This is a genomic window from Pseudomonas sp. FBCC-B1667 (assembly GCF_059133255.1).
Genome location: NZ_CP101437.1, coordinates 518,353 through 979,725, shown reverse-complemented (window position 1 = coordinate 979,725; position 461,373 = coordinate 518,353). Strand labels below are relative to the sequence as shown.

Here is a 461,373-nt window from a genome sequence, read left to right as displayed (position 1 = left end):
TTCGTACTCCTCCGTTACTCTTTAGGAGGAGACCGCCCCAGTCAAACTACCCACCATACACTGTCCTCGATCCGGATAACGGACCTGAGTTAGAACCTCAAAGTTGCCAGGGTGGTATTTCAAGGTTGGCTCCACGCGAACTGGCGTCCACGCTTCAAAGCCTCCCACCTATCCTACACAAGCAAATTCAAAGTCCAGTGCAAAGCTATAGTAAAGGTTCACGGGGTCTTTCCGTCTAGCCGCGGATACACTGCATCTTCACAGCGATTTCAATTTCACTGAGTCTCGGGTGGAGACAGCGCCGCCATCGTTACGCCATTCGTGCAGGTCGGAACTTACCCGACAAGGAATTTCGCTACCTTAGGACCGTTATAGTTACGGCCGCCGTTTACCGGGGCTTCGATCAAGAGCTTCGCGTTAGCTAACCCCATCAATTAACCTTCCGGCACCGGGCAGGCGTCACACCCTATACGTCCACTTTCGTGTTTGCAGAGTGCTGTGTTTTTAATAAACAGTCGCAGCGGCCTGGTATCTTCGACCGGCATGGGCTTACGCAGTAAATGCTTCACCCTCACCGGCGCACCTTCTCCCGAAGTTACGGTGCCATTTTGCCTAGTTCCTTCACCCGAGTTCTCTCAAGCGCCTTGGTATTCTCTACCCAACCACCTGTGTCGGTTTGGGGTACGGTTCCTGGTTACCTGAAGCTTAGAAGCTTTTCTTGGAAGCATGGCATCAACCACTTCGTGTACTAAAAGTACACTCGTCATCAGCTCTCGGCCTTAGAATCCCGGATTTACCTAAGATTCCAGCCTACCACCTTAAACTTGGACAACCAACGCCAAGCTGGCCTAGCCTTCTCCGTCCCTCCATCGCAATAACCAGAAGTACAGGAATATTAACCTGTTTTCCATCGACTACGCTTTTCAGCCTCGCCTTAGGGACCGACTAACCCTGCGTCGATTAACGTTGCGCAGGAAACCTTGGTCTTTCGGCGTGGGTGTTTTTCACACCCATTGTCGTTACTCATGTCAGCATTCGCACTTCTGATACCTCCAGCAAGCTTCTCAACTCACCTTCACAGGCTTACAGAACGCTCCTCTACCGCATCACCTAAGTGATACCCGTAGCTTCGGTGTATGGTTTGAGCCCCGTTACATCTTCCGCGCAGGCCGACTCGACTAGTGAGCTATTACGCTTTCTTTAAAGGGTGGCTGCTTCTAAGCCAACCTCCTAGCTGTCTAAGCCTTCCCACATCGTTTCCCACTTAACCATAACTTTGGGACCTTAGCTGACGGTCTGGGTTGTTTCCCTTTTCACGACGGACGTTAGCACCCGCCGTGTGTCTCCCATGCTCGGCACTTGTAGGTATTCGGAGTTTGCATCGGTTTGGTAAGTCGGGATGACCCCCTAGCCGAAACAGTGCTCTACCCCCTACAGTGATACATGAGGCGCTACCTAAATAGCTTTCGAGGAGAACCAGCTATCTCCGAGCTTGATTAGCCTTTCACTCCGATCCACAGGTCATCCGCTAACTTTTCAACGGTAGTCGGTTCGGTCCTCCAGTTAGTGTTACCCAACCTTCAACCTGCCCATGGATAGATCGCCCGGTTTCGGGTCTATTCCCAGCGACTAGACGCCCTATTAAGACTCGCTTTCGCTACGCCTCCCCTATTCGGTTAAGCTCGCCACTGAAAATAAGTCGCTGACCCATTATACAAAAGGTACGCAGTCACCCAACAAAGTGGGCTCCCACTGCTTGTACGCATACGGTTTCAGGATCTATTTCACTCCCCTCTCCGGGGTTCTTTTCGCCTTTCCCTCACGGTACTAGTTCACTATCGGTCAGTCAGTAGTATTTAGCCTTGGAGGATGGTCCCCCCATATTCAGACAAAGTTTCTCGTGCTCCGTCCTACTCGATTTCATGACCAAGAGATTTTCGCGTACAGGGCTATCACCCACTATGGCCGCACTTTCCAGAGCGTTCCGCTAATCTCAAAGCCACTTAAGGGCTAGTCCCCGTTCGCTCGCCACTACTAAGGGAATCTCGGTTGATTTCTTTTCCTCAGGGTACTTAGATGTTTCAGTTCCCCTGGTTCGCCTCTTAAGCCTATGTATTCAGCTTAAGATAACCATCTTATGATGGCTGGGTTCCCCCATTCAGACATCTCCGGATCAAAGTCTGTTTGCCGACTCCCCGAAGCTTTTCGCAGGCTACCACGTCTTTCATCGCCTCTGACTGCCAAGGCATCCACCGTATGCGCTTCTTCACTTGACCATATAACCCCAAGCAATCTGGTTATACTGTGAAGACGACATTCGCCGAAAATTCGATAATACTCAATTAAGAGCAACTCACAAATTTTACCTTAGCCTGATCCGTTACCAGTGAAAGTAACGTTCAGTCTATCTTTCTATCACATACCCAAATTTTTAAAGAACGAACTAGTCAAAGACTAGAAATCAACATTCACCATCTCAACGATGGAATGCTCATTTCTAAGCTTTATACAAACAGAAGCAGTAGTGGTGGAGCCAAACGGGATCGAACCGTTGACCTCCTGCGTGCAAGGCAGGCGCTCTCCCAGCTGAGCTATGGCCCCGTATTTCTACAGGCGTTTCCCACACAAAATTGGTGGGTCTGGGCAGATTCGAACTGCCGACCTCACCCTTATCAGGGGTGCGCTCTAACCAACTGAGCTACAGACCCAATTTCGAGCTACTAAGGCCGACCTCACCCTGCTCTTAACCACAAAGCATGGGGTACGCTCTAACCAACTCAGCTACAAACCGATACAGGCTGCTTCTTTCGTCTTCTTCAATGAATCAAGCAATTCGTGTGGGAACTTATGGAGCAGCTGATGTCGTCGATTAAGGAGGTGATCCAGCCGCAGGTTCCCCTACGGCTACCTTGTTACGACTTCACCCCAGTCATGAATCACACCGTGGTAACCGTCCTCCCGAAGGTTAGACTAGCTACTTCTGGTGCAACCCACTCCCATGGTGTGACGGGCGGTGTGTACAAGGCCCGGGAACGTATTCACCGCGACATTCTGATTCGCGATTACTAGCGATTCCGACTTCACGCAGTCGAGTTGCAGACTGCGATCCGGACTACGATCGGTTTTCTGGGATTAGCTCCACCTCGCGGCTTGGCAACCCTCTGTACCGACCATTGTAGCACGTGTGTAGCCCAGGCCGTAAGGGCCATGATGACTTGACGTCATCCCCACCTTCCTCCGGTTTGTCACCGGCAGTCTCCTTAGAGTGCCCACCATAACGTGCTGGTAACTAAGGACAAGGGTTGCGCTCGTTACGGGACTTAACCCAACATCTCACGACACGAGCTGACGACAGCCATGCAGCACCTGTCTCAATGTTCCCGAAGGCACCCATCCATCTCTGGAAAGTTCATTGGATGTCAAGGCCTGGTAAGGTTCTTCGCGTTGCTTCGAATTAAACCACATGCTCCACCGCTTGTGCGGGCCCCCGTCAATTCATTTGAGTTTTAACCTTGCGGCCGTACTCCCCAGGCGGTCAACTTAATGCGTTAGCTGCGCCACTAAGAGCTCAAGGCTCCCAACGGCTAGTTGACATCGTTTACGGCGTGGACTACCAGGGTATCTAATCCTGTTTGCTCCCCACGCTTTCGCACCTCAGTGTCAGTATCAGTCCAGGTGGTCGCCTTCGCCACTGGTGTTCCTTCCTATATCTACGCATTTCACCGCTACACAGGAAATTCCACCACCCTCTACCATACTCTAGCTCGTCAGTTTTGAATGCAGTTCCCAGGTTGAGCCCGGGGATTTCACATCCAACTTAACGAACCACCTACGCGCGCTTTACGCCCAGTAATTCCGATTAACGCTTGCACCCTCTGTATTACCGCGGCTGCTGGCACAGAGTTAGCCGGTGCTTATTCTGTCGGTAACGTCAAGACACCAACGTATTAGGTTAATGCCCTTCCTCCCAACTTAAAGTGCTTTACAATCCGAAGACCTTCTTCACACACGCGGCATGGCTGGATCAGGCTTTCGCCCATTGTCCAATATTCCCCACTGCTGCCTCCCGTAGGAGTCTGGACCGTGTCTCAGTTCCAGTGTGACTGATCATCCTCTCAGACCAGTTACGGATCGTCGCCTTGGTGAGCCATTACCTCACCAACTAGCTAATCCGACCTAGGCTCATCTGATAGCGCAAGGCCCGAAGGTCCCCTGCTTTCTCCCGTAGGACGTATGCGGTATTAGCGTCCGTTTCCGAGCGTTATCCCCCACTACCAGGCAGATTCCTAGGCATTACTCACCCGTCCGCCGCTCTCAAGAGAAGCAAGCTTCTCTCTACCGCTCGACTTGCATGTGTTAGGCCTGCCGCCAGCGTTCAATCTGAGCCATGATCAAACTCTTCAGTTCAAACATCTTTGGGTTTTTAAGAAACCCTAAACTTGGCTCAGCAATCGTTGGTTACATCTTTGATTTCTCGCGGAGTAACTTGTGATGCTGATAATCTTGCTGACTATCAGTCTGACTCCACAAGCACCCACACGAATTGCTTGATTCAGTTGTTAAAGAGCGGTTGGTTAAGATCTTTCGTCTCAACCGAGGCGCGCATTCTACAGCAGCCTCTGTTGCTGTCAAGCGGTTATTTTCAGAAGTTTTCAAAGTTTCGCTTGGAAATCTCTAACAACTTCAACCACTTGCGCTTCCGATCACTCGGTAGCGGGAGGCGAATTCTACAGCGTTACACGCTGCTGTCAACACCTCTTTTTCAACTCCTTTCGGACTTCGATGAACTGAAGCCACTCACTGCCGAAAACTTCGTAACTCATTGTTTACCAAGGAGTTTTCCGTTTCGACTGCGCCGGAAGTGGGGCGAATTATAGACATCCAGAATTCGCCGTCAAGCACTGTTTGCAGCTTTACTCGGATTTCAGCGTAATACGTGCAAATGCCTTCTTGCCCGCCTGGCAAACGTGCGTGGCACCCAGCACGTATATAAAGGCGCGATCAACCACCTCACCATCTATACGTACACCACCAGCATTCAACAGATCACGCGCCACCGCCGAATTCTTCACCAGCCCTGCCTTATTGAGAACAGCCGCAATCGGCATATCTTCAGCAGCAGTCAATTCGATCTCAGGCAGATCATCAGGCAGCTCGCCTTCCTTCATACGATTGCCCGCCCCACGATGAGCATTGGCCGCAGCCTCCTCACCATGGAAACGCGCCACGATCTCTTCAGCCAGTTTTATCTTGATATCACGCGGGTTCGCACCAGCCTCTACATCCGCACGGAATGCATCGATCTCATCCATGGAGCGGAAACTGAGCAACTCGAAGTAACGCCACATCAGCGCATCCGGAATGGAAACCAGCTTGCTGTACATGACACCCGGCGCTTCCTGGATACCGACGTAATTGCCCAAGGACTTGGACATCTTCTTCACGCCATCCAGGCCTTCGAGCAACGGCATAGTCAGAATGCACTGCGGCTCTTGACCGTATCCACGCTGAAGCTCGCGTCCCATCAACAGGTTGAACTTCTGGTCGGTACCACCCAACTCAACATCCGCGCGCAACGCAACCGAGTCATAGCCCTGAACCAGCGGATAGAGGAATTCGTGGATAGCGATTGGCTGATTGGTTGTATAGCGCTTGTCGAAATCATCGCGTTCGAGCATGCGAGCAACCGTGTATTGCGAAGTCAGACGAATGAAATCAGCCGGCCCCATCTGATCCATCCAGGTGGAGTTGAACGCAACCTCGGTTTTAGCCGGATCAAGAATCTTGAAGACCTGAGTCTTGTAGGTCTCGGCATTCTCGAGAACCTGCTCACGGGTAAGCGGCGGACGTGTCGCGCTCTTCCCGCTCGGATCACCAATCATCCCGGTGAAGTCGCCGATAAGGAAGATCACCTGATGCCCCAGCTCCTGGAACTGGCGCAGCTTATTAATAAGTACGGTGTGACCCAGGTGCAGATCCGGCGCAGTCGGATCGAAGCCAGCCTTAATACGCAGCGGCTGGCCACGTTTGAGCTTCTCGATCAGCTCGGACTCGACCAACAGTTCTTCTGCACCACGTTTAATCAGCGCTAGCTGCTCTTCAACCGACTTCATAACAGACCCGCAAGGCTCGAATTCAAAGGGGACCAACCATACAAGATCACGCGTCAAATACAAAGTTTGGCCGGCGCAATGACGCCAATCCGCCGGCAGAGTGTCCGCGGACTTGCTTCAGAGATGATTTGGTTATATTTTATACAGTTATTTCATCTTCATCATGTCATTCATCTTTTCCAATTCATCTTTTTTCAAAGTCAAATATCACTTATGACCAAAGAATCGTCTAAAGCGCCACCGCTTTACCCGAAGACCCACCTGCTCGCAGCAAGTGGCATCGCCGCCCTGCTGAGCCTGGCGCTTCTGGTATTCCCATCCAGCGATGTTGAAGCCAAAAAGACCACACTGAGTCTCGAACTGGAAAGCCCTGCGGAACAACTGTCACAAGAACAAGACGCTGCTGACGCCGCACAAGCCACAAATGAACCCGTGGCCTCCCCTTTTGCGCAGATCGAAAACGCCGCCGAAGAACCACAGGAAACCGCTCAGGCCGCGCCTGTGGTCGAAGAAAAGAAGGCTCCAAACCACAGGGAAGTGATCGTATCCAAAGGCGATACGCTCTCCACCCTGTTTGAAAAAGTCGGCCTGCCAGCCGCTTCGGTGCATGAAGTCCTCGCCAGCGACAAGCAAGCCAAGCAGTTCAGCCAGCTTAAACATGGGCAGAAGCTCGAATTCGAACTGAACCCTGAAGGCCAACTGACCAACCTGCACAGCAAGATCAGCGACGTCGAAAGCATTACCCTCACCAAGAATGACAAGGGTTATGCGTTCAACCGCGTCACCGCCAAGCCCACTGTACGTTCCGCTTACGTTCATGGAGTGATCAACAGCTCATTGTCGCAATCCGCCGCTCGCGCCGGCCTGTCCCACAGTTTGACCATGGACATGGCAAGCGTGTTTGGCTACGACGTCGACTTCGCCCAGGATATTCGCCAGGGTGACGAGTTCGATGTGATCTACGAACAGAAAGTTGTCAACGGCAAGGCCGTCGGCAACGGCCCGATCCTTTCCGCCCGCTTCACCAACCGCGGCAAGACCTACACCGCCGTGCGCTACATCAACAAACAAGGCAACAGCAGCTACTACACGGCTGACGGCAACAGCATGCGCAAAGCGTTCATCCGCACCCCGGTTGATTTCGCCCGCATCAGTTCGAAATTCTCCATGGGCCGCAAGCACCCGATCCTGAACAAAATTCGCGCCCACAAAGGCGTTGATTATGCAGCACCACGTGGCACGCCAATCAAGGCTGCCGGCGACGGTAAAGTATTGCTGGCCGGTCGCCGCGGCGGCTATGGCAACACCGTCATCATTCAGCACGGCTCCACCTACACCACGCTGTATGGCCACATGCAAGGCTTCGCCAAAGGCGTTAAGACCGGCGGCACGGTTAAACAGGGCCAGGTGATCGGCTTCATTGGCACCACCGGGCTCTCCACCGGCCCGCACTTGCACTACGAATTCCAGGTCAATGGCGTTCACGTCGACCCGCTAGGCCAGAAGTTGCCAATGGCCGATCCGATCGCCAAGGCTGAACGCTCACGCTTCCTCGCGCAGAGCCAACCACTGATGGCGCGCATGGATCAAGAGAAGGCCACCCTGCTGGCTTCGAGCAAGCGCTAAGCCATGACGCTCTATATTGGTGTGATGTCCGGAACCAGTCTCGATGGCCTGGACATCGCACTGGTTGAGCTCTCCCCGGCGATCAAGCTGATCGCCACGCACTACATCCCTATGCCAGAATCCCTGCGCACCGAGCTGCTTGGCTTGTGCGCCAGCGGCCCGGACGAGATTGCCCGCTCTGCCATCGCCCAGCAAAACTGGGTAAAACTGGCAGCTCAGGGCATTCACTCCCTGCTTGATCAACAAAACCTCACGCCCGAAGACATTCGTGCGATTGGCAGCCACGGCCAGACCATTCGCCACGAACCCGCACGCGGCTTCACCGTGCAGATCGGCAACCCTGCCCTGCTGACCGAGTTGACCGGTATCACCGTGGTCAGTGACTTTCGTAGTCGCGATGTGGCCGCAGGCGGGCAAGGTGCTCCGCTGGTTCCAGCCTTCCACGAAGCCTTGTTTGATGAACGCGCAGGTCATCGCGCGGTGTTGAATGTGGGCGGATTCAGCAACCTCAGTCTGATTGAACCCGGCCAGCCGGTTGCGGGTTTCGACTGCGGTCCGGGCAATGTGCTGCTGGATGCCTGGATTCACCAGCAGCGCGGTGACAACTTCGATCGCGACGGCCAATGGGCTGCCAGCGGCAACGTCGAACCGGATCTGCTCAATGAATTGCTCAGCGATCCCTTCTTCGTGACCCAAGGCCCAAAAAGTACCGGCCGCGAAGTGTTCAACCTGCCTTGGCTGACACAGCACCTGTCGAAACTGCCTGCCTTTGCCGCCGAAGACGTGCAAGCCACGCTGCTTGAACTCACCGCACTGACCATCGTTCAGTCACTGCAACACGCCCAGTTGAACACTCAAGAACTGCTGGTCTGCGGCGGCGGCGCGCACAACGCCACCCTGATGAGGCGCTTGGCCGGCTTACTGCCGAATGCGAAAGTCAGCAGCACCGCCTCTCATGGTGTAGACCCCGACTGGGTTGAAGCCATGGCCTTCGCCTGGCTGGCCCATTGCTGCCTCGAAGGCATCGCCGCCAATCGTCCAAGCGTCACCGGCGCACGTGGCCTGCGCGTGCTCGGCGCGATCTACCCCGCTTGAACCCCAGACAGTAAAACGCCGCACAACCCATAAGGTTCTGCGGCGTTTTGCATTGCGCTGAAGTGCGATCAGATCGAGAACGAAGAACCGCAGCCACAGGTAGTGCTGGCGTTCGGGTTCTTGATCACAAAGCGCGAACCTTCCAGACCTTCCTGATAATCCACCTCGGCGCCTGCCAGGTACTGGAAGCTCATCGGGTCCACGACCAGGCTCACGCCTTCGCGCTCGACGATGGTGTCGTCATCGGCCACTTCTTCATCGAAGGTGAAGCCGTACTGAAAACCTGAACAACCGCCGCCCGTAACGAATACGCGCAGCTTCAAGCGATCATTACCCTCTTCATCGACCAGACTCTTCACCTTGTGCGCGGCACCGTGGGTGAATTGCAAAGCCGTGGGGGTGAAGGATTCGACGCTCATGCTGACTATCTCCCGGCGTTACGCCGCCATAATGCGTGATGACGCGCATTATCCGCTTCTCCTAGAAAATTGGTCAACTATTGTTACGGTATATCAAACAAGCAAACCGTCAGGCCAGAATGCAGAAAGGCCCACTGAATGGGCCTTTTGCTGTCCGGGACAGAGTCTTATGGCAGCATGCCGGCGTGGGACAAACCGAAGCGCTCATCCAGGCCGAACAGGATGTTCATGTTCTGCACAGCCTGACCCGACGCGCCTTTGACCAGGTTGTCGATCACCGACAGCACCACCACCAGATCACCCTCCTGCGGACGATGCACGGCAATACGGCACACATTGGCCCCGCGCACGCTGCGGGTTTCCGGGTGGCTGCCGGCTGGCATTACATCGACGAACGGTTCGTTGGCGTAGCGCTTTTCAAACAACGCTTGCAGATCGACCGAACGATCCACGACGGTCGCGTAAAGCGTCGAGTGAATGCCGCGAATCATTGGCGTCAGGTGCGGAACGAAGGTCAGGCCGACGTCCTTGCCTGCTGCGCGACGCAGCCCCTGGCGGATTTCCGGCAAGTGACGATGACCTTTGACCGAATAAGCCTTCATGCTTTCCGACGTCTCGGAGTACAGCGAGCCTACAGAGGCGCCACGCCCGGCTCCGCTGACACCGGATTTGCAATCGGCGATCAAGCGAGTGGTATCCGCCAGGCCCGCTTCAAGCAGCGGCAGGAAACCCAATTGCGTCGCAGTCGGGTAGCAACCCGGCACAGCGATCAGACGAGCCTCCTTGATCTGCTCACGATTGACTTCCGGCAAGCCGTAAACCGCCTCTTCCAGCAGTTCCGGTGCGCCGTGCGGCTGGCCGTACCACTTGGCCCACTCAACAGAATCCTGCAGACGGAAGTCCGCCGACAGGTCGATGACCTTGGTCCCGGCTGCCAGCAGTTCACCCGCCAAGGCATGGGCAACGCCGTGCGGTGTGGCGAAGAACACCACATCACAGGCACCCAGTGTCTTGATGTCCGGAACGCTGAACGCCAGGCCGTCGTAATGGCCTCGCAGGTTCGGGTACATGTCGGCCACGGCCAGGCCAGCCTCGGATCGGGAAGTGATCACTACCACTTCAGCTTGCGGATGCTGCGCCAACAGACGCAGCAGTTCGACACCGGTGTAACCCGTGCCGCCGACGATACCGACCTTGACCATAAACCTGCCCTCAACGAACCCACTGGAAAGCCGTCGATAATAGGGCGCGTATCGTCCTGCGACAACCGGCAAGGTGACGTGCGGCCGCTCAAGCCTCTACTATCCGGGCTACCGTGAACCTGGGAATAACTAAAAATGCTCTATTTGTGGCTCAAAGCGTTTCACATCGTCAGCATGGTCTGCTGGTTTGCCGGCCTGTTCTACCTGCCGCGCCTGTTCGTCTATCACGCGCAGAGTGAAGACACAGTCAGCAAGGAACGCTTCAGCGTCATGGAGCGCAAGCTCTACCGAGGCATCATGGGCCCGGCGATGATCGCCACCCTGATCTTCGGCATCGCGCTGATCGCTCTCAACCCGAGTATCTTCAGTCAAGGCGCATGGATTCACGCCAAACTGACCCTGGTGGTGATCCTGATCGGCTACCACCACATGTGCGGCGCGCAGGTGAAGCGTTTTGCCCGTGGCGAAAATACCCGCAGCCATGTCTTTTATCGCTGGTTCAATGAAGTTCCGGTTCTGATATTGCTGGCTATCGTCATTCTGGTCGTCGTTCGGCCGTTCTAACTTCAATACGCACAACTCACCGGGGTACTTCCAATGTCGCTGCCCGCTCTGCTCGAACAACGTCTGCGTCTGCCGGTCGTGGCTGCGCCGATGTTCTTGATTTCAAATCCGCAATTGGTGCTCGCCTGCTGCCGTAATGGCGTGGTGGGCAGTTTCCCCGCGCTCAACCAGCGCGAGAGCAGCGGGTTCAAAGCCTGGCTGGAAGAAATCGAGGCAGGCTTGGCGACACTGGAAAACCCGGCCCCTTATGCGGTCAACTTGATCGTCCACAACAGCAACCCACGCCTGCAAGCGGACCTGGCGATCTGCATCGAGCACAAAGTGCCGATTGTGATCACAAGCCTGGGCGCAGTGAAAGAAGTGGTCGACGCCGTGCACAGCTATGGTGGCCTGGTGTTCCACGACGTGACGACTCGCCGCCACGCGGAAAAAGCCGCCGAGGCAGGTGTGGACGGGTTGATCGCCGTGGCTGCGGGCGCCGGTGGCCATGCTGGCACCTGGAGTCCGTTTTCGCTGATTGCCGAAATTCGTCAGTTCTTCGACAAGACGCTGTTGCTGGCCGGCTGCCTGAACCACGGTCACGAGATTCTCGCCGCACAATTACTCGGTGCGGATTTGGCCTACTTCGGTACGCGATTTATCGGCACCACCGAAAGTCATGCGCCTGACGCTTACAAAGAGATGCTGCTGACTTCGAGAGCGGCGGACATCATCCATACTCCTGCAGTGTCCGGCATACCGGCGAGTTTCATGCGCCAAAGCCTGGAAGCCGCCGGTTTCGACATGGCGGCCTTGCAAAACAAGGGTGAGGTCAACTTCGGTTCCAAACTGAAACCGGTCAGCGACGAAGCCAAAGCCTGGAAAACCGTGTGGTCTGCGGGTCAGGGCGTTGGGGAAATCGATGATTTGCCGAGTGTCGATCAATTGGTCGCACGGCTGGACGCGGAATACCGCAAGGCACTGGATCTGGCGGCACAGCTGCCAAAACGCTGGCCGCGCTGAGAGGAAAGTTTTGGGCAGCCCGACCCGGCTGGCCTTACACTCTGTCTCTGTAACACTGTCTAACTCAAACACCCGCGACAAGGATGCCTCGCAATGAGCGAAAACCGTTTCAAGATCGTATTCGACGGCGCTCTGCTGCCAGGCGTCGACCTCACGACCGCCAAGCAGAATCTCGCCGCGCTGTACAAAAGTGAAGTCGCTGCGGTTGAACGGCTGTTCACTGGCAAGACCGTCACGCTCAAGCAGGATCTGTCGCACGTCGACGCACAAATCTACCTGCAGGCACTGACGAAAACCGGCATCAATGCACGGATCGAAAGCGAATCGTCTATCGAGCTGAACCTGGCCGACGCGCACGAACACGCTCCCGCCAGGCCCCAGCCTGTCTTCGCCGAACCAGCCTCCCCCTACGCTCCGCCTCAGGCCAGCGTCGGCGAAAGCCTGCCAGCGTTCGCCACACTCAAGCCGTTCAGTGTCGAAGGTCGAATCGGCCGCTTGCGTTACCTGGCCTGGACGATGGCCCTGACCCTGGTCTTGCTCGGCGTCGGTTCGGTCCTGGCCATCCTGGCATTCGCCATCATCAGTGCCGATTCAACGGCAGGCTTGATCATCGGCGGTCTGGTTGCATTCATTCTTTTCATCGCGATCGCGGTCGTCAGCATCCAGTTCAGTGTTCAGCGCTTGCACGATATCGGCTGGTCCGGCTGGCTCTGGCTGTTGAACCTCGTCCCGTTCGTGGGCAGTTTCTTCCCGTTGGTGATCATGGTCGCTCCCGGCACCAACATCGCCAATCGCTACGGCCCGCCACCTCCGCCCAATACCACTGCGGTCAAAGTTCTTTCTTCGTTGTGGGTTGTGTTTATCGCCATCGTCATCGTGGGAGCTCTGGCCGGCGGTTTCAGTGCGATTCAGGAAGAGTACGAAAGCACTGCTGCAAGCAGCTACGACAGCGGCTCGGTGACCACCGAAGACGTTGAAGTCGAACCGGCCGAAGTGGCCGAACCCGCACCGGATTCTGCAGACGATGAAGCCGAAGAAGCCCCGGCCCCTGTAGACTCTGCGAAAGAATAAACAGCGCTCCCCGCCCGTGACACCTGCGTCGCGGCGCGGAGCTGTTGCGATGGAGAACTGCATGACCCGTTACGCTCTGATCACTGGCGCTTCCAGCGGTATCGGCCTGGCGATGGCCGAAGCGCTGGCCCGCCGTGGCCGCAGCCTGATTCTGGTGGCCCGACAGCGTGATCAGCTGGAAAGTATTGCGATTGAACTGACTCAACGTTTTGGCGTGGAAGTGTTGTTCCGTGCCTGTGACCTTGGCGAGCCGCTACGCCTGTCGGGCTTTCTGCTGGAACTGGAGGAAGGTGACCGTCAGATTGATCTGCTGGTCAACTGTGCCGGCATGGGCACCTGCGGTCCCTTTCTCGCTCAAGACTGGATGACCGAGCAGGACCTGATCGAAGTGAACATCCTGGCGCTCACCCGCCTCTGCCATGCCATCGGGAACTCCATGGCTTTGCAGGGAGGCGGTCAGATCCTCAATGTTGCCTCGGTCGCCGCGTTCCTTCCCGGCCCCTGGATGAGCACCTATTACGCGAGCAAGGCGTACGTGCTGCATTTTTCCGAAGGCTTGCGCGTCGAACTGAAGAAATGCGCGGTCAAGGTCTCGGTGCTGTGCCCTGGCCCGACGCGCACCGGTTTCTTCCGTACCGCGCAATTGGACACCCGCAAACTGATCGACAGCAAAATGCTGATGAGTCCTGAAGAAGTGGCGCTCTATACCGTACGCGCCCTGGAGAAAAATCGCGCCATCATCATCCCCGGCCGACGCAACCGCTGGCGCGCCTTTCTGCCCCGACTCGGCTCGCGCTGGCTCAATCGGACAATCGCCGGCATGGTCAACAAGGTTTACTGCCCACGCTGAATGGTCCTGCGGTAAAACCATGGGTACACTCAGGCCAGCCAAAACAACGGAGAAAACAGCTGTGGATACTCTGTTCACCAAGATCATCAACCGGGAAATCCCGGCCAATATCATTTACGAGGACGACCAGGTACTGGCCTTCCACGATATCGCCCCACAGGCACCGGTGCATTTTCTGGTGATCCCGAAAAAACCTGTGCGCACCCTTAACGACCTCACCGAGGACGACAAGGCACTGGCCGGGCACATTCTGTTCACCGCGCAGCGTCTGGCGCTGGAACTGGGTTGCGAAAAAGGTTTCCGTGTTGTCATGAACTGCAATGAAGAAGGTGGGCAGACTGTCTATCACATTCATATGCACGTGCTGGGTCAGCGCCAGATGCACTGGCCGCCGGGCTGATTTAAGCCTTCTACAAGGGAGTGGCCAGCCACTCCCGAATGACCCAGCTCAAACCTTCGCCGGCCGATTGGGTTAAACTGGCCGCCGAGATTTTTCCCGGAGGTCAGCATGACTACCCAACGTCACTACTCGCCGATTGACCGTCTTCTGCTGCAAGCCGATGCCGCCATGCGCACCCTGCTGCCCTTCAGTGGCCAGCCTTACCGCCCGTCGCCGGCCATCGTCCAGCCCGATGCAAAATTGAGCGATGAGGACACCCGGCACGTTGCCGGCCTGATGCGCATCAACCATACCGGTGAAGTCTGCGCCCAGGCGTTGTATCAAGGGCAAGCCCTGACCGCCAAGCTCCCGCATGTGCGCGCCGCCATGGAACATGCTGCCGAAGAAGAAACCGACCATCTGGTCTGGTGCGAGCAACGCATTCATCAGTTGGGCAGCCATACCAGCATTCTCAACCCGCTGTTCTACGGCATGTCGTTCGGGATTGGCGCCGTGGCCGGGTTGATCAGCGACAAAGTCAGCCTCGGTTTCGTTGCCGCCACTGAACATCAAGTGTGCAAGCACCTGAATGAACACCTGGAGCAATTGCCGGCGGAAGACGAAAAGTCCCGGGCGATTCTTGAGCAGATGCGCATTGATGAAGAGCATCACGCGGAAAGTGCGCTGGATGCCGGGGGGTTCCGTTTTCCGGCGCCGGTGAAATTCGGGATGAGTCTGTTGGCCAAGGTGATGACCAAGAGTACTTATCGGATCTGATGCTTTGGTTGCCTGAAAGGATCTCTTCGCAGGCAAGAAGCTCCGACAGTGACCGTGCTCAGTAATAAAAAAGGCGACTGCCGTGAGGGAGTCGCCTTTTTCGTGTTCGAGAACCTTACGCCATGTTGCGTGCGTAGAAGATTTCGAGCATTTCGTGTTTCACACGCTCAGTCACCTGGGCACGTTGCTCAGAGGACAGGTTGCTGGTGGCGTCGCCGAACAGGTAGTTATCCAGTTCGAAGTTTTTCAGCAGCATTTTGGTGTGGAACAGGTTTTCCTGATACACGTTCACGTCGGTCATCTGATACGCGTCGCGGGTATCGTCGGACAGGTAGTTCTGGATCGAATTGATCTCGTGGTCGATGAAGTGCTTTTTGCCTTCAACGTCACGGGTGAAACCGCGCACACGATAATCCACGGTCACGATGTCCGAATCGAACTGGTGAATCAGGAAGTTGAGCGCTTTCAACGGTGAGATGACACCACAGGTCGACACGTCAATGTCCACACGGAACGTCGCAATACCATCCACCGGATGGATTTCCGGGTAGGTGTGCACCGTGATGTGGCTCTTGTCGAGGTGGGCCAGGATAATTTCCGGCAGCGGGCCCGGGGACTCTTCGATCTGGCTGTCGGTCGGGGTTACCGGCTCTTCAGAGATCAGAATCGTGACGCTGGCGCCCTGTGGTTCATAGTCCTGACTGGCAATGTTCAGGATGTTGGCACCAATGATATCGACAACTTCCGTGAGGATCTGCGTCAGGCGTTTCGCGTTGTACTCTTTATTGATGTACTCAACGTAAGCCTGTTGGTCTTGCGGGGTTTCCGCGTAGCAGATGTCATAGATGTTGAAGCTCAAGGTCTTTGTCAGGTTATTGAACCCGTGGAGCTTGAGTTTGCTTTTCACCGTTAAAAACTCTCTATGTATTGCGGCCCGGCCGCGTGATCAAGCATGCCCGTCAAATGCGAACAACGCACCTGCGTAGGACGGTTAACACCTCTTCGCGATGGCGATTTTGGTTGTCTGTTCGGGGGCGCGGCCTGTCGGTTGACGGACCACTACCCTGAAAAAAGTGGCGCATTATGCAGACGTCAGCTTGGGTTCGCCAGAGTCTGCACCGCTTTTATGATAGTTGAATGTCGGCTCAACCGAGTTCGATGATCTCGTAGTCGTGGGTAATCGCCACGCCAGCGGCGCCGAGCATGATCGAGGCCGAGCAATACTTCTCCGCCGACAACTCGATGGCGCGCTTGACCTGGGCTTCTTTCAGCCCGCGGCCCTTGACCACGAAGTGCATGTGAATCCTGGTGAAGACCTTGGGGTCCTCGGTCGCGCGCTCGGCTTCGAGGAAGGCTTCGCAGCTTTCAACGGCCTGGCGGGATTTTTTGAGGATGCTGACCACGTCGAAATTGCTGCAACCGCCGACACCGAGCAGGAGCATTTCCATCGGCCGGACACCCAGGTTGCGACCACCGGCATCGGGCGGGCCGTCCATGACCACGACGTGACCGCTGCCGGATTCACCGAGGAACATGGCTTCGCCAGCCCATTGGATGCGTGCCTTCATCGCCAAGACTCCACTGTCTAAAAAAGGGTCGCCAGCTTAGCACAGGGCCCTTGATTGCCGGTGCCTCGCCTTCCTAGGACGCAAGCCTCTGCGCTGTAGGTAAATTCTCAAATATTGCAGGAAGTGTCTGTTAAGCTGACGCCAATCCGCTGGCGCATAGCCAGCTTTGCTTTGGCCGTAGTCGGCACCCCATAAGAAAATCAAACACACACCGTGACGTTTTTTCGGGATACAACCATGGTTGCTATTACCCCAATACCCAAAATCAAAAACCTCGACAAGCTGTTGATGCATTGCCAACGCCGTCGCTATGCGGCCAAGAGCAACATCATTTGTGCCGGCGATCGCTCGGAAACCCTGTTCTTCATCATCAAAGGCTCGGTCACGATCCTGATCGAGGATGACGATGGTCGTGAAATGATCATCGCCTACCTGAACGCCGGGGACTTTTTCGGTGAGTTGGGTCTGTTCGAACAGGCTGGCCTGGAACAGGCGCGCAGTGCCTGGGTGCGCGCCAAGATCGAATGCGAAGTCGCGGAAATCAGCTACGCAAAATTCCGAGAGCTGTCCCAGCAAGATCCGGACATTCTTTACGTCCTCAGCGGACAAATCGCACAGCGCCTGCGCAACACCACGCGCAAGGTCGGTGACCTGGCGTTCTTCGATGTGACCGGTCGCGTCGCTCGTTGTCTGCTGGAACTGTGCAAGCAGCCGGACGCAATGACTCACCCGGACGGCATGCAGATCAAAGTGACCCGTCAGGAAATCGGCCGGATTGTCGGCTGTTCGCGTGAGATGGTCGGTCGCGTGCTCAAGGATCTGGAAGAGCGCAACCTGGTGGACGTCAAAGGCAAGACCATGGTGGTCTTCGGTACGCGCTAAGCCTTGAACATGTCTGCCAGCAATTGGCGATAAAGCGCGTCGAGCCGCCCGAGCGCATCGGGCGCGGCGAACTTCTCATGCAGGGCGATGTGGCTTTCGGCACGAACTCGCTGATCCAGGCCGCAGGCTTCATTGAAACGATTGACCGCCGCAACCATCGATTCCCGCTCGTTATCCAGCAACAACGCACCGTGTACCAACCCGACCGGACGTGTACCGCCCTTGCTCTGGCGCCAGCGTTGAGCAGTGCCGACCATCTTGCGACCATCGAGGTTGACGTTGAAGCGGCCATCACAGAACGCACCTTCGACTTCGCCGAGGGACGACACACCACCCAGCTCATCCAGTAACTGACAGATCGGATCGCACAGTCGGTGATAGGCGGTTTCGATGCGGTTTTGGTCGCCTTCGCTGCGTGGCGGAGCATAGACCAATGCGATGTTGACCGTGGACGCCGATTGCGGCACTGGCTCACCGCCGGTTTCACGCAACAGCACGGGCCAACCGGCAGCGGCGGAGACTTCGCAGGCTGCTTCAAAACCGGGTAAGCGATTCAGGCGTCGGGGCATGACCAAGGCGCGGTCATTGGGCTGCCAGAACAGCAGAGCGAATTCCGAGGCGCCGGTGCAGACATGGGCCAATAGATCCTGCTCGCCGAGCAGGCCGGCTTCGGTGGCCAGGGAGGTAATCAGGGTCATAAGGTATTCCGTCGGACCTTAAGTCTATGGTGCGTCTTATGCCGCCTTCGCGAGCAAGCTCGCTCCCACATTGAAATCCAATCTCCAGTGGGAGCGAGCCAGCCGCGAAGCTTTTTCAGTCGAGTGTCGAACCACTCACCGCAGTACCGCGCTCCGGAAAGAACAGACGCTGCAACTCGGTCCCCGGGCTTTCGGCACGCATGAACGCCTCGCCCACCAGGAACGCATACACGTCGCTGATTTCCATCAGCTCGACATCGGCACGGTTGAGAATGCCGCTTTCGGTAATCACCAGGCGATCACGAGGGATGCGCGGCAACAGGTCGAGGGTGGTTTCCAGGTTGACATCAAACGTGTGCAGGTTGCGGTTGTTGATGCCGACCAGCGGTGTGTCGAGGGTTTTCAAGGCCCGCTCCAGCTCGTCGCCGTCGTGAACTTCCACCAGCACATCGAGGCCGACACTTTTTGCCACGGCAGCCAGCTCGGCCATTTTCACGTCATCCAGTGCAGAGACGATCAACAACACGCAATCGGCGCCCAACGCACGGGCTTCGACGATCTGGTAGGGATCGATCATGAAGTCCTTGCGGATCACCGGCAGTTTGCATGCGGCCCGAGCCTGTTGCAGATACGCGTCCGCACCCTGGAAATAATCGATATCGGTCAGTACCGACAAACACGTCGCGCCGCCCTTCTCGTAGCTCTTGGCGATATCAGCGGGAACGAAGTTCTCGCGGATCACACCTTTGCTCGGAGAGGCTTTCTTGATTTCGGCAATCACCGCTGGCTGCTTGAGCTTGGCCTGCGCCAACAATGCCCGGGCAAAACCACGGGGTGCATCGGCCGCCTTGGCCAGACTTTCCAGCTCGGCCAGGCTCACACGAGCACTACGCTCGGCGACTTCCTGGACCTTGCGCGCCAGAATGTTTTCCAGAACCGTCGGTACACTCATCCCTCATTCTCCACTCGAAATACCGCGGTAAATGCACCCAACTCCTCCAGTTTCTCCCGAGCGAGGCCTGTGTGCAGCGCATCGTGCGCCAGGGCAACGCCTTCTTTCAAACTGGTTGCATGGTCGGCGGCGTACAACGCAGCACCAGCATTGAGCATAATCATCTCGGCGGCCTTCTGACCGCTTTCGGTTTTGCGTTTGCCCAAGGCATCGCGAATCAGCTCCAGCGAGGCCGCCGGGCTTTCCACGGCCAGACCGTGCAGGCTCTGGCTCTTCATGCCCAGGTCTTCGGGCTCGACCCAATATTCGCTGATCTGGTCGTTCTTCAATTCCGCCACAAAGGTCGGCGCGGCCAGGCTGAATTCGTCCAGGCCATCTTTCGAATGCACCACCAGCACATGCTTGCTGCCCAAGCGCTGCAGGACTTCGGCCAGTGGCCGGCACAGCGCCTGGTTGAACACGCCCACCACCTGATGCTTCACACCGGCCGGATTCGTAAGCGGGCCGAGCATATTGAACAAGGTACGCAGGCCAAGATCCTTGCGCGGACCGGCGGCGTACTTCATGGCACTGTGGTGAGTCTGGGCGAACATGAAACCAATACCGACATTGTCGATGCAGCGTGCGACTTGAATCGGGGTCAGGCTCAGGTAGATGCCCGCCGCCTCCAGCAGATCGGCGCTGCCGCTTTTGCCCGACACCGCACGGTTACCGTGCTTGGCCACGGTGCAACCGGCCGCCGCAACCACAAAAGCTGAAGCGGTCGATACGTTGAAAATATTCGCACCGTCACCGCCGGTGCCGACCACATCGACCACGCCGTCGAGGGTTTTGAGTTCGACCTTGTCTGCCAGCTCGCGCATGACTGACACCGCGCCGACGATTTCGTCGATGCTCTCGCTCTTCATGCGCATGGCCATCATGAATGCGCCGATCTGTGCATCCGTGCATTGGCCAGTCATGATTTCGCGCATCACATCGCGCATCTCATCGGTGCTGAGGTCGAGGTGATCGACGATACGGCCCAGGGCTGTCTTGATGTTCATGAAAAGTCCTTAGCGCGTGCCGCCGGTTTGTTTGAGGAAGTTAGCGAACAATTCGTGGCCCTGCTCGGTCAGGATCGACTCAGGGTGGAACTGCACACCTTCGATGTTCAGGGTCTTGTGGCGCAGGCCCATGATCTCGTCGACCGAGCCGTCTTCAAGCTGGGTCCAGGCCGTCAGCTCCAGGCAATCGGGCAGCGTTTCACGCTTGACGATCAGCGAATGATAGCGAGTGACTGTCAATGGACGATTCAGGCCTTCAAACACGCCCTTGTCCTCGTGGAATACCGGGCTAGTCTTACCGTGCATCACTTGGCGGGCACGAACCACATCACCGCCAAAGGCCTGGCCGATGGACTGATGGCCGAGGCAGACACCAAGAATTGGCAGTTTTCCGGCGAAATGCTTGATCGCTTCAATCGAGATCCCGGCTTCGGTCGGGGTGCAAGGACCGGGGGACACCACGATGCGTTCTGGGTTGAGGGCTTCGATTTCAGCGATGGTCAGTTCATCGTTGCGCACGACTTTTACCTGGGAGCCGAGCTCGCCGAGGTACTGCACAACGTTGTAGGTAAAGGAGTCGTAGTTATCGATCATCAGCAACATGGCGTTTTTGAACCTCTTGAATTCACTGACTTTAAAGATGGCCTTCGAATGAATTACCCGCAGGGCGCTACGCTTTGTCAGGTGCCGGGGTAGCGCCAGCAAAGCGGCATTTCAAACAGGTAACGAAGGCAAAGCGGTACAGGTCCGGCAGGGCCGGCAAAAGAATTCAGGCGCGCCAACGCCAGCGGGCGTGTGCCTTGATGACTTGATCCAGGAGTTTACTGATGATCAACACGGGGAAGGTCTCATTCATACGTCTCGGCACAGTAACTTAGCTGGGCAGAGCGTGCAATATGGCCGGGGCTGCTGCTCGCGAAACTCTTAAAGGCTTCGCGACGGATGGCAAAAGGCCGGAAGTTTTTGGTACTGTCGTTTTGTTCTCCTAAAACAATAAATAAACGGACTTGCTCATGATCAAACAGACGTTGTTTGTACCGCTCGCGGGATGCTTGCTCGCCATGGCCTGCGCCCAGGCGTACGCCGCACCGAATCCCTACACCAATTTTGTCGTCTTCGGCGACAGCCTCAACGATGCCGGCACCTTTGCAGACACCGGCGGGCCTGCCGGGGCGACTCAGCGTTACACAAACCGGACGGGGCCGGTTTATCTGGATGGCAGCGGCGAAATCCGCTCGCTTAACTCCACGCAAATACTGGGTGGAAAACTGGGGTACACCGCGGACCAGACGGCGTCATCAAATTCGGCGGTGCGCGCCAGCAATGGCCAACCCGACGGCAACAACTGGGCCGTCGGCGGTTATCGTACCGATCAGATTCTCGATTCGATCACCACCACCTCCGCCACCGGTGATCGCACTCGTGCCGGATACCTGCCGTCGAACAACTTCCGTGCCGATCCGAACGCGCTGTATTACCTGTCGGGTGGCGGTAACGACTTCCTGCAAGGGCGCGTGACCAGCCTGCCTCAGGCCAGCGCCGCCGCCGACCGGCTGGCCAACAGCGTGCAGACGCTGCAAACCGCCGGTGCCAAATACATCATGGTCTGGCTGCTGCCCGACATCGGCCTGACGCCCGCAATCAACGGCAGCCCGCTGCAAGCATTCACCTCACAACTCAGCGCCCAGTTCAACACTGAACTGGTGAGCCGACTGCAAAACATCAATGCCGAAGTGATCCCGCTGAACATTCCGGTGTTGCTCAATGAAGCCTTCGCCAACCCGGCGCAGTTCGGCCTGGCGACCGACCAAAACCTGACCGCGACCTGCTTCAGCGGTAGCGGCTGCACCGAGAACGCCCGTTACGGCATCAACAGCGCTACACCCGACCCGACCAAGCTGATCTACAACGACTCGGTCCACCCGACCGAAGCCGGGCAACGCCTGATTGCCGATTACGCGTATTCGCTGTTGTCTGCGCCGTGGGAGCTGACGCTGCTGCCGCAAATGGCACAAAGCACCTTGCGCGCGCACCAGGATGAACTGCGCAACCAATGGCTGGCCGACTGGGAGAACTGGCAGGACGTTGGTCAGTGGCGCGCCATTGTTTCCGGCGGTGGCCAGCATCAGGACTTTGATGGTCAGGACAGCGTCACGAGTGCCGACGGCAATGGTTACAACCTGAACATCGGCGGCAGCTATCGCCTCGACGATGCCTGGCGCGTGGGTGTGGCCGCCGGTTTCTATAACCAGAAACTCGAAGCCGGCACAAACGACTCCGACTACAAGCTCAATACGTACCTGGGTACCGCATTCGCCCAGTACCAGCAAAATCGTGTGTGGGCGGACCTGGCGTTGACCGCCGGGCATCTGGACTACGACAGCCTCAAGCGTAAATTCCAGTTGGGCGCCAACGAACGTAGCGAAAAAGGCGACACCAGTGGCTTCGTCGAAGCCTTCAGCGCCCGCATCGGTTATGACATCGCACAGCAAGCCAGCAGCCCTTGGCACCTGTCGCCGTTTGTCAGCGCCGATTTCTCCAAAGTCAAAGTCGATGGCTACTCAGAGGGCGGCAATGATTCCACAGCGCTGACCTTTGGCGATCAGGAGAGTATTTCTCGTCGCCTAGGCATCGGTTTACAGGGCAAATACCAGATCACCCCACAAACCCAGGTGTTCGGTGAAGTGGCTCACGAGCGCGAGTACAACGACGATAGCCAGGACGTGGCGATCAACCTCAACAGCCTGCCAAACAATCAGTTCACGCTGGAAGGCTACACCCCGCAAACCAACCTGAACCGGGTCAACCTCGGGGTGAGCCACAACCTCACCAAGGAATTGGCACTGCGCGCCAGCTACAACATTCGCAAGGATGATGACTTTACCCAGCAAGGGATTAATGTAGGGGTTGCGTTGGACTTCTAAATCGATCGGCAATAAAAAACGCGACGCCTTCACAGGCGCCGCGTTTTTTTTGTGCTGACCGCAAATCCAATGTGGGAGTGAGCTTGCTCGCGATTACGGGCTGTCAGTCGACATCGATGCTGACTGATACACCGCTATCGCGAGCAAGCTCGCTCCCACAGGGTTATCGGTGAACTCAGGCGTCCGGGGTTTGTTCGGCCAGGGCCACGGCGCGGAACATCGCGCGGCGTTTGTTCAGGGTTTCTTCCCATTCCAGCGCCGGTACCGAGTCGGCCACGATGCCGCCACCGGCCTGCACGTGCAGTTCACCGTTTTTGATCACCGCGGTGCGGATCGCAATTGCGGTGTCCATGTTGCCGTTCCACGCGAAGTAACCCACGGCCCCGCCGTAGACGCCACGTTTCACCGGCTCCAGTTCGTCGATGATTTCCATCGCGCGAATCTTCGGTGCACCCGACAATGTGCCCGCCGGCAGAATCGCACGCAATGCGTCCATCGCCGTCAGCCCGGCCTTCAGCTGCCCGGTGACGTTGGACACGATGTGCATCACGTTGGAATAGCGCTCGATGACCATTTTCTCGGTGAGTTTGACCGAACCGATTTCCGAAACCCGACCGGTGTCGTTACGGCCCAGGTCGATCAGCATCAAGTGCTCGGCGATTTCCTTGTCGTCGGACAGCAGGTCTTTTTCCAGCGCCAGGTCGGCCTCTTCGGTGGCTCCGCGTGGGCGGGTACCGGCGATTGGGCGCACCGTGATCAGGTTGTCTTCGACCCGCACCAGCACTTCCGGCGAACTGCCCACGACATGGAAGTCACCGAAGTTGAAGAAGTACATATAAGGCGTCGGGTTGAAGCAGCGCAGCGCCCGGTACAGATCGATCGGTGCAGCCTTGAAGTCGATCGACATGCGCTGGGACGGCACGACTTGCATGCAGTCGCCGGCCAGGATGTATTCCTTGATGGTGTCGACGGCTTTTTCGTAATCGTCCTGAGTGAAGCTCGAACGGAACACCGGATCAGCCGACTGTTGCTTGCTGAAATCCAGGCCACGGCGCGGAGTGATCGGCTGGCGGAGTTTTTCCAGCAGTTCTTCCAGACGTTCCAGGCCTAGTTCGAAAGCACCGGCCTGCGCCGGGTCGGCCAGCACAATCGCGTGCATCTTGCCGGCGAGGTTATCGAACACCACCACGGCGTCGGAGACCATCAGCAGAATGTCCGGCACGCCCAGTGGATCTGGGTTCGGGCATTTGCCCAGACGCTTCTCCACATAGCGCACGCAGTCATAACCGAAATAACCCACCAGGCCGCCGTTGAAACGTGGCAGGCCGGCGATGGTCGGCACGTTGTAGCGAGCCTTGAAGGTTTCGACGAACGCCAGCGGGTCTTCCACCTCATGGCTTTCGGTCTCGATGCCGTCGACGGTCACGCTGACGTGATGGTCATGCACCCGCAGCACGGTGCGGCACGGTAGACCAATGATCGAGTAACGGCCCCACTTCTCCCCGCCTTGAACCGATTCCAGCAGGTAGGAGTTTGGCTCGTCGGCCAGCTTCAGGTAGATCGACAGCGGCGTGTCGAAGTCAGCCAGGGTTTCGCAGGCAAGCGGGATGCGGTTGTAGCCGGCAGCGGCCAAACGCAGGAATTCTTCGCGGATCATGGGGTAGCCTCGTGGCTTGAGGGTCTAACAGTCAGGTATGCAAACGCGCCGGCAGGCCGGCCAGGAACAAGTCAGGCGCGCCAACGCCAGCGGGCCAGGGCCTTGATGACTTTCATCCAGAGTTTGCGAGTGACCACCACGATGGCGTTTCCAGCAGGGGGTTGAACAGCGTCGCGCAACGTTATCTCAGCGGCCGGATCCAAGCAACCGGGAATTAGCTTGCGCAGATCGTCGATCACCAGCGCCGGCGACTCTTCGGCAATCGGCCGGCCATGGTTGTAGCCATAACTGAGCGCCACACATTTAACCCCCGCTGCTTTCGCCGCCAGCACATCGCTGCGCGAATCGCCGACGAACAAGGATTGCGAGGCCGGAATGTTGGCCATTTTCATCACGAAAAACAGCGCGGCCGGGTCGGGTTTCTTCTGCGGCAAGGTATCGCCGCCGATGATCCACTTGAAGTAGCGGCCGATTTTCATCTGATCCAACAACGGCGCGACGAAGCGTTCCGGCTTGTTGGTGATCAGCGCCATTTCCACGCCTTGTTTGTTCAGCCACTTGAGGGTGTCACGCACACCGGGGTAAACCACGGTCAGCTCATGGCTCGCGCCATAGGCCTGCATGAAAATCTCCAGCGCATGTTCAGCCTCGACGTCATCGACGGACGAGTGCTCGATGCCACCCGCCAGCGCGCGCCGCACCAATACCGGTGCGCCGTTACCGACCCATTCCCGTACCGACTCGATGCCGGCAGGTTGGCGGCCCAGTTTGAGCAGCATCTGATCCACAGCCGCTGCGAGGTCCGGGACCGAATCGATCAGCGTGCCATCCAGATCGAACATCACCAGCCGCGGCAGACGCCCCGGGAACAACTGCTCAAAACCACTCATGGGCGAGCCAGTGCCAGTTCGGCGCGCATCTTCTCGATCACTTCCTGATAGTTCGGCGCGTTGAAAATCGCCGAGCCTGCCACAAAGGTATCCGCGCCCGCCGCAGCGATTTCACGAATGTTGTTCACGTTCACACCGCCGTCGATTTCCAGGCGGATGTCACGCCCGGACGCATCGATCAAGGCCCGCGCCTGACGCAGCTTGTCGAGGGTGCCAGGGATGAATTTCTGCCCGCCGAAGCCCGGGTTGACGCTCATCAGCAAGATCATGTCGACCTTGTCCATCACGTATTCGAGCACGCTCAGCGGGGTCGCCGGGTTGAACACCAGGCCCGATTTGCAACCGCCCTCGCGGATCAGTTGCAGGGAACGGTCGACGTGCTGCGAGGCTTCCGGGTGGAAGGTGATGTAGGTCGCACCGGCTTCGATGAAGTCACCGACGATGCGGTCCACCGGGCTGACCATCAGGTGCGCGTCGATCGGCGCGGTCACGCCGTACTTGCGCAGCGCCGCGCACACCATCGGGCCGATGGTCAGGTTCGGCACATAGTGGTTGTCCATGACATCGAAGTGCACGAAGTCGGCACCGGCGGCCAGGACGTTGTCCACTTCTTCACCCAGGCGGGCGAAGTCGGCGGAGAGAATCGACGGAGCAATGACGAAGGGCTGCATGACGCACCTTTTTTGAGCAGAATCACGATGGCGCGCATTGTATACCTCATAGTTTGACGCGCGCACTGTGACCGCGATGATTGGGGCTGCCTTCAATCAATTTGCGCTGGCAGCGCTCTAGTACGCCGCCCGGTAGATCTTCTCGATATCGACGGCGCTCAATTTGCGCGGATTGTTGCGCATCAGGCGCTCGATCCCCGCCGCTTCTGTGGCCATGGCCGGGATCGCTTCTTCGGGAACCCCGAAACTGCGCAAGCCCAGCGGGATCTCGACCGCAGCACACAGAGCGGTCATCGCCTCCACGGCTTTGTCGGCCGCTTCATTGGCGCTCAGATGCGCGGTCTTCACCCCCATGGCCTCGGCAATATCCTGCATGCGCTCGACACAGGCCATCTTGTTCCAGGTCATGACATAGGGCAGCAGCAAGGCGTTGCTGACACCGTGGGCAATGTTGAAACGCCCGCCCAGCGGATACGCCAACGCATGCACCGCGCCGACCCCGGCATTGCCGAACGCCATGCCCGCCATCAGGCTGGCGGTGGCCATGTCTTCGCGGGCTTGCAGGTTGGACGGATTGGCATAGGCCTTGGGCAGCGCCTTGGCGATCAACTTGATGGCGCCAATGGCCAGGGCGTCGGTGATGGGTGAGGCGTTGACCGACAGATAGGATTCGATGGCGTGCACCAGCGCGTCGACGCCACTGGCGGCGGTGACACTGCGCGGACAGGTCAGGGTCATTTGCGGACTGACCAGCGCCACGTCCGGCAACAGATAGTCGCTGACGATGCCTTTTTTCAGCTGCGCGACCTTATCGGAAAGAATCGCCACGTTGGTGACTTCCGAACCGGTGCCGGCAGTAGTCGGGATCGCGATCAGCGGTGGCCCCTTGCGCGGCACCTGATCGATGCCGAACAGATCCTCCAGCGCGCCGTGGTAACCGGCATAGGCGGCAACGCTCTTGGCGATGTCGATGGCACTGCCGCCACCCAGACCGATCAAGCCGTCATGGCCGCCGTCGCGGTATACCCGCATGCAGTCTTCGACAATGGCGATTTCCGGGTCTGGCAGCACCCGGTCGAATATCTCGTAGGTCCGCCCCCCCAGCTGGGCCAGCGCCAGCTCAACCGTACCGGACTTGACCAGTGCGGCATCGGTGACGATCAGCGGGTTGTCGACATCCAGACGGGTCAGCTCAGCGGCGAGCTGCTCGATGGCACCTGCGCCGGTGATCAGTTTGTGAGCGATTTTGAAAGAGGAAAGACTCATCGTGCGCAGCCTCTTATAGGTAGGGGAGCTGGGCACAATAGTAGCTGGGGATTGGGGTTTGTCTGCTATTCGGGTCGTGAATGACCAACGACCCCGAAAACACCACAAAACCAATGTGGGAGCGGGCTTGCTCGCGAAGGCGGTGTGTCATTCAACATTGTTGCCGACTGACACTCCGCTTTCGCGAGCAAGCCCGCTCCCACAGGGGATGGTGTGTGGCGTTAGACCTGGGCGGTGCGCAGTTTTTCGCTGCGACCGCGCAGCCATTCCAGGGTCAGCAACAGGATCACCGAGAAGGCGATCAGCAATGTCGCGGCAGCGGCGATGGTCGGGCTGAGGTTTTCACGAATCCCGCTGAACATCTGCCGAGGCAAGGTCGCTTGCTCGGGACCGGCGAGAAACAACGTCACCACCACTTCATCGAACGACGTCGCGAAGGCAAACAGCGCCCCCGAAATCACGCCCGGCGCAATCAGCGGCAACGTCACCCGGCGAAACGCGGTCAGTGGCGAAGCACCCAGGCTTGCCGCGGCGCGCACCAGGTTATGGTTGAACCCCTGCAAGGTCGCCGACACCGTGATGATCACAAACGGCACACCCAGCACCGCGTGCACCACGATCAGCGAGAAGAAGCTGTTGCCCAACCCCAGCGGGGCAAAAAACAGGTAACTCGCCACACCGATGATCACCACCGGCACCACCATCGGCGAAATCACCAGCGCCATGACCAGCGCCTTGCCGGGAAAATCACCGCGGGTCAGGCCAATCGCCGCCAGCGTTCCGAAGACCATCGCCAGCACCGTCGCCGCCGGGGCGACAATAATGCTGTTCTTCAGTGCGCGCATCCATTCAGCCGAGGCGAAGAAGTCCTGGTACCAGTGCAGCGAGAAACCTTGCAGCGGGTACACGAGGAAACTGCCCGAGTTGAACGACAGCGGAATAATCACCAGCACCGGCAGAATCAGGAACAGCAGGATCAAGCCGCAAAGAATCCGCAAACTGTAGAACCACACCCGCTCAACGGGCGACATATAAGGACTCAGCATTTCGTTCTCCCCTTAGCTCAGGCGCAGGCGACTGGCGCCCACCAGCCAGCTGTAAATCAGATAAAGCACCACGGTCGCCAGCAACAGCAGCCCACCCAGTGCGGTCGCCATGCCCCAGTTGATGCTGGTGTTGGTGTAGAAGGCGACGAAGTAGCTGACCATCTGGTCGTTAGGGCTGCCCAACAACGCCGGGGTGATGTAGTAGCCAATGGCGAGGATGAACACCAACAGGCAACCGGCGCCGACACCGGCATAGGTCTGCGGGAAGTACACCCGCCAGAAGCTGGCGAACGGGTGGCAGCCCAGCGAGATCGCGGCGCGCATGTAGGTCGGCGAGATGCCTTTCATGACGCTGTAGATCGGCAGGATCATAAACGGCAGCAGAATGTGCACCATGGAGATGTAGACCCCGGTACGGTTGAACACCAGCTCCAGCGGTTTATCAATGATGCCCATGGCCATCAGCCCGCTGTTGATCAGCCCGCCCGATTGCAGCAACACGATCCACGCGGCGACGCGCACCAGGATTGAGGTCCAGAACGGCAGCAGGACCAGAATCATCAACAGGTTGCTTTGACGCGATGGCAGGTTCGCCAGCAGGTAAGCCAATGGGTACGCGAGCAGCAGGCAGATCACGGTAATGATCAAGCCCATCCAGAAGGTCCGGGCGAAGATGTCGAGGTAGATCGCCTGATCGGGTGTGGCCGGGGCGATTTCGCCGAGGTCATCGATACGATGATCGACCGCCGCCAGCAGGTAGTAAGGCGTGATGCTGCTGACGTTGCGGCGTACCGCTTGCCAGTAGGCCGGGTCACCCCAGCGCTCGTCGAGTCCTTCCAGCGCTTCTTTATAGGAGGCCGGTTCGGTGGCGAATGGCAAGGCGCGGGCAGTTTTGGTCAGCAGGCTGCGGTAGCCGGCCAGTTCCATGTTCAGGCGCTTGGACAAATCGCCCAGGGTTTGATTCTTGCGGGCTTCGGCGAGGTCTTCGCTGGCCGCTTTGTAAACCGGTTCAGCGGGCAGGCCTCGGCCGTCCCAACTGGCGATGGCGCTCACGGTGCGCGGCATACCGCCGACCACTTCCGGGTTACCCACGCTTTTGTAGAGCAGCGCCACGATGGGCACCAGGAACACCAGCAACAGAAACAGCACCAGCGGCGCGATCAAAGCCTGGGCTTTCCAGCGGTTGACCCGCTCGGCGTGCCTGAGTCGCTGCTTCAAGGTGGGGTCAGTGCCCGCGGTCAGGGGAATGGCGGTGGCCATGGCGTACTCCGGAAATCTTTGATCGTTGCAGAGGCATACAAACAACCTGTGGGAGCGAGCTTGCTCGCGATAGGGGCATTCCATCCGACATCGATGTTGACTGCCCCACTGCTATCGCGAGCAAGCTCGCTCCCACAAGGATTGCGGTGTTCAAACCACAGGGTTGTGCTTACTTCGCAGCCCAGGAATTGAAGCGCTGCTCCAGTTGCTCGCCGTTGTCAGCCCAGAAGCTGACGTCGATCTGCACTTGGTTGGCGATGTTTTCCGGGGTGGTCGGCATGTCTTTCAGGACATCCTTGGGCAGCAACGGTACGGCCAGAATATTGGCCGGGCCGTAAGCGATGTTCTCCGAGTAGGTCTTCTGCTGCTGTGGCTGCACCGAGAAGGCGATGAATTTCTTCGCCGCTTCAGCACGTGCCTTGTCCAGACCTTTTGGAATTGCCCATGCGTCGAAGTCGTAGATGCCGCCATTCCACACGACTTTCAGGTTGCTTTCTTTCTGCACGGCAGCGATCCGGCCGTTGTAGGCCGAGCTCATGACCACGTCACCGGAAGCGAGGTACTGCGGCGGTTGTGCGCCGGCTTCCCACCACTGAATGCTTGGCTTCAGCTCATCGAGTTTCTTGAATGCGCGGTCCTGGCCATCCTTGCCGGCCAGTACTTTGTAGACGTCTTTAGGCGCAACGCCGTCGGCCATCAGAGCGAATTCCAGGGTGTACTTGGCGCCTTTACGCAGGCCACGCTTGCCCGGGAATTTCTTGGTGTCCCAGAAATCCACCCAGCTGGTTGGCGCGGAAGCCAGTTTGTCGGCGTTGTAGGCCAGCACGGTCGACCATACGAAGAAACCCACGCCGCATGGCTGGATAGCGCCTTTGACGTAGTCTTCGGTTTTGCCGAACAGCTTCGGATCCAGCTGCTCGAACATGTCTTCGTCACAACCACGGGACAGTTCTGGCGATTCAACTTCTACCAGGTCCCAGGACACGCTCTTGGTGTCGACCATGGCTTTGACCTTGGCCATTTCGCCGTTGTACTCGCCCGCCACGATCTTGCCATTACCTGCCGCTTCCCACGGTGCATAGAAGGCTTTGACCTGCGCAGCCTTGTTCGCCCCGCCAAAGGACACCACGGTCAGGTCCGGGCCCGCCGCCATCGCGTGTGCCGCACCGATCATGCCCATGACCAGGGCGGTGAATTTCAGGGATCTCAACATTTATTGTTCTCTCCACGTGCAGGGTTGGTGTTGGTATTGCCGGGGCGATTAATGCGCCTCTAGAAGTGGATCGAGCGCGCGAACGTGTTCGACCTGCCAGCCAAGCGGTACCACGTCGCCGACAGCCAGCGCGGGATCGAGCTCGGCAATCGGTTGTTTCACGAAGAAGTCGGTCTTTCCGCAGACTTCCAGGCGAACCCGGACGTGATCGCCCAGATAGATGAATTCCGCCACCCTCCCTGAGAAGCGGTTGACGCATGACTCACTGGAACCGTTGAGGCTGATGCGCTCGGGACGAATCGACAGCGTGACCGGCTCGCCGGTTTTGCCGACGTTGACCGCCAGCGCTTCAACTTTTTCGCCGCGACCCAGTTCAACGATGCAGCGATCACCCGTCTGGCTGTGCAAACGGCCGTTGAGGCGGTTGTTCTCGCCGATGAAGTTGGCGACGAAGGTGTTTTTCGGTTCTTCGTAAAGGGTGCGCGGCGGTGCGATCTGCTGGATCTCGCCCTGGTGGAACACCGCTACACGGTCCGACATGGTGAGGGCTTCGCCCTGGTCGTGGGTCACGTAGACCACAGTCACGCCGAGGCGCTGATGCAGGTGTTTGATCTCCATCTGCATGTGTTCGCGCAGCTGTTTATCGAGGGCGCCGAGGGGTTCGTCCATCAGCACCAGTTGCGGTTCGAACACCAACGCCCGGGCCAGCGCCACACGCTGTTGCTGACCGCCGGACAGTTGTGCCGGGTATCGCTGAGCAAAGGCGTCGAGCTGAACCATGCTCAGGACCTTTTTGACCTTGTCACTGACATCGCTCTTGTTCAGGCCGCGCACGGTCAGCGGGAACGCGAGGTTCTCGGCGACGGTCATGTGCGGGAACAACGCGTAGTTCTGGAACACCATGCCGATGTCACGCTTGTGCGGCGGCACGTTGTTGATGGCGCGCCCGGCCAGCAGGATTTCGCCTGCGGTCGGGGTTTCGAAACCGGCGAGCATCATCAGGCTGGTGGTCTTGCCGGAGCCGGACGGCCCCAGCAAGGTGAGGAATTCGCCTTTGCGAATGTCCAGGTTGAGGTCTTTGACGATCAGGTTCTCGCCGTCGTAGCTTTTCTGCACTCCACGAAAGCTGACCAGAATGTCGCTGGCCCCTGCGCTTGAATCGACCTGGCTCATACCCACACCTTTGTTGTTGATGACTGCTGTGGGACTAAGCCTAGTGGACCCTGCTGACCACGCAAATCGGGGCGCAGGAGAGAATTGCCTCAGCAAGATGGAAGGTTGGGGGTAGGGATTGCCCTACAAGGATGGCGCGTTTTGACAAACGCAGCGGCAAGCTGTCAGCTACAAGCCGCAAGAACAGGAAAATGCGGCGCTGCAGGCGTGTCGCAGATGGATATGACGACGCGTCACCCGTTGTGTGAGCGCTGCTTGTTGACGATGGCGATCTGCAGGACGCCATCACCAGCAAGCCGTGCTCTTACAAAGAAAAAACGGTGGCTTTCAGAGGAGTTTGTGTTCCATCGCGTACTTCACCAGTTCCGCCAGCGATGTGATGTTGAGCTTCTGCATCAACCGAGCCTTGTGGGTGCTGATGGTTTTGCTGCTCAGGGCCAGTTGCTGAGCGATGTCATTGACGTTGACGCCCTGGGCCAAACGTTCGAATACCGAAAACTCGCGCTCCGACAGCAATGAATGCAACGGCCGCGAATCGGTCAGGCCAACTTCGAACACCATTCGGTCGGCGAGGTCCGGGTCGATGTAGCGCCCGCCCGCCGCCACTTTACGGATTGCCGTCAACAACAGCGCCGGATCGCTGTCCTTGGTCGCGTAACCCGCTGCGCCGATCTTCAACGCCCGAGCGGCCATTTGCGCTTCGTCGTGCATCGACAACACGAGGATGGCGGGCGGATTGTTCAGCGCACGAATCCGCGGAATCGCTTCCAGGCCATTGACGCCCGGCATGGAGATGTCGAGCAATACCACTTCGCACGGCACATGCCGCAGGGTTTCAAGCAACTGCTCACCATTGCTCGCCTCCCCCACCACCAGCAGGTCCTTGGCCAGGCCAATCAATTGCTTGATGCCTTCGCGGACGATGGTGTGGTCTTCGGCTACCAGTACACGGATCACGTTCTTCTCCATTCAAGATCATTCGCGAGCAAAGACACTACAAAAAATCAGACTGCATCCAGCGGCACCCAAACACTCAGCGTGGTGCCCTCGCCCGGCTCACTCTCAAGCGACAACCGCCCACCCATGATCAACACCCGCTCACGCATGCCCACCACCCCGAAAGAGGTCGGCCGGCCGGTCGCGGCAACAAATCCTGCGCCATCATCGCTGACGGTCAGACACAACTCGTCGCCTTCCAGTACCAGTGACAGTTCAACAGTATGCGCCTGGGCATGGCGCATGACATTGGTCAGGGCTTCTTGAAGGATCCTGAACAAGCCAATCGCCTTCGCATCACTGAGCACCGGAAGATTGTCCGGCACCTGCACCAGACACGGAATCTGCGTGCGCGCCTCGAATCGCCGGGCCTGCCATTCGATGGCGGAAGCGATGCCGGCATCGAGAATCGGTGGTCGCAGCGCCGTGGCCACGTCGCGCACCAACTGGAACAGCTGGGCGATCAAGCGCTTCATGCTGTGCAAGCGTTCGTTCAAACCAGGGTCAAGTTGTGCGTAAGCCAATTCGCACATGGACGTTTCCAGCTTGAGCACGGTCAGCATTTGGCCTAGCTCGTCATGAACCTCCCTGGCGATGCGCGCCTTTTCCTCTTCCCGCACACTTTCCAGGTGGGCGGACAATTCACGCAACTGTTCGCGGGAGCTGGCCAACTCCAGTTCAATGCGCTTGCTTTCGCTGATGTCCCAGACGATACCGTCCCAGACGTAGGCGCCATCTTCGAGCTTACGGGTAATGGCCTTGATCTCGGCCCAGCGTTGTTCGCCCGAACGGGTCAGGATTCGTCCTTGCCACGACCAGTCGCTGTCGGTGTCCAGCGCATGGTCTTGCGTCTGGTGATAGCTGGCCTTGTCGTCCGGGTGCACCAGACTGCGCAGGCCTTTGTCGCGATGGGCCAGGGTGGCCGGCGAGTAGCCCACCAGGGTTTCACTGCCTTCACTGATGTAGGCAAAGTCGATTTGCCCTGTCACCGGCGCACGCTCCAGGCGAAACACCAATCCCGGAACGTTGGCCGCGATGCCCTGCAAGCGTGCCTCGCTTTCCTGCAACGCAGCCAATGCACGACGGCGTTCAGTCACGTCATTGAGGTAGACCACCAGGTATTCGCCATCACGAAAGCGCATGAAGCTCAACGAGACATCCGTCGGCAAAATACTGCCATCGGCCCGCACGCAGTGGGTTTCGAAGCTTTGCGGTCCGTCCTCGCTGGCCCGTGCGCGCTTCCACAAATTCAACCAGCGGTCCATGTGCAGGCCGGGCTCGAAGTCGATCAGCGGCCGATCGATGATCCCGCCAGGGGCGTAGCCGAGCATGTTTTCGGCGGCACGGTTGGCGTAGCGCACATGGCTGTCCCAGTTGACCCAGAGAATGCCGACGGTGCTCTGATCGATGGAAAACTGCGTCAGGCGCAACGCCTCTTCGCTGGCCTCGCGCAAGGCAATGTCTTCGCGCGCGGCCAACAGGAGCGCCTCCAGACTGTTTTGTTGGCGTCGCTGCCAGAACACGATGGCCATGCAGCTCAACAGCATGACGGCGAACAGCAGGCAAAGGTTTTGCCAGAACCCCGGGGACTCGGTCAATCGCGGGTATTTGGGTTGTAGCCATTGGTTGTGCAGTTGTTCCAGGTCCTTGGCCGGGATCGCCCGCAACGCACTTTCGACAATGCCGGCCAGCTCCGGCCAATCCCGGCGAGTGGCCACGCGCAGCAATTGCGGCAGGCCGATGTCGCCCACCACGACCAGTCCGGCGAACTCCGGCTCGGCGGACAAGCGTCCCAGTTGCGCCTCGTCGACCACGGCGTAGCCGGCTTGCTGACTGAGCAACAATTGCAGCGCCTGGCGCTCGATGGGCACGCCTTGCAGGTTCAGATGGGGATAATTGCTGCGCAGATAATCGGCGGTCGCGCTGGGCATGCGCACCGCGACGCGGGTCTGGCTGTCGAGTTTCTCCAGCTCCACCACACCGGTGCCTTTCTCGTCACTGACCACCAGTTGCGGAACCCGCATGTACGGGTCGGTAAATTGCCACCGACGCAAACCGGCCGGGGTTTGCGTCAGGCCGACGGCGATGTCGATTTCACCCTCGCGCGCGGCGTATTCCAGTTGTGTGACATCCGGGAAATTGCGCCAGCTGAGCTCGACCTTGAGCGCGCTGGCCAGCCATTTCATCAGCTCGACGTTGACCCCGGACAATCGTTGCAAGCGGCGATCGTATTGAGCATAAGGCGCCTGTAACACCACGCCGACGCGCAATTCGTCATGAGCGGCGAGCCATTGTTGTTGCTCAGGTGACAACGCCGCGGCATGCCCCGGTGGCGCGGACGCCGTCCACCCCATCAAGGGAAACCACAAACAGCCGATAACCCACAGGCAGCGAAAACGCATCATCGAAATCTCACACACTGACAAACACTGACTAACCCATTAGGCTGCCGGAATCACTTCTGGCCTGGAATATCCGATGCCCCCTGTCTACCGCCTGGCACTGCCAGCATTGTGCCTGTCGCTGATCCTGCCTTGTGCCTTTTCCGTCGAGGCCGCCGACCTTGCACCTGCCGCGGCAGAAAAAACCGCAGAAGAAAAACCGGTTGAACGCCAGCCATTGCCTGAGCGTAGTCAGGAAGAAGCGACAGCACTTGAGCGAAAAATCCCCGTTCAGGAACAGCAACAGCTACAAGCCGGCGCCGACACCTTTCTCGCCTTGTGGAAGCTGGCCAACACCGCCGAGCCCAAGGGCGCGGTGATTATCATCCCCGGCGCTGGCGAAACGGTTGACTGGCCGCAAGCAATCGGTCCTTTGCGCCGTCAATTGCCGGACGCCAAATGGAGCAGCCTGAGTATCACCTTGCCGGACCTGCAAAGCGACGCCATTGCGCCACGCATCGTCGAAATCGCCCCGGCGCCCAAAGCACCGGAGACCGGCAGCAAGGATTCCACCACGGCGGCGCCCATCGAGCAGGCCGCCGGCGGCGAAGCGGAAGTGGCTGACAAGGCCATTGCCGAAACAACCGAGGAACAGGCCAAGGCCGACGCCGAGCGCATCTTCGCGCGTATCGACGCCGCCATTGCCTATGCCGAACAGCAAAGCGCTCGCAGCATTGTCGTCCTAGGCCATGGTACTGGCGCTTACTGGGCCGCCCGTTATCTGAGCGAGAGACAACCCTCGCAGGTGGAAAAATTTGTCATGGTCGCCGCCCAGACACCTCTTGCAGCAAAGCCTGAGCTGGCCGAACTGACGCCGACGTTGAAGCTGCCGACGGCTGACCTTTTCTATGTGGATAAGCCGCTGGATCGCAAAGCAGCGCTGGAACGCATGCAGGCCAGCAAACGGTTGAAGACATCGACGTTCAGCCAGGTTTCGCTGAAGGCATTGCCGGGTAATGCGAAGGCTGAGCAGGAGCAATTGGTGCGCCGGGTGCGTGGTTGGTTGAACCCGCAGAATAGTGCGGACTGATAGACCGAGTTACCCCATTCGCGAGCAAGCCCGCTTCCACATTAAATCTTCAGTTGGCACAAATTCTGTGTGCGACGCAGATCAAATGTGGAAGCGGGCTTGCTCGCGAAGGCGGCATCCCGGGCGATACAACGCTTGCCAACTACCGAAAATTTCGCCGCTCTCGAATCAACGTATAAGCCGTATGCAATTCACGCGTCTTGTCCGTTGCCTCACGCACCTGCAACGCCGTCGCCCCGCTGCCGGCAATCTTGTCCGGATGATGACGACTCAGCAGGCGCCGATAAGCGCGCTTGATCTGCGCCGGTTCGCTGGTTGCCGACACTCCCAACAACCGCAATGCGTCCTGGTAGGTGATCGCGCTGCTGACTTGCGGCCGCTTGTGCTGCTCGTAATCGGCGGCCAGCGCCTGGACCTGATGGGGCGTCCATCCCAGCCACTTGCCCCACTGGGCAATCAGCTCGCGCTCACGACTGCCGGCACGGCCATCGGCCCAGACCATACGCCAACAGGCGCGCAACACACCTTCCGCCGCATGTGGCTGAGCACTCAAACGCCGTAGATAACCACGCAACCGGTCATTGCCGGACTTGCCGCGATTGAACGCCGCAATGGCACGACGCTGCGCCGAATCCGTCATCTCCAACGCACGCATTTCCTGCCGGGCCTGCTGGATGTGGCCTTCCACCACTTGCCCGTCACTCTTGGCCAGGCGACCCAACAACACGAACAGCAGTTCGTCATTGCGCAGCATCGGACGACCGCCGAGCTTTTCCAGCAAGTGTCCAAAACTTTGCAGGTTCAAGCGCCGATCCAGCGCCTGCCCCAACAAGGCGCCAAGCATGGCCCCCGGAATGCTGGCTATGGCAAAACCGGCTCCGGCTCCGATCAGAGTCCCTGGCCACAGCATCTCAGCGGCTCGCTTCTATCAGGGTTTCAACGTCGGCCAGGCGATCGTGCGTGCCAACATCCACCCATTGGCCTTTCAGGCGCTCTCCCGTCACCTGCCCGTCCGCCATGGCTTTACGTAACAGCGGCGCCAGCTTGAAAGCCCCGTCCGAACAACCGTCGAACAGTTGTGGATGCAGCACTGCGATGCCGCTGTACGTCAGGGTCGCAGTCTCCGGCCGACCGTCGTGCACCTGCCCGTCGAACAAGGTGAAATCGCCCGTCGGGTGATGAGCCGGGTTATCCGCCAGCACCAGGTGAGCCAGCCCGTTGATGGGTTGATGCAGCACGCTGAAGTCGTAGTCGGTCCAGATGTCGCCGTTGACCACCACAAAGGCCTCGTCACCCAGCAACGGTAATGCGCGAAAAATCCCGCCACCGGTTTCCAGCGGCTCGCCTTCCGGCGAGTACTGAATGCTGACGCCGAAGCGTGAACCGTCGCCCAGGTAGTCCTCGATCTGCTGACCGAGCCAGGCGTGGTTGATCACGATCTCGGTGAACCCGGCCGCCGCGAGGGCGCGCAGGTGGTACTCGATCAATGGCACGCCGCCGGCGCGAACCAGCGGTTTGGGGGTGGTCAGGGTCAACGGGCGCATGCGTTCGCCCTTGCCGGCCGCCAGAATCATTGCCTTCATGCAGTCGCTCCGGCACGCAGACTCAGCAGCAACACATCCAGCTCGGCCAGTTCAGGGCGGCGGGCGATCACAGCCTCTATATAGGCGAAGAAGCGCGGCACGTCGGCGAGGTAGCGCGGCTTGCCATCGCGATGGCAGATGCGGGCAAAGATGCCGATGACTTTCAGGTGACGCTGCACGCCCATCAAGTCGCTGGCACGCAAGAACTCTTCGAAGTCCGGCTGAACGGGAATGTCGAGGGTTGCGGCTTGTTGCCAGTACTGTTCGAGCCAGCCGCGCACACGATCTTCGGGCCAGCTGAGGAAGGCGTCCTTGAACAGGCAGGTCACGTCATAGGTCACGGGACCGTACACCGCGTCCTGAAAATCCAGCACACCCGGGTTAGGTTCACTGAGCATCAGGTTGCGTGGCATGTAGTCGCGGTGCACCAGGACTTTGGGCTGGGCCAAGGCGCTATCGATCAACAGATCGGTGACGTTCTGCCAAAGCATTTTCTGCGCAGCGTCGAACTCGATGCCCAGCTCGTGCTTTACATACCAATCCGGGAACAGTTCCAGCTCGCGACGCAACAGTGCAACGTCATAACCCGGCAACGGCGCAACCATCGGCAACTGCTGAAAAGCCAACAGTGCTTGCAGGGCATCGTTAAACAAATCGTCGGCATTTTCGCTGTCGATCACGTCGAGATAAGTCTTGCCGCCCAGGTCATTGAGCAAAAGAAAACCGCGTTCGAGGTCTTCGGCATAAATTTTCGGCACATTTATTCCGGATTTCGCCAGCAAAAAAGCGATATCCACGAAGGGTTTGCAGTTTTCCTGGGGCGGTGGAGCGTCCATCACAATGAAGCTTTTGCCCTCGCCCTCCCAGCGGAAATAGCGCCGAAAACTCGCGTCGCTACTGGCCGCGGTCAACGTGGCCGGGGGTACGGCGCCCCAGCCCTGTTCTGCAAACAGAATCGCCAACTGCTCATCGAGCCAAACTTTCAGGTGTTGCAAACGTACATCTTGGTCAGGCATTGCAAGGGTCTCCGACGGCGCTAGCCGTCAAGCGGGTCATGCTTTATTATCCAGCATCTTTTTCAGACCATCGAGAGGCGTGCGGCCCACACCGCGGGCAGATGGCACGCAGGAAGCCCGGACTAATAAGATGGCATTGAAATCCCCCGCGTTTCGTAAAAAATTTCCGTTGTTGGTTACCGGCAGTCTGCTGGCCCTGCAACCCCTAGCCACTTCATTCGTGGTCGCCGCGGAACAGTATGACTGCTCAGTCTCTGCTTCGGGTGCCTGGAACTGTGCGCCCAAAACGCCGGCGGCGGCACTGCCACCGCGTCCCGCCCATAACGGTGCGGTCACTGCCGTTGCCGACGCCGAAGCCGAGAGCGGTGCCAGCGCAGGCGCCGAAGCCAAGCCTCCACTCGTTACCGAGTCCAAGGGCCGTGGCATGAAGTCGCGTAGTGCAGACTACAGTCACCTTGACTGGGTTCCACGCGAGAACCTCACTGCCGCGCAATTGGCCGAAACCGGTCCTTATTGCTCTGGTTCCTATATCGAACCGATTCGTCCTGGCATGAATGACAAGACGAATAAAAGTGACGCACCGACCTTTATCGGCGCCAAGGCCTCGCGCTACAACACCGAAGATCAGGTCGGCACGCTGGCCGGTGACGTCGTGTTGCGCCAGGGCAGCATGCAGGTCGAGTCCGACGAGGCCAGCCTGTATCAGGCCGAAAGCCGCGCCGAACTCAATGGCGACGTGCGCATCCGCGACAACGGCGCGCTGATCGTCGGCGACCACGCCGACGTGCAGCTCGACACCGGTGAAGCCAAGGTCGACAACGCCGAATACGTGATGCACAAATCCCGTATCCGCGGTAACGCGCTGTACGCCAAGCGTGCTGAAAACGCGATCATCCGCCTCAAGGATGGTACGTACACCACGTGCGAACCAAACAGCAACGCCTGGCAGCTCAAGGGTAACAACATCACCCTGAACCCGGCGACCGGCTTCGGTACTGCGACCAACGTGACTCTGCGGGTCAAGGACATTCCTGTCCTGTACACGCCGTACATCTATTTCCCGATCGACGACCGTCGCCAGTCGGGCTTCCTGCCGCCGACCATCGGCACCGGCAGCGATACCGGCTTCATGCTGGTCACACCGTATTACTTCAACCTGGCGCCGAATTACGACGCCACGTTGTACCCGCGTTATATGGAAAAGCATGGCTTGTTGATGGAAGGCGAGTTCCGCTACCTGACCAAGTCCAGCGAAGGTCAGTTCGGTGCGGCGTATCTCAATGACGAGGACACCCAACGCGACCAGCAGAGCGACTTCCAGAAAGAACGCTACATGTATAACTGGCAGCACAAGGGTGGTCTCGATGAGCGCGTTTACACGCAAGTCGATTACACCAAGATCAGCGACCCTTACTACTTCCAGGATCTACAGACCGACCAGATTGGTATAAAAAGCGCTGACTACGTGAACCAGCAGGCGTCTGTCAGCTACCGTGGCGACAACTACACGGCCCGCGTCAACGCTCAGGCATTACAACTGGCGTCTGTTGCCCTTATCACGCCGTATGACCGCTTGCCGCAGATCACTTTCAACGGTGCGCTGCCAGATCATCCAGGCGGCCTGGATTTCACCTACGACACCGAAATCGTGCGGTTTGATCGAGACCTGCAAAACGGCACATACACCGATGAAGACGGCAACGTATCCCCACGTCTGGACACCAACGTTCAAGGCCTGGCCCGTGCCAACGGCGATCGCCTCAACCTGGCGCCAGCCGTCAGCCTGCCGCTGGACTGGACGTATGGTTTCGTGAAGCCGAAGCTCAAGTACCAATACACCCAGTACCAACTGGATCTGGACAGCATCGGCAAGAGCCAGATCGTGGCTCAGGATCAGGCCGCTGCTGCAGCAGGGACGAAAAACTTCAACGGCAATTTCGGCAGCAACCAGAACCGTGGCGTGCCGATTGCCAGCATTGACAGTGGCCTGTACTTCGATCGCAACACCCAATGGTTTGGCAAGAACTACCGTCAGACACTTGAGCCGCGCCTGTACTACCTCTATGTACCAGAGGAAGACCAGACAGACATTCCGGTGTTCGACACCAGTGAATACACCTTCAACTATGCATCGCTGTTCCGGGACAACCGCTTCTCTGGCTCCGACCGTGTCGGCGACGAGAACAAACTGTCGCTGGGCATCACCAACCGCTGGATCGAAGACGACGGCTTTGAGCGTCAACGCATCAGCGTAGGTCAGGCCTTGTTCTTCAAGGACCGCGAAGTCCAGTTGCCCGGTATCAATCCAAAAACCCGCGAAGATGCGCAAACCAGCAATTCGCCCTATGCACTGGATTACGAATATCGCTGGAACCGCGACTGGCGCACCACGGCCGACTTTAACTGGGACCCGAACAGCCGCAGCACGCGCTCGGGTAGTGCAATGTTCCACTACCAGCCTGAAGACAATCCTAACAAGGTCGTCAACGCCGGCTATCGCTATCGTAACGACCAGGTGATCTACAACCAGAACACCGGTCAATGGCAGTTCGGCGGTGACTACGGCACTCCTGGCTCACCTGACTTCGTGAAGGACTACTACAAGATCGAGCAGCACGACTTCTCGGTTATCTGGCCGGTCGTGCCTCAATGGAACGCCATCAGCCGCTGGCAGTATGACTACAACCGCAACCGTACCCTGGAAGCCTTTGGTGGTTTCGAGTACGACAACTGCTGCTGGAAATTACGCCTGATCAACCGTTACTGGGTTGCCTATGACGAGTTCAGTCAACAAGCGCCCCAAAACGAAAAAGGCGACCACGGCGTCTTCCTACAAATCGTTCTGAAAGGTCTCGGCGGCCTCACCGGCGCCAAAGTAGAGAGCTTCCTCGACAAAGGCATCCAAGGTTATCGTGAACGTGAAGACCAAGCTTTCTGATTGTCTGCGCCCGCTGCTGCTGGGCGCGCTGTTCCTGGGTACCGCGGCTAACGCTGCCGTACAGTCCATCGACAAAGTGGTGGCCATCGTCGACAACGATGTGGTCATGCAGAGCCAACTGGACCAACGCGTTCATGAAGTTCAGGCGACGATCGCCAAACGCGGTTCTGCCGTGCCGCCAGCCAGTGTGCTGGAGCAGCAGGTGCTCGAGCGTCTGATCGTCGAAAACCTGCAATTGCAGATCGGCGAACGTTCAGGCATCCGCATTACCGACGAAGAGCTGAACCAGGCAGTGGGCACCATTGCCCAGCGTAACAACATGTCGGTGGATCAATTCCGCGCCGCGCTGGCTCACGACGGTCTGTCTTACGACGACGCCCGTGAACAGATTCGCCGTGAAATGGTCATCAGCCGTGTGCGTCAACGCCGTGTGGCCGAGCGCATCCAGGTATCTGAGCAGGAAGTGAAGAACTTCCTCGCCTCCGACCTTGGCAAGATGCAATTGTCTGAAGAGTTCCGCCTGGCGAATATCCTGATTCCTACGCCGGAAAGCGCCAACTCCGATGCGATTCAGAATGCTGCCAAACAGGCCGACGCGGTTTACCAGCAGCTCAAGCAAGGCGCTGATTTCGGTCAGTTGGCCATCGCCAAGTCTGCCAGCGAAACTGCACTTGAAGGCGGCGACATGGGCTGGCGTAAAGCCGCTCAACTGCCACCTCCTTTCGATCGCATGTTGAGCACCATGACGGTTGGCGAAGTGACCCAGCCAATGCGCACACCGGGGGGTTTCATCATCCTGAAGATCCTCGACAAGCGTGGCGGGGCAACCCAGACGCGAGACGAGGTGCACGTGCGCCACATCCTGGTCAAACCAAGCCCGATCCGTGACGAAGAGAAAACCAAGGCCCTGGCCCAGTCGCTCTACACGCGTATCGAAGCCGGCGAAGACTTCAGCGAACTGGCGAAAAGCTACTCGGAAGACCCGGGTTCTGCCCTCAATGGCGGCGATTTGAACTGGATCGACCCGAACGCATTGGTGCCTGAGTTCCGCGAAGTGATGGCCAAGACCCCGCAAGGTCAGCTGTCCAAGCCATTCAAGACCCAGTACGGCTGGCACGTTCTGGAAGTGCTGGGCCGTCGCGCCACCGACAGCACCGCTCAGGCACGCGAGCAACAGGCGATGACCGTACTGCGTAACCGCAAATACGACGAAGAGCTGCAAACCTGGCTGCGTCAGATCCGCGACGAAGCGTACGTAGAAATCAAACTCCCTGGTGCAAGCCAGGCAGCGCAGTGAAACCCAAGCGTTTCGCGCTGACACCCGGCGAACCGGCCGGCATAGGTCCTGACCTGTGCCTGCTGCTTGCCTCGCACGCCCAGCCACACCCCCTGATTGCCATTACCAGCCGCGACCTGCTCCTTGAGCGGGCCGCGCAGTTGGGTGTGGTTGTCGATCTGCTGCCGGTAACGCCGGACAGCTGGCCGGATGTGCCTGCGCCTGCGAACAGTTTGTATGTCTGGGATACACCGCTCAATGCGCCTGTCGTCGCCGGCCAGTTGGACAAGGCCAATGCCGCTTTCGTCCTGGAAACCCTGACCCGTGCGGGTCAAGGCTGCCTGGACGGGCACTTCGCCGGCATGATCACCGCCCCTGTGCACAAGGGTGTGATCAATGAATCCGGGATCGCCTTCTCTGGCCACACGGAATTCCTCGCTGACCTGACCCATACCGCCCAAGTGGTGATGATGTTGGCCACGCGTGGATTGCGCGTAGCGTTGGTCACCACTCACCTGCCCCTGCGCGAGATTGCCGATGCGATCACACCGGAGCGCCTGGAGCGGGTCACACGAATTCTGCACGCCGACCTGCAAGAAAAATTCGGCATCGCCCGGCCACGCATCCTGGTCTGCGGGCTTAACCCGCACGCCGGTGAAGGCGGACACCTGGGCCATGAAGAAATTGACATCATCGAACCTACATTAGAGCGACTGCGCGGTGAAGGCATGGACCTTCGTGGCCCCCTGCCCGCCGACACTCTGTTTACCCCCAAATATCTGGAGCACTGCGACGCAGTGCTGGCGATGTACCACGACCAGGGCCTGCCCGTGCTGAAATACAAAGGCTTCGGCGCAGCAGTCAACGTGACCCTCGGCTTGCCGATCATCCGCACATCGGTCGACCACGGCACTGCCCTGGACCTGGCCGGCAGCGGAAGAATCGACACCGGCAGCCTTCAAGTCGCCCTGGAAACCGCCTACCAGATGGCCGAGACCCGTATATGACCGAGCATTACCAACACAAGGCGCGCAAACGCTTTGGCCAGAACTTCCTGCACGATGCCGGCGTTATCGACCGTATCCTGCGCTCCATCCATGCCAAGACCGAAGACCGCGTGCTGGAAATCGGCCCGGGCCAGGGTGCCCTGACTCAAGGCCTGCTCAATAGCGGCGCGCAGCTGGACGTGGTGGAGCTGGACAAAGACCTGGTACCGATCCTCAATCAGCAGTTCGCCGGACGGAGCAACTTCAGCCTGCATCAGGGCGATGCGTTGAAGTTCGATTTCACCAGCCTGAATGCTGCGCCGGGCAGCCTGCGCGTGGTCGGCAACCTGCCGTACAACATTTCTACACCGCTGATTTTTCACCTGCTGCATAACGCAAGCCTGATCCGCGACATGCACTTCATGCTGCAAAAAGAAGTGGTCGAGCGCATGGCGGCGGGGCCTGGAGGCGGTGACTGGGGTCGCCTGTCGATCATGGTTCAGTACCACTGCCGCGTCGAACATCTGTTCAATGTCGGCCCGGGTGCGTTCAATCCCCCGCCAAAGGTTGATTCGGCCATCGTGCGCCTGGTACCGCACGCGGTACTGCCACACCCGGCAAAAGACCACAAATTGCTGGAGCGCGTCGTTCGCGAAGCCTTCAACCAGCGCCGCAAGACCCTGCGCAACACCCTCAAGTTGCTGCTGAGCAATGCCGAGATCGAAGCCGCCGGCGTCGATGGCAGCCTGCGCCCCGAACAGCTCGACCTGGCCGCCTTCGTGCGCCTGGCCGACAAGCTCAGCGAACAAGTCCTGAACCCTCCCGCCGCCGATTGACAGGTGACGAGCGTTATCGGGTAGGACGCCAGACGCGATGTCTGGTTTACTACCCGGTACTTGGCCTAGACTGACTCCATCAGCTACGCCCCGCGTCCCGCTTCGTTTTTAAGGCCTCTTGCATGTCCGATCCTCGTTATCAGGTCGACGTCAGCGTCGTCACCCGTTATCTGGCAGAACAATCGCAACCCGACCAACACCGCTTTGCCTTCGCGTACACCATTACCGTGCACAACAATGGCGAGCTACCGGCCAAACTGCTGTCGCGGCACTGGGTAATCACCGACGGTGACGGGCATGTCGAGGAGGTAAAGGGTGCGGGCGTCGTCGGCTTGCAGCCGCTGATCCAGGCCGGCGAAAACCACACCTACAGCAGCGGCACGGTCATGACCACCAAGGTCGGCACCATGCAAGGCACTTATCAGATGATTGCCGACGACGGTAAGCATTTTGACGCCATCATCGCTCCATTCCGCTTGGCGGTGCCCGGAGCCTTGCACTAATGGCAACGTACGCGGTCGGTGACTTGCAAGGCTGCCTCGAGCCCCTGCAATGCCTGCTTGAGCAGGTCGCTTTTGATCCGGCCAAGGATCGCCTCTGGCTGGTCGGCGACCTCGTCAACCGCGGCCCGCAATCGCTGGCAACCTTGCGCTTTCTCTATGGCATTCGTGAATCGCTGGTGTGCGTACTGGGCAACCATGACCTGCACTTGCTGGCCGCCGGACGCAACATCGAACGCCTGAAAAAATCCGACACCCTGCGCGAGATCCTCGAAGCGCCCGATTGTGCGGATCTGCTGGAGTGGCTGCGTCAGCAAAAGCTCATGCATTACGACGAACAGCGCGGGATCACACTGGTCCACGCCGGCATTCCACCACAGTGGTCATTGCGCAAAGCCTTGAAGTGCGCCGCCGAAGTTGAAGAGGCACTGCGCGACGACAATCGCATCGCCCCGTACCTGGACGGCATGTACGGCAACGAACCGGTGAAATGGGATAGCGACCTCAGGGGCGTGACCCGCCTGCGCGTTATCACCAACTATTTCACCCGCATGCGGTTCTGCACCAGCGAGGGCAAACTCGACCTCAAGAGCAAGGAAGGCGTTGGCACTGCGCTACCGGGCTACAAGCCATGGTTTACGTACAAGGAACGCAAGACCAAGGGCCTCAAGATCATCTTCGGCCATTGGGCGGCCCTCGAAGGCCACTGTGACGAACCGGGAATCTTCGCGCTCGACACCGGTTGTGTCTGGGGCGGAGCCATGACCTTGATGAACGTCGACACCTTTGAGCGCTTGCAGTGCCAATGCAACGATCAGGGCCACAGCGAACCCGCTGTCGCCCCAACCCTTACCGAACAAACCCCAGCCAGCGCCCCGCGCTAGACTGCGCTATCAGCCGAGCCACAGGAGCCCGCCATGAGCGAATTCAAACGTATCCCCCCGGAGCAGGCACAGGCCCTGCGTGAACAAGGCGCAGTAGTGGTTGACGTCCGTGATCCTGCCACCTTCGCCGCGCTACACATCAGCGGTTCGAAGCATCTGGACAATGTCTCCATTTCTGACTTCATCCGCGCCGCCGACCTTGATGCGCCGACGGTAGTAGTCTGCTATCACGGCAATTCAAGTCAAAGCGCGGCGGCCTATCTGATCAGCCAAGGTTTCTCCGACGTCTACAGCATGGACGGCGGTTTTGAGCTGTGGCGAACGACTTACCCTGCAGAAACCGCGCAAGGCACCGCCGAATAATTTTTTTGTAACCTGCGAGCCCCGTCCACCGCGGGCTCGCGCGGTGGCAGACGAACGGTCTGCCACACATAATTACGTATCTCGCCTTTACCTCCCGAATTAGCAACTATCCTTAAGCGCAGGCCATCCAAAACAGGGGAGAGCCGGTACACCGGCGCGCGGGTCATCGGGAGTAGCTTTCGGAGTAGTCAGCTCCGTTAGAGTTCTGGGGGGTAAACAGCGACCGCCTGTTCGGTTGCTGCCAGCATCGACTGAGTGATCCGGCGTCGGCTCCACGTATCGAGCGAGGTGACGTCATGAGTATCTTTAGCCACTTCCAACAACGCTTCGAGTCCACACGCCAGGAAGAATTCTCGCTGCAAGAGTATCTTGAGCTGTGCAAACAGGACCGCAGCGCCTACGCCTCCGCTGCCGAGCGTCTATTGCTGGCCATCGGAGAACCGGAGCTGCTCGACACCTCGACCAACTCGAGGCTGTCGCGAATCTTTTCCAACAAGGTGATCCGCCGCTATCCGGCCTTTGAAGACTTCCACGGGATGGAAGAATGCATCGACCAGATCGTCTCGTATTTCCGCCATGCCGCTCAGGGCCTGGAAGAAAAGAAACAAATCCTTTATCTGCTCGGCCCCGTCGGCGGCGGTAAATCGTCCCTGGCCGAGAAGCTGAAACAGTTGATCGAGAAAGTGCCCTTCTACGCGATCAAGGGCTCACCGGTATTCGAGTCGCCACTGGGTCTGTTCAACGCCACCGAAGATGGTGCGATCCTCGAAGAAGACTTCGGCATTCCGCGGCGCTACCTCAACACCATCATGTCGCCATGGGCGACCAAGCGCCTGGCCGAGTTCGGCGGCGACATCAGCCAGTTCCGCGTGGTGAAACTCTATCCGTCGATCCTCAATCAGATCGCCGTGGCCAAAACCGAGCCGGGAGACGAGAACAACCAGGACATCTCGGCCCTGGTGGGTAAGGTCGACATCCGCAAACTGGAGGAATACCCACAGAACGACGCCGATGCCTACAGCTACTCGGGCGCGCTGTGCCGGGCGAACCAGGGCCTGATGGAATTCGTCGAAATGTTCAAGGCGCCGATCAAGGTGCTGCACCCATTGCTGACCGCCACTCAGGAAGGCAACTACAACAGTACCGAAGGCCTCGGCGCGATTCCGTTTACCGGGATCCTGCTGGCGCACTCCAACGAGTCGGAATGGCACACCTTCCGTAACAACAAGAACAACGAAGCGTTCATCGACCGGATCTACATCGTCAAAGTACCGTACTGCCTGCGGGTCAGCGACGAAGTGAAGATCTACGACAAACTGCTGTTCAACAGCTCCCTGGCCAAGGCCCATTGCGCGCCCGACACCTTGAAGATGCTCGCCCAGTTCACCGTGCTCTCGCGCCTCAAGGAGCCGGAAAACTCGAACATCTATTCGAAAATGCGCGTGTATGACGGTGAAAACCTCAAGGACACCGATCCCAAGGCCAAGTCGATACAGGAATACCGTGACAACGCCGGTGTCGACGAGGGGATGAACGGTCTGTCGACCCGCTTCGCGTTCAAGATCCTGTCGAAGGTCTTCAACTTCGATCCCCACGAAATCGCCGCCAACCCGGTGCATTTGCTGTACGTGCTTGAACAACAGATCGAACAGGAACAATTCCAGGCCGAAACCCGCGAACGCTACCTGCGCTTCCTCAAGGAATACCTGGCACCGCGATACATCGAGTTCATCGGCAAGGAGATCCAGACTGCCTACCTCGAGTCGTACAGCGAGTACGGCCAGAACATCTTCGATCGCTACGTGCTGTACGCCGACTTCTGGATCCAGGACCAGGAATATCGCGACCCGGAAACCGGCGAGATCCTCAACCGCGTTGCCCTGAACGAAGAACTGGAGAAAATCGAAAAACCGGCCGGCATCAGCAATCCGAAGGATTTCCGCAACGAAATCGTCAACTTCGTACTGCGCGCCCGGGCCAACAACAATGGCAAGAACCCGACCTGGCTCAGCTACGAAAAACTGCGGGTGGTCATCGAGAAGAAAATGTTCTCCAACACTGAGGACCTGCTACCGGTCATCAGCTTCAACGCCAAGGCCAGCAAAGAGGACCAGCAGAAGCACAACGACTTTGTCACACGGATGGTCGAGCGCGGTTACACCGACAAACAGGTACGGCTGCTGTCCGAGTGGTACCTGCGGGTCAGAAAATCACAATAACCCGCTGCCGGTCAGACCGGTTGTCGTCAGCCAGAGGCCTGTGTATGCATTTTCTGTTACACAAGCCTCTGGAAGGTGTTCGAAAGTCGGTAGCGAGTTCAGGCAGCATCCAAAGCGCTTGGGGGAGCGTCGCTCATCCCTTGCACTTGGTCCGATGCCGCATCACCGCTCGCCCCTTTCAGGACAGCTTCTAAGGAGCAGTCATGAGCTATGTGATCGACCGACGTCTCAATGGCAAGAACAAGAGCACGGTGAACCGTCAGCGGTTTCTGCGGCGTTACCGTGATCACATCAAAAAGGCTGTCGAAGAGGCGGTCAGCCGGCGCTCCATCACCGATATGGAACACGGCGAACAGATCAGCATTCCCGGCCGCGATATTGACGAGCCGGTGCTTCACCACGGCCGTGGTGGCAAACAAACCGTCGTGCACCCCGGTAACAAGGAGTTCACCAGCGGCGAGCACATTGCCCGTCCGCCCGGTGGTGGCGGAGGCAGGGGCCCCGGCAAGGCAGGCAACTCGGGCGAAGGGATGGACGAATTCGTCTTCCAGATCACCCAGGAGGAATTCCTCGAATTCATGTTCGAGGACCTCGAGTTGCCGAACCTGGTCAAGCGCAACCTGACCGGCACCGACACCTTCAAAACCGTACGTGCCGGGATCAGCAACGAAGGCAACCCATCGCGCATCAACATTATCCGCACCTTGCGCTCGGCCCATGCACGGCGCATTGCCCTGTCCGGGAGCAGCCGTGCAAAGCTACGTGAAGCCAAAGTGGAACTGCTGCGACTCAAGCAGGAAGAACCGGACAATTTCGGCGATATCCAGAAAATCGAGGCTGAAATCGAAAAACTCAGTGCGCGGATTCATCGCGTACCGTTCCTCGACACCTTCGACCTCAAGTACAACCTACTGATCAAGCAGCCCAACCCCAGCTCCAAGGCCGTGATGTTCTGCCTGATGGACGTGTCCGGCTCCATGACCCAGGCGACCAAAGACATCGCCAAGCGCTTCTTCATTCTGCTGTACCTGTTTCTCAAGCGTAACTACGACAAGATCGACGTCGTGTTCATCCGCCACCACACCAGCGCCCGGGAAGTGGATGAAGAAGAGTTCTTCTACTCGCGAGAAACCGGCGGCACCATCGTTTCCAGTGCCTTGAAGTTGATGCAAGAGATCATGGCCGAGCGCTATCCGAGCAACGAATGGAACATCTATGCCGCCCAGGCGTCCGACGGCGATAACTGGAATGACGATTCACCAATCTGCCGCGACATTCTGATTAACCAGATCATGCCATTCGTGCAGTACTACACTTACGTTGAGATCACCCCACGCGAACATCAAGCCCTGTGGTTCGAGTACGAGCGCATCGCCGAAGCTTTCTCTGACACTTTTGCCCAGCAGCAACTGGTCTCGGCCGGGGATATCTACCCGGTCTTCCGTGAACTCTTCCAGCGCAGGTTAGTGACATGACCGCCAAAGAGCAGAAGCGCCAACCCATTTCCACCGGTTCCGAATGGACGTTCGAGCTGATCCAGGCCTACGACAAGGAAATCAGTCGCCTGGCAGCCCGTTATGCCCTCGACACTTACCCTAACCAGATCGAAGTGATCACCGCCGAACAGATGATGGATGCCTACGCCTCTGTCGGCATGCCGTTGGGCTATCACCATTGGTCCTACGGCAAGCACTTCCTCAGCACCGAGAAATCCTACAGCCGTGGGCAGATGGGGCTGGCCTACGAAATCGTGATCAACTCCGATCCGTGCATCGCCTACCTGATGGAAGAAAACACCATCTGCATGCAGGCACTGGTCGTGGCGCATGCCTGCTACGGGCATAACAGCTTTTTCAAAGGCAATTACCTGTTCCGCACCTGGACCGACGCCAGTTCGATCATCGATTACCTGGTGTTCGCCAAGCAGTACATCATGCAGTGCGAGGAACGCCACGGCATCGACGCCGTGGAGGACTTGCTCGACTCCTGCCATGCACTGATGAACTACGGCGTCGACCGCTACAAACGCCCTTACCCGATTTCCGCGGAAGAAGAACGGCGTCGGCAAAAGGATCGGGAAGAGCATCTGCAGAAACAGATCAACGATCTGTGGCGCACCATTCCCAAAGGCGCGGACAAGTACAGCGACAAGGACAATGCGCGCTTTCCCGCCGAACCTCAGGAAAACATCCTGTACTTCATCGAAAAACACGCACCGCTGCTCGAACCGTGGCAGCGGGAAATCGTGCGGATCGTGCGCAAGATCGCCCAATACTTTTATCCACAGCGCCAGACCCAGGTGATGAACGAAGGCTGGGCCACGTTCTGGCACTACACGCTGATGAACGACTTGTACGACGAAGGCTTGGTCACCGACGGTTTCATGATGGAGTTCCTGACATCCCATACCAGCGTGGTGTTTCAACCCGGTTTTGACAGCCCTTACTACAGCGGAATCAACCCTTACACCCTTGGGTTCGCGATGTACCGGGATATCCGGCGCATGTGCGAGGAACCCACCGATGAAGATCGCCACTGGTTCCCGGAAATTGCCGGCACCGACTGGCTATCCACCATCAAGTTCGCCATGAGCAGCTTCAAGGATGAGAGTTTCATCCTCCAGTACCTGTCACCGAAAGTGATCCGCGACCTGAAGTTGTTCAGCATTCTCGATGACGACCAAAAGGACGACCTGCTGGTACCAGCGATCCACGATGAAGAAGGCTACCGCATCATCCGGGAAACCCTGGCGGCCCAATACAACCTGGGCAATCGCGAGCCCAACGTGCAGATTTACAGCATCGACCGGCGTGGCGACCGCTCCCTGACCCTGCGTCACCAGCAACACGACCGCAAGCCGCTGGGCGAATCCACCGAGGAAGTGCTCAAGCATCTTCACCGCCTGTGGGGATTCGATATTCACCTGGAAACCCTGCAAGGGGATCAGGTAATGAAAACCCATCATGTCCCCCCCAGAAGTGAACACAGTGAAGGGGATTACGGTCGACTGGACCTGGCCGTCATTCATCTTTGAGCCTGTTTGAACCTCCGCAAGTTCGACGCAACGGTTATTCTGTCGAGCTAACGGAGGTTTTTTATGCAGATTTATAAAGTCGGTGGCGCAGTACGTGATCGCCTGCTCGGCAAACCTGTCACCGATATCGATTGGGTGGTGGTCGGCGCCACGACCGAAGAAATGCTCGCGAAGGGTTTTCGCCCGGTGGGTGCGGACTTTCCGGTATTTCTTCATCCGAAAAGCGGCGAGGAATACGCCCTCGCCCGCACCGAGCGTAAAAGCGGACGCGGTTATGGCGGTTTTACTTTTCACGCCAGTCCCGAGGTCACCCTCGAAGAAGACCTGATTCGCCGCGACCTGACGATCAATGCCATGGCCGAAGACGATGAGCAGAACCTGACTGACCCCTACCATGGCCAGCGCGATCTTGAAGCGCGCCTGCTCCGTCACGTTTCCCCCGCGTTCGCCGAAGATCCTCTACGCGTCCTGCGCGTTGCCCGCTTTGCTGCCCGCTATGCGGCGCTGGGATTCACAGTTGCTCCCGAGACACTTGAGTTGATGCGCGAACTCAGCGAATCCGGCGAACTGCAAGCCCTGACCGCTGAACGCAGCTGGAAAGAAATCTCCCGCGCGTTGATGGAAGATCAGCCGCAAGTGTTCATTGAAGTGCTACGCGAGTGCGGTGCACTGAAGGTGCTGATGCCTGAAGTCGACAGGCTGTTTGGCGTTCCACAGCCCGAAGCGCACCACCCGGAAATCGACACGGGCGTGCACACGCTTAGCGTGCTTGAACAAGCAGCGCTGCACAAACAACCATTGACCGTGCGTTGGGCCTGCCTGCTGCACGACCTCGGTAAAGGATTGACGCCCGAGGAAGAATGGCCACGCCATATTGCTCATGAACACACTGGCCTAAAGCTGATCAAAGCGGTCAACGAACGCTTCAAGGCGCCGAAAGACTGTCAGGAACTGGCGTTGCTGGTCGGCCGATATCACACGCACGGTCATCGCGCTCTGGAGCTGAAACCTTCGACTTTGCTGGAGTTGCTGCAAAGCTTTGACGTTTACCGGCGGCCGCAGCGGTTTGAGGAATTTATCGCAGCTTGCGAGATGGACGCGCGCGGACGCAAAGGGCTGGAACAAAGAAGTTATCCACAGGCGGATTATTTACGCGGGGCGGCGACGGCAGCCCGAAGCGTGGCGGTTCAGCCATTGCTGGAAAAGGGGTTCAAGGGTCCGGAACTGGGTGAGGCGATCAAGCGTGAACGGCTTAAAGCGCTGAAAGCCTACAAGGAGGCGGCGTCTACCTGAAAGCATCGCAGGAATGCACGCTCCCACAGGTTTTGCATAGACCCTGTGGGAGCGTGCTGGCGAAGATGTCATCCGCCTCACAACAAATTTGAAGGGGTCAACTGCACGCCACGCCACTCAAAAGCCACCGGCGCCAACACCTGATCAATCTGCGCCTCGCCCCACAAGGTCGCAAAGCTTTTGCCTACGCCCGGATGCAAACGATCCGGCGCAATCAGCGACAAAGGCCACAACACAAAAGCATTCTTCAGAATCTCTGCCCGCGGCAGGATCAATCCATCGAAATTGCCCACCAGATCACCAAACAACAATACGTCGATGTCCAGCGGCAAACCCTTGCGGTCCGGCGCATAACGGCCATTGTCCGCCTCAATGAACTTCAATCGACGGTCCAGTTCGATCAGCGGCAGATCGGTGTATGCCGACACCACGAAATTGAAGAATGGCCCGCTCTTGATGCCCACCGGCTGGCTTTCGAACACGGCCGAGCAGCGGATATCCACCAAAAACGTCGCCAAGGCCTCGAGCCCCGCCTGCAAATGGGTTTCTCGCTCGATATTGCTACCGAGCCCGAGGTACACCTGAGTCAGCGACATCCGCGCTCGATCTCCACGCCCACACCGCCCTTGGCAGCCGGGACAGCGCCAGGCTTGGTCAGCTTGAGACGCACCCAGGTGATCTTGAATTCGCTCATCAGCACTTCGACCAGACGCTCGGCGAAGGTCTCGACCAATTGATACTGCGCCTGCTCGGCAAACGCCTGGATGCGCGACGAAACGCTCGCGTAATCGAGCGCCAGGGTCAGGTCATCACCGGCAGCGGCCGGGCGATTGTCCCAAGCGAAGCTCAGATCAAGACGCAGGCACTGTCGGATGCCTCGCTCCCAGTCGTAGGCACCGATCACGGTGTCGACTTCCAGGCCCTCGATAAACACTCTGTCCAAGCACTTTTCTCCGCTGCACGACAAGGGCGCAATGCGCCGTTAGAATCAGGGCGTCCTCGCCCGGAATAGTTAGCATGTTTTGGTTATTGGCGATCCTCGCCTACCTGCTCGGCTCGCTGTCCTTCGCCATTTTGCTCAGCCGCCTGACCGGGAACCCCGATCCGCGAATGAGTGGATCGGGCAATGCCGGCGCCACCAACATGTTGCGCCTGGCCGGCAAAAAACTCGCTGTCCTGACCTTGCTCGGCGACCTCTGCAAAGGCTTGCTGCCCGTGCTGATCGCCGCTCTTGCCGGTCTTTCGCTGCGAGAACAGGCCTGGATCGGCATCTGCGCCGTCATTGGCCATCTGTATCCAGTGTACTTCCGCTTTCGCGGCGGCAAAGGTGTCGCCACCGCTGCCGGCATGCTGCTGGGGCTTTACCCGCCCGCCGCACTGCTGGCGGTGTGCGCCTGGCTACTGACGTTCTACCTGACCCGCACCAGCTCACTCGCTGCACTGATCGCCACGCCGCTGACCCTGCCATTGCTTGCCTGGCAGGAACCCGCAGCCTTGCTGCCCATGAGCGCTCTCACCGGACTGATTGTGTGGCGTCATCGCGGCAATCTACGCGACCTGTTTGCCGGGCGCGAACGGCATTTTTAAATACCGGACGTGAACCCGCTCATCACAGCGCCGACAACTGCTCCATCGGCCAACGCGCCTGCACGCTGATCGCCAGGCTTTCATGCTGGCCGGCCTGCAAGCGCTGGCATCCGGCAAACGCGATCATTGCGCCATTGTCGGTGCAGAACTCCGGGCGGGCGTAAAACACGTCGCCCTTCATGTCGCCGAGCATTTTCTCCAGCGAGGTGCGCAGTGCCTTGTTGGCGCTGACGCCCCCCGCGATGACCAGGCGCTTCATGCCCGCTTGCTTGAGGGCTCGCTTGCACTTGATGGTCAAAGTCTCCACCACAGCCTGCTGGAACGCCAGAGAGATGTCGCAACGGGCTTGTTCGCTGTCGTCCCCGGCGCTGACGCTTTGCTGCCAGGTGTTCAAGGCGAAGGTTTTCAAGCCGCTGAAGCTGAATGCCAGGCCCGGGCGGTCGCACATCGGACGCGGAAACGTGAATCGCCCACCAACGCCTCGCTCGGCCAGGCGCGCGATTTCCGGGCCGCCCGGGTAGTTGAGCCCCATCATCTTCGCGGTCTTGTCGAACGCCTCACCGGCGGCGTCGTCCAGTGTCTCGCCCAACAGGGTGTATTGGCCGATTCCGTCAACCTGAACCAACTGCGTATGGCCGCCGGACACCAACAAAGCGACGAACGGGAATTCTGGCGGTTGCGCCTCCAGCATCGGCGCCAGCAAGTGGCCTTCCATGTGGTGCACGCCCAAGGCCGGAATGCCCCAGGCAAAGGCCAGCGCCTGGGCGCAGGAAGCGCCGACCAGCAACGCGCCGACCAGGCCAGGACCCGCGGTGTAAGCGATGGCGTCGATCTCGGTCGGCACGCAGTCAGCTTCGGCCAACACCTGACGAATCAAGGGCAGCATGCGTTTGACGTGGTCGCGCGAGGCCAGCTCCGGCACCACGCCACCATAGGCACGGTGCAAGTCGATCTGACTGAACAGTGCGTCGGCCAACAGCCCGCGTTCACTGTCATACAATGCGACACCGGTTTCGTCGCAGGAGGTTTCTAATCCCAGTACTAGCATGGGTTTGCGCCTTGTTTAGGCTGAATTCGAAGGCGCGCATAATAGTCGCCGCGTGATGCCCCGACCAGCGGTTTTCGATCAGAGGCTTTGCATTCCGTGCGATGAGGGGTTAACATCCGCAACCCTTAAAAACCGACGTCTTCAAGTGCTCTTTTGCCGCGAGGATGTTGACCCCGGTAATGAATGAAGGTAGCTCTGGATGCCAGCCGTCAAAGTAAAAGAGAACGAACCCTTCGACGTAGCTCTGCGTCGTTTCAAGCGCTCCTGCGAAAAAGCCGGTGTACTGGCTGAAGTTCGTAGCCGCGAATTTTACGAGAAGCCAACTTCCGAGCGTAAGCGCAAAGCAGCAGCCGCTGTTAAGCGTCACGCGAAGAAAGTTCAGCGCGAACAGCGCCGCGCCGTTCGTCTGTACTAATACACAGACGATCGTAGCAAGCTTCTGCCAAGCCCGGCTCCAAGCCGGGCTAATGGCATTTGCGTAAAACGCTTGATGCTTCACCGTCGGAGCCGCAGACGCGACCGAGACAAATCTGCTTCACAGCGTCAGACCTGGCTCTTTTGCCAGCGGTGCACGTCTTTTCTGACGAGCCTTCCAAGGCTACTGACGAGCACACCCACTGATTCCTCTCACGACGATCAGCCCAAGGCACCTGCTTGCGTGCCCGCTTATTGAGCTATCCGAGGCCATCGACAGGCCGCAGCGGATTCAGCGCAACACTTTCAAACAGTCGATTACTGATTGGTATTAACGTCAGTGGATTTTCGGCAGATACACTCCCCGATAGCGATTACGCAGACGACACCGGTCGAGCCGCATCTTTTGCGCGCCTCAAGCAACGACCCGCGTTCGGCCGCACTTCGTTATTGGTCCCTTTCAGCGCAGATGACGAGAACGCCATGGCCGGGCTAATTCCCCAGAGCTTCATTGACGACCTTCTGAACCGCACCGACATCGTCGATGTGGTCAGCTCGCGCCTGCAAATGAAAAAGGCCGGCAAGAACTACACCGCTTGCTGCCCGTTCCACAAAGAGAAAACCCCGTCTTTCAGCGTCAGCCCCGACAAACAGTTCTATTACTGCTTCGGTTGCGGTGCTGGCGGTAACGCCCTCGGCTTCATGATGGACCACGACAACCTGGATTTCGTCCAGGCCGTCGAAGAACTGGCCAAAGCCGCCGGCATGGAAATTCCCCGCGAAGAAAGCGGCCGGCCACACAAACCGCGGCAACCAACCGATTCGCCGCTGTATCCGCTGCTCACCGCCGCCGCCGATTTTTACCGTCAAGCACTGAAAAGTCATCCATCGCGCAAAGCGGCTGTGGATTACTTGAAAGGTCGCGGACTGACCGGCGAAATTGCCCGCGACTTCGGCCTCGGCTTTGCTCCGCCAGGCTGGGACAATCTGTTCAAACACTTGAGCAGCGACACCCTGCAACAAAAAGCCATGGTCGATGCCGGCCTGCTGATCGAGAACGCCGAAACCGGCAAACGCTATGACCGCTTCCGCGATCGCGTGATGTTTCCGATTCGCGACAGCCGCGGGCGCATCATCGCCTTCGGTGGTCGGGTACTGGGCGACGACAAGCCGAAATACCTGAACTCACCGGAAACCCCGGTATTCCATAAAGGCCAGGAACTCTACGGCCTTTATGAAGCACGCAAGAACAACCGCAATCTCGACGAAATCATCGTCGTCGAAGGCTATATGGACGTGATTGCCCTCGCCCAGCAAGGCCTGCGCAATGCGGTGGCGACCTTGGGCACCGCGACCAGCGAAGAGCACTTGAAGCGACTGTTTCGCGTCGTGCCCAACGTGCTGTTCTGCTTTGACGGCGATCAGGCCGGCCGCAACGCTGCATGGCGCGCATTGGAAGCGACACTGCCCTGCCTGCAAGACGGGCGGCGCGCACGCTTTCTGTTCCTGCCGGAAGGCGAAGACCCGGATACGCTGGTCCGATCCGAAGGCCCGGATGCGTTCCGCGCCCGAATCAACCAGCACGCCCAGCCTTTGGCGGATTATTTCTTTCAGCAGTTGACCGAAGAGTCGGACCCCCGATCGCTGGAGGGCAAGGCCCACATGGCCACCCTCGCCGCGCCGCTGATCGACAAAGTCCCGGGCGCAAACCTGCGCATCCTGATGCGTCAGCGCCTCACGGAAATCACCGGCCTCAGCGGCGAAGCGGTGAGCCAACTGGTGCAAAGCGCCCCTCAGGACGCGCCACCGGCTTACGATCCCGGCATGGATTACGACGCCATGCCGGATTACAGCGACTACCATCAGCCGCAGTCACAAGACATGTATGTGCCGCAGCAAGAGTGGACGCCGAAGAAACCCGGCGCCGGCGGCAAGAAATGGGACAAGAAACCGTGGGACAAGAATGGCAAGCGCGGCGGCGATCGTGACCAACCGAGCGCCCCGCGCACGCCAATTGCGGTCGAAGCGCCCACACTGATCGCGCTGCGCACCCTTATTCATCATCCGGATCTGGCTGGCCGGGTAGAAACTGCCAACCATTTTGCCAATGAGAGCAATACCTACGCACAACTGCTCGTGGCCCTGATCGAGGCGGTGCAAAAAAATCCTAAGCTAAACTCAATTCAGCTAATGGCGCGCTGGCACGGGACCGAACAGGGACGGTTGCTCAAGGCATTGGCAGAAAAGGAATGGCTGATTGCAGGCGATAACCTTGAACAACAGTTTTTAGACACCATTACTAGGTTATCAGCGGCTCAACACACGGATAGCCTGGAAGTACTAATCAGGAAAGCCAGGCAGCCGGGATTGACCCCGGAGGAAGCAAATCAGATCGCAAATCAGATGCGCGACCTATTAAAACGCAATATGGCTGTATCAAACCCGACCTCAACTGGCGCGTGAGGTCATAGCTCAGGTATAATCCTCGGCTTGTTTTTTGCCCGCCAAGACCTTCAGTGGATAGGGTGTTATGTCCGGAAAAGCGCAACAGCAGTCTCGTATCAAAGAGTTGATCACACTTGGTCGTGAGCAGGGTTACCTGACTTACGCGGAGGTCAACGACCACCTGCCGGAGGATATTTCAGATCCGGAACAGGTGGAAGACATCATCCGCATGATCAATGACATGGGGATCAACGTATTCGAGGTTGCGCCAGATAAGGATTCCCTTATGCTGGCCGACGCCGATACCGACGAAGCGGCGGCCGAAGAGGCAGCAGCAGCGTTGGCAGCGGTCGAGACCGACATTGGTCGCACCACCGACCCAGTGCGCATGTACATGCGTGAAATGGGTACGGTAGAGCTCCTCACACGTGAAGGCGAAATCGAAATCGCCAAACGTATTGAAGAGGGCATCCGTGAAGTGATGGGCGCAATTGCGCACTTCCCTGGCACGGTTGATCATATTCTCTCCGAGTACACTCGCGTCACCACCGAAGGTGGCCGCCTGTCCGACGTCCTGAGCGGTTATATCGACCCGGACGACGGCATTGCGCCGCCTGCTGCAGAAGTGCCGCCGCCGATCGATCCGAAAGCCGTGAAAGCGGATGACGACACCGACGACGATGACGCCGAAGCATCGGATGACGAAGAAGAAGCCGAAAGCGGTCCGGATCCGGTCATCGCAGCCCAGCGTTTTGGCGCTGTCTCCGACCAGATGGAAATCACCCGCAAGGCGCTGAAAAAGCACGGTCGTGGCAATAAGCTGGCAATCGCCGAGCTGTTGATCCTGGCTGAGCTGTTCATGCCGATCAAACTGGTTCCGAAGCAATTCGAAGGACTGGTCGAGCGTGTTCGCAGTGCCCTGGATCGCCTGCGTCAGCAAGAGCGCGCGATCATGCAACTTTGCGTTCGTGATGCCCGCATGCCGCGTGCCGACTTCCTGCGCCAGTTCCCGGGCAACGAAGTCGACGAAAGCTGGACCGATGCACTGGCCAAAGGCAAAAGCAAATACGCTGAAGCCATTGGTCGCCTGCAACCGGACATCGTTCGTTGCCAGCAAAAGCTGACCGCACTGGAAACCGAAACCGGTTTGACGATCGCCGAGATCAAGGACATTAACCGTCGCATGTCGATCGGTGAGGCCAAGGCCCGCCGCGCGAAGAAAGAGATGGTTGAAGCGAACTTGCGTCTGGTGATCTCCATCGCCAAGAAGTACACCAACCGCGGTCTGCAATTCCTCGATCTGATCCAGGAAGGCAACATCGGTTTGATGAAAGCGGTAGACAAGTTCGAATACCGCCGCGGCTACAAATTCTCGACTTATGCCACCTGGTGGATCCGTCAGGCGATCACTCGCTCGATCGCCGACCAGGCCCGCACCATCCGTATTCCGGTGCACATGATCGAGACGATCAACAAGCTCAACCGTATTTCCCGGCAGATGTTGCAGGAAATGGGTCGCGAACCGACCCCGGAAGAGCTGGGCGAACGCATGGAGATGCCCGAGGACAAAATCCGCAAGGTATTGAAGATCGCTAAAGAGCCGATCTCCATGGAAACCCCGATCGGTGATGACGAAGACTCCCATCTGGGTGACTTCATCGAAGACTCGACCATGCAGTCGCCAATCGATGTCGCCACTGTTGAGAGCCTTAAAGAAGCGACTCGCGAAGTCCTGTCCGGCCTCACTGCCCGTGAAGCCAAGGTACTGCGCATGCGCTTCGGTATCGACATGAATACCGACCACACCCTTGAGGAGGTTGGTAAACAGTTCGACGTGACCCGTGAGCGGATTCGTCAGATCGAAGCCAAGGCACTGCGCAAGCTGCGCCACCCGACGAGAAGCGAGCATTTGCGCTCCTTCCTCGACGAGTAATAACAGAACCCCCGGCCCAGGCCGGGGGTTTTGTTTTATGCAGATTAAATCCCTCGCACCTCCCTCCTGCCGCCTGGCCCGTCTACACTCGAAATATTCCCCCGAGCCATAACGAGACCGTTATGCCCAGACTGCCGACCGTGCTTTTTTTGCTGTCGCTCATGACCTGGACCGCAACGGCTGGCGCGCTGACTCTGACTGACGATGAACGTAGCTGGCTGACCGCACATCCAGACTTGCGCCTGGGTGTTGACGCGTCATGGCCGCCATTTGAGTTTCGCGATGACCAAGGCCGATATCAGGGCCTGGCGGCGGACTACATCAACGTGATCCGTCAACGGCTGGCCATCAAGCTAACCCCCATCGAACCGGCCAGTTGGACGGTCGTGCTGGAACAAGCCAAGCAAGGCAAGCTGGACATTTTACCCGGCATCATGTCGACCCCGGAGCGCCAGTCGTACTTGTCGTTTACTCGCCCTTACCTCGACTTTCCGATTGTCATCCTGGCCCATGTCGGCGGCGCCCAGCCGCACAAACTCGAAGACCTGTACGGGTTGAAGATCGCCGTGGTGGAAAACTATGCCCCCCATGAGCTGTTGCGCACCCACCACCCAGACCTGAACCTGGTGCCGGTGCAAAATGTGAGCTCGGCCTTGCAGGCATTGGCCACTGACAAAGTGGACGCCGTGGTGGGAGATCTCGCTTCCAGTATCTGGAGCCTTCGCCAGCTCAAACTCGAAGGGTTGTATGTCAGCGGTGAAACCCCCTATCGCTATCAACTGGCGATGGCCGTGCCTCCAGACAACAAGGTGCTGGTCGGCATTCTGGACAAAGTGCTGGCGGACATGAGCCCCAGTGAAATCAGCGCCATTCAGGAGCACTGGGTGGGCAATGTCCTGGATCACCGAACCTTCTGGTCGGATTTGCTGGTTTACGGCCTGCCAGGGTTGCTGTTTCTGACCGTAATGTTGGCCGTGGTGATCCGGATCAATCGCCGGCTGAGTTCTGAAATTGCTCGCCGGGTCGACCTCGAACAGGAACTGCGCAGCAGCGAGTACCACTATCGCGGCCTTGTAGAGAGCTTGTCGGCCATCGCCTGGGAAGCACGGATCAGTGATTTCACCTACAGCTACGTCTCACCCCATGCCGAAGACCTCCTCGGTTACCCCTTGTCTCATTGGCTGATTCCGGGTTTCTGGCGCAACATCATCCACCCTGCAGACCTGACCAGGGCACAGTCTTTTTGCGATCACGAAGTACTGGCCGGGCGCGATCACAGCGTTGATTACCGAGTCATCACTGCCGATGGTCGCTGCCTGTGGGTGCGCGATATCGTCAGCCTGATCGAGCACGGCCATGAACCGATCATGCGCGGGCTGATGATCGATATCAGTGACGCCAAGCGCACAGAAGAAGCGTTAAGTCTTTCCGAACAAAAATTCGCCTCGGTCTTCCAGCAATGCCCGGACATTCTGGTGATCGCACGACTGTCCGACGGCTGCCTGCTGGAGGTGAACAAAGCGTTCGAAGAGCAAATCGGCCTCAAGCCTGAAGACGTCATCGGCCAGACCGCCACCGACCTCAATATATGGGGCATCCCTGGCGTCGGGCCGGGTCTGCTGCAGCGATTGCAAGCTGGCAGCATCCGCAACCTGGAGATGCCCTTTCGCCGCAGCAATGGGCAGGTGTTTACCGGCCTGATTTCCGCCGAGCTTTTCGATCTGGACACAACACCCGCCCTGGTCGTGGTGGTGCGTGATATCAGCCAGCTCAAAGAAACCCAGCAGCAACTGCAAACGTCCGAAGAGAAATTCGCCAAGGCTTTCCACGCCTCCCCGGACGGTTTGTTACTGTCGCGCCAAAGCGACGGATTACTCCTGGAGGTCAATGAAGGTTTCAGCCGTATCACCGGCTTCAACAGTGCGATGTCCGTTGATCGATCGTCTCTGGACCTGGGGATATGGGTCAACCTCAACGAACGCAAGCAAATGCTCGACCTGCTGCACCGGGACGGTTTCGTCCGCGACTTCACCTGCCACATCCGCCGCAGCGACGGACAAATACGCCTCTGCGAGGTGTCGAGCCGTCCATTGCCGATCGGCGATGACGACTGCATGTTGACCATTGCCCGGGACATTACCGAACGACACCTCATGCAGGAAAAGCTGCAACAGGCTGCCACCGTGTTCGAAAGCACGGCCGAGGGCGTGTTGATCACCGATACACAGCAACACATCAGTGCGGTCAACCGCGCGTTTACCGAGATTACCGGTTACAGCGAGAGCGAAGCATTGGGCCATACCCCTCGCCTGCTCGCCTCCGGCCTGCATGACAGCGCGTTTTACGCGGCGATGTGGCATCAACTGACCGCAGAAGGTCATTGGCAAGGCGAAATCTCCAACCGCCGCAAGAATGGCGAGCTCTACCCGAGTTGGCTGACCATCAGCGCCGTGCGCAACCGGGACAAGTTCATCACCCACTTTGTGGCGGTGTTCGCTGACATCTCCAGCCTCAAACACGCGCAGGCCAAACTCGATTACCAGGCGCACCACGATCCACTGACTGGTCTGCCAAACCGCACACTGTTCGAGAGTCGACTGCAGACCGCGCTCAATACCCAACAGGAAAACGGTGGCCAGGGCGCTGTGCTGTTCCTCGACCTCGACCGCTTCAAGCACATCAACGACAGCCTCGGCCATCCGGTCGGTGACCTGCTGCTCAAAGGGATCGCGGTGCGCCTCAAAGAACAGCTGCGCGACATTGATACCGTTGCGCGCCTGGGGGGCGACGAGTTCATCATCCTGCTGCCGGGCCTGCAACAGAACAGCGATGCCGACAACATCGCCGCCAAGCTGCTCAATTGCTTCGGGGCGCCGTTCCAGGCCGGTGAACATGAGTTCTTCATCAGTGCCAGTATCGGCACCAGCCTGTACCCCAAGGATGGCTGCGACGTTGCCACGCTGGTCAAGAACGCGGATGCCGCCATGTACCGTTCCAAGGCCAAGGGGCGTAACCGCGTTGAAAGCTACACCCGCGACCTCACGGCACAGGCCAGCGAGCGCGTGGCGCTGGAGCACGAATTGCGCCGCGCCATCGAGCGCAACGAGCTGTTCCTGCACTACCAGCCGAAAATAAGCCTCGACGAACATCGCCTGGTCGGTGCCGAAGCGCTGATTCGCTGGCATCACCCGACCTTCGGCATGGTGCCGCCGGAACACTTCATTCCCCTGGCCGAAGAAAACGGCATGATTCTGCAAATCGGCGACTGGGTCCTTGAAACCGCCTGCCGCCAGATGAACGAGTGGAATCAGGTGTACGAATGCCTCGGCCCGCTCTCGGTCAACCTTGCTGGCGCCCAATTGCGTCAGCCCAACTTGCTGGGGCGAATCGAACAACTGCTCAAGGACAGTCATCTCCAGCCCGGTTTTCTGCAACTGGAGATTACCGAAAACTTCATCATGAGCCAGGCCGAAGAAGCGCTGGCGGTGCTGCACCAACTCAAACAGCTGGGTGTGCAGTTGGCCATCGACGACTTCGGTACCGGCTACTCGTCCTTGAGCTACCTAAAGCGCCTGCCACTGGATATTCTCAAGATCGATCAGTCGTTCGTCCGCGGCCTGCCTGACGATCCACATGATGCGGCCATCGTTCGCGCGATCATTGCGCTGGGCCGCAGTATGCAATTCACCGTCATCGCCGAGGGTGTGGAGACCTTTGCCCAGCAGGAATTCCTCGCCGCCGAAGGCTGCGAACAGATCCAGGGTTACATCGTCAGCCCGCCTCTTCCCGCCGACGAATTCGCCGCGACGTTTCTTCGTATGGCCGTATCGGATTTTTCGGATAGCACAGCGAAGAAACCGTCGCTATAATCCGCGGCCTACTGAGGGCCTATAGCTCAGTTGGTTAGAGCAGAGGACTCATAATCCTTTGGTCCACGGTTCAAGTCCGTGTGGGCCCACCAAATAAAAAAGCCGCGCTGATGCGCGGCTTTTTCGTACCTGTGATTAGCCCCTACTCAGGCAACGCATACGCAATCACATAATCCCCCCGATCCGTCGACTGACGCGCACCCCCCACCGTCAGCAGGATGTACTGCTTGCCGGTTTTCGGCGAAACGTACGTCATCGGCCCCGACTGGCTGCCCACAGGCAAACGCGCCTTCCAGATCTCATTGCCATTGCCGGTATCGAAGGCACGCAGGTAAAAATCCTGCGTCCCCGCGAAGAACAGCAACCCCGACTGAGTCGCGAGCGAAGCGCCCAGCGTCGGCATGCCAATCGGGATCTGCACGTGCATGCGAATACCCAGCGGACCGGTGTCTTGTACAGTTCCAACCGGGACCTCCCACATCAGTTTGTGGGTCTTGAGGTCGATGGCGGACATCGTGCCAAACGGTGGTTTCTGACACGGAATACCGGCCGCCGAGAGGAAACGTTCGCGCATTGCACCAAACGGCGTGCCTTCCTGCGGCACTACACCCATTTCAATACCACTGGCCCCGGCGGCGATTTTGTTGCGCGGGATCATGTAGTTGGCGAGGCCCAGGCGCATGTCGTTGACGAACATGTAATTCGTATTCGGGTCCACCGAAACACTGCCCCAGTTCATGCCGCCCAACGAGCCCGGGAATTGCAATGCGCGATCAAGCCCTGGCGGGGTGTAGACGCCTTCGTGACGCATGCCTTTGAACTGGATGCGGCACATCAGTTGATCGAACGGCGTGGCGCCCCACATGTCGGACTCGGTCAATGTCTTGTTACCGATTGACGGCATGTCCACCGAGAACGGCTGGGTCGGTGAATAGCGCTCGCCGGGCACGTTGCCCTGAGGCACCGGACGCTCTTCGACGCGGGCGATCGGTACGCCGGTTTCGCGGTTGAGCAGGAATATCTCGCCCTGTTTGGTCACTTGCGCCAAGGCAGGCAGCAGGCCGCCCTTGTCGTCAGGTACGTCGTACAGCAGCGGCTGGGCTGGCAGGTCGAAGTCCCAGAGGTCGTGGTGAGTGGTCTGGAAGTGCCAGCGCACCTGACCGGTCTTCACGTCGATGGCGACGATGGACGAGTTCCATTTGTCATCGAATGCCGTGCGCTGACCACCGAAGAAATCCGGGGTGGCGTTGCCGGTTGGCAAGTACACCAGACCGAGTTTGGCGTCGTAGGACATGGCCGACCAAACGTTCGGCGTGCCACGGGTATAGGCCTCCCCGGCAGGCGGGCGTTTGGTCGTGTCCGGATTCCCCGGATCCCACGCCCACACCAGTTCGCCACTGCGCACGTCATAGGCGCGGACCACACCTGGCGGCTCGCCGGTGGAGTAGTTATCCGCCACGCGGCCGCCGACGATCACCACATTACCGGCAACCAACGGGGTAGAGGTTTGCTGGTAATAGCCCGGTTTCACTTCGCCCATATCCGTTGTCAGGTCGACCGTTCCCCGATTGCCAAACGCCTCGCACGGCTTGCCGGTGTCGGCATTGATGGCGATCAGTCGGGCATCGCCGGTCGGTAGAAACAGACGTTTCGTACAGGCAGTGGGCTGGTTATCCGAGAACGCCGGCGTTTCGGAATACCCCAGACCACGGCAGCGCTGCCAGTTCGGCGCAGTGCCTTGCGGGTCAAACTTCCAGCGCTGGGCGCCGGTGTCGGCATCGAGGGCGAAGACTTTACCGTAGGCGGTGCAGGTGTAGACCGTGTCGCCGATTTGCAGCGGAGTGTTCTGGTCTTCAGCACCCGCACCGGTGCTTACAGGAACGTCGCCAGTGTGGAAGATCCACGCGACCTGCAGCTTGTCGATGTTGCGTTTGTTGATCTGGTCCAGCGCGGCAAAGCGATTGCCAGCGGTGGTGTTGCCCCAATGCGCCCAGTCCTTCTGCTCAGTGCCCGACGTCACCGGCGTTACCGTCGGTTCGATGGAGGCCCTGACCACATGCGTCGGCACAAACATGTAAGCCATCGTTGCGACGACGCCGACACCCAGGATACCGGCCAGGCCATAGGCTCCGCGGCCCGCCGTCGCGCCTGAAGCACGCACCAGCGTCGGATACATCAGCGCAACGACCAGACCGATCACAGCGAACGTCAACACGCGCGACACCAGCGGCCAGTAGTCGAAACCGGCATCCCACACAGCCCAAATCGCAGTCAGGATCAACGCCAGTCCATACAGCCACGCGCCTTGCGGCTTGCAACGGGCAATCATCAGCCCGGACACCAACATCGCCAGGCCCATCAGCAAGAAGTAAGCGCTGCCGCCCAGTGCAATCAGGTAGCCGCCGCCACCCGCCAGGCCAAGCCCGATCAAGGCAATCAGCACCCCCAGACCGCGCAACAGCCATTTGCCGCCACCGGCAGCCCCAGAATTATTCATGTCGGAAATTTTCCCCATTTGTGACAAGCGCGAAATGATGTACCACCTAGTTACTTATGGCAATTTGTCGCAGACGGAAATGTCCTGAACGGTACAAAGACCCGTTCGAATATCGACCACAAGCGTCCAGTCGGACGAGCCTGTAACATGCTCAGCCATTGTTCCACGCCACTGGAGGCGCCCCTTGCCTGATACACGCCCGCCCGTTCTTGACGAGATCGACCGCCAATTGATCGCCGCCTTGCAGATCAACGCCCGCGAGAGCGTGGCCATGCTGGCCCGGCAACTGGGCATCGCTCGTACGACCGTCACCTCACGATTGGCGCGGCTGGAAAAGGCCAGGGTCATTACCGGGTACGGTGTGCGCCTCGGTCAGCGCGTGGTGGATGGCGGGTTGCAGGCGTATGTCGGCATCACTGTGCAACCGCGCTCGGGCAAGGAAGTACTACGCCGACTCAGTGCGATGGCGCAGGTTCAGCAGTTGTGTGCAGTGAGTGGCGAATTTGATTATGTGGCGTGGCTGCGGACTGACTCGCCAGAGCAGCTGGATCAGTTGCTGGATCAGATCGGCAGTGTCGATGGGGTGGAGAAAACAACGACCTCGATTATTTTGAGTAGCAAGATTGATCGGGGGCAGCCGGTTTGAGCTTTCTTGCCGATAGTTCATTGGTGTGTGGAGGGCCTCATCGCGCGCAAGCTCGGCTGCGGCATTGACGGTATGTAGCATTCAATCGTCATTATGATTAAACAATTGGCAAAACGACGACACATTGCGTCTTATTAACGTGTTCTACGCTCACTAGAATGGCAGCCATCTTTTCCTATACTCAGACGCGCATCCCGCGTCGGGTCGACAGCAAGGTCAGCCATGAACAAGAACAATCGCCATCCTGCAGACGGTAAGAAACCCGTCACCATTTTCGGTCCCGACTTTCCGTTCGCCTTCGACGACTGGATCGAACACCCGGCTGGCCTGGGCAGCATTCCTGCACACAACCACGGTGCCGAAGTAGCGATTGTCGGCGCCGGCATCGCAGGCCTGGTCGCCGCTTACGAGCTGATGAAACTGGGCTTGAAACCGGTCGTCTACGAAGCCTCGAAGATGGGCGGTCGTTTGCGCTCCCAGGCGTTCAACGGGACCGATGGAATCGTCGCCGAATTGGGCGGGATGCGCTTCCCGGTATCGTCTACCGCGTTCTATCACTACGTCGACAAACTCGGCCTGCAGACCAAGCCTTTTCCGAACCCACTGACGCCTGCGTCGGGCAGCACGGTGATCGACATCGAAGGCAAAACCCATTACGCACAGAAACTGGCGGATCTTCCTGCCCTGTTCCAGGAAGTGGCTGACGCCTGGGCGGATGCACTGGAAGCCGGTTCACAGTTCGCCGATATCCAGCAAGCGATCCGTGACCGAGACGTGCCGCGCCTCAAAGAATTGTGGAACACCCTGGTTCCGCTGTGGGACGACCGCACCTTCTACGACTTCGTCGCGACCTCAAAAGCCTTCGCCAAACTGTCGTTCCATCACCGCGAAGTGTTCGGTCAGGTCGGCTTCGGCACCGGCGGCTGGGACTCTGACTTCCCGAACTCGATGCTGGAAATTTTCCGGGTGGTGATGACCAACTGCGATGATCACCAGCACCTGGTCGTCGGCGGCGTCGAACAAGTCCCGCAAGGCATCTGGCGCCATGTGCCAGAACGTTGCGTGCATTGGCCCGAAGGCACCAGTCTCAAGTCTTTGCACCGAGGCGCGCCGCGCTCCGGGGTTAAAAAAATCGCCCACGCCGCTGACGGTCGTTTCGCGGTCACCGACAACAACGGTGACACCCGCGAATACGCGGCAGTGTTGACCACCTGTCAGAGCTGGCTGTTGACCACCCAGATCGAATGCGATGAAAGCCTGTTCTCGCAAAAGATGTGGATGGCCCTCGACCGCACCCGCTACATGCAATCGTCGAAGACGTTCGTGATGGTCGACCGCCCGTTCTGGAAGGACAAGGACCCGGAAACCGGCCGTGATCTGATGAGCATGACCCTCACCGACCGCCTGACCCGTGGCACTTACCTGTTCGACAACGGTGACGACAAGCCCGGTGTGATTTGCCTGTCGTACTCGTGGATGAGCGACGCGCTGAAAATGCTTCCGCACCCCGTGGAAAAGCGCGTGAAACTGGCGCTGGACGCGTTGAAAAAGATCTACCCGAAAGTCGACATCGCCGCGCGCATCATTGGCGATCCGATCACCGTATCGTGGGAAGCCGACCCGCATTTCCTCGGTGCCTTCAAAGGCGCCTTGCCCGGTCACTACCGCTACAACCAGCGCATGTACGCGCACTTCATGCAGGACGACATGCCGGCCGAGCAACGCGGAATATTCATCGCTGGCGACGACGTTTCGTGGACGCCGGCCTGGGTTGAAGGCGCGGTGCAGACGTCGCTCAACGCGGTGTGGGGCATCATGAAACACTTCGGCGGTGAAACTCACGCCGAGAACCCGGGTCCAGGTGATGTGTTCAACGAGATCGGTCCGATCGCCCTGCCTGAGTAAGAGGAATCCTAAATGCGCGTAGCTCTTTACCAATGTCCACCGCTGCCCCTGGACGTCGCCGGCAATCTGCATCGCCTTCATCAACTGGCGCTGGAAGCCAAAGGTGCCGACTTGTTGGTGGTGCCGGAGATGTTCCTGACCGGCTACAACATCGGCGTCGATGCCGTCAGCGTCCTCGCGGAGGTGCACAACGGTGAGTCGGCGCAGCAGATTGCGCGCATTGCCAAGACGGCCGGGATTGCCATTTTGTATGGCTACCCGGAGCGCACTGAGGACGGGCAAATCTACAACGCCGTGCAGTTGATCGACGCCCACGGTGAGCGGTTGTGCAACTACCGCAAGACGCACTTGTTCGGCGACCTCGATCACTCGATGTTCAGCGCCGGGCAGGATGATTTTCCGTTGGTGGAGCTCAATGGCTGGAAGCTTGGCTTCCTGATTTGCTACGACATGGAGTTCCCGGAAAACGCCCGGCGCCTGGCCCTGGCCGGTGCCGAGCTGATCCTGGTGCCGACGGCGAACATGATTCCCTTCGACTTCGTCGCCGACGTTACCGTTCGTGCCCGCGCCTTCGAGAATCAGTGCTACGTGGCCTACGCCAATTACTGCGGCCATGAAGGTGAGATCCACTACTGCGGCCAGAGCAGCATCGCCGCACCGGATGGCAGTCGCATCGCTCAGGCCGGTCTGGATGAAGCGCTGATTGTCGGCGAACTGGATCGTCAATTGATGGCCGACTCACGCGCCGCCAATCGCTACTTGCTCGATCGCCGTCCCGAGCTTTACGGCGACCTTAACAAGCGCTGATCCCCTGTAATCCGCTAGCATTAGCGCTTCTCTGTACTGGAAGTGCTCATGCCTGCGCTGAATCACCCTCGCCCCCTCACTGAAACCCTGGCCAATGGCTTACAGGTGACACTGCGTCATGCCCCGACGTTGAAGCGCTGTGCGGCAGTGCTGCGCGTTGCGGCGGGCAGTCACGATGTGCCGCTGGCGTGGCCGGGGCTGGCGCATTTTCTGGAGCATTTACTGTTTCTGGGAACGGAGCATTTTCCGACAGGGCAAGGTCTGATGGCCTACGTTCAGGGTCATGGCGGTCAGGTCAACGCGCGAACCAATGAGCGCACGACCGACTTCTTTTTCGAGCTGCCGACTCAGGCGTTTGCCGGAGGGTTGGAGCGTCTGTCAGACATGCTCGCTCATCCGCTTATGAATCTGGACGATCAGTTGCGTGAACGGGAAGTGCTGCACGCGGAATTCGTCGCTTGGTCGCAGGATGCCGTGGCGCAACACCAATTGGCGTTGTTCGAAGGGCTTTCGTTGACCCATCCCTTGCGCGGGTTTCATGCTGGAAATCGCGACAGCCTGCCAGTGCCGCAGCCTGAGTTCCAGCAAGCGCTGAAGGGTTTTCATCAGCGGTTTTATCAGACAGGACAGATGACACTGAGCCTTGCCGGGCCGCAGAGTGTCGATGCGTTGCGTGAGATGGCTCAGCGCTTTAACGCACGGATTCCTGCCGGGGAGAAAGTCGCGCAACAAGCGCCTGAAGCGCTGATGGACGCGTCGGAAAAAACTTATCAACAGGCCGGCGAACGTCAGTTGAATCTTCTGTTCGCGTTCGAAGCGTTGCCCGAGTCGTCGCGCGAAGCCCTGGCGTTTCTGTGCCATTGGCTGAACGCCGCGAAACCTGGCGGGCTGGTGACAACGCTGAGAGAACAAGGTCTGGCTGATAGCCTGAAAGCCGCACCGCTGTACCAATATGCGGGACAAGCCTTGCTGCACATTGAGCTCAGTACCCATCAATCAGAAAGCCTGATTCGTCAGCAGCTGGTCGATTGGCTCGGCTTCTTTGCCTCCCATCAAGACTGGGCCAGCATGCGCGAAGAGTACGCCTCGCTGCTGCAACGCCAACAGCAAGTCAGCGGCGCCTTGCAACTGGCCCAGCAGGACAGTGAGCAACTGGAGACCGGGTTATCCGCCCATGGCGTTGTTGCCCTGAAAGACATCCTGAACAAAATCGGCGCTGTGGATAACTTCAGCGGCGAATGGCAACTGCCGACGCCGAATCCGTTTTTACGCACCGAAGCACCCGCGACCAATGCCGGGCTGATTCGCGGACAGACCAGCAAACACCGTGGTCTGCGCACGTTTGCCCAGGACCGCTCGCGCAATCGTCGCGAAAACTCCCCGATGCAGTTCAGTTCGGTGCTGCCAGATAACACTGTTGAAGGCGCGATTTATGTGCGCTGGCGACTCGACTTCAAACCTCTTGCCGGCCTTCAGTCGGGCCTTGAAAACCACTTGCAGTCATTACGTGAAGATGCGCGTCAGGCTGGCGTCGACGTTTCCTTCAGTGCATCAGGCAAGGAATGGCTGCTGAAGATGACGGGGCTACAGGCATCGATGCCAACCATCCTCGAACACGCATTGAAAGAGCTGACCACGCAAAAAGCCGGTTTCTCACAGAATGAATCGCCAAGCACCCCATTGATTCCGATCAAACACCTGCTGAAGGCGCTGCCTGATTTTTGCCTTGAACCCGCCGTTGAATCTGGGGACTTGCAGCAGCTTTGGTCGAGTGCGCGCTGGGAAGGCCTGGCCCTTGGCCTGTCGCCACAGACACAAGCGGCAATGGGTTTGGCGCTAAGCCGCGTGCCCGGCGTTGCGGATCAACCCTCGGCGCCGCCCTCGATCAACGCGCAGCGCCTGTGGACAACTGTCGACACCGGTTCCAGTGAACATGCGCTGTTGCTGTTCTGTCCGACCGCTACGCAGGACATCACCGATGAAGCCGCTTGGCGGCTGCTCGCGCACCTGTGCCAGACGCCGTTCTATCAACGTCTGCGGCTCGAATTACAACTGGGTTATGCGGTGTTCAGCGCATTGCGCCAACTCCATGGGCAGACCGGGATTCTGTTCGGCGTGCAATCACCGAACGTTGCACCGGCAGGCTTGCTGGCACACATCGAACACTTTCTAAGCAACTTGCCAGAAATGATCGAAGGCATGAACGAGGGGACGTTCACCGCCCAACGTCAGTCTTTGGCAGACCAATTCGACCTGAACGCCCTGCCGATGAGGCAGGCAGCCGAACTGCTCTGGCAGGGAAGACTGGCTGGCCACTCGTCGGATTATCTGGAGCGTCTGCCTGAAACAATTCTGCTGATCGACCGCGATGCACTACTGGCCGCAGCGCAGCGTTTGAATCAAGCGCTCGGCGGATGGCGCTGCCTGGCCAACGGCCCGTCCCCAAGCGTGATTTGGCAAGTGACAAAATGATCATTACCGGCGCTGCAATTAGCTTTCTCAAAGTTTCACGGGCAACCGCCCTGTAATTTTGAGTAACATAGCAACCTAACTATCTGAACATCTCCGGCTGGAGGTGGACTATATGTATAGATCTTTACTGTCCCATCACCTGAAGGAGCGCTCCCATGTCCTGGTCCAAACCCGCTTACACCGACCTGCGTATCGGCTTTGAAGTCACCATGTACTTCGCAAGCCGCTAATCTTTTTGTATCGCAGTGCTAACGCCTCGGCTCGCCGAGGCGTTTTTATTTTCATTTTTCAAATAATGGAGCGGCCATGTTTGTCCAGATTCTAGGTTCCGCCGCCGGCGGCGGATTCCCCCAGTGGAACTGCAACTGCGTGAACTGCGCCGGTTTTCGCGATGGCAGCCTGAACGCCAAGGCGCGGACCCAATCGTCCATCGCCATTTCCGATGATGGCGTGAACTGGGTGCTGTGCAACGCGTCACCGGACATTCGAGCCCAACTCCAGAGCTTCGCCCCGATGCAACCGGGCCGGGCCCTGCGTGATACAGGCATCAGCGCGATCATCCTGATGGACAGCCAGATCGATCACACCACCGGCCTGCTCAGCCTGCGTGAAGGTTGCCCACATCAGGTCTGGTGCACCGACATGGTCCATGAAGATTTGAGCACCGGTTTTCCGCTGTTCACCATGCTGACCCACTGGAACGGTGGACTGAACTGGAACCCGATCGAACTCGACCGCAGCTTCACCATTGCGGCCTGCCCGAATCTGCGTTTCACCCCGCTGCCGCTGCGCAGCGCCGCCCCGCCCTATTCGCCACACCGTTTCGACCCGCACCCCGGCGATAACATCGGCCTGATCATTGAAGACCTGAGCACTGGCGGCAAGCTGTTCTACGCACCTGGGCTGGGCAAGGTCGATGCGCCGCTGCTGGAGATCATGGCCGGCAGCGATTGCCTGCTGGTGGACGGCACGATGTGGGACGACAACGAAATGCAGCGCCGTGGCGTCGGCACCCGCACCGGTCGGGAAATGGGCCATCTGGCGCAGAACGGCCCCGGCGGCATGCTGGAAGTGCTGGAGCAATTGCCCAAGCAGCGCAAGGTGCTTATCCACATCAACAACACCAATCCGATTCTGGATGAGGATTCGCCTGAGCGAGCCGAGTTGCTTCGGCGGGGTGTTGAAGTGGCGTATGACGGCATGAGTATTGTGTTGTAGCTGACAGCCAATTCGCGAGCAGGCTCGCTCCCACAGTTGATCGCGTTTCCCTGTGAGAGCGAGCTTGCTCGCGATGAGGTCAGACCAGGCACCCAAGAATCCACCGGTCCTACCCGGAGAACCGCAATGACTGACACCCCCATGTCCCCCGCCGAATTCGAGGCCGCCCTGCGCGCCAAAGGCGCCTATTACCACATCCATCACCCTTACCATGTGGCGATGTATGAGGGTCGGGCAACCCGCGAGCAGATCCAGGGCTGGGTCGCCAACCGTTTTTACTATCAGGTGAACATCCCCCTGAAAGACGCCGCGATCCTCGCCAACTGCCCGGATCGCGAAATCCGCCGCGAGTGGATTCAGCGCCTGCTCGACCACGACGGCGCCCCCGGCGAAGACGGCGGCATCGAAGCCTGGCTGCGGCTTGGCCAGGCGGTAGGCCTGGACCCGGATCAACTGCGCTCCCAGGAACTGGTCCTGCCCGGCGTGCGTTTCGCCGTCGATGCCTACGTCAACTTCGCCCGCCGCGCCAGTTGGCAGGAAGCCGCCAGCAGTTCGCTGACCGAACTGTTCGCTCCGCAGATCCACCAATCGCGCCTGGACAGCTGGCCACAGCATTACCCGTGGATCGACCCGACCGGCTACGAGTATTTCCGCACTCGCCTGGGCCAGGCGCGCCGCGATGTGGAACATGGGCTGGCAATCACCTTGCAGCACTACACGACGCGGGAAGGCCAAGAGCGCATGCTGGAAATTCTCCAGTTCAAACTGGACATTCTTTGGAGCATGCTCGATGCCATGAGCATGGCCTACGAACTGAAACGCCCGCCGTATCACAGCGTGACCGACCAACGGGTCTGGCACAAAGGAATCACCTTATGAGTTTCGACCGCAGCAAGACCCCCATCTGGCGTACCGGCTACCGCTTTCAGTACGAACCGGCGCAGAAAGGCCATGTGCTGCTGTACCCGGAAGGCATGATCAAACTCAATGAAAGCGCCGCGCTGATAGGCGGTTTGATTGACGGCGAACGCAATGTCGCGGCGATCATTGCCGAACTGGACGCGCAGTTTCCCGGCGTTCCCGAGCTCGGTGAAGACATCGAGCAATTCATGGAGGTCGCCCGTGCTCAGCACTGGATCGAACTTGCCTGATTCTGCGTCAGGCACGTTGCCGCCCAAACCGGAAATCGGCCTGCCGCTGTGGTTGCTGGCCGAGCTGACCTACCGCTGCCCGCTGCAATGCCCGTACTGCTCCAATCCGTTGGACTTCGCCGAGCAAGGCAAAGAACTGAGCACGGAACAGTGGATAAAAGTGTTCCGCGAAGCGCGGGAGATGGGCGCGGCCCAGTTGGGCTTTTCCGGGGGTGAGCCGCTGGTGCGCCAGGACCTCGCCGAGCTGATTGCCGAGGCGCGCAAGTTGGGTTTCTACACCAACCTGATCACTTCCGGCATCGGCCTGACCGAGCAGAAAATCAGCGACTTCAAAAAGGCCGGCCTGGACCACATTCAGATCAGCTTTCAGGCCAGCGACGAGCAGGTGAACAACCTGCTGGCCGGTTCGAAAAAAGCCTTCGCGCAAAAGCTGGAAATGGCTCGTGCGGTGAAAGCCCACGGCTATCCGATGGTGCTGAATTTCGTTACCCATCGGCACAACATCGACAAGATCGACCGCATCATCGAGCTGTGCATTGCCCTTGAGGCGGACTTTGTGGAACTCGCCACCTGCCAGTTTTACGGTTGGGCGCAACTCAATCGGGTCGGCCTGTTGCCAACCAAGGAACAACTGGTCCGCGCCGAACGCATCACCAATGAATACCGCGCAAAACTGGAGGCCGAAGGGCATCCGTGCAAGCTGATTTTCGTCACGCCGGACTATTACGAAGAACGCCCGAAAGCCTGCATGAACGGCTGGGGCAGCCTCTTTCTGACGGTCACGCCGGACGGCACCGCCCTGCCCTGCCACGGCGCCCGACAGATGCCGGTGCAGTTTCCCAACGTGCGCGACCACAGCATGCAGCACATCTGGTACGACTCGTTTGGCTTCAACCGCTTTCGCGGTTACGAATGGATGCCCGAACCCTGCCGCTCTTGCGACGAGAAAGAAAAAGACTTCGGTGGCTGCCGCTGCCAGGCGTTCATGCTCACGGGAGACGCGAGCAATGCCGACCCGGTGTGCAGCAAATCCGAACATCACGGCGTGATCCTCAAGGCCCGCGAAGAAGCCGAGCACGCGACCCAGACCATCGAACAACTGGCCTTTCGCAATGAACGAAACTCACGCCTCATCGCAAAAAGCTGAGCCCTTCAGCGCGGCTAAAGCTGTCGCTTCCGGTGTCGATTTTGCCGAGTTGCAGCTCGGCCGCAATGGCGTGTTCTGGAACGAATACCGCCCTGAAGACGCCGCCTGCCGAATCTGGCAGTGGCGTGACGGTCAGGCGGAGTGCCTGACACCGGTGGGTTTCAGTGTGCGCAGCCGGGTGTACGAATATGGCGGTGGGGCGTTTTGTCTGACTGATGACGGGATAGTTTTCGTCAACGAGGCGGACCAGCAGTTGTATCGGCAATCGCTGAAGGGTGAAACACCTGAAGGGCTGACGTCGGGCGGATGCCGTTACGGCGATCTGCAATTCGCCAACGGACAGGTTTTGGCGGTTGAGGAGACCCGCGACCGGCATCGATTGGTGGCGATTGATGTGAAGGACGGCACGCGTCACCTGCTGGCAGAGGGTGCCGACTTCTACGCGGCACCGACCTTGAGCCCAGACTCGCAACGCCTCGCGTGGATCGAATGGAGCCGGCCGGATCAGCCTTGGACCGCGACGCGGCTGATGGTTGCCGAACGTCAGAGCGAGGGCGGGTTTGCACCGCCACGTTGCGTGGCTGGCGAGGGTGTTCAGGAATCGCTGCAACAACCTCGATTTGATGACAGCGGGCGACTGCTCTGTCTGACGGACCGTGGCGGTTTTTGGCAGCCATGGGTGGAGACTTCAGACGGTTTGAGCCCATTGCCCTGTGCCGCAGCGGATCATGGGCCAGCACCGTGGCAATTGGGAGGGTGCACCTGGCTGCCTTTGGGTGAAGACCACTACCTGGCCAGTTGGACCGAAGGGGGTTTTGGCCTGCTAGGTCTTTGCGGCGAGACCACCGAAGATTTCACCGGGGACTACAGCCGCTTCCGTCATCTGGCACTGGATGAGCAGTTCATTTATTGCATCGCTGCATCGCCGGTCAGTTCATCGGCGGTGATCGCCATCGACCGCCTCAGCCGTCAGGTCAAGGTACTGGCCGGCGGGATTGCACCGTTGCCCGCCGCGCAGATCAGCCTCCCGCAAACCCTGCGCTACCCGAGCGGCTCAGGCGAAGCCCACGGTTTCTTTTATCCAGCGATGACGGGCAATGCAACGCCGCCGCTGGTGGTGTTCATCCACGGTGGTCCCACGTCGGCGTGCTACCCGATGCTCGACCCACGCATTCAATACTGGGCGCAACGCGGCTTTGCCGTGGCCGATCTCAACTATCGAGGCAGCAGCGGTTATGGCCGGGCTTATCGCCAGGCACTGCATTTGAGTTGGGGCGACGTCGATGTGGAAGATGCCTGTGCGGTAGTCGCTCACCTCGCCGAACGTGGATTGATCGATGGTGGAAAAGCGTTTATTCGCGGTGGCAGTGCCGGCGGTTACACCGCTCTTTGCGCGCTGGCGTTTCAGAAAGTGTTCCGCGCCGGTGCCAGTTTGTACGGCGTCAGCGACCCCGTGGCATTGGGGCGCGCAACGCACAAATTCGAAGGCGATTATCTGGACTGGCTGATTGGTGATCCGCTGCAGGATGCCGAACGCTATGCCGCAAGAACGCCGCTGCTGCATGCCGGCAACATCAGCGTGCCGGTGATTTTCTTTCAAGGGGAACTGGACGCGGTGGTCGTGCCGCAGCAGACCCGCGACATGGTTACCGCGCTGCAGGACAACGGCATTCTGGTTGAAGCGCATTACTACGCCGATGAACGCCATGGCTTTCGCAAGGCGAGCAATCAGGCACATGCGCTGGAACAGGAGTGGTTGTTTTATCGGCGGGTGATCGGGCTTGGGGACACTGCCTGATTAGCGGCGCGTCCATCGCGAGCAGGCTCACTCTTACAGGGATTTCTGCAACACCTTAGACCCAATGTGGGAGTGAGCCTGCTCGCGATATCGGTCTATCTGACCCCGCAAACCTCAGCGCTTGGCGATGATATAGACCGCATGCACGATCCCCGGAATATAACCGCACAACGTCAGCAGAATGTTCAGCCAGAACGCCCCGGCAAAACCGACTTGCAGAAACACACCCAATGGCGGCAACAGAATGGCGATGATGATTCGAATAAAGTCCATGGGGCAGCTCCTGATTTGAAGTGGGCTCGTGTGAGCCCTCCAGTTAATCGACCTGTGCCGTTCGTCAGGGTTCAGTCCCTTCCCCCCCTTCAGCCAAAACTTCGCGGTGCTTTGCAGACAAAAAAACGCCCCACGTGAAAAGAATCAGACGTGGGGCGATGCGTTATTACCGCGAGACGGTTCTGGAATGTGTGTAGTACCGGTCAGACCGCAATTCCTTTGCGGCACTGCAAGTGCGCGGTGCGCACACGGGAGAAGGCGCGGGTCAGGCGCAGAAGCATTTCGTCGATGTTGGCGTTGCTGACCGTCAGTGCGGGGGTGAAGCGCAGGCAGTCGGGTTGCGGGGCGCTGAGCAAAAGGCCTTCGTACAACGCGGCACTGACTACGGCGTCGGCCGAATCGTCTGACAGTGTCAGCCCCCAGAACAGACCTTGCCCACGCAATTCGCCGTGGCCATAACGATTAGACAGACGCCCGAGACCTTCGCGCAGGTGTTGACCGGTTTCCCAGACGTGCTCGAGAAAACCTTTGTCCTGCACGCTATCGAGTACCGCCATACCGGCGGCTGTCATCAAGGCATTGCCATGATGAGGGCCACTCAGTTCGCCGATCTCGAAACAGCAGGCCTTGCCTCGCGCCAGCAACGCAGCCAGCGGCACGCCACCGCCCAGCCCTTCGCCAAGGACGACGATATCTGCGCGAATCCCGTAGGACTGTTCAGCGAGGAACGTGCCGCAACGACCCATACCGGTTCGCACTTCATCGAGGATCAACAGAATGCCCAGCTCACGACACAGGCGTTCAACGCCCTTCAGGTAATACTCGGTGGCCGGGATCACTCCAGCCTGGTTCTGGATCGGTTCAAGCATGACTGCTACGGTCCGGGCGTCGACCGCTGCATGCATGGCTGCAAGATCATTGAAGGGAACGTGGCGCAAATCCGCCATCGTCGCAAAACTACGACCATGGTCGCCTTCGTTGGCAACGATGATCCGCGAAGCTCCACCGCGATAGCGTTGGCCCCACTTACACGCCAGTTTGATCGCCCCGTCACACGCTTCGCTGCCACTGTTGAGCAGGTACGCCTGATCGCTGCCAGTGGCGGTGCAGAGGCGCCCGGCAAGGTTGAGCATGCCGCGATTGTTCACAGCAAAACCGGGGTTGATCAGTGATTGAGCCTGTTGCGAAATCGCCTGGACCAATGCCGAAGGACTGTGCCCCAGGCTGTTGACCCCGCCTCCTTGGGTGAAATCCAGGTAAGCACGGTCATCGCTGTCCCACAACCAGGAGCCCTGGCCTCGAACGAAAATCTGTTTCGGTCGCTCGACGCTGGGCATCAGGTACTCGCTGGAAAGGTTGTCGCGGCGGGACGGCTGGAAGATGTCCACAGCAAGGTCGTCAAGACTCGGTGGATTGCGACGCATACTGAACAGATTCATCCGGACAAGCCTCGATTGAGGTTTTTTGCCTTACCTATGTAAACACCTTCGCGGCAAACGTTATTCATCGCGTTCTATGGCCCTGTAAGCCTTGTGAATGCGGCTAGACTAGGCGCATGCACGGCCTTGAGCCATTTCGATTTCCCAGCATTTTCGATAAGCGCACCTTATGGATTTCAAGCAACTGCGTTATTTCGTCGCGGTCTACGAAGAAGGCCACGTCGGCCGGGCCGCCGAGCGTCTTTCGATCTCCCAGCCGGCGTTGTCCCAGCAGATTCGCCACCTCGAACAGAACCTCGATGTGAGCCTGTTTGAGCGCAGCAGCAAACGCCTGCTGCCCACCCTCGCCGCTCACACGTTGTACAACCACGCAGTGCCACTGCTGGATGGCATGCAGCGGGCGCGCGAGGCATTGGGTAATTTCAAGGGACAGGCGCTGCGCACATTGGCCATCGGTGTACTGCAAACCGTGCACACCAGCCTGGTGCCGCAGATGCTTGAGCGGGTGCGCAAGGCTCAACCGCATCTGGTGGTGCAGATCTATGAACTGACCGGGCTGGAAATCGAGCGACGACTGCTTAACGGCTCGCTGGACATCGGCATCAGCTACCTGCCACCGCGTCAGCCAGGGCTACATGGCGTGATGCTGTACGAAGATGAACTGACCCTGGTCATCCCTGCCGATCACCCGTTGCGCGAATTCAAGAAAGTCTCCATGAGCCAGGCCGCCGAGTTGCCGATGCTGCTGTTGGGAGAAGAGTTCCAGGTACGCCAGATCTGGCAGACGCAACTGGCCAGCCTCGGCAGACGCCCACAGGTACAGGCCGAATTGAACAACATGGCGGGGATTCTCGACAGTCTGCCGCACAGCCAACTGGCGACTGTGCTGCCCGGTCGCTCGCAAAAGGCGCTCGGCAATAACGAATTGCTGTGGAAACCGCTGACCGAGCCGCGAGTGCCGCTGAAAGTCGGATTGGTCTGCCGGGATGTCCAGCGGCAACAGACCTCGATGGCCTTGCTGCGCACGCTGCTGGAGGACGTGATGAACGGACCCGATGACCGTTTTAACCGCTCGAAAACCCTTGATGGGCTGAGCTAAACTTTTTTGCGGACAAAAGAAAACCCCGCCGAAGCGGGGTTTTGCAGACTGTTTCCCTGACATCCATTTCACTCCGCCGTCCTGGCAGAATCCTACGTGTCCGTGTTGTTGCTTTGCGCTTCCTGCGCGACGTCCATGTGAAGTAGATTAGCTGTGGATCCAATCTACGCCTATGGGAAAACAGCAGCACGTCATGTAAGAGAATGCTTACATGACGTCACATTTGTCAGAACTGCGCAGCCTCCAGCAAGAACAGCGATTCGCTACCGGCCTTCACCGACGCGCTCAACGAGTGAATGCGTGGCAGCAGACGGGCGAAATAGAAGCGCGCCGTGCCCAGCTTGCTGGCGTAGAAATCGTCCTGTGTTTCTTTACCCAACGCGGCTTTGGCCATCAGCGCCCACATGTAGGCGTACGCCACGTAACCGAAGGTTTGCAGGTATTCGACTGACGCCGCGCCGATTTCATTCGGGTTGTTTTTCGCGCGGTCGAGCAACCAGGCAGTCAATTCGTCGAGGGTGGTCACCGCGTCGTTCAGCGGCTTGGTGAATTCGGCCAGATCGGCGCTGGCGGTCGCGGTGAAGTGACGGATCTCATCAGCGAACAGGTTGTAGAACGCCCCGCCGGTGCCGACGATTTTGCGCCCGACCAGGTCCAGCGCCTGAATGCCGTTGGTACCTTCGTAGATCTGAGTGATGCGCACGTCGCGCACCAATTGTTCCTGGCCCCACTCACGGATGTAACCGTGGCCACCAAATACCTGCTGGCCGTGGACCGTGGTTTCCAGACCGAGGTCGGTCAGGAACGCCTTGGCCACCGGGGTCAGCAACGCCACCAGATCTTCAGCGCGCTTGCGGGTGGTCGCGTCTTCGCTGAACTTGGCGGTGTCCAGTTGCATCGCCACGTAAGTCGAGAAGGCACGGCCGCCTTCGTTCGAGGCTTTCATGGTCAGCAGCATGCGACGCACGTCCGGATGGACGATGATCGGGTCGGCGACTTTGTCTTTGTTCTGCGCACCGGTCGGCGAACGGCTTTGCAGACGATCGCGAGCGTATTCAACGGCGTTCTGGTACGAACGCTCCCCCGTGGCCAGGCCCTGGATACCAACACCCAAACGCTCGTAGTTCATCATGGTGAACATCGCCGCCAGGCCTTTGTTCGGCTCGCCGACCAGGTATCCGATGGCTTCGTCGAAGTTCATCACGCAAGTCGCGGATGCCTGAATGCCCATCTTGTGTTCAATCGAACCGCAGTTCGCCGGGTTGCGCGCGCCCAGGCTGCCATCGGCATTGACCATGAACTTCGGCACCAGGAACAGCGAAATACCTTTCGGACCGGCAGGCGCGTCCGGCAGTTTGGCCAGCACCAGGTGAATGATGTTTTCGGTCAGGTCGTGTTCGCCACCGGTGATGAAGATCTTGGTGCCGCTGACTTTGTAGGAACCGTCGGCCTGAGGTTCCGCCTTGGTGCGGATGATCCCCAGGTCAGTACCGGCGTGCGGCTCGGTCAGGCACATGGAACCGGCCCAGACGCCGGCGTACATGTTCGGCAGGTACGCGGCTTTCAGCTCTTCGCTGGCGTGGGCGTTGATCGACAGGCAGGCGCCGGCGGTCAGCATCGGGTACAGACCGAACGACAGGCTGGCGGAGTTGACCATTTCTTCGACCTGAGCCGAAACAGCCTTGGGCATGCCCATGCCGCCGTAGGTAGGATCACCGCCCACGCCAACCCAACCGCCTTCGGCGTAAGTCTGATAAGCCTGTGGGAAACCTGCCGGCGTGGTGACGGCACCGTCCGCCCAATGGCAACCTTCTTCGTCAGCGGCACGGCTCAGGGGCGCGATGCTTTTGCTGGTGACCTTGCCGGCCTCTTCGAGAATGGCTTCGACGGTTTCCGCATCGACGGTCTCGGCCAACGCGGGCAGCTCGGCCCAGAGTTTGGTGACCTCGAAAACTTCATTGAGAACGAAGCGCATATCGCGCAGCGGCGCTTTGTAGTCAGCCATGGCAAACCTCGCAAGATCTAAACAGGTGATTCATAGGAGTGGTGCATTCGTTGGGTCCGAGTGTAACCCAACAACTTTTAAGACACATAGGGTCAACCCGTGACCATTTTGCAATGATTAGTCACCGACCATCTGGTCATAAAAAAAGCCCGCAGTAACGCGAGCTTCCTTTGTTGCTCATTTTAAAAGACTAAAGCGCAAACAACTCCGCCGGTAACTTCATCAGGCAATCACTGCCCGCTTCGATGGCGGCCCGATGAGCGGCAGTGCGTGGCAGCAAACGCTTGAAGTAAAACTCATTGGTCGCGAGTTTGCCTTGGCAATAATCGGCATCATCGCCACCCGCATCGAGTTGCACCTGAGCCACCAGCGCCATACGCAGCCATAGATAGCCGAGGATGATGTAACCGCTGTACATCAAGTAATCCACCGAAGCAGCCCCGACTTCGTCGGCATTCTTCATCGCGGCCATGCCGACCTTGGTGGTCAATTCGCCCCACTGCTGATTCAGCGTGTTGAGCTGCGCCACGTAGCTGCCAAGTTGCGGGTGCTCAGCGTTCGCCGCACAGAATTTATGGACGATTTTGGTGAAGCCACGCAGCAGCTTGCCCTGACTGCCGAGCACCTTGCGCCCGAGCAAATCCAGCGCCTGGATACCGTTGGTGCCTTCGTAGATTGGCGCAATCCGGCAGTCACGGACCAACTGCTCCATGCCCCATTCACGAATGAATCCGTGCCCGCCAAACACCTGCATGCCGTGGTTGGTCACTTCCAGCCCGGTGTCGGTCATGAAGGCTTTGCAGATCGGCGTCAGGAAGGCCAGCAGGTCTTCGGCGTCCTGGCGCGCGCTTTCGTCCGGGCTCAGGTGTGCCACGTCCAGCAACTGCGCGGTGAAGTAAGTCAGTGCGCGGTTGCCTTCGTTGAAGGCTTTCATGGTGAGCAACATCCGGCGCACGTCAGGGTGGACGATGATCGGGTCAGCGGCTTTCTCCGGTGCTTTCGGCCCGGTCAGGGAGCGCATTTGCAGGCGGTCATTGGCGTACTTGATCGCGCCCTGAAAACTCGCTTCACCCAGACACAACCCCTGCATCCCGGTGCCGAGGCGCGCGTGGTTCATCATGGTGAACATGCAGTTCAGGCCTTTGTTCGGTTCCCCGATCAAGAAACCCTTGGCGCCATCGAAGTTCAGGACGCACGTCGCCGACGCCTTGATGCCCATTTTGTGTTCGATCGAACCGCAGGAAACGCCGTTGCGCTCGCCTGCCTCACCCTCGGCATCGGGCAGGAATTTAGGCACGATAAACAGCGAGATGCCGCGGGTGCCGGCCGGCGCGTCCGGTAGTTTCGCCAGCACCAGATGAATGATGTTGTCGCTCATGTCGTGCTCGCCGGCCGAGATGAAAATCTTGCTGCCGGAGATCGCGTAGCTGCCATCGGCTGAAGGCACGGCGCGAGTCTTGATGATGCCCAGGTCGGTGCCGCAATGGGCTTCGGTCAGGCACATGGTGCCGGTCCATTGGCCTGCGGTGAGTTTGCTCAGGTAAGTGTTTTTCTGTTCTTCGGTGCCATGGGCATGGATCGCCGACATCGCGCCGTGGGTCAGCCCCGGGTACATGCCCCACGAGGTGTTGCTGGAACCGACCATTTCGCTGATCACCAGCCCCAACGAACTCGGCAAGCCCTGGCCGCCGTAAGCGGGGTCTGCCGCCAGACCATGCCAACCGCCCTCGACGTATTGTGCGAAAGCCTGCTTGAAGCCTGTAGGCGTCGTCACCACGCCATTGTCGAAATGGCAGCCTTCTTCGTCACCGCTGCGATTCAGCGGGGCCAGAACGTTCTCACAAAACTTCGCGCCTTCTTCGAGGATCGCGTTGATCATGTCCGGGCTGGCCTCGGTGGCGCCCAGCGCAGCGTAGTTGCCGTGGAAGTCGAAGACGTGGTCGATCAAAAAGCGCATGTCGCGCAGGGGAGCTTTGTACTCAGGCATGGTCGGTACTCCTTCAGCAGATATTTCAAACCTACTGCCGGCCACCACGCCTCACAATCACAGTCCAGACGCTGAATGCGCCATCATCACTCAACCCGCAGCAGCGTCCATTCGCACGGCGCCACGTCGGGTCTGACCGAACGCCACCACGCAATTTCGCCCAGCGCCCTTGGCACTGTAGAGCGCTTCGTCCGCCGACTTGAGAACCTTCTCGGGGGTGCGCTGCTCAACGCGTTCGGCGACACCGATGCTGACAGTGACGGACACACTGGAAGCGCCAGGGCCCGAGCGTCGCTGACGACCTTGCTGATCATCCTGAGGCCGGTTGTCTTGGTTGCGCAGCTGAATATTGTAAGTGGCGATGGATTCGCGGATGACTTCCAGGTGCGGCATGCACTCTTCGAGCGTCTTGCCTGCGAACACCAGCGCAAATTCCTCACCGCCATAGCGATACGCCCTACCGCCACCGCCGATTTTCGACAGTTTGCTGGCCACCAGTCGCAGCACTTGGTCACCAACATCGTGACCGTGGGTGTCGTTGAATTTCTTGAAGTGATCGACGTCGCTCATGGCCAGCACGTAATTACGACCCAAGCGCTGCATGCGCTCGTTCAAGGCGCGACGACCCGGCAGGCCGGTGAGTTCGTCGCGGAAGGCCATCTGGTAGGCCTCATGGGCGACCGCCGCGGCAATCATCAGCATGACCTGACTGCACATGATGTTGAGGGTAAACGGAAGAATGAAGGTTTTCGGCAGCGCCCAGAACAACCCGAGCAACCCCACCAGTTGAGCCGCATGCAGCGGACGCGGGTGGCGCCAGTATTGCCAGGTCAGCAGCAGGAACGAAGCGATGAACACCGGATAAGACAGCTGGATCAGGCTCATCCAGGCGCCATGCAGCGCCGGCCAGCGGATTTCCGACAGCCAAATCAGCAAGGCCTGTGGATAACTTTGCTCCAGTCCTAACGCGACACTGCCGACGGCGAGCAACACCGCAAAGCGCGCCACCATGTCTTGAAACAGGTGCGTGCGTTCCTGCCAGGCCGCGAACACGCCGAACATCAGTGGCAGCAACAGGCAACACAAATGGAAAACCACGGCGGCGTCTTCGCGAACCTTGCCGTTATCGCGGTAATAGTCGGTCTGGGTGTCGAGCAAAAAATAGGCGATGTACACCGTGACCATCAGAAACAGCTCGCGCTGACGTCGGTAAACCGCGCAATACGCACCGCCGAGCAACAGCACCAACGTCGGCAGGACGTTGAACAGCGAGGTGAAGAAAACGTTCAGATCCTTGATGTAGGCAGCCGCAAGCCCCGCAAGTAAAAGCAGTAACGACGGTAGGAAATGGCTGAAACGTACAGCGGAAGAACGCGGCAAGGGTAAAGCTCCGACCGTCATGACAATAGATGGCATTGTGCCCACCTACTGTAACGGCAGAAACGTCGACTTACTGAGCCAAATGTCAGGTTTTTTTAGCGGGTGCGTGACTGACCGCCAACAGCGCGGCCAGTCGCATCAGTTCATCAGAGATCGTTGTAGAACGGCAACAGTGGCCCTTCTGTAGCCGGGCGCCCTTCCGCACCCACTGGTTTGAGTGTCATCAGCGCGTCTGCCGCTTGTCGGGTCGTGATTTTTGGACTGACGGGCTTCAACGTCACGGCATTTTCATCACCGATGTGGCCTTGTGGAATGACCAGCGACGGATGATCGAAAGGTGCCTGTTCCCACGCCACGCGCGGATCGGTCAGCCCGACTTCCATGAATTTGACCAGTGCATCCACTTCATCAGGCGTCAGGTTCAGGGCGGTCATGTCCGGATCAAGGTTGGAGGTGTTGTGCTGATTCACACTCGGATGATCGAAGCCGCTGGTGTTGTTCGCTTCCGAGCCGCGACGGTCGCCACCGCGGTTGTAGAACTCGACGACCTGCTTGAGTGTCGAGCGGCTGCCGTTGTGGAAGTACGGCCCGGTCAGCGCGATGTTGCGCAGCGTCGGGGTTTTGAAGGCGCCATCCACGGCATCGTGGAAGCCCACATTGGGTTTGAGCGTCGAGTCGCAGGGCAATCCCGCGCTCAACAGCGCTTCGAAGGTGCACACATCCACCTCCAGCGGATCGGGCACATTGATGCCCTGCAGTTGGGTGTTGTATTCACGGGTGAACGACAGCGGATTACCCCATGCGTCGGTTCCGCCGAGGGCCAGGTCTTCGGAGGTCGGACGCACACCGGTGTTGTAGAACCCGTTGTCGTACAGCGCGGTGAGGTTATCAGCCATCAGCATCCGTTCGATCCGCTCACGGGGATGGAATAGCAACCGGCTGGCGGCATTGGTCAGTTCTGCGCCGCCGTGACAACTGATGCACTTGCCTTTGCCAAGGAACAGATTCATCCCCTCGACCTGTTGCGCATTCATTGCCTGATGATTGCCTTGCAGGTAAGTATCCACGGGAGCCTGGTCGGAGATCAGGGTGGATTCGTACATCTGAATCGCCAGCCCAAAGAATAGAGGGAAGTTGGCTTCCATCTGTGTATATGGGGCGTCGCCGAGCGAAACCTGCTTTGTGGCGTTCCAAAGTCGAGGATAGAAAGCGGCTTTGATCAATTCTCTGTAGGTGGGCCGATGAGCACCGGAAACGGGGCCAAGCACCGAATCGGTGGATGAAATCCTCTGCTGCTTAAGCATCAGCGTATCGAGCATGCGCCGTCCAATATCGGCGAACGTGCGCCCGCCACAGGACATTTCAACCGGGCTCCCTGGTGGACCCACGGCCTGCGAGGCGGCAGAGGCATCGTTGAGGGCCAGCCGAACCTTGGTGGCCACCCCGCTGCGATCGCTGGTGACGAAAATCCCGGCATCGGGATCGCGATTGCCGAACGGCGAAAAGCCGTTGAACACGTTATTGGCCCGACCGTCCCAGAAGTTTCGGACGTTAAACGCAGCATTGATCACTGTCGGAGCATTGCGTCCGGTGCTGCGCCGTACATTGATGCCACCCACTTGGAAGATACCGTCCGGTTGCTGTGTGCATTTGTCGAAACGCGCTTGTTTCGGTTTGACAAAGTTAGCGTCGAACACCCCTTGGGAGCCGACCACATCGTCGGTCGAGTAGACAATCGGCGAGTTGCGATCCAGCGGATCGGCCAGCACATGAGTCGGGAAGTCGGTTTTCTTAAGCGTGTAGTTGGGGCCGCCCTTACCAGCGGACAGGGTCGCGTAGGAAGGGACGTCGCCTGGAATATCAGAGGCTGCAAAGGGCTTGTTGAAGATCGAAGAAACGTTGGTGTGGGTGCTGGCCTGGCCCGGGTTGATCTGGTTTGTGATCCGGTGATCAACGCCGGCGTGAAAGTGGCAGGACGCGCACGCCGTCGAACCATCGCTGCCGATCTCCATGTCCCAGAACAGCGCCTTGCCCAAGAGAATTGCCGCCGGGCGATTGAGCACATAGTCGGTCATCAAGTCGACTTTACGCCCGCCTTCGGTTCCCGAGGGGTCAGGCGGTATCAAGCCGCGCAGTGTTTGCAGGGAAGGTACATCCGCTGCGGGCACGACAACCTCTGGCGCTGAAGCGGCGAAAGCGCCCTCGTACGCCAGACCGAGTGCAATCAGGCCGCCCGTGATCGCGCAAGCCGTGCGGATAGTAAAAAGATAATTCAAGGGCTTCACCATGATATCTCTCTCGATTAAATACGGAGTAGCCAAGCTCCGGAGTTATCCTGTTGCGAGATGAACTCATGGCCACGAATCTTGCTGCTCGCGCACCAATCACACCAACCCGAAGTTGGCCCAGGCGAGAAGAAGCCTTACTGGCAAAGTACACTCTTGGCTCAGGTTTGATAGAAACGCTTTTTTGTCGCGCCGGTGAAAGCGCTTAACTCCACTTTAGCTGTAACAAAAAATTTCAAAAGTGGAAACGAATATTTTTTTCTGTCAGGTGTTAGTTATTTCGTGTTAATAGCACCCCCTCTCAAGTACAACTAAAACCTTCCTCAACTTTGGTGTACTTTCACCCCCACCTCTGGGTTATATCACCCAATATCATCTACACATCATCAATCACAATAATAATTGTCAATATTTACAGATACTTATATGCAAAAGCCTTCTATGAACAACCATGGCAAAGTAATTGCTACCACAGTAGCAAAGCGCGCCCGCAATTTAATATCGCGGTACGCTAAATACACTTACTTGGCACCTACATGATTAACCCCCATTCACGCGTGTACTCGTTGCACTGCGTGAGCTATGCATTGTATTTAGCACTACTACAAAAAAGCTGATGAATAACACTTCAACGTATTTTCTCTTGCAATGTTATGTTGCCCACAGCAGGTATAGACAACCCTTCTCATTCAGTACTTAAGATCAAAGTCAACAGTGAGTAAGTGCACGTTACCTTTCGCGCTCCCAAACTTGGGTATACGTCCCCCCCTATGCTGGGGGTATTAATTAGATAGTGTTATCCGCACTACCCTCCTTGGCCGCGCAGCCCGCATTCTGAGTGCTCTGACTGTTATTTGTGTCTAATTATTTCATAATAGGCACGACAACTGCTTTGTACCGCACAGGCTCAAGGAAATGTCTCTCGCGATTGCGCCCATAACCGGCCGACGCAACGCTGGTGAAAGCATCCGAACGGCAGGTGTCAACCGTACACAGGCACTTATCGCGCTGGATCGAGCCCAGATTCGACACTCACGGCTTTGCGTTTTTCTTGCGCAGGATTCAGCGCATCAGCAGATCTGCGATCTCGATTGGCCGGCAATGGGTTCTGCAAGATTCTGGAGAGAGCCATGAGCTTATCTTTGTACGAAAAAACGCTCGCCATACCGGTGCTGCCTCACAAACGACTCAACGGCATCTTCAGTCGCCATGCTCTGCTCGCCAGCGCCGTCGCTATCGCGGTGGCCATTGGTGGGGGTGGAGATGCCTTTGCCAAAAACGGTGGTGGCGGGACTGCCAAGCCCCCGGGAGTGCCCTCGCCGTTCACGACACCCACGCTGCCCGACCCGGTTTTTACAAACCCGACTGCGATTCACGGGTTTGACGTAACCGGCTTTATCCAGAACATGACGCTGGACACCTCCAATGCAAATTGTCCCAATACCAGCGACCCGAGTCGCTTTGGGGGGACCGTCCAATTGAACGGCGTCACGATTATTGTTCCTTGCAACACCGTTATACAGATGCCGGCCAACACCCTGACCTGGGCCGACTTCGTCAGGGGTGGCCCCCTGGCGCTCGGAAAATCACCGGCGGCCTATCCCTCGTTCGAAATCCATGTGGTGGGCAACAGCGTCTCCAACAAGCAAATTGCCGGGCTGATCTTTGTCTCTCAGCAATCAGTCAACGCGGGTAGCGGTTTCATCACCCGGATCGACTCCACCAACGGCAACCTAGAAGTTGACAGCGGAAACCCGACGCAACCCACGATTATTCAGATCAACGATCCGAGTGGACGTTTTGGTCGAGCACAAAGCCCCGATTCGCGCTTCTCCGTGGATGATGCCAACCCGACCATCCATGCCGCCACCGGCTACCCGATGTGCGTGCCACGCACGATTTCCGGGGACGATGCACTCTGCCCAGAGAAAAACCGGCCAAAAGTGGTCACCCCGACCACGACCAACAACTGCCGCAATTTCAGCCAGGCTGGTGTCACGCCTCCGGCCAGTGGGGAGCTCTCGGCTCCAGCGGTGGGGCAGGTCTATTGCAGTCAGTACGTCATGAAGAGATTCAGCGATGCTAGCCGCACGGCGACTGACCCCGACCCTATGCAACAGGCCCCCTTCGAAGTCGGCGATTTCATCAGTTGGTCCGGTACTCTGTTCAAGTCCACAACAACGGGTGCCCCGGACTTCATCTCTGCACACACGATCGAGGCAAATGTCGGGATCTACACTCAGCCTGGTTCGCAACCCAGCTACCTGGCTATCGGGGAATTTGGCATCGGTACAGCCGATCCGGCCGCAACGGCCATCAATGGAGTAGCCCAAGAGACGCAGGACCGGATTTTCCTTGAAGCCTCGACCACCGACATCAAGACCCCGGTCGACATTTATCTGATAGATGTCAATCCATCGACAGGTGTGCAAACCAACCGCTGGGTTACCCCCTATGAGATGACGGGTGAATGCAACCCTTCACTGGGCCTTGCGACCAGTTGCCTGGGTGCCTCGGGAGGTATTACCACACAGAACACAGGTCCTCAGCCACAACGCGCCAGATTACGTGCGACCAAAGCTCCTGCCGGACTTCTTAGCCAGCCCACACGTACCTTGCGCGTCGTTGCGCGGTCACTTTGCGTTCCACAGCAGAGCTTATCCCAGACCGCCGTGGACGGTTGCCTCCAAAATGCGGGCAGGCTGACCGTCGCCAACGGACTGATTGCCGGACAGTATGTGGCGCCGGTGTTTGAGTTCATCTTTCCGGAAGGCGTAAAGCCTGGCGATCCTGTAGTGCCTAACGACTTCTGGCATCTGCCGTTCATACGTAACGGCGAAGGCGTGAGCACCCCGACTGGCGTCGGCCCGCTGGACCCGACGCCATGGTGATCAATGCTTGATCTCAGCGCAAAAAAAACCGCCGCTCCCTAAGGAGCGGCGGTTTTTTAAAGACGCTTCGTTAAGGCTTAGTAACCCAGGTCGAAGTTCTCTTCTTTCATGTCCATCAGGTTGTTGGCACCGGACAGCATGGTTGCAACGTGAGTGCGGGTACGCGGCAGGATACGCTGGAAGTAGAATCGCGCAGTCTGCAGCTTGGCGGTGTAGAACGCCTCTTCGGAAGTGCCGGCAGCCAGTTTCTCGGCAGCCAGGCGCGCCATGTCAGCCCAGAAATAGGCCAGGCAGGCGTAACCGGAGTACATCAGGTAGTCCACGGAGGCCGCGCCGACTTCTTCGCGATCCTTCATGGCCGCCATACCGACCTTCATCGTCAGCTCGCCCCATTCCTTGTTCAGTGCAGCCAACGGTGCGACGAACTCTTGAACGGCTTCGTTGCCTTCGTTGGTCTGGCAGAACTTGTGGACGATCTTGGTGAAGCCTTTCAGGGCCTCGCCTTGGGTCATCAGCACTTTACGGCCCAGCAGGTCGAGTGCCTGGATACCGGTGGTGCCTTCGTACAGCATCGAAATGCGGCTGTCGCGAACGTTCTGCTCCATGCCCCACTCGGCGATAAAACCGTGACCGCCGTAGATTTGCACGCCGTGGTTGGCGGATTCGAAGCCGACTTCAGTCATAAAGGCTTTGGCGATTGGCGTCATGAACGCCAACAGTGCGTCGGCTTTCTTTTTCTCTTCTTCGTCCACGCCGTATTTGACGATGTCGACTTGTTTGGCAGTGAAGTACACCATCGCGCGGTTGCCTTCGGCGAAAGCCTTCATGGTCAACAGCATGCGGCGTACATCAGGGTGCACGATGATCGGGTCAGCGGCTTTTTCCGGCGCTTTCGGGCCAGTCAGGGAGCGCATCTGCAGACGATCGCGAGCGTATTTCAGGCCGCCCTGGAAGCCGATCTCGGCGTGAGCCAGACCTTGCAGCGCGGTGCCCAGGCGTGCGGTGTTCATGAAGGTGAACATGCAGTTCAGGCCTTTGTTCGCCGGGCCGATCAGGAAACCGGTGGCCGCGTCGAAGTTCATCACGCAGGTCGCGTTGCCGTGGATGCCCATCTTGTGTTCCAGGGAACCACAGCTCACCGCGTTACGAGCGCCGATCGAACCGTCTGCATTCGGCATGAATTTCGGCACGATGAACAGCGAAATGCCTTTGGTGCCAGCCGGTGCATCCGGCAGGCGGGCCAGTACGATGTGGACGATGTTGTCGGCCATGTCGTGTTCACCGGCCGAGATGAAGATCTTGGTGCCGGAGACTTTGTAGGAACCGTCGGCCTGAGGTTCAGCCTTGGTGCGCAGCATGCCCAGATCGGTGCCGCAGTGCGGTTCGGTCAGGCACATGGTGCCGGTCCATTCCCCGGAAACCAGTTTGGTCAGGTAAGCCTCTTGCTGCTCAGGCGTGCCGTGCTCGGAAATGGTGTTCATCGCGCCATGCGACAGGCCTGGGTACATGCCCCACGACCAGTTGGCCTCGCCAACCATTTCGCTGACAGCCAGACCCAGAGACTCCGGCAGGCCTTGGCCACCGTGCTCTGCGTCGTGCGCAAGGCTAGGCCAGCCGCCTTCAACGAATTGTTTGTAAGCTTCTTTGAAGCCCGTCGGGGTTTTAACGCCGGACTCGCTCCAGGTGCAGCCTTCGGTGTCGCCCACGCGGTTCAGCGGAGCCAGTACCTGCTCACAAAACTTGGCGCCTTCCTCAAGAATGGCGTCAACCATGTCCGGAGTTGCGTCCGCACAAGCCGGAAGGCTCTGATAGTGCGCTTCGTAGCCGAGCAGTTCGTCACGAACGAAGCGAATATCACGCAAGGGGGCCTTGTAGTCAGGCATAGCGATAAACCTCTGCTGATGTAACCGGGAATGAACGACCGCGTGGATTTGTTGTGGCGGTCAAACAGTTGTTTGAAACATACGTTTACGCCCAAATCTTGTCAAGCGTCGATCTTTAGCCGTTTGTCATCCCGTCAGCGATCCGTCGGACACGCAGCGGCAGACCCGATGCGCAAGCAAAGGTGTCGTGTAGAAAAGATTAGTTGAGGGAGAAGGACTTACGCAGAAAAACGCCGCGAAAAGTCGCGGCGTTCAAGAAGCAGATTCAGCGAGGGATCAGGCGAATGTATCGATCAACGTACCAAGCACTTCGTCCGAAGCCTTGGCGACTTTAGCGCCCGCTTCCACCTGAAATTTGCCCTGAGACATCTCGATCACATTGCTGGTCAGCTCGGATCGCTGACTGCGATCAACCGAACGCAGGCGATCCACCTGAGTCTCCGAGGACTGGCTGGTCACTGACCGTTCGATGGTATTGCTGGCGATTTGTCCGGCCGCTTGATCGACGCGGTTTTGCCCGGTCTGAAGAGTGCTCAGACCCGCATAAAAAGCAGTATTACCTGAAATCTGCATGGGCGAACTCGTCCGGCAAGGGGATCAATAGCGGCATTGAAACAGACGTGATAGCAAAAGGCCCGACAAAAACACTAATGGCACAGTGCCTTGTGATAGTTAAAACCTAGTCCAGCAAATCCAGTTGTAGATACTCCGCCACCGATACAGCGGTGACCGATTTGAGTTTGGGCACCCGCCCAAGGCAGGGCGCGGGAATACGCTCGGCGAGTGTCGCGAGGTTCTCCTCCAGCCGCGAGGTTTTGGGGTCAATGATATTGGCCACCCAACCCGCCAGCTGCAATCCATCCTGGGCAATCGCCTCGGCCGTCAGCAGCGCATGATTGATGCAACCCAGGCGTACACCGACCACCAGAATGACCGGCAAACCCAGCGCCATCGCCAGATCAGACAGATTGGCCTGATCCGCCAACGGCACACGCCAGCCACCCGCCCCTTCAATCAAGGTGAAATCCGCCTGCATGTCGAGAATCTCGCGCATGGGCGTCAGCAGCGATTGCACTGTCAACGCCACACCCGCTTCGCGCGCGGCCAGGTGGGGCGCGATGGCCGGCTCGAACGCCACCGGGTTGACCTGTGCATACGTCAACGGCAAGGAGCACTCGGCCAACAGCGCCAGCGCATCGGCGTTACGCAATCCCTTGGGCGTGACGTCGCAGCCGGAGGCGACCGGCTTGCCAGCCGCCGTACTCAAGCCTGCTGAACGCGCGGCATACAGTAATCCGGCGGCAACGGTAGTCTTGCCGACGTCAGTGTCCGTACCGGTGATGAAATAGGCTGCGCTCATAACGGTTTCTCCAACACGGCGTAGACCACCTGGTAAGTCGCCGGCAAACCTTCGGCCTGACGAAACTGCTCATACGCCTCGATCAAACCGAGGATCCGCGCCCGGCCAGTCAAACCACCCGGCCGCCCAGGGTTCAAGTTGTGGGCACCCAATGCCTTGAGTTCATGGGTCAGGCTGCGCACATCCGGGTAATGCAATACATGAGGACGCGTTTGCAGGCTGACGGTTTTCAAGCCGCTGGCCGCACACAGTTGCTGATAAACACTCAACTCGCGGAACCGATTGACGTGGACCATGCCATCGACCTGGCGCCAACTGTCGCGCAGCTCAAACAACGTCCCTACACAAAGACTAGCAAACGCGAAAATCCCGCCCGGCTTCAACACACGCTGCGCTTCGCTCAACACCGAGCCGAAGTCCGCGCACCATTGCACGGCAAGGCTGGAGAAGATCAGGTCGCAGGTCGAATCCTGCAGCGGCAAGCGCTCTGCATCACCTACGATGAAATGGGAAGCGCCCCCCAACGGCCGGGCGTGATTGAGCATGCCTTCGGCGATATCGAGCGCGACGCCGTGACCGGCCGGAAAACGCTCACCCAGCGCACGACTGAAATACCCGGTGCCGCAGCCCAGGTCCAGCCATCGCCCCGGGGCAAAATCCGCGGGTAAGCGACTCGACAACTGGCTGCCAACATCACGCTGCAATTCAGCCACGCTGTCATAACTCGCCGCGGCACGGGAAAAAGAAGCCGCCACCTGGCGCTTGTCGGGCAAACCGCCGGACAGGTTGTGAAGCGATAAATCAGTCATCACCGGACTCATGCAAAAAGGCCTGAATCGCCCCCGCCACACCGTGGGGGTCTTCCAGAAGAAACGCGTGGCCGGCCTGTTCAATCAGACCGATTTCGACATCCGGCAGCAGTGCCAGCAAATCCCCGGCCGCTTCGGCGGGGACCAGGCCGTCGAGGCCGGCGAACACATGCAGTTGCGGACCGCGGAACGCCTGTAACGCCTGACGGGTATCCAGTTGTGCGAGGACTTCCAGACCACTCATCAATATCAATGCAGAAGCGTTTGGCGCGCCACCGAGCAACAACCGCGACAGGCCGCGCGGATCCTCGGCGCCTTGTGCGCACAGCAACGAAAAGCGTTTCAACGTCATGCGCGGATCAGCTTTGCAGCCAGCGAGGAACGCATCGAACGTCTCGCCAGGCATCGCGCTCGACCATTGATCATGGGCGACAAACGAAGGATTGCTCGCCAGGGTCAGCAAGCCACAGCAACGATCACCGCGACGTGCCGCCAACTCGGCTGCCAGCATGCCGCCCAAGGACCAGCCGCCGAGCCAGGCATCCTGCGGCACGGTCGAATCGAGTTCATCGAGCCATTCATCAAGATCGCTGGATTCCAGTTCCGGCAGCGGCTCGATCTCGACACGCAGGTGTTCATCCAGCCCCTGCAAGGCCGCCGCCAACGGTTCCAGCGGCGAAATACCGAGGCCCCAACCGGGCAACAGAATCAATCGATCACGCATGGCTTGGCTCCGGTTTCAGTTGGGCAAAACAATCGGCCAGTCCATTTAACAATAGTTGCACCTGGGCCTCGCTATGGCCGGCGGTCAGGGTTACTCGCAGGCGAGCGCTGCCGGCCGGCACGGTGGGCGGACGGATCGCCGTCACCATCAAGCCGCGCTCACGCAACATTTGCGACAGTCGAACCGCACGCCCGGCATCGCCGATCATGATCGGTTGAATCGGCGTGAAGCTGTCCATCAGTTCCAGGCCGATTTGCTTGGCGCCTTGGCGGAACTGGCGGATCAACGTTTTCAGATGCTCGCGTCGCCAGTGTTCGGTGCGCAGCAGCTCGAGGCTTTTCAGCGTCGCGCAGGCCAGCGCCGGCGGTTGGCTGGTGGTGTAGATGTAAGGACGGGCGAACTGGATCAGGCTTTCGATCAACTCTTCGCTGCCCGCGACAAAAGCCCCGGCGGTACCGAACGCCTTGCCCAGCGTACCGACCAACACCGGCACGTCTTCCTGACTCAGGCCGAAATGCTCGACGATCCCGCCGCCATGGGCGCCCAGCGGGCCAAACCCGTGAGCGTCGTCCACCATCAGCCAGGCACCTTTGGCCTTGGCTTCGCGGGCCAGCGCTGGCAAGTCGGCAATGTCGCCGTCCATGCTGAACACGCCATCGGTGACCACCAGCGTATTACCGGTGGCTTTCTCCAGACGTTTGCCCAGGCTGACCGCGTCGTTGTGCAGGTAGCGGTTGAAGCGCGCTCCCGACAGCAAACCGGCATCCAGTAACGAAGCATGATTGAGCCGGTCTTCGAGCACCGTATCGCCCTGCCCGACCAGCGCCGTGACGGCGCCGAGATTGGCCATGTAACCGGTGGTGAACAACAACGCACGCGGGCGACCAGTCAGATCGGCCAAGGCTTCTTCCAACTCGTGATGCGGTGTGCTGTGGCCGATGACCAAGTGCGACGCCCCGCCGCCCACGCCCCAGCGAGCAGCGCCGGCACGCCAGGCTTCGATCACTTGCGGGTGATTGGCCAGGCCCAGGTAGTCGTTGTTACAGAATGCAAGCAACGGCTGGCCATCGACCACCACTTCCGGGCCTTGAGGGCTGTCGAGCAATGGGCGCTGACGGTAGAGGTTGTCGGCACGACGGGCAGCAAGGCGTGCGGCGAGATCGAAAGACATGCAGGCCTCGGGCGGTCAGATCACATAAATCAATGAATGCGGTCCCTGTGGGAGCGAGCTTGCTCGCGATTGCGGTGCCGCATTCAACATTGATGTCGATTGACCTGGCGCCATCGCGAGCAAGCTCGCTCCCACAGTGTCTTGCATTCCTTCAGCGGAATCGGTGGAGGCGTCAAACAGCAGCGTTATAGAACTGCTCGCTGCTCTTCTGCTCAACCAGTGCCTGTTCAATGGCGGCTTGATGCACCTCGTCCGCGTGCTCTTCGCGAGCTTCCGGCAGGATCCCCAGGCGCGAGAACAGTTGCATGTCCTTGTCAGCCTGCGGATTGGCGGTGGTCAGCAGCTTTTCGCCATAGAAAATCGAGTTCGCGCCAGCGAAGAACGCCAGGGCCTGCATCTGCTCGTTCATTGCTTCACGGCCGGCAGACAGGCGCACGTGGGATTGCGGCATCAGGATCCGCGCAACGGCGAGCATGCGGATGAAGTCGAACGGGTCGATGTCTTCGGCATTTTCCAGCGGTGTTCCGGCAACTTTCACCAGCATGTTGATGGGTACCGACTCCGGATGCTCCGGCAGGTTGGCCAGCTGGATCAGCAGGTTGGCGCGGTCATCGAGGGACTCGCCCATGCCGAGAATACCGCCAGAGCAGATCTTCATCCCCGATTCACGCACGTAGGCCAGGGTTTGCAGACGCTCGCTGTAGGTGCGGGTAGTGATGATGCTGCCGTAGAACTCAGGCGACGTATCGAGGTTGTGGTTGTAGTAGTCGAGGCCGGCGTCGGCCAGTGCTACGGTCTGGTCCTGATCGAGACGGCCGAGGGTCATGCAGGTTTCCAGGCCCATGGCCTTCACGCCTTTGACCATTTCCAGCACGTACGGCATGTCTTTGGCCGAAGGGTGTTTCCACGCCGCGCCCATGCAGAAACGGGTCGAACCGATGGCCTTGGCGCGAGCGGCCTCTTCGAGGACCTTTTGCACTTCCATCAGCTTTTCTTTTTCGAGACCGGTGTTGTAGTGACCGGACTGCGGGCAATATTTGCAGTCTTCCGGGCAGGCGCCGGTCTTGATCGAGAGCAGCGTGGAAACCTGTACGCGATTGGCGTCGAAATGCGCGCGGTGCACCGTCTGTGCCTGGAACAACAGGTCGTTGAATGGCTGAACGAAGAGTGCTTTGACTTCGGCCAAAGACCAGTCATGACGCAGGGTTGCAGAGGTGCTGGCGCTCATGGGCGTTTCCTTTGTTTTATGCTTGGCAAGCGGCTGGGAAATGGAATACCCACAGCCGCGACACGGATGTTCGGCATATTTAAGGAAGACTCATGCGCTGTCAACCACGATACGTAGGACCGGTTTACATCTGGTTAAATAACAACCAACCATGTTTGCTCTGTGCAGAAACGGCCGATGGGCAGACCCCTCTCTGCATGGCTTGCGAAACGGAGTTGCCCTGGCTTGGCGATCACTGCCAGACCTGCGCCCTGCCCTTGCCCGGCACGGGCTTGACCTGCGGCCAGTGCCTGAAACATCCGCCCGCCTTCGAGCGAGTCGCCGCGCCGTGGTCGTACAGCTTTCCGCTGGACACACTGATCACTCGCTTCAAGCACTCGGCAAAGTGGCCGTTTGGCCGCCTGCTCGCCGACCTTCTCGCGCAATACCTGCAACATCGCTTCGATGAAGACCTGAATCGGCCCGACGCGCTGGTCCCGGTGCCACTGGCTGCCAAACGACTGCGCCAACGGGGTTTCAATCAAGCCGCGATGCTCGCCCGCTGGCTCGGCGCCGACCTGGACATTCCTTGCGACGAAACGCTGCTGCTGAGGATTCAAGACACCCGCGCGCAGCAGGATTTGAATGCCGAGGCACGCAAAAAAAACCTGCGCAACGCCTTCGCCCTGACACTCGACGCCCGGATCAAGGGCCGCCACTTGGCATTGGTTGACGACGTGCTGACCACCGGCGCCACAGCGCAAGCCCTCGCCCGGCTGCTGATGGACGCAGGGGCTGCGCGGGTTGACGTCTACTGCCTGGCCCGCACACCCAAGCCAGGTGACGCGGCCTGACTTGACTCCCGCAGCCCAAGCGGCCAACGTCCTCTTAATCGTCACAGCCAAAGCGCCTCGCCATGTCCTTGCCTACGTTGTTGTCCCAGCACATTGTCCGTCGCCCGCAGCGCATTGCGTTGCTGCAACACATCGCCGAACAAGGCTCGATCACCCGCGCCGCGAAAAGCGCCGGCCTGAGCTACAAGGCGGCGTGGGACGCCATCGACGAGCTGAACAACCTGGCGCAGAAGCCGTTGGTGGAACGTAGCGTCGGCGGCAAGGGCGGCGGTGGCGCCAAGCTCTCCAGCGAAGGCCTGCGCGTATTACGCCTGTATCAAAAGCTGCAAGCCCTCCAGGCCCAAGTGCTGGAGGCGGCCGAAGATGCCAGCGACCTGGGCCTGCTTGGCCGCCTGATGCTCAGGACCAGCGCGCGCAATCAACTGCACGGCAAGGTTGTCGAGATCGAAGCTCAGGGACGCAACGACCGGATCCGCCTCGAACTGGCCGAAGGGTTGAATATTGATGCACAGATCACCCGCGACAGCACCCTGCGCCTGGAACTGGAAACCGGCACCGAAGTGGTCGCCCTGATCAAGGCCGGTTGGCTGGACGTGCTGGAGATCGAGCACCACGCAACACCCGGCAACAATTGCCTCATCGGCATTATCGAAGAAATTCTCGACGCCGAAGACGGCCCCAGCGAAGTGCGAATCAGCCTGCCCAATGGCCAGACGCTGTGCGCCTTGGCCGAGCCACTGCACTTGCGAACCCACCGGCTGACCGCTGACAAACCGGTGCTGGTGCAGTTTTCGCCCTCCAACGTCCTGTTGGGCACTCCGCTCTGAAACAAAAGCGTCATGTCCGCTCACTAAGGTGGCTGCAAAAACCGCAGGGAGCCTGATGTGAGCCTATTAGAAGAAAACCAGTCCACCGACCTCGAAAAAATGGTCGGCCTCAGCCGCCGCGGTTTCATCAGCGCCGGCGCCCTTTGCGGTGCCGCCATGTTCCTCGGGGGCAACCTGCTGAGCCGCAGCGTCATGGCCGCGAGTGTCAGCGCCGGCAACAGCACGCTGCTGGGTTTTGCCAGCATCCCCGCCGCCACCAGCGACACCATTACCTTGCCGGCCGGCTACAAGTCCTCGGTACTGATCAGTTGGGGCCAGCCTCTGCAAAAGAACGGTCCAGCCTTCGACCCGAGCGGTAACGGCACGGCCGAGCATCAGGAAGCCCAGTTCGGTGACAACAACGACGGCATGAGCCTGTTCGGGTTTCCCGGTGAAAAAGACCGGGCGCTGATGGCGATCAACAACGAATACACCAACTATCGCTACCTCTACGCGCATGGCGGCATGCCGCAGTCGGCCGAGGAAGTGCGCAAGGCGCTGGCCTGCGAAGGCGTGTCGGTGATCGAAGTGCAACGCAAGAACGGCCAATGGCAATTCGTCCAGGGCTCGCGCTACAACCGTCGTATCCACGGCAACACGCCGATCAGCCTGAGCGGCCCGGCCGCCGGCCACGAACTGCTGAAAACCAGCAGCGACCCACACGGCATGAACGTCCTCGGCACTTTCCAGAACTGCGCCAACGGCAAGACGCCGTGGGGCACGTACCTGACTTGCGAAGAGAACTTCACCGACTGTTTCGGCAGCAGCCATGCCGAGCAAAAATTCGACGCTGCACAAAAACGCTATGGCGCAGTGGCGGCCAGTAAAGAAATCAACTGGCACCAGCACGACGAGCGTTTCGACCTGGCGAAGAACCCGAACGAACTCAACCGTCACGGCTGGGTGGTGGAGATCGATCCGTTCGATCCGCACTCAACCCCGGTCAAGCGCACGGCCCTGGGCCGCTTCAAACATGAAAACGCCGCACTGGCAGAAACCCATGACGGCCACGCCGTGGTGTACATGGGTGACGATGAGCGCGGCGAATTCATCTACAAGTTCGTCAGCCGCGACAAGATCAACCACAAAAACCTCAAGGCCAACCGCGACCTGCTCGACCACGGCACCTTGTACGTGGCGCGCTTCGACGCCGGTGACGGCAATGCCGATCACCCGAAAGGCAAAGGTGAGTGGGTCGAACTGACCCACGGCAAAAACGGCATCGACGCCAGCAGCGGCTTTGCCGATCAGGCCGAAGTGCTGATCCACGCCCGCCTCGCCGCCAGCGTGGTGAAAGCCACGCGCATGGACCGCCCGGAATGGATCGTGGTCAGCCCCAAGGATGGCCAGGTCTATTGCACCCTGACCAACAACGCCAAGCGCGGCGAGGATGGCCAACCGGTCGGCGGGCCAAACCCGCGCGAGAAGAATGTCTACGGGCAGATCCTGCGCTGGCGCACCGACCGCGATGATCACGCCGCGAAAAGCTTTGCCTGGGACCTGTTTGTGGTCGCCGGCAACCCGGATGTTCACGCCGGCTCGCCAAAGGGCGGTTCGTCGAACATCACGCCGCAGAACATGTTCAACAGCCCGGATGGCTTGGGTTTCGACAAAGCCGGGCGGCTGTGGATTCTCACCGATGGTGATTCGAGCAATACCGGTGATTTCGCGGGGATGGGCAACAACCAGATGCTGTGTGCCGACCCAGTGACGGGGGAGATCCGCAGATTCATGGTCGGGCCAGTGGGCTGCGAGGTGACGGGGATCAGCTTCTCGCCGGACCAGAAGACCTTGTTTGTCGGGATTCAGCATCCGGGGGAAAACGGCGGATCGACGTTCCCTGAGCATCTGCCGAATGGCAAACCGCGGTCTTCGGTGATGGCGATTTCCCGCGAGGATGGCGGGATCGTCGGCGCCTGATTGGGCCTCTTCGCGGGCAAGCCCGCTCCCACAGTGACCTCCTGTGTGCGACAAATAGTGTGCACAACCAGAATCCATGTGGGAGCGGGCTTGCCCGCGAAGGCGTCGGTGCGAACAACACTTACCTCAAGCCCAACCCCTAAAGAAGCCCCGTCTGCGCTACCATGCTTGGCCGGACGCGGCAGCCTGCTGCGCGCAGGAGTCAGCATGGCCCACCCGTTTGCAACCCTTACCCCAGACCTCGTGCTCGATGCCGTCGAAAGCATCGGCTTTCTCAGCGACGCGCGCATTCTGGCGCTCAACAGCTACGAGAACCGCGTCTATCAAGTCGGCATCGAAGACTCCGAGCCGCTGATCGCCAAGTTCTACCGCCCTCAGCGCTGGACCAACGAAGCGATTCTGGAAGAGCACCAGTTCACCTTCGAACTCGCCGAATGCGACGTGCCCGTGGTCGCGCCGATGATCCACAACGGCGCCAGTCTGCACGAACACAACGGCTTTCGTTTCACCCTGTTCCCGCGCCGTGGTGGCCGTGCGCCGGAGCCAGGCAATCTCGACCAACTGTATCGCCTGGGTCAGTTGCTGGGTCGCCTGCACGCCGTAGGTGCCACGAAACCGTTCGCTCACCGTGAAGCACTGGGCGTCCAGAACTTCGGTCACGACTCGCTGACCACCCTGCTCGAAGGCAACTTCGTCCCCAAGAGTTTGCTGCCCGCCTACGAGTCCGTGGCGCGCGACCTGCTCAAGCGGGTGGAAGAGGTCTACAAGGCCACGCCGCACCAGAACATCCGCATGCACGGCGACTGCCACCCCGGCAACATGATGTGCCGCGACGAAATGTTCCATATCGTCGACCTCGACGACTGTCGCATGGGCCCGGCGGTGCAGGACATCTGGATGATGCTGGCCGGTGACCGCCAGGAATGCCTCGGCCAGTTGTCGGAATTGATGGACGGCTACAACGAGTTTCACGATTTCGATCCGCGGGAACTGGCGTTGATCGAACCGCTGCGAGCCTTGCGCCTGATGCACTACAGCGCCTGGCTCGCCCGTCGTTGGGATGACCCGGCGTTCCCGCACAGCTTTCCGTGGTTCGGCAGCGAACGGTATTGGGGTGACCAAGTGCTGGCGTTACGTGAGCAACTCGCAGCGCTCAATGAAGAACCCCTCAAACTCTTCTGACCCACACAGAAACCCTGTGGGAGTGAGCCTGCTCGCGATGGTGGCGAAACATTCAGCACATCAGTGGCTGACACACCGCTATCGCGAGCAGGCTCACTCCTAAAGGAACTGTGTTCACAATTGCCCAACCTATTCAGGCAGGACATTCGTAGATAAATCTCCTTACAATCCCTTCTTTGTTAGCTGCCTAAGCAAGGATTCTGCATGCAAGCTGCCAACCCGCGTCGCGGGTACATTCTGGGCCTGAGCGCCTACATCATCTGGGGACTTTTCCCGCTCTATTTCAAAGCCATCGCCAGCGTACCCGCCGTGGAGATCATCATCCACCGCGTGCTCTGGTCCGCGCTGTTCGGCGCCTTGCTGCTGATGGTGTGGAAACATCCGGGCTGGTGGCGCGAGTTGCGTGAAAACCCGAAACGCCTGGCGATCCTGGCCCTCAGCGGCACGCTGATCGCGGCCAACTGGCTGACTTACGTGTGGTCGGTAAACAACGGGCGGATGCTGGAGGCCAGCCTCGGTTACTACATCAACCCGCTGGTGAACGTGTTGCTGGGGATGTTGATCCTCGGCGAGCGGCTGCGACGCATGCAATGGGTGGCTGTGGGACTGGCGGCGGTCGGCGTGGCGCAACAGGTGTGGCAGGTCGGCAGCCTGCCGTGGGTGTCGCTGGTGCTGGCGCTGACATTTGGTTTTTACGGATTGATCCGCAAACAGGCGCCGGTCAAAGCCTTGCCCGGTCTGGTGGTGGAAACCTGGATGCTGGTGCCGATTGCGGTCGCGTGGCTGCTGTTCAATCCGACAGCAGCCAGCGCGCAACCTGAATTCTGGACCACCTCTGAGGCTTGGTGGCTGGTGGCCGCCGGTCCGGTTACGCTGATACCGCTGATCTGTTTTAACGCCGCAGCAAGGCATATTCCCTACACGACTCTGGGATTCCTCCAGTACCTGGCGCCGACGCTGGTGCTGTTGCAAGCCGTTCTGCTGTTTGACGAACAGCTGTCGTCCAGCACACTGGTTGCGTTCATCTTTATTTGGGCGGGCCTGGCGGTGTACAGCGTTGATGCGTGGATAAGTCTGCGCCGTCGCAGCTGATCAAAAAACACACAAACCTCTACAGGCCACGTCCCTCGTGGCCTGCATCGATCCTTCCCAAGGTTATCCACAGCGTGATCCCCGGCGTTTGTGCGCAACTCGTTGAAACTGATGGTTTTTTGATCAGATCCTGAAGAAGCCCGGCCGACGTGGCCTGGGGGCGAGTCTCTACAGGTTATCCACAGGCAGGTGCACGTTTAACTTGGATAACCCAATTTGGGACAGCTGTTCAGGGATCGCTGCGCAGCACCAATTCCACCATCAAGTCATCGGCCAGGGTTTCCAGGCGCGTTTGCAGCACATCCAGGGATAAGGTCAGCGGCACCGCGAGGATCGCCTCGGCGTGGAACAACGGCTCGCTGCTCATCGGCGCCGGGCGCACTTCGGTGACCAGACGCTCGAGGTTCACCCCCTGCTCACTCAACAAGCGCGTGATGTCGCGCACAATCCCCGGCCGGTCATTGCCCACCAGTTCCATCGCGATCGGCTTCCAGGTGCAGGATTGTTCGATGCCGCTTTCAGCGATCAACACCCGAATGCCATGGGTGGACAACGCGTGTAGGGCATCGACCAACTCGTCGTAGGCTTCGGCCGGCACGCCGACCCGAAGAATCCCGGCGAACTGCCCGGCCATGCGCGACATGCGGCTTTCCAGCCAGTTGCCGCCATGCTCGGCGATGCATTGGGCAATGCGCTCGACCTGCCCTGGCTTGTCCGGTGCGAATACGGTGAGTACGAGGTGGTCCATGGCGCAGCCCTCTTTTGTTATAGAAAGAGAAGTATAGGCAAGGGCTGATTCTGCGCTGGCAGGTCAGACGCCTTCGCGGGCAAGCCTCGCTCCTACAAGGGATTGCGTAAACCCTGTAGGAGCGAGGCTTGCCCGCGAACGGCACACCACCAATGCCCCTGCCAAAACACAAATCGTGTACAAGTTTTTATATTTAACTGGAACAATCCAATGGTTTTTTGAGAACATCCCGTTCCCCGGCATGACTGCAATGCGTCATGGGGTCGCAGAACGACGTAATTAGTCTAATTTTCACAAGCGCAATTCATCATGTAGTATGCCGCAGCGCGCACTACATAACGTTGGATCGATGTCTGCCACCGGCACACTCGCAACCCTGAAAAGCCCTGTCAGCAAGGCCTCCAAGCCGTTGATCGGACCGAACCCAGCCGCCCGCAAGGGCATGTACTGGCGAACGGGTTTGTGGTTTAAATGGCCTGAGGCTTCATTGTCAAAATTGAAGAGCTGAAAAGCGAAATAGCTGAGCAGAGTGAGGCAAGCAATGACTGAACACGTTCAAGTCGGTGGCCTGCAGGTCGCCAAAGTCCTGTTCGACTTCGTGAACAACGAAGCCATTCCCGGTACCGGCCTCACCGCCGATAAGTTCTGGGCCGGTGCCGACAAGGTCATTCATGACCTGGCGCCGAAGAACAAAGCCCTACTCGCCAAACGCGATGATTTCCAGGCTCGTATCGATGGCTGGCACCAATCCCGTGCCGGTCAGCCACACGACGCCGTGGCTTATAAAGCCTTCCTGCAAGACATCGGTTATCTGCTGCCAGAAGCGGCCGATTTCCAGGCAACGACGCAAAACGTCGATGACGAAATCGCCCGCATGGCCGGTCCACAACTTGTGGTTCCGGTGATGAATGCCCGTTTCGCGCTCAATGCCTCAAATGCCCGCTGGGGTTCGCTGTACGACGCGCTGTACGGCACCGACGCCATCAGCGAAGCTGACGGCGCGGAGAAAGGCAAGGGCTACAACAAGGTTCGCGGCGACAAGGTGATTGCCTTCGCCCGTGCCTTCCTCGACGAAGCCGCGCCTTTGGCCGCAGGTTCCCACGTCGATTCCACCGGCTACAAAATCGTTGACGGCAAACTGGTGGTCGCCCTTAAAGGCGGCAGCAACACCGGCCTGCGCAACGACGCTCAACTGATCGGCTTCCACGGCGACGCCAGCGCGCCGACCGCGATCCTGCTGAAGCACAACGGCCTGCACTTCGAAATCCAGATCGATGCCAGCACCCCGGTCGGCCAGACCGATGCTGCCGGCGTCAAAGACATCCTGATGGAAGCCGCACTGACCACCATCATGGACTGCGAAGACTCCGTCGCCGCCGTCGATGCCGATGACAAAGTGGTGATCTACCGCAACTGGCTCGGCCTGATGAAGGGCGACTTGTCGGAAGAAGTCTCCAAGGGCGGTCAGACGTTTACCCGCACCATGAACGCCGACCGCACCTACACCGGTGTCGATGGCCAGGAACTGAGCCTGCACGGTCGTTCGCTGTTGTTCGTGCGTAACGTCGGTCACCTGATGACCATCGACGCCATCGTCGACAAAGACGGCAACGAAGTGCCGGAAGGCATTCTCGACGGTCTGGTGACCAGCCTTGCCGCGATCCACAGCCTCAACGGCAACAGCTCGCGCAAGAACAGCCGCACCGGCTCGGTCTACATCGTGAAGCCGAAAATGCACGGCCCGGAAGAAGCCGCGTTCACCAACGAGCTGTTCGGTCGCATCGAAGACGTCCTCGGTCTGCCGCGCAACACACTGAAAGTCGGGATCATGGACGAGGAGCGTCGTACCACGGTCAACCTCAAGGCCTGCATCAAGGCCGCCAGCGAGCGCGTGGTGTTCATCAACACCGGTTTCCTCGACCGCACGGGCGATGAAATCCACACCTCCATGGAAGCCGGCCCGATGGTGCGCAAGGCCGACATGAAGGCCGAGAAGTGGATCGGCGCCTACGAGAACTGGAACGTCGATATCGGTTTGAGCACCGGCCTGCAAGGTCGTGCCCAGATCGGTAAAGGCATGTGGGCGATGCCCGATCTGATGGCGGCGATGCTCGAACAGAAAATCGCTCACCCGCTGGCCGGCGCGAACACGGCCTGGGTTCCATCGCCGACGGCTGCTGCGCTGCACGCGTTGCACTACCACAAAGTCGATGTGTTCGCCCGTCAGGCTGAACTGGCCAAACGTGTGCGCGCTTCGGTGGACGATATCCTGACCATCCCGTTGGCGGTGAATCCGCAGTGGACCGCAGAACAGATCAAGAACGAACTGGACAACAACGCCCAGGGCATTCTCGGTTATGTGGTGCGCTGGATCGACCAGGGTGTAGGTTGCTCGAAAGTGCCAGACATCAACGACGTCGGCCTGATGGAAGACCGTGCAACGCTGCGGATCTCCAGCCAGCACATCGCCAACTGGCTGCGTCACGGCATCGTTACCGAAGCGCAGGTGATGGAAAGCCTCAAGCGCATGGCGCCGGTGGTTGACCGTCAGAACGCCAATGACGCGCTGTATCGTCCGCTGGCACCGAACTTCGACAGCAACATCGCTTTCCAGGCGGCGGTCGAACTGGTAATCGAAGGCACCAAACAGCCGAACGGCTACACCGAGCCGGTTCTGCACCGTCGTCGTCGGGAGTTCAAGGCTGCCAATGGCCTGTAACTAGTCGCTGACGCCGGACAAAAAAAGGCCCTGATCGAACGATCAGGGCCTTTTTATTTGCGAATGCGATTCCTTGTAGGAGTGAGCCTGCTCGCGATGAGGGCGTGTCAGTCGATATGAATTTTGCTGACACACCGCCATCGCGAGCAGGCTCACTCCTACAGGGGGAATGTGTGATTCTGAGAGGATTACTTAAGGCTCTATTCCCAATTCACGCTTGACCAGTCCCAACAACAACTCGGTGTCGATAGGCTTGAGCAGGAAATCCACCACGCTCAAATGCATCGCCGCGATGGCGTCTTTTACGTCTGCATCGCCGGAGACGATGATGATCGGCAACGCCGCACGAACCGACTCACGTACCTGACGGATAAGGTCCAGGCCATCGACATTGCCCATGCGCAAGTCGGTGATCACCAGACCGATTGAAGGCTTTTTCACTTCCTCTTGCGCAACCAGCAACTTGAGTGCGCTTTCACCACTGGCAGCGGTGACACAGCGAATACCGTCCAGTCCAAGAATCTGCGACAACAACTCACGCGCATCTTTATCGTCGTCGACGATCAGTACCCGCTGCGGCGGCAAATCGGGTTCGAGCATGACGGCGTTCAGCGCTTCGCGCTCGGCATCACTCAAAATATCTTGGTCGGACATGGCGTTTCTCTACGTTTTCAATTCAATCCCCTAGCTCAATCGTCAGACACCGCTAAGCAGACCATCAATGTGCACTTCGTCGGAAAGAATTTCTATAGCCAATGTAGGAGGTTTTTCCCACATTTGCGTCAGACATTTCCTAACTTCCGACACCCGCATGGCCTACCTAGACTTACGTCCAATGGGCACCCCGCACGCAGGGGCGGACGATGGCAGCGTCATCCGACAACAACAATTCAAAAAAGATTGCGGTAATGGTTATGAGTAAAGCGGACGCCTTCACACAGGCAGGGAAAACCGCGGTGTTGCAGAACATCCAGGGCACATTGCAATTCCTTCAGCGTTTCCCGCCCTTCAATCAAATGGAACACGCTCACCTGGCGTACCTGGTTGAACAATGTCAGCTGCGTTTTTATGCCCCCGGCGAGAGCATCATCAAGCCCACCGATGGCCCGGTTGAGCATTTCTACATCGTCAAGCAGGGCCGCGTTGTCGGTGAGCGTCCGCACACGGCCAAGGGTGGCACCGAAACCACGTTCGAAATCACTACCGGCGAGTGCTTCCCCCTCGCTGCGCTGCTGGGTGAACGTGCGACCCGCACTGAACACCTCGCCGCCGAAGACACCTTTTGCCTTCAATTGAACAAGCTGGCGTTTATCAAACTGTTCGCGCTTTCCAGCACCTTTCGCGACTTTGCTCTGCGAGGCGTCAGTAGCTTGCTGGATCAGGTCAACCAGCAAGTCCAGCAAAAAGCCGTCGAAACCCTTGGCACGCAGTACTCGCTGAATACGCGCCTGGGCGAATTGGCCATGCGCCACCCGGTGACCTGCAGCCCGGCGACGCCGTTGCGTGAAGCGGTGACGCTGATGCACGAGCAACAGGTCGGCAGCATCGTCGTGGTCGATGAGCATAAAGCCCCGCTGGGGATCTTCACCCTGCGCGACCTGCGCCACGTGGTGGCTGCCGGCACCAACGACTTCAATGAAGCCATCGAGCAGCATATGACCCCGGCACCGTTTTTCCTGTCGCCGGACCACAGCGCTTTCGATGCAGCCATCGCCATGACTGAGCGGCATATCGCCCACGTCTGCCTGGTGAAAGATCAGCGCCTGTGCGGCGTAGTCTCGGAACGCGACCTGTTTTCCCTGCAACGGGTGGATCTGGTGCACCTGGCACGAACGATTCGCAGCGCCCAGCGCATCGAAAACCTGGTGCTGATGCGCGGCGAGATCGGCCAACTGGTCGAGCGCATGCTGGCTCACGGCGCGTCGTCGACGCAAATCACCCACATCATCACCCTGCTCAACGACCACACTGTGTGCCGGGTGATCGAACTGACCCTCGCCGATAAAGGCGACCCCGGTGTGCCGTTCAGTTGGTTGTGCTTCGGCAGCGAAGGCCGGCGCGAGCAGACGCTGCACACCGATCAGGACAACGGCATTTTGTTTGAGGCCCGGGACGCCGCGCATGCCGCCGAAATTCGTGGCAAGTTGTTGCCGATTGCCCAGCAGATCAACCAGAGTCTGGCGCTCTGCGGCTTCACGCTGTGCAAGGGCAACATCATGGCTGGCAATCCGGAGCTGTGCTTGTCGCGGGCCGAATGGGCGCGACGGTTCGCGGCGTTTATCCGTGAGGCGACGCCGGAGAACCTGCTGGGTTCGAGCATTTATTTCGACCTGCGCGTGGTCTGGGGTGACGAGCAAGGGTGCGAGCAACTGCGTCGCGCAATCCTCGATCAGGTTGGGGATAACCGGTTGTTCCAGCGGATGCTTGCCGAGAACGCCTTGCGCAATCGTCCGCCCGTGGGGCGTTTCCGTGAGTTTGTACTGGCGCGCAAAAACGGTGAAAAAGCCACGCTGGACCTCAAGGTGCAGGGGCTGACACCGTTCGTCGACGGTGCGCGGTTGCTGGCATTGGCCAACGGGATCGAGACCAACAATACCCTGGAGCGATTTCGCCAACTGGTGGCCAAGGAAATCATTGAGCCGCTGGATGGCGCCGCCTATGAAGAGGCGTACCACTTCATCCAGCAAACCCGCATGCAACAACATCAGCTGCAAACGCGGGAGAACTTGCCCTACTCCAACCGGGTCGATCCGGACAGCCTCAATCATCTGGACCGGCGGATCCTGCGCGAATCCCTGCGCCAGGCGCAACGCCTGCAAAGCAGCCTGACCCTGCGGTATCAGCTATGAACCTGTTTTCATGGTTGCGCCCGGCCACCCCACTGTTGACGGAAGCGTTGCAGCAACGACTCAAACGCTTGCCGGCAGTGGCTGAGCTGGGTGAATGCAGCCTGCGTGAACAGCGTTGGGTGGTGCTCGACCTGGAAACCACCGGGCTGAACCTGAACAAGGATCGGGTGCTGTCCATCGGTGCCGTGGTGATCGAGGACGGTGCCATCGACTTCAGCCAGCAGTTCGAACGCACGCTGCAATGCGCCGACATGAAGCTCGCACCCAGTGTGCTGATTCATGGTCTCGGCCCCAGCGCCATTGCGGCCGGCAGCGACCCGGCGCAAGCCTTGCTCGACTTCATGGAGTTCCTCGGCGACAGCCCGGTGTTGGCGTTTCACGCGCCGTTCGACCAGCACATGCTGGGCCGCGCGCTGAAAGACCACTTGGGCTGCAAGTTGGCCCATCCGTTTCTGGACGTGGCCGACATCGCCCCGCTGCTGTGCCCTCAGGCGCACATTCGCGAAGCCGGGCTGGATGAGTGGATCGACTGGTTCAAGCTGGAAGTGTTTGAGCGACATAACGCCAGCGCCGATGCGCTGGCAACGGCTGAGTTGGCGCTGATTCTGTTCAGTCGGGCGCGGCAGCAGCAGATTCATAGCCCGTTGAATTTACAGCAGCGCTTAAGTCAATGGAAGCGCCGGCAGCACGCGCCTTCCTTCTAACTATGCAGTGACTGTTCAGGCCTCATCGCGAGCGAGCGCCCTCCCACAGCGGTACTCGATCACCTGTGGGAGCGTGGCTTGCCCGCGATGAACGATAACGCGGTCGAACTGCATGCCTGCCGCCACACTCCACCCGACCAGCGCCAATTGCTTACCTTCCCCGCCTCTGCCACAATCGCGAACAATTCTCGTTAGTTAACACTTCCCAATCGGTGATGCTGCGTGTCGTCAATCCAAAGCCCCCACAGTGAGCTCGTTGGTGCGTTATATCGCGACCATCGCGGTTGGCTATTGGCTTGGCTGCGACGCAACGTGGCGTGCCCGCAACGTGCCGAAGACCTGAGCCAGGACACCTTTGTGCGGTTGCTGGGCCGCGATGAACTGAAAGAACCGCGCGAGCCGCGGGCATTCCTGGTAGCAATTGCCAAGGGCCTGCTGTTCGACTACTTCCGCCGCGCCGCGCTCGAACAGGCCTATCTCACCGAACTGATGCTGATCCCCGAAGGCGAGCAACCGTCGGTCGAGGAGCAGCAGCTGATCCTCGAAGACCTCAAAGCCATCGACCGCCTGCTGGGTCAGCTGTCGAGCAAGGCTCGGGCCGCGTTTCTCTTTAACCGCCTCGACGGCCTCACGCATGCCGAAATCGCCGAGCGACTGGGCGTCTCGGTACCGCGTGTGCGGCAATACCTGGCCCAGGGAATTCGTCAGTGCTACATCGCCTTGTACGGTGAGCCGGTATGAGCCCGGTCAGTTCCAAACCGGTGTCAGCCAAGGTGCTGGATGCGGCGATTGCCTGGCAATTGTCCCTGGACTCCGGCAACCCGGTGGAGCGCGAAGCGTTCAGCCAATGGCACGCAGCCCATGAGGAACACGCCCGCGCGTGGCGCCAACTGGGCATGCTCGACCAGCGTTTCAGCGTCGCCAACGGCCCGGCCCGCACGGCATTGCTGAAATCACGTGAAAGCATTCGCCGCCGCGTTCGCAAACTGGGCAGCGGCGTGGCCAGTGTTGTCGCGGTGCTCGGGCTGGCCCTGTTCGCGGGTGATCGATATCTGCCCGTCAACTATTGGCTAGCCGACCAGCGCACCGCCACCGGGGAGCAGCGCACCCTGCGCCTGGCGGACGGCACGCTGCTTAACCTCAACACCCACAGCGCCGTCGACATCCGTTTCGATGAGAAGCAGCGGCGGATCATCCTTCAGGAAGGCGAAATCCTCGTCGAGACCGGCCACGGCGATGCCCGGCCGTTTATCGTCGAAACCCGCGAAGGCAGCCTGCGTGCCCTCGGCACGTTGTTCCTGGTCAAGCGCGAGGAAGATGGCACGCGCCTGAGCGTGTTGAAGTCGGCGGTCGCGGCGCATCCGGCGTCGAGTCCCGGAGAGCAGATTCTGCGCGAAGGTCAGCAAGTGCTGATGCGCAGTAACGGGTTGGGACCGATTGTCGCCGTTAATGCCGGCGCCGATGCGTGGACCCGCGGCATGCTGGTGGTCGACAACGCCCGCCTGGAAGACTTGGTGCACGAACTCGGCCGGTATCGACGCGGGCACCTGGGAGTCGCCCCCGAGATTGCCGACCTGCGGATCACCGGCAGCTTCCCGCTGCACAACACCGATAAAGCCCTGATGGCCCTGCTGCCGACCCTGCCGGTGCAAATCGAACAGCACACGCCGTGGTGGGTGACGGTGGCGAAGGCTGACACAAAACCTTAAGTCCTGCTGTGTCTGATCGGCCGTCTTCGCGAGCAAGCCTGCTCCCACAGTTAATCTCCTGTGACTACATATCTTGTGAACACTGGAGAACCCAATGTGGGAGCGGGCTTGCTCGCGAAGAGGCCATCAGACTCAGTCAATTATCTGAATCGAAATTATTTTCATCCAGCCCTATCACTTTGCAATTCTCGTCCGGCACCTAAGCAATTGAGAAATATTTCCATTCAGGAGCCGATGTATGTCCCGTTCCCTAGACACCTTGTTGCGCCCCAGCTTGCTGGCATTCGCCATTGCCCTCTTCGCGCCTCTGGCCAGCACTCAACTGATCGCCGCTGAACAGGACGCCAGCGTTCACGCCTACAACCTGCCGGCCGCGCCATTGACCAGCACCCTGAACCAGATCGCCAGCCAGGCTGGTCTGGCGCTGTCGCTCAATCCATCGTTGGCCGCGGGCAAGACCTCGGCCCCGGTGAAGGGTCAGTTCGATGCTGCCGCCGCCCTGCGTGAAGCCTTGCGCGGCACCGGTCTGCAACTGGAACAGAGCAGCGCCGGCACCTACAGCCTGGTGGCCATTCCCGAGGGCACACTGGCCCTGCCGGAAACCGCGGTCATCGGTGTGGGAAGTACCGAAAGCGCTTGGGGCCCGGTAGACGGTTACCTCGCCAAACGCACCGCCGCCGGCACCAAGACCGACACCGCGCTGATCGAAGTACCTCGCTCGATTTCGGTCGTGACTCGCGAGCAAATGGATGATCGCAACGTCCAGAACCTCGATGACGCCGTGCGCTACATGCCCGGCACCACCGCCAGCAGCTACGGCAGCGACACCCGCGCCGACTGGTTGCGCGTGCGGGGTTTCGAACCGACCCAGTTCCTCGACGGCCTGCCATTGCCTAAAGGGGTGTACGCCAACCCGAAACAGGAAACCTGGAACCTCGACCGCCTCGCCGTGTTGCGCGGTCCGGCGTCCTCGGTGTACGGCCAGACCCCGCCCGGCGGCTTGCTGGACATGGTCAGTCGCCGCCCGTCAGCTGTGGACAGCCATGAGATCGAGCTGCAATACGGCAGCGACAATCAGCGTCAGATCAACTTCGCCAGTACCGGCAAGATCGATGACGAAGGCCGGTTTCTCTACGGCCTGAGTGGCGTAGTGCGCGACAGCGACACGCAGATCGACCACGTCGAGAACAAGCGCTACAACATCGCGCCGAGCCTGACCTGGAACATCGACGAAGACACCCGGTTCACCTTGCTCACACAGTTCACCCGTGACGATACCGGCATCACCAGCCAGTTTCTGCCGGTGCAAGGCACTAAAATCGACATGCCGTTCGGCGACATTTCCCATCACAAGAACCTCGGTGACCCGGACTGGGAATACTACGACCGCACCTACTACGCGCTGGGCTATGCGTTCGAACATCGCCTGAACGACGTCTGGCAATTCCGGCAGAACCTGCGTTACACCAAGTCGGACCTGTCGTTCCAGGCCATCACCGTCGGTTCGTATCCGTTCTTCCAGGTGGATGACGCGGGCAACGTTGATCGCACCACCACCAGCGTCGACGAAGACATCAGCCAGTTCGCCGTGGATAACAACTTCCAGGCCGACTTCGCGACCGGCGAAGTGAATCACACTGTGCTGCTGGGTCTTGACCACCAGCGCAGTAACACCCACTACACCTCGATCTTCGGCAGCGCGCCACCGATCAACGTCAACAACCCGATCCACGGCTTGCCGATCGAGCGTCCGGCGCGTTCCTCCGCGTTCTACGATTACGACCAGAAGACCTACCAGACCGGCCTGTACGTGCAGGATCAAATGGCCCTCGACCAATGGCGCCTGACCCTCGGCGGCCGTGAAGACTGGGTGCACACCGGCACCAGGTTCTTCAACAAGGGTGATGCCACCAACACCGAGCGCGACAAGAATTTCAGCGGCAACGCGGCGATCAGCTACGTGTTCGACTCGGGCTTTGTGCCGTACCTGTCGTACGCCGAATCCTTCCAGCCGACCACCGGTGCGGCGGCCTCGTCCACCGAGTCGTTCAAACCCACCGAAGGCAAACAATGGGAACTGGGCATCAAGTATCAGCCGCCCGGCAGCGACACCCTGCTGACCGCTGCGATCTACGACCTGACCCAGAAAAACGTTTCGGTCACCACCACCGTCGGCGCCACGCCGATCACCAGCCAGACCGGTGAAGTCAACGTCAAAGGCCTGGAACTGGAAGCGGTTTCCGACGTTACCGAAAACCTCAAGCTCATCGCCGCGTACACCCTGGCCAAATCTGAAGTGCAGGATGGCGACTTCAAGGGCAATCGCCTGCAACTGATGCCTAACCAACAGGCCTCGCTGTGGACTGACTACACCTGGCACAACGGCGTGCTGGACGGCTTCGGCGTCGGTGCAGGCGTTCGCTACACCGGCAACACCTACGGCGACCAGGCCAACACCGAACTGGGCAAGGCCGATGCCTACACCCTGTTCGACGCCGCCGTTCATTACGACCTCGGCCGCCTGGACAACACCCTGAAAGGTGCGTCCCTGGCCCTGAACGCCACGAACCTGTTCAACAAGGACTACATCTCCACGTGCGACAGTTTCTACTGCTACTACGGCGACCAGCGCAGCGTCGTCGCCAGTGCAACCTACAAGTGGTAATCGTCTGACCTGACATGCCCCACAACCAGGCCGTCCTCTTCAGGACGGCTTTGGTCTTTCTGAAGGCCTGGAAATGAAAAGTAAAACAATTCGCCGCTGGTCCTTCGTCCACACCTGGACCAGCCTGATTTGCACGGTCTTCCTGCTGATGCTGGCACTGACCGGGTTGCCGTTGATCTTCCACCACGAGATCGACCACCTGCTGGGCGATGCCGCCGAGTTGAAGTCGATGCCGGCGGACACACCGAGGCTGGATCTGCAGCAATTGGTGCTGGCGGCGGAAAAGCATCGCCCCGGCGAAGTCATGCAGTACTTCGGTTTTGAAGACGATGAGCCCAACGGTGCCGTTACGATCATGGCGGCAACCGCCGGCACCGAACCGAACTCCTCGCACACCTTCATGCTCGACGCCCGCACCGGCGAAGCCGTGGAAATGCCTTCGGCCAACGGCGGTTTCATGATGATCATGCTGCGCCTGCACGTGGACATGTTTGCCGGCCTGCCGGGCAAGTTGCTGCTGGCGTTCATGGGGCTGATGTTTGTGGCTGCGATCATTTCCGGGACCGTGCTGTACTTGCCCTTTATGCGTCGCTTGAAGTTCGCCACCGTGCGCCAGGACAAATCTACCCGCCTGCGCTGGCTGGACCTGCACAACCTGATCGGCGTGGTCACGCTGACCTGGGCGCTGGTTGTCGGTGTGACCGGCGTCATCAGTGCCTGCGCCGATTTGCTGATTGCGGCCTGGCGCAATGACAGCCTGACCGCGATGGTCGCGCCGTACCGCGACGCGCCAGCGCTGACGCACCTCGCTCCGGCAAGCCGTTTGCTCGACATCGCCGAAGAAGTTGCGCCAGACATGACGCCTGATTTCATCGCCTTCCCCGGCACGCGGTTTTCCAGCGAACACCATTACGCGGTGTTCATGAAAGGCAGCACCCACCTGACGTCGCATTTGCTGACACCGGTGCTGATCGACGCGAGCACGCTGCAAGTCACCGCCGTGGCTGAACGACCGTGGTACATGGACGCCATGGGCATGTCGCAGCCGCTGCACTTCGGCGACTACGGCGGCATGCCGATGAAGATCCTGTGGGCGACCCTGGACGTGCTGACCATCATCGTGCTCGGCAGCGGGGTTTACTTGTGGGTGGTGCGGCGCAAAGCGGCAAAACCGGTGCTTGAACCTGCCGAGGCTCAAGCATGAAGCCGAGGCAATCGAACTTCTGGAAGGTCTTCGGGACGCCCGTGTTTATCGCCTTGCTCAGCGCTGCCGGATTGTTTGCCGCACTGCTGGGTGACGGCGTATGGGACGCCCTGAGCTGGCTCGGCCTGGGCGTGCCCGCGTTCTTCGCCCTGCGTGGCCTGCTGCAACGCCACTGAACTGTGCAGGAGCGAGCCTGCTCGCGATGGGATCACCTCGGCTGCCTGAACGACCGCGTAGCCCGCATCGCGAGCAGGCTCACTCCTACAGGGTTCGAGCTTGAGCTATCGGGTCAACGCGCTATGCTGCCCGACACTGCCACCGATCGAGACGTTGCCATGTCCGCCCCCAGCATGACCCTGTACCACAACTCGTTATCGCCCTTCGTTCGCAAAGTCATGGTGCTGCTGCACGAGACCGGTCAGACCGGCCGCGTGGCGCTGCAGGATTGCGTGCTGACGCCGGTCAACCCGGACCTGTCACTCAACGAAGACAACCCGTTGGGCAAAATCCCCGCCCTGCGCCTGGCCGACGGCACTGCCATCCATGACAGCCGGGTGATCCTCGATTACCTCGATCACCAGCACGTCGGCAACCCGCTGATTCCGCGCGAAGGCTCGGCTCGCTGGCGGCGCCTGACCCTGGCCTCCGTGGCCGACGGGATCATGGACGCGTCGGTGTTGGTTCGTTACGAGTTGGTCCTGCGCGACCCGCAGAAGCATTGGGACGAGTACCTGGATGCGCAGCGCGACAAGATTCGTCGTGGGTTGGCGTTGCTGGAAAAAGACGCGATTGCCGAGCTGACCAGCCATTTCGATGTCGCGGCGATCAGCGTCGCCTGTGCGCTCGGTTACATCGACTTGCGCCATCCGGATCTGGAATGGCGCGAGGCGAACCCGCAGTTGGCGGCGTGGTATTTCGAGGTGAGTCAGCGGCCTTCGATGGTGGCGACGATGCCTAAGGTCTAAAGTCTTCGCTGACTGTCCTGGCCCCTTCGCGAGCAAGCCCGCTCCCACATTTGATCTGCAGTGTTCGTACTTTTCATGTCCTCTGGAGATCTGGTGTGGGAGCGGGCTTGCTCGCGAAGGCAGCACACCGAATCCGAAGGAAACAACGCGAATATCAGCGTCGCCAAAACCTCCCCTACCCGCTGATCCTCCCGCAACCCAATCGACCGGCTCATTCCACCGCCCCCAGATCAAACACCATCGGCTTGGCACTCTTCTGCCCGATCCCGTACCAGTCCAGCTTGCGTGTCAGCACCATGAACACCCCAAGCAAGCCGAACAGCAACAACGAACCCATCAGCAACGCGTAATCCTCGGCACTCAACAATCCATAGAGCAAGCCGTACAACGCCGCCAACCCCGCCGAAAAACTCAAGCCATGGCGCACGCTGCGCAGTACGTGACAGACATAAAACCCGATCAATAACACACAGCCCGCCGACGACAACAAATACGCCAAGGCAAAGCCGATGTGTTCAGACAGCGACAGCAACAACAAATAGAAAAACGCCAAGGCCACGCCGACCAACGCGTATTGCACCGGGTGCACCGCCAGGCTTTTCAGCACTTCGAACAGGAAGAAGCCAGCGAAGGTCAGGACGATGAACAGCAAGGCGTATTTGATCGCCCGGTCGCTCTTCAAATACTGATCCACCGGATCGATAAAGCTCACGCCAAAGCTACGCCCGTTGTACGCCTCGCAACCATCGCCGGACACGCAACTGCCCAGCGCTTCTTGCAGGTTGGTGGAGAAGAACGAGGTCTGCCAATTCGCCGTGAAACCCTGATCGGTGACTTCACGCCGGGCCGGCAGGTAGTTGCCGATGAAGCTTGGATGCGGCCAGTTCGCACTCAGCGAGACGTTGCTGGTCTTGCCCACTGGCAAAATCTGCAACTGCCCGGTGCCCTGCAACCGCAGATCAAAACCGAAGGCCAGCTCCGTGGTTTGTTGGGTGTCCAGCGCCGGCAGCGTCACGTGTACGCCCTCCCCCAGCCAACCCACCTGACTGCCCGGAACGAAGTCCAGCGTCTGGCCGTTAAGGACCAGTTTCAACGCATTTTCGATGCCGGGAATGTCGCTGATGCCCACCGCCAGAAACGGCTGATCGAACTGGTAATCCGCGAAGTCCTCCTTGATGCCCCATTGAGCCGGGACCGAGAAATGCCCGCTGATGTGGTTTTCTGCGTGGAACAGGCGCGCCTCATAGATGCCTCGCGAACGCAGTTCGGTCTGGATCTGGCCATCGAACTCGAAACGTTCTGGAAGAAAGTACAAACGACCACGCTCTTCACCGATGTCCTGGTAGCGCTGGTTGGTTTTCTCGTTGAGCTTCCAGGTGCGCACCACTTTTCGATACGGCACTACCATCAGCGGACCGCTTAGTCGCTGGCTGAAGCTGGAACTGCGGGCGATGTCTTCGAGCACACCGTCACGCAGTTGCTGGCGGTCCTGGATGATGCCGTTGATCATCAAGAGCGGGATCAGTAACAACAAAATCAAAAGGGCAATGGCCCCGAGTTTTAGGGTCAGGCTGCGGTTCATGGGACTCTCCCTGTTTGGATGGGGAGAGTCTGGGAGGGCTGTGTGTGGGATTTATGCGGGGAATGTGGAGATTATGTGGAGACTGCACTGGCCCCTTCGCGAGCAGGCTTCTACAGGGTTTGCGCAGTACCTGCAGGAGTGAGCCTGCTCGCGATGCCAGCGACTCGGTCCTAAGCCAGGCGCAACCTGACTTCAACCCCGCCCTCAACATTGCCAATGCTGAATGTTCCGCCATGCAACTTGACCACTTCTTCGACAAAATTAAGCCCCAACCCAGTGCTTTTGCGCCCGCTGTCCGGACGCGGCAGCGAGTAGAACCGTTCGCTCAACCTCGACAGCGCATAGTCAGGTATCGCCCCTGCCTGGTTAAACAGCCTGAACTCAATCTGTTCCCCAATACGCTCGGCACTGAAGCGCAGCACACCCTGAACCGGGGTGAAATCCAGCGCATTCTCCAACAGATTCCCCAGCGCCTGACGCAACAGAAACGGCTCACCGGTTATCGTCAGGTCCGCTGAAATCCGTTGCTCCACGCGCAACTGCTTCCCCTCGATGCGCGCCGCCTGAGCCTTCAACAATTTATCCACCAACCCGGCCAGCGGCACCGCCACCCGCTCCTCCAGACCTTGACGCTGTTCCACTTGAGCCAGATTCAGCAGCCGCTCGATCAACTGCTGCATCCGCACGCTTTCGCTATCTATATTGCTGACGAACCGCTGCTGCTGCGCCAACGGCATCTCGCCCTGCAGCAATTCCGCGGCCCCGCGAATCGCCGCCAACGGGCTCTTCAACTCATGGGTCAACGTGTGCACATAGCGCTCGACGTAGGCCTTGCCTTCGAGCTGCGTGCGCATCTGCTCCACCGCTGTCGCCAGTTGCTCCAGCTCACCGCCGCGATAATGCGGCACCTCGACCCGTCGGCCGTCACTCACCGCTTGTGCATAGGCGGTCAACCGGCGCAGTGCCGCGCTCAACCACCACGACAACAGCGCGCCGAACAACAGACCGAGGCCGATCAGCCCGGCGCCATAGGCCAGCAATCGGCGCTCGGTGCGGTCCACATAGGGTTGCAACGAACTGTTGGGCTTGGCCACGGTGACTGCGCCGATGATCTGGCCGTTGTCGCGGATCGGTGCGCCGACGTGCATCACCGAGGAATTGGCGTCGTTCGGATCGCTGCGAGTGGAGCGGGCGCCGTATTCGCCGCGCAGGGTCAGGTAGACATCGTTCCAGCGCGAGTAATCCTGCCCCACTGCTGCGCCGCTGGAGTCCAGCATCACGATGCCTTTGGCATCGGTGACGTAGATGCGGTGGTTGACCTGATTCTTCGGCAAGCCCCAGATGCTCGCCTTCGGTTGCCGCTCGCCGTAAGCCTTGAGCAACTCGGGCCAACGATTCTGGTTGAGGGTCCCGGCCTTGAAATCGTCGCGCAGGATTTCGGCCATCAGGTTGGCTGTATCAACCAGGGTTTCTTCGGTGGACTGACGCACACCGGGGCGGATTTCTTCCATCACGGTGTTGAGCACGAAGTAACCGGTCAGGCCGATGAACAGCACGTAGACCAGGAAAATCCGGATCCCCAGCGGCATCAGCTGTGCCCCGGGCTGTAGCTGTAGCCGAGGCCACGATGGGTCTGGATTGGCTCGGCGTCTGCCCGCACCAGACGCAGTTTGGCGCGCACGCTCTTGATATGGCTGTCGATGCTGCGCTCGTAACCGGCATCGGCGGCGATGCCCAGCGCATCGAGTAATTGCTCGCGGCTGAACACCCGTTCGGGTTGTTCCAGCAGGCATTGCAGCAGGCGGAATTCGTGACGGGTCAGGCTCAGCGATTGACCGCGATAGCTGATCTGCACCCGATCGTTGTCGATTCGAAACAGCGCCGATGAGGATTCGGCCACCGCTCTTGGCGCCATGCGTTTGAGAATGGCCCGCACCCGCGCGGCGACTTCCCGAGGGCTGAACGGCTTGACCACGTAATCGTCGGCACCGATTTCCAGGCCCACCACACGGTCGATTTCCGCATCGCGTGCACTGAGGAAAATCACCGGCACTTCGCTGAATTGGCGCAATTGCTTGCAGGTCTCGAAGCCACTGATGTCCGGCAAACCAATGTCGAGAATGATCAAATCGGATGGCGTGGCGCGCTGATGGTCCAGCGCTGCCGCGCCCAGGCTCAGCCAGGTCGTGGTGAAGCCCTCACCCTGCAACGCGAAAACCAGGGTGTCGGCAATCGCCGCTTCGTCTTCGACAATCAAGATATGAGGCATGGCGTCCCGGCCCGGTTATGAAGTGGGCGAACGGTGCCCCAAGGCTCACGTCACGTCAATGAGACCACTTGAATTCAGCAGTCGGGTTTGTCGGCGGTAAACCGACGTGCCGGGTTGACCGCCGCGCCAAATTCGCGCAAGGCTTTGGCGCCAATCAACAAAGGGTAGTTGAAGCTGCTGCGGTCGGTCAGGTTGACCTCAACGGTGCGCTTGACGTTGCCCAGGCACAGTTCCAGATCGACCACCGGGCGTTTGGTGGGCTCGACCACTTCCTTGTCATCGTCCTCTTCTTCGGATCGGGTCTTGATCTTGCTGATCCGCGCGACCTTGTGTTCGTAGACTTTGTTACTGGCGTCCTTGGTGGCGAGGCGGAAACGTACCCAGTCTTCGCCGTCGCGGGTGAAGGTTTCGATGTCCTTGGCCGACAGCGAGGCGGTCAGGGCGCCGGTGTCCATTTTGGCCTTGAGCACTTCGCCGCCGATTTCCGGCAGCGCGATGTATTCGTAACGCCCATACAGGGTCGGCTCGGCGGCCAGGACTGGCAAGGCCACCAGGGAAAACAGTGCGAGGATCGATTTCACGTCATGGGCATCCATAAGGAGTGGGCAGCGGGATTTTAGACCGTTGTCGAGTGGATCGTTCCCACGCTCTGCGTGGGAATGCCGCCAGGGACGCGCTGCGGCCCAGAACGATCGTGTGGCAAGATTAACGCCCCAAAGGTGAAACATTCGTCACCCCCGATTTGGCCTCCCGCCCGAAGCTGCTTATCATGTCGCGCCCAAATGCTTTCAAGAGTCACTTATGCGCCGCCTGCTCACCGGCTGTTTCGTCACCCTGCTGCTGTTGCTCAACACCCTGGTCCTGATCGGGCCACTGATGGTGTTTGCCCTGTTAAAACTGGTCCTGCCCGGTCGCTATCGCGACGACGCCTCATGGGCGGTGATGTGGATCGCCGAGACGTGGGCCGAGATCGACAAACTGATCTTTCGGCTGTGCATCCCGACCCGCTGGGACATCCGCGGCGGCGAAGGCCTGCGGGTCGACACGTCCTATCTGGTGATCAGCAATCATCAGTCCTGGGTCGATATCCCGGCATTGATCCAGACCCTGAACCGGCGCACGCCGTTCTTCAAGTTCTTCCTCAAGAAGGAACTGATCTGGGTGCCGTTCCTCGGTCTGGCGTGGTGGGCACTGGATTACCCGTTCATGAAGCGCTACACCAAGGCTTACCTGGCCAAGCACCCGGAGCTGGCCGGCAAGGACCTGGAAATCACCAAAGCAGCGTGCGAGTTGTTCAAGCGCCAGCCAGTGACGGTGGTCAATTACCTGGAAGGCACACGCTACACCGCCGCGAAAAGTGCCCGGCAGCAATCACCTTTCACTCACCTGCTTCGGCCCAAGGCCGGCGGTGTGGCGTTTGTGCTGGCGGCAATGGGCGAACAGCTGGACGCCGTTCTTGATGTGACGGTGGTGTATCCGCAACAGGCGATTCCGGGGTTCTGGGATTTGATCAGCGGCAACGTGCCGAGGGTCATCATCGACATCAAGACACGCGAGCTGGATCCGGCGCTGTGGCAAGGCGATTACGAAAACGATCCGCTGTTTCGCGAAAAAATCCAGAACTGGGTCAACCAGCTCTGGGTCGAAAAGGACCAGCGCATCGACGCGTTGCGCGCCGAACGACGTTGAATCAAATGCCGGTGCCCCAGATGCTGCCCAGGCTGTTCAGCAACGAACCGCCAACGCCTTGCTGACCGAAGTATTGCAGGAGTACCGGGGCGAACTGGCCAATCATTCCGCCATCCATCCCCAATGCGCTGAAAGCGTCGTTCAAGTCATTGGTGTTCTTCACGTTGCCCAGTGCATTGTCCAGACCGGCGGCCTTGCCGGACGAACCGAGCAAGCCTGCGAGGGCGCCCAGCTCTCCACCGCCCGATAACATGTCGATTCCCGGTACGCTTTTGGCCAACTCCGAGTAATCAGCCGAACTCAATTGATTCTTGGCCAACCCCAGCATCGCCCCGGCACCGCCCACGGCTTGTTCAGGTGTCACGTTCAATTCGGTCAGCGCACCCAGCAGATCGGCCGTCTGAGGGGTTGGCGCGGCCGCTTCGGCGGCGTTTTCGCCGTTCATGCCGGAGATGGCATTGGCCGCATCGTTCAGGCTGAACTGAGCAAAGACCGGGCTGGCCGCCAGACTCATCAGCGAAGCCAGTGCAAAACCGCGTGAAATCTTCATCCGGACATCCTCTTGTGCCATGAACACCGCGCCTCAATGGGCGGCGAAAAACTGTCCGTTGGACTGGTATCCCCGAGGATTGTTCCCAGCCCTGGCGGGCCTTGGTGGACAGTCGAAAAAGAATTCTGCCGTGCTGCATCCAGTCAACTTCCTGCCGCGTATATCAAACACGGACAGACATTCCTGGCCGATTTTCCCCCACAAGGACATCACCATGAAACGCACTTCGATCAGAACACCGTTGATTGCCAGCCTGCTGACCCTGGCCTTTGGCGGCGGTTTTATCCTGAACACCGTCCAGGCAGCGGACATGAGTCACGACACCGTGATAGTCGGCGGGCAAAGCATGCTGCCCGGCAAAAATATCGTCGAGAACGCGGTGAACTCCCCCGACCACACCACGCTCGTCGCCGCCGTGAAAGCCGCCGGACTGGTCGACACCCTCAAAGGCAAAGGTCCGTTCACCGTATTCGCCCCGGTCAATTCGGCCTTCACCGCCCTGCCCGCCGGCACGGTCGATACGCTGCTCAAACCCGAGAACAAGGCGGCCTTGAGCAAACTCCTGACCTACCACGTAGTCGCCGGCAAACTCGACATGATGACCCTGGCCGAGAAGATCAAGGCCGGTGGTGGCAAGACCGAGCTCACCACCGTCGCCGGTGGCAAGCTGTGGGCGATGATGAACGGCCCGCACAACATCACCATCAAGGATGAAAAGGGTGATGTCGCCGACATCACCACCTACGACGTGTACCAGTCCAACGGCGTGATTCAGGTGATCGACAAAGTGCTGATGCCGAAAAGTTGAGCCGTGCCGCCGGCCCTGCGCATCGGGGCCGGCGGACTCTTCCGAGGTATCCGTCCGTGAATGGAACTCCTGCGCGCCGTGAACTAACCTCTGCCTGCCACCGGTACCGCACGCAGCCCATCGACGCTCCCCCGATTGTCTGGAGAACCGTTATTTCCATTGCCGACACCGATCAGCTCAGGCAGCTGTTGGCCCAATGTTCACTGGGCGACCGCCGCGCTTTCGAGACGCTTTACCGAAGCGTCGGCCCACGCTTGCATGGCGTTGCCCTGCGCTTCATGGGGCGCCCGGATCTGGCCGAAGAAGTCTTGCAAGAAAGCTTCGTGCGCATCTGGAACAACGCCTCGCGGTATGAGTCGCACCTGTCGGCACCGCTCACCTGGATGATCAACATCACGCGAAACCAGGCCATCGACCATCTGCGCAAACACCGCGACCGGCCACTGACTGATCTCGAAGAACAGGCGTTGGTGGATGAAAGCCCCTCCGCCCACGAACAATTGACCAGCGCCCGCGAGGCCAACGCCTTGAATCGCTGCCTGGAAAGCCTTGAAGGCATGCAGCGTCAATCGATCACTGTCGCGTATTTTCAGGGCTTGTCCTGCTCAGAACTGGCCGAGCATCTGGCCGCGCCACTGGGCTCGGTGAAATCCTGGATCCGCAGGGGCATGGATCGCCTGCGCAGGTGCCTTGAATCATGAATTACCAAACCCCGTCCCTGCGCCGCGCCCTCGCCGCCGACTACGCCATCGGCTTGATGCCCGCTGCCGCGCGTCGACGTTTTGAGCAGTTGTTGCGGGAAGATGCAGCGTTGCGTGCAGAACTGGCGCAATGGCAGGAAAGCCTCGCCAGCCTGACCGAAGCCCTGCCGGAGCAACCGGTGCCGGAGCGCGTATGGCACGGGATTACCGCACGAATCGAACCGCAAGTGCTGCATGTGCCTGAGAAGCGGCCGTTCTGGAACTGGTTGCGGATTACCGCGGCGATGTGTTCGCTGGTGATTGCCGTGACCTTGGGTGTCATCTACAACCGCGACAGTGCGCGGTATAGCGCCACATTGCTGACGGCCGAGGCACAACCGGCGCTGAAGGTTGAAGCACATGAGGACTATCTGAACGTTGAACCGCTGACACTGGCGGCGGTGGATCCGGGTCGCAGCCTTGAGCTGTGGGCGATTCCGGCGGATGGCAAACCTGTTTCCCTGGGGGTGATCCCGACAGGTGGCAAGGGCCGCGTGGTGTTGAGCGATGCGCAGAAAGCGTTGATCAGCAAGCCGACTGTGTTGGCGGTGAGTCTTGAGCCGAAGGGTGGCTCGCCAACCGGACAACCCACCGGGCCGGTCTTGTATCAAGGCGCGCTGGCCGCCCTCTGAAAGCACTGATGAGCTTTTGTGGCGAGGAGGCTTGCCCACTCGCCACAGGGTTGTGTGTGACGCCAAAAAAAACGGCGACCCGAAGGTCGCCGTTTTTGTTTTGCGTGAAGGCTTACGCCGCGCTGAACAGTTTGTGTGGATCGATCACAAACTTCTTCGGCACGCCCGCATCGAACTCGCCGTAACCACGCGGCGCGTCATCCAGGCTGATGACTTCCACGCCAACGATGTCGGCAATATGAATGCGGTCCCACATGATCGCCTGCATCAGCTGACGGTTGTACTTCATCACTGGCGTCTGGCCGGTGTGGAAGCTGTGGGATTTAGCCCAGCCCAGACCGAAGCGAATGCTCAGGCTGCCCATTTTCGCGGCGGCATCCACAGCACCTGGATCTTCAGTCACGTAGAGGCCAGGGATACCGATTTTGCCGGCCACACGAACCACGCCCATCAGCGAGTTGAGCACGGTGGCCGGAGCCTCGTGTTTCACACCGTCATGGCCGTGGCCACGCGCTTCGAAGCCTACGGCGTCGACGGCGCAATCCACTTCCGGCTCGCCCAGCAGCGCGGCGATCTGTTCGTGCAGCGGCGTGTCCAGGGACAGGTCGGCGATTTCGAAACCCTGTGCCTTGGCGTGTGCCAGGCGAACGGTGTTGACGTCACCGATGATCACCACTGCCGCGCCCAACAGGCGAGCAGAAGCGGCAGCCGCGAGGCCAACTGGACCGGCACCGGCGATGTAGACGGTGCTGCCAGGACCAACGCCCGCGGTCACTGCGCCGTGGTAACCGGTTGGCAGAATGTCGGAGAGGCAGGTCAGGTCGCGGATTTTTTCCATCGCGCGATCCCGATCCGGCAGTTTCAGCAGGTTGAAGTCGGCGTACGGCACCATCGCGTACTCGGCTTGGCCACCGGTCCAGTCGCCCATGTCCACGTAGCCGTAAGCACCGCCGGGACGGGCCGGGTTAACGCTCAGGCAAACACCGGTGTGCATTTCCTTGCAGGAACGGCAGCGCCCGCAAGCGACGTTGAACGGCACGGACACCAGATCGCCGATTTGCAGGTTTTCGACGTCGCTGCCCTTCTCGATGACTTCGCCAGTGATCTCGTGGCCGAGCACCAGACCGGTCTGAGCGGTGGTACGGCCGCGCACCATGTGCTGGTCGGAACCACAGATGTTGGTGGACACCACACGCAGGATGACAGCGTGGTTAATCTTCCTGCCGCGCGGGTCCTGCATTTTCGGATAGTCGATTTTCTGTATTTCGACTTTGCCATTGCCGAGATACACCACACCACGATTGCCAGACATGCTTTCACCTCGCTGTTGTTTTTATGTAGCGGTCGCGTCGCCATGAAACGGCGGCGCGTTGATTGCTCGGGTTTGTTGCCTGTGTCTTGCGTTGTCCTTTAGGACCTCATCGCGGGCAAGCCCGCTCCCACAGTGGACGGGGTGAACACAAGGTCTGTAAACGACAAAGAACCCTGTGGGAGCGGGCTTGCCCGCGATAGCGATCTAAAGAACGACGGTGCGATTGGCGTTGAGGAACACCCTTCGCTCAATGTGATACCCAACGGCCCGTGCCAGGGTCAGCCCTTCGATATCCCGCCCCTTGGCGATCAGGTCTTCCGGGTAATGACTGTGGTCCACGGCCTCAACGCCCTGGGCGATGATCGGGCCTTCGTCCAGGTCGTTATTGATGTAATGCGCCGTCGCGCCGACCAGTTTCACGCCCTTGTTGTAGGCCTGGTGGTACGGCTTGGCGCCCTTGAAACCGGGCAGCAGGGAGTGGTGGATATTGATCGCCTTGCCGTCGAGTTTGCGGCACAGCTCCGGCGACAGGACTTGCATGTAGCGCGCAAGAATCACTAGTTCGGCGCCGGACTCTTCGATCACCTGCCACACCTGGCGTTCTTGCGACGGCTTGTCGTTCGGGTCCAGGGGGAAGTGGTAATACGGAATCTGGTGCCAGTCGGCCAGCGGCTTGAGGTCGGGGTGGTTGGAGACCACGGCGGCCACGTCCATCGACAACTGGCCGATGCGTTGGCGATAGAGTAAGTCGTTGAGGCAGTGATCAGCCTTGGAGACCATGATCACCACTTTTGGCCGGTAGTTCGGCGGGGTCAGTTCGAAGACCATGCCGAAGGCTTTGCCACGTTCTTCCAAGCCGACACGAAATGCCTGTTCATCAAAGCCGTCGGGCTGGCGGAATTCCACGCGAATGAAGAAACGGCCCGAGAGCCGGTCGTCAAAGGAGTGGTGCTCGGTGACGTAGCAGCCCTGCTCGAACAGAAAGCGGGTCACCGCGTCCACGGTGCCGAGCACGCTTGGGCAGTCGGCGGTCAGAATCCATGTGTCTGGGGCGCGGCTCATAGTGCGGTGACTCCTGTAGCGAAACTGATCGTTCCCACGCTGTGCGTGGGAACGCCGCCATGGACGCTCTGCGTCCGCTTTGGGACGCGGAGCGTCCCGGGATGCATTCCCACGCACAGCGTGGGAACGATCATTACGCCTGAACGCTAAGCCCGTATTCGGCGGCAGCATCCTGCAACCACAACCACCAGTAGTCCGAGAAACTGCGACGGATCAGCAGTTCCCAGGTGTCTTCAGCCGTATGGCGGATCACCAGTTGCGACTTGGCGAACACCGTGCCCACAGCCTTGCCGACCGGGAAGTTGTTGGGGTGTACGTCGTAGCTGGTGGATTTCATCAGCACCTGGCGCACGTTCGGGCCGCTCAGTTCGAGGATCTGCTGGCCGCCGCTGACATTGGTGATGGCGATGTGCAGGTCGCCCAGCGCTTCACGCAGTTTTTGCTCTGCAGCGAATTCTTCACCGGTTGGCACGATCAGCAGCCATTCATCCGGACCCATCCATTGAAGGCTGGTTTCGCCTTTGATGACGACGGTCAGCGCAGCCGGCAATTCGATACCGAGCGCCTTGTGGACGCCGGCAGCAAACGCAGCATCGTGGCCATCGCCACGGATGGTCAGGTGGCCGAGGAGTTTCTTCTCACGCACGATTACGCCGGCATTTTTGCGGCCCTTGCCCACCAGGCTGGCGAGGTCGGCATGATGCAGCGACGACTCGGCCTTGGCCCCGGTGGTTGGGCGTTGTTGGTAAACATTGGCTGCGGTCATAAAGCACCTGTTCCTGAATTCGTGTGCCCTGTGGGAGCGGGCTTGCCCGCGATGGGAGCGACGCGTTCTGCCTGAAGCACCGCGTTATCGTTCATCGCGAGCAAGCCACGCTCCCACAGGTACTGTGGTGTTACACGTTCTGGCGATCGCCTTTTGGATCGAAGAACACCGAAGAAACGATTTCCGCCTCGATCACGCTGCCGTCGGCCAGCGGTGCGAACACACGCTCACCGATGCGCTTCAACCCGCCTTTCACCACGCCCATGGCAAACGAATAGCCCAGGGAGTTGTGCAGGTAGCTGGAGGTGACGTGGCCAACCATGGTCATCGGAATCGTTTGCTTGGTGTTGAACACCAGTTGCGCGCCTTCCGGCAGCCATTTGGTCGGATCAATCGGCTTCAGGCCGACCAACTGTTTGCGCTGATCACGCACGCAGTCTTCGCGGTTCATGCCACGTTGACCGATCCACGAGAACGGTTTGGTGCGACCAACGCACCACCCCATGTTCAAGTCGTCCGGCGTCATCGACCCGTCAGTGTCCTGACCAACGATGATGAAACCCTTCTCGGCCCGCAGGATGTGCATGGTCTCGGTGCCATACGGGGTCAGGTTGTACTGCTTGCCAGCCTCGGCGATTTTCTCGAGCACGCCCATGGCGTAGTCGGCCTGCACGTTGACTTCGTACGACAGCTCACCGGTAAACGAAATCCGGAAAATCCGCGCCGGCACACCGCCGACCAGAGCTTCTTTCCAGGTCATGAACGGGAAGGCTTCGTTGCTCAGATCGGCGTCGGTCACTTCGCTGAGCAGCTTGCGGCTGTTCGGCCCGGACAGGGTCATGGTTGCCCAGTGATCCGTCACGGAAGTGAAGTACACCTTCAGGTCCGGCCATTCGGTCTGGTGGTAGATTTCCAGCCATTGCAGCACGCGTGCAGCGCCGCCGGTGGTGGTGGTCATCACGAAATGGTTGTCGGCCAGGCATGCAGTCACGCCGTCGTCGAACACCATGCCGTCTTCTTTGCACATCAGGCCGTAGCGCGCCTTGCCCACATCGAGCTTGGTCCAGGCGTTGGTGTAGATGCGGTTGAGGAACTCGCGGGTGTCCGGGCCCTGGATGTCGATCTTGCCCAAGGTCGAAGCGTCCAGCAGGCCGACGCTGTCGCGCACGGCTTTGCATTCGCGTTTCACGGCTGCATGAATGTCTTCACCGTTTTTCGGGAAGTACCACGGACGTTTCCATTGACCGACGTCTTCGAATTCGGCGCCGTTCTTCACGTGCCAGTGATGCAGCGCGGTGTGACGGACAGGTTCGAAAATGTGCCCACAGTGACGGCCGGCCACAGCACCGAAAGTTACCGGCGTGTAGTTCGGACGGAACATAGTGGTGCCCATCTGCGGGATGGTCACGTTCAGCGAACGGGCAGCGATGGCCAGGCCGTTGACGTTGCCGAGCTTGCCCTGGTCAGTGCCGAAGCCCAGTGCGGTATAGCGTTTAACGTGCTCGACCGACTCGAAGCCTTCGCGGGTCGCCAGTTCGATGGCGGCGGCGGTGACGTCGTTTTGCAGGTCGACGAATTGCTTCGGCGCACGTGCGGTGTTCTTTTCGTGCGGCACCTGGAACAGCGCCAGGGTCGGCTCTTCCAGACGGCTCAGGGCTTTGGGCAAGGTGCCTTCGACCACACTGAAGCCGGCTTCGCTGGCTGCGCGAGCGCCCCCTTCAAAACCGTCGGCCAGGGAATCGCCGAGGCCGTAGACACCGTTGATGCCACCGACGCACACGCGTTTTTGCGGTGCTTCGCCCGGTACAAAACCAAGGATGTCTTCACGCCAGATCGGCTTGCCGCCCAAGTGCGACGCCAAGTGAACCACCGGGCTGTAACCACCGGAGCTGGCCACCAGATCGCAATCGAGCCACTCGCCAGGACTGGTCACGGCGTGTGCTTTGACATCAATCGCGGCCACACGAGCAGCGGTGACGTGCTTGCTGCCACGGGCCTCGATCACGGCGCTGCCGGTGAGGATGCGGATGCCTTTGGCGCGTGCTTCTTCAACCAGTGCACCACGCGGATTGCTGCGGGCGTCGGCGATGGCCACCACTTGCAGGCTGGCGTCGAGCCAGTCCAGAGCAACGCGGTAGGCGTGATCGTTGTTGGTCGACAGCACCAGTTTTTTGCCCGGTGCCACGCCGTAGCGGCGCACGTAAGTCGACACAGCGCCGGCGAGCATGTTGCCCGGCACGTCGTTGTTGCCGTACACCAGCGGACGCTCGTGAGCGCCGGTCGCCAGCACGACACGTTTGGCGCGAACCCGGTGGATGCGCTGACGCACCTGGCCAATCGGAGCACGGTCGCCGAGGTGATCGGTCAGGCGCTCGTGGATGGTCAGGAAGTTGTGGTCGTGGTAACCGTTGACCGTGGCGCGCGGCAACAGCAGCACGTCCGGGGTGTTTTTCAGTTCGGCGATGACGCTGGCGATCCATTCGGCAGCAGGTTTGCCGTCGAGGCTTTCGCGGGAGTCGAGCAGGCTGCCGCCGAACTCTTCCTGTTCATCGGCGAGAATAACGCGAGCACCACTGCGAGCAGCCGCCAATGCAGCGGCCAGGCCGGCAGGACCGCCGCCGACGATCAGCACGTCGCAGTGCTGGTTCATGTAGTCGTAGGTGTCCGGATCGTTCTCGGTCGGCGAGCGGCCAAGACCGGCGGCCTTACGAATGTACTTCTCGTAAGTCATCCAGAACGATTGCGGGTACATGAAGGTTTTGTAGTAGAAGCCCGGCGGCATCAGCTTGCCGCCGACCTTGCCGAGAATGCCCATCATGTCGTTGTTCACGCTTGGCCAGCCGTTGGTGCTGGTGGCGACCAGGCCTTGGTACAGCGCTTGTTGCGTGGCGCGTACGTTCGGGATTTGCGTGGCTTCCGTTGCGCCGATCTGCAGCACGGCGTTCGGCTCTTCAGCACCCGCGGCGAAGATGCCGCGCGGGCGGGAGTACTTGAAGCTGCGACCGATGATGTCGACGCCGTTGGCCAGCAGTGCAGCGGCCAGCGAGTCGCCTTCAAAGCCTTTGTAGCTCTGGCCGTTGAAGGTGAAGCTCAGCACTTTGTTGCGGTCGATCCGTCCGCCGTTGGACAGGCGATTGATCTGGCTCATACCTTCTCTCCCAGAGCCGTGGCGGCCGCTTTCGGGCTATCGGTCTTGTCGGTGAATTGTGGCTTGGTGCCGATCTTGTAAGTTTCGAGAATCTCGTAGGTCACGGTGTCACGGGTGGCGTTGAAGTACTGACGGCAACCGGCGACGTGATCCCACAGCTCGTGGTGCAGGCCGCGAGGGTTATCGCGGAAGAACATGTAGTCGCCCCACTCCTCGTCGGTGCAGGTGGTCGGGTCCAGAGGGCGCGGGATGTGCGCCTGGCCAGATGCGTGGAATTCCTCTTCGGAGCGCAGTTCGCCGCAGTGAGGACAGAAGATATGCAACATGGGGATTTCTCCTGTTAGTGGGCAACCGCAGCAGCGCCGTGTTCATCGATCAACGCACCGTTGTGGAAACGGTCGATGGAGAAAGGTGCAGCCAATGGGTGCATTTCACCCTTGGCCAGACTCGCGGCAAACACGTTGCCCGAGCCAGGTGTTGCCTTGAAGCCACCGGTGCCCCAACCGCAGTTGAAGAACATGTTCGGCACCGGGGTTTTCGAAATGATCGGGCACGCATCCGGCGTGGTGTCGACGATGCCGCCCCACTGACGGTTCATGCGTACGCGGGACAACACAGGGAACATCTCGACGATGGCCTGGATGGTGTGCTCGATCACCGGGTACGAACCGCGCTGGCCGTAGCCGTTGTAGCCGTCGATACCGGCGCCGATCACCAGGTCGCCCTTGTCGGACTGGCTGATGTAACCGTGTACGGCGTTGGACATGATCACGCTGTCGATAATCGGCTTGATCGGCTCGGACACCAGCGCTTGCAGCGGATGCGATTCGATCGGCAGACGGAAACCGGCGAGCTTGGCCATGTGCCCGGAGTTACCGGCAGTCACGACACCGACGCGCTTGGCGCCGATGAAACCCTTGTTGGTTTCAACACCGATGCACACGCCGTTTTCCTTGCGGAAACCGATCACTTCGGTCTGCTGGATCAGGTCGACGCCCAGGGCGTCGGCGGCACGGGCAAAGCCCCACGCCACGGCATCGTGACGGGCCACGCCACCGCGACGCTGGACGGTTGCGCCCATTACCGGGTAGCGGGTGTTCTTCGAGCAGTCGAGGTACGGGATCTCGTCGGCGACTTGCTTGGCATCGAGCAGTTCGCCGTCCACGCCGTTGAGGCGGTTGGCGCTGACCCGACGCTCGGAATCACGAATGTCTTGCAGGGTATGGCACAGGTTGTAGACGCCACGCTGGGAGAACATCACGTTGTAGTTCAGGTCTTGCGACAGGCCTTCCCACAGTTTCATCGCGTGTTCGTACAGGTGCGCCGACTCGTCCCACAGGTAGTTGGAGCGAACGATGGTGGTGTTGCGCGCGGTGTTACCGCCGCCCAGCCAGCCTTTCTCGACCACGGCCACGTTGGTGATGCCGTGTTCCTTGGCCAGGTAGTAGGCGGTCGCCAGACCATGCCCGCCACCGCCGACGATGACCACGTCATAGACCTTTTTAGGGGTCGGCGTGCGCCACATTTTCTGCCAGTTTTCATGATGGCTGAGGGAGTGTTTGAAGAGGCCGAAGCCCGAGTAGCGTTGCATAGTCATTTACTCCAAAACCGCGCTCAGCGATAAACCGGGAAGTCCGCGCACAGGGCCGATACTTGCTGTGCAACATTGGCCTCGACATCGGCATCGCCGAGGTTGTCGAGGATGTCGCAGATCCAGCCGGCCAGCGTGACGCACTGGGTCACCTTGAAGCCACGCGTGGTCACCGCCGGGGTGCCGATGCGCAGGCCGGAGGTCACGAACGGTGACTGTGGATCGTTCGGGACAGCGTTCTTGTTCACAGTGATGTGGGCGCGACCGAGTGCTGCATCCGCGTCTTTGCCGGTCAGGCCCTGACGGATCAGGCTGACCAGGAACAGGTGGTTATCGGTGCCGCCGGACACTACATCGTAGCCGCGTTTGATAAACACGCCGGCCATGGCCTGGGCGTTGTCGATGACTTGTTGCTGGTAAGCCTTGAAGCTCGGCTCCAACGCTTCCTTGAAGCACACCGCTTTACCCGCGATGACGTGCATCAGCGGGCCGCCCTGGGCACCCGGGAAAACGGCCGCGTTGAGCTTTTTCTCGATTTCTTCGTTGGATTTGGCCAGGATCAGGCCGCCGCGTGGACCGCGCAGGGTCTTGTGAGTGGTGGTGGTCACCACATCAGCGTACGGCAGCGGGTTCGGGTACAGATCGGCGGCGACCAGACCGGCGACGTGCGCCATGTCGACGAACAGCAGGGCGCCCACCTTGTCGGCAATCTGGCGGAAGCGCGGGAAGTCGAGGGTCTTGGAGTAAGCCGAGAAGCCGGCAACGATCATCTTCGGCTTGCACTCGACGGCCAGGCGCTCGACTTCGTCGTAGTCGATCAGCCCGGTCTTGGTGTCGATGCCGTACTGCACGGCGTTGTACAGCTTGCCCGAGGACGACACTTTGGCGCCGTGGGTCAGGTGACCACCGTGGGCCAGGCTCATGCCGAGGATGGTGTCGCCCGGCTGGATCAGGGCCAGGTAAACGGCGCTGTTGGCCGAAGAGCCTGAGTGCGGCTGGACGTTGGCGTAGTCGGCACCGAACAGTTGCTTGGCGCGTTCGATGGCCAGGGCTTCGACCTTGTCGACGTGCTCGCAGCCACCGTAGTAGCGCTTGCCCGGATAGCCTTCGGCGTATTTGTTGGTCAGGCCACTGCCTTGCGCTTCCATGACGCGTTTGCTGGTGTAGTTCTCTGACGCGATCAGCTCGATGTGATCTTCCTGGCGTTGTTCCTCGGCATTCATCGCCGCCAGCAGTGCATCGTCGTAACCCTGGATCTGGTCTTGCTTGCTGAACATCGCGTCTCTCCCAGCGGCATCTATGCGCCATTCGTCTCGGTAAGGCACTGGTGTTTCGACAGTGCCCTTTGAATGCGATGGTATGACCGGCGCAGACAGGCCAAATGCCTACGGACGCCACGCAAAGGTGCGTTTACGACATGAGCCGAAATGCCTGACCGGACACGACCCCGAGCCACTCGGGATCCCACAGGGTTTAGGTTGCGATTTGGCGAACGAGTAACAGCAGGAGAAAATGCAGCGGATACAGAGCGTATGCCCAACGCCGCATTGGCGGTGGATGAATGCCTTGGGCATGTCGCAAAAGCGCCATCCCCAATAACGGCGCAATCAGACAAGCGGCAATGCCGGGAACCGCAGCACTGTTGCCCAGCTTCGCGGCATACATCAGCACCCGCCATTCATTGGCCGCCAGACACACCAGCCCCGGCAGCAACGCGAAATACCAGGGACGCCGAATCACCAACACCATCGCCAGCGGCAACAACACCCCGAAGAAACCAAACATCAGCCGCTGCGAGAACAATATTGCCAACGTCAACGCGACGGCTGCCAGCAATCGCGATGGCAGCGTCGGGTGCTGCCAGCCCCGCGCGACCAACAGCCCAAGCGCCAACGTGGGTAACACGTTCAACGTGTCGGGATCAGGAATGTACAGCCTGTAAGGAATCTCGCTGACGGCACTGAACAGCAGCAACCAGCCCAGATAACGCCACTGATGTGTAACTTCTCGTGCACGGAAAACATTTACCGCCATCGCCAGGCAGAACCATGGAAACGCCAGCCGCCCCGGGACATACAGCAGATCGACGGAATAACCGACATATCGCAGGTGATCGAGCACCATGCTCAGCAGCGCCAGCCACTTGAGCAGATCCAGTGCCCCATCCCGTTGCGTCATGTGCATAATTGCCCGTCGTCTTTTGTATTTTTCTGTCAGACGCAGCGCGTGTGCTCACCGGATGATCTTCGGTAAAGTGCGCACCATCATTGACCACGATTCGCTTCACCATAGGCGACTCGACCACGGAAAGCAGGGCCATGACCGATAAGAGCCAACAATTCGCCAGCGACAACTATTCCGGTATCTGCCCTGAAGCCTGGGCGGCCATGGAACAGGCCAACCACGGCCACCAGCGCGCCTATGGCGACGATGAATGGACCGCTCGCGCGTCCGACGATTTCCGCAAACTGTTTGAAACCGACTGCGAAGTGTTTTTCGCCTTCAACGGCACCGCCGCCAACTCCCTGGCCCTGTCGTCGTTGTGCCAGAGTTACCACAGCGTGATCTGCTCGGAAACCGCCCACGTCGAAACCGACGAATGCGGCGCACCAGAATTCTTCTCCAACGGCTCCAAATTGCTGATCGCCCGCACTGAAAACGGCAAGCTGACCCCGGAATCAATCCGCGAAGTCGCCCTCAAGCGTCAGGATATCCACTACCCGAAACCCCGTGTCGTGACCCTGACCCAGGCGACTGAAATCGGCAGTGTCTACACCCCGGAAGAAATCCGCGCCATCAGCGTAACGTGCAAAGAGCTGGGCCTGAACCTGCACATGGACGGCGCGCGGTTCTCCAATGCCTGTGCGTTCCTCGGTTGCTCCCCGGCAGACCTGACCTGGAAGGCCGGCGTTGACGTGTTGTGCTTCGGCGGCACGAAAAACGGCATGGCGGTCGGTGAGGCGATTCTGTTCTTCAACCACACACTGGCTGAAGACTTCGACTACCGCTGCAAACAGGCCGGCCAACTGGCCTCGAAGATGCGTTTCCTCTCGGCGCCGTGGGTCGGGATTCTGGAAAACGACGCCTGGCTCAAATACGCCCAACACGCCAACCGCTGCGCGCAGTTGCTGGCCGAACTGGTGAGCGACATTCCAGGCGTGGAACTGATGTTCCCGGTGCAGGCCAACGGCGTGTTCCTGCAATTGTCCGAACCTGCGATTGCCGCCCTGACCGCCAAGGGCTGGCGCTTCTACACCTTCATCGGCAATGGCGGCGCACGCTTCATGTGTTCGTGGGACACCGAAGAAGAACGCGTACGCGAGCTGGCCGCCGACATCCGCGAAGTCATGTCCCGCTAAGCAGCAATCCGATCCCCTGTAGCGAGGGGGCTTGCCCCCTCGCCACAAAAGCTCCTCGCAAGCAGTTCCTTCCCGCCTACCTGGTCTACATTGTGTGCGAGCGGTTTAGTCCGCTCTCATAACAATAATCAGGAGCGCACGCATGTCCTTGAAAGGCAAAACCCTGTTCATCACTGGCGCCAGCCGCGGGATCGGCCGTGAGATTGCGCTGCGCGCAGCGCGTGACGGGGCCAATATTGTGATCGCGGCCAAAAGCGCCGAGCCACACCCGAAGTTGCCGGGTACGATTTTCAGCGTGGCGCAAGAAGTTGAGGCGGCGGGCGGCAAGGCACTGGCCTTGCAGGTGGATGTGCGTGACGAAGACGCTGTACGCAAAGCGCTGGCTCAAGCCAATGAACATTTCGGTGGTATCGATGCGCTGATCAACAACGCCGGGGCGATCAAGCTGACCGGAGTTCAACACATCGAGCTCAAGCGTTTCGACCTGATGCACCAGATCAACACCCGCGCCGTGTTGCTGTGCAGCCAGGCCGCCCTGCCCTATCTGAAAAAAACCGGCGGGCACATTCTCAACCTGTCGCCGCCGCTGAACCTGGCAACACAATGGTTTGCCCAATACAGCCCTTACACCGTGACCAAATACGGCATGAGCATGCTGACGATTGGCATGAGCGAGGAATTCAGGAATTACGGCATCAGTGTCAACTCGCTGTGGCCACAGACCATGATCGCCACCGCCGCCATCGAGTTTCAACTTGGCTCGCGCGAATCGTTCAAGCATGCGCGCTCACCCGCAATCATGGCGGATGCCGCCCACGTCATCCTGGACAGCAGTGGTCGCAGCATTACCGGGCGATTGCTGATTGATGAGGAGATTCTGCGGGAGCATGGCGTGACCGAATTCGATCACTACCGCTTTGAGCCCGGCACCGATGACAAGCTGATGCCAGACCTGTTTGTAGACTGAAACACCAACCCTTGTGGGAGCGAGCTTGCTCGCGATAGCGGTAGGTCAGCCAACATTGATATTGAATGTACCGCCGCCATCGCGAGCAAGCTCGCTCCCACAGGTTGCGCGGCGTTTATCAGAACTCGATACGCACGTCGCCCTTCGGCACGCTGCAGCACGACAGGATGAATCCTTCGGCCTCGTCTTCTTCGGTGATCCCGCCGTTGTGGTCCATTTCGACCTCGCCACCCAGCTTCATCACCTTGCACGTGCCGCAGATGCCCATCCCGCACGCTTTCGGAATCAACAGCCCGAGCTTGGCCGCAGCCGCGTGCACGGTTTCACCCGGCGCCACACGAATGCTTTTGCCGGACGCGGTGAATTCCACCTGATGCAGGTCCGCCACATCGACTTCCGGGGCATCCGCCGCTTGCTCGGCTTGCTCCACCGCGTCGGCGCGGGCTTCCGCTGGCGTCGCGCCGAACGATTCCTCGTGGTAACGCGACATGTCGAAACCGGCGGTCTCGAGCATGCGTTTTACCGCATTCATATAGGGCGTCGGGCCGCAGCAGAAGACTTCGCGCTCCAGGAAGTCCGGCGCCATCAATTCGAGCATCTTGTGGTTCAGGTAACCGCGATAACCGGCCCACGGCTCACCCAGACCATGCTTCTCGCAGATCAGGTGCAGGCTGAAGTTATCGATCCGCGACGCCATGTGTTCCAGCTCGCGGTGGTAAATGATGTCTTTGGGCGAGCGGGCGCTGTGAATAAACACCATGTCGACATTGCCGTTGGTGTCATAGAACCAGCGCGTCATGGACATGACCGGCGTGATGCCGACGCCGCCGCTGAGGTAGAGCACCTTCGGCGCGGTGAAGTCCATGGCGTTGAACAGCCCGACCGGGCCGTGCACCGCCAGTTCCTGTCCTTCATGCAGGGTGTCGTGCAGCCAGTTCGAAACCTTGCCGCCGGGTACGCGCTTGATCGTCACCGAGAAGCTGTAAGGCACCGATGGCGAGCTGGAAATGGTGTAGGAGCGCATGATCGGCACGCCTTCGATTTCCAGCTCCAGGGTGACGAACTGCCCCGGCTTGAAAAAGAACAGGATCGGCTGGTCGGCCATAAAGCAGAAGGTGCGCACATCCCAGGTTTCCTGGATGACTTTGACACAACGGACGATGTGACGACCATTGGCCCAGGTCTGGGTCGTTACCGGATTCAGGAAGCTGTTGGACATGCTGTTCTCCACCGCCGATGCTCGGCCTTATGTTGGCGATTCTGCGTAACGTGCGAACCACCCATTTACCTATCTGCGACATTCACATACTTATCGCGACCAAGCCCCAACTACCGGGGGTTGCGCGTCGGGAACAGAGTGGGCCATGTCGCTCGCAGATAAGGTTCCGGGCAACGCCGGCCCCACACTCGCTCCACACAACGACAGTTTCTTTACGCCTTGCGATGTAACCGTATCAGCCACTTTCGCCGGCCACACAGAATGGCCTTGAGGATTAAATGATGGACGTCACCACTACCCTGAGCCTGGGCGATCCGCTGGAACCCGCACGCAAGGCCACCGCGCAGATGCTGCAAGAGCGTGAGCGTACTTTCTCGCTGCCGCAGCCGTTTTACTCTGACGAGCGGCTGTTTGATATCGATATGCAGGAAATCTTCCAGAAGGAATGGTTGATCGCCGGCATGACCTGCGAAATCCCGACCAAGGGCAACTTTCTGACCCTGGAAGTTGGCAAGAACCCGATCATCGTGATTCGCGGCGCCGACGGCGTGGTGCATGCGTTCCACAACGTCTGCCGCCATCGCGGTTCGCGGTTGTGCACCACTGAAAAAGGCAAAGTCGCCAAACTGGTTTGCCATTACCACCAGTGGACGTACGAACTGGACGGTCGCCTGCTGTTCGCCGGCACCGAAATGGGCGACGACTTCGACATGAAGCAGTACGGCCTCAAGCCGGTCAACGTGAAGACCGCCGGTGGTTACATCTTCATCAGCCTCTCGGAGAACCCGCCGGCCATTGATGACTTCCTGTCGACACTGAGCCATTACATGGAACCGTACGACATGGAAAACACCAAGGTGGCCATCCAGACCACCTTGTTCGAAAAAGCCAACTGGAAACTGGTGCTGGAAAACAACCGCGAGTGCTACCACTGCAACGCCTCGCACCCGGAACTGTTGAAAACCCTGCTGGAATGGGACGACGTTACCGACCCGCGCGCCGACCAGGCCTTCAAGGACCACGTCGCCGCCTCCGCCGCTGCCTGGGAAGCCGAGAAGATCCCTTACGCCCACGCCAGCTTCGGCCTGCGTAACCGCATCGTGCGCATGCCGCTGCTCAAAGGCACCGTGTCGATGACCATGGATGGCAAACAAGGCTGCGCCAAGCTCATGGGCCGTATCAAGAACCCGGACCTGGGTTCGATGCGCATCCTGCACCTGCCGCATTCGTGGAACCACTGCATGGGCGATCACATCATTGTCTTCACCGTGTGGCCGATCAGCGCTCAGGAAACCATGGTCACCACCAAGTGGATCGTGCACAAGGACGCGGTCGAAGGCGTGGACTACGACGTCGAGCGCATGCGCAAGGTGTGGGATGAAACCAACAACCAGGACCGTCGACTGGCGGAAGAAAACCAGCGCGGCATCAACTCTACGGCGTACCAGCCTGGGCCTTACTCCAAGACCTATGAGTTTGGTGTGGTGAACTTTGTGGACTGGTACAGCGAGCGCATGCTGAACAACCTCGGGGCTGAGCCTGCCCCTTATCTCAAAGGTGTTCCTGTTCAAGGCTGACAGAGCTAAAAGCATCGCGAGCAGGCTCACTCCGACAGGGGATTTGTGACCGACACAGATCAAATGCAGGAGTGAGCCTGCTCGCGATGGCGCCCTCCTTACCAACACCCCTTCAATTGATACACCTCCCGCCATCTAGAACTGTACGAAATATGATCTATTCCGTTCAGCGCTATGCCACGCGCACCTCACAGCCTTCCACAAACAAGTTATCCACACCTCCACCCACAGCTATTGGGGACAAGTGTGGTTTTACAGAAAACTTTCTCCCCACAAACCGAATAAAATCCGTGACTTATCCAGAAGCACGCTTTTTAACAGCGACTGGTTGTTTTTTGATCAAAAGCCTACAAGGCACGCTACACGTGGCTTGTAGAGGATGGCAAACACCTTATCCACAGAAGCGCCAACAGACTTTGGGGGCAACTTCGGCGGATCTGTGGAAAACCGCTGAAAGCCGCGAAAAATCGGGCATTGCGAGCTGCTTACCCTGCTTAAACGACGATTTGGTCGTTTCTTGATCAGTCTCCTGAACAGCCCTGTCTGTATGGCCTGTAGCGGTTAACAAACATCTTATCCACAGAAGCGCCAACAGAGATTGGGGGCAAGTATGGGCGAGCGTAAAACCTTATCCACCGCAAAAAGCATGTAAAAACCGCAAGTTAGGCTGGTTGTTTTTTGTACGAAGCCATGCAGCCCTTGATTTATAGGAGGTGCAGCGAGGGGTGAACACGTTATCCACAGAAGCGCTAACAGGCTTTGTGGGTAAATCAGATTTTATTCAGGCATGAGCGCCCCGATATCGCGTCCAGGCTCAATTCATAATCATTGAATACCCGCCACCCAAGCAAAATCGAAGGTACGTACTGCCCTGAAACCAAAGACGGAGGAATGGTGAAGCCTGGATAGTATTTGTAGGTAATGACCCGGATGTCGCCAGACAGATCCAACTCACCCTTGAACGTCTGGTGCCGCGAGTTTTCCGCGACATGAACAGGCAAGTCACCAGGCGCGGCCGACGTCAGGTAATCCACATTTCCGGTGTCCAGAATCGCCAACGTCGCCCGACGATCCAGCCGTGCGGCAATGGTCAGTCGTTGATTGATATCTGCACGGGAATAGGTCACCGGCGAATCGCACCGCGCAGGAGGTTCCGCGTTGAGCTCCAAGGTCTTTTTCGTGAGCTTTAACCGCCCCAACTTGCCGACCAGATCCAGCCCCAACAAGTTATCCCGGTCACTGACAAATACCAGGACGTTCTTGAACTCGCTTCCACCTACCTTTAACGATTGCAAGACCCCGAGCTTGGCCGACAGGTCATGTTCGCCATAAAACGTGCTGTAGCCGTAATGGGAGTCGGTTAACAGCGTGATGCCCATGCGCTTGGCGGTTTCGGCGTTGACCCGGGTTTGCGGTGCGCCGGTGTCGACAATAAAGCGCGAGGAGACGCCATTAGCCGCTATGACATCGATGTAAGGCAGCACTTCATCCGTGACGTAGCCCTCACTGGGGCGTGGATAAACCGTTAGTACTTCATGGCGTTTGGTGCTGGACACCGAAAAATCGCCGGTCGCGCGCAGGGTCGCAATCGATCGACGGCCAAACATGGAAAACAAGACGTTGAGTTCAGGGTCACTCGCGATGGCCAGAGCATGACGGCGCTTGATCGCCAGGTAGTAATCAGGCAATTGATTGGCGGCTTTGGCCTCGAACATGCGGGCGAAAACCGACACTGAACAGTTGAGGTTGTTCGTGGCGTCCACGACTTTGTCGCACTGCTGGCGTAGTTGGGCCAAGGATGCTTTTTGCCCCTGATCCGACGCCAGCCACTGATAAAAATCCTGACCGGACTCTGCGTTGACAGCCGCCATCAACCCGGCCGGCACGCACATCACCCCGCCAAGTAACCAGGCCGCACGCCAACGTAACGCCTTCATGTTCAACCCACGTATAAAAACGGGTGTACAACTCAGCGCTGAACGTCTGAAAGCTCCGTGAACCGTGCTGCACCCTTCACCAGCGCACAGCAAAACTGTAGTTCACCGAACGGCAGGGCGGGAGGCGTCCCTACGGCCGGTACATCAAATACGCTTCCCCCGTCACCCGAATCATCGGGTGAGGCGTGATCTGGCAGGTGTCGACGATACGGAAGCCATGCCGCTCGTAAAACCGCCGCGCTCCAGTGTTGGCGGCATAGTCGATCAGACTCAGGCCATTGAGCCCCAACTGATTGGCGCGGTCGTAGGCGTAAGCGAGAAATTGCTTGCCCAGGCCCTGGTTCCGCCAGCCCTCATGCAGCGCCAGGCTGGAAATGTACAGGGTGTCGGGGATTTCCATCGTGGCGTACGGCGCCAGCACCGGGTCGGTGACGGGCGCTGCCATTGGGTCATGGCGCATCTCATAGCTGTGCATCATGCCGATGACTTCCCCGTTCACCTCGGCGATCAGGCAATTTTGCCAAGAGAAATCCACATCGTCGCGGGCATAGCGCAAGGCGCCGACGTCCAGCAAATCCTGGCCGGGCCCGGCTATCTGGCTCCAGATGTAATCCGCAGCGCCCTCTGATGAAATCTGGAACAAGCGAGCAATCTCCCGCGCATCCGAGCGCAGGGCCGAACGAAATTCAACGGTCATTATTTCCCCTTGTGGGAGCGGGCTTGCTCGCGAAAGGGGCCTGACATTCAACATTGATGTCAACTGAACCACCGCCTTCGCGAGCAAGCCCGCTCACACATTAGATCTTCACTGGATGTGCGTTAGCGGACCACGCCTTCTTCGATCAGCAACTTCAGAATGGCCTCGGCACCCGCTTGCGCCGTGACGCCTTTGAGTACCTGCCCGCCGCCTCCACTCGCCTTGGCTGTCGCCGCTTTCATCCGGTCTGCACCGCTCTTGGCCTTAATCACCTTGAGGCGTTTAGGCCGGGGTTTGGCCGGTTGCAACGTGGCGACCGCCAACAGTTCATCGTCGATCACTTCGACTTCATCGGCGTGCAGCACACCCCGTCGAGCCGGGCCGTAGGCGCTTTGCCGAGGCTTCGGCGCAGCGTTATCCACCGTCGCGAGAAACGGCAGGCGCACTTTCAAGCGACGACGCTGACCACGCGGCAACGCTTGAAGCACCAGCGCCGAATGGCCGTCGATGGATTCGACCTGCGCCAACCCGACCACCAGCGGCCAGCCCAGGCTTTCCGCCAGCAGGAACGGCAACATGCCCGAGCCTTCGCCGGTTTCTGCCTGACTGCCCGTCAACACGACCTGCGCCCCAGCATCACGCAGATAAGCGGTCAACGCCGGCAATGCATCGGCGCCTGACGGTTGCTCCAGCACATGCAACTGTTCCAGCCCCATCCCCAGATAAGCCCGTAACGCCGGTTCCGCGACATCGCCGGCATGCAGCACGTGCAGGTTATCCCCCGCCAGTTGCAGGCCCAGTTCCACCGCGCGTGCATCCTGCTCCGCGCGGCGCGGCCGGCCGGAGGTCGGGTGGGCGCCGATGGACACCAGGCTGATGATTTTCGTGCTCATAACCCTTTCCTTCCCTTAAGCCGCATCGCGCTTGGCGTCGTTGCGGTATGCCGCTACCGCATCGATCAAGGCTTGAAGAATCTCGGCGCTCTCACCGATCACCGACAGGTCGGCCCGTTTGATCATGTCGCAGCCAGGGTCGAGGTTGATCGCCACCACCTTGTCGCAGGCACCAATGCCTTGCAGGTGCTGGATCGCCCCGGAAATACCCACCGCCACATAAACCCGCGCGGTGACCCAGGTGCCGGACGCACCGACCTGACGGTCGCGCGCCATGAACCCATCGTCCACCGCCACGCGGGACGCGCCTTCGGTAGCACCCAGTGCTTCGGCGGTCCTGTGGAAAAGTCCCCAGTCCTTGACCCCGTTGCCGCCGGAGAAGATGAATTCGGCTTCGGCCATCGGAATCGCCGCCGGGTCCACCGCCACAGCGCCCAAATCCTCGATACGCGACAAGCTGCGCACCACGGCTGTGGATAACTCCACCGGCAAAGCTTCGTGACGGGTTTCGCTGACCGGTTCGGCGCATTCGGCAGCGGCCAGAATCAACCGCGCAACCGGACGCGCAAGGTCTTGCAAACCCGCACCGGCGCGGCCGATGCATTCCTGATCCTTGACCTGCCAGACCCGTGTGGCCGGGCGTTCGCCCAATGCAGCGGCAAAGCGCCGACCAAGTTCACCACCGCCGCTGCGGCTGTCCGGCAGCAACCAGTGACGCGGGGTGAACTGGTTATCCACAGCCCGCAGGCCCTGCACCCGTTGCTCCGGTGCATAACCGCTGAATTCGTCGCCCGCCATTACCAGCAAGCGGTCAACACCAGCTGTAGCGAAGGTGTTTTCCTTGTGCTCGCCGAACACCACGGCCAACACCGCGCCATCCTCGCCGGCCAACTGATGGGCCAGACCGAGCAAGTCGCGGTCGTGGCTGCTCAAGCGGCCACCGACCATGTCCGGCACCACGCTGATGTAGAACGCCGGTGCCGGCACTTGATGCAGCGGCAATTGCACTTCAACAGCGGCGGTGCGTTTAGTCGCCCCGCCTTGTTGAGCGCCACTGCGGTCAATGCGCTTGATGCCGTTGGGGCCGATAAAACCGATGCCGTGCAGATTCTTGCGGATGACGCCATTAGGGCCCATCCAGCTGTGTTGCGCCGGTTGCATGGCCGCGTGCAGGGGATGCAAGCGATTACGGGCAATCCATTCGGCACGGGGATCGCGGCGGATAATGTCGCTCATCAGTGGGCCTCCGCAGGTTCACGCTGGGCCGGCGTGGTGGGTTTGCTCGGCGCCGCGTCTTCGAGCAACGCGTCGGCCACCAGTTCGGCGATGTCCTTGATCAGCGGACGCGGTTCAACCACGCCTTCGAGCATCGCCGTGCATTGTGGACAGCCCACGGCCACCAGTTCGGCGCCGGTTTCGCGGATGTCTTCCATGCGCATGTCGGGGATCCGTTGCTTGCCCGGAATGTCGGTGATCGGCGCGCCACCCCCGCCGCCGCAGCAACGCGAGCGGAAACCGGAGCGTTGCATTTCTTTCACTTCAATCCCGAGGGCGCGCAGCACTTCACGCGGCGCCTCGTACTCGCCGTTATAGCGACCGAGATAGCACGGGTCGTGATAGGTCACGCTGCTGCCTTTGTGCTGACCAAGGTTCAAGGCGCCTGCACCGATAATTTCCGCCATGTAAGTGCTGTGGTGCTGCACGAGGTAGTTGCCGTCGAAGGCGCCGTACTCGTTTTTCAGCACGTGGAAGCTGTGCGGGTCGCAGGTGACGATGCGGTTGAAGCTGTACTTGGCCAGGGTCTGGATGTTGCGCTTGGCCAACAGTTGGAACGTTGCCTCATCGCCCAGGCGTCGGGCCACGTCACCGCTGTCGCGCTCTTCCAGGCCGAGCACTGCAAAGTCGACCTTGGCCGCTTTCAGCACTTTGACGAAGGCGCGCAGGGTGCGTTGGTTGCGCATGTCGAAGGCGCCGTCGCCGACCCAGAACAGCACGTCGACGGATTTCTTCTCGCTCATCAGCGTGAGGTTCAGGTCCGCCGCCCAGTTCATCCGCCCGCCCGGGGCGAAGCCGCCAGGGTTGTCGGTGGCGATCAGGTTTTCCAGGACTTCGGCACCCTTGTTCGGGGTCGCGCCTTTTTCCAGGGTCAGATGACGACGCATGTCGACGATGGCGTCGACGTGCTCGATCATCATCGGGCATTCCTCGACGCAGGCACGGCAAGTGGTGCAGGACCACAGGGTTTCAGCGTCCACAAGGCCGTTGACAATCGGTTGATGCGGATTGCCCCCGTGTTCACCGATGGCTTTGCCTGGATACGGGCTGCCGGCGAACTTGGCATCGGTGCCACCGGCGAGGCCGACGACCATGTCCTGAATCAGTTTTTTCGGGTTCAGAGGCTGGCCGGCAGCATACGCCGGACACGCGGCTTCGCATTTACCGCACTGCACACAGGCGTCGAAACCGAGCAGTTGGTTCCAGGTGAAATCCTTGGGTTTTTCCACGCCCAGTGGCGCGTGGGGATCGTTCAGGTCAAGCGGTTTCAAACCGGTGGAACGGCCGCCATTAAAACGTTCGGCGCGACGGTGCCAGGCCAGGTGCAAAGCCCCGGCGAAGGCGTGCTTCATGGGTCCGCCCCAGGTCATGCCGAAGAACAGTTCACTGACGCCCCACAGCACACCGACGCCGAGGATCGCTGCCACCACCCAACCACCGAAGTTTTCCGGGAGGATGCCGGCGACCGGCAGGGTCAACAGGAAGAAGCTCGCAGAGAACGCCAACAAGCTTTTCGGCAGGCGCATCCACGGGCCTTTGGACAAACGGGCCGGTGGGTTGCGACGACGCAGGTACACAAAGATTGCGCCGACAAACATCACAGCCGTCATTAACAGCAGCGCGTAACCCAGGATGCGGTTATGCAGGCCGAAACCGTGCACCAGAATGGCCAGCACGATGGATGCCACTGCGCCACCGGCCGTGGCGACGTGGGTGTTGGCAATGTATTTGTCCCGCGCGACGACATGGTGCAAATCGACCATGTAGCGTTTGGGCATGGCGAACAGGCCGCCGATCAGGTCGACTTTCGAAGCCCGGCCTCGGCGCCACATAGCCACCCGCCGCAACGCGCCGAGGACGGCAAGGCCCAGGGCTGCGAACAACAGGATTGGAAGAAGGGTGTTCAACATGGTGGAGCTCCCAAAGACCTCGGGGTCTTGCAGGTCGAGATGCCTTACTCGGTTCCTGTGGGAGCGGGCTTGCCCGCGATTGCATTTTGTCAGTCACATCTGCATTGACTGACCCACCGCTATCGCGGGCAAGCCCGCTCCCACAGGGTCATGTGCAAGCCGTTAGAAGTCTTTGCACAACCGCAGCGCGTCATAGATCGCCGCGTGGGTGTTGCGCTGCGCCACGCAGTCACCGATGCGGAACAGCAAGTAGCCGTCGCCCGCCTGGCTAAGCGAAGGTTGCGGCTTGATCGCGAACAGGGCTTCGATGTCCATCTGGCCTTTGTTGCGCGACGCTTCCTTCAGCGCGTAATAGATTTCTTCGTCCGGACGCACGCCGTTTTCGACCACAACCTGGTCCACCACCCGCTCCTCTTTGGCGCCGGTGTATTCGTTTTCCAGCACCGCCACCAACTTGTCGCCTTCGCGGTAGACCTTCTCCAGCATCATGTCCCCGGTCATGATCACTTCTTTCGGGTACATGCTGCGGTAGTAGGTCGGGAACGAGGTGCCACCAATCGCCACGCCCGGCTTGATGTCGTCAGTGACGATCTCGACCTGACTGCCCTTGTCGGCAAGGAAGTCGGCGGTCGACATCCCGGTGAACTCGCAAATGGTGTCGTAGACCAGCACGTTCTTGCCCGGCGCCACCTTGCCGTCGAGGATGTCCCAGCTGCTGACCACCAGGCCTTCTGCCGCGCCCCAGTGTTCGTTCTGTTCCAGGAACGGATGACCGCCGACAGCAAGTACCACCACATCCGGACGCAAGTCGAGAATGGTCGCCGCATCCGCCGCCACGCCCAGGCGCAGGTCGACTTTCAAACGTGCCAGTTCCAGCTGGAACCAGCGGGTGATACCGGCGATCTGGTCCCGTTGCGGAGCTTTCGACGCAGTGGTGATCTGGCCGCCGATGAATTCTTTCTTCTCGAACAGGGTCACGTCGTGGCCACGTTCCGCCGACACACGCGCCGCTTCCATCCCGGCAGGACCGGCACCGACCACCACGACTTTGCGCTTCACACCGCTCGATTTCTCGATGATGTGCGGCACGCCCATGTATTCACGGGAAGTCGCGGCGTTCTGGATGCACAGCACGTCCAGACCCTGATACTGACGGTCGATGCAGTAGTTGGCGCCGACGCATTGTTTGATCTGGTCGACCTGGCCCATCTTGATCTTGGCGATCAGGTGCGGGTCAGCGATGTGGGCGCGGGTCATGCCGACCATGTCCACATAACCGCCGTCCAGAATACGGGTCGCCTGGTTCGGGTCCTTGATGTTCTGCGCGTGCAGGACCGGGGCCTTGACCACTTCCTTGATACCGGCCGCCAGGTGCAGGAACGGCTCCGGTGGATAACTCATGTTGGGGATAACGTTGGCCAGGGTGTTGTGGGTGTCGCAACCCGAGCCGACCACGCCAATGAAGTCGATCATGCCGGTGTCGTCGTAGTACTTGGCGATCTGCTTCATGTCCTCGTGGGACAAACCGTCCGGGTGGAACTCGTCACCGCACAGGCGGATGCCGACGCAGAAATCCGGGCCGACTTCCGCCCGCACAGCCTTGAGTACTTCCAGGCCGAAACGCATACGGTTCTCGAAGCTGCCGCCCCATTCGTCGGTACGTTTGTTGACACGAGGACTCCAGAACTGGTCGATCATGTGCTGGTGCACGGCGGACAGTTCGACACCATCCAGGCCACCGGCCTTGGCCCGCGCTGCGGCGCTGGCGTAGTTGCCGATCACCCGCCAGATTTCTTCCGGTTCGATGGTTTTGCAGGTCGCGCGGTGTACCGGTTCGCGGATGCCCGACGGCGACAGCAGGGTTGGCCAGTGCTCGCCGTCCCAGCGGGAACGACGGCCCATGTGGGTAATCTGGATCATGATCTTGGCGCCATGCTTGTGCATGGCGTCGGCCAGGTTCTGGAAGTGCGGAATGATCCGGTCGTCGGCCAGGTTGACCGACTTCCACCAGCCTTGCGGGCTGTCGATGGCCACACTGGAGGAACCGCCGCAAATCGCCAGGCCGATTCCGCCCTTGGCTTTCTCTTCGTAATACTTGACGTACCGGTCGGTGGTCATGCCGCCGTCGGTGGCATAAACCTCGGCGTGCGCGGTGCTGAGCACGCGGTTACGGATGGTCAGTTTGCCGATCTGAATCGGCTGGAACATTGCTTCGAAAGCCATGGCGGGGTCCTCGACTTACAACGGCTTGACGGTGAATAAACCGTCGTCGTGGCCTTCTTCGGAGCCACCGTAGACTTGCTCGGCAACCGTGCGGATCTTGCTGCCACGGGCCTCAAGAATCTGGTCCATGGCACCGGCAAACCAGCCGGTGAACATGTAGTCGACCTTGCGTCCGACCTTGCCGTAGACGTAGACAAACGCCGAGTGTTCGAGCTTGACGCTGGCGGTGCCTTTGTCGAGGTCGATGTCCTGAATCTTGAACAGGCCCCAGCCACGCTGCGACAGACGCTTCATGTAATGCTCGAACACCGCGACGCCTTCCAGGCCGTGGCATTCAGCTTCTTTTTCGCACCAGTGCCAGGCAGATTTGTAGCCGGCCTTGTAGAGGATTTCGGCGTAGGCATCGGCGCCCAGCACTTCCTCGATGCCCATGTGGTTATTCACGAAGAAGTGACGTGGTACGTACAGCATCGGCAGGGCGTCGGAGGTCCAGACACCGGTTTCGCTGTCGACTTCGATTGGCAATTGCGGGGCGATCTTGGCCATGGAAACTTAACTCCAGAAAATTTTGGGTGTTGCCCCCGGCGCGGACGGCCGGGGGAAAGAATTCTTCAGATGCGGTGGCTTATTCGCCCCAAACGTCCTTGAGGACATTCACCCAGTTCTCGCCCATGATCTTGCGGACCACGCGCTCGGAATGACCGCGCTTGAGCAGGGTTTCGGTCAGGTTCGGGAACTCGCCGACGGTGCGGATGCCCAGCGGGTTGATGATCTTGCCGAAGCTGGTCAGGCGGCGGGCGTAGCCCTTGTCATGGGTCAGGTATTCGAAGAAGTCCTGGCCATGGCCCTGGGTGAAGTCGGTGCCGATGCCGATGGCGTCTTCGCCGACGATGTTCATGGTGTATTCGATGGCTTCAGCGTAATCGTCGATGGTCGAATCGATGCCTTTGGCCAGGAACGGCGCGAACATGGTCACGCCGACGAAACCACCGTGATCGGCGATGAATTTCAGCTCTTCATCGGACTTGTTGCGCGGGTGAATTTTCAGTCCCGACGGCAGGCAGTGCGAGTAACACACTGGCTTCTTCGATTCGAGAATGACTTCTTCGGAGGTTTTCGAGCCGACGTGGGACAGGTCGCACATGACGCCCACACGGTTCATCTCGGCGACGATTTCACGACCGAAGCCCGACAGGCCGCCATCACGCTCGTAGCAGCCGGTGCCGACCAGGTTCTGGGTGTTGTAGCACATCTGCACGATACCGACGCCGAGCTGCTTGAACACCTCGACATAGCCGATCTGGTCTTCAAAGGCGTGAGCATTCTGGAAGCCGAACAGGATGCCGGTCTTGCCCTGCTCCTTGGCTTTACGGATGTCGGCGGTGGTGCGCACCGGAATCACCAGGTCGCTGTTCTCGCGAATCAGCTTCTGACTGGCGGCGATGTTATTGACGGTGGCCTGGAAGCCCTCCCACACCGACACGGTGCAGTTGGCAGCAGTCAGACCGCCCTTGCGCATGTCTTCAAACAGCTCGCGGTTCCACTTGGCAATAATCAGCCCGTCGATAACGATGCTGTCGGCGTGCAATTCGGCTGGGCTCATCAGGCTGTCCCCTATTAGCGATTCATGCGCCGAATCGTGTGCCGGCGCTTTGGGGCCAGCATATGCCTGAGGGACGGGGCAGCCGGGTGCAAAAACGACAGGGGGTTTGCCGAAAGCGTCAATCCGCGACAAAGGGTCGCCGCGGGGCACGATTGCCCACCTGTTCAAGGGCCTGCGCATGGGCCAGAATTCGCGGCATTACTGAATGCACTACTGGATTGGGGCGGCGACGCAATGAAATCGATCTTCCTGGCTTTGGCACTGATAGCGACCGGCGTACACGCGGCTGAAGAGTCCGACGACAACCCCTGCGACAAAGTCGAAAACGACGTCCAGACCCTCGAATGCTCGGCCTTCAGCCGAACCACCGCCGAAAATCTGCTCAAAGACAACTACCAGGGCTTGGCCGAGCGCATGCAAACGGCCTACGGCAAAACCCCGGCACAACTGGCCGACATCACCGCCAAGCTCAAGGCTGCTCAGCAACAATGGCTGAAGACCCGGGATGCGGATTGCGCGGTGGAAGCGTTTCCTGCGACCAGCGGTAGCAAGGCGTTCACCATTGCGCAGAATGATTGCGTGGCGCGGATGAGTGATGAGCGGTCGGAGTTTTTGGAGTCGATTGGGCAGGAATAAAATCATAACGATGGAGAATCATTTGATCCCGCACGTAGTTGTCAGCCGCATTGTTGATGGCGCCCCAACTTGTCAGGGCCTGGCACGAACAGCTGAACCTTACGCAGGATGACGCCGCCAAACGCATGGGCATTTCCCAACCGGCCTTTGCCCAGAAAGAGTCAGCCACCAAGCCTTGCAAAAGCGGCTCGCGAGAAGATTGCCCCGGCTTTTGGCATCAACGCCGATCCACTTGAACTGTAAGCTGCACGCAACCATCCGGAAAAGGGATCGAAATGAAAATCTGCGGCATTGAAATCAAAGGCAGCGAAGCGATCATCGCCGTGGCCTCCCTCGACGATCAGGGGCTGAGTCACGTCGCCCTGGCCACCAAGAAAATCGCCCTCGACGATGACGACGAAGCGGCGAACGTCAAAGTCTTTGCGGCTCAGGTAGCATCGTTTGTGCGCGAAAACTCAATTGACCGGATTGCGATCAAGAAGCGCAGCAAAAAAGGTGAATTCGCGGGTGGGCCGACGACGTTCAAGATTGAGGGTGTGTTTCAGCTGCTGGAGAATTGCGAGGTGACGCTGCTGTCGCCGCAGACGATCAATGCACAGAGCAAGAAGCACAATTTTGAACTGCCGACGACGCTGAACAAGTATCAGCATGAAGCCTACAAAGCCGCCTCCTCGGCGTTAATGAAGAAGTAAGATCCACACCAAATCAAAACTGTGGGAGCGAGCTTGCTCGCGATGGCGGAGTGTCAGTCAACATCAATGTTGAATGACTGACCGCTTTCGCGAGCAAGCCCGCTCCCACATTTCGTTTTGCATCTGGCTTAAACCAGCTCTCGCCCATCCCCAAGCCGTCGGCGGTCCTCACGCGGGCACCGCGCAAACTTCGCCCGATAACTACGGGTGAAATACGACGGCGATTCAAACCCGCACGCAATACTCACTTCCAACACACTCATGTCCGTCTGACGCAACAACTGCCGGGCTTTCTCCAATCGCAACCGCAGATAGAAATTGCTCGGCGTGTCGTTCAGGTGCAAGCGAAACAACCGCTCCAGTTGCCGCCGTGTCACCTTGATCGACTCCGCCAATGCCAGCGTACTCAGCGGCGGTTCGCTGTGCTGCTCCATCTCGCCGATCACATGAACCAGCTTCTTGTTACTGATGCCATACCGCGTGGCGACTTCCATACGCTGGTGGTCTTTGCGTGGGCGGATACGGCCGAGTACGAATTGCTCGCTGACCTGGATCGCCAGTTCCGGGCCGTGGGCCTGGCCGATGAGGTCGAGCATCAGGTCGATGGATGCAGTGCCGCCGGCAGAGGTGATGCGCCGGCGGTCGATCTCGAACAATTCCTGAGTGACGCTGAGCTGTGGATAAGACTCCTTGAAGGCGTCGATGGCTTCCCAGTGCAGGGTCAGGCGATGGCCGTCGAGCAGGCCGGCCTCGGCGAGGATGAAACTGCCGGTGTCGATGGCGCCGAGGGTCACGCCTTCGTTGTCGAGGCGTCGCAACCAGTGCTCCAGTGCCGGGGTGGCGAATTTCAGCGGCTCGAAACCGGCGACAACTAATAGCGTCGCGCCTTTCTTCAGCGGCTCCAGCGCCGCGTCGGCGTTGACCGACATGCCGTTGCTGGCCAGCACCGCGCCACCGTCGGCGCTCAATACGTGCCAGCGATACAGCTCGCCGCGAAAGCGATTGGCGACCCGCAGCGGCTCGATCGCCGAGATAAATCCAATCGCCGAGAAACCCGGCATCAACAAGAAGTAGAAATCCTGGGACATGGAGCGCACTCGATAGGCGGCGTGAGGCTGTTGATACGCCACTTGCCGATGGCATTCAAGAGCGCAGGTCGCTGCAGTGCAAGAGCTGGTCGCCGTGGTGCGCTTTCATGGGGGCTTAGCTGCGTAACTTGGCATCACCGGCGCATCAGACACCGGAACTCACAATAAACGAACTGCCGAGGAACCTGAGATGAAACGACTGATCAGCAGCTGTGTTCTTGCACTCAGTGGTACCGCTTTGCTGAGCGCCAGCGTCATGGCCGCCGAACCCGCGTCATGCCAGAGCGTACGCATGGGCGTAGTGAACTGGACTGACGTAATCGCCACCAGCGCCATGACCCAGGTCCTGCTCGATGGCCTCGGCTACAACACCAAACAAACCAGCGCATCGCAGCAGATTATCTTCGCCGGGATCCGCGACCAGCGCCTGGACTTGTTCCTGGGCTACTGGAATCCGCTGATGACCCAGACCATCACTCCGTTTGTCGACGGTAACCAGGTCAAAGTGCTGCAAGCCCCAAGCCTGAAAGACGCCCGCGCAACCCTCGCCGTACCGACTTACCTGGCCGACAAGGGCCTGAAAACCTTCGCAGACATCGCCAGGTTCGAAAAGGAACTGGGCGGCAAGATCTATGGTATCGAGCCCGGTTCAGGCGCCAACACTCAGATCAAGGCGATGATCGCCAAGAATCAATTTGGCCTCGGCAAGTTCCAACTGGTCGAGTCCAGCGAGGCCGGCATGCTTGCCGCCGTGGATCGCGCCGTGCGCCGTAACGAGGCCGTGGTGTTCTTCGGCTGGGCGCCGCACCCGATGAACGTCAACGTGAAAATGACCTACCTCACCGGCAGTGACGATGCCCTTGGCCCGAACGAAGGCATGGCCACGGTCTGGACCGTCACCGCGCCGAAATACGCCGAACAGTGCCCGAACATCGGTCGCTTGCTGAGCAACCTGACTTACACCGCCGAAGACGAGAGCCGGATGATGCAGCCGCTGCTGGATCACAAGGACGCCTTCGAATCGGCCAGGCAATGGCTGAAAGATCACCCGCAAGACAAACAGCGCTGGCTCGAAGGCGTGACCACCTTCGATGGCAAACCGGCGGCTGAAAACCTGCAACTGACCAGTAAATAAACCTCAATCGAACCACCGATTCGCAGCCCGAGCGGGCTGCGAACGGGGCCACTACGCCTGGCCATCTCCTGAACAACACTCGCCTGTAAGGAACCGCCCCATGAACCACGACGTCATCATCACCTGCGCACTCACCGGTGCTGGCGACACGACCAGCAAGAGTCCACACGTGCCGGTCACTCCGAAACAAATCGCCGCCGCCGCCGTGGAAGCCGCCAAGGCTGGCGCCACCGTGGTCCACTGCCACGTGCGCAACCCTGAAACCGGTAAATTCAGCCGTGACGTGGCGTTGTACCGCGAAGTGATGGAGCGGATTCGCGAGGCCGATGTCGACATCATCGTCAACCTCACCGCCGGCATGGGCGGCGACCTGGAAATTGGCGCCGGCGAGCATCCGATGGAGTTCGGCCCGAACACTGATCTGGTCGGCCCGCTGACCCGTCTGGCGCATGTCGAAGCACTGCTGCCGGAAATCTGCACCCTCGATTGCGGCACCCTGAACTTCGGCGATGGCGACACGATTTACGTATCCACCCCGGCCCAGCTGCGTGCTGGCGCCAAACGCATTCAAGAGCTGGGCGTGAAAGCCGAGCTGGAAATTTTCGACACCGGCCACTTGTGGTTCGCCAAACAGTTGATCAAGGAAGGCCTGCTCGACGACCCATTGTTCCAGCTGTGCCTGGGCATTCCGTGGGGCGCGCCGGCCGACACCACCACCATGAAAGCCATGGTCGACAACCTGCCGGCCGATGCGGTGTGGGCCGGTTTCGGCATCGGTCGCATGCAGATGCCAATGGCGGCGCAAGCGGTGCTGCTTGGCGGCAACGTGCGGGTCGGCCTGGAAGACAACATCTGGCTGGACAAGGGTGTACTGGCGACCAACGGCCAACTGGTCGAGCGCGCCGGCGAAATCCTCAGCCGCCTCGGCGCCCGGGTTCTGACGCCGGCCGAAGGCCGGGCAAAAATGGGCCTGACCAAGCGCGGTTAACCCGAACCTGCTCCCACAGGGGAGCACTGAATTCTTTCAGGATGTCACCATGACTTTTATCACCGAAATCAAAACCTTCGCAGCCCTGGGCAGCGGTGTCATCGGCAGCGGCTGGGTGTCTCGCGCCCTCGCCCATGGCCTTGACGTCATCGCATGGGACCCGGCGCCGGGCGCCGAAGCCGCCTTGCGCAAACGCGTCGCCAACGCCTGGGGCGCACTGGAGAAACAGGGCTTGGCGCCTGGCGCTTCTCAGGATCGTTTGCGCTTTGTCGCGACGATTGAAGAATGCGTACGCGATGCCGATTTCATTCAGGAAAGCGCCCCCGAACGCCTGGATCTGAAACTGGAACTGCACAGCAAAATCAGCGCTGCAGCCAAGCCCAATGCCTTGATCGGCTCCAGTACTTCAGGCCTGTTGCCGAGCGAGTTCTACGAGAGTGCAACACACCCGGAACGCTGCGTCGTCGGCCACCCGTTCAATCCGGTTTACCTGCTGCCGCTGGTGGAAGTGGTCGGCGGCAAAAACACCGCGCCGGAAGCCATTCAAGCGGCGATGAAAGTGTATGAATCTCTGGGAATGCGTCCGCTGCATGTGCGCAAGGAAGTCCCGGGGTTTATCGCCGACCGCTTGCTCGAAGCGCTCTGGCGTGAGGCGCTGCACCTGGTTAACGATGGTGTGGCGACCACGGGTGAAATCGACGATGCGATACGTTTTGGCGCGGGTTTGCGTTGGTCGTTCATGGGCACGTTCCTGACCTACACGCTGGCCGGCGGTGATGCCGGGATGCGTCATTTCATGGCGCAGTTCGGTCCGGCCTTGCAATTGCCATGGACGTATCTGCCGGCACCGGAACTGACCGACAAGCTGATTGATGATGTGGTCGACGGCACCAGCGATCAGTTGGGCACACACAGCATTTCGGCGCTGGAGCGCTATCGTGATGATTGCCTGCTGGCGGTGCTGGAGGCGGTGAAGACCACCAAAGAGAAGCATGGGATGGCCTTCAGCGAGTAAACAAGCCTTCGGGGCCAGCAGGACTGGCCCCATCGCGAGCAGTCCAGTCACCTCACATGTTGGATTAGAATCCATGCCCAGCCTGACCACCTACCAAACCCGCATCATCCCCGACTGGGTCGACTACAACGGCCACCTGCGCGATGCCTTCTACCTGCTGATCTTCAGCTACGCCACCGACGCGCTGATGGATCGCTTAGGGCTCGACAGCAACAACCGCGAAGCCAGCGGCCACTCGCTGTTCACCCTAGAACTGCACCTCAATTACCTGCACGAAGTGAAGCTCGACGCTGACGTCGAAGTGCGCACGCAAATCATTGGCCACGACAGTAAACGCCTGCACCTCTATCACAGCCTGCACCTGACGGGCGATGACAAGGAACTGGCCGGCAACGAGCAGATGTTGCTGCACGTCGACCTCGCCGGGCCGCGATCCGCGCCATTCAGTGAATTGTCGCTGAGCCAACTGCACGCCATCGTCGCCGAACAAACCGACCTGCCCACCCCCGATTACATTGGCAGAGTGATCGCGTTACCCCAACAACAATAACAAGGAGATCGCCATTGAACACCGCCGCCGCTTTTGCCGACTTCCGTACCTACCCGTTGATCAGTGCGTTGACCGCCGTGCACACCCTGGCGGACCGAATTCAAGTGAACTGGGCGGACGGTCGTGTCAGCCCCTTTCATCATCAGTGGTTGCGCGACAACTGCCCCTGCCCGCAATGCGTCTATACCGTGACCCGCGAGCAAGTGCTGGAAATCGTCGATGTCGCCGAAACCCTGTTGCCCACCGAGTCACGCGTCGATGCTGAAGGTTGCCTCTGCGTCGAATGGCAGGACGGTCATCTCAGCCGCTTCGACCCCGGCTGGTTGCGCGCCCATGCCTATGACGATGAATCCCGTGCCGAACGCGAGGCGCGCAAACCCAAGGCCAGGCTTTGGCAGCATGATTTTCAGTGGCCGGTGTTCGATTACCAGGCGCTGATGAATGACAACGACGCCCTGCTGCTATGGCTGCTGGCGGTGCGCGATATCGGCCTGACTCAAGTGCGCGGCGTCCCCACTGAACCGGGCTCGCTGAAGTTGATCGCCCAGCGGATTTCCTTCATCCGCGAGAGCAATTTCGGCGTGTTGTTCAACGTGCAATCCAAGGCCGATGCCGACAGCAACGCCTATACGGCTTTCAACCTGCCGTTGCACAGCGACCTGCCGACTCGGGAGCTGCAACCAGGGCTGCAATTCCTGCATTGTCTGGTCAATGACGCCGAGGGGGGCGAGAGTATTTTTGTCGACGGTTTTGCCATCGCCGAAGCCTTGCGCAACGAGGATCCCGAGGCGTTTAAAAGTCTCTGTGAGATCCCCGTGGAATTTCGCAACAAGGACCGTCACAGCGACTACCGCTGCCTGGCGCCGATCATCGCGCTGGATGCACGGGGGCAAGTGTCGGAAATACGCATGGCGAATTTCCTGCGCGGACCGTTTGATGCGTCTGTGGAGCAGATGCCCAGGCTGTATCACGCTTACCGGCGGTTCATTGCAATGACCCGGGAAGCGCGGTTTCGGCTGATGAAGCGGCTGAATCCGGGTGAGCTGTGGTGCTTTGATAACCGCCGCACGCTGCATGCACGCAATGCGTTTGATCCCGCCAGTGGCGCCCGGCATTTTCAGGGTTGCTATGTCGATCGTGATGAGTTGTTGTCGCGGATTCTTGTGTTGCAACGCTAGACCGCGTCATCGTTCTTCGCGAGCAAGCCCGCTCCCACATTCGACCGTATTCCCCTGATAAAACTCGGTTGAATGTGGGAGCGGGCTGGCTCGCGAAGGCGTCAGTCCAGACAACACAACTTTCCTTGATTCACAGGCAAAAAAAACCCCGATCAAGCCGTGACAGGATCGGAGCTGAGGAGGGTACTGTTGAGGAGCCGTTGCGCGAGGGTGACCAAACCTTCGTGTTGCCAGCTGAGTCCAGTGTGCCCACTCCCGATTCAAGCAAGTTAGCCGAAAACGACCTGTTCATAGGTAATGCGGCCATTGCGACAATTCGCCCTTGCCGCCACCGCATCCCCCTACGAGAATCGAGCCAAGACACCGTTCCCTGAAGAAGGATTGCGTCATGATGTACGCTGATTTGATCGACCAGGAAGACCTGTTGGGCCAGCTCAAGGCGTTAGGCTTTGCAGTGCCCCCTGGCGCCACTGCGGAGCAAGCCTGCGAATGCGCGGTAAGGGGTTTGAACAACGAACGGGCGATGGAACTGCGGACCATGGTCAAGCAGATGTACACCAGCAGCGCGACCATCCTGCCGGCGGTGCGTCAGGCGATCGACAAGCAATTGCTGCCGGCGTTGGCGGAGTATCAGCAGAGCCCCCGAACCTGATAGAACCGAACGCGAACTAGCTCGCTCCTACAGGGGATCTCCATCACACCGGTGATCCCCTGCAGGAGCGAGCCTGCTCGCGATGAATCCAGCTCGGTCTAGAGCCGAACGCTGGCAAACGTCGACTCATTACGCGCCTGACTCAGCGCCGACAACGGCCCCGACAACGGCGACAGCACCAGCGCCTGCGGCAGCGGCATCATCGCCACCTGTTGCGTGGTGTTGGAGCCTACGCGCTCGTCACGCGGTGGAATGCCGAAGTATTCGCGGTAGCACTTGGAGAAGTGCGGCGTGGACACGAAACCGCACACCGACGCCACTTCGATGATCGACATCGGCGTTTGCTTGAGCAACTGCCGGGCGCGGATCAAGCGCAGTTTCAGGTAGTAGCGCGATGGCGAGCAGTGCAGGTATTTCTGGAACAACCGCTCAAGCTGTCGACGCGAAACGGCGACGTACACCGCCAGTTCGTCGAGGTCGATCGGCTCTTCGAGGTTGGCTTCCATCAGCGCCACGATTTCCTGCAACTTCGGCTGATTGGTGCCGAGCATGTGCTTGAGCGGCACGCGCTGGTGATCCTGCTCGTTGCGGATACGTTCGTAGACAAACATTTCCGAAATCGCGGCGGACAGTTCACGGCCGTGATCCCGGCTGATCAGGTGCAGCATCATGTCCAGTGGCGCGGTGCCGCCGGAGCTGGTGAAACGGTTACGGTCGAGGGTGAACAAACGGGTGCTCATGGCCACACGCGGGAAAGCTTCCTGCATCGAGGCCAGGCATTCCCAGTGCACGCTGCAATCGAAGCCGTCCAGCAGGCCGGCGCAGGCCAGGGCCCAGCTGCCGGTGCAGACCGCGCCGAGGCGACGGGACTGACGCGCCTGGCTTTGCAGCCATGACACGTGTTCACGGGTAACGGTGCGCTGAATGCCGATACCGCCGCAGACAATGATGGTGTCCAGTGGAGGCGCTTTGTGCATGGAGCAGTCAGGAGTGATCTGCAGACCGTCACTGGCCCAGACTTGGCCGCCGTCGACGGTGAGTGTGGACCAGCGATACAGCTCGCGGCCGGACAATTGGTTGGCCATGCGCAGGGGTTCCACTGCGGAGGCCAGAGAAATAAGCGTGAAATTGTCCAACAGCAGAAAGCCGATGGATTGAGGCGCACGGTTCTGGGGTTGGGCCCCTGAGTTGGACGTCGTCATCGCGGTATCTCCTCACACAAAGCGGGTGATGGCCTCAGGCGGAGGCTCTTGTTATTGCCATCGTTCTCGCGTGGGAGACGGGCTTTGTAATGACAGAGCAATTGCCATGCCTAAAGTTGAATGGGCATTCAATAACTCCTGAAAACGACGTCGCGGCGTGTCTATATAAGCCGTGCGCAGAGTGGGGGTTATAAGTGCCATTATCGGCGGGAAGCGCTCTGCCCCGTTGGGCTTGAGCAAATCGGTAGCACTTGTGGGAACAGGGCTACAGCGACCTGAGGGAGAGTGTCACCGCAAGCACAGGTGACAGGCGGTAATGGCCATTTTGGATCCCTGGCCATGGGTGAGTCACTTATCTGTAAGCGACGCGCCAAAACGTGGCGCGTTTTGATTCCGGTGTTCACTTAGCGCGCAGTTTTGACTGCTCTGGCGCTATCGCGGGCAAGCCCGCGACAGGGTCGAATCGGTGTCAGCACTCCACCGCGCTGACCGCCAAGCCACCGCGCGATGTCTCTTTGTATTTGTCATGCATGTCTGCACCGGTATCACGCATGGTCCGAATCACCCGATCCAGCGAGATAAAGTGCTGACCATCCCCACGCAGCGCCATCTGCGCCGCGTTGATCGCCTTCACCGCCGCAATCGCATTGCGCTCAATGCACGGCACTTGCACCAGCCCGCCCACCGGATCGCACGTCAGACCAAGGTTATGTTCAAGGCCGATTTCCGCCGCATTACACAACTGCTCCGGTGTCGCACCGAGAATCTCCGCCAGCCCCGCTGCCGCCATCGCGCAGGCCGAACCGACCTCGCCTTGGCATCCGACCTCGGCGCCGGAGATCGAGGCGTTCTTTTTGCACAGAATTCCCACCGCCGCGGCACTGAGGAAATAGTCGACCACGTTGGCGTCCGTCACTGCTTCGCTGAACTTCATAAAGTAGTGCAACACCGCGGGAATGATCCCCGCCGCGCCGTTGGTCGGCGCCGTGACCATGCGCCCACCGGCGGCGTTCTCTTCGTTGACCGCCAGGGCGAACAGGTTGACCCACTCCATGGCGCTCAAGGTCGAGCCGATCACGTTCGGCTTGCCCAGCTCCTGCAGGCTGCGGTGCAACTTCGCCGCGCGACGGCGCACATTCAAACCGCCGGGCAGGATGCCTTCGTGCTTGAGTCCCTGATCGACGCAATCCTGCATGGCACGCCACAACTTCATCAGGCCGGCGCGGATTTCCTCTTCGCTGCGCCAGACTTTCTCGTTGGCCATCATTAATTCAGCCACGCGCAGGTTGTGCGTCTGGCACAGGCTCAGCAGTTCGACGGCGCTGGAGAAATCGTACGGCAACTCGGTGCGGTCCAGATCGAGCACGCCGCTGGACGCCTGGGCCTCATCCACGACAAAACCACCGCCGACGGAATAGTAGGTGTCGCGATGTATTTCACCGTGATCGCCTTCGACGATCAGGGTCATGGCATTGGGGTGGAACGGCAGGTTTTCATCGATCAGGCGCATGTCGCGGGCCCAGACAAAAGGCACCGACAAGCGACCGTCGAGCAGCAACGTGTGAGTTTCGCGCAGGGTTTCGATGCGGATGCCGATTTGCGACGGATCGATCGCGTCGGGCCACTCGCCCATCAGGCCCATGATCACTGCATTGTCGCTGCCGTGACCGATGCCGGTCGCCGACAGCGAGCCATAAAGTTGAACTTCGACGCGTCGCACTTGCTCCAGTAGATGCTTGTCCCGTAGCGACTCGACAAACAGCGCGGCGGCCCGCATAGGCCCCACGGTGTGCGAACTGGAAGGGCCGATGCCGATTTTGAACAGGTCGAAAACGCTGATAGCCATTACTGCCGAACTCCTGGATGTGCCGACTCCAGACGCAAAGGCGCCCAGTGGCGGAGCTGCTACGCTCAAGCTGCAATCCGCCGAGATGGCCGCATCATCAAGCTTTTGTCATGTCGTTCGACGTCTCACACCGACGCACTCATGCCCACTAACGCCGCAGGGCGGTGACGCAATGTTTTCGCCGTTTTTTAGCGGAGCAGAGGGGGAAAGAGGGCTGAAAAAAGCTGTAAACGACGTCACCGACACTGGATGCGACCATCCCTGTACTGGATACGACGCCCCCTGTAGGCGTCAGATTTTCACTGGTACATGATCGTATCGACTCGATTGCAAGGCGCCGTGGTAGAGCTGTCTCCAAAACGCCATCCAACCGCAACCTATAAGTGCGGTGGTCCAGTCGGAACACTGCCAAAAAAAACACCAAGGAGTCCATCCATGAAAGGTTCCCCGTCGTTGTTGTTGGCCGCCATGCTGAGTCTGCCGTTACTGGCTCAAGCTGCAGAACCCGCTCAGTGCAGTACCGTAAACTTCTCCGATGTCGGCTGGACCGACATTACCGCGACAACCGCTACCACCAGCGTCGTGCTCGACGCTCTCGGCTACAAGACCAAAACCACGATGATTTCCGTGCCGGTGACTTACAAGTCCCTGGCCGACGGCAAGAACATGGACGTGTTCCTGGGGAACTGGATGCCGACCATGGAAAACGACATCAAGGCTTACCGTGATGCCGGCACCGTCGACGTGGTGCGCACCAACCTGACCGGCGCCAAGTACACCCTCGCCGTGCCACAAGCGCTGTACGACAAAGGGCTGCATGACTTCGCTGACATCGCCAAATTCAAGAAAGAGCTCGACGGCAAGATCTACGGCATCGAACCTGGAAACGACGGTAACCGCCTGATCCAGAGTATGATCGACAAGAACGCCTTCGGCCTCAAAGACGCTGGTTTCAAAGTGGTCGAGTCCAGCGAAGCCGGCATGTTGTCGCAGGTCGATCGCGCGCAGAAGCGCGACACCGCCGTGGTCTTCCTCGGCTGGGCGCCGCACCCGATGAACAAGCGCTTCAAGATCCAATACCTCACCGGTGGTGACGACTTCTTCGGCCCCGACTTCGGCGCCGCCACCGTGGCAACCAACACCCGCAAGGGTTACACCCAGGAATGCAGCAACGTCGGCCAACTGCTGAAAAACCTGGAATTCACCGTCGACATGGAAAGCTCTCTGATGGGCAACATCCTGGACGACAAGATGAAGCCTGACGCGGCCGCCAAGGCCTGGCTCAAAAAGAATCCACAGGTCCTCGATACCTGGCTCGCTGGCGTGACCACCATTGACGGTAAACCAGGCCTGGAGGCCGTGAAAGCCAAGCTCGCGCAGTAATCGCTTACGCCGGGCGAGCTAGCTCGCCCGGGCTGTTTATTTCCTTGCATGCGGACGTTCACTACCATGCTGATTGATCAGAAAATCCCTTTAGGCCAGTACATCGCGGGCTTCGTTGAATGGTTGACGCAACACGGCGCCAGCACCTTCGACGCAATCGCAGTGACACTGGAAACGATGATCCACGGCGTGACTTTTGCGCTGACCTGGTTCAACCCGCTGGCATTGATCGGCCTCATCGCGCTACTGGCACACTTCATTCAACGCAAGTGGGGACTGACGGTCTTCGTCATCGCCTCCTTCCTGCTGATCCTCAACCTGGGGTACTGGCAGGAAACCATGGAAACCCTCGCCCAGGTGCTGTTCGCCACCCTGGTCTGCGTGGTCATCGGCGTGCCGTTGGGCATCGTCGCCGCGCATAAACCGATGTTCTACACACTCATGCGTCCGGTGCTCGATCTGATGCAGACCGTACCGACCTTCGTGTACCTCATTCCTACCCTGACCCTCTTCGGTCTGGGTGTGGTCCCGGGCTTGATCTCGACGGTAGTGTTCGCGATTGCCGCGCCTATCCGGCTGACTTACCTGGGCATTCGCGATGTTCCGGAAGAATTGATGGACGCTGGCAAGGCCTTTGGCTGCTCGCGACGTCAACTGCTCTCACGGATTGAATTGCCCCACGCCATGCCAAGCATCGCGGCCGGCATTACCCAGTGCATCATGCTGTCGCTGTCGATGGTGGTGATCGCGGCACTGGTAGGCGCCGACGGCCTGGGCAAACCCGTGGTCAACGCACTGAACACTGCTGATATCGCCCTGGGCTTCGAAGCGGGCCTGGCGATCGTATTGCTGGCGATCATGCTCGACCGTATCTGCAAACAACCCGACGCCAAAGTAGGGGGTGACGCATGAGCATTATTCGCTTCGACAACGTCGACGTAATCTTCTCAAAAGATCCACGCGAGGCACTCAAGCTGCTGGATCAAGGCATGACCCGTAACGAAATCCTGAAAAAGACCGGGCAGATCGTTGGTGTGGAAAAGGCCAGCCTGGACGTCGAAAAAGGTGAAATCTGCGTACTGATGGGCCTGTCCGGTTCCGGTAAGTCCAGCCTGCTGCGCTGCATCAACGGCCTCAACACCGTCAGTCGCGGCAAGTTGTTCGTCGAGCACGAAGGCAAGCAGATCGACATCGCCTCCTGCACCCCGGCAGAACTGAAAATGATGCGCACCAAGCGCATTGCGATGGTGTTTCAGAAGTTCGCCCTGATGCCTTGGTTGACCGTTCGCGAAAACATCAGTTTCGGCCTGGAGATGCAGGGTCGTCCTGAGAAGGAACGGCGCACCTTGGTGGACGACAAGCTGGAGCTGGTGGGCCTGACTCAATGGCGCAACAAGAAACCCAACGAGCTGTCCGGTGGTATGCAGCAACGTGTGGGCCTGGCCCGCGCCCTGGCGATGGACGCCGACATTCTGCTGATGGACGAACCGTTCTCGGCCCTCGACCCGCTGATCCGCCAGGGCCTGCAAGACGAACTGTTGGAACTGCAACGCAAGCTGAGCAAGACCATCGTGTTCGTGAGCCACGACCTCGATGAAGCCCTGAAGCTCGGTAGCCGTATTGCGATCATGAAAGACGGCCGGATCATTCAATACAGCAAGCCCGAAGAGATCGTGCTGAACCCGGCGGACGACTACGTGCGCACGTTCGTCGCGCACACCAACCCGCTGAACGTGTTGTGCGGCCGCAGCCTCATGCGCTCGCTGGACAACTGCAAGCGCATCAACGGTTCTGTCTGCCTGGATCCGGGCGGCGATTCGTGGCTGGACCTGGCCGAAGGCAACACCATCAAGGGCGCCCGCCAGAACGGCGCGAGCCTGGACTTGCAGAACTGGATTCCAGGACAAGCGGTGGAAGGTCTGGGGCGTCGGCCGACGCTGGTGGATTCGAATATCGGCATGCGCGATGCGCTGCAGATCCGCTATCAGACAGGCAACAAACTGGTATTGCATGACAACAATAAAGTGGTCGGGATTCTAGGCGACAGCGAGCTGTATCACGCACTGCTCGGCAAGAATCTGGGGTAAGGCAGCAGACACGAAAACGCCGCGAGAGGATCGCGGCGTTTTTGTTACTGCGGATATTTGGCTGTAAACACGGACCCCTCGCCACAATGGAGCTGCGGTGCATTCACTGCACCGCATCACCTCAAGGTTTAGCTATAGACACGGCCAAGGAGTTGGCGATGGCTTTCAAACTGATCGAGCACGTCACGGGTGATCTGATCCTGGGTGAAGCCCATCAAGTCGTAATCCTGACTGCCGTTGTGCAGGTACACCTCGGCGCGGTAGTAGCGTGCGCGTGGTTCATCAGCACTTTCAGCCGACGCCGTGTCACTCGCCCCTGCCAGATAGCCGTCCAGGCTCACTTCGTAGACAAAAGGGTTGCCCTCTTCCATCTCGATCCGCACGCCCATGCAGCGTTTCGACTTGCCCAGCAACGTCTGCACATCCAGACCCTGACCACGCAATTGCACCGCCGCATCTTCCAGCGCCGGGCTGACTTGCTTGTCCATGAAACGCTGGACAATCGACTGATTCGGCTGCAAGTCCAGTTGCGTCAAACGCTCGCTGAAACCACGACGACCGCGCGCCGCCAATTCCGCTTGCTCCTGTTCGATCTGCACGTCCTGGCGCATGGCCTTGTGCAAGCCAAACATGAAGAACACCAGCACTACCGAGAACGGCAGGCCAGCCAGCACCACCATGGTTTGCATGGCTTCGAAGTTACCGGCGAACAGCAGACCGATAGTCACCAGGGTGATCACTGCCGACCAGAAAATCCGCAGCCAGTGCGGCGCGTCTTCGTCGACGTTACCGCCCTTGCACGAAAGGTTGGCCATCATCACCGCACCGGAATCCGCCGGGGTCAGGAACAGCACGAAGCCGACAAAGATCGACACGCCGATCACAACCTTCGACGCCGGGTAATGCTCAAGCAACTGATAGATCGCCATGGACGGCTGTTCAAGCGCCGTCTTCCCGAGCTCCACCGCCCCATGGTTCATCACCAGGTCCAGGGCCGAGTTACCGAAGATCGACAGCCACGCCAAGGTGAAACCCAACGGGATCAGCAGCACGCCGGCCACCAGCTCACGCACCGTGCGACCACGGGAAATACGCGCGATGAACATGCCCACGAATGGCGCCCAGGAAATCCACCAGGCCCAGTAGAACAGGGTCCACAGGCCCAACCAGCGGTCGGACTTTTCACTGTCGCCTTCGTACACATACAGGTCGAAGGTCTTCAGGACCACGCCGTTCAGGTAGTCACCGATGTTCTGCACGAAGCCGTTGAGCAGGTGCAGGGTCGGGCCGAACAACAGGACGAAAATCAGCAAACCGCTGAACAGCACGATGTTCAGGTTGGACAGACGGCGGATACCGTTTTCCACACCGGACACAGCAGCGATGGTCGCCACGGTGCTCATCACGATGATCACGATCAGCAGGTTGGTGTTGCTGTGCTCCATGCCGAACAGGTTTTCCAACCCGGACGACACTTGCAGCGAACCAATCCCCAGGTTCGTCACCAGCCCCAGCAGGGTCACGAACATGCCGAAGCCGTCCACCGCATGACCGGCCGCGCCTTTGACCCAACGCTCGCCCACCAGCGGGTACAGCGCCGAACGCAACGCCAACGGCTGGTTATGACGGTAGGCAAAGTAAGCCACGGCCAGGCCGACCAAGGCGTAGATCGCCCAGCCATGCAGGCCCCAATGCAGGAATGTCAGTTGCACAGCCTGACGGGCGGCCATGTTGCTCGCGGCCACGCCTTCGGGCGGGTTGAAGTAATGGTCCAGCGGCTCGGAGGCACCGAAGTACAGGAGCGAAATGCCGATACCCGACGAGAACAGCATCCCCGCCCACGCGCCGTAGCTGAAGTCCGGGGTGTCGTCCTTGCTGCCCAGTTTCAGTTTGCCGTACGACGAAAACGCCAGGCCGACCACGAACACCAGGTACGCGGCGATCACCACCATGTAGTACCAGCCGAAGCTGCGGGACAACCAGGCCTGGGCAATACCGAGCACTCTGCCGGCCTCTTGCGGGGCGATGATCAGAATGGCGGTCAATAACAGGATCAGCGCGGTAGAGGTGTAGAACACCCAACCGTTGACCGTCACCTTATCGGGTGGGGTCTTTATAAGAGAGGCAGAACTCATGGCACAGATGCTCCAGGCAGTGCGAGAGAAGAACACAAGGCAACGCGTTACCCGACCAATCGGTTAGTGGGCTGCCGACCGGTGGGTGATATAAAGACACCCCGAAAAAAGCCCGAAACCCCGGAAGCGCCAGAGCGCGTAGGTTTCGAGCCGTTTCGGAAGTCGTTTTTTCCGCCACTGCACGTAGGAAAAATCAGCAGGCAGCGACGATTTGTCGCAGATCTTATTCTTTGTTGATTGAACGTTCAATCAAAACAAAATAGACTGGCCTTCAACCCGGTAGCCGTTTGACGTCCACCGGAAGGCCTAAGGAGATGTGCAAGATGCCCAAGGTCGGTATGCAACCCATCCGCCGCCAGCAACTGATCGAAGCCACCTTGCTGGCCGTCGACCAGGTCGGCATGGGGGACGCCAGCATTGCGCTGATCGCCCGTTTGGCCGGTGTCTCGAATGGCATCATCAGTCATTACTTTCAGGACAAGAACGGCCTGATCGCTGCCACGGCGCAGTACCTGATGAGTGTCCTCAGCGAGAACGTCACCGCACGCCGTCAGGCGCTGACAGATGAAAGCCCGCGGGCGCATCTGCAGGTGATCATCGAAGGCAACTTCGACGCCAGCCAGGTCAATGGCCCGGCAATGAAAACCTGGCTGGCCTTCTGGGCCACCAGCATGCACCACCCGTCTTTGCACAGGTTGCAGCGGATCAACGATCACCGTCTGTATTCCAACCTGTGTTGCCAGTTCCGCCGCGTATTGCCGCTCGATGATGCGCGCAGTGCAGCCCGTGGCCTGGCAGCGTTGATTGACGGTTTGTGGTTGCGCGGCGCGCTGTCGGGAGATGCTTTCGACACCGAGCAGGCGCACCGGATCGCGTACGAATACATGGATTTCCAACTGGCCAAGCGGGTGAGTTAGAGCACACACAAAACGCTCAACCCCCGAACCGCCACTGACCAGCGTGCCAGCGCAACACGGCACGCCCAGTGGTCAACGCCAACCACTTATGCACTTGCGAGGACTTTATGGCCCGTTTCGAACTGCAAAAACTCTACATCGATGGCGGCTACAGTGACGCCAGCAGCGACGCCACTTTCGAAGCCATCAACCCGGCTAACGGTGAAGTCCTCGCAACAGTACAACGTGCAACAAAGGACGACGTTGAGCGCGCGGTGGTCAGCGCCGAAAAGGGCCAGAAAATCTGGGCCGCGATGACCGCCATGGAGCGTTCGCGCATCCTGCGTCGCGCTGTCGACATCCTGCGCGAGCGCAACGATGAACTGGCCGCCCTGGAAACCCTGGACACCGGCAAGTCGTTCTCCGAAACCAAATACGTCGACATCGTCACCGGCGCTGACGTGCTGGAGTACTACGCAGGCCTGGTGCCGGCTATCGAAGGCGAGCAGATTCCGCTGCGCACCACTTCTTTCGTCTACACCCGTCGCGAGCCGTTGGGCGTCGTCGCCGGTATCGGCGCGTGGAACTACCCGATCCAGATCGCCCTGTGGAAATCCGCACCGGCCCTGGCAGCCGGTAACGCGATGATCTTCAAGCCAAGTGAAGTCACCTCACTGACCACCCTGAAACTGGCCGAGATCTACACCGAAGCAGGCTTGCCAGCCGGCGTGTTCAACGTACTGACCGGCAGCGGCCGTGAAGTTGGCACCTGGTTGACCGAGCACCCGCGCATCGAAAAAATCTCCTTCACCGGCGGCACCGACACCGGCAAGAAGGTCATGGCCAGTGCTTCTGCTTCGTCGCTGAAAGACGTGACCATGGAACTGGGCGGCAAATCCCCGCTGATCATTTTCGACGACGCCGACCTCGATCGCGCCGCCGACACTGCAATGATGGCCAACTTCTACAGTTCCGGTCAGGTCTGCACCAACGGCACTCGTGTATTCGTGCCGAGCCACCTGAAAGCCGCTTTCGAAGCCAAGATCGTTGAACGCGTTGCACGCATTCGCGTCGGCAACCCGGAAGACGAGAACACCAACTTCGGCCCGCTGGTCAGCTTCGCCCACATGGAAAGCGTGCTGGGCTACATCGCCAAAGGCAAAGAGGAAGGCGCTCGTGTGCTGTGCGGCGGCGGTCGTCTGACTGACGGCGAATTCGCCAAAGGCGCCTTCGTGGCCCCGACCGTGTTCACCGATTGCACCGACGAGATGACCATCGTGCGCGAAGAAATCTTCGGCCCGGTCATGGCCATCCTGACTTACGAAACCGAAGAAGAAGTGATCCGTCGCGCCAACGACACCGAGTTCGGTTTGGCGGCGGGTGTCGTCACCAAAGACCTGAACCGCGCTCACCGCGTGATTCATCAACTGGAAGCCGGTATCTGCTGGATCAACGCCTGGGGCGAGTCCGACGCGAAGATGCCGGTGGGTGGCTACAAGCAGTCGGGTGTGGGCCGTGAGAACGGTATCAGCTCGCTGAACAACTTCACCCGCATCAAATCGGTACAGGTCGAGCTGGGCGATTACGCCTCGGTGTTCTAAGCCCCGAGTCTTGTATTGCCGGCGAGTCCGTCCTCGCGGGCAGGCCACGCTCCCACAGGTTAGCGCTGTACCTGTGGGAGCTGCCTTGCCTGCGATCGAGTGCGAAGCACTCGCCTGACCTGACCAACATTCAAAGAGGGTGCATTCAATGTCCCAAGAATTCGATTACATCATCATCGGTGCCGGCTCGGCCGGTAACACCTTGGCGACCCGTCTGACTGAAGACGAAGGCGTCACCGTCCTGCTGCTCGAAGCGGGCGGCCCGGACTACCGTTTCGACTTCCGCACACAAATGCCGGCTGCCCTGGCGTTCCCGCTGCAAGGCCGTCGCTACAACTGGGCGTACGAAACCGATCCAGAACCACACATGGACGGTCGCCGGATGGAATGCGGTCGCGGCAAGGGCCTCGGTGGTTCTTCGCTGATCAACGGCATGTGCTACATCCGCGGCAACGCAATGGACTACGACAACTGGGCCAAGTTGCCAGGCCTGGAAGACTGGGATTACCTGAACTGCCTGCCGTATTTCCGCAAAGCCGAAACCCGAGACATCGGTCCAAACGATTACCACGGCGGCGAAGGTCCGGTCAGCGTGACCACGCCGAAAGCCGGCAACAACCCACTGTTCCACGCCATGGTTGAAGCCGGCGTGCAAGCCGGTTACCCGCGCACCGAAGACCTCAACGGTTACCAGCAGGAAGGTTTCGGCCCGATGGACCGTACCGTGACGCCGAACGGCCGTCGCGCCAGCACCGCTCGCGGTTACCTCGACGTTGCCAAGAAGCGTTCGACCCTGACCATCGTCACCCACGCCCTGACCGACAAAATCCTGTTCGAAGGCAAGCGTGCAGTCGGCGTGCGTTACCTGATCGGCGCCGCTGAAGAGCGCGTTGAAGTCCGCGCCCGCAAAGAAGTGCTGCTGTGCTCCGGCGCCATCGCTTCGCCGCAGATTCTGCAACGCTCCGGCGTCGGCCCGGCTGACCTGCTGAACAAGCTCGACATCCCGGTGGTCCATGACCTGCCAGGCGTCGGCGAAAACCTGCAGGATCACCTTGAGCTGTACCTGCAATACGCCTGCACCCAACCGGTTTCGCTGTACCCGTCGCTGCTCTGGTACAACCAGCCGGCCATCGGTGCCGAGTGGCTGTTCAACGGCACCGGTATCGGCGCCAGCAACCAGTTCGAAGCCGGCGGTTTCATCCGTACCCGTCCGGAATTCGATTGGCCGAACATCCAGTATCACTTTCTGCCGGTCGCGATTAACTACAACGGCAGCAACGGCGTGAAAGAGCACGGCTTCCAGGCGCACATGGGCTCCATGCGTTCGCCGAGCCGTGGCCGTATTCAAGCGAAGTCGAAAGACCCGCGCCAACACCCGAGCATCCTCTTCAACTACATGGCCACCGAGCAGGACTGGCAGGAATTCCGCGACGGCATCCGCCTGACCCGCGAAATCATGCAGCAGCCTGCGCTGGACGCTTTCCGTGGCCGCGAAATCAGCCCGGGCATCGACGTGCAAACCGATGAACAGCTCGACAAGTTCATCCGTGAACATGCCGAAACCGCGTTCCACCCGTCCTGCTCGTGCAAGATGGGCACCGACGACATGGCCGTGGTTGATGGCGAAGGCCGTGTACACGGCATGCAAGGTCTGCGTGTGGTCGATGCCTCGATCATGCCGATCATCACCACCGGCAACCTGAACGCGCCGACGATCATGATCGCCGAGAAAATCGCCGACAAGATCCGTGGCCGCCAGCCATTGCCGCGCAGCAAGGCTGCCTACTTCGTGGCCGGTGATGCACCGGTGCGTGGCAAGCCGTTGCGGGAAGTGAGCCTGACCGCGCAGTAAGGCAGTTTCACCGCGGTGCTGCCTTCGCGAGCAAGCCCGCTCCCACGTTTTGACCGAGTCGCCAGTTAACGACACGATCAAATGTGGGAGCGGGCTTGCTCGCGAAGGGGCCCTTCATAACACCACACCTCTCCCGGTAATGTTTTCCTACACCGATCCAAGCTTGATCCTACCCCCCGCGCAGGCCTAATCTAGCGCCACGCAAACGTTTCACCCCCCTCGCAACACCGCAACACCGCCACTCCATACCAAGGAGGTTCCCGAATGTTCGATTTCCACCCCCAGCTCAAGCAGCGCTTCGCTGCCTTGCGCACGGGCGCTGAATTCTTTTCGCTGCGTTATGTGCGCGAGTCCGGCCAATACTTGTCGGTGCGCAAGAACGTCGCCGAACCTCCCCGCCTCAGCCGTGATGAAGGCGCGATGCTGACCGCGCGCGTCAACGGCGTCGAAGCTTACGCCGCGACTAATGACCTGTCGCAACAGGGCCTGCAAGCGGCGCTGGACCGCGCCGAGCAACAAGCCCGCCGACTCAAGCCCCATGCGCTGCTCGACCTGCGCGACCAAGAAGTCTCCAGCGACCGCGCCGACTATTTTTCGCCGAACCTCGACCAGCCCTTCCCGTCTCTGAGCGATTGCTACCAACTGCTCGGCGCCGAATCCGCGTCCGTGCCCAAGGACGAGCGGTTGGTGAACTGGCAGGTCAGCATCGGCATCACCCGCGTCGAGCAGATCTACCTCAACAGCGCCGGTGCAGAACTGCGCCAGGCCCAGCGTTTCGTCTACCCGGGCCTCGACGTCACGGCCTACGACGGCAATGACAGCCAGACCCGCAGCCTCGGCCGCGAGAACTTCGGCCAACAGGGCGGCGCGGATGTGATCAGTCGTTGCGGCCTGATCGGCGCCGGCCCGCAAGTGGCCGATCAGGCGCTGCAACTGCTGCTCGCGCCGAACACCCCGCAAGGCCCGCGCGACCTGCTGCTGATGCCCGACCAGATGATGTTGCAGATCCACGAATCCATCGGTCACCCGCTGGAACTGGACCGCATCCTGGGCGATGAGCGCAATTACGCCGGCACCAGTTTCGTCAAGGCAGAAGACTTTGGTCAGCTGCAATACGGCTCGAAGCTGCTCAACGTAACGTTCGACCCGGACATCCCCGAACAGCTCGCCAGCTACGGCCACGACGACGACGGCACCGCCGCGAGCAAACAATTCCTGATCAAGGAAGGTGTGCTGCTGCGGCCATTGGGCGGCGCGCTGTCGCAATTCCGCGCTGGCATGAACGGTGTCGCCAACAGTCGCGCCTGTGGCTGGAACCGTCCACCGATCGACCGCATGGCCAACCTCAACATAGAACCCGGCGATCAACCGCTGGAACAACTGATCGGCAACATCGAACACGGGATCATGATGTCGACTAACCGTTCGTGGTCCATCGATGATGCACGCAACAAGTTCCAGTTCGGCTGCGAATGGGCGCAGTTGATCGAAAACGGCGAGCTCAAAGGCGTGGTAAAAAACCCCAACTACCGGGCGATTTCCGCGCAGTTCTGGAAAAGCCTCAGCGCCGTCGGCGACGCCAATACCGTCAAGGTCCTGGGCACACCGAACTGCGGCAAGGGTGAACCGAACCAGGTGATCCGCGTCGGCCACGCGTCGCCGGCCTGTGTGTTCAGCAACGTGGATGTGTTTGGGGGAGACGCCTGATGAGTACGTCGAACAATCAGGCCGATGCGTTCAAGGCCTTGGTCAACTGGCTGCGCGAGGCGATTCGCGAGCCAGAACAATTCACCCTCAGCTACGCCAGCGAGTCATCGGCCTTCGTGCGTTTCAACCACGCCAAGGTGCGGCAGGCCGGTCAGGTGCAGCAAGCGAGCATCGGTTTCAAGCTGATCAACGATGGCCGGCATGCCGACCTCGACATCACGCTGGCCGGCGACCCGCAAGTGGACCAGCAGCGTCTGGCCGAAGGCCTGCAACAGTTGCGCGACACCCTGCCGTTGCTGCCGCCGGACCCGTACCTGCTGCTCAACCACAACCGCTGGCAGAGCAAGAACGTGCAAGAACATCCGCTGCCGGACACCGAGCAAGTGGTGGCCGAAATCACTCAGGCGGCCGAAGGGCTCGACCTGGTGGGTTTCTACGCGGCGGGCCCGATCAGTCGCGGTTTCGCCAGCTCGTCGGGTGCATTTGGCTGGCATCAGGCCAACAGTTTCAACTTCGACTTCAGCCTGTTCCACGACAATGGCCAAGCGGTGAAAGCCAGCTACGCCGGACATCACTGGAGCAGCGAAGGGTTTGCCAAGCGCTTCGCTGTGGCGCGCGAGCAATTAACGTTTCTTGGGCGGCCCTTGCGCACGCTGGCACCGGGTCAGTACCGCGCCTACCTCGCACCGGCAGCCCTGGAGGAAATCATGGGCATGCTCGGCTGGGGTGGATTTTCAGCGCAGTCGATTGCCAGCAAAACCAGCCCGCTGCAAAAGCTTTACGCAGGGGACAGTGCATTCAGCCCACAGGTGTCCATTGATGAAAAAGTCAGTGGCTCCTTGAGCCCGGCATTCTCCGGCGAAGGTTATCCCCGCAGTGATCTGGGCTTGATCGTCGAAGGCAAGGCCGGCGCGCAAATGGTCAGCTCACGCAGCGCGGCCGAGTACGGCTTGACCGCCAATGGAGCGGGCGGCGGTGAAATGCCGAGTGCATTGAACATGGCGGCCGGGACGTTGCCTGAAGCAGAGATCCTCAAGCAATTGGGCACGGGGTTGTACATCAGCAATCTCTGGTACTTGAACTACTCCGACCAACCGGGGGCACGCATGACCGGGATGACCCGATTTGCGACGTTCTGGGTCGAGAACGGCGAGATTCAGGCACCGGTGAGCACCATGCGTTTTGATGACAGCGCCTACAGCTTGCTGGGTTCGCACCTGGAGGCGCTGACCGAGGAGCGGGAGTTGTTGCTGTCGGCGAGCACCTACAGCCAGCGGGCAACGGCGTCGGCATTGTTACCGGGTGCGCTGATCAGCCGACTGACCTTGACCCTGTAAACACAAAACCCCTGTGGGAGCGGGCTTGCCTGCGAAGAGGCCATCAGCAACAGCATCGACGCTGACTGACACACCGCCTTCGCCGGCAAGCCCACCCCCACAGGGATTGTGGCTTGTAATGATCTTGCATTAACAACTCCAACCCGCAAGAGGTCCCATGCCCAACCGCCCGCCTCTCGACGCTGTCACCGCCCGCTGGGTGCCATGGGTCGTCGCCATTGCCTTCTTCATGCAATCCCTCGACGGCACCATTCTCAATACTGCCCTGCCGGCCATGGCCCGGGACCTGGCGGAAGATCCGTTGCGCATGCAGGGCGTGATCATCGCCTACATGCTCACGGTCGCCTTGCTGATCCCCGCCTCCGGCTGGATCGCCGACCGTTTCGGCACCAAGAAAATCTTCTTCGGCGCGATTCTGCTGTTCAGCCTCGGCTCATTGCTCTGCGCCTTGTCGAGCACCTTGAGCATGCTGATCGGCGCCCGGGTGATTCAGGGCCTGGGCGGCGCGTTGATGCTGCCGGTGGGGAGGCTGGTGGTGCTGCGCGCCTACCCTCGCTCGGAACTGGTGCGGATCATGGGCTTCATCACCATTCCCGGATTGCTCGGCCCCTTGATCGGCCCGACCATGGGCGGCTGGATGGTCGAATACCTGACCTGGCACTGGATCTTCCTGATCAACCTGCCCGTCGGGCTGGTCGGCTGCTACGCCGTGTGGAAATTCATCCCGGACCTGCGCGGCACCGAGCGCACCCGTTTCGATGGCCTGGGATTTGTACTGTTCGGCGCGGCGATGATTTTGATCACCGTCGCCATGGAGGGCTTGGGCGAACTGCACCTGCCCCACCTGCGCGTGATGCTGCTGCTGTTCGCCGGTTTGGCCTGCCTCGCGGCGTACTGGTTGCGCGCCGGGCATACTGAAAACCCGCTGTTCGCGCCTTCACTGTTCAAGACCCGGACCTTCGCCGTGGGCATCCTCGGCAACCTGTTCGCCCGGCTCGGCAGCGGCGCCCTGCCCTTTCTCGTGCCGTTGCTGCTGCAAGTGGCGCTGGGCTATTCGCCGTCGCAGGCGGGGATGAGCATGCTGCCGCTGGCGGCGGCGGCGATGATCGCCAAGTGGGTCGCGCGGCCGCTAATCGAACGGTTGGGCTATCGGATCGTGTTGACCGGCAACACCCTGGCGCTGGGCATCATGCTTGCGAGCATGGGCCTGGTCAGCGAGCAGACGCCGTACTGGCTGCTGCTGTGCCTGCTGGCGATTCTCGGGGCGATCAACTCGCTGCAATTTACCGCGATGAACACCGTCACCCTGATCGACCTCGACGATGCCAGCGCCAGCAGCGGCAACAGCCTGCTGTCGGTGGTCGCGCAATTATCCCTGAGCCTGGGCGTAGCGTGCGCCGGCGCGCTGCTCGGCGGCTTTACCGCCGAGATCGGAAACGATGGTGTGGAGACGGTGTTGGGCGCGTTCCAGCTGACGTTTGTCACGGTCGGAATCATGGCCATGCTGGCGGCCACGATCTTTTCCCAGCTCTCAAAGGAAGACGGACGGCGCGTCAAACGTCCGGAAGAACACATCGAGCCTTAGGGCGAATGGCCCCGGGACTGATACACTGCGCGACATTTTGTTTTGCAGGCCAGTCCCGTGACCACCATCGCCACCGCTTTTAATACTTTGCCGCTGTCCGCCGCCATGCTGGCTAACCTCGACTCTTTGGGTTATGCCGAGATGACGCCGATCCAGGCGCAAAGCTTGCCGGTGATCCTCAAGGGGATGGACCTGATCGCCCAGGCCAAGACCGGCAGCGGCAAGACCGCCGCCTTCGGTATCGGCTTGCTGAACCCGATCAATCCGCGCTTCTTCGGTTGCCAGGCGCTGGTCATCTGCCCGACGCGCGAACTCGCGGATCAGGTCGCCAAGGAACTGCGTCGTCTGGCACGCGCCGAAGACAACATCAAGATCCTGACCTTGTGCGGCGGCGTGTCGTTCGGCCCGCAGATCGGCTCGCTGGAGCACGGCGCGCACATCATCGTCGGCACCCCGGGCCGTATCCAGCAGCACCTGCGCAAAGGTTCGCTGGTGCTCCACGGCCTGAACACGCTGATCCTCGACGAAGCTGACCGCATGCTCGACATGGGTTTCTACGATTCCATCGAAGAAATCATTGCCCAGACCCCGGAACGTCGCCAGACCCTGCTGTTCTCGGCCACGTACCCGACGGGCATCAAGCAACTCGCCGCGAAGTTCATGCGCAACCCTCAGATCGTCAAGGCCGAGGCGTTCCATGACGACACGCAGATCGAGCAGCGTTTCTACGAAATCTCCCCGGATGACCGCATGAGCGCGGTGACCAAGGTGCTTGGTCACTTCCGCCCAGCGTCCTGCGTGGCGTTCTGCTTCACCAAGCAGCAGGTTCAGGAAACCGTCGATCACCTGACGTCCAAAGGTATCTCGGCCGTCGGCCTGCATGGCGATCTGGAACAGCGTGATCGCGACCAGGTGTTGGCCATGTTCTCCAACCGCAGTACCTCGGTACTGGTCGCCACCGACGTCGCCGCTCGCGGCCTGGACATCGATGCGCTGGACATGGTGATCAACGTCGAGCTGGCCCGTGACTCGGAAATCCATATTCACCGTGTCGGCCGTACCGGCCGCGCTGGCGAGAAAGGCATTGCGATCAGCCTGGTTGCGCCGTCCGAAGCACACCGCGCCCAAGCCATCGAGCAACTGCAGAAGGCGCCGTTGAACTGGGACCAGGTGGACAACCTCACGTCACAGGGCGGTGCTCCGTTGCTGCCGGCCATGAGCACGCTGTGCATCGGCGCTGGCCGTAAAGACAAGGTTCGTCCGGGCGACATTCTGGGCGCACTGACCGGCGATGCCGGTATTCCGGGCGCCCAGGTCGGCAAAATCGCGATTTTCGATTTCCAGGCGTACGTGGCCGTAGAGCGCGGGATTGCCAAGCAAGCCTTGCAGCGCCTGAACGACGGCAAGATCAAGGGCCGTTCGCTGCGCGTTCGCATCCTGTAAGAACAACGCACTTCCCCTGTGGGAGCCGGGCTTGCCCGCGATGGCGGACTAACAGTCAACAATGATGTTGAATGTGCGGGCCTCATCGCGGGCAAGCCCGGCTCCCACAGTTTGTTTTGTGGTGACACATCAAGAGGACACTGTTTTGCGCTCTACCGAAGTCGTGATCATTGGCGCTGGCGCCGCAGGGTTGATGTGTGCGCTGACCGCCGCCGGGCGTGGGCGCAAGGTGATGTTGCTCGACCATGCGAACAAGGCTGGCAAGAAAATCCTGATGTCGGGCGGTGGCCGCTGCAATTTCACCAACATGTATACCGAACCTGGCAATTTCCTCTCGCAGAATGAACACTTCTGCAAATCCGCACTGGCGCGCTACACCCAGTGGGATTTCATCGGCATGGTCGCCAAACACGGCGTGCCGTACCACGAAAAGAAGCTCGGCCAGCTGTTCTGCGATAACAAATCCAGCGACATCCTCGAGATGCTGCTCAATGAGTGCGATCAAGTCGGCGTGAGCTTGCACCTGGACACCTCGATCCAGACCATTGAAAAACTCGAGAGCGGTTACCTGCTGGACACCACAATGGGCCAGATCACCTGCGAGTCTTTGGTGATCGCCACGGGCGGTCTTTCGATTCCGACCTTAGGCGCCACCGGTTTCGGCTACCAGGTTGCCAGGCAGTTCGGTCATGAACTGCTGCCAACCCGCGCCGGCCTCGTGCCATTCACCATCACCGACCAGTTGAAAGCGCTTTGCACCGAACTGTCCGGCACGTCGGTGGACTGCCTGGTGAGCTGCAACGAGCAGAGTTTCCGCGAGAACATCCTGTTCACTCACCGAGGCCTCAGCGGCCCGGCGATTTTGCAGATTTCTTCGTTCTGGGAATCCGGCGACACGGTCGAGATCAACCTGATGCCGGACCACGACGCGCACGAATGGCTGCAACAGCAGCAGGCTGAACGTCCGAACACCGAGTTGAAAACCCTGCTGGGGGAAATCTTCACCAAGAAGATGGCCAACCTGCTGGCGGACAACTGGTTCGTGTCCAAACCGATGAAGCAATACACCCACGCGGAAATCGCCGACATCGCCGAAAAACTGGCGAACTGGAAAGTGGTGCCGGCCGGTACCGAAGGCTATCGCACGGCGGAAGTGACCCTGGGCGGCGTCGACACCCACGAAGTGTCGTCCAAGACCATGGAATCGCTGAAAAGCCCTGGCCTGTACTTTATCGGCGAAGTGCTCGACGTCACCGGACATCTGGGCGGTTTCAACTTCCAGTGGGCGTGGGCCTCAGGCTACGCCGCCGCGCAATACGCCTGACAAACACTAAACCGATGTGGGAGCGAGCTTGCTCGCGATAGCGGTCTGACAGTCGACATAGATGTTGAATGTACTGACCTCATCGCGAGCAAGCTCGCTCCCACAGGTTTTTCGGTCTGCCAATAAATTGTGATTGGGCTCCCACATTGACCATGTGTGATATCAAGGAACAGATTTTGCTGTCAGATGTGATCGACGCCATTGCGTCGGCGTCATTACTGGCTCAATTTAGCGTCATTGCCTCGGAAGGCCATCGCACTTCATGTCATCGACTCCTCTCAGTCAGTCTCTGCGTCGCCTCTGGGCGCTGGATAAATTCAGCTACAGCGTGCGAGTGTTCATCGCCCTGACCGGCAGCATGGCGGTCTGCTGGTATCAGGATGAAATGGGCCTGCTGATCCCGTTGTTCCTGGGAATCATCGCCAGCGCCCTGGCCGAAACCGACGACAGTTGGCAGGGTCGCCTCAACGCGCTCGCCGTGACACTGGTGTGCTTCAGCGTCGCCGCCTTCTCCGTCGAACTGTTGTTCCCCTACCCCTACATTTTCATCATCGCCCTGGCCCTGGCCAGTTTCGGCCTGACCATGCTGGGCGCCCTCGGCGAACGCTATGGCGCCATTGCCTCGGCGACGCTGATTCTGTCGGTCTACACCATGATTGGCGTGGATCAGCGCGGCGGTGCCGTCACGGATTTCTGGCATGAGCCGGTGCTGCTGGTGGCCGGTGCAGCCTGGTACGGTTTGCTGTCGGTGCTGTGGCAGGCGATGTTTTCCAACCAGCCGGTGCAGCAGAGCCTGGCGCGGTTGTTCCGCGAGTTGGGTTTCTACCTGAAGCTGAAATCGTCGCTGTTCGAGCCGATCCGGCAGATGGACGTGGAAGCACGGCGCCTGGAACTGGCCCAGCAGAATGGACGTGTGGTGGCGGCACTGAACGCCGCCAAGGAAATCATTTTGCACCGGGTCGGCAACGGGCGGCCGGGCTCGAAAGTCAGCCGCTACCTGAAGCTGTACTTCCTCGCCCAGGACATCCACGAGCGCGCCAGTTCGTCGCATTACCCCTACAACGCACTGGCGGAGGCGTTTTTCCACAGCGACGTGCTGTTCCGCTGTCAGCGCCTGCTGCGTCAGCAAGGCAAGGCCTGCCGCGCACTGGCCGAGTCGATCCAGATGCGTCAGCCGTTCGTCTACGACGCGAGCTTCGCCGAAGCCCTTGGCGACCTGAATGCCTCCATCGAACACCTGCGTATCCAGAGCAACCCGGCCTGGCGCGGCCTGTTGCGCTCGCTGCGGGCACTCACGGCCAACCTCTCGACGCTCGACCGCTTGCTCAGTGATGCCAGCAACCCGGACGCCCTGGCCGATGCCACCGACAGTAGCCTGCTCGACCGTTCGCCGCGCAGCCTCAAAGATGTCTGGATGCGCTTGCGCACCCAACTCACGCCGACGTCGCTGCTGTTCCGCCATGCACTGCGTTTGCCCCTGGCGCTGAGCATTGGCTATGGCATGGTGCATTTGATTCACCCATCGCAAGGTTACTGGATCATCCTCACCACGCTGTTCGTGTGCCAGCCGAACTACGGCGCGACTCGGCGCAAACTCGGTCAGCGGATCATCGGTACGGCGATCGGCCTGACCCTGGCTTGGGCGCTGTTCGATCTGTTCCCCAATCCCTTGATCCAGTCGTGCTTCGCAATCGCCGCCGGCGTGGTGTTCTTTATCAACCGCACCACCCGCTACACCTTGGCCACCGCCGCCATCACCTTGATGGTGCTGTTCTGCTTCAACCAGGTCGGCGACGGTTACGGGCTGTTCCTGCCGCGACTGCTCGATACTTTGCTTGGCAGCCTGATCGCCGGGCTGGCGGTGTTCCTGTTCCTGCCGGACTGGCAAGGCCGACGCCTGAACAAAGTGCTGGCCAACACCCTGACCTGCAACAGCATTTACCTGCGCCAGATCATGCAGCAATACGCCGCCGGCAAAAGTGACGATCTGGCGTATCGCCTGGCTCGACGCAACGCGCACAACGCCGATGCAGCGTTGTCGACGACACTGGCCAACATGCTCATGGAGCCTGGGCACTTCCGAAAAGAAGCGGATGTCGGGTTTCGTTTTCTGGTGTTGTCACACACGCTGCTCAGCTATTTGTCGGGGCTGGGGGCGCACCGTGAAACGGCGCTCCCGGCGGATGTTCGCGAGCAGTTGATTGAGGGTGCCGGCGTAAGCCTGGCAGCGAGCATCGATGAGATCGCCCAAGGCCTGGCGAGCAAAACGCCGGTGGCGATTCAAAGTGATGAGGAAGAGGCACTCGCCAATTCGCTTGAGCAGATGCCGGATGAAATCGATGAAGGGCAGCGGTTGGTGCAGACGCAGTTGGCGTTAATCTGTCGGCAACTGGGCCCGTTGCGGACGTTGGCGGCGCATTTGATCAAAGACACTGGCGAAGATTGAGATTTGTGGGGGCTTGCTCGCGATGGGACCATCAATGACACCCGCGACTTATGCTCAGCCTCACATCCCATGCTGCTTCATCAACCGCTCATAACTCCCATCCGCCTTCATCTCGGCAATCTCCCGGTCAAACCCGGCGACGATCTGCTCATGCCGCGGGTTCTTCAAACTGACCAAAATATGCAGGCTGTTCTCGCTCAACGGCTTGGGCAGAAACTCCACCGCATTACGCACTTTGGAGGACTCACGCGCCAGGTAATAACGGGCGACGTATTCATCTTCCAGCGTCAACTTGACCCGGTCCGCCGCCACCATGCGCACGGCCATGGAAAAGTTGTGCACCGGGACTTTCTGCAGCGATGCGTCGTCATCGAACTCCGGCGAATAGGCGTAGCCGCGCACGATCGCAATCGGATAGGTGTGCAGTTGCTGCAGGTTGTTGTATTCGATGGGCGCATCTTTGCGTTTCAGAAAACGCACGCGGTTAAGCAGGTATTCGCCGGAGAACTGGCCCAGTTTGGTCCGATCGTTGGTGTACCAGGCGTTGACCAGCACGTCGTAACGCCCCTCGCCTATGCCCAATAACGCTCGGGCCCAAGGCACTTGCTCGAAATCACTGGCAAAGCCTGCGCGTGCCAGCGCGGTGGTGACGATGTCCGTCGCCAACCCGCCGTTGACCAGCGTGGCGTCGGTAAAAGGTGGCCAGGCGTCGGCGACCAGACGCAGCTTTTCCGCGGCCGCACCCTGTGTCAGCAACAGCAATACGATCAAAGCAGAAGCTCGATGCAATCGCGGCATGCTAGAAAATCCTTAACGGACGGGTAGCCCGACCTTTTTTCAGCCCAAACTCCAAGACCCATATACCGGCAGCCAGGTACTCAACATTAGCTCATTGAAGCCATTGCACAGCGCGTCATCGAAGATTACACAAAGAAGACGGCGCCGCGCGAAATGAATGATGGCATTTTGGCCTTTGTCACAGATTTCCCCGCCATCAAGACAACGGTCCTCAGGACGCTTAGTATCGGAGCGACGATGTTCAAGGAAAGCGAAAATGACAATTGACTGGATCTGCAAACACCACAGCGATTTGGGCAAGGAACAGCTGTACGCCATTCTGCAACTGCGTGCAGAGGTGTTCGTCGTCGAGCAGAAGTGCGTCTATCAAGACATCGATGGCCAGGACCTGGAAGGAGACACCTGCCATTTGATGGCATGGGACGAGAATCGACTGGTGGGTTACCTGCGATTGCTCGACCCGCAGCTGCAGGGGGGTGATGTGGTGATTGGCCGGGTGATTGTTGCACCGGCGGCCCGTGGTACCGGGATTGGGCACGAATTGATGGCCCAGGCGTTGAAGCAGGCTGAGAAACACTGGCCGGAGATGCCGGTTTATCTGTCGGCGCAGGCGCATTTGCAGGGGTATTACGGGCGGTATGGGTTTGTGGTGGCGGGTGAGGAGTATGTCGAGGATGGCATTCCGCACATTGGGATGCGTCGGCTTTAAGGGCCCCATCGCGAGCAAGCCCGCTCCCACATTCGACCGTATTCTCTTGGAGGAACGCGGTTAAATGTGGGAGCGGGCTTGCTCGCGAAGGCGTCAGTCGCGGCACCGCAGAGATCAGGGGTACTCAAGCACCGCTTTGATCTGCCGCAAATTTCGCTCGATCCATCCGCGATCAATCGCCCCCCACTCGCGAATCCGATAACGCCCCGCATGATTGCGCGCGCCTTCTTCCTGCTCGAACTCGCACATGATGTCCAGGTCCGCCAACGCCGCAATCGTGTCCTGTGCCGTGCGCCGGGGCATGCCGGTCACATCGGTCAAGGCCGGGACGCTGCTCGCCAGCCCGCTGTCGATCAAGTACGCGACGTACAACCGGCGATAGAAACTACTCTTGGTCTTGCTGACTTCCATTCTAAGACTCCCGACCGTTGATCCGTTATTGCATGTCCCGCCAGGTCAGGTACACCCGCAGGTCAAACTCCACCTGGTGATAGCCCGGCAGCATGTGTTCGCAGAGTTTGTAGAACGCCTTGTTGTGATCCGACTCTTTGAAATGCGCCAGTTCATGCACCACGATCATTTTCAGAAACTCTGAAGGTGCTTCCTTGAACAGCGAGGCCACACGGATTTCTTTCTTGGCCTTGAGCTTGCCGCCCTGCACCCGCGAGATCGTGGTGTGCAAGCCCAGGGCGCGATGCGTGAGGTCCAGACGGTTATCGAACAAGACTTTGTCGATGGACGGAGCATTGCGCAGGTATCCCTGCTTAAGGTCCAGAGCGTAGGTGTACAGCGCCTTGTCGCTCTGTATCCCGTGCTTTTCCGGATAGCGCTTGGTCAAGTAGTCGCCCAGCCGATCGTCGGCGATCAGCTGGCGCACTTGATCCTGCAATGCAGCAGGATAGGCCTGGAGGTATTTCAACGCAGTCATCGGGGCGGCAACACGGATCACGAAAAGGTCGCCAGTGTAGCGAATTCAACTGTTCAGTGCGCCCCAGTCAAACGGCTGCACAAAGTCGCCGACGTCCTCGGCCATCATCGGCCGCGCGACCAGAAACCCTTGCACATACTCACAGCCATTCGCTTGCAGCCATTGGTACTGGGCAACGGTTTCTACCCCTTCGGCGATCACCAGCATTCCATATTGCTTGCACAGGTCGATCACAGTGCGCACCAGCGCGGCATCCTTTGAGGACTCGGGCAGCCGGGCGATCAAATGCCGGTCGAGCTTGAGCGTGTCCAGTTCCAGGTCCCGCAGATGCGCCAGCGAACAAGGCCCGGAACCAAAGTCATCGAGCGCCACCCGCACCCCAAGATTGCGCAGCAGACGCAGGGTCTTATGGGTTTCTTCCGGGTTTTGCATCAACGCTTCTTCCGTCACTTCGACTTCCAGATGACGCGGTTGCAGGCCATGGCGCTCCAGCACCTGACGCAATTCGGTGACCAGGTTGGGCATGCCAAACTGGGTGCTGCTCAAACTGACGCCGAGCACCAGGTCCTCGGCAAACAGGGTTTCCCAGGCCTTTCGTTGCCCGGCACCACGCTGGTAAATCCAGCTGCCCAGCCGACTGATCAGCCGGGCCTCTTCCAGCAACGGCAAAAACAGTCCCGGCGGGACGTCGCCGACACTCGGGTGCTGCCAGCGCAACAACGCCTCGAACCCACGAATCTGCCCGTCGGCGATGGACACTTGAGGTTGGTACACCAGGTTGAAATCACGGTTTTCGATGGCCGTGCGTACGCTCTCTTCGAGCATCAGTCTCGAACGTGCCCGGCCGTTCATTTCGTGATCGTAGAATCGATACTGTTGACGGCCCGCGCGCTTGGCTTCGTACATCGCAATGTCTGCGGCGCGCAACAAACCGTCGAGGTTTGCCCCACAATCCGGAAACGTCGCAATCCCGATGCTGGCGCCCAAGGTGATTTCCAGGCCATCAATCTGCTGACAGATCGAAACCCGCTCAATGAGCTTTTCGGCAATCTTCGCGCCCTGCTCGGGAAACTCCAGGTCCAGCAGCGCCGTAAATTCATCGCCGCCCATGCGCGCCAGAATGTCGAACGGCCGCAAGCAGGCCTTCAACTGCTCAGACACCCAGCGCAGCACCCGGTCGCCGGCATCGTGACCGAGAGAGTCATTAACCCGCTTGAAACCGTCAAGGTCCAGGTACAGCAGCACCCAGGCGCTGTCGGTAGGCTCACCACGGAGCAACAGGTTTTCAACGGTCTGGTAGAAACCTCGACGATTGAGCAGGCCGGTCAATGGATCGGTTACGGCCTGATATTCCAGTTGCTGATGCAGGTGGCGCACCACCGACATGTCCAGCACCGTCACCACCATGGCGCGCTGTTCTGCGGGCAATGGCGCGCAAGACAACGCCACCGGCACTTGCTGACCGGGTGCGGTACGCAACAGTGCGTCATGCAGGCGCAAGGTTTCGCCACGTTTGTAACCGGTATAAATCTCGGATTCCAGCCACACCGGAATGTGCGGTTTTTGCAGGAAGTGCAGAAAGTCCCTGCCTTGCAGCTCCTGCACCGTGGCATTCAGCAGCCGCGACATGGCCGGATTGGCAAAACGAATCACCCCGTCCTCACTGACCACCAGAATGCCCTCGGCCGCGTTCTCCAACACCGAGGCATTAAATGCGCGCGCGACTTCCAGGTCGTGGCTCAGGCGCTGCAACGCCCGACGATTGCGCTGGTGCTCCAGCAGGGCCTGGACTTTGGGCTTGAGAATGTGCGGGTCGAACGGTTTGAACAGGTAATCCACCGCGCCGCTGGCGTAGCCCTTGATCACTGCGTCAGGGGATTGTTCGTTGGCGGTGAGGAAGATGATTGGCGTCAGGCGAGTCCGTTGACTACCGCGCATCAGGCGCGCGACTTCAAAACCGTCCATGCCCGGCATCTGCACATCGAGCAACACCAGGTCGACATCGTGTTCGAGCAACAGACTAAGCGCTTCGAAGCCGGAGGCAGCGGTCATGACCTGCCAGTCCTGGCGCTGGAGCAACGCGCGCAGGCTGATCAGGTTTTCAGGGTAATCATCGACAATTAAAAGGATCGAGTTGCCTTCAGCTGGCGGGGGGTGCGCGCATTCCATGCTGCTTCTCTTGTTCGGGGCGTCAGGCCGGTTTCTCGTGAAAACCGGACAAATACTAGGCCCTCACTCTAGACCGGGTTGCGTGAAAGCAGAAGGTGTCAGTACGCCATCATTTAACCAATGGGTTCATTTGCCGACTAACGGTCGGTCCTGAGAGCCCCGAAAACCGGGAAAGATGGCCATTCGACAGGACATTGACGCCAAATCTCTGCCAGATGGGCATTAACAAATTCGCCTCGTACGCTTATAAAGACCGCCCCCCGATGCGCGGGCTAGAGCTTCTGGCACGCGCGTGCAGCAAAAATTTGTGGAAGCTTTGTCTATGATCGATCTCGCAACCTGGAACCTCAGCGTTCCCGTTGGCAATCCGCCGTATACCGTTGAAACCGCCAAACTGGTGGACGGCTTCAAGGATCAATACTTCCACTCAGACACCGGCACCTTGTTTTTCTGGGCACCGGTCACCGGCTCCAAAACGGCCAACGCGAAGTATCCTCGGACTGAACTTCGCGAAACCTACAGCAACGGCACCTTGCGTAATTGGCTCTATCCGGACGCTGACAACTCCCTTCACGCGACCCTGGCGGTGAATCAGGTGCCGAGTTCAGGGAAGATCGTTATCGGCCAGATTCATGCTTATGAAAGCCAGAAGCCGTTGGTGAAGGTCGAATATCAGTACAAGATCAGCACCTCGAGCGGCAACATCGTTGCCAAAGTACGCATGCATCCGGATGACGACGAAGGTCGGGTGATCACCATCGCCACTGGCGTAAAGTTGGATCAGGAGTTTTCCTACCTCATCCACCTGAGTCCCGGCGGTGCGTTGGGCATCAGCGCGGCGGGCTACCAGTGGGACACCAACATCAGCGCCACGTGGCGCGACAAACCGCTGTATTTCAAGGCTGGGGTCTATGTGCAAGACCACACCGGGTACACCAGCGAAGGCGGGAAAGTGACGTTCAGCAAGCTGGATATTGATCACGACAAATAGCGCAAACACTCTATTACTGTGGCGAGGGAGCTTGCCCCGGCGGGATGCGAAGCATCCCCAAACCTTGCCTCTCCATTCCTGAAGGCACACCGCAATGTCCGGTTTTACGACGACTGCGCGGCCGAACATAGGCAGACCAACTTAATACTCTATTTTTTAACGCAATAGATCTCTCGCTTAAGAAGATAAGGACTCGTTCGTGTTTCCCATTCGGCATGCGCCTTATCTCTTGCGTCGTCAACTGAACCCGCTTTAAAGGTTTTAGATACCTCTCCGGTATAATATCTATAACTACACGTATACTCCGAGTCTTCAGCTCTCAAACTGATGGATATCAATAACATGAAAAAAAACGCAATGAATGAAACAGACATTTTTCCTAACAGGCACATATTGCAACTCCCCTAAATGGACTCAAAGGGACAGATTTATGCAAACCCTTCTTCTCGGCTTACACATCAAACAATAGGCAGCAGTCCGCATCAAATCACCTGTAATAAATGCCAGTTTTTTATACATTTTCGCGATAGCAGAGCCACTGAAAAGCAAGCGAGACTGAAAACGACTTTCAGAGGGGAAAACACACTTTCAGCTGCTACGCTTCTCTCATTACTACAAGGACGTAGGAGGCTGTATGCCCAGAATGGGACGTGTTGTGTTACCCAATTATCCGCATCATGTCGTGCAACGAGGCCACAACAGGCAGGTTGTGTTCGCCGAGCCGGGCGACTTCCAGCGTTATCTCGAAGATCTGCGTGAACTCAAAGCGCTATTCAACGTGAAAGTGTATGCCTTCTGCTTGATGACCAATCATGTCCACCTATTGCTAGCGCCGGGAGCCTCCGTTGCCGGTCTCGGACAATTGATGAAAGGCCTGGCGGGACGCATGACAAGGTATCGCAACAAGCTGGAGGGCCGCTCCGGTACCTTGTGGGAGAGTCGATACAAATCCAGCGTGGTTCAAACCGACACCTATCTGCTGGCATGTAGTCGATACATCGAGTTAAATCCGGTCCGAGCCCAAATGGTACTTCAGACACAAGATTACCCTTGGTCGAGCTTGCACCTGCGCCTCAATGAAACTGCAGACAACCATTGGCTGGATGAAGATCAATGTTTCAACGAACTCGGTAAAACCCATACCGAGCGCCTTGCTCGCTATACCTCATTCATGGAACAGGCAATACCTTCCTCAGAATTGCAGTTGATCCGAGGCGCCCTCCAGCGCGGCCAGTTGACCGGCAATCCTCAGTTTATAGACGAAATAGAACAAATAACTGGATTGCGAATACCGCATCGAGCGCGGGGAAGACCTGCGAAACAGATCGAATAGAAGCACTAGGAGAGATCAAATAAATCTGTCCCCTTTTAATTTTCTAGGAGAGATCAAATAAATCTGTCCCCTTTTAATTTTTTTATTCTTCTACTTTTAACCCTTATCCCATAGTAATAAGTTATAAAAAACTGTCAGATCCAACAGGTGCAACTCGAAATACTTCCATCTAATCTGTTCTACGCAACACGTAAAACAGAAGAGGAAGGCAACAAATGAATCCGCGCCCCTTTTCTGCGATAAGTGTTGCTTACTCTATCTTTGGACATGGAGAAATAAAATGGCCGTAACACCAAATGGAACTTATGCAGGCGGTACTGATAGCGCTGGCACACGGGGCGTTTTGACAATTACAAGCTCCAACCCAGACAACGGCTCTATTAATGCCGGCAGCTATACATTCGGAGGTACAGAGTACAATGTTAGAGGCACGTTCTATTATTCGGACATTAGCAACCACTTCAGCTCTGTCACTTTCGACCTAACCGCAACCCCAAAGGACAACTCCTCTACTGTGTATAAAATATCTTTGTACTCTGCCGACAGAGAATACAACAACTTATCAGGCGACGTAAGGATCCTCGGTGCAGCTGGCGGCGCCCAATATACGATCTCTCTAGGTAAGCAATAAGTTAACACTCACAAAAAAACCCGCCTCTCGGCGGGTTTTTTAATGCGACTCAAACACCAAAGGCTTAGTTAACCTTAGCGTTCAAATCACCCTTCAAATACCGCTGATACATCCCTTCCAGCGAGATCGGCTTGATCTTCGAAGCATTACCGGCCGTACCAAACTGGTTGTAACGGTCGATGCACACATCACGCATCGCGGTCACAGTCGCGCCGAAGAACTTACGCGGATCGAACTCGCTCGGGTTGGTGGCCATCAGGCGACGCATCGCGCCGGTGGATGCCAAACGCAGGTCAGTATCAATGTTGACCTTACGCACGCCGTGCTTGATGCCTTCAACAATTTCTTCAACCGGTACGCCGTAGGTTTCTTTGATGTCGCCGCCGTACTGGTTGATGATCGCCAGCCACTCTTGCGGAACCGAAGAAGAACCGTGCATCACCAGGTGGGTGTTCGGGATGCGTTTGTGGATTTCTTTGATGCGGTCGATGGCCAATACGTCGCCGGTCGGCGGCTTGGTGAACTTGTACGCGCCGTGACTGGTGCCGATGGCGATGGCCAAGGCATCAACCTGAGTGCGTTTGACGAAGTCAGCGGCTTCTTCCGGGTCGGTCAGCATTTGGCTGTGATCCAGAACGCCCTCAGCGCCGATGCCGTCTTCTTCACCAGCCATGCCGGTTTCCAGCGAACCCAGGCAGCCCAGCTCGCCTTCTACCGAAACGCCACAGGCGTGAGCCATGGCCACGGTTTGTTGGGTAACACGCACGTTGTAGTCGTAGTCGGTCGGGGTCTTGCCGTCTTCGCCCAGGGAACCGTCCATCATCACCGAGCTGAAGCCCAGTTGGATGGAGCGCTGGCAGACGTCAGGGCTGGTGCCGTGGTCCTGGTGCATGCACACCGGGATGTGCGGGAATTCTTCGATTGCCGCCAGGATCAGGTGGCGCAGGAACGGGGCGCCAGCGTATTTGCGAGCACCGGCCGAAGCCTGGACGATCACCGGAGAGTCAGTCTTGTCAGCGGCTTCCATGATGGCGCGCATCTGCTCAAGGTTGTTGACGTTGAAGGCTGGAACGCCATAGCCGAACTCGGCTGCGTGGTCCAGCATCTGGCGCATGCTGATAAGTGCCATTGTGTATGTCTCTCCCGGTTTGGGTCGTTAATCGTGCCAGCCTGCCGTAGCGGCGGCGGCTATTCAAGTTATTGCAGATCGGGGGTTGGTCCGGGCTGCGAATTCGGGTGTTGCCAAAATGCCAGTTACTGCGCTTTACAACCGCGACCAATCAAATCATTGGTGGCGACCCAGTACACCAGGCCTTCCTCACCTTTTACGTGAAACGCCAGCATGTCATTGCTGTACAGCGACCCTTCGGCGCCCGGCTCCTGTTTCAAGCGGTATACCTGATCAGCCCCGCCGAGGCGCACGTCGACTTCCTTGCGGCTGTCGTCGGTGTAGCGCCAGAGCACTTTGGCCTGGCTGTCGCAGGTCCAGGTGGTCCAGTTGTCCGCCGGCGCCGACGTGTTGAACAGGTTCAAATTCAAGCTCGAGCACCCTGCCAGCAACGCCAACGCCGTAACGGCGATAAAACCTTTCATCCATGTTCCTCGACCGACAGCGCACGCCGCCAGCCCTGAGTAATGAGTCAGACCCGTCAAGGACAACCATGTTCCTTGGCGGGTGTCTGTGTCTCGTATTTGTCCAGGCCATCGGGACCGGAACGCTTGTTGAGCACAGGATTGGTTTCCGCCTGCCAGTCGGCCTGGTAGCAGCCTTTTTCCTGCGACTGCGGTGCGGGCTCAGGCGTGGCTTTCGGATTACTCCCGCAAGCCGCCAGCATGCCCGCTGCGATCAACAGCGTTAACGTCTTGACCATGTAAACACTCCTTTGCCTGGTCAAATGGGCGGTCTCAGGCCTTCGCCCGGCTTTCCAGGACTTCAACGGCCGGCAGCACTTTGCCTTCGACGAACTCGAGGAACGCGCCGCCACCGGTAGAAATGTAGGAGATCTGATCCGCAACGCCATATTTATCGATGGCCGCCAGGGTGTCGCCGCCGCCCGCGATCGAGAACGCCGAGCTTTCCGCGATGGCCTGGGCCAGCACTTTGGTACCGTTACCGAACTGGTCGAACTCGAACACGCCCACCGGGCCGTTCCACAGGATGGTCTTGGACGACTTCAGCAGCTCGGCGAAATTCGCCGCGGTCTGTGGGCCGATGTCCAGGATCATGTCGTCGGCCGCCACGTCAGCAATCAGCTTGACGGTAGCGGTCGCGCTTTCTGCGAATTCCTTGGCAACCACCACGTCCACTGGCAAAGGCACGCTGACTTTGGCGGCGATTTCGCGAGCGGTGTCCAGCAGGTCTGGTTCGTACAGGGACTTGCCGACCGGGTGGCCGGCAGCCGCCAGGAAAGTGTTGGCAATGCCGCCGCCAACGATCAGCTGGTTGCAGATCTGGCTCAGACTGTTCAACACGTCGAGTTTGGTTGACACCTTGGAACCGGCAACGATGGCCGCCATTGGCTGGGCCGGGGCGCCGAGGGCTTTGCCCAGTGCGTCCAGCTCGGCAGCCAGTAACGGGCCAGCGGCGGCGACTTTGGCGAACTTGGCCACGCCGTGGGTCGAACCCTCGGCACGGTGAGCGGTGCCGAAGGCGTCCATCACGAACACGTCGCACAGGGCGGCGTATTGCTGGGCCAGGTCGTCAGCGTTCTTTTTCTCGCCTTTGTTGAAGCGCACGTTTTCGAACAGCACGATGTCGCCGGCTTTCACGTCAACGCCGTTCAGATAGTCAGCGACCAGCGGCACTTCGCGGCCCAGAGCCTTGCTCAGGTAGTCAGCGACTGGCTTGAGGCTGTTCTCGGACGAGAATTCGCCTTCGGTCGGACGGCCAAGGTGCGAGCAGACCATCACGGCCGCGCCTTTCTCCAGGGCCAGCTTGATGGTCGGCAGCGAGGCCAGGATTCGCGCATCGCTGGTGACAACACCGTCCTTGACTGGGACGTTGAGGTCTTCGCGAATCAGTACGCGCTTACCTTGCAGATCGAGGTCGGACATCTTCAACACGGTCATGGGTCGCAATTCCTGAGTTACTGTTTTGGAGAAACTGTTGGAGTAGCTGTTTGCAGATAGTGTTCTGCAACGTCCAGCATTCGGTTGGCAAACCCCCATTCGTTGTCGAACCAGGCCAGGATGTTCACCAGCCGCGGGCCGGAAACTCGGGTCTGACTGGCATCGACGATGGCCGAATGTGGGTCATGGTTAAAATCACAACTGGCGTGAGGCAACTCGGTGTAAGCCAGAAGGCCTTTGAGCGGGCCGCTGGTGGCGGCCTCGCGCAGAATCCGGTTGACCTCGGTGGCGTCGGTGTCGCTGACGGTCTGCATCGTAATGTCGAGGCAAGACACGTTAACCGTCGGCACCCGTACGGCTTTGGCCTGAATTCGCCCGGCAAGTTCCGGCAGCAGGCGTTCTATGCCACGTGCCAGACCGGTGGATACCGGGATCACCGACTGGAACGCCGAGCGGGTGCGGCGCAGGTCTTCGTGGTGGTAGGCGTCAATGACTGGCTGATCGTTCATCGCCGAGTGGATGGTGGTGATCGACACGTATTCCAGGCCGATGGCCTGATCCAGCAGGCGCAACAGCGGCACGCCGCAATTGGTGGTGCAGGACGCGTTGGACACCAGCAGCTCGTCGCCGGTCAGGCAATCCTGGTTCACGCCGTAGACGATGGTGGCGTCGACATCCGCCTCGCTGGCCATCGGCTGGGAAAACAATACACGCGGCGCGCCGGCGTCGAGGAAGCGCTGGCCATCGGCACGTGTGTGATAAGCGCCGGAGCACTCCAGCACCAGATCGACGCCCAGTGCCGCCCAATCGATGCCTTCGGGGGTGGCACTGCGCAAGACTTTCACGCAGTCACCATTAATATGCAGACAATCGCCCTCAACCCGCACTTCGCCGGGAAAACGCCCGTGAGTGGAGTCAAAGCGTGTCAGGTATTCGATGCTGGCCATGTCCGCCAGATCGTTGATCGCGACAATTTCAAACCCGGCCTTTTCGCCTCGCTCAAACAACGCACGCAAGACGCAACGACCAATCCGGCCGTAGCCGTTGAGTGCAACTTTGTAAGGACGCGGTTGAGGCATGGGGTTCTCGATTACCGTGGTGAATCTGTCATTGCAGCGTTGCCTGAACCACCGCTTTCGCGAGCAGGCTCGCTCCCACAAGGGCCCTGTAGAACCCTGTGGAAGCGAGCCTGCTCGCGAAGACGGCAGTCAGGACGACACAACTTCTGGATCAGTCTTCCAGCAGCTCTTCAGCCTGACCCAGGATGTTTTCCAGGGTGAAGCCGAACTCTTCGAACAAGGCAGGCGCAGGCGCCGACTCGCCGTAGGTGGTCATGCCGATCACGCGACCTTCCAGGCCCACGTACTTGTACCAGTAGTCCGCGTGGGCGGCTTCGATGGCGATACGGGCGCTGACCTGCAACGGCAGAACCGCTTGCTTGTAGTCGGCGTCCTGAGCATCGAACACGCTGGTGCAAGGCATCGAAACAACGCGCACTTTGCGACCCTGTTCGGTCAGTTTGTCGTACGCCTGAACCGCCAGGCCCACTTCCGAACCGGTAGAGATCAGGATCAGCTCAGGCTCGCCGTCGCAGTCCTTCAACACGTAACCGCCACGGGCGATGTCGGCGATTTGCAGCGCGTTGCGATCCTGATGCTGCAGGTTCTGGCGCGAGAAGATCAGCGCCGAAGGGCCGTCCTTGCGCTCCAGAGCCAGCTTCCAGCATACGGCCGATTCAACGGCATCGGCTGGGCGCCAGGTGTCGAGGTTTGGCGTGCTGCGCAGGCTGGTCAGTTGCTCGATTGGCTGGTGAGTCGGGCCGTCTTCGCCCAGACCGATGGAGTCGTGGGTGTAGACGAACACCACGCGCTTCTTCATCAGTGAAGCCATGCGTACGGCGTTGCGTGCGTATTCCATGAACATCAGGAAGGTCGCGCCGTAAGGCACCAGACCGCCGTGCAGCGCCACGCCGTTCATGATCGCGCTCATGCCGAACTCGCGAACGCCGTAGTACATGTAGTTGCCGCTGGCGTCTTCAGCCGAAACACCTTTGCAACCTTTCCACAGGGTCAGGTTGGAACCGGCCAGGTCAGCGGAGCCGCCGAGTAGCTCAGGCAACAGCGGGCCGTAGGCGTTCAGCGCGTTCTGGCTGGCTTTACGGCTGGCGATGGTTTCGCCCTTGGCCGCGACTTCAGCGATATAGGCAGAGGCTTTTTCCGCGAAGTCAGCCGGCAGTTCGCCGCTCAGGCGACGGACCAGTTCGTTTGCCAGCTCAGGGAACTCAGCGGAATAAGCAGCGAAACGCTGATCCCACTCGGCTTCGGCGGCTTTGCCGGCTTCCTTGGCGTCCCATTCGGCGTAGATATCGGCCGGGATTTCGAACGGACCGTGGTTCCACTTCAGGGCAGTACGGGTCAGAGCGATTTCCGCGTCACCCAATGGGGCGCCGTGGCAGTCTTCTTTGCCTTGCTTGTTTGGCGAACCGAAACCGATGGTGGTCTTGCAGCAGATCAGGGTCGGTTGATCGCTTTTGCGCGCGGTTTCGATGGCGGTCTTGATTTCTTCCGGGTCATGACCGTCGACGTTGCGGATCACTTGCCAGTTGTAGGCTTCGAAACGCTTCGGTGTGTCGTCGGTGAACCAGCCTTCGACTTCGCCGTCGATGGAAATGCCGTTGTCATCGTAGAAAGCGATCAGCTTGCCCAGGCCCAATGTGCCGGCCAGGGAGCCGACTTCGTGGGAAATGCCTTCCATCATGCAGCCATCACCCAGGAACACGTAGGTGTGATGGTCGACAACGTTGTGGCCAGGACGGTTGAACTGCGCCGCCATGACTTTTTCAGCCAGGGCAAAACCGACGGCGTTCGCCAGGCCTTGGCCCAGTGGACCGGTGGTGGTTTCAACGCCCGGCGTGTAGCCGAATTCCGGGTGACCCGGGGTGCGGCTGTGCAGCTGGCGGAAGTTTTTCAGGTCATCGATCGACAGGTCGTAGCCGGTCAGGTGCAGCAGCGAGTAGATCAACATCGAACCGTGGCCGTTGGACAGCACGAAGCGGTCACGGTCGGCGAACGATGGATTGCTCGGGTTGTGCTTCAGGTAGTCACGCCAAAGTACTTCGGCGATATCCGCCATACCCATAGGGGCACCGGGATGGCCGCTGTTGGCTTTTTGCACGGCATCCATGCTGAGGGCACGAATGGCGTTGGCACGCTCACGACGGCTGGGCATCGCTGTTCTCCTGCGGATATTGAATCGAGAGTGAATAAAACGAATCGGAAAAAAGGCGAGCATTTTCCCTCACCGAGCCGCCTCGGGGCAATGACAGATAGTCATCTGGAGGCGTTTTTCCATGTGATAACGGCGGTTTCGACGGGTGAAACCTTTCCGCTGTCCGTTTGTTGACAGAACCTAACGTCGAGAAGTGCCATCTATCGAGCAATATCAAAACTTTTTGATATTGCTCTTGCAGTGATTTCGACCCGTCACTAGACTGCTGGCCTTATGAATTTACGCGTGCCATCCATTCAACATGACGATTGCGACGAGCTGGCGGCCCTCTGCAAGGCCGGCGGCGACCCTCTGCGTCTGAATGTATTGCGCGCCCTGGCCAACGATTCGTTCGGCGTGCTGGAACTGGCGCAGATCTTTGGCATCGGCCAGTCCGGCATGAGTCATCACCTCAAGGTACTGGCCCAGGCCGACCTGGTGGCGACCCGCCGTGAAGGCAATGCGATTTTCTACCGTCGCGCCCTGCCCCACACCGACCTGCTGGGCGGCAAGCTGCACGCCGCCCTGCTGGAAGAAGTGGACAACCTGACCCTGCCGATTGATGTGCAGTCGCGGATCGGTCAGGTGCACGGGCAACGAGCGGCGGCCAGCCAGGACTTTTTCTCACGGGTTGCGGAGAAGTTTCGCGCCCAGCAAGACTTGATCGCCGGCCTGCCGCAATATCGCGAAAGCGTGGTGGCCTTGCTCGACAAGCTGGGTTTCGGCAAAGGCGCCACGGCCATTGAAGTCGGCCCTGGTGACGGCGAGTTTCTGCCGGAACTGGCGCGCCGCTTCACTGAAGTCACCGCGCTGGACAACAGCCCGGCGATGCTCGAACTGGCGCGTCAGGTCTGCGAACGTGAAAAGCTGGCTAACGTCAGCCTGCAATTGGCCGATGCATTGAACGGTGTAAGCCTTCAGGCCGATTGCGTTGTACTGAACATGGTATTGCACCATTTCGCCGCGCCGGCCGAAGCGCTCAAGCACATGGCCGACTTGCTGCAACCGGGCGGTAGCCTGCTCGTGACAGAGTTATGTAGCCACAACCAGAGTTGGGCCAGGGAGGCCTGCGGTGATCTCTGGTTGGGGTTTGAACAGGACGATTTGGCCCGTTGGGCCACCGCTGCGGGACTCGTTCCCGGGGAAAGCCTCTATGTAGGCTTACGTAATGGTTTCCAGATTCAGGTCCGCCATTTTCAGCGACCGGCTGGCAACACTCACCATCGGTAAATTCAGGAAAACATCGAGATGAGCGAATACTCCCTCTTCACCTCCGAGTCCGTGTCTGAAGGACATCCGGACAAAATCGCCGACCAGATTTCCGATGCGGTGCTGGACGCCATCATTGCTGAAGACAAGTTCGCCCGTGTGGCGTGCGAGACTCTGGTAAAGACCGGCGTTGCAATCATCGCCGGTGAAGTGACCACGTCGGCCTGGGTCGATCTGGAAGAAATCGTGCGTAACGTCATTCTGGACATCGGCTACAACAGCTCCGATGTTGGCTTCGACGGCGCCACTTGCGGTGTGATGAACATCATCGGCAAGCAGTCCCCAGACATCAACCAGGGTGTTGACCGTGCCAAGCCTGAAGATCAGGGTGCCGGCGACCAGGGCCTGATGTTCGGCTACGCGAGCAACGAAACCGATGTGCTGATGCCAGCACCGATCACGTTCTCGCACCAACTTGTGCAACGGCAAGCCGAAGCGCGTAAATCCGGCCTGCTGCCTTGGCTGCGCCCGGACGCCAAGTCGCAAGTGACTTGCCGTTACGAAGGCGGCAAGGTTGTCGGTATCGACGCCGTTGTTTTGTCGACCCAGCACAACCCTGAAGTGTCGTACAAAGACCTGCGCGAAGGCGTGATGGAGCTGATCGTCAAGCACGTACTGCCTGCCGAACTGCTGACCAAAGACACCCAGTTCCACATCAACCCGACTGGCCAGTTCATCATCGGTGGCCCGGTTGGCGACTGCGGCCTGACCGGTCGCAAGATCATCGTCGACAGCTACGGCGGCATGGCTCGTCATGGCGGAGGCGCGTTCTCCGGTAAAGATCCATCGAAGGTTGACCGTTCGGCGGCCTACGCCGGTCGTTACGTGGCCAAGAACATCGTGGCTGCCGGCCTGGCCGAGCGCTGCGAGATTCAGGTTTCCTACGCAATCGGTGTTGCCCAGCCTACCTCGATCTCGTTGAACACCTTCGGCACCGGCAAAATCAGCGACGACAAAATCGTCAAACTGGTTCGTGAAGTGTTCGACCTGCGTCCATACGCAATCACCACCATGCTCGACCTGCTGCACCCGATGTACCAGGAAACCGCTGCGTACGGCCACTTCGGTCGCACCCCGACCACCAAGACCGTGGGCGAAGACACCTTCACCACGTTCACCTGGGAAAAAACCGACCGCGCCGACGACCTGCGTCTGGCTGCTGGCTTGTAAGACCTCCCCGGCGGCACCCAAAGCCCTGCACGGTTCGCCGTGCGGGGCTTTTTATTGGGTTTCGCTTTGCACTCCCTCGCCGCCCGGTCATCCAGAAATACCAGGCAAAACACCCACCCTTCCCGCCCGAAAATATTGACTAGCCTTCAAACACCTCACTTGAGCAAGGACGCTCACGATGCTTCTGCGCCTGTTTTCCGTTTTCTTCCTAACCTTGATCTGCCTGAGCTCAAACGCTGCCGACTGTCCTGACTGGTCCCCCGCCCGCGCCCTGGACGAAATCACCGCCCTGCAAAATCAAATCGACTTGTGGGACGACCACTACCACCGAGGTGGACGCTCACTGGTCGCCGACGAAATTTACGATCAGTCCCGCGCACAATTGATCGAATGGCGTGCGTGCTTTGACTTGGGGCTCGCACCTGAACCCTTGCGCACTGCCGGCGGCAAGGCCGCCCACCCGATCGCCCACACCGGCCTCGACAAACTGCGCGATGGTCAGGCTGTGGAAAACTGGCTGCGCGATCGCAAGAACATCTGGATACAACCCAAAATCGACGGGGTGGCCGTGACTCTGACTTACCGCAACGGCTGGCTGCATCAGGCGATCAGCCGTGGCGATGGCATCAATGGCCAGGACTGGACGGCCTCGGCGCGACTGATCCCCGGCATCCCCCAAAAACTTGTGCAACCTGTAAACATGCTGGTGCAAGGCGAGCTCTATTGGCAGTTGACCGACCACATACAAGCCAAGGCCGGCAGCCAAAATGCCCGCTCCACCGTGGCCGGTCTGATGACGCGCAAGGTCCTCGCTCCTGAACATGCTGCCGGAATCAAATTGTTTGTCTGGGACTGGCCACAAGGCCCAGCCCATTTGCCCGAACGAATAGCGACTCTGGATGAGCTGGGGTTCCCGAGCACTGCGCCCTACAGCCAACCGGTCGGGTCCATGGCTGATGCGCAACACTGGCGCGATCACTGGTATCGCTCGCCGTTGCCCTTTGCCAGTGACGGTGTCGTCCTGCGCCAAAGTCAGCGCCCCTCGGCCGAACGCTGGCACGCGAAATCACCCTACTGGGCCGTCGCCTGGAAATACCCTTTCGCGCAGGTACTGGCCGAAGTGCGAAAAGTCGACTTCAAGGTCGGGCGTACCGGACGAATCACACCGGTGCTGAACCTGAAACCGGTGACACTCGATGACCGGCAGATCAAACGCGTGAGCGTCAGCTCCCTGCAGCGCTGGGAGAAACTGGACATCCGCCCCGGCGATCAGGTGTCCATCAGCCTGGCGGGACTGACCATTCCCAGGTTCGACAGCGTTGTTCTGCGCAGCACCGAACGCACCGAGATGAGCGTCCCGCTGGCAACCGACTTCCATTATTTGAGTTGCTGGCAGCCGACGCCGGGGTGCGAGAGCCAATTCCTCGCACGACTGACCTGGCTCAGCGGCAAGCAGGGGCTGGCTTTGCCACATGTCGGCCCCGGCACCTGGGAGAAACTTTTAGAAACAGGCCGTCTGAATAGCCTTCTGGATTGGTTGACCTTTGACGCTCAAGAGCTTGCTACCATTAACGGCTTCGGCGACCGCAGCAGTGCTCGTCTTTTAAACAGTTTCAACAGTGCTCGACAGCGCCCCTTCGGTCGCTGGCTGAAAGCCTTGGGTTTACCACCGACGGGGCAGGCGCAGCTTGCCGATTCATGGCAGGTGCTGGCGAACAGAAACACTGAACAATGGCAGGCTGAAGCCGGTATCGGCCCGGGACGTGCGGCACAATTGAGCGCGTTTTTCCGCGACCCCCAGGTCCTGGCCTTGAGTGAAACATTACGGGTTGCCGGGATTGACGGTTTCTAGAGAGCCGCAATCCACGGTAACCGGGAACCCACAGTTGCCGATGCGCTCAAACGCCCATTGCCACACCGACCCGCTTGCCTCTGCACATGGAGCTTTTATGAAACTTCTTTCACCGCTCGCCCTGCTGACCCTCTGCAGCGTGCTGGCCGCTCCACTGATGGCGGCTGAAGAAGCGCCGGAACTGACCGGCTGCGCCGCCAAGAAACAGGGCATCATCAACCAGATCGAACTGGCCAAGTCACACGGCAACGCCGATCAGCAAGCAGGCCTGGAAACCGCCTTGAGCGAAGTCACCGCGCATTGCACCGACGCTTCGCTGAAGAAAGAACGGGAAAACAAAGTCCTCGACGCCAAGCATGAAGTCAGCAAGCGTCAGGCCGACCTCGACAGCGCGATGAAAAAAGGCGACCCCGACAAGATCAACAAGCGCAAAGATAAGCTCGCCGAGTCCCGCAAGGAATTGCAGGACGCTCTCGACGAACTGGATAAGTAGCTTGGTCGTGATCATTCCCACGCAGTTCGTGGGGAACGATCACTAGCGAAGCGGGAATCAATGATCCCGAAACTGTTTATGGCAAGCACTGCAGGCATCTTCGACTTTCTGTACCGCCGGCCCGAGGTTGCTGGCCTTGTAAGGCTGAACCTGGCTGGCAATCACCAATTCACCGGTGGCGGTTTCAAGATTGCGGGACATTTCCTGAAAACGTGCCTGCTGTTGCCAGACGTTATCCTTGGCGCTGGTGTGATCTTCTTCGCGCACCTGTGGAAAATGTTTCCATGGCTCATGGGACAACGCATCGAGTTTCACGGCGCCGTCGGCGAATTTCTGACCATCAAACGGAATGCGGCCACGCAGCATGCCGCCCAGGTCTTCACCGGTCTTGAGCATCTGTTTGAAGATTGCCTTGCGTTGACCCAGTGGCGAATTCGGATCGACACCGCCGCAAGCGGACAACGTCAGGCAGGCCAGCAATACAACAGAAAGTCTTTTAAGAGTCATGGTGGCTTCAGGTCACGGGAAACGGCGGCCAGTATCCTCGTGTCATCGACAAAGACCAATAGCCCTATTATCAATACGGGTTGTTTGAGCGCATGGAGCACTCGGGCGACCGGCAAAGGAATTACTCCATGAACAGCCGTTTCAAGGCATGGCGTCACCCCCTCGCGTGGACACTTCCAATGGTGGCCGTCCTCGCCGGCTGCACCGGCGGCGATAACAACACGCCAAAAACCCACGCAGTGGCGACCTATTCCAGCGCTACCTGGGAAGCGTTGCCGGCTGTGTCCGATAGCGATCTGGTCGCCGGCTTCGGTTCGTGGCGCAGTGCATGCAACCGACTCAAGGCCGACCCCGTGTGGGGCTCGACCTGCACCGCTTCCGCCAACGTGCCGCAAACCGCCACCGATATCCGCGATTTCCTCAAGCAGAATCTGGACGTCTACGGCCTGCGCGCCGCCAATGACAATCCCAACGGGCTGATCACTGGCTACTACGAACCGGTCTACCCAGGCAGCCTGACCCAGACGACTGCAGCAAACATCCCGGTGTACGGCGTGCCCGACGACATGATCATCGTCTCGCTGGACAGCCTCTACCCGGAACTCAAGGGCAAGCGCCTGCGCGGTCGACTGGAAGGGCGAGTGCTCAAGCCTTACGACGATGCGGCAACCATTGAGACCAAAGGGGTCAAGGCCCCGGTGGTGGCCTGGCTGACTGACCCGATGAACCTGCAGTTCCTGCAAATCCAGGGCTCGGGGCGAATTCAGCTCGATGACGGTCGCCAGTTGCGCATCGCTTACGCCGACCAGAACGGCCACCCGTACCGGCCTATCGGTCGCTGGCTGGTGGAACAAGGCGAACTGAAGAAAGAAGACGTGACCATGGGCGCGATCAGCCATTGGGCCAAGGCAAACCCGACGCGCATTCCCGAGCTGCTCGGCAGCAACCCGAGCTATGTGTTCTTCACCCGTAACCCGGACAGTAACGAAGGACCGCGCGGCTCGTTGAACGTACCACTCACTGCCGGCTATAGCGCGGCTGTGGACCGCAAGGTAATTCCACTCGGCAGTCTGTTGTGGTTATCGACCACCAAACCGGACGGCACTGCGCTGGTTCGCCCGGTGGCCGCTCAAGATACCGGCGGCGCGATTGCCGGCGAAGTGCGAGCGGACCTGTTCTGGGGCACAGGCGAGGTGGCCGGCCAATTGGCCGGAGACATGAAACAGCAGGGACAGATCTGGATGTTGTGGCCTAAAGGTGCGACGTTGCCGCAAGTGCCTCAGGTGGCTGATGCGGCGAAGACCTCCCCCTGACTTTTACAGTGGCCAATAGATAACTTTCGCGAGCAGGCTCGCTCCCGCACTGAGTCTCGGGTGTACACAAATACTGTGTCCACAGAGATCACAGGTGGGAACGGGCTTGCTCGCGAAGGGGCCGGTAAACCAACGCAGCCCTATCAGACCGACACAACAAAGAAACTCACAATCAACCCCATCCCCACAAACCACACCAACGAGCGCAAAATCGCCCAGTCCGCCAGGTAGCAAATGATGTACAGCAACCGGCTGGTGATGAACAACACCGACAGCACATTGATCGTCACCAACTCGGCATTACCCGCCAGGTGCGCCACGATCACCGCGGCCGCGAACGCCGGGGTGACTTCAAAACTGTTCAGTTGCGCCGCGTGCGCACGCCGGCCAAAACCATTCAGCGACTCGAGAAAGTCCCGGGGATCATGGTTATCCTTCAGGTTATACCGACCACTGGCCTTGGCGATGCCAGTGCAGAGATAAGGCAGGAAAATCGCGATCAAAATGCACCACAGCGCAACCGTCATAAAGCAGTCCTTTCTTCAGTTTGGAAATTCGGGTTTCAGTTAAAACTTCATCACCAGGATGCCGATCAGCACCAGCCCACAGGCTAAGAGCCGTGGTCGGCCGAAAGGTTCTTTCAGGTAGCGCATGCCGAACAGCACCACCAGAATCACGCTGATCTCACGCAACGCCGCCGCTTCGGCAATCGAGCCCAACTGCATCGCCCAGAGCACCAAAGCGTAGCTGAACAACACGCAAAACCCGACCGCCAGCCCCAGCCGCCATTGCTCCCGCCAGAACAGCTTGAACGCCGGTCGCTTGCGCACCAGCGCCAGCAACGGAAATGGCCAGGCACTCAGCAACGTGACCCAGACCAGATAGTCCAGCGGGTGTGACCAGCGCCGGAGCGCCTGACCATCGATGAACGTGTAGCAGCCAATGCACAGACCGATCAACGCCACCACCGGTAACATCGACCACGGCAAACGTGCGCCGCCACCACCCTGCCACAGCAGGCACAGCATGCCGAACGGGATCAGCAGAATTCCGAAGATCTGCTGATTCGTCAGCACCTCCCCGGCAAAGATCAGCGTCAGAGCCAGCACCACCAACGGCGACAGTCCACGCATCAACGGATAGACCAGCCCCAGATCGCCGACCCGATAGGCCTGGATCAGCAGATAGCGATACAGCAATTCGAACGCCGCTGAAGCCAGAATCCAAGGCCAGATGTCGATGGGCGGCACGTTCACAAACGGCAACATCACGGCGACAAACAACAACGCCACGCTGTCCATGCAGGCCACCACCAACAGGCGTTCCGCACTGAACTTGATCAGGGTATTCCACGCCGCATGCAACAGCGCCGCGACTAACACCAGTGCTGTTGCAAGCACGGCCTACTCCTTCATTGGTTTTTATTTGCGGCCGGACGCGCCGGATAATTGATTCGCGATATGTCAGCAGCTGTTTATACTGCAAGCAACCACGCCGCACTCAGTTGCACACAGACTAATTCCAATAATTTCTGTCCACGCCCGCTCCCGCCAAGAACGGTCGTCGGCATGCGTATGCCTGATCACAGCGTCAAGACTACCGACAGAGACCTTGCGCATGCCACTCGCCTTGCTTGCCCTCGCTGTTGCCGCGTTCGGCATCGGCACCACTGAATTCGTCATCATGGGCCTGCTGCCCGACGTCGCTCGCGACCTCGCTGTCAGCATTCCGCACGCCGGTCTGCTGATCACCGGTTACGCCCTGGGCGTGGTGTTCGGCGCGCCGATCCTTGCGATCGGCACCGCCAACATGCCACGCAAGGCCACATTGCTGGGGATGACGCTGATGTTTATTCTCGGCAACGTCTTGTGTGCCCTGGCGCCGAACTACGCCACGTTGATGGCGGCTCGTGTGGTCACTGCGTTGTGCCACGGCGCGTTCTTCGGCATCGGCTCGGTGGTCGCGGCCGGTCTGGTCGCACCGAATAAACGGGCCCAAGCCATTGCGCTGATGTTCACCGGCCTGACGCTGGCCAATGTGCTGGGCGTGCCCTTGGGCACCGCGCTCGGGCAGTACGCCGGCTGGCGCTCGACCTTCTGGGCAGTCTCGGTGATTGGCGTAATTGCCGCCATCGCACAATGGCTCTGGCTGCCGAACCACATCGCCATGGACAAGGCCAATCTGGCCAGCGAGTTCAAGGTGCTGGGCAAGGTCAATGTGTTGCTGGCGCTGGGCATGAGCGTGCTGGCGTCGACCAGTCTGTTCAGTGTGTTCACTTACATTGCGCCAATCCTGCAGGACATCACCGGCGTCAGCCCGCACGGCGTGACGATCATGCTGTTGTTGTTCGGCGTGGGTCTGACCGCGGGCAGCATGCTCGGCGGTCGATTGGCGGACAGTCGTTTACTGCCTTCGCTGGTGGGCATGGCGCTGGCCGTATTGGTGGTGCTGGCGGCGTTCTCGCAGACCAGCCATTCGGTGATTCCGGCGGCGATCACGCTGGTGCTGTGGGGGATTTTTGCGTTCGCCCTGTGCCCGATCCTGCAACTGCTGATCATCGATCAGGCACACGAAGCGCCCAACCTCGGCTCAACGCTGAATCAGAGCGCGTTCAACCTCGGCAATGCGGCGGGCGCGTGGATCGGCGGGCTGGTGGTTGCCAGCGGCGCCGACCTGGCGGATTTGCCGTGGACCGGCGCGTTGGTCAGTGGTTTGACGGTGCTGACGGCGTTGTTCTTCATTTACCTGCAGCGTCGTGGGGCGGCGCCGGTTAATGTCTCGGGCTGAATAACTGCATCGCCCATTACATTGCTATCGCGAGCAAGCTCGCTCCCACATGGACCGTGTCTCTACGTGTGGGAGCGAGCTTGCTCGCGATGAAGTGGACGCGATTCACCTCTCTTCACGCTCGCGTGAATCCGCCACCTGATCCGCACTTTTCTTCGGCGGCCCGCTCTCGCTACGGATCTGCGCATGGCTGATCAGCGCAAAGATGCAGCTGCCACCGATGATATTCCCCGCCAGCGTCGGCCCGGCGAACACCAGCCAGAAATCCTTCCACGGCAACTCGCCGGCAAAGACCAGGTAAGACACCTCGGCCGAACCGACCACGATGTGGGTGAAGTCACCCAGTGCCATGAGGTAGGTGATGAGGATGATGGTCCACATCTTCGCGCTCTCCATGGAGGGAATCATCCAGACCATGGTGGCGATCATCCAGCCCGAGACGATGCCCTTGGCGAACATCTGGCTGGCGTGGTTTTCCATGACTTTGCGGCCTATTTCGAGGAAGGCCAGGTCGGTTTTGCTGTCGAAAATCGGCAGGTTCAGCATCACATAGGCCACCAGCAACGTGCCGCACAGGTTGCCCACCAGCACCACCGTCCACAGGCGTAGCAACCGGCCGAAGTTGTTCAAGGTGGGTTTGGTCATGACTGGCAGCACGGCGGTCAGAGTGTTTTCGGTGAACAGCTGCTGACGGGCGAGGATCACCGCGAGAAAACCGGCGCAGTAGCCAAAACTGGCGATCACCTTGAAGTGCTCGCCGTCCGGCAGCCGTGAGTTGAGCAAACCCATGGCCATCAGCGACAAGCCCATGGTCAGGCCGGCGGCCAGCGCCGACCACCACAAGGCAGCGACGCTGCGCTCGAGTTCCTGGTCGCCCTGAGTGCGGATGATTTCGTGCAGTACCGCCGCACGGGGCGGCTGGTTTTTGTCGACGTCATGCTGTTCTTCAGCCGAGAGGTTCGGGGTCTTGCCGTCTTTTGGGGTATCCATAGCGTTCCTGAACCGGTGGCGTGTCATGTAGGTACGACACGCTGGGCTCGGAGCTGTTCAGTGTTCAAATGAAGGAAGTCATTCCCGTAGGAGCCGAGCTTGCTCGCGATGGCGTCATTCGCATTGCTGCCGAAACCGCGGTGAATCCATCGCGAGCGAGCTCGGCTCCTACAGGGCTCGCATTACTCGCTGGCCACATCATCCTGAAACTGGTCTTTGACGTACTTGATCTCGGTACGCCCGTGCGGTGCCGGCAAGCCGTCTTCGCCCAGGTTGACGAACACCATTTTCTCTACCGTCAGGATGCTCTTGCGGGTGATCTTGTTGCGCACTTCGCAGGTCAGGCTGATCGACGTGCGACCAAATTCGGTCGCGGTGATGCCCAGCTCGATGATGTCGCCCTGGCGCGAGGCACTGACGAAATTGATTTCGGAAATGTACTTGGTGACGACGCGCTGGTTGCCCAGCTGGACGATGGCATAGATCGCCGCTTCTTCATCGATCCAACGCAACAGGCTGCCGCCGAACAGCGTGCCGTTGGGGTTGAGGTCTTCAGGTTTTACCCATTTGCGGGTGTGGAAATTCATATTCACTCCTGAGCGTCTTGCGAAATGATGGGAGGCATCATGGCAGAGCCCGGCCTGGAGCTCTATTACGCATAGACTATGGTCTCGATTACCGTTCAGACATTGAGCAACAGAAACGCTTTGGAAGTATCGCTCACACGGCTATAATCGCCACCGTTTCAAAACGGTCATCTTCGGTTGATACCGTTTTCCCGCCACCTGTCCGAGGGGCGCTGCAGCAGGTTCGACCTGTCAGGCTCGGAGAGGGCGTTGCTTGGTCGTTATCGACCAGACACTAAACGCACAACGGCGCCCATTCGCATACATTACGAATGGAGGCTCATCATGAGCGCTGTTATCACGCCTGCAGATTTTAACGATTACAAAGTGGCCGACATGTCCCTGGCTGCCTGGGGCCGTCGCGAAACCATCATCGCCGAATCCGAAATGCCTGCCCTGATGGGTCTGCGCCGTAAATACGTCGGTGAGCAGCCGCTCAAAGGCGCGAAAATCCTCGGCTGCATCCACATGACCATTCAGACTGCCGTGCTGATCGAAACCCTGGTTGCCCTGGGTGCCGAAGTACGTTGGTCGTCCTGCAACATTTTCTCGACTCAAGACCAGGCCGCTGCCGCTATTGCCGCTGCCGGTATCCCGGTTTTCGCCTGGAAAGGCGAGACTGAAGAAGAGTACGAGTGGTGCCTGGAGCAAACCATCCTCAAAGATGGCGCGCCTTGGGATGCCAACATGATCCTCGACGACGGCGGCGACCTGACCCAGCTGCTGCACGACAAGTACCCACAGGTTCTGGACCGCGTCCACGGCGTGACCGAAGAAACCACCACCGGCGTTCACCGCCTGCTGGACATGCTGGCCAAGGGCGAGCTGAAAATCCCGGCCATCAACGTCAACGACTCGGTGACCAAGAGCAAGAACGACAACAAGTACGGCTGCCGTCACAGCCTGAACGACGCGATCAAGCGCGGTACCGACCACCTGCTGTCCGGCAAGCAAGCGCTGGTCATCGGTTACGGTGACGTGGGCAAGGGCTCCGCTCAGTCCCTGCGTCAGGAAGGCATGATCGTTAAAGTTTCCGAAGTTGACCCGATCTGCGCCATGCAAGCCTGCATGGATGGTTACGAGCTGGTTTCGCCGTTCATCGACGGCATCAACGACGGCACCGAAGCGAGCATCGACAAAGCGCTGCTGGGCAAGATCGACCTGATCGTGACCACCACCGGTAACGTCAATGTTTGCGACTCGAACATGCTCAAAGCCTTGAAGAAGCGCGCTGTTGTCTGCAACATCGGTCACTTCGACAACGAAATCGACACCGCTTTCATGCGCAAAAACTGGGCGTGGGAAGAAGTGAAGCCACAGGTTCACAAAATCCACCGCACCGGCCCGGGCGCTTTCGACGCTCAGAACGATGACTACCTGATTCTGCTGGCCGAAGGCCGTCTGGTTAACCTGGGTAACGCTACCGGTCACCCAAGCCGCATCATGGACGGTTCGTTCGCCAACCAGGTTCTGGCTCAGATCTTCCTGTTCGGTCAAAAGTACGCCGACCTGTCGCCTGCCCAGAAAGCCGAGCGCCTGACCGTTGAAGTACTGCCGAAGAAACTCGACGAAGAAGTGGCGCTGGAAATGGTCCGCGGTTTCGGCGGCGTTGTGACTCAACTGACCAAGACCCAGGCCGACTACATCGGCGTGACCGTCGAAGGTCCGTTCAAGCCGCACGCTTACCGCTACTGATTGGAACTGCTTGTTCGCTCTCCCTGTGGGAGCGAGCCTGCTCGCGATTGCTCTGTGTCAGTCGACATCCATGTTGAATGATAAATCGCCTTCGCGAGCAGGCTCGCTCCCACATGGGACAGTGCAGCCTCGAAGGTTCTCGTGTTTTCAAGGGTATTCCCATGTCCCAAGACCGTCGCTACAGCTTCGAGTTCTTCCCTACGAAGACCGACGCTGGGCATGAAAAGCTGCTCGCCACTGCCCGTCAGCTGGCCACGTATAACCCCGATTTCTTCTCCTGCACCTATGGCGCTGGCGGCTCGACCCGTGATCGAACGCTCAACACCGTGTTGCAGCTCGAAAGCGAAGTCAAAGTTCCTGCCGCTCCGCACTTGTCTTGCGTAGGCGACAGCAAGGACGACCTGCGCGGCCTGCTGGCCCAGTACAAGGCTGCCGGCATCAAGCGTATCGTTGCCCTGCGCGGTGACCTGCCTTCGGGCATGGGCATGGCCAGCGGCGAAATGCGCCACGCCAATGACCTGGTCGAATTCATTCGTGAAGAGACCGGCGATCATTTCCACATCGAAGTCGCCGCCTACCCGGAAATGCACCCGCAAGCGCGCAATTTCGAAGACGATATCGCCAACTTCGTGCGCAAGGCCAACGCTGGCGCCGACAGTGCGATCACCCAGTACTTCTTCAACGCCGACAGCTATTTCTACTTCGTCGAGCGTGTACGGGCGGCGGGCGTGACCATCCCGATCGTGCCGGGGATCATGCCAATCACCAACTACAGCAAACTGGCGCGCTTCTCTGACGCCTGCGGCGCGGAAATCCCGCGCTGGATCCGTAAACAGCTGGAAGCCTACGGCGACGACACCCAAAGCATTCAAGGCTTTGGTGAGCAAGTCATCACCGAAATGTGCGAGCGCCTGCTACAAGGTGGCGCACCCGGCCTGCACTTCTACACACTGAATCAGGCTGAGGCGAGCCTGGCGGTGTGGAACAACCTGAAGCTGCCCCGCTGAAACTGTGCAAAACCCCTAAAAGGCTCTGGCGAAATCCAGGGCCTTTTTTATGGAACAGGCGTTGTGCCAGAGCTTCCGGATCCAGTTTCTGGCTCTTTATGGTTTCTCGTCGTAATCTCAAGCCATGCCCCTGATTTCGCAATGTCTGACCGTGCTGCTTTTTACTTGCCTGAGCTTCGCCGCCCGGGGCGAGAAGCTGCGCATTGTCACTGAGCCGTGGGCGCCGTACGTCTACGAGGAAGACGGAAAATCCCTGGGGCTGGATTACGAAACCACGGCCATCGTCTTCAAACGCCTGGGGATCGAAGTGGACTGGCAGTTCCTGCCGTGGAAACGCTGCCTGTCGATGCTCGAAACCGGTCAGGCAGATGGCGCGCTGGACATTTTTCGCAGCGATGAGCGTGACGCGACGTTGCTCTACCCCGCGGAGCCGCTTTCAGAAGTCGAGTTCGTGATGTTCTACGCCAATGAGCGGCCCCATCCGTTTCGTACCCTCGACGACCTGAAAGGCCTGACCATCGGCACTTCGCCGGGCTACCTCTATAGCGGGGATTTCAGCGACTCCACCCTTTTCACCCGTGAACCGGCGCCGACCCATGAAGCCAACTTCGGCAAGCTGGTGCGCGGGCGAATCGACCTGCTGATCACGGATCGCCGGGTCGGCCAGCACTTGCTCGATGAATTGGGTATCCGCGACAGGATCACTGAAAACCCGACCGTCATCAGTCACCAAAGCCAGTTTCTTGCAGTACGCAAAAATGCCGGCATGGATCTTTTGGTGCAGCGTTTCGGTGCCGAACTCAAGCGTTTCAAGCGCGAGCCCGCCTACGCGGAGTTGAGCGCCCGTTACGGTGCCGATCCGGGTGTCGATGTGAAACCCGAAGTGAAAGCCGTGACCGCCACCACGGCTACCGTAAAAACCGTTGAGCAGCAGGAAAGCGGCGCGCAGTGATTGCTCTGTTATACTCCGGCCTTCCCGCCAGGCTCACGCCCGGACGCTCGGACTTGTTCAAGGCATCTCGACCCCGCTACAGCGCAGCTTTTCAGCCCGCGCGAGCGCTCCAGACGAGCTTTCAAGGCCCAGCAGGACCGGACGGGATTGCGTTCCTCATAAACGCCATTCGCGCCAGGCAAGACTCCCATTGGGCCAAGCCCTAACTAAAACAGGATTACTCATGTCCTTTGCTTCCCTCGGTCTCTCCGAGGCTTTAGTCCGCGCCATCGAGGCAGCGGGCTATACCGAGCCTACTCCGGTGCAACAGCGGGCCATTCCCGCCGTGTTGCAAGGTCGCGACCTGATGGTTGCGGCTCAGACAGGTACTGGTAAAACCGGTGGCTTCGCCCTTCCGATCCTGGAACGGCTGTTCCCTAACGGTCACCCGGACAAATCCCAGCGTCACGGCCCGCGCCAACCGCGCGTCCTGGTCCTGACCCCTACTCGCGAACTCGCGGCCCAGGTCCACGAGAGCTTCAAGGTCTATGCCCGTGACCTGAAGTTCGTCAGCGCCTGCATCTTCGGCGGCGTCGGCATGAACCCGCAGGTTCAGGCCATGTCCCGTGGTGTTGACGTACTCGTGGCCTGCCCTGGCCGCCTGCTCGACCTCGCCGGCCAAGGCAGCGTCGATTTGTCCCACGTGGAAATCCTCGTGCTGGACGAAGCCGACCGCATGCTCGACATGGGCTTTGTCCATGACGTGAAGAAGGTCCTGGCCCGTCTGCCGGCCAAACGGCAGAACCTGTTGTTCTCGGCGACGTTCTCCAAGGACATCACCGACCTCGCCGGCAAGCTGCTGCACAACCCGGAACGCATCGAAGTCACGCCGCCGAACACCACGGTCGAGCGTATCGAACAGCGCGTATTCCGCCTGCCAGCCAATCACAAGCGTTCGCTGCTGGCCCACCTGATCACCGCGGGCGCGTGGGAACAGGTGCTGGTGTTTACCCGCACCAAGCACGGCGCCAACCGTCTGGCCGAGTACCTGGACAAACACGGCCTCAGCGCCGTCGCAATCCACGGCAACAAGAGCCAGAACGCCCGCACCAAAGCCCTCGCCGACTTCAAGGCCGGTGAAGTGCGCATTCTGGTCGCCACCGACATCGCCGCTCGCGGCCTGGACATCGACCAGTTGCCACACGTGGTCAACTTCGAACTGCCGAACGTCGACGAAGACTACGTACACCGTATCGGCCGTACGGGCCGTGCCGGTCGTTCGGGCGAGGCGATCTCGCTGGTTGCTCCGGACGAAGAAAAGCTGCTGAAAAGCATCGAGCGCATGACCAAGCAGAAGATTGCCGACGGCAACCTGATGGGCTTCGACTCCAGCGCAGTAGAAGCCGAGAAGCCTGAAGTCCGCGAGCGTCCGGATGTGCGTAACCCGCGCAACCCACGTGGCCCGCGCGGCGACGGCCCGAACGGCACCGGTGGTGGTGGGGGTCGCAAGGACAAAGGCAAGGACAAGGGCGGCAAGGAAAAACCGGCCGCGACTGGCCGTGGTGATCGCCCGGCCCGTGAGCACAAGCCACGCGAAGGCACCCCGGCACGTGAACAACAGCGTCCGGCGCCACGCGCTGCCGCAGCTGACCGCGCTCCAGACGAGTTCCTGGACGACGATATCGATAACTTCGGTAACCGCGTTGATTACGTCCCTCAAGCCAAACCGGCTCAGGGCCGTGGTCGCCGTCCGGGTGCTCCGGCACAAGGCACGACAGCTGGCGCAGGTGCTCCGCGCACCGGCGGCAAGCCTCAGGGTCGTCAAAGCGGTCCGCGCAGCAGCGACGGCGCCACTACTGGCACGCCGCCGGCCAAGCGCAGCGGTCCACGCAGCGGCGCTCCACGTGACGGTCAGGCCCGTCGCGAAGAAGGCCGCAACCGTCGTCCGGCCCGTGACGATCAGCCACGCTCGGAACCGGCCGTGCAGAACCCGCGCGGTCCAGCGCCGAAGATCATTCACAAGGAGTCGAAAACCGACCGTTTCCCGACTCCCGAGCAACTTGATCAACTGCCAGGCCGTCCGCGCGGCGAAAAACCAGCATTGCTGACCCGCAATCGCTAAGTTTTTCCAACCATGAAAAATGCCCCTGATCGCAAGATCCGGGGCATTTTTTTGGCCTGACAAAAACCACCTGTAGGAGTGAGCCTGCTCGCGATCGCGGTCAATCAATTCAACATTGATGTCGACTGACCCGCGCTATCGCGAACAGGCTCACTCCTACAGGGGTTTTGTGTGGTCTGTGAGAATTTGGTGGGCAAAAAAACGCCCCCGACCGTGAAGTCGGGGGCGTTTTTTGTGTCTGCGGCGAAAATTACTTCGCTTTCACACCTTCAAAGGTGACGTACAGATCAACCGCGTCGGACTGTGGACCCAGGTCCATCATCTTGCCGAAATCAGAACGCTTGATGCTGGTGGTGCCTTCGAAGCCGGCACGGTAGCCGCCCCATGGATCCTTGCCTTCACCCAGGAAAGTGGCCTTGACCACGACTGGCTTGGTGACACCCGCAATGGTCAGGTCGCCGGCCACGTCGGCAGTGACTTTACCGTCGGCGTTTTTGCCGGTGGTTTTAACGCTGGTGGACACGAACGTGGCTTTAGGGAAATCAGCCACTTTGAGGAAGTCTTTGCTGGAAATGTGCTTGTCACGCTCGGCGTTGTTGGTGAAAACGCTCGCCGTGTTCACGTTGAACTCGATCTTGCTGTCTTCTGGCTTGGCAGCATCAAAGCTGAACTTGCCGTCGATGTCCTTGAAAGTACCGGTGATGTAGCTGTAACCCAAGTGGCTGATCTTGAAGTCGACGAAGGCGTGCTGGCCAGTTTTGTCGACGACGTAGTCAGCGGCCATTACGTTGGCGGACAACAGGGCGGAACCGATTGCCAGAGCGGCGAGAGTCTTTTTCAACATGTCTTGTATTCCTTGAGGGGCTAAGTTGAACGTCAGGCTTTGCGACCCAGTATTCGTTTCAGGGTCACATCACGGTCGATAAAGTGGTGCTTCAATGCTGCCAACGCATGGAGACCGGAAAAAATTACCAATGCCCAAGCCAGGTAGAGATGAATCGCACCTGCGTTATCTGCCTGGTCCGGTAGCCCGGAAACCAGTGCAGGCACTTCAAACCAGTCAAACACCGGAATCCCGACACCCTCTGCGGTGGAAATCAGGTAACCGGCAATCATCACAGCGAACAAACAGAGATACAGAAAAGCATGCCCGAACTTGGCGCCAAGGCGCGTCATGCGGCTGTAGCTGGTCAGCGTTGGCGGCGGTGGGCTGATAAAGCGCCACAACACGCGCAACACCATGACAGCCAGGAGGATCAGACCAATGCTCTTGTGCAGATCTGGTCCTGCCTTGCGCCAAGGGTCGTAGTAGCCGAGACCGACCATCCACAGGCCCAGACCGAACAAACCGAACACTGCCAGCGCTACGCCCCAGTGCATGAAGATGCTGACCCAGCCGTAGCGAGCGGTAGAGTTTCGTAGTTGCATTGCGAGTCCCTGTAAGTGCTGGCCCAAGACTATCGAGTTATCTATCGAATTAAAGCGGAAAATTTTGCTTTGAAATATCGAGAAATACGATCAAGAGCTTGAAATAGGTGTGTTAAGGAAAGATTAAAGACCAATGAGGGAGAAAAAATGAAGTCCAACTAAAGAACACCTGCGCCCTTGGGTTTATTCAATTTTGAGTGCCGGTTTTTCTTCAGGCATAAAAAAACGCGGCATCTCTGCCGCGTTTTTTAGTCCAGACGCTTACTGCGCCTTGGTCTCCGTTGCCGGGGTTGCAGCCGGTTTAGTGGCTGTTTTCTTTGCCGGTTCGGTTTTCTTCACGGGTGCCTTGGCGGGAGCCTTTTTGGTTTCCGATTTGGCAGCCGGCTTTTTAGCCGGAGCTTTCTTGGCTGGCTCGGCTTTCACTGGCGTTGCAGGCTTAGGTGCTTCAACCGGGGCGGGAGCAACGACCGGGGCTGGATCCGGTGCAGGTGGGGTGTAAGGCGCAGGCGCCTTGACCGGCTCTGCCTTCTTGTCGTCATCCGAACCGCCGAACAAGTTGCTGAAGAAGTTGCCTTTCTTCGCCGCCACGGCACCGGCCGCCGCTGCCGGCACCACTTTAGCCGGTTCAAACGACTTGCCTGCCGCAAGGTCTTCTACCTGACTGGCCGCACGCTGGCCGGTGCGCAATGCGCCTTCCAGAGTGCCTGGGTACAAGGTGTCGGTGTGTTCGCCGGCAAAGGCTACGCGCTGGATCGGACGTTCCCACAGGCGCCAGTATTTGCTGATCTGGCCCGGGCCGAAGGCCAGGTAAGCGCCGCCCATCGACGGGTCGGTGCTGTAGCGGCGGATTTCATAACCGGTGAACGAACCACGGGCCTGTGGATAAAAGGTGTGCAGGCGAATCAGCACCTGATCGACCATCTGCTTGTCGCCGAACGCCTGCATCACACGAGCGTTATCGCCGGACAGGTTGATCACCACGTTGGCGCCGCCCTTCAACGCCGGCTCGATCCACAACATGCCCAGGCCTGTGTTGCTGAAAATTTCGCCAGACATACGCGCCTTCGGTTCCCAGACCGGCGTCTTGAACTTCAGCATGATCTGGTCGCGCCAACCGTAGTTGGTGCCTTTGATGGCGCCCATGTGCTGGGCATCCAGCGACGGGATCATCTGGATCTTGTTCAATGCACGCAACGGCACCGCCAACACCACGTAGTCAGCCTGATAACCGACCGAGCCGACTTTGACGGTTACGCCGTCCTTGTCCTGGGTAATCGAGGAGACCGGGGAGCTGGTCTTGATGGTTTTCAGCTGTTTGACGAACGCCTGGGCCAGCACCGTACTGCCGCCCACCAGTCGTGAAGCACGCAGGTCACGATCAGACGCGCCACGGTAAACACGGCTTTGCTGCGCGTAGTACAGCAGCGAAAGACGCGAAGGTTCATCGTAGCGGGTACGAATCTGCTGATTGATCAGCTGACGCGCAGTGGCCGGCAGGTTTTGCTTGTCGAGCCAGCTGGAGACGTTGATCTGATCCAGCGTTTGCAAGGTACTGGTGGCGAGCGGGTTCTGCGGATCGTCAATCGAGCGCGCCAGGTCATCCAGGGTTTTTTCGTAGCGCTTGAGCGCATCGGCGGTGGCCGGCTGCTTGGTCGCCAGATCAGCCGCGGAGAAGTACTCACCGTCGATCAGGTAGCCTGGGGTACGCACGAATTCCGGGGCTGGCGTGGTGTTCAGCTTAAAGGTCGACACGTACTTGTTCAGCACCGGCTGAGTCTTGTCGTTGCCGATCCACTCGCTGGTGGCCATGCCGGAGCGACCACCCAGGCTCGGTTTGGCTTCCAGCAAGGTGACCTGCCAGCCTTTGTTCTGCAACTCGTAAGCCGCGGTCAGGCCAGACAGCCCGCCGCCGATCACGATCGCGGTTTTATCCTTGGCCAGCGCAGACACGCTGAACAGCCCCAACATCACCAGCGCACAGGCGCGCAGCCAACCGACAGACATTCAGCGAACTCCGGAAATACATGAGGAAATAGCAGTTTTACGAGTCAGACGACTCAAAGAACCGCGAAGGATACGTCAGCCATCAGACGCCCGCCAGCAACGTCTATCGGCCCATTCAAAGTAGCTCAATCGTCACAATGGGTTGTCCCGGCGCGACGCATTGCATAGGCTTGCGCGATTGTTTACCCGCCTACGTCACGGGTAGCCTCGAGGAGACAGAAAATGGGCCTGAATAAACAGTGGATGGAACGCGATCTCGCGGTGTTGTGGCATCCCTGCACCCAGATGAAAGATCACGAACAACTACCGCTGATCCCGATCAAGCGCGGTGAAGGCGTGTGGCTTGAGGACTTCGAAGGCAAGCGCTACCTCGACGCTGTCAGCTCCTGGTGGGTTAACGTGTTTGGCCACGCCAACCCGCGCATTAACCAACGCATCAAGGATCAGGTCGATCAGCTTGAGCACGTGATTCTCGCCGGTTTCAGCCACCAGCCTGTAATCGAGCTGTCCGAGCGCCTGGTGAAGATGACCCCGGAAGGCCTGACCCGGTGCTTCTACGCCGATAACGGTTCGTCCTGCATCGAAGTCGCGCTGAAAATGAGCTTCCACTACTGGCTCAACCGCGGCCAGCCGAACAAGAAGCGCTTTGTCACCCTGACCAACAGCTACCACGGCGAGACCATGGCGGCGATGTCGGTCGGTGACGTGCCGCTGTTCACCGAAACCTACAAGGCCCTGCTGCTGGACACCATCAAGGTGCCGAGCCCCGATTGCTACCTGCGCCCGGACGGTATGAGCTGGGAAGAACATTCGCGCAACATGTTTGCGGCCATGGAACAGACCCTGGCAGAGCATCATGACACTGTCGCGGCAGTCATCGTCGAGCCGCTGATCCAGGGCGCTGGCGGCATGCGCATGTACCACCCGGTGTACCTCAAACTGCTGCGCGAAGCCTGTGATCGCTACGGCGTGCACCTGATCCACGACGAAATCGCCGTCGGCTTCGGTCGCACCGGCACGATGTTCGCCTGCGAACAGGCCGGCATCCGCCCGGACTTCCTCTGCCTGTCCAAGGCCCTGACCGGCGGTTACCTGCCGCTGGCGGCCTGCGTGACGACCGAAGACGTCTACAGCGCGTTCTACGATGACTACCCGACCCTGCGCGCGTTCCTGCATTCGCACAGCTACACCGGTAACCCGCTCGCGTGCGCGGCGGCGCTGGCGACGCTGGATATCTTCGAAGAAGACAACGTCATCGAGAACAACAAGGCCCTGGCTCAGCGCATGGCCTCCTCCACCGCGCACCTGGCCGACCATCCGAACGTCTCGGAAGTGCGCCAGACCGGCATGGTCCTGGCCATCGAGATGGTCAAGGACAAGGCTACAAAAGAAGCCTATCCGTGGCAGGAACGTCGTGGTTTGAAGGTGTTCCAGCACGCACTGGAACGCGGTGCTTTACTTCGACCGTTGGGCAGCGTGGTGTATTTCCTGCCGCCGTACGTGATCACGCCGGAGCAGATCGACTTTCTGGCCGAAGTGGCCAGCGAAGGGATCGACATCGCGGCGCGCAACAGCGTCAGCGTGGCGGTGCCGAAGGACTTCCACCCCGGCTTCCGCGATCCGGGCTGATCGATTCCACCTAAGCTTCTGCGGTGACCGGATTACAGTCATCGCGAGCAAGCTCGGCTCCTACAGTTGACCACGTACCCCCTGTGGGAGCCGAGCTTGCTCGCGATAGGGCCGCCACTTTTTTACACCCTTTACAGAGACACCGCATGAGACTGTCCCGCTTCTTTATCGACGCCCCCCTGAGCACCGGCGAACACGAGTTGCCCGAAGCCCAGGCCCATTACATCAGTCGCGTACTGCGCATGGCCGAGGGCGATGCGTTGCAGCTGTTCGACGGTTCGGGCCACGAGTTTCGCGCCACGCTGGTGGAGGTCGGCAAGAAACGTGTTGTGGTGCAGATTGATGAAAGCTTCGCCGGACAAGTCGAGTCGCCGCTTGCTATCCATCTCGGCCAGGGCCTGTCCCGTGGCGAGCGCATGGACTGGGCGATTCAGAAAGCCACCGAACTGGGCGTTACCGAAATCACCCCGATCTTCAGCGACCGCTGCGAAGTCCGCCTCAAGGACGAACGCGCCGACAAGCGTCTGATGCACTGGCGCCAGGTGGCGATCAGCGCGTGCGAGCAATGCGGGCGGTCACGGGTGCCGGTGATTCATCCGCCGCTGCTGTTGGCGGATTGGTTGAAGCAGACTGAAGCGGAATTGAAGCTGGTGCTGCATCCGGTGGCCGAGCCGTTGGTCGGTCACGCCAGACCTTCAAGCCTGGCATTCCTGATCGGGCCCGAAGGCGGGCTCTCCGACGCCGAAGTCGAGCAGGCCAAAGCCAGCGGCTTCCACGCCGCCCGCCTTGGCCCGCGCGTGCTGCGCACCGAAACCGCCCCCGTGGTGGCGTTGGCGGTAGCGCAGCAACTGTGGGGCGATTTCTGACGCTTTACTGAACCGGATCGCTCGTCGGCTTGGCGATGATCGCCTTGAGTTCGCTGGTCATCGGAAACTCAAGGTTCAACCCCTTCGGCGGGATCGGCTGTTCAAACCAGCGCTGGTAGATGCCATTGATCTCGCCCGAACTGTACAGATCGGCCAACGCGCCATTCACCAGGGCAAGGAATTGCGGATCATCCTTGCGCACCATGCAGCTGTAGATTTCCCGCGATTGCTCCTCCCCGACCACCACCCATTTATGCGGATCATGCGCCTTGGCGCGTTCGCCATAGAGCAGTGCGTCATCCATGTAAAACGCTGCCGCCCGACCTGTCTGCAGCATCTGGAAGGCTTCGCCGTGGTCCTTGGCGCTGATCACGAACATGTCGATCTTGTTGTCGACGTTGTAGCTCTTCAAAAAGCGTTCATTGGTGGTGCCGGCGGTGGTCACTACGTTCTTGCCGCGCAGATCGGCGAAACGCTTGATCCCACTGTCCCTGGCCGTCAGCAACTGGCCTTTGACGTAGATGAAACCGTAGGAAAACGCCACTTGCTTCTGCCGTTCAGCCGTCACCCCCGTGGAGCCGCATTCGAGGTCGACGGTGCCGTTCTGCACCAGTGGAATCCGCGTCTGCGAGGTCACCAGGGTGTAGTTCACTTTCAGCTCAGGCCGCTTCAATTGCTGGCGGATGCGCTCGACAATCTTGCTCGCCAGATCCACGGAGTACCCCATCGGATGACCCGTTTGATCGCCCACGTAGGAGAACGGCACCGACGCATCGCGATACCCGAGGGTGATGCTGTTGGCATTGGCGATCTTGCCCAATGTGCCGGCCTGCGGCGCTTCATTGGCGTGAACCTGACTGCCTAGTAACAGCCCGAGGGTGCAGCCGAGCAACGTGATTTTTTGCATTGTTATTCTCCGTTGTGAGGGTGGGGTGCTGGTGGGTTCAGATACAAGCGGCGGTGACGGTGATTTCCACCAACACCTGCGGTCGCGCCAGATCGGCCTGCACCGTGGTGCGGCTCGGGGCCTTCCCCGGTGACAACCAGGCTGACCAGACTTCATTCATCGCTGCGAAATCGGCATTGATGTCCTTCAGATAAATCGTCGCGTTGAGCAAATGATCTTTGTCGCTGCCGGCCTCGGTCAGCAACGCGTCGATTTTCGCCAGCACTTCGCGGGTCTGACCGCCAGCATCCAGGGCATCGCCCGGCACCTGACCAGAGAGAAACACCAGGTTGCCGAAGGTCACGGCGCCTGACAGGCGTGGGTTGCTGTGAAAACGTTCTATGGTCATGACGGGGCCTTTTTTGACAGGGAAATTCAAGCGGCAGGGTGGCTGAAACCCAGCAGGTCAATGGAGGTCTGGCGTTGGCTGATCAGCTCGCTGAGCAACTGGCCGCTGCCACAGGCCAGGGTAAAACCCAGCGCGCCATGACCGAGATTCAGCCACAGATTGCGGTAGGCCGTAGCGCCCAACAGGGGGACTCCGCTGGGGGTCGCCGGACGCATGCCGGCCCACTCGACGGCAGCATCGTAATCACCGGCATTCGGGAAGGTGTCGCGGGCCTGGCGCTTGATCAGGTTCAAGCGTTCGGGATCGACGGCCGGGTTGAAGCCGACAATGTCGACCATCGCCGCCACACGCAATTGCTCACCGATGCGCGCATACACGATCTTGCGGTCGTAGTCGGTGATGCTCAGCTCGGGTGCCTGATGTCCAGCACCAATCGGCAGCGTCAGGCTGTAGCCCTTCAGGGGATAGAGCGGCAGGCGCAAACCGGGCAGCGCCAGCAGCGGACTGCGATGGCCGGCAGCGATCACCAACTGCTCGACCGGCAACACCTCGGCGCCCAACTCAATAGCAGTGACCGCGCCGTTGAGGTAATGAATCCCGGTCACCGCATGGCCCAGGCGAAAGGTGCAACGGCCGGACGCTTTCAAACGTTCAGCCAGTTGCTGGCAAAAACCATGGCAATCGCCGACCTCTTCATCCGGCGTATAGATCGCGCCGACAAAAGGCGCATCGGCCAGCGCCGGCTCCAGTTGCGCGCACTCGACGGCGGATAACACTTGCTGATGCTGCGGATCGGCCAGGCCTTGGCGCGCTTTCCCGAAGCTGACGGGGTTGCGGAAGGTCACCAGTTTGCCGTTGCGCCGCCATTGGAAATTGCTCAACCCGTCGTCTTCGCGCCAGGTTTTCAGCGTGCTCTGGCTGAACAGCGCCAGGCGCAGCAAGTGCGCGGCGTTCTCACGGTTGACCGAACGACGGCACGCGGCGAGGAACGACGCCATCCAGCGCCATTGGACGGGATCGAGCCGTGGGCGCAGCTTCAATGGCGAGTCGCCGCGCAGCATCCAGCCGATCGCCTGCAACGGCACGCCGGCGTCCGCCAATGGCGCCACGTAGCGATAGGACAATTGGCCGCCATTGGCGAAACTGGTTTCGCTGCCCAGCGAATCCCGGGCCTCGACCACCGTCACTTCAAAGCCGTCGCGCACCAGCGCGTACGCCGTTGCCAGGCCAATCACGCCACCACCGATGATGCACACACGCTGAACCATGTCCGTCCCTAAAACCGTTGTTAAGGCGAGGCCGAGGTTAGAGCCAGGTGACAGGCGACGAACAATGAATAAAGATGCCGAACCCATAAACAAAGGTTATGGACCTGCCATGCGTCTTCGTCATATCGAGATTTTCCAGGCCATCCGCCAGACCGGTTCGATCAGTGCGGCCGCGCAATGGCTGCACGTCTCGCAGCCGGCGGTGACCAAAGTGCTGCAGCATGCCGAGCAGCAATTGGGTTTCCCTCTGTTCTTGCGGGTTCGCGGCAAATTGCAGGCAACACCGGAAGCACTGGAACTGGAGCGTGAAGTCGATAAGGTCACTGAAAGCCTGCAAGGGGTGCGGCGCCTGGCCCAGAGTTTGCGCCGCGAACCCGGCCATAGCCTGCGCATTGGCGCTACCCCGGCGCTGGCCCTGTCATTGCTGCCGCCTGCCATTCACGAGTGGACCGAGCGTTACCCGGACATTGCCTGCGAACTCTCCAGCGCCCATAGCCGCGAACTGGTGCAGAACCTGCTGATGCGTGAAGTGGATGTCGCCCTGACGCTGCAACGACCGGATCATCCGGGACTCAAGGCCCAGGCGCTGGCGTCCGGCGTGCTGGTGGCACTGGCGCCCGCCGGTTACTGGTCGGCGGCGGAGGCAGGCACCCCGTTGTCACTGATGGCGCTGGCCGATGCTCCGCTGATTGGTTTGTCCAGCGCCGACCCGTTGGCGGCCCGGCTCGACAGTTACCTCGAAGCGGTGGAGCCGCCGCCCCGGGTGCGCATCGCGGTGCAGACCTATTCACTGGCCCGGGCGATGGTGGAATCCGGCGCAGGGTTGGCGGTGATCGACCCGTTCACGGCACTCGGCGCCTCCCCCGCCACGACGGCGATTCGCCCATTGACCCCGCCGCTGCCCATCACTCTGTACGCGGTAACCCGCGCCACCGAACCGCCGCCCCACACCTTGAACGACCTGTTGCAGGTGTTCAGCCGTCGCGCCCAGGAACAAATGGATCGCTTGATCCCTGCGCCGCCTTAAATGCAGGCTCACTCCTACAGGGGGATTGTGGGGGTTTAGAGGACGTAAAAGAAAATCGCTACAAAGTGCAGCAAACTCCCGGCAATCACGAACAAGTGCCAGATCCCGTGGGCATGGCGCAGCCGATGATCGAGGGCAAAAAAGATAATCCCCACGGTGTACAAGATCCCGCCCGCCGCCAGCCACGCAAACCCCGCAGCACCCAACGCCGCCAGCAACGGTTTGACCGCCACCAGCACGATCCAGCCCATCACCGCATAAATCACGATCGACAGGATCCGCGCTTCCGAGCGCGGCTTGATCTCTTGCAGGATGCCGATCAGCGCCAGCCCCCAGACAATCCCGAACAGCGTCCAGCCCCACGGCCCGCGCAGGGTCACCAGGCAGAATGGCGTGTAGCTGCCAGCGATCAACAAATAGATCGAAAAGTGATCCACCTTCTGCATGATCGCTTTCTTGCGCCCGCGCACGCTGTGGTAAACGGTCGAGGCGCTGTACAAACTCAGCAAGGTGAAACCGTAAATCGCCACGCTGACGATCTTCCATGGGCTGCCGTCCATGCTGGCGATCACCAGCATCCACACCACCCCGACCGTTGCCGCCACTGCCCCGACCAAATGCGTCCAGGCGTTCAATCGTTCCCCGTGATACATGCGTCGCTCACCTCAACATTCGCTGCAACATCGCGCAAGACTACCTCAGTGACCTTTTGATCTCGAAAAAAACGCAGCCTCGTTTCACTCGACAGCTGCTACAAAAGGGCGCATGCGTGCACAATCGAGCCATTCGAATAAGAGTCCGGGCCATGCTGATCGACGAAGAATTGACCCTGAAAAAACTCGAGGTGTTCCTCGCCTTCATGCGCACCGGCAACCTGGCCCGTGCTGCTGCCGAGTTGCAGACCAGCAACGTCAGCGTACACAGGGCGATCCACTCCCTGGAAAGCGCCCTGCGCTGCCCGTTGTTCAAACATGAAGGCCGCAACCTCACACCACTGGAAAGCGCCTATGTACTCGAAGAACGGGCACAAAAGCTGATTCAGGACGTGGTCGAAACCGTGCGCCTGACCCGCGAAGCCGCCGGCTTTTCTGCGGAACGCTTCAAGCTGGGCTCGCTGTATTCACTGACGGTGAAGACCGTGCCGCAATTGATCATGGGCCTGAAGATCCGCCGCAGCGAACTCAACATCGACCTGATCCTCGGTTCCAATTTCGACCTGCTGTACAAGCTCAAGAACATGGAAGTCGATGCGATCCTGGTGTCGCTGGACGAGAGCGTCAACGACCCGGACTGCGAGCAGATCCCGCTGTTTTCCGACGACATCTTTCTCGCGACCCCAGCGGATTCGACATTCGCCCAACGCGCCGAGGTTGACCTGGCCGAAGTGCGCGACGAGACGTTCATTACCCTGACCCAAGGATTTGCTACGCACCAGGACGGTAATCGGGTGTTCAAGCAGGCGGGGTTCGAACCGAAGGTGGCGATGCAGGTCAACGACATATTCACCCTGCTGAGCATGGTCAGCTCGGGGGTGGGTTATGCGTTGCTGCCGGGAAGGATTGCGGCGGTGTATGAGAACCGGGTGAAGCTGATTCCGTTGCAGGAACGCTATCGGTTGCAGCAGCACATTGGCGTGGTATTCCTGAAGGCCAAGGAGCGCGATCCGAATTTGCTGGCGCTGTTGGCCGAGTGCCGGATGTACGCCAATCGCCAGGCTTGATACCGCGCCGCCCCTATCGCGAGCAAGCTCGCTCCCACATTGGAATGCGTTTCCCTGCGGGAGCGAGCTCGCTCCCACATTGGAATACGTTCCCCTGTGGGAGCGAGCTTGCTCGCGATGGCGCCGGTACATTCAATAGAGAACTAACGGCTTAACCCACAATCCCGCGAACAATGAAGTACAACAACGAAGGCCCAAGCAAGCACCCAAGCCCGGTGTGGAACGTCGCCGTCAACGCGCCATAAGGCACCAACCGCCGATCCGTCGCCGCCAGCCCCGCCGTCACGCCGCTGACCGTCCCGGCCAACCCGCCGAACACCATCGCCGAGCGCGGGTTATCCAGGCCCATCCAGCGCGCCGCCATCGGCGTGCCGACCATCACCAGAATCGCCTTGATCAAGCCGGTGGCAATCGACAGCGCCACCACGTCGGAACTCGCGCCAATCGCCGCCCCGGTCACCGGCCCGACGATGTACGTCACCGCGCCCGCGCCAATGGTGGTCATGCTGATCGCATCGCGATAACCAAACGCCCAGGCCATGCTCGCGCCGACAATGAACGGCAGAATCGTGCCCAGCAGCAGCGCGATCACACCAATCAGCCCGGCCTTTTTCGCTTCGGTGGCTTGCACTTCGAACGCGGTGGCAACGATGGCAAAGTCGCGCAGCATCGCGCCGCCCATCAAACCGATACCCGAGAACAACGTCAGGTCCGCCAGGCCTTTTTGCCCGCCGGTCAGGGTGCCGCCAACCCAGGCCAATACCAGGCCAATGACGATGGCAATCGCCGAGCCGTGAATCCGTCCGAACGTCAGGCGTTTCGACAACACCACCGACACCCACATGATCACGCCAACAAAGGCGAACGCGGTGACCAGGCCATTGGCGGTCAAGCCTTTATCAATGAGTTCCCACATATCAGCGACCTCCTACCGGTGTGCCGACCGGGGTGACTTCCACCGGTTCATCGGGCAAGGGTTCGCCTTTGTGGGTGCGGCTGATCAAGGCAATCGTGCAGCCGCAGATCACCACCGAACCAATCGCCGCAAGCACCGCCACCGGGCCGCCGTGCAGCGCGGTGACGACGTTCTGTTGCGCGGCCATGGCGACCACCACCGGAATGTACATGGCGCCCCAGAAGCCGACGCCCATCTCGCAATCCTTGGTCATGCCACCGCGTTTCTGCATCCATAACCGTGCGCAAATCAGCAGGATCATCGCGATCCCGACCCCGCCGACGTTGGATTTGACGCCCAGCAACATGCCAAGCGCATCGCCCATGATCACCCCTGCCAGCGTACAGATCGCCAACAGCGCCACACCGTAAATAATCATTGTTGTAGTCCTCAAAGTGCATCGTCGAATGTTGTTTTTGTTGTTCGAAGGCCTGAGTCCGGGTCTAGAGTGGGCGGCTTCCCTCCTCACGCAACAGCGCCTGCAAGGTGTCGAGCCGCGCACCGTCGAAAGCGATCACGGTGCCCTGCTCAAATACCCGGCGCGCCAGCCCGGTCAGCACCGCACCGGGCGGCAGTTCAATCTGAAGCCGTACGCCGCGCTCGTAAGCGCTTTGCACCGTGCCACGCCAATCGACGACGCGGCACATGTTGAACGCGAGGTCGTCGCGCAAGGCATCGGCGTTGATAACGGGCCGCGCGCGACTGCCACTCAGGTAACCCAAGGTCGGCGTTTTCAGTGACACCTTGGCGAATGCTTCGGCCAGGATTTTTGCCGGCCCCTCCAGCAACGGGCAGTGCGAAGGCACGCTGACCGCCAGCCGTTTGGCCAGACCTGCACCCTGACCTTTCGCCAACGTCGCCACCGCTTTCATGGCCTCGTCGCTGCCGGCGACCACCACCTGGTTATCGGCGTTGATGTTGGCCAGGTAAACCGGCGTATCGAGGCTGTGAACCTGCGCCAGCAAACGTGCCACTGTGGATAATTCCAGACCGATGATCGCGGTCATGCCGTAGCCCTGTGGATAAGCCTGCTGCATCAATTCACCGCGCAGGCTAACCAGATGCAGCGCATCGCCGAAGCTCAAGGCACCGGCGACCACCGCTGCCGGGTAAGCGCCGATGGACAATCCGGCCACATAATCCGCCGCCATGGCTAATTGGCGAGAAGCCGCGACTCCGGCGATCAACAGGCACAGTTGAACCGCCCGGGTCGACTTCAATGCTTCAGCAGAATCGAGCAGCAGAACATCTTCACCCAGCACGCCACTTGCCTCGTTCAGCGTCTCGCGAGGCAAACGCTGAAGCATGCCCGGCTGCTGCGCGCCTTGGCCCGGGAACACCAGCAAACTGCTCACGCCGCTTGCTCCTGCGGGTTCCATGGATCAATCACCAGACAGGCTTTGCTGGCATTTTTCAGCAACACACGGTGAGCCGAGCCGGCCCATTCGCGCAGGGCCACAGCGCCGAACGGCGTCTGCAACTGCATGTCCACCTGGCACCCGACAGCCTCCAGAATCTTCACCAGTGCCTGTGCCTCGAAACGGTCCAGCGTTTGCGGCGTGCGCAGGATCAAGTCGAGATCGCTGCCCTCGTGCAGCGCAGCAAAGCCGCTGGCCAGTTCGAACCCGGCACTGCCGCTGACACCCCACACCCAACCACAGTCATCCAGAATCGGCCGCAGTTGACTGAGGGCGCGCACGGCCGGTAAATCGCGATCAATCGAGACCTGGCAAAGGTCTTCCGGTTTGACCCGACGTTGAATGCCATCGACCGGCATCACCGACGCAAAACGCTGATCACGCAAGCGCCCACGCACGCCGACTGCGACCAGCCCCGGCGCGCTCAGCGCACGCCGAACCACCACGGGCTGGCCCGCGCTCAGGGAGTCGGTCACCCACGCCGGCGCCTCCGCAGGCAATTGCTCCGGGGTCATGCCCCAGAGCAGATCGTGGGCCAGAAGCGTGTTCACCACTGCGCTCTCAGCAGTTGGCGAACCTTGCTTGAGGCGGCACGGTTGTTCGCACCCAAGCGGCTGCTCAGGTCGCGACCATGGGCAGCCACATCGCCAATCGCCTGATTCAGGCATTCCGTCACCCGCGCCAGATCGGCCGTCGTCGGCTGCTCTATCTGTTCCACCGACAGGGTTTCCCAGAGCAAACCGAGGCTGGCGTAGCTGTCGATGTCGTAGGCCATTGGCGGCACGCTGGCGGCCAGCGCTTCAAGTTCTTCAACGCTGCGCAAAGTCACCCGCGCCGCCGACGCCTTGCCCATCGCGTGCACCATCACGCCAGGATCACGCAGGGCGATCAGCCGATTGGCTTGATAACCGTGAGCCAGAAACGCGCCGGACATTGCCTTGCCCACCAGCAAACCAATCACGGCGTGCCCCGCCAGCCGGGCACGGGCATAACTGTCCGCTGCACCGGCCAAGGCCTGGTGGATGCCGAGCGCTTCTTCGCGTCGGCCATACGCCTGACTCGGCACATCGACGATGGCGATCAAGGCGCGCTTGTGCGGATTATCCACCTCCGCGGCGATCACTTCATCCACCGCTTTCGCCAAGCCCCAACCTTCCAGCAAACCGACTTCACCGTTACGCGCACGGACAAAACGGTTGTCCGGATCCGCCACCACGGCGATAAACCGCACCGGCTGATCACCCAGCACGCCATCGGCGACCTTCAATGAAGCGGGCAAACCTTCGACCGCTTTCGCCCCTGCACTCAAAGCGTTGAACCAGTTCAAGCCTCTCAGCGAATAGGTGCTCATGAGCGCGCTCCTTGATACAGATCGCGAACCGTCGCCGGTTCGATTTGCGGTGCGGCGTCCAGGCGGGCCAGCCGTTGCAGGTACAGATCGGCCTGACGACTGCGTTGATGCGCGGGCAAACCTTGCTGCAGCAATTCACCGACGTGTCGCTGAATTTGCGCCACATCATCAGCGGCATAACGATCCACCAGACCGCTGGCGAAACGCTGCTCGCCTCCGGTCAGGCTCCAGATGAACGGACGGTCGCGGGAGTCGTATTCCTCAAGCCCGGCCTCCTGTTCGATGACTTGCGGACCGTTCAGGCCCAGACGCGCTTCCTGGGTCACCAGCAAATAGCTGCACAACCCGGCGGCAATCGACATCCCGCCAAAGCAGCCGACGCTGCCGGCCACCACACCAACTACAGGTTGGTATTGGCGCAGGTCGACAATCGCCGCGTGGATATCGGCAATCGCTGCCAACCCGAGGTTGGCTTCTTGCAAGCGCACGCCGCCGGTTTCCAGCAGCAGCACGGCGCGGGTTGGAATGCCGTTACGGTTGTCTTCGGCGGCCAGTTCCAGCGCGCCCGCCATCTTCGCCCCGCCGACTTCACCGAGGCTGCCGCCCTGGAATGCGCCTTCGATGGCCGCGATTACCACCGGCAAACCACCGAGGCTGCCCTTGGCGATCACCACGCCGTCATCGGCTTGCGGCACCACGCCCTGGCGCTCCAGCCACGGCGACATGACGCGCTGAAACGGGTCGAGCAATTCGCGGAAGGTGCCGGGGTCGAGCAAGGCTTTCGCGCGTTGCCGGGCACCGAGTTCGATGAAGCTGTGTTTGTTAAGGAGATCAGTCATGACCGATCTCCTCAAAGCCTTGTTCCAGACGCAGGCGCACCACTCCCGGCGTCGCGCCGAAATCGTGGATGGCGATGTCCATCGCCGGCGGTGTCTGACCGTCGAACATCCGCGAGAACAGATGCTGCCAGCGCTGCTGCGCGCCATTGACCGAGGTCTGCACATTAATGGTCAGCTTGCCGGCCTGACCCGGTTCGATCAGCACTTCCAGATCGCCCGAGCCGACACAACCCACCAGCGTGCGACCGTGTGGCGGCTGCCCGGCGGGGAATTCAAAGGATAAGGTTTCCATCAGAAAGCTCCGGATTCGAGGCGGTCGATGAACAGGCAAGCGGCGAGCAAATCAGCAGCACCGCCCGGCGAGGCATTCAACGCGATTAATTGTTCATCCAGCTCATGCAAACGGCGGCGACCGGCGAGGCTGGCGCTGCCGCCTGCATCGAGCACAGCCTGGGCGCCAAGTTGCATGGCTTGCAGGCCTGGTTCGCCGGCGCGGTAGAGCACGCAGGTGTCGGCCAGTCGGGTCATGATCGCCAGCAAGGCATCGAGCCGGGCGTTCTGTTCACCGTGACCGGCGGCGCGGCTGTGTTTGAGTTGCGGCAATGCGCGTTGCACCACCGAAGGAAAACCCAGCTGCGCTTCTTCACGGGCACCGCGAGCGCCGTAACGCTGGGCGACTTGGGCGCCGTGGCTGAGAGGTCGTGGTGCGAAACGGTCGTCGAGCAACGCCAGGCGTGCGGCGCGCAGGGTAATGGAGCCTGCGGCGCTGGATTCAGGCTCCAGCGCGGCAGCCGTGACCAACAGGCCCAAGGCCCAGATCGCCCCGCGGTGGGTATTCACCCCGCCCGTGGTGGCGAGCATCGCTTGCTCCCCTTCCCGGCCAATCCGCCCCACCGCTTCGCGCAGCGGCACACCGATGTCGCCACATTCGATAGCGGCTTCAGCCATTTCCTTGAACGCAGACCAGAGTGACAACGCCGAGGCGTGCATCAACCCCAGGTGCAAATCGGTGTGCGCGCCATTGCCGCGACGGTCGACCAGCGCCGGTTTCGGCGACAGGTCGGCTTCGTCGATCAGCACGTCCACCGCCAGATCCGCCAGCCGTTCCGCCAGGGACAGGGTTTTCGGTTGCAGGTTAAGTGCGTGCATTACCAGCTCCTGAACTTGGCGGGCGGGTTGTAGAGGCCACCGGACCACTCGACCAGATCCGCCACGCTTTTCGCGGCGAGCAGTTCACGGGTGGCGTCGGTGCGGCGGATGCCGAGGTCTTCGGGCAAGGCAATCAACCCTTCGCGGCGCATGCGTGCGGTGTCTTTCGGGTTGTGGCGCAGGCCGATGGCGGTCACCCCGGCGACGGCGGCGATCATCGCCTGGCGTTCTTCCAGCGAACGCGCCTTGTACAGATACGCGATGCCTTCTTCGGTCAGCAGGTGGGTGACGTCGTCGCCGTAGACCATGATCGGCGCCAGCGGCATGCCGCTTTTCTTAGCCACGTCGATGGCGTCGAGGGTTTCGACGAAGGTCGGTTTACCGCCCTCCTGGAACGTCTCGACCATTTGCACCACGAGTTTTTTACCGCGTTCGAGCATCGGTTCGGCCACGTCGGTGTGGCGCATGTCGAGCCAGGCCGGCGTGCCGTGACGGCGACCACGTGGGTCGTGGCCCATGTTCGGCGCACCGCCAAAACCGGCGAGGCGCCCGCGGGTCACGGTGGAAGAATGACCGTCGCCATCGACTTGCAGGGTCGCGCCGATGAACAGGTCCACGGCGTATTGCCCGGCGAGCTGGCTGAACATCCGGTTGGAACGCATCGAGCCGTCACGCCCGGTAAAGAACACGTCCGGCCGCGCGGCGATGTAGTTTTCCATACCGAGTTCGGTGCCGAAGCAATGCACGCTTTCGACCCAGCCGCTTTCAATCGCCGGGATCAAGGTCGGGTGTGGATTGAGCGTCCAGTTGCGGCAGATCTTGCCTTTGAGGCCGAGGGATTCGCCGTAGGTCGGCAGGATCAATTCGATGGCGGCGGTGTTGAAACCGATGCCGTGATTGAGCGACTGCACGTTGTGTTTTTCGTAAATGCCACGGATCGCCATCATCGCCATCAAGATGTGCACAGGCTTGATGTGCCGTGGATCGCGGGTGAACAGCGGTTCGATGTAGAACGGTTTGTCGGCCACCACCACGAAATCGACCCAGGACGCGGGGATGTCGACGCGAGGCAGGTCGCTGACATCGTCGACCAACTGGTTGACCTGAACGATGACAATGCCATCGCTGAACGCAGCCGGTTCGATCAATGCCGGGGTGTCTTCAGTGCTGGGGCCGGTGTAGATGTTGCCGGCGCGGTCGGCCATGAAACCGGCCGAGAGCACGACGTTGGGAATCAGGTCGACCACCAGCCGCGCATACAGCTCGATGTAGGTGTGGATCGCGCCGATTTCCAGCAGACCGTCTTCCAGCAACTGGCTGATGCGCAGGCTTTGCGTACCGGCGAAAGAGAAATCGAGCTTGCGGGCGATGCCGCGTTCGAACAGGTCCAGATGCTCGGCACGGCCGACGCTGGGCATGATCATGTGCAAGTCGTGGAGCTTGGCGGGATCGGCCTTGACCAGTGAACGGGAGAGGAAATCCGCCTGTTTCTGGTTATTGCCCTCCAGCACCACGCGGTCGCCGGGCAGGATCAAGGCTTCCAGCGCCGCGACGATGTTGTCGGTGGGCAAGACCACACCGTCGGCAAGATCCTTGACCAACGCCAGACGCCGCTGCTTTTCGCTGCGCCGCCGCGTCCATCGCGAGTCGGGGGATATTGTTGTTGTCATGACCACTCCACGGGTTCGCTGTCGTGGGAGTCACCTTAGGAGTGTTGGGTGGGGGCATCAATCAAGCTGAGCGGTGGATCGTTACGGTCAGGGTAATGATCGTCTAAACGATCGTTCCCACGCTCCGCGTGGGAATGATCAAGGTGAATTGAAGGCCGCCATCGCGAGCAAGCTCGCTCCCACAGGGTTTTGTGTACGCCGCAAATCCAATGTGGGAGCGAGCTTGCTCGCGATGGGGCCAGAACATTCACCGCAGCATCACAGTCTGGTCATTTGCTGCACGCGAATCAGTCCCCAAAAGGGACCTATCGGTCCCTTTTGGGGACTCTTCAACCTTTGCCAGCCGATTGGGATTTTTGTGTTTAAAAGTTTGTACGCAGGAAGGGTGTGAGGCTACGCAATCTGGCGTCGCTGCCTACAGCAATGCCGGAAGCCGCTGACTGGTGGGGTTTTGCGCTGAGCTTTATCGTTTGTGGGTCGCTGCCAAATCAGTGACCGGGTTTGGAAACCCCGAGGAGCAAACGGCGTAAAAGCGCCACTCATGACGTATGCTTGCGCACTGTTAAAGTGTGCACTCCGTTATGGCGGCTGTGCGCGGGAGACCTTCGGGTCAACCGGGTTGCCGTTTCCCGGGTTTCCAACCTGCGTACAGCTGCCACCCCTTCGTTCGGAAACCGAATGGGCCAGCTCCAAACCATAAGCGGAGATTCACAATGTTCAAAGTCACTCCCAATCCCCCGGAAACCGATACCAAATCCGACGACCCCCTCGAAGCCGAAAAACGCAAGGAAGCCGCCGACCGCGCCTTCTCCTATTACTTCCCCCCTTCTAACGACAAACCACCGAGACGCCGTACCAAGTCCCAACTCTTCACGGTATGCCCCGACATCGATGCCGAAGCCCTGCTGGCCAACGCTTCCGAAGACATGCTGTCGATCAGCGCGATTGCGGCTGATCTGGCGGACGATGTGGAAGGCTCTCGCCGCTCGGTCGCTTTGGCGATCAGCCGGATGGCGGATGGGGTGCAGTTGTTGGTGGAGCGGGCGTTGGACCATTTCGAGGCGTTGCAGATGCAGTTGCGCGCTCAGACCAAGGTTTAGCCGTCAGGTTTGAGGTGAACTCATGATCGTTCCCACGCTCTGCGTGGGGATGCCTCAACGGACGTTCCGCGTTCGGCTTTGGATGGGACGCAGAGCGTCCCGGGCTGCATTCCCACGCGGAGCGTGGGAATGATCAGCGGGCTAAACCGGCCGTGACGAGCAACTCCTCCAGCGCCAGCAAGTCAGGCACCTTCGCCACTTGCTCCCCCACTTGCACCGCCGCCTGTTCCAGCGAACACAACGGCACGTCGACATAACTCAACTGACTGTCGAGCTTGTACGACCGCGGAATCCCTTGCACCAGCAACGCAATGAATTTCAGCTCCGGTCGCCCGCCCAGCGCATTCAGAATCACGATCCGTACCCGCTCGCCGATGACGATTTTCTGCTCGCACGCCGATTCAAAACTGAGCAACGGAATCTGTCGGTCGCGCCACGTCACCAGCCCCAGATACCACGGCGGCGTATCCAGATCGAACGCCCCCGGCTGATAGTCGATCAGCTCCGCCACCGCGACGTTGGGCAGGATCAGGTTGCGGTCGGCCAAGGGCAGCAGCAGGCCGGTGACGTTGCTGGTGCGATGCTCAAGCATGGGGTTTACTCCAGAGCGCGATGCTTTCGAGCAGCACCGATTCCTGGTACGGCTTGCCCAGGTAGTCGTTGACGCCAATGGCCATCGCGCGGTCGCGGTGTTTCTGGCCGGTGCGTGAAGTGATCATGATGATCGGCAGGTGCTGCAAGCGCTCGTCGGCGCGCACCTGGGTCGCGACTTCGAAGCCGTCCATGCGCGGCATTTCGATGTCCAGCAACATCACGTCCGGCCTGTGTTCTTCGAGCAACAACATCGCGTCGACCCCGTCCTTGGCGGTCAGCACGTTCATGCCGTGGCGCTCAAGCAAACGGCTGGTGACTTTGCGCACGGTCACCGAGTCATCGACCACCAGCACCAGCAAGGGCTTGTGTGGCTCGACCTCGGCGTCCTGGTTCAGCGCCTGTTGCGGTGAAGGCGCCTGCAGAGCGCGGATCGGCGCCAGCAAATCGAGAATCAGCACCACCCGGCCATCGCCCAGAATCGTCGCACCGGACAAGCCCTGCACCGCGGCGAACTGCGGGCCAAGGCTTTTCACCACGATCTCGCGAGTGCCGGCCATGGAATCGACCTGCACCGCAATGTGACGCTCGTTGCATTGCACCAGCAATACCGGCAATGGCAGGCTTTGGCCGAGCAGTTTCGGGCGGGAGCTGGTTTTCAGCAGTTCGCCGAGGTAGCACAGCTCATAGTCCTGCCCGGCGTATTTGTACCGTGGAGGATCGAGGCGGTAATGCCCTTCCAGTTCGTTGGGCAGCACACGGACGATGCCGTCGATGGTGTTCAGCGGGATCGCGTATTGATCGTCAAAACATTGCACCATCAGCGCACGGTTGACCGACACGGTGAACGGCAGGCGAATGCGGAAATGCACGCCCTGCCCCGGCACCGAGTCGATGACCATGGTGCCGCCAAGCTGGCGGACTTCTTCATGGACCACGTCCATGCCGACGCCACGTCCGGAAATCTGGGTGATCTTCTCGGCCGTCGAAAACCCCGGTTGCAGGATGAACTGCAACACGTCGCGATCGCTGATATCGGCATCTTCAGCGAGCAAACCACGCTTGATCGCCTTGCGCCGCACCGCGTCCAGCGGCACGCCGGCACCGTCGTCGCGGATGTCGAAAATCATGTCGCCGCCTTCCCGGGACAAGTCGAGGGTGATCCGCCCCTTGGCCGGTTTGCCAGCGGCAATACGCACCTCGGCCGATTCCAGCCCATGGTCCACGGCATTGCGCAGCATGTGCTCCAGCGGCGGCGCCATACGCTCAAGGACGTTGCGGTCCATCTCGCCTTCCGCGTTGCCGACAATAAATTCCACATCCTTGCCCAGCTCGCTGGAAACCTGGCGAACGATGCGTTTCAACCGCGGCAGCATCCGTTCGAACGGCACCATGCGCGTACGCATCAGGCCTTCTTGCAACTCGGTATTGATGCGGCCCTGCTGTTGCAGCAGGTTCTCCGCGTCCTGATTGCGCCGGTCAAGGGTCTCCTTGAGGTCCAGCAAATCTGAGGCGGACTCGAACAGCGCGCGGGACAGTTGCTGCAATTGCGAGTGACGGTCCATTTCCAGCGGGTCGAATTCTTCGTAGCCCAGGCGTTCGGCGTCGACCTGCTGACGGCTGAGAATCCGCCCCTGGGTTTCGGTATCGAGCCGGCGCAATTGGTCACGCATCCGCTCGATGGTAGTTTCCATCTCGCTCAAAGTAACCCGCGCATCGTTGACCTGCTGTTCGATACGGCCCCGGAAGATCGAGGTTTCACCGGCCAGGTTGACCAGATCGTCGAGCAGCTCCGCCGACACCTTGACCATGTCGGCGCCCGCGTCGGCTTGCGGCGCAGGCGTCTCGGACTTGGCGGCAACAGGCGTCTCGGACTTGATGGAGACAGGCGCCACAGGGGCCGGCTGAAGCACGGCCGGATGGCTGAAGTTTTTGATTGCGTCGATCAGTCGGTCGGCCGGCGGCAATGGCTGTCCGGCACGGGTCGCGTCGAGCATCTGCGCCAAGCGGTCGTGGCTGCTTTGCAGCAAGGTGAACAACGTTGCACTGGGTTGCAGGGTGCCCGCCGACAGGCTTTCGTAGAGAAACTCCAGTTCATGGGCAAGGTCGCCGATGGGGGCGATTTCGACCATGCGCGCACCGCCCTTTAGCGTGTGCAGATCGCGCAGCAGGGTTTCGATTTCCTGCCGGTTCGACGGTTCGGCTTGCCAGCGCAAAAGCGCTCCACCGGAGTTTTCGATGATGTCGAAACCTTCCTCAAGGAAGATCTCCAGCAACTCGGGATCATGCCCCGGCGAGTCCTTGGCTGGCGCGGGCTCCGACACGTCGGCGGTGTTGGCATTGCCCTGACGAAACTCGCGAATCGCCTCGATCAACTCGCTCGGCGACTCCAACGATTGTTGATTCTGCAGTTGCTCCAGCAGCACCGCGAGTCGGTCATGGCTCTTTTGCAGCAACTGCGCCACGGTTTCGCTGTAGGTGTAGCGGCGGTCCACCAAGCCTTCGTAAAGGCTTTCCAATTCATGGGCGAGGTCGCCGACCGGCTCGACTTCAGCCATCCGCGCCCCGCCCTTGAGCGTGTGCAAATCGCGCTGCAAGGACGATAGCGGTGCGGCGTTATCCGGGTCACTCAACCAGCGTTGCAGCGCCTGGCCGGCGCTTTCGAGGATATCCACGGCTTCTTCGAGGAAGATCGAAACGATTTCATCGTCCAGATCCACCTGGGTCGCCGATTGCGCTAGTTCGGCCGTGGCGCTACCCAGTTCGCGAATGCTCAGGGTCCGGCTGCCATCACTGCGGATCAGGCCCATGGACAAGGGATCAAGACTTTCATCGAGCAAACTGCGCAAGGCCTGGATGCGTTCCGGTTGCGCGCTGACTTCCTGGCCAGCGGCCAGTTCGTCGAGCATGTTGATCAGCGCCTCGTGGGCACTTTGCGCCTCATGGAAAAACCGCTCGCTGACCGCCAGGCTGCTCTCTTCCACTGCGCCATAGAGGTCGAGCAAGGCTTCGCAAAGGGCGTCCACCGGATGCAGGTCGGCGAGGTGTGCGCCTTCGCCGAGGGTGGTCAGTTCATCGAGCAGCGCGGTCAATTCCTGACGCTCGCCGGGATGCTGCTGCCAGCGCTGCAACAGGCTTTCGGCGTCCAGCAGGATGTCCATGCCCTGGGCGAGGAAGCTGTTGATCAGCTGCGGATCGCGCTTGGTTCGCAGCGCTGTATTGGGTGTACTCAACAGCGACTGCAGACGCTCGGCGAGCAACGCCTGAGTGCGCTCGATCAACGAACGGGCACCGCGAATCTCGGCCAGGGGATCTGTCTTGACCTGGCGCAAACCGAGCCGGAACAGCCCTTCGGCTTCCAGCAATAGTTCGACTTCGTCCAGGTCCAGTGCGATCAGGTGTGCCTTGTATTCGCGGGCCAGTTGATCGAGTGGCCTCGCCAGTTCGGCGATCGGCAATACACCGGCCATCGAGGCGCTGCCCTTGAGGGTGTGCAAGGCGCGCTGTAACTCATCGCTGGCCTGAAGCGGTACATGCTCGGCGGCCTGATCGAGAAAGCGGTTGAGGCTGGCCAGATGGGTTTCGGCCTCTTTGCGGAAGATCTCCAGCAACAGCGGATCAAGCGCCGCGACGTCCTGTGTGTCTTCATCGCTGGCTGGTGCATCGCCTTTGGCAAGGGCATGCGCACGCGCCGCCAATTGGTCGACATCGTTGCGCTGACGCTGGGCATTGCCGGCGTATTCGGCCACCAGCTCCGGCAGCAGATTCAGTGCCTCGGCGAGCAGTTGTTGCACCGCGGCCCCTGGCGCGACGCTGTCTTCCAGCACGCGGTTGAGCAGGTTTTCCACGGCCCATGCGAGCTCGCCCAATACCAGCGCCCGGACCATCCGTCCACTGCCTTTCAAGGTGTGAAAGGCGCGGCGCAGCTCACTCAGGGCGGACTTGTCGTCGGGGTGGGCGGTCCATCGCGGTAAATACTCCTGGAGGATATCGAGAACCTCATCGGTCTCCTCGAGAAAGACCTCGCGCAGTTCATCGTCCACCGGTTCTTCACCGGCCGGCGGCGGCAGCAGGCTGCCGGGCGTGGTCAGGGCCGGTGGATTGACCGAAGACACGGGGCTGGCCAGCACATCGGCCAGCGTCTGCACGATCTCGGGGTCGTCGAGTGCCTGCTGGTCCTGCATGACCTGCGCTTCACTCGGGCTGAGCACATCATCAAGCATCGGCACGTGCGTTTCGCTGGGGAAAAACCCGAGCGATGCCAGGCTTTTTTCGGCGACATCGAGCAACTTTTCGCCCGGTGCTTCGGGGTCGTCGCTCAGGCGTTCCAGGTAGTACTCGATGCTGGAGATCACGTCGGCCAGGGTGTCCAGTTCCTGCCAACCGGGCTGGTCCGGCTCCAGTAGCAAATGCTCGCGGATGAAGTGATTACAGGTTTCGACCAGGCTCGCCGCCCGGCTCAACGGGATCATCGCCAACGCGCCGCGCACCTGGGTCAGCAAGGCTGGCAACGCCTGCAAATGCTGGCGATCCCAGTCGGCGTCGATGTAGTCGACGATCATGTCTTTGGCTTCTTGCAGGCAGATACGCGCTTCGCGGATGACGATCTGGTGGATCTGGGTCAGGTCGGTGGTCGGCAGGCGGCTTTCTTCCCGGCTCTCGGGCTCCACGGTGCCGACCATGCCGGCCAGGGTGGCTTCGACGTAAAGCAAGGCGCCCGCAACGTCCATGAGGATCGCGTCGTTGGGTTCGCGCTGGCCCTGAACCAGGCTCAGCACCACCGCGAGTTGATCGATGATGACTTTGCGCGGCTGACCAAACCCCAGCACCGCCAGGGTGTCGGCGATCTGCCGCAGTGGCGCCAGCAGGCTGTCGAGGTCCGCGGTGTGTTGGCGGTCGCTGCGCACGAACAGGTCGAGGCGTTCCTTGACCCGCACCAGCTCTTCACAGAGCGCGGCCAGCACCGAGCGCATGGCATCGCGGTCGGGGCCGGCCAGCCGTGCCCGTTCTTCATCGACCATCGCGCTGTCGGGCAACGCGTCGTCCAGTGAGTAGCGATCTTTCATGGTCAGCATCTGCCCGGTGGGATGGTCGGCCTTGGCAATGTAGAACAGCAAACTCTTGAGCAGCTCCGGCGGTGCCGGTTGATTGATGCCGTGGATGCCTTGTTCAAGCAAGCGCTTGAGTTCATGGTCAGCCTCCTTGAACAGGCTGCGCAGCGCCGGACTGTTGGCGATCACCCCGGAGCGCATGCCTTCGACCAGCGCCGAGGCAACTTGCCACAGCGGGCTCAGGGGCGATCCCGCGCACACCCCTTCGAGGCGTGAAAACACCCTCGCCAGGTAATCGAGGTGGGTCTGGTCATCCTGCTCGCGCAGCAACCCGACCAGCGCCACCTGCAGCATCTGGCGCAATTTGCGCAACACGTTGGCGAAATCCGCGGGCTCCAGCCCCGACAGCGAAGCTTCGTCCAACGGCGGCAGATCCGCCAGTTGCGGGCTGAACAGGCTGGTTTCCGAAAGCAGGGTTTCACCCCGGGCACTGCGCAAATCGTTGAGCAGCGGCAACACCACTAAGGGCAGGTCCCGGCGCGCACTTTGCACCCGGTCGAGGTAAATCGGCAGTTGCCCAAGGGCTTGCAGCAACAGGCGCAGCGCCTCGTCACGATGGCTGACGCGGTCGAGCTGCAAGGCGCGGGTCAACTGCTCCATCTCTTCGGCGAGCAACGCCGCGCCGTAGAATTCGACCATCTGCAAACTGCCGTGAACCTGATGGATGTACGCCAGGCAATCGCTCAAGGCGTACAACGCCTGCGGGTCATCAAGCAGGGTTTCGATGGCTTGATGAGCCTGCTTCAGCGTTTCGGCAATCTCGCCTTTGACCCACTCAAGGGCCACATAGTCGTGCCGATCACCCATAACCACTCCAGTCCCTACGCCAATCAAAAATCATACGCCTGTGGACGGTTCACGCTTTGTCTGCCGCCTGCGCCTTCGCGGCCGGCAAGGTGAAGCCGGACACCGAACGCCGCAGCTGACTGGCCATTTTCGCCAGGTTACCGATGCTCTCCGCGGTGGCCGTGGAGCCGGACGAAGTTTGCGAGGTGATCTGTTGAATCACGTTCATCGTCAGGGAAATCTGCCCGGCCGAAGAGGTTTGTTGCTGCGCGGCATTGGAAATACTCTGGATCAACGCCGCGAGGGTCTTCGAGACCCCTTCGATTTCTTCCAGGGCCACACCGGCATCCTGCGCCAGTCGCGCACCGCGCACCACTTCGGTGGTGGTCTGTTCCATCGAAATCACCGCTTCGTTGGTGTCCGTCTGGATCGCCCGTACCAGGGTTTCAATTTGCCGGGTCGCGGCAGACGAGCGCTCGGCCAGTCGCTGCACTTCATCGGCAACCACCGCAAAGCCGCGCCCGGCGTCACCCGCCATCGACGCCTGGATGGCTGCGTTGAGCGCAAGGATGTTGGTCTGGTCGGCAATGTCATCGATCAGGCTGACGATGTCGCCAATTTCCTGGGAAGACTCCCCCAGACGCTTGATGCGCTTGGCAGTGTCCTGAATCTGTTCGCGAATGTTGTCCATGCCGTGGATGGTGTTGTGCACCACCTCGTTGCCCTTGTTGGCAATTTCCACCGAACGCTCGGCCACCGCTGAGGATTCCGCGGCGTTGGCTGAGACCTGGTCGATGGATTGGGCCATGTCGTTAATGGCCGTGGAGGCTTCGGAAATCTGCTGTGCCTGATGCTCCGAGGCCTGCGCCAGGTGCATGGCGGTGGCTTGGGTTTCCTGCACGGCGGCGGCGACCTGGCCGGCAGTGAGGTTGATGGTCGCCACCAGGTCGCGCAATTGATCCACGGAATAGTTGATCGAGTCGGCGATGGTCCCGGTGAAGTCTTCTGTCACCGAGGCGGTGACGGTCAGGTCGCCGTCGGCCAGGTCCTCGATTTCATCCAGCAGCCGCATGATCGCGTTCTGGTTGCGTTCGTTCTTCTCGGCGGTTTCCTGAAGCTGGCGGTTGGTTTCGCGCACCATCACCAGGCCGATCAGGATGATCGACATCAGCGCCAGCAAACCCAGCACGTAGCCGCCGATGGTGTCGGTGTTGCGCCCGCCGGCGAGGTTTTCGAAACCGGTGGCCAGGTGCGAGGCTTCGTCGAGCAGGGTTTGCGACAGGGTAAAAATGTGGGTGGCCGACTCGCGGACCTTAAACAGCTCGGGCGAGGTTTCGAGGATTTCATCCACCGAGCCTGAGACGAATTCGAACAGTTCGGAAATCTCGGTCAAGCGGGCGCGCGCATCGCGGTCCTCGACCTGGCTGATGTGCAGGGCCACGTTGCCCTGAAGCATGCCGTTGAGCACCTGACCGAAACGCGCGGCGTCGCGACCGAAGGCGTCGGCGGCCTGCTGCGAATTTTCGTCGCCGGACAACACGGTGTTCACCGCGCCCAAAATACGCTCGGCCAGCAGCGACTGACGCTGCGCCATCGCCACCTGAGCCGCCGGGGCGCCTCGTTGCAGAAGGATTTCGACGACTTTCTCGTATTCGACCTGCAACTGCGGCACGGTTTCGGCCAGGGTCGCGGCGACCTGATGCAGCGACAGCACGGTTTGTTCGCTAGAGAGAATGGCGTCGGTGTTTTTCAGCAAGCGTTCCCAGTCGAGCTGCACGGCACGCATTTCCGGGCGCACGGTGGACGGCGCGGGTGGCAGGCCGGTAGCCGGGTCGCCCTTCTTCAGGTAACCCCAGCGCTGGGCGAAATCGTTGCGCGCATCGCTGAGCAGCTTGAAGGCTGCCGCTTTGCCGGCCGCGGCTTCGGTGGCGTTTTTGGCGATGCGTTGAGACAGCACCCGCAGCTCACCGGCGTGGCCGATGTACTGTTTGTCGTATGTGGCCTGGGTGTTGAGGTAAGCGAAATTGGCGAACAGCAGCATGATGAACACGATCAGCGCGATAAACAGCGCGATGATCTGCGAACGGCTGCGCGATCCTTCTGGCTTGCCTGTTTTTGTTTTTATCATCGGTCCTCGCCTGTTAACCAACCTTTAGAACCCGCCGAGTAACCCTTGTGGGAGCGGGCTTGCTCGCGAAAGCGGTCTATCAATCGACATCTATGTTGAATGATCCACCGCTTTCGCGAGCAAGCCCGCTCCCACATTCAATAGGTGGCGAGCCATCTAGAGCGCCACGTGCATAAAGCCTTGCGACTGCGCCAACGCAAACGGGCTGAACACTTGCCAGGCCTGCTCGCGCTGGAACCGGCCTTTGACGAACGCCGACATCGGCCCACTCGTGTGATCTGCCGGCTCCAGGCTGTCCTGGGCAAAATGCTGCAAGCCGAAAACCTCGTCGACGAGCAACCCCGCAAACACCTCGTTATGCTCCACCACCAACACCCGCCGCTGCTTGCGCGGGGCCGAGATTTCGTGGCCAAAGAAACCGCACAGATCCATGACCGGCAGCAATCGCCCACGCAGGTTGGCTACTCCTTTGACCCAGGATTTAACGCCCGGCAACTGAGTGAACCGTGGTTCATGCAGGACTTCGCTGACTTCGCCCATCGGCGCGACATACCAATCCTCGCCCATACGAAAACCGATGCCGCTCCAGGCATCCTGGCGCGTCGGTTGCGAGGGTAGATCGGCCGCCAGCAGACGACAGCGCTGGTCGATCTGCAGCAGCAGTTCGAAAGCCGTCAGCGACTCGGTCATGGCCGGACGATCAACCGGCCAATACGTTGTTGAGGGTTTTGATCAGGGTCTCTTCGTCGACCGGTTTGGTCAGGTAGTCCTTTGCGCCCTGACGCGTGCCCCAGACTTTGTCGGTTTCCTGATCCTTGGTGGTGATGATGATCACCGGGATGTGCCCGGTGTCGGGGTCTTTGGTTAACTGGCGGGTCGCCTGGAAACCGTTCAGGCCGGGCATGACGATGTCCATCAGCACCGCGTCAGGTTTTTCCTGACGGGCCAGGGCCACGCCGTCGGCGCCGTTTTCGGCTTTCAACACTTGGTGACCGTGCTTTTCCAGCATGCCGGTCAGTTTGTACATTTCGGTCGGCGAATCATCGACGATCAGAATACGTGCCATGGTCTTCCCCATTCTTGTCGACGCCGGGCCCGCTGGCCGAGCGTCACTGTGCATGTCCTACTGCGGCAAAACGGCGGCGAAGCCCGGAACATGGGCCTGGATCGCGTTCAGCAATTCTTCCTTGCTGAAAGGCTTGGTCAAAAACTGGTCGGAGCCGACGATGCGCCCCTTGGCCTTGTCGAACAGCCCGTCCTTGGACGACAGCATAATCACTGGCGTGGACTTGAACGCACTGTTGTTCTTGATTAAAGCGCAGGTCTGATAGCCATCCAGACGCGGCATCATGATGTCGACAAAGATGATGCCGGGATGGTTATCGGCAATCTTGGCCAGCGCATCGAAACCGTCGATGGCCGTAATGACTTCACAACCCACATTCTTCAACAGCGTTTCGGCGGTGCGACGAATCGTCTTCGAATCGTCGATCACCATGACCTTCAAGGCGCTGGAATGCTGATCCATAATTGCTCTACCGTCGCCTTTGCGAAACAAATTGTCCGTTTGGTGGCTGGAAACCCTTGATGCTCAAGGGCCAGCACGGCATGGCAGCCTTTTTAGCACAGTCTCCAAATGCAATCTATCGGCCGGTCTTTGCGGTGGTTTTTCCTTGACCGGGAACACACTCAGCGCCACTCTGACGCCACTTTTTCATGTCCGTTCGGACCATCCATTTTCGAGGAAACACCCATGAGCGTTCGCGTCGGGATTGTCATGGATCCTATTGCCGGCATCTCCTATAAAAAGGATAGCTCGCTGGCCATGCTGCTGGCCGCGCAGAAGCGCGGCTGGGAACTGTTCTATATGGAACAGAGTGATTTGTACCAGGCTGAAGGCGAGGCGCGAGCGCGGATGCGACCGCTGAAAGTCTTCGCCAACCCGCAAAAGTGGTTCGAACTGGAAGCCGAGACCGATGCTCTGCTGAGCGATCTGGACGTGATCCTGATGCGCAAGGATCCGCCGTTCGACATGGAATTTGTGTACTCCACCTACCTGCTGGAGCAGGCCGAGCGCGCCGGCGTGCTGGTGGTCAACAAGCCGCAGAGCCTGCGTGACTGCAACGAAAAGCTGTTCGCTACGCTGTTTCCGCAGTGCACGCCGCCGACCATCGTCAGCCGCCGCCCTGACGTACTGCGCGAATTCGCCGATCATCATGGCGATGTGATTCTCAAGCCGCTGGACGGCATGGGAGGCTCCTCGATTTTCCGTCACACCGCCGGCCACCCGAACCTGTCGGTGATCCTCGAAACCCTGACCTTGCATGGCAAGCAGCAAATCATGATCCAGGGTTATCTGCCGGCCATCGTCGACGGCGACAAGCGCATCCTGATGATCGACGGCGAACCAGTGGATTACTGCCTGGCGCGCATTCCTGCCGCTGGCGAAACCCGCGGCAATCTGGCGGCTGGCGGTCGTGGCGAAGCTCGTCCGTTGACCGACAAAGATCGCTGGATCGCCGCGCAAGTCGGCCCGACTCTACGCGAGAAAGGCCTGCTTTTCGTGGGTCTGGACGTGATCGGCGAGCACCTGACCGAAATCAACGTCACCAGCCCGACGTGCATTCGCGAGATTGATAACGCGTTCGGTACCGACATTGGCGGACTGCTGATGGATGCCATCGATCAGAAGCTCAAGGCTCGTTGATATAGAACACCCAAGATGAAACCAACATTGCGTTATCATGCGCGGCCTGTGAAAAACGCGATGTTGGTTTTTTTGTCATGACACTTCCGTCCGATCTGCCCGCTGAACTCGCCCACCGTGGTGTGCGCCCGGCCGATCGCCTCGGTTTTACCCTGTTTCTTGCGGCGTTGATTCACCTGGCCCTGCTGTTGGGCGTCGGCTTTACGATGGTTGAACCCAAACAAATCAGCAAAACCCTGGAAATCACCCTCGCCACCTTCAAAAGCGAAAAGAAGCCCGAAAAAGCCGACTTCCTCGCCCAGGAAAATCAGCAAGGCAGCGGCACCCTGGATAAAAAGGCGATCCCCAAGACCACCGAGGTCGCGCCGTTCCAGGACAACAAGGTGCAAAAAGTCACGCCACCGCCTGCCGCCAAGCCTGAAGTGCAGGAAGCGCCGCCCAAGGCTGCCGTGACTACCATCGCCCCGAAACCCAAAAAAGCCCCGGCCAAGAACGAAGAGGTCAAACCGCAAACCAAAGCGGAAGTGGCCGCGCCGACGTTTGACAGTTCCCAGCTGTCCAGCGACATCGCCAGCCTCGAAGCGGAACTGGCCAACGAACAACAGCTGTACGCCAAACGCCCGCGCATCCACCGCTTGAGCGCCGCCTCGACCATGCGCGACAAAGGCGCCTGGTATAAGGACGAATGGCGCAAGAAGGTCGAGCGCATCGGCAACCTCAACTACCCCGATGAAGCCCGCCGCCAACAGATCTACGGTAATTTGCGGTTAATGGTCTCGATCAACCGCGATGGCTCGCTGTATGAAGTGCTGGTGCTGGAGTCGTCCGGGCAGCCACTGCTGGATCAGGCGGCGCAGCGGATCGTCAGGCTCGCGGCGCCGTTCGCACCGTTTACCGGCGACCTTTCGGACATCGACCGCCTGGAAATCATCCGCACGTGGAAGTTTGCGCGCGGCGACAGACTGTCCAGCAACTGACTACACACAAATCCCCTGTGGGAGCGGGCTTGCTCGCGAAGGCGTGGTGTCAGTCGACATCAGTGTTGAATGATTAACCGCATTCGCGAGCAAACCCGCTCCCACATTTAAGCTGTGTCGACTGCCAAATTGCGACATCCCCAGCTTGTCAGTTTGCCCCTCCAACGCCACACTAGCGCTCATGAAGAACGTCAGCCCCAGCTACCTCAAGCATCACTTCCTGATCGCCATGCCTCACATGGCCGACCCGAACTTTGCGCACACCTTGACCTACATCGTCGAGCACACGGCCAATGGGGCCATGGGGCTGGTCATCAACCGCCCGCAAGACCTGAATCTGGCCGAGATCCTCGAGCAACTGCGCCCGGACATCGAACCACCTGCGCTGTGCCGGCATGTGCCGATTTTCATCGGCGGCCCGGTACAGACCGATCGCGGGTTTGTCCTGCATCCCAAGGGCCAGAGCTATCAGGCGACCGTTGACCTGGCAGAGGAACTGTCTCTTTCCACTTCCCAGGACGTGCTGTTTGCCATCGCTGATGGCGTGGGCCCGTCGGAAAGCCTGATCGCCCTTGGTTACGCCGGCTGGGAAGCCGGGCAACTGGACGCGGAACTGGCGCAGAATGCCTGGCTGACCTGCCCGTACGACGCCGACATTCTGTTCAACACCCGCAGCGAATTGCGCCTGGAAGCGGCGGCCAAACATTTGGGCGTCAATCTCAGCCTGCTCACCAGCCAGGCGGGGCACGCCTGATGGCCCTGCGCCTGATTTTGGGGTTTGACTACGGCACCAAACAGATCGGCGTCGCGGTCGGCCAGGTGATTACCGGCCAGGCCCGAGAGCTGTGCACCTTGAAGGCGCAGAACGGCGTTCCCGACTGGAATCAGGTCGAAGCCCTGATCAAGGATTGGAAACCCGACGCGGTGGTGGTCGGTCTGCCCTTGAACATGGACGGCACCCCGAGCGACATGTGCCTGCGCGCAGAAAAATTCGCCCGGCGCCTCAACGGTCGTTACAACCTGCCCTTCTATACCCACGATGAACGGCTGACCACGTTTGAAGCCAAAGGCGAACGACGTGATCGCGGCGGGCAAAAAGGCAGCTACCGCGACAACCCGGTCGACGCCATTGCCGCCGCCCTGCTGCTGCAAGGCTGGCTCGACGAAAACAGCGCGCTGTTCGAATCCTGAAACAACGAATCCTCAAGAGCCGCTGCAAGCGACTCTCTATAGCGACAACCCGAGCCACCCTACAAGCAGCATCCGGCTCGGGCCCAAGAAGGAGCAACCATGAGCCTGCCCAATCCCGCCGAACTGATCAGCCAGATGGCGATCCGTCTCAAGGCACACCTGGAACACCGTGGCATCAGCGAACCGCGTTACATCGGTATTCGTACCGGCGGTGTCTGGGTCGCCCAGGCGTTGCTCGAAGAACTGGGCAGCGATTCGCCGCTCGGCACCCTGGACGTGTCCTTCTACCGTGACGATTTCAGCCAGAACGGCCTGCACCCGCAGGTTCGCCCGTCGGCGCTGCCGTTCGAGATCGAAGGCCAGCATCTGGTGCTGATCGACGACGTGCTGATGAGCGGCCGGACCATCCGCGCCGCCATGAACGAACTGTTCGACTACGGCCGTCCGGCCAGCGTAACGCTGGTGTGCCTGCTCGACCTCGACGCCGGCGAGTTGCCGATCAGCCCGAATGTGGTCGGTGCGACGCTGTCGCTGGCCGCCCACGAGCGGGTCAAGCTGTCCGGCCCCGAGCTCAAGCTTGAACTGCAAGACCTCGCCCTTTAATTCGCCCTATTGAGAGTCCCCCCTCGCGATGACGCCTCTAGATATCAAGCGCCCGCTGCAGCTCAATGATCAGGGCCAGCTACGCCACTTCCTCTCGCTCGACGGTTTGCGCCGCGAGTTGCTGACGGAAATCCTCGACACCGCTGACTCGTTCCTCGAAGTCGGCGCCCGGGCAGTGAAGAAAGTCCCGTTGCTGCGCGGCAAGACCGTGTGCAACGTGTTCTTCGAAAACTCCACCCGCACTCGCACCACTTTCGAACTGGCGGCCCAGCGTCTGTCGGCGGACGTGATCACCCTGAACGTGTCGACCTCCTCGGCCAGCAAGGGCGAAACCCTGCTCGACACCCTGCGCAACCTGGAAGCCATGGCTGCCGACATGTTTGTCGTGCGTCACGGAGATTCTGGTGCCGCGCACTTCATCGCCGAACATGTGTGCCCGCAAGTGGCAATCATCAATGGCGGCGACGGCCGGCACGCACACCCGACGCAGGGCATGCTCGACATGCTCACCATCCGTCGACACAAGGGCGGTTTCGAAAACCTCTCGGTGGCCATCGTCGGCGACATCCTGCATTCGCGGGTAGCACGCTCGAACATGCTGGCGCTGAAAACCCTGGGTTGCCCGGACATCCGCGTGATCGCGCCGAAAACCCTGCTGCCGATTGGCATCGAGCAATACGGCGTGAAGGTCTACACCGACATGACCGAAGGCCTGAAAGACGTCGACGTGGTGATCATGCTGCGCCTGCAACGCGAGCGCATGGCCGGCGGCCTGTTGCCAAGCGAGGGCGAGTTCTACCGCCTGTTCGGCCTGACCACCGCGCGCCTGGCCGGGGCCAAGCCGGATTGCATCGTCATGCACCCGGGGCCGATCAACCGCGGGGTGGAGATTGAGTCGGCGGTGGCCGACGGTCCACACTCGGTGATCCTCAACCAGGTCACCTACGGTATTGCGATTCGAATGGCCGTGCTGTCCATGGCCATGAGCGGGCAGACTGCGCAACGTCAATTCGAGCAGGAGAACGCCCAGTGAAGCTCAGCATTCTCGGCGCACGCGTGATTGATCCAGCCTCCGGCCTGGATAAAGTGACTGACATTCACATTGAAGCTTGCAGGATCGTCGCCCTGGGCGCCGCGCCAGCCGGTTTTGTCGCGGTTGATACCGTCGATGCCCAAGGCCTGGTGGCCGCCCCCGGGCTGGTTGACCTGAACGTCGCCCTGCGCGAGCCGGGCTACAGCCGCAAAGGCTCGATCATCAGCGAAACCCGCGCCGCTGCCGCAGGTGGCGTGACCAGCCTGTGCTGCCCGCCCAAAACCAAACCGGTGCTGGACACCTCGGCCGTGGCCGAACTGATCCTCGACCGCGCCCGCGAAGCCGGTAACACCAAAGTCTTCCCGATTGGCGCCCTGAGCAAAGGCCTGGACGGCGAGCAACTGGCCGAGCTCGTCGCCCTGCGCGATGCCGGCTGCGTGGCCTTCGGCAACGGCCTGGAGAGTTTCCGCAACACCCGCACCCTGTGCCGGGCGCTGGAATATGCGGCGACGTTTGACCTGACGGTGATTTTCAACTCGCAGGACCGTGACCTGGCCGAAGGTGGCCTGGCCCATGAAGGCCCCACCGCCAGTTTCCTCGGTTTGCCGGGCATTCCGGAAACGGCTGAAACCGTGGCCCTGGCCCGCGACTTGTTGCTGGTCGAGCAAAGCGGTGTGCGCGCACACTTCAGCCAGCTCACCAGCGCTCGCGGTGTGGCCCTGATCGCCCAAGCCCAGGCCCGTGGGTTGCCGGTAACCGCCGATGTGGCGCTGTATCAGCTGATTCTGACGGATGAAGCCTTGATCGACTTCAACAGCCTCTACCACGTCCAGCCGCCGCTGCGCACCCGCGCCGACCGCGACGGCCTGCGTGCGGCGGTGAAATCGGGGGTGATCTCGGCCATTTCCAGCCACCACCAACCCCATGAGCGGGATGCCAAACTGGCGCCGTTCGGCGCGACAGAGCCGGGCATCAGCAGTGTTGAATTGCTGCTGCCGCTGGCGATGACGCTCGTGGAGGATGGCTTGCTGGACCTGCCAACGTTGCTGGCGCGCTTGAGTGCCGGGCCGGCAGAGGCGCTGCGCTTGCCAGCCGGCAAGCTGACGGTGGGTGGGCCGGCGGATATCGTGCTGTTCGACCCTGCGGCTTCAACCGTGGCGGGGGAAACCTGGCTGTCCAAGGGTGAGAACTGCCCGTTCATTGGGCATAGCCTGCCGGGTGTGGTGCGCTACACCTTGGTGGATGGGCGGATCAGCCACCAGGCGTAATACCGGGTGGCCTGCATTCGCGAGCAAGCCCGCGCCCACATTAGATTTGTGAACGACACAGATCAAAAGTGGAGCGGGCTTGCTCGCGAAGGCTTACTGGAAAGCGCCTCTGTTCTGGGCGTTACGCACCGAAACCTGGTCATTCAGCGTCCAGAAGTCATACAGCACCCCGACAAAGAACAACCCGCCCGTCACCAGGTAGAGCAACCCGCTGATCCACTTCCCCTGATACATCCGATGTACGCCGAACACCCCTAGAAACGTCAGCAGAATCCACGCCACGTTGTATTCGATCGGCCCCGCCGTGAACCGAAGGTCCGCTTCACGGTCCATTGCCGGGATCAGAAAAACGTCGATCAGCCAGCCGATTCCCAGCAAGCCAAAAGTGAAAAACCAGATCGTCCCGGTCACCGGCTTGCCGTAATAGAAGCGGTGAGCGCCGGTAAAACCGAAAATCCACAGCAGATATCCGATCACTTTGCTGTGCGTATCTTGATGCGCGGCGGACTGTTGATAGCTGTTCATGGAGCACCTCGATTCACACGATAGATAAATATTCTTTAAATCTTTGTGACTTTTTTACAGGTTGCCGACGTATGGCAAATGGGACTGTCATGTCCGTCAAAGCCTTATAACACCTGACTTCTGTCCGACAATTGCGTCTGTTTGCCGCTTGATTGGTTCCATTGACCGCCAGGTTGAATCGACCAACGGCCTCGGAAGGGCAAAAAAAGCTGTTATAAAGTTGCGCGTTCACCTATTCGAGCCCTGCCTAATGCGTCCATTTTTCAAGACATGGCTAACCATTTGCCTTTTGATGCCACTGGCCGCCCACGCCACCAATCGTGAGCAACGTCTTCCAAACGTTAATGGTTACACCCCAAAATCCCATGTTTCTGCTCCTTCGAGCAAAAACAAACAAAATGCCAAACACTCGGCCCAACTGAGTGACAACAGCAAACTTGTTCCGCCGATGGCGAGCAAGACCAGCAGCAACGTGCTGAGCCGCGCGGTAAACGTCCTCGGTACGCCTTACCGTTGGGGCGGCAGCAGCCCAAGTAAAGGGTTCGATTGCAGTGGTCTGGTGAAATATGCGTTCAACGACGAGACATTTGACCTGCCGCGCACTTCCAACGCCATGGCCAGCGGTCACGGCGAGAAAGTCGATCGCAGCGATTTGAAGCCGGGCGACCTGATTTTCTTCAACATCAAGAGCCGACGGGTCAATCACGTCGCCATTTACCTCGGCAACGACCGCTTCATCCACGCACCACGCCGTGGCAAGTCGGTGACCATCGATACACTGAAGAAACCGTACTGGGAAAGCCACTACGTGGTTGCCAAGCGGGTTCTGCCGAAAGAACCGAATCAGATGCGCGTCGTACAGCGCTGATCCGAAAATCCCGGGCCTGTCCCGGGATTTTTTTTGGGCATGATGGCCCCGCTTCAAAAGTTATCCGGCGACCGCGCTTTCTCCCGCGCATGCTCGCGGCTGATCAAGCCCTTGGTCACCAAGTCCTTCAAGCACATATCCAGCGTCTGCATTCCCAGATTCCCGCCGGTCTGAATCGACGAGTACATCTGCGCAACCTTGTCTTCGCGGATCAGGTTACGGATCGCCGACGTGCCGAGCATGATCTCGTGCGCCGCAATCCGCCCGCCGCCGATCTTCTTCACCAGCGACTGCGACACCACCGCCAGCAACGACTCGGACAGCATCGAACGCACCATCGACTTCTCATCCCCCGGAAACACATCCACCACACGGTCGATGGTTTTCGCCGCTGAGGTGGTGTGCAGCGTGCCGAACACCAGATGCCCGGTCTCGGCGGCGGTCAGCGCCAGGCGAATGGTCTCCAGATCCCGCATCTCCCCCACCAGAATCACGTCCGGGTCTTCGCGCAGCGCCGAGCGCAGGGCGGTCGCAAAGCTGCGCGTATCGCGATGCACTTCGCGCTGGTTGATCAGGCATTTGCGCGATTCGTGGACGAACTCGATCGGGTCTTCGATGGTGAGGATGTGGTGATGGCGATGGTTGTTCAGGTAATCGATCATCGCCGCCAGCGTGGTGGACTTGCCGGAGCCAGTCGGTCCCGTCACCAGCACCAGCCCGCGCGGCGCATCGGTAATTTTGCGAAACACCTCGCCCATGCCGAGGTCGTCCATGCTCAGGACCTTCGACGGAATGGTCCGGAACACGGCGCCTGCGCCACGGTTCTGGTTAAAGGCATTGACCCGGAAACGTGCCACACCGGGTACTTCGAAGGAAAAATCGGTTTCCAGGTGCTTCTCAAAGTCCACCCGCTGGGTGTCGTTCATGATGTCGTAGATCAGCGCCAGCACCTGTTTGTGGTCAAGGGCCGGCAGATTGATGCGGCGCACATCGCCGTCGACACGGATCATCGGCGGCAGGCCGGCGGACAAGTGCAGGTCGGATGCGCCCTGTTTAGCGCTGAAAGCCAGCAGTTCAGTGATATCCATAGCGCCCCTCAATTCCAGTAGAATGCCGCGAACCTTCAGACCGCTGGCGCACATTGAATGTCCACGATAGCAGACAACATTGCTCAGGTTAGTTCACGCATCCGTGCCGCCGCCCTGGCTGCCCAGCGCGATGAGCACAGCGTTCAGCTGCTGGCCGTGAGCAAGACCAAACCCGCCGAAGCCCTGCGCGAAGCGTATGCCGCCGGCCTGCGCGACTTTGGCGAGAACTACCTGCAGGAGGCCTTGGGCAAACAGCTCGAACTGGCCGACCTGCCCTTGATCTGGCACTTCATCGGCCCCATTCAATCGAACAAGACTCGCGCTATCGCCGAGCACTTCGCCTGGGTGCATTCCGTGGATCGCTTGAAAATCGCACAACGCCTGTCCGAACAACGTCCTGCCGATCTGCCGCCCCTGAACATCTGCATCCAGGTCAACGTCAGCGGTGAAGCCAGCAAATCCGGCTGCACCCCGGCCGACCTGCCGGCCCTGGCCAAGGCCATCAGCGAATTGCCGCGCCTTCATCTGCGCGGGTTGATGGCGATTCCCGAGCCGACGGATGATCGCGCCGAACAGGATGCCGCTTTTGCTGCCGTTCAAAGCCTGCAAGCCAGCCTGAACCTGCCGCTCGACACGCTTTCCATGGGCATGAGTCACGACCTCGAGTCGGCCATCGCCCAGGGTGCTACCTGGGTCCGTATCGGTACGGCCCTGTTCGGCGCCCGCGACTACAGCCAGCCTTGACCACTTTCTTTTTTAAGGACCTGACATGAGCAAAACCCGTATTGCCTTTATCGGTGCCGGCAACATGGCCGCCAGCCTGATCGGCGGCCTGCGCGCCAAAGGTCTTGACGCCTCGCAAGTCCGCGCCAGCGATCCGGGTGCAGAAACCCGCGCCAAGGTGGCAGCCGAACACGGCATCGAAGTCTTCGCCGACAACGCCGATGCTATCCGGGATGCCGACGTCGTCGTATTGGCCGTCAAACCCCAGGCGATGAAAGCCGTGTGTGAAGCGATTCGCCCGAGCCTCAAGCCAAATCAACTGGTGGTGTCGATTGCCGCGGGCATCACCTGCGCCAGCATGAACAACTGGCTCGGCGCGCAGCCGATCGTGCGCTGCATGCCCAACACCCCGGCGCTGCTGCGTCAGGGCGTGAGCGGCTTGTATGCCACCGCCGAAGTGTCCGCCGATCAACGCCAGCAAGCGCAAGAACTGCTCTCGGCCGTGGGCATCGCCCTGTGGCTGAACGAAGAGCAGCAACTGGACGCGGTCACCGCCGTTTCCGGCTCGGGCCCGGCGTACTTCTTCCTGCTGATCGAAGCCATGACCGCCGCCGGCGTGAAACTCGGTCTGCCGGCTGACATTGCCGCGCAACTGACCCTGCAAACCGCGCTGGGCGCCGCACACATGGCGGTATCCAGCGACGTCGACGCCGCCGAACTGCGTCGTCGTGTCACGTCGCCTGCGGGCACCACGGAAGCTGCGATCAAATCATTCCAGGCCGGCGGCTTCGAAGCCCTGGTCGAAACTGCACTCGGCGCCGCTGCGCATCGCTCGGCCGAGATGGCTGAGCAACTCGGTCGCTAATCAGCTCTTATAAAGGAATCAAAGATGCTCGGACTCAATGACGCTGCCATTTTCATCATCAAAACCCTTGGCAGCCTGTACCTGCTGATCGTGCTGATGCGCTTCATCCTGCAACTGGTGCGGGCAAACTTCTACAACCCGCTGTGCCAGTTCATCGTCAAAGCCACGCAACCCCTGCTCAAGCCACTGCGTCGGGTGATCCCGAGCATGTTCGGGCTCGACATGTCGTCGCTGGTGCTGGCGTTGATCGTGCAGATGCTGCTGATCGCCGTCATCCTCGCGCTCAAAGGCTTCATGGTCGACTGGCTGCTGCTGGTGCCATGGGCCCTGATTGCGTTGTTCTCGCTGTTTTTGAACATCCTGTTCTACGCCATGATCATCAGCGTGATCCTGTCCTGGGTCGCCCCGGGCAGCCACAATCCGGGCGCCGAGCTGGTCGCACAGATTACTGAACCTGTGCTCGCTCCGTTCCGCCGGATCATCCCGAACCTGGGCGGTCTCGACATTTCGCCGATCTTCGCCTTCATCGTGATCCAGTTGCTGCAAAGCTGGCTGATCCCGCGCCTGGCGTACTTTGCCTTCATGCCGCAGGGGCTGCTCGGCCTGATCTGATGAGCTACTTTCGCTGGGACGGTGACGACCTGATTCTGGAGTGTCACCTGCAACCGGCCGCCCGCAGTGATGATTTCTGCGGGCTGCACGGTGATCGCCTGAAGATCCGCCTGACCGCGCCGCCGGTTGAAGGCAAGGCCAATGCCTATCTGATGGCGTTTCTGGCCAAGGCATTTGGGGTGTCCAAGAGTCAGGTCAGCTTGATCAGCGGCGAGTTGAACCGGCAGAAACGGGTGCGGATTTGTTCGCCGAAGAAGCTGCCGGAATTACCTGATCTGGTGCGATAGAACCGTTAAACCGCGGCGCGGCCATCGCGAGCAAGCCCGCTCCCACAGGGGATCGCATTCCATTGTGGGAGCGTGGCTTGCCCGCGATGGCCGCACCTCGGTCTGACAGGAAAAATCAGCTCGGGCCTTTGCTTGCCGCTAACCCCACCGGTCTTTAGACTTACGCCTCATTTCAACGAGAGCAGGGTCGATGCCAACTGCCTTTCCCGCCGATTCTGTTGGTCTGGTGACGCCGCAAGTGGCGCACTTCAGCGAACCCCTGGCCTTGGCCTGCGGGCGTTCGCTTCCAGCCTATGACCTGATCTACGAAACCTACGGCACGCTGAACGCCAAGGCGAGCAACGCCGTGCTGATTTGCCATGCGTTGTCCGGTCATCATCACGCCGCCGGTTTTCACAGTGCCGACGACCGTAAACCCGGTTGGTGGGACAGCTGCATCGGTCCCGGCAAGCCGATCGACACCACCAAATTCTTCGTCGTCAGCCTGAACAACCTCGGTGGTTGCAACGGCTCCACGGGCCCGAGCAGCATCAATCCGGAAACCGGCAAGCCGTTTGGCGCCGATTTCCCGGTGCTGACCGTGGAAGACTGGGTGCACAGCCAGGCGCGACTGGCCGACCGTATCGGCATCAGCCAATGGGCGGCGGTGATTGGCGGCAGCCTCGGCGGCATGCAGGCGATGCAATGGAGCATCACCTACCCCGAGCGCATTCGTCACTGCCTGGCCATCGCCTCGGCGCCCAAGCTGTCAGCACAGAACATCGCTTTCAACGAAGTGGCGCGCCAGGCCATCCTCACCGACCCCGAATTTCACGGTGGTTCGTTCCAGGAAGCGGGGGTAATTCCCAAGCGCGGCTTGATGCTGGCGCGGATGGTCGGGCACATCACCTACCTGTCCGACGACTCCATGGGCGAGAAATTCGGCCGTGGCCTCAAGAGCGAAAAGCTCAACTACGACTTCCACAGCGTCGAGTTCCAGGTCGAGAGCTACCTGCGTTATCAGGGTGAAGAATTCTCCGGGCGGTTCGACGCCAACACCTACCTGCTGATGACCAAGGCGCTGGATTACTTCGACCCGGCTGCGAACTTCGACGACGACCTGGCGAAAACCTTCGCCAATGCCCAGGCCAAGTTCTGTGTGATGTCCTTCACCACTGACTGGCGCTTCTCCCCTGCCCGCTCTCGGGAACTGGTGGACGCGCTGATGGCGGCCAAGAAAGACGTCTGCTACCTCGAGATCGACGCTCCGCAAGGCCACGACGCCTTCCTGATTCCGATCCCGCGTTACTTGCAGGCCTTCAGCAACTACATGAACCGCATTGCGCTTTGAGGAAGACATGAGAGCCGATCTGGAAATCATCCAGGAATGGATCCCCGCCGGCAGCCGCGTGCTCGACCTCGGCTGCGGCGATGGTGAACTGCTGACCTGGCTGCGCGACCACAAGCAAGTCACCGGTTATGGCCTGGAAAACGACCCGGACAACATTGCCGAGTGCGTGGCCAAGGGCATCAATGTCATCGAGCAGGACCTGGACAAGGGCCTCGGCAACTTTGCCAGCAACAGCTTCGACATCGTGGTCATGACCCAGGCGCTGCAAGCCGTGCATTACCCCGACAAGATCCTCGACGAAATGCTGCGGGTCGGCCGCCAATGCATCATCACCTTCCCCAACTTCGGTCACTGGCGCTGCCGCTGGTACCTGGCAAGCAAGGGGCGGATGCCGGTATCGGAGTTTCTACCGTACACCTGGTACAACACGCCGAACATCCACTTCTGCACTTTTGAAGACTTTGAGGCGTTGTGTCGCGAACGTGAAGCCAAGGTCATTGATCGGCTGGCCGTGGATCAACAGCACCGACACGGGTGGGCCAGTAAGCTATGGCCTAATCTGTTAGGTGAGATCGGTATTTACCGCGTCAGCAGCCCCGGGCTGCAGGATCACAAAGTCGCGGTCTGAACCACGACATTCCAAGGAGAACGAACATGGGTCGTCTAGCGCTGTTTGTACTTACTGCCTGCCTGAGCGTCACCGCCATGGCCGCTGACGCCATCAAGGGCGAACGCCAGGAAACCTTCGGCGACACGACGGTGCACTACAACACCTTCAATTCCACGTACCTGACCCCGGACATTGCCAAAGCGGCGGAACTGGTTCGCAGCAAGAATCAGGGCGTGATCAATGTCTCCGTGATCAAGGACGGCAAGCCGTTGGTGGCTTCGGTGAGCGGCACGATCAAAGACCTGACCAGCCAGAGCGTGCCGTTGAACTTCAAACAGATCACCGAACAAGGGGCGATTTACTACATCGCCCAATACCCGGTAGACCAGCAGGAAATCCGCACCTTCGAAATCAAGGTGCAGAACGGTGACAAAATCAACACCATCAATTTCAACCAAGAGCTTTTCCCCGGCGAATGATCAATTTCACGCAACTCGTACTGGCCAGCCATAACGCCGGCAAACTCAAGGAACTCCAGGCCATGCTCGGCGACTCGGTGCAACTGCGCTCGATCGGCGAGTTCAGCAGCGTCGAGCCTGAAGAAACCGGCCTGTCGTTCGTCGAGAACGCCATCCTCAAGGCCCGCAACGCCGCACGCATTTCCGGTTTGCCGGCGCTGGCCGACGATTCCGGGCTGGCCGTGGATTTCCTTGGCGGTGCACCGGGCATCTATTCGGCTCGTTATGCAGACGGCAAGGGCGATGCGGCGAACAACGCCAAGCTGCTCGACGTCTTGAAAGACGTGCCGGAAGCCGAACGCGGCGCGCAGTTCGTCTGCGTTCTGGCGCTGGTACGTCACGCCGATGATCCGTTGCCGATCCTCTGCGAAGGCCTGTGGCACGGGCGTATTCTGACCGCGGCCAGTGGCGAGCATGGTTTCGGTTATGACCCGCTGTTCTGGGTGCCGGAGCGCGATTGCTCCAGCGCCGAGCTGAGCCCGAGCGACAAAAACCAGATCAGCCACCGCGCCCGTGCAATGGATCTGCTGCGCCAGCGTCTGGGATCGAAATGACCCACGACTCATTCGCGTCACCGCTGATCTACGGCGGCGACGCCCAATCGCCACGGGCGGCATTGCCAGTGCTGCCGCCCCTGGCGCTGTACATCCACATTCCGTGGTGTGTGCGTAAATGCCCTTATTGCGACTTCAATTCCCACACCGCCAGCCCGGTGCTGCCGGAAGAAGAGTACGTCGACGCCTTGCTCGCTGACCTCGACCAGGACCTCCACGCGGTGTATGGCCGTGAGCTGAGTTCGATCTTCTTTGGCGGCGGCACGCCTAGCCTGTTCAGCGCGCAAGCGTTGGGCCGTTTGCTCAAAGGCGTCGAACAACGGATTCCGTTTGCCGGCGACATCGAAATCACTCTGGAAGCCAATCCCGGGACGTTCGAGCAAGAGAAGTTCGTCGCTTACCGCGCGCTGGGCATCAATCGCCTGTCGATTGGCATCCAGAGTTTCCAGGAAGCGAAACTCAAGGCGCTGGGGCGGATTCACAACGGTGACGAAGCAGTGCGCGCTGCCGGAATGGCGCGTCAGGCCGGGTTCGATAACTTCAACCTGGACTTGATGCACGGTTTGCCCGATCAGTCCCTGGAAGATGCCCTGAACGACCTGCGTACAGCCATCGCCCTGAAACCGACGCACCTGTCCTGGTATCAGCTGACGCTGGAGCCGAACACGGTGTTCTGGAACCAGCCGCCGACGCTGCCCGAAGACGACACGCTGTGGGACATTCAGGAAGCGGGTCAGGCGCTGCTCGCCGAACACGGTTACGCGCAATACGAAGTCTCGGCTTACGCGCAACCGGGTCGCCCGGCGCGGCATAACCTCAATTACTGGAGTTTCGGCGACTTCATCGGCATCGGCGCTGGCGCTCACGGCAAGCTCAGTCACCCGGACGGGCGCATCGTGCGCACCTGGAAGACCCGCCTGCCCAAGGATTACCTCAACCCGGCGAAAAGCTTCAAGGCCGGCGAGAAGGCGCTGACCAATGATGAGATGCCGTTCGAGTTCCTGATGAACGCGCTGCGCCTGACCGCAGGTGTCGAATCGCGGCTGTATCCGGAGCGCACCGGGATGACGCTGGAAAGCCTCGCCGAACACCGCCGTGAAGCCGAACAAAGTGGCTTGTTGCAGGTCGAACCGTCACGTCTGGCGGCCACCGAGCGCGGACAGCTGTTTCTCAATGACTTGCTGCAGACATTTCTGAGCTGATTTCAGCCTTAAGGGAAAACGAATGGATTTGATACTCGACCTGCTCGCCACCGTGTCCCGCTGGAGCCGCAGTAACCTGTCGGAAATCGCCCTGGCCTTGGTGGGCTGCCTGCTGGTGCTGTTCGGTTCGGATTTCAAAACCTGGGTCGAGCAACGCCTGGGCAGCATTGCCGGCGCCTTGCGTGTCCCGCTGATGGCCTTGCTGTGCATGATCGGCAGCGGCGCCGCGCTGATCTACGCCACGCCGTGGGTCGTGCGCGGGCTGAGCCAGTTCAACAACTACAGCTTGGCTCCGGTGTTGTTGGTGGTGCTGGTGCTGATCGGCGTAGTCGCTGATCGCCGCTAAATTTCGAACACACCACACAACAAATGTGGGAGCGGGCTTGCTCGCGAAGGCGGTGTATCAGACACATTTATGTCGACTGACACGACGCCTTCGCGAGCAAGCCCGCTCCCACATAGGGTATTGCGTAGGGCTTTAGGACTGTTTTTCGAACTTCAGGTCCCACACGCCATGCCCAAGACGTTCGCCGCGGCGTTCGAACTTGGTGATCGGGCGTTCGGTCGGGCGCGGCACGCACTTACCGTCTTCGGCGAGGTTGCGGTAGCCCGGCGCGACGTTCATCACTTCCAGCATGTACTCGGCGTACGGTTCCCAGTCAGTGGCCATGTGCAGCACACCGCCGACCTTCAACTTGCTGCGCACCAGTTCAGCGAACGACGCCTGAACGATACGGCGCTTGTGGTGACGGCTCTTGTGCCACGGATCCGGGAAAAACAGCATCAAGCGATCCAGGCTGTTGTCGGCGATGCAGCGGTTGAGCACTTCGATCGCGTCGCAATCGTAAACCCGCAGGTTGGTCAGGCCCTGCGTCAGTACGCCATTGAGCAGCGCGCCGACACCCGGACGGTGAACTTCCACGCCAATGAAATCCTGTTCCGGCGAGGCTGCGGCCATTTCCAGCAGCGAATGCCCCATGCCAAAACCGATTTCCAGCGAGCGCGGTGCCGAACGGCCGAAGACCTGATCGAAGTCCACCGGCGCATCGGCCAATGGCAGGACGAACAGCGGCGTGCCCTGTTCCAGACCTTTTTGCTGGCCTTCGGTCATGCGCCCGGCGCGCATCACAAAACTCTTGATACGACGGTGTTGGCGCTCTTCGCCTTCTGCAGGCGTGACAGGCGTTTCGTTTGATTCAGTCATCAATGGCTCTTACTTGATCAGACCATCCAGCGGCGAGGAGGCGCTGGCATAGAGTTTTTTCGGCATGCGGCCGGCGAGGTAGGCCAGGCGGCCTGCAACGATGGCGTGTTTCATGGCTTCAGCCATCATGACCGGCTGCTGGGCGTGGGCGATAGCCGAGTTCATCAGCACCGCTTCGCAACCCAGTTCCATGGCGATGGTGGCGTCGGAAGCGGTGCCGACACCGGCATCCACCAGCACAGGAATCTTGGCTTCTTCGAGGATGATCTGCAGGTTGTACGGGTTGCAGATCCCCAGGCCCGTACCAATCAGACCAGCCAGCGGCATCACCGCGATCACGCCGATTTCCGCCAGTTGACGGGCAATGATCGGGTCATCGCTGGTGTAGACCATCACGTCGAAACCTTCCTTGACCAGCACTTCGGCGGCCTTGAGGGTTTCGATCACGTTGGGGAACAGGGTTTTCTGGTCGGCCAGCACTTCCAGCTTCACCAGGTTGTGACCACCGAGCAGCTCACGGGCCAGGCGGCAGGTGCGCACAGCCTCGGTAGCGTCGAAGCAACCGGCCGTGTTCGGCAGAAAGGTGTAGCGATCCGGCGACAGGACTTCGAGCAGGTTCGGTTCGCCCGGGTTCTGCCCGAGGTTGGTACGGCGCACGGCGAAGGTGACGATCTCGGCGCCCGAGGCTTCGATGGCCAGGCGGGTTTCTTCCATGTCGCGGTACTTGCCGGTGCCTACCAGCAAACGCGACTGGTAAGTACGACCGGCCAGGACGAAGGGCTTGTCGCTACGAACGATGCTCATGGGAAATCCTCTGTAGGGGTGAGGTTCTTGCAGAATTCTGTGCCCTTGCGAGCCGGGCGGCTAGCCGCCGCCGATGGCGTGAACCACTTCGACGGAATCGCCGTCGTTCAGCGTGGTGTCGGCATGCTGGCTACGCGGGACGATATCCAGATTGAGTTCAACCGCCACCCGGCGCCCGGTCAGTTCCAGACGGGTCAGCAGGGCCGCAACGGTTTCACCGTCGGGCAGTTCAAGGGATTCGCCGTTCAACTGAATGCGCATGCCGAATGCCGCCATCATTTTTAGGGGCTGGCATTCTAGCCCGATCATGACCTAAAGGTCAGCAACAAGCGTCAAGCGGTAAGCGGCAAGCGCCAGGCGGCGAAACCCAGGCAGGTCCAGCCGATCAGGAACGCCAATCCACCAAAAGGTGTGACAATTCCGAGCTTACTGACGCCGGTCAGGGTCAGCAGGTACAGGCTGCCGGAAAACAGCAGGATGCCGATGGCAAACGAGGCTCCGGCCCAAGTGATCAAACGACCTGGAATCTGTGTGGCCAGCAGCGCTAGGCCCAACAATGCCAGGGTATGCACCAGTTGGTAGGTGACGCCGGTATGGAAAATCGCCAGATACTCGGGGGTCAGACGGTTTTTCAGGCCATGCGCGGCGAACGCGCCGAGGGCAACGCCCGTGAAGCCGAAGAAAGCAGCCAGCATCAAAAAGCCACGCAGCATGAAGAACTCCAGTCAGACTCGATCAACAGGGTCTGTATAATGGCCCGCTCAACGGGTTCGGCCAAGCCATCTCTATGCTGCGTATATTTTTACGACGATTCACAAAGGCCGTGCTCTGGTTCGCGGGCGGCAGCGTCTTGCTGGTGCTTATCTTTCGCGTGGTGCCGCCGCCGGGAACGGCGTTGATGGTCGAACGCAAGATCGAATCCTGGTTCGACGGCGAGCCAATCGACCTGCAGCGGACCTGGAAGCCGTGGGAGGAAATCTCCGACGACCTGAAAGTCGCGGTGATTGCCGGCGAGGATCAGAAATTCCCGGAGCACTGGGGTTTTGACTTCGGCGCGATTCAGGCGGCACTGGCTCATAACGAGCTGGGCGGTTCGATTCGCGGCGCCAGCACGCTGAGCCAGCAGGTGTCGAAGAATCTGTTTTTGTGGTCTGGGCGCAGCTGGCTGCGTAAGGGCCTGGAAGCGTGGTTCACCGGATTGATTGAGGTGTTCTGGCCCAAGCAGCGGATTCTTGAGGTTTACCTCAACAGTGTTGAGTGGGATGACGGAGTGTTTGGAGCAGAGGCTGCGGCACGGCATCACTTTGGCGTGAGCGCTAAAAGCCTGAGCCGTCAGCAATCGAGCTTGCTGGCTGCTGTGTTGCCCAACCCTAGAGTGTGGAGCGCAAGCCATCCGACAAATTATGTCGCACGACGGGCCGGGTGGATTCGGCAGCAGATGAGTCAGTTGGGGGGCGACAGCTATTTGCTGGGCCTCAATGATTCACGCCGGGCGCCTTGGGCCCAGTAACACCACAAAACCAGGCACAAACAAAAACGCCCCGATCAATGTTCGGGGCGTTTTTTATGGCCGGTTCGCAGGTTATGCCGCGATCGACAACTTGAGCTTGTTCATCGCGCTCTTCTCAAGCTGACGGATACGCTCGGCCGACACGTTGTACTTCTGCGCCAGGTCATGCAGCGTGGCTTTCTCTTCAGCCAACCAGCGCTGATAGAGAATGTCACGGCTGCGGTCGTCCAGCACTTCCAGCGCTTCGTGCAGGTTGTGGTTGGAGTTGTCGCTCCAGTCCGCGTCTTCCAGCTGGCGCGCCGGGTCGTACCGGTGGTCTTCCAGATAGTTGGCCGGCGACTGGAAAGCACTGTCGTCGTCCGCTTCCGCGGCCGGGTCGAAGGCCATGTCATGGCCGGTCAGGCGACTTTCCATCTCGCGCACTTCCCGAGGCTCTACACCGAGGCTTTCCGCTACACGGTGGACTTCCTCGTTGTTCAGCCACGCCAAGCGTTTCTTCTGGCTGCGCAGGTTGAAGAACAACTTGCGCTGGGCCTTGGTGGTCGCGACTTTCACAATGCGCCAGTTGCGCAGGATGAACTCGTGAATTTCCGCCTTGATCCAGTGCACAGCAAAGGACACCAGACGCACACCCATTTCCGGGTTGAAGCGCTTCACAGCCTTCATCAGGCCGACGTTGCCTTCCTGGATCAGGTCAGCCTGAGCCAGACCGTACCCGGAATAGCTACGGGCGATATGTACGACAAAACGCAGGTGGGCGAGCACCATCTGCCGAGCCGCCCCCAAATCCTGCTCATAATAGAGACTCTCGGCCAGTTCACGCTCCTGCTCCGGCGTCAGCAATGGAATGCTGTTCACGGTGTGCACATAAGCCTCCAGGTTCGCACCCGGGACCAGAGCATATGCAGGTTGCAAAGAATTGGTCATACGACAAAACCTCCGACTTACAAACTCGTGCAGTTCAGCACTGCGAAAATTGACCGGAAACCGAAAGACAAGTTCCCATAAACGCTGAAAGGTCAATACGAGCAAAATGATACTACTTAGGCGCAAGCTCCCTCAGGTGGCGTGCGACTGCAATCCATGCACCGATATACCCCAACAGCACCGCGCCAAGCAAGAGAGACAGACCATCGGCAGCTGGCACTCCGGCCAGCGCGAAATCACTGCCGTACAAACCGGCCAGTCCAACCACCGCGTCGTTCAGCCAGTTCAAGCCAAACGCCAGTACGCCCCAAGACAGCATCCCCGCACCGAAGCCATACAACGCGCCCATATAGAGAAAGGGCCTGCGCACATAGCTGTCAGTGCCGCCGACGAGTTTAATCACTTCTATCTCTGTGCGGCGGTTTTCAATATGAAGACGAATGGTATTGCCTATCACCAAAAGTAATGCAGAAACCAGCAGCACGGTCAGACCGAAGACAAAACGGTCGCCCAGCTTGAGGATGGCTGCCAGTCGCTCGACCCAGACTAGATCAAGTTGCGCCTGTTGTACCTTCGGCAGCTCGGATAGTTTTTGTCTTAATGCTTCAAGCGCGGGCTTGTCGACTTCGTTCGGTGTCACCAGGACCACGCCGGGCAGCGGGTTTTCCGGCAACTCCTTCAACGCTTCGCCCAAGCCGGACTGCTGCTGAAACTCCTCCAGCGCCTGGTCGCGACCGACATATTCAGCATCCGCTACGCCCGGCATGCCTTTGATCTGCTCGCGCAGTGCCTCGCCCTGTTCAGGGCTGGCTTCCAGTTGCAGGTACAGGGAAATCTGCGCCGCACGCTGCCAGGACCCACCCAGACGCTCTACGTTACTTAACAAAAGTGACAGGCCCATGGGCAAACTCAGCGCAACGGCCATCACCATGCAGGTGAAAAAGCTGCCAATCGGCTGCTTGCCCAAGCGGCGCAAGCTGTCCAGCAGACTCGCACGGTGACTTTCCACCCAGGCGCGGAACAACGTCGCGAAGTCCGGGCCGTCGTCATCGTCGCGTTTTTTCTTCTGTGGTTGCGGATCGGCAGCCTTCGGGGCTACACGCTCGGAAACTTTGGGGCTACGGGTCGCACTCATTCGGCAGCCTCCCCGTCACCGATCAATCGGCCACGTTGCAGCGTCAGCATGCGGTGACGCATGCGGGCGATCAGCGCCAGGTCGTGACTGGCGATCAGCACGCTGGTGCCCAGGCGATTGATGTCTTCAAACACACCCATGATTTCGGCGGCCAGTCGCGGGTCGAGGTTACCGGTCGGTTCGTCCGCCAGCAGCAAGGCCGGACGATGGACGATGGCGCGGGCGATGCCGACGCGCTGTTGCTGACCGGTGGACAGGTCGCCCGGGTACAAATCGGTTTTGTCCGAGAGCGCCACGCGCTCCAGGGCCGAATCCACGCGCTTGACGATCTCGGCCTTCGACAGACCCAGGATTTGCAAGGGCAGCGCGACGTTATTGAACACTGTGCGATCGAACAGCAACTGGTGATTCTGGAACACCACGCCGATCTGCCGGCGCAGGTAAGGAATCTGCGCGTTGCTGATGGTGGCGAGGTCCTGGCCAGCCAGCAGCAATTTGCCGGTGGTCGGACGCTCCATCGCCAGCAGCAGGCGCAACAAGGTGCTTTTACCGGCGCCGGAATGGCCGGTGACAAACAAGAATTCGCCCCGACGGACTCGAAAGCTCAGCTCATGCAAGCCGACGTGACCGTTCGGGTAGCGTTTACCGACCTGTTCGAAACGAATCATGAACGCTCCCGCTCGGCAAACAGTGCCTGGACAAAGGGTTCTGCTTCAAAGGTACGCAAATCGTCGATGCCTTCACCGACGCCGATGTAGCGAATCGGCAGGCCAAACTGCTTGGCCAGGGCGAAAATCACCCCCCCCTTGGCGGTGCCGTCGAGCTTGGTCAGCGCCAGGCCGGTCAGTTCGACGGTCTGATTGAATTGCTTGGCCTGACTGATGGCGTTCTGACCGGTGCCGGCATCGAGCACCAACAGCACTTCATGCGGCGCATCGGCGTCGAGCTTGCTGATCACCCGGCGAACTTTCTTCAGCTCTTCCATCAAGTTGTCTTTGGTGTGCAGTCGACCGGCCGTGTCAGCGATCAGCACATCAATGCCACGGGCCTTGGCGGCTTGTACGGCGTCGAAGATAACTGAAGCCGAGTCGGCGCCGGTGTGCTGGGCGATGACCGGGATCTTGTTGCGTTCGCCCCAGACCTGCAATTGCTCCACTGCCGCGGCACGGAAGGTGTCACCGGCCGCGAGCATGACTTTCTTGCCTTCGAGCTGCAGCTTTTTCGCCAGTTTGCCGATGGTGGTGGTCTTGCCGGCGCCGTTGACGCCTACTACCAGAATCACGAACGGTTTGTTCTGCGAGGTGATTTTCAGCGGTTGCTCGACCGGCTTGAGCATCGCGGCCAGTTCGGCTTGGAGGGATTTGTACAGTGCATCGGAATCGGCCAGTTCCTTGCGCGCTACCTTTTGGGTCAGGCGCTGGATAATCACCGACGTGGCCTCGACGCCAACGTCGGCGGTCAGCAGGCGGGTTTCGAGGTCTTCAAGCAATTCGTCATCGATGGCCTTTCTGCCCAGGAACAAGCTGGCCATGCCTTCGCCGATGCTCGCGCTGGTCTTGGACAGGCCTTGCTTGAGGCGGGCGAAGAAACCGGCTTTGGATTCTTCCGCACGCTGCGGCTCGACGGGCGTTTCGTCCGGAGCGACGACCGGTGCTGGTGCTTGCACGACCGGAGCAACAGGAGCAACGAAAGCAGGAACCACAGGTTCTGCAACAACCGGCTCAGGCTCGGCCACAACCACTGGCGCGACAACCGGCTCAACCACCGGCACCTTAACAGGCTCAGGCACAAACGCGGCCGGGGCTGGAATCGGTGGCGTAATGTGCGGTGCCAACTCGTCTTCAACGAGGGCAACCGGCTCTTCGGCCACCGGCAGCGTCAGCCAGGGTTCGGTAATCGGCGTCAGGGGCACTTGGGCACTGATTTCAGCAACGTGAGCCGGCTCGACCACCGGTTGCAACACCGGCTCGGCGATCGGCAAGACAATCGGTGCGAGGTCTTCTTCTGTTGTCGGCGCCGGCGTGGGCTCAGAAAGTGGCTGTGGCTGTTCGACGACGGGTTCCTGCGGCTTTTTGCGCAGCCATCCGAACAGGCTTTTCTTCTCGCCAGCCGCAGCTGGGGCTTTCTTGTCGTCGTTGGAACCAAACATGGAGGACGGCTATCTCACGGTAGCGACGCGCCAAAGGGCGCCTCGGCAAATAAATATTCGATGCAGAACAGACTGCGATTGATCCAGCTTGTTCACGCGCAACATTTTGTCGAGGTGCAAATCGCACCCCAAAGGTCGACTAATACGAAGGACTGGAACGGCATCGTCGGCGAAAACGCAGAGTTTAGCTGTCAAACTCAAAGCTTGCGCCGCAAACCCAAACAACCTGCAGACCGATCAAAGGCCTGATAGGCGTGGCCGCCAGTAAAACGGACCGTTATCCTAGCACCCTCTCGCCCGCTGACGCTAAGACCAAGCGGGCAGCCCAACAGGTTTAAAAAACGAATGAATGCTCTAGCCCGCCGCGCTGCAGGCCTGCTGCTCAGCACAGTTTGTCTGCCACTGTCAGCCTTGGCTGCCGATCCACAACCCACCCACGAATTCACCCTCGACAACGGCTTGAAAGTTATCGTGCGCGAAGACCATCGTGCGCCAGTGGTGGTGTCCCAGGTCTGGTACAAGGTCGGCTCCAGCTACGAAACACCGGGACAGACCGGTCTTTCCCATGCGCTGGAACACATGATGTTCAAGGGCAGCGAGAAGGTAGGCCCCGGCGAAGCGTCGCTGATCCTGCGCGACCTCGGTGCCGAAGAGAACGCGTTCACCAGCGACGATTTCACCGCTTATTACCAAGTGCTGGCCCGCGACCGTCTGGGCGTGGCCTTCGAACTGGAAGCCGACCGCATGGCCAGCCTGCGCCTGCCAGCTGACGAGTTCACCCGCGAAATCGAAGTCATTAAAGAAGAACGTCGTCTGCGCACCGACGACAAGCCGATGTCCAAGGCCTACGAACGCTTCAAGGCGATGGCTTACCCGGCCAGCGGTTACCACACGCCGACCATCGGCTGGATGGTCGATCTGGATCGCATGAAAGTTGAAGAGCTGCGCCACTGGTATCAATCCTGGTACGCGCCGAACAACGCCACGCTGGTGGTGGTCGGTGACGTTACCCCGGACGAGGTCAAGGCCCTGGCCCAGCGTTATTTCGGCCCGATTGCCAAACGCGATGTGCCTCCAGCGAAAATCCCGCTGGAACTGGCTGAACCCGGCGAACGCCTGATCACCCTGCACGTGCAAACCCAATTGCCGAGCCTGATGCTGGGTTTCAACGTGCCAAGTATCGCCACCACCGAAGACAAACGCTCGGTGAACGCCTTGCGCCTGATCTCCGCGCTGCTCGACGGCGGCTACAGCGGTCGCATCCCGACGCAACTGGAACGCGGCGAAGAGCTGGTGTCCGGCGGCTCGTCGAGCTACGACGCCTACACCCGCGGTGACAGCCTGTTCACCTTGTCTGCCACACCAAACACGCAGAAAAAGAAAACCATGGCCCAGGCCGAAGCCGGTCTGTGGAAGCTGCTTGAACAACTGAAAACCACCGCGCCATCCGCTGAAGAGCTGGAGCGTGTGCGCGCTCAGGTAATTGCCGGTCTGGTCTACGAGCGTGATTCGATCACCAGCCAGGCCACGTCCATCGGCCAACTCGAAACCGTCGGTCTGTCGTGGAAGTTGATGGATACCGAACTGGCCGACCTGGAAAGCGTAACGCCGGAAGACATCCAGAAAGCCGCCAAGCTGTATTTCACCCGCGAACGTCTCAGCGTCGCCCATGTCCTGCCACTGGAGACGACTCATGAGTGAGCGCAAAAAACCACGTTTGGCCCTGATCGGCCTGATCGCTGTCGCCCTGATCGGCTCCGCGACTTTCTACTTGTCCAGAACCGGTGAGTCCAAGGCCAGCGAAGCCCTGGATAAAGCCAGGTCGAGCCAGAAGCTGCAATCGCTGACCGAACTCGACGGCAAGGCACCGAGCCACCGCACGCTCGACGTACAGACCTGGACCACCGCCGAAGGCGCCAAGGTGATGTTCGTCGAAGCGCGTGAGCTGCCGATGTTCGACATGCGCCTGATCTTCGCCGCCGGCAGCAGCCAGGACGGCAATGCGCCGGGCCTGGCCGTGCTGACCAACGCAATGCTCAACGAGGGCGTGGCCGGCAAAGATGTCGGCGCCATCGCTCAGGGTTTCGAGGGCCTGGGGGCTGACTTCGGCAACGGCGCCTTCAAGGACATGGCGCTGGCGTCTTTGCGCAGCCTCAGCGTCAAGGACAAACGCGAACCGGCCCTGAAGCTGTTCTCCGAAGTGATCGGCAAACCCACTTTCCCCGCTGACTCTTTCGCGCGCATCAAGAACCAGATGCTCGCCGGTTTTGAATACCAGAAACAGAACCCCGGCAAACTGGCGAGCCTGGAGCTGATGAACCGTTTGTACGGCGATCACCCTTACGCGCACTCGAGCGACGGCACGGCGACATCTGTTCCGGCGATCACCCTGAGTCAGCTGAAAGCGTTCCATGAAAAAGCCTACGCCGCTGGCAACGTGGTAATTGCGCTGGTCGGTGACTTGTCTCGCGCCGAGGCCGAAGCGATTGCCGCGCAGGTCTCCAGCGCGCTGCCAAAAGGCCCGGCACTGCCGAAGATCGCACAGCCGCAAGAACCGAAAGCCAGCGTCGGCCACATCGAGTTCCCGTCCAAGCAAACCAACCTGATGCTCGCGCAACTGGGCATCGACCGTGATGATCCGGACTACGCCGCACTGTCCTTGGGCAACCAGATCCTCGGCGGCGGTGGTTTCGGCACCCGTTTGATGAGCGAAGTGCGTGAAAAACGTGGGCTGGCCTACGGCGTGTACTCGGGTTTCACCCCGATGCAGGCACGTGGTCCGTTCATGATCAACCTGCAAACCCGCGCCGAGATGAGCGAAGGCACGCTGAAACTGGTGCAGGACGTGCTGGCCGACTACCTTAAAACCGGCCCGACGCAAAAAGAACTCGATGACGCCAAGCGTGAACTGGCCGGCAGCTTCCCGCTGTCCACCGCCAGCAACGCCGATATCGTCGGCCAGTTGGGCGCCATGGGGTTCTACAACCTGCCGCTCAGTTATCTGGATGACTTCATGCGTGAGTCCCAGAGCCTGACCGTCGACCAGGTCAAGACCGCACTGAACAAACACTTGAGCACGGAGAAGATGGTCATCGTCAGCGCTGGCCCGACCGTGCCACAAAAGCCGTTACCGGCCCCATCTGATAAACCTGCCGAGCAGCCGCTCGGGGTTCCGGAGCATTAATGGCCACGCGTCCTAAAAAACCTGTTCACAACGTCCACAACGGCGTGAATCAACTGCGCATCATCGGCGGCGAATGGGGCAGCCGAAAGCTGAGCTTCCCCGACGCCCCGGGCCTGCGCCCGACCCCGGACCGGGTGCGTGAAACCCTGTTCAACTGGCTCGCGCCGTATGTCGCGGGCGCCAAGGTGCTGGACCCGTTCGCCGGCAGCGGCGCATTGTTTCTTGAAGCCCTGTCCCGTGGCGCGGCCATGGGCCAGGCGCTGGACGCCAGCAACATCGCGGTCGCCAGCATCAAGGAGCACCTGGGCACACTGCGCTGCACCACCGGCCAGATTCAGACAGCCGACGCCCTGCGCTACCTTGAAACCCAGACCGCCACGGCCTACGACCTGGTGTTCCTCGACCCGCCGTTCAACCAGAACCTGCTGCCGGGTGTTTGCACGCTGCTGGAAGAGCGTCAGTGGCTGGCCGACGAGGCCTGGATCTACACTGAAAGCGAAAACGCGCCGTCGTCCCTTGGCTTGCCAGGCAACTGGCGCCTGCACCGGGAGCAGAAATCCGGGCGGGTTTACTACGCGTTGTGGCAACGTATGGCAGAGATCGCCGGTTAATCGACCGGCTTGAAAAAGGTGCGCACCCCGTTGCGCACCGCTGCATCGAGAGCAATCGTGTCCCATCCGCCAGACCGCTTCACCCCCGCCTTGGGCCTGGGCAATCCGCACTTGCAAACCTTGTGGGGACCGCTTTGGCGCAAAACCACGCACATCGAACGCGAGCGCGAACGCTTGTGGCTCGAAGACGGCGACTTCCTCGACCTCGACTGGCACGGCCCGCACAGCGCGACGGCACCATTGGTGCTGGTGTTGCACGGGCTGACCGGCTCGTCGAACTCACCTTATGTGGCCGGTGTGCAAAAGGCCCTCGCCGCCCAAGGCTGGGCCAGTGTCGCGTTGAACTGGCGTGGCTGTTCGGGTGAACCGAATCTGTTGGCGCGCAGCTACCATTCCGGCGCCAGCGAAGACCTCGCCGAAACCATCAGGCACCTGCGGGCCAAACGACCGTTGGCGCCGCTGTACGTGGTGGGTTATTCCCTGGGCGGCAACGTCTTGCTCAAGCACTTGGGCGAGTCCGGCAGTGACAACGGTGTGGTCGGTGCGGTGGCGGTGTCGGTTCCGTTTCGTCTCGACCAGTGCGCGGATCGTATCGGCCAGGGGTTTTCCAAGGTCTACCAGGCGCATTTCATGCGCGAGATGCTCGCCTACATCAAGAACAAACAACGCCAGTTCCGGCATGACGGACGTGAAGAGGGCCTGGCGGCATTGGCGGCGCTGGGTTCGCTGGAGAACATGCGCACCTTCTGGGATTTCGATGGCCGGGTCACGGCGCCGTTGAATGGTTTTATCGATGCCGAGGATTACTACCGTCGGGCGTCGAGCCGCTATTTTCTTGGGGAAATTCGCACACCGACCCTGATCATTCAGGCAGCCGACGATCCCTTCGTCTTTCCTCACAGCCTGCCGCACGCCGACGAGTTGTCTGCCTGCACACAACTGGAATTACAAACCAAGGGCGGGCATGTCGGCTTCGTCGATGGCTCGTTCAGGCAACCGGGTTATTACCTGGAACGGCGTATCCCGCAGTGGCTGGCCGCGGTGGGTCGCAAGTAGCCGATGGACGTCGATCAGGACGAGTCGATCCGCTTCTGGCTAACAGCCGCTGGCCGGGGTCGAGTTGCTGTCCGCACGACATCGAACACCGCTTCGCGCCCCATGTGCACGATGGCTATGGAATCGGCATCATGGCCGGCGCCCAGCGCTGTCGCGGCCCGGCCACTACCCGAATGCTGATGGCGACGACGACCCAATGTGGGAGCAAGCCCACATTGGATTTGTACTACTCGCCGATGGCGATGCCGTGTGCGGGATCGTTGATCCACTCACTCCACGACCCGGCATACAAAGCCCCCAACGGATAACCCGCCAGGCACAGCGCAAACAGGTTATGGCAAGCCGTCACTCCGGAACCGCAGTACGCCACCAGATCGGCTGGCGAACGGTTACCGAGTTTCGCGGCAAATCGCTGCTTGAGTTGATCAGCCGGCAAAAACCGCCCATCACCGCTAAGGTTGTCGGTAAACGCCGCACACTGCGCCCCCGGAATGTGCCCGGCAATCGGATCAATCGGCTCCACTTCGCCTTTGAAACGCGGCAAGCCTCGGGCATCGAGCAAGGTCAACTCAGGTTGGCCGAGACGCTGTACAAGCTGTTGCGCACTCAAGACCAGCGCGTTGTCCGGCGTCCCGCTGAAGGTGCCACGCAGGGTATCGCACGCATCCAGACTCAGCGGCAAACCCGCCGCATGCCAGGCCTTGAGCCCGCCGTCCAGAATAAACACACCGTCACGCTTGCCCAACCACGCCAGCAACCACCAGGCACGCGCCGCAAAGGCACCGGGGCCGTCATCGTACAAAACCACTTCGCTGTCGGCGTTGATGCCCCAGGCTTGCAGGCGCTCGATCAAGTCATCCGCTTCAGGCAGCGGATGACGCCCGGTCACGCCCTTGACCACAGTCCCGCTCAAATCACGCTCGAGATCGGCAAACCTAGAACCGGCGATGTGCCCTTCGGCATAGCTACGCTGGCCGTAATCCGGGTCTTCGAGGGCAAAACGACAATCGAGAATCACCAGCCCCGACTGGTCCTTTTTCAGGTCCAGTGCTTGCGGGCTGATCAGTTGCGCAATGGGCATAGCGGGCTCCTGTGACTAAGTCAGTGTTCGATCCTACTGCACTTCTTCTAAGGCCTGGGCCAACGGCACATAAAACTCTTCGTACAGCGCATTTACCGCATCGCGCGCCTGATCGGTGACGAAGCCGGCCTCAAGCACCAGCACCTGATACACGCCCCGTTTTATGGCTTGCTCGCTCAGGTGATTGGAGTTTTCTCGCGTGGTGCACAGGAACCGCACCCAAGAGGTCAGGATGATCCACGCATTCAGCGTCAAGGACTCAATCTGGACCTTGTCCATCTGCAGGATGCCGGCTTCGACAAAGCCTGCGTAGATGTGAGTGCCATGGATCAGGCAGCGCTGGGAAAACCGTCGATAACGGGCGGCAAGTTCCGGATCGCTGTCGAGCAAGTGCTCGAGGTCGCGATGCAAAAAACGGTAGCGCCACATGGCCGCCAGTAGCTCCTGGAGGTAGAAGCGCTTGTCATCTACCGTCGACGCACGTCCCTGTGGCGGGCGCAGGAAGCTGTCCACCAGGCTTTCGTACTCACTGAACAACACAGCGATAATCGCCTGCTTGTTGGGGAAGTGGTAGTACAGGTTGCCCGGTGAAATTTCCATGTGGGCAGCAATGTGGTTGGTGCTGACACTGCGCTCACCCTGCTGATTGAACAGCTCCAGGCTGTTCTGCACGATGCGCTCGCTGGTTTTGATCCGAGGGGCCATGGCTTGAGCTTTAATTCAGAGTGCGATGACAGGCATCTTACGACCTATCCTCGAGTGGATAAAACAAAGCTGTTCCAGGATGTCATTTGACTTTCTAGAGTATAGACTCTAAAAGGTCACTCATTACAACAAATCCGGAGCCGACAATGACCGCTGACATCGCCTACCTTCAGAATTTGAATCAGCCTCTGGAAGAAATGCAGAACCTGTTCGACGCCCAACGCGCCGCATACGCCGCCAACCCGATGCCGCCGGCCGCCCAGCGCCAGCAATGGCTCAAAGCCCTGCGCGACTTGTTGAGCAGTGAACGTCAGGCGTTGATCGAAGCCATCAGCCAGGATTTCAGCCACCGCAGTGCCGATGAAACCCTGCTTGCCGAACTGATGCCCAGCCTGCACGGCATTCATTACGCCAGCCAGCACCTCAAAGGCTGGATGAAAGCCTCGCGGCGCAAAGTGGGCATCGCTTTTCAGCCGGCGGAGGCCAAAGTCGTTTACCAACCGTTGGGCGTGGTCGGTGTCATCGTGCCGTGGAACTACCCGCTGTACCTGGCCATCGGCCCATTGGTGGGCGCGCTGTCGGCCGGTAATCGGGTGATGCTCAAACTCAGCGAATCGACCCCGGCCACCGGTTTGCTGCTCAAGGAATTGCTCGCTCGGGTCTTTCCTCAAGACCTGGTCTGCGTGGTGCTGGGCGAAGCCGACGTCGGCGTCGCATTCTCCCGCCTGCGTTTCGATCACCTTCTGTTCACCGGCGCCACCAGCATCGGCAAACACGTGATGCGTGCGGCGGCCGAGAACCTCACCCCGGTGACCCTCGAACTCGGCGGCAAGTCCCCGGCCATTGTCTCCCACGATGTGCCTTTGAAAGACGCCGCCGAACGCATCGCCTTCGGCAAAACCCTGAATGCCGGGCAAACCTGCGTGGCCCCGGACTACGTATTGGTGCCGGAAGACCGTGTGGGTGGTTTCGTTGAAGCTTACCGTCAGGTGGTTCGCGGCTTTTATCCGACGCTGGCTGACAACCCGGACTACACCGCCATCATCAACGAGCGGCAACTGGCGCGTCTCAACGGCTACGTCAGCGATGCCACCAGTAAGGGCGCGCTGTTGATTCCGCTGTTCGACCAGAGTCAGGGCCGGCGCATGAGTCACAGCCTGTTGCTCAATGTCACCGACGACATGACCGTGATGCAGGACGAAATCTTCGGCCCGCTGCTGCCCATCGTGCCGTACAAGAGCCTGGACGAAGCGTTTGCCTACATCAACCGACGCCCTCGCCCACTGGCGCTGTACTACTTCGGCTACGACAAGCGCGAACAAAACCGTGTTCTCCACGAAACCCACTCCGGTGGTGTCTGCCTCAATGACACGCTGCTGCACGTCGCTCAAGACGACATGCCGTTCGGTGGCATCGGTGCCTCGGGCATGGGCCATTACCACGGCCACGAGGGGTTCCTGACCTTCAGCAAAGCCAAAGGCGTGTTGATCAAGCAGCGTTTCAATGCCGCGAAGCTGATCTACCCGCCGTACGGAAAATCCATCCAGAAACTGATTCAGAAATTGTTCATTCGCTAACGATCACCGCCAATCGGGTAACAACAATAATGAGCCCAAGCCTGTCCGATACACCCGCGCTGTCACGGCGCGGCTTGCTGAAATTCAGCCTTGGCGCCAGCGCATTCCTGGCCACGGCCGGGTTGGGCGCGAGCCTCAGCGGCTGTTCGTCGAGCACCGCGGCGAGCGGTTTCGTGATTTTGCGCAGCGGCGACCTGCTGTTTTTGCGTGCACTGATCCCGGTGTTGCTTGAGGGGGCCGTCGCGCCCGAGAAAACGCCGGCCTCGGTCGACCAGACCTTACACAGCCTGGATAACAGCCTGAATCACCTGTCGCCGGAAATGCTCAAGCTGACCCAACAATTGTTCGATGTGCTGGGGATGGCCGTGACGCGCGGACCGCTGACCGGGATCTGGGGCAGTTGGGAAAACGCCAGCGGTGATGAGATCCGACACTTTCTCGATCGCTGGGAAAACAGTTCGTTGAGCTTGTTGCGCATGGGCTATAGCTCGTTGCTGCAACTGGTGATGATGGCGTGGTACGGCCGGGCGGAATCGTGGGTGCATTGCGGGTATCCCGGGCCGCCTGCGGTCTGAAATCGAGTCGAGCCTATCGTGGGCAAGCCACCCAAAACAAAATAAAAAGAGAACCTGAGAATGCCTGTACCCGACCCGTTCCGAGAAGGCCTGTCCCGTGGCTGGAAAACCTACAACGGCGCGCAACTGACCCAAGACCTGACCCTCGAAGCGGACGTGGCGATCATCGGCAGCGGTGCCGGTGGCGGCACCACGGCTGAAATTCTCAGCGCGGCCGGCTACAAAGTGCTGCTGATCGAAGAAGGCCCGCTCAAGACCAGCAGCGACTTCAAGATGCTCGAAGACCAGGCCTACACCAGTCTCTACCAGGAAGGCATCGGGCGCATGAGCAAGGATGGCGCGATCACCATTCTTCAGGGCCGCGCAGTAGGCGGCACGACGCTGATCAACTGGACCTCGAGCTTTCGCACACCCGCCCCGACGCTCGAACACTGGGCCAAGGAGCACGATGTCAAAGGCCACTCGCCTGCCGAGATGGCGCCCTGGTTCGAGAAAATGGAACAACGCCTCGGCGTCGCGCCGTGGATGGTGCCGCCCAACGCCAACAATGACGTGATCCGCAAAGGCTGTGAAAAGCTCGGCTACACCTGGCACGTCATCCCGCGCAACGTGCGCGGCTGCTGGAACCTTGGCTACTGCGGCATGGGCTGCCCGACCAACGCCAAGCAATCGATGCTGGTCACGACCATTCCGGCGACGCTGGAAAAAGGGGGCGAGCTGCTGTACCTGGCCCGCGCCGAAAAGCTGTCGATCAAGGATGACAAAGTCACTGGCTTGCAATGCGTGGCGATGGACGACCGTTGCGTCGCGCCGACCGGGCGCACGATCACGGTCAAGGCCCGTCATTACGTACTGGCCGGCGGCGGGATCAACAGCCCTGCGTTGCTCCTGCGTTCGGAGGCGCCGGATCCGCACAAGCGCTTGGGCAAACGCACGTTTCTGCATTTGGTGAACATGTCCGCCGGGCTGTTCGACGAGGTGATCAACCCGTTCTACGGCGCGCCACAATCAATCTATTCCGACCATTTCCAATGGCAGGACGGCACCACCGGCAAGATGTCCTACAAACTCGAGGTACCGCCCCTGCACCCGGCATTGGCGACGACCCTGCTCGGCGGTTTTGGCAAGGAAAACGCCCAGCACATGGAGCACCTGCCCCACACTCACGCGATGCTGGCGTTGTTACGCGACGGTTTCCATCCGGACAGCCCCGGCGGCAGCGTCGAACTGCGCGGCGACAATACGCCGGTGCTTGATTATCAAGTCTCGCCCTACGCCTGGGACGGTTTGCGCCGAGCCTTTCACAGCATGGCCGAAATCCAGTTTGCCGGGGGCGCCAACGCGGTGATGCCGATGCATGCCGATGCCCGCTACGTGAAAACCCTGGCTGAAGCGCGCACGTTGATCGATGGTTTGAGCCTTGAGTTGTATCGCACGCGCCTGGGCAGCGCCCACGTGATGGGTGGTTGTGCGATGGGCGAAGACCCGAAAAACGCCGTGACCGACAGCCTCGGCCGTCATCACCAGCTCAATAATTTGTCGATCCATGACGGCTCGCTGTTCCCTACCAGCATTGGCGCAAACCCGCAGTTGTCGGTCTACGGGCTGACGGCGCAACTGGCCACTTCACTGGCCGAACGTTTGAAAAACCCATGAAAAGGGAGAATATTCGTATCGTCTATAGTGCGTTCTTACCCAACAGGCGACTTGGCCGACCGGGAAGGCTGCGATACCATCCGACTCCCCAACGGACTCCCGCCAGGACGACGCGATGAACCGAGTGTTGTACCCAGGTACCTTCGACCCTATTACCAAGGGCCATGGCGACTTGGTCGAACGCGCCGCGCGCCTGTTCGATCATGTGATCATTGCCGTCGCCGCCAGCCCCAAGAAAAACCCGTTGTTTCCTCTGGAACAGCGTGTGGAGCTGGCCCGCGAGGTCACTAAACATCTGCCGAACGTTGAAGTCGTCGGTTTCTCGACGCTGCTCGCCCACTTCGCCAAAGAGAAGAACGCCAACGTGTTCCTGCGTGGTTTGCGCGCGGTGTCGGACTTCGAATACGAATTCCAGCTGGCCAACATGAACCGTCAGTTGGCACCGGACGTGGAGAGTCTTTTTCTTACACCGTCCGAGCGTTATTCGTTCATTTCCTCGACGCTTGTCCGGGAAATCGCGGCGCTTGGCGGCGATATCACCAAGTTCGTCCACCCTGCGGTGGCGGATGCCCTGACCGAGCGCTTCAAGAAGTAACGACCGCTCAAGCGGCGCCCGCGTGCACTGCGGGCGCCAATGCGGCACAATTGCGCGCATTGGTTTATTGCGCCCGGGCCTGCCGCCCTGGCTGGAGTTAGCATGTCCCTGATCATCACCGACGATTGCATCAACTGCGACGTCTGCGAACCCGAGTGCCCGAACGCCGCCATTTCCCAAGGCGAAGAGATCTATGTGATCGACCCGAATCTGTGCACGCAGTGTGTCGGCCACTACGACGAACCTCAGTGCCAGCAAGTGTGCCCGGTGGATTGCATTCCGCTGGACGAAGCGCATCCCGAGACTGAAGACGAGTTGATGGAGAAGTACCGGAAGATTACCGGCAAGGCTTGAGTCAGATAGTTTTGTAGAGCCTGTTCAGACGCCTTCGCGAGCAAGCCCGCTCCCACATTTGATCGCGGTCTAATGTGGGAGCGGGCTTGCTCGCGAAGGCGCCATCAGCCACACAGAAAATCCAACGGCTGTCACTCCCGCTGCTCAAACCCCTCCCCGATACACCCCAGACACCGCACAAATGCGGCTTTCGCCGGGTCAACCACCAACGCCTGTCCCGCTTCGCCGACGCCGCCACCCAGCGCGGTAAATGGCAACGACACCACAAACACGCCAGCACCTATCACCGTCGCTACGACCAGTAAAGGACGGGCAATCAGCAAATCACCGATCATGGCGTACGCCGGGGGATTCTGGATGGTGTAGAGCGGGTCGCCGCTGCCGCTGTTTGCCGCCAACGCGCAGGCATTAGCGCCGAGCAAGCAGACAGCAACAAGGGTTCGAAACAGGTTCATGGCACGGTCCTTATGCGAGGCAGTGAGAACACTGACTATAGACCGTAGGTTTTGTCAGCTCTGGCAGCGAGGGCAAAAGACGCTGGCGCGCTGCCCGAGCTTAACGTCCCGCAGCTCCGTGCCACAGACCTTGCAGGGCTCATGGCCTCGGCCGTACACGAACAATTCCTGCTGAAAATAACCGGGCTGACCGTCACCGCCGATAAAGTCGCGCAACGTGGTGCCGCCGCGCTCGATGGCGGCGGCGAGGATGCGCTTGATCTCGATCGCCAGTTTCAAATAACGCGCCCGGGAAATGCTCTTGGCTTCGCGGCGCGGGTCAATGCCGGCGGCGAACAGCGCTTCGGTCGCGTAGATATTGCCGACACCCACCACCACCGCGTTATCCATGATGAACGGCTTGACTGCCATGGAGCGCCCGCGGGACTGCTGGAACAGGCGCTCGCCGTCGAACAGGTCAGTCAACGGCTCCGGCCCCAGACGAATCAGTAATTCGTGGTTGAGCGGGTCAAGGCTCCAGAGCATCGCGCCAAACCTTCGCGGGTCGGTGTAACGCAACGCCAGGCCGGACTCCAGCTCGATGTCCACATGTTCATGTTTGGCCGCCGGCAGGCCAACTTCTACCAACCGCAAATTTCCCGACATGCCCAAATGGCTGATCAACGTGCCGACTTCGGCATTGATCAACAGGTACTTTGCGCGCCGCTCCACCAGCACGATGCGCTGCCCGGACAACCGCACATCAAGGTCTTCGGGAATCGGCCAGCGCAGGCGCCGGTCACGCACGACAACCCGACTGACCCGTTGGCCCTCCAGGTGCGGCGCAATCCCGCGGCGGGTGGTTTCGACTTCCGGCAGTTCAGGCATGGTGCACTCGAATCAGGCTATTCAGCACTCAGCGGTGAGCGCCGAGGTCGCGAATGGTTTGCTTGAGCGACTCGAAGTCATAATCCGAGAGACCGACATAGTCGAGCACCAGATGCCCGATGCTGTTCCATTCATGGTCTTCATTCTGGTTGCCCAGCACTCGATAGGACGCACAAATGTGTTCGGCCATCTTGAGGATCGCCAGCAGGTTCTTGAGCTGGGCATTGCGCGACGACTCATCGCTGAAAATCGCCAACGCGTTGTGGTGATTGGCAATTGCCGCAGTCACGTGCTCCGGCAGACGCCAGGATTTGGCGGTGTAGTAACCGACCACGGCGTGGTTGGTATTAAACACGCGGTTCTCGGTGTCCACCACCCGGCATTCGGCGCTGGCGTTGGCGTAGGCTTCTTCCAGAACGGTCATGTAGTTGGGGAAGCGCTGCAGCATCAACGGCACGCCACAATCGTGGAACAGGCCCAACGCGTAAGCCTCATCGCCGGCCTGGGCGCCAATGCGCTTGGCCAGCGTCAGGCAGGTCATCGCCACATCCTGAGCCGTGTCCCAAAAGCGGTTCAACGTGACGATGGTGTCGTCATTCATTTCGCCCTTGATCGACTGCGCATTGATCAGGTTGATGATTGAACGGCTGCCCAGCAAGTTCACCGCACGCTGGATCGAAGCGATCTTGTTGCTCAAGCCGTAATAGGGCGAGTTGACGATCTTCAGCAAGGCGCCAGAGAGGCCCGGGTCTTGGGCGATCAGTTTGGCGATCACTTCCAGGTCCGGGTCGGGCATGTACTGCTCCATCTGCAAATCCACCATGATTTGCGGCTGGGCGGGCACGCTGATGCCTTGCAGGGACTGTTGAATCTGTTCGGTAGTCAGCTCTTGGGACATAAGTACACACTCTGGGCCAGGCGCAGATTCTAGCTTCTAAAAGTTGGATCCGACACCTTAGAGGGTGCATCTGCTGAAGTTTCATCTTTGGCGCGCCCTCCACCGCATGTCCATCCACCAAACCGTGGCCTTGCGCAACACGCTATACTCCCGCTCTTTTTTCCGGAGCGACGTCATGTCCCTGCCTAGCCTGCGCCTCAAAGCCAACGCCGACCGTCGCCTGCGAAACGGCCACTTGTGGGTCTACAGCAACGAAATCGATGTCGCCGCCACTCCATTGCACGGCTTCAAGGCCGGTGATCAGGCGATCCTCGAAGCCGCCGGCGGCAAGCCGCTGGGCATTGTTGCCATGAGCCCGAACAACCTGATCTGCGCCCGCCTGCTGTCGCGCGACATCAAGTTGCCGCTGGACAAGTCGTTGCTCGTTCACCGTATCAATGTCGCCCTGTCGCTGCGCGATCGCCTGTTCGACAAGCCGTTCTATCGCCTCGTCTACGGCGATTCCGACCTGCTGCCAGGCCTGGTGGTCGACCGTTTCGGCGACATCCTCGTGGTACAGATCGCCTCGGCGACCATGGAAGCTCATAAAGAAGACGTGATCGCCGCATTGACCCAAGTGCTCAAGCCAAGCGGCATTCTGTTCAAGAATGACTCCGCCGCCCGTGATGCCGAAGGCCTCAACCGCTACGTCGAAACCGTGTTCGGCCTGGTGCCAGAGTGGGTGGCACTGGAAGAAAACGGCGTGAAATTCGAAGCGCCGGTCATGCAAGGCCAGAAAACCGGCTGGTTCTACGACCACCGCATGAACCGCGCACGCCTGGCCCCGTACGCCAAGGGCAAACGCGTACTGGACCTGTACAGCTACATTGGTGGCTGGGGTGTACAAGCGGCCGCCTTCGGCGCCAGTGAAGTGTTCTGCGTCGACGCGTCGGCCTTCGCCCTCGACGGCGTCGAGCGCAACGCTGCGCTGAACGGTTTCGCCGACAAAATGACCTGCATTGAAGGCGACGTGTTCGAAGCCCTCAAAGAGCTGAAAGCCAGCGAAGAACGTTTCGACGTGATCGTGGCCGACCCGCCGGCGTTCATCAAACGCAAGAAAGACATGAAGAACGGCGAAGGCGCCTACCGTCGCCTGAACGAGCAAGCCATGCGCCTGCTCAGCAAGGACGGCATCCTGGTGAGCGCTTCGTGCTCGATGCACCTGCCTGAAGACGACCTGCAAAACATCCTGCTGACCAGCGCCCGTCACCTGGACCGCAACATCCAGTTGCTGGAGCGTGGCGCTCAGGGCCCGGATCACCCGGTTCACCCAGCCATTGCCGAAACCCGCTACATCAAGAGCATCACCTGCCGCCTGCTGCCAAACAGCTGATTGCGCCGGGTGGACGGGGAGCCGATCGGCTCCCCCTTCTATTATTCGATATTAATTTCTACAACTTCCTACACTTGCAATCCTTGCGACTTGCAGGACGTTTCTCTGTGCTTTGCACTTTGGAGAATACGCCTTACAAATTTCACGCGTCATTTCGATTGATCCGACAAAACAACTAGAACATTCCTACTCAATCTCTCCTTGATAAGAATTCATTACCAACTATGATTGAGTTGTCACATTGAAGTGACGCTCATTATCAATGACAAGGAGTTACAAAGATGAAAGCAATTACTCTGGAAGCAAACACCATCGCCAACCTGGCTTTTCTGGTTGCGCCGAAAGCCCGCTAAGTAAATGAAGCGCTGGGGAGTGCCGGCTACCCAGCGTTCTCTGAGAAAACCCAGAGTGAATCGCCCATCATGCAGATAAACCCCTATCTCTTCATACTTCCGCGCACGCCCGATCAAATAGTGTGGGATTACAAAAATCACAAACAGTACGAACTGGATATTGACTATTCAACCCGACTTGCAGAATTGATAAACAACCCGAACAAGTTCAATCGCAACAACAGTATAGACACCCAACTTCTTGAAGCAGGAATACTCACGACATCAACCCCCACTCTTATTGAATGGGGCTGGGATGACCTGTCGAAAATATTCCATATCGGCACCAAGAACATCCCTTGCCAACATACCCCACGCGATATTCATGAATGGTCCAGAGAGTATCTGAACCATTGCAGCAAAGTGCTGGCCACACCGACACCGGACACCCGTCTGACGGAACGTCTGGCAGACGAAAAGATTTCATTGCCGAAACCTGGATGCCTGCCGCAAAGCACGCTGGCAAATACCCTGATCGACCGGAAAACCTGCCGAACCTTCACCGGCGAGGCCCTCTCGCTCGAAGCAGTCAGCACGTTGCTCTACTTGTCCCTCGGTTACTTGCGAGAACGTGAGGACGACGTCGACGAAAGCATCGCCGAAGGACTTGGCGCCCGCCGCACCAGCCCCTCCGGGGGTGGGCTAAACGCCTGTGAAGGCTTCCTGCTCGTACAAAACGTCAGCGGCCTGAAACCCGGGCTCTATGCCTACCATCCAACCGAGCATGCGCTGAGCTTCGTCAACCCGCTGCCAGGTCGACCGCTGGGGCAACTGCTGTGCGGGCAACACTTCATCAATAACCTGCCGGTGGGCCTGTTCATCACCAGTCGATTCGACAAGCTGTGGTGGAAATATGAACACTCGCGCGCCTATCGAATGGCTTACGTTGAAGCCGGGCACATTTCCCAGACCTTCCAGCTGGTGGCCACCTCGCTCGGCTTTAACACCTGGCTGACCGGCGCGCTGACCGATGATCAGGTCGAGACGCTTCTCGGCCTCACTGACAGCGCAGAACAGCCTTTGTTTTTTGTCGGTTGCGGCAACAGCGACGGGGACGTGCTGTGCAAGGAACTGAAAACGCTGCTGAACCGTCAGGACTCGCCATCATGAGCGACATGCGCTTTGAACAGGCAACGCTTCCCACTGGCTGGTCCGATCGTTTTACCCTCGGCGACTGGAATAACCGCGCCGCGGTGCGAACCAGCAAACATACCTATTTGTTGCCGCCCGATATTGAACAGCAACTGCAAACCCGGCATTGGTTCCCGCCGGCATTTTTGCCTTACTTGAATCATCCGGCCGTCAAAGACGCCGGCCGGGCGATCACTCATCGACTGTCGGCCAATCATCTGGTGTATTTCCTCGACTACACGACCTTGCTCGAACATCGCATCGTCAATCGATCTGTCGAAACCATCGTCCATGATGAACTCGGCATGGGCATTCCACAGCGGATGAAAAACGCTGCGCTGCAGCTCTACACCGACGAGGGCTATCACGCTCTCTTTTCCAATAGCCTCGCCGAGCAGATTGCCGCGTTCTACGGCATGCTTGATCGGCCCGTCATGCCACAGCGAATCACCCGGCTGCACGCCCTGCTCAAACGCACACCTGACCGACACAAACCACTGGCCTGGTTCCTCACCGGTTTCGTCTCCGAGACAATCATCGCCAAGGATCTGCTCGACATCTGTCGCGATGCGTTGGTGGACGGCGTTCAGGACATGCTCAGGGACCACCTTGCCGACGAGGCTCGACACAGTCGTTACTTCTGCGAAGTGTTCCATTATCTGTGGCTGCACCTGACCAGCGCCCAACGCCAGTTCTGCGCGGGTCTGCTGCCGGAGCTCATTCAGGTGTTCTTTGAGGTCGATGAGCATTGGCTGAGGGCAAGCTTTCGCAGTGTCGGCCTCAGGGAGACAGTTTGCCTGGAAATCACTGAAGGGCTGTCCGACGCGCAAGCCACTCTGCAACGGACTCGTTCGGGCGCCAGCGCAACCCTGAGCGCCCTGAAAAACGCCGGGTTCTTCGACCGGCCTTACAACCGGCAACTCTTCACCAGGGCCGGGCTTCTTGATGAATAACATGATCGAAGCAACCGAGGTCAAAGGAAGCCGGCCCATGGTCATTTTGTTGATGACCATGACACTGCTTGCTGTTTTCCCCCTCGACGTCGTGCTCCCGTCCTTTCCCGCGCTCTCCGACCACTTTCGCACGACGCCTGTGGATATAGCGTTGTCCGTCAGCCTCTTTGCCATTGGCCTGGCGTTTTCATTGCTGCTGATCGGGCCGCTGTCCGACAGGTTCGGCCGCAAAAAACTGCTGCTAGGGGGCATTGCTCTGGCTGCCGGGGGTGCAACAGGGTGTCTGCTTGTCAGCGATTACACCTGGTTTCTGATCTTTCGCGTTATACAGGCGATGGGCTGCGGATCGTTTGCCTTGTCACAGGCGCTGGTCCAGGACCTGTTCTTCGGCCGCGAACTGGAACGACTGCGAATCTGGATGGCAACCGCCGGCGGGATTTTCATTTCCTGTTCGCCGCTGATAGGCACCTGGCTGCAGTTGCATGTGGGCTGGCAGGGCAGTTTTTATGTGTTCATCGGCCTGGCCATTATCGTCTGGCTGAGGTCCTGCTTGCTGTTAAAGGAAAGTCGTAGCGGTGCTCCATCGTCCCGGCGATTCTTCGGCACTTATTGGCTACTGCTTAGCGATATACGTTTTACGGGTTACTGGCTGATATCCGGTCTGGCTTTCGCCTGCCATTTCTCGTTCATCGTTATTTCACCACTCCTGTTCATGGAGTACCTGCACCTTTCCGCCTACCAGTTCGCCTGGGCGCTGTTGCTGTATGGCGTCGCGTATGTGGTCGGCGGGATTATCGCCAGCCTCTTGCATCGCCATCTGGAGGGCAGCAGCCAAATCAACATCGGCCTGGGCCTGATTACACTCTCGGGCCTGGTGATGCCATGGCTGGTCTGGCAGTTCGGCCTGTCCGCCGCCACGGTTCTGATTCCCATGCTGATCTGTACCGCCGGCACCACCATTTGCCGTCCCATCGCCAACTCCAGGGCGATGAGCCTCTTCCCCCAATACGCGGGTACCGCAACCTCGGCCGGTAGCCTGCTGATTTTCATGTGTGGCGGCCTGATCAGCGCCGTCATCAACCTGACCAGCGCCTACCTGACCACGGCCCTGGCCGTGTGCTTTTTGATTTTGAGTGCGGTGGGCATCGGCTTGAACACCGTGATCAGTCGCCGCTGACTGCGCATCAGGGCAACATGCCGATAACCCTGTCCACACGTCTTGTCAGCGCTATCTCCAAAGCGGCAGCCATTCCCTCCTGACGCCAGCCGTGTAGAATCGCGACATTCATCGCCAGTCATCCCCCGGCGGGTTTATGAGCTCAAGCTGAAGCGCGCGGCGATCCCGCAAAGTTATCGGCAACTTCCGGACACACGGCCATTTCTGAGTGTTCCAGACGTCAATAGAAGCTCACTTCCCCTTTTGATACCTGATTAGCCGCCCGGAGTGCTTCATGCCTGATTACCGCTCGAAAACATCCACCCACGGTCGCAACATGGCCGGCGCCCGTGCACTGTGGCGCGCCACGGGGATGAAAGATGACGACTTCAAAAAGCCGATCATCGCCATTGCCAACTCCTTCACCCAGTTCGTACCGGGCCACGTCCACCTCAAGGACCTGGGCCAACTGGTCGCCCGCGAAATCGAACGCGCCGGCGGCGTGGCAAAGGAATTCAACACCATTGCCGTGGATGACGGCATCGCCATGGGCCACGACGGCATGCTGTATTCGCTGCCGAGCCGCGAGATCATCGCCGACTCCGTCGAGTACATGGTCAACGCCCACTGCGCCGACGCCATCGTCTGCATCTCCAACTGCGACAAGATCACCCCAGGCATGTTGATGGCGTCCCTGCGCCTGAACATCCCGGTGATCTTCGTGTCCGGCGGCCCGATGGAAGCCGGCAAGACCAAACTGGCCAGCCACGGTCTCGACCTCGTCGATGCCATGGTGATCGCCGCCGACTCCAGCGCTTCTGACGAGAAAGTCGCTGAGTACGAGCGCAGCGCCTGCCCGACGTGCGGTTCGTGCTCCGGCATGTTTACCGCCAACTCGATGAACTGCCTGGTTGAAGCCCTGGGCCTGGCCTTGCCAGGCAACGGTTCGACCCTGGCCACCCACAGCGACCGCGAGCAATTGTTCCTGCAAGCGGGCCGCACTATTGTCGAGCTGTGCAAGCGTTACTACGGTGAGAACGACGAGTCGGTATTGCCGCGCAACATCGCCAACTTCAAGGCGTTCGAAAACGCCATGACGCTGGACATCGCCATGGGCGGTTCCACCAACACCATCCTGCACTTGCTGGCCGCGGCCCAGGAAGCCGAGATCGATTTCGACCTGCGCGACATCGACCGCCTGTCCCGTCACGTGCCGCAACTGTGCAAAGTCGCGCCGAACATCCAGAAGTACCACATGGAAGACGTGCACCGTGCCGGCGGGATCTTCAGCATCCTCGGCTCGCTGGCCCGTGGCGGCCTGCTGCACACTGACCTGCCGACCGTGCACAGCAAGACCCTGGCCGAAGGCATCGCCAAGTGGGACATCACCCAGACTGACGACGAAGCCGTGCATCACTTCTTCAAGGCCGGCCCGGCAGGCATTCCGACACAAACCGCGTTCAGCCAGTCCACCCGTTGGGAAACCCTCGACGACGACCGCGAAAACGGCTGCATCCGCAGTGTCGAGCATGCTTACTCGAAAGAAGGCGGCCTGGCCGTTCTCTACGGCAACATCGCGCTGGACGGCTGCGTGGTGAAAACCGCCGGCGTCGACGAATCGATCCACGTCTTCGAAGGGAATGCGAAGATCTTCGAAAGCCAGGACAGCGCCGTACGCGGCATCCTCGCTGACGAAGTGAAGGCCGGCGACATCGTGATCATTCGTTACGAAGGCCCGAAAGGCGGCCCGGGCATGCAGGAAATGCTGTACCCGACGTCTTACCTGAAATCCAAAGGCCTGGGCAAAGCCTGCGCCCTGCTCACCGACGGCCGCTTCTCCGGTGGCACCTCGGGCCTGTCCATCGGCCATGCTTCGCCGGAAGCGGCAGCGGGTGGCGCGATCGGTCTGGTGCAGGACGGCGATAAAGTGCTGATCGACATTCCAAACCGCTCGATCAACCTGTTGATCAGCGACGAAGAAATGGCCGGACGTCGTGCCGAGCAGGATCAGAAAGGCTGGAAGCCTGTGGAAAAACGTCCACGCAAGGTGACCACCGCACTGAAAGCCTACGCCCTGTTGGCGACCAGCGCCGACAAGGGTGCCGTGCGTAACAAGGCGATGCTCGACGGGCTGTAAGCGTCAATCGCAGAAATAAAAATGCCCCGCCAAGTGCAGGGCATTTTTTTGCCTGACCAAAACCTCCCAAACACTGGAGATCTACTGTGGGAGCTGGCTTGCCTGCGATGCAGACGACTCGGTCCATCAGACTGACCGCGTCGATGCCATCGCTGGCAAGCCAGCTCCCACAGGGGCCGTGCTCGTCGCAACGATCCATTTACCTTTACTGAATTTCTTCCGGCTTCACGATCACCCAGTTCTTGTCCGCCGTAACCTCAAGCCCTTCCTTGGCCTGGGCCGCCGCGTTCTTGGCCATCATGCCGTTAATCTGGGTCATGTATTTGTCCTTGCGGTTAACCCACAAGTGAATACCGCCCTTGGCCACGTCGACGCTGTGGAACAGCATGTAACCATCGCTGCTTGGGGTGTCGCCGCCTACCAGCACCGGCTTTTTCCACTCATCGATGTAGGTCAGGATCGCCGCCTGTTTGCCCGCCATCCAGGTCGCCGGGGTCCACAGGTACGGGGTCAGTTCGAGGCCGAGGTTAGCTTTCTCGTCATACTTGCCTGCGGTGATCTGTTTGCGAGCGGTGGTCAGTTCGCCGGACTTCGGGTCCTTGAGCAGCAGGCTCACGCCAATGACGTTCTGCGGTTTGACGTTGTAGCCGTACTTCGGATCGGAAGCGACCATGCGCACCAGCTCTTCAGAGGCGGCGGTCATCACGTAGACCTCGATGCCGTTCTCCATCAGCTTGTTGTACAGCTCGGCCTGGCCGGTGAAGACTTTCGGCGGGTTGACGTCGAGTTTCTTGACCACGTCGCCTTCGTAATAAGTGGCCGGAACCGGTTTGCCGGAGGCCATCAACTCGTCGACATAACCTTTGAGTTCTTTGAGGGTGAAGCCGGAGAACACTTGGGCGACCCATGGGTAACACACCATGTCGTCAATTTCGCAGAGACGATAGTAGTAGCTGAACAGGCTTTCCTTATGGTCAGCGGTGTCCTTGAACGGAATCAGTTTCAGGGAAGGATCGAGTTTGTCGCGGGTGATCAGGCCCTTGTTCTCCATGAATGGCAGCAACGACTCTTCAAGGTCGTAGCGGTAACTGGTGTTGTCCATGTCGAACACCGCGTAGTTACCTTTGTTGGCGTTGGCGGCAATCATTGCATCCAGCGCCTTGGCCTGATCGGCTGGCCAGTGTTTCAAATCGGTGGCGAATGCCTGGCCCGCAAGGCCCAGGCAAATGGCTGCAGCCAGCATTTTTGGAATGAATTTCATCGCGACGCTCCCTGAATATGAAAGACATCGACGCTAACAAATAAGTGTGACAGTCCTCGTCTGTCAGCGACCGCTACCGTACCCATTGCGCCAGCTGCATCCCCGACAGCGACACCGGCTTATTCCAAAAACGACAGACCACCTCCGATTTCGGTATTAATTCATTAGATATCAAGCTGTTAGGCTTTCCGGTTCGCGGCTGCCCCGGAAGGCAGCTGGCACCTGTCTGATCGGAGTTTTTATGAATCTGCCGCTGATCCTCAATCTGCTGGTATTCCTGGCCCTGCTGTTTGGCCTGGCACAAACCCGCCACACCACCTGGAGCCTGGCGAAAAAAGTCCTGCTCGCCCTGGTGCTGGGCGTGGTGTTTGGTGTGGCGCTGCACACCGTTTATGGCGCCGGCAATCCGGTATTGAAAACCTCCATTGGCTGGTTCGATCTGGTGGGCAACGGTTACGTGCAGTTGCTGCAAATGATCGTGATCCCGCTGGTGTTCGCCTCGATCCTCAGCGCCGTGGCCCGCCTGCACAATGCGTCGTCATTGGGGAAAATCAGCTTCCTGACCATTGGCACGCTGCTGTTCACCACCGCCATTGCGGCGTTGATCGGCATCGGTTTGACCAACCTGTTCGGCCTGACCGCTGAAGGCTTGGTGGCCGGCACCCAGGAAATGGCGCGCCTGCAAACCATCCAGACCGACTACGCCGGCAAGGTGGCGGACCTGAACGTGCCGCAGCTGTTGCTCTCGTTCATTCCGCAAAACCCGTTTGCCGACCTGGCGCGCGCCAAGCCGACCTCGATCATCAGCGTGGTGATTTTTGCGGCGTTCCTCGGCGTTGCTGCTTTGCAATTGCTCAAGGATGACGTCGAGAAAGGTCAGAAAGTGATCAACGCCATCGACACCCTGCAAGCCTGGGTAATGCGTCTGGTGCGCCTGGTGATGAAGCTGACCCCTTACGGCGTGTTGGCGCTGATGACCAAAGTGGTCGCCGGTTCCAACCTGCAAGACATCATCAAGCTCGGCAGTTTTGTGGTGGTGTCCTACATCGGCCTCGGCCTGATGTTTGTAGTCCATGGCCTGCTGGTGTCGGCGGCCGGGATCAACCCGCTGCGCTTCTTCCGCAAAGTCTGGCCGGTGCTGACGTTTGCATTCACCAGCCGTTCGAGCGCGGCGACAATTCCGTTGAGCATCGAAGCGCAGACCCGCCGTTTGGGCATTCCGCAATCCATCGCCAGCTTCGCCGCGTCGTTTGGCGCGACCATTGGCCAGAACGGCTGTGCCGGTCTGTACCCGGCGATGTTGGCGGTGATGGTTGCGCCAACCGTGGACATCAACCCGCTGGACCCGTTATGGATCGCGACGCTGGTGGCGATTGTGACGCTGAGCTCGGCCGGTGTGGCGGGTGTCGGTGGAGGCGCGACGTTTGCCGCGTTGATCGTGCTGCCCGCGATGGGCTTGCCGGTGTCATTGGTGGCGTTGCTGATTTCGGTCGAGCCGCTGATTGATATGGGGCGCACGGCGCTGAACGTCAGTGGGTCGATGACGGCCGGGGCGATTACCAGCCAGATCATGCAGCAGACGGATAAAGACTTGCTGGATGCGGATGAGCATTCGGAGTTGGCTCACGCCTGAGTCTTGTAGCGACTGGGCGGGCCTCATCGCGGGCAAGCCCGGCGCCTACAGGAAGCATTGGTGTTCACACGGTGTGTGTCCCACCTCAAAACCCTGTAGGAGCCGTTGCTCGCGATGCTCTTAGGCTTTTTCCCAGACTTCGAAGTTGTAGGCCGGTTTGTCACCCTCGGCCGGATTCGGCGTGTTCGACACCAGCTTCCACCGCCCCAAATCAAATTCCGGAAACCACGCATCCCCTTCCGGGCTCAGCGCCACGCGGGTCAGGTACAACCGATCCGCCTGCGCCAGCCCCTGCGCATACAACTGCGCGCCGCCAATCAGCATCAGCTCATCGACGCCCTGCGCCTTCGCCCATGCTTCGGCACGAACCACTGCAGCTTCCAGCGACGGATAGACCTCCGCGCCTTCGAGCACCAGGTTCGCCTGACGGCTGACTACGATGTTCAACCGGCCCGGCAGCGGCCGACCGAGGGAATCCCAAGTCTTGCGACCCATGATGATCGGCTTGCCGAGGGTCGTGGCCTTGAAGTATTTGAAGTCCCCCGGCAAGTGCCAGGGCATGCTGTTGTCGACGCCGATCACGCGGTTTTCACCGAGGGCTGCGATCAGGCTGAGGGGGAGTGATTTAGTCATGCCGGGGAGGATACCAGAGCCATCCGTACCCCGATAAGCGCGACAGCGGTTATGCTCACAGCTCAATGGAGCGATGGGATCGCGCGTGACTGAACTGACTGGACTGCAAACTCTCTGGCTGACCGAAACCGTGCGCCTGCGTGAAGAACACGCCGGCCCGCTGGAAGACATGGAAGCCAACCGACTGGCCCGCAGCGCTGGCGGTGACTTGCCGACACGGATTCAACGGCGAGCCGTGTGGCTGGCCGAACGCGATGGTTTGGCGAATGCCCTGCAACACTGGCTGCAAGGCGCGCGGCTGGCGCTCATCGTGATGGCGGCGCTGGCCGTGATCAGCGGCACCGGTCTGGCCTTCGCCGCGATGGGCGACGGGCAACCCCCGGTGAATGTGTTCTGGGCCTTGGGCAGTCTGCTCGGGCTGAACCTGATTTTGCTGCTGAGCTGGGCGCTGGGCCTGGTGTTCGCCGGCGAACACGGCGCCACCCTCGGGCGCCTGTGGTTGTGGCTCAGCGAAAAACTCGCGCGCGATGCCAAAGCCGCGCAGCTGGCCCCGGCCCTGCTGCTGTTGTTACAACGACACAAACTCAATCGCTGGGCGGTCGGCACGCTGGTCAATGGCCTGTGGCTGCTGGCGATGCTCAGCGCCCTGGTGATTCTGCTGACGTTAATGGCGACCCGGCGCTACGGCTTCGTCTGGGAAACCACCATTCTGAGCGCTGACACCTTCGTCGCCATGACCCAGGCCCTCGGCGCGCTGCCGGCCCTGCTCGGCTTCAGTGTGCCCACCGTTGAGATGATCCGCGCCAGCGGCGATGCCGCGCTGAACATCGAAAGCGCTCGGCAGGCCTGGGCCGCCTGGCTGGTCGGCGTCCTGTTGGTCTACGGGGTGCTGCCGCGCTTGCTGCTGATACTGTTTTGCCGGTGGCGCTGGAAAACCGGACAAGCCAACTTGCAGCTGGACCTGAACCTGCCCGGCTATGCCCAACTGCGCCAACGCTTGATGCCCACCAGCGAACGCCTCGGCATCAGTGATGCTGCTCCGGCGCAACTGCATCGCGTCGAAAGCGGTGTCACCGACCAGCAAAGCGACGGTGCCCTGCTGGTCGCCATCGAACTCGACGACCAACGCCCATGGCCGCCGCAACTGCCGAAAACGGTGGGCAATGCCGGCGTTCTCGACAGCCGCGAATCGCGCCACCGACTCCTCGAACAATTGAGCCGCTTTCCGCCCGCACGCTTAGTCATCGCTTGCGACCAACGTCGCTCGCCAGACCGTGGCAGCCTGGCGCTGATCGCTGAACTGGCGCGCAATGCCGCCGCCACTCGCGTCTGGCTGCTGCAAGCGCCGCCCGGTGAAGCGCTGGACGCCGAACGACTCGGCGATTGGCACGTTGCGTTGCAACAACTGGAATTGCCGTTCGCCGATTGCGCGCCGATGAACTGGCTGGAGACCGGTCATGACTAACGCCTGGAAGGCACCATTGAAGCTGGCCGTGGTCGGCCACACCAACGTTGGCAAAACCTCATTGCTGCGCACCCTGACCCGTGATATCGGCTTCGGCGAAGTGTCCCATCGCCCCAGCACCACGCGCCACGTCGAAGGCGCACGCTTGTCGGTGGAGGGCGAGCCGTTGCTGGACCTCTACGATACGCCCGGCCTGGAAGACGCCATCGCCCTGCTCGACTACCTCGAACGCCTGGAGCGTCCCGGCGAACGCCTCGACGGCCCGGCCCGTTTGGCACGATTTCTTGAGGGCAGTGAAGCACGGCAGCGCTTTGAGCAGGAAGCCAAGGTGTTGCGGCAACTGCTCACCTGCGACGCCGGCCTCTACGTGATCGATGCCCGAGAACCGGTGCTGGCCAAGTACCGCGACGAACTGGAAGTGTTGGCCAGCTGTGGAAAACCGCTGCTGCCGGTACTCAACTTCGTCAGCAGCGCCAATCATCGCGAACCGGATTGGCGTGAAGCGTTGGCGCGTCTGGGCTTGCACGCATTGGTGCGTTTCGACAGCGTCGCACCGCCGGAAGATGGCGAACGTCGTCTTTATGAGAGCCTCGCCCTGCTGCTCGAGAACTCCCGCGAGCAGCTTGAGCGATTGATCGCCGATCAACAGGCCCAGCGCCTCGCCCGACAACAAAGCGCAGTGCGGCTGATTGCCGAGTTACTGATTGATTGCGCCGCCTGCCGACGCAGCGTCGCCAGTGACGCGGAGCAAGAACGGCAGGCCATCAGCGAACTGCACAAAGCCGTGCGTCAGCGGGAACAACGTTGCGTTGAAGCGCTGCTCAAGCTTTACGCGTTTCGCCCACAGGATGCCGCGGCCAGTGACTTGCCACTGCTCGATGGCCGTTGGGGCGATGACTTGTTTAACCCGGAAACCTTGAAGCAGCTGGGGGTACGGGTCGGCAGCGGGATCGCGGCCGGCGCGGCAGCCGGTGCCGGTGTCGACTTGTTGGTGGGCGGACTGACCCTGGGTGCAGCAGCATTGGCCGGCGCGATTGCCGGTGGCGCACTGCAAACCGCGCGCAGCTATGGCAGCCGTTTGCTGGGCAAGATCAAAGGCCAGCGAGAGCTGACCATCGATGACAGTGTTTTGAGATTGCTGGCATTGCGTCAGCGTCAACTGCTCCAGGCGCTGAACGCGCGCGGGCACGCAGCAATGGACAGCATTCAGGTCGCCACGCCCCAGGACAAGACCTGGCGCGAAGGCAAGTTGCCCGAGGCACTGAACAAGGCTCGGGCGCATCCGCAGTGGTCGTCGCTCAATCCGCAGGCGAAGTTGAACCAGGCGCAAAGGCAGGAGCTGGTTGAGGTGTTGGCGCAGCAGTTGTAGGAGTCATTGATGTGTTGTTCAGGCGGGGGTATTCGCGAGCAAGCCCGCTCCCACAAGGGAAATGCGTCGTACACAAATCCAATGTGGGAGCGGGCTTGCTCGCGAAGGCCGCACCCTGGTTTATCGTCCTATGCAGCCAATAGGTTCAACGCCTTTCCCTTCAAGACGCCAAGATCAATCACCGGCACCCGCATCTCCTTGGCCAACTCATCCCACTGCCGCATGCGCAAACTGACCTCGCACAGAGAATCTTGCTCGAAGGCCTCAGCCTCGGCCAATGTCATCACTCCACCCTGATACTCCAGCGTCCGGCGACTGGCTTCGCTCAAACGCTCGACGTACCCAGGCTCTCTGAGTGTCAGGTAACGCTTGGCCTGTACGTGGTATTCCACCAGTCGCGCCATACGTTCGCTGAAACCGGCGCGGCGCAGGTAATCGGCGCCCAGTCGTTCGTGGCTGACCACGCCAAAGCCGCCCATGTTCTCGGCGCTTTCGGCGCAGATGTGCCCGATGTCGTGAAAAAATGCGGCCAGCACCACTTCATCATCAAAGCCTTCGGCCATCGCCAATTGCGCGGCCTGGGACATGTGCTCGATCTGTGACACCGGTTCGCCAATGTAGTCGCTGTCGCCAAAGCGTTCGTACAGACCGAACACCTCGGCGATCACCTGTTCGTGGTTATTCATCAACGCTCCCCTAATAAAGTCGCCACATTACGTTCAGCCATCGCCGGCCCGACGCTCATGCCGACGCCGGTGTGCATCAGCGCCACGCTCAATCCCGGTGCCGGACGCAGGAACGAAAACGGCCCCGGTCCCCGTGAACCATAGACACCCTGCCAGCGTTCGACCACTTGCACCTTGCAGCCCAGCGTCTGCTCGGCCAGTTCGATCATCCAGTCGTCCACTTGCTCGGCGTTGAATGGCGACGGATCGCTGCCGTAGTGGTGGGAGTCACCGATGATCAATTCGCCGTAGGGCGTCGGGCTGATCAGCAGATGGATACCGTTGTCATGCAGGTGCGGCTCGTCGCGCAGAATCTGCGCCTGCACCGCCGCCGCTTCCGGCAGATCGGCAAAGGCGCCGTAGTGCACGCAACTCAAACCGGTAAGCAACGCGTGTTGCAGGTTGAGGTTGATCTGCGGGCGGGCGCGAAGCATTTGCAGGCGGCAGATTTGCGGGTTGAGTTGGGCAATCTGTTCGGCCAGCAACGTCTGATAATCGTGGCCGGAACAGACGATGATCTGCTCGGCGCTGAAGGTGCCGGCGGTGCTGTGCAAACGGCCCGGTTCGATGTCGCGGACCAGCGTCGAAAAGTGAAAGGTCACGCCGAGTTCACGGCGCAAGTAGTCGATCAGCGCTGGAATGGCTTCGCGGGAATACAGTTGCTGATCGTCCATCCCGTGCAACGCGGCGCGGTGATGGGTGAACTGGCCGCGGTACAAATCACGCAGTGCGGCGCCGCGCAGCAGTTCGACTCGGTAACCGTGTTCCACGGCGCGGCCGGCGCAGAACACCTCCAAAAGATGTTCTTCAGCTTCGGTGCGGGCGAACAGGTATGAGCCGTTGCGCTTGAGTTGCAGGCCGGCGAGTTGCGCCCATTGGCCCCAGATCTCGCGGCTGGCCTTGGCCAGTTCGAGCATCGGTCCCGGCGGCTGGCCGGTGACAAGGGCCTGGCCAAAGTTGCGCACCGAGGCGCCCAGAGGCGATTTGCTGCGTTCGAAAACGGTGACTTTCAGACCGCGCCGGGCGGCGGCGTAGGCGTGGGACAGGCCGAGGATCCCGGCGCCGACGATCAGCAGGTCGTTGTGTTGAGTCATTGAATTTTGTCCTGAATGACAGACCGTCATCGCGAGCAAGTCCGCTCCCACATTTGATCTGTGTCGATCACAAACCCAGTGTCCTCTGGAGATCCAATGTGGGAGCGGGCTTGCTCGCGAAGATGCCCTGTCAGCCGATGAAGATCTTACTTGGCAACCACTTTCTCGGACTTGCCGTCATAGCGCTTGCGCCATTCGGTCAGGATTTCATCGCGATTTTTGGAAGCCCAGGCAAAGTCGTTCTTGATCAACCGCTGCTCATAGTCGGCCGGCAATTCTGTCTGCGGCTTGGCGATGCCAGGTTGGGCGAGGACAGCAAAGTTCTCTTTGTAGAGCTCCATCGCCGCCGGGCTGGCCGAGAAGTCAGCCAGTTTCTTCGCCGCGTCTTCATGCGGTGTGCCTTTGATCACAGCGGTCGCTTCGATCTCCCAGCCCAGGCCTTCTTTCGGCAGGATGATGTCCAGCGGTGCGCCTTGGCGCTTGAGCTGAACGGCCGGGTATTCAAAGGAAATACCGATCGGGAATTCGCCGGCAGCCGCCAGTTTGCAAGGCTTGGAGCCGGAGTGAACGTACTGGCCGATGTTCTGGTGCAGACCGTCCATGTAGGCCCAGCCCTGCTTCTCGCCGAAGGTTTGCAGCCAGGCGCTGACATCGAGGAAACCGGTGCCGGACGAGGCCGGGTTAGGCATGACGATTTTGCCTTTGTACTCAGGCTTGGTCAGGTCCTGCCAGCTCAACGGTTTGCTCAGGCCCTGCTTCTCGGCTTCGACGGTGTTGAAGCAAATGGTCGCGGCCCAGACGTCCATGCCGACCCAGGCTGGCGGGGTGGCGGCGTCGCGGTAGTTGCCGCCGATCTTGCCCAGGTCCTTCGGCGCGTAGCTTTGCAGCATGCCTTGCTGATCGAGAATCGCCAGGCTCGAAGCGGCCAGGCCCCAGACGGCGTCGGCTTGTGGGCGAGCTTTTTCGGCCAGCAACTTGGCGGTGATGATGCCAGTGGAATCACGTACCCACTTGATCTCGACGTCCGGGTTGGCCTTTTCGAAGGCTTCTTTGTAGGTCTTCAGTTGTTCGGCTTCGAGGGCGGTGTACACCGTCAACTCGGTGGGCGCCGCGAAGGCGTTCAGGCTGAAAGCGGTGAGGACAGCAGCGGCCAGGGCCAGGGGCTTGAACATGATCTTTTCCTGTTTTGAGTTGAGGTTTGCGGGAGGGGAAATCAATGACCGGGCGCGGTCTGCCGCCAGGCTTGGGAACGACGCAGCAAACCGCGCGAAGCCCAGGCCAGCAGCAAGGACACGCCCGCCGAAGTGAACAGAATCAGGGTCGACATCGCCGCCGCGCCGCCAACGTTACCGGCGTCGTCCATGTTCAGCACCGCCACCGCCGCGAGGAGGGTGTCAGGGCTGTAGAGGAAGATCGCCGCCGAGACGGTGGTCATGGCCGAGACGAACAGGTAGCGCACGATGTCCAGCAGCGCCGGCAGGCAGATCGGCACGGTGACGCGCAGGTAATGCCGATACAGCGGCGCCTTGAGCGACAGCGCGGCGGCTTCGAACTCGGCGTCGAGCTGACGCAGCGCGGTGGTCGCGGTCATTTGCGCGGTGGTCAAATAGTGCGCAATGGTGCAGACCACCAGCAGGGTCATGGTCCCGTAGAGCACATGCAGCGGGTTGCCGGTGAGGTTGAAGAAGAAGACGTAACCCAGGCCCAGCACCAGTCCCGGCACCGCCATCGGTACGAAACTGAGCATGCGCAAGGTCAGGTTCAGCCCACGTTGGCCCTTGGTTTTTTCCATCAGGTAAGCGCCGGTGAAGATCAGCACGCTGCCGATCAACGCCGTGCACAACGCCATCTTCACGCTGTTGCCATAGGCCAGCCAGCCGCCGCCCGCGGTGTCGTTGAACTGGTAATGGTTGAGCGACAGCGACAGGTTGTACGGCCAGAATTTGACCAGCGAAGAGAAGATCGCCGTGCCGAACACCAGTAGCAACGCCGCGCTGATCAGCAACACAATGCCTAGATAGCAGCCGTCGCGCAGCTTCGATTCCGCCGGTTTGAACACTTGCGCACGCCCGCTCATGGAGTCGCCGTGACGTCGGCGCAGCCACGCATCGACACCGAAGCTGAACAGCGCCGGCAACAGCAGGACCATGCCGATCAACGCGCCGCGACCGAATTGTTGCTGGCCGACCACGGCTTTGTAGGCTTCCAGCGCCAACACTTGGTAGTCGCCCCCCACCACCACAGGCACGCCGAAGTCGGTGATGGTCAGCGTGAAGACCAGGCAGAACGCGGCGAACACAGCCTGTCGCGTCGCCGGCCAGGTAATGCTGCGGAACGCTTTTGCCGGGCTCGCACCCATGCTGGAGGCAGCATCGAACAGTCGCGCATCCGCCAGGGACAACGCCGACAGCAGAATCATCAAGGCATGCGGGAAGGTGTAGATCACCTCGCCAAGCACAATGCCCCAGAAGCCGTAGATGTTGTCCGAGAGCAGACCGCGCAACAGGCCCTGGTTGCCGAACAGATACACCAGTGCAATCCCGGGCAGCATCGACGGCGCCATCAATGGCAGCAGCGAAATGCCGCGCCAGATGCCTTTGCCGGGAATCAAAGTGCGTTGCAGCGCGTAGGCAAACAGATACGCCAGCGGTACGACAATCGCCGCGACGCTGAGGGAAACCTTGAGGCTGTTGCCCAGCAACCAGTGGAAATTCTCGCTGGTGACCAACTCCCGTGCAGCCACCAGACCACCGCCCTGCCCGGCTTCGGCGCTGAAGCCGCGCCAGAAGATCGCCAGCAACGGCATCAACACAGCGACGCCGAGCAATACCAGCAACAGGACTTTGCCGCCAACCACGAACACTCGGTCGCCGATTTCGGCACGGGAGGTCTGCCGAACCTGCTTGTGCGGTATCGGCAGCGCGATGTTCGCGCTCATCAGGCAAACACCTGCAGGCTGCGCGGCGGCAAGGCGACCATAATCTGCTGCGCGCCGAGGCGCGGCATGGCTTCCGGCGCCAGTTCGGCCAGCAACGGATGGCCCGGCAATTGGTCGAGTTCGAAGCTCATGCGGCAGCGGTTACCAAGGAAGGTAATTTCGCGAACCTTGGCCGGGAACAGGTTTTCTTCATGCACCAGCGGGTTGACGTTGATCGCTTCCGGGCGGCAGAACAAACGGCCCGAAGCGGTTTTTGCGCTGCCATCGGCCAGGCGCATGTTCAGCCCGCCGACCCGGGCGTGGCTGTCACTGCTGCGGCGGAACGGCAGCCAGTTGCCCTGGCCAACGAACTCCGCCACAAACGGCGTGGCCGGGCGGTCGTAGATGTCCTGCGGCGTGGCGTACTGCTCGACCTTGCCGTTGTTCATCACCGCGATGCGGTCGGCCATCAGCATGGCCTCGTCCTGATTGTGCGTGACCATCAGGGTGGTGATGCCGAGGTTGCGCTGCAATTGGCGCAACTCGGTGCACAGATGCTCGCGAACCCGGGCGTCGAGTGCCGACATCGGTTCGTCCAGCAGTAATAGCGAAGGCGCCGGTGCCAGGGCTCGCGCCAGGGCGACACGTTGCTGTTGGCCGCCAGACAATTGGCCGGGGTACTTTTTCTCACTGCCGATCAGACCGACCAGTTCGAGCATCTGACCCACACGCTTGCGCACTTCATCGCGACCACTGCCGGCGAGGCCGTAGGCAATGTTCGCTTCGACGGTGAGATTGGGGAACAACGCGTAGGACTGGAACAGAATGCCGTAGTCCCGCGCCTGGGGGGCCAGGTGGGAAACGTCGCGATCACCGAGGTACAACTCGCCGCTGTCCTGTTTTTCCAGACCGGCGATGCAGCGCAGCAAGGTGGTTTTGCCACACCCCGACGGGCCCAGCAGACACACCAGTTCACCGGCCGCGACGTCGAGGGAAACATTATCCAGCGCGGTGAAGGCGCCGAAGCGTTTCTGTACGCCGCGCACCTTCATCGGGGCGCCAGGGTTGGTCAGGGCTGTTGCGATCGAGTGGTTCATGGACGGGCCTCATCAAGCAGATGAAGGCCATCCTAGGGATGTAATGCGTCCGTCATGTGGCAGTGAGGCAAAAACGGCTGATAGTGGTATTCAGGGATTTTGGTTCACCGTCGATCGTTCCCACGCGCTGCGTCGGACGATCATCAGGCCGGGGCCATTTCCTGCGCCAACCCGAGAAACGCCGCCGGCAGCCGCGCGCCTTTGCGTTCCTTGAGGCAATACAGGTATTCGGGAATCTGCGGTGCATTTTCGATAGTCAGCACCCGCAGTTGCGGATCATGCGGCACTTCCTGCCGGGCAATGATGCTGATGCCAATGTTGCGCAGCACCGCCTCGCGGATCGATTCGCGGCTGCCAATTTCCAGCAACGGCCCGAAACTCACCCCGGCGCTCGCCAGCAATTCTTCGGTCAAGCGCCGAGTGGTCGAGCCCGATTCACGCATCAACAACGTATGCCCGGCCAATGCACCGAGCGGTACATGATCATGAACCGCCAGCGGATGATTGCGATGCACCGCCAACACCAGCGGATCGCTGCCCAGCACCCGCCGGATCAACCGCGCATCGTCGAGCAATTGCGATGACGCCGCGACATCCACCCGGTAATCCTCCAGTGCTTCGAGCACTTGCTGGGAATTGCCGATTTCCACCGACACGTCCACTTGCGGCAAGCGCTCGCGGAAGGTCTTCACCAGATCAAGAATGTAATACGGCGCCGTGGCCGCGATGCGCAACGTGCCTTGGACCAGGCCAGTGTTGCGCAGGAAAAACTCGATGTCGGCTTCTTGCTGCAACAGCGCCTTGACCATCGGCAACAGCCGCGCGCCCTCTTCGCTGATGCTGAGGCGACGACCGCCCCGGTAGAACAGTTCAACCGAGTACTGGCTTTCCAGATGGCGGATCTGCGTCGTCACCGTGGGCTGGCTCAGGCCTAGCTTTTTCGCCGCCAGGGTAATGCTGCCCAACCGGGCCACCATGTAAAACGCCTTCAGCTCGGCACTCAGCACACCCGCTCCTCATCGTTTATTTGCGCAACAGGCGCAAACCGTTGAACACCACCAACAGGCTAACGCCCATGTCCGCGAACACCGCCATCCACATGGTAGCGATCCCGGCGAAGGTTACCCCAAGAAAGACCGCTTTGATGACCAACGCGAGGGCGATGTTCTGTTTGAGGATGCTGGAGGTCTGGCGCGACAAACGAATGAACGCCGGAATCTTGCGCAGATCGTCGTCCATCAAGGCGACATCGGCGGTTTCGATGGCGGTGTCGGTGCCGGCTGCGGCCATGGCAAAACCGATCTCGGCCCGGGCCAGTGCCGGCGCGTCATTGATGCCGTCGCCGACCATGCCAACGTGATGGCCCTGTGCATAAAGGGCTTCGATGGCTTGCAGCTTGTCGGTCGGCAACAGGTCGCCCTTGGCCTCGTCGATGCCGACCTGCGCGGCAATCGCTTGCGCGGTGTGAACGTTGTCACCGGTCAGCATCAGGGTTTTGATCCCCAACTCATGCAGTTGCTGGATCGCTTCGCGGCTGGATTCCTTGACCGTGTCGGCCACGGCGAACAGCGCCAACGGGCCCGAATTGTCGAGCAGCAGCACGACGGACTTGCCCTGTTTTTCCAGCGCAAACAGCTTGTCTTCCAGCTCGGGCGAGCAAAGGTTCAGCTCTTCCACCAGACGATGGTTGCCCAGGTGGTAGGTCTGACCGTCGATTTCACCGCGTACACCGCGACCCGCCAGCGCTTCGAAGTTATCCACAACGCGCGACGCGAACTGTTTATCCACAGCGGCGTTGGCGATGGCCAGCGACACCGGGTGATCCGAACGACCGGCCAGCGCGGCGGCAATCGCCGGGGCGGATTCGTCAGCCGTCGGATCGAGCGACAGGTAGTCGGTCTGTACCGGTTTGCCGTGGGTGATCGTGCCGGTCTTGTCCAGGGCCAGGTAATCGAGCTTGTACCCGCCCTCCAGGTAGACGCCGCCCTTGACCAGGATGCCTTTTCGCGCCGCTGCCGCGAGGCCGCTGACGATGGTCACCGGGGTTGAAATCACCAGTGCACACGGGCACGCGACCACCAGCAACACCAGCGCGCGGTAGATCCAGTCAAACCAGACTGCGCCCATGAACAGCGGTGGAATGACCGCGACCGCGAGGGCCAGGATGAAGACCGTCGGCGTGTAGATTTTGGAAAATTGGTCGACGAAACGCTGGGTCGGCGCCCGTGCGCCCTGAGCCTGTTCGACGGCGTGGATGATCCGCGCCAAGGTCGAGTTGTTGGCCGCTGCGGTCACGGAATATTCAAGAGAACCCGCCTGATTGATAGTGCCGGCAAACACTTTGTCGCCGACGGTCTTCTCCACCGGCAGGCTTTCGCCCGTGATCGGCGCCTGATCGATGGTCGAGCTGCCCGAGACCACTTCACCGTCCAGGCCAATCCGCTCACCCGGACGTACCCGCACCTGCGCCCCGAGCTCGATGGTTTTGACGTCCTGCTCGACCCAGCTGCCGTCGGCCAACTGCACCGTGGCCTGTTCCGGGGTCATTTGCATCAAGCCGCTGATGGCGTTGCGCGCACGGTCCAGGGATTTTGCTTCGATCAACTCGGCCACGGTGAACAGAAACATCACCATCGCCGCTTCCGGCCACTGCCCGATCAGGATCGCACCGGTCACGGCGATGCTCATCAACGCGTTGATGTTCAGGTTGAGGTTCTTCAGGGCGATCCAGCCCTTTTTGTACGTGGTCAGGCCGCCGCTGAAAATCGAGACCAGCGCGATAATCGCCACCACCCAATTGGGTGCGGCATTGGTGAAGTGGATCACTTCGGCGGCCAGCGCGCCCATCCCGGACAATGCCAATGGCCACCACGGTTTTTTCTCAGGCGCTGGAGCCGGCGCTTCGACTCCCTGCTCCAGCGGCTCGGCAACCATGCCCAGCGACTTGATCGCCTCGATGATCGGCGCGGTATTCGGCAAGTCATGGGTCACGCCCAACACCCGGTTGATCAGGTTGAATTCCAGTTGTTGCACACCCGCAAGCTTGCTGAGTTTGTTCTGGATCAGCGATTGCTCGGTCGGGCAGTCCATCGCGTCGATGCGGAAGCTGCTCAGCCGCGCGCCGTCGGTCGGCGTTTCGCTCAACTTGATCAGCGATGGCGCCGCCACTTTGGCGGAACAGCAGGAATCGCCGTGCCCGCCATGCTCATGCTTCTGAACAGGCTGCAACTTGTGGCTGTGATCGTGCCCAGCCTCGTGTGTGTGGGTGTGTCGGGAATCGCTCATCGGGTCGCGTCCATAAAGGTGCCTGTTGCCAAGTAAAGACCCTGTAGCCACTATAGGGTCAAGCACCCATTTTGGAGATCGCCGTCATGAAGATCGGAGAACTGGCCAAACTGACCGATTGCGCCGTGGAAACCATCCGTTATTACGAGCGCGAAAACCTGCTGCCCGAACCGGCCCGCAGCGACGGCAACTACCGCGTCTACACCCAGGCCCACGCCGAACGCCTGACCTTCATCCGCAACTGCCGCACCCTCGACATGACCCTTGAAGAGATCCGCAGCCTGCTGGCCTTGCGCGACAGCCCGCAGGACCAGTGTGAAAGCGTGAATGCGTTGATCGATGAGCACATCCACCACGTCAAGGCGCGGATCGATGGGTTATTGGCGTTGCAGACACAGTTGCTCGACCTGCGCCAACGCTGTGGCGAAGGGCCGGAGATTGATCAGTGCGCGATTTTGCAGCGGTTGGAAGTGAGTGGCGGGGTTGTGGCGACAGAAGTGGAGCATTCCCATGTCGGGAGAAGCCACGGGCATTAAAGCCACCCTAAAACCTGTGGGAGCGGGCTTGCCCGCGATGACGGCGGCACATCCAACGTTGATGTGACTGACAAACCGCTTTCGCGGGCAAGCCCGCTCCCACAGGGTTATGTGTTAAGGCTTAGACCGCCATTGGCGCGGTCATTGGCGCGTGGTGTTGGTAGCCTTCCAGCGAGAAATCGCCCGGTTCGATCAGCTCCAGCCACTCCGGCTGATAGACGCCAGTCTTGGCAAACTCAGGCACACGGTCACTGATTACCAGTTTCGGCATGGGGAACGGCTCGCGCTTGAGCTGTTCATTCAGCATGTCCAAGTGGTTTTCGTAGACGTGCGCGTCACCAATGAAATAGGTGAACCAGCGCGGCGTATATCCGGTCAGGCGGCCGATCAGGCTCAGCAGCGCGGCGCCCTCGGTGAGGTTGAACGGCGTGCCCAGGCCCAGGTCGTTGGAGCGAATGTAGAGGGTCAGGGAAATTTCCTTGGTTTCGACATTCGGGTGGAACTGGTACAGCAGGTGGCACGGCGGCAAGGCCATTTCATCGAGCTGGGCGACGTTCCAGCCGTGGAACAAAATGCGGCGGCTGCCCGGGTCCTTGATGATGGTGTCGACGCACTGACGAATCTGGTCGATTGCCTTGTACATCACCACGTAGGCCTGACCGTCTTCTTCACCTTCCGCAATCTGGCGATAGCCTTGGTTCAAGGTCTGCTCAATCGCAGCGTTGTTGTTGACCGGGATTTGCTTGTACGCCGGCCATTTGCGCCATTGCACGCCGTAGATCTCACCGAGGTCGTCTTCGCCCTGGCGGAACGGGTTGGCCAGCCATTGCGCGTTTTCGTTGGCGTTCTGATCCCAGACCTTGCAACCCAATGCGCGGAATTCAGCGGCGTTGTTCACGCCACGCAGGAAACCGCACATTTCGCCGATGGCGGATTTGAAGGCCATTTTGCGGGTGGTGATCGCCGGGAACCCTTCTTGCAGGTCGTATCGCAGCATCGCGCCCGGAAAGCTGATGGTGTTCACGCCCGTGCGGTTGGCTTGCTTGGTGCCGTTCTTGATGACGTGGGCGACCAGTTCGAGATATTGCTTCATGAGTTACCTGTGTCCTTGAACCCGGAGGCCGTCGCCCCCGGGATTCGAATTTATACGGCTGCCGCTGGGGTCGCCGGGGCGCGGTGATACGCCAGCCAGATCAGGAACAGACCGCCGACGATCATCGGCACGCAGAGCACTTGGCCCATGGTCAGCCAGTTCCAGGCCAGATAGCCCAGTTGCGCGTCCGGTACGCGGACGAATTCGACGATGAATCGGAAGATGCCGTAAAACAGTGCGAACATCCCGGATACCGCCATGGTCGGCCGCGGCTTGCGCGAGAACAGCCACAAGATCAGGAACAGCGCGACGCCTTCCAGCGCGAACTGATACAACTGCGACGGGTGACGCGGCAACTGCGACGGATCGCTGAACGGCGGGAAGATCATTGCCCATGGCACGTCGGTCGGTTTGCCCCACAGCTCGGCATTGATGAAGTTACCGATGCGCCCGGCGCCCAAGCCGATCGGCACCATTGGCGCAACGAAGTCCATCAGCTGGAAGAACGTCTTGTTGTTCTTTTTGCCGAACCACAATGCCGCGAGCATCACGCCGATGAAACCGCCGTGGAACGACATGCCGCCCTTCCACACTTCGAAAATCAGCGTCGGGTTGGCCAGGTAGGCGTGCAGATCGTAAAACAGCACATAACCCAGACGGCCGCCGACAATGACGCCCATCGACATCCAGAAGACCATGTCGGAGAGTTTCTCCTTGGTCCAGGTCGGGTCCAACCGGTTCATCCGGCGAGAGGCCAGCAGCCAGGCGCCGCCAATGCCGATCAGGTACATCAAGCCGTACCAGTGGATTTTCAGCGGACCGATGGCCAGGGCCACCGGGTCGATCTGCGGGTAAGGCAGCATTGCGACTCCTTGTTAGAGTTGAAACCAAAATTCCCGGGCGACGCTGCCACCTCAGGATTAAGCCAGGATTGCGAAACGTGTCAGAGCAGAAAGCTCAGGCCAACGCAGAACAGCAAAGCGGCAAACAGTCTTTTCAGCAACTTCGGCGACAGCCTGTGGGCCAGTCGCGCGCCGATACGGGCGAATACCATGCTGGTCAGGGCAATCCCCAGCAGCGCCGGCAAATAGATAAAACCGAGACTATGGGCCGGCAGCAACGGATCGTGCCAGCCCAGAATCATGAAACTTAATGCACTGGCCAAGGCGATCGGCAGACCGCAGGCCGACGAGGTGGCCACGGCTTGCTGCATCGGCACACTGCGCCAGGTCAGGAACGGCACGGTCAATGAGCCGCCACCAATCCCGAAAATCGCCGAGGCCCAGCCAATCACACTGCCGGCCAGGGTCAGACCGAGTTTGCCCGGCACCGTTCGGCTGGCCTTGGGTTTGACGTCCAGTGCCAGCTGCGCGGCGATGACCAAGGCGAACACGCCGATGATCTTCTGCAAGTTCGGACCGGAGATCGCTTCGGCGGTCAGCGCGCCGACACCGGCGCCCATCAGAATGCCGACGGTCATCCAGACGAAAATCGGCCAACGCACCGCGCCACGGCGATGGTGTTCGCGTACGGCGTTGACCGAGGTAAAGATAATCGTCGCCAGGGATGTGCCGACCGCCAGATGGGTCAGGATCGATGCGTCAAAGCCCTGCAAGGTGAAACTGAAGACCAACACGGGGACGATGATGATCCCGCCACCGACCCCGAACAGCCCGGCCAGCACGCCTGCGCAGGCGCCGAGCGCCAGGTAAAGCAGAAATTCCATGGATGCATCCCCGAAGAAGTGGGGCATGGTAACGGATCGAGGGGGCAACGCTCCACTGCGCGAGGCGATGGAACGATGGACGAGGACTGCGTAGAGTGAGCAAAAAACACACAAGGACCACCTTATGTGCCTGATTGTCTTCGCCTGGCGGCCTGACCATGCCCAGCCGCTGATCGTGGCGGCCAACCGCGACGAATTCTATGCCCGCCCGAGCCTGCCGCTGGCGCAATGGCCCGAAGCGCCCAACATTTACGCCGGCCGTGACCTCGAAGCCGGTGGCACCTGGCTGGGTATCGGCGCCAATGGGCGCTTTGCGGCACTGACCAATATTCGTGATCCACATCAGCCACCATCGCGTAAATCCCGCGGTGAACTGGTGGCGGGTTTTTTGCTGGGTGACCGCTCGATTGATGACTATTTGAGCGATGTTGTCCGACGTTCCATCGAATATGCCGGGTTTAATCTGCTGATCGGCAACGCCAACGAGCTGTGGCACTTCAATGCACGGGAGTCTGAGGCGGTGATGCTGCCCCCGGGTGTCTACGGATTGTCGAACGCAGGGCTCGATACGCCATGGCCGAAATTGCTCAAGGCCCGGGCGGCGCTGGAAGAAGTGTTGGCAGACCCGCAACCGCAGGCGTTGCTGGCGTTATTGGGGGATTCGCAGACGGCGCCGTTTACCGAACTGCCGGATACCGGGGTCGGGTTGGCGACCGAGACGTTGTTGTCGAGTGTGTTCATTGCCAGCCAGAGTTATGGGACGCGGGCGAGTACGGCGTTGATTGTTCAGGCGGATGGGACGCGGCATATGGTCGAAAGAAGTTTCGGGCCGTATGGGGGGCATCTGGGGGAAGTGGAGATCAGGCTTTAGTTGTGTGTTGTCTTGACTGGCCTCTTCGCGAGCAAGCCCGCTCCCACATCTAACCGAGTTCTCATAGAAGAATGCGATCGAATGTGGGAGCGGGCTTACTCGCGAAGGGTCCGCAATAGGTTTAGAGGGTCTTGACCGAAGCCGGATTGATCATCTTCGCCAAACCAAGGTTCTTCAGCGCCAGTTGCAGCGAGCTGTGGATAACTTGCGGGTTGTCGATGGTCATCAGTTCCGCGAGCAAATCCTTGGCCTTGCTCAGGTTGATCTGACGCAGCATCCACTTCACTTTCGGCAGGTTGGTGGCGTTCATCGACAGGCTGTCGAAGCCCATCGCCATCAACAGCACCGCCGCAGCCGGGTCACCGGCCATCTCACCGCAAATGCTCACCGGCTTGCCTTCGGCATGGGCATCACGCACCACGTTCTGCAACGCCTGAAGCACCGCCGGGTGAAGGTAGTCGTAAAGGTCGGCCACCCGCGGGTTGTTGCGATCCACCGCCAGCAGGTACTGGGTCAGGTCGTTGGAGCCGACCGACAGGAAGTCCACTTGCCGCGCCAATTCCTTGGTCTGATACACCGCTGCCGGAATCTCGATCATCACGCCGATCGGCGGCATCGGCACGTCGGTGCCTTCGTCGCGGACTTCGCCCCAGGCCCGGTGAATCAGGTGCAGGGCTTCTTCGAGTTCGTGGGTGCCGGAGATCATCGGCAGCAGGATCCGCAGGTTGTTCAAGCCTTCGCTGGCCTTGAGCATGGCGCGAGTCTGCACCAGGAAGATTTCCGGGTGATCAAGCGTGACGCGAATCCCGCGCCAGCCGAGGAACGGGTTGTCTTCCTTGATCGGGAAGTACGACAACGCCTTGTCGCCGCCGATGTCCAGGCTGCGCATGGTGACCGGTTGCGGATGAAACGCGGCGAGCTGCTCGCGGTAGATCGCCAGTTGCTCCTTTTCGCTCGGAAATCTCTGGTTGATCATGAACGGCACTTCGGTGCGGTACAGACCCACGCCTTCCGCGCCACGCTTCTGCGCCCGCGCCACGTCCGCCAGCAGGCCGGTGTTGACCCACAACGGCATGCGGTGGCCATCGAGGGTCACGCATGGCAAGTCGCGCAGGGTGTCGAGACCGAGCGCCAGTTGTTTTTCTTCTTCCACCACTTCGGCGAATTGCTTGCGCAACACTTCGCTTGGGTTGGTATAGACCTCGCCACGGGTGCCATCGACGATCAATTCGATGCCGTCGACCTTGGCGTACGGCAGGTCGACCAGCCCCATCACCGTCGGGATGCCCATCGCCCGGGCGAGGATCGCGACGTGGGAGTTACCCGAGCCGAGTACCGAGACCAGACCGACCAGCGTGCCCTCGGGCACCTCGCCGAGCATCGCCGGTGTCAGCTCTTCGCTGACCAGAATGGTTTTTTCCGGGTAGACCAGGTTCTGCTGACGCTCTTCCTGCAAGTAGGCGAGCAGGCGCCGGCCGAGGTCCTTGACGTCGGAGGCGCGCTCACGCAGGTAGGCGTCGTCCATCAATTCGAAACGGTTGACGTGCTCAGTGACCACTTGGCGCAACGCACCCTGGGCCCACTGGCCGGTCCTGATCACGGTGGTGACTTCGTTGCCCAATGCGGCATCGTCGAGCATCATCAAATAGACGTCGAACAAGGCCCGTTCTTCGGGACGCAGCTGCGAGGCCAATTTGGCCGACAACGCGCGCATGTCGGCGCGCACGCCTTCGATGGCGGTCTTGAACAACGCCAGTTCGGCGTCGATGTCGAGGATGGTCTTGTCCGGCACCACGTCCAGATCGGCCGGTGGCAACATGACCACCGCCGTACCGACCGCCGCACCCGGCGAACCCGGCACGCCGACAAACTTGGCCTCCTGGATGCCCTTGCCCTGACGGCCCAGGCCGCGGATCGAACCGGTAGCTTCGGCGTGAGCAATTACACCGGCAAGCTGCGCGCTCATGGTCACGAGGAAGGCTTCTTCACCTTCATCGAACTGGCGGCGTTCTTTTTGCTGGATGACCAACACGCCGACGACGCGGCGGTGGTGAATGATCGGCGCCCCGAGGAAGGAGGCGTAGCGCTCTTCACCGGTCTCGGCGAAGTAGCGATAGCGCGGGTGATCCGCCGCGTTTTCGAGGTTCAGCGGTTCTTCACGCGTGCCGACCAGGCCGACCAGACCTTCGTTGGGTGCCATGCTGACTTTGCCGATCGAGCGCTTGTTCAAGCCCTCGGTGGCCATCAGTACGAAGCGGTTGCTCTCGGGGTCAAGCAGGTAGACCGAGCAGACCTGGCTGCCCATGGCCTCTTTGACGCGCAATACAATAATGCCCAACGCCGCCTTGAGATCCTTGGCGGAGTTAACTTCCTGGACGATCTTGCGCAGCGTATTGAGCATGGCTCGGGGTCGAACTCCGTCGTCAGTCGCGCGTTAAAAGGCGCGGGGCAAGCTCTTTGAGAGCGCGTCGATACACCTCGCGCTTGAATGTCACCACCTGGCCTAACGGATACCAATAGCTGACCCAGCGCCAGCCATCGAATTCCGGTTTACCGGTCAAATCCATCCGCACCCGCTGCTCGTTGGAGATCAGGCGCAGGAGAAACCATTTCTGTTTCTGGCCGATGCACAGCGGTTGGCTGTGGGTACGGACCAGACGTTGCGGCAAACGATAGCGCAACCAGCCCCGGGTGCAGGCGAGAATTTCAACATCTTCGCGCTCCAGACCCACTTCTTCGTTCAACTCGCGGTACAAGGCGTCTTCCGGCGTCTCCTGGGGGTTGATACCGCCCTGAGGAAACTGCCAGGCATCTTGATTGATACGGCGAGCCCATAGCACCTGTCCGGCATCATTCGTGAGAATGATCCCGACATTGGGGCGGAAACCATCGGGGTCGATCACGGCAACAACCTCGCAAACGCATGTCGCCGCATTGTTCCACAAAGGTTGTGAAAGCAGCAACGCGCCGACCGACCTTATGTGCACTCTTGTGAAAAGTCCGTATTCTGAGCACCTTTTCTACAGACTTTTCAGCGAGTAACTGCAATGCGTCTGGCTTTATTCGACTTGGACAACACACTTCTGGGCGGCGACAGTGACCACGCCTGGGGCGATTACCTGTGTGAGCGCGGCTTTCTCGACGCCGTCGCCTACAAGGCACGCAACGACGAGTTCTATCAGGATTACCTGGCCGGCAAGCTGGATAACGACGCTTACCTGAACTTCTGCCTGGAAGTCCTCGGACGCACCGAGATGGCCACGCTGGATCAATGGCACCTCGATTACATGCGCGATTGCATCGAGCCGATCGTGCTGCCGCAAGCCATCGACTTGTTGGCCAAGCATCGCGATGCCGGCGACAAACTGGTAATCATCACCGCGACCAATCGTTTTGTGACCGGGCCGATTGCCGCGCGCCTTGGCGTCGAAACCCTGATCGCCACTGAATGCGAAATGCTCGATGGCCGCTATACCGGGCGCAGCACCGACGTTCCATGCTTCCGTGAGGGCAAGGTGACGCGTTTGAACAGGTGGCTGGAAGAGACCGGGTATTCCTTGGAGGACAGCTATTTCTATAGCGACTCGATGAATGATTTGGCGTTGCTGGAGCAGGTGGCGAATCCGGTGGCGGTGGATCCGGATCCGAATTTGCGTGCCGAGGCCGAGAAGCGTGGCTGGCCGGTGATTTCGTTGCGCGGCTGATATCGCCGTCGCGAGCAAGCCCGCTCCCACCTTTAACCGTATTTCTCTGAGGGCACTCGGTTAACTGTGGGAGCGGGCTTGCTCGCGAAGGGGTCAACCCGGTCTCAAGCCTTAAACAGGCTTGGCCCCCATCAACCCCGCAATGGCGATAAAGCAGACAAAACTGAACAACGCCAAGGCAAAGGTAAACCTCCCCACCCCTCCCGGCGTCTTGCGCAGGTTGTTAAGCCGCACCAACAACCAAAACCACGCCAACGCCGCAACGGTGTAAAGCACACTCGACGCCAACAACCACGTCTGCCCCAACGGCCAGCCCACCAGATGCACCATCCCCCAGCCGGTGAACGGCATGCTCAACAGTGCCAACCCCATCAACAGCCAGATGAACACCCGTGGCCGTTGCAGGGTACGGCTGGCGGCGGTCGCGTCACCTTTGCGTCGCGCGATAAAAACCCAGATCCCCAGGCCCAGCGCGCTGATCAGCAACACCACCGTTGCAACCATGTGCGCCACTTTCAGGGCCGTTAACGTTTCCATTGTCCGATTTCCTTATGACCTGCCCATCAGCGTAGCCGCTCAGCCCAGAAACAGCTTGTAGGCCGGGTTATCGCTTTCGTCCCAGTACGGGTAACCGATTTCTTCCAGCGCGGCCGGCACCAGATGACGCTCGTCATGAGGCACTTGCAGGCCCGCAACCACTCGACCGTCCGCCGCACCGTGGTTGCGGTAGTGGAACATCGAGATGTTCCAGCGCCCGCCCAGCTTGTTGAGGAAGTTGAACAGCGCGCCGGGACGCTCCGGGAATTCGAAGCGCAGGATCACTTCATCGACTACATGCGCCGCACGACCGCCGACCATGTGGCGGATGTGCAGTTTCGCCAGTTCGTTGTCGGTCAAGTCCAACACCGGGAAGCCCTGCTCGGTCAGGCTCGCCAGCAGCGCACTGCGCGGGTCGGTTTCCGGGTGCGTCTGCACGCCTACAAAGATGTGCGCTTCGCTGCCGGTGTTGTAGCGGTAGTTGAATTCGGTGATCTGGCGCTTGCCGATGGCTTCGCAGAACGCCTTGAAACTGCCCGGTTTCTCGGGAATGGTCACGGCGATGATCGCTTCACGGCCCTCGCCCAGTTCGGCGCGTTCGGCGACATGGCGCAAACGGTCGAAGTTGACGTTGGCGCCGGAGTCGATGGCCACAAAGGTATGGCCGGTGAAGCCGTTCTGCTCGACGTATTTCTTGATCCCGGCCACGCCCAGTGCGCCCGCCGGTTCAGTGATCGAGCGGGTATCGTCGTAGATATCCTTGATCGCCGCGCAGATCTCGTCGGTACTGACCGTGATCACGTCATCGACATAATCTTTGCAGATATCAAACGTGTGCTGGCCGATCTGCGCCACCGCCACGCCATCGGCGAAGATGCCCACGGTCGGCAAGACCACGCGCTCGCCAGCCGCCATCGCAGCTTGCAGGCAATTTGAATCGTCCGGCTCGACGCCGATGATTTTGATTTCCGGGCGCAGGTATTTCACGTACGCCGCGATGCCGGCGATCAGGCCGCCGCCACCGACCGGCACGAAGATCGCATCGAGACGGCCAGGGTGCTGGCGCAGAATCTCCATCGCCACGGTGCCCTGCCCGGCGATGGTGTGGGGATCGTCGTACGGGTGGATGTAGACGTAGCCTTTTTCGTCGACCAGTTTCAGCGAGTAGGCCAGGGCTTCCGGGAACGAATCCCCGTGCAGCACCACTTTGCCGCCGCGCGAACGCACGCCTTCGACTTTGATTTCCGGGGTGGTCTTGGGCATGACGATGGTGGCTTTGACGCCCAACACCTTCGCCGCCAGGGCCAGGCCTTGCGCATGGTTGCCCGCCGAAGCCGTGACCACGCCGCGAGCACGCTCTTCATCGCTCAGCTGAGTCAGCTTGTTGTAAGCGCCGCGAATCTTGAACGAGAACACGGGCTGCAGGTCTTCACGCTTGAGCCAGACACTGTTGCCCAGCCGCTCGGAGAGCTGGCGGGCAGTCTGCAATGGGGTTTCTACGGCAACGTCATAAACGCGCGAGGTGAGGATCTTTTTGACGTACTGTTCGAGCATCGGAAAGCATCACTGAGCGGGTTGGGCAGGGCCAAGGAGTCTAACCCGGCTTTCGGCCGGGCGACCACACTAAACAGGTGGTTTTAGCCCTCCGCAGGCGATGAAGATCCATTGTGGCGAGGGGGCTCGCCCCCGTTCGGCTGCGAAGCAGTCGTAAAATTGACTGATGCGGTCTGCTTGAAGGAATGCTGGGGAGCGCTTCGCGCGCCAACGGGGGCAAGCCCCCTCGCCACAAAGGGTTGTGTACTTCTGCCAATCGGGCAATGACCTTCCCCGCCTCGAAGCCTATAATGCCGGCCTTTAGTTTCCTCCTTCGGCACCTCGGAGCCCGCATGACCCAGGATCAACTCAAACAGGCAGTGGCTCAGGCCGCCGTCGACTTCATCCTCCCGAAACTCGACGACAAGAGCATTGTCGGGGTCGGCACCGGCTCCACTGCCAACTGCTTCATCGATGCCCTGGCCAAGCACAAAGGCGCGTTCGACGGCGCGGTCGCCAGCTCCGAAGCCACCGCAGCCCGCCTCAAAGGCCACGGCATTCCGGTGTATGAGCTGAACACTGTGAGCGACCTGGAGTTCTACGTCGACGGCGCCGATGAAAGCGACGAGCACCTGAACCTGATCAAGGGCGGCGGCGCAGCCCTGACCCGCGAGAAGATTGTCGCGGCCGTGGCCAAGACCTTCATCTGCATCGCCGACGCCAGCAAACTGGTGCCGGTCCTCGGCGCGTTCCCGCTGCCGGTCGAAGTGATCCCGATGGCCCGCAGCCACGTGGCCCGCGAGCTGGTCAAACTGGGCGGCGACCCGGTTTACCGCGAAGGCGTGTTGACCGACAACGGCAACATCATCCTCGACGTGTTCAACATGCAGATCACCAACCCGGTTGAACTGGAACGCCAAATCAACGCGATTGTCGGCGTGGTCACCAATGGTTTGTTCGCGGCGCGTCCGGCGGACCTGCTGTTGCTGGGCACCCACGAAGGCGTGAAAACCCTGCGCGCCGAGTAAGCCTCAACACCTGTGGGAGCGGACAGGCTCGCTCCCCCAGTGGTTTGTAGCGAACACACAATCTGCGCATGACTGGGGTGCTCTTAGGGTTGTGCGGGTTTTTTGAAGACGTAGAACAGGTTCGGTTCGCTGACGAGGTACATCGTGCCGTCGTCGTCCATGGCGATGCCCTCCGCTTGCGGCACGGTTTTTTGCAGGCCCTGGCGACCCTTGCTCAGTGACAGGGTACTCAGCGGTCGACCGTCCACATCCAGTTCAATAATCAGCCGCGACTCGTCGGACAGCGCCAGCAAATGGCCGCTGCGTTCGTCGTATTGCAGGCTCGACAGGTCTCGCACAAACATCCCGGCATCGCGCCTGGGGTTGTTCACCACGTGCACGGCGTAGGATTTCTCCGGGTTGTAATGCGGGAAGCCCTGCACTTCGTAGATCAGCATCGGGTCGCGCTCCTTGGCGACGAACAACCGTTTGCCCACCGAATCGTAAGCCAGCCCTTCAAACCCCTTGTTACTGCCCATGTGCACACCGAGAACCATCTGCTCGGCGTCCGCCCCGTCAAGGAACGTCGTGTCCGGCTCCAGGCGAATCTTGATCAGTCGTTGCTGGCTCTCATCGGTGATCACGTAGGTGTCGGCGCTGATGAACTCCACCGCTTCCGGATCACCGAAACCAATCAAGGCCACCCGCCGCAGGATCTTGCCCTCAAGCGACAGCTCGATCAGCTCGGAATTTTTGTTGGTGACCGTGAACAGGCTTTTGCGCACCGGATCGAACGTCAACGCCGAGACGTTATCGTCCAGCCCGTCGATAACCCGCGCCTCGATGTCGACCCGATATTGATCCAGGCCAATAGATACGCTGCTCTGCGGCTGCCAAAGCTTATGCAGGTTGAACCAGGCACGCTCGAACAGGCGCATGTATTGGCCGACCGCAACCAGCGCGATCAGTGCAATCACTGACAGGATCAAAACGAGGGGTTTGGGACGGGCAAGTCGACGCATTCAGGCGAGCTCGAAAACAAAACGGGCGGATGAAATATCACGCCCGTATGAATTCAAGCTTAATGGCCGGTGGCTTGCGACCACAACCACGAGTGTGTAGCGACTATTTCTGCTTTTCGAAGCGGTAGAACAGGTTGGGTTCACTGACCATGTACATGTTGCCCGCCTCGTCCATGGTCACGCCTTCGGCCCGGGGAATGGTATTTTTCAGACCATTGAAACCGCCCAACAGGGCGATGAAGCTGACTTGCTCACCCTTTTTGTCCAGTTCCATCAACAAGTGCGAGTCGGCGGACAGCACCAGCATGTGGCCCGTGCGCGGGTCGATGGCCAAAGCAGACAGGTTGCGCATGTCCAGCGCATGGCTGGCCAGCTTCAGCTTGTCACCGGTCAGGACCCGGCCGTCACCTTTCCAGGCAAACAAGGCCGGCGGACGCTCTTCGCCCAGCAGCAACTGCTGGTTTTGCGAATCCCAGGTAACCCCTTCAAAGGCCTTGTTCTGGTCTTTCGAAGGCCCAAGGTCGTACTTCGTAAAGTCGGCGATGTTCAATTCACGGGTGTCGGCATCGACCTTGACGACGGTGATCAGGTGCTCGCGCTCATCGACAATCGCCAGCAGGCCGTTGCCCAGCACGGTGACACCTTCCGGGTTGCTCCAGCCCACCAGCGGCATTTTGCGCAGCACATCGCCCTGCAAATTCAGCTCGACCAGAAACGGGTTCTTGCCCATGACCGAGAACAGGGTTTTGGTCTGAGGGTCGTAGGCGAGATCCGAGGCTTCGTCCTTTTCCATGCCCGGCAACGCTTTGGCATCGATCACTGCCCGGTAGTCCGGAAGCCAGATACTGGCCTGACGCTCGGCCGGACTCTTGAATTGCTCTTTCACCCAGAGGATGCCGCGATTGTCCCAATGCATCGCAAACGCGACGCCGTACGCGATGACCGCCACCAGCAACAGCCAGACATACCAACGCATCGCGAAGCGCGACCGACGGGTTGTATTGAGAGAGGACAGCGGTGGGGTGGCCATGGAGGGATGCGTTCCAGAAATTCAGGCTAGGGGTAATAGCACAATTGAGGTCGGCTCAGACGCCGCAAGCCCCGGAATTATCCAGACGAAATGTGAAAAAAACGGGAAATGGCGGGATTGCCCTGCCTGCCGCGGGGCTTGAGTCCACAAAAAACCAATGCGGGAGCGAGCTTGCTCGCAATGGCGCTATAACAGACAACTTGAATGTTGAATGTTATGGCCTCTTCGCGAGCAAGCCCGCTCCCACAGGGTTTTTGCGGTGTCGGGGGTTAACGCACGCTGCTGGTGAAGCGACTTGCGCCAGGCAACTCCAGAACGATCTCGTCCCCGACATTCAGCGGGCCAACGCCCACTGGCGTACCGGTCAGGATCACATCACCGGCCTGCAGCGAGAAGCAACCGGCCATGTGCTGGATCATTGGCACGATCGGATTGAGCATCGCGCTGCTGTTGCCATCCTGGCGGATTTCGCCGTTGATGGTCAGGCGGATGCCGATGTCGGTCAGATCAGCAAAGGTGCTGCCGGACACGAACGGCGCGACAACTGCCGCGCCGTCGAACGACTTGGCGATTTCCCACGGCAGGCCCTTGGATTTCAGCTCGGCCTGCTTGTCGCGCAATGTCAGGTCCAGCGCCGGGGCGAAACCGGAGATAGCGTCCAGCACTTCCTCGCGGCTCGGTTTGGTCGACAACGGCTTGCCGATCAACACGGCAATTTCGGCTTCGTAGTGCACCGAACCGCGCTCGGTCGGAATGGTGAAACCGCCTTCCAGCGGCACCACGCAACTGCCCGGTTTGATGAACAGCAGCGGCTCGGTGGGCACCGGGTTATCCAGTTCCTTGGCGTGTTCGGCGTAGTTGCGGCCGATGCACACCACTTTCCCCAGCGGGAAATGAATACGCGTACCGTCGACATACTGGTGCTGATAGCTCATTACCGACTCCTGATTCGTGCTCTTAACGTTCGAAAATCAAACAGCGAAGATCTTGCCCGGGTTCATGATGCCGTTCGGGTCGAACACCGCTTTGACCGCTTTCATGTACTCGATCTCAACCGGCGAGCGGCTGTAGGTCAAGTAATCACGCTTGGTCATGCCCACGCCGTGCTCGGCGGAGATCGAACCGTTGTACTTCTCGACGGTTTCAAACACCCACTTATTCACCGTCGCGCACTTGGCGAAGAACTCGTCCTTGCTCAGGTTTTCCGGCTTGAGGATGTTCAAGTGCAAGTTGCCGTCGCCGATGTGGCCGAACCAGACGATTTCGAAGTCCGGGTAGTGTTCGCCGACGATGGCGTCAATTTCCTTGAGGAACGCCGGGACTTTCGACACGGTGACCGAAATGTCGTTCTTGTACGGCGTCCAGTGGGAGATGGTTTCGGAGATGTATTCGCGCAATTTCCAGAGGTTCTGCAGTTGGGTTTCGCTCTGGCTCATCACGCCGTCCAGCACCCAGCCCTGCTCGACGCAGTGTTCGAAGGTTTCCAGTGCGTGGTTGGCCACTTCTTCGGTGGTCGCTTCGAATTCCAGCAATGCGTAGAACGGGCAATCGGTTTCAAACGCCGCCGGCACGTCGCCGCGCGCCATGACCTTGGCGAGGGCCTTGTCGGAGAAGAATTCGAAGGCGGTCAGGTCAAGTTTGCTCTGGAACGCGTGCAGCACCGGCATGATCGAGTCGAAATCGGCGGTGCCGAGAACCATCGCGGTGAGGTTTTTCGGCGCACGGTCGAGACGCATGGTCGCTTCGACGACAAAACCGAGGGTGCCTTCGGCGCCGATGAACAGTTGACGCAGGTCGTAGCCGGTGGCGTTCTTGATCAGGTCGCGGTTCAGTTCCAGCAGGTCGCCCTTACCGGTCACGACTTTCATGCCGGCAACCCAGTTACGGGTCATGCCGTAGCGAATGACCTTGATCCCGCCGGCATTGGTGCCGATGTTGCCGCCAATCTGGCTGGAACCTGCCGAAGCGAAGTCCACCGGGTAGTACAGGCCTTTTTCTTCAGCGACGTTCTGCAAGTGCTCGGTCACGACGCCTGGCTGACAAACGGCCGTGCGGTCGGTGAGGTTCACCTCGAGAATCTGGTTCATGTAGTCGAACGACACAACCACTTCGCCATTGGCTGCCACCGCTGCAGCGGAAAGCCCGGTACGTCCACCGGACGGCACCAGTGCCACCTTGCGCTCATTGGCCCAACGGACAATGGCTTGCACCTGTTCGGTGGTCTTGGGAAACACGATGGCGGTCGGGGCCGGGGCGAAATGCTTGGTCCAATCCTTACCGTAAGCATTCAGGGAGTCGGCGTCGGTCAGCACCTTGCCAGGCTCAACCAGGGTCTTCAGCTCATCAATCAGCGCAGGATTGGTCATCGACAGAACTCTCGAACAATTCATGGTCATCCTGAGAACGCTTCACGTCGCAGGAATGAGTGTTTAGCGGGGTGCATATGCTAGCATACCGACCCCGCAGCATAGTGCCCAACGGCCATTCTGCGGTGACGGCTTTCTTGCCGTCCGGGTCAGCGTCTGCTGGCTATTTCCTGCCATTTTTCTCCGGGATACAGGTTTACGCAGATGAGCAAGACTTCTCTCGATAAGAGCAAGATCAAGTTCCTTCTTCTCGAAGGCGTCCACCAATCGGCTGTCGACGTTCTCAAGTCGGCGGGCTACACCAGCATCGAGTACCTCACCGGTTCTCTGCCGGAAGCCCAGCTGAAGGAAAAGATCGCTGATGCGCACTTCATCGGCATTCGCTCCCGCACTCAACTGACCGAAGAAATCTTCGATCACGCGAAGAAGCTGGTCGCGGTCGGCTGTTTCTGCATCGGCACCAACCAGGTTGACCTGAACGCAGCGCGCGAGCGCGGGATTGCGGTGTTCAACGCACCGTACTCCAACACCCGCTCCGTCGCGGAGCTGGTGCTGGCCGAAGCGATCCTGCTGCTGCGCGGCATCCCTGAGAAGAACGCTTCCTGCCACCGTGGCGGCTGGATCAAGAGCGCGGCCAACTCCTTCGAGATTCGCGGCAAGAAGCTGGGCATCGTCGGTTACGGTTCGATCGGTACTCAACTGTCGGTCCTGGCTGAAGGCCTCGGCATGCAAGTGTACTTCTACGACACCGTGACCAAGCTGCCACTGGGTAACGCCACCCAGGTCGGCAACCTGCACGAGCTGCTGGGCATGTCCGACATCGTTACCCTGCACGTTCCGGAAACCGCGGCGACCCAGTGGATGATCGGCGAGAAGGAAATCCGCGCGATCAAGAAGGGCGGCATCCTGATCAACGCCGCTCGCGGCACCGTGGTCGAACTGGACGCCCTGGCGGACGCGATCAAGGACAAGCACCTGATCGGCGCGGCCATCGACGTGTTCCCGGTGGAGCCACGCTCCAACGACGAAGAGTTCGAAAGCCCGCTGCGCGGCCTGGACAACGTGATCCTGACCCCGCACATCGGTGGTTCCACCGCTGAAGCGCAAGCCAACATCGGTCTGGAAGTGGCAGAAAAACTGGTCAAGTACAGCGACAACGGTACATCCGTATCGTCGGTGAACTTCCCGGAAGTGGCCCTGCCGGCTCACCCTGGCAAGCACCGTCTGCTGCACATCCACGAGAACATTCCGGGTGTGATGAGCGAGATCAACAAGGTGTTCGCCGAAAACGGCATCAACATCTCGGGTCAGTTCCTGCAGACCAACGAGAAAGTCGGTTACGTCGTGATCGACGTCGACGCCGACTACTCGGAAATCGCCCAGGAGAAACTGCAGCACATCAACGGCACCATTCGTTGCCGCGTGTTGTTCTGATTTCGACTTGAGCGACAAAAAAAGGAGCCCTCAGGGGCTCCTTTTTCATGGGCGCGGTTCTTTATTCCGAGCAGGTCACTTGACGTTGACCGTGATTTTTTTCGACACGATCGGTGGATCGAAAGCCATGTGGGCTTTGTCACCCAGCTCCAGTTGCAAGGTGTGCTTGCCGGGAGTCAGCGTGAGCTCGGTTTCGGTCTGCGCCTTGCCGAAATGCACATGATTGGCGTCTGCCGGAATAACCGAACCCGCAGGAATGACCTCCTTGGCATCGATCAGCAAGTGGTGGTGGCCCGTATTTTTGGTCTCATCACCCGCCGGGGCCAGCGATACGTTCTCGACAGCGAATTTAACCTTGAAAGTTTGCGGGACAGTCCCACCGTCTTCAGGAGAGACGATGGACACTTCGGCACCTTTAGGCGCCGGCGTGGCAGCACTGGCCAGCACCGAAGCACCCATCAGCAGGCCAGCCATAGCCGCACGAGACATAAACGTTTTCATTCTCTTCTCCAGTTTTTTCGTAAAATCCGCGTGACCATGACAACTTCATGGTCAATCGTTGTCGAAGGCACTCGACAACCATAGCAAAGCGAGCCTGAACCAGAGCATCGCGATAATGAATTCAAAGGAGTGACCATGCGCTTTTGGCCTGGCCTGATCTGCCTGATACCCCTTTTGAGCCCTTTGGCTCATGCCGAACTGATTGACGACATCAACGACCGTGGCGAACTGCGCATTGCTCTTGAGGCTAATACCCCGCCCTTCAATTTCAAGGATGAAGGCAAACTCGCCGGCTTTGAAGTCGAACTGGGCCAACTGCTGGCCAACGAACTCGATGTCCGCCCCGACTTCGTCGTGACCGACTCGGGCGATCTGTTGACCGGCGTAGAAAGCGGCAAGTACGACGTCGCCATCAACCACATAGCAATGACCCCGGATCTGAAGGATCGTTTCGATTTCAGCGAGCCTTACCTTCAAACCAAGGCGCAATTAGTCGCGCAGAAAGAAGAGCCGCGCTCGATGTTGCTGGTGCAGTCGTTTGCCGAAGAGAAACCCAAGGCCAATCCGCCGGTGGGTCTGGCGATTCCGTTTCAGAAGGGCAACCCGGCGTTTCATGCCAGCCTGGAAAACGCGTTGCAGCGGATCAAGGACGATGGCCGGATGGCGGCGCTGGAGAAGAAGTGGTTTGGGGCAGATGCGGGCGCGGCGCCAAAACCCTGATTTCAGGATGTACGAATAACCCCTGGGGGTTGGTGTCAGTCGAGAGAACTCAGTACTGCAGCCGCCTCCGCTAACTCAAGCTCACTGAAAACCTGCACGCCATTACGCTTGAGCAACGCCGCCGTCACGCCTTCGCCCGCCACCTTCACGCCATTGAAGCTTCCGTCATACGTCAGCAAATTCCCGCAAGACGGACTATTGGCCTTGAGCACGGCAATGCGGATGCCGTGCTTTTGCACCAGTTCCAGGGCCTGATAAGCCCCCGACAAAAACTCGGCACTGACATCCTCACCCTCGGTGGTGATTACGCTGGCGTGCCCCTCCAGCACGTCAGCGCCCTGCCCGCCGGGAATTTCCGCGGCGGCCCTGGGTGTCGGCAAGCCACCAGCCACTTCAGGGCACAACGGGATGACCCGGCCTTCGTCCAGCCACTGCTGAAGCTGATCGAATGGCCCGCTCGCCCCGCCGTCGTAACGTACGCGGTGGCCCAGCAGGCAGCGGCTTACCAGGATTTTTTGCATGATCAGAATGGCTCGTTGCCCCGACGTCGGAACCAGCCGGTCAATGACAGGCGATCCCGGGTCGCGGGCAGGACTTCGTGGGGGACTTCGCCCGACAGAAACACCACTAGGCATCCGCCGACAGGTTCCACATCGTAGGCCCGGTCTTCCTCCAGATACAGGCGCAACTGTCCGCCGTGCTCGGGTAGCCAACCTTCATTGAGGTACACCACCGCCGAGACCATGCGCCGGTCGTCATCGCGGAAACGGTCGACGTGCCTGAGGTAAAAAGCGCCGGGCGGGTACAGCGCGAAATGGCTTTCGAAATCCTCCAGGCCCAGAAACAAATCGCGGTTCATTGCTTCGCGCAGGCTGTCCATCAATGCCAGATAGCCGTCGCACGCCTCGGCCTGGCCGGGATCGATCCATTGGATATGGTCGCCGCGAATCCCCTCGCGAACCTCCGATGACGGCCCTCGGCCCACTGCAGCAGGGGCCAGTTCACCCTCGGCGGCACGTTTACGGCACTCAGCCGCCAGCGCCCGGGTCAGATCCTCAGGCAGGAAAATGTTCTGTTGCGACCAGCCGTTTGCAGCCAGGTCGTCAACGATACGTAACAGCAGCGGGTGATCAGAGGGTATTTGCATGCCGCGCATAGTATTCCTGTGCCTGAAAATCCGACAGAGCCACGCAGCGGGTTGATACGAATTCTCGACAAGTACGGATGCCACACGGAGAATAGTCGCCTGCTGACAGGAGTCCCTATGCGCCGGTTGCTTTTTTCATTGTTGATGCTCTGTGTTTTGCCCGCTTGGGCAGACGGCCACGACCAGTTGTACAAGGTCGCCGGTTGGCCAGATCAACGCGCGCATTTCAACGACGCGCTGACGGCCGCACAACAGCGCTACGAGAGCAGCCTGCCACCGGCGGTGTTTCAGGCGCTGGTCAACAACAGCAATCAGCGTTTTGCTCCGCAGTCGGTCGATCAGCGCGCCGAAGCACAATTGCGCAAGAGCCTGGCCGATCCAAAACCGGCACTGACCTTCTTCCAATCGCCCCTGGGCAAAAAAGTCGTGGCCGCCGAGTTGCTGGCCACCCGTCGCGACCAACTGGCGAAAAACGCCAAGGGCCTGCCGAAGATGCAGGCCAGCGACAGCCGTCAATTGATTATCGGCCACCTGGCCCAGGCGCTGCCTGCTCGCGAGGCGGGTGCCGAGGTCAGCCTGGCGATTGCCGGTGTCGCGGCGGACAGCCTGAGTTCGATGATCCCCGGGTTACTCGGTGGTGGACAGGCGCAAGGGATGTTGAACGGTCAGCGTCAGCGTTTGATGGACCAGATCGGCAGTGACCTGAACAACACGCTGCTGTATGTCTATCGCGACCTGTCGGATAACGAACTGGAAGAGTTCGCCACGTTTGCCGAGTCCACCGAGGGCCGGGCTTATTACCAGGCTGCGCTGGCGGCGATTCGGGCGGGGTTGGCGGTGGGGCAAAGTACTTCGAATCTCGCCCAGTAATTTTCGGCGCCAGGGAAATCGCCTTCGCGAGCAAGCCCGCTCCCACATTTAACCGAGTTCGCTCAGGGGAGTGCGGTCAAGTGTGGGAGCGGGCTTGCTCGCGAAGGGGCCATGACTGTCGCTACAAATTCCGGCCTTTAATCCGCTTGCTCAAAAACCCGAAATACTCCTCCCGCATCACCAACGTCTCATTCGCCAGATGATGCCGCGCCTCGGGCAACATCAACACCTGAGGCCGATCGAACTTGGCCTTCAACACCTCAAGGTTATGCTCCCAATCCACCGTCATGTCCGCCTGCCCCTGCACGATCAGCGGCCGACGCAGGCTGTTCGGTGCTGCTTCGATTCGCTTGATCCAGCGCGACAACGCCCCGACCCACGCCGTTGGCAAACGCAGCGGCTGCAACGGATCGGCCTGCAGGAACGGCAGGAAATCAGGGTCGTTGGAGTTCTCGCTGAAGCGCCGGGCGATGGCTTTGACGAACGGTTTGAGCAGGTAATAGCTGAGCTTTGACCAGCCCCAGGCACGCGGCCGAACCAGGGGTGACAACAGGATCACCTGGCCTTGCGCCGGACTGTCTGCGCCGTGGTTGAGCACATGATCGATCACGATCGCCCCGCCCGTGCTCTGCCCGCACAAGTGCCAGGGCTGAGGCAAATCAATGGACAACGCCTCGGCGAACAACCCTTGCAGCGTGTCCTGATACTCGGCGAACTCCTTGATGCTCGCCCGCTCGCCGCTGGACAGACCATGCCCCGGCAGATCGCAGGCGATCACGGCGAACCCCTGATCCAGCGCCCACTCAATCACATGGCGGTAGAGCCCGGCGTGATCGTAGAAACCGTGGAACAGGAACAACGTCGCCTTCGCCCGTTCCGGCCACCAGAACTGGCTGACCAATTGATAGCCATCGATTTCAAAACGCCCCAGCCCGCTACGCAATGTACGCCCCGGAAAATCCAGCCCGTAAAAATGCTGATACGCCATCGCCTCGCTCGACAGCGCCTGTCCTTCGGCCAGTGGCCGCAGGCTGGCGCGCAAATGATCGGGGGCAAACGTCGCTGACATGAAGGATTCCAGAGCGTTAAACGAACTTAATAAGCCTGCGATATTCATCTGTCGCAGCAAGCATGGCAAGCTAGCCCGCCTTCCAGGATGAAACTCATGCGCCCGTTCTACCGCCCCACGCTGCTTGCCAGCCTGCTCGCCCTTGTGTGTGCCGGGGTCCTGTGGGCCGCGTATGACTGGTTTCAAGGGCGCTACTTGCGGGCGTTCAGCGAACACACTGCCGTATTTTCCGGCGACCCTTTGCGCTTGCCCGACGACCTCGCCGGCCCCGGCGCCATCCGCCTGGTGCACTTCTGGGACCCGGCCTGCCCGTGCAACGTCGGCAATCAGCAACACCTGAGTGAGCTGGTCGAACGCTATGTGCCCCAGGGCGTCGAGTTTTATGCCGTGCAAAAACCCGGCAGCCACGGCCAGCTACCCACCACATTGAGCAGCCTGAAAACCCTCACCGTGCTGCCCGGTTCCGACCAGATTCCCGCCAGCCCGGCCGTGGCGATCTGGGATCGCAACGGCAAACTGGCGTATTTCGGCCCGTACAGCGAGGGCGTGACCTGCAATTCGAACAACAGCTTTATCGAACCCATCCTGCAAGCCCTGAACGAAGGTCGCACGGTGAACGCAACGCATACGCTGGCCATCGGTTGTTACTGCCCTTGGCCGATCGAAGTGAAGTAAGGCATACCAGACTTTTGCAGGACCGCGATGCCCGGCACAGGAGGTCTGTGCTACATGTTGGCAGCCCACACGGGCGGCAATCCAAAAAGAACAAGGAGTCACCATGAAACGCGTCTTGACCGTACTGGCCTTGCTGGTTGTCGTGCTCGCCATCGGGGTCGGCGGATATGTGTACAGCAAGCAGCCGACGCGCCAGGGCCAGGTGGAGTTGCAACGCCTGCAAGGTTCGGTGAGCGTGCGCTACGACGAGCGCGGCGTGCCGCATATCCGCGCGGAAAACGAAGCCGACCTCTACCGCACCCTCGGCTATGTGCAGGCTCAGGACCGCTTGTTCCAGATGGAGGCCATGCGCCGCCTGGCCCGTGGTGAGCTGGCCGAGATCCTCGGCCCGAAACTGATCGACACCGACAAACTGTTCCGCAGCCTGCGCATCCGCGAACGGGCTGACAGCTATGTCGCCGCGCTGGATCGGCAATCGCCGGCCTGGAAGGCCCTGGAAGCCTATCTGGACGGCATCAATCAATATCAGGACACGCACGCAGCGCCTGTCGAGTTCGATGTGTTGGGCATCCACAAACGCCCGTTCACGGCGCAAGACAGCATCAGCGTCGCCGGCTACATGGCGTACAGCTTTGCCGCGGCGTTTCGCACCGAACCGTTGCTGACGTTCGTGCGCGATCAGTTGGGCGCCGACTACCTGAACATCTTCGACCTCGACTGGCAGCCCAAAGGCGTCCTGGCCCAAGGGCATTCCAAGCCTGCGCCACTGCTGTCCACCAGCGACTGGAAAGACCTGAACGCCCTCGCCCGCCTGAGCGAACAGGCACTGGCCGACAATGGCCTGCCGCAATTCGAGGGCAGCAACGCCTGGGCCATTTCCGGTAGCCACACCAAAAGCGGCAAACCGCTGCTGGCCGGCGACCCGCATATCCGCTTCTCGGTCCCGGCGGTCTGGTACGAGGCGCAACTCTCGGCGCCGGGCTTTGAGCTGTATGGCCACCATCAGGCATTGGTGCCGTTTGCGTTTCTCGGCAACAACCTGGACTTCGGCTGGAGCCTGACCATGTTCCAGAACGACGATCTGGACTTGATTGCCGAGAAAACCAACCCGGACAACCCGAACCAGGTCTGGTATCGCGGCAAGTGGGTGGACATGGTCACCACCGAGCAACAGATCGTCGTGAAGGGACAAGAAGCGGTCAAGCTGACGCTGCGTCAATCGCCCCACGGTCCGATCATCAACGATGCGCTTGGCACGGCGGCCGGCAAGACGCCGGTGGCGATGTGGTGGGCGTTCCTTGAAACACCGAACCCGATTCTCGATGGCTTCTATCAGCTCAACCGCGCCGACACGCTGGCCAAGGCGCGCGCCGCTGCAGCCAAGGTTCAGGCACCGGGTTTAAACATCGTCTACGCCAACGCCAAGGGCGACATCGGCTGGTGGGCTTCGGCGCTGCTGCCCAAGCGCGCGGCCGGGGTGAAACCCGGTTTCATCCTCGACGGCAGCACCAATCAGCCGGACAAGGACGGTTTCTATCCGTTCAGCGCCAACCCGCAGGAAGAGAACCCGGTGCGCGGTTACATTGTCTCGGCCAACTTCCAGCCGCTGTCGCCGACCGGCATGGAAATTCCCGGTTATTACAACCTGGCTGATCGCGGTCAGCAGCTTAATCGCCAACTCAGCGACAAAAACGTGAAATGGGATATCGACGCCAGTCAGAAGCTGCAATTGGGCACCACCACCGCTTACGGCCCGCGCCTGTTGGCGCCGTTGTTGCCGGTGCTGCGTGAGGTGGTGAGCGATCCCGCCGAACTGAAACTGGTGGAACAACTGGTGCAGTGGAAAGGCGACTACCCGCTGGATTCGACCAGCGCTACGCTGTTCAATCAGTTCCTGTTCAACCTCGCTGACGCGACGATGCACGATGAATTGGGCAATGATTTTTTCGAAACCTTGCTCTCGACCCGCGTGATCGATGCCGCACTGCCGCGCCTGGCTGCCACGCCTGATTCACCGTGGTGGGACAACCGCAACACCCTCGGCAAGGAAACCCGCGCTGACACGGTCAAGGTGGCCTGGCAAGCGAGCATTGCCCACCTCAAGACCACCCTCGGCGCGGATTCGACGCAGTGGCAGTGGGGCAAGGCGCATACCCTGACCCATGGCCATCCACTGGGCGTGCAGAAGCCGCTGGATCGGGTCTTCAACGTCGGGCCGTTCGACGCACCCGGCACCCACGAAGTGCCGAACAACCTCTCGGCGAAAATCGGCCCGGCGCCCTGGCCGGTGACTTATGGCCCGTCGACGCGGCGTCTGGTGGATTTTGCCGACCCGGCTCACAGCCTGACCATCAACCCGGTCGGCCAGAGCGGCGTACCGTTCGACAGTCATTACGATGACCAGGCCGAGGCGTATGTCGAAGGGGTGTACTACGAAGCGCATTTCAACGACGAAGAGGTCACGGCCAATACGCGCAGTACCTTGAAGTTTTTGCCGGCGCGGGCAGTGCCTTAGATTTTTGGTGTCTGGACTGACGCTATCGCGAGCAAGCTCGCTCCCACATTAGACCGTGGCCGTCCAGACAACTCGGTCAACTGTGGGAGCGAGCTTGCTCGCGATGGGGCCTTCAAACCATCGCAGTAAAGTTCTGCCTGAATTGCTGCGGCGTTACCCCCAACCTGCGGTTGAACACGCTACGCATGTGCTGGGCATCGCGAAATCCACATTGGTAGGCCACGGTCTTGAGCGGCGAATGCGTGCTCTCCAACAGCACACGCGCCGCATCCACCCTCGCCCGCTCGACGAATTCCGCCGGGGTGATTTTGGCTTCCTTGGCAAACACCCGGGAGAAATTGCGGGTGCTCATGTTGGCCGCGTTCGCCAGGTCCGCGATGGCCAGGTCACCGGTGAGGTTGGCCAGCACATAGAGCTGAACCAGTGCCACGGCAGAGGTCGGCTCGGCGTGGGGCGTGAGGAACGGACTGAACTGCGATTGCCCGCCTGAGCGCTGGGTGAACACCACCAGACGCTTGGCCACATTCAGCGCGACTTCCGGTCCGTGGTCCATGGCCAGCAGATACAACGACAAATCGATCCCCGCCGTAACCCCGGCCGAGGTGTAGAGCTCGCCGTCCTGCACGTACAGGCGATCCGCCTCGACCTGGGTCGACGGACACAGCTGAGCCAGCGCAGCAGCATCGCCCCAGTGAGTCGTCACGGTTCGCCCCTCCAGCAATCCGGCCCGGGCGAGAATGAAGGCGCCATTGCAGATCGAGCCAAAGCGCTGCGCCCGCGCGCAGGCACCGCGCAACCAGGCATCGAACGCGCCACCAAAATCCATGAACGGCAACTGCGGCCCACCGGCCACCAGCAGCAGGTCATACGCCTCAAGCGCCTCGCTGAAATGTCGGTGAGCATTGAGCGACAGGCCGTTGGAGCACGGCATCACCCCACGCTCGACGCCGATCACCTCCAATCGATAGTGGTCTTGTGGCTCGAGGAAACGATTGGCTTCAGAGAACACATCCATGGGCCCGGTGACGTCCAGGGATTGAACGCCGGCGAAGACCACGATGGCGACGGTTTTGCTCATGAAAGCGGACGCCCTCTAAATATCGAATGTGGTGCGGACCTGTGGCGGGGGGACTGTTGTGGCGAGGGGGCTTGCCCCCGTTGGGCTGTGCAGCGACCCAAAAAAGCTGGGAGCGCTACGCACTCCAACGGAGGCAAGCCCCCTCGCCACATCAGCTCCCTCGCCACAAAAGCTCATTCACTGCCGGCCAACTTAGCCAATTCACGCGCAACAAGCGAGGTTGGCGCGATATGCAGGTTCATTGGCAAGGATCGCAGCCATGGATCGATTGTTTGGTTTCAGGGGGCGACACAGACTTTACCCATCAGCGCCGCCACGGCGTTCCCCACGAGGAAATCACCATGAGCAGCATCATTGCCGGTATCAAGATCCCCGACAGCGCATTGGCCAAGGCCACCACCGAATACATCCGCGACGTCGAATCCGACCTGCTGTATCACCACTCGCGCCGGGTGTTTTTGTTCGGTGCCTTGAGCGGCGAACGCAAGCAACTGGCCTACAACCCGGAGCTGTTGTACGTCGGCGCGATGTTCCATGACCTCGGTCTGGTGGAGGGTCATCGCAGCGCTGACGAGCGTTTTGAAGTCGACAGCGCCAATGCCGCCAAGGCGTTCCTCAGGCCTTATGGGCTGAGCGATGACGATGTCGAGCAGGTCTGGTTGTCGATTGCGCTGCACACCACCCCGGGCGTGCCGCAGCACCTGCGTCCGAACGTGGCGCTGGTGACCGCAGGCGTTGAAATGGATGTGCTGGGCATCGACTACGCGGCGTTTTCCACCGTGCAGCGCGAGGCGGTGGTGCATGCGCATCCACGGGGTGAAGGGTTCAAGGAGTGCATCCTGTGTGCGTTCGCCAACGGCTTCAAGCACAAGCCGGACACGACGTTCGGCACGGTGAATGCGGATGTGCTGGTAGACAGCGAGGCGGGGTTCAAGCCGATGAACTTTGTCGAGATCATCCGCAAATCCCCCTGGGTGTCCTGAAACAACTGTGGGAGCGGGCTTGCTCGCGAAGAGGCCGTGTCAGTCGATACAGATGTCGACTGATACACCGCTTTCGCGAGCAAGCCCGCCCCCACTGGGGGTTGGGGTTAGCCACGCATTTGTGGTCAACCCGGCATTGCGTTTAAGCGGCTTCCGGCGCCGGGGCGCGGCGCACGTCCGGTTGTTTCCAGGAGTCGGCAGCGCCTTCTTCGATGGCTTGCTGAATCGCGCGTTTGCGGCTTTCTTCGGCACGGCGGCTGAAGAACCAGACCAGGAAAGTCACGATCGACACCGCCAGCAGAATCAGACTGGCCACGGCGTTGATCTCCGGTTTCACGCCCAGGCGCACCGCCGAGAACACTTCCATCGGCAAGGTCGTGGAACCCGGGCCCGACACGAAGCTCGCCAGCACCAGGTCATCCAGCGACAGGGCAAAGGACATCATGCCGCCCGCCGCCAGTGATGGCGCGATCATCGGGATGGTGATCAGGAAGAATACTTTCCATGGCCGGGCACCAAGGTCCATGGCCGCTTCTTCGATAGACAGGTCCAGCTCACGCAAGCGCGCCGACACCACCACCGCCACATACGCCGCACAGAACGTCGTGTGCGCGATCCAGATGGTGATGATCCCGCGTTCCTGTGGCCAACCGATCATCTGCGCCATCGCCACGAACAGCAGCAACAGCGACAGACCGGTGATCACTTCGGGCATCACCAACGGCGCCGTCACCAGGCCACCGAACAGCGTGCGACCCTTGAAGTGGGTGATACGGGTCAGCACGAAAGCTGCCAGCGTACCCAGCGCCACCGCAGCGACCGCCGTGTAGCAGGCGATTTCCAGCGAGCGCACCACCGAGCCCATCAGTTGGGTGTTGTCGAGCAGGCCGACGTACCACTTGATCGACCAGCCACCCCACACCGTCACCAGTTTCGAGGCGTTGAACGAGTAGATCACCAGGATCAGCATCGGTGCGTAGATGAACAGCAGGCCGAACACCAGCATGAACGTCGAGAAATTGAAGCGCTTCATTCTTTGCCCTCCATTTCTTTGGCCTGACTACGGTTGAACAGGATGATCGGCACAATCAGGATCGCCAGCATCACCACCGCCAAGGCAGACGCCACCGGCCAGTCACGGTTGTTGAAGAACTCTTGCCACAGCACTTTACCGATCATCAGGGTTTCCGGACCGCCAAGCAGTTCCGGGATCACGAACTCGCCCACCACCGGAATGAACACCAGCATGCAGCCGGCGACGATGCCGTTTTTCGACAGTGGAATGGTGATCTTCCAGAAGCTGTTGAAGGTGCTCGAACCGAGGTCCGAGGCGGCTTCCAGCAAACTGTGGTCGTGCTTCACCAGGTTGGCGTAGAGCGGCAGGATCATGAACGGCAGGTAGGAGTAAACAACACCGATATAGACCGCGAGGTTGGTGTTGAGGATCTGCAGCGGTTCGCTGATCCAGCCCATGCTCATCAGGAAACCGTTGAGCAGGCCGTTGTTGCTGAGGATGCCCATCCATGCGTAAACGCGGATCAGGATTGCGGTCCAGGTTGGCATCATGATCAGCAGCACCAGCACCGTTTGCATCTCTTTACGGGCCGTGGCGATGGCATAGGCCATCGGGTAACCGATCAACAGGCAAAGGGTGGTGCTGAGCAGCGCCATCTTCAAAGAGCCGAGGTAAGCGGCGATGTACAACTCGTCGCCCGCCAGCATGGCGTAGTTGCCGAGGTTGAGCAGCACCTGCAGCTTCTGGTCGACGAAATTGTAGATTTCGGTGTACGGCGGAATGGCCACGTCGGCTTCGGCGAAACTGATCTTCAAGACGATGAAGAACGGCAGCATGAAGAACATGAACAGCCAAATGAACGGAACCCCGATGACCAGCTGACGGCCACCGGGAATTATTCGATTGAGGCGGCGTTTGAATTTGCGCATGTTCATGAGCGGAGTACCACGCCGCTGTCGTCTTCCCAGTACACGTAAACCTGGTCACCCCAGGTTGGGCGCTGGCCGCGGCGTTCGGCGTTGGCGACGAACGACTGGACGATCTTGCCGCTCGGCAATTCGACGTAGAACACCGAGTGACCGCCAAGGTAGGCGATGTCGTGCACCTTGCCGCTGGACCAGTTGTATTCGCAGGTCGGCATGGTCGGCGTCACCAGCAGTTTTTCCGGACGGATCGCGTAGGTCACGGATTTGTCCTGCACCGACGTGCTGATGCCGTGGCCCACATAGATCTGGCGGTCCAGGTCCTTGCAGGTGATGGTGGCGTGGCCTTCGGCGTCATCGATCACTTCACCGTCGAAGATGTTGACGTTGCCGATGAATTCGCAGACCAGACGACTGGTCGGGGTTTCGTAGATGTCGATCGGGCTGCCGATCTGGGCGATCCAGCCCAGGTGCATGATCGCGATGCGCTCGGCCATGGTCATGGCCTCTTCCTGGTCGTGGGTCACCATGACGCAGGTTACGCCGACGCGTTCGATGATTTCGACCAGCTCCAGCTGCATTTGCGAACGCAGTTTTTTATCCAGTGCACCCATCGGCTCGTCGAGCAGCAACAGCTTCGGTCGCTTGGCCAGGGAACGCGCCAGGGCCACACGCTGACGCTGGCCACCGGACAACTGATGCGGCTTGCGCTTGGCGTACTGGGTCATCTGAACCAGCTTGAGCATGTCGGCGACACGGGCATCGACTTCAGCAGCGGGGATTTTGTCCTGCTTGAGGCCGAAGGCAATGTTCTGCGCCACGGTCATGTGCGGGAACAAGGCGTACGACTGGAACATCATGTTGATCGGTCGCTCGTACGGCGGCATCTCGGTGATGTCGACGCCATCGAGGTAAATGCGCCCCTCCGTGGGCCGTTCGAAGCCTGCGAGCATGCGCAGCAAGGTGGATTTGCCCGATCCCGAACCGCCGAGCAGGGCGAAAATCTCGCCTTTCTTGATTTCCAGGGACACATCGTCCACGGCAATCGTCTCGTCGAACTTCTTCGTGACCCGGTCGATTTTGACCAGCACCTGTTTAGGTGACTGGTCGCCCTCGAGGGCTTTCTTATAGGCGCCGGAGGCAACTGCCATTTACGAAACTCCCAGAAAAAAAGAGTGCAGTTCGCTCAAGGTGAGCCAACCTTGGATAGTTTGAGCGTTGAAGCTATTTACCCGTCTTGACCCTGGTCCAGCTGCGGGTCATCAAACGTTGAATGTTCGGCGGTAGCTCGACCGACACGTAAGTCTTGTCGAGGACGGCTTGCGGTGGATAAACCGCTTCGTCGGTGCGAATGGACTGTTCCATCAGTTTGTCCGAAGCAGGGTTTGGATTCGCATAGCCAACAGAATCACTGACCTGCGCGATGACCTCCGGTTTCAACAAATAGTTGATGAACGCGTGGGCCTCTTTGGTGTTGGCCGAATCCTTGGGAATCGCCAGCATGTCGAACCAGAGCGCGCCGCCTTCTTTGGGAATGGTGTAGACGATCTTCACGCCTTTCTTGGCTTCTTCCGCACGGCTGCGGGCCTGGAACATGTCGCCGGAGAAACCGATGGCGATACAAATGTCGCCGTTGGCCAGATCCGAGATGTATTTGGAGGAATGGAAGTAAGTCACGTATGGCCGCACGGCGAGTAACTTGGCGGTGGCCTTTTCGTAATCCTTGGGATCAGTGCTGTTGGCGTTCAGCCCCATGTAGTTGAGCACGGTCGGCATCATTTCATCGGCCGAGTCGAGGAACGCTACGCCGCAGCTGTGCAGCTTCTTGATGTTCTCCGGCTCGAACAGCACGCTCCATGAATCGATCGTGTCGACGCCCAGCACGGCTTTGATCTTGTCGACGTTGTAACCGATACCGTTGGTGCCCCACAGGTACGGCACGGCGTACTGGTTACCCGGATCGTTCTGCTCCAGGCGCTTGAGCAGCACCGGGTCGAGGTTGCCGTAGTTCGTCAGTTTGGAGCGGTCAAGCTTCTGGAAGGCACCGGCCTTGATCTGCTTGCCAAGGAAGTGGTTGGACGGCACGACCACGTCGTAACCGGTACGCCCGGCCAGCAACTTGCCTTCCAGGGTTTCGTTGGAGTCGAAGACGTCATAGACCGGTTTGATGCCGGTCTCTTTCTGGAAGTCCGCCAGGGTCGTCGGACCGATGTAGTCCGACCAGTTATAAATATGCACAGTGCCGGCGGCCTGGACACTGACGGCAAGCGTCAGCCCGGCACCCACCAGCATGGCATGGCGAAACAGAGAAAAAATAGGCAAGTGGAGGTCCTCTAAAATTAGTTGGGCCCAAGTTGCCCCGTGTTACATGACAGCCATGACTGCCCGGCAACAAAACCGGCGCGCAACTTACCCTCGAAAAACCGTTCCAGCAAAACTTTCTGTCATTTATTTACACCTGTTGCCGTCATCACGGGGATAACGACAACAGGGGGTTGCCTCAAACCGGCTTATTTGCCCGACTTGATCTTGGTCCAGCTGCGAGTCAGCAGACGCTGGGTCGCGGCCGGCAAGTCGGCAATCGCGTACAGCTTGGCCATCACGTCTGCTGGCGGGTAGATGCCCGGGTCGCTGGTGATGTCTTTATCAACCAACGGTGTGGCCGCCGCGTTACCGTTCGGGAAGCGCACGGCGTTGGTGATCGCAGCCATGACTTCCGGCTTCTGCAGGTAGGTCATGAACTGGTAGGCGCCTTCGACGTTTTCGGCATCTTTAGGAATGGCGACCATGTCGTAGAAGCTGCCGGCACCTTCTTTCGGAATGTTGTAGCTGACCTTCACCTTGTCACCGGCTTCAGCCGCGCGGGACTTGGCCTGGTAGATGTCACCCGAGTAACCCACGGCGACGCAGATGTTGCCGTTGGCCAGGTCGGAGATGTACTTCGACGAGTGGAAGTAGGCGATCGAAGGACGGACTTTGAGCAGCAGGGCTTCAGCTTTGTCGATGTCTTCTTTCTTCTGGCTGTCGGTCGGCAGGCCCAGGTAGTGCAATGCCGCCGGAATCATTTCGGTCGGCGAATCCAGCAGGCTGATACCGCAGGACTTCAGCTTGGCAGCATTTTCAGGCTTGAAGATAAGGTCCCAGGAATTGGTCGGTGCGTCGGCGCCCAGTGCAGCCTTGACCTTCTCGGCGTTGAAGCCGATACCGATCGAACCCCACATGTAAGGGAAGGCATGTTCGTTACCCGGGTCGCTCACCGATACCGCTTTGAGCAGTTCAGGGTTCAGGTTTTTCCAGTTAGGCAGCTTGGACTTGTCCAGCTTCTGGTAAACGCCGGCCTTGATTTGCTTGGCCAGGAAGTTGTTCGACGGCACGACGATGTCGTAACCGGACTTGCCCGCCAGCAACTTCGCTTCGAGGGTTTCGTTGCTGTCGAAAACGTCGTACACCACCTTGATCCCGGACTCTTTCTCGAAGTTCGCGATGGTGTCCGGAGCGATGTAGTCGGACCAGTTATAGACGTGCAACACCTTGTCGTCCGCCTGAACTGCACCCGCCATCGCGCCCAACAGGGACATGGCGAGAAGGGTCTTGCCAGCTATCTTCATACCTAATGCCTTCATCAGTAATGCTCCAATTTTTCTTTTTAACCACGTGCTCAGCGGCCTGTTACTGGGCATCCGAACAACCGGTAGTCTGGCAAGTTCCGAGGCAGGCTTTCAAGGAAAGACCCATCCTTAATTGGCCCTGAGCGAAGTGCCAGCTTCGCACCCCGCTCAGAGCCTAGCACTTAGCCCTGCAACGCACTCAGGGTCAGGTCCAGACACTTGCGTGCCTTGGCCACCAACTCGTCGATTTCAGCCGGTGTAATCACCAGCGGCGGAGCAATGATCATGGTGTCGCCCACGGCACGCATGATCAGGCCGTTGTCGAAGCAGAACTGGCGGCAAATCATGCCGACGCCCTTGCCTTCGTAACGCTTGCGCGTGGCTTTGTCCTGAACCAGTTCAATGGCCCCCAACAGACCGACGCCGCGCACTTCCCCCACCAACGGGTGATCATTCAGTTCCCGCAGACGCTTTTGCAAATAGGGTGCCGTTTCTGCATGAACGCGCTCGATAATTTTTTCTTCGCGCAGGATGCGGATGTTTTCCAGCGCCACCGCAGCCGCCACCGGGTGACCGGAGTAGGTGAAACCGTGGTTGAAGTCGCCGCCTTCGTTCAGTACGGCAACCACGTCGTCACGCACGATCAGGCCACCCATAGGGATGTAGCCGGAGGTCAGGCCCTTGGCGATGGTCATCATGTCGGGCTTGAGGTCGTAGAAATCGGTACCGAACCACTCACCGGTGCGGCCGAACCCACAGATCACTTCGTCCGCCACGAACAGGATGTCGTACTTGGCGAGGATTTCCTTGATGCGCGGCCAGTAGGTGTCTGGCGGAATGATCACGCCACCGGCACCCTGGATCGGCTCGGCAATAAAAGCACCGACGTTATCCACGCCGATTTCCAGAATCTTCTCTTCCAGCTGATTCGCCGCCCAGACGCCGAACTCTTCTGGCGTCATGTTGCCGCCTTCAGTGAACCAGTACGGCTGCGCGATGTGGACGATGCCCGGGATGGGCAAGTCGCCTTGTTCGTGCATGTACGTCATGCCACCCAGGCTCGCGCCGGCCACGGTGGAACCGTGATAACCGTTCTTGCGGCTGATGATGACTTTCTTCTTTGGCTGGCCCTTGATCGCCCAGTAGTGACGAACCATACGCAGCATGGTGTCATTGCCTTCGGAGCCGGAACCGGTGAAGAACACGTGGTTCATGCCTTCCGGTGCGATGTCGGCGATGGCCTTGGCCAGCTCCAGCACCGGCGGGTGGGCGGTCTGGAAGAACAGGTTGTAGTAAGGCAATTCGCGCATTTGCTTGCTGGCCGCGTCGGCCAGTTCATCACGGCCGTAACCGATCGCGACGCACCACAGGCCGGCCATGCCGTCGAGGATCTTGTTGCCTTCGCTGTCCCACAGGTAAACGCCCTTCGCGTTCGTGATGATCCGCGGGCCTTTCTCTTTCAGCTGCTTGAAGTCGCTGAACGGGGCCAGGTGGTGATCGTTGCTCAGGGTTTGCCATTCACGGGTTTGCGGATTGTTGCTGGTCATACCAATCTCCAAAAAAAATCAGGTGAAAGCGCCGCCCGACAACGACGGCGCCCGGCGTATCAGACGGCGAAGAGCAGGAATTCCCGCTCCCACGAACTGATCACGCGCTTGAAGTTTTCATGCTCGGCCCGCTTGACCGCGACGTAGCCAGTGATGAATTTTTTGCCCAGGTATTTCTCGACGGTCGCGCTGTTTTCCATGCGTTCCAGCGCGTCCTCGATGGTCAGTGGCAGGCGCAGGTTGCGGCGTTCATAGCCACGGCCCACCACCGGCGCACTCGGGTTGAGGCCTTCGACCATGCCGATGTAGCCGCAGAGCAAGCTCGCGGCAATCGCCAGGTACGGGTTGGCGTCAGCGCCCGGCAGGCGATTTTCCACCCGACGGTTTTGCGGCCCGGCATCCGGAACCCGCAGGCCCACGGTGCGATTCTCTTCGCCCCACTCCACGTTCACCGGTGCCGAAGTGTCCGGCAGGAAGCGGCGGAACGAGTTGACGTTCGGGGCGAACAGCGGCAACAGCTCGGGAATCAGTTTCTGCAAGCCACCGATGTGGTGCAGGAACAATTGGCTCATGGTTCCGTCTTCATTGGAGAAGACGTTCTTGCCGGTCTCGATGTCGATGATGCTTTGGTGCAAATGCATCGCGCTGCCCGGCTCGCCGGTCATGGGCTTGGCCATGAAGGTCGCGGCCACGTCATGCTTCAGCGCGGCCTCGCGCATGGTGCGCTTGAACACCAGGATCTGGTCGGCCAGGGACAAGGCATCGCCGTGACGGAAGTTGATTTCCATCTGCGCCGTACCATCCTCGTGGATCAACGTATCGAGGTCCAGCTCCTGCAATTCGCACCAGTCGTAGACGTCTTCGAACAGCGGGTCGAATTCGTTCGCCGCTTCGATCGAGAACGACTGACGACCGATTTCCGGACGCCCGGAGCGTCCAATCGGCGGTTGCAGCGGGTAGTCGGGGTCGTCACTGCGCTTGGTCAGGTAGAACTCCATTTCCGGTGCCACGATGGGCTGCCAGCCGCGATCGGAATAGAGTTTGAGAACCTTTTTGAGCACGTTGCGCGGCGACAGCTCGATCGGGTTGCCTTGCTTGTCATAGGTGTCGTGGATCACCTGGGCGGTCGGCTCAATGGCCCACGGCACGAGGAATACGGCGTTCTGGTCGGGGCGGCAAATCATGTCGATGTCGGCCGGGTCGAGCAGTTCGTAATAGATGTCGTCTTCGACATAGTCGCCGGTCACGGTCTGCAACAGAACGCTTTCGGGCAGGCGCATGCCTTTTTCAGCAATGAACTTGTTGGTCGGCGAAATCTTGCCCCGGGTTATCCCGGTCAAGTCGGCGATCATGCATTCGACTTCTGTGATCTTGTGGTCTTTCAACCAATCGGTGAGCTGGTCGAGGTTGTTACTCATAAATGCCTCTAGGCTTTGAGTTTCCTGACGCTTGCTTGCGTCAGGCAATAGTTGACGCATCGGCGTCGCGTTGAAACGGGTGTCTACGTCAGGCTATCGTGTTACTGGAGGACTGTGCGGCAAACGCCGGGCGTGCAGAATCACGAGCGATGCCCTGAGCGATAGCCGGGGCGCTATTGTGAATCGGTTCTATATTGAATGAAGTAACCGTAATGGGGGTGCCATCTTGGCCGTCCAGAATATCGGACGGAGACAGATGATCCGTCAGGGACGGCAAAATGACCAACAGTCCCGGAGGCTGTGAGGCCACGGCGTGGACGTAGGTGTCGCCACTGATGTGATAAGCATGCAGACCAATCTGCCTAGAGCAGTTGGTGACGCCGATTAACGGCAGGCGAGACATGAAGCACCCCGGTATTATTGGTGTTATGGGTTTGAATCGAGCTTAGCCTTGTTCATTTTTTTACACAACACCCCCGTAAAAAATACAACACGCCCCGCTCAAGCCCGCGACAGCCAAAGCTTTCAAAGGCATAAAAACGCCCCAAATTGCCCCAAAAAAGCCTTACGAGTGCTTTTTTAGGGCAAAAAAGGCCTCGCTTGACTTCGGCATGCCGTTCGGGTTGACTGGAATCCGAAGAGATCAATGATTGATATTTTTAACAACAAAGGTGTTGCATCATGTCGGTACCCCCGCGTGCCGTTCAGCTTAACGAAGCGAACGCGTTCCTTAAGGAACATCCTGAGGTTCTGTACGTTGACCTTCTGATTGCGGATATGAATGGTGTGGTGCGCGGCAAGCGCATTGAACGCACCAGCCTCCACAAGGTTTACGAGAAAGGCATCAACCTGCCGGCCTCTCTATTTGCTCTGGATATCAATGGCTCGACGGTGGAAAGCACCGGCCTGGGCCTGGACATCGGTGATGCTGACCGAATCTGCTATCCAATCCCTGACACCCTGTGCAACGAGCCTTGGCAGAAGCGCCCTACCGCGCAACTGTTGATGACCATGCACGAACTCGAAGGCCAGCCGTTTTTCGCCGACCCTCGGGAAGTGCTGGCCAATGTGGTTCGCAAGTTCGACGAGATGGGCCTGACCATCTGCGCCGCCTTCGAACTGGAGTTCTACCTGATCGACCAGGAGAACGTGAACGGCCGTCCGCAACCGCCACGCTCGCCGGTGTCCGGCAAGCGCCCGCATTCGACACAGGTCTACCTGATCGACGACCTCGACGAATACGTCGACTGCCTCCAGGACATTCTGGAAGGTGCGAAAGAGCAAGGCATCCCGGCCGACGCCATCGTCAAGGAAAGTGCCCCTGCGCAGTTCGAAGTGAACCTGCACCACGTGGCCGACCCGATCAAGGCCTGCGACTACGCGGTCCTGCTCAAGCGCCTGATCAAGAACATCGCCTACGACCATGAAATGGACACCACCTTCATGGCCAAGCCTTACCCGGGCCAGGCGGGCAACGGTCTGCACGTCCACATCTCGATTCTTGATAAAGACGGCAAGAATATTTTTGCCAGCGAGGATCCCGAGCAGAACGCCGCACTGCGTCACGCGATCGGCGGTGTGCTCGAGACCCTACCGGCGCAGATGGCTTTCCTCTGCCCGAACGTCAACTCCTACCGTCGTTTCGGCGCACAGTTCTACGTGCCGAACTCGCCGTGCTGGGGTCTGGATAACCGTACCGTAGCGATCCGCGTTCCAACCGGTGCCGCCGATGCCGTGCGCATCGAACACCGAGTGGCCGGCGCCGATGCCAACCCGTACCTGCTGATGGCTTCGGTCCTGGCTGGCGTGCATCACGGCCTGACCAACAAGATCGAGCCTGGCGCACCCGTGGAAGGCAACTCCTACGAGCAGAACGAGCAAAGCCTGCCGAACAACCTGCGTGATGCATTGCGCGAGCTGGACGACAGCGAAGTCATGGCCAAGTACATCGATCCGAAATACATCGATATCTTCGTGGCCTGCAAGGAAAGCGAGCTGGAGGAGTTTGAACACTCCATCTCCGACCTTGAATACAACTGGTACCTGCATACCGTTTAAGCGCTTGCAGTAAAAAGAACGCCGTCGGCTGATAAGGCCGGCGGCGTTTTTTTATGGCCAACATCAAACCGGTGGCAAGGGATATGGAACATCTGCCTGCTCTGCGTACAATGCCCGCTGCCCCCGCAGGAGATTTCAATGACCCGACTCGCCACCCCACGCAAACCCCGCGCCCGCAGCCAGGCGCGGATCGATTCGATACTCGATGCCGCCCGCACGCTGCTGGCCGCCGAGGGCGTGGCGAGTCTGTCGATCTACAGCGTCGCCGAACGTGCGGAAATCCCGCCCTCCTCCGTCTACCACTTCTTCGCCAGCGTCCCGGCGCTGCTTGAGGCGTTGACGGCCGACGTCCATGCCGCGTTCCGCGCCTGCCTGCAAGCGCCCATCGATCATGACGCCCTCAGCGGCTGGCGGGACCTGTCACGCCTGGTGGAGCAGCGCATGCTGGCGATCTACAGCGAAGACGCCGCCGCCCGCCAATTGATCCTGGCCCAGCATGGCCTGACCGAAGTCACCCAGGCAGACCGCCAGCACGACATCGAACTGGGCGATCTGATGCACAAGCTCTTCGACCACCATTTCGAATTGCCGAAGTTGCCGACGGACGTGGATGTATTTGCACTGGCGATGGAATTGGGTGACCGCGTTTATGCGCGCTCGGTGCAGCAGCATGGGCAGATCACGCCGCGCATGGCTGAGGAAGGGATGCGGGTGTTTGATGCTTATTTGGGGCTGTACTTGCCGCCGTACTTACACAAGCGCGTTATTTCGGCCTGATTTGTTTATTGGCTGCGCGGGCCTCTTCGCGAGCAAGCCCGCACACACATTGATCGCGTCCGTCTGGACAACTCGGTCAAGTGTGTGAGCGGGCTTGCTCGCGAAGGCCGCGCGGCCGATCTCACTGGCTGACTTACAACTTGGCAATGGACACTTCAGTGGACTTCACAAACGCGATCACTTCGCTGCCGACCACCAGCTCCAGCTCTTTCACCGAGCGGGTGGTGATCACCGACGTGACGATGCCGGACGCGGTTTGCACGTCGATTTCCGAGAGTACATCACCCAGTACGATTTCCTTGATCGAGCCTTTGAACTGGTTACGAACGTTGATGGCTTTGATAGTCATACGATTTCTCCTGAGGTCGAAATGAGCGCCGAGTAGCCAGCTACAAGCCGAGAGTAAGAAGCGCTCTGCTTCTGCTTGCCGCTTGAAACTTGCAACTCGCCGCTGCTTCTATTGCGCCCAACGCAGTTGCGTAGGCAAGGGTGAAACGGGTTCCGGTTCCGGCGGTTCGCCGGGCAGTGCGAGGACGCGATTGAGGACTTCGGTCTCCAGCGCCGCCAGCCGATGCGAGCCACGCACACGAGGGCGTGGCAACTCCACGATCAGGTCGAGGCCGACTTCGCCCTCTTCGATCAGGATCACCCGGTCGGCAATTGCCACCGCTTCGCTGACGTCGTGGGTCACCAGCAACACGGTGAAGCCATGCGTGCGCCAGAGCCGCTCAATCAGTTGCTGCATTTCAATTCGGGTCAGGGCATCCAGTGCACCCAGCGGTTCGTCGAGCAACAGCAAACGCGGTTGATGGATCAACGCACGCGCCAGCGCCACACGTTGTTTCTGTCCACCGGACAATGCGGCGGGCCATTCATTGGCGCGGTCCGCCAGGCCGACCGACTCCAGCGCTTCAAGCGCTTGCGCACGCCAGTCGCCTTTGAGGCCGAGGCCGACGTTGTCGATGACCTTTTTCCACGGCAGCAAACGCGCTTCCTGAAACATCAATCGGGTGTCTTCCCGTGCATCATTCAGCGGCGCCGCGCCAGCGAGCAATTCACCGCCGGTAGGCTTGTCGAGGCCTGCCAGCAAGCGCAGCAAGGTACTTTTGCCACAGCCGCTGCGACCAACCACCGCAACGAATTGACCCGCTGGAACGTGCAGATCGATCTCGCGCAACACCTTGCGCGAGCCAAATGTTTTTTGCAGCTTGCGCACCACCAGTGGAATCCCGCGCAGCAGGCGTGGAGGTTGTTGAGCGGTCATGCCGTACCTCCTTTGACAACCTGATAAGCCGGGTGCCAACGTAGCCACACACGTTCAAGTCCTCGGGCCGCGAGGTCGGCCAATTTGCCGAGCACCGCGTACAAAAGAATCGCCAGCACCACCACATCGGTCTGCAAAAACTCCCGGGCATTCATCGCCAGATAACCGATGCCGGAACTGGCCGAAATGGTTTCCGCGACGATCAGCGTCAGCCACATGAAGCCCAACGCAAAACGCACGCCGACCAGAATCGAAGGCAGCGCACCCGGCAGAATCACCTGACGAAACAGGCTGAAACCGGACAAGCCATAACTGCGCGCCATCTCCACCAGTGCCGGGTCGACATTGCGGATGCCGTGATAGGTGTTGAGGTAGATCGGGAACAACGTGCCCAGCGCCACCAGAAAAATCTTCGCCGACTCGTCAATGCCGAACCACAGAATCACCAGTGGAATCAGCGCCAGATGCGGCACGTTGCGGATCATCTGCACCGAACTGTCGAGCAGGCGCTCGCCCCATTTCGACAACCCGGTGATGAAGCCCAGCACCAGGCCGATACTGCCGCCGATGGTGAAGCCCAGTGCGGCGCGCCATCCGCTGATCGCCAGGTGCGTCCAGATTTCACCGCTGCGCACCAGGCTTACGCCGGCTTCAATCACCGCAATCGGTGCTGGCAGGATCCGTGTCGACAACCAACCCGCCGACACTGACAACTGCCACACCGCCAGCAGCAACACCGGCAACGCCCAGGGCGCGAGGTTGTGGATGATTTTCTTCATGGCGCGCCTCAGCTCTGGGACGCGGCTTTGGGAAGGATGTCGTTGGCGACCATCTCGCCGAACGGGCTGACGTAGTTGGCGCCTTTCGGTAACTCGGGCCGTTGAATGTCCAGATGCGGAAAGAGCAATTCGGCCACGCGATACGACTCTTCCAGATGGGGATAACCGGAGAAGATAAAGGTGTCGATGCCCAAGTCCGCGTACTCCTTCACACGGGCGGCCACGGTCGGGCCGTCGCCAACCAACGCGGTACCGGCACCGCCTCGCACGAGACCGACACCGGCCCACAAGTTCGGGCTGACTTCGAGGTTGTCGCGGCTGCCTCCATGCAGTGCGGCCATGCGCTGCTGGCCGACGGAATCAAAACGGGCCAGCGAAGCCTGGGCGCGGGCAATGGTGTCGTCGTCCAGATGCGAAATCAGTTTATCGGCAGCTTGCCAGGCTTCGGCGTTGGTCTCGCGAACGATCACATGCAGGCGAATACCGAAGCGCACCGTGCGACCGAGCTTCGCTGCTTTGGCGCGCACTTGCTCGATCTTTTCGGCCACGGCGGCCGGGGGTTCGCCCCAGGTCAGGACCATTTCCACTTGCTCTGCCGCGAGGTCCTGCGCCGCTTCCGACGAGCCACCGAAGTACAGCGGCGGACGCGGTTGCTGGATCGGCGGATAGAGCAACTTCGCCCCTTTCACGCTGATGTGCTGACCGTCGTAATCGACGGTTTCACCTTCCAGCACACGACGCCAGATGCGGGTGAATTCCACCGAGGCTTGATAGCGTTCTTCGTGGCTGAGGAACAAACCGTCGCCGGCCAATTCTTCCGGATCACCACCGGTGACCAGGTTGAACAACGCACGACCGCCGGACAGACGATCCAGGGTCGCCGCCTGACGCGCGGCCACCGTCGGGGAAATGATCCCGGGGCGCAGGGCGACAAGAAATTTCAAACGCTGGGTCACCGGGATCAGCGACGCGGCCACCAGCCACGAGTCTTCGCAGGAACGCCCGGTTGGAATCAGCACCCCGCCGAAGCCGAGGCGATCCGCCGCTTGTGCGACTTGTTGCAGGTAACCGTGGTCAACGGCGCGAGCGCCTTCGGCGGTTCCAAGGTAATGGCCATCGCCGTGGGTAGGCAGGAACCAGAAAATATTGAGGCTCATGGAGTGGTCTCCTTCAAAGAATCGAATTACTGCGCTTTCGCAACGGCTGCCGGTGGCGTCCAGATCACGTCTTTGATGCTCAACGGCTTCGGAATCAGCTTGAGCTGGTAGAAGCTGTCGGCGATTTTCTGTTGCGCGGCGACCACTTCAGGCGTGAGGAACAGCGCGCCATAGCCTTGGCGTTTCACCGAAGTCAGGGTGATGTCTGCTGGCAGCCCGAGCAGTGGCGAGACTTGTTGAGTCACGTCTTCAGGATTGGCCTTGGACCACTCACCGACCGCGCGCACTTCTTCGACGAGGGTCTTGATCACCTCAGGATTTTTCTGCGCGTAAGGTTTTGTCGCGAGGTAGAACTGATGGTTGTCGACGATGCCCTGCCCATCGCGCAGAGTGTGCGCTTGCAGTTGTTTCTCGGCGGCGGCCTGGTACGGGTCCCAGATGACCCAGGCGTCGACGCTGCCACGTTCAAAAGCTGCGCGGGCATCGGCCGGCGGCAGGAACACGGTCTGGATGTCGGTGTATTTGAGGCCGGCGTCTTCCAGCGCACGCACCAAGAGGTAATGAACGTTGGAGCCTTTGTTGAGCACAACCTTCTTGCCCTTGAGGTCCTTCACCGATTTGATCGGCGAGTCCTTCGGCACCAGAATCGCTTCGCTGTGCGGTGCCGGTGGTTCGTAGGCGACGTAGAGCAGATCGGCGCCGGCCGCCTGGGCGAATACCGGCGGGGTTTCACCGGTCACACCGAAATCGATGGAGCCGACGTTCAGGCCTTCGAGCAGTTGCGGGCCGCCGGGGAACTCAGTCCATTGCACGTCCACGCCTTGGGCGGCGAGGCGTTTTTCCAGAGTGCCTTTGGCTTTGAGCAGCACCAAAGTGCCGTATTTTTGATAGCCGATTCGCAGGGTTTCAGCTTGAGCTTGAGAAATGGCGCCGAAGGACACAGCCGCAACAAACAGAGCGACCAGACCACGACGCAAAATGACAGTGCGCATAGCGCTCTCCTTTTTGCAGTGAGGTTTTGGCTGCACCTGCTTGGCCGTTAGCGGCTGAGTAAGGTGAGTGGACCAATTTCGGGCGAGGCTTAAATGCTCCAGCGAGCACTCAATAAACGTTCATTCAACAGATTCGGATCGAGCGGCTTTGGCCGCCGTGCCATGGCGCTGAAAAACAGTTCCAGCGACTCATTCAATCGTTGTTCCAGCTCCGGCGCCAATTGCGCCTGAGCGCTGCCTTCGCCGTAAGCGATCTGGCTGTCTACAGCAAAAATTCCGTGAAGCATTTCCTGGGCTTTCAGCGCCGACAGGACGGGTTTGAGTGCGTAATCCACCGCCAGCATGTGGGCGATGCTGCCGCCGGTGGCCATCGGTAATACAACCTTGTGGGCCAGGGCGCGCTCGGGCAGCAGGTCCAGCACGGTTTTCAGTGCGCCCGAGAACGACGCTTTGTAAACCGGCGTGGCGATCAGCAGGCCGTCGGCGTTTTCAATCTGTTGCAGCAGGTCGATGACCTTGGGGCTGTCGAAGCGTGCGTGCAGCAAGTCTTCCGCCGGGAAGTCCCGAATCTGGTAACTCACCACTTCCACCCCTTGCTCCTGCAACCAGCGCTGGGAGCGTTCCAGCAGCACCCCGGATCGAGAGCGCTGACTGGGACTGCCACCGAGTGAGACGACCAGCATTCAGATGATTCCTTGATCGGTGTAGGCGATTCGCGGTTTGCGATCTCGCTTTGATGGGAGTGACCTTACCAGCTGATTGTTATATCTATAAATCATATTTATTCATTTGGTTATGCGTTGCAGGAATATATAAACCACTGCGTTCGAAACCTAAAAAAAGGCCGTCGAAACGGCCTGAAATCCCCTGCTATTGGAACGGTCAGGGTTACCGGTTCGGCTGCGGTGTGAGGCGCAAATACGGTTTCACCGCCCGATAGCCCTTGGGAAAGCGCTGCCTGATTTCATCTTCATCCTTGAGTGACGGCACGATCACCACGTCATCACCGTCCTGCCAGTTGGCCGGGGTCGCCACCTTGTAGTTGTCGGTGAGTTGCAGCGAATCAATTACCCGCAGGATTTCGTGGAAGTTGCGGCCGGTACTTGCCGGGTAGGTGATGGTCAGCCGGATTTTTTTGTTCGGGTCGATCACGAACAGCGAACGCACGGTCAGGGTGTCGTTGGCATTGGGATGGATCAGGTCGTACAGGTCGGACACCTTGCGGTCGGCGTCAGCGAGGATCGGGAAGTTGACGAGGGTGTTCTGGGTTTCGTTGATGTCCTCGATCCAGCGGTGATGGGAGTCCACCGGGTCAACCGACAAGGCGATAGCTTTGACCCCACGCTGCGCAAACTCATCCTTGAGCCGGGCGGTGAACCCCAGTTCGGTGGTGCACACCGGGGTGAAATCCGCCGGATGGGAAAACAGCACGCCCCAGCTATCGCCCAGCCATTCGTGGAAACGAAGAGTGCCGGCGCTGGAATCCTGTTCAAAGTCGGGGGCGATATCGCCAAGTCTGAGGCTCATGGTGCTGCTCCTGGTGAGTGCTTGTTGAGTCCGACTTTGCCTGTGTTCACGAATAATTAAAAAGAATAGATTTCGATTTATTTAGACCTAAAAAGAATATTAAAGATCTGTTCACTGGACGTGCTCAAGTAACCGGACCACCATCGCCCACAAGGTTCGAGAAGGCCTTGAGTGCTGCAAAGAGGGGAATTTCAAGGCGGGTTTACGGGGGTGATCCCGCCTTGAAACGCAAAAGCCCCGCCCGGCGAGATGCCGGGCGGGGCTTTTTTTGTCTCGGTTACGCGAGCGCCATTACAACAGCGGAATCGAGTAGCTGACGATCAGGCGATTTTCGTCCTGGGAGCGAGTGCTCGGCAGGTCGGTGCGCCACATAGCGTTTTTCCAGGCAAGGCCAAGGTTCTTCAGCGGGCCGTCCTGTACGACGTAGGCAACGCTCAGGTCGCGTTCCCACTCGGAAGCGCCGTTAGCCAACTGGCCACCTCTAGCGTTGACGGTGTCGATGTTGTCACCGCGCAGGTAAACCATACCAGCGGTCAAGCCAGGTACGCCGACCTTGGCGAAGTCGAAGGAGTAGCGCGCTTGCCAGGTTTTTTCGCCGGCACGGCCGAACTTCTGGATTTGCGAATCGGTGATGGTGTAGTTCGACGAACCATCGCCCTGGTTCAGCCAAGGGAAGTCGCTGCTGCCGTTGCTGACCTGGTAACCGCCCCCGAAGGTATGACCGGCAACCGAGTACAGGAACAGGCCGCTGTACAGGTTGTTGTCGACCTTGCCTTTACCGTTTGGCGCGTTGTAGTTGCCGGTGGTGTAGTACGCCGGGTCGTGACCATTGGCACCGTCATCGGTGCTGTTGAAGTAACGGAAATCCGACTTCAACACGCCCGGGCCGATTGCCCAGTTGTGAACCAGGCCCAGGAAGTGTTGCTTGTAGAACTCTTCCAGGTTGCCGTAGTAGTACTGGGCCGTCAGGTCCTTGGTGATTTTGTAGTCACCACCGGCGTAGATGAACTTGTTGCTGTCACGCCATTTAGGGCCACGAGCGTTCGCACCGGAAATCGACATCTGGTCGTTGTTGCTGGAGTTGCGACCTTTGACGGCTTCGATCTGCCCACCGACCAGCGACAGGTCCTTGATCTCCGCGGAAGTGATCTGCCCGCCCTGCCAGGTTTGCGGCAACAGACGACCATCGTTGGTTACGATCACCGGGTTTTTTGGCTGCAAGGTGCCCAGCTTCAATTCGCTTTGGGAGATCTTGGCTTTCGCCGTCAGGCCCAGACTGGAGAAATCATCAACCGCTTCGCCGTTGGACTTGCTCGGAAACACAGTGCCACCGGAAGAGGTGGCAGTGGCGCCATTGGTGCCGCCGCCCGAATCCAGTTTGACGCCCAACAGGCCAATCGCATCGATACCGAAGCCGACAGTGCCTTGGGTGTAACCAGAGATGAAACGCAGATCGAAGCCTTGGCCCCATTCTTCGTTTTTGTTCGGACCGGTACCGTCACGGTAATCTGTGTTGATGTAGAAGTTGCGCAGCCCCAGGGTGGCCTTGCTGTCTTCGATGAAACCGGCGGCGCCTGCTTGCTGCGCCAAAACCCCAACGGCCACAGCGATGGCCAAGGTGGACTTGTTCATTGTTTCGCTCCTCATTACTAATGCTTGTGGTCCTGGTCCTGGGTCTGATGCCCTGGATCCTAAAACGCGCAATTTTTGCCGAGCCTTCTGGCCCGGTCGTTTTGGCCGTGCGGAATACAGCGCCATAAATCCAAAAAGAACTTTTTAATTCTTTTTAATTCCGTTTGGGTATATGCCAGCACAGCACAGATCCGAGGTATCGGCTCAAAAGCCGATTCCTTTACCTGTTCTACAAACGGGGGATTACCTGACTGACTCCGGACCTCGGTAGAGAGCCGGACGGGCCTATTTTAGGGGGCTATCAAAAAAACCAAAAAGAATAAAAAATGCTCAGGTGTATTCATATTGGAATATGCAAGACAAAAAAAAGGTTCTTCACGGAATCCCGGGAAACACAGAAACAAGAACGCCGATTTGATTGATGATGTTCGTGCGAGCAAACACATCTAACAAACCGGCGTTCTTATGCGCGATATTAATACTTTCCTTCCTTTTTGGGAGGGCTTTTCTGTCGTCACCATCAAGCCTGATGGCGATGCCCTACAGATCGATCTGACTCCTCACGCCACTCGATTTCCTTCCTGTGGCGGCTGCCAAAAAATCTGTTCAACCACGCATGAGTATTGCGAGCGAGTCATTCGTGATTTGCCCATTCTCGGTCGTGCGGTGCGCCTGAGCGTTTTGCTCCGGCGCGTTGATTGCCGCGATTGCGGCAAACGCATGGAGGCCGTCAGTTGGCTGGATCGCTATGCCCGTATGACACGTCGTCTGGCAGAGGCGGTCATTCAAGCCTGTGAACGCCTTCCCACGTTGCACGTGGCGCAGATGTTTGGGCTGCATTGGGAGACCGTTCGGTTGCTGGAGCGTCGAGCCTTGCAAGCAGCATTGAGCATTTTGCCAAAGGCGCAACCGAGACGTTTGGTGATGGACGAGTTCGCACTGTTCAAAGGTCATCGTTATGCCAGCGTTGTCCTGGATGCGGATACACGGCGGGTGCTGTGGATCGGCGAAGGCCGCAGCCGGGCGGCGGTCAGGCCATTTTTCGAAGAGCTGGGGCCAGAGGGTTGCGCTCGCATCGAAGCGGTGGCGATGGACATGAATACCGCTTTTGATCTGGAGGTTCGTCAGCACTGCCCGCAAGCACGCGTGGTCTACGACCTGTTCCATGTGGTGGCCAAATATGGCCGAGAGGTGATTGATCGGGTGCGCGTCGACGAAGCCAATCGACTGCGTCATGACAAACCGGCCCGAAAGGTCATCAAGCAGGCGCGATGGCTGCTTCTGCGTAATCCGCAGAACCTGAAAACACCGGAACAACAGGTTCGCCTGGGGGATCTGCTGGCGGCTAACCAGGCATTGATGACGGTCTATTTAATGAAGGCCGAACTCAAAACGCTCTGGACGCCGAGTACTGCCTGGAGCTGGAGATCGGCATGGAAGCAATGGCTGCGCCATGCTCATGAAAGCGAAATACCTGCTCTGATCCAGTTTGCCAAACGGCTAAAGGCTTACTGGCGGGGCATCGTGAGCCGGGTTCGCTGGCCGATGCACACCGGTCAGTTGGAAGGAATAAACAATCGAATAAAGGTCATAAAGCGGATGGCTTACGGTTACCGGGATAGCGAGTTCTTCTTTATGAAGATCAAGAGCGTCTTTCCCGGTAATCCGTGATGAACCAAAAAAAAGCCTCGCCAATCGGCGAGGCTCTGTCTGACTGCTGTTACAGGAAGCTGTAGGTGTAGTTGAAGATCAGACGGGTCTGATCTTGATCAGGGGTGCTGGTGTTGCCACGGTAGGTACCGTGACGCAGCGTTGTACCAAACCCTTTCAGCAAGCCCGTTTGAATCACGTAATCGATACGCGCGTCGGTTTCGTGCTCACTCAGGTCTTTACCGGTACCGTTGGTAGCCTTGATGTCTTGACCATTGAGGTAAGCAATCGAAGCTTTCAAGCCTGGCACGCCCAGTGAGGCGAAGTCATAGGAGTATTGACCGAACGTGGTGTTTTCACCGGCACGGATAAAGCTGCCAACGGTGGCGTCGGTAAACGAGTAGAAGCTGGCGCCGCCGGCACCTTCCGGATTGTTGTTGCCATCGACAAGGCTGCCCTGGTTCAAGAACACAAAGCCGCCGTTATCGTTGACGCGCTGGTGGCCCAGCAGGAACGCGTTGCCACCCAGGGTGTAGGTGAACATACCGCTCCAGGTCGTGTTGTCGACCTCGCCCGGGGTCTTGGCGTAACCGTTGTTGTTGTTGAAGCGGTAGCCGGCGTCACCGTTCTTGCCAACCGAGCTGCTGTCGAAGTAGCGGAAATCCGACTTGAACGACTGCTTGGGATCGATCGTCCAGACGTGCACCATCCCCAGGAAGTCTTGTTTGTAATAATCCTGCAGTTCCGCGTGGTAGTACTGCAGGGTCAGGTCTTTGGTGACCTTCCAGTCAGCACCGCCGTAACGGAACTGGTTGCTGTCCTGCGTACCGCCCGCCACTGCCATGCCGGTGCTGTTGGAGGAAGCACGACCCGACGCCTGCTCCAGCTGACCGAGGTTGATGGTCACATTATCGATTTCCTTCGAGGAGATGGTGCCCCCTTGAAAGGTCTGTGGCAGCACACGGCTGTCGTTCGCGATCAGGATCGGCAGGTTAGGGGCCAGAGCGCCGCCCAAGTGGGCTTCGGTCTTCGAGAAGCGCGCCTTGACGTTGCCATCCAAACGGCTCCACTCGTCGGCCGCATGATCGCCATCGCTAGGGAAGAATGAGTTGCTGTTACCGAGCGGGTGATGCCCCTTGCCGCCATCCAGGTGGATACCCACCAGCGCCTGGGCGTCGATACCAAAACCTACGGTGCCTGGCGTGAAACCGGACAGGTAATCGAACTTGAGACCTTCAGCGGTTTCACGCTGACGGTTAGCAGCAGTACTCGGACCTCCACGCACGTCCGCGTCGTAATACATGGTGCGGGAACTGACGGATGCCTTGCTGTCTTCCAGGAAACCCGCGGCGCCTGCCTGCTGCGCCAAAACTCCTACGGCCACGGCCAAAGCCAAGTTTGACTTGTTCATTGTGATGCTCCTCTCGATTCTAATTCTTGTGTTCCTGGCCCCAAGTCGATGCTCGGGATCCTAAGATGCGCGATTAGCGCCAGAGCGTGACCCACAAGTCAATCGTAACTATATGTGTCTACGACCATGGTCTAATCCCCCGTTTTTTGGTCCATGCAGGTCATGAGTTCGTCACAAACCTGAAAAGAACTAGATGTTTCTTTTCTCATACCTTTTAGGAATTAAGCTCTTCGCCGCTCCCCATCCTCAGAATAGAGCCCTCCGCTCATAAGCTAATTCCTAAATGTTATTTATTAGACGTTTTTTAGATCGTTTAGCTTTTGAAGCAATTCGGAAACAAAACCTTACCGAAAGGCCATGCCATGACGACTAAACGCGCACTATCCAGTCCAATTGTTACAGTTTGTGTATCGCTGCTTTTCTCTTTCTCCGCCCAGGCGGGCAACTTGACCGTGGGTTATCAAACCGGTATCGACCCCAGCAAAGTCCCCCAGGCAGATGGTCTGTATGAAAAAACCATCGGCGAGAAAATTGACTGGCGTCGCTTCAACAGCGGCCCGGAAGTGGTGACCGCCATCGCGTCGGGCGACGTACAGATCGGCAACCTCGGTTCCAGCCCTTTGGCCGCGGCCGCTTCGCGCAATTTGCCGATTGTCGCGTTCATCGTGTCTGCGCAGATCAATGCGGCTGAAGCCCTGGTGGTGCGCAATGGCAGCGGCATCGAAAAACCGGAAGATCTGATCGGCAAGACCATCGCCACACCGTTCGTTTCAACCTCTCACTACAGCTTGCTCGGCGCACTCAAGCACTGGGGCCTGGACGCGTCGAAAGTCAAAGTGGTGAACCTGCAACCGGCGGAAATTGCTGCCGCGTGGAAGCGTGGGGATATTGATGGCGCGTTCGTCTGGTCGCCGGCACTGGGGGAAATTCGCAAGACGGGCAAGACGTTGACGGATGCTGCGCAGGTCGGTCAGTGGGGTGCGCCGACGTTCGAGGTCTGGGTCGCGCGTAAGGATTACGCCGAGAAACACCCTGAGGTGGTCGCCAAGTTTGCCAAGGTCACGCTCGACTCGTTCGCCGACTACGCCGCGCATAAAGACAGCTGGACCGCCGATTCGGTGCCGGTACAGAAAATCGCCAAATTGACCGGTGCCAATGCGGCCGATGTGCCGGAATTGTTGGCTGGCTCGGCGTTCCCGGATGCCAAGGCCCAGCAGACCGCTGCGCTACTGGATGGCGGCACGGCGAAGGCGATTGGCGAGACGGCGAAGTTCTTGAAGGAGCAAGGGAAGGTAGAGACGGTATTGCCGGACTATTCGGCGTATGTCAGTGCGAAGTTTGTGGCTGACTGAAGAGCGTTCCCACGCTCTGCGGTGGGAATGCCTCAACGGACGCCACGCGTTCGGCTCTGGATGGGACGCGGAGCGTCCCAGGCTGCATTCCCACGCAGAGCGTGGGAACGATCACTGCCACACGATCACAGGGTCTTTTCGAAAATCTTCGAGTTACGCTGATAGTTGTACAGCGAAGCCCGTGCCGACGGCAGGCGTTCAACGCTGCTCGGCACAAACCCGCGCTCGCGGAACCAGTGAGCCGTGCGGGTCGTCAGCACGAACAGGGTTTTCAATCCCTGAGCCCGAGCACGGGTTTCGATGCGCTCCAGCAGTTCATCACCGCGACCGCCATGGCGGTACTCAGGGTTTACCGCCAGGCACGCCAGCTCCCCGGCGTCCGAGTCGGCAATCTGATAAAGCGCCGCACAGGCGATGATCATGCCTTCGCGTTCAACCACGCTGAACTGCTCGATCTCACGCTCCAGCACTTCGCGGGAACGACGCACCAGAATCCCCTGCTCCTCCAGCGGACTGATCAGGTCCAGCAAACCGCCGACATCTTCGATCGCGGCTTCACGCACGACTTCGAATTGTTCCTGCGCCACCAGCGTACCGCCACCGTCACGGGTGAACAGTTCGGTCAGCAGTGCACCGTCTTCGGCATAACTGACGATATGGCTGCGCGCCACACCGCCGCGGCACGCCTCAGCCGCCGCATCCAACAATTCAGCCTGATAGTTGCTGCCCAGCCGCTGCAAATGCGCCGGCACTTGTTGCGGACGCAATTCGCGCACCAGACGACCGTTTTCATCGATCAAACCCAGGTCGGCGCCGAACAGCAGCAACTTGTCCGCGCCCAGGTCGATGGCCGCGCGAGTGGCGACGTCTTCGCAGGCGAGGTTGAAGATCTCCCCCGTTGGCGAGTAGCCCAACGGCGACAGCAGCACGATGGAGCGCTCGTCGAGCAGGCGATTGATGCCCTTGCGGTCGACCCGACGCACTTCGCCGGTGTGGTGGTAATCCACGCCCTCCAGCACCCCAATGGGCCGCGCCGTGACCAGGTTGCCGCTGGCGACACGCAGGCGCGAGCCCTGCATCGGCGACGAGGCCATGTCCATGGACAGGCGCGCTTCGATGGCAATGCGCAGTTGACCGACGGCATCGATCACACACTCCAGCGTCGCAGCATCGGTGATGCGCATGCCGTGGTGGTAATGCGGGGTCAGGCCGCGTGCGGCCAGGCGAGTTTCAATTTGCGGACGGGAACCGTGTACCAGCACCAGCCGCACACCCAGGCTGTGCAACAGCACCAGGTCGTGGACGATATTGCCGAAATTCGGATGCTCCACACCATCGCCGGGAAGCATGACGACAAAGGTGCAATCGCGGTGGGCATTGATGTAAGGCGAAGCGTGACGAAGCCAATTAACGTATTCGGGCATGAACCTGGGCCTGTAATAAATAGCAGCCAAAAAATGGGCGAAACTGAAACCGCACAGCGGGCTGATGGTTATCGTCGGAACAGGCTTGGCGACACGCGCGCTCTCCTCATGAATACGGGTTGGAACACTGGCAATTTATACGGCCAGTCAGCCAAAACACAAAACCCTGTAGGGGCGAGTTTGCTCGCGATAGGGGCGGGTCAGTCAACATCGTTGTTGAATGTAGCGCCGCCATCGCGAGCAAGCTCGCTCCCACATGGTTGATGTCGCTCAACTGGCCGATGTCAGGCAGTAATGTTGAATCAACTGACGTAATAGATGCACCGTAGGCTGCAAACGTGACATTTCGAGGTATTCCCCTGGCTGGTGGGCGCAGGCGATATCGCCCGGGCCGAGCACCAGCGTCTCGCAGCCAAGCTGCTGAAGATAAGGCGCTTCGGTGCCGAACGCCACTGCTTCGGCCTCATGGCCGGTAAGCTTTTCGGCGATCTGTACCAATTCCGCGTCTTCGGCCTGCTCAAAGGGCGGCACCTCGGGAAACAGCGGCGCGTAATCGATCTTCACCTGATGCCGTTCGGCAACCGGTTTGAGCCGCTGCAGAATCTCCGCACGCAAGGCCTTGGGGTCCATGCCCGGTAAGGGCCGCAGGTCAAACTCCAGCGAGCACTGGCCGCAGATACGGTTAGGGTTGTCGCCCCCATGGATGCAGCCGAAATTCAGGGTCGGCGTCGGCACGCCAAACTGCGGATTGCGGAATTCGCGCTGCCACAACAGGCGCAGGCCCCGCAGTTCGCCGATCGCGTCGTGCATCGCTTCAAGGGCGCTGTGGCCCAGACGTGGGTCCGAGGAATGGCCGCTCTGACCGAGAATGTCGATGCGCTCCATCATGATGCCTTTGTGCATGCGGATCGGCTTCAGCCCGGTCGGCTCGCCAATGACCGCCGCGCGGCCCAATGGACGCCCGGCCTTGGCCAGGGCGCGAGCACCGGACATCGAGCTTTCTTCATCGCACGTCGCGAGGATCAACAATGGTTGCTTGAAGGGCTGATCGAGCAGCGGGATCACCGCTTCAATGGCCAGGGCGAAAAAGCCCTTCATGTCGCAACTGCCCAGGCCCACCCAGCGACCATCGACTTCGGTGAGTTTCAGCGGATCGGTCTGCCACAACGCGCCGTCAAACGGCACCGTGTCACTGTGACCGGCCAACACCAGGCCACCGGGGCCGGAACCAAAACTGGCCAGCAGGTTGAATTTGCCGGGGCTGACTTGCTGGATATCACAGGCAAAACCCAGATCACCCAGCCACGTCGCCAGCAAATCGATTACCGGGCGGTTGGTCTGATCCAGGTTCGGTTGGGTGCAGCTGACCGACGGCGCAGCGATCAGTGCAGCGAACTGATCTTTCATGGACGGCAAAGGCATCGCTGACTCCAACTCCCGAATTGAAGTCCATCATAGAACCATCCGGCGACAGGAATAAACCGTCGCGGCGCGTAGGACTTGCGAGTCCTGTACACTGCACGACCTTGGCAGCCACACATTCCCCCGGCTGCGCTCCCGATCCTGGATTTTCCGGCCATGCAGAAAGAAACCGAAATCAAGCTACGCGTCAGCCGCGAAACCCTCGCCGCCCTGCGCGAGCACCCGCTCCTGAAAAAACGCAACAAAAGTGGCTGGGAACGCCGTGAGTTGATGAATCAGTACTTCGACACGCCCGAGCGCGACCTGGCCCGCGCCAAGGTTGCCCTGCGCCTGCGCCGCGATGGCGAAGAAGTGATTCAGACGCTCAAGACCCGCGGCCAGAGTGTTGCCGGTTTGTCCGAGCGTAACGAATACGACTGGAACCTGCCCAAAGCCAAGCTCGACGTAAAAAAACTCGACGGCGAATGCTGGCCTGAAGAGTTGGCCGAGCTGGACAAGAAAACCCTCAAGCCGATCTTCACCACCGATTTCGTTCGCGAACGCGCTGAAATCGCGTGGGGCCGTGGCAAGACCAAAGTGGTCATCGAAGCCGCGCTGGACCTCGGCCACGTGATCGTCGGCAAGCAGAAAGAAGAAATCTGCGAGCTCGAACTGGAATTGCGCGAAGGCGAGCCGGCCGCCCTGCTGGAACTGGCTGCCGAACTGGCCGCGACCCTGGCCCTGATGCCGTGTGACATCAGCAAGGCCGAACGCGGTTATCGTTTGTACGACGCCAACAGCTATTCATTGAGCCTGCCGGCACCGCAGATCAGCGCCGAAATGCCGCTGGACGACGCGTTCGCCGCGCTGAGCTGGCATTTGCTGGGCAGCAGCCAGCGTCTGGCCGAGCAGTATCGCTTCAATGGCCACTGGCGCCTGTTGCTGGATTGGGTCGAAAACCTCGCTGAATTGCGTGCCCTGCTCAGCAGCCTGGGCCAGGCCGCGCCACGTCAGTCGACGCACGACCTGCGCCTTGCGCTGGATGCACTGCTGGAAGACTGGCGCCCGCTGGTGCAGGCCGGTATCGAGGACGAAGACGTGCGCAAAGCCGCGCCGGAACAATTCCTCGAAGAACTGGAAGACCCGCGCTGGGGTCTGTTCTCGCTGAACACTTCACGTTGGTTGCTGGCCCGCACCTGGGCGGCTGATCGCAACGTCCGTGGCAATCGCCAAGGCGCTGCACAACTGGGTAGCTGGCTGCCGCGGTTGCTGGGTGAAGAAGCAACGTCCCTGCAATTGCAGCGCTATCAGCAACAGCCGGAAGACCTGGCCGAGCAACTGCCGCGCATCGAGCGCATTCAAGCGTGGCTGCACCATGCCCGTGGCGTGCTGGATATCCCGGAAATGGATCGCCTGTACGGTGAGCTGAAACAACTGGCGCAACTGGCCAACGAGCCGATCACCGATGAATCGCTGGATGCGCGCAAGCAGCAGGCGATTGCGGTGTATCAGAATCGCGCCTGGAAAATGCTGCTGCGTATGTAAGACCCTGTGACGAGGGGGCTTGCCCCCTCGCCACAGCATTCTGTCAGCGCTACACCGGCAAACTCGTCGTCGACTTGATCTCCGACAACGCCACAATCGAGTTCACTTCCTGTATCCCCGGCACCATCGACAGTTTTTCAAAGAAAAACCGCTCATACGCCTCAATGTCCGCCGTCACAATCCGCAGCAAAAAATCCACCGACCCCATCAGCACATAACACTCCAGCACCTCGGGAAAGCCGCGAATCGCCTCGGTGAATTCAGTGAAGTTCGACCGCCCGTGCGCGTTGAGTTTGATCTCGGCAAAGATCTGCGTGTTCAGGCCGATCTTCTTGCGGTCCAGCAACGTCACCTGCCCGCGAATGATCCCCTCTTCCTTCATCCGCTGAATCCGCCGCCAGCAGGGCGACTGCGACAGCCCCACCTGTTCGGCGATCTGTGCGCTGGAGAGCGAAGCGTCCTCTTGCAGCAACGCGAGAATCTTGCGGTCGTAGCCATCCAGCTCGCTTTGCATAAAAAAACCTTAAATTGCTGATTCGCTGAATTATACGATTCGATAAATCGCCAATAAGCCCAATCATAGATAAGAAATACCCCACAACAGATGTAAAAATTCCTCCAGTAATTTTGGAGACAGACCATGCCACACCTGGAAGCCGTCCACACCCCGCCCACCCGTGCCGATGCCTGGAACGTCAGCAACACCCACTGCCGCGTTCATTACCAACTGCTGGCCGAGGCCGAGCCGGATCTGCTGTGCCGTGCGCTGAATTTGTTCGCCTTGCAGTTTTTGACGCCGCAACAGGTCAACGTGCAGCGCCAGGACGACTTGCTGTCAATCGACATCGTCATCGATGGTCTCAGTTGGCACCGTGCCCAAGTGATTGCGGAAAAATTACGTAACCTGATCAGCGTCTGTTCGGTCGAGCTGCAAACAGCGGATGCGATGTGGGATGAACCGGCCCGGGTCGCAGTCTGAAAAACCTCGACACGGCTTCGTCGGGTAGTGGCCCAACGGTCGACGGCTGCGCGACTATCCTTTGCGGACTGTTGTTCATGAGGAGCCCGCATGTCCGTTCAACTTGCCATTCAGGACCGCTGGCTGGATCTCAATGATTTGCTGCGCGAACTGGTCGCCCAAGGCTTCATCAGCCAGGACTCGGCCGAACACGCGCTCAATGCCCGCCGCCGCCACGCGGCCAATGGCCAGATGCACCCGCTGGAATTCATCGCCAGCCAACACCTCGACGATCTCAGCCGTCCCGGCAAACACCTGGACCTGGAAAGCCTGACCCTGTGGCTGTCGCAGCAGGCCGGCCAGCCTTATTTGCGCATTGATCCGCTGAAGATCAACGTCGCGGCCATTACGCCGCTGATGTCCTATGCCTTTGCCCAGCGCCACAAGATTCTCGCGGTGTCCATCGACCGCGACGCGGTGACCGTGGCCAGCGCCCAACCTTACGTCAGCGGCTGGGAAGCCGACCTGACCCACGTGTTGAAGCTGCCGATCAAACGGGTCGTGGCCAACCCGGTGGACATTCAGCGCTTCAGCGTGGAGTTTTTCCGCCTGGCCAAATCGGTCAGCGGCGCCAGCAACGCCGATCAGCAGGCGTCTAACCTGGGCAATTTCGAACAACTGCTCAACCTCGGCGCCAGCGACCAGGAGCCGGACGCCAATGACGCGCACATCGTCAACATCGTCGACTGGCTGTTTCAGTACGCCTTCCAGCAACGCGCCAGCGATATCCACATCGAACCCCGGCGCGAGCAAGGCACAGTGCGTTTTCGCATCGACGGCGTGCTGCACAACGTCTATCAATTCCCGCCACAGGTGACCATGGCCATCGTCAGTCGCCTGAAAAGCCTGGGGCGGATGAACGTCGCGGAAAAGCGCAAACCCCAGGACGGCCGGGTGAAAACCAAGACCCCGGATGGCGGTGAAGTCGAACTGCGGCTGTCGACATTGCCCACGGCGTTTGGCGAAAAAATGGTCATGCGGATTTTCGACCCCGAAGTGCTGCTCAAGGATTTCGATCAGTTGGGCTTTTCCGCCGAAGACCTGCGCCGCTGGCAGGACATGACCCGTCAGCCCAACGGCATCATTCTGGTCACAGGGCCGACCGGCTCGGGCAAGACCACCACGCTGTACACCACGCTGAAGAAACTGGCGACGCCCGAGGTCAACCTCTGCACCATTGAAGACCCGATTGAAATGGTCGAGCCCGCATTCAACCAGATGCAGGTCCAGCACAACATCGACCTGACCTTCGCCGCCGGTGTGCGTGCGCTGATGCGACAGGACCCGGACATCATCATGATCGGCGAGATTCGCGACCTCGAAACCGCCGAGATGGCGATTCAGGCAGCGCTCACGGGCCACTTGGTGCTCTCGACGTTGCACACCAACGACGCGCCGAGCGCGATCAGTCGCCTGCTGGAACTCGGCGTACCGCATTATCTGATCAAAGCCACGGTGCTCGGCGTCATGGCCCAGCGTCTGGTGCGCACCTTGTGTCCGCACTGCAAGGCGCCGCTGACGCTGGGCGAAGAGGATTGGCAAACCTTGACCAAACCCTGGCAAGCCCCTTTGCCCACCAACGCGCAACGTGCGATCGGCTGTCTGGAATGTCGCGACACCGGCTATCACGGCCGCGCCGGCGTCTACGAAATCATGCAGCTGACGGACGGCGTCAAAGCGTTGATCAATCCCGACACCGACTTGCTGGCAATCCGGCGTCAAGCGTTCAAGGAGGGCATGCGCAGCTTGCGGCTTTCGGGCGCACAGAAAGTGGCGGCGGGTTTGACCACGATCGAAGAGGTGCTGCGCGTGACGCCGCAGAGCGAGCAAAAGTAGACCCGGGCGTCATGGAACTCGGTTGGGGGATGGCTATCCAAGGCCGTGTCGTTAACCCAGTGGAGTCACCCATCATGCGTTTCAAACTTGCTGTCGCTACCGTCGCGCTGCTGTCCCTTCCAGTCGGTTCCGCGATGGCCGATAGCTTTTGGACTAACGTCCTTTCGTCGGGTGCGACCACCGGCTCGACCTACCTGACGTTCAAGGATCACAAACTGATCGTCGCGGCCCAGGACGATGCAGGAAGCTTTGTCGCCAGTGACGGCGGCATTCGCGGTCCTTATCTCGAAGCGGCGCTGCAGAAAGTCCGCGCCGACAACCCGGGCCTGCAAGCGACGGACATGGAACTGGCGAACGCGATTCTGGCGAAGAATGCCGTCGCGTCGAAGTAAGTCCATCGATACAAAAATGCCGCTCGCCTGAGCGGCATTTTTTGGGGCCTGATGCGATCAAATGTTGGAGCGGGCTTGCTCGCTCCCACATTGTTTATTCGTCTGCCTCACTATCAGCGGTAATCATCCACCGGGACGCATGCGCAGAACAGATTCCGGTCGCCATAGACGTTATCCACCCGATTCACCACCGGCCAGTATTTGTGCTGTCGGGTGTGCGCATCCGGCGTCACCGCTTGCTCGATACTGTAAGGCCGCTCCCACACCCCGGTGATGTCCGCCAGGGTGTGTGGCGAACGCTTCAGCGGGTTGTCCTCGGCCGGCCAATTGCCGCTTTCCACTTCGCTGATTTCCGCACGGATGCTCAGCATCGCCCCGATAAACCGGTCCAGCTCGGCCTTCGATTCACTCTCGGTCGGCTCGACCATCAACGTCCCCGGCACGGGAAACGACATGGTAGGCGCATGGAAACCATAATCCATCAGGCGCTTGGCAACGTCTTCTTCACTGATGCCGGTCAGTGCCTTCAAAGGGCGCAAATCGAGGATGCATTCGTGGGCCACTCGTTCGTTGCGCCCGGTGTAGAGCACCGGGAACGCGCCGGACAAATGCTGCGCCAGGTAATTCGCAGCCAGGATCGCCACTTCGCTGGCGTCTGCCAGTTGCGGCCCCATCATCGCGATGTACATCCAGCTGATCGGCAGGATGCTCGCACTGCCCCACGGCGCTGCGCTCACCGCGCCGTTCTGCGGCAATGGCCCGTCGATGGGCACCACCGGGTGATTGGCCACGAATGGCGCCAGGTGCGCCCGCACACCAATCGGCCCCATCCCCGGCCCGCCGCCGCCGTGGGGAATGCAGAAGGTCTTGTGCAGGTTCATGTGTGACACGTCGGCGCCAATGTCCGCCGGGCGGGCCAGGCCGACTTGCGCGTTGAGGTTGGCGCCGTCCATGTACACCTGACCGCCGTGGCTGTGGATAACGTCACAGATCTCGCTGATACCTTCCTCGTAGACGCCATGGGTCGACGGATACGTCGCCATCAGGCACGCGAGCTTGTCCCCCGCCTCCGAGGCTTTTTGCTTGAGGTCGTCCAGATCAACGTTGCCGGCTACGTCGCACTCGACAATCACCACGCGCATCCCGGCCATCTGTGCCGAGGCCGGGTTAGTGCCGTGGGCCGAAGACGGAATCAGGCACAGATCCCGCGCCCCTTGATGACGGCTCTCGTGGTATTTGCGGATCGCCAGCAACCCGGCGTATTCGCCCTGAGCGCCGGAGTTGGGTTGCATGCAAACGGCATCGAAACCGGTGATCGCGCAGAGCCAGCGTTCCAGCTCTTCGATCATCAGTGAATACCCAACCGCCTGCTCCTTCGGCACGAACGGGTGCAGGTTGGCGAACTGCGGCCAGGTGATGGGGATCATCTCGCTGGTCGCGTTGAGCTTCATGGTGCAGGAGCCCAGCGGGATCATCGACTGGTTGAGGGCAAGGTCCTTGTTCTCCAGTTGCTTGAGGTAGCGCAACATCTCCGTTTCGCTGTGATGCGCATTGAACACGGGATGGCGCAGATAAGGCGAGGTGCGCAGCAATCCTTCAGGAATGCCCGACACCAGCGTTTCAGCATCCAGCTCCTCGACATTCAAACCATGATCGGCGCCGAGGAACACATCGAACAATTTGGCGACGGTGGTTTCGTCAGAGGTTTCATCGAGGCTCAACCCCAACTGCCCTCGCCCTAGAATCCGCACATTGATCTGCGCCGCTTGAGCGCTTTCTATGATCGCGGTCTGGGTGCCGCCGACGTCCAGAGTCAGGGTGTCGAAAAAGTGTTCATTCAGACGGTTGACGCCCTGCCGCTCAAGGCCGGCGGCGAGGATGCAGGTCAAGCGATGCACGCGCTGGGCAATGCGCTTGAGCCCTTCAGGACCGTGGTAGACCGCGTAGAAACTGGCGATGTTGGCCAGCAACACTTGAGCGGTGCAAATGTTTGAGTTGGCCTTCTCGCGGCGAATGTGTTGCTCGCGGGTTTGCAGGGCCATGCGCAGGGCAACATTGCCACGGGTATCTTTGGACACGCCGATGATCCGCCCGGGAATCGCCCGTTTGTACTCATCGCGGCTGGCAAAAAACGCCGCGTGCGGCCCGCCGTAGCCCATCGGCACACCGAAACGCTGGGATGAACCGAACACCACATCGGCGCCCAGCTCTCCCGGCGGGGTCAGTAACAGCAGGCTCAGCAGATCAGTGGCAACACACGCCAAGGCTTGCTGTGCATGCAGGTGATCGAACAGCGGCCGCAGATCGCGGATCTCGCCATGGGTGTCGGGGTATTGCAGCAGGGCACCGAATACCTGGTGCTGTTTCAAGTTATCCACAGTGTCGATGATCAGCTCGAAGCCGAAGCCTTCGGCGCGGGTCTGGACCACGGAAATGGTCTGCGGATGGCAGTTCTGGTCGACGAAGAACAGATTGCTTTTGGACTTGGCGACACGCTTGGCCAGCGCCATGGCTTCCGCGGCGGCAGTGGCTTCATCCAGCAAGGACGCGTTGGCCAGTTCCAGGCCGGTGAGGTCGATGGTCAGTTGCTGGAAATTGAGCAGCGCTTCGAGCCGCCCTTGGGCAATCTCTGGCTGATAAGGCGTGTACGCAGTGTACCAACCGGGATTTTCCAGGACGTTGCGCACAATCACGGTCGGCGTAAGGGTGCCGTAGTAGCCCATGCCGATCAGGCTGGTCCAGACCTGGTTTTGCTCGGCGTACCCGCGCAGCTTGGCCAGCGCCGCTTGTTCATCGAGGGCGGGCGGCAGGTCGAGTGGGCGGTTCAGACGGATACCCGGCGGCACCGTCTGCTCGATCAGTTCGACCCGGCTGCCAAGACCGAGGCTGTCGAGCATCGCCTGCTGCTCGGCGGCATCGGGCCCGAGGTGGCGGCGCAGAAAGGCATGGGGGTCGCGTAACTGGCTCAGGGACGGCAACTGGGACATGACGGGCTCTCTCTAGACTGGCGCTCAGCGTCGATGCAACACGGTCAAACCAGCATAGCAGTCGATATCCGGGCGGATGGCTTGGCGCCGACGACCATTGCAGACATCATGCTCGGCATCTGCCTAACGTCCGCTGATCAGGTGCCTGAATTTATGAACCCACAGCCTTTCCTGCCCTTCTCCAAACCCACCATCGATGAAGCGACGATTGCCGCAGTGGGCGACGTGTTGCGCTCGGGCTGGATTACCAGCGGCCCCAAGGTCCAGGCCTTTGAGCAACAACTCTCGGATTTTTTTGGCGGGCGCCCGGTGCTCACCTTCAATTCCGGCACCTGCACCATGGAAATCGCCCTGCGCATTGCCGGAGTGGGACCGGGCGATGAAGTGATCACCACGCCGATTTCCTGGGTGGCCACCGCCAACGTCATTCTGGAAGTCGGCGCTACCCCGGTATTTGCCGACATCGACCCGGTCACCCGCAACATCGACCTGGATCAGTTGGAGGCCGCAATCACGCCACGGACCAAAGCGATCATTCCGGTGTACCTCGCCGGTTTGCCGGTGGACATGAGCCGGTTGTATGCGATCGCCAAAAAACACGGATTGCGGATTGTCGAAGACGCTGCACAAGCTTTGGGTTCGAGCTGGAACGGCCAGCGCATCGGCTCGACCGGCGATCTCGTATCCTTCAGCTTTCAGGCGAACAAGAACGTCACCTCTTCAGAGGGCGGCTGCCTGGTGCTGAACAATGATGAGGAAGTGCGACTGGCGCAGAAGTACCGCTTGCAGGGCGTCACCCGCAGCGGTTTCGATGGTTTGGATGTCGATGTGCTGGGCGGCAAATTCAACATGACCGACGTCGCGGCGGCCATTGGCCTTGGGCAATTTGCTCACATCGAAGCCATCACGGCCCATCGGCGTGAACTGGCCCGGCACTATTTTGCGTGTTTTGGCGAGGATTTCGAGGCGCAGTACGGGGCTCAACTGCCCCCGGCGGATTTCGAGAACAGCAACTGGCATTTGTTCCAGCTGGTGTTGCCGGAGCGCGGGGATGGCTTGCCGGCACGGGCGACTTTCATGGAGCAGATGCAGGCATTGGGCGTCGGTATCGGCTATCACTACCCGCCGATTCACTTGCTGAGCCTTTACCGCGAACGCGGTTTCAAGGAGGGCATGTTCCCGGTGGCCGAGCGGGTCGGTCGCCTGATTGTCTCGTTGCCGATGTTCACGGCGATGAGCAAAGCGGATGTCGAGCGTTCGGTGGCAGCGGTCAAGGCTGTTCTAAAGCGATAAAAGCCTGTGGGAGCGAGCTTGCTCGCGATTGCGGTGTAACAGTCACCGGGATGTCGACTGATGAACCGCTATCGCGAGCAAGCTCGCTCCCCACAGGGATTTCGCAAGTCGAAGATTACTCGCCGATCGCAGTCTTGTAGCCGGCGGCGTCGAGCAGTTTTTCCAGGTCAGCGGTGTTGCTTGGCTTGAGCTTGAAGATCCAAGCGCCGTACGGGTCGGTGTTGAGCAATTCCGGGTTAGCGCTCAGCTCTTCGTTGACCGCAATCACTTCACCGGCAATCGGGGAGTAGATGTCGGAGGCGGCTTTCACCGATTCAACAACGCCGGCCTGATCTTCAGCCGCAAACTTGTTGCCCACTTCAGTCAGTTCCACGAACACCACATCACCCAGCGCTTCCTGCGCGTGATCGCTAATGCCCACGGTGACGGTGCCGTCGGCTTCCAGGCGGGCCCATTCGTGACTTTCGGCAAAACGCAGGTCGGCAGGAATATCGCTCATGTTCTGTGTCCTCAAGAAAAATGTCAGCGGTTGTAGTCCGCCAAAAAAAGGTTAGATCAAGGTTTTGCCGTGGCGTACGAAGGTCGGTTTGACCACTCGGACCGGGTACCACTTGCCACGGATTTCCACTTCTGCGCGGTCGGCAGTTGCCATCGGCACGCGCGCCAGTGCTATCGACTTGCTAAGCGTAGGAGAGAAACTACCACTGGTGATCTCCCCTTCGCCAACATTGGCGATGCGGACCACTTGATGAGCGCGCAAAACACCGCGCTCCTCAAGGACCAGCCCCACCAGTTTGTGCTGCACGCCACCGGCCCGTTCGGCCTCTAGGGCGGTGCGCCCGATGAACTGGCGAGAGGCCGGTTCCCAGGCAATGCTCCAGGCCATATTGGACGCCAGTGGCGATACATCTTGATGAATGTCCTGACCGTACAGGTTCATGCCGGCTTCAACCCGCAAGGTATCCCGCGCCCCCAGGCCGATGGGGGAAATGCCCGCGCCGACCAGATCGTTGAAAAAACCCGGTGCTTGATCAGCCGGCAGAACGATTTCCAATCCATCTTCGCCGGTGTAACCGGTACGGGCGATGAACCAGTCACCTTCTGGCTGGCCCTCGAATGGCTTGAGCAGCTGAATCAGATTGCTGCGGGCCTGGGAGACCAGTTCGCAGATTTTTTGCCGGGCATGCGGGCCTTGAATCGCCAGCATCGCCAGCTCTGCACGCTCGTTGAGCTGCACATCGAAGCCGTCGAGGTGAGCCTGCATCCAGGCGAGGTCTTGATTGCGGGTGGAGGCGTTGACCACCAGGCGATAACCGTCGTCGAGGCGATAGACGATCATGTCGTCGACGATGCCGCCGCGCTCATTGAGCATGGTGCTGTAAAGAGCACGGCCGGGGCTGTGCAGGCGCTCGACATCATTGGCCAGCAAATGCTGGAGCCAGGCCTTGGCCTGGGGGCCGCTGATATCGATCACGGTCATGTGGGATACATCGAAAACCCCGCAATCGCGGCGCACCTGGTGGTGTTCCTCGACCTGCGAGCCGTAATGCAGAGGCATATCCCAACCGCCAAAATCGACCATCTTCGCGCCGAGGGCGAGATGAAGGTCATACAGAGGCGTACGCTGTCCCATGGGTTTCTCCTTCCGGGCGTGGCGAAGGTGCGGACAGTTGCTGCATGGGGTGAAAACCTTGAAGTAAAAGGCTTTCAGCCGATTTCAGACACCGGGTCTGTCAGACGGACCGCACCGAATGCCGCGCATTGTAGCCGCAAGGTGTAGGACTGGCACCTAGGCGTTTCGATGCGCCGAGCGTCGAATCAATCCGATGACCGGTAACAGCCCGACCAAAACCAGCGTCAGTGCCGGCAAAGACGCCCTCGCCCATTCACCTTCACTGGTCATTTCAAAGATCCGCACGGCCAGCGTGTCCCAGCCAAACGGGCGCATCAGCAGGGTGGCGGGCATTTCCTTGAGCACGTCGACGAACACCAGCAACGCGGCACTCAACGAGCCCGGCAACAACAACGGCAGATACACTTTGAAAAACAGTCGTGGCCCACTGACGCCAAGGCTACGTGCTGCTTCGGGCAAAGATGGCCGTATACGCGCCAGGCTGCTTTCCAGTGGCCCGTAAGCCACGGCGATGAAACGCACCAGATAGGCCAGCAACAACGCCGACAGGCTGCCCAGCAGCAAGGGCTTGCCAGCGCCGCCGAGCCAGCCGGACAAAGGGATCACCAGTTCGCGATCGAGGTAACTGAAGGCCAGCATGATCGAGACCGCCAATACCGAACCCGGCAAGGCGTAGCCCAGATTGGCCAGGCCGATGCCGGAGCGGATTGTTCGGGTCGGTGCCAGGCGCCGGGCGAACGCCAGCACCAACGCAACGCTGACCGTGATCAACGCCGCCATGGCGCCCAGGTACAAGGTGTGAAGAATCAGGCCGGTGTAACGCTCATCCAGATCGAAGCGCCCGCGCTGCCACAACCACACCAGCAGTTGCAGCATCGGGATGACGAACGCACAGGCAAACACCAGTGCGCACCAGCTCATCGCCGCCAGCGCCTTGAAGCCACGCAAGTGATACAGCGCCTTGACCCGCGGCCGTTCGTTGCTCGCCCGGTTGGCCCCGCGAGCACGCCGCTCGCCGTACAGCACCACCATCACCACCAAGAGCAACAGGCTGGCCAGTTGGGCGGCGGTGGACAGGCTGAAGAACCCGTACCAGGTTTTGTAGATCGCGGTGGTGAACGTGTCGAAGTTGAACACCGAGACAGCACCGAAATCCGCCAGGGTTTCCATCAATGCCAATGCCACCCCCGCGCCGATGGCCGGGCGCGCCATCGGCAAGGCCACTCGCCAGAATGCCTGCCACGGCGATTGGCCGAGTACCCTGGCGGCTTCCATCAGGCCTTTGCCCTGAGCGAGAAACGCCGTACGGGCCAGCAGATAAACGTAGGGATAGAAAACCAGCACCAGCACGATAATGACCCCGCCGGTGGAGCGCACGCGCGGTAACCTCAGGCCTGTGCCCAACCACTCGCGCATCAGGGTTTGCACGGGGCCGGCGAAATCCAGCAGGCCGACGAAGACAAACGCCAGCACGTAGGCCGGAATCGCAAACGGCAGCATCAGCGCCCAGTCCAGCCAGCGCCGGCCGGGAAACTCACAGAGGCTGGTCAGCCACGCGAGGCTGACGCCGAGCAGAGTGACGCCGACCCCTACGCCGAGTATCAGGGTCAGGGTGTTGCCCAAAAGGCGTGGCATCTGGGTGGCCCAGAGGTGGGACCAGATCTGTGGATCGATGGTTTGCCAGGACAGCAGTAAAACACTGAGGGGCAACAGCACCAGCGCAGCGATAGCGAAGACCAGGGGATACCAGCGGCGTTGGGCGGGGTGGGCCAAGGGGGTTCTCTAGAAAATTAAAATGATTGTGCCCACGGTCTGCGTGGGCACACATCTTATGACGCTCTGCGTCACGCTTCGACGCGGAGCGTCGGGGGATGCATTCCCACGCAGAGCGTGGGAACAATCAGCAGCAGTGTCAGTTCCAGCCAGCGCGATCCATCATGCGGATCGCTTCGGCCTGACGCTTGCCCGCCACTTCCACCGGCAGGGTATCGGCCACGAACTTGCCCCACGCCGCCACTTCTTCCGAAGGCGCTACCACCGGGTTGGCCGGGAATTCCTGGTTCACGTCAGCGAAGATTTTCTGCGCTTCAGGGGTGGTCATCCATTCCACCAGCGCCTTGGCCGCTTCCGGGTGCGGCGCGTGCTTGGTCAGGCCAATACCCGACAGGTTCACGTGTACACCGCGATCTGCCTGGTTCGGCCAGAACAGTTTCACGCCCAGGTCCGGCTTCTGCTTGTGCAGACGACCGTAGTAGTACGTGTTGACGATCCCGACATCGCACTGCCCCGCGTTGATCGCTTCCAGCACCGCGACGTCATCCGAGAACACGTCGGTGGACAGGTTGCTCACCCAGCCCTTGAGGATCTTCTCGGTTTTGTCGGCGCCGTGGACTTCGATCATGGTGGCGGTCAGGGATTGGTTGTAGACCTTCTTTGCCGTGCGCAGGCACAGGCGCCCTTCCCAGTTTTTGTCGGCCAGAGCTTCGTAGGTGGTCAGCTCGCCCGGCTTCACGCGATCCGTGGAGTAAGCGATGGTCCGCGCACGCAGACTCAGGCCGGTCCAGGCGTGGGAGGCCGCTCGGTATTGCAGCGGAATGTTGGTATCGATCACTTTGGAGGTGAACGGCTGCAAGATGCCCATTTGCTCGGCCTGCCAGAGGTTGCCGGCATCGACCGTCAACAGAAGGTCGGCGGTAGCGTTCTCGCCCTCGGCCTTGATGCGCTGCATCAGCGGCGCTTCCTTGTCGGTGATGAACTTCACCTTCACTCCGGTCTTGGCGGTGTAGGCGTCGAAGACCGGTTTGATCAGCTCGTCGATACGCGAGGAGTAAACCACCACCTCGTCAGCGGCCTGGGCGGCGGTGCTGCCAATCAGGGACAGGGCGAGTGCGGTCAGTAGACGCTTCGGCAGCATGGGAGCGATCTCTCGATTGAAAAAGTGAGGGCAAATGATAAGGACTCACATTTAGCTTCTCAATCGATCAGTTCGCGGAGGAGTTACCAGATGTTGCATCGCCCGAAATCTACGGTGACTGAACTGCCGCCTTGCTCGCGAAGGGGCCGTCAGCCGCTACGAAAATGTCAGGCCCTGGCCAGCGCCGGCAAATCGCCAGTCAGTCCAAGCGCCTCACGCACAAACAACGCCTTGGCCTCGGGCATCTGCTCAACCATCTTCAACCCTGCATTGCGCAGCCAACGCACCGGCATCGGATCCGCCTGGAACAACCGCTCGAACCCTTCCATCGCCGCCATCAGCGCCAGGTTGTGCGGCATGCGCCGGCGTTCGTAACGGCTTAGCACTTTGACATCCGCCAGCCGCTCGCCTCGTTCAGCCGCTTGCAGCAACACTTCCGCCAACACAGCAGCATCCAGAAATCCAAGGTTTACACCCTGACCGGCCAATGGATGAATGGTGTGCGCGGCGTCGCCGATCAACGCCAGGCCTTCGGCCACATAACGCTTGGCGTGACGCTGACGCAGCGGTACGCACACACGCGGGTCGGCGCTGAGTACGGTGCCGAGGCGCCCTTCAAAAGCGCGCTCCAGCTCGCGACAGAAGCCGTCGTCGTCCAGCGCCATCAGGCGTTCGGCTTCACTCGGCGTGGTCGACCAGACGATCGAGCACCAATCTTGCTGCCCATCACGCTCCATCGGCAAGAACGCCAACGGACCATTGTCGGTGAAGCGCTGCCAGGCGGTCATTTGGTGAGATTTTGAGCTGCGCACACTGGTGACAATCGCGTGGTGCAGGTAGTCCCACTCGCGCGTCGCCATGCCGGTCAAACGCCGAACGGCCGAGTTGGCGCCGTCCGCCGCAATCACCAGCGGTGCGCGCAAGGTGCGGCCGTCGGCCAGGGTCAGCAGCCAGTCATCGCCCGAGCGGCGCATCTGCTCCAGTCGCGCATTGGCCAGCATCCCGAGGTCGCAGTCGTGCAAACGGTCGAGCAAGGCATCCTGAACCACGCGGTTTTCGACGATGTGCCCAAGCACGTCGGCATGCACGCTGGCCGCCGAGAAATGGATCTGCCCGGTGCCACTGCCGTCCCAGACGTGCATGTCGGTGTAAGGACTGCTGCGTCGCTTGGCGATGCCGCCCCACACGCCCAAGCGTTCGAGAATCCGCTGGCTGGCGGCCGACAAGGCGCTCACTCGCGGTTCGAACGGTGCCTGGCCATCGAAAGGTTTGACGCTCAAGGGACTGCCGTCCAGCAGCAGGACTTCCAGCCCGCTGTCCTGCAACGCCAGCGCCAAGGCACTGCCGACCATTCCGGCCCCGACAATCAGCAGATCTGCGCGCATGTCCATGCTTTAAACCTGTCTCGCTTGCGGCTTGAGCCGCACGTAAAGGGTTTTTTCGACCCGCGCCACCAAGGTGCCGGCGCCGTCGTGAATATCGACCTGCAACTTCGGCAGGTATTTTTCGCCATCAGCCGTTTGCCGACGGATCTCGTCGAGCAAGGTCTCGTCGATGTGGAATTTGGCGAACACCGGGCCTTTGCCCGGCGAAATGAAATCGATGTCCGCCGCCTTGTCCCAAACGATGTAACGGTGCCCGAGGTTTTCCATCAGCATCAGCATGTAGAACGGATCGACCATCGAATACAAGCTGCCACCAAACTGGGTGCCTACATAATTGCGGTTGTACCAGCCCAGGCCCATGGACACCGTGATGTCGCGAAAGTCATCGCTGATGTGCCGCACCCGAACCCCGGCGCCAACGTACGGTGGGTAAAAGGACATGAACCAACGCATCAATCGCGCTTTGCCGAACCTGTTCGTCAGCCACTTAAGCATCGGGGCGAGTACCCAGGCCCATGGCCTGCCGGGCGAACCAGCGCTTGGCCGGTGGCAGCAGATCGAGACCGAGCAGGCCGAGATTGCGACCCAGCGACACCAGCGGCTGGGTGCTGCCGAACAATCGGGTGACCTGATCGGAGAAGCCCACCGTCAGGTTTTGATCCAGACGCTGGCGCTCGCGATAGGCCTGCAAGGTGGCGAAGTCGCCCGGCCCGTTCTCGCTGGCCAACAAGGCCTCCGCCAACGCTTGCGCATCGCGCAGCGACAGGTTGAAACCCTGGCCGGCAATCGGGTGCAGGCTGTGGGCCGCGTTGCCGAGGATCGCCAGATGCGGACGCACCTGCTCTTCGGCTTCGATCAGCGTCAGCGGGTACAGATGTCGCGCGCCAACCTGTTTTAACGTGCCGAGGCGGTAACCGAACACACCCTGCAATTCGCTTAGAAAGCTCTTTTCATCCAGTGCGGCCAGCCGCTGCGCGTCCATTCCCAGACGGGTCCAGACCAAGGCGCAGCGGTTGTCCGGCAGCGGCAACAGCGCCATCGGGCCGTCGTCGGTGAATCGCTCGAACGCCATGCCGTTGTGCGCTTCGCTCGGGGTGATATTGGCGATCAGCGCGCTCTGGTTATACGGACGCGTCTTGATGCCGATCCCCAGTTGCTCACGCAGGCCCGAACGGCCGCCATCAGCCAGCACCGCGAGGTCGCATTCCAGGGTGGTTTCATCATTGAGGGTCAGGCGGTAGCCATCGGTCAGCGGCTCCATGCGCGTGACTTCGGCCGGGCAACGCCACGTGACCACGTCCTTGTCCAGACCTTGCCAGAGGCATTGGCCGAGCCAAGCGTTTTCCACGACGTAACCCAGCGCCGGAACGCCCTCTTCCATCGCCGACAGTCGCGCCGTGGAAAACCGCCCACGGTCGGAGACATGAATCTGCTTGATCGGCTCGGCGCGGCGGGAGATTTCCTGCCACACGCCCAACCGTTGGTAAATCTGCTTGGCGCCGTAGGACAGCGCCGAAGAGCGGGCGTCGTAGCTCGGCTGATAGGTATCGCCCGGGGCGAAAGGCTCGATCAGGACGATCTTCCAGCCGCGTGATTTAGCCCCGGCCTGCAACGCCAACGCGAGACTGGCGCCGACCAGGCCACCACCGATGATTGCCAGATTGACCCGGCTCATGCTGCTTGTGTCCGCGCTTGCGCCATCAGGGCCTCGATATCGGCGACCGTTTTCGGCACGCCTTTGGTCAATATTTCACAACCGGTCTTGGTCACCACCACGTCGTCCTCGATGCGCACGCCGATGCCGCGCCATTTCTTCGCCACGCTCTGGTTGTCCGGGGAAATGTAGATCCCCGGTTCCACCGTCAGCGCCATGCCGACCTCCAGCACCCGCCATTCGCCGCCGACTTTGTACTCGCCGACGTCATGCACATCCATCCCCAGCCAGTGGCCGGCGCGGTGCATGTAAAACGCTTTGTAGGCTTCGCTGGTGATCAGTTCGTCGACGTCGCCCTGCAACAGGCCGAGTTTCACCAATCCGGTAGTAATCACCCGGACCGTGGCTTCGTGCGCCTGATTCCAGTGTTTGTTCGGGGCGATTTCGGCGAAGGCGGCTTCTTGCGAGGCCAGCACCAGCTCGTAGATCGCTTTCTGTTCAGGTGAATATTTGCCGTTGACCGGCCAGGTGCGGGTGATGTCGCTGGCGTAGCAGTCGATCTCGCAACCGGCATCGATCAGCACCAGATCACCGTCCTTGAGAACCGCGTCATTCTGCTGGTAATGCAGGATGCAGCTGTTGCGCCCGGCAGCGACTATCGAACCGTAGGCCGGCATCTTCGCGCCGCCCTTGCGGAACTCGTAATCGAGTTCGGCTTCGAGACTGAATTCGTGCAGCCCCACGCGGCTGGCCTGCATCGCGCGAATATGCGCCTGGGCGGAAATCCGTGCGGCTTCGCGCATCACCTTCACTTCTGCCGCCGATTTATACAGGCGCATGTCGTGAAGCAGGTGATCCAGAGCAACGAATTCGTTCGGCGGCTGGGCACCGAGGTGCGCTTTAGAGCGGATCACGTTGATCCAGTCCATCAGGTGCCGGTCGAATTCGGGGTTGCTGCCCATGGCCGAATACACCCGATCGCGCCCTTCGATCAGACCCGGCAGGATGTCGTCGATGTCGGTGATGGGGAAAGCGTCGTCGGCGCCGAAGTCGCGGATCGCGCCTTCCTGGCCGGCGCGCAAACCGTCCCACAACTCGCGTTCGGCGTTGCGCTCACGGGAGAACAGGATGTATTCGCCATGGGCGCGTCCCGGCATCAACACGAGGACCGCTTGAGGTTCGGGAAAGCCGCTCAGGTACTGGAAATCGCTGTCCTGGCGATAGACGTGCTCGACGTCGCGGTTGCGGATGGCAACCGCGGCGGCGGGCAGGATCGCGATGCTGTTGGGTTCCATCTGCGCCATCAGGGCCTTGCGGCGACGGCTGTATTCCGATTTCGGGATATGAATCATGGGCAGATGGCTTTTCCTGGCACGCGATTAATGCAACGACGGTTTGGCGGCTGGTGGCACGTCGGCTTTTTTGGTTTCGGAGAACAGCAGCAGCGGTGCGACGCGCAGGTATTCCATGACTTCCATGTAATCGCTTTCGCCGTCTTCGGACTCTTCCAGGGCATCTTGCACCTGGGAAATGGCCGCCAGATCCTGCAGTACTTCGGTAGCTTCAGTGCTGAGCGTGCTGCTGTCCCGGCAGTTCAAGCCGAAACCGCTGAGGAAGCCCTGGCACCACTCACCCAGTGCGACGGCACGGTCAACCAGGGGCGCGTCATCGGTTGGCAGCAATAGAACGACGGTCACGTCGTCGCCGGTCAACTCGCCCTTGACCATCTCCTGCAAGCCGATCAAGGCGTTGCGGACATTGTCCTGAGGTTCGCTTTCCAGCAATTCGGCAGCATCGATCAACCACTCTTCGGCATTGAAGCCGGCACCGGCGCAACTGCGGCCGAGCAACAGGCCATGCAGTTCGGCAGGCGAGACGTTATGACCGCTGGAGGTCAGCAGAGTGGCGAAGGCTTGGTACGGGGAATTCTGAATGGTCATGGGCAGCTAGGCGCCAGACGGCGCTATGTCTAGAATGAAGGCCTTGTATCCTACATCGACAGACTCGCCAAGACTATTAAAGGCTGTCCGCCCGCTACCCCCATCAAGCACACATTCAGTGGACACAATGGAAGACACCGACCTGCAAGCGCTGATGGCCAGACTCGAACTGCTAATTAGTCGAGTCGAGCAACTAAAGAGCCAAAACGGACTCTTACTAGCTCAGGAAAAGACCTGGCGCGAGGAACGCGCGCACCTCATTGAAAAGAACGAAATCGCCCGGCGTAAGGTTGAATCGATGATTTCGCGCCTCAAGGCCCTGGAGCAAGACTCATGAGTTCAAGCAATAGCGTTACCGTGCAGATCCTCGATAAAGAGTATTCGATCATCTGCCCCCAGGAAGAGCGCAGCAACTTGGTGAGCGCTGCCCGTTACCTGGACGGCAAGATGCGTGAGATCCGCAGCAGCGGCAAGGTCATCGGTGCCGATCGCATCGCCGTGATGGCCGCGCTGAACATCACGCATGACCTCCTGCACAAGGAAGAACGCCCGGATGTACAGGCCAGCGGCTCGACTCGCGAACAGGTTCGCGACCTGCTGGACCGTGTCGATCTGGTGCTCGCCACCGATCCGGATGTCACCAAGGGCTGAAACACGAAACCGCTTGGGGTATACTCGCTTCACTCCCTGGGGTGCTTGCCAGTTGACCACGTCCCTGAGCCGATTCGCACTACCCTGGAGGCTGCACGTTGGGCTGGTGTGCATGTCCGCTAGACGGAAAGCCTTAAAGCCTACTGCATCTTCCACCTTGAACTTTCGGGTTCAAGGGCTAAGTCAGCAGCGGTTCATCCGGGGAGCCTGATTCCAGTCCGATGCCGGTTTAATTACCGGCATCGGCTTTTTTACGGGTACGCTTTATGTACTCGTCCTGTCGAAGCCTGAATTCATGACCGAACCTGCGCTGCTACCCCGCCCGCAACTTCGACGCATGCTGCGCAAGGCCCGTCGCGCCCTGACACCCAGTCAACAGCGCCAGGCTGCCCGTGGGCTGTACAAGCAATTGGCCCAACAGCCGTTATTTCGCCGCGCCAGACACATCTCCCTGTACTTGCCGACCGACGGTGAAATCGACCCGCGCGTCCTGTTGCGTGCCGCTCAACGTCGGGGCAAAGCCACGTATCTGCCGGTGCTCAGTGCCTGGCCGCGAACCAAAATGGTGTTCCAGCGCATTCGCCCCGGCGACAAACTCAAACCCAACCGTTTTCGTATTCTCGAACCCCGGCACAATCTCGCCCGGCAACGCAAAGTGTGGGCGCTGGATCTGATTCTGTTGCCGCTGGTGGGGTTTGATGACGTCGGCGGACGCCTGGGCATGGGCGGCGGTTTCTACGATCGAAGCCTGGCGTATCTGGCGCGCCGCAAAACCTGGCGCAAACCGACGCTGCTGGGGCTGGCCCATGAATGTCAGAAAGTCGAACGATTGGCTCAGGCGAGCTGGGATGTGCCGTTGCAAGGAACGGTGACAGACAAGGCGTGGTATTTCGCAGACTAGACGCCACTGCGAACAGCGGTGTCCAAAAGACAGGTTTAGCGTTTGAACGCCGACGGCTGCTGTTGCTGCGCGATTTCGATCGGCGCGTCGGTCTTGTTATTCCACAGGCTTTGGGCATAACCGGTGGTTACGACGCCAAGGCCGAACAAAATAACCAAAATCCATAGTAAATCCGGTTTGCGTTTCATCGATTGCCCCCCAAAGGCACATCAACACGATGACAGCAGCGGTTCCGTTTCAGGTGTAGGCCGTGCAGCAGCGTCAAGCTTAGAAGGCCGGCATTTTGCGACAACGTGAACTGACACGCAAACGCTGGCGTCAACCGACTGTCGGTTTGTCATAAAATTGCCCGACAACCTTTCCACTGACCTCGCAAGGAGCAAAATCCATGGCCTACTGGCTGATGAAATCCGAGCCCGACGAACTCTCGATCAAAGGTCTGGAGACGCTTGGCCGAGCGCGCTGGGACGGGGTTCGCAACTATCAGGCGCGTAACTTTTTGCGCGCCATGGCGGTCGGTGACGCGTTTTTCTTCTATCACTCCAGCTGCCCGGAGCCGGGAATTGCCGGCATTGGAAAAGTTGTCGAAGCGGCGTATCCGGACCCGACGGCGCTGGCGCCTGAGAGTCATTACTACGATCCGAAGGCCACCTCTGAGAAAAACGCCTGGAGTGCGATTGATGTCGAGCATGTCGAGACGTTTGCCAAGGTGTTGAAGCTGGATTATTTGAAGCAGCAGACGGCGTTGGCGCAGATGCCGCTGGTGCAGAAGGGTTCGAGATTGTCGGTGATGCCGGTGACCGCCGAGCAATGGGCAGCGGTACTCGATTTACGTTAAATAGGCAGAACCACCCGGTCATCCTCTTTTCTGCACTCAATAGGGTTAGGCTTGCTCCTCAGTTGACTGGTATCAACGCGCCTCGGCGTGCGATCAACCAGACTAGGACGCAACAGCCGCAGGATGCCCGCATGTCTACGCACAGTCGCTCTTCAATATTGTTTGCCAGTGCCTTAGTGATACTGCTGCTGGGTGCCGGGGGTTTTGGCTACTGGAAGTCGATGCATGACCGGTTGCCTGAAGGCGTGTACGTCGGCAATGGCCGTCTCGAAGCCACCGAAGTACAGATCGCCAGTAAAACACCCGGGCGACTGGCCGAAGTATTCGTCGATGAGGGCGACACAGTCAGCAAAGGCCAACTGCTGGCCCGCATGGACACCCGCACCCTTGAAGCCCAACGCAACCAGGCCGAAGCCGAAGTGTTGCGCGCCCGGGAGAACCTCACCGCCGCGCAAGCCAACGTGCAATTACGCCTGAGTGAGCAACTGCTCGCCCAACAGGAATTCAGTCGTTCCGAGGCGCTGTTCAAACACGGTTTCGTCAGTGGTCAAATCATCGATCAGCAGCAGGCGCGTATTGGCACTGGCAATGCCGCCGTTGCAGCGGCCCGTGCACAAGTGTCTGCGGTCGGTGCTGCCATTGGCGCTGCACAGGCGCAAGTCGCGCAGTTGAACAGTGAAATCGACGACAGCAGTTTGCGAGCCCCGATCGACGGGGTGATCCAACTGCGCATGGCCGAACCCGGCGAAGTGCTGGGTGCCGGCGGACGCGTATTAGTGCTGATCGACCCGAACGATCAATACATGAACCTTTACCTGCCGACCTCTGTGACTGGACGCCTGGCGGTGGGCGATGAAGCGCGGATTTTGCTCGATGCCCTGCCCGACCGCCCACTGCCGGCAAAGGTCAGCTTTGTCGCGGCCAAATCGCAGTTCACCCCTAAAGAAGTCGAGACCCGCGATGAGCGACAAAAACTCGTGTTTCGGGTCAAGTTACGTCTGACGGATCCCGGGGCCATGCCCCAGGCCAAACCCGGCATGCCCGGTGCCGGTTATGTGCGCACCGCACCCGTTGGCTGGCCGGCTAACCTGCAATGACCGGCCTGGCGGTTCAAGCCTGCGCAATCGATCATCGCTACGGCACACATCAGGCGCTGAGTGACATCACGTTCAGCCTGCCCGCCGGGACCCGTTGCGGGTTGATTGGTCCCGATGGCGCCGGAAAATCGAGCCTGCTGGGACTGATCGCCGGCGTGAAAAAGCTGCAGCAAGGGCAGCTGAATGTCCTCGACGGGGCGATCCAGGATCGCCGCCATCGCAACACCCTCTATGCGCGAATCGCCTTCATGCCCCAAGGCCTGGGGGGCAACCTTTACCCCGAGTTGTCCATCAGCGAGAACATCCACTTTTTCGCCACCTTGTTCGGCCTGTCAAAAGTCGAATGCGATCAGCGCATGCACAGTTTGTTACTGGCCACCGACCTGTTGAGCTTTGCCGACCGCCCGGCCGGCAAACTGTCCGGTGGCATGAAACAGAAGCTGGGGCTGTGTTGTGCATTGATCCACGAACCGGACCTGTTGATCCTCGATGAACCGACAACCGGCGTCGACCCGCTGTCCCGTCGGCGGTTCTGGGAGTTGGTTGACGATGTGCGACGCCAACGTCCACAGCTGACGCTATTGGTTGCCACCGCGTATATGGAGGAAGCCGAGCAGTTCGAGCATTGCCTGATGCTCGACGGCGGCAAGCTGATTGCCACCGGAGCAACCAAGGCGTTACGGGCGGTCACAACCAGTGGCAAACTCGACGAAGCCTTCACTCACTATCAGGGCGACAGCAACCACGATAATCAGCCCTTGGTGATCCCGCCTCGAACCGGCACCACCACCGATATCGCCATCGAAGCCCACGATCTGACGCTGCGCTTCGGCGACTTCACCGCAGTAGACAAGGTCAGCTTTGCCATCGGTCGTGGCGAAATCTTCGGATTTCTCGGGTCCAACGGCTGCGGCAAAACCACCACAATGAAAGTCCTGACCGGGCTGATACCGGCTAGCGAAGGCAGCGCTACGCTGCTCGGCAATCCGGTGAATGCCAAGGATTTGGCCACTCGTAAACGCGTTGGTTTCATGTCCCAGAGCTTTTCGCTGTACGGCGAACTCAGCGTGCGTCAGAACCTGGACCTGCATGCACGGCTGTTCGATTTGCCGAAAATCGAAAGCACACAACGCATCGAAGAGCTGATCCAGCGCTTCAACCTGGCCAGCGTTTGCGAACAGCAGTCCGCAGCCTTGCCTTTGGGCTTGCGCCAGCGCCTGTCCCTGGCCGTAGCAGTGCTTCATCGGCCGGAAGTCTTGATTCTCGACGAACCGACATCCGGGGTAGACCCGGCGGCACGGGACGATTTTTGGCGACTACTGATCGAGTTGTCCCGTGAGCAAGGTGTGACCATCTTTCTCTCCACCCATTTCATGAACGAAGCCCAACGCTGCGATCGCATTTCGTTGATGCATGCCGGCAAGGTACTGGCGTGCGATACGCCGGCAGCCCTGCAGCAACAGTTCAAAGGGGAAACGCTGGAAGCCGCGTTCGTCACCTGCCTTGAACAGGCCCAGGGCACTTCGCAACCATCAACACCTTCAGAACCTGCCAATGCGCCCGCCATATCGGCCACGCCAATGAACGATCGCGGCTTCAGTCCTGGTCGCCTGATGGCGGTGGCGAGTCGTGAGGGCAAGGAGCTGCTGCGTGACAAAGTGCGGATGGCGTTTGCGCTGCTCGGGGCCATTTTCATGATGGTGATCTTCGGTTACGGCATTTCCCTGGACGTCGAGAAACTTGCCTTCGCCGTCTATGATCAGGATCAAACGCCACAGAGCCGTGCGTATCTGGAAGCCTTTCGCGGCTCTCGGTACTTCGATGAACAACCGCTCATCCACGATGCCAAAGAACTGCATCGCCGTCTTCAGCGATCTGAAATCAAACTGGCACTGGAGGTACCTCCCGGATTTGGTCGGGATTTGTATGCCGGGCGCCAACCGGCCGTGGCGGCCTGGCTCGATGGCGGTATGCCGTTTCGCGCCGAGACGAGCCGCAACTACGTCGAGGCGGTGCACCAGGCCAATATCGAACAACTGGCCGAACAGAGCGGTCCGGCGTTGAACCGGCAAGCTGCCGCGCGGCTGGAAACCCGCTTCCGTTATAACCAGGACGTGGTCAGCGTCAACGCCATCGGGCCCGGCGTCATGGCGCTGATCCTGGCGTTCATCCCGGCCATGCTCACGGCGCTGGGCATCGTCCGGGAAAAAGAACTGGGTTCGATCACCAACTTCTACGCCACACCGCTGACTCGACTCGAGTTCCTGCTCGGCAAACAGGCGCCGTATCTGGCAGTCAGCCTGATCAACCTTGCTGTGCTGGTCGCGATGAACCGATGGCTGTTTGGTGTGCCGTTCAAGGGCAGTTTTCTGACCCTGGCCTTTGGCGGGCTGCTCTATGTATTGGCGACCACCAGCATGGGCTTGCTGATTTCGGCATTCACCCGAACCCAGATCGCCGCCATCCTCGGCACCATGATCATTACCAGCCTGCCCACCATCCAGTTTTCCGGCCTGATCGTGCCTCGTTCCTCCCTCGAAGGCGCTGCAGCAACGATGGGGATGCTGTTTCCGGCCGGGCACTTCCTTGATATCGCAGTCGGCACGTTCACCAAGGCTCTGGACATACGGCAGCTTTGGCCACAATGCCTGGCGCTGTTCGGGTTCTTTCTCGGGTTCACCGGGCTCAGCCTGGTCATGCTGAAAAAGCAGGAGGCCTGATGCACAAGTTTGCACACATCCTGCGCCTGGGTCTCAAGGAACTGACGAGCCTGCGGCATGACAGCGTGCTGCTGCTGTTTCTTTTTTACGCCTTTACGGTGGCGATCTACATGCCGGCCGCGGGCTCGGTGATCGGCGTACATAACGCCAGCGTGGCCATCGTGGACGAGGATCACAGTCTTCTGTCGCGACAACTGGCGCAAGCGCTGCAACCTCCGGAATTCCAGCGCCCGGCCTTGCTGCCGTACGGGCAACTGGACCAGGTCATGGACAGTGGCCAGTACACGTTTGTCATCAATGTGCCGGCGAATTTCCAGACAGACCTGCTGGCCGGTCGTCAGCCCGCCGTGCAAGTCAATGTCGATGCCACTGCCATGAGTCAGGCATTCATGGGCGCGGGTTATATAGGACGCATTTTCCAGCGCGAGCTGTTGACCTACAGCGGCCAAAGCGATGTGGCGAGCAAAGCGCCCGTATTGCTGACCACCCGTGCCCTGTTCAACAGCAATCTGGAAGGCGGCTGGTTTCTGGCGGTGATTCAAATCGTCAACAACATCACCATCCTCGCCATCATCCTGACCGGCACAGCACTGCTGCGTGAGCGGGAACACGGCACCCTTGACCACCTGTTGGTGCTACCGCTGACGGCGCTGGACATCATGCTGGCGAAAATTTGGAGCAACATGCTGGTCGTGGTGCTGTGCACCTGGCTGTCGCTGGAGGTGATAGTCAAAGGGGCGCTGGGTGTTCCGCTGGCCGGCTCCCTGAGCCTGTTTTTGCTGGTGACGGCGGTCTATCTGTTCGCCAGCACTGCGCTGGGGATCTTTCTCGCCACCCTGGCTCGCTCGACGCCGCAATTCGGACTGCTGGCCATTCCGGTGATCATCCCGATGTTGCTTTTATCCGGCGGCAGCACACCGCTGGACAGCATGCCGCAATGGCTGCAATGGGTCATGCAGGGTTCGCCCTCCACGCATTTTGTCAGCCTGAGCGCCGCGATATTGTTTCGCGACGCCGGGTTGAGCGTGGTCTGGCCGGACTTGCTTGCACTCACCGCCATTGGACTGCTGTTCTTTGCGATTGCGCTGATGCGGTTTCGCAAGAGCCTGGCGTCCTGACCCGAAAGGATGTGTTTATGTGGCGAGGGGCGCTCACCACCCTCGCGGACGGCGCAGCCCCCCGGCCAAACGCCGTCGCCACAGACCGCTATTGAATGATCAGGTTGTTGAACAATAAATCTTCAACCACCGGCTTGCCGGTTTCGTCGCTCATCACTTGCTGGGTCTGTTTCAGGGCTTCCTGACGCAGCTTTTCCTTGGCTTCAACGTTGCTCATCGTTTCGCTCGTTTGCTGAGCAAACAACGCCACCAGTTGATTGCGGATCAACGGCTCGTTGGCCTTCACTGCCTTGGTGGCGTCATCGCCGGTCACGCGCAAGGCGATGTCGGCCTTGTAGACCTTGAGCTTCGGTGTACCGTCCAGCCCGTAGTTGCCCACGAACGGCGGGCTCAGGGTGATGTAATTGACCTTCGGAGCTTCACCTTCTTTGGCTTCTTCGGCCATCGCTGCCACAGGCAGAGACAGGGCCAGCAACAACATGATCCACGCTTTCACAATTCGCTCCTTATCCGGTTTGCGGCCAGCATAACGACCCGCCGCTCAAGCACAAGCTTATGGCTGACTATCAGGGTCGGGCATGCTCGTTGACCCATCGACTCACACACCTACACTTATCGGCCATCACTCCCAAAGGAATAGCCCTGATGAAAGCCGTGCTGTGCAAAGCCTTCGGCCCTGCCGAATCGCTGGTGCTGGAAGACGTCGCCAGTCCTGTCGCGAAGAAGAACGAAATCCTGCTGGATGTGCACGCCGCCGGGGTGAATTTCCCGGACACGCTGATCATCGAGGGCAAATACCAGTTCAAGCCGCCCTTCCCGTTCTCACCGGGTGGCGAAGCGGCGGGCGTGGTCAGCGCGGTGGGCGAAAAAGTCAGCCATCTCAAGGTCGGAGATCGAGTGATGGCCCTGACCGGCTGGGGCAGCTTTGCCGAACAGGTTGCCGTGCCTGGATACAACGTGCTGCCGATTCCGCCCTCGATGGACTTCAACACCGCCGCCGCTTTCAGCATGACCTACGGCACGTCGATGCACGCCCTCAAGCAACGGGCAAACCTGCAACCGGGCGAAACCCTGCTGGTGCTGGGTGCTTCCGGTGGCGTGGGCCTTGCGGCCGTGGAAATCGGCAAAGCCATGGGCGCCCGCGTGATCGCTGCCGCCAGCAGCGCAGAAAAACTTGCGGTGGCAAAAGCGGCGGGCGCCGATGAGCTGATCAATTACAGCGAAAACAGCCTCAAGGACGAGATCAAACGCCTGACCGACGGCCAGGGCGCCGATGTGATCTACGACCCGGTCGGCGGCGACCTGTTTGATCAGGCCGTGCGCGCCATCGCCTGGAACGGCCGCCTGCTGGTGGTCGGCTTCGCCAGCGGACGTATTCCGCAATTCCCGGTCAACCTGGCGCTGCTCAAAGGCGCAGCCGTGGTCGGTGTGTTCTGGGGTTCGTTTGCCCAGCGCCAGCCTCAGGACAATGCGGCGAACTTCCAGCAATTGTTTGGCTGGTTTGCCGAGGGCAAGTTGAAGCCTTTGGTGTCGCAGGTATATCCGCTGAGCAATGCGGCGCAGGCGATCAATGATCTCGGCCAGCGCAAGGCGGTCGGGAAAGTAGTGGTTCAGGTTCGCTGAGCCCGCAAATGCGGTCTGGATTGTCCAGACCGCATTTTTTGCCGGGAGCAAAACAACTTCCGACGTCCCATTCCAACGCAGGACATTTCCCAAAGCCTCGTCCTACCCCGGACTGACATTCGTCGTTAGAGCGTGCAAAAGACATTCCCCACACCGCCCTTCACCTTTACCTGTGCGACATGTTCATAAAGGAACACGCGATGGCCCACATTTTCGCTGTTTTGCTAATGCGAACCGGTGCTATTTTCGGTAACGAAACTGTAACATTCGCATCCGCAGTCAAAACAAGAAATCTGGAGCTCTCGAATGTTTGCTTTCTTTCGCCCTGCCGCACATCAGGCGCCCTTGCCTGACGAACAAATAGACGACACGTACAAACGCCTTCGCTGGCAGATCTTCGCCGGGATATTCATTGGCTATGCGGGTTACTACCTGCTGCGCAAGAACTTCACCCTGGCGTTCCCGGACCTGATTGCCCAAGGCTACACAAAGGGTCAACTGGGCGTAGCCATGTCGGCGATTGCCATCGCCTACGGCCTGTCCAAGTTTCTGATGGGCATCGTGTCCGACCGCTCCAACCCGCGTTATTTCCTGCCCTTTGGCCTGGTGGTCTCCGCCGGGGTCATGTTCGTGTTCGGTTTCGCACCTTGGGCAACGTCCAGCGTGACGATGATGTTCATCCTGTTGTTCATCAACGGCTGGGCGCAGGGCATGGGCTGGCCGCCGAGCGGGCGGACCATGGTGCACTGGTGGTCGCAGAAAGAGCGCGGTCGGGTAGTGTCGGTGTGGAACACCGCGCATAACGTGGGCGGCGGTTTGATCGGCCCGTTGGCGATTCTCGGCATGGGCTGGTTCAACGACTGGCACAGCAAGTTCTATGTACCCGCCGCCGTGGCGCTGCTGGTCGCCGTGTTTGCCTTCATTGTGATGCGAGACACACCGCAATCGACCGGCCTGCCGCCAATCGAGAAGTACAAAAACGATTACCCGGACGGCTACGACGCCAGCCACGAAGAAGAATTCAGCGCCAAGGACATCTTCATCAAATATGTGCTGCGCAACAAAATGCTCTGGTTCATCGCCCTGGCCAATGTCTTCGTCTACCTGCTGCGCTACGGCATTCTCGATTGGGCGCCGACCTACCTCAAAGAGGTCAAGCACTTCGATTTCGACAAGACGTCGTGGGCGTACTTCCTGTACGAGTGGGCCGGCATCCCGGGCACGCTGCTGTGCGGCTGGATGTCGGACAAGATCTTCCGTGGCAACCGTGGCCTGACCGGCATGGTGTTCATGGCGCTGGTGACCGTTGCGACGATCGTGTATTGGCTGAACCCGCCGGGCAATCCGATGATCGACATGATTTCGTTGTTCGCCATCGGCTTCCTGATCTACGGCCCGGTGATGCTGGTCGGCTTGCAAGCGCTGGAACTGGTGCCGAAGAAAGCCGCCGGGACTGCCGCGGGTTTTACCGGTCTGTTCGGCTATCTGGGTGGCTCCGTCGCGGCCAGTGCCCTGATGGGCTACACGGTGGACTATTTCGGCTGGGATGGCGGTTTCATTCTGCTGGTCGTTGCCTGCCTGCTGTCGATGGCGTTCCTCGCGCCCACGCTAGGCCACAAAAACGTCGCCAGTCAGACCCGCGAAGCGATCGCCTGATCGGATTTTGATTTGCAGCGCTTGAGCCGCGCCTCCAGATTTCGGTCCGGCATGGCGTGGCTACGCAGGGCGTGGGCGGTCTGCTCGACATAATCGCGAGTGGTGCCGTAGCGCCCGCAAGCGTTTTCAAACACTTGGCTCAGCACGTGATCCGGCAAGTTGCCGGCATAGCTGGGCAGGTGTCGCTCCAGAACAAATCCCAAAGCCTGTACCTGGCTTCCGTCTTCAAGACGGCAGTTGAGCCAGTGCGGGCGGTAGGACGGGAATGGCATCTCACGTTGCCACAGCGCATAAAGCGACGATTCAAGTTGTTCTTCGGGCAAGCGATAAGCAAAACCGCTGCACGAACCGCCGCGATCCAGTCCAAACACCAGCCCGGGCATTTCCGGTGTCCCGCGATGCTCGTGGGACCACAGGTATAGGCCACGATGATAGCCGTGCACTCGCCCGCGCATCCGCTCCACTGCCGAACACTCCGGGCGCCAGATCAACGAACCGTAGGCGAACAGCCACACCGGCCCACCCTTGTGGCGCGCCATGGTCGATTGCATCGAGACGAGAAGTTGTTCGTGTGTCAGCTGCGGCCCCAGATCGAGCCGCGGAGGGTAAGCCAGATTCACAAAAGCAGATTCAATGGCTGTCATGACGTAAGTGTTCGGCCCCGCGATTATTACAAGATGTAAGCGCAATTCGCTCAATAGAACATATAGCAGTAACTGTAAAACGAAAAGTGCTAAAGGATGTATGACCGACGCGATAGCGCTAAATCGGGAGTATCAGTCCCCGCTATCGGGTTTTATATAGCCTAATACGATTGTCGAAACATCTTAAATACCCGAATGAAATATGCATAAGCCTTCGCTTGTTCAGGATCGGTTCAACAAGATGCAGGGATATTCCTACTAAAATGTCGGACTTTCCTTCTTTCTCGTCGCTGAACGCCTACGTATAACGGCCTCTCTGGCGCAAGCCATCCGTTTAATCGAGGCTGCACAATGAAAAATCCATGGCTTTTGGCCGCATTGTTAATGATTCATACCGGCCAGGCACTGGCTGAGTATGACTCCCAAAAAGACAATGGCTTCTGGTATGCACAGACCAGTGTGTATACCCGGCATTACTCGCCCGACCCCGAACACAATAATCATCAGGACTTGATCGGCATCGAACGCAATGAGGCTTCCGGCTGGGTATTTGGCGGGGCAACTTTTCGCAACTCGTTCCGTCAGCGCTCGAATTACGCCTACGTCGGCAAGCGCTATGACAGCAGCGACTATCCGGTGTATCTGAAAGTCACAGGCGGGCTGTTGCAGGGCTATCGCGGTGACTACAAGGACAAGATTCCGCTGAACCACTTCGGCGTTGCACCGGTCATCATTCCGTCCGTCGGTACCCACTACGGCCAGTTGGCCGCCGAGCTGGTTTTTCTCGGTGCCAACGCAGCCATGGTGACTACCGGCGTACGTTTCTAGGGGCGCGACTCAAGATCTGGATCAAGATCACGGATCAAGATCACGGATCAAGATCGAGGATCAAGATCGAGGCGCATACGCAAATACATCAGCGCGCATTTGATGAGCATCCATCCCGGCTTCCACTAACGCATCCAGCGTGCCATAGACCATGGCTGGTGAGCCGCTGGCGTAGACATGCAAGGCTTTCAGGTCCGGGAAGTCTTCACAGACCGCCTCGTGCAGCATCCCGCAGCGCCCTTGCCAGCCGCACTGATCACTGACGACCTTGTGCAAGAACAGATTGGGCAGCTTCAGCCATTCATCCCAATGCTCGATCTCGTAAAAGTCTTCTGGGCGACGCACGCCCCAATACAGGTGCACCGGGTGCTTGAAGCCCGTGGCCCGGCAATGTTCGATCAGACTGTGGATCTGGCCCATGCCTGTGCCGGCGGCAATCAGCACCAACGGACCGTCCGGCAATTCCGCCAGGTGCGTATCGCCGAAGGGCAGCTCAACCCGCACGATCCGATTACGTTGCAGCTGCTCGATCAGGCTCAGCGCACTGCTTTCGCGCGCCAAGACATGAATTTCCAGATCCCGCCCGCCATGGGGAGCCGAGGCCAGCGAGAACGCGGATTTTTCACCGTTCTCACGCTCGATCATCAAATACTGACCCGCGTGATAACGCGGTGGCTTGCCGGCCGGCGCGCGCAGCCGCACGCGCCAGGTATCACCGCCGACGCCCCTGCATTCAATGACCTGACACGACACGCTGCGCACCGGCAGTTCTCCCCGCGCGAGCACGCCATCCCACAGCAAAATGCAGTCTTCCAGCGGCTCTGCTATGCAAGTGTAGAACTCGCCATGGTCGCGCACATTGCCGGCTTGTTCGACTCGCCCTTCCACCAGCAATGCCGCGCACACGTGGCAATTGCCGTTGCGGCAGCTTTGCGGGCATTCATAGCCCAGGCGCCGCGCACCATCGAGAATCCGCTCGCCGGGCAGAATCTCTAGCACTGCTCCGGAGGGCTGCAAGGTTACACGCATCAATCTATTCCTAACTGATTCCAGATGGCATCGATCCGTTGGGTCACGGCGTCGTCCTTGACGATCACCCGGCCCCACTCGCGAGTGGTTTCGCCCGGCCATTTATGCGTGGCATCCAGGCCCATTTTCGAGCCCAGGCCGGAGACCGGCGAGGCAAAGTCGAGGTAGTCGATCGGCGTGTTGTCGATCATCACCGTGTCGCGCTTGGGGTCCATGCGCGTGGTGATGGCCCAGATCACGTCGTTCCAGTCCCGCGCGTTGATGTCGTCATCGGTGACGATAACGAACTTGGTGTACATGAACTGTCGCAAAAACGACCAGACACCGAGCATTACCCGCTTGGCGTGCCCTGGATACGACTTCTTCATGGTCACGATGGCCATGCGGTACGAGCAGCCTTCGGGCGGCAGGTAGAAATCGGTGATTTCCGGGAACTGCTTCTGCAGGATCGGCACGAACACTTCGTTCAGCGCCACGCCGAGAATCGCCGGCTCATCCGGCGGTCGGCCGGTGTAGGTGCTGTGGTAAATCGGCTTGATCCGGTGGGTGATGCGCTCGACGGTGAACACCGGGAAGCTGTCGACTTCGTTGTAGTAACCGGTGTGGTCGCCGTAGGGGCCTTCGTCGGCCATCTCGCCCGGATGGATCACGCCTTCAAGGATGATTTCAGCGGTGGCCGGGACTTGCAGGTCGTTGCCACGGCACTTCACCAGTTCGGTGCGGTTGCCACGCAGCAGACCGGCGAAGGCGTATTCGGAGAGGCTGTCCGGCACCGGCGTCACGGCACCGAGGATGGTCGCCGGGTCCGCGCCCAGTGCTACGGACACCGGGAACGGCTGGCCGGGATGCTTCTCGCACCACTCGCGGTAATCCAGCGCGCCGCCACGGTGGCTCAACCAGCGCATGATGACCTTGTTCCGGCCAATCACTTGCTGACGGTAGATGCCGAGGTTCTGGCGGTCCTTGTTCGGGCCTTTGGTGACGGTCAGGCCCCAGGTGATCAGCGGGCCGACGTCGCCCGGCCAGCAGGTTTGCACCGGGAGCATCGCCAGATCGACGTCGTCGCCTTCGATGACCACTTCCTGGCACACCGCGTCTTTGACCACTTTGGGCGCCATGGCGATGATCTTGCGGAAGATCGGCAACTTCGACCAGGCGTCTTTCAGACCCTTCGGCGGCTCAGGCTCCTTGAGGAAGGCCAGCAGCTTGCCGATTTCGCGCAGCTCGCTGACCGCCTCGGCGCCCATGCCCATGGCGACCCGCTCGGGGGTGCCGAACAGGTTGCCGAGCACCGGAATGTCATAGCCGGTCGGGTTCTCGAACAGCAGCGCCGGGCCTTTGGCCCGCAGTGTGCGATCACAGACTTCGGTCATCTCCAGCACTGGAGAGACGGGGATCTGGATGCGTTTCAACTCTCCGCGCTGCTCAAGCTGCTGCACGAAATCCCGAAGGTCCTTGAATTTCATTGACGATGGCACCCCTAAAATAGGCGTACATCCTACCTGCTCTGCCGTCCGCTGGCAGCTTATCGCTGATTACCTGGCCGCATTTGGGTTGCCATTGCCAAGAGTAGCCCGGGCTTGCAGGTGCCTGAACAACGGCTCAAGTGCCGGCGCGATGACGCGAGCCCCGACCTCCGACAGGTGATTGTCGTCGGTGTACAGCGAATGACCGTCGCGCTCGGCACGACAAAGACCTTCGTCATCGCACAGCAGAGGGGCCGGATCGACCACGGTCACGCCGGGATTGGCGGCCGCTATTTGCGCGAACAACTGGCTGATGAAGGCCTGACGTTTGAAGTGCTCGGTCACCGGCAACCCAACGTCATCGGTTGGACGATGCAACATGGCCAGGCGACTGAGACGGTAAGGCGGACTGAACTGCTGTAGCGGTGCTTCCTTGACCAGCCAGACGCGATGCCCGCCGCTGCGCAGTTGCCGCACGGTGGCCTGCAACCCTTCGGCCAGGCGTTGCTCGGCGATCGCCCGGTCATAGCGGCCATGGGTGTCGCGCAGCACGTGCCCGAGGTCGCCTTTCACATCGCCATAGAGGTACAGGCTCCAGCGTGCAACCAGCACCACATCGCCCACCGATTGCGGTTTCATGGCCTGCTCGACCCGGCGGTTGAACCGGCCACACTGAGGATCGTGTTCCAACCCTTCGACCGGAATGCACCCGGGGGAACTGGCGAGTATCACGCTGACGCCGTGCTTTTGTGCGCCATCGTCGAATACCGGGATCAGCGCGGTGGCATGACTGTCGCCCCAGACCAACGCCTTTGACGCGGTCGGCGTTGGCCCCCCGTAATGACAAAAGAGCTTTTCGTCTGGGGTTTTATCGTTGGCCAGGCAGCGCATCAGTTCCGGGCGCCACTCCTTCCCTTTGGCGTACTGCAAGGCCTGGTCAGGCAGGCGCACTGGCAAACCATCGGTCCAGCGCAACGCCTGGCCGGCCAGCCCCAGCAACAGCACCCCACACACTGCCGCGAGCAGAATCTGCCGACGCCCCGCCAACAACCGCCGCTCGCGGAACGGCGTCTCGACGAATCGCCACGACAGATAACCCAACACCAGACTGAGCAGAATCAACCCCGAAATATCGAACGGGCCGGGCTCATCAACGCTGGCATAGCTGGCAAAGACAAACACCGGCCAGTGCCACAGGTACCAGGAATAGGAAATCAGCCCGAGCCCGACCAACACACGGCTGGCGAGCAAGCCACCGACCAGGGTTGGCCGATGGCCGTTGGCCCAGATCAGCGCCACCACGCCCAGCGTCGGCAGCAACGCCGCGGCGCCGGGGAATGGCGTGCCTTTGTCATAACAGAACACGGCCAGCAGAATCAAAGCGGAGCCGGCCAGGCTCACCACTTGCGCGCCCGTAGAGGTCAGGCGCCAACCGGTTCTTGGCGAAACCGCCAGCATGGCGCCGGCCAACAACTCCCAGGCGCGCATCGGCAACAGGAAAAAGGCTTTCTCGGGATGATGCGCCACGGCCCAGACGCTGAGCCCGAACGACACCAGCAGCACACCGAACAGCGCCAATCGCCAATGCTTGAGGCGACTCGACAGCACCGTCAGCAGCAGCGGGAAGACAATATAGAACTGCTCTTCAACCGCCAGTGACCATGTGTGCAGCAACGGCTTGAGATCGGAGGCAACATCAAAATAGCCGTCCTGACGCACAAACAGGAGGTTGGACACGAACATCACCTGGTAGCGCACCGAGCGGCCCAGCTCTTCGTAATCCTTGGGCGCCAGCAAAAACCAGCCCACCGCCAGCACCGCGAGAATCATCACGAACAGCGCCGGCAGAATCCGCCGCGCACGACGCGCCCAGAAATCCACAAAGCTGAAACGCCCGGCCTGGCGCTGATTCCAGATAATCGAGGTAATCAGGTAGCCGGAAATCACAAAAAATATGTCGACGCCGACGAAGCCGCCGGTGAAGCCAGGAACACCAAAATGGAACAACACCACGGCAATCACCGCGATGGCGCGTAAACCGTCGATGTCCCTTCGATAAGCAAGCGTGCTCATAAACAAAAATGCCAGTCAGATAAAGTAGTTTGGGTCGTATGCCCAATTTGCTTCTGTACTGACAAATGGCTGTCGCAAACCTCCCTTTTTTTTGCAAAAAAAAATGGCGCCCCGAAGGACGCCATTTTTAGCGGTTAAAAAACCGTCTTACTTACGCTTCATCGACAAGAAGAACTCGTCGTTGGTCTTGGTCGTTTTCAGCTTGTCGACCAGAAACTCGATGGCAGCGATTTCGTCCATCGGGTGCAGCAGCTTGCGCAGGATCCACATACGCTGCAACTCGTCGTCGGCCGTCAGCAACTCTTCGCGGCGGGTACCGGAACGGTTGATGTTGATGGCCGGGAAGACGCGTTTTTCAGCGATACGACGGTCCAGAGGCAGTTCCATGTTGCCGGTGCCTTTGAATTCTTCGTAGATCACTTCGTCCATCTTCGAGCCGGTTTCAACCAGCGCGGTGGCGATGATGGTCAGCGAACCGCCTTCTTCGATGTTCCGCGCGGCGCCGAAGAAACGTTTCGGTTTCTCCAGGGCGTGGGCATCGACACCACCGGTCAGAACCTTGCCGGAGCTCGGGATCACGGTGTTGTAGGCGCGAGCCAGACGGGTGATGGAGTCGAGCAGGATCACCACGTCTTTCTTGTGCTCGACCAGGCGCTTGGCCTTCTCGATCACCATTTCGGCAACCTGCACGTGGCGGGTTGGCGGCTCATCGAACGTCGAGGCAACCACTTCGCCGCGCACGGTGCGCTGCATTTCGGTCACTTCTTCCGGACGTTCATCGATCAGCAGCACGATCAGATGAACTTCAGGATTGTTACGGGCGATGTTCGCTGCAATGTTCTGCAGCATGATGGTTTTACCGGCTTTCGGCGGTGCAACGATCAGACCGCGCTGGCCTTTGCCGATCGGGGCGCACAGGTCGATGACACGACCGGTCAAGTCTTCGGTGGAACCGTTACCGGCCTCCATCTTCATGCGCACAGTCGGGAACAGCGGGGTCAGGTTCTCGAAGAGAATCTTGTTTTTCGCATTCTCGGGACGATCGTAGTTGATCGTGTCGACCTTGAGCAGCGCGAAATAACGCTCGCCTTCCTTTGGAGGGCGGATCTTGCCAACGATGGTGTCACCGGTGCGCAAGTTGAAACGGCGGATCTGGCTCGGCGAGACGTAGATATCGTCCGGGCCGGCGAGATAGGAAGCGTCAGCGGAGCGCAGGAAGCCGAAGCCGTCCTGGAGAATCTCCAGCACGCCATCACCGGAGATTTCCTCGCCGCTTTTAGCGTGCTTTTTGAGCAGGGAGAAAATCACGTCCTGCTTGCGCGAACGGGCCATATTTTCTATGCCCATCTGTTCGGCCAATTCGAGCAGTTCGGTAATCGGCTTTTGCTTGAGTTCAGTCAGATTCATATAGGAATGACGTAATCATTTATGGAGGGGGGAAATTAAGCTTTTGGCTTAATGAGGCCGCGCCGCAGAGAAGGCGACAGGATCGCGTACTTATTCGAAAAGGAGTGCGTCGGCGACGGCTAGCAGGGGGCAATGGAGAAACCAGTGCGGGGCCGAATGTACCACCTGAATTTCGGAGCGTCTAGCCCTGAATAACGAAAAGGCCCCGCAATGTGCGGGGCCTTTTTGATCACGCTTTGATCGACGCTTAGAGGTTGGCGTCGAGAAAGGCAGCCAGTTGCGACTTGGACAGCGCGCCGACCTTGGTCGCTTCAACGTTGCCGTTCTTGAACAGCATCAGCGTCGGGATACCACGCACGCCATGCTTGGCCGGGGTTTCCTGGTTTTCGTCGATGTTCAGCTTGGCAACGGTCAGCTTGCCTTTGTAGGTTTCAGCAATCTCGTCCAGGACAGGTGCGATCATTTTGCATGGGCCACACCATTCAGCCCAGTAGTCGACCAGTACAGCGCCTTCGGCCTTGAGTACGTCAGCCTCGAAGCTAGCGTCGCTAACGTGTTTGATAAGATCGCTGCTCATGGAAGTCTCCAGGTTGTAAGCAAAAAAACGTGGCCCATCATAGCCGCCCTTCCCTCGTTCAGGAAGGTGCAGATGATTGAGTCTCGCTATGGTGGCCCATGAGTTTGGGTATAGCTCAAGTCAGGAGGTGGCGGGAGCGACGAAGGCAATCCCTGTACGCAGCGCCGCGTTTCGTACATGTTCGCGCATCGCCTTCTGCGCCGCGCCGGAGGCCCGTCGAGTCAGCGCGCGGAGAATTTTGCGGTGCTCATGCCAGGTTTCCATGGCCCGCTCAGCCCGGATGAACGGAAGCTTCTGACTCTCCAGAAAGATCTCGGCGCTGGCGGTCAGGATGCTCAGCATCGCCTGATTGCCGCTGGCCAGCAGGATGCACCGGTGAAATTCGAAATCCAGCCGCGCCGCCGCCTCGAAGTCCCCGGCCTTCAATTCCTGGCGCATGGCAGCGACATTGTCTTCCAGCGCATCCAGCGCTTGTGTGCTCAAGGTGATTGCCGCCAAACCGGAGGCAAAACCTTCAAGGGCATAACGCAACTGGAAAATATCCAGCGGCGAGGCCTGGGCAGCGAATGGCCAGCTCACCGCTGCCTCGTCACGCGACAGGTCCACCGGCGACTGCACGAACACGCCTTTACCTGGCTGGATACTGATCACGCCCAGTGCACTCAGCGACGACAACGCCTCACGCAATGACGCCCGACTGACCCCCAGCTGCACCGCCAGGTCCCGTTGAGAGGGCAAGGCATCGCCTGGCCCGAAACCTCGCTCGGTGATCAATTTGCGGATGGCCAGCAAGGCCACTTCAGGAACGGCGCGGGAGATCGAATTCATGGTTTTTCAAACAGGCAGGCCAATGAGTGCTCAGTTGTAAAGCTAATCGCGACGCCCGGCAAGTCGTGCCCCAAGGGGGTTCGGTCGTTTCCGGCGATGCGCTATCGGGGTGCGAAACACCCGTTGACTGTTCAGACCAGTAAGACCGATCAACGCCAGTAAACCCGCGGCCTGCGCCCCCTGAAACCGAGTCTTGGCATGGCCCGTGCTCTGTCGAGCCGCAGCCTTCACTTTTCGCCGATCCGGAGATTTGCCATGACCCAGCGTTACAGCGCCCTCCTTGCCGCCCTGTTTGCCAGCCTGATACTGAGCCAGGCGCCCGCCCACGCCGACGGTCTGGAGGAGGTGGTCAAACGCGGCGTTCTCAAAGTCGCCGTGCCGCAGGACTTCCCGCCATTCGGCTCGGTCGGCCCGGACATGAAACCGCGCGGCCTGGACATCGATACCGCAAAACTGCTGGCCGATCAGCTCAAGGTCAAACTCGAACTGACCCCGGTCAACAGCACCAACCGCATCCCGTTCCTGACCACCGGAAAGGTGGATCTGGTGATCTCCAGCCTCGGCAAGAACCCCGAGCGCGAGAAAGTCATCGATTTCTCCAGCGCCTACGCGCCGTTCTACCTCGCCGTGTTCGGTCCGCCAGACGCCGACATCAAAAGCCTGGACGACCTCAAGGGTAAAACCGTCAGCGTCACCCGTGGCGCCATCGAAGACATCGAACTGACCAAGGTGGCCCCCGAAGGCGTGACCATCAAGCGCTTCGAAGACAACAACTCGACCATCGCCGCCTACCTCGCCGGCCAGGTTGACCTGATCGCCAGCGGCAACGTGGTGATGGTGGCGATCAGCGAGAAAAGCCCGAAACGTGTGCCCGCATTGAAAGTGAAGCTCAAGGATTCGCCGGTCTACGTGGGCGTGAACAAGAACGAGCCGGCGCTGTTGGGCAAGGTCAACCAGATCCTGGCCACCGCCAGGACGGATGGCGCACTGGAGAAAAATTCCCGTACCTGGTTGAAAGAACCGTTGCCGGCCGATCTCTGATTTTCGCCAAGGAGGCTGAGCATGGCTTATCAGTTCGACTTTCTGCCGGTGGTGCAAAACACCGACCTGTTGTTGCGCGGTGCGCTGTTCACCCTTGAATTGACGGCCATTGGCACTGTGCTGGGCGTCAGTCTGGGCATCGTCGGGGCGTTAGTGCGGGCGTGGAACATTCGCCCGTTCGCGACAATATTCGGGGTTTACGTCGAGCTGATCCGCAACACCCCGTTTCTGGTGCAGCTGTTTTTCATCTTTTTCGGATTGCCCTCCCTGGGTGTGCAGATTTCAGAATGGCAGGCCGCCGTGCTGGCGATGGTGATCAACCTGGGCGCCTATTCCACCGAGATCATCCGTGCAGGCATCCAGGCGATCCCCCGAGGGCAGCTTGAAGCCGCTGCCGCCTTGGCGATGAACCGCTTCGAAGCGTTCCGCCATGTGGTCTTGCTGCCGGCCCTGGGCAAAGTCTGGCCGGCGCTGAGCAGCCAGATCATCATCGTCATGCTGGGTTCGGCCGTCTGCTCGCAGATCGCGACCGAAGAGTTGAGTTTCGCCGCCAACTTCATTCAATCGCGCAACTTCCGCGCCTTTGAAACCTATGCCCTGACCACCCTGCTCTATCTGTGCATGGCGCTGCTGATCCGCCAGTTACTGAACTGGATCGGGCGCCGGTACATCGTCAGGAGCCGCCAATGAGCGATTTCACCTTTTGGGACGTCGTGCGCAACTTGCTCACGGGCCTGCAATGGACCCTGGCGCTGTCGCTGGTGGCGTTTATTGGCGGCGGCTTGATTGGCTTGCTGATCATGGTCATGCGCATTTCAAAAAAACCCCTGCCGCGTAACGTCGCCCGCACGTACATCGAACTGTTCCAGGGCACGCCGCTATTGATGCAGCTGTTTCTGGTGTTCTTCGGCGTCGCCCTGGCCGGTGTAGACATTTCGCCATGGATGGCGGCGGCGCTGGCCCTGACGCTGTTCACCAGCGCGTACCTGGCGGAGATCTGGCGCGGTTGCGTCGAATCGATCCCCCACGGCCAGTGGGAAGCGTCATCAAGCCTGGCGCTCAATCCGTTGGAGCAACTGCGTTACGTGATCCTGCCGCAAGCGCTGCGGATCGCTGTGGCGCCAACCGTGGGGTTTTCGGTGCAAGTGGTCAAAGGCACTGCCGTGACCTCCATCATCGGTTTCACCGAACTGACCAAGACCGGCGGCATGCTCGCCAACGCCACCTTCGAACCCTTCATGGTGTATGGCTTGGTTGCCCTCGGTTACTTCCTGCTCTGCTACCCCTTGTCCCTCAGCGCGCGCTACCTGGAAAGGAGACTGCATGCCTCTGCTTAGAATTTCCGCCCTGCATAAATACTATGGCGATCACCATGTGCTCAAAGGCATCGACCTGAGCGTCGAGGAAGGCCAGGTGGTGGCGATCATCGGCCGTAGCGGCTCGGGCAAATCCACGTTGTTGCGCACATTGAACGGCCTGGAGTCGATCAACGATGGTGTGATCGAAGTCGACGGCGAATACCTCGACGCCGCACGTGCGGACTTGCGCAGCCTGCGGCAGAAAGTCGGCATGGTGTTTCAGCAATTCAACCTGTTCCCGCACCTGACCGTAGGCGAGAACGTCATGCTCGCGCCGCAAGTGGTGCAGAAAGTACCGAAAGCCAAAGCAGCCGAGCTGGCGCGGCAGATGCTCGAACGTGTCGGGCTGGGCGAAAAGTTTGATGCGTTCCCCGACCGGCTGTCCGGCGGGCAACAACAGCGGGTGGCCATTGCCCGCGCGTTGGCGATGTCGCCCAAGGTGTTGTTGTGCGATGAGATTACCTCGGCGCTGGATCCCGAGCTGGTCAATGAAGTGCTGAGTGTGGTTCGGCAACTGGCCAGGGACGGGATGACGCTGATCATGGTCACCCACGAAATGCGCTTTGCCCGGGAGGTTGGGGACAAGTTGGTGTTCATGCATCAGGGCAAGGTGCATGAGGCGGGGGATCCGAAGATGTTGTTTGCCAATCCGCAGACGGCGGAGCTGGCGAATTTCATCGGGACGGTTGAACACGCTGGATAATTCACTGTGGCGAGGGGGCTTGTCGGATCGCCACAGGGTTGTGCTGGATCAACGCTTTGAACACTGCGCGTTGGCGTCAGCCTTTGATCGTGGCACGATGTCGAGGTTATCGACCGAGACCCCCCGACCATGCCGCAATCCCAAGCCAAGAATCTGTCCCTGATCGCCGCAATCGACCTGGGCTCCAACAGCTTTCACATGGTCGTGGCCAAAGCCCAGAACGGCGAAATCCGTATTCTCGAGCGTCTCGGGGAGAAGGTTCAGCTGGCCGCCGGCATCGACGAAGCGCGCCATCTCAACGAAGAATCCATGCAGCGCGGGCTCGACTGCCTCAAGCGGTTTGCCCAACTGATCAACGGCATGCCACCGGGCGCCGTGCGCATCGTCGGCACCAACGCCCTGCGCGAGGCCCGTAACCGCGCCGAATTCATCCGCCGCGCCGAAGACATCCTCGGCCACCCGGTGGAAGTCATCTCCGGCCGTGAAGAAGCACGCCTGATTTACCTCGGTGTGTCCCACACCCTTGCCGACACCCCGGGCAAACGCCTGGTGGCCGACATCGGCGGCGGCAGTACCGAATTCATCATCGGCCAGCGCTTCGAACCGCTGCTGCGCGAAAGCCTGCAAATGGGCTGTGTCAGCTACACCCAGCGCTATTTCAAGGACGGCAAGATCACCCCGGCCCGCTACGCCCAGGCGTACACCGCGGCACGGCTGGAGATCATGAGCATCGAGCACGCCCTGCACCGCCTGACCTGGGATGAAGCCATCGGCTCCTCGGGCACCATCCGTGCCATCGGCCTGGCACTGAAGGCCGGCGGCCACGGCACGGGCGAGGTGAATGCTGAGGGCCTGGCCTGGCTCAAACGCAAACTGATCAAGCTCGGCGACGTCGAGAAAATCGACTTTGACGGCATCAAGCCCGACCGCCGGGCGATTTTTCCGGCGGGTTTGGCGATCCTCGAGGCGATTTTCGACGCCCTCGAACTTCAGCGCATGGACCACTGCGAAGGCGCCTTGCGTGAAGGCGTGCTCTATGACCTGCTAGGCCGTCATCACCACGAAGACGTCCGTGAGCGCACGCTCAGCTCGCTGATGGAGCGTTATCACGTCGACCTGGAACAAGCGGCCCGGGTCGAGCGCAAGGCATTGCACGCCTTCGATCAAGTAGCCAAGGATTGGGATCTGGATGACGGCGTGTGGCGCGAACTGCTCGGTTGGGCTGCCAAGGTCCACGAAGTGGGCCTGGACATTGCTCACTATCAGTACCACAAGCATGGCGCCTACCTGATCGAGCACTCGGACCTCGCCGGGTTCTCCCGCGAGGACCAGCAAATGCTGGCGCTGCTGGTGCGTGGTCACCGACGCAACATTCCCAAGGACAAATTCGCCGAGTTCGGCGATCACGGCATCAAGCTGATCCGCCTGTGCGTGCTGCTGCGCTTTGCGATCCTGTTCCATCACATCCGCGGCACCCAGCAAATGCCTCAAGTGGAATTGAACGCCAATGGCAACAGTCTGGAGGTGGTGTTCCCGGACCAATGGCTGGACGAAAACCAACTGACCCAGGCCGACTTCGCCATCGAAGCGGAATGGCTCACCCGCGTCGACATTGTCCTGAACGCCCGCTGAAACTGAAAAGGCCTTCTTCGGAAGGCCTTTTTTATGCTTGCGATTCAGCAAGCGACACAATCCCCTGTGGGACTGAACGTGTGGCGAGGGCTCGCTCCTGCAGGTGTTGGGCGTTAACGAACGGTCAGGATCGGGCTGCCCAAACGCTCCAGCAACGTCGCCTGCGCACTGCGCGGGTTCTGGTTGCCAGTCGGCGTGTTACGGATGTAACGACCATCCGACTGCAGACTCCAGCTGTGCGTGTTGTCGGTGAGGTACAGCTCCAGCTCTTTCTTGACCCGCACAATCAGCTTGCGACCTTCCACCGGGAAACAGGTCTCGACACGTTTGTCGAGGTTGCGCTCCATCCAGTCGGCACTGGAGAGGAACATCTGTTCGTCGCCACCATTGAGGAAGTAGAAGACCCGGGTATGTTCCAGGAAGCGACCAATGATCGAACGAACGTGGATGTTGTGAGACACCCCGGCGATACCCGGACGCAGGCAGCACATGCCGCGTACGACAAGGTCGATGCGCACGCCCGACTGGCTGGCCTTGTACAGCGCGCGGATGATCTTCGGATCGGTCAGCGAGTTGAACTTGGCGATGATGTGTGCCGGTTTGCCGTCGAGGGCGAACTGAGTCTCCCGGGCAATCATGTCGAGCATGCCTTTCTTCAGCGTGAACGGCGCGTGCAGCAGCTTCTTCATGCGCAGGGTCTTGCCCATGCCGATCAACTGGCTGAACAGTTTGCCGACGTCTTCGCACAAGGCGTCGTCTGAGGTCAGCAAGCTGTAGTCGGTGTACAGGCGGGCGTTGGCCGCGTGGTAGTTACCTGTTCCCAAATGCGCGTAACGCACGATCTCGCCGGCTTCGCGACGCAGAATCAGCATCATCTTGGCGTGAGTCTTGAAGCCGACCACGCCGTAAATCACCACCGCACCGGCCGCTTGCAGACGGCTGGCCAGTTGCAGGTTGGACTCTTCATCGAAGCGCGCACGCAACTCGATTACCGCGGTGACCTCTTTGCCGTTACGCGCGGCATCGACCAGCGCATCAACGATTTCCGAGTTGGCGCCGGAACGGTACAGCGTCTGGCGGACCGCCAGTACATGCGGGTCCTTGGCGGCCTGGCGCAGCAGGTCGACCACCGGGGTGAATGACTCGAACGGGTGCAGCAGCAGAATGTCCTGCTTGCTGATCACGCTGAAGATGTTCTCGCTGTTCTGCAGTAGTTTCGGGATCTGTGGGGTAAACGGCGTGTATTGCAGCGCTCGCTGACTGTCCAGGCCGGTAATGCTGAACAGGCGGGTCAGGTTGACCGGACCGTTGACCTGATACAGCTCGGTCTCGTGCAGGTTGAACTGCTTGAGCAAGTAGTCCGACAAGTGTTTCGGGCACGTATCGGCAACTTCCAGACGCACCGCGTCACCGTAGCGACGCGAGAACAACTCGCCGCGCAGTGCGCGGGCAAGGTCTTCCACATCTTCGGAATCCAGCGCCAGGTCGGCATTTCGGGTCAGGCGGAACTGGTAGCAGCCCTTGACCTTCATGCCCTGGAACAAGTCATCGGCGTGAGCGTGGATCATCGACGACAGGAACACATAGTTGTCGCCGGCGCCGCCGACTTCTTCCGGCACCTTGATCACGCGCGGCAGCAGACGCGGCGCCGGGATGATCGCCAGACCGGAATCGCGACCGAAGGCGTCGATGCCTTCGAGTTCGACGATGAAGTTCAGGCTCTTGTTCACCAGCAACGGGAACGGGTGCGTCGGGTCGAGGCCGATCGGGGTGATGATCGGCGCGATCTCGTCGCGAAAATAGCGGCGCACCCAGGTTTTGATCTTGGTGGTCCAGTGACGCCGACGAATGAAGCGGACCTGATGTTTCTCCAGTTCCGGCAACAGAATGTCGTTGAGGATCGCGTACTGGCGGTCAACGTGACCGTGTACCAGCTCGCTGATGCGCGCCAGGGCCTGATGCGGTTGCAGGCCGTCGGCACCGGCTTGTTCACGGGCGAAGGTGATTTGCTTTTTCAAGCCGGCCACACGAATTTCGAAGAACTCGTCCAGGTTGCTGGAGAAGATCAGCAGAAACTTAAGCCGCTCCAGCAAGGGGTAGGACTCATCCAGCGCCTGTTCCAGCACGCGGATGTTGAATTGCAGTTGCGAGAGCTCGCGGTGGATGTACAGGCTGCTGTCATCCAGACCGGGAATGGCAATCGCCGGCGCCGGCGCCGCGGTGGCAGCGGTTTCGGCCACCACCGCGGGCGGAGCAGGCTCGAGCTCCGGCGGGGTTTCGGCGATTTGCTCGACCAGGGGTTGAGCCTCTTTTACGGCAACTTCAGTCAGTCCTTCGGTATTCATGAAATGTTCCTGGGAGGGCTATTTCTGCTCTCGTAACAGTTGAGCGGCGCGGACGGCAAAGTAAGTCAGGATGCCATCGGCGCCTGCACGTTTAAAAGCGGTCAGGGATTCGAGAATCACCCCTTCGCTCAACCAGCCATTCTGGATCGCCGCCATGTGCATGGCGTATTCGCCGCTGACTTGATACACAAACGTCGGCACTTTGAATTCTTCTTTGACCCGGTAAAGAATATCCAGGTACGGCATGCCTGGCTTGACCATGACCATGTCCGCGCCTTCTGACAAGTCTGCCGCCACTTCGTGCAAGGCTTCGTTGCTGTTGGCCGGGTCCATCTGATAGCTGGCCTTGTTGGCCTTGCCCAGGTTCAGCGCCGAACCGACCGCATCGCGGAACGGGCCATAGTAGGCGCTGGCGTATTTTGCCGAATAGGCCATGATCCGCACGTTAACGTGATCAGCCAGCTCGAGGGCTTCGCGGATCGCCTGGATGCGACCGTCCATCATGTCCGAGGGGGCCACCACCTGAGCGCCGGCTTCGGCGTGGGACAGGGCCTGCCGCACCAGTGCATCGACGGTAATGTCGTTCTGCACGTAGCCTTCTTCGTCGATGATGCCGTCCTGACCGTGGGTGGTAAACGGGTCAAGGGCAACGTCAGTAATCACGCCCAGCTCCGGGAACTGCGCGCGCAAGGCGCGAGTGGCGCGTTGGGCGATGCCGTTCGGGTTCCAGGCTTCGGCGGCATCCAGAGTCTTGAGCTCCGGTGGCGTGACGGGGAACAGCGCCAGCGCCGGAATCCCCAGCGCCACCCATTTGGCCGCTTCTTCCAGCAACAGGTCGATGGTCAGGCGTTCGACGCCCGGCATCGAGGCCACCGCTTCGCGACGGTTTTCACCGTCCAGGACGAACACCGGCAGGATCAGGTCATCGACGGTCAGAACGTTTTCACGGACCAGTCGACGCGAGAATTCATCGCGACGGTTACGGCGCAGGCGGGTTGCGGGGAACAGACGGTTGGCGGGGGTAAAACTCACGGCAGACTCCTGAGCCCGCGCTGGCAGGCGAGCGTGACAGTTATAAGCGACCATTATGACCAACGCATGACAGTTATGTGCACCCCTGTAGTCGCATTCCATTGTCGTTGTAGGAAATGTTCACGTCGAGACACATTTGGACACTTTCATGAATGTGCACGAAGGGTTAGGCTGCGCGTTCATTTCGCCAGCACCCAGACAATGCTCCAACAATTTCTGCATGACTTCGGCTACTTTGCCCTGTTTCTCGGCACGTTCTTTGAAGGCGAAACCATTCTTGTGCTCGCCGGCTTCCTCGCGTTCCGCGGATACATGGACATCAACCTGGTGGTGGTCGTGGCGTTCTTCGGCAGTTATGCCGGTGATCAGCTGTGGTACTTCCTGGGGCGCAAGCACGGGCGCAAACTGCTGGCCCGCAAGCCGCGCTGGCAGATGATGGGCGATCGGGCGCTGGAACATATCCGCAAACACCCGGACATCTGGGTGCTGAGCTTCCGCTTTGTCTACGGTTTACGCACCGTGATGCCGGTGGCCATCGGCCTGTCGGGCTATCCACCGGGACGTTATCTGCTGCTCAACGGCATTGGCGCGGCGGTCTGGGCGGCAGCCCTGGCGGCGGCGGCTTACCACTTTGGCGCCGTGCTGGAAGGCATGCTCGGCAGCGTCAAAAAGTACGAACTGTGGGTGCTCGGCGCGTTGCTGGTATTGGGCCTGGGCTTGTGGCTGCGCCGGCGCTTCAAGAATGCCCGTCTGGCGAAGAAAATCTACGCCGACGAGCAAGCCCTGAAAGCTGCACAGGCCAACGTCGAAGCGCCTAAGTCGCCAAACGAGTGAAGCGGTTTCTGCAGCAGTAGAGACCGACAGCGCTAAGCAGGCTGTAGCTGAGCAGGCCGACCCAGCCCACTGTGCTGGCCGGCCACAGCCCCGCCACTGGCGCCAGCCACACCAGCGGCACATTCGATGCCAGCCGCAGCAGTTCCAGCTTCAACGCCCACGGGCGATTCTCCAGGGCCACGCCCAACGTAAACAACCCCAGCGCCACCGCACTCCAGCCCAGCACCAATGCAACGGTTGGCAGGCTGCGTTCCAGGTTCATCAAGTCGCTGCCCAGCGCGATGTAGGCGCAAAACTGCAACGCCACATACAGTTGCTGACGGTTGTCCAGCGGCACCTCGAATTTGCGAAACAGGTTCAAGTCGGGCTTGATCATCGGGTATTTGGCTGCCACATCCGCCGGGCGCCAACCGGTGCGCATGAACCAGATCCGCAGCTTGTCCCACGTGCGCTCGGTCCGCCGTGCGTCATTCCACAGTTGCACATAGAACTGCACGTTAGCCCACAGTGGATTCCAGCTCGCCAGCGGCGTGGTCACGCCGAAAATCACTGGCTCACTGTCGTCTTCTTCCTGGAACGAGCCAAACAGACGATCCCAAATAATGAACACCCCGCCGTAGTTGCGATCCATGTAGAGAGCGTTCTGCGCATGGTGAGCCCGATGATTGGACGGCGACACAAAAAACCATTCGAACCAGCCGAGCTTGGGAATGTGCCTGGTATGAACCCAGAACTGATACAGCAGATTCAACGCCGCGACGCTGACGAATACCAGCAGTGGCACGCCGAGCACGGCCATCGGCAGGTAGAAAATCCAGCCCAGCAGGAAACCGGTGCTGGTCTGGCGCAACGCCGTGGACAAGTTGTACTCCTCGCTCTGGTGATGCACCGAATGCGCGGCCCAAAGAATATTGCGTTCATGGCCCATACGGTGCAGCCAGTAGTAGCAGAGGTCGTAGAGCACAAAGGCAATCACCCAAACCCAGACGCTCTCGGCCGACAGCGCGAAAAGCGCCACATGTTCAAGGGCAAAGCCATAGGTGAGCAGCCCGACACCCTTGGTCAACAGACCCGTAGTGGTCGACAGCACACCGGTGCTCATGCTGTTGATCGCATCGGCCACGCGATAATTACTGACCCCGCGCCAACGATCGGCCAGCAGCTCCACAGCGATCAGCACAATGAAAAACGGCACTGCATACAGAATGAAGTCCATGACACGCCCTGATCGGAATCTGGAGGACAGATGCTAGGTGTAGCCGCCCATTTACCCTATGGCAACGAGCGACAAATTAGTGGACATTTAACGCCATGAATCTGGAGAACAACCCATGAGCAAAAAAATTGCAGTGATCCTTTCCGGCTGTGGCGTGTACGACGGCGCCGAGATCCACGAAAGCGTGATTACCCTGCTGAGACTGGACCAGCGTGGCGCTAAGGTGCAGTGCTTTGCCCCGAACATTGCGCAGTTGCATGTGATCAATCACCTGACCGGCGAGGAAATGCCCGAATCGCGCAACGTACTGGTTGAATCGGCGCGGATCGCTCGGGGCAACATCAAGGACATTCGCGAAGCCGATGTCGACGACTTTGATGCGTTGATCGTTCCCGGCGGATTTGGCTCGGCCAAGAACCTGTCGAACTTTGCGGTCGAAGGCGCGGGCTGCACCGTGCAACCGGATGTCCTGGCGCTGACTGAAGCCTTCGCCGAAGCCGGCAAACCGGTCGGCTTAATGTGCATCTCCCCGGCGCTGGCGGCGAAGATCTACGGCCCGGGAGTGAACTGCACCATTGGCAACGATGCCGAGACCGCGGCAGCCATGAACAAAATGGGCGCGACGCATACTGATTGCGCCGTGACCGAAATCGTCGAGGACCGGGCGCGCAAACTGGTGAGCACACCGGCGTACATGCTGGCGCAAAGCATCAGCGAAGCAGCGTCCGGCATCAACAAAATGGTCGATCGCGTGCTCGAACTGACCCACGAAAACGACGCCTGACCCCGTTCAAATGTGGGAGCAGTCCCGCTCCCACAGGATTCAGGCAAGGCTCAGGGCTTTGGGGTTAGCCGGGTGAGTATCCGGTCCAGCGCATTGGCAAACGCTTGCTTCTCGCGGTCACCAAACGGTGCCGGGCCGCCCCCCATCTGCCCTTGTTCACGCAAATCGGTGAAAAGGTTGCGCACCGCCAGCCGGTCGCCCATGTTCTGCGCGTCAAACTCCTTGCCTCGCGGGTCCAGCGCGGCCACGCCCTTCTTCACCAGGCGATCCGCCAGCGGCACGTCGCTGCAAATCACCAGCTCACCCGGTACCGCATGCTCCACCAGGTAATCATCGGCGGCGTCCGGGCCACTCGGCACCACGATCAACTTCACCAGCGCCAGCCCCGGCTTGATCTGCGGCTGCCCCGCCACCAGCACCACTTCGTGCTGGCGTTTGAGGGCGAACTTCACCACCAGATCCTTGGCCGCCCGGGGGCAGGCGTCAGCGTCGATCCAGACTCGCATCATGTTTTCCTCTTCCAAAAAAAATCGCGGGCAAGCCACGCTCCCACAAGGTTAACCCTAAACCTGTGGGAGCGTGGCTTGCCCGCGATTGTGAGCGCAGCGAATGCCGTTAAGAGACCGTCACCCGCTGCTTCTCCGCCATCCGACTACGGCTGTACAACACAACAATCGCAATGATCGCCACCACCTGAGCACTCAGCGAATACGCGTCCGCATGAATGCCCAGCCAGTCAAAATCAAAGAACGGCACTGGCCGCGTGCCGAAGATTCCGGCTTCCTGCAACGCCTTCACGCCATGCCCGGCAAACACCACCGACAATGCGCACAGCAGACCGGCGTTGATGCTGAAGAACAACGCCAGCGGCAACTTCGCCGAACCGCGCAGAATCACCCAGGCCAGCCCCACCAACAGCACCAGCGCCGTCGCGCCGCCGGCCAACACCGCGTCGTGCCCGGCAGGCCCGGCCTGCAGCCACAGGGTTTCGTAGAACAGAATCACTTCAAACAGTTCGCGATACACCGAGAAGAACGCCAGGATCGCAAAGCCGAAACGCCCGCCACCGCCCACCAGGCTGCTTTTGATGTAATCCTGCCACGCCGCTGCATGGCGACGGTCGTGCATCCACACGCCGAGCCAGAGCACCATGACCGAGGCAAACAGCGCCGTTGCGCCTTCCAGCAATTCGCGCTGCGAGCCGCTGACATCAATCACGTACGCCGCCAGCGCCCAGGTCCCCAGACCGGCCAACAACGCCAGGCCCCAGCCGGCGTTGACACTGCGCACGGCCGATTGCTGGCCGGTGTTGCGCAAGAACGCCAGGATTGCCGCCAGCACCAGAATCGCTTCCAGCCCTTCACGCAGCAAAATCAGCAGACCCGAAATGAAGCTCAGGGACCAGCTCAGGCCATCGCTGCCTAACAGGCCTGCCGATTCCTTCAACTTGGCCTTGGCCATGTCCAGACGCTGCTGAGCCTGAGCCACCGGCAAACCATCCTGCAACGACTGACGGTACGCCATCAGCGATTTTTCAGTGTCTTTGCGCACGTTGGCGTCGACGTTGTCGAGGGAGCTTTCAACCAGCTCGAAGCCTTCCAGATACGCCGCCACAGACAAGTCATAGGCTTGATCGTGATCGCCGGCACGGTAGGCGGCGATGCTTTTGTCCAAGGTGGCCGCGGTGTAATCCAGCAACTGCCCCGGGCCACGCTTGACCTGCGGCGGTTGCGCCCGTTGCGCACGAAAGGTCGCGGCCGCTTGCGGACCTTCGGCCGCCTGCACTTCGGCTGGCGTCTGACGTGCCAGGTCGGCGATGTTGTAGGTTTTCGCGGATTTTGCCGCGGCCGGATCGGCGCTGAAGCTGGCGATGTAGGTCGCCAGGTCCCAGCGCTGACGATCATCCAGCTGGTCAGCGAAGGACGGCATGTCGGTGCCTTCGACGCCCATGCCCAGCGTGTTGTAGATCGCATAGAGGCTCAAACGGTCCAGTCGCACGGCATCGCGCAGATTGGCCGGCGGTGGCGTCATACCGACACCTGCCGGGCCGTCACCAGCGCCCGCATCGCCATGGCACACCGAGCATTGCTGGGCGTACAGCGGCGCGCCGCGGGTCGGATCCGGCGTGATAACCGGGGCTTGGCTGACCTCATAAGTCACCGCCAGTTTTGCCCCCAACTGCCGCGCCTGACGGGCGACGTCCGCGCCCTCTTTGCGAGCGGAGATCGCAGCGCCAAGGCTGCTGACGCCCTGTTCCAGTTCTTCGCGTTCGGGTTTGGCCGGCAAATCGGCGATCAAACCTTGTAGAACCTTTAGGAATTCCTGCTGTTCGCGGTATTCAGACTCATCGATGACATTGCCCGCCTCGACCGTCGCCGGGTAATCGGCGCCAATGTAATCGAGCAAATGCAAAGCCTTGGGCGCACCTTCCGTGGTGTCGGCCAGCGCATTGAAGCTGCAAAACGCGATCACCGGCAGCACGAGCCACGCCGGAAAACGAGAGAAGGCAATCATGAATAAATCTCAAATGGAAATACGAAGTAACACATTGTTCACTCCCAATGACTTTCACTCAAGCTTTGTTCGCAAACGATGCGGGTCCGGACATGAAAAAGGCGACCTCCAGGGTCGCCTTTTTTGTAGCTGAGTGCGTTTAAACCGCAGCTTTACGCAACGTCGCCATGAACGCCGCCGCGCCGATGAACAACCCGGCAAACGTGCGGTTCATGCGTTTTTGCTGCTGGGGGGTGCGCAACAGACGCAACACCTTGGACGCCAACCCGGTGTAACCGGCCATGACGATCAGGTCAACGCAGATCATGGTCACGCCAATGATCAGGTACTGGGCCAGCAACGGCGCATGCGGGTCGATGAACTGCGGCAACACCGCGAGCATAAACACCAGCGCCTTGGGGTTGCTGATGTTGACCAGAAAACCACGGAACACCAGCGCCATCGGCTTGCCGATCTGACGCACCGCCGCGTCATCGCTCATGTCGCTGGGTAGCGCGCGCCATTGTTTGATCGCGAGGTACACCAGGTACGCCACGCCGAACCATTTGATCGCATAGAACGCGGAGGCCGACGCCGTGAGAATCGCGCCCACGCCAGCACCGACAATCGCGATCTGCACCGCCAGACCCACTTGCAGGCCCAAGGCATTCCAGTAACCGCGCCAGAACCCGTATTGCAGACCGCTGGACATCGACGCAATGGCGCCGGCACCAGGCGACAGACTGATCACCCAGCAGGCGGCAAAAAACGCCAGCCATGTTTGAAGCTCCATCGCATACCTCGACTCAGACTCGTGACAGACGTCTAAGCTAATGCGGCTTCAGGCTGATGACTATCGATTTTTTGCCGGATGTTGCGGCTGCCGACCAGCGATTACTAACTTTAGGGCTCCATCTATCAGGCAACAGAAGCCTTATTTTTCAAACCCGCTCGAAGGGAATACATCACTCCCCCGCCAGCGTCGAACCGAGCGCTGGAAGAACAGGCTGTTAGGCACCTGAACCATCGCGCTGCCAGTCCCGAGTTCTTCCGCTTCGATCAACGTGGTGTACAGCAGATTGATCGCCACCACCCGCCCTTTGACGCCGGGCTTATCGGTGGTGTCCACCAACTCGACCACATCGCCGAGGCGGAATGGGCCGACGGTGAAAATCAGGATCGCGCACAGCAGGTTGGACAGCACGCTCCACATGGCGAAGAACGCCACCGCAGCCACCGCGACGAAACCGGATAACGCGGTCCAGAGCACCGTGGCCGATACGCCGAGGCGCTCAAGCACGAAAATCAGCGCACTGCCCATGATCAGCCAGCGCAATCCGCCTCGCAGCGGCATCAGCAACTGCGGCGGAAATGGATAGCGCTCGCCCAGCCGGGTCAGGCCCTTGGCCACGAAACGCTGCGCGAAGTAGCCGGCCAGGAGAATCAACAGGATCTGTACGACAAGCCAGAGGGGGTCAATCCACATCGCTGGCAACGGCAGCTTGAACACTTCCATCAAGACAGTGCCTCAAGCTCCGCCTGCATGCTTTCCAGCAGCTCCAGCGCTTCCATCCAGGCTTCCTCCAGTTCAGCTTCACGCACCTTCAGCTTGGCCTGTTCAGCCAGCAGATCGCGCAGATCATTCTTGCGCGCCGGTTCGTAGATATCGCTGTCGCCAAGGGAGGCATCGATCTTCGCCAGCTTCTCGTGCAGCTTGCCCAACTCGGCTTCGAGTTTGTCAGCCTCACGCTTGTGCGGCGCCAATTGCTGGCGCAACGCAGCCGCAGCCTGGCGCTGGGCTTTCTTGTCGGTCTTGTCCGGATTGACCGGTGTGTTGTTGACCGGCGCATTGCGCTGGCGATAGTCGACCAGCCAACGGGCGTAATCCTCCAGGTCGCCGTCGAATTCCTCGACCTTGCCGTCCGCCACCAGATAGAAATTATCAGTCGTGCTTTTGAGCAAATGACGATCGTGAGAAACCACCAGAACCGCACCACTGAATTCCTGCAGCGCCATGGTCAGCGCCAGACGCATTTCCAGGTCCAGGTGGTTGGTCGGTTCGTCGAGCAGCAGCAGGTTCGGCCGATCCCAGGCGATCAACGCCAGGGCCAGACGGGCCTTTTCGCCGCCGGAGAAATTCAGCACCGGCTCATCAATGCGCGCACCACGGAAGTCAAAACCGCCGAGGAAGTCGCGCATGGTCTGCTCACGCTCGGTCGGGGCCAGCCGCTGCAAGTGCAGCAACGGGCTGGCCTTGGCGTCGAGAGAATCCAGCTGATGCTGGGCAAAGTAACCCACAACGGTGTTCTCGCCACGGGTCAGTCGACCGGACAACGGCTCGAGTTCACCGGCGAGGTTTTTGATCAGGGTCGATTTACCGGCGCCGTTCGGACCGAGCAAACCAATGCGCGCGCCAGGGGTCAGTTGCAGCTTGACCTTCTCCAGCACGGCCTTGTCGCCGTAACCCAAACGGGCATCGGACAAGTCGATCAGCGGGCTGGAGATTTTCTGCGATTCACGGAAAACGAAATCGAACGGCGAATCGACGTGGGCGGCGGACAGCTCTTCCATCCGCTCCAGCGCCTTGATCCGGCTCTGGGCCTGGCGGGCCTTGGTGGCCTGGGCCTTGAAGCGGGCGATGTAGCTTTCCATGTGAGCACGTTGCGCCTGCTGCTTTTCGTAAGCCTGCTGTTGCTGGGCCAGACGTTCGGCGCGGGCGCGTTCGAAGGCGCTATAACCACCGCGATACAACGTGATCTTGCGTTGATCGACATGAGCCACGTGATCGACCACGGCATCCAGAAAATCTCGGTCGTGGGAAATCAGCAACAACGTGCCGGGATAACTTTTCAGCCACTCTTCGAGCCAGATGATGGCGTCGAGGTCCAAGTGGTTGGTCGGTTCGTCGAGCAGCAACAGGTCCGAGGGGCACATCAATGCCTGCGCCAGGTTCAGACGCATCCGCCACCCACCGGAGAAATCTCCTACCGCCCGATCCATTTGCTCGTTGGTGAACCCAAGGCCGGCCAACAGCTTTCTGGCCCGGGCGTCGGCGGTGTAACCGTCGGCGCTGTCGAGTTCCGAGTGCAGGCGGGCCTGAGCGGCACCGTCATGGGCTGCTTCGGCTGCGGCGAGGTCGCGTTGCACCTCACGCAGACGCAGGTCGCCATCAAGCACGTAGTCGACCGCGAGGCGTTCGAGCGTCTCGATTTCCTGGCGCATGTGGGCGATGCGCCAGTCGGCCGGCAGAAAGCAGTCACCCGAGTCCGGGTGCAGTTCGCCCCGAATCAAGGCGAACAGGCTCGATTTGCCGGCGCCGTTGGCACCGATGAGGCCGGCTTTGTGGCCGGCGTGCAGGGTCAGCTCAGCGTCTTCTAGCAGACGTTGAGGGCCACGCTGTAAAGTCAGGTTCTGAAGTCGAATCATAATGGCGGCGGAGTCTACCAGCTTCGCTCGCAACTGGCGCGAGTAGCACTATGTCCTCTGACCTGTGGAGCTTTTCCCTGACCACTTACGCCCGTCCCGGCGTCGAACGCGCGTGCCTGCAGTTGCAGTCAACCGGAGTCAATGTGTGTTTGCTGCTCTGTGGAGCGTGGCTTGGACACCGCGGCGTCGCCTGCAATGAGCCGCGAATCAAGCTGCTGCGCACCGTGGCGGAGCCTTGGGATGGAGACGTCGTGCAACCGTTGCGCGCCTTGCGCCTGCGATGGAAAGCCGTCGCGACTGACGATGCCGAGCTGAAAAAACTGCGTGAGCAAGTGAAGGCGCTGGAACTGGAAGCCGAGCGGCATCTGTTGTTGCGGCTGGAACGAACGGCGCAGAGCTGGCCGCAGGGTGAGGCGACGGATCTAACGGCCTGGCTGGAAGGTGTGGCGGCAGGCGCCGCCAACCTGGACCGTGACGCGCTGCATCAGCTGCGCGTCGCGGTAACCGGCACTTAGGAAGCGCTGGTTGGGGTAGCGCTCGACGGTGCGGATGGCGTTGACGCAGCCGTGGCTGTCGAGGTGGTTGCTGCGGGTGCAACTGATGCTGCTGGCGCCGGAGTCACTGGCTTGGCAGCGGGCGCTGGAGTCGGCTTGGCAACGGCAGGCTTGACTGCAGCAGGCTTGGCCGCTGGTTTTGCAGCCGTTTTGCCAGCGGCAGGTTTGGCTGCTGGTTTTGCAGCCGGTTTGGCGGCGGCAGCAGGTTTCGCGGCAGCAGTTCTGGCAGCCGGTTTAGCGGCAGGTTTGGCTGCAGCTTTTACAGCAGGTTTAGCCGTCGATTTGGCCGCAGCTTTTACAGCAGGTTTAGCAGCCGGTTTGGCTGCAGCTTTTACAGCAGGTTTAGCAGCCGGTTTGGCCGCAGCTTTTACAGCAGGTTTAGCAGCGGAGGCACGCGCAGCAGCAGGCTTGGCAGCAGCGGTTTTAGCGGCTGGTTTTGCAGCCGGTTTAGCCGCTGCGGTTCTTGCTGCAGCAGGTTTGGCAGCGGGCGATTTTGCAGCTGGCTTGGCAGCAGCGGTTCTCGCAGCGGCTGGCTTGGCGGCAGGTTTCGTAGCGGTTGTTTTAGCGGCCGGTTTGGCAGTGCTGGCAGCGACTGGTTTTTTCGCAGTGGCAGGTTTTGCAGCCGCTTTAACTGGAGCCTTGGCAACAGGCTTGGCCGGTGCTTTTACAGCAGCTGGTTTGGCAGCGGCTTTCTTGGCAGGTGCTGCAACAGGTTTGGCCGCACGCAGGGACAACGCCTTGCCGACAGCCTCTTGAACACGACCGACGCCTTGGGCCAGTTTCAGGCTTTCTTGAGCATCGCGCTTGAGTTGCAGAATGTAGGCACGGGTGTCGGACTGACGATCCTTGAGGGCATCGAGCACGTCTTCGAGTTGCTGCACGCCATCCTTCGCCTTGGCTTGCGCCTTGGCCTTGCCGGCCGATGCAGCGTCCTGCAATTTGGTGCGGGACTTATGCAATTTTTCCTGCGCTTTTCCGCGCTGCTTTTCCAGTTTGGCGAGCAGTTTTTCAGCATCAGCCAGGGCTTGAGAACAAGCGTTTTCCAAATGCTCGAGCAGGCTGCCCGACAGTTGTTGAAGTAAGTGCAACGGGGTATTTACAGGCTTCTTGGTGGCCGACATGGTTTACCTCCTGGCTGACGTGGGTGCGGCTCATACTAGACCTCTGCTGCTACCGCCGCTAGGGCATGTTGACAGTATCGAAAGCGCTGCGTTGCAACGGATCGAAAAACTTCTGCGCTTGCGCAAAACCAGTTCACCTTTGTGCGCATTCACACTGGCATAATCCACCGCATTCCAGGTCGGAGAGTGCCCATGTCGCGCTACCTTTTTTTATCGCTGTGCGTGTTTTTTTCGATGGCTCAGGCTGAAGAAAAAACTGCCGCAAATAACGCTCACGATCTGGCTTACAGCCTGGGTGCGAGCCTCGGTGAACGCTTGCGCCAAGAGGTTCCCGACCTGCAACTTCAGGCACTGCTGGAGGGTTTGCAACAGGCGTATCAAGGCAAGCCACTGGCATTGAAAGACGAGCAGATCGAGCGAATCCTGGCCGAGCATGAAGCCCAGCTCGCCGAGCAACCGGCGCTCCCGCAAAGCGAAGCCGCACTCGAAAAAGAGCAACGTTTTCTCACCGAAGAAAAAGCCAAACCGGGTGTTCGCGAATTGGCGGATGGCGTATTGCTGACGGAGCTGACACCCGGTGCAGGTGCCAAGGCTGGCCCTAATGGCAAGGTTCAGGTTTTGTATGTCGGGCGTCTGCCAGATGGTACGGTGTTCGATCAAAACAATCAGCCGCAGTGGTTCAGTCTCGACAGCGTGATCAGCGGCTGGCGCAGCGCACTGCAAAATATGCCGGTCGGTGCAAAATGGCGCCTGGTGATTCCTTCGTCTCAAGCCTATGGCGCGGACGGTGCCGGCGACTTGATCGCCCCCTTCACACCGTTGGTATTTGAAGTTGAATTGCGCGGCGCCACCAGCTGAAAAACAGGTATAAAAAAACGGCGCGCAATGCGCACCGTTTTTAGCTTGCAGGGAGGGATTCAGGCCTGAACCGAATCCTCTTCCTTGTGAGCGGTATGCAACACTTCGATCAGGCAATCTTCCAGCTCGAAGCGCTCATGCAACAGGCCACCCAACTCCTTGAATTTCTCCGCGACACACTTGCCTTCATCACACAGGTCGTTGAACGCCAGCAGTTTCTCGGTGATGACATCAATGCGCGGGTAAATAGTCTCGGCCAGTTCCAGTCCACGCTTGTCATTGAAGGCTTTGGCCTCCCCTGTCAATTGTTCGTAGATCTCGAAGTGCCCGGCAGACACGTAATCGACCAGCACGCCGCAGAATTCCTGCAAGGACTTTCGGTCCTCGCTCAGCCCTTCAGGCTCTTCACCGAGCTTGTCGTATGCATCAATCAGATCTTTGCGCTCCTGCAACCAGCGGTCGATCAGCAGGTGCACTCCGCCCCAGCGTTCCTGAGCATTCTGACAACTTTCGAGCATGGTGATCTCTCTTCCCTTGTGGGTCAGCTGCTCAATGCCTGCTCGCCTCTTGTTACGTCAGTGGGCGGTCAGGCAGAGCGTCATCGAGCAACATAATTCCAATGACACGTGCGGGCCAGATTATGCCCGCGCGAGTGTGGCTTCAAGGTACGCAGGAGATAAAGTTCATACAAGTGTTTAATCGACCATTCGCCCCCGGTGCGACGACACGCCGCTGAGCGGTCGCTCACACGCGAGCCAGACGATGCGCAGCAACTGATAAACCGCCAGAATCGTCACCCCGACAAAGAACAGCAAGCTCCATTCCGGAATACTCAGGTCGAACAACGTCCAGGAAATCTCGGCACAATCGGCGTCCCCTTTGAACATTTGCGTGACCCGGCATAACCAAGGCATGTTCTCGTACGTCGCTTCCAGGGTGGGTGAGCACGTCGACAACTCGTGCGACGGATCACTTTGCAGCAAAATCTGTCGCCACGCCGAAACAGTGCCCGCAAGGCTGCAGAAGAACCCAAGCAACCAATACAGGAAGGACCCAAAGCGCCGGGGGCCGTGCACCGCAGCGGCCAGGCAGACACCCGTCAGCAACGCCAGGCAAAACCGCTGCAACAGGCACAAGCCGCAGGGCTTGAGTCCGACCGCATATTCCAGGTAATAAGAAACGCCCAAGGCCAGGGAGCCTGTAATGACAATCATGAAAAACAAGGAGCGTGAGCAGGCCAAAGACATGGCTTTTCCGTACCAGTAGAGACAGGTGGTTACGGTAGAGGAAAGCGCGCCAGCCTTTCAAGGCAGGCCGGCACGGACACTTCACCAGAAGTGTAGGGAATTCCCGACAGCGTCGAGAGGAATCGGTGTAGTCCTCTGTAGGACGCTGCCGACCGAGGACTACAAAGCCAAACAGGCGGCGCGTTTCGGACGCCAAAGAACGCCTCCCCCCTGTAGCAGCGGGCACAGCCTGCGTCCGACTGCGCAGCAGTCGTAAAATCAAGCGCCTCGGTTTACCTGGCCGACCGCGTTATCTTTGTGGCGACTGCTACGCAGCCGGACGCAGCCTTCGGCAGTTGCTACAGGCGGCTTCAGGCGTAAACGGGCGCTGGCAACGGTGCCGCCAGCAGGCGCTCGTCGAGCAAACCGAGGCCTTCCTGAAACAGCTGGTTGCTGCGTTCCGTGTCGCCCAGTTGCGCCAGCAACCGCGCCAATTCCGCACAGGCTTCCGGATTGCGCTGAACCCGTAGACTGCTTTCCAGATAGTCCCGCGCCTTGCCCCACAAGCTGTTTTGCAGGCATAGGCGGCCCAGTGTCAGCAACAGGCTCGGGTCGACTGGATGGTCCTTGAGCCAGCCCTCGGCCGTCTGCAGTTGCCGAGCCGGATCGCTGCCGCGAACCAGTCCGTACAGACGCGCCAGATGACTGTCGTAATGGCGCTTGAGGGCCGTGCGCAAAACCTCCTCCGCCTCGACCTGCGCCCCTAGCTGTCGAAGCTGCTCGGCATAGGCCAGCACCAATTGTGGCTCCTGACGTTGAGCCGACGTGAGCTGTTGCCAGGCGCGAGTGAGTGACTGCAAACCAATCTTGCCGTCTGCCTCCTGATGCGCAGCCAGCGACAGGTTTTCACCCCATGCACGGCGTTCCAGTTCAGCCAGTTCGGCGGGCGGCAGGACTTTATCCTTGCGCAGCTCGGGCAACAGGCGAATCACCGCCGACCAGTCGCCACGCTGCTGGAGCAGACGCTGTAACTGGCGCAATGTCTGGGCGTTATGGGGATGACGTTCATGCATGGCCTGGAGGGTGGCCAAGGCGCCGTCGGTATCGCCACGGTCGGTCTGCAATTGGGCGTGACTCAAGGCAATCGCCAATTCGGCTTGAGGCTGACGCTCGAGGGCACGCTCCAGTAAGTTGTCGCTTTCTTCGTAAAGACCTTGTTCGTTCGCGGCGCGCGCCGCACCGAGGTAGTAGAGCAAGGGCTGGCGTTCGGCTTCGGCAGCCCGATACAGATGACGCTGCGCACTCGCCCAGCGACCTTCTGCCAGATCCAGCTGACCGTGCTCGATCGCCACTTGCACCCGTCGGCTACGATTGCGTCGCGACCACGGATTGACCACGCCACTGGAGGTCATCACCAGCTCAACCAGCACCTTGATGCCCCAGAACAGCAGCCACAACACCGCGATCAATGCGAGAGTCGCCCACAGGCTCGATTCGTAACGAAAGCTCTTGTAGGCAATCAGCACGTAACCGGCATGCTCGGCAATCGCCAGTCCCAGCGCGGCGGCAGCGGCGATCACCAGGAACACGATCACATAGAGGCGTTTCATGGCGTTGCCTCCTGGGCGGTACTCGCGGCAGGCTTGGCCATTGGCTTGACCGAGTCTTCGGCGTTGACATTCCTCCGCTCCAGATAACCCTGGACAGCGCTCAGCGTGCCGGTCAGGTCCGGTGTCACGACGGTGACCCGTTGCTTGCTCAGCTCACCAACCTGATCCAGCATCACTTTGCTCTGGGGGTTGTCCTGGTTGAAGTTACCAGTCAACACATCCCGCGCCTCCGCCAGCGCCTGGGTGTAAACCGCGGCCTGGCCGTTGAGCGCGGCCCATTGCGCCTGCTCCAGCGCAAGGCTCAAGGCAAGGCGTACCTGGCTGAGGCTCTGCCCGGCCAACAGTGGACGGACATTTTTATCAGCACTGAAGTCGATGCGGATATAACGGGAGATCTGATCCCACCACTGCGCCCAGCGACTGGCACCGTCGCCATCCGCGGTCAGCCCCAGCAGAGATTCGCCGCGATCCTTGTACTCGGGCGCCAGCTCGGTGAGGTCGATCACTTGATCACGCAACGCACCCAGTCGCAGGAACAAGCCGGTGCGATCCGGCTGCTCGGTGCTACGCAACGCCACGAGGGTTTTGGCCACTTGTTCGCGCGCGGCGAAGGAGCCCGGATCGTTCTGTTCACGGAGAATGTCGTCGGCACCCTGCACCAGCGCCTGGGCGCTGCTGATGTCCTGCAAGGCAGAGAGGCGCAGGCTGGCCAGACGCAGCAAGTGTTCGGCCTCAGCGAGGCGCCAATCCTTGCGGCTGGCACCAAGGACGGTTTCCAGGCGCTGATTCAGGCGTTGTTGATCGCCCTGCAACTGCGTGACCAGACGGGCACGCGCATCCAGTTCATCAACGGCGGGTAACTGCTCCAGACGTGCGCTGATGCGCTGTTCATTGAGCTTGAGGCTTTGCGCCTGGTCGTTCAGCGCCTGCACCTGAGCCAGTTGCTGCTGGTTATTGGCTTGCAGGTGACGCACCTGCCAGACACCCCAACCGCCCACGGCAACACCGGCAGCGCCGAGTAACAGCGCGACGATTGCCAGGCCATTGCCTCGACGCTGCACGTCAGCGGGTGGCGCCGTTTCAACCGGAGTTTCAACCGGTGCATCAAGCACTGGCTGGACGTCATCTTTAGGCAAGGCAGTTTCGCTCACGTATCCATCCTTTGCATTAGAGAACGGGTTCGGGATGCTCCCGTAACACCGTCAGCAAAGCCGCGGCACTGGCGCCGCGGCAATCCACAACTGTTTGGGCCCCGGCGGCACGTGCCAGCTCGGCGACCCTGGGGCTTGGAACAAACAACGGCAACCGCGCCAATTGTGGCCAGGCATCGCCGGCCAGTTGATGCAGGTGCTCAAAACCTTGTCCACTGCTGACCACCAGCCCGTTCAAGCGTTCCGCTTCAATCCGGTCAGGCAGCGCTGTCGGCGGGTAGTGAGGCAGGCCGCGACGGTACAACTCCAGATACTCGACACTAGCACCAAGCTCGCGCAAACGCTCTGCCAGGAGCTCGCGCCCACCTTCCCCGCGCAAGATCAATACGTGCGGATCGGGCCGGTTGATAGCCTCGCGCAACCCGGGAAGCTCAAGCAAGGCTTCGCTGTCATCACCCTCGGCCGGAAAGCTCACGTCCAGCCCGCGGTCCTCAAGGATTTGCGCGGTAGCGGCGCCCACGCTGAACCACTTCACCGCGGGGGGCTGCGGCCAATACGGGTCGACCAGATAGAGACCGATTCTGGCTGCGGGTTTGCTGACCACGATCACCGCACAAAAGCGATCCAGCGTCTGAATCAGCCCGCGCATTGTGTCAGAGGCCGGGATCGGCTCGATTTCCAAAAGCGGCAAACTGCTGCTGAAAATCCCCGCTTGCGCCAGAACATCGCTCAGCGCCGCGCACTCCTCCGCAGGACGCGTCAGCAGCAAGCGCCAGCCAGTCACTCGTGACCTGCCTCGCCGTACACCGCTTTCAGGATATCGCCGGCGCCCTGACTCAAAAGGTCTTCGGCAACTTGCACGCCCAAGGTTTCAGCGTCAGCGCGTGGCGCACGGGCCTCGGCGCTGAGCAACAGGCCGCCGTTTGGATCACCGACCAGACCACGCAACCAGATCTGCTCGCCTTCCAGCACGGCGTAGCAGGCGATCGGCACCTGGCAGCCGCCGTTCAAATGTTTGTTGAGAGCACGTTCGGCGGTCACTCGACTGGCGGTGTCCAGATGGTGCAGCGGTGCCAACAAGGTATGAATTTCGCTGTCGGCGGTGCGGCATTCGATACCGACTGCGCCCTGGCCACCGGCCGGCAGGCTGTCGTCGACACTGATGGCCGAGGTGATGCGGTCTTCGAAACCCAGGCGAATCAGGCCCGCGGCCGCGAGGATGATGGCGTCGTATTCACCCGCATCGAGCTTGGCCAGGCGCGTATTGACGTTGCCACGCAAGAAGCGAATCTCCAAGTCCGGGCGACGGGTCAGCAGTTGGGCCTGACGGCGCAGACTGGAGGTGCCGACAATGCTGCCCTGTGGCAACTCATCCAGGCTGGCATAGATGTTGGAGACGAATGCATCGCGCGGATCTTCACGCTCGCAGATGCAAAACAGGCCGAGTCCTTCAGGGAAATCCATCGGCACGTCTTTCATCGAATGCACGGCGATGTCGGCCTCGTTGTCCAGCAGCGCAGTTTCCAGCTCTTTGACGAACAGGCCCTTGCCGCCGATTTTCGACAGCGGAGAGTCCAGCAGCTTGTCGCCGCGACTGACCATGGGCACCAGCGTCACGAGCAGACCGGGATGGGCCTCTTCCAGGCGGGTTTTGACGTATTCGGCCTGCCATAAGGCCAAGGCGCTTTTACGGGTGGCGATGCGGATTTCGCGAGAGGACATGGATCAATCCGTACTGAATAGATACGGCGGATAATAACAGCTCAGCCAAATCCACTTTGACTTGTATCAGAAACTGCGTGGCCTCCCTGGCCTGTATGTCCGGCAAGCGGGTGTGAAATTCGCCCCGTGAACGGCGAATTAAAGCTGCTGCATCATTTTGCGCACGCCGGCCACATGGCGCCGGCTGACGATCAATGCGTCGCCGTTCAAACCTTTGAGGAACAACTGGAAATGCCCCAGAGGCGTGCGTTGCAGGCGTTCGATGCGCTCGCGGGCGACCAGCGCGTTGCGGTGGATACGCACGAATCGGTCACCAAATTCGTCCTCAAGGGCCTTGAGCGGCTCATCCAGCAACACTTCGCCGCTTTCATGGCGCAAGGTCACATATTTGTGGTCGGCAATGAAGTAGACCACCTGATCCAGCGGGATCAGCTCGATGCCCTTTCGGGTTCGGGCGCTGATGTGGCTGCGAGGACCGCTGCCGCTTTCGGCGGCGGGACGCGTCAGGGCGGCAAGCTGGAGACGATTGGGTCGCTCGGCCTTCTTTAATGCTTCGTGAAGATGTTCAGTACGCACAGGTTTCACCACATAGCCTACGGCGCTGGCCTGTAAGGCTTCCACGGCAAATTCATCGGGTCCTGCACAAAACACCACCGCGGGCGGAGTTTCGCGTTCGCACAACCGCGCAGCCACTTGCAGGCCATCAAGGCCAGGCATGCGGATATCGAGCAGCACGATATCCGGCTTGTGGCTGTCGATCAGTGCCAACGCCTCTTCGCCGTTCGTGGCGCTGGGCTCCAGGACACTGTATCCCTCGAGTTCGCCGACCATTCGGCTCAGGCGCTCGCGGGCCAGGGGTTCGTCATCAACGATCAGGACATTCATATTGCGCTGGATTCCTGCGTGAGTCTCGCACAAGGATAGCGTAGACAGGTGAAGTGACGTCCGTCACCGCGATCCACGCTAAGACTAGCGCGAGGGCCAAAAAGTGCCGCGAGATCGGCGGCTAAATTTTCAACTGCCGCGTGATTGGAGGCTCTGGCCCGCGTTGGCGAAGGATCGCCGTAGGGTTTGCCGATACACAATATGAACACCCCCTCTTCTTATAGTCAGTGGTCACGCCAGAAAGTGCGCTGTTCCTACTGTCCAACTGTAGACGGTTGCCGGGACGTTATTGCTCAATTGAAAAATATCGTTGTGCAATTTCCCAACGACTCACCTTGAGTATGGACCGCACTATAAGAAAAAAACGTATCGACCAGTGTCAGCGACAGGATTGGCAACCCTGTTATTATCCGCGACAGCTTTCAACGTCAATTTTTTCCAGCCGATACGAGCGAATTCATGAGCACTGACAAGACCAATCAGTCCTGGGGCGGCCGCTTCAGTGAACCCGTCGACGCCTTCGTCGCCCGCTTCACCGCCTCCGTCACTTTCGACCAGCGCCTGTATCGCCACGACATCATGGGCTCGATCGCCCACGCCACCATGCTGGCCAAGGTTGGCGTGCTGACCGATGCCGAGCGCGACAGCATCATCGATGGCCTGAACACCATTCAGGGTGAAATCGAGGCCGGCCAATTCGACTGGCGCATCGACCTCGAAGACGTGCACATGAACATCGAGGCGCGCCTGACCGATCGCATCGGCGTCACCGGCAAGAAGCTGCACACTGGCCGTAGCCGTAACGACCAGGTTGCCACCGATATCCGCCTGTGGCTGCGTGACGAGATCGACCTGATCCTCGGCGAAATCACCCGCCTGCAAAAAGGCTTGCTGGAGCAGGCCGAGCGCGAAGCCGGCAGCATCATGCCCGGTTTCACTCACCTGCAAACCGCACAGCCCGTGACCTTCGGGCACCACATGTTGGCCTGGTTCGAAATGCTCAGCCGCGACTACGAGCGCCTGGTCGACTGCCGCAAGCGTACCAACCGCATGCCGTTGGGCAGCGCCGCGCTGGCCGGCACCACCTACCCGATCGACCGCGAATACACCGCGCAACTGCTGGGCTTTGACGCCGTCGGCGGCAACTCGCTGGACAACGTGTCGGATCGTGACTTCGCCATCGAGTTCTGCTCGGCGGCAAGCATTGCGATGATGCACTTGTCGCGTTTCTCCGAAGAGCTGGTGCTGTGGACCAGCGCGCAATTTCAGTTTATCGATCTGCCGGACCGCTTCTGCACTGGCAGCTCGATCATGCCGCAAAAGAAAAACCCGGACGTGCCGGAACTGGTTCGCGGAAAATCCGGCCGCGTGTTCGGCGCACTGATGGGCTTGCTGACCTTGATGAAGGGCCAGCCGCTGGCCTACAACAAGGACAATCAGGAAGACAAAGAGCCGCTGTTCGACGCCGCCGATACCCTGCGCGACTCGCTGCGGGCCTTTGCCGACATGATCCCGGCAATCAAACCCAAGCACGCGATGATGCGCGAAGCGGCGCTGCGCGGTTTCTCCACCGCCACCGACCTGGCGGACTACCTGGTGCGCCGTGGCCTGCCGTTCCGAGACTGCCACGAAATTGTCGGCCATGCGGTGAAGTACGGCGTGGAAAGCGGTAAGGACCTGGCGGAAATGAGCCTGGAAGAGTTGCGTCAATTCAGCGACCAGATTGATCAGGACGTGTTTGCGGTGCTGACGCTGGAAGGCTCGGTGAATGCCCGTGATCATATCGGCGGCACCGCGCCGGCGCAGGTCAAGCAGGCAGTGGTTCGCGGCCAGGCGCTGCTCGCCAGCCGCTAAAAGCTAAAAGCCTCGCGAGCAGGCTCGCCCCCACAGGGGATCTGTAGTGTTCACAAAATCTGTGTTCACTGAAGATCCAATGCAGGAGCGAGCCTGATCGCGATGACTGACTTCAGAACACCACAAATCTCACTTCTTGGACGCGATCATCGCCATAAACGCGGGCATCGCCGCGTCCTTGTCCGCCGCAATCCGCCGCACATTTGGATTTTCTTCCAAACGCTCCAGCAGCGCCTTGGCTTCTGGCATTTCAACCAACAAATCCAGGCCAAACAACTTCTGCCCCACCGCAGCGGCCAACGGCACGCTGTACAGAAAATACAGATCGGCAATGCTCAGACTGTCGCCCGCGACATAAGGGGCGAACTTGCCGTGCCGCGCCAGCGAGGCAAACCCCAGCAGCAACTCGGACTTGGTCCTCTCCTTGATCGCGTCCGGCACCGGCGAGCCAAAAAATGCCTCGCCGTAGCACATGCGCCCCGGCAACTCGATGTACAGCTCGATTTCCTTGGCCAGCGCCAGCACCTGGGCACGCTCGAAAGGATCGCTGGGTAATAGCGGCGTGCCTTTCTGGCTCTGCTCGATGTATTCGAGAATGACGGCTGTTTCATTAACGAAACCCTGTTCGCCCCCCAGCACTGGCACCTTGCCACGCGGGCTGATGGCCAGCGCTTCTGGGCTCGAGCCAGGGTAAAACAGCACTTCTTCGAACGGCAGTCCTTTCTCCAGCAGCGCCAGTTTCACCATGTTGTAGTAATTGCTGACGGAAAATCCATAAAGCTTGAGCATCACAAAGCCTCCAGGCCGTGCGGGGTTGGCAGTCCTGTTTTATAGAACGCCGAAGCGATTCTTGCCAGCAGCATCGAAGTGCTGAATGCAGGTAAACTGGCCGCCTTAACTTGAGGAGCCTGCCATGAGCGAGCCAACTGATATCGAGATCGACGAAGAAGAGTTCGCCGAAAACACCCTGATCGAAGCCATCGAAAATCAGATCGAAAGCGACAACCCGCCGGCTGCCAAGGCAACTTTCAACAAGTTGACGCTGGTCGGTTACGAGCGTGAAGAAATTCTCAACTTGATGGCACACGTGTTGGCGGTAGAAATCGACGCGATCCTTGAAGAAGACCGCGCGTTCAACACCGAATGGTACGAAACAGCGCTGCGCGCATTGCCGGAATTGCCGCCGGAAAAGAAGTAAGCGAACACTGTGCAGGAGCGGGCAATCCGCTCCTACACAAATTGTCACCCATCAATCCTGCCTTCCCCCACACCCTGACTACACTGGAACGCACCCTGCTGCCGCACCACCCGCCGGGGAATGCTTCCCGAGGTGAAAATCCCTGATGCAGGCACTGGACATGCCGCACGAGTGGGCTCACCTTAGGGGCGCTGTCGTCCAATTCCTAGAAAGTCTGGAGTCCTTATGTCGCTTACCCCTGAGTTGGTTGCCGAACTGGAAGTCCTCGCACTCTTCAACCTGGACAGTTCCCAGGAAGGTTTGAAAATTCATCAGACCGCTGCCCCGAAACACATCGCCGCTGCCCGGCGCTTGTTCGAAAAAGACCTGATCGACCAGCCCGATGGCGGTTATCTGACCAGCCTGGGTCGTGACGCCGCACAAAATGTGCAAACAGTGCTGACGATCCTGAACGTCGAAGAAACAGCCTGAGATGACCGCTTCGCCCACGGAAACCCCTGTCACGGGATTTCCGCGGGCAAACCCGGTGACCCGCTGTCGCCGCGCGATAAAAATCTGACGTCAAAAATACACATTCAGCTTAAAAGTGGCAGGCCCGAGGCGCTAAACTGCCCTTCATCCGCCAACCCCACGTCCGAGCCTCGCGAGCCGGTTTGAGCCGACATGACCCGCACCCATGAAATCCGCCCCGATCTGGACGAGGGAATCGACCGCAAGGTTCTCAGCCAGTTGCGCGCACGCTTTCTAAAGCTCAATGAAGGCCGCATGGCCCGGGCCATGGAAGGGTTGTCGATCCGCCAGCAAACGGTGCTGACGCTGCTACCGCTGTTTTTCCACGTCAATCATCCGTTATTGCCGGGGTATGTTTCCGGCGCTACGCCGGCCGGGCTGTCGAATTTCGAGCCGGACGCCAATGCCCTCGCTGAAGCCCAACGCCTGACTCGCTCGTTCTCTTACAAACCGCGCCACAGCAGCAACCCGCCGCGACCGATCCACGGCCTGTTCCTGATGGGCAGCCTTGGCACGCTGGCTCAAGCCGATCAAAGCGACATGGATGTTTGGGTCTGTCACGCGCCGAACCTTAGCGAAAGCGAACTCGCCGAGCTGCGTAAAAAGTGCCAACTGCTGGAGGTCTGGGCCGCCAGCCAGGGAGCCGAAGCGCATTTCTTCCTGATCGATCCGGCGCGTTTCGTACTTGGCGAGCGCGATACCCAGTTGAGTTCCGAAGACTGCGGCACCACCCAGCACTACCTGCTACTGGACGAGTTCTACCGCACCGCCATCTGGCTGGCCGGCCGCACGCCGATCTGGTGGCTGGTGCCGGTCTATGAAGAATCAGCCTATGACCGTTATACCCATACGCTGCTGTCCAAACGCTTCATCCGTGCCGACGAAAGCCTGGACCTGGGGCATCTGGCCTTTATACCGCCGGGGGAGTTTATTGGCGCCGGGCTCTGGCAATTGTTCAAGGGCATCGAGTCGCCCTACAAGTCCGTGCTCAAGCTGCTGCTGACCGAGGTCTACGCCAGCGAGCATCCCAAGGTGCATTGCCTGAGCCTGCGCTTCAAGCAAGCCGTGTTCGCCAATCAACTGGACCTCGACGAGCTGGACCCGTACATCGTGGTCTACCGGCGCATCGAGGAATACCTCAAGGCCCAGGGCGAACCGGAACGGTTGGAGCTGGTACGCCGCGCGCTGTACCTTAAGGTCAATCGCAAGCTTACTGGCAACACCCGCACCCAGAGCTGGCAGCGCTCATTGCTTGAGCGGCTGGCCCAGGAATGGGGCTGGGATCAGCGGCAACTGGCGCTGCTTGATAGCCGTAGCCAGTGGAAAGTCCGCCAGGTCAGCGCTGAACGCCGCGCGCTGGTCAACGAATTGAACTACAGCTACCGCTTCCTGACCCAGTTCGCCCGCACCGAAGACACCGTCAGCCTGATCAACAAGCGTGACCTCAATGTATTGGGGCGACGGCTATATGCAGCTTTCGAGCGCAAGGCCGACAAGGTCGAATTCATTAACCCCGGCATCGCCCCGGACCTGGCCGAAGACACGCTGACGCTGGTGCAGGCACCCAACAAGAAAGAGCCGGGGCACACCCAGTGGGGTTTATACAACGGCAGCCTGACCGCTCAGGAATGGGAGCATTTCGCGCCGATCAAGCGCAGCCGCCAGTTGCTGGAACTCCTGACCTGGTGCCACCGCAATGGCGTGATCGACAGCAGCACCCGGCTCGCCTTGCACCCTGGCACCAGCGACCTGAGCGAGTTCGAGCTGTTCAACCTGCTCGGCAGCCTGCAACAAAGCATCGCCCTGCCCCTGACCACCGTGGCGGAAGAGCCCTTGCTGCGTGCCAGCGTACCGAGCGAGGTGCTGATTCTGGTGAACGTGGGTGTCGATCCGCTCAAGCACCATCGCGACCTGAACATCCTGATGACCACCGAGCGCACCGACTCGCTGAGCTATGCCGGGGTTCGCGAGAACCTGGTGCTGACGCTGGACCAGGTCACGCTCAACAGCTGGAACGAAGTGCTGGTCAGCCGCTACGACGGCCCTCACGCCCTGCTCGACTGCCTGCGCGCTTACCTCAACAACCTGCCGAGCGGGCCACAGCAGCCCAAGCTGCGGGTTCGTTGCTTCTGCCATAACCGCGCGCAGTTCATTGCCCGCCGGGTAGAAGAAGTGATCGACACCGCGCAGAACCTGCTGCTGAGCCACCTCAATCACCGTTACCTGATCCAGGTCCAGCAGCACTATCACGTTCTGGAATTGGTGCCAGGCCAGGTCAATCACGTCGCCATCGCCACCTTGCCGGCGCTGATCGCTTACCTGGGTGAGGAACTGGCAGGCTACAGCCCGCTGCACCTGGATCCAATGGCGCTGGAAGACCACGACCTCGCGCTGATCCTGCCGATGGGCCAACCCGAGTGCATTCAGGTGTTCTACCGAATCAATGAGGATCAGGCTGATCTCTACGTGCTGGATGAGTTCAATGCGCTGTGGCAACAACGCCTGCCCTATCACGACGAGCAGAGCCTGTTGGTGCCGCTGCAACGCTTCCTGCAATCGATCCGGTACCGGCGCGATGCCTTGTTGCCGATGGACGCCGCTCAACCCGTCTGCATGGACACGTTGTACTACCAACTGCTGCCGTCCGGCCCCGGGCGGGCACGTCGGGTCGAAGCACGGCCAGCGCCGCAAACGCCGGTCAACAAACCGTTCTACGACGTGCAGGCCATCATTGGCAAAGCCGCGCCGGGCGAGGTACAGGTGACGTTGTATTGCAATCAGCGAGAGTTTTCAGAGCTGGAACATGGCGACCAACTGTTCAGCGTGGTCGCGCAGGAGATTGTGGATCAGCGTCGCGAAACCGAGCGTTATCGCTGCTACATCACTGACCTTGACCTCTCGGGCCTGCTCGGTGACGGTCAGAGTTCCAGCAATCTGTATCTGCGCTACAAGGCTGACCTGGAGCGCTCGTTGAACGAGGCGCTCGAACAGGTCTGAGGGGCGTTATTCCGGGAAGTCGCCGCCATTGGCCGGCTGTGATTCAACTTCCAGCAACGTCAGCTTGAGGGTCTTGCCGCCGGGTGCCGGCCAGTCGATGTGCTGGCCCACTTTCAGACCCAGCAAGGCGCTGCCCACCGGCGCCAGAATGGAAATCCGGCCTTCATCGGCATTGGCATCCTTGGGATAAACCAGGGTCAGGTGATAGTCCTTGCCACTGCTTTCTTCACGGCAATGCACACGGGAATTCATGGTCACGACATCGGCAGGCACGTCTTCGTGACCGACCAGGGTATCAGCGCGGTCCAATTCGGTTTGCAGTGCGATAACGCCCGGCAGCGTGTCATCCAGGCTGTCGATCAGGCGCTCCAGACGTTGTACGTCCAGACGAGTCAGGGTGATGGAAGGTGCGGTCATGATTACGGCAGACTCCTTTCTTCTGCACAGAAAAAGCAAAACCCCGCCAGAAAAAGGCGGGGTTTTCACGAGCCTCGATGGGTTGAGGCGTTTCCGGACACTATCACAGCTCAATAAATATACAAGTCAGGTGCGACCGGCACCCTTTGTAGCAGCAGGCTTCGCCAGCTGCTACGGGTCGGGTATGGCTTCAGGCGGAGTTCTTGCGCTGAGAAGCCTGCGCGCAAATCACCCGCCGCCGCTCATCATCCGCCGAACGCCATTCGCGGATGTCTTCGACATGACGAAAACACCCCAGGCACACCTTCTGTTCGTCCAGCCGGCACACACCACTGCACGGCGAAGGGACCGCCGGGCTGACATTACTGTAGAGCGGCTTGGGTGGGCGAACGACGGCAGGCTCGGTCACAATCTCACAGGCCTTCGAAATCGAGTTCGACGTCAGCCTGCTGCTTGACGATGCGTGCGAGCATTTCGCCCAGTTGCTCTTCGCTCTTGTCGCACATCCAGCGCTCGCTCTCTGCGTCGTAGTCGAAGTGGAAACCACCGGAAACCGCCGCCAGCCACAGCTGACGCAGTGGTTCCTGGCGACTGAAGATCAATTGGCTGCCGTTTTCGAACTTGACGGTGAGCACACCGGCCGAGCTCTCCAGATCGATATCCAGTTTGCTGTCCTCAAAAATATCCTCCAGCGTCTGCTGAGTGGCATCGACCAGATCGTGGAAACGGGCTTCGGTCAAACTCATTGCGGCAACCTCAAAAAATGTCTGTTCACGCTCAAGCGCCGCAAGATACGGGCGAGCCCCGGTGATTGCAAAGGATAACGATCAAGCATCGGCCGTTCAGATCGGGAAACCCTGTGGGAGCGAGCCGGCTGCGGGCGGCGTTCCGACGAAGCGGCCATCATATTCAACATCAATTCGACTGACACTACGCCTTCGCGAGCAGCCTCGCTTCCACTGGGATTGCGCCTGGCTGATCGGCATCGTGCCAAGCCCCGCCGGACGGGAACCCCGTCGCATAGGCAAGCTGACGGGTGGCCGGTATACTCCGGCGCAATTAACGCATTTTCAAGGATTTCGCCATGAAGCGCCTGATCTCTTCCCTTGCCGCGCTCCTCGCGGTCGCCTGCCTTGTGTCAGCCTGCGGCCAAAAAGGCCCGCTGTACCTGCCTGACGAAAACCAGGACCCTGCCGAGCAGGCCCAGTCTTCGCAAAAGCAGCCTGCCTCCAAAGCACACAAGCACGACGTCTACCAATAAGGGAACGCCATGGACGCTTTTAATTACCGTGGCGGGGAGCTGTTTGCCGAAGGTGTGGCCCTGTCGGCCATCGCCGAACGTTTCGGCACACCGACCTACGTCTACTCCCGCGCACACATCGAAGCCCAATACCTGGCTTACGCCGATGCGCTGGCCGGCATGCCGCATCTGGTCTGCTTCGCGGTCAAGGCCAACTCCAACCTGGGTGTACTGAATGTCCTGGCGCGTCTGGGCGCCGGTTTTGACATCGTCTCCCGTGGCGAGCTCGAACGTGTTCTGGCTGCTGGCGGCAGTGCCGACAAGATCGTCTTCTCCGGTGTCGGCAAGACCCGTGACGACATGCGTCGCGCCCTCGAAGTCGGCGTGCACTGCTTCAACGTCGAATCCACCGATGAGCTGGAACGCCTGCAAGCGGTTGCCGCCGAGCTGGGCGTTCGCGCACCGATCTCGCTGCGTGTGAACCCGGACGTTGATGCGGGCACGCACCCGTACATTTCCACCGGTCTCAAAGAGAACAAGTTCGGCATCGCCATTGCCGACGCCGAAGACGTGTACATCCGCGCCGCGCAACTGCAAAACCTGGAAATCGTCGGCGTCGATTGCCACATCGGTTCGCAGCTGACCACCCTGCCACCCTTCATCGATGCCCTCGACCGCCTGCTGGGCCTGGTCGACCGCCTCGGCGATTGCGGCATCTACCTGCGCCACATCGACCTCGGTGGTGGTTTGGGCGTGCGTTACCGTGACGAAGAGCCGCCATTGGCTGGCGACTACATCAAGGCTGTGCGCGAGCGTCTCGACGGTCGTGACCTGGCACTGGTGTTCGAGCCGGGCCGCTTCATCGTGGCCAACGCCGGCGTGCTGCTGACCCAGGTCGAATACCTCAAGCACACCGAACACAAAGATTTCGCCATCGTCGATGCGGCCATGAACGACTTGATCCGTCCGGCGCTGTACCAGGCCTGGATGGACGTCACTGCCGTGCGCCCGCGCGATACCGCGGCGCGTGCCTACGACATCGTCGGCCCGATCTGCGAAACCGGCGACTTCCTGGCCAAGGATCGTCAGCTGGCCCTGGAAGAAGGTGACCTGCTGGCCGTGCATTCGGCTGGCGCCTATGGGTTTGTCATGAGCTCCAACTACAACACCCGCGGCCGCGCCGCTGAAGTGTTGGTGGACGGTGATCAGGCAGTTGAAGTACGTCGCCGTGAGACGGTAGCCGAGTTGTTTGCTGGCGAAAGCCTGCTGCCGGAGTAACCCCATGCTGCTGCGTTTTACCAAAATGCACGGCCTGGGCAATGACTTCATGGTCCTCGACCTGGTCAGCCAGCACGCGCACATCCTGCCCAAGCACGCCAAGCAATGGGGCGACCGCCACACCGGCATCGGTTTCGACCAGTTGCTGATCGTTGAAGCACCGAGCAACCCGGACGTGGATTTCCGCTATCGGATCTTCAACTCCGACGGCTCCGAAGTGGAACAGTGCGGCAACGGTGCGCGCTGTTTCGCCCGCTTCGTGCTCGACAAGCGCCTGACCGCAAAACGGCAGATTCGCGTCGAAACCAAAAGCGGCATCATTGAACTGGACGTGCGAAGCGACGGCCAGATCAGCGTCAACATGGGGGCTCCGCGCCTGGTGCCGGCGGATATTCCGTTTGTGGCCCCGGAACAGGCGCTGAGCTATCCGGTGGACGTCGATGGCACCCCGGTCGAACTGGCCGCCGTGTCCATGGGCAACCCCCATGCCGTGCTGCGGGTCAGTGACATCAATAACGCACCGGTGCATGAACTGGGGCCGAAAATCGAACATCACCCGCGCTTCCCGGCACGGGTCAATGTCGGTTTTCTCCAGGTCATCGACCGGAGCCGTGCACAGTTGCGCGTCTGGGAACGTGGCGCCGGGGAAACCCAGGCCTGCGGCACCGGTGCCTGTGCAGCCGCAGTGGCCGCGATCAGCCAGGGGTGGATGGATTCGCCGCTATTGATCGACCTGCCTGGCGGGCGCTTGTCCATTGAGTGGGCAGGTCCCGGCCAACCGGTCATGATGACCGGCCCGGCAGTCCGCGTATACGAAGGACAAGTGCGTCTTTGAGTGAGCGAAATCCATGACCGACAAGCCCCAGGCTCCCGCCCTGCAGCCCGACGAATCCCCTTCCGAAAGCCTTGAGGCGGCGGCGATTGCCGCGTACCTGGAGGCTCATCCGGATTTCTTCATCGAGCACGAAGAACTGCTTCCGGCCATGCGCATTCCGCACCGTCGCGGCGACACCATCTCGCTGGTCGAACGGCAGATGACCCTCCTGCGCGACCGCAATATCGAGCTGCGTCACCGCCTGTCGCACTTGATGGACGTGGCCCGCGACAACGACCGCCTCTTCGACAAGACCCGCCGCCTGATTCTCGCGCTGATGGACGCCACCAGCCTGGAAGACGTGGTGATCAGCGTCGAAGACAGCTTGCGCCAGGATTTCCAGGTGCCTTTTGTCAGCTTGATCCTGCTGGGCGACAACCCGATGCCGGTGGGTCGCTGGGTGACTCACGCCGAGGCGCAAACCGCCATCGGCGGCTTGCTCTCGGAAGACAAAAGCGTCAGCGGCAGCCTGCGAGAACACGAACTGGACTTCCTGTTCGGCGAAGAACAGCGCAAGCAGATCGGCTCTACCGCCGTCGTCGCGATCAGCCATCAAGGCATTCACGGCATCCTGGCCATCGCCAGCCGTGATCCGCAGCACTACAAAAGCTCGGTCGGCACCCTGTTTTTGAGTTACATCGCCGAAGTCATGGGCCGCGTGCTGCCACGGGTCAACAGCTCCCTGCGCTCGGTCCGCTGAGCATGGAACGGCAACTGGACGCTTACTGCGAACACCTGCGCAGTGAGCGACAGGTGTCGCCTCATACGCTGTACGCCTATCGCCGCGACCTCGATAAGGTGCTGGGCTTCTGCGTCAAACAGAACATTGGCAGCTGGGCCGCGCTGGATATCCAGCGCCTGCGCAGCCTGATCGCCCGCCTGCATTCACAGGGTCAATCCTCCCGCAGTCTCGCGAGACTGTTATCAGCCGTTCGCGGGCTCTATCACTACCTGAATCGCGAAGGCCTGTGCGACCACGACCCCGCCAACGGCCTCGCGCCACCCAAGGGTGAACGCCGCTTGCCGAAAACCCTCGACACCGACCGCGCGCTGCAACTGCTGGAAGGCGCAGTGGAAGATGATTTCCTGGCGCGGCGGGATCAGGCGATTCTGGAACTGTTCTACTCCTCGGGATTGCGCCTTTCAGAACTGACCGGGCTCAATCTGGATCAGCTGGACCTGGCCGATGGCATGGTTCAAGTGCTGGGCAAGGGCAGCAAAACCCGTCTGTTGCCAGTCGGCAAGAAAGCCCGCGAAGCGTTGGAGCTGTGGCTGCCGTTGCGGGCCATGACCAACCCGGCGGACGACGCCGTATTCGTCAGCCAGCAAGGCCGGCGCCTCGGGCCTCGGGCGATTCAGGTGCGGGTCAAGGCTGCCGGCGCGCGTGAGTTGGGGCAAAACCTGCACCCGCACATGTTGCGGCACTCCTTTGCCAGCCACTTGCTCGAGTCCTCGCAGGACCTGCGTGCGGTGCAGGAGTTGCTCGGCCACTCGGACATCAAGACCACCCAGATCTACACCCACCTGGACTTCCAGCACCTGGCCACGGTTTACGACAGCGCCCATCCACGGGCCAAACGCATTAAGGGCGATGACTCATGACCATCCAATTGATCACCTTCGACCTCGACGACACTCTGTGGGACACCGCCCCGGTGATCCTCAGCGCCGAAGCAGTTCTGCGTGAATGGCTGACCGAGCATGCGTCGAACCTTGGGGCAGTGCCGGTGGAACATTTGTGGGCGATTCGGGAGCGGATCCTCAGTCGCGAACCGGGTCTCAAACATCGCATCAGCGCATTGCGTCGCCGCGTGTTGTTCCATGCACTGGAAGAGGCCGGTTACGACCATGACCAGGCTAACGATCTCGCCGACAAAAGCTTTGAAGTATTTTTGCATGCGCGGCATCAAATCGACGTGTTTCCCGACGTCGAGCCGACCCTGGAAACACTGGCCAAGCACTACGCCCTCGGCGTGGTCACCAACGGCAATGCCGACGTACGTCGCTTAGGGCTGGCGGACTACTTCACGTTTGCCCTGTGCGCCGAAGACATCGGCATCGCCAAACCGGATGCGCGTTTGTTTCATGAGGCGTTGCAGCGGGGTGGGGCAACGCCTGAAACGGCCGTCCACATCGGCGATCATCCGGGTGATGACATTGCCGGGGCACAGCAGGCTGGGCTGCGGGCGATCTGGTTTAACCCGCAAGGCAAAGCCTGGGAAGCGCAGAAGGCTCCAGATGCCGAGATTCGCAGTTTGACCGAATTGCCGGCGTTGCTAGCCCTGTGGAATTCCCGGCACCCATCCTGAGATCACCAACGTTCCCTTGCAGGCTCACTCCTACAGAGGATCGTCGCAGGCCCACAGCTTTTGGACCGCCCATGAAAAAGCCCGCAGCGACGGCGGGCTTTTTCAGCAAGCAAGGGCAGACGCTTAGATAGGCCGGCTGCCGTACTTGTTATCAGGCTTCTTGGGAGGGTCGGCGACCACGTTGGCCTCCACTTCCTGCACCTTGCCGCCCTTGGCCAAAAACTCTTCCATGGCCCGCGCGAGAGCATCGCGCTCCTTGTTCTTGGCTTCGACACTCGGCAGCTCATCGACCGATACCGCGGCCTTGGCTTTGCCTTTGGCGGTCGGAACGGGCGCGTCGCCACCGTCGTCTTCAGCGACGTCTTCGGCCGCTGCTTCCAGACCTTCTTCGGTTTCGTCGTCGTCGCCTACTTCGAGGTCGTCGTTTTCCAGATCATCGTCGCTCATGTTCTACCTCATGACTCTTGCGAAAAGCAGATTAGTTATAGCCCAGCTTTACCGTCTGTCGACAGTTGCCGGAAAAATTCAATAACCGTTGGTGACCAGCGGTTCATGCCTCTTCACCGTGCAGGGTGGCGAGGACTTTACGGGCACCGCCAAAATCACGGTGCTCGCCCAGATAAACACCTTGCCAGGTCCCCAGCGCCAGTCGGCCTGCCGAGATCGGCAAACTGAGCTGACAGCCAAGCACGCTGGCCTTGAAGTGCGCCGGGAGGTCGTCCAGGCCTTCGTCGTTATGCTCATAGCCGTCTGTTCCTTGTGGGATCAGACGATTGAAAAATCGTTCGAAGTCGCGACGTACCGCCGGATCGGCGTTCTCGTTGATGGTCAACGACGCCGAGGTATGCTGCAGCCACAAATGCAACAGACCGACCCGACACGCCTTGAGTTCAGGCAGGCCGGCGAGTAACTCGTCCGTTACCAGATGAAAGCCCCGGGGCCGTGCCCGCAGGGTAATCAGAGTCTGTTGCCACATACAGTTCTCCGCACGTTCGGGGCGCATTCTAGCGCGCTCTGGGAAAAAACAAAGGCCCTAATATTCCTTCAATCATGTAAGCCATTGGCCGCAGAAAAACGCCCGTCGTAAACGCCCCTCAACGTGTACGAAAAAACCTTTCAGCAGGTCCTTCACTGACAAACGCCAGACAAAAAAAAATGCCCGGCAAGCCGGGCAAGTTTTTTATGCGCGTCTTACAAGTTGTAGCCGCGTTCGTTATGGAGGGCCAGATCGATGCCGACCGCCTCTTCTTCTTCCGTGATACGCAGGCCCATGACAGCGTCCAGGACCTTGAGAATGATGAAGGTGACGATCGCGGTGTAGATCACCGTGAAGCCCACACCTTTGCACTGAATCCAGACTTGTGCGGCGATGTCGGTGACGGTGCCGAAGCCACCCAGCGACGGTGCAGCGAACACACCGGTCAGGATCGCGCCGAGGATACCGCCGATACCGTGCACACCGAAAGCATCCAGGGAATCGTCATAACCGAGTTTGCGTTTCAGGGTGGTGGCGCAGAAGAAGCACACCACGCCCGCTGCCAGGCCGATCACCAGAGCGCCCATCGGGCCCACAGTGCCCGCGGCTGGGGTAATGGCGACCAGACCGGCGACCACACCCGAAGCAATACCCAGTGCACTTGGTTTGCCGTGAGTGATCCACTCGGCGAACATCCAGCCCAGTGCAGCAGCGGCAGTTGCGATCTGAGTGACGAGCATCGCCATGCCGGCGGTGCCGTTGGCTGCCGCAGCGGAACCGGCGTTGAAGCCGAACCAGCCGACCCACAACATCGCGGCGCCCATCAGGGTGTAACCGAGGTTGTGCGGGGCCATCGGGGTGGTCGGGAAGCCTTTGCGCTTGCCCAGTACCAGGCAGGCAATCAAACCGGCCACACCGGCGTTGATGTGCACCACGGTGCCGCCAGCGAAGTCGAGCACGCCCCAGTCCCACAACAGGCCGCCGTTACCGGACCAGACCATGTGCGCAATCGGTGCGTAAACCAGGGTGAACCACACGCCCATGAAGATCAGCATGGCGGAGAACTTCATCCGCTCGGCGAAGGCACCGACGATCAACGCCGGGGTGATGATGGCGAAGGTCATCTGGAAGGTGACGAACACCGCCTCAGGGAACAGCGCCGCAGGACCCGTCAGGCTGGCTGGCGTGATGCCGGCGAGAAACGCCTTGCCCATGCCGCCGAAGAACGAGTTGAAGTTGACGACGCCCTGCTCCATGCCGGTGGTGTCGAACGCGACGCTATAGCCATAAATGACCCACAGGACGCTGATCAGACCGGTAATGGCGAAGCACTGCATCATCACGGAAAGAATATTTTTGGACCGAACCATGCCGCCGTAGAACAGCGCGAGGCCGGGAATGGTCATGAACAGCACGAGGGCTGTCGAGGTCATCATCCAGGCGGTGTCGCCGGAATTAAGGACTGGGGCCGCCACCTCGTCTGCCGCCAAGGCCAGGCCGGGCATTACGAGGGACAACAGGGCTCCTAGCCCTGCGAATTTACGCAGAGTCATATTGTTTTCTCCTGGGGCGTTGGGTTTGTGGCGGCGTTTAAATCGCGTCAGTATCGGTTTCGCCGGTACGGATGCGAATCGCCTGTTCCAGATTGACCACGAAGATCTTGCCGTCACCGATCTTGCCGGTGTTGGCTGCCTTGGTTATCGCCTCGATAACCCGGTCCAGATCCTTGTCGTCAATGGCGACATCGATCTTCACCTTGGGCAGAAAATCGACCACGTATTCCGCGCCGCGATACAGCTCGGTGTGACCCTTCTGCCGACCGAAGCCTTTGACTTCAGTAACGGTAATGCCCTGCACGCCGATCTCGGACAGCGACTCGCGCACGTCGTCCAGTTTGAACGGCTTGATGATGGCAGTGACTAGCTTCATGAAAACTCTCTCCCGAATTGGTGGACTTGCCCCAGGAAAACAAACCCGACTCAAGTCTAAGCGCAGTGCCTGGCTTTGTAACGCATCGTCGGCCTTGAATGCCCGTCCGACCCCAGCTGACCACCCCGTACGAAACACTTCCCCGTTTCGTCTGGCGCACTGCATTCGTCACAGCGACTGCATCAGTGCATGGGTTGTCAGTCACTAAGCAGAAAGCTTGCCATCTCGCCAAAATCCACTGAATTCAGTCCCTTGGCCAATGCAGCACGCCGCCGCCCGTGATTACCCGCGAACTAACGCACAGAAACAGTGCGCTGCCGTCCGTCCGCATGCGCGAAAAGCGTGCGCCGGCTACACGTCGGAATTGACTATAGACACTGCGTGATACACTGCCCGCCATCGTTTCCAGGACCTTTCCCATGCTCGCGCCCAAAGACTTCCTCGACGCCCTGACCGGCACCGCCTCCCGCCTCTTCAGCGGCGAAACCCCGCTGCCGAAAAGCGAAATCGAAAGCCAGTTCAAGGCGTTGCTGCAGAGTGGTTTCAGCAAACTGGATCTGGTGAGCCGGGAAGAGTTTGATAGCCAGATGGTTGTCCTCGCACGCACCCGGGCACGACTGGAAAGTCTTGAGGCCAAGGTGGCGGAGCTGGAAGCGAAGCTGAATCCGCCGGCTGAGTAAAACCGCCGATCCCACGGTGAAACCCGATCCACTGTGGGAACCCAATCCACTGTGGGAGCGAGCTTGCTCGCGATAAGGTCGGAACGACCTTCCAGCCATTCCGGATTCAGCGCTGATTCAAGGCAGAGTCCTACAACGATCTCATCCGCCGTCCGATAGCGCTGCAAAGCTCCAGTTCCTAAGCTCACCCAATGCTGAATGTTCAGCACTGGGTTTGGCGACCCGGAAGCTTAAGGCGTACTACGACATCCGATGGCGGATTTACTTCCGCCCCATCGAGTCATGGCGGTTGTGCGTGGGAGACCCTCGGGTCTGCCGGGTTCCTTTTGCTCCGGTTCGCCAACCCGCGTACAGCTGCCACCCAATCGTTTGGCGACGATTGACGGCAGCCCCTTTAGCAAAAGGAGTTGTATCAATGAATAGCAATGACGTTTATCTAATTCCCCACGTCTTCACCCGCCACAAACTCAACCTCCACGCCCTCCTCCTGAAAAACCAGCCCTGGTTCAGTGCCCGCGACCTCGGCAGACTGCTCCGTCTTTTCCTCGACGAACGCGCCGTCCGAAAACTCGACCCCGACCAACACCAGTCCGCGCAAATCCTCATTCACGGCGTCATCGAAGACACCCTGCTGATCAGCGAATCCGGCGTGTATGCCCTATTGGTCTACCACTACTGCCCCGAATACCGAGCCCTGCGCGAATGGCTGACCCACGACGTGGTTCCTGCCCTCAGGGATGCGCAGCAACCGAGCAGAAACGAACGTCCGATTTTGAGCCTGTTGAAGTGGCCGGAGATGTCATTGAGTTTGCTGCACTGGAATAACCAGCCGTGGATTCGGTTGCAGGATGTTCCGCATATGCTGGCAAAGGGTGAACGGCCACAGCGCGCGGCGAATGCACCGTGGTGGAAGCGAGCCTCCCGAATACTCCTGGCAATCTGAACGAAAAAAACCCCACGTTTGTATCGTGGGGTTCGATCAGGAGCAGAGGATCAGGCGCAGTGCGAAAGACGCTCAACCTGATCCCGGATCGCAGCCCCTCGTTCAATCTCGGCTTTACGCAAATCGTAAGTCGATTGCAGGTTCAGCCAAAACTCAGGGGTCGTATCCAGACAAATAGAAAGCCTGAGAGCCATATCAGCACTGACGCCTCGACGCTGAAGCACGATGTCGTTCACCGTTGGGGTCGAAACGCGCAACGCTCTGGCCAGAGCAGCAGCCGTAAGGCTCAGAGGCTCCAGGTATTCCTCTTTGAGGATCTCGCCAGGGTGCACCGGGCGCATACCATTCTTAGTCATTACTCACCTCAGTGATAATCGACGATTTCGACGTTCTCTGGTCCGTTAGGACCCCAAACAAAACAAATTCGCCATTGGGCGTTGATGCGGATGCTGTGTTGACCTCTTCGATCCCCCTCCAACGCCTCCAGGCGATTACCCGGTGGTGATCGAAGGTCAATCAGAACGGCAGCAGCATCAAGCATCGTCAGCTTTCGTTCCACGACACTCAGAATGGCTGACCACATACGGGTCTTACCGTTGCGAAACAGGTACTCGGTCTCAGAACACTTAAAGCTAACGATCATAATTTAAAGCTTAACGTTATGCATTAACCTTGAGTGTATAACCTGACCTCAAAAATGCAAACGCGCTTTTTTGAGCCCTGGCCTTGTTTTCAAAACTTTAGGAAAAGGACTACGTGCGTCCTTCAGATGGCCTTCGAAATGTAGCCGACTCCTACAAAAACAAGCGGCATTTCTCATTGCTTCCAAACCGTGTTCACCTCTTAAGATGAAAAAAAACAGTTCACAAATCGAATGGAGGTCACTGTGAAAATAAAAAGCCGTCAAGAAAAACTGCTGCAGATCGTTGAGTTTCATGCCGAGGCACGCCGATTAGCCGGAAAAGCAATAGTCAATCAAAGCCGCTTTTTTGAGGTGGCTGCGGCTCACGGCAAAGAGCTCGAGCCAAACGGCTGGCTTGCAGGTGCAAGACTCCGTTTAGGCCCTCCAAAAATAACCGCCTGACTGGCATTTTTTCTAAACGAATTAGCGCACCAACATTGGCAACATCCTGCGAAAATTTCGGTGCATCCGAAGCCAGGCCAAATCACCACCGCCCGACTAACCTTAAAAAAACCGCAGGAAGCGGTGCTCTTCAGCTCAAGGAACGACCATGTCTCTCTCCATCGTCCACAGCCGCGCCCAGATTGGTGTGGATGCGCCCGCCGTTACCGTCGAAGTCCACCTCGCCAACGGTTTACCTTCGCTGACCATGGTCGGTTTGCCCGAAGCCGCCGTGAAGGAAAGCAAGGACCGGGTACGCAGCGCGATCATCAATTCAGGCCTGCAATTCCCGGCGCGGCGTATCAAATGTAGTCAAGAATAAATTTCGAAATTTGAGCAGGGTGCGGCGTCCTACTCATTCATAGGGGAGCCCGCAGAATTCGGAAAAAATCGTACGCTAAGCGTCTCTACTGATAGAACGGAGGCTCTCTACGGCGAATCTCCGCGTTGCTTACTACCATCACCGATTTAATCTAGGCCAAAGGTTGGTGGCGATAGGCCGCCATTTTAGCCCCGACGAACGGCAGTTAGTCTTGTTCATTATCAGGAGTAGGCCCAGCGAAGTTGGAGGCTTTTGACTGAGATTAACCGTGAACAATTAATCGGGGAAAAATGGAAATGACAACATCCAGGCTATGGCAGAAACAGATCGAACAGGCGTGTGCCAACGTTGGAGCGCAACAGGTTGACCTACTGCTCGACCAGGCCGGATGGGAACACCGTGCGGTACCTGCCTTGCAGGTGTTGCGGCCAGAAGCGCCATGGTTCTCATTGTTCACCGGTACGCCAGAGGAAAACCTGTTGGATCAGGCGCCACTGTTGATGCGCCTGGATTTGCGCCAGTGGCAACATAAAGCGTGGCTGGACCAATTGTTGGAACATGCCACGGGTGGCCGTATGATGGTGCTGATCTCGCCATTGCCCTTCTAGGTCTTGAGTGGAGCCCTGCAAGCCCTGTCGCAGATGACTTGGGGTGGGCAAACCGGCCTGTTGCGTTATTACGATTCACGCATCTTTCCGTTGTTGATGTCTTCGATCCTATCCGATGCCCAGCGCGCCGAGTTTCTGCAAGTCGCTACTTATTGGGGCTGGCTTGATCGGGATAACCAGCCGCAATGGCTGCCGGGTACTGGTCAGCCTCATCAGGGCGACATCGATGTCCACCCCTTGAGGGAACTGGACGATCAGCAATTTGACCGGCTCGGCTGTATCAGCGAGGCCCAGCAACTGTTACATGGAAAAAACTTTGAATTCCTCGACGAGAGTCCAGAGCGGCGTTTCGCCTTGCTCTATTCACTTGCCGTCCAGGCCAGCGAGGAAAACCATTTCGGTGAACTGGCCGAGTATGTGAAACGCAAATCGGGTGCACCCGTTGTACTTGGATAGTCATGCGCACGCCGGTTCAAACGTGTCTTGGAGACACTAATAGCGAGAAGTTTTTTGCGGAGAAAACCTCAGCAAGGGAGTTGCCTGTCATGCAATTGGTACTGAGAAAAACTGTGCAACAAGGTTTGTTTATCTTGTTGGGACTCACCTTGTTCGGCTGCTCGTCGGCAGACAACGAAATGGCCGGAGGCAACCTGCAGGCCGTTAATCACACCGTGCATAACATTAACTGGATGTCCGTCAATGGCTACCGGGCTCACGGCGGCGGCGGTAGCGTCTGTTGCATCATGATGCCGACTAAATGGCGCCCTGGCTTACAAGCCCACGTCGAATGGGAGGTCGATCCAGAGCCGTTTGCGTACTCAAAGTGGCCACCCTTAGGAACTGACGGCTATCGAGTTGCACAAGCCAAGCACGCAGCCAACTACCAGCACTACAGCACCACCGTGGAGATTCCGGAGTGGCCTGGAACGGAGTCGTGTGACCTACAGGTTCATTTCTTGACCTGTAATCGGGTCAAGGTGACCACGGCATGTCTTGCGTTCGACCATCCCAATTACCCGATCAATGAACCGTCGCAAATGCCGGAGCCAGCCGTATGCCCGAAGTGAACAACCACTCAAACGCCAAAGCCTGGGGGCCTCCGACGTTTCCCGCCGGCGGACGGTTACCGACGACCTATATCGAGGTGACCGATAACTACAACAAGCAAATTGCCGAGCAAAAACGCTTTCAGCAGCAACGCGACGAACAAGGACGGCGTACACAGATTATGGCCTGTTGCCATAGCCTGCATATCAGCCTGTTTTTCGATGGCACCAACAACAACGAGAGGAACGACACCCAGAACGGCCACCCCACGAATATCGCCAAGCTGTTCCATGCCTCGCTACAAGGCAAGGACGCGATAGAGCAGGGGTATTATTCATACTACATGCCCGGTGTCGGCACGCCTTTCCCAGAAATCGGCGAACTGGATTACACCGAAGACGGGCTCAAATATGCCACCGGCGGCGAAGACCGGATCAACTGGGCGTTGGTTTCGTTGGCCGATGCCTTGCACATGGCGCTGCTGAAAGCGCGCTTGCCCCTGGAACGACGGAGCAAAGCCGTCGAGGCCATGAGCACCTGGAAGGCACCGATGATGAGTGCCCTGGGCGAAGGCAATCGACGGCGAATCATGAAAGAACTGCTGGCCCCCTTGCAGGCCCGTAAAGACAAGGCCCAGCCGAAAGTGTTGGCGGTCAAACTGTACGTATATGGCTTCTCTCGGGGAGCGGCAGAGGCACGCACTTTTGTTACCTGGTTGAGTCAGTTATTCGATACCCCAGAAGGGGCTGAACTGCCAATACAAGAACTGCTGGGCTTGCCGGTCAGCGTCGAATTTCTCGGGGTGCTGGACACCGTGGCCTCGGTGGGTATTGCCCATGTCACGCCGTTTTTTGCCGGGCATATGGACTGGGCCGATGACAGCCAACTGCTGCCGGATGCGCAGCGCTTTCCTGGATTCGTCAAGCAGTGCCAGCACTTTGTCGCGGCCTTTGAGCAGCGCTCGTGCTTCCCGTTGGACTCGATCCGTAACGAGGACGGTCACTATCCGGGCAATGCTCAGGAAGTGGTGTACCCCGGCGTGCACTCCGATGTCGGCGGTGGCTATCCGCAAAATGATCAGGGCAAGGCCCGTGAAGGCACTCATGAACTGGTGTCGCAGATTGTCCTACATGATTTGTATGCCGCCGCTTTTGCCGCGGGCGCGCCCTTGCAAGTGCCAGAGGAGGTACTACCGGACACCTTTAATAACTTGGAGAAGTGGTGGCGAAAGCTGTCTGAGGCAACCAACACTGAGTTCGATATTAGTCCTCAACTGATTGAGCGTTTCAACGCCTGGCGCCGCAAAACCCTACCGGGTGCGGCGGCAGACGAGCACGCTCCAACCACAGCGTATAAGCCGCTGCAACTGAACACCACGGTAGAAGACACTCTGGCCGAGCAACTGGGCTGGATCACCGGTTGGCGCATTGGTCGTTACGTCAATGATCGCGAGGGTAATAACGACATTTACAAGCGTCAGCCCTACTTCATCGGGGCCAACGAAGTCGCATCCGATGACGAGAGCAAACAGCGAAAGGCTTATGAGTCGAAGCAACAGGAGGCGGTGAAGAACCGTGTGAAGAATCGTGAAGCGGCCATGAACTATCCCGGCTCACCGATCTATGAACCACAAATTGACAAAACCCAACTTAAACAGGCCGCGGAGGAATTCAAATCCGACTACACCGACCATAAACGAGAGCAGACCAGTGCGTGGGGTGAGGTGCTCGATGTGGTGTTGCGCGATACGGTCTACCTGCTCAACGAAAATGATGAGGCCAAGGATCATGCCACGCTGAAGGCGGCGGGTGATCAGCGCCGTCAACAACTGTTTCGCGACGCGCATGGCACAGCCAGTACGGAGACCGACATGGCCCTGCTGGTGGCGTTGTTTGATGACCAGATTCATGACTCACGGGCCTGGTTCATGCACGACAAGTTGAAGTCACGAGAACTGTGGGCCGGTTATTTCTTTTACCGCATGACCTATTTTGGCAACGACAGCAGCCGTGACTTGTCGCCGGTCGTCGTGGCCGGTCGCGTATTGGGCGTAGCGATGCTCGCCGGGGGCACGGTGTATGGCATCAAACGCGGTAGAGCTTTGGGTGGGGTGGGCGGACTTGTCGCGGGCATTGGCGCGGCCACTATTGGCTATCAGGTGGTCGATAAGGCCAGTGGCGCGGTCTTGCCGTTCTTGCCGGGTGCCGAACAGATCCTGCAACCGACCCGCCATGTGGGTCAGGTAGTGGTGCAACTGAAGCAACAGATTGAACAGGATGATTTTGCACAACGTATGGAACAAACCACAGCCATGTTGCGCAAGGCTGGCAGTTTGTTTGAGCTGGATGGGGCCGTGCAGAGCGCAACCGTGTAACGACTCTAGTCGCAGGTGCTTGGCGCGCACCTCTCATAGGTTTTATGAGTGTCTGCTGTTTCATTGCTTAGCAGCCTTGGCGTTGACGAAGCAATGGATCGTAGACCGCCAGGAGCGTCTAGTTGAGGTATACCCTAACCTGATGTCAGGCTGAATTAAACTTGCACGTCAGAGTAGGGTCATATTTTCATTTTATTGACACTTGTTCGCCAAGGTCATAGATTTCAGCCTGACAAATCTACCTTTGGAGTCAGCTTTGCAAGGACAGCGCATCGGTTACGTCCGAGTCAGCAGCTACGATCAAAATCCGGAACGACAACTGGAACAGACCGAGGTGCACAAACTGTTCACCGACAAGGCCTCTGGCAAGGACACCCAGCGGCCTCAACTGGAGGCCATGCTCGGCTTCGTTCGCGAGGGTGACACCGTTGTGGTGCACAGTATGGATCGCTTGGCGCGCAACCTTGATGACCTGCGGCGTCTGGTGCAAAAGCTGACCAAGCGCGGCGTGCGTATTGAGTTCCTGAAGGAAGGCTTGGTATTCACCGGTGATGACTCCCCTTTGGCCAACCTGATGTTGTCGGTCATGGGGGCCTTCGCCGAGTTCGAGCGAGCGCTCATTAGTGAGCGACAGCGCGAGGGCATCGCCCTGGCCAAGCAACGTGGCGCTTACCGGGGCCGCAAGAAAGCCCTGTCCTATGAACAGACCGTCGCAGTCCGGCAACGAGCCGCTGCCGGCGAACCGAAAGCCCAGTTAGCCCGTGAGTTCGATATAAGTAGGGAAACCCTCTACCAGTACCTACGCACGGATGACTGATACATGCCGCGTCGCTCGATACTCTCGGCCTCTGAGCGCGATACGCTGCTTGCGCTGCCGGACAGCCAGGATGACCTGATCCGCTACTACACCTTCAACGAGTCCGACCTGTCGCTGATCCGTCAGCGCCGGGGGGATGCCAATCGCCTCGGCTTTGCGGTGCAGCTCTGCCTGCTGCGCTACCCCGGTTACGCGCTGGCCAGCGACAGCGTGCTACCCGATCCGGTTATTGAGTGGGTGGCCCGACATGTTCAAGCGGCCCCCGAAAGTTGGGCGAAGTACGGTGAGCGTGATGTCACCCGTCGTGAACATGCCCAAGAGCTGCGTACCTACCTTGGCTTGCTGCCGTTCGGGTTGTCAGACTTTCGTGCTCTGGTACGCGAGTTGACCGACCTGGCCCAGCAGACCGACAAGGGCCTGTTACTGGCCGGTCAGGCCCTGGAGAGTCTGCGTCAGCAACGGCGGATCTTGCCCACCCTGGCAGTGATCGACCGGGCCTGTTCCGAAGCCGTGGCGCGAGCTAACCGAAGGGTTTACCGCGCCTTGATCGAGCCGCTAAATCAACAACATCGCAACAAGCTCGACGAGCTGCTGACCCTCAAAGCAGGCAGCAACAGCACCTGGTTGACCTGGCTGCGGCAGTCACCGTTGAAACCGAATTCGCGGCACATGATGGAGCACATCGAGCGGCTGAAGATATTCCAATTGGTGGCCCTGCCTGAAGGTCTCGACCGGCACATTCACCAGAACCGCCTGCTCAAGCTGGCCCGTGAAGGTGGGCAGATGACACCTCAGGATCTGGGCAAGTTCGAGAACGAACGGCGTTACGCCACTCTGGTGGCCGTGGTGCTGGAAAGCACCGCGACGGTGACCGATGAACTGGTGGACCTGCACGACCGCATCCTGGTCAAGCTGTTCAGCAGCGCCAAGAACAAGCATCAGCAGCAGTTCCAGAAACAGGGCAAGGCAATCAACGACAAGGTGCGGCTGTATTCAAAGATTGGCCAAGCCTTGCTGGAAGCCAAAGCGTCGGGGGACGATCCGTTCGCTGCCATCGAGGCGGTGCTCCCTTGGGACGAGTTCGCCCAGAGTGTGACCGACGCCGAACTTCTGGCCCGTCCCGAAGCCTTCGACCATTTGCACCTGGTCAGCTAGAACTTCAAAACGCTGCGCCGCTACACGCCGGCCTTTCTGGAGGTGCTTCAACTGCGGGCAGCACCGGCAGCACAACGCGTGCTGGATGCCATCCAGCAACTGCGCGAGATGAACGCGGATAACTTGCGCAAGGTGCCCACTGACGCACCGACTGCGTTCATCAAGCCGCGCTGGAAACCACTGGTGATCACGCCGGAAGGTATTGATCGGCGCTTCTACGAGATCTGTGCCTTGTCCGAGTTGAAAAACGCGCTGCGCTCCGGCGATATCTGGGTGAAGGGATCACGGCAGTTCCGTGACTTTGAAGATTACTTGCTGCCGCCTGCGAAGTTTGCCGCACTCAAGAAGGAACAGGCGCTGCCATTGGCGATCAACCCCAACAGCGATCAGTACCTGGAGGAGCGCTTGCAGCTGCTGGAGCAGCAACTGGCGACCGTCGCCAAGCTGGCCAAGGACAACGAACTCCCCGACGCGATTCTCACTGAGTCCGGACTTAAGATCACGCCGCTGGATGCGGCGGTGCCGGACACAGCCCAGGCGCTGATCGACAAGACCAGTCAGCTACTGCCACGCATTAAGATCACCGAACTGCTGATGGACGTGGATGAATGGACAGGGTTCACCCGTCACTTTACCCACCTGAAGGATGGTGCCCAGACCAAGGATCGAACGCTGCTGCTATCGGCGATTCTCGGCGATGCCATCAACATCGGGCTGACCAAGATGGCCGAATCGAGTCCGGGCATGACCTACGCCAAGCTGTCTTGGCTGCAAGCCTGGCACATCCGCGACGAAACCTACTCGGCGGCACTGGCCGAACTGGTCAACAACCAGTTCAACCATGCCTTTGCGGCTAACTGGGGAGATGGCACTACCTCATCCTCCGATGGCCAGCGCTTTCGCGCAGGCGGTCGAGGCGAGAGCACGGGGCACGTCAACCCGAAGTACGGCAACGAACCTGGGCGGCTGTTCTATACCCACATCTCCGACCAATACGCACCATTCAGCACTCGCGTGGTGAATGTCGGTGTACGGGATTCTACCTATGTACTCGATGGACTGCTGTGTCACGAGTCAGATCTGCGGATCGAGGAGCACTACACCGACACGGCGGGCTTCACCGATCACGTCTTCGCGCTGATGCACCTGCTGGGCTTTCGCTTTGCGCCGCGCATCCGCGACCTGGGCGAGACCAAACTGTATGTACCGAACAGTGTCCAGGACTACCCGACACTGCGCCCAATGATCGGTGGCACGTTGAACATCAAGCACGTCCGCGCTCACTGGGACGAGATTCTGCGCTTGGCCGCATCGATCAAACAGGGCACCGTTACCGCCTCATTGATGCTGCGCAAGCTGGGCAGCTATCCGCGTCAGAACGCCTTGGCCGTTGCCCTGCGGGAGTTGGGCCGGATTGAACGCACGTTGTTCATCCTGGACTGGCTGCAAAGTGTCGAGCTGCGTCGTCGCGTGCATGCAGGTTTGAATAAGGGAGAAGCTCGCAATGCCTTGGCTAGGGCGGTGTTCTTCAACCATCTCGGTGAAATCAGGGATCGGAGCTTCGAACAGCAGCGCTACCGAGCCAGCGGACTCAACCTGGTGACCGCCGCTATTGTGTTGTGGAACACGGTCTACCTGGAACGAGCCACCCAAGGGCTGACTGTCACCGGAAAGCCGGTGAATACCGACCTGTATCAATACCTTTCGCCGTTGGGCTGGGAGCACATCAACCTGACCGGCGATTATGTCTGGCGACAGAGCCGCAAGCTGGAAGACGGTAAATTCAGGCCGCTACGGCAGGTCGGAAAACCTTAGCGTACGATTTTTTCCGAATTCTGTAGGCTCCCCGGGTAGAAGAGGTTTGGATCATGCTGTTACCTGTCGCAGGTTATGTCGCAAATACTCTATGACTTGCGACTATAACGTGCAACACGGCAAACGTAGTCGATCCGGCGCGGATCACGACGTCGCGCGACTTAAGAGTTATACGAACTCCAAATCAAAAAATGAGTGTTCAGCTGGATCTCTACTCGGAGTCTTGGGCCTTATCCACAGTTGCTGAAGCAAAAAACAGCAACCAGCCCTGGGGCAATATTCAATCAAAGCCAACACTCGGAGAACAAGGAGCACCATAAATAGTCCCTCACTTCTATTATTGCGTAACCAACCCCTGCTGTGACAATGACCACAACAAGCACCGCACCGGAAAAGTCAGGTGTTGCCGCCGGCCAATAGCATAGCAATATTAGAAGCTCAGTAATTATTTGGAAGAGGTGTGTGTATTTTAACTAAACACCCTGCATCCAGCTCAATGTACCCACCGGTCTTTAATGACTTCATTATAGACAAGCAGTGAGACTGCGAAACACCGGTAGTACTAATTAAAAATGAGATAGCGCTATCCTCCTCCTTTATAATCGCAGGCAAATCATCTAAAAGCTCCAACGATCTTTTTATTTTCCGGTAACTATTGTCGCGCGATTGATCATACCATTTGGCAGTAAGCATTAAAAAATCAAAAGACCAAAGCCTAACAATATCATCCAATACAGCCATGTCTTTTATTTTAGATAGCGCCGAAACCAAAGGCACATCGTAATATATCGACCGAGAATTAACAACGTAATTTACTGGCGGCATCTTTATAATTAAGGGAAATGACGGAATTAAACTTACTCCTCCAGCATTTAGGAATGCATAAATACGATCGCCCCCAACGTTAAGCGTCCAGCTTCCAGCTTTTAAATAAACCAATGAGCACTCATCTGAAAGGCTTAAATTATCGCCTGGATTGGCGCACTTTCGCTCTCCATTAACTTCAATCCAATCACACAAGCATTTAAGCTTATTACTATAACTTTCAAAACTACCTAGATGGCTTTTTGGCATCACACTGCATCGCTCTACATTATTAGAGAGCCTAATGCGACATTAGATCAAGCGCGAATTCAAGGGCGACTCTTAAATCAGAGCCGCAGGAAACCCCCCGAAACATATTTCCCCGCAAAGCATGTTCCAGCACCAATAAAAATATTGACCGGAATTTCATAAACTGCGCATGCAGCGACTGCTATCCACAGAGTTTATACAGTCGCCCTAAGATATTTTTAGATTTCACTTTATGGGGTAGCGGCTACTTTTTCAGACAGCGGGTTTATTTTTTAAAAAAACAGATTTAAAGTTCGCGGCACGTAACAAATTTATAAATATTCGAAATAGGTTAACGCTCCATTAGATACTGCCAACTAAAAAAGCCAACAGTAATTATCAAAGACGACTACTGAGGCTTAATTCATCCATAGGTTTTGCGGAGGCCATTAGCTGGATGGCATCCAGCCTTCTTTATAATTTTAACGGTATAAGCATGGAAGATAATGATTTTTTAACCGAACTGACTCGCTCTGGCGGGTATGTTTTAATTGCCGCAATAGGCGGGGTTTTGGGCCATATGATGCGAAAGCTTGGCGCAAATAAACCTATTAGAATTGGAGAAACTGTATTGCAAGGTGTGGGGGCTGCATTCGCAGGTTATTTGATATTGCTAGGCTGCCGATCCATGGGAATTAACTCGGAACTTTCAGGGATTGTAACCGGCCTATGTGGCTGGCTAGGTGCAGATGCCTCAATAGTAATTTTGCAGTCTTACATATATAAAAAATTAAACATATCTGAAGGCAAAATGCATGATTAGGAAAACAACTTTTTGCGAAGGAAAAGGTATCGCGCACTAACCGCCCAAGTAATTAGCGCGCGACACCTTACTTGCTGGATATATTTCAATTGACACATCACAAAAACACACACATCAGCCCATTAAGAAATGACTTTGAACGACTGAAAAACACAGAAGCAGCAATAGATAAAGTCCAGGTGCTGCCAGAATGAATTAACCTTGGAAACCAAAACCTAATTAAGCAAGCAAATAGTAATCCGCCTGTTGAGAATTTAAATTTCTCGAATGCAAAAAACATTAACTCAAGGTCACAGTATCTATTGATTAAAGAGAGACTGGAGCGCATTGAGTTGCAGTTTAAAAATAACAGAGGTGTTTAATGATCGACAAATTTCAACTACTGAAGATATTACCTAAGTCAGAGAGCGTAGCAGACTTATATGTTCCTCTTTTGAATAAAGCGATGCTTCAATATTCAATTCTCTCTAATTTCCGTATCGCAGCGTTTATTGCTCAAATAAGGCACGAGTCAGGCCAACTCCGTTATCTGCGAGAAATCGGCAATAGTTTGTATTTTAAAAAATACGATACTGGCTCACTGGCCAAACGCCTAGGAAACACAGCTGCGCCTGATGGTGATGGGGGAAAATACTGCGGGCGAGGACTGATACAAATTACAGGTTATACAAACTACCTAAATTGTGGCGAGGCTTTGGATATTGATTTAGTTAAGCATCCAGAACTGCTCGAACAGCCAAGTTATGCAGCAACTGCAGCTGCGTGGTTTTGGTCGGCAAATGGCCTAAATTTTTTGGCAGACAAGGGCGACCTCGAAACCATTACCCGACGCATAAATGGCGGAATTAATGGCTTATCTGAACGTAAGTTTTTTTATGATAAAGCACTTTTCGTTTTGAACCAATGACGCCAACTGTAGTAGTTCTCAACATTGTAGTTGCTGTTGCTTTTGGAATGGGGGCCGCCGGGGCATGGAACTGGAAAAAAAACAGTTGTGAAAGACAGATCGCCGACATCAATAAAACCCATACCGATGAAAAAGCAACACAACTAACCATTTTAAACAAAGAGATTATTGCTGTTAATGTTCGTAAACTCGAACTTGAAAAAAATCTTATAGAACTAGAGAGCCGAAAGTACCAGTAGTTAAAAAATGCCATCCAGAATAATGATACTTACCCCGTTAATACTAACTCTACTAGGATGCCAAACGAAGCCAATTCCAAGTTATCTTCCGATCGAATGCTCTCGTCCTTTGCCACCAGCAGCATGGTCGATGGAACGGACGTCACCGAATTTCATCAAAAGATTAAATCAGATCTTACTTCGATCGCCGCAGAAGCAGATAAGTGTGCAATAAAGTTGGAGTATTTTCAACAGAGAGAGCACATATTAAATTTATCAGAATGATATTTATGAAGCTCGTTCGATTCGGTGGTTTTCATCTATAAAGGCGGCCGCAAAAACTAGGTGCAACACCTGACCGTTCCGGGACGGTGCTGTGCCTGTGCCTGCGCCTGTGCCTGTGCCTGTGCCTGTGCCTGTGCCTGGGCTATCCGGTGATGGCGGCGACTTTACAAATTCAGACATTTAATCGATTTCGTACAACTCCATAAATAATGGTCTGAATTCAGACTTTCGATCAGACAAGTCATTCGCTCAGGATATTCTGTCTGTGCTCATTAAATATTAGCTGCAAGCTAGCTATATTTTTTAGGTAAACAAGTAATTCTAAATCAGGAAATAAATCATGAGCAATAACGAAGGCTATTTTTCTCAAATTAAAGGAGACGCTGAAACTAATGCTGCCCCTATGCAGGATGACGTAAAGCATGCCATGACTAGTGTAAGTGATATCTACACTCAAGCTTCTGGCGGTAATTTTGATTTTGACTTCAATGCCAGAACTGGTCGAATTGAGTCAAATGTTATCCTCGGTACGGTTAGCAGTGGGTTTTCGGCTCCCGTTACTTTTAACTATACAATGTCCTTGGGTATTTCCCAGTATTACGGTACTGTTGATCCAGCAGACCAAAGCGTAAAGTGTCAGTTCGGTTTAAACTTGCCCATGATGTCCCCAAACGGGGCTGGGCGCATACACTTTGCTAGTGGATTGGTTGACAATCTGATGGGGGTTAGTAGCCGAACTATCAGCGACAACTCAGCGTCATTGGAGGCTCATCGAGAACAGGATGTAAAGATTGAATCTGTTTTTACTTCAGATGTCGAGCACCAAGGATTCCAAGTAAGCCACATCAACGGCATTGTGGAATACTACGACTCTCAAGGCCGTATTAAAGAAATGCGCTCGGAATCCGGTCATGGACTTAAGTTTACCGTCGCGCGCGACCCTTGGTTAAATACAGACATCATTACCCGAATTGAAGACGATGAGAGTATTAATTGGGTTACCGCCTCAGTTTACAAAGACCCAACCAGTGATGATTCCGAACGGTTTATGGACATCCAACAACAAATTGACGGGGTGACCATCACCACCCGGGTTGTTTTAGGTGCTACCAGCGTGGGGAGCGGCACAAATAACAATATCTACATTAAGCGAATCAGCTTGCCGAATGACATGAGTCGGTGGGTTACCCTTTCGTACGATCCTGACGATGCTGACTGTCCTGCTGGCGCTATTATCAAAAAAGTCGCCCTGCCAACAGGGCAATTTATCCGTGTGTCACTGGAGGAGGATCTGAACTTCTCAGATACGCAGACTTTCTCTGTTGGCACTCAAGTGCAGACAGGCTCTCTGGCAGGTGGCGTAGAGAGGGTATCCAGCACCGTAAACTATAGTTACGGCGGCCCCAACAACTTCACAGGCTATCAGGCCGGCCGCGCTATGATTGCCATGGCGGACAATTGTGCATCACTGGCAGAGGATTACACTTATACCGTAACGGCCGCACATGCCAAGTCTCGAGTCATTACTACCTACAATCGATTTCATTTGCCCGTTTCTACCACTACAGAAGAAGTCGGATCTGGTAGGGAGACTATTCAGCGTGTTGTGACGCAATACAGCTATCCTATCGTTAACGGGGGCATTTCTGCACAGGTTGCTAACTTTGCTCGCTGGACTGTGATGACCGTTGATCATGAGGAAGTCATTGTCTCAACTGGCCAAATCACGTCTCGTCGCAATCAAGCTAGTCGCACTTTTGATGAATACGGTAACTTGCTCACTCAAAGCCTCCCATCCGGAATAATTGAGGAGTACACATACTACCCAAAAAATTCAACTGAGATTGCAGGCTGCCCGCCTAGTCCTGACTTCGTTAGGTTTCTACACACTAAAACGATTCGCCCTAAACCGGGGTTGCAAGTACCAACTGGTGGAAATCAAACCGAGAATTATACTTACAGCACAGTGGTAGGCATGCCCTACACGAATCCTCTCGATAACGGAAATACCGTAACAACTTCGATGACCTTTAAAAAGGCCGACATAATTAACGACGTTACAATAGCCAATTATCGCTATACCACTGATATATCAACCCCTCTACTGTTAGGCACCCTTCTCGAGACATCGTCCTCCTCCAATGGAGTGGAAAATAAAACTTCTATTTCATGGGCAGTTAGTAATTATCAGGGCATGCGGATTGTAGAGTCTACGTCATATATTTGGGCAACTGGACAGGCGCAGCCTACGTTTGCAGGCCACGCTAAATTTAGCCCTCTGTCAGGGTTGGTGTACGAAGAGGAAGACTCTGCGGGCTCTAATACCTTGTATGTATATAATGAGACGCGTCGTTTGACGCAGATCAAGAAGCACTCCAACACCCAGCATGAAGAAATCACAAGCTACGATTTTCGTTATTGGAGCAAGGCATTCAGAGACGCCCCATCCACTCCTTCTGAATACCAAAACTTTTACACCAATCGAGTCAAGATTACCTCCAGCACGGGGAAAATCACTTGCTGGCATTATGATCATGAGGGCGATCCGGTTATTATTAGTCATGCAGACAGTGATGATTTTAGTCAAGTGGCGACTATTACTGTATATGATAGAAGCAATGGCTCGGCGGAAGTAATTCAACATGAGGCCATTGATTATGTGAGTACCTCGCCTACCAACTCAACCTCTAAACAGGTGAAGGCCATCAGCACTTATGAGCACCGGCTGTTTGGTACTACTCGGGCGGTCAACCCTGATGGCACGGCGTTAAATTTTGAAGTTGATAAAGCGGCCACACCTTTTACATTAACCTCGTACGCCGATGCCTCCCCAGACGTTAAGAACATCCAAAAATTTAACGACTTCGGTGATATTTACGAAACTCAATTGACTTACCCAGAGGGTGCTATTACCAAGACCGTAATCACTAGTTCAAAAATTTACGACGGCTACGGAAGGGTGCTCACGGCCACAGAAAATGGCACTGCCACTACCTTCTCGTATGACCAACTAAATCGCATGACAACGCAAACTTGCGGTGAAGAGACGACAGCCTTTACATATGGCGACCGATTGACCACCCTCAGCGAGTTGAGCCGCATTCAAGCTAGTTACAGTCGCAATGGAGGCGCTGCTGTAACCATAATGGACGCCTCCCGCGAATTCGACAATTTCGGGCGTATCGTTACGCAGCGAGATCCTAACTATGACGCTTCAGGGATGCGTAAAGTTGTTAAGCGCATCAGCTACCGTTCCCCCACAGAGCAGACACCTTATTTTGTGGAGACTGATCGGGGTAGTACTTGGTTCGAACACAATAGTATTACCGGCCAGCTTACTTACTTTGATGTCACAGGCGACGCCAAGGATAAAACCCTAGAGCACACCGCTGCGTATGATCCTGTTTCTAAGTTTATTTCCAATGTCAGCACTCGAGAGATCGATCCAAATTCAGGGCTTGTTCGAGATACAGTTTCGCATAATTATGGATACGATTCTTTTGGTGCGGCTACAAGTATCAGTACTATGTTTGGAGTACATGCCATAGGCGCGACTACAAGAAATAGTTTTTCTAGATTTTCCACCATACTGGAAAGCATGGAGTTACTTGACCATAGGAATGTCTTGATCTGCAAGGAGAGCAGTCTGTATGACTCCATTGGTAGACTGACCAGAAAAGAGTTCATTACCGGGTCAGGCCTTAATTTTTTTGCGACGGTTACCTATTCTACTGTGGCGAGAGGAAACTCAAGCTCCGGCAAACCAACGGAAATCCACATAACAGACTCCAACACACTCCAGGACATACTGCGTATTTATTTTAGCTACGACAAATTCGGAAACGAAAGTGATCGTCGTACTCGTGTGATGGTGGATGGCGCTGAGCATGAGGCTCTAACTTTTAATCAAGTTACCATGGATGATGGAAATGCTAAAAGTCGAACCATTGCATATCAACCTCCATTTAGTCCGCGCAGTAGCGTAACCACCAACTACGAATACACGCCTAGCAAAAAGTATTTGCTGCGGTCTACAACGAATGAAGGCTGGAGGACTTACAGCACATTATATGAGGACACTGTGTTTTCTGCCGCTAGCGGTATATTTACTGAAATGCCAAGCGCGGCACTAACAGTTGACTTCTTACGGCGCGGTGATCAGCTCGGCAGCATGGACAGTAACGCTGATACCCATGAAGTACGTGATTTTACTTATGACGATAACGGCAATGTAGCCTCTATAACGATAAGCGATGTCGACACAAAGCAAAATACATATAAAGTAATGACGTATAATGCGATGAACCAACTCCTTAAAGTCTCTAAGAACGGTTCGGATATCGCAGGATACAGCTATGATTTTTTTGGCAAATTGGTAAAAATCAGCGACATCGCCAAAAACAGAACTCGTTGCTTATTGTACGGTGCGGATGGTCTGATTGGAGAGATCGGCGGCATTGGTGACGAGATTGCGCGAACTGTCTACATTAACGTGGGTGGCATTAGTATTGGACGTTATGTGTACAAATCAACCAACCAATCTCCTGTACTTGAGCTATTCGCAACTACTCCTGACGGGACAGTCCATGCTGTTTACAATTATGTAGACGGTCGGGTAATTCGTAACAATGCGGTTAATTTCTCCTATTCCGACGAGGGAATACGTAAACACGACGTAAGTGGCGACCAACTTGACTATCCTATTGGCTTTAAAGGGTATTTTATTGACTCAGCTACCGGTTGTTACATCCTCGGTGACGGGTTCCGCGTTTATGATCCCATCATGCGTCAATTCTGGTCTGCTGATAGCATTTCCCCTTTTGGAGGGGCTGGTCCTAATCGGTATCACTACTGCGACATGGATCCGATCAATCGTTCTGACCACTCTGGCAATGATTGGGGTTGGGAGCAGCGTCTAAACCGCCCCTGGTGGAAACGCTGGGGATGGGTTATCGCAGAAGCCCTTATCGGTGCGGCTGTCGGAGCCGTGACAGGGTTCCTTGTTGGCGGACCAGCGGGGGCTATCGCCGGGGCCATTGCTGGCGGTGTAGCGGCTGGCTTAGGTGCGAGTTTGAAAGCTGCGGCAGAGGAGGTAATTCTTGCTGACTCAGCCTCCAGAACTGATCCGACTAGAGGGGATTATTACATCCCTCCAGCGGCCACGCACTTGGATAACTTTGGATATGGTGTTGATCTAGCATCTATGTTTGGTGGCAGTTTGGCAGGTTCTGCTGCAGCCAAGCCTTCTCTAGCAAGTAAGGTTGGTCAGGGCTCTGCGTCATCTGCGATCTCTGCAGGCTCCAGAGCGGGGTCTATGGGGTCTAAGGCGAGTGGCTTGTCTTCTGCCGCCTCCGGCGGAAAGCATGCTGTGTCAGGGCCGTCCCGTTCATTTCCAGGGATACTTGCCAAAGGCAGTAACATACGGTCAAGTCTGCAAAAAAACGCGGCGACAGGAGGCTTTAAAGCCTACCCAGTTACGTTTAACGGTCAGCCACACACTATTCACTTAAGCAAAGTTCGGACCAACAATCTGCGAGTACGCCGCCAAATGATGTCGTCGTATACTAATGGGCCTAACAAAACCATGCATACACTCAGTGGCGCGCACGGTGACTTGAAAGGTCACGTTTCGGCAGCAGACGCTCGCTTCTTACTTGAGGATATTGATTCCGCGCGGATTATGCGGAGGCTTGCTGCAAGGAATGGAGCGCCTGCCCCTCAAATCACCCACACGGACATTGGGCAGGGTCCTTGGCAGACGAATAAGATATGGGCACAAGCGCAGCTTGAGCAGGCGCCAGGAAAGGCGGACGAGGTAATTTACGCGTTCTGCCACAGTGGTCTTAACAATGAGCTAAGGGCGCAACTCGGTCTCAAGAGAGTATGGGCACCATGGCGTTGGTGGGGAGCCACTTGATAGCCACTGCTATATCGTAGTAACAGGCCGCGCCCCGAAAGGGTGCGGCCTTTTTGTGGTATCCGCTCCATGAACCCCACCTATTAAAAAAAGGCGGTGCGCTTATTCTGCGAGGCACCAAAAAACTCGAGGGGTGGGTGGGCAGAGACGTTCGAAGCAGCGTTACTTTGTTTTTTGTGGCCTGATATCCACCACATTTCCCACCTGTACGTCTTTGATCGGTGAGAGCAAGTGCGGCGAGATGTTGGGGTTCGGGGAGCAATGGACCCAAAAACCAACGTAAGCCCTGGTTAAAGTTCGATTTACTCATCAAAAACTGTAGATTTGCAGACTTTGATTAGCGAAACGAGTTTATAACACCTGTTTTCGAGTGTTCACGGCCATCCCAGGACATCTCTGAAACGGTTTCATAAAACGGTGGTTTTATCGAACTACCCAGACAGCACAAGGGATTGCGGGCAGGCATTGGGCTTAAGTGCACTTTCTGTTCCATTGCGCCTCAAACCCCGCTCTCAGCATTTATCCGCTTCCTGCACTCTCAGCGCTTGGCTGGGGGCAATTACCGAATATGTTCAAGCACCTAGGGGTCGCCTCAGAAAAGGGATTTCAAAGTACGCTAAGCCATTTGCAGTCGTCGTAACGGTCTGAATTTTCCCGCGCCGACCTTGGCCTTGCGGCGCCACAGGTAATCACCGGTCAGGTTGATGTGCTCCCAGCCCAGCGGCGACAGGTACTGCAATAGCGATTCATCTACAGCGCGACCATGTCCGCACAATGCATTGGCGGACCGCTCGAGGTAAACGGTGTTCCACAGCACTATTGCAGCCGTCACCAAATTGAGGCCGCTGGCCCGGTAACGTTGCTGTTCGAAACTGCGGTCACGGATTTCGCCCAGGCGATTGAAGAACACAGCCCTGGCCAGCGCATTTCGCGCTTCGCCCTTGTTCAGTCCGGCATTCACGCGGCGGCGCAGCTCAACGCTTTGCAACCAGTCTAAAATAAACAATGTTCGCTCGATGCGGCCCAACTCGCGCAGGGCGACGGCTAAGCCGTTTTGGCGCGGATAGCTGCCGAGTTTTCTCAGCATCAGCGATGCTGTCACGGTACCTTGCTTGATCGAGGTGGCCAGCCGCAGGATTTCATCCCAGTGGGTACGAATGGCCTTGATATCCAGCTTGTCTTTGCTAATCATCGACTTAAGCCCGCCATAAGCGATATCCCCCTTGGGGATGAATAGCTTGGTATCGCCCAGGTCGCGGATACGCGGTGCGAAGCGAAAGCCCAACAGGTGCATCAAACCGAAGACGTGATCGGTGAAGCCTGCTGTGTCGGTGTAATGTTCCTCAATGCGTAGGTCGGTTTCGTGATACAGCAGGCCGTCTAGCACATAGGTTGAGTCGCGCAGTCCCACGTTGACTACCTTGATATGAAATGGCGCGTATTGATCAGAAATATGTGTGTAAAACGTTCGCCCTGGACTGCTGCCATATTTCGGGTTGATGTGACCGGTGCTCTCGGCTTTGCTTCCCGTCTTGAAATTCTGACCGTCTGACGATGACGTGGTGCCATCGCCCCAATGCGCGGCAAAGGGATGCCGTAACTGCGCGTTCACCAGCTCGGCCAGCGCTGTCGAATAGGTTTCGTCACGGATATGCCAGGCTTGCAGCCAGGACAGTTTGGCGTAGGTCGTGCCAGGGCAAGACTCGGCCATCTTGGTCAGACCCAGATTGATCGCATCGGCCAAGAGGGTGGACAGCAGCAGGTATTTGTCTTTGGCTGCGTCGCCCGATTTCAGGTGCGCGAAGTGTCGGGTGAACCCCGTCCACTCGTCCACCTCCAACAACAATTCGGTGATTTTGATGTGCGGCAGCGCCATCGCGGTTTGGTCGATCAGCGCCTGCGCGGTCTCTGGCACTGCCGCATCCAGCGGCGTGATCTTCAAGCCGGACTCGGTGATGATGGCATCCGGCAGATCGTTGCCCAGCGCCATGCGGTTGACAATGGCAAGCTGCGCTTCCAGCAGAGTCAGACGATCATGCAGGTACTTGTCGCAGTCGGTGGTCACGGCCAGAGGTAATTCACTGGCCTGCTTGAGACGGGTGAATTTTTCGGATGGTACCAGGTAGTCCTCAAAATCCTTGAACTGACGTGATCCCTGCACCCAGATGTCGCCGGAACGTAGCGCGTTCTTCAGTTCCGACAGCGCGCACAGCTCATAATAGCATCGGTCAATACCGACGTCAGTTATCACCAGTTTTTTCCAGCGTTTCTTGATGAAGCTGGTTGGGGCATCGATGGGGACCTTGCGGGCGTTGTTGATGTTCATTGCGCGCAACACCTCAATACCATCGAACACGTCCTTGGCCGCAGGCGCAGCCCGCAGCTTGAGTACGTCGAGGAGTTGCGGCGCGTAGCGGCGCAGCGTGTTGTAGCTATCACCAATGTGATGCAGGAAATCGAAGTCTTCGGGCTGCGCGAGCTTTTGCGCTTCGGTGACGCTCTTGGCAAAAGCATCCCAGGACATGACGGCTTCGATGGCAGCAAACGGATCGCCGCCGTTTTGCTTGGCATCCAGTAGGACTTGGCCGATACGTCCATACAGGCGCACCTTGGCGTTAATCGCTTTACCGGATGACTGGAACTGTTTCTGGTGTTTATTCTTGGCTGCGTTAAACAGCTTGCCCACGATACGATCGTGCAGGTCGATGATTTCGTCGGTGACGGTGGCCATACCCTCAATGACCAGCGCCACAAGGGTGGCGTAGCGTCGCTGCGGCTCGAACTTGGCCAAGTCAGCAGGAGTCATCTGGCCACCTTCACGGGCGATCTTGAGCAAGCGGTTTTGGTGAACCAGCCGCTCTATGCCTGCGGGCAGATCAAGGGCCTGCCATGCTTTGAGGCGCTCGATATGTTCAAGCATGTGCAGCGAGTTTGGCTTGACCGGCGACTGCCGCAGCCAGGCCAACCAGGTGGTCTGACCTTTATCTCGGCGCTTGAGCAGGCCGTCGAGGCAACCGAGGTGTGTATTGGAAAGAGGCTCGGACAAGGTTTCGTAAATACGCCGATTGGCACGGGTGATTGCCTCAGCACAAATGCGTTCGATGACGCTTAGTGATGGAAGCAGTATGTTCTTTTGTCGTAACCCTTCGACCAATTCCGTCGCTAACACGAAACCTTTATCGGACTGCCATGCCAATGCATCCAAGCTATAGACACAGGGACGATAGTGCCGTGTTGTGAATGGCTGAAACTCAAAAAGCGCTTGTAATTCCAATAGGTGCTCGCGACGCGTCTCGGCGCGTTGCCCATAGTCCGCCCATGCTTCAGGTGGCACCTTCAACTGCGTGGCCACCAGGCGCAGCAATGGCGCGAAGGGTTCTTCATCCACCGCAAGTGTTACACCGGGATAGCGCATGTAACAGAGTTGTACAGCGAAGCCCAGCCGATTCGCAGACCCGCGCCGTTGACCTATGAGGGTCAGATCGGCGTCGCTGAAAGAGTAGTGACGAATCAGGTCATCTTTGGAGTCTGGCAACGCCAGTAAGCTTTCCCGTTCAGCGACGGAAAGAATCGAACGACGTGGCATACAGTCTCCTTTCTCATAAGTTTGTGGACACGGTAAAGTGATCGTCCCCAGACGTCTATAAATTCGTTTATCGCTACTTCATAGACGGAAGATCTAGAAATCGACTTATGAGACATTTCCCATGCGACTTTTTGGTTATGCCCGCGTCTCCACCAGCCAACAGTCCCTTGATGTACAGATAAGGGCGCTCAAAGCAGAAAATGTCAGGGCAACCCGGATTTTTACCGACAAGGTATCGGGCAGTCATGTGAATCGCGAAGGTCTAAAGATGCTTAGGCTCAAGGTCGAAGAAGGCGATGTGATCTTAGTAAAAAAACTTGACCGGCTCGGTCGTGATACTGCGGACATGATCCAGCTCATTAAAGAGTTCGACGACATGGGCGTGGCCATCCGTTTTTTGGATGACGGCATCAGCACAGAGGGAACCATGGGCAAAATGGTGGTGACCATCCTGTCAGCCGTGGCTCAGGCCGAGCGCCTGCGAATACTGGAACGTACCAACGAAGGCCGTTTGGAAGCAAAGGCCAAGGGCGTCAAGTTTGGCCGTAAGCCTACGGTGGACAAGGTTAAAGTTCTCGCACTGCGTGATCAGGGGATCGGTGCCATGGAGATTGCCAGGCAGCTGAAGATTGGCCGCTCAACAGTCTACAAAGCGCTGGCATCGTGAATTGATGACCGGCTTCATGCTTAACGTACTTTAAATTCCGTTTTCTGAGGCGGCCCCTTCATAGACATTCTTGGGTTTCAGCGACCTACCGGCAATAAACCGTCCACAGCTGATCAACCCGTGTCGTGAAACTTTGACTCATCATCTCCGAGCGCATGCCCCAATCGGGATCGGTCGGGACACAGTCCAAGCGCATCGTCCCCCTGCCCCACCGGCCATCGATAGCATCCAAAACACCCATGACTTTCTCAGTGGCAACCGGCTGCGAGAACCAAGGCTTCGTTGAAATATCGCAGGACGAAGAACCTGAGAGCGGTCCAACTCCTGCTTGGTCATACGAAGCTTGAAAGCACTGTCAGATACCTGGGAATCGAGGTCGGTGATGCCTTGGAAATGGCCGAGCAGACGGAAGTCTGACCATTCACTGCGACGGTCGATGCTAGGCTCTGTACGAAAAGTAATGCCGTAAACACCGCATGGCACAAGCCAGTGAGACCATCGCCGCATAACTTTTCGCAAGCTTGTCAAAGCGCGTAACGATGCGGCGACTCTCCTTCAGCCAGCCAAACATACGCTCGATGATGTTGCGCTGCCGATACTTGGGGCGGTCAAACAGTCTCGGTAAACCCGGCTTGGGTTTGCGCTTCATGCTGCGCAGTGGGATTACCGGTTGCATCCGGAAGCGGTCGCAGTAACGACGCAGGGCTTCGGCGTCATAGCCCTTGTCGGCCAACAACCAACGGCAGCGTTTGCGGGGACGACCGTGCAAGCTTTGGATGTAAGCGCCATCCAGCAACGGTTGGGCATAGGCGATGTCGCTGGCTTGCCCGCCCGACAGTAGAAAACTCAGCGGTACTCCATTGGCGTCGCACAGCATGTGGATCTTCGTCGTCAGACCGCCCCGGCTACGTCCGAGCGCATGATCTTGCGGTTCTTCAGGCCCCTTTTTTCCCTGCACCAGAAGAGGCCCGGGTTACGCGTACCGCTGTGGAGTCAATCATCCAGGTATCCAGATCGATTAACCCCTGCTCGTTCAACCTGGTGTGAAGCCGCTTGAGCATCAGGTTGAATGCCCCGCGATTACGCCAATCTCGAAACCGCTGATAGACCGTGGACCATGGGCCAAAGTACTCGGGCATATCGCGCCAGGCGGCTCCCAAGCAGAGCACCCAGAGTATGCCGTTTAGCATCAGGCGATCATCTGCGCGAGGCCGGCCGTTTCGACGACTTTCCATAAAGAGATCAGCGACCAAATCCCAGGCCGCATCGGAGAGTTCATACCGCTTTGCCATCCATGGACTCCTTTCCTTCGATGACTGCGAACTCTACCGAATCTCAGCTCCCAAGAGCCCTCTGTGAGATTTCAAGAGATTTCGTACAGAACCTAATCCACACCACCTGACGGGAAAAGCGAACTCTAACCATGCCTTACGTTGGTTTTCGGTTCCGTTGCTCCCCGAACCCCGGGTCAAACATCGCGACTTTGATATCCAGTTCGACCAGCGCAGCCAGGCCGTCGATGGACTTTCGAAAGTCCACCGGTTTGGGTAGAGGTACACTTTTTCAACACTGGCATTGGGGCGCATCATCGTGATGGGCTCCTGATGGAAATCGAGAGCACAGCATCCGTTGTCAGCTATTCGCTTGGAATGTGGGGTTCGTGGAGCGGATACGTTCAGTACTCATCGCTACGTCGATTGATATACAACCCGAAGAGCTAAAACAACATATTTCCAATTTTTGATATCCCGTGATCGAGAGAGTCCAACAGGATATTTTCAGATTTTTTAACTACGACACTCGACCCCGCACCAAAAAACTCAGGTGCAATGATCAATTCATCATGCAGCTTTAATTCGAGTGCCGAGAACTCATCAATTAGCAGA

At 59.3% G+C, this 461,373-nt stretch carries 405 protein-coding genes, 3 tRNA genes, 2 rRNA genes, 1 other RNA gene, 7 pseudogenes and 1 riboswitch (2 of these 419 cut by a window edge); of the genes and pseudogenes, 200 read left to right on the top strand and 218 right to left on the bottom strand.

The window, feature by feature from the left end:
• The 5 genes from NL116_RS04275 to tyrS all read right to left on the bottom strand — a co-directional run.
• Positions 1–2,276 (bottom strand): 23S ribosomal RNA (locus NL116_RS04275) (it extends 616 nt beyond the left edge of the window).
• 249 nt (positions 2,277–2,525) lie between these two features.
• A tRNA-Ala gene (locus tag NL116_RS04270) sits at positions 2,526–2,601 on the bottom strand.
• 30 nt (positions 2,602–2,631) lie between these two features.
• Positions 2,632–2,708, bottom strand: a tRNA-Ile gene (locus NL116_RS04265).
• 162 nt (positions 2,709–2,870) lie between these two features.
• A 16S ribosomal RNA gene (locus NL116_RS04260) occupies positions 2,871–4,407 on the bottom strand.
• Together the 16S and 23S rRNA genes with 2 tRNA genes alongside form the textbook arrangement of a ribosomal RNA operon.
• A 506-nt stretch (positions 4,408–4,913) precedes the next feature.
• Positions 4,914–6,113, bottom strand: coding sequence for a tyrosine--tRNA ligase (tyrS, locus tag NL116_RS04255; protein ID WP_494376147.1), 1,200 nt, complete (start codon positions 6,111–6,113; stop codon positions 4,914–4,916).
• Between the two features lie 213 nt (positions 6,114–6,326).
• On the opposite strand from tyrS, the gene NL116_RS04250 reads away from it, so the two are divergent.
• Positions 6,327–7,739, top strand: a complete 1,413-nt coding sequence (locus NL116_RS04250; RefSeq protein ID WP_494376146.1) for a peptidoglycan DD-metalloendopeptidase family protein — start codon at positions 6,327–6,329, stop codon at positions 7,737–7,739.
• Positions 7,740–7,742: 3 nt separating this feature from the next.
• Positions 7,743–8,834: an anhydro-N-acetylmuramic acid kinase gene (locus NL116_RS04245; protein WP_494376145.1), complete on the top strand. Its 1,092-nt coding sequence runs from the start codon at positions 7,743–7,745 to the stop codon at positions 8,832–8,834.
• 68 nt (positions 8,835–8,902) lie between these two features.
• Here the strand turns inward: NL116_RS04245 and erpA are convergent, their stop codons facing one another.
• Positions 8,903–9,253 (bottom strand): iron-sulfur cluster insertion protein ErpA, encoded by a 351-nt coding sequence (erpA, locus tag NL116_RS04240; protein WP_007947969.1) that lies wholly within the window; start codon positions 9,251–9,253, stop codon positions 8,903–8,905.
• 167 nt (positions 9,254–9,420) lie between these two features.
• Entirely contained in the window at positions 9,421–10,455 is a 1,035-nt protein-coding gene (gene argC, locus NL116_RS04235) for an N-acetyl-gamma-glutamyl-phosphate reductase (RefSeq protein ID WP_494376144.1), read from the bottom strand.
• A gap of 135 nt (positions 10,456–10,590) precedes the next feature.
• Here argC and hemJ point away from each other — a divergent pair, with 135 nt between their 5' ends.
• The 6 genes from hemJ to coq7 all read left to right on the top strand — a co-directional run bounded on the left by hemJ (position 10,591) and on the right by coq7 (position 15,098).
• A complete protein-coding gene (gene hemJ / locus NL116_RS04230; RefSeq protein ID WP_027926757.1) occupies positions 10,591–11,019 on the top strand; it encodes a protoporphyrinogen oxidase HemJ in 429 nt (142 codons plus the stop codon).
• Between the two features lie 33 nt (positions 11,020–11,052).
• Positions 11,053–12,021, top strand: coding sequence for an NAD(P)H-dependent flavin oxidoreductase (locus NL116_RS04225; RefSeq protein ID WP_494376143.1), 969 nt, complete (start codon positions 11,053–11,055; stop codon positions 12,019–12,021).
• 93 nt (positions 12,022–12,114) lie between these two features.
• A complete protein-coding gene (locus NL116_RS04220) occupies positions 12,115–13,092 on the top strand; it encodes a DUF805 domain-containing protein (RefSeq protein WP_494376142.1) in 978 nt (325 codons plus the stop codon).
• A 61-nt stretch (positions 13,093–13,153) separates the two neighbouring features.
• On the top strand, positions 13,154–13,942 hold the full coding sequence (locus NL116_RS04215; protein WP_494376141.1) for an SDR family NAD(P)-dependent oxidoreductase: 789 nt from the start codon (positions 13,154–13,156) through the stop codon (positions 13,940–13,942).
• A 61-nt stretch (positions 13,943–14,003) separates the two neighbouring features.
• The gene (locus NL116_RS04210; protein WP_494376140.1) at positions 14,004–14,342 is read left to right on the top strand and encodes a histidine triad nucleotide-binding protein; all 339 of its coding nucleotides are present in this window, start codon (positions 14,004–14,006) and stop codon (positions 14,340–14,342) included.
• 108 nt (positions 14,343–14,450) lie between these two features.
• Positions 14,451–15,098: a 2-polyprenyl-3-methyl-6-methoxy-1,4-benzoquinone monooxygenase gene (coq7, locus tag NL116_RS04205; RefSeq protein WP_494376139.1), complete on the top strand. Its 648-nt coding sequence runs from the start codon at positions 14,451–14,453 to the stop codon at positions 15,096–15,098.
• A 115-nt stretch (positions 15,099–15,213) separates the two neighbouring features.
• On the opposite strand, the gene speD is transcribed toward coq7, so the two are convergent.
• Together speD and NL116_RS04195 are read right to left on the bottom strand one after the other, a co-directional pair.
• Positions 15,214–16,005: an adenosylmethionine decarboxylase gene (gene speD, locus NL116_RS04200; RefSeq protein ID WP_027926751.1), complete on the bottom strand. Its 792-nt coding sequence runs from the start codon at positions 16,003–16,005 to the stop codon at positions 15,214–15,216.
• Between the two features lie 238 nt (positions 16,006–16,243).
• Positions 16,244–16,666, bottom strand: a complete 423-nt coding sequence (locus NL116_RS04195) for an OsmC family protein (protein ID WP_007994936.1) — start codon at positions 16,664–16,666, stop codon at positions 16,244–16,246.
• A gap of 237 nt (positions 16,667–16,903) precedes the next feature.
• Here NL116_RS04195 and crp point away from each other — a divergent pair, with 237 nt between their 5' ends.
• The gene (gene crp, locus NL116_RS04190) at positions 16,904–17,548 is read left to right on the top strand and encodes a cAMP-activated global transcriptional regulator CRP (protein ID WP_027926750.1); all 645 of its coding nucleotides are present in this window, start codon (positions 16,904–16,906) and stop codon (positions 17,546–17,548) included.
• Here the strand turns inward: crp and NL116_RS04185 are convergent.
• From NL116_RS04185 to NL116_RS04170, 4 genes are all read right to left on the bottom strand, one after another.
• A complete protein-coding gene (locus NL116_RS04185; RefSeq protein ID WP_494376138.1) occupies positions 17,545–18,246 on the bottom strand; it encodes a lipoate--protein ligase family protein in 702 nt (233 codons plus the stop codon). The two genes, crp and NL116_RS04185, sit on opposite strands and share 4 nt — an antisense overlap.
• Before the next feature lie 115 nt (positions 18,247–18,361).
• The gene (trpC, locus tag NL116_RS04180; protein WP_494376137.1) at positions 18,362–19,198 is read right to left on the bottom strand and encodes an indole-3-glycerol phosphate synthase TrpC; all 837 of its coding nucleotides are present in this window, start codon (positions 19,196–19,198) and stop codon (positions 18,362–18,364) included.
• A complete protein-coding gene (trpD, locus tag NL116_RS04175; RefSeq protein WP_494376136.1) occupies positions 19,195–20,244 on the bottom strand; it encodes an anthranilate phosphoribosyltransferase in 1,050 nt (349 codons plus the stop codon). The genes trpC and trpD overlap by 4 nt, the downstream gene beginning before the upstream one ends.
• Before the next feature lie 9 nt (positions 20,245–20,253).
• Complete coding sequence (locus NL116_RS04170; RefSeq protein WP_007906885.1) at positions 20,254–20,847, bottom strand: aminodeoxychorismate/anthranilate synthase component II; 594 nt, start codon at positions 20,845–20,847, stop codon at positions 20,254–20,256.
• A 410-nt stretch (positions 20,848–21,257) separates the two neighbouring features.
• Here NL116_RS04170 and estP point away from each other — a divergent pair, with 410 nt between their 5' ends.
• Positions 21,258–23,168 carry an esterase EstP gene (estP, locus tag NL116_RS04165; RefSeq protein WP_494376135.1) on the top strand — a complete coding sequence of 637 codons (1,911 nt, stop codon included), beginning with the start codon at positions 21,258–21,260 and terminating at the stop codon, positions 23,166–23,168.
• Between the two features lie 175 nt (positions 23,169–23,343).
• Here the strand turns inward: estP and trpE are convergent, their stop codons facing one another.
• The 10 genes from trpE to NL116_RS04115 all read right to left on the bottom strand — a co-directional run bounded on the left by trpE (position 23,344) and on the right by NL116_RS04115 (position 35,745).
• A complete protein-coding gene (gene trpE, locus NL116_RS04160; protein WP_494376134.1) occupies positions 23,344–24,825 on the bottom strand; it encodes an anthranilate synthase component I in 1,482 nt (493 codons plus the stop codon).
• A 71-nt stretch (positions 24,826–24,896) separates the two neighbouring features.
• Positions 24,897–25,715, bottom strand: coding sequence for a phosphoglycolate phosphatase (locus NL116_RS04155; RefSeq protein ID WP_494376133.1), 819 nt, complete (start codon positions 25,713–25,715; stop codon positions 24,897–24,899).
• Positions 25,712–26,386 carry a ribulose-phosphate 3-epimerase gene (gene rpe / locus NL116_RS04150; RefSeq protein WP_027926743.1) on the bottom strand — a complete coding sequence of 225 codons (675 nt, stop codon included), beginning with the start codon at positions 26,384–26,386 and terminating at the stop codon, positions 25,712–25,714. The genes NL116_RS04155 and rpe overlap by 4 nt, the downstream gene beginning before the upstream one ends.
• 117 nt (positions 26,387–26,503) lie before the next feature.
• On the bottom strand, positions 26,504–27,652 hold the full coding sequence (locus NL116_RS04145) for an iron-containing alcohol dehydrogenase (RefSeq protein ID WP_494376132.1): 1,149 nt from the start codon (positions 27,650–27,652) through the stop codon (positions 26,504–26,506).
• Between the two features lie 221 nt (positions 27,653–27,873).
• A complete protein-coding gene (locus NL116_RS04140; protein ID WP_027926741.1) occupies positions 27,874–28,698 on the bottom strand; it encodes an ABC transporter permease in 825 nt (274 codons plus the stop codon).
• A gap of 12 nt (positions 28,699–28,710) precedes the next feature.
• Positions 28,711–29,958, bottom strand: a complete 1,248-nt coding sequence (locus NL116_RS04135; protein WP_494376131.1) for an ABC transporter permease — start codon at positions 29,956–29,958, stop codon at positions 28,711–28,713.
• A 169-nt stretch (positions 29,959–30,127) separates the two neighbouring features.
• Positions 30,128–31,171 (bottom strand): ABC transporter substrate-binding protein, encoded by a 1,044-nt coding sequence (locus tag NL116_RS04130; RefSeq protein WP_223514879.1) that lies wholly within the window; start codon positions 31,169–31,171, stop codon positions 30,128–30,130.
• A gap of 48 nt (positions 31,172–31,219) precedes the next feature.
• Complete coding sequence (locus NL116_RS04125) at positions 31,220–32,344, bottom strand: ABC transporter ATP-binding protein (RefSeq protein ID WP_494376130.1); 1,125 nt, start codon at positions 32,342–32,344, stop codon at positions 31,220–31,222.
• 327 nt (positions 32,345–32,671) lie between these two features.
• Entirely contained in the window at positions 32,672–33,313 is a 642-nt protein-coding gene (locus NL116_RS04120; RefSeq protein ID WP_494376129.1) for a response regulator, read from the bottom strand.
• 35 nt (positions 33,314–33,348) lie between these two features.
• Positions 33,349–35,745, bottom strand: a complete 2,397-nt coding sequence (locus NL116_RS04115) for a PAS domain-containing sensor histidine kinase (protein WP_494376128.1) — start codon at positions 35,743–35,745, stop codon at positions 33,349–33,351.
• Between the two features lie 73 nt (positions 35,746–35,818).
• Between NL116_RS04115 and NL116_RS04110 the strand changes: the two genes are divergently transcribed.
• Positions 35,819–36,811, top strand: coding sequence for an alpha/beta hydrolase family protein (locus NL116_RS04110; protein ID WP_494376127.1), 993 nt, complete (start codon positions 35,819–35,821; stop codon positions 36,809–36,811).
• 142 nt (positions 36,812–36,953) lie between these two features.
• Here the strand turns inward: NL116_RS04110 and NL116_RS04105 are convergent, their stop codons facing one another.
• Genes NL116_RS04105 through NL116_RS04095 form a run of 3 tightly spaced genes read right to left on the bottom strand, consistent with a single transcriptional unit; the run spans position 36,954 to position 39,410 of the window.
• Positions 36,954–37,721 carry a TerB family tellurite resistance protein gene (locus NL116_RS04105; protein WP_494376126.1) on the bottom strand — a complete coding sequence of 256 codons (768 nt, stop codon included), beginning with the start codon at positions 37,719–37,721 and terminating at the stop codon, positions 36,954–36,956.
• 1 nt (position 37,722) lies between these two features.
• Positions 37,723–38,394, bottom strand: coding sequence for an N-acetylmuramate alpha-1-phosphate uridylyltransferase MurU (murU, locus tag NL116_RS04100; RefSeq protein WP_494376125.1), 672 nt, complete (start codon positions 38,392–38,394; stop codon positions 37,723–37,725).
• Complete coding sequence (locus NL116_RS04095) at positions 38,391–39,410, bottom strand: aminoglycoside phosphotransferase family protein (protein WP_494376124.1); 1,020 nt, start codon at positions 39,408–39,410, stop codon at positions 38,391–38,393. The genes murU and NL116_RS04095 overlap by 4 nt, the downstream gene beginning before the upstream one ends.
• Before the next feature lie 130 nt (positions 39,411–39,540).
• Between NL116_RS04095 and NL116_RS04090 the strand changes: the two genes are divergently transcribed.
• From NL116_RS04090 to NL116_RS04040, 11 genes are all read left to right on the top strand, one after another.
• Positions 39,541–42,348 (top strand): LPS-assembly protein LptD, encoded by a 2,808-nt coding sequence (locus tag NL116_RS04090; RefSeq protein WP_494376123.1) that lies wholly within the window; start codon positions 39,541–39,543, stop codon positions 42,346–42,348.
• Positions 42,323–43,645 carry a peptidylprolyl isomerase SurA gene (surA, locus tag NL116_RS04085; RefSeq protein ID WP_193560109.1) on the top strand — a complete coding sequence of 441 codons (1,323 nt, stop codon included), beginning with the start codon at positions 42,323–42,325 and terminating at the stop codon, positions 43,643–43,645. The genes NL116_RS04090 and surA overlap by 26 nt, the downstream gene beginning before the upstream one ends.
• Positions 43,642–44,631, top strand: a complete 990-nt coding sequence (pdxA, locus tag NL116_RS04080) for a 4-hydroxythreonine-4-phosphate dehydrogenase PdxA (RefSeq protein ID WP_494376122.1) — start codon at positions 43,642–43,644, stop codon at positions 44,629–44,631. Before surA ends, pdxA begins: the two co-directional genes overlap by 4 nt.
• The gene (gene rsmA, locus NL116_RS04075; RefSeq protein WP_494376121.1) at positions 44,628–45,446 is read left to right on the top strand and encodes a 16S rRNA (adenine(1518)-N(6)/adenine(1519)-N(6))-dimethyltransferase RsmA; all 819 of its coding nucleotides are present in this window, start codon (positions 44,628–44,630) and stop codon (positions 45,444–45,446) included. The genes pdxA and rsmA overlap by 4 nt, the downstream gene beginning before the upstream one ends.
• Before the next feature lie 122 nt (positions 45,447–45,568).
• On the top strand, positions 45,569–45,949 hold the full coding sequence (gene apaG / locus NL116_RS04070) for a Co2+/Mg2+ efflux facilitator ApaG/CorD (protein WP_494376120.1): 381 nt from the start codon (positions 45,569–45,571) through the stop codon (positions 45,947–45,949).
• On the top strand, positions 45,949–46,830 hold the full coding sequence (locus NL116_RS04065; RefSeq protein WP_494376119.1) for a symmetrical bis(5'-nucleosyl)-tetraphosphatase: 882 nt from the start codon (positions 45,949–45,951) through the stop codon (positions 46,828–46,830). Before apaG ends, NL116_RS04065 begins: the two co-directional genes overlap by 1 nt.
• 33 nt (positions 46,831–46,863) lie before the next feature.
• A complete protein-coding gene (gene glpE, locus NL116_RS04060; protein ID WP_323570272.1) occupies positions 46,864–47,193 on the top strand; it encodes a thiosulfate sulfurtransferase GlpE in 330 nt (109 codons plus the stop codon).
• 296 nt (positions 47,194–47,489) lie between these two features.
• Positions 47,490–49,412, top strand: a complete 1,923-nt coding sequence (locus NL116_RS04055) for a PrkA family serine protein kinase (protein ID WP_494376118.1) — start codon at positions 47,490–47,492, stop codon at positions 49,410–49,412.
• 203 nt (positions 49,413–49,615) lie between these two features.
• On the top strand, positions 49,616–50,887 hold the full coding sequence (locus NL116_RS04050; protein WP_494376117.1) for a YeaH/YhbH family protein: 1,272 nt from the start codon (positions 49,616–49,618) through the stop codon (positions 50,885–50,887).
• Positions 50,884–52,446 (top strand): SpoVR family protein, encoded by a 1,563-nt coding sequence (locus NL116_RS04045; protein ID WP_123433089.1) that lies wholly within the window; start codon positions 50,884–50,886, stop codon positions 52,444–52,446. Before NL116_RS04050 ends, NL116_RS04045 begins: the two co-directional genes overlap by 4 nt.
• 63 nt (positions 52,447–52,509) lie before the next feature.
• Entirely contained in the window at positions 52,510–53,739 is a 1,230-nt protein-coding gene (locus tag NL116_RS04040) for a multifunctional CCA addition/repair protein (RefSeq protein ID WP_494376116.1), read from the top strand.
• Between the two features lie 77 nt (positions 53,740–53,816).
• On the opposite strand, the gene folK is transcribed toward NL116_RS04040, so the two are convergent.
• Both folK and folB read right to left on the bottom strand, forming a co-directional pair.
• Complete coding sequence (gene folK, locus NL116_RS04035) at positions 53,817–54,335, bottom strand: 2-amino-4-hydroxy-6-hydroxymethyldihydropteridine diphosphokinase (RefSeq protein WP_494376115.1); 519 nt, start codon at positions 54,333–54,335, stop codon at positions 53,817–53,819.
• Positions 54,326–54,682 carry a dihydroneopterin aldolase gene (gene folB, locus NL116_RS04030; protein ID WP_027926721.1) on the bottom strand — a complete coding sequence of 119 codons (357 nt, stop codon included), beginning with the start codon at positions 54,680–54,682 and terminating at the stop codon, positions 54,326–54,328. Before folB ends, folK begins: the two co-directional genes overlap by 10 nt.
• 74 nt (positions 54,683–54,756) lie before the next feature.
• Here folB and plsY point away from each other — a divergent pair, with 74 nt between their 5' ends.
• Positions 54,757–55,326 (top strand): glycerol-3-phosphate 1-O-acyltransferase PlsY, encoded by a 570-nt coding sequence (plsY, locus tag NL116_RS04025; RefSeq protein WP_494376114.1) that lies wholly within the window; start codon positions 54,757–54,759, stop codon positions 55,324–55,326.
• A gap of 22 nt (positions 55,327–55,348) precedes the next feature.
• Here plsY and tsaD read toward each other — a convergent pair whose 3' ends face one another.
• The gene (tsaD, locus tag NL116_RS04020; RefSeq protein WP_494376113.1) at positions 55,349–56,374 is read right to left on the bottom strand and encodes a tRNA (adenosine(37)-N6)-threonylcarbamoyltransferase complex transferase subunit TsaD; all 1,026 of its coding nucleotides are present in this window, start codon (positions 56,372–56,374) and stop codon (positions 55,349–55,351) included.
• 199 nt (positions 56,375–56,573) lie between these two features.
• On the opposite strand from tsaD, the gene rpsU reads away from it, so the two are divergent.
• The 5 genes from rpsU (at position 56,574) to NL116_RS03995 (ending at position 65,127) form a co-directional block, all read left to right on the top strand.
• Entirely contained in the window at positions 56,574–56,789 is a 216-nt protein-coding gene (rpsU, locus tag NL116_RS04015; RefSeq protein ID WP_002551877.1) for a 30S ribosomal protein S21, read from the top strand.
• Positions 56,790–57,271: 482 nt separating this feature from the next.
• Positions 57,272–59,251, top strand: coding sequence for a DNA primase (gene dnaG / locus NL116_RS04010; protein ID WP_494376112.1), 1,980 nt, complete (start codon positions 57,272–57,274; stop codon positions 59,249–59,251).
• Positions 59,252–59,318: 67 nt separating this feature from the next.
• The gene (gene rpoD / locus NL116_RS04005) at positions 59,319–61,166 is read left to right on the top strand and encodes an RNA polymerase sigma factor RpoD (RefSeq protein WP_494376111.1); all 1,848 of its coding nucleotides are present in this window, start codon (positions 59,319–59,321) and stop codon (positions 61,164–61,166) included.
• A gap of 122 nt (positions 61,167–61,288) precedes the next feature.
• Entirely contained in the window at positions 61,289–65,035 is a 3,747-nt protein-coding gene (locus NL116_RS04000) for an EAL domain-containing protein (RefSeq protein ID WP_494376110.1), read from the top strand.
• 15 nt (positions 65,036–65,050) lie between these two features.
• A tRNA-Ile gene (locus NL116_RS03995) sits at positions 65,051–65,127 on the top strand.
• Between the two features lie 50 nt (positions 65,128–65,177).
• Here the strand turns inward: NL116_RS03995 and NL116_RS03990 are convergent.
• Positions 65,178–67,532: a glucose/quinate/shikimate family membrane-bound PQQ-dependent dehydrogenase gene (locus tag NL116_RS03990; protein WP_494376109.1), complete on the bottom strand. Its 2,355-nt coding sequence runs from the start codon at positions 67,530–67,532 to the stop codon at positions 65,178–65,180.
• Positions 67,533–67,716: 184 nt separating this feature from the next.
• On the opposite strand from NL116_RS03990, the gene NL116_RS03985 reads away from it, so the two are divergent.
• From NL116_RS03985 to NL116_RS03940, 10 genes are all read left to right on the top strand, one after another.
• Complete coding sequence (locus NL116_RS03985; RefSeq protein ID WP_008067391.1) at positions 67,717–68,178, top strand: Lrp/AsnC family transcriptional regulator; 462 nt, start codon at positions 67,717–67,719, stop codon at positions 68,176–68,178.
• Positions 68,179–68,400: 222 nt separating this feature from the next.
• The gene (locus NL116_RS03980; protein ID WP_494376108.1) at positions 68,401–70,083 is read left to right on the top strand and encodes a flavin monoamine oxidase family protein; all 1,683 of its coding nucleotides are present in this window, start codon (positions 68,401–68,403) and stop codon (positions 70,081–70,083) included.
• A 12-nt stretch (positions 70,084–70,095) separates the two neighbouring features.
• A complete protein-coding gene (locus tag NL116_RS03975) occupies positions 70,096–70,890 on the top strand; it encodes a carbon-nitrogen hydrolase family protein (RefSeq protein ID WP_494376107.1) in 795 nt (264 codons plus the stop codon).
• 48 nt (positions 70,891–70,938) lie between these two features.
• Complete coding sequence (gene pqqF, locus NL116_RS03970; RefSeq protein ID WP_494376106.1) at positions 70,939–73,362, top strand: pyrroloquinoline quinone biosynthesis protein PqqF; 2,424 nt, start codon at positions 70,939–70,941, stop codon at positions 73,360–73,362.
• 155 nt (positions 73,363–73,517) lie between these two features.
• A complete protein-coding gene (gene pqqA, locus NL116_RS03965) occupies positions 73,518–73,592 on the top strand; it encodes a pyrroloquinoline quinone precursor peptide PqqA (RefSeq protein WP_009045898.1) in 75 nt (24 codons plus the stop codon).
• A 76-nt stretch (positions 73,593–73,668) separates the two neighbouring features.
• Positions 73,669–74,580, top strand: coding sequence for a pyrroloquinoline quinone biosynthesis protein PqqB (gene pqqB / locus NL116_RS03960; protein ID WP_494376105.1), 912 nt, complete (start codon positions 73,669–73,671; stop codon positions 74,578–74,580).
• Between the two features lie 126 nt (positions 74,581–74,706).
• Positions 74,707–75,459 (top strand): pyrroloquinoline-quinone synthase PqqC, encoded by a 753-nt coding sequence (gene pqqC, locus NL116_RS03955; protein WP_494376104.1) that lies wholly within the window; start codon positions 74,707–74,709, stop codon positions 75,457–75,459.
• On the top strand, positions 75,456–75,731 hold the full coding sequence (pqqD, locus tag NL116_RS03950; RefSeq protein ID WP_494376103.1) for a pyrroloquinoline quinone biosynthesis peptide chaperone PqqD: 276 nt from the start codon (positions 75,456–75,458) through the stop codon (positions 75,729–75,731). The genes pqqC and pqqD overlap by 4 nt, the downstream gene beginning before the upstream one ends.
• 16 nt (positions 75,732–75,747) lie before the next feature.
• On the top strand, positions 75,748–76,878 hold the full coding sequence (gene pqqE / locus NL116_RS03945) for a pyrroloquinoline quinone biosynthesis protein PqqE (protein WP_494377998.1): 1,131 nt from the start codon (positions 75,748–75,750) through the stop codon (positions 76,876–76,878).
• Positions 76,844–78,676 carry a S9 family peptidase gene (locus tag NL116_RS03940; RefSeq protein WP_494376102.1) on the top strand — a complete coding sequence of 611 codons (1,833 nt, stop codon included), beginning with the start codon at positions 76,844–76,846 and terminating at the stop codon, positions 78,674–78,676. Before pqqE ends, NL116_RS03940 begins: the two co-directional genes overlap by 35 nt.
• A 114-nt stretch (positions 78,677–78,790) precedes the next feature.
• Here the strand turns inward: NL116_RS03940 and NL116_RS03935 are convergent, their stop codons facing one another.
• The gene (locus NL116_RS03935; protein WP_007904205.1) at positions 78,791–78,949 is read right to left on the bottom strand and encodes a YqaE/Pmp3 family membrane protein; all 159 of its coding nucleotides are present in this window, start codon (positions 78,947–78,949) and stop codon (positions 78,791–78,793) included.
• A gap of 203 nt (positions 78,950–79,152) precedes the next feature.
• Positions 79,153–80,388 carry an aspartate aminotransferase family protein gene (locus tag NL116_RS03930; protein WP_494376101.1) on the bottom strand — a complete coding sequence of 412 codons (1,236 nt, stop codon included), beginning with the start codon at positions 80,386–80,388 and terminating at the stop codon, positions 79,153–79,155.
• Positions 80,389–80,557: 169 nt separating this feature from the next.
• Between NL116_RS03930 and NL116_RS03925 the strand changes: the two genes are divergently transcribed.
• A complete protein-coding gene (locus tag NL116_RS03925) occupies positions 80,558–81,487 on the top strand; it encodes a LysR family transcriptional regulator (protein ID WP_494376100.1) in 930 nt (309 codons plus the stop codon).
• A 226-nt stretch (positions 81,488–81,713) separates the two neighbouring features.
• Here NL116_RS03925 and NL116_RS03920 read toward each other — a convergent pair whose 3' ends face one another.
• The 4 genes from NL116_RS03920 to NL116_RS03905 all read right to left on the bottom strand — a co-directional run bounded on the left by NL116_RS03920 (position 81,714) and on the right by NL116_RS03905 (position 89,147).
• On the bottom strand, positions 81,714–83,492 hold the full coding sequence (locus NL116_RS03920) for an acyl-CoA dehydrogenase C-terminal domain-containing protein (protein ID WP_494376099.1): 1,779 nt from the start codon (positions 83,490–83,492) through the stop codon (positions 81,714–81,716).
• Positions 83,493–83,682: 190 nt separating this feature from the next.
• Positions 83,683–85,479, bottom strand: a complete 1,797-nt coding sequence (locus NL116_RS03915) for an acyl-CoA dehydrogenase C-terminal domain-containing protein (RefSeq protein ID WP_494376098.1) — start codon at positions 85,477–85,479, stop codon at positions 83,683–83,685.
• A gap of 90 nt (positions 85,480–85,569) precedes the next feature.
• Positions 85,570–86,859 carry a GGDEF domain-containing protein gene (locus tag NL116_RS03910; RefSeq protein ID WP_494376097.1) on the bottom strand — a complete coding sequence of 430 codons (1,290 nt, stop codon included), beginning with the start codon at positions 86,857–86,859 and terminating at the stop codon, positions 85,570–85,572.
• 146 nt (positions 86,860–87,005) lie between these two features.
• Positions 87,006–89,147, bottom strand: a complete 2,142-nt coding sequence (locus NL116_RS03905) for a cytochrome-c peroxidase (protein WP_494376096.1) — start codon at positions 89,145–89,147, stop codon at positions 87,006–87,008.
• Between the two features lie 1,127 nt (positions 89,148–90,274).
• On the opposite strand from NL116_RS03905, the gene NL116_RS03900 reads away from it, so the two are divergent.
• Positions 90,275–92,035 carry a hypothetical protein gene (locus tag NL116_RS03900; RefSeq protein WP_494376095.1) on the top strand — a complete coding sequence of 587 codons (1,761 nt, stop codon included), beginning with the start codon at positions 90,275–90,277 and terminating at the stop codon, positions 92,033–92,035.
• Between the two features lie 77 nt (positions 92,036–92,112).
• On the opposite strand, the gene NL116_RS03895 is transcribed toward NL116_RS03900, so the two are convergent.
• The 7 genes from NL116_RS03895 to bioB all read right to left on the bottom strand — a co-directional run bounded on the left by NL116_RS03895 (position 92,113) and on the right by bioB (position 99,210).
• Positions 92,113–93,918 carry a phenylacyl-CoA dehydrogenase gene (locus tag NL116_RS03895; protein WP_223521018.1) on the bottom strand — a complete coding sequence of 602 codons (1,806 nt, stop codon included), beginning with the start codon at positions 93,916–93,918 and terminating at the stop codon, positions 92,113–92,115.
• 276 nt (positions 93,919–94,194) lie between these two features.
• The gene (locus NL116_RS03890) at positions 94,195–94,491 is read right to left on the bottom strand and encodes a pyrroloquinoline quinone biosynthesis protein PqqE (protein WP_494376094.1); all 297 of its coding nucleotides are present in this window, start codon (positions 94,489–94,491) and stop codon (positions 94,195–94,197) included.
• Positions 94,492–94,597: 106 nt separating this feature from the next.
• Entirely contained in the window at positions 94,598–95,278 is a 681-nt protein-coding gene (gene bioD, locus NL116_RS03885; RefSeq protein ID WP_494376093.1) for a dethiobiotin synthase, read from the bottom strand.
• Positions 95,275–96,087 (bottom strand): malonyl-ACP O-methyltransferase BioC, encoded by an 813-nt coding sequence (gene bioC / locus NL116_RS03880; RefSeq protein WP_494376092.1) that lies wholly within the window; start codon positions 96,085–96,087, stop codon positions 95,275–95,277. The genes bioD and bioC overlap by 4 nt, the downstream gene beginning before the upstream one ends.
• Positions 96,080–96,811: an alpha/beta fold hydrolase gene (locus NL116_RS03875; protein ID WP_494376091.1), complete on the bottom strand. Its 732-nt coding sequence runs from the start codon at positions 96,809–96,811 to the stop codon at positions 96,080–96,082. Before NL116_RS03875 ends, bioC begins: the two co-directional genes overlap by 8 nt.
• Positions 96,804–97,982: an 8-amino-7-oxononanoate synthase gene (gene bioF / locus NL116_RS03870; RefSeq protein ID WP_494376090.1), complete on the bottom strand. Its 1,179-nt coding sequence runs from the start codon at positions 97,980–97,982 to the stop codon at positions 96,804–96,806. The genes NL116_RS03875 and bioF overlap by 8 nt, the downstream gene beginning before the upstream one ends.
• A 172-nt stretch (positions 97,983–98,154) precedes the next feature.
• A complete protein-coding gene (gene bioB, locus NL116_RS03865) occupies positions 98,155–99,210 on the bottom strand; it encodes a biotin synthase BioB (protein ID WP_010467114.1) in 1,056 nt (351 codons plus the stop codon).
• 92 nt (positions 99,211–99,302) lie between these two features.
• On the opposite strand from bioB, the gene NL116_RS03860 reads away from it, so the two are divergent.
• From NL116_RS03860 to rarD, 5 genes are all read left to right on the top strand, one after another.
• On the top strand, positions 99,303–100,043 hold the full coding sequence (locus NL116_RS03860) for a ComFC family protein (protein ID WP_494376089.1): 741 nt from the start codon (positions 99,303–99,305) through the stop codon (positions 100,041–100,043).
• A 62-nt stretch (positions 100,044–100,105) separates the two neighbouring features.
• Entirely contained in the window at positions 100,106–100,870 is a 765-nt protein-coding gene (locus NL116_RS03855; RefSeq protein ID WP_494376088.1) for a TOBE domain-containing protein, read from the top strand.
• A gap of 57 nt (positions 100,871–100,927) precedes the next feature.
• Positions 100,928–102,829, top strand: coding sequence for a PhoX family protein (locus NL116_RS03850; protein WP_494376087.1), 1,902 nt, complete (start codon positions 100,928–100,930; stop codon positions 102,827–102,829).
• A 207-nt stretch (positions 102,830–103,036) separates the two neighbouring features.
• On the top strand, positions 103,037–104,011 hold the full coding sequence (locus tag NL116_RS03845) for a serine/threonine protein kinase (RefSeq protein WP_494376086.1): 975 nt from the start codon (positions 103,037–103,039) through the stop codon (positions 104,009–104,011).
• 204 nt (positions 104,012–104,215) lie between these two features.
• Entirely contained in the window at positions 104,216–105,103 is an 888-nt protein-coding gene (gene rarD / locus NL116_RS03840) for an EamA family transporter RarD (RefSeq protein WP_494376085.1), read from the top strand.
• 229 nt (positions 105,104–105,332) lie between these two features.
• Here rarD and NL116_RS03835 read toward each other — a convergent pair whose 3' ends face one another.
• Positions 105,333–105,851 (bottom strand): glycine cleavage system transcriptional repressor, encoded by a 519-nt coding sequence (locus NL116_RS03835; protein WP_494376084.1) that lies wholly within the window; start codon positions 105,849–105,851, stop codon positions 105,333–105,335.
• A gap of 541 nt (positions 105,852–106,392) precedes the next feature.
• Here NL116_RS03835 and NL116_RS03830 point away from each other — a divergent pair.
• The gene (locus NL116_RS03830; RefSeq protein WP_494376083.1) at positions 106,393–108,570 is read left to right on the top strand and encodes a malate synthase G; all 2,178 of its coding nucleotides are present in this window, start codon (positions 106,393–106,395) and stop codon (positions 108,568–108,570) included.
• Between the two features lie 192 nt (positions 108,571–108,762).
• Here NL116_RS03830 and NL116_RS03825 read toward each other — a convergent pair whose 3' ends face one another.
• Positions 108,763–109,224 carry a response regulator gene (locus NL116_RS03825; protein ID WP_494376082.1) on the bottom strand — a complete coding sequence of 154 codons (462 nt, stop codon included), beginning with the start codon at positions 109,222–109,224 and terminating at the stop codon, positions 108,763–108,765.
• Positions 109,225–109,478: 254 nt separating this feature from the next.
• On the opposite strand from NL116_RS03825, the gene NL116_RS03820 reads away from it, so the two are divergent.
• The 8 genes from NL116_RS03820 (at position 109,479) to NL116_RS03785 (ending at position 118,666) form a co-directional block, all read left to right on the top strand.
• Complete coding sequence (locus NL116_RS03820) at positions 109,479–111,419, top strand: DUF294 nucleotidyltransferase-like domain-containing protein (RefSeq protein ID WP_494376081.1); 1,941 nt, start codon at positions 109,479–109,481, stop codon at positions 111,417–111,419.
• Positions 111,416–112,123, top strand: coding sequence for a 3'-5' exonuclease (locus NL116_RS03815; RefSeq protein WP_494376080.1), 708 nt, complete (start codon positions 111,416–111,418; stop codon positions 112,121–112,123). The genes NL116_RS03820 and NL116_RS03815 overlap by 4 nt, the downstream gene beginning before the upstream one ends.
• Before the next feature lie 222 nt (positions 112,124–112,345).
• Positions 112,346–112,864 (top strand): RNA polymerase sigma factor, encoded by a 519-nt coding sequence (locus NL116_RS03810; protein WP_494376079.1) that lies wholly within the window; start codon positions 112,346–112,348, stop codon positions 112,862–112,864.
• Positions 112,861–113,832 (top strand): FecR domain-containing protein, encoded by a 972-nt coding sequence (locus tag NL116_RS03805; RefSeq protein WP_494376078.1) that lies wholly within the window; start codon positions 112,861–112,863, stop codon positions 113,830–113,832. The genes NL116_RS03810 and NL116_RS03805 overlap by 4 nt, the downstream gene beginning before the upstream one ends.
• Before the next feature lie 238 nt (positions 113,833–114,070).
• On the top strand, positions 114,071–116,497 hold the full coding sequence (locus tag NL116_RS03800) for a TonB-dependent siderophore receptor (protein ID WP_494376077.1): 2,427 nt from the start codon (positions 114,071–114,073) through the stop codon (positions 116,495–116,497).
• Positions 116,498–116,570: 73 nt separating this feature from the next.
• The gene (locus tag NL116_RS03795) at positions 116,571–117,701 is read left to right on the top strand and encodes a PepSY-associated TM helix domain-containing protein (RefSeq protein ID WP_494376076.1); all 1,131 of its coding nucleotides are present in this window, start codon (positions 116,571–116,573) and stop codon (positions 117,699–117,701) included.
• Positions 117,698–117,877: a hypothetical protein gene (locus tag NL116_RS03790; protein ID WP_494376075.1), complete on the top strand. Its 180-nt coding sequence runs from the start codon at positions 117,698–117,700 to the stop codon at positions 117,875–117,877. Before NL116_RS03795 ends, NL116_RS03790 begins: the two co-directional genes overlap by 4 nt.
• Positions 117,878–118,036: 159 nt before the next feature.
• The gene (locus tag NL116_RS03785; protein ID WP_494376074.1) at positions 118,037–118,666 is read left to right on the top strand and encodes a glutathione S-transferase family protein; all 630 of its coding nucleotides are present in this window, start codon (positions 118,037–118,039) and stop codon (positions 118,664–118,666) included.
• Positions 118,667–118,877: 211 nt separating this feature from the next.
• On the opposite strand, the gene creD is transcribed toward NL116_RS03785, so the two are convergent.
• From creD to rloA2, 4 genes are all read right to left on the bottom strand, one after another.
• Positions 118,878–120,248 (bottom strand): cell envelope integrity protein CreD, encoded by a 1,371-nt coding sequence (creD, locus tag NL116_RS03780; protein WP_494376073.1) that lies wholly within the window; start codon positions 120,246–120,248, stop codon positions 118,878–118,880.
• Positions 120,249–120,418: 170 nt separating this feature from the next.
• The gene (gene creC, locus NL116_RS03775) at positions 120,419–121,837 is read right to left on the bottom strand and encodes a two-component system sensor histidine kinase CreC (protein WP_494376072.1); all 1,419 of its coding nucleotides are present in this window, start codon (positions 121,835–121,837) and stop codon (positions 120,419–120,421) included.
• On the bottom strand, positions 121,837–122,517 hold the full coding sequence (creB, locus tag NL116_RS03770; protein ID WP_494376071.1) for a two-component system response regulator CreB: 681 nt from the start codon (positions 122,515–122,517) through the stop codon (positions 121,837–121,839). The genes creC and creB overlap by 1 nt, the downstream gene beginning before the upstream one ends.
• Before the next feature lie 74 nt (positions 122,518–122,591).
• Positions 122,592–123,098 carry a retropepsin-like aspartic peptidase RloA2 gene (rloA2, locus tag NL116_RS03765; protein ID WP_494376070.1) on the bottom strand — a complete coding sequence of 169 codons (507 nt, stop codon included), beginning with the start codon at positions 123,096–123,098 and terminating at the stop codon, positions 122,592–122,594.
• A gap of 220 nt (positions 123,099–123,318) precedes the next feature.
• On the opposite strand from rloA2, the gene yihG reads away from it, so the two are divergent.
• Positions 123,319–124,206 (top strand): 1-acylglycerol-3-phosphate O-acyltransferase, YihG family, encoded by an 888-nt coding sequence (gene yihG / locus NL116_RS03760; RefSeq protein ID WP_494376069.1) that lies wholly within the window; start codon positions 123,319–123,321, stop codon positions 124,204–124,206.
• 1 nt (position 124,207) lies between these two features.
• Here the strand turns inward: yihG and NL116_RS03755 are convergent, their stop codons facing one another.
• Positions 124,208–124,756, bottom strand: a complete 549-nt coding sequence (locus NL116_RS03755) for a DUF2780 domain-containing protein (RefSeq protein ID WP_494376068.1) — start codon at positions 124,754–124,756, stop codon at positions 124,208–124,210.
• Positions 124,757–124,970: 214 nt separating this feature from the next.
• Here NL116_RS03755 and NL116_RS03750 point away from each other — a divergent pair, with 214 nt between their 5' ends.
• Genes NL116_RS03750 through NL116_RS03740 form a run of 3 tightly spaced genes read left to right on the top strand, consistent with a single transcriptional unit; the run spans position 124,971 to position 126,936 of the window.
• Positions 124,971–125,564, top strand: a complete 594-nt coding sequence (locus NL116_RS03750; RefSeq protein WP_494376067.1) for a fasciclin domain-containing protein — start codon at positions 124,971–124,973, stop codon at positions 125,562–125,564.
• A gap of 56 nt (positions 125,565–125,620) precedes the next feature.
• Positions 125,621–126,265, top strand: a complete 645-nt coding sequence (locus NL116_RS03745; protein ID WP_494376066.1) for a sigma-70 family RNA polymerase sigma factor — start codon at positions 125,621–125,623, stop codon at positions 126,263–126,265.
• Positions 126,262–126,936: an anti-sigma factor gene (locus NL116_RS03740; protein WP_494376065.1), complete on the top strand. Its 675-nt coding sequence runs from the start codon at positions 126,262–126,264 to the stop codon at positions 126,934–126,936. The genes NL116_RS03745 and NL116_RS03740 overlap by 4 nt, the downstream gene beginning before the upstream one ends.
• A gap of 112 nt (positions 126,937–127,048) precedes the next feature.
• Here NL116_RS03740 and fdhA read toward each other — a convergent pair whose 3' ends face one another.
• The 8 genes from fdhA to NL116_RS03700 form a co-directional block, all read right to left on the bottom strand.
• Positions 127,049–128,248, bottom strand: a complete 1,200-nt coding sequence (fdhA, locus tag NL116_RS03735) for a formaldehyde dehydrogenase, glutathione-independent (protein ID WP_007947729.1) — start codon at positions 128,246–128,248, stop codon at positions 127,049–127,051.
• Positions 128,249–128,452: 204 nt separating this feature from the next.
• Positions 128,453–129,310 carry a formyltetrahydrofolate deformylase gene (gene purU, locus NL116_RS03730; protein ID WP_208671122.1) on the bottom strand — a complete coding sequence of 286 codons (858 nt, stop codon included), beginning with the start codon at positions 129,308–129,310 and terminating at the stop codon, positions 128,453–128,455.
• Positions 129,311–129,443: 133 nt separating this feature from the next.
• Positions 129,444–130,076 (bottom strand): sarcosine oxidase subunit gamma, encoded by a 633-nt coding sequence (locus NL116_RS03725; protein WP_494376064.1) that lies wholly within the window; start codon positions 130,074–130,076, stop codon positions 129,444–129,446.
• Positions 130,077–130,206: 130 nt separating this feature from the next.
• Positions 130,207–133,224: a sarcosine oxidase subunit alpha gene (locus NL116_RS03720; RefSeq protein WP_494376063.1), complete on the bottom strand. Its 3,018-nt coding sequence runs from the start codon at positions 133,222–133,224 to the stop codon at positions 130,207–130,209.
• A complete protein-coding gene (locus NL116_RS03715; RefSeq protein WP_059407449.1) occupies positions 133,221–133,550 on the bottom strand; it encodes a sarcosine oxidase subunit delta in 330 nt (109 codons plus the stop codon). The genes NL116_RS03720 and NL116_RS03715 overlap by 4 nt, the downstream gene beginning before the upstream one ends.
• Positions 133,551–133,564: 14 nt before the next feature.
• Positions 133,565–134,815, bottom strand: a complete 1,251-nt coding sequence (locus tag NL116_RS03710; protein ID WP_007947735.1) for a sarcosine oxidase subunit beta — start codon at positions 134,813–134,815, stop codon at positions 133,565–133,567.
• Positions 134,816–134,838: 23 nt separating this feature from the next.
• Entirely contained in the window at positions 134,839–136,092 is a 1,254-nt protein-coding gene (glyA, locus tag NL116_RS03705; protein ID WP_494376062.1) for a serine hydroxymethyltransferase, read from the bottom strand.
• A gap of 196 nt (positions 136,093–136,288) precedes the next feature.
• Positions 136,289–136,999: a TraX family protein gene (locus NL116_RS03700; protein ID WP_494376061.1), complete on the bottom strand. Its 711-nt coding sequence runs from the start codon at positions 136,997–136,999 to the stop codon at positions 136,289–136,291.
• Positions 137,000–137,133: 134 nt separating this feature from the next.
• On the opposite strand from NL116_RS03700, the gene NL116_RS03695 reads away from it, so the two are divergent.
• Entirely contained in the window at positions 137,134–138,174 is a 1,041-nt protein-coding gene (locus NL116_RS03695) for a threonine aldolase family protein (protein ID WP_494376060.1), read from the top strand.
• 142 nt (positions 138,175–138,316) lie between these two features.
• A complete protein-coding gene (locus tag NL116_RS03690; protein WP_494376059.1) occupies positions 138,317–139,141 on the top strand; it encodes an SDR family oxidoreductase in 825 nt (274 codons plus the stop codon).
• Between the two features lie 118 nt (positions 139,142–139,259).
• On the opposite strand, the gene gbcB is transcribed toward NL116_RS03690, so the two are convergent.
• Positions 139,260–140,360, bottom strand: a complete 1,101-nt coding sequence (gbcB, locus tag NL116_RS03685; RefSeq protein ID WP_494376058.1) for a glycine betaine monooxygenase reductase subunit — start codon at positions 140,358–140,360, stop codon at positions 139,260–139,262.
• Positions 140,361–140,641: 281 nt separating this feature from the next.
• Between gbcB and gbca the strand changes: the two genes are divergently transcribed.
• Positions 140,642–141,937, top strand: coding sequence for a glycine betaine monooxygenase oxygenase subunit (gbca, locus tag NL116_RS03680; protein ID WP_494376057.1), 1,296 nt, complete (start codon positions 140,642–140,644; stop codon positions 141,935–141,937).
• Positions 141,938–142,707: 770 nt separating this feature from the next.
• On the opposite strand, the gene NL116_RS03675 is transcribed toward gbca, so the two are convergent.
• The 8 genes from NL116_RS03675 to NL116_RS03640 all read right to left on the bottom strand — a co-directional run bounded on the left by NL116_RS03675 (position 142,708) and on the right by NL116_RS03640 (position 152,475).
• Entirely contained in the window at positions 142,708–143,874 is a 1,167-nt protein-coding gene (locus tag NL116_RS03675) for a retropepsin-like aspartic protease (protein ID WP_494376056.1), read from the bottom strand.
• Between the two features lie 130 nt (positions 143,875–144,004).
• Positions 144,005–144,571, bottom strand: a complete 567-nt coding sequence (locus tag NL116_RS03670) for a GNAT family N-acetyltransferase (RefSeq protein WP_494376055.1) — start codon at positions 144,569–144,571, stop codon at positions 144,005–144,007.
• Between the two features lie 122 nt (positions 144,572–144,693).
• Positions 144,694–145,464 carry an electron transfer flavoprotein subunit beta gene (etfB, locus tag NL116_RS03665; RefSeq protein ID WP_494376054.1) on the bottom strand — a complete coding sequence of 257 codons (771 nt, stop codon included), beginning with the start codon at positions 145,462–145,464 and terminating at the stop codon, positions 144,694–144,696.
• Between the two features lie 15 nt (positions 145,465–145,479).
• On the bottom strand, positions 145,480–146,700 hold the full coding sequence (etfA, locus tag NL116_RS03660) for an electron transfer flavoprotein subunit alpha (protein ID WP_494376053.1): 1,221 nt from the start codon (positions 146,698–146,700) through the stop codon (positions 145,480–145,482).
• Complete coding sequence (gene dgcB, locus NL116_RS03655) at positions 146,700–148,649, bottom strand: dimethylglycine demethylation protein DgcB (RefSeq protein WP_494376052.1); 1,950 nt, start codon at positions 148,647–148,649, stop codon at positions 146,700–146,702. Before dgcB ends, etfA begins: the two co-directional genes overlap by 1 nt.
• 162 nt (positions 148,650–148,811) lie before the next feature.
• A complete protein-coding gene (gene dgcA / locus NL116_RS03650; RefSeq protein WP_494376051.1) occupies positions 148,812–150,872 on the bottom strand; it encodes a dimethylglycine demethylation protein DgcA in 2,061 nt (686 codons plus the stop codon).
• Between the two features lie 15 nt (positions 150,873–150,887).
• Complete coding sequence (locus tag NL116_RS03645) at positions 150,888–151,418, bottom strand: DUF5943 domain-containing protein (protein WP_005792152.1); 531 nt, start codon at positions 151,416–151,418, stop codon at positions 150,888–150,890.
• 79 nt (positions 151,419–151,497) lie between these two features.
• Positions 151,498–152,475 (bottom strand): dipeptidase, encoded by a 978-nt coding sequence (locus NL116_RS03640; protein WP_008033250.1) that lies wholly within the window; start codon positions 152,473–152,475, stop codon positions 151,498–151,500.
• Between the two features lie 234 nt (positions 152,476–152,709).
• On the opposite strand from NL116_RS03640, the gene NL116_RS03635 reads away from it, so the two are divergent.
• The 3 genes and pseudogenes from NL116_RS03635 to NL116_RS03625 all read left to right on the top strand — a co-directional run bounded on the left by NL116_RS03635 (position 152,710) and on the right by NL116_RS03625 (position 153,803).
• On the top strand, positions 152,710–153,111 hold the full coding sequence (locus NL116_RS03635) for a lysozyme inhibitor LprI family protein (RefSeq protein WP_494376050.1): 402 nt from the start codon (positions 152,710–152,712) through the stop codon (positions 153,109–153,111).
• 10 nt (positions 153,112–153,121) lie between these two features.
• Positions 153,122–153,354 (top strand): annotated as a pseudogene (locus tag NL116_RS03630) (helix-turn-helix domain-containing protein); the annotation flags it as partial.
• Positions 153,355–153,386: 32 nt separating this feature from the next.
• Positions 153,387–153,803, top strand: coding sequence for a DUF3010 family protein (locus tag NL116_RS03625; protein ID WP_494376049.1), 417 nt, complete (start codon positions 153,387–153,389; stop codon positions 153,801–153,803).
• Positions 153,804–153,931: 128 nt separating this feature from the next.
• On the opposite strand, the gene NL116_RS03620 is transcribed toward NL116_RS03625, so the two are convergent.
• A complete protein-coding gene (locus NL116_RS03620; protein ID WP_494376048.1) occupies positions 153,932–154,891 on the bottom strand; it encodes a GlxA family transcriptional regulator in 960 nt (319 codons plus the stop codon).
• 190 nt (positions 154,892–155,081) lie between these two features.
• Here NL116_RS03620 and choX point away from each other — a divergent pair, with 190 nt between their 5' ends.
• The 6 genes from choX to NL116_RS03590 all read left to right on the top strand — a co-directional run bounded on the left by choX (position 155,082) and on the right by NL116_RS03590 (position 160,409).
• Positions 155,082–156,026, top strand: coding sequence for a choline ABC transporter substrate-binding protein (choX, locus tag NL116_RS03615; protein WP_494376047.1), 945 nt, complete (start codon positions 155,082–155,084; stop codon positions 156,024–156,026).
• Positions 156,027–156,126: 100 nt separating this feature from the next.
• Positions 156,127–157,014 (top strand): 3-dehydrocarnitine:acetyl-CoA trimethylamine transferase CdhC, encoded by an 888-nt coding sequence (gene cdhC / locus NL116_RS03610; protein ID WP_494376046.1) that lies wholly within the window; start codon positions 156,127–156,129, stop codon positions 157,012–157,014.
• A gap of 49 nt (positions 157,015–157,063) precedes the next feature.
• Complete coding sequence (locus tag NL116_RS03605) at positions 157,064–158,029, top strand: L-carnitine dehydrogenase (RefSeq protein ID WP_494376045.1); 966 nt, start codon at positions 157,064–157,066, stop codon at positions 158,027–158,029.
• A gap of 73 nt (positions 158,030–158,102) precedes the next feature.
• Entirely contained in the window at positions 158,103–158,579 is a 477-nt protein-coding gene (locus NL116_RS03600) for a thioesterase family protein (RefSeq protein WP_494376044.1), read from the top strand.
• 14 nt (positions 158,580–158,593) lie between these two features.
• On the top strand, positions 158,594–159,757 hold the full coding sequence (locus NL116_RS03595; RefSeq protein WP_494376043.1) for a gamma-butyrobetaine dioxygenase: 1,164 nt from the start codon (positions 158,594–158,596) through the stop codon (positions 159,755–159,757).
• Between the two features lie 388 nt (positions 159,758–160,145).
• The gene (locus NL116_RS03590; protein WP_223515862.1) at positions 160,146–160,409 is read left to right on the top strand and encodes a hypothetical protein; all 264 of its coding nucleotides are present in this window, start codon (positions 160,146–160,148) and stop codon (positions 160,407–160,409) included.
• Between the two features lie 98 nt (positions 160,410–160,507).
• On the opposite strand, the gene gbdR is transcribed toward NL116_RS03590, so the two are convergent.
• Complete coding sequence (gene gbdR / locus NL116_RS03585; RefSeq protein WP_027926642.1) at positions 160,508–161,611, bottom strand: choline metabolism transcriptional regulator GbdR; 1,104 nt, start codon at positions 161,609–161,611, stop codon at positions 160,508–160,510.
• A 469-nt stretch (positions 161,612–162,080) separates the two neighbouring features.
• Positions 162,081–163,457, bottom strand: a complete 1,377-nt coding sequence (locus tag NL116_RS03580; protein ID WP_494376042.1) for an L-serine ammonia-lyase — start codon at positions 163,455–163,457, stop codon at positions 162,081–162,083.
• Positions 163,458–163,892: 435 nt separating this feature from the next.
• On the opposite strand from NL116_RS03580, the gene NL116_RS03575 reads away from it, so the two are divergent.
• The 3 genes from NL116_RS03575 (at position 163,893) to choV (ending at position 166,927) form a co-directional block, all read left to right on the top strand.
• The gene (locus NL116_RS03575) at positions 163,893–164,840 is read left to right on the top strand and encodes a choline ABC transporter substrate-binding protein (protein ID WP_494376041.1); all 948 of its coding nucleotides are present in this window, start codon (positions 163,893–163,895) and stop codon (positions 164,838–164,840) included.
• Between the two features lie 66 nt (positions 164,841–164,906).
• On the top strand, positions 164,907–165,752 hold the full coding sequence (gene choW, locus NL116_RS03570) for a choline ABC transporter permease subunit (RefSeq protein ID WP_140671217.1): 846 nt from the start codon (positions 164,907–164,909) through the stop codon (positions 165,750–165,752).
• Positions 165,749–166,927, top strand: coding sequence for a choline ABC transporter ATP-binding protein (gene choV, locus NL116_RS03565; protein ID WP_494376040.1), 1,179 nt, complete (start codon positions 165,749–165,751; stop codon positions 166,925–166,927). The genes choW and choV overlap by 4 nt, the downstream gene beginning before the upstream one ends.
• 128 nt (positions 166,928–167,055) lie before the next feature.
• Here the strand turns inward: choV and NL116_RS03560 are convergent, their stop codons facing one another.
• Positions 167,056–169,005 carry a BCCT family transporter gene (locus NL116_RS03560; protein WP_494377997.1) on the bottom strand — a complete coding sequence of 650 codons (1,950 nt, stop codon included), beginning with the start codon at positions 169,003–169,005 and terminating at the stop codon, positions 167,056–167,058.
• A gap of 380 nt (positions 169,006–169,385) precedes the next feature.
• Here NL116_RS03560 and betI point away from each other — a divergent pair, with 380 nt between their 5' ends.
• The 9 genes from betI (at position 169,386) to yccS (ending at position 183,253) form a co-directional block, all read left to right on the top strand.
• Positions 169,386–169,979: a transcriptional regulator BetI gene (betI, locus tag NL116_RS03555; RefSeq protein WP_483843166.1), complete on the top strand. Its 594-nt coding sequence runs from the start codon at positions 169,386–169,388 to the stop codon at positions 169,977–169,979.
• A 107-nt stretch (positions 169,980–170,086) separates the two neighbouring features.
• Positions 170,087–171,559 (top strand): betaine-aldehyde dehydrogenase, encoded by a 1,473-nt coding sequence (gene betB, locus NL116_RS03550; protein ID WP_494376039.1) that lies wholly within the window; start codon positions 170,087–170,089, stop codon positions 171,557–171,559.
• Between the two features lie 148 nt (positions 171,560–171,707).
• Positions 171,708–173,411: a choline dehydrogenase gene (gene betA / locus NL116_RS03545; RefSeq protein WP_494376038.1), complete on the top strand. Its 1,704-nt coding sequence runs from the start codon at positions 171,708–171,710 to the stop codon at positions 173,409–173,411.
• Positions 173,412–173,675: 264 nt separating this feature from the next.
• Positions 173,676–175,118 carry a TldD/PmbA family protein gene (locus NL116_RS03540; RefSeq protein ID WP_494376037.1) on the top strand — a complete coding sequence of 481 codons (1,443 nt, stop codon included), beginning with the start codon at positions 173,676–173,678 and terminating at the stop codon, positions 175,116–175,118.
• A complete protein-coding gene (locus tag NL116_RS03535) occupies positions 175,118–176,455 on the top strand; it encodes a TldD/PmbA family protein (protein ID WP_494376036.1) in 1,338 nt (445 codons plus the stop codon). Before NL116_RS03540 ends, NL116_RS03535 begins: the two co-directional genes overlap by 1 nt.
• A gap of 157 nt (positions 176,456–176,612) precedes the next feature.
• Positions 176,613–178,040, top strand: a complete 1,428-nt coding sequence (gene mdtD, locus NL116_RS03530) for a multidrug transporter subunit MdtD (protein ID WP_494376035.1) — start codon at positions 176,613–176,615, stop codon at positions 178,038–178,040.
• A 57-nt stretch (positions 178,041–178,097) separates the two neighbouring features.
• Positions 178,098–179,483, top strand: a complete 1,386-nt coding sequence (dbpA, locus tag NL116_RS03525; RefSeq protein WP_494376034.1) for an ATP-dependent RNA helicase DbpA — start codon at positions 178,098–178,100, stop codon at positions 179,481–179,483.
• A 145-nt stretch (positions 179,484–179,628) separates the two neighbouring features.
• Complete coding sequence (locus NL116_RS03520; protein WP_494376033.1) at positions 179,629–180,807, top strand: BaiN/RdsA family NAD(P)/FAD-dependent oxidoreductase; 1,179 nt, start codon at positions 179,629–179,631, stop codon at positions 180,805–180,807.
• A gap of 262 nt (positions 180,808–181,069) precedes the next feature.
• The gene (gene yccS, locus NL116_RS03515) at positions 181,070–183,253 is read left to right on the top strand and encodes a YccS family putative transporter (protein ID WP_494376032.1); all 2,184 of its coding nucleotides are present in this window, start codon (positions 181,070–181,072) and stop codon (positions 183,251–183,253) included.
• A 60-nt stretch (positions 183,254–183,313) separates the two neighbouring features.
• Here the strand turns inward: yccS and NL116_RS03510 are convergent, their stop codons facing one another.
• The gene (locus tag NL116_RS03510; protein ID WP_494376031.1) at positions 183,314–184,051 is read right to left on the bottom strand and encodes a substrate-binding periplasmic protein; all 738 of its coding nucleotides are present in this window, start codon (positions 184,049–184,051) and stop codon (positions 183,314–183,316) included.
• A gap of 256 nt (positions 184,052–184,307) precedes the next feature.
• On the opposite strand from NL116_RS03510, the gene NL116_RS03505 reads away from it, so the two are divergent.
• Positions 184,308–184,760, top strand: a complete 453-nt coding sequence (locus NL116_RS03505) for a GNAT family N-acetyltransferase (protein WP_494376030.1) — start codon at positions 184,308–184,310, stop codon at positions 184,758–184,760.
• A 114-nt stretch (positions 184,761–184,874) separates the two neighbouring features.
• Here the strand turns inward: NL116_RS03505 and NL116_RS03500 are convergent, their stop codons facing one another.
• Genes NL116_RS03500 through NL116_RS03490 form a run of 3 tightly spaced genes read right to left on the bottom strand, consistent with a single transcriptional unit; the run spans position 184,875 to position 187,857 of the window.
• A complete protein-coding gene (locus NL116_RS03500; RefSeq protein ID WP_494376029.1) occupies positions 184,875–185,171 on the bottom strand; it encodes a winged helix-turn-helix domain-containing protein in 297 nt (98 codons plus the stop codon).
• A 25-nt stretch (positions 185,172–185,196) separates the two neighbouring features.
• Positions 185,197–185,688 carry a M48 metallopeptidase family protein gene (locus NL116_RS03495; RefSeq protein WP_494377996.1) on the bottom strand — a complete coding sequence of 164 codons (492 nt, stop codon included), beginning with the start codon at positions 185,686–185,688 and terminating at the stop codon, positions 185,197–185,199.
• A gap of 45 nt (positions 185,689–185,733) precedes the next feature.
• The gene (locus tag NL116_RS03490) at positions 185,734–187,857 is read right to left on the bottom strand and encodes a putative bifunctional diguanylate cyclase/phosphodiesterase (RefSeq protein WP_494376028.1); all 2,124 of its coding nucleotides are present in this window, start codon (positions 187,855–187,857) and stop codon (positions 185,734–185,736) included.
• Positions 187,858–188,179: 322 nt separating this feature from the next.
• Here NL116_RS03490 and NL116_RS03485 point away from each other — a divergent pair, with 322 nt between their 5' ends.
• Positions 188,180–188,848: a polysaccharide lyase family 7 protein gene (locus tag NL116_RS03485; RefSeq protein ID WP_494376027.1), complete on the top strand. Its 669-nt coding sequence runs from the start codon at positions 188,180–188,182 to the stop codon at positions 188,846–188,848.
• Positions 188,849–189,482: 634 nt separating this feature from the next.
• Positions 189,483–190,181, top strand: a complete 699-nt coding sequence (locus NL116_RS03480; RefSeq protein ID WP_494376026.1) for a transposase — start codon at positions 189,483–189,485, stop codon at positions 190,179–190,181.
• A 695-nt stretch (positions 190,182–190,876) separates the two neighbouring features.
• On the opposite strand, the gene fba is transcribed toward NL116_RS03480, so the two are convergent.
• From fba to tkt, 6 genes are all read right to left on the bottom strand, one after another.
• Positions 190,877–191,941 (bottom strand): class II fructose-bisphosphate aldolase, encoded by a 1,065-nt coding sequence (gene fba / locus NL116_RS03475; RefSeq protein WP_494376025.1) that lies wholly within the window; start codon positions 191,939–191,941, stop codon positions 190,877–190,879.
• A 125-nt stretch (positions 191,942–192,066) separates the two neighbouring features.
• On the bottom strand, positions 192,067–192,405 hold the full coding sequence (locus NL116_RS03470; protein ID WP_494376024.1) for an MliC family protein: 339 nt from the start codon (positions 192,403–192,405) through the stop codon (positions 192,067–192,069).
• A 56-nt stretch (positions 192,406–192,461) separates the two neighbouring features.
• Positions 192,462–192,683 (bottom strand): hypothetical protein, encoded by a 222-nt coding sequence (locus NL116_RS03465; protein ID WP_027926617.1) that lies wholly within the window; start codon positions 192,681–192,683, stop codon positions 192,462–192,464.
• Between the two features lie 34 nt (positions 192,684–192,717).
• Positions 192,718–193,881 (bottom strand): phosphoglycerate kinase, encoded by a 1,164-nt coding sequence (locus NL116_RS03460; protein ID WP_494376023.1) that lies wholly within the window; start codon positions 193,879–193,881, stop codon positions 192,718–192,720.
• A gap of 17 nt (positions 193,882–193,898) precedes the next feature.
• On the bottom strand, positions 193,899–194,960 hold the full coding sequence (epd, locus tag NL116_RS03455; protein ID WP_494376022.1) for an erythrose-4-phosphate dehydrogenase: 1,062 nt from the start codon (positions 194,958–194,960) through the stop codon (positions 193,899–193,901).
• Positions 194,961–195,111: 151 nt separating this feature from the next.
• Positions 195,112–197,109: a transketolase gene (tkt, locus tag NL116_RS03450; protein WP_494376021.1), complete on the bottom strand. Its 1,998-nt coding sequence runs from the start codon at positions 197,107–197,109 to the stop codon at positions 195,112–195,114.
• A 273-nt stretch (positions 197,110–197,382) separates the two neighbouring features.
• Between tkt and NL116_RS03445 the strand changes: the two genes are divergently transcribed.
• From NL116_RS03445 to NL116_RS03430, 4 genes are all read left to right on the top strand, one after another.
• A complete protein-coding gene (locus NL116_RS03445; protein WP_494376020.1) occupies positions 197,383–198,378 on the top strand; it encodes an ArsR/SmtB family transcription factor in 996 nt (331 codons plus the stop codon).
• Between the two features lie 18 nt (positions 198,379–198,396).
• Entirely contained in the window at positions 198,397–199,587 is a 1,191-nt protein-coding gene (gene metK, locus NL116_RS03440) for a methionine adenosyltransferase (protein WP_494376019.1), read from the top strand.
• A gap of 178 nt (positions 199,588–199,765) precedes the next feature.
• Positions 199,766–201,439, top strand: a complete 1,674-nt coding sequence (gene ligB / locus NL116_RS03435; RefSeq protein WP_494376018.1) for an NAD-dependent DNA ligase LigB — start codon at positions 199,766–199,768, stop codon at positions 201,437–201,439.
• 97 nt (positions 201,440–201,536) lie between these two features.
• Complete coding sequence (locus NL116_RS03430; protein WP_494376017.1) at positions 201,537–201,932, top strand: DUF1090 domain-containing protein; 396 nt, start codon at positions 201,537–201,539, stop codon at positions 201,930–201,932.
• Positions 201,933–201,989: 57 nt separating this feature from the next.
• Here NL116_RS03430 and NL116_RS03425 read toward each other — a convergent pair whose 3' ends face one another.
• The gene (locus NL116_RS03425) at positions 201,990–202,439 is read right to left on the bottom strand and encodes a c-type cytochrome (RefSeq protein ID WP_494376016.1); all 450 of its coding nucleotides are present in this window, start codon (positions 202,437–202,439) and stop codon (positions 201,990–201,992) included.
• A gap of 128 nt (positions 202,440–202,567) precedes the next feature.
• On the opposite strand from NL116_RS03425, the gene mltA reads away from it, so the two are divergent.
• Complete coding sequence (gene mltA / locus NL116_RS03420) at positions 202,568–203,752, top strand: murein transglycosylase A (RefSeq protein ID WP_494376015.1); 1,185 nt, start codon at positions 202,568–202,570, stop codon at positions 203,750–203,752.
• A 143-nt stretch (positions 203,753–203,895) separates the two neighbouring features.
• Here mltA and NL116_RS03415 read toward each other — a convergent pair whose 3' ends face one another.
• Together NL116_RS03415 and NL116_RS03410 are read right to left on the bottom strand one after the other, a co-directional pair.
• Complete coding sequence (locus tag NL116_RS03415) at positions 203,896–204,279, bottom strand: MAPEG family protein (protein ID WP_494376014.1); 384 nt, start codon at positions 204,277–204,279, stop codon at positions 203,896–203,898.
• 39 nt (positions 204,280–204,318) lie between these two features.
• A complete protein-coding gene (locus NL116_RS03410; RefSeq protein WP_494376013.1) occupies positions 204,319–205,152 on the bottom strand; it encodes an EamA family transporter in 834 nt (277 codons plus the stop codon).
• 217 nt (positions 205,153–205,369) lie between these two features.
• Here NL116_RS03410 and NL116_RS03405 point away from each other — a divergent pair, with 217 nt between their 5' ends.
• The gene (locus tag NL116_RS03405; RefSeq protein WP_494376012.1) at positions 205,370–206,539 is read left to right on the top strand and encodes an MFS transporter; all 1,170 of its coding nucleotides are present in this window, start codon (positions 205,370–205,372) and stop codon (positions 206,537–206,539) included.
• A 105-nt stretch (positions 206,540–206,644) separates the two neighbouring features.
• On the opposite strand, the gene NL116_RS03400 is transcribed toward NL116_RS03405, so the two are convergent.
• On the bottom strand, positions 206,645–207,529 hold the full coding sequence (locus NL116_RS03400; protein ID WP_494376011.1) for a formate/nitrite transporter family protein: 885 nt from the start codon (positions 207,527–207,529) through the stop codon (positions 206,645–206,647).
• Between the two features lie 182 nt (positions 207,530–207,711).
• Entirely contained in the window at positions 207,712–208,116 is a 405-nt protein-coding gene (locus NL116_RS03395; protein ID WP_123434694.1) for an acyl-CoA thioesterase, read from the bottom strand.
• A gap of 198 nt (positions 208,117–208,314) precedes the next feature.
• A riboswitch (S-adenosyl-L-homocysteine riboswitch) is annotated at positions 208,315–208,417 on the top strand.
• A gap of 23 nt (positions 208,418–208,440) precedes the next feature.
• Between NL116_RS03395 and ahcY the strand changes: the two genes are divergently transcribed.
• The 4 genes from ahcY to rhlE2 all read left to right on the top strand — a co-directional run bounded on the left by ahcY (position 208,441) and on the right by rhlE2 (position 213,910).
• Positions 208,441–209,850, top strand: coding sequence for an adenosylhomocysteinase (gene ahcY, locus NL116_RS03390; protein WP_027926602.1), 1,410 nt, complete (start codon positions 208,441–208,443; stop codon positions 209,848–209,850).
• A gap of 161 nt (positions 209,851–210,011) precedes the next feature.
• Positions 210,012–210,857, top strand: a complete 846-nt coding sequence (metF, locus tag NL116_RS03385) for a methylenetetrahydrofolate reductase [NAD(P)H] (RefSeq protein WP_123434696.1) — start codon at positions 210,012–210,014, stop codon at positions 210,855–210,857.
• A gap of 124 nt (positions 210,858–210,981) precedes the next feature.
• Positions 210,982–211,809: a substrate-binding periplasmic protein gene (locus tag NL116_RS03380; RefSeq protein ID WP_494376010.1), complete on the top strand. Its 828-nt coding sequence runs from the start codon at positions 210,982–210,984 to the stop codon at positions 211,807–211,809.
• A gap of 223 nt (positions 211,810–212,032) precedes the next feature.
• Complete coding sequence (rhlE2, locus tag NL116_RS03375; RefSeq protein ID WP_027926599.1) at positions 212,033–213,910, top strand: RNA helicase RhlE2; 1,878 nt, start codon at positions 212,033–212,035, stop codon at positions 213,908–213,910.
• A gap of 250 nt (positions 213,911–214,160) precedes the next feature.
• Here rhlE2 and NL116_RS03370 read toward each other — a convergent pair whose 3' ends face one another.
• The 3 genes from NL116_RS03370 to NL116_RS03360 all read right to left on the bottom strand — a co-directional run bounded on the left by NL116_RS03370 (position 214,161) and on the right by NL116_RS03360 (position 217,342).
• Positions 214,161–214,754 carry a YceI family protein gene (locus NL116_RS03370; RefSeq protein ID WP_027926598.1) on the bottom strand — a complete coding sequence of 198 codons (594 nt, stop codon included), beginning with the start codon at positions 214,752–214,754 and terminating at the stop codon, positions 214,161–214,163.
• 32 nt (positions 214,755–214,786) lie between these two features.
• Entirely contained in the window at positions 214,787–215,338 is a 552-nt protein-coding gene (locus NL116_RS03365; protein WP_494376009.1) for a cytochrome b, read from the bottom strand.
• Positions 215,339–215,599: 261 nt separating this feature from the next.
• Positions 215,600–217,342, bottom strand: coding sequence for a flavin monoamine oxidase family protein (locus tag NL116_RS03360; protein WP_494376008.1), 1,743 nt, complete (start codon positions 217,340–217,342; stop codon positions 215,600–215,602).
• 222 nt (positions 217,343–217,564) lie between these two features.
• On the opposite strand from NL116_RS03360, the gene NL116_RS03355 reads away from it, so the two are divergent.
• On the top strand, positions 217,565–218,971 hold the full coding sequence (locus NL116_RS03355; protein ID WP_494376007.1) for an adenosylmethionine--8-amino-7-oxononanoate transaminase: 1,407 nt from the start codon (positions 217,565–217,567) through the stop codon (positions 218,969–218,971).
• A gap of 146 nt (positions 218,972–219,117) precedes the next feature.
• Positions 219,118–219,837: a 16S rRNA (uracil(1498)-N(3))-methyltransferase gene (locus NL116_RS03350; RefSeq protein ID WP_494376006.1), complete on the top strand. Its 720-nt coding sequence runs from the start codon at positions 219,118–219,120 to the stop codon at positions 219,835–219,837.
• 4 nt (positions 219,838–219,841) lie between these two features.
• Here the strand turns inward: NL116_RS03350 and NL116_RS03345 are convergent, their stop codons facing one another.
• From NL116_RS03345 to NL116_RS03335, 3 genes are read right to left on the bottom strand one after another with little or no spacing between them, the layout of a single operon-like run.
• Complete coding sequence (locus NL116_RS03345) at positions 219,842–220,744, bottom strand: transporter substrate-binding domain-containing protein (RefSeq protein ID WP_494376005.1); 903 nt, start codon at positions 220,742–220,744, stop codon at positions 219,842–219,844.
• A 37-nt stretch (positions 220,745–220,781) separates the two neighbouring features.
• The gene (locus NL116_RS03340) at positions 220,782–221,132 is read right to left on the bottom strand and encodes a RidA family protein (protein ID WP_494376004.1); all 351 of its coding nucleotides are present in this window, start codon (positions 221,130–221,132) and stop codon (positions 220,782–220,784) included.
• A 26-nt stretch (positions 221,133–221,158) separates the two neighbouring features.
• Positions 221,159–222,400, bottom strand: a complete 1,242-nt coding sequence (locus NL116_RS03335; protein WP_494376003.1) for a D-amino acid dehydrogenase — start codon at positions 222,398–222,400, stop codon at positions 221,159–221,161.
• A 109-nt stretch (positions 222,401–222,509) separates the two neighbouring features.
• Between NL116_RS03335 and NL116_RS03330 the strand changes: the two genes are divergently transcribed.
• Entirely contained in the window at positions 222,510–223,427 is a 918-nt protein-coding gene (locus NL116_RS03330) for a LysR family transcriptional regulator (RefSeq protein WP_494376002.1), read from the top strand.
• Between the two features lie 35 nt (positions 223,428–223,462).
• Here the strand turns inward: NL116_RS03330 and trhA are convergent, their stop codons facing one another.
• Positions 223,463–224,080, bottom strand: coding sequence for a PAQR family membrane homeostasis protein TrhA (trhA, locus tag NL116_RS03325; protein WP_123434702.1), 618 nt, complete (start codon positions 224,078–224,080; stop codon positions 223,463–223,465).
• 152 nt (positions 224,081–224,232) lie between these two features.
• On the opposite strand from trhA, the gene NL116_RS03320 reads away from it, so the two are divergent.
• Positions 224,233–225,147, top strand: coding sequence for a LysR family transcriptional regulator (locus tag NL116_RS03320; protein ID WP_494376001.1), 915 nt, complete (start codon positions 224,233–224,235; stop codon positions 225,145–225,147).
• A gap of 151 nt (positions 225,148–225,298) precedes the next feature.
• On the opposite strand, the gene madM is transcribed toward NL116_RS03320, so the two are convergent.
• The 9 genes from madM to mdcA all read right to left on the bottom strand — a co-directional run bounded on the left by madM (position 225,299) and on the right by mdcA (position 232,529).
• On the bottom strand, positions 225,299–226,063 hold the full coding sequence (madM, locus tag NL116_RS03315; protein WP_494376000.1) for a malonate transporter subunit MadM: 765 nt from the start codon (positions 226,061–226,063) through the stop codon (positions 225,299–225,301).
• Between the two features lies 1 nt (position 226,064).
• A complete protein-coding gene (gene madL / locus NL116_RS03310) occupies positions 226,065–226,481 on the bottom strand; it encodes a malonate transporter subunit MadL (protein ID WP_140671138.1) in 417 nt (138 codons plus the stop codon).
• Between the two features lie 64 nt (positions 226,482–226,545).
• Positions 226,546–227,457 carry a malonate decarboxylase subunit epsilon gene (gene mdcH / locus NL116_RS03305; RefSeq protein ID WP_494375999.1) on the bottom strand — a complete coding sequence of 304 codons (912 nt, stop codon included), beginning with the start codon at positions 227,455–227,457 and terminating at the stop codon, positions 226,546–226,548.
• Positions 227,454–228,074 carry a malonate decarboxylase holo-ACP synthase gene (locus NL116_RS03300; protein WP_494375998.1) on the bottom strand — a complete coding sequence of 207 codons (621 nt, stop codon included), beginning with the start codon at positions 228,072–228,074 and terminating at the stop codon, positions 227,454–227,456. Before NL116_RS03300 ends, mdcH begins: the two co-directional genes overlap by 4 nt.
• A complete protein-coding gene (gene mdcE / locus NL116_RS03295; protein WP_494375997.1) occupies positions 228,068–228,871 on the bottom strand; it encodes a biotin-independent malonate decarboxylase subunit gamma in 804 nt (267 codons plus the stop codon). Before mdcE ends, NL116_RS03300 begins: the two co-directional genes overlap by 7 nt.
• Complete coding sequence (locus NL116_RS03290; protein WP_494375996.1) at positions 228,868–229,710, bottom strand: biotin-independent malonate decarboxylase subunit beta; 843 nt, start codon at positions 229,708–229,710, stop codon at positions 228,868–228,870. The genes mdcE and NL116_RS03290 overlap by 4 nt, the downstream gene beginning before the upstream one ends.
• The gene (locus tag NL116_RS03285) at positions 229,703–230,002 is read right to left on the bottom strand and encodes a malonate decarboxylase subunit delta (protein WP_494375995.1); all 300 of its coding nucleotides are present in this window, start codon (positions 230,000–230,002) and stop codon (positions 229,703–229,705) included. Before NL116_RS03285 ends, NL116_RS03290 begins: the two co-directional genes overlap by 8 nt.
• Positions 230,002–230,859 (bottom strand): triphosphoribosyl-dephospho-CoA synthase, encoded by an 858-nt coding sequence (locus NL116_RS03280; RefSeq protein ID WP_494375994.1) that lies wholly within the window; start codon positions 230,857–230,859, stop codon positions 230,002–230,004. Before NL116_RS03280 ends, NL116_RS03285 begins: the two co-directional genes overlap by 1 nt.
• Positions 230,859–232,529 carry a malonate decarboxylase subunit alpha gene (gene mdcA / locus NL116_RS03275; protein ID WP_494375993.1) on the bottom strand — a complete coding sequence of 557 codons (1,671 nt, stop codon included), beginning with the start codon at positions 232,527–232,529 and terminating at the stop codon, positions 230,859–230,861. Before mdcA ends, NL116_RS03280 begins: the two co-directional genes overlap by 1 nt.
• Before the next feature lie 713 nt (positions 232,530–233,242).
• Here mdcA and NL116_RS03270 point away from each other — a divergent pair.
• On the top strand, positions 233,243–233,629 hold the full coding sequence (locus NL116_RS03270; protein ID WP_494375992.1) for a DUF6124 family protein: 387 nt from the start codon (positions 233,243–233,245) through the stop codon (positions 233,627–233,629).
• 133 nt (positions 233,630–233,762) lie between these two features.
• Here NL116_RS03270 and NL116_RS03265 read toward each other — a convergent pair whose 3' ends face one another.
• The 6 genes from NL116_RS03265 to pilG form a co-directional block, all read right to left on the bottom strand.
• Positions 233,763–234,221: a chemotaxis protein CheW gene (locus tag NL116_RS03265; RefSeq protein ID WP_494375991.1), complete on the bottom strand. Its 459-nt coding sequence runs from the start codon at positions 234,219–234,221 to the stop codon at positions 233,763–233,765.
• Positions 234,214–240,138: an Hpt domain-containing protein gene (locus NL116_RS03260; RefSeq protein WP_494375990.1), complete on the bottom strand. Its 5,925-nt coding sequence runs from the start codon at positions 240,136–240,138 to the stop codon at positions 234,214–234,216. Before NL116_RS03260 ends, NL116_RS03265 begins: the two co-directional genes overlap by 8 nt.
• 49 nt (positions 240,139–240,187) lie before the next feature.
• The gene (locus tag NL116_RS03255) at positions 240,188–242,245 is read right to left on the bottom strand and encodes a methyl-accepting chemotaxis protein (RefSeq protein ID WP_494375989.1); all 2,058 of its coding nucleotides are present in this window, start codon (positions 242,243–242,245) and stop codon (positions 240,188–240,190) included.
• Positions 242,246–242,401: 156 nt separating this feature from the next.
• A complete protein-coding gene (locus NL116_RS03250) occupies positions 242,402–242,935 on the bottom strand; it encodes a chemotaxis protein CheW (RefSeq protein WP_494375988.1) in 534 nt (177 codons plus the stop codon).
• A 10-nt stretch (positions 242,936–242,945) separates the two neighbouring features.
• Positions 242,946–243,311 carry a twitching motility response regulator PilH gene (pilH, locus tag NL116_RS03245; RefSeq protein ID WP_072390179.1) on the bottom strand — a complete coding sequence of 122 codons (366 nt, stop codon included), beginning with the start codon at positions 243,309–243,311 and terminating at the stop codon, positions 242,946–242,948.
• Positions 243,312–243,368: 57 nt separating this feature from the next.
• Positions 243,369–243,773 carry a twitching motility response regulator PilG gene (pilG, locus tag NL116_RS03240; protein ID WP_027926573.1) on the bottom strand — a complete coding sequence of 135 codons (405 nt, stop codon included), beginning with the start codon at positions 243,771–243,773 and terminating at the stop codon, positions 243,369–243,371.
• Between the two features lie 225 nt (positions 243,774–243,998).
• Between pilG and gshB the strand changes: the two genes are divergently transcribed.
• The 7 genes from gshB (at position 243,999) to NL116_RS03205 (ending at position 250,024) form a co-directional block, all read left to right on the top strand.
• Positions 243,999–244,952 (top strand): glutathione synthase, encoded by a 954-nt coding sequence (gshB, locus tag NL116_RS03235; RefSeq protein WP_480418671.1) that lies wholly within the window; start codon positions 243,999–244,001, stop codon positions 244,950–244,952.
• Between the two features lie 77 nt (positions 244,953–245,029).
• On the top strand, positions 245,030–245,929 hold the full coding sequence (locus tag NL116_RS03230) for an energy transducer TonB (protein ID WP_027926571.1): 900 nt from the start codon (positions 245,030–245,032) through the stop codon (positions 245,927–245,929).
• 181 nt (positions 245,930–246,110) lie between these two features.
• A complete protein-coding gene (locus NL116_RS03225; RefSeq protein ID WP_494375987.1) occupies positions 246,111–246,683 on the top strand; it encodes a YqgE/AlgH family protein in 573 nt (190 codons plus the stop codon).
• Entirely contained in the window at positions 246,683–247,120 is a 438-nt protein-coding gene (gene ruvX, locus NL116_RS03220; protein WP_494375986.1) for a Holliday junction resolvase RuvX, read from the top strand. The genes NL116_RS03225 and ruvX overlap by 1 nt, the downstream gene beginning before the upstream one ends.
• Positions 247,121–247,219: 99 nt before the next feature.
• Entirely contained in the window at positions 247,220–247,723 is a 504-nt protein-coding gene (gene pyrR / locus NL116_RS03215) for a bifunctional pyr operon transcriptional regulator/uracil phosphoribosyltransferase PyrR (RefSeq protein WP_494375985.1), read from the top strand.
• A gap of 28 nt (positions 247,724–247,751) precedes the next feature.
• Positions 247,752–248,756, top strand: coding sequence for an aspartate carbamoyltransferase catalytic subunit (locus NL116_RS03210; RefSeq protein ID WP_494375984.1), 1,005 nt, complete (start codon positions 247,752–247,754; stop codon positions 248,754–248,756).
• On the top strand, positions 248,753–250,024 hold the full coding sequence (locus tag NL116_RS03205) for a dihydroorotase (RefSeq protein ID WP_494375983.1): 1,272 nt from the start codon (positions 248,753–248,755) through the stop codon (positions 250,022–250,024). Before NL116_RS03210 ends, NL116_RS03205 begins: the two co-directional genes overlap by 4 nt.
• Before the next feature lie 93 nt (positions 250,025–250,117).
• On the opposite strand, the gene NL116_RS03200 is transcribed toward NL116_RS03205, so the two are convergent.
• On the bottom strand, positions 250,118–250,549 hold the full coding sequence (locus NL116_RS03200; protein ID WP_046029742.1) for an NINE protein: 432 nt from the start codon (positions 250,547–250,549) through the stop codon (positions 250,118–250,120).
• 250 nt (positions 250,550–250,799) lie between these two features.
• On the opposite strand from NL116_RS03200, the gene NL116_RS03195 reads away from it, so the two are divergent.
• Complete coding sequence (locus NL116_RS03195; protein WP_494375982.1) at positions 250,800–251,417, top strand: C40 family peptidase; 618 nt, start codon at positions 250,800–250,802, stop codon at positions 251,415–251,417.
• A 53-nt stretch (positions 251,418–251,470) separates the two neighbouring features.
• On the opposite strand, the gene NL116_RS03190 is transcribed toward NL116_RS03195, so the two are convergent.
• Positions 251,471–252,505 (bottom strand): type IV pilus twitching motility protein PilT, encoded by a 1,035-nt coding sequence (locus tag NL116_RS03190; RefSeq protein ID WP_140671101.1) that lies wholly within the window; start codon positions 252,503–252,505, stop codon positions 251,471–251,473.
• Between the two features lie 57 nt (positions 252,506–252,562).
• On the opposite strand from NL116_RS03190, the gene NL116_RS03185 reads away from it, so the two are divergent.
• The 10 genes from NL116_RS03185 (at position 252,563) to NL116_RS03140 (ending at position 259,552) form a co-directional block, all read left to right on the top strand.
• Positions 252,563–253,249, top strand: coding sequence for a YggS family pyridoxal phosphate-dependent enzyme (locus NL116_RS03185; protein ID WP_494375981.1), 687 nt, complete (start codon positions 252,563–252,565; stop codon positions 253,247–253,249).
• A gap of 25 nt (positions 253,250–253,274) precedes the next feature.
• Positions 253,275–254,093, top strand: coding sequence for a pyrroline-5-carboxylate reductase (gene proC, locus NL116_RS03180; protein ID WP_494375980.1), 819 nt, complete (start codon positions 253,275–253,277; stop codon positions 254,091–254,093).
• A 24-nt stretch (positions 254,094–254,117) separates the two neighbouring features.
• Positions 254,118–254,705, top strand: a complete 588-nt coding sequence (locus NL116_RS03175; protein ID WP_494375979.1) for a YggT family protein — start codon at positions 254,118–254,120, stop codon at positions 254,703–254,705.
• Entirely contained in the window at positions 254,705–254,992 is a 288-nt protein-coding gene (locus tag NL116_RS03170; RefSeq protein WP_494375978.1) for a DUF167 domain-containing protein, read from the top strand. The genes NL116_RS03175 and NL116_RS03170 overlap by 1 nt, the downstream gene beginning before the upstream one ends.
• Positions 254,993–255,182: 190 nt before the next feature.
• The gene (gene metX, locus NL116_RS03165; protein WP_494375977.1) at positions 255,183–256,322 is read left to right on the top strand and encodes a homoserine O-succinyltransferase MetX; all 1,140 of its coding nucleotides are present in this window, start codon (positions 255,183–255,185) and stop codon (positions 256,320–256,322) included.
• Between the two features lie 7 nt (positions 256,323–256,329).
• Positions 256,330–256,950, top strand: coding sequence for a methionine biosynthesis protein MetW (gene metW / locus NL116_RS03160; protein WP_046029734.1), 621 nt, complete (start codon positions 256,330–256,332; stop codon positions 256,948–256,950).
• Positions 256,951–256,976: 26 nt separating this feature from the next.
• Positions 256,977–257,411: a DUF4426 domain-containing protein gene (locus NL116_RS03155; RefSeq protein ID WP_494375976.1), complete on the top strand. Its 435-nt coding sequence runs from the start codon at positions 256,977–256,979 to the stop codon at positions 257,409–257,411.
• The gene (gene rdgB / locus NL116_RS03150) at positions 257,408–258,004 is read left to right on the top strand and encodes an RdgB/HAM1 family non-canonical purine NTP pyrophosphatase (protein WP_494375975.1); all 597 of its coding nucleotides are present in this window, start codon (positions 257,408–257,410) and stop codon (positions 258,002–258,004) included. Before NL116_RS03155 ends, rdgB begins: the two co-directional genes overlap by 4 nt.
• A complete protein-coding gene (gene hemW, locus NL116_RS03145; protein ID WP_494375974.1) occupies positions 258,001–259,206 on the top strand; it encodes a radical SAM family heme chaperone HemW in 1,206 nt (401 codons plus the stop codon). Before rdgB ends, hemW begins: the two co-directional genes overlap by 4 nt.
• 22 nt (positions 259,207–259,228) lie before the next feature.
• A complete protein-coding gene (locus NL116_RS03140) occupies positions 259,229–259,552 on the top strand; it encodes a DUF3392 domain-containing protein (protein ID WP_027926554.1) in 324 nt (107 codons plus the stop codon).
• A 132-nt stretch (positions 259,553–259,684) separates the two neighbouring features.
• On the opposite strand, the gene trmB is transcribed toward NL116_RS03140, so the two are convergent.
• The 4 genes from trmB to NL116_RS03120 form a co-directional block, all read right to left on the bottom strand.
• Positions 259,685–260,410 (bottom strand): tRNA (guanosine(46)-N7)-methyltransferase TrmB, encoded by a 726-nt coding sequence (trmB, locus tag NL116_RS03135; RefSeq protein WP_494375973.1) that lies wholly within the window; start codon positions 260,408–260,410, stop codon positions 259,685–259,687.
• A gap of 9 nt (positions 260,411–260,419) precedes the next feature.
• Positions 260,420–261,214: a thiazole synthase gene (locus NL116_RS03130; protein ID WP_027926552.1), complete on the bottom strand. Its 795-nt coding sequence runs from the start codon at positions 261,212–261,214 to the stop codon at positions 260,420–260,422.
• A gap of 60 nt (positions 261,215–261,274) precedes the next feature.
• Positions 261,275–261,475, bottom strand: a complete 201-nt coding sequence (thiS, locus tag NL116_RS03125; RefSeq protein ID WP_008026157.1) for a sulfur carrier protein ThiS — start codon at positions 261,473–261,475, stop codon at positions 261,275–261,277.
• Between the two features lie 71 nt (positions 261,476–261,546).
• The gene (locus NL116_RS03120; RefSeq protein ID WP_494375972.1) at positions 261,547–261,927 is read right to left on the bottom strand and encodes a DUF423 domain-containing protein; all 381 of its coding nucleotides are present in this window, start codon (positions 261,925–261,927) and stop codon (positions 261,547–261,549) included.
• Between the two features lie 74 nt (positions 261,928–262,001).
• Between NL116_RS03120 and mtgA the strand changes: the two genes are divergently transcribed.
• A complete protein-coding gene (gene mtgA, locus NL116_RS03115; RefSeq protein WP_494375971.1) occupies positions 262,002–262,724 on the top strand; it encodes a monofunctional biosynthetic peptidoglycan transglycosylase in 723 nt (240 codons plus the stop codon).
• 72 nt (positions 262,725–262,796) lie between these two features.
• Here mtgA and rpoH read toward each other — a convergent pair whose 3' ends face one another.
• From rpoH to ftsY, 4 genes are all read right to left on the bottom strand, one after another.
• Positions 262,797–263,651: an RNA polymerase sigma factor RpoH gene (gene rpoH, locus NL116_RS03110; protein ID WP_007897890.1), complete on the bottom strand. Its 855-nt coding sequence runs from the start codon at positions 263,649–263,651 to the stop codon at positions 262,797–262,799.
• Positions 263,652–263,763: 112 nt separating this feature from the next.
• Positions 263,764–264,786 (bottom strand): permease-like cell division protein FtsX, encoded by a 1,023-nt coding sequence (gene ftsX, locus NL116_RS03105; RefSeq protein ID WP_494375970.1) that lies wholly within the window; start codon positions 264,784–264,786, stop codon positions 263,764–263,766.
• Positions 264,783–265,454 carry a cell division ATP-binding protein FtsE gene (ftsE, locus tag NL116_RS03100; RefSeq protein WP_123434743.1) on the bottom strand — a complete coding sequence of 224 codons (672 nt, stop codon included), beginning with the start codon at positions 265,452–265,454 and terminating at the stop codon, positions 264,783–264,785. The genes ftsX and ftsE overlap by 4 nt, the downstream gene beginning before the upstream one ends.
• A complete protein-coding gene (gene ftsY / locus NL116_RS03095) occupies positions 265,451–266,935 on the bottom strand; it encodes a signal recognition particle-docking protein FtsY (RefSeq protein WP_494375969.1) in 1,485 nt (494 codons plus the stop codon). The genes ftsE and ftsY overlap by 4 nt, the downstream gene beginning before the upstream one ends.
• 345 nt (positions 266,936–267,280) lie before the next feature.
• On the opposite strand from ftsY, the gene NL116_RS03090 reads away from it, so the two are divergent.
• From NL116_RS03090 to NL116_RS03070, 5 genes and pseudogenes are all read left to right on the top strand, one after another.
• A complete protein-coding gene (locus NL116_RS03090; RefSeq protein ID WP_494375968.1) occupies positions 267,281–268,636 on the top strand; it encodes a M16 family metallopeptidase in 1,356 nt (451 codons plus the stop codon).
• Positions 268,629–270,119 (top strand): M16 family metallopeptidase, encoded by a 1,491-nt coding sequence (locus NL116_RS03085; RefSeq protein ID WP_494375967.1) that lies wholly within the window; start codon positions 268,629–268,631, stop codon positions 270,117–270,119. The genes NL116_RS03090 and NL116_RS03085 overlap by 8 nt, the downstream gene beginning before the upstream one ends.
• Positions 270,119–270,730, top strand: a complete 612-nt coding sequence (gene rsmD, locus NL116_RS03080) for a 16S rRNA (guanine(966)-N(2))-methyltransferase RsmD (protein ID WP_027926543.1) — start codon at positions 270,119–270,121, stop codon at positions 270,728–270,730. Before NL116_RS03085 ends, rsmD begins: the two co-directional genes overlap by 1 nt.
• A gap of 57 nt (positions 270,731–270,787) precedes the next feature.
• Positions 270,788–271,786, top strand: coding sequence for a hydrolase (locus NL116_RS03075; RefSeq protein WP_494375966.1), 999 nt, complete (start codon positions 270,788–270,790; stop codon positions 271,784–271,786).
• Between the two features lie 3 nt (positions 271,787–271,789).
• Positions 271,790–271,941: pseudogene (locus tag NL116_RS03070) on the top strand (AraC family ligand binding domain-containing protein); the annotation flags it as partial.
• 71 nt (positions 271,942–272,012) lie between these two features.
• On the opposite strand, the gene NL116_RS03065 reads toward NL116_RS03070, so the two are convergent.
• Positions 272,013–272,867 (bottom strand): sulfurtransferase, encoded by an 855-nt coding sequence (locus NL116_RS03065; protein WP_494375965.1) that lies wholly within the window; start codon positions 272,865–272,867, stop codon positions 272,013–272,015.
• Between the two features lie 33 nt (positions 272,868–272,900).
• Complete coding sequence (locus NL116_RS03060) at positions 272,901–273,572, bottom strand: TetR/AcrR family transcriptional regulator (RefSeq protein WP_494375964.1); 672 nt, start codon at positions 273,570–273,572, stop codon at positions 272,901–272,903.
• A gap of 146 nt (positions 273,573–273,718) precedes the next feature.
• Between NL116_RS03060 and NL116_RS03055 the strand changes: the two genes are divergently transcribed.
• From NL116_RS03055 to NL116_RS03035, 5 genes are all read left to right on the top strand, one after another.
• Positions 273,719–275,149, top strand: coding sequence for a coniferyl aldehyde dehydrogenase (locus tag NL116_RS03055; RefSeq protein ID WP_494375963.1), 1,431 nt, complete (start codon positions 273,719–273,721; stop codon positions 275,147–275,149).
• Between the two features lie 29 nt (positions 275,150–275,178).
• Entirely contained in the window at positions 275,179–275,724 is a 546-nt protein-coding gene (locus tag NL116_RS03050; RefSeq protein WP_494375962.1) for a twin-arginine translocation pathway signal protein, read from the top strand.
• A gap of 60 nt (positions 275,725–275,784) precedes the next feature.
• On the top strand, positions 275,785–277,380 hold the full coding sequence (locus tag NL116_RS03045; protein WP_494375961.1) for a GMC family oxidoreductase: 1,596 nt from the start codon (positions 275,785–275,787) through the stop codon (positions 277,378–277,380).
• Between the two features lie 115 nt (positions 277,381–277,495).
• A complete protein-coding gene (coaD, locus tag NL116_RS03040) occupies positions 277,496–277,975 on the top strand; it encodes a pantetheine-phosphate adenylyltransferase (protein WP_007945531.1) in 480 nt (159 codons plus the stop codon).
• Between the two features lie 102 nt (positions 277,976–278,077).
• Positions 278,078–278,329, top strand: a complete 252-nt coding sequence (locus NL116_RS03035; RefSeq protein ID WP_007945532.1) for a YfhL family 4Fe-4S dicluster ferredoxin — start codon at positions 278,078–278,080, stop codon at positions 278,327–278,329.
• A gap of 131 nt (positions 278,330–278,460) precedes the next feature.
• Here NL116_RS03035 and NL116_RS03030 read toward each other — a convergent pair whose 3' ends face one another.
• The 3 genes from NL116_RS03030 to NL116_RS03020 are packed head-to-tail and all read right to left on the bottom strand — an operon-like array spanning position 278,461 to position 280,495.
• Complete coding sequence (locus NL116_RS03030; RefSeq protein ID WP_494375960.1) at positions 278,461–278,784, bottom strand: multidrug transporter; 324 nt, start codon at positions 278,782–278,784, stop codon at positions 278,461–278,463.
• Between the two features lie 54 nt (positions 278,785–278,838).
• Complete coding sequence (gene mutM, locus NL116_RS03025) at positions 278,839–279,651, bottom strand: bifunctional DNA-formamidopyrimidine glycosylase/DNA-(apurinic or apyrimidinic site) lyase (RefSeq protein ID WP_494375959.1); 813 nt, start codon at positions 279,649–279,651, stop codon at positions 278,839–278,841.
• A 28-nt stretch (positions 279,652–279,679) separates the two neighbouring features.
• Positions 279,680–280,495 (bottom strand): HDOD domain-containing protein, encoded by an 816-nt coding sequence (locus NL116_RS03020; RefSeq protein WP_494377995.1) that lies wholly within the window; start codon positions 280,493–280,495, stop codon positions 279,680–279,682.
• Positions 280,496–280,724: 229 nt separating this feature from the next.
• Here NL116_RS03020 and NL116_RS03015 point away from each other — a divergent pair, with 229 nt between their 5' ends.
• The 5 genes from NL116_RS03015 (at position 280,725) to ilvD (ending at position 287,690) form a co-directional block, all read left to right on the top strand.
• A complete protein-coding gene (locus NL116_RS03015) occupies positions 280,725–281,921 on the top strand; it encodes a class I SAM-dependent rRNA methyltransferase (RefSeq protein ID WP_007945535.1) in 1,197 nt (398 codons plus the stop codon).
• A gap of 422 nt (positions 281,922–282,343) precedes the next feature.
• Positions 282,344–283,423 (top strand): SagB family peptide dehydrogenase, encoded by a 1,080-nt coding sequence (locus tag NL116_RS03010; RefSeq protein WP_494375958.1) that lies wholly within the window; start codon positions 282,344–282,346, stop codon positions 283,421–283,423.
• A complete protein-coding gene (locus tag NL116_RS03005; RefSeq protein ID WP_494375957.1) occupies positions 283,420–284,397 on the top strand; it encodes a diiron oxygenase in 978 nt (325 codons plus the stop codon). Before NL116_RS03010 ends, NL116_RS03005 begins: the two co-directional genes overlap by 4 nt.
• Positions 284,398–284,434: 37 nt before the next feature.
• Positions 284,435–285,574, top strand: a complete 1,140-nt coding sequence (locus NL116_RS03000; protein ID WP_494375956.1) for an MFS transporter — start codon at positions 284,435–284,437, stop codon at positions 285,572–285,574.
• A 274-nt stretch (positions 285,575–285,848) separates the two neighbouring features.
• The gene (gene ilvD, locus NL116_RS02995) at positions 285,849–287,690 is read left to right on the top strand and encodes a dihydroxy-acid dehydratase (protein ID WP_007945541.1); all 1,842 of its coding nucleotides are present in this window, start codon (positions 285,849–285,851) and stop codon (positions 287,688–287,690) included.
• 205 nt (positions 287,691–287,895) lie between these two features.
• On the opposite strand, the gene NL116_RS02990 is transcribed toward ilvD, so the two are convergent.
• The gene (locus tag NL116_RS02990; protein WP_123434759.1) at positions 287,896–288,951 is read right to left on the bottom strand and encodes an HAD family hydrolase; all 1,056 of its coding nucleotides are present in this window, start codon (positions 288,949–288,951) and stop codon (positions 287,896–287,898) included.
• A gap of 241 nt (positions 288,952–289,192) precedes the next feature.
• Between NL116_RS02990 and NL116_RS02985 the strand changes: the two genes are divergently transcribed.
• Entirely contained in the window at positions 289,193–290,584 is a 1,392-nt protein-coding gene (locus tag NL116_RS02985; RefSeq protein WP_494375955.1) for an L-cystine transporter, read from the top strand.
• Positions 290,585–290,704: 120 nt separating this feature from the next.
• On the opposite strand, the gene NL116_RS02980 is transcribed toward NL116_RS02985, so the two are convergent.
• Positions 290,705–291,217, bottom strand: coding sequence for a dihydrofolate reductase (locus NL116_RS02980; protein ID WP_494375954.1), 513 nt, complete (start codon positions 291,215–291,217; stop codon positions 290,705–290,707).
• A gap of 85 nt (positions 291,218–291,302) precedes the next feature.
• On the opposite strand from NL116_RS02980, the gene NL116_RS02975 reads away from it, so the two are divergent.
• Together NL116_RS02975 and NL116_RS02970 are read left to right on the top strand one after the other, a co-directional pair.
• A complete protein-coding gene (locus tag NL116_RS02975; protein ID WP_494375953.1) occupies positions 291,303–292,682 on the top strand; it encodes a DUF2868 domain-containing protein in 1,380 nt (459 codons plus the stop codon).
• Positions 292,675–294,051, top strand: coding sequence for a GTPase/DUF3482 domain-containing protein (locus tag NL116_RS02970; protein WP_494375952.1), 1,377 nt, complete (start codon positions 292,675–292,677; stop codon positions 294,049–294,051). Before NL116_RS02975 ends, NL116_RS02970 begins: the two co-directional genes overlap by 8 nt.
• 128 nt (positions 294,052–294,179) lie before the next feature.
• Here NL116_RS02970 and NL116_RS02965 read toward each other — a convergent pair whose 3' ends face one another.
• From NL116_RS02965 to NL116_RS02935, 7 genes are all read right to left on the bottom strand, one after another.
• Positions 294,180–294,737: a phosphonate degradation HD-domain oxygenase gene (locus NL116_RS02965; protein ID WP_494375951.1), complete on the bottom strand. Its 558-nt coding sequence runs from the start codon at positions 294,735–294,737 to the stop codon at positions 294,180–294,182.
• On the bottom strand, positions 294,737–295,870 hold the full coding sequence (locus NL116_RS02960) for a TIGR03364 family FAD-dependent oxidoreductase (RefSeq protein WP_494375950.1): 1,134 nt from the start codon (positions 295,868–295,870) through the stop codon (positions 294,737–294,739). Before NL116_RS02960 ends, NL116_RS02965 begins: the two co-directional genes overlap by 1 nt.
• A gap of 146 nt (positions 295,871–296,016) precedes the next feature.
• Positions 296,017–297,042, bottom strand: a complete 1,026-nt coding sequence (locus NL116_RS02955) for a putative 2-aminoethylphosphonate ABC transporter substrate-binding protein (RefSeq protein ID WP_494375949.1) — start codon at positions 297,040–297,042, stop codon at positions 296,017–296,019.
• A 41-nt stretch (positions 297,043–297,083) separates the two neighbouring features.
• Positions 297,084–298,808 carry a putative 2-aminoethylphosphonate ABC transporter permease subunit gene (locus tag NL116_RS02950; RefSeq protein WP_494375948.1) on the bottom strand — a complete coding sequence of 575 codons (1,725 nt, stop codon included), beginning with the start codon at positions 298,806–298,808 and terminating at the stop codon, positions 297,084–297,086.
• Positions 298,808–299,884: a putative 2-aminoethylphosphonate ABC transporter ATP-binding protein gene (locus NL116_RS02945; RefSeq protein ID WP_494375947.1), complete on the bottom strand. Its 1,077-nt coding sequence runs from the start codon at positions 299,882–299,884 to the stop codon at positions 298,808–298,810. The genes NL116_RS02950 and NL116_RS02945 overlap by 1 nt, the downstream gene beginning before the upstream one ends.
• A gap of 143 nt (positions 299,885–300,027) precedes the next feature.
• Positions 300,028–300,891 (bottom strand): LysR family transcriptional regulator, encoded by an 864-nt coding sequence (locus tag NL116_RS02940; RefSeq protein ID WP_494375946.1) that lies wholly within the window; start codon positions 300,889–300,891, stop codon positions 300,028–300,030.
• A gap of 16 nt (positions 300,892–300,907) precedes the next feature.
• Complete coding sequence (locus NL116_RS02935) at positions 300,908–303,169, bottom strand: heavy metal translocating P-type ATPase (protein ID WP_494375945.1); 2,262 nt, start codon at positions 303,167–303,169, stop codon at positions 300,908–300,910.
• 86 nt (positions 303,170–303,255) lie between these two features.
• On the opposite strand from NL116_RS02935, the gene cadR reads away from it, so the two are divergent.
• Positions 303,256–303,705, top strand: coding sequence for a Cd(II)/Pb(II)-responsive transcriptional regulator (gene cadR, locus NL116_RS02930; RefSeq protein ID WP_494375944.1), 450 nt, complete (start codon positions 303,256–303,258; stop codon positions 303,703–303,705).
• Positions 303,706–303,826: 121 nt separating this feature from the next.
• Here cadR and NL116_RS02925 read toward each other — a convergent pair whose 3' ends face one another.
• The 3 genes from NL116_RS02925 to NL116_RS02915 all read right to left on the bottom strand — a co-directional run bounded on the left by NL116_RS02925 (position 303,827) and on the right by NL116_RS02915 (position 306,524).
• Positions 303,827–304,798 (bottom strand): thymidylate synthase, encoded by a 972-nt coding sequence (locus tag NL116_RS02925; protein WP_494375943.1) that lies wholly within the window; start codon positions 304,796–304,798, stop codon positions 303,827–303,829.
• Positions 304,799–304,848: 50 nt separating this feature from the next.
• Positions 304,849–305,661: a prolipoprotein diacylglyceryl transferase gene (gene lgt / locus NL116_RS02920; protein ID WP_494375942.1), complete on the bottom strand. Its 813-nt coding sequence runs from the start codon at positions 305,659–305,661 to the stop codon at positions 304,849–304,851.
• Positions 305,662–305,741: 80 nt separating this feature from the next.
• Positions 305,742–306,524, bottom strand: a complete 783-nt coding sequence (locus NL116_RS02915; RefSeq protein ID WP_494375941.1) for a sulfite exporter TauE/SafE family protein — start codon at positions 306,522–306,524, stop codon at positions 305,742–305,744.
• Positions 306,525–306,648: 124 nt separating this feature from the next.
• On the opposite strand from NL116_RS02915, the gene NL116_RS02910 reads away from it, so the two are divergent.
• Positions 306,649–307,395, top strand: coding sequence for an NRDE family protein (locus tag NL116_RS02910; RefSeq protein ID WP_494375940.1), 747 nt, complete (start codon positions 306,649–306,651; stop codon positions 307,393–307,395).
• A gap of 121 nt (positions 307,396–307,516) precedes the next feature.
• On the opposite strand, the gene ptsP is transcribed toward NL116_RS02910, so the two are convergent.
• A complete protein-coding gene (ptsP, locus tag NL116_RS02905; RefSeq protein ID WP_494375939.1) occupies positions 307,517–309,796 on the bottom strand; it encodes a phosphoenolpyruvate--protein phosphotransferase in 2,280 nt (759 codons plus the stop codon).
• A 22-nt stretch (positions 309,797–309,818) separates the two neighbouring features.
• A complete protein-coding gene (locus tag NL116_RS02900) occupies positions 309,819–310,298 on the bottom strand; it encodes an RNA pyrophosphohydrolase (RefSeq protein ID WP_007945562.1) in 480 nt (159 codons plus the stop codon).
• Between the two features lie 144 nt (positions 310,299–310,442).
• On the opposite strand from NL116_RS02900, the gene NL116_RS02895 reads away from it, so the two are divergent.
• On the top strand, positions 310,443–311,099 hold the full coding sequence (locus NL116_RS02895) for a histidinol-phosphatase (RefSeq protein ID WP_494375938.1): 657 nt from the start codon (positions 310,443–310,445) through the stop codon (positions 311,097–311,099).
• 111 nt (positions 311,100–311,210) lie between these two features.
• On the opposite strand, the gene NL116_RS02890 is transcribed toward NL116_RS02895, so the two are convergent.
• Both NL116_RS02890 and ilvA read right to left on the bottom strand, forming a co-directional pair.
• Positions 311,211–311,636, bottom strand: coding sequence for a DUF2269 domain-containing protein (locus NL116_RS02890; RefSeq protein ID WP_494375937.1), 426 nt, complete (start codon positions 311,634–311,636; stop codon positions 311,211–311,213).
• A gap of 39 nt (positions 311,637–311,675) precedes the next feature.
• Positions 311,676–313,190, bottom strand: coding sequence for a threonine ammonia-lyase, biosynthetic (gene ilvA / locus NL116_RS02885; RefSeq protein ID WP_494375936.1), 1,515 nt, complete (start codon positions 313,188–313,190; stop codon positions 311,676–311,678).
• Between the two features lie 332 nt (positions 313,191–313,522).
• Here ilvA and rpiA point away from each other — a divergent pair, with 332 nt between their 5' ends.
• Positions 313,523–314,197 (top strand): ribose-5-phosphate isomerase RpiA, encoded by a 675-nt coding sequence (gene rpiA / locus NL116_RS02880; protein ID WP_494375935.1) that lies wholly within the window; start codon positions 313,523–313,525, stop codon positions 314,195–314,197.
• Between the two features lie 83 nt (positions 314,198–314,280).
• Here the strand turns inward: rpiA and NL116_RS02875 are convergent, their stop codons facing one another.
• The 4 genes from NL116_RS02875 to NL116_RS02860 all read right to left on the bottom strand — a co-directional run bounded on the left by NL116_RS02875 (position 314,281) and on the right by NL116_RS02860 (position 318,594).
• The gene (locus NL116_RS02875) at positions 314,281–315,198 is read right to left on the bottom strand and encodes an SdiA-regulated domain-containing protein (RefSeq protein ID WP_494375934.1); all 918 of its coding nucleotides are present in this window, start codon (positions 315,196–315,198) and stop codon (positions 314,281–314,283) included.
• Positions 315,199–315,301: 103 nt separating this feature from the next.
• Entirely contained in the window at positions 315,302–316,228 is a 927-nt protein-coding gene (locus NL116_RS02870) for an SdiA-regulated domain-containing protein (RefSeq protein WP_494375933.1), read from the bottom strand.
• 269 nt (positions 316,229–316,497) lie between these two features.
• On the bottom strand, positions 316,498–317,163 hold the full coding sequence (locus tag NL116_RS02865; RefSeq protein WP_494375932.1) for a fumarylacetoacetate hydrolase family protein: 666 nt from the start codon (positions 317,161–317,163) through the stop codon (positions 316,498–316,500).
• 36 nt (positions 317,164–317,199) lie between these two features.
• Positions 317,200–318,594: an FAD-binding oxidoreductase gene (locus tag NL116_RS02860; protein ID WP_494377994.1), complete on the bottom strand. Its 1,395-nt coding sequence runs from the start codon at positions 318,592–318,594 to the stop codon at positions 317,200–317,202.
• A gap of 204 nt (positions 318,595–318,798) precedes the next feature.
• Between NL116_RS02860 and serA the strand changes: the two genes are divergently transcribed.
• Complete coding sequence (serA, locus tag NL116_RS02855) at positions 318,799–320,028, top strand: phosphoglycerate dehydrogenase (protein ID WP_027926502.1); 1,230 nt, start codon at positions 318,799–318,801, stop codon at positions 320,026–320,028.
• Positions 320,029–320,103: 75 nt separating this feature from the next.
• Here serA and NL116_RS02850 read toward each other — a convergent pair whose 3' ends face one another.
• On the bottom strand, positions 320,104–320,529 hold the full coding sequence (locus NL116_RS02850) for a DUF4399 domain-containing protein (protein ID WP_494375931.1): 426 nt from the start codon (positions 320,527–320,529) through the stop codon (positions 320,104–320,106).
• Positions 320,530–320,664: 135 nt separating this feature from the next.
• Here NL116_RS02850 and NL116_RS02845 point away from each other — a divergent pair, with 135 nt between their 5' ends.
• On the top strand, positions 320,665–321,249 hold the full coding sequence (locus NL116_RS02845; protein WP_494375930.1) for a transporter substrate-binding domain-containing protein: 585 nt from the start codon (positions 320,665–320,667) through the stop codon (positions 321,247–321,249).
• A gap of 35 nt (positions 321,250–321,284) precedes the next feature.
• On the opposite strand, the gene NL116_RS02840 is transcribed toward NL116_RS02845, so the two are convergent.
• Complete coding sequence (locus NL116_RS02840) at positions 321,285–321,770, bottom strand: 2-thiouracil desulfurase family protein (protein WP_494375929.1); 486 nt, start codon at positions 321,768–321,770, stop codon at positions 321,285–321,287.
• A 2-nt stretch (positions 321,771–321,772) separates the two neighbouring features.
• Positions 321,773–322,405, bottom strand: a complete 633-nt coding sequence (locus NL116_RS02835; RefSeq protein ID WP_494375928.1) for a 2OG-Fe(II) oxygenase — start codon at positions 322,403–322,405, stop codon at positions 321,773–321,775.
• Between the two features lie 108 nt (positions 322,406–322,513).
• Here NL116_RS02835 and NL116_RS02830 point away from each other — a divergent pair, with 108 nt between their 5' ends.
• Positions 322,514–323,266, top strand: coding sequence for a DUF2059 domain-containing protein (locus tag NL116_RS02830; RefSeq protein WP_494375927.1), 753 nt, complete (start codon positions 322,514–322,516; stop codon positions 323,264–323,266).
• Between the two features lie 121 nt (positions 323,267–323,387).
• On the opposite strand, the gene bipL is transcribed toward NL116_RS02830, so the two are convergent.
• Entirely contained in the window at positions 323,388–324,335 is a 948-nt protein-coding gene (gene bipL / locus NL116_RS02825; RefSeq protein WP_494375926.1) for a phospholipase BipL, read from the bottom strand.
• A gap of 96 nt (positions 324,336–324,431) precedes the next feature.
• Between bipL and NL116_RS02820 the strand changes: the two genes are divergently transcribed.
• Together NL116_RS02820 and NL116_RS02815 are read left to right on the top strand one after the other, a co-directional pair.
• Positions 324,432–325,010, top strand: coding sequence for a DUF6436 domain-containing protein (locus NL116_RS02820; protein WP_494375925.1), 579 nt, complete (start codon positions 324,432–324,434; stop codon positions 325,008–325,010).
• 103 nt (positions 325,011–325,113) lie between these two features.
• Positions 325,114–327,525, top strand: coding sequence for a penicillin acylase family protein (locus tag NL116_RS02815; RefSeq protein ID WP_494375924.1), 2,412 nt, complete (start codon positions 325,114–325,116; stop codon positions 327,523–327,525).
• 112 nt (positions 327,526–327,637) lie between these two features.
• Here the strand turns inward: NL116_RS02815 and NL116_RS02810 are convergent, their stop codons facing one another.
• Positions 327,638–328,603, bottom strand: a complete 966-nt coding sequence (locus NL116_RS02810) for a GlxA family transcriptional regulator (protein ID WP_494375923.1) — start codon at positions 328,601–328,603, stop codon at positions 327,638–327,640.
• A 341-nt stretch (positions 328,604–328,944) separates the two neighbouring features.
• Between NL116_RS02810 and NL116_RS02805 the strand changes: the two genes are divergently transcribed.
• Positions 328,945–329,586 carry an HD domain-containing protein gene (locus tag NL116_RS02805; RefSeq protein WP_494375922.1) on the top strand — a complete coding sequence of 214 codons (642 nt, stop codon included), beginning with the start codon at positions 328,945–328,947 and terminating at the stop codon, positions 329,584–329,586.
• A 142-nt stretch (positions 329,587–329,728) separates the two neighbouring features.
• On the opposite strand, the gene NL116_RS02800 is transcribed toward NL116_RS02805, so the two are convergent.
• From NL116_RS02800 to NL116_RS02765, 8 genes and pseudogenes are all read right to left on the bottom strand, one after another.
• Positions 329,729–330,619, bottom strand: a complete 891-nt coding sequence (locus tag NL116_RS02800; RefSeq protein WP_494375921.1) for an ABC transporter permease subunit — start codon at positions 330,617–330,619, stop codon at positions 329,729–329,731.
• Positions 330,616–331,536, bottom strand: a complete 921-nt coding sequence (locus NL116_RS02795) for an ABC transporter permease subunit (protein WP_494375920.1) — start codon at positions 331,534–331,536, stop codon at positions 330,616–330,618. The genes NL116_RS02800 and NL116_RS02795 overlap by 4 nt, the downstream gene beginning before the upstream one ends.
• The gene (locus NL116_RS02790; protein WP_123434796.1) at positions 331,533–332,675 is read right to left on the bottom strand and encodes an ABC transporter ATP-binding protein; all 1,143 of its coding nucleotides are present in this window, start codon (positions 332,673–332,675) and stop codon (positions 331,533–331,535) included. Before NL116_RS02790 ends, NL116_RS02795 begins: the two co-directional genes overlap by 4 nt.
• 73 nt (positions 332,676–332,748) lie before the next feature.
• Positions 332,749–333,846 carry a polyamine ABC transporter substrate-binding protein gene (locus NL116_RS02785; protein WP_494375919.1) on the bottom strand — a complete coding sequence of 366 codons (1,098 nt, stop codon included), beginning with the start codon at positions 333,844–333,846 and terminating at the stop codon, positions 332,749–332,751.
• A gap of 188 nt (positions 333,847–334,034) precedes the next feature.
• Positions 334,035–335,132 carry a polyamine ABC transporter substrate-binding protein gene (locus NL116_RS02780; protein ID WP_494377993.1) on the bottom strand — a complete coding sequence of 366 codons (1,098 nt, stop codon included), beginning with the start codon at positions 335,130–335,132 and terminating at the stop codon, positions 334,035–334,037.
• Between the two features lie 182 nt (positions 335,133–335,314).
• The gene (locus NL116_RS02775; protein WP_494375918.1) at positions 335,315–336,679 is read right to left on the bottom strand and encodes an aspartate aminotransferase family protein; all 1,365 of its coding nucleotides are present in this window, start codon (positions 336,677–336,679) and stop codon (positions 335,315–335,317) included.
• A gap of 59 nt (positions 336,680–336,738) precedes the next feature.
• Positions 336,739–338,097, bottom strand: coding sequence for a glutamine synthetase family protein (locus NL116_RS02770; RefSeq protein ID WP_494375917.1), 1,359 nt, complete (start codon positions 338,095–338,097; stop codon positions 336,739–336,741).
• A gap of 124 nt (positions 338,098–338,221) precedes the next feature.
• Positions 338,222–338,500, bottom strand: a pseudogene (locus NL116_RS02765) (gamma-glutamyl-gamma-aminobutyrate hydrolase family protein); the annotation flags it as partial.
• A gap of 278 nt (positions 338,501–338,778) precedes the next feature.
• On the opposite strand from NL116_RS02765, the gene NL116_RS02760 reads away from it, so the two are divergent.
• Together NL116_RS02760 and NL116_RS02755 are read left to right on the top strand one after the other, a co-directional pair.
• Complete coding sequence (locus tag NL116_RS02760; RefSeq protein WP_090178366.1) at positions 338,779–340,155, top strand: glutamine synthetase family protein; 1,377 nt, start codon at positions 338,779–338,781, stop codon at positions 340,153–340,155.
• Between the two features lie 138 nt (positions 340,156–340,293).
• A complete protein-coding gene (locus NL116_RS02755) occupies positions 340,294–340,932 on the top strand; it encodes a TetR/AcrR family transcriptional regulator (RefSeq protein ID WP_494375916.1) in 639 nt (212 codons plus the stop codon).
• A gap of 133 nt (positions 340,933–341,065) precedes the next feature.
• Here the strand turns inward: NL116_RS02755 and NL116_RS02750 are convergent, their stop codons facing one another.
• The 8 genes from NL116_RS02750 to NL116_RS02715 form a co-directional block, all read right to left on the bottom strand.
• On the bottom strand, positions 341,066–341,281 hold the full coding sequence (locus tag NL116_RS02750; protein ID WP_003229256.1) for a TOBE domain-containing protein: 216 nt from the start codon (positions 341,279–341,281) through the stop codon (positions 341,066–341,068).
• Positions 341,282–341,389: 108 nt separating this feature from the next.
• Positions 341,390–342,196, bottom strand: coding sequence for an aliphatic sulfonates ABC transporter ATP-binding protein (gene ssuB / locus NL116_RS02745; RefSeq protein ID WP_494375915.1), 807 nt, complete (start codon positions 342,194–342,196; stop codon positions 341,390–341,392).
• A complete protein-coding gene (ssuC, locus tag NL116_RS02740; RefSeq protein ID WP_494375914.1) occupies positions 342,193–342,975 on the bottom strand; it encodes an aliphatic sulfonate ABC transporter permease SsuC in 783 nt (260 codons plus the stop codon). The genes ssuB and ssuC overlap by 4 nt, the downstream gene beginning before the upstream one ends.
• Before the next feature lie 8 nt (positions 342,976–342,983).
• Positions 342,984–344,132, bottom strand: coding sequence for an FMNH2-dependent alkanesulfonate monooxygenase (gene ssuD / locus NL116_RS02735; RefSeq protein ID WP_489334671.1), 1,149 nt, complete (start codon positions 344,130–344,132; stop codon positions 342,984–342,986).
• A gap of 26 nt (positions 344,133–344,158) precedes the next feature.
• Complete coding sequence (locus NL116_RS02730) at positions 344,159–345,124, bottom strand: sulfonate ABC transporter substrate-binding protein (RefSeq protein WP_494375913.1); 966 nt, start codon at positions 345,122–345,124, stop codon at positions 344,159–344,161.
• Positions 345,125–345,213: 89 nt separating this feature from the next.
• Positions 345,214–345,807, bottom strand: a complete 594-nt coding sequence (gene ssuE, locus NL116_RS02725) for an NADPH-dependent FMN reductase (RefSeq protein WP_494375912.1) — start codon at positions 345,805–345,807, stop codon at positions 345,214–345,216.
• A gap of 205 nt (positions 345,808–346,012) precedes the next feature.
• A complete protein-coding gene (locus tag NL116_RS02720; protein ID WP_494375911.1) occupies positions 346,013–346,651 on the bottom strand; it encodes a peroxiredoxin in 639 nt (212 codons plus the stop codon).
• A 291-nt stretch (positions 346,652–346,942) separates the two neighbouring features.
• Complete coding sequence (locus tag NL116_RS02715; RefSeq protein WP_494375910.1) at positions 346,943–348,283, bottom strand: OprD family porin; 1,341 nt, start codon at positions 348,281–348,283, stop codon at positions 346,943–346,945.
• Positions 348,284–348,748: 465 nt separating this feature from the next.
• Here NL116_RS02715 and NL116_RS02710 point away from each other — a divergent pair, with 465 nt between their 5' ends.
• The gene (locus NL116_RS02710; protein WP_494373355.1) at positions 348,749–349,954 is read left to right on the top strand and encodes an ISL3 family transposase; all 1,206 of its coding nucleotides are present in this window, start codon (positions 348,749–348,751) and stop codon (positions 349,952–349,954) included.
• Between the two features lie 49 nt (positions 349,955–350,003).
• Here the strand turns inward: NL116_RS02710 and NL116_RS02705 are convergent, their stop codons facing one another.
• On the bottom strand, positions 350,004–351,344 hold the full coding sequence (locus NL116_RS02705; protein ID WP_494375909.1) for an OprD family outer membrane porin: 1,341 nt from the start codon (positions 351,342–351,344) through the stop codon (positions 350,004–350,006).
• A 362-nt stretch (positions 351,345–351,706) separates the two neighbouring features.
• Here NL116_RS02705 and tauA point away from each other — a divergent pair, with 362 nt between their 5' ends.
• Positions 351,707–352,696, top strand: coding sequence for a taurine ABC transporter substrate-binding protein (gene tauA, locus NL116_RS02700; protein ID WP_494375908.1), 990 nt, complete (start codon positions 351,707–351,709; stop codon positions 352,694–352,696).
• Between the two features lie 125 nt (positions 352,697–352,821).
• Here tauA and argA read toward each other — a convergent pair whose 3' ends face one another.
• Both argA and argE read right to left on the bottom strand, forming a co-directional pair.
• Positions 352,822–354,120, bottom strand: coding sequence for an amino-acid N-acetyltransferase (argA, locus tag NL116_RS02695; RefSeq protein ID WP_008026003.1), 1,299 nt, complete (start codon positions 354,118–354,120; stop codon positions 352,822–352,824).
• 270 nt (positions 354,121–354,390) lie between these two features.
• Complete coding sequence (gene argE, locus NL116_RS02690; protein ID WP_494375907.1) at positions 354,391–355,542, bottom strand: acetylornithine deacetylase; 1,152 nt, start codon at positions 355,540–355,542, stop codon at positions 354,391–354,393.
• Between the two features lie 156 nt (positions 355,543–355,698).
• On the opposite strand from argE, the gene NL116_RS02685 reads away from it, so the two are divergent.
• Entirely contained in the window at positions 355,699–357,066 is a 1,368-nt protein-coding gene (locus NL116_RS02685; RefSeq protein ID WP_494375906.1) for a CYTH domain-containing protein, read from the top strand.
• Between the two features lie 49 nt (positions 357,067–357,115).
• Here NL116_RS02685 and NL116_RS02680 read toward each other — a convergent pair whose 3' ends face one another.
• Positions 357,116–357,580, bottom strand: coding sequence for an Lrp/AsnC family transcriptional regulator (locus NL116_RS02680; protein ID WP_027926471.1), 465 nt, complete (start codon positions 357,578–357,580; stop codon positions 357,116–357,118).
• Positions 357,581–357,706: 126 nt separating this feature from the next.
• Between NL116_RS02680 and NL116_RS02675 the strand changes: the two genes are divergently transcribed.
• The 3 genes from NL116_RS02675 (at position 357,707) to NL116_RS02665 (ending at position 360,312) form a co-directional block, all read left to right on the top strand.
• Positions 357,707–358,045 carry an ACT-like domain-containing protein gene (locus tag NL116_RS02675; RefSeq protein ID WP_494375905.1) on the top strand — a complete coding sequence of 113 codons (339 nt, stop codon included), beginning with the start codon at positions 357,707–357,709 and terminating at the stop codon, positions 358,043–358,045.
• A gap of 90 nt (positions 358,046–358,135) precedes the next feature.
• Entirely contained in the window at positions 358,136–359,920 is a 1,785-nt protein-coding gene (gene tfpB, locus NL116_RS02670; RefSeq protein ID WP_494375904.1) for a type IV pilus assembly ATPase TfpB, read from the top strand.
• Between the two features lie 74 nt (positions 359,921–359,994).
• Positions 359,995–360,312, top strand: coding sequence for a DUF2388 domain-containing protein (locus tag NL116_RS02665; protein WP_494375903.1), 318 nt, complete (start codon positions 359,995–359,997; stop codon positions 360,310–360,312).
• Between the two features lie 113 nt (positions 360,313–360,425).
• Here the strand turns inward: NL116_RS02665 and gcvP are convergent, their stop codons facing one another.
• Positions 360,426–363,299 carry an aminomethyl-transferring glycine dehydrogenase gene (gene gcvP / locus NL116_RS02660; protein WP_494375902.1) on the bottom strand — a complete coding sequence of 958 codons (2,874 nt, stop codon included), beginning with the start codon at positions 363,297–363,299 and terminating at the stop codon, positions 360,426–360,428.
• A gap of 153 nt (positions 363,300–363,452) precedes the next feature.
• Here gcvP and NL116_RS02655 point away from each other — a divergent pair, with 153 nt between their 5' ends.
• Positions 363,453–364,592: a DegT/DnrJ/EryC1/StrS family aminotransferase gene (locus NL116_RS02655; protein WP_494375901.1), complete on the top strand. Its 1,140-nt coding sequence runs from the start codon at positions 363,453–363,455 to the stop codon at positions 364,590–364,592.
• A 115-nt stretch (positions 364,593–364,707) separates the two neighbouring features.
• Here the strand turns inward: NL116_RS02655 and gcvH are convergent, their stop codons facing one another.
• The 9 genes from gcvH to NL116_RS02610 all read right to left on the bottom strand — a co-directional run bounded on the left by gcvH (position 364,708) and on the right by NL116_RS02610 (position 374,118).
• On the bottom strand, positions 364,708–365,091 hold the full coding sequence (gcvH, locus tag NL116_RS02650; RefSeq protein ID WP_494375900.1) for a glycine cleavage system protein GcvH: 384 nt from the start codon (positions 365,089–365,091) through the stop codon (positions 364,708–364,710).
• A 51-nt stretch (positions 365,092–365,142) separates the two neighbouring features.
• Positions 365,143–366,225 carry a glycine cleavage system aminomethyltransferase GcvT gene (gene gcvT / locus NL116_RS02645; RefSeq protein ID WP_027926464.1) on the bottom strand — a complete coding sequence of 361 codons (1,083 nt, stop codon included), beginning with the start codon at positions 366,223–366,225 and terminating at the stop codon, positions 365,143–365,145.
• Between the two features lie 156 nt (positions 366,226–366,381).
• Positions 366,382–367,998: an ABC transporter permease gene (locus tag NL116_RS02640; RefSeq protein WP_494375899.1), complete on the bottom strand. Its 1,617-nt coding sequence runs from the start codon at positions 367,996–367,998 to the stop codon at positions 366,382–366,384.
• 139 nt (positions 367,999–368,137) lie between these two features.
• Positions 368,138–369,139 carry an extracellular solute-binding protein gene (locus tag NL116_RS02635; protein WP_494375898.1) on the bottom strand — a complete coding sequence of 334 codons (1,002 nt, stop codon included), beginning with the start codon at positions 369,137–369,139 and terminating at the stop codon, positions 368,138–368,140.
• A gap of 167 nt (positions 369,140–369,306) precedes the next feature.
• Positions 369,307–370,524 (bottom strand): 2-octaprenyl-3-methyl-6-methoxy-1,4-benzoquinol hydroxylase, encoded by a 1,218-nt coding sequence (locus NL116_RS02630; RefSeq protein ID WP_494377992.1) that lies wholly within the window; start codon positions 370,522–370,524, stop codon positions 369,307–369,309.
• Between the two features lie 9 nt (positions 370,525–370,533).
• Positions 370,534–371,019: a DUF4442 domain-containing protein gene (locus tag NL116_RS02625; protein WP_494375897.1), complete on the bottom strand. Its 486-nt coding sequence runs from the start codon at positions 371,017–371,019 to the stop codon at positions 370,534–370,536.
• A complete protein-coding gene (ubiH, locus tag NL116_RS02620) occupies positions 371,012–372,199 on the bottom strand; it encodes a 2-octaprenyl-6-methoxyphenyl hydroxylase (RefSeq protein WP_494375896.1) in 1,188 nt (395 codons plus the stop codon). The genes NL116_RS02625 and ubiH overlap by 8 nt, the downstream gene beginning before the upstream one ends.
• Entirely contained in the window at positions 372,196–373,530 is a 1,335-nt protein-coding gene (pepP, locus tag NL116_RS02615; RefSeq protein ID WP_494375895.1) for a Xaa-Pro aminopeptidase, read from the bottom strand. The genes ubiH and pepP overlap by 4 nt, the downstream gene beginning before the upstream one ends.
• A gap of 27 nt (positions 373,531–373,557) precedes the next feature.
• Complete coding sequence (locus NL116_RS02610) at positions 373,558–374,118, bottom strand: YecA/YgfB family protein (RefSeq protein ID WP_483843784.1); 561 nt, start codon at positions 374,116–374,118, stop codon at positions 373,558–373,560.
• Between the two features lie 127 nt (positions 374,119–374,245).
• On the opposite strand from NL116_RS02610, the gene NL116_RS02605 reads away from it, so the two are divergent.
• From NL116_RS02605 to NL116_RS02590, 4 genes are all read left to right on the top strand, one after another.
• Entirely contained in the window at positions 374,246–374,455 is a 210-nt protein-coding gene (locus tag NL116_RS02605; RefSeq protein WP_007942437.1) for a TIGR02449 family protein, read from the top strand.
• On the top strand, positions 374,452–374,769 hold the full coding sequence (locus tag NL116_RS02600; protein ID WP_007942435.1) for a cell division protein ZapA: 318 nt from the start codon (positions 374,452–374,454) through the stop codon (positions 374,767–374,769). The genes NL116_RS02605 and NL116_RS02600 overlap by 4 nt, the downstream gene beginning before the upstream one ends.
• Before the next feature lie 30 nt (positions 374,770–374,799).
• Positions 374,800–374,978, top strand: a non-coding RNA gene (gene ssrS / locus NL116_RS02595) — 6S RNA.
• An 86-nt stretch (positions 374,979–375,064) separates the two neighbouring features.
• Positions 375,065–375,670, top strand: coding sequence for a 5-formyltetrahydrofolate cyclo-ligase (locus NL116_RS02590; protein WP_494375894.1), 606 nt, complete (start codon positions 375,065–375,067; stop codon positions 375,668–375,670).
• A 35-nt stretch (positions 375,671–375,705) separates the two neighbouring features.
• Here the strand turns inward: NL116_RS02590 and NL116_RS02585 are convergent, their stop codons facing one another.
• Positions 375,706–375,858: a hypothetical protein gene (locus NL116_RS02585; RefSeq protein ID WP_007942433.1), complete on the bottom strand. Its 153-nt coding sequence runs from the start codon at positions 375,856–375,858 to the stop codon at positions 375,706–375,708.
• A 200-nt stretch (positions 375,859–376,058) separates the two neighbouring features.
• Here NL116_RS02585 and NL116_RS02580 point away from each other — a divergent pair, with 200 nt between their 5' ends.
• From NL116_RS02580 to NL116_RS02565, 4 genes are all read left to right on the top strand, one after another.
• Positions 376,059–376,508 (top strand): EVE domain-containing protein, encoded by a 450-nt coding sequence (locus NL116_RS02580; protein WP_494375893.1) that lies wholly within the window; start codon positions 376,059–376,061, stop codon positions 376,506–376,508.
• Positions 376,509–376,639: 131 nt separating this feature from the next.
• On the top strand, positions 376,640–377,605 hold the full coding sequence (locus NL116_RS02575) for an HlyD family secretion protein (protein WP_494375892.1): 966 nt from the start codon (positions 376,640–376,642) through the stop codon (positions 377,603–377,605).
• Positions 377,602–380,325 carry a ribosome-associated ATPase/putative transporter RbbA gene (gene rbbA / locus NL116_RS02570; protein ID WP_494375891.1) on the top strand — a complete coding sequence of 908 codons (2,724 nt, stop codon included), beginning with the start codon at positions 377,602–377,604 and terminating at the stop codon, positions 380,323–380,325. Before NL116_RS02575 ends, rbbA begins: the two co-directional genes overlap by 4 nt.
• On the top strand, positions 380,325–381,443 hold the full coding sequence (locus NL116_RS02565) for an ABC transporter permease (RefSeq protein WP_494375890.1): 1,119 nt from the start codon (positions 380,325–380,327) through the stop codon (positions 381,441–381,443). The genes rbbA and NL116_RS02565 overlap by 1 nt, the downstream gene beginning before the upstream one ends.
• Positions 381,444–381,531: 88 nt before the next feature.
• On the opposite strand, the gene NL116_RS02560 is transcribed toward NL116_RS02565, so the two are convergent.
• Positions 381,532–381,939 (bottom strand): flagellar basal body-associated protein FliL, encoded by a 408-nt coding sequence (locus NL116_RS02560; RefSeq protein ID WP_494375889.1) that lies wholly within the window; start codon positions 381,937–381,939, stop codon positions 381,532–381,534.
• 149 nt (positions 381,940–382,088) lie between these two features.
• Here NL116_RS02560 and NL116_RS02555 point away from each other — a divergent pair, with 149 nt between their 5' ends.
• Positions 382,089–383,066 (top strand): NADPH:quinone oxidoreductase family protein, encoded by a 978-nt coding sequence (locus tag NL116_RS02555; RefSeq protein WP_494375888.1) that lies wholly within the window; start codon positions 382,089–382,091, stop codon positions 383,064–383,066.
• Between the two features lie 306 nt (positions 383,067–383,372).
• Entirely contained in the window at positions 383,373–384,722 is a 1,350-nt protein-coding gene (glpT, locus tag NL116_RS02550) for a glycerol-3-phosphate transporter (protein WP_494375887.1), read from the top strand.
• Here glpT and NL116_RS02545 read toward each other — a convergent pair.
• Complete coding sequence (locus NL116_RS02545; RefSeq protein ID WP_494375886.1) at positions 384,698–385,366, bottom strand: gamma-glutamylcyclotransferase; 669 nt, start codon at positions 385,364–385,366, stop codon at positions 384,698–384,700. The two genes, glpT and NL116_RS02545, sit on opposite strands and share 25 nt — an antisense overlap.
• 351 nt (positions 385,367–385,717) lie before the next feature.
• Between NL116_RS02545 and NL116_RS02540 the strand changes: the two genes are divergently transcribed.
• Positions 385,718–386,194, top strand: coding sequence for a sn-glycerol-3-phosphate transporter (locus tag NL116_RS02540; RefSeq protein WP_494375885.1), 477 nt, complete (start codon positions 385,718–385,720; stop codon positions 386,192–386,194).
• 60 nt (positions 386,195–386,254) lie between these two features.
• Here NL116_RS02540 and NL116_RS02535 read toward each other — a convergent pair whose 3' ends face one another.
• The 6 genes from NL116_RS02535 to NL116_RS02510 all read right to left on the bottom strand — a co-directional run bounded on the left by NL116_RS02535 (position 386,255) and on the right by NL116_RS02510 (position 393,574).
• A complete protein-coding gene (locus tag NL116_RS02535; RefSeq protein ID WP_494375884.1) occupies positions 386,255–387,223 on the bottom strand; it encodes a CDP-6-deoxy-delta-3,4-glucoseen reductase in 969 nt (322 codons plus the stop codon).
• The gene (ubiD, locus tag NL116_RS02530; protein WP_007942423.1) at positions 387,223–388,689 is read right to left on the bottom strand and encodes a 4-hydroxy-3-polyprenylbenzoate decarboxylase; all 1,467 of its coding nucleotides are present in this window, start codon (positions 388,687–388,689) and stop codon (positions 387,223–387,225) included. The genes NL116_RS02535 and ubiD overlap by 1 nt, the downstream gene beginning before the upstream one ends.
• 69 nt (positions 388,690–388,758) lie before the next feature.
• Positions 388,759–390,762, bottom strand: coding sequence for an acyltransferase family protein (locus NL116_RS02525; RefSeq protein ID WP_494375883.1), 2,004 nt, complete (start codon positions 390,760–390,762; stop codon positions 388,759–388,761).
• A 147-nt stretch (positions 390,763–390,909) separates the two neighbouring features.
• On the bottom strand, positions 390,910–392,169 hold the full coding sequence (rho, locus tag NL116_RS02520; protein ID WP_007942421.1) for a transcription termination factor Rho: 1,260 nt from the start codon (positions 392,167–392,169) through the stop codon (positions 390,910–390,912).
• A 247-nt stretch (positions 392,170–392,416) separates the two neighbouring features.
• A complete protein-coding gene (trxA, locus tag NL116_RS02515) occupies positions 392,417–392,746 on the bottom strand; it encodes a thioredoxin TrxA (protein ID WP_064379931.1) in 330 nt (109 codons plus the stop codon).
• A 120-nt stretch (positions 392,747–392,866) separates the two neighbouring features.
• Entirely contained in the window at positions 392,867–393,574 is a 708-nt protein-coding gene (locus NL116_RS02510) for a FadR/GntR family transcriptional regulator (protein WP_494375882.1), read from the bottom strand.
• A 255-nt stretch (positions 393,575–393,829) separates the two neighbouring features.
• On the opposite strand from NL116_RS02510, the gene NL116_RS02505 reads away from it, so the two are divergent.
• The 5 genes from NL116_RS02505 (at position 393,830) to ppx (ending at position 398,308) form a co-directional block, all read left to right on the top strand.
• A complete protein-coding gene (locus NL116_RS02505) occupies positions 393,830–394,615 on the top strand; it encodes a transporter substrate-binding domain-containing protein (protein ID WP_494375881.1) in 786 nt (261 codons plus the stop codon).
• Between the two features lie 21 nt (positions 394,616–394,636).
• Complete coding sequence (locus NL116_RS02500) at positions 394,637–395,305, top strand: amino acid ABC transporter permease (RefSeq protein WP_494375880.1); 669 nt, start codon at positions 394,637–394,639, stop codon at positions 395,303–395,305.
• Positions 395,302–395,952 (top strand): amino acid ABC transporter permease, encoded by a 651-nt coding sequence (locus NL116_RS02495; RefSeq protein WP_494375879.1) that lies wholly within the window; start codon positions 395,302–395,304, stop codon positions 395,950–395,952. The genes NL116_RS02500 and NL116_RS02495 overlap by 4 nt, the downstream gene beginning before the upstream one ends.
• Positions 395,939–396,676: an amino acid ABC transporter ATP-binding protein gene (locus NL116_RS02490; RefSeq protein WP_494375878.1), complete on the top strand. Its 738-nt coding sequence runs from the start codon at positions 395,939–395,941 to the stop codon at positions 396,674–396,676. The genes NL116_RS02495 and NL116_RS02490 overlap by 14 nt, the downstream gene beginning before the upstream one ends.
• A 129-nt stretch (positions 396,677–396,805) precedes the next feature.
• Positions 396,806–398,308, top strand: coding sequence for an exopolyphosphatase (gene ppx / locus NL116_RS02485; RefSeq protein WP_494375877.1), 1,503 nt, complete (start codon positions 396,806–396,808; stop codon positions 398,306–398,308).
• A gap of 113 nt (positions 398,309–398,421) precedes the next feature.
• Here ppx and ppk1 read toward each other — a convergent pair whose 3' ends face one another.
• Both ppk1 and hemB read right to left on the bottom strand, forming a co-directional pair.
• Positions 398,422–400,653 (bottom strand): polyphosphate kinase 1, encoded by a 2,232-nt coding sequence (ppk1, locus tag NL116_RS02480; RefSeq protein ID WP_494375876.1) that lies wholly within the window; start codon positions 400,651–400,653, stop codon positions 398,422–398,424.
• An 18-nt stretch (positions 400,654–400,671) separates the two neighbouring features.
• Positions 400,672–401,685: a porphobilinogen synthase gene (hemB, locus tag NL116_RS02475; RefSeq protein WP_494375875.1), complete on the bottom strand. Its 1,014-nt coding sequence runs from the start codon at positions 401,683–401,685 to the stop codon at positions 400,672–400,674.
• 201 nt (positions 401,686–401,886) lie between these two features.
• On the opposite strand from hemB, the gene NL116_RS02470 reads away from it, so the two are divergent.
• On the top strand, positions 401,887–402,519 hold the full coding sequence (locus tag NL116_RS02470) for a DedA family protein (protein WP_494375874.1): 633 nt from the start codon (positions 401,887–401,889) through the stop codon (positions 402,517–402,519).
• Here NL116_RS02470 and NL116_RS02465 read toward each other — a convergent pair.
• On the bottom strand, positions 402,500–403,735 hold the full coding sequence (locus NL116_RS02465; RefSeq protein WP_494375873.1) for a sterol desaturase family protein: 1,236 nt from the start codon (positions 403,733–403,735) through the stop codon (positions 402,500–402,502). The two genes, NL116_RS02470 and NL116_RS02465, sit on opposite strands and share 20 nt — an antisense overlap.
• Positions 403,736–403,850: 115 nt before the next feature.
• On the opposite strand from NL116_RS02465, the gene elbB reads away from it, so the two are divergent.
• Positions 403,851–404,519 carry an isoprenoid biosynthesis glyoxalase ElbB gene (elbB, locus tag NL116_RS02460; protein WP_494375872.1) on the top strand — a complete coding sequence of 223 codons (669 nt, stop codon included), beginning with the start codon at positions 403,851–403,853 and terminating at the stop codon, positions 404,517–404,519.
• A 50-nt stretch (positions 404,520–404,569) separates the two neighbouring features.
• Here the strand turns inward: elbB and NL116_RS02455 are convergent, their stop codons facing one another.
• The 5 genes from NL116_RS02455 to NL116_RS02435 form a co-directional block, all read right to left on the bottom strand.
• The gene (locus tag NL116_RS02455) at positions 404,570–405,025 is read right to left on the bottom strand and encodes a YaiI/YqxD family protein (RefSeq protein ID WP_494378167.1); all 456 of its coding nucleotides are present in this window, start codon (positions 405,023–405,025) and stop codon (positions 404,570–404,572) included.
• A gap of 109 nt (positions 405,026–405,134) precedes the next feature.
• Positions 405,135–407,033 carry an FTR1 family protein gene (locus tag NL116_RS02450; protein ID WP_494375871.1) on the bottom strand — a complete coding sequence of 633 codons (1,899 nt, stop codon included), beginning with the start codon at positions 407,031–407,033 and terminating at the stop codon, positions 405,135–405,137.
• A 139-nt stretch (positions 407,034–407,172) separates the two neighbouring features.
• Positions 407,173–407,805 carry a homoserine/homoserine lactone efflux protein gene (rhtB, locus tag NL116_RS02445; RefSeq protein WP_140664590.1) on the bottom strand — a complete coding sequence of 211 codons (633 nt, stop codon included), beginning with the start codon at positions 407,803–407,805 and terminating at the stop codon, positions 407,173–407,175.
• A gap of 141 nt (positions 407,806–407,946) precedes the next feature.
• Positions 407,947–408,528, bottom strand: coding sequence for a mechanosensitive ion channel domain-containing protein (locus NL116_RS02440; RefSeq protein ID WP_494375870.1), 582 nt, complete (start codon positions 408,526–408,528; stop codon positions 407,947–407,949).
• Positions 408,528–410,438, bottom strand: a complete 1,911-nt coding sequence (locus NL116_RS02435) for an ATP-binding cassette domain-containing protein (RefSeq protein WP_494375869.1) — start codon at positions 410,436–410,438, stop codon at positions 408,528–408,530. The genes NL116_RS02440 and NL116_RS02435 overlap by 1 nt, the downstream gene beginning before the upstream one ends.
• A 50-nt stretch (positions 410,439–410,488) precedes the next feature.
• Between NL116_RS02435 and NL116_RS02430 the strand changes: the two genes are divergently transcribed.
• Positions 410,489–410,953, top strand: a complete 465-nt coding sequence (locus NL116_RS02430) for a TIGR02444 family protein (protein WP_494375868.1) — start codon at positions 410,489–410,491, stop codon at positions 410,951–410,953.
• Here NL116_RS02430 and NL116_RS02425 read toward each other — a convergent pair.
• On the bottom strand, positions 410,950–412,113 hold the full coding sequence (locus NL116_RS02425; protein ID WP_494375867.1) for an AlgP family protein: 1,164 nt from the start codon (positions 412,111–412,113) through the stop codon (positions 410,950–410,952). The two genes, NL116_RS02430 and NL116_RS02425, sit on opposite strands and share 4 nt — an antisense overlap.
• 192 nt (positions 412,114–412,305) lie before the next feature.
• Here NL116_RS02425 and NL116_RS02420 point away from each other — a divergent pair, with 192 nt between their 5' ends.
• Positions 412,306–412,971 (top strand): FKBP-type peptidyl-prolyl cis-trans isomerase, encoded by a 666-nt coding sequence (locus NL116_RS02420; protein WP_494375866.1) that lies wholly within the window; start codon positions 412,306–412,308, stop codon positions 412,969–412,971.
• Between the two features lie 59 nt (positions 412,972–413,030).
• Here NL116_RS02420 and rsd read toward each other — a convergent pair whose 3' ends face one another.
• From rsd to NL116_RS02385, 7 genes are all read right to left on the bottom strand, one after another.
• A complete protein-coding gene (gene rsd / locus NL116_RS02415; RefSeq protein ID WP_494375865.1) occupies positions 413,031–413,489 on the bottom strand; it encodes a sigma D regulator in 459 nt (152 codons plus the stop codon).
• A 177-nt stretch (positions 413,490–413,666) separates the two neighbouring features.
• On the bottom strand, positions 413,667–414,218 hold the full coding sequence (locus NL116_RS02410; protein WP_494375864.1) for a disulfide bond formation protein B: 552 nt from the start codon (positions 414,216–414,218) through the stop codon (positions 413,667–413,669).
• 350 nt (positions 414,219–414,568) lie between these two features.
• Positions 414,569–415,807 carry a heme biosynthesis protein HemY gene (locus NL116_RS02405; RefSeq protein WP_494375863.1) on the bottom strand — a complete coding sequence of 413 codons (1,239 nt, stop codon included), beginning with the start codon at positions 415,805–415,807 and terminating at the stop codon, positions 414,569–414,571.
• Complete coding sequence (locus NL116_RS02400) at positions 415,804–416,958, bottom strand: uroporphyrinogen-III C-methyltransferase (protein ID WP_494375862.1); 1,155 nt, start codon at positions 416,956–416,958, stop codon at positions 415,804–415,806. Before NL116_RS02400 ends, NL116_RS02405 begins: the two co-directional genes overlap by 4 nt.
• A 16-nt stretch (positions 416,959–416,974) precedes the next feature.
• On the bottom strand, positions 416,975–417,742 hold the full coding sequence (locus tag NL116_RS02395; RefSeq protein WP_494375861.1) for a uroporphyrinogen-III synthase: 768 nt from the start codon (positions 417,740–417,742) through the stop codon (positions 416,975–416,977).
• Positions 417,739–418,680 carry a hydroxymethylbilane synthase gene (gene hemC, locus NL116_RS02390; protein ID WP_494375860.1) on the bottom strand — a complete coding sequence of 314 codons (942 nt, stop codon included), beginning with the start codon at positions 418,678–418,680 and terminating at the stop codon, positions 417,739–417,741. Before hemC ends, NL116_RS02395 begins: the two co-directional genes overlap by 4 nt.
• Before the next feature lie 138 nt (positions 418,681–418,818).
• Positions 418,819–419,565 carry a LytR/AlgR family response regulator transcription factor gene (locus NL116_RS02385; protein WP_494375859.1) on the bottom strand — a complete coding sequence of 249 codons (747 nt, stop codon included), beginning with the start codon at positions 419,563–419,565 and terminating at the stop codon, positions 418,819–418,821.
• A 459-nt stretch (positions 419,566–420,024) separates the two neighbouring features.
• Between NL116_RS02385 and argH the strand changes: the two genes are divergently transcribed.
• Positions 420,025–421,419 carry an argininosuccinate lyase gene (argH, locus tag NL116_RS02380; RefSeq protein WP_494375858.1) on the top strand — a complete coding sequence of 465 codons (1,395 nt, stop codon included), beginning with the start codon at positions 420,025–420,027 and terminating at the stop codon, positions 421,417–421,419.
• A 129-nt stretch (positions 421,420–421,548) separates the two neighbouring features.
• Here the strand turns inward: argH and NL116_RS02375 are convergent, their stop codons facing one another.
• A complete protein-coding gene (locus tag NL116_RS02375) occupies positions 421,549–422,208 on the bottom strand; it encodes a glutathione S-transferase family protein (RefSeq protein WP_494375857.1) in 660 nt (219 codons plus the stop codon).
• Between the two features lie 124 nt (positions 422,209–422,332).
• Between NL116_RS02375 and NL116_RS02370 the strand changes: the two genes are divergently transcribed.
• The 3 genes from NL116_RS02370 (at position 422,333) to NL116_RS02360 (ending at position 426,124) form a co-directional block, all read left to right on the top strand.
• Positions 422,333–422,617 carry a hypothetical protein gene (locus NL116_RS02370; protein ID WP_007894899.1) on the top strand — a complete coding sequence of 95 codons (285 nt, stop codon included), beginning with the start codon at positions 422,333–422,335 and terminating at the stop codon, positions 422,615–422,617.
• 225 nt (positions 422,618–422,842) lie between these two features.
• Positions 422,843–423,088 (top strand): TIGR02647 family protein, encoded by a 246-nt coding sequence (locus NL116_RS02365; RefSeq protein ID WP_494375856.1) that lies wholly within the window; start codon positions 422,843–422,845, stop codon positions 423,086–423,088.
• 192 nt (positions 423,089–423,280) lie between these two features.
• Positions 423,281–426,124, top strand: coding sequence for a class I adenylate cyclase (locus tag NL116_RS02360; protein WP_494375855.1), 2,844 nt, complete (start codon positions 423,281–423,283; stop codon positions 426,122–426,124).
• Between the two features lie 6 nt (positions 426,125–426,130).
• Here the strand turns inward: NL116_RS02360 and rnk are convergent, their stop codons facing one another.
• From rnk to cyaY, 3 genes are all read right to left on the bottom strand, one after another.
• On the bottom strand, positions 426,131–426,541 hold the full coding sequence (gene rnk / locus NL116_RS02355) for a nucleoside diphosphate kinase regulator (RefSeq protein ID WP_494375854.1): 411 nt from the start codon (positions 426,539–426,541) through the stop codon (positions 426,131–426,133).
• 190 nt (positions 426,542–426,731) lie between these two features.
• Complete coding sequence (locus NL116_RS02350; protein ID WP_310262314.1) at positions 426,732–426,950, bottom strand: DUF1289 domain-containing protein; 219 nt, start codon at positions 426,948–426,950, stop codon at positions 426,732–426,734.
• A 4-nt stretch (positions 426,951–426,954) separates the two neighbouring features.
• The gene (cyaY, locus tag NL116_RS02345; protein ID WP_494375853.1) at positions 426,955–427,287 is read right to left on the bottom strand and encodes an iron donor protein CyaY; all 333 of its coding nucleotides are present in this window, start codon (positions 427,285–427,287) and stop codon (positions 426,955–426,957) included.
• Between the two features lie 338 nt (positions 427,288–427,625).
• On the opposite strand from cyaY, the gene lptM reads away from it, so the two are divergent.
• From lptM to NL116_RS02315, 6 genes are read left to right on the top strand one after another with little or no spacing between them, the layout of a single operon-like run.
• Positions 427,626–427,802: an LPS translocon maturation chaperone LptM gene (gene lptM, locus NL116_RS02340; protein WP_123509683.1), complete on the top strand. Its 177-nt coding sequence runs from the start codon at positions 427,626–427,628 to the stop codon at positions 427,800–427,802.
• Positions 427,803–427,811: 9 nt separating this feature from the next.
• The gene (lysA, locus tag NL116_RS02335) at positions 427,812–429,059 is read left to right on the top strand and encodes a diaminopimelate decarboxylase (protein ID WP_494375852.1); all 1,248 of its coding nucleotides are present in this window, start codon (positions 427,812–427,814) and stop codon (positions 429,057–429,059) included.
• Positions 429,060–429,063: 4 nt separating this feature from the next.
• The gene (gene dapF, locus NL116_RS02330) at positions 429,064–429,894 is read left to right on the top strand and encodes a diaminopimelate epimerase (protein WP_223517754.1); all 831 of its coding nucleotides are present in this window, start codon (positions 429,064–429,066) and stop codon (positions 429,892–429,894) included.
• Between the two features lie 13 nt (positions 429,895–429,907).
• Positions 429,908–430,633, top strand: a complete 726-nt coding sequence (locus NL116_RS02325; protein WP_494375851.1) for a DUF484 family protein — start codon at positions 429,908–429,910, stop codon at positions 430,631–430,633.
• A gap of 2 nt (positions 430,634–430,635) precedes the next feature.
• Positions 430,636–431,535: a tyrosine recombinase XerC gene (xerC, locus tag NL116_RS02320; protein WP_493144600.1), complete on the top strand. Its 900-nt coding sequence runs from the start codon at positions 430,636–430,638 to the stop codon at positions 431,533–431,535.
• On the top strand, positions 431,532–432,242 hold the full coding sequence (locus tag NL116_RS02315; RefSeq protein ID WP_494375850.1) for an HAD family hydrolase: 711 nt from the start codon (positions 431,532–431,534) through the stop codon (positions 432,240–432,242). The genes xerC and NL116_RS02315 overlap by 4 nt, the downstream gene beginning before the upstream one ends.
• A 123-nt stretch (positions 432,243–432,365) precedes the next feature.
• Here NL116_RS02315 and sutA read toward each other — a convergent pair whose 3' ends face one another.
• The 4 genes from sutA to glnK form a co-directional block, all read right to left on the bottom strand.
• Entirely contained in the window at positions 432,366–432,689 is a 324-nt protein-coding gene (gene sutA, locus NL116_RS02310; RefSeq protein WP_008050867.1) for a dormancy-specific transcriptional regulator SutA, read from the bottom strand.
• A gap of 103 nt (positions 432,690–432,792) precedes the next feature.
• A complete protein-coding gene (locus NL116_RS02305) occupies positions 432,793–433,218 on the bottom strand; it encodes a secondary thiamine-phosphate synthase enzyme YjbQ (protein WP_452628623.1) in 426 nt (141 codons plus the stop codon).
• Positions 433,219–433,433: 215 nt separating this feature from the next.
• Positions 433,434–434,771 (bottom strand): ammonium transporter, encoded by a 1,338-nt coding sequence (locus tag NL116_RS02300; protein ID WP_494375849.1) that lies wholly within the window; start codon positions 434,769–434,771, stop codon positions 433,434–433,436.
• A 37-nt stretch (positions 434,772–434,808) separates the two neighbouring features.
• Positions 434,809–435,147 carry a P-II family nitrogen regulator gene (gene glnK / locus NL116_RS02295; protein ID WP_002555808.1) on the bottom strand — a complete coding sequence of 113 codons (339 nt, stop codon included), beginning with the start codon at positions 435,145–435,147 and terminating at the stop codon, positions 434,809–434,811.
• A gap of 419 nt (positions 435,148–435,566) precedes the next feature.
• On the opposite strand from glnK, the gene NL116_RS02290 reads away from it, so the two are divergent.
• Together NL116_RS02290 and NL116_RS02285 are read left to right on the top strand one after the other, a co-directional pair.
• On the top strand, positions 435,567–435,827 hold the full coding sequence (locus tag NL116_RS02290) for an accessory factor UbiK family protein (RefSeq protein WP_046032213.1): 261 nt from the start codon (positions 435,567–435,569) through the stop codon (positions 435,825–435,827).
• A gap of 415 nt (positions 435,828–436,242) precedes the next feature.
• On the top strand, positions 436,243–436,770 hold the full coding sequence (locus NL116_RS02285; RefSeq protein WP_494375848.1) for a BRO-N domain-containing protein: 528 nt from the start codon (positions 436,243–436,245) through the stop codon (positions 436,768–436,770).
• 50 nt (positions 436,771–436,820) lie between these two features.
• Here the strand turns inward: NL116_RS02285 and NL116_RS02280 are convergent, their stop codons facing one another.
• Both NL116_RS02280 and NL116_RS02275 read right to left on the bottom strand, forming a co-directional pair.
• Positions 436,821–437,126, bottom strand: a complete 306-nt coding sequence (locus NL116_RS02280) for a HigA family addiction module antitoxin (RefSeq protein WP_046045076.1) — start codon at positions 437,124–437,126, stop codon at positions 436,821–436,823.
• A gap of 8 nt (positions 437,127–437,134) precedes the next feature.
• Entirely contained in the window at positions 437,135–437,413 is a 279-nt protein-coding gene (locus tag NL116_RS02275) for a type II toxin-antitoxin system RelE/ParE family toxin (RefSeq protein WP_080932510.1), read from the bottom strand.
• Positions 437,414–437,656: 243 nt separating this feature from the next.
• On the opposite strand from NL116_RS02275, the gene NL116_RS02270 reads away from it, so the two are divergent.
• From NL116_RS02270 to NL116_RS02240, 7 genes and pseudogenes are all read left to right on the top strand, one after another.
• Entirely contained in the window at positions 437,657–437,854 is a 198-nt protein-coding gene (locus NL116_RS02270) for a hypothetical protein (protein WP_494375847.1), read from the top strand.
• A gap of 148 nt (positions 437,855–438,002) precedes the next feature.
• Positions 438,003–438,197, top strand: a pseudogene (locus NL116_RS02265) (magnesium chelatase domain-containing protein); the annotation flags it as partial.
• 308 nt (positions 438,198–438,505) lie between these two features.
• Positions 438,506–439,279, top strand: a pseudogene (gene tla1, locus NL116_RS02260) (toxin Tle1 chaperone Tla1).
• An 89-nt stretch (positions 439,280–439,368) separates the two neighbouring features.
• Positions 439,369–439,890 carry a Tli1a family immunity protein gene (gene tli1a / locus NL116_RS02255; protein ID WP_494375846.1) on the top strand — a complete coding sequence of 174 codons (522 nt, stop codon included), beginning with the start codon at positions 439,369–439,371 and terminating at the stop codon, positions 439,888–439,890.
• A complete protein-coding gene (locus NL116_RS02250) occupies positions 439,878–442,244 on the top strand; it encodes a T6SS phospholipase effector Tle1-like catalytic domain-containing protein (protein ID WP_494375845.1) in 2,367 nt (788 codons plus the stop codon). The genes tli1a and NL116_RS02250 overlap by 13 nt, the downstream gene beginning before the upstream one ends.
• Before the next feature lie 256 nt (positions 442,245–442,500).
• Positions 442,501–443,061 (top strand): recombinase family protein, encoded by a 561-nt coding sequence (locus NL116_RS02245; protein WP_494375844.1) that lies wholly within the window; start codon positions 442,501–442,503, stop codon positions 443,059–443,061.
• Positions 443,062–443,064: 3 nt separating this feature from the next.
• Positions 443,065–446,031 (top strand): annotated as a pseudogene (locus NL116_RS02240) (Tn3 family transposase).
• A gap of 438 nt (positions 446,032–446,469) precedes the next feature.
• Here NL116_RS02240 and NL116_RS02235 read toward each other — a convergent pair.
• Positions 446,470–447,105, bottom strand: a complete 636-nt coding sequence (locus tag NL116_RS02235) for a helix-turn-helix domain-containing protein (protein ID WP_494375843.1) — start codon at positions 447,103–447,105, stop codon at positions 446,470–446,472.
• A gap of 475 nt (positions 447,106–447,580) precedes the next feature.
• Here NL116_RS02235 and NL116_RS02230 point away from each other — a divergent pair, with 475 nt between their 5' ends.
• From NL116_RS02230 to NL116_RS02215, 4 genes are all read left to right on the top strand, one after another.
• Positions 447,581–447,907, top strand: a complete 327-nt coding sequence (locus tag NL116_RS02230) for a phage holin family protein (RefSeq protein WP_494375842.1) — start codon at positions 447,581–447,583, stop codon at positions 447,905–447,907.
• Between the two features lie 361 nt (positions 447,908–448,268).
• On the top strand, positions 448,269–448,814 hold the full coding sequence (locus NL116_RS02225; protein WP_494375841.1) for a glycoside hydrolase family 19 protein: 546 nt from the start codon (positions 448,269–448,271) through the stop codon (positions 448,812–448,814).
• A complete protein-coding gene (locus tag NL116_RS02220; protein ID WP_494375840.1) occupies positions 448,811–449,053 on the top strand; it encodes a hypothetical protein in 243 nt (80 codons plus the stop codon). The genes NL116_RS02225 and NL116_RS02220 overlap by 4 nt, the downstream gene beginning before the upstream one ends.
• Positions 449,054–449,657: 604 nt before the next feature.
• Positions 449,658–455,234 carry an RHS repeat-associated core domain-containing protein gene (locus tag NL116_RS02215; RefSeq protein WP_494375839.1) on the top strand — a complete coding sequence of 1,859 codons (5,577 nt, stop codon included), beginning with the start codon at positions 449,658–449,660 and terminating at the stop codon, positions 455,232–455,234.
• Between the two features lie 616 nt (positions 455,235–455,850).
• On the opposite strand, the gene NL116_RS02210 is transcribed toward NL116_RS02215, so the two are convergent.
• A complete protein-coding gene (locus NL116_RS02210; protein WP_494375838.1) occupies positions 455,851–458,820 on the bottom strand; it encodes a Tn3 family transposase in 2,970 nt (989 codons plus the stop codon).
• A 121-nt stretch (positions 458,821–458,941) separates the two neighbouring features.
• On the opposite strand from NL116_RS02210, the gene NL116_RS02205 reads away from it, so the two are divergent.
• Positions 458,942–459,487, top strand: a complete 546-nt coding sequence (locus tag NL116_RS02205; RefSeq protein ID WP_494375837.1) for a recombinase family protein — start codon at positions 458,942–458,944, stop codon at positions 459,485–459,487.
• 85 nt (positions 459,488–459,572) lie between these two features.
• Here the strand turns inward: NL116_RS02205 and NL116_RS02200 are convergent.
• The 3 genes and pseudogenes from NL116_RS02200 to NL116_RS02190 all read right to left on the bottom strand — a co-directional run.
• Positions 459,573–459,755, bottom strand: a pseudogene (locus tag NL116_RS02200) (DUF4113 domain-containing protein); the annotation flags it as partial.
• A gap of 171 nt (positions 459,756–459,926) precedes the next feature.
• Positions 459,927–460,779 (bottom strand): IS5 family transposase gene (locus NL116_RS02195; RefSeq protein ID WP_494375836.1). Its coding sequence is split into 2 segments (ribosomal slippage): positions 459,927–460,424 and positions 460,426–460,779, totalling 852 coding nucleotides; the frame shifts between segments, so codons are not numbered across the junction.
• Positions 460,780–461,204: 425 nt separating this feature from the next.
• Positions 461,205–461,373, bottom strand: the 3' portion of a protein-coding gene (locus NL116_RS02190; RefSeq protein ID WP_494375835.1) for a substrate-binding periplasmic protein. 476 nt of this gene lie beyond the right edge of the window; 169 of the gene's 645 nt are visible here — the last part of the coding sequence; the start codon falls outside the window, past its right edge; it ends in the stop codon at positions 461,205–461,207.

Coding starts and splice junctions, on each gene's coding strand:
- etfB (WP_494376054.1), bottom strand. CDS start 145,464: ATGAGCACGAAAATCATCAGCCTGGTGTCCATCGGCGCCCACCCGACC.
- crp (WP_027926750.1), top strand. CDS start 16,904: ATGGTTGCTATTACCCCAATACCCAAAATCAAAAACCTCGACAAGCTG.
- NL116_RS03430 (WP_494376017.1), top strand. CDS start 201,537: ATGAAACTTCTTTCACCGCTCGCCCTGCTGACCCTCTGCAGCGTGCTG.
- NL116_RS03875 (WP_494376091.1), bottom strand. CDS start 96,811: ATGCGTGATCGATTGATTCTGTTGCCCGGTTGGGGCCTCGGTATTTCG.
- NL116_RS02275 (WP_080932510.1), bottom strand. CDS start 437,413: ATGATCGTTAGCTTTAAGTGTTCTGAGACCGAGTACCTGTTTCGCAAC.
- NL116_RS02375 (WP_494375857.1), bottom strand. CDS start 422,208: ATGCTCAAGCTTTATGGATTTTCCGTCAGCAATTACTACAACATGGTG.
- murU (WP_494376125.1), bottom strand. CDS start 38,394: ATGAAGGCAATGATTCTGGCGGCCGGCAAGGGCGAACGCATGCGCCCG.
- NL116_RS02465 (WP_494375873.1), bottom strand. CDS start 403,735: ATGGACTTCATTCTGTATGCAGTGCCGTTTTTCATTGTGCTGATCGCT.
- bioB (WP_010467114.1), bottom strand. CDS start 99,210: ATGAGCGCCAGCACCTCTGCAACCCTGCGTCATGACTGGTCTTTGGCC.
- dnaG (WP_494376112.1), top strand. CDS start 57,272: ATGGCCGGGCTAATTCCCCAGAGCTTCATTGACGACCTTCTGAACCGC.
- NL116_RS03975 (WP_494376107.1), top strand. CDS start 70,096: ATGCGCGTAGCTCTTTACCAATGTCCACCGCTGCCCCTGGACGTCGCC.
- NL116_RS02800 (WP_494375921.1), bottom strand. CDS start 330,619: ATGAAGCGCTTCAATTTCTCGACGTTCATGCTGGTGTTCGGCCTGCTG.
- rpe (WP_027926743.1), bottom strand. CDS start 26,386: ATGCAGCCCTTCGTCATTGCTCCGTCGATTCTCTCCGCCGACTTCGCC.
- epd (WP_494376022.1), bottom strand. CDS start 194,960: ATGCCTCAACCGCGTCCTTACAAAGTTGCACTCAACGGCTACGGCCGG.
- rbbA (WP_494375891.1), top strand. CDS start 377,602: ATGACCGGCCTGGCGGTTCAAGCCTGCGCAATCGATCATCGCTACGGC.
- pqqF (WP_494376106.1), top strand. CDS start 70,939: ATGCCTGCGCTGAATCACCCTCGCCCCCTCACTGAAACCCTGGCCAAT.
- gbcB (WP_494376058.1), bottom strand. CDS start 140,360: ATGTCCAACAGCTTCCTGAATCCGGTAACGACCCAGACCTGGGCCAAT.
- tyrS (WP_494376147.1), bottom strand. CDS start 6,113: ATGAAGTCGGTTGAAGAGCAGCTAGCGCTGATTAAACGTGGTGCAGAA.
- NL116_RS02850 (WP_494375931.1), bottom strand. CDS start 320,529: ATGAAAACGTTTATGTCTCGTGCGGCTATGGCTGGCCTGCTGATGGGT.
- NL116_RS02385 (WP_494375859.1), bottom strand. CDS start 419,565: ATGAATGTCCTGATCGTTGATGACGAACCCCTGGCCCGCGAGCGCCTG.
- NL116_RS02535 (WP_494375884.1), bottom strand. CDS start 387,223: ATGCGTGTAACCTTGCAGCCCTCCGGAGCAGTGCTAGAGATTCTGCCC.
- mdcA (WP_494375993.1), bottom strand. CDS start 232,529: ATGACAACAACAATATCCCCCGACTCGCGATGGACGCGGCGGCGCAGC.
- glyA (WP_494376062.1), bottom strand. CDS start 136,092: ATGTTCAGCAAGCAAGACCAGATCCAGGGTTACGACGATGCACTGCTG.
- NL116_RS04045 (WP_123433089.1), top strand. CDS start 50,884: ATGACCGCCAAAGAGCAGAAGCGCCAACCCATTTCCACCGGTTCCGAA.
- NL116_RS02555 (WP_494375888.1), top strand. CDS start 382,089: ATGAAAGCCGTGCTGTGCAAAGCCTTCGGCCCTGCCGAATCGCTGGTG.
- NL116_RS02425 (WP_494375867.1), bottom strand. CDS start 412,113: ATGTCGGCCACCAAGAAGCCTGTAAATACCCCGTTGCACTTACTTCAA.
- NL116_RS03845 (WP_494376086.1), top strand. CDS start 103,037: ATGGCCCACCCGTTTGCAACCCTTACCCCAGACCTCGTGCTCGATGCC.
- pqqB (WP_494376105.1), top strand. CDS start 73,669: ATGTTTGTCCAGATTCTAGGTTCCGCCGCCGGCGGCGGATTCCCCCAG.
- NL116_RS03210 (WP_494375984.1), top strand. CDS start 247,752: ATGACGCCTCTAGATATCAAGCGCCCGCTGCAGCTCAATGATCAGGGC.
- NL116_RS03485 (WP_494376027.1), top strand. CDS start 188,180: ATGATCGATCTCGCAACCTGGAACCTCAGCGTTCCCGTTGGCAATCCG.
- gshB (WP_480418671.1), top strand. CDS start 243,999: ATGAGCGTTCGCGTCGGGATTGTCATGGATCCTATTGCCGGCATCTCC.
- argC (WP_494376144.1), bottom strand. CDS start 10,455: ATGGTCAAGGTCGGTATCGTCGGCGGCACGGGTTACACCGGTGTCGAA.
- NL116_RS04105 (WP_494376126.1), bottom strand. CDS start 37,721: ATGCTGTGGCCAGGGACTCTGATCGGAGCCGGAGCCGGTTTTGCCATA.
- erpA (WP_007947969.1), bottom strand. CDS start 9,253: ATGAGCGTCGAATCCTTCACCCCCACGGCTTTGCAATTCACCCACGGT.
- rpoD (WP_494376111.1), top strand. CDS start 59,319: ATGTCCGGAAAAGCGCAACAGCAGTCTCGTATCAAAGAGTTGATCACA.
- NL116_RS02955 (WP_494375949.1), bottom strand. CDS start 297,042: ATGTTCAAGCCCCTGGCCCTGGCCGCTGCTGTCCTCACCGCTTTCAGC.
- folK (WP_494376115.1), bottom strand. CDS start 54,335: ATGTCGCTGACTCAGGTGTACCTCGGGCTCGGTAGCAATATCGAGCGA.
- cyaY (WP_494375853.1), bottom strand. CDS start 427,287: ATGAGTTTGACCGAAGCCCGTTTCCACGATCTGGTCGATGCCACTCAG.
- NL116_RS02545 (WP_494375886.1), bottom strand. CDS start 385,366: ATGACAGCCATTGAATCTGCTTTTGTGAATCTGGCTTACCCTCCGCGG.
- tauA (WP_494375908.1), top strand. CDS start 351,707: ATGACGACTAAACGCGCACTATCCAGTCCAATTGTTACAGTTTGTGTA.
- NL116_RS03590 (WP_223515862.1), top strand. CDS start 160,146: ATGATGTACGCTGATTTGATCGACCAGGAAGACCTGTTGGGCCAGCTC.
- NL116_RS03795 (WP_494376076.1), top strand. CDS start 116,571: ATGAAAAGTAAAACAATTCGCCGCTGGTCCTTCGTCCACACCTGGACC.
- NL116_RS04245 (WP_494376145.1), top strand. CDS start 7,743: ATGACGCTCTATATTGGTGTGATGTCCGGAACCAGTCTCGATGGCCTG.
- ilvA (WP_494375936.1), bottom strand. CDS start 313,190: ATGCTCGAACAGTACGTCAAAAAGATCCTCACCTCGCGCGTTTATGAC.
- NL116_RS02455 (WP_494378167.1), bottom strand. CDS start 405,025: ATGCGAGTCTGGATCGACGCTGACGCCTGCCCCCGGGCGGCCAAGGAT.
- NL116_RS02370 (WP_007894899.1), top strand. CDS start 422,333: ATGAGCGAGCCAACTGATATCGAGATCGACGAAGAAGAGTTCGCCGAA.
- dgcB (WP_494376052.1), bottom strand. CDS start 148,649: ATGTTGAACACCCTTCTTCCAATCCTGTTGTTCGCAGCCCTGGGCCTT.
- NL116_RS02835 (WP_494375928.1), bottom strand. CDS start 322,405: ATGCGCGGCATGCAAATACCCTCTGATCACCCGCTGCTGTTACGTATC.
- NL116_RS02705 (WP_494375909.1), bottom strand. CDS start 351,344: ATGAACAAGTCAAACTTGGCTTTGGCCGTGGCCGTAGGAGTTTTGGCG.
- ruvX (WP_494375986.1), top strand. CDS start 246,683: ATGGCCCTGCGCCTGATTTTGGGGTTTGACTACGGCACCAAACAGATC.
- NL116_RS04145 (WP_494376132.1), bottom strand. CDS start 27,652: ATGAGTCTTTCCTCTTTCAAAATCGCTCACAAACTGATCACCGGCGCA.
- NL116_RS03055 (WP_494375963.1), top strand. CDS start 273,719: ATGACCGCTGACATCGCCTACCTTCAGAATTTGAATCAGCCTCTGGAA.
- fdhA (WP_007947729.1), bottom strand. CDS start 128,248: ATGTCTGGCAATCGTGGTGTGGTGTATCTCGGCAATGGCAAAGTCGAA.
- NL116_RS03460 (WP_494376023.1), bottom strand. CDS start 193,881: ATGACCGTGTTGAAGATGTCCGACCTCGATCTGCAAGGTAAGCGCGTA.
- NL116_RS03360 (WP_494376008.1), bottom strand. CDS start 217,342: ATGTCTGTCGGTTGGCTGCGCGCCTGTGCGCTGGTGATGTTGGGGCTG.
- thiS (WP_008026157.1), bottom strand. CDS start 261,475: ATGCGCATTCAGTTGAACGGCGAATCCCTTGAACTGCCCGACGGTGAA.
- NL116_RS02230 (WP_494375842.1), top strand. CDS start 447,581: ATGGAAGATAATGATTTTTTAACCGAACTGACTCGCTCTGGCGGGTAT.
- NL116_RS03400 (WP_494376011.1), bottom strand. CDS start 207,529: ATGGATACCCCAAAAGACGGCAAGACCCCGAACCTCTCGGCTGAAGAA.
- mutM (WP_494375959.1), bottom strand. CDS start 279,651: ATGCCTGAACTGCCGGAAGTCGAAACCACCCGCCGCGGGATTGCGCCG.
- NL116_RS03330 (WP_494376002.1), top strand. CDS start 222,510: ATGCGTCTTCGTCATATCGAGATTTTCCAGGCCATCCGCCAGACCGGT.
- ppk1 (WP_494375876.1), bottom strand. CDS start 400,653: ATGAATACCGAAGGACTGACTGAAGTTGCCGTAAAAGAGGCTCAACCC.
- NL116_RS03620 (WP_494376048.1), bottom strand. CDS start 154,891: ATGTCCCAGGATTTCTACTTCTTGTTGATGCCGGGTTTCTCGGCGATT.
- NL116_RS02865 (WP_494375932.1), bottom strand. CDS start 317,163: ATGAGCTATCAGCACCAGTATGTCGACGGTACGCGTATTCATTTCCCG.
- NL116_RS03540 (WP_494376037.1), top strand. CDS start 173,676: ATGTTCGATTTCCACCCCCAGCTCAAGCAGCGCTTCGCTGCCTTGCGC.
- ptsP (WP_494375939.1), bottom strand. CDS start 309,796: ATGCTCAATACGCTGCGCAAGATCGTCCAGGAAGTTAACTCCGCCAAG.
- NL116_RS02430 (WP_494375868.1), top strand. CDS start 410,489: ATGTCCTCTGACCTGTGGAGCTTTTCCCTGACCACTTACGCCCGTCCC.
- gcvT (WP_027926464.1), bottom strand. CDS start 366,225: ATGGGACAGCGTACGCCTCTGTATGACCTTCATCTCGCCCTCGGCGCG.
- ssuD (WP_489334671.1), bottom strand. CDS start 344,132: ATGAGCCTCAATATTTTCTGGTTCCTGCCTACCCACGGCGATGGCCAT.
- choW (WP_140671217.1), top strand. CDS start 164,907: ATGCTGATTGATCAGAAAATCCCTTTAGGCCAGTACATCGCGGGCTTC.
- NL116_RS03250 (WP_494375988.1), bottom strand. CDS start 242,935: ATGACCGAGTCGCTGACGGCTTTCGAACTGCTGCTGCAGATCGACCAG.
- NL116_RS02750 (WP_003229256.1), bottom strand. CDS start 341,281: ATGACTATCAAAGCCATCAACGTTCGTAACCAGTTCAAAGGCTCGATC.
- rsmA (WP_494376121.1), top strand. CDS start 44,628: ATGACCGAGCATTACCAACACAAGGCGCGCAAACGCTTTGGCCAGAAC.
- NL116_RS03990 (WP_494376109.1), bottom strand. CDS start 67,532: ATGAATAATTCTGGGGCTGCCGGTGGCGGCAAATGGCTGTTGCGCGGT.
- NL116_RS03920 (WP_494376099.1), bottom strand. CDS start 83,492: ATGGCTGACTACAAAGCGCCGCTGCGCGATATGCGCTTCGTTCTCAAT.
- NL116_RS02715 (WP_494375910.1), bottom strand. CDS start 348,283: ATGAACAAGTCCACCTTGGCCATCGCTGTGGCCGTTGGGGTTTTGGCG.
- NL116_RS02830 (WP_494375927.1), top strand. CDS start 322,514: ATGCGCCGGTTGCTTTTTTCATTGTTGATGCTCTGTGTTTTGCCCGCT.
- NL116_RS03495 (WP_494377996.1), bottom strand. CDS start 185,688: ATGACTGCGTTGAAATACCTCCAGGCCTATCCTGCTGCATTGCAGGAT.
- NL116_RS04115 (WP_494376128.1), bottom strand. CDS start 35,745: ATGATGCGTTTTCGCTGCCTGTGGGTTATCGGCTGTTTGTGGTTTCCC.
- NL116_RS02965 (WP_494375951.1), bottom strand. CDS start 294,737: ATGAATAACCACGAACAGGTGATCGCCGAGGTGTTCGGTCTGTACGAA.
- NL116_RS03500 (WP_494376029.1), bottom strand. CDS start 185,171: ATGGAAGTCAGCAAGACCAAGAGTAGTTTCTATCGCCGGTTGTACGTC.
- NL116_RS04110 (WP_494376127.1), top strand. CDS start 35,819: ATGCCCCCTGTCTACCGCCTGGCACTGCCAGCATTGTGCCTGTCGCTG.
- NL116_RS02910 (WP_494375940.1), top strand. CDS start 306,649: ATGTGCCTGATTGTCTTCGCCTGGCGGCCTGACCATGCCCAGCCGCTG.
- rarD (WP_494376085.1), top strand. CDS start 104,216: ATGCAAGCTGCCAACCCGCGTCGCGGGTACATTCTGGGCCTGAGCGCC.
- NL116_RS02435 (WP_494375869.1), bottom strand. CDS start 410,438: ATGATTCGACTTCAGAACCTGACTTTACAGCGTGGCCCTCAACGTCTG.
- NL116_RS02875 (WP_494375934.1), bottom strand. CDS start 315,198: ATGCGTCGACTTGCCCGTCCCAAACCCCTCGTTTTGATCCTGTCAGTG.
- lysA (WP_494375852.1), top strand. CDS start 427,812: ATGGACGCTTTTAATTACCGTGGCGGGGAGCTGTTTGCCGAAGGTGTG.
- NL116_RS04065 (WP_494376119.1), top strand. CDS start 45,949: ATGGCAACGTACGCGGTCGGTGACTTGCAAGGCTGCCTCGAGCCCCTG.
- creD (WP_494376073.1), bottom strand. CDS start 120,248: ATGAACCGCAGCCTGACCCTAAAACTCGGGGCCATTGCCCTTTTGATT.
- NL116_RS03380 (WP_494376010.1), top strand. CDS start 210,982: ATGCCCCTGATTTCGCAATGTCTGACCGTGCTGCTTTTTACTTGCCTG.
- NL116_RS03155 (WP_494375976.1), top strand. CDS start 256,977: ATGGGTCGTCTAGCGCTGTTTGTACTTACTGCCTGCCTGAGCGTCACC.
- fba (WP_494376025.1), bottom strand. CDS start 191,941: ATGGCACTTATCAGCATGCGCCAGATGCTGGACCACGCAGCCGAGTTC.
- NL116_RS03895 (WP_223521018.1), bottom strand. CDS start 93,918: ATGCCTGACTACAAGGCCCCCTTGCGTGATATTCGCTTCGTTCGTGAC.
- cdhC (WP_494376046.1), top strand. CDS start 156,127: ATGAACCACGACGTCATCATCACCTGCGCACTCACCGGTGCTGGCGAC.
- lptM (WP_123509683.1), top strand. CDS start 427,626: ATGAAGCGCCTGATCTCTTCCCTTGCCGCGCTCCTCGCGGTCGCCTGC.
- NL116_RS02510 (WP_494375882.1), bottom strand. CDS start 393,574: ATGAATTCGATCTCCCGCGCCGTTCCTGAAGTGGCCTTGCTGGCCATC.
- NL116_RS03065 (WP_494375965.1), bottom strand. CDS start 272,867: ATGCCCATTGCGCAACTGATCAGCCCGCAAGCACTGGACCTGAAAAAG.
- NL116_RS02365 (WP_494375856.1), top strand. CDS start 422,843: ATGTCGCTTACCCCTGAGTTGGTTGCCGAACTGGAAGTCCTCGCACTC.
- NL116_RS02585 (WP_007942433.1), bottom strand. CDS start 375,858: ATGAAACGCAAACCGGATTTACTATGGATTTTGGTTATTTTGTTCGGC.
- NL116_RS02610 (WP_483843784.1), bottom strand. CDS start 374,118: ATGACCATTCAGAATTCCCCGTACCAAGCCTTCGCCACTCTGCTGACC.
- NL116_RS02895 (WP_494375938.1), top strand. CDS start 310,443: ATGCGTCTGGCTTTATTCGACTTGGACAACACACTTCTGGGCGGCGAC.
- NL116_RS03935 (WP_007904205.1), bottom strand. CDS start 78,949: ATGGACTTTATTCGAATCATCATCGCCATTCTGTTGCCGCCATTGGGT.
- NL116_RS03405 (WP_494376012.1), top strand. CDS start 205,370: ATGCCACTCGCCTTGCTTGCCCTCGCTGTTGCCGCGTTCGGCATCGGC.
- NL116_RS02625 (WP_494375897.1), bottom strand. CDS start 371,019: ATGCTTAAGTGGCTGACGAACAGGTTCGGCAAAGCGCGATTGATGCGT.
- NL116_RS03785 (WP_494376074.1), top strand. CDS start 118,037: ATGTCCGCCCCCAGCATGACCCTGTACCACAACTCGTTATCGCCCTTC.
- lgt (WP_494375942.1), bottom strand. CDS start 305,661: ATGCTGCCTTACCCGCAGATCGACCCGGTGGCCCTGGCCATCGGTCCG.
- NL116_RS03425 (WP_494376016.1), bottom strand. CDS start 202,439: ATGACTCTTAAAAGACTTTCTGTTGTATTGCTGGCCTGCCTGACGTTG.
- hemW (WP_494375974.1), top strand. CDS start 258,001: ATGACCCACGACTCATTCGCGTCACCGCTGATCTACGGCGGCGACGCC.
- mdtD (WP_494376035.1), top strand. CDS start 176,613: ATGCCCAACCGCCCGCCTCTCGACGCTGTCACCGCCCGCTGGGTGCCA.
- NL116_RS02675 (WP_494375905.1), top strand. CDS start 357,707: ATGCCACACCTGGAAGCCGTCCACACCCCGCCCACCCGTGCCGATGCC.
- NL116_RS02565 (WP_494375890.1), top strand. CDS start 380,325: ATGCACAAGTTTGCACACATCCTGCGCCTGGGTCTCAAGGAACTGACG.
- NL116_RS03120 (WP_494375972.1), bottom strand. CDS start 261,927: ATGCTGCGTGGCTTTTTGATGCTGGCTGCTTTCTTCGGCTTCACGGGC.
- NL116_RS03000 (WP_494375956.1), top strand. CDS start 284,435: ATGGTCATTTTGTTGATGACCATGACACTGCTTGCTGTTTTCCCCCTC.
- NL116_RS03030 (WP_494375960.1), bottom strand. CDS start 278,784: ATGAACCTGTTTCGAACCCTTGTTGCTGTCTGCTTGCTCGGCGCTAAT.
- ilvD (WP_007945541.1), top strand. CDS start 285,849: ATGCCTGATTACCGCTCGAAAACATCCACCCACGGTCGCAACATGGCC.
- madL (WP_140671138.1), bottom strand. CDS start 226,481: ATGATTATTTACGGTGTGGCGCTGTTGGCGATCTGTACGCTGGCAGGG.
- NL116_RS02970 (WP_494375952.1), top strand. CDS start 292,675: ATGACTAACGCCTGGAAGGCACCATTGAAGCTGGCCGTGGTCGGCCAC.
- NL116_RS02205 (WP_494375837.1), top strand. CDS start 458,942: ATGCGACTTTTTGGTTATGCCCGCGTCTCCACCAGCCAACAGTCCCTT.
- purU (WP_208671122.1), bottom strand. CDS start 129,310: ATGAGCCGCGCCCCAGACACATGGATTCTGACCGCCGACTGCCCAAGC.
- NL116_RS03625 (WP_494376049.1), top strand. CDS start 153,387: ATGAAAATCTGCGGCATTGAAATCAAAGGCAGCGAAGCGATCATCGCC.
- NL116_RS04000 (WP_494376110.1), top strand. CDS start 61,289: ATGCCCAGACTGCCGACCGTGCTTTTTTTGCTGTCGCTCATGACCTGG.
- NL116_RS03860 (WP_494376089.1), top strand. CDS start 99,303: ATGCGCTGTCAACCACGATACGTAGGACCGGTTTACATCTGGTTAAAT.
- NL116_RS02935 (WP_494375945.1), bottom strand. CDS start 303,169: ATGAGCGATTCCCGACACACCCACACACACGAGGCTGGGCACGATCAC.
- NL116_RS03415 (WP_494376014.1), bottom strand. CDS start 204,279: ATGACGGTTGCGCTGTGGTGCATTTTGATCGCGATTTTCCTGCCTTAT.
- NL116_RS04250 (WP_494376146.1), top strand. CDS start 6,327: ATGACCAAAGAATCGTCTAAAGCGCCACCGCTTTACCCGAAGACCCAC.
- NL116_RS03690 (WP_494376059.1), top strand. CDS start 138,317: ATGTCCTTGAAAGGCAAAACCCTGTTCATCACTGGCGCCAGCCGCGGG.
- trpC (WP_494376137.1), bottom strand. CDS start 19,198: ATGAGTGTACCGACGGTTCTGGAAAACATTCTGGCGCGCAAGGTCCAG.
- NL116_RS03190 (WP_140671101.1), bottom strand. CDS start 252,505: ATGGATATCACTGAACTGCTGGCTTTCAGCGCTAAACAGGGCGCATCC.
- yihG (WP_494376069.1), top strand. CDS start 123,319: ATGCGCCGCCTGCTCACCGGCTGTTTCGTCACCCTGCTGCTGTTGCTC.
- NL116_RS02605 (WP_007942437.1), top strand. CDS start 374,246: ATGGAAGACACCGACCTGCAAGCGCTGATGGCCAGACTCGAACTGCTA.
- NL116_RS02405 (WP_494375863.1), bottom strand. CDS start 415,807: ATGAAACGCCTCTATGTGATCGTGTTCCTGGTGATCGCCGCTGCCGCC.
- rhtB (WP_140664590.1), bottom strand. CDS start 407,805: ATGGAGCTTCAAACATGGCTGGCGTTTTTTGCCGCCTGCTGGGTGATC.
- NL116_RS02760 (WP_090178366.1), top strand. CDS start 338,779: ATGTCGGTACCCCCGCGTGCCGTTCAGCTTAACGAAGCGAACGCGTTC.
- metW (WP_046029734.1), top strand. CDS start 256,330: ATGAGAGCCGATCTGGAAATCATCCAGGAATGGATCCCCGCCGGCAGC.
- NL116_RS03255 (WP_494375989.1), bottom strand. CDS start 242,245: ATGATAAAAACAAAAACAGGCAAGCCAGAAGGATCGCGCAGCCGTTCG.
- NL116_RS03670 (WP_494376055.1), bottom strand. CDS start 144,571: ATGACCGTTGAATTTCGTTCGGCCCTGCGCTCGGATGCGCGGGAGATT.
- NL116_RS02290 (WP_046032213.1), top strand. CDS start 435,567: ATGCTCGCGCCCAAAGACTTCCTCGACGCCCTGACCGGCACCGCCTCC.
- NL116_RS02985 (WP_494375955.1), top strand. CDS start 289,193: ATGAATCTGCCGCTGATCCTCAATCTGCTGGTATTCCTGGCCCTGCTG.
- NL116_RS02680 (WP_027926471.1), bottom strand. CDS start 357,580: ATGCAAAGCGAGCTGGATGGCTACGACCGCAAGATTCTCGCGTTGCTG.
- NL116_RS03090 (WP_494375968.1), top strand. CDS start 267,281: ATGAATGCTCTAGCCCGCCGCGCTGCAGGCCTGCTGCTCAGCACAGTT.
- NL116_RS03335 (WP_494376003.1), bottom strand. CDS start 222,400: ATGGTTCAGCGTGTGTGCATCATCGGTGGTGGCGTGATTGGCCTGGCA.
- ssuE (WP_494375912.1), bottom strand. CDS start 345,807: ATGCTGGTCGTCTCACTCGGTGGCAGTCCCAGTCAGCGCTCTCGATCC.
- elbB (WP_494375872.1), top strand. CDS start 403,851: ATGAGCAAAAAAATTGCAGTGATCCTTTCCGGCTGTGGCGTGTACGAC.
- coaD (WP_007945531.1), top strand. CDS start 277,496: ATGAACCGAGTGTTGTACCCAGGTACCTTCGACCCTATTACCAAGGGC.
- trmB (WP_494375973.1), bottom strand. CDS start 260,410: ATGACTGAATCAAACGAAACGCCTGTCACGCCTGCAGAAGGCGAAGAG.
- NL116_RS03050 (WP_494375962.1), top strand. CDS start 275,179: ATGAGCCCAAGCCTGTCCGATACACCCGCGCTGTCACGGCGCGGCTTG.
- NL116_RS04125 (WP_494376130.1), bottom strand. CDS start 32,344: ATGAGCCAGGTCGATTCAAGCGCAGGGGCCAGCGACATTCTGGTCAGC.
- trxA (WP_064379931.1), bottom strand. CDS start 392,746: ATGAGCAGCGATCTTATCAAACACGTTAGCGACGCTAGCTTCGAGGCT.
- mtgA (WP_494375971.1), top strand. CDS start 262,002: ATGCTGCGTATATTTTTACGACGATTCACAAAGGCCGTGCTCTGGTTC.
- NL116_RS02210 (WP_494375838.1), bottom strand. CDS start 458,820: ATGCCACGTCGTTCGATTCTTTCCGTCGCTGAACGGGAAAGCTTACTG.
- NL116_RS03140 (WP_027926554.1), top strand. CDS start 259,229: ATGGATTTGATACTCGACCTGCTCGCCACCGTGTCCCGCTGGAGCCGC.
- NL116_RS03890 (WP_494376094.1), bottom strand. CDS start 94,491: ATGCAGATTTCAGGTAATACTGCTTTTTATGCGGGTCTGAGCACTCTT.
- NL116_RS02635 (WP_494375898.1), bottom strand. CDS start 369,139: ATGCTGCCGAAGCGTCTACTGACCGCACTCGCCCTGTCCCTGATTGGC.
- ssuC (WP_494375914.1), bottom strand. CDS start 342,975: ATGAAGAAAATCATCCACAACCTCGCGCCCTGGGCGTTGCCGGTGTTG.
- NL116_RS03790 (WP_494376075.1), top strand. CDS start 117,698: ATGAAGCCGAGGCAATCGAACTTCTGGAAGGTCTTCGGGACGCCCGTG.
- NL116_RS02780 (WP_494377993.1), bottom strand. CDS start 335,132: ATGAAGATAGCTGGCAAGACCCTTCTCGCCATGTCCCTGTTGGGCGCG.
- ppx (WP_494375877.1), top strand. CDS start 396,806: ATGCCGCAATCCCAAGCCAAGAATCTGTCCCTGATCGCCGCAATCGAC.
- NL116_RS02500 (WP_494375880.1), top strand. CDS start 394,637: ATGGCTTATCAGTTCGACTTTCTGCCGGTGGTGCAAAACACCGACCTG.
- NL116_RS03200 (WP_046029742.1), bottom strand. CDS start 250,549: ATGAACAGCTATCAACAGTCCGCCGCGCATCAAGATACGCACAGCAAA.
- NL116_RS02810 (WP_494375923.1), bottom strand. CDS start 328,603: ATGAGCAAAACCGTCGCCATCGTGGTCTTCGCCGGCGTTCAATCCCTG.
- NL116_RS03715 (WP_059407449.1), bottom strand. CDS start 133,550: ATGTTGCATATCTTCTGTCCTCACTGCGGCGAACTGCGCTCCGAAGAG.
- ubiD (WP_007942423.1), bottom strand. CDS start 388,689: ATGAAATTCAAGGACCTTCGGGATTTCGTGCAGCAGCTTGAGCAGCGC.
- NL116_RS03675 (WP_494376056.1), bottom strand. CDS start 143,874: ATGAAGGCGTTACGTTGGCGTGCGGCCTGGTTACTTGGCGGGGTGATG.
- NL116_RS02775 (WP_494375918.1), bottom strand. CDS start 336,679: ATGACCAGCAACAATCCGCAAACCCGTGAATGGCAAACCCTGAGCAAC.
- NL116_RS03015 (WP_007945535.1), top strand. CDS start 280,725: ATGTCCCTGCCTAGCCTGCGCCTCAAAGCCAACGCCGACCGTCGCCTG.
- NL116_RS02795 (WP_494375920.1), bottom strand. CDS start 331,536: ATGAACATGCGCAAATTCAAACGCCGCCTCAATCGAATAATTCCCGGT.
- NL116_RS03580 (WP_494376042.1), bottom strand. CDS start 163,457: ATGGCTATCAGCGTTTTCGACCTGTTCAAAATCGGCATCGGCCCTTCC.
- NL116_RS04130 (WP_223514879.1), bottom strand. CDS start 31,171: ATGTTGAGATCCCTGAAATTCACCGCCCTGGTCATGGGCATGATCGGT.
- NL116_RS03320 (WP_494376001.1), top strand. CDS start 224,233: ATGCTGATCGACGAAGAATTGACCCTGAAAAAACTCGAGGTGTTCCTC.
- serA (WP_027926502.1), top strand. CDS start 318,799: ATGAGCAAGACTTCTCTCGATAAGAGCAAGATCAAGTTCCTTCTTCTC.
- NL116_RS02525 (WP_494375883.1), bottom strand. CDS start 390,762: ATGAGCACGCTTGCTTATCGAAGGGACATCGACGGTTTACGCGCCATC.
- NL116_RS03265 (WP_494375991.1), bottom strand. CDS start 234,221: ATGCTTGAGCATCGCACCAGCAACGTCACCGGCCTGCTGCTGCCCTTG.
- NL116_RS03085 (WP_494375967.1), top strand. CDS start 268,629: ATGAGTGAGCGCAAAAAACCACGTTTGGCCCTGATCGGCCTGATCGCT.
- metK (WP_494376019.1), top strand. CDS start 198,397: ATGAGCGAATACTCCCTCTTCACCTCCGAGTCCGTGTCTGAAGGACAT.
- NL116_RS03010 (WP_494375958.1), top strand. CDS start 282,344: ATGCAGATAAACCCCTATCTCTTCATACTTCCGCGCACGCCCGATCAA.
- NL116_RS02235 (WP_494375843.1), bottom strand. CDS start 447,105: ATGCCAAAAAGCCATCTAGGTAGTTTTGAAAGTTATAGTAATAAGCTT.
- NL116_RS02870 (WP_494375933.1), bottom strand. CDS start 316,228: ATGGCCACCCCACCGCTGTCCTCTCTCAATACAACCCGTCGGTCGCGC.
- ahcY (WP_027926602.1), top strand. CDS start 208,441: ATGAGCGCTGTTATCACGCCTGCAGATTTTAACGATTACAAAGTGGCC.
- gbca (WP_494376057.1), top strand. CDS start 140,642: ATGGACGTCACCACTACCCTGAGCCTGGGCGATCCGCTGGAACCCGCA.
- NL116_RS03170 (WP_494375978.1), top strand. CDS start 254,705: ATGAGCTACTTTCGCTGGGACGGTGACGACCTGATTCTGGAGTGTCAC.
- NL116_RS04195 (WP_007994936.1), bottom strand. CDS start 16,666: ATGAAGGCACGCATCCAATGGGCTGGCGAAGCCATGTTCCTCGGTGAA.
- pqqC (WP_494376104.1), top strand. CDS start 74,707: ATGACTGACACCCCCATGTCCCCCGCCGAATTCGAGGCCGCCCTGCGC.
- NL116_RS02250 (WP_494375845.1), top strand. CDS start 439,878: ATGCCCGAAGTGAACAACCACTCAAACGCCAAAGCCTGGGGGCCTCCG.
- NL116_RS03270 (WP_494375992.1), top strand. CDS start 233,243: ATGTTCAAAGTCACTCCCAATCCCCCGGAAACCGATACCAAATCCGAC.
- ligB (WP_494376018.1), top strand. CDS start 199,766: ATGCTTCTGCGCCTGTTTTCCGTTTTCTTCCTAACCTTGATCTGCCTG.
- metX (WP_494375977.1), top strand. CDS start 255,183: ATGCCAACTGCCTTTCCCGCCGATTCTGTTGGTCTGGTGACGCCGCAA.
- NL116_RS03060 (WP_494375964.1), bottom strand. CDS start 273,572: ATGGCCCCTCGGATCAAAACCAGCGAGCGCATCGTGCAGAACAGCCTG.
- pyrR (WP_494375985.1), top strand. CDS start 247,220: ATGAGCCTGCCCAATCCCGCCGAACTGATCAGCCAGATGGCGATCCGT.
- ftsE (WP_123434743.1), bottom strand. CDS start 265,454: ATGATTCGTTTCGAACAGGTCGGTAAACGCTACCCGAACGGTCACGTC.
- rhlE2 (WP_027926599.1), top strand. CDS start 212,033: ATGTCCTTTGCTTCCCTCGGTCTCTCCGAGGCTTTAGTCCGCGCCATC.
- NL116_RS02665 (WP_494375903.1), top strand. CDS start 359,995: ATGCGTTTCAAACTTGCTGTCGCTACCGTCGCGCTGCTGTCCCTTCCA.
- NL116_RS03445 (WP_494376020.1), top strand. CDS start 197,383: ATGAATTTACGCGTGCCATCCATTCAACATGACGATTGCGACGAGCTG.
- betA (WP_494376038.1), top strand. CDS start 171,708: ATGTCCCAAGAATTCGATTACATCATCATCGGTGCCGGCTCGGCCGGT.
- creC (WP_494376072.1), bottom strand. CDS start 121,837: ATGCCGCTGGGGATCCGGATTTTCCTGGTCTACGTGCTGTTCATCGGC.
- bioD (WP_494376093.1), bottom strand. CDS start 95,278: ATGAGCGCAGCCTATTTCATCACCGGTACGGACACTGACGTCGGCAAG.
- NL116_RS02710 (WP_494373355.1), top strand. CDS start 348,749: ATGCGCGATATTAATACTTTCCTTCCTTTTTGGGAGGGCTTTTCTGTC.
- rsd (WP_494375865.1), bottom strand. CDS start 413,489: ATGCTCGAAAGTTGTCAGAATGCTCAGGAACGCTGGGGCGGAGTGCAC.
- NL116_RS02730 (WP_494375913.1), bottom strand. CDS start 345,124: ATGCGCACTGTCATTTTGCGTCGTGGTCTGGTCGCTCTGTTTGTTGCG.
- NL116_RS03230 (WP_027926571.1), top strand. CDS start 245,030: ATGACACTTCCGTCCGATCTGCCCGCTGAACTCGCCCACCGTGGTGTG.
- NL116_RS03605 (WP_494376045.1), top strand. CDS start 157,064: ATGACTTTTATCACCGAAATCAAAACCTTCGCAGCCCTGGGCAGCGGT.
- NL116_RS04225 (WP_494376143.1), top strand. CDS start 11,053: ATGTCGCTGCCCGCTCTGCTCGAACAACGTCTGCGTCTGCCGGTCGTG.
- NL116_RS03800 (WP_494376077.1), top strand. CDS start 114,071: ATGTCCCGTTCCCTAGACACCTTGTTGCGCCCCAGCTTGCTGGCATTC.
- bioC (WP_494376092.1), bottom strand. CDS start 96,087: ATGACTGATTTATCGCTTCACAACCTGTCCGGCGGTTTGCCCGACAAG.
- betB (WP_494376039.1), top strand. CDS start 170,087: ATGGCCCGTTTCGAACTGCAAAAACTCTACATCGATGGCGGCTACAGT.
- trpD (WP_494376136.1), bottom strand. CDS start 20,244: ATGAACATCAAGACAGCCCTGGGCCGTATCGTCGATCACCTCGACCTC.
- NL116_RS02540 (WP_494375885.1), top strand. CDS start 385,718: ATGAAAAATCCATGGCTTTTGGCCGCATTGTTAATGATTCATACCGGC.
- gcvP (WP_494375902.1), bottom strand. CDS start 363,299: ATGTCCCAGTTGCCGTCCCTGAGCCAGTTACGCGACCCCCATGCCTTT.
- NL116_RS03285 (WP_494375995.1), bottom strand. CDS start 230,002: ATGGAAACCTTATCCTTTGAATTCCCCGCCGGGCAGCCGCCACACGGT.
- NL116_RS03755 (WP_494376068.1), bottom strand. CDS start 124,756: ATGAAGATTTCACGCGGTTTTGCACTGGCTTCGCTGATGAGTCTGGCG.
- yccS (WP_494376032.1), top strand. CDS start 181,070: ATGTCATCGACTCCTCTCAGTCAGTCTCTGCGTCGCCTCTGGGCGCTG.
- NL116_RS02820 (WP_494375925.1), top strand. CDS start 324,432: ATGCGCCCGTTCTACCGCCCCACGCTGCTTGCCAGCCTGCTCGCCCTT.
- NL116_RS03340 (WP_494376004.1), bottom strand. CDS start 221,132: ATGACCATAGAACGTTTTCACAGCAACCCACGCCTGTCAGGCGCCGTG.
- rsmD (WP_027926543.1), top strand. CDS start 270,119: ATGGCCACGCGTCCTAAAAAACCTGTTCACAACGTCCACAACGGCGTG.
- bioF (WP_494376090.1), bottom strand. CDS start 97,982: ATGTCTTTCGATCTCGCCGCACGCCTTGCTGCCCGTCGTGCCGACAAC.
- rho (WP_007942421.1), bottom strand. CDS start 392,169: ATGAATCTGACTGAACTCAAGCAAAAGCCGATTACCGAACTGCTCGAA.
- NL116_RS03350 (WP_494376006.1), top strand. CDS start 219,118: ATGAGACTGTCCCGCTTCTTTATCGACGCCCCCCTGAGCACCGGCGAA.
- NL116_RS03915 (WP_494376098.1), bottom strand. CDS start 85,479: ATGCCTGAGTACAAAGCTCCCCTGCGCGACATGCGCTTTTTGATCGAC.
- NL116_RS02770 (WP_494375917.1), bottom strand. CDS start 338,097: ATGAGTAACAACCTCGACCAGCTCACCGATTGGTTGAAAGACCACAAG.
- trpE (WP_494376134.1), bottom strand. CDS start 24,825: ATGATCCGCGAAGAATTCCTGCGTTTGGCCGCTGCCGGCTACAACCGC.
- NL116_RS03645 (WP_005792152.1), bottom strand. CDS start 151,418: ATGGCCAAGATCGCCCCGCAATTGCCAATCGAAGTCGACAGCGAAACC.
- cadR (WP_494375944.1), top strand. CDS start 303,256: ATGAAGATCGGAGAACTGGCCAAACTGACCGATTGCGCCGTGGAAACC.
- NL116_RS03260 (WP_494375990.1), bottom strand. CDS start 240,138: ATGGGTGATCGGCACGACTATGTGGCCCTTGAGTGGGTCAAAGGCGAG.
- NL116_RS02420 (WP_494375866.1), top strand. CDS start 412,306: ATGTCGCGCTACCTTTTTTTATCGCTGTGCGTGTTTTTTTCGATGGCT.
- proC (WP_494375980.1), top strand. CDS start 253,275: ATGAGCAAAACCCGTATTGCCTTTATCGGTGCCGGCAACATGGCCGCC.
- NL116_RS02325 (WP_494375851.1), top strand. CDS start 429,908: ATGACCGACAAGCCCCAGGCTCCCGCCCTGCAGCCCGACGAATCCCCT.
- NL116_RS04095 (WP_494376124.1), bottom strand. CDS start 39,410: ATGCCTGACCAAGATGTACGTTTGCAACACCTGAAAGTTTGGCTCGAT.
- NL116_RS03930 (WP_494376101.1), bottom strand. CDS start 80,388: ATGAATCTGTTCAGTATGCGTCGCAATCCACCGAGTCTTGACGACCTT.
- NL116_RS03900 (WP_494376095.1), top strand. CDS start 90,275: ATGAGCTTATCTTTGTACGAAAAAACGCTCGCCATACCGGTGCTGCCT.
- NL116_RS03510 (WP_494376031.1), bottom strand. CDS start 184,051: ATGCCGCGATTGCATCGAGCTTCTGCTTTGATCGTATTGCTGTTGCTG.
- NL116_RS04050 (WP_494376117.1), top strand. CDS start 49,616: ATGAGCTATGTGATCGACCGACGTCTCAATGGCAAGAACAAGAGCACG.
- NL116_RS02450 (WP_494375871.1), bottom strand. CDS start 407,033: ATGATTGCCTTCTCTCGTTTTCCGGCGTGGCTCGTGCTGCCGGTGATC.
- rpsU (WP_002551877.1), top strand. CDS start 56,574: ATGCCAGCCGTCAAAGTAAAAGAGAACGAACCCTTCGACGTAGCTCTG.
- NL116_RS03825 (WP_494376082.1), bottom strand. CDS start 109,224: ATGTCCGACCAAGATATTTTGAGTGATGCCGAGCGCGAAGCGCTGAAC.
- dgcA (WP_494376051.1), bottom strand. CDS start 150,872: ATGGCTTTCGAAGCAATGTTCCAGCCGATTCAGATCGGCAAACTGACC.
- NL116_RS03640 (WP_008033250.1), bottom strand. CDS start 152,475: ATGAGCCCAGCCGAATTGCACGCCGACAGCATCGTTATCGACGGGCTG.
- NL116_RS03395 (WP_123434694.1), bottom strand. CDS start 208,116: ATGAATTTCCACACCCGCAAATGGGTAAAACCTGAAGACCTCAACCCC.
- ubiH (WP_494375896.1), bottom strand. CDS start 372,199: ATGAGCCGGGTCAATCTGGCAATCATCGGTGGTGGCCTGGTCGGCGCC.
- NL116_RS02815 (WP_494375924.1), top strand. CDS start 325,114: ATGAAACGCGTCTTGACCGTACTGGCCTTGCTGGTTGTCGTGCTCGCC.
- pilH (WP_072390179.1), bottom strand. CDS start 243,311: ATGGCACGTATTCTGATCGTCGATGATTCGCCGACCGAAATGTACAAA.
- NL116_RS02505 (WP_494375881.1), top strand. CDS start 393,830: ATGACCCAGCGTTACAGCGCCCTCCTTGCCGCCCTGTTTGCCAGCCTG.
- pqqD (WP_494376103.1), top strand. CDS start 75,456: ATGAGTTTCGACCGCAGCAAGACCCCCATCTGGCGTACCGGCTACCGC.
- etfA (WP_494376053.1), bottom strand. CDS start 146,700: ATGAGCGACATTATCCGCCGCGATCCCCGTGCCGAATGGATTGCCCGT.
- NL116_RS02945 (WP_494375947.1), bottom strand. CDS start 299,884: ATGAACCACTCGATCGCAACAGCCCTGACCAACCCTGGCGCCCCGATG.
- NL116_RS03725 (WP_494376064.1), bottom strand. CDS start 130,076: ATGACCGCAGCCAATGTTTACCAACAACGCCCAACCACCGGGGCCAAG.
- choV (WP_494376040.1), top strand. CDS start 165,749: ATGAGCATTATTCGCTTCGACAACGTCGACGTAATCTTCTCAAAAGAT.
- estP (WP_494376135.1), top strand. CDS start 21,258: ATGATCAAACAGACGTTGTTTGTACCGCTCGCGGGATGCTTGCTCGCC.
- bipL (WP_494375926.1), bottom strand. CDS start 324,335: ATGTCAGCGACGTTTGCCCCCGATCATTTGCGCGCCAGCCTGCGGCCA.
- NL116_RS03815 (WP_494376080.1), top strand. CDS start 111,416: ATGAACCTGTTTTCATGGTTGCGCCCGGCCACCCCACTGTTGACGGAA.
- NL116_RS03035 (WP_007945532.1), top strand. CDS start 278,078: ATGTCCCTGATCATCACCGACGATTGCATCAACTGCGACGTCTGCGAA.
- pilG (WP_027926573.1), bottom strand. CDS start 243,773: ATGGATCAGCATTCCAGCGCCTTGAAGGTCATGGTGATCGACGATTCG.
- NL116_RS02440 (WP_494375870.1), bottom strand. CDS start 408,528: ATGGAAGTGTTCAAGCTGCCGTTGCCAGCGATGTGGATTGACCCCCTC.
- mltA (WP_494376015.1), top strand. CDS start 202,568: ATGAACAGCCGTTTCAAGGCATGGCGTCACCCCCTCGCGTGGACACTT.
- NL116_RS02590 (WP_494375894.1), top strand. CDS start 375,065: ATGACCGAACCTGCGCTGCTACCCCGCCCGCAACTTCGACGCATGCTG.
- NL116_RS02845 (WP_494375930.1), top strand. CDS start 320,665: ATGCGCTTTTGGCCTGGCCTGATCTGCCTGATACCCCTTTTGAGCCCT.
- NL116_RS02300 (WP_494375849.1), bottom strand. CDS start 434,771: ATGACTCTGCGTAAATTCGCAGGGCTAGGAGCCCTGTTGTCCCTCGTA.
- glpE (WP_323570272.1), top strand. CDS start 46,864: ATGAGCGAATTCAAACGTATCCCCCCGGAGCAGGCACAGGCCCTGCGT.
- NL116_RS03635 (WP_494376050.1), top strand. CDS start 152,710: ATGAAATCGATCTTCCTGGCTTTGGCACTGATAGCGACCGGCGTACAC.
- NL116_RS03280 (WP_494375994.1), bottom strand. CDS start 230,859: ATGCACGCACTTAACCTGCAACCGAAAACCCTGTCCCTGGCGGAACGG.
- NL116_RS03855 (WP_494376088.1), top strand. CDS start 100,106: ATGTCCTTGCCTACGTTGTTGTCCCAGCACATTGTCCGTCGCCCGCAG.
- NL116_RS03710 (WP_007947735.1), bottom strand. CDS start 134,815: ATGCAACGCTACTCGGGCTTCGGCCTCTTCAAACACTCCCTCAGCCAT.
- NL116_RS02980 (WP_494375954.1), bottom strand. CDS start 291,217: ATGACTAAATCACTCCCCCTCAGCCTGATCGCAGCCCTCGGTGAAAAC.
- NL116_RS03925 (WP_494376100.1), top strand. CDS start 80,558: ATGGATTTCAAGCAACTGCGTTATTTCGTCGCGGTCTACGAAGAAGGC.
- NL116_RS03045 (WP_494375961.1), top strand. CDS start 275,785: ATGCCTGTACCCGACCCGTTCCGAGAAGGCCTGTCCCGTGGCTGGAAA.
- NL116_RS03535 (WP_494376036.1), top strand. CDS start 175,118: ATGAGTACGTCGAACAATCAGGCCGATGCGTTCAAGGCCTTGGTCAAC.
- NL116_RS02575 (WP_494375892.1), top strand. CDS start 376,640: ATGTCTACGCACAGTCGCTCTTCAATATTGTTTGCCAGTGCCTTAGTG.
- glnK (WP_002555808.1), bottom strand. CDS start 435,147: ATGAAGCTAGTCACTGCCATCATCAAGCCGTTCAAACTGGACGACGTG.
- NL116_RS02225 (WP_494375841.1), top strand. CDS start 448,269: ATGATCGACAAATTTCAACTACTGAAGATATTACCTAAGTCAGAGAGC.
- NL116_RS04155 (WP_494376133.1), bottom strand. CDS start 25,715: ATGAGTGGTTTTGAGCAGTTGTTCCCGGGGCGTCTGCCGCGGCTGGTG.
- NL116_RS03940 (WP_494376102.1), top strand. CDS start 76,844: ATGAACGAAACTCACGCCTCATCGCAAAAAGCTGAGCCCTTCAGCGCG.
- NL116_RS03345 (WP_494376005.1), bottom strand. CDS start 220,744: ATGCAAAAAATCACGTTGCTCGGCTGCACCCTCGGGCTGTTACTAGGC.
- rnk (WP_494375854.1), bottom strand. CDS start 426,541: ATGACCGCACCTTCCATCACCCTGACTCGTCTGGACGTACAACGTCTG.
- gcvH (WP_494375900.1), bottom strand. CDS start 365,091: ATGAGCGATATTCCTGCCGACCTGCGTTTTGCCGAAAGTCACGAATGG.
- NL116_RS02215 (WP_494375839.1), top strand. CDS start 449,658: ATGAGCAATAACGAAGGCTATTTTTCTCAAATTAAAGGAGACGCTGAA.
- NL116_RS03835 (WP_494376084.1), bottom strand. CDS start 105,851: ATGGACCACCTCGTACTCACCGTATTCGCACCGGACAAGCCAGGGCAG.
- hemJ (WP_027926757.1), top strand. CDS start 10,591: ATGCTCTATTTGTGGCTCAAAGCGTTTCACATCGTCAGCATGGTCTGC.
- gbdR (WP_027926642.1), bottom strand. CDS start 161,611: ATGACGACGTCCAACTCAGGGGCCCAACCCCAGAACCGTGCGCCTCAA.
- NL116_RS03290 (WP_494375996.1), bottom strand. CDS start 229,710: ATGACTGATCTCCTTAACAAACACAGCTTCATCGAACTCGGTGCCCGG.
- NL116_RS02685 (WP_494375906.1), top strand. CDS start 355,699: ATGCAGAAAGAAACCGAAATCAAGCTACGCGTCAGCCGCGAAACCCTC.
- tsaD (WP_494376113.1), bottom strand. CDS start 56,374: ATGCTAGTACTGGGATTAGAAACCTCCTGCGACGAAACCGGTGTCGCA.
- NL116_RS03465 (WP_027926617.1), bottom strand. CDS start 192,683: ATGGTCAAGACGTTAACGCTGTTGATCGCAGCGGGCATGCTGGCGGCT.
- NL116_RS03470 (WP_494376024.1), bottom strand. CDS start 192,405: ATGAAAGGTTTTATCGCCGTTACGGCGTTGGCGTTGCTGGCAGGGTGC.
- NL116_RS03490 (WP_494376028.1), bottom strand. CDS start 187,857: ATGGAATGCGCGCACCCCCCGCCAGCTGAAGGCAACTCGATCCTTTTA.
- tfpB (WP_494375904.1), top strand. CDS start 358,136: ATGTCCGTTCAACTTGCCATTCAGGACCGCTGGCTGGATCTCAATGAT.
- NL116_RS02280 (WP_046045076.1), bottom strand. CDS start 437,126: ATGACTAAGAATGGTATGCGCCCGGTGCACCCTGGCGAGATCCTCAAA.
- NL116_RS03700 (WP_494376061.1), bottom strand. CDS start 136,999: ATGCACATGACGCAACGGGATGGGGCACTGGATCTGCTCAAGTGGCTG.
- NL116_RS02600 (WP_007942435.1), top strand. CDS start 374,452: ATGAGTTCAAGCAATAGCGTTACCGTGCAGATCCTCGATAAAGAGTAT.
- NL116_RS02860 (WP_494377994.1), bottom strand. CDS start 318,594: ATGACCAATCCTGCGCTGATTGATGAGCTGAAGACCCTGGTTGAGCCT.
- hemC (WP_494375860.1), bottom strand. CDS start 418,680: ATGTCCTCTCGCGAAATCCGCATCGCCACCCGTAAAAGCGCCTTGGCC.
- NL116_RS03195 (WP_494375982.1), top strand. CDS start 250,800: ATGCGTCCATTTTTCAAGACATGGCTAACCATTTGCCTTTTGATGCCA.
- rpoH (WP_007897890.1), bottom strand. CDS start 263,651: ATGACCAATTCTTTGCAACCTGCATATGCTCTGGTCCCGGGTGCGAAC.
- apaG (WP_494376120.1), top strand. CDS start 45,569: ATGTCCGATCCTCGTTATCAGGTCGACGTCAGCGTCGTCACCCGTTAT.
- creB (WP_494376071.1), bottom strand. CDS start 122,517: ATGCCTCATATCTTGATTGTCGAAGACGAAGCGGCGATTGCCGACACC.
- NL116_RS03820 (WP_494376081.1), top strand. CDS start 109,479: ATGGTTATGAGTAAAGCGGACGCCTTCACACAGGCAGGGAAAACCGCG.
- NL116_RS03185 (WP_494375981.1), top strand. CDS start 252,563: ATGTCCACGATAGCAGACAACATTGCTCAGGTTAGTTCACGCATCCGT.
- NL116_RS03365 (WP_494376009.1), bottom strand. CDS start 215,338: ATGCAACTACGAAACTCTACCGCTCGCTACGGCTGGGTCAGCATCTTC.
- NL116_RS02305 (WP_452628623.1), bottom strand. CDS start 433,218: ATGTGGCAACAGACTCTGATTACCCTGCGGGCACGGCCCCGGGGCTTT.
- NL116_RS02655 (WP_494375901.1), top strand. CDS start 363,453: ATGAACCCACAGCCTTTCCTGCCCTTCTCCAAACCCACCATCGATGAA.
- madM (WP_494376000.1), bottom strand. CDS start 226,063: ATGTGGGAACTCATTGATAAAGGCTTGACCGCCAATGGCCTGGTCACC.
- NL116_RS04055 (WP_494376118.1), top strand. CDS start 47,490: ATGAGTATCTTTAGCCACTTCCAACAACGCTTCGAGTCCACACGCCAG.
- NL116_RS03740 (WP_494376065.1), top strand. CDS start 126,262: ATGAATTACCAAACCCCGTCCCTGCGCCGCGCCCTCGCCGCCGACTAC.
- betI (WP_483843166.1), top strand. CDS start 169,386: ATGCCCAAGGTCGGTATGCAACCCATCCGCCGCCAGCAACTGATCGAA.
- sutA (WP_008050867.1), bottom strand. CDS start 432,689: ATGAGCGACGATGATCTGGAAAACGACGACCTCGAAGTAGGCGACGAC.
- ssuB (WP_494375915.1), bottom strand. CDS start 342,196: ATGACCGCTCAACAACCTCCACGCCTGCTGCGCGGGATTCCACTGGTG.
- NL116_RS04215 (WP_494376141.1), top strand. CDS start 13,154: ATGACCCGTTACGCTCTGATCACTGGCGCTTCCAGCGGTATCGGCCTG.
- NL116_RS03370 (WP_027926598.1), bottom strand. CDS start 214,754: ATGTTGAAAAAGACTCTCGCCGCTCTGGCAATCGGTTCCGCCCTGTTG.
- NL116_RS03600 (WP_494376044.1), top strand. CDS start 158,103: ATGCCCAGCCTGACCACCTACCAAACCCGCATCATCCCCGACTGGGTC.
- rpiA (WP_494375935.1), top strand. CDS start 313,523: ATGACCCAGGATCAACTCAAACAGGCAGTGGCTCAGGCCGCCGTCGAC.
- NL116_RS04220 (WP_494376142.1), top strand. CDS start 12,115: ATGAGCGAAAACCGTTTCAAGATCGTATTCGACGGCGCTCTGCTGCCA.
- NL116_RS02960 (WP_494375950.1), bottom strand. CDS start 295,870: ATGACTCAACACAACGACCTGCTGATCGTCGGCGCCGGGATCCTCGGC.
- argH (WP_494375858.1), top strand. CDS start 420,025: ATGAGCACTGACAAGACCAATCAGTCCTGGGGCGGCCGCTTCAGTGAA.
- NL116_RS02720 (WP_494375911.1), bottom strand. CDS start 346,651: ATGAGCCTCAGACTTGGCGATATCGCCCCCGACTTTGAACAGGATTCC.
- NL116_RS04170 (WP_007906885.1), bottom strand. CDS start 20,847: ATGTTGCTGATGATCGATAACTACGACTCCTTTACCTACAACGTTGTG.
- NL116_RS04140 (WP_027926741.1), bottom strand. CDS start 28,698: ATGCTGAGTCCTTATATGTCGCCCGTTGAGCGGGTGTGGTTCTACAGT.
- metF (WP_123434696.1), top strand. CDS start 210,012: ATGTCCCAAGACCGTCGCTACAGCTTCGAGTTCTTCCCTACGAAGACC.
- NL116_RS02915 (WP_494375941.1), bottom strand. CDS start 306,524: ATGGAATTTCTGCTTTACCTGGCGCTCGGCGCCTGCGCAGGCGTGCTG.
- xerC (WP_493144600.1), top strand. CDS start 430,636: ATGGAACGGCAACTGGACGCTTACTGCGAACACCTGCGCAGTGAGCGA.
- NL116_RS03980 (WP_494376108.1), top strand. CDS start 68,401: ATGAACAAGAACAATCGCCATCCTGCAGACGGTAAGAAACCCGTCACC.
- mdcE (WP_494375997.1), bottom strand. CDS start 228,871: ATGAGCACCTATTCGCTGAGAGGCTTGAACTGGTTCAACGCTTTGAGT.
- ftsY (WP_494375969.1), bottom strand. CDS start 266,935: ATGTTTGGTTCCAACGACGACAAGAAAGCCCCAGCTGCGGCTGGCGAG.
- NL116_RS03175 (WP_494375979.1), top strand. CDS start 254,118: ATGCTCGGACTCAATGACGCTGCCATTTTCATCATCAAAACCCTTGGC.
- NL116_RS04135 (WP_494376131.1), bottom strand. CDS start 29,958: ATGGCCACCGCCATTCCCCTGACCGCGGGCACTGACCCCACCTTGAAG.
- NL116_RS02315 (WP_494375850.1), top strand. CDS start 431,532: ATGACCATCCAATTGATCACCTTCGACCTCGACGACACTCTGTGGGAC.
- NL116_RS03130 (WP_027926552.1), bottom strand. CDS start 261,214: ATGAGCATCGTTCGTAGCGACAAGCCCTTCGTCCTGGCCGGTCGTACT.
- NL116_RS03505 (WP_494376030.1), top strand. CDS start 184,308: ATGACAATTGACTGGATCTGCAAACACCACAGCGATTTGGGCAAGGAA.
- NL116_RS04090 (WP_494376123.1), top strand. CDS start 39,541: ATGGCATTGAAATCCCCCGCGTTTCGTAAAAAATTTCCGTTGTTGGTT.
- NL116_RS03575 (WP_494376041.1), top strand. CDS start 163,893: ATGAAAGGTTCCCCGTCGTTGTTGTTGGCCGCCATGCTGAGTCTGCCG.
- NL116_RS02990 (WP_123434759.1), bottom strand. CDS start 288,951: ATGAAATTCATTCCAAAAATGCTGGCTGCAGCCATTTGCCTGGGCCTT.
- pepP (WP_494375895.1), bottom strand. CDS start 373,530: ATGATTCATATCCCGAAATCGGAATACAGCCGTCGCCGCAAGGCCCTG.
- dapF (WP_223517754.1), top strand. CDS start 429,064: ATGCTGCTGCGTTTTACCAAAATGCACGGCCTGGGCAATGACTTCATG.
- NL116_RS03225 (WP_494375987.1), top strand. CDS start 246,111: ATGAAGAACGTCAGCCCCAGCTACCTCAAGCATCACTTCCTGATCGCC.
- NL116_RS02805 (WP_494375922.1), top strand. CDS start 328,945: ATGAGCAGCATCATTGCCGGTATCAAGATCCCCGACAGCGCATTGGCC.
- NL116_RS03905 (WP_494376096.1), bottom strand. CDS start 89,147: ATGGTGAAGCCCTTGAATTATCTTTTTACTATCCGCACGGCTTGCGCG.
- NL116_RS03005 (WP_494375957.1), top strand. CDS start 283,420: ATGAGCGACATGCGCTTTGAACAGGCAACGCTTCCCACTGGCTGGTCC.
- NL116_RS03355 (WP_494376007.1), top strand. CDS start 217,565: ATGGGCCTGAATAAACAGTGGATGGAACGCGATCTCGCGGTGTTGTGG.
- NL116_RS02890 (WP_494375937.1), bottom strand. CDS start 311,636: ATGGAAACGTTAACGGCCCTGAAAGTGGCGCACATGGTTGCAACGGTG.
- glpT (WP_494375887.1), top strand. CDS start 383,373: ATGTTTGCTTTCTTTCGCCCTGCCGCACATCAGGCGCCCTTGCCTGAC.
- NL116_RS02755 (WP_494375916.1), top strand. CDS start 340,294: ATGACCCGACTCGCCACCCCACGCAAACCCCGCGCCCGCAGCCAGGCG.
- NL116_RS02950 (WP_494375948.1), bottom strand. CDS start 298,808: ATGAGCGCGAACATCGCGCTGCCGATACCGCACAAGCAGGTTCGGCAG.
- NL116_RS04120 (WP_494376129.1), bottom strand. CDS start 33,313: ATGGAGAAGAACGTGATCCGTGTACTGGTAGCCGAAGACCACACCATC.
- trhA (WP_123434702.1), bottom strand. CDS start 224,080: ATGTATCACGGGGAACGATTGAACGCCTGGACGCATTTGGTCGGGGCA.
- plsY (WP_494376114.1), top strand. CDS start 54,757: ATGTTTTGGTTATTGGCGATCCTCGCCTACCTGCTCGGCTCGCTGTCC.
- tli1a (WP_494375846.1), top strand. CDS start 439,369: ATGCAATTGGTACTGAGAAAAACTGTGCAACAAGGTTTGTTTATCTTG.
- NL116_RS04040 (WP_494376116.1), top strand. CDS start 52,510: ATGCAGATTTATAAAGTCGGTGGCGCAGTACGTGATCGCCTGCTCGGC.
- NL116_RS03480 (WP_494376026.1), top strand. CDS start 189,483: ATGCCCAGAATGGGACGTGTTGTGTTACCCAATTATCCGCATCATGTC.
- NL116_RS03830 (WP_494376083.1), top strand. CDS start 106,393: ATGACTGAACACGTTCAAGTCGGTGGCCTGCAGGTCGCCAAAGTCCTG.
- ftsX (WP_494375970.1), bottom strand. CDS start 264,786: ATGAGTGCGACCCGTAGCCCCAAAGTTTCCGAGCGTGTAGCCCCGAAG.
- NL116_RS03695 (WP_494376060.1), top strand. CDS start 137,134: ATGACCGATAAGAGCCAACAATTCGCCAGCGACAACTATTCCGGTATC.
- rdgB (WP_494375975.1), top strand. CDS start 257,408: ATGATCAATTTCACGCAACTCGTACTGGCCAGCCATAACGCCGGCAAA.
- NL116_RS02220 (WP_494375840.1), top strand. CDS start 448,811: ATGACGCCAACTGTAGTAGTTCTCAACATTGTAGTTGCTGTTGCTTTT.
- coq7 (WP_494376139.1), top strand. CDS start 14,451: ATGACTACCCAACGTCACTACTCGCCGATTGACCGTCTTCTGCTGCAA.
- NL116_RS03750 (WP_494376067.1), top strand. CDS start 124,971: ATGAAACGCACTTCGATCAGAACACCGTTGATTGCCAGCCTGCTGACC.
- NL116_RS03720 (WP_494376063.1), bottom strand. CDS start 133,224: ATGAGCCAGATCAATCGCCTGTCCAACGGCGGACGGATCGACCGCAAC.
- NL116_RS02410 (WP_494375864.1), bottom strand. CDS start 414,218: ATGTCTTTGGCCTGCTCACGCTCCTTGTTTTTCATGATTGTCATTACA.
- choX (WP_494376047.1), top strand. CDS start 155,082: ATGAAACGACTGATCAGCAGCTGTGTTCTTGCACTCAGTGGTACCGCT.
- NL116_RS04185 (WP_494376138.1), bottom strand. CDS start 18,246: ATGACCCTGATTACCTCCCTGGCCACCGAAGCCGGCCTGCTCGGCGAG.
- NL116_RS02630 (WP_494377992.1), bottom strand. CDS start 370,524: ATGCGCGCAGATCTGCTGATTGTCGGGGCCGGAATGGTCGGCAGTGCC.
- NL116_RS02470 (WP_494375874.1), top strand. CDS start 401,887: ATGCTCCAACAATTTCTGCATGACTTCGGCTACTTTGCCCTGTTTCTC.
- NL116_RS03805 (WP_494376078.1), top strand. CDS start 112,861: ATGAGCCCGGTCAGTTCCAAACCGGTGTCAGCCAAGGTGCTGGATGCG.
- NL116_RS02495 (WP_494375879.1), top strand. CDS start 395,302: ATGAGCGATTTCACCTTTTGGGACGTCGTGCGCAACTTGCTCACGGGC.
- NL116_RS02840 (WP_494375929.1), bottom strand. CDS start 321,770: ATGCAAAAAATCCTGGTAAGCCGCTGCCTGCTGGGCCACCGCGTACGT.
- tkt (WP_494376021.1), bottom strand. CDS start 197,109: ATGCCCAGCCGTCGTGAGCGTGCCAACGCCATTCGTGCCCTCAGCATG.
- NL116_RS02360 (WP_494375855.1), top strand. CDS start 423,281: ATGACCCGCACCCATGAAATCCGCCCCGATCTGGACGAGGGAATCGAC.
- NL116_RS02580 (WP_494375893.1), top strand. CDS start 376,059: ATGGCCTACTGGCTGATGAAATCCGAGCCCGACGAACTCTCGATCAAA.
- NL116_RS02925 (WP_494375943.1), bottom strand. CDS start 304,798: ATGAAGCAATATCTCGAACTGGTCGCCCACGTCATCAAGAACGGCACC.
- NL116_RS02790 (WP_123434796.1), bottom strand. CDS start 332,675: ATGGCAGTTGCCTCCGGCGCCTATAAGAAAGCCCTCGAGGGCGACCAG.
- NL116_RS02285 (WP_494375848.1), top strand. CDS start 436,243: ATGAATAGCAATGACGTTTATCTAATTCCCCACGTCTTCACCCGCCAC.
- NL116_RS02490 (WP_494375878.1), top strand. CDS start 395,939: ATGCCTCTGCTTAGAATTTCCGCCCTGCATAAATACTATGGCGATCAC.
- argA (WP_008026003.1), bottom strand. CDS start 354,120: ATGCCCGAATACGTTAATTGGCTTCGTCACGCTTCGCCTTACATCAAT.
- argE (WP_494375907.1), bottom strand. CDS start 355,542: ATGCCTTTGCCGTCCATGAAAGATCAGTTCGCTGCACTGATCGCTGCG.